The organism is Brenneria goodwinii (assembly GCF_002291445.1).
Lineage (GTDB): Bacteria > Pseudomonadota > Gammaproteobacteria > Enterobacterales > Enterobacteriaceae > Brenneria > Brenneria goodwinii.
In genome coordinates, this window is sequence record NZ_CP014137.1 from 1,494,194 (window position 1) to 1,955,566 (window position 461,373).

A 461,373-nucleotide genomic window follows, 5' to 3' on the forward strand; every position below is an offset into this window, starting at 1 on the left:
TTATTGGTCGCGGAGAAAGCCAGCTCGCCTCCGCCTCCGGCTGCCGATGATGCCGGTTCAACGGTATGCTTCGACCATAATCCCAGCATCACCCCGCTATCAAGGGCGAACATGGCGAAAGTAGGCGAGGCTTCAAGTGGCGGCGTATTAAGCAAATCAGTATAAAAACGGACGCTGTTCGCCGGGCTGTCTACATACAAAATAATCATGTTAGGGTGAGTCATGAGGATTCTCCATATGGGTCGTAAACGCTGAGGCAGGGGGATCTGCCGGCACGACGCATAATAACGCGCGCTACTGACAGTTTTTGTCAGTAGTGCGTCTGGAATATTACCGCCATGAGGTTATTGCGGCGGAATCCCTTCCGCCTTCGATTTCTTCCTCTGAAAACATCAGCGGCGGCAGCATAAAGCCGGGCCGTAAAACGTAACCCAACCCAGGTTCGCCCTCAATGTCCGCGCCTTGCGCCTGCAACGTGCCAATATCGCGATAGAGGGTACGCAGACTGATCCCCAGTTCCGCCGCCAAATTCGCGCCGGTCACCGGGAAACGGTGGTTGCGTAGAATCTGAATCAAATCAAGTAAACGTTGTGCGCGGGACATTCGGTGACACTTTTTTCTGCCGATAGGGAACACCTATTCAACCATATCCCCGCGGCGATTGGCAGCGTGGGCCGCGATTCACGCCGGCCCACTCGCAGGCTGATGGTCAAGCAATCCGCAGCAGCGGCTCGGTCTGCTCCGTGAGGGAAATCTTCACCGGCACCGATTTTGATGTCGGGGTAAAGGTTTCGTCGCCATAGCTGGAGAGCGGCACCAGCGGATTGGTTTCCGGGTAATAGGCCGCCAGGTTGCCGCGGGGAATGTTGTAGCTGACCAGCCGGAAACCGCTTACCTTGCGGGTAATGCCGTCATTCCACAAGGTTTCGATGTCCACCAGATCGCCGTCTTTCAGTCCTTGCGCCGCCATGTCGTCAGGGTGGATAAACAGCACTTCGCGCTGACCGTAAACGCCGCGGTAGCGATCGTCAAGACCATAAATCGTGGTGTTGTACTGATCGTGCGAGCGTAGCGTTTGCAGAGTGAAGGGAACGCGCTGTTCACCCAACTGCGGAAATAACGAATCCGGCAGCGGCGCATGACTGAACTGCGCTTTACCGCTGGCGGTGGCAAAATGCAGTTCGGCCGCTGCATTGCCGAGATAAAACCCGCCCGGCAGGTTGCAGTTTTCATTAAAGTTCTCAAAACCGGGGATGGTGGCGGCAATATGGTCGCGGATACGGGAGTAGTCGTCGGCCAGCGCCAGCCAGTCCAGTTTTTCATTCCCCAATACCGCATCGGCGATACCGGCCACAATTGCGGTTTCTGAACGCTGCAAAGGGGATAATGGCTGGCCGACGCCTTCGGAAGCGTGCACCATGCTGAAGGAGTCTTCCACGGTGATAAACTGTGGTCTATGCGCCTGAACGTCAAGATCGGTCCGGCCCAGCGTAGGCAGGATCAGGGCATCTACTTTCCCGGTAATCAGATGGCTGCGATTCAGTTTGGTGCTGATATGTACGGTCAGATCGCAGCGGCCGAGCGCTTGTTCGGTGCGTGGCGAATCGGGCGCGGCGGCGGCAATATTTCCCCCGAGGGCAATCAGCACTTTCACCTCGTTACGCAGCATGGCTTCCAGCGCTTCAACGGTGTTATGACCCGCTTCACGGGGCGGGATGAAGTTAAAGTGCGCCGCCAGCCGGGCCAGAAAAGCGCTGGACGGTTTTTCGTCAATCCCCATTGTCCGGTTACCCTGCACATTGCTGTGCCCGCGTACCGGGCATAAGCCGGCGCCTGGTTTGCCCAACTGGCCGAACAGCAGTTGCAGATTGACGATTTCACGAACGGTAGCCACCGAGTGCTTATGCTGGGTAACGCCCATCGCCCAGGTGCAAATAACCCGTGGCGATTGCTGGTAAATGGCGGCCACGGCGCGTAATTGCGCTTCGGTCAGGCCGGACTGCCGTTCGATTTTTTGCCAACTGGCGTCATCGACCGCAGCCAGATACGCTTCGATCTGTTGGGTGTATGAGGCGATGAAATCGTCGTCGAACAGTCCGGGTTCGTCCGCGCTCAACCGTTGGCGGTGCGTTTCCAGCAGCGCCTTCACTATGCCGCGCACGGCGGCCATATCGCCCCCCAGGTTGGGTTGCAGATAGGTTTCGCTGATGGTTCCCGCCAGCGGGGTTAATAATTCCAGCGGATTTTGCGGATTGGCGAAACGCTCCAGACCCCGTTCGCGCAGCGTATTGAACGAGACGATATGCGCCCCGCGATCGGCGGCATGCCGCAGGCTATGCAGCATTCTTGGGTGGTTGGTGCCGGGATTTTGTCCAAAGACAAAAATGGCGTCGGCATGCTCGAAATCATCCAGACGGATCGTCCCTTTACCTACGCCAATGCTCTGTTTCAGCCCGGTGCCGCTGGCTTCGTGGCACATGTTGGAACAGTCTGGGAAGTTGTTGGTGCCTAGCATACGGCCAAAAAGTTGATACAGGTAAGAGGCCTCATTACTTGCCCGTCCGGAGGTATAGAGTTCCAACTGATTGGGGTGTTCCATGTTATGGATATGCCGAGCTATTAGCGCAAAAGCATCCTCCCAACTGATGGGAACATAGCGGTCGCTGGCCCGGTCATAACGCATCGGATGCGTCAGTCGGCCCTGATACTCCAGAAAATAGTCGCTTTGTTGCCGCAGCGTCGTAACGCTGTGCGCCGCGAAGAAGTCCAAATCCACCGCTTTGCGGGTCGCTTCCCAACTTACCGCTTTAGCGCCGTTTTCACAGAAGCTGAACGTACTGTGGTTGTCATCGCCCCAGGCACATCCGGGGCAGTCAAATCCTTTGGATTTATTGACCCGTAACAAGTTTCGGATATTTTTCAGCGCTTGCTTGCTATCCAGCACAAAACGGGTGGTGGCTTCCAATGAGCCCCATCCGCCTGCTGCGTTGCGGTACGGCTTGATGGATGTTTTGAATTTCATGGTTAGATCCGCAGGTGTGAATGTTTTTAATATGTAAACATTTCTTTAAATGTTTGCTTTTCTGTGGCGAGTCTAGGTGGTGCTTACGTCATCGTCTAATCAAATAGGGCGATGGCGGGATAGAGGACATTTATTGTGACTGAAGTGTGATTAAAATGTGATCAGGTGCGAATTATTGATCTTTTTGTCTAGTTGTATAGACAAACTTTGCCATTTCCCGGCTATTACTTAATCAGTATGGAAAAACAGGAAGGGCAAATAATGAAAGATCTTGGCAATAAGGTTCACGCCTTTGGTAAGGCACTCATGATGCCGATTTCGGTAATCGCCGCCGCTGGGGTTTTCCTGGGTTTGGCGGCGGCAATGCAAAACCCGGCGGTCACCGGCGATGCTTTCGCCGACTTGCAGATCCCGCAGTTGATCATCGGTTTTATTCGCCAGGTGGCGGGCGCGCTGTTTGCTAACCTGCCGCTGTTTTTTGCGGTCGCCAGTGCGATTGGGTTGGCAAACGCAGAGAAACCCACGGCCGCCTTTGCGTCGGTAATCGGCTTTATTTCCATGCACGTTGGGGTGATGGCGACGCTGACGGCGCAGAACCTGACGCCCGCGACCACCACGGTCGATGCGCTGACGGGGGCGGGGATGGAACATACCGCCGCATTGATGTATGCCGCCGAATTTACCCAAACGCTGGGGATCTTCACCTACAACATGAGCGTACTGGGCGGCGTAATAGCCGGGGTGCTCACGGCGATGTTGCATAACCGCTTTTACACCATCGAACTCCCGACGGCCATCAGCTTTTTCGGCGGCCGGCGCTTTGTGCCGATCATTACGGTGGTGTGTCTGCCGTTAGTGGGGATCGGACTGGCGCTGATTTGGCCGACTATCGGTAAAGGTATCGCCTGGGTCGGCGAGTTAATTGGTCACAGCGGACAGTATGGCGCGTTCCTGTATGGCTTTTCCGAACGCATCCTGATCCCCACCGGGTTGCACCATATTTTAAATGAAACCGTGCGCTTTACCCCTATAGGCGGCGTGGCGACTATCGACGGTCAAACGGTGGTCGGCGCGCTGAACATCTTTAATGCGTCGTTGACTCATCCGGAAGCGGTCAGCGACGACGTTATTCGCAGCGCAACCCAGTTTCTGGCGCAGGGCAAGATCCCCATCATGATGTTCGGACTGCCCGGCGCGGCGCTGGCGATGTACCAATGCGCTCTCCCGGAGCATAAAAAACGCGTGAAGGCGCTGATGCTGGCGGGGGCGTTGGCCTCTTTCACCACCGGCATTACCGAACCGCTGGAGTTCTGCTTCATTTTCGTCTCGCCCGTTTTATATCTGATTCATGCGGCGCTTAGCGGTCTGTCTTTCATGCTGATGTCCGTGGCGCAGCTGATGATCGGCAATATTCAGGGCGGCGCCATTGATCTGGTGGTATTCGGCGTATTGGGCGGGTTGAAAACCAAGTGGTGGTATGCGGTGTTACTGGGGCTACTTTACTTCGTAACCTATTACTTCTCATTCAGGTTCATTATCAAACGAATGAATGTTGAGACGCCAGGGCGGGAATCTGAGGAACAACCCGCGGAAACGGCGCCGATCGCCGCCGACGAACGCACAAAAAACATCATCACCGGATTGGGGGGCGAGAGAAATATTGAGGAGGTTGACTGCTGTTTCACCCGTCTGCGCGTGTTGGTAAAAGACATGAGTCTGGTCGTCGATAAGACCTTGATGACGACCGGCGCGAACGGTATCAAGCGTGTCAATGAGCATAACATCCAGGTCATTTATGGCCCGAAGGTGGAAAAAATCGCCAATGAGGTTAAAACCGCGCTTGGAGTGACAGGGTAACGTAACGAACATCGGATAAAACGGGAAACGGCTATGACGAAGAGATACAGTATTGTGATTGTTGGCGGCGGATCAACCTGGACGCCGGGATTGTTGAAAGCGTTGTGCAAACGACAGAACACCTTTCCGCTCAGGCGGCTGGTCATGTTTGACGTTAATGCCGAACGTCAGGCGGTGATTGGCGATTTCGCCCGCTTACTGTTCAGCGAAGAGTACCCGACGTTGGAGTTTTCCTATACCACCGACGTTGACGAGGCTTTTCATGATGTGGATTTTGTCTTCTGTCAGATGCGCACCGGCGGATATGAAATGCGGGAGAAGGATGAAAAAATCCCGCTTTCTTTGGGCGTCATCGGACAGGAGACCTGTGGGCCGGGCGGTTTTGCGTATGGTATGCGCTCTATCGGCGACATGATTGAATTGGTGCAGAATGTGCGTTCCCGCTCGCCGGATGCGTGGATCCTCAACTATACCAATCCCGCCGCCATCGTGGCCGATGCGCTGCGGGTGAAATTTCCCCACGACCGGCGCATCCTGAATATTTGCGACCAGCCGGTCAATCTGCTGCGCTCTTACGCCCGGCTGCTGGGGCGGGATGTTAGTGAGTTCGAACCCGTCTATTTCGGCCTGAATCACTTTGGCTGGTTTACTCATCTGTATGACCGGGAAGGCGTGGATCTGCTGCCGCAGTTGAAAGAGATTATCAGTAGTCAGGGGTTTAAACCGGCGGACGCGGAGCAGCGGGACCGATCGTGGCTGGATACCTATGCGGTGGTCGCCGATATGCTGCGTGATTTTCCCGACTATCTGCCGAATACCTATCTGCAATATTATCTCTATCCCGATTACAAACTCAGCAAGCTGGACCCGAATTTTACCCGCGCCAATGAAGTGATGGCGGGGCGGGAAAAACGGGTGTTTGAAACCTGCCGCGCCGCGGTAAAAGCCGGCACGACGAAAGACGCCAGCGTGGTGCATAACGATGCGCACGGCGACATGATTGTCGAGGTGGCGGAGTCTATCGCTTATAACCAGCACCGGATTTTCGTGGTGATCGTGGAAAATAACGGCCTGGTGAATAACCTGGATGATACGGCGATGGTGGAAGTGGCGGCAACGCTGGGCATAAACGGCCCCCGGCCTTATGGCGTCGGCAACATCCCGACCTTCTATAAAGGTATGATTGAGCAACAGTTTGCCTATGAGCGCCTGACCATCGAGGCCTGGTTCGAAGGATCTTACACCAAGGCGTTGCAGGCGCTGACGCTTAACCGGCTGGTGGTGGATGCCAAAAAAGCCCGCAAGGTGCTGGATGCGCTGATTGATGCCAATAAAGGCTATTGGCCGGAGTTGAAGTAAGTTCCGCCGCCCGCTAGCCACCGGATTACCAGGCTAATAGCGGCCGCGGCGGCGCATCAAGCGTAAAGGTGTAGTGCCGCTGATTGTAATAAACATTCGACAGTTCGAAAGGCGACTCGTCGGCAAAGAATGCAATGACGCTGGCGCGCAGAACGGGTTCATCGCGTGCCAGCCCCAGCGCTTCCCGGACTTCGGAAGAGGGCAATTCCGCAAAGATCTGTTTATGGCTTCCTACGGCGTCGTATCCTTTTGATTTTAAATAGGCGTATTTGGAGCGGCCGAGCACCTGTTCGCTCAGGTCGGGGAACAGCGCTTGATTCATCCAGGATTGCTCGTAGACAAATGGCGTGCCGTCGATTAAACGCAGGCGCACCATATAGTGAACGGGCGTATTTTCGGCGATGCGCAGGGCGACGGCGACATCATGCGTTGCCGGCTGCTGAGAGAAATGCAGCAATCGATTGACGATCTTGCGCTGGGTGCTGTTCGCGACCTCGCTGGAGGTGAGATGTTGATCCAGCGGTAGCTGAACTTTAACTCGCGTATCCGGCTGCGCAACAAAGGTTCCCCGGCCGCGAAAGCGCTCGACCAATCCCTGTCTGACCAGATAATCCACGGCTTTGCGCGCCGTCATGCGCGAAACCTGGTATTGCTGACACATTTCCGCCTCGGTCGGCAGCGGATCGCCGGGCTTCAATTCATTTTCGCGGATTTGACGTCCCAGTATCTGCTCAATCTGTAGATAAAAAGGGATAAAGGAATGTTTATCAATCATCTCGTCTTTCTCCCGTTCGGCTTATCCGTTCAGATAGTATAGACGGGTAGTTATCTAGACAAGCATTCATCGATCTGCACGGCGCCGTTAACGAGCGCGGTGATATACTTATGACTCACGCCACGACAGAATCCCGCTATGGACATAAAACAGCTTATTTACCTCTGCAATCTGGAAAAAGAACGTCATTTCGGCCGCGCGGCCGAAGCCAGTTTCGTGAGTCAGCCGACACTCTCGATGCGGTTAAAAAATCTGGAGCGCGAGCTGGATCTGGCGCTGATTAATCGGGGAAACAATTTTGAGGGGTTTACGGCGGAGGGCGAGCGGGTGCTGGCCTGGGCGAGGGAGATCGTCTCCGTCTATCAGGGATTGAAAATGGAAGTGGCCTCGTTGAAACGCGGTGTCGGCGGGGTGTTGCGTATCGGGACGGTGCCGCAGAGTAGTATCGCCTTACCGCAAATGCTCACGGCCGTCAGCCGCCGCTATCCTGAGCTGGATTTTCAGATCTCCCTGTTTAGCGCCGATCGGCTGGTCGAAGCGCTGCATGCGCATGCCGTTGATGTCGGCATCGGCTTTTTTGAGCTGGCGCTCTTACAGGAGTGGCAATTTCAGGTCGCCCAGCTGACTGAGCAAGGGGTCGAACTGCTGTTTCATCCCCAACATTTTCCCCAGTTGGTGGGGGAAACGCCGCTGACGCCAGACTCCCTGGCTGCGTTGCCGTTGTGCCTGGCTGAATCCAGCCGCTATTTCCGGCGTTATCTGGACGCCCATTTTCGTGCGGCGAATATAACGCCCTGGGTGAAAGTGGAAAGCAGTTCGATCCTGCAACAGGTGCAGAGCGTTTTTACCGGGTTGGGGTGCGCCATCGTGCCGCGCGGCAGTTTGATGGCGGAAATGACGCCGGCGCTGCGCCTGCGGACTATCGTCTTGCCGCCGATGCAGCGATGTGCGGCCATCGTCGTGGCTCAGGCCGGAAAGGTCACGCCGCTGGCGCAGAATTTCTTCGAGGCGGCGCAGCAGTGGCTGCGGGATAATAAAGAGGGCGACTGATAGTGTTGTAATGCATTAATCATAGAGATCGTCTTCCTGTACCGGCGAGTGGGTTTTGCTGGGCCGAATGCGCCTGACCGAGTCGCGTATCACCAGTTTCCCGTTCAATAGCAGGCTGCCTGTGGGGGCATCCGGGCGCATCAAAAGATACTGCAACTGCCGGACCGCTTCTTCCCCTAACTCCTCGCGCGGAACATGGACGGACGTCAGCGGAATGTCATGGATTGACGCCAGATTAAAGCCATCCATGCTCATCACCGAGATATCCTGCGGTACGTGCAAACCGGCCCGCTGCAATGCATTCACTGCGCCGACCGCAATAAAATCCCCTCCCGCCAGAATGGCAGTCGGTCTTTTTTCGCTTGGACAGTTCGCCAGAAACTCGGCTACCGCCTGTTCGGATTCCGCCGTGCTGAAGTTGCGTATGGCGAGCAGATTGTATTGATCGGCGAACGGTAAATTATGATTCTGGTAAGCATCGCGGATCCCGGCCAGACGCAATTCCATGGTATAGCGCCGCAAACACAGCAGACTGAGTACATCACGATGCCCTTGTTCGAACAGATAATTAGCCGAGTGTTCTCCAATCAGCCGGTGATCGGGCGCGATGCTGGGCAGCTTCATTTTGCGATCGATACAGTTAATCAGCACGCAGGGTTTCCCCATATCGGCCGCCAACGAATGAATATAGGGGTCGTCAATGCCGATAAGTATCGACGCCTCGGTATCCGGATCGCCCATCTTGTCCATGAATAGGGGCACGTCGCTGTTATTTTCGTCCAGGCCGCAGTAGCGCAGGCGGACCTCATGCGGCGCCAGGGCGTCAATAATGCTTTGGAGCACTTTGTGGTAAAAGATGTCAGACCGCACGTCAAATGCGCGCTGCGGAGCAAAGACCATCAGGCTGTTCAATAACAGCCGTCCGGTAACCAGATCGTCCAGTACGCCATACTGACGGGCGCAGTTGAGAATACGCTTTTTGGCAGACTCACTGGTATTGGCCTTACCAGATAATACGCGCGAAACCGTACTGATGGATAATCCGGTTTGTGCCGCAATTTCCCGTATTTTCAGGTTTCTTTTCATTTTGTGATCTCGTTCAACTTAGAAAATGACAAAATTTTCATAAAGAGTAAACCCTGTCAGGATAGGCCCAATTAACCCGTTTGGTACAAATTTGAGCCTATCATGAAAATCCTTGCAAAAAAGTGAGTGTCACGTTGTTTTCAATTGCACTACTTTGAATTTGGTAAACCAATTCATGATGTATAGATAATTGGTTTTTAATTTAAATGCAATTAATACAACAAGATAAAAGAATTGATGTGATCTCGCGCATAAAAAAATACAAATATGCGTTGACATGTCAGGCCAATATAACCTTACCTCCTTGCAAGGAGTTCATATGAGTATCGATATTAACCAATCACCTGCTGGCACAAAGGGAAAGCGTAAATTCAGGAACCTTCGCTGGTGGGTGCTGACGCTGTTTTTACTTGGGGTGACCGTTAACTACATCACACGTAACTCACTCGGCATATTAGCGCCGGAACTGAAAACCAGTCTGAACATCACCACCGAACAATACTCATGGATTGTCGGCGCTTTCCAACTGGCCTATACCATTTTCCAACCGCTCTGTGGTTGGCTGATCGACGTTATCGGTTTAAAGATCGGCTTTATGGTTTGCGCCATGATCTGGGCGTTGATGTGCATGCTGCATGCCGGCGCCGGAAGCTGGCTGCATCTAGCGATACTTCGTTTCTTTATGGGGGCTTCCGAAGCGGCGGCGACGCCCGCCAACGCCAAAACGATTGGCGAATGGTTCCCTAAAAAGGAGCGGCCGATCGCCGCGGGTTGGGCCGGCGTCGGATTCTCCATCGGCGCCATGCTGGCGCCGCCGATTATCGTCATAGCGCATGTCAGTTTCGGCTGGCAGGGCGCGTTTATGTTCACCGGCGGGTTGGCGATGCTGTGGGTGGTGCTGTGGTGGCTGTTCTACCATAACCCGTCCGAACACCCGAATCTGAGTAGCGAAGAACTGGACTTTATCCGCCAGGATAACGAACCGGCTCCGGTTAAACTGCCGTTTTTCACCGCGCTGAAAACCGTATCGAAAGACAAACGTTTTTACGGTATCGCCATTCCGGCTTTCATGGCTGAACCTGCCTGGGCGGTGCTGAGTTTCTGGGTTCCGCTTTATCTGGCCAGCGAACGCGGCATGGATCTTAAACAAATCGCCATGTTTGCCTGGTTGCCGTTCCTGGCGGCCGATCTCGGCAGCGTCGCCAGCGGTTATTTGACTCGCCTGTATGTGCGTTGGTTTGGTTATTCGCGGGTGAATTCCATTGTCGCCAGTTCAGTGACCGGGGCGTTCCTGATGTTGTCGCTGGCGCTGGTTGCCCTGGCCCGCGATCCCTGGCTGGCGATCCTGCTGATCTCCATCGGCGGATTCGGCCACCAGGTGATCTCCTGCATGCTGAGCGCGCTGGTCGTCGAATCCTTTGACAAAGGACAGATGGCGACGGTTAACGGTATGCGCGGCTCCTTCGCCTGGATCGCCAGCTTCTTGTTCTCGCTGTTAATCGGTGTGACCGCGGACAAAATCGGCTTTAATCCGCTGTTTGTCGCGATGGGCTTTTTCGACCTGATCGGCGCGATATTCCTAATTACCTTTATCGCTGAACGCCGGCAGAAAAATCGTCAGATTTAATTCTATCTTTGCTAATCATCCTGAAAAGGACGCTGTATGAAAACGCTAAAAAATTGGGTATTTCGCCATCAGACGCAAGATCATATCGAACTGCTGGTCGATGGAAAGCACATTTTCCGCTTATATATTCTGGAATCGGACCTGGGCCGGGTATTGATCAAGCAAAATGGCCAACTGAAGCTGAACCGTACCTGGAGTATCGCCCCACAGCAGGATGTTCCCTGGGAGGGGCGCAACAGGGAAAGCTGCGAGGGATTCAGCCTGCCGGGCTTCTCGCTGGAGGAGTATAACGGCGGTTTACGCGTCAGCACCGAGCGTATGCGGGTTATCATTCATCAGCCGCTGTGGCTGGAGTGGGAATACCGTAATGCGCAGGGTGAATGGCAGCAACTGGCGATGGATCGCACCACCAGCGCCTATATGTTCAATATGCATGGCGATGGCGTTGCCCACTACCAGCGTCGTTTTGCCGAAGATCGTTACTACGGTCTAGGCGAAAAAGCCGGCGATCTTAACCGTAACGGCAGACGCTTTGAGTTTCGCAATCTGGATGCGATGGGCTATAACGCGGCGACCACCGACCCGCTGTATAAGCATATTCCGTTTACCATTACCCGGCGCAAGGATGTCAGTTTCGGGTTGTTCTATGACAACCTGAGCAGCACCTGGCTGGATTTGGGGAATGAGATCGATAATTACCATCAGGCCTATCGGCGCTATCAGGCCGAAGCGGGCGATCTGGATTACTATCTTTTCCTTGGCTCGCGCGTGCTGGATGTCACCAAAGCCTTTGTCCGCCTGACCGGCAAAACCTTGTTCGGGCCAAAGTGGAGTCTGGGCTATAGCGGCTCCACCATGCACTACACCGATGCGCCGGATGCGCAGAAACAGCTGATGAAGTTTATCGAACTGTGCCGCCGGCACGATATTCCCTGCGATTCATTTCAACTGTCATCCGGCTATACCTCTATCAACGACAAGCGCTATGTCTTTAACTGGAATTACGACAAAGTGCCGCAGCCAGAGGTGATGTCGCAGGCGTTTCATGACGCCGGCTTGAAACTGGCGGCCAATATCAAGCCCTGTTTATTGCAGGACCATCCTAAATACGCGGAAGTTGCGCAGCAAGGGCTGTTTATTCGCGACTCAGAGTCTGATGCGCCTGAGCGTTCCAGCTTCTGGGATGACGAAGGCTCTCATCTCGACTTCACCAACCCGGCGACGGTGGCCTGGTGGCAAGAGAACGTCACCCGTCAACTGCTGCAAAAGGGCATTGATTCGACCTGGAACGACAACAATGAATACGAGGTCTGGGATGGGGAGGCGCGCTGCCACGGCTTTGGCGAACAGATAGCGATTAAAGCTATCCGGCCGCTGATGCCATTACTGATGATGCGGGCCTCGCTGGAAGCGCAGCAGCGTTTCGCGCCGCAACTGCGTCCTTACCTGATCTCCCGTTCCGGCTGCGCGGGCATGCAGCGCTATGTTCAGACCTGGAGCGGTGATAATCGCACCAACTGGCAGACGCTGCGTTACAACACCCGCATGGGCGTCGGCATGAGTCTTTCCGGTATTTATAACGTCGGGCACGATGTCGGCGGTTTCTCCGGCGATAAACCCGATGCGGAGCTGTTTGTCCGCTGGGTGCAGAACGGCGTGATGCACCCGCGTTTTACCATTCACTCATGGAATGACGATCATACCGTTAATGAGCCCTGGATGTATCCGGAAGTCACCCCGGCAATCCGCAACGCCATCGCGCTTCGTTACCGCCTGCTGCCTTATCTTTATACCTTATTCTGGCGGGCCAGCGCCGACGATGAACCGATGCTGCGGCCGACGTTCCTCGATCACGAACACGATGAAGCCACTTTCGCCGAAACGGACGATTTTATGTTGGGTCAGGATGTGTTGGTCGCCAGCGTGGTGGAAGCGGGACAGCGGCAGCGTGAGGTTTACCTGCCGGCCAACGAGCAGGGATGGTACGACTTTTATCAAGGGCAGTGGTACAGCGGCGGACAAACCATCACCCTGGATGCGCCGCTGGAACGCCTTCCCCTGATAATCCGCGCCGGCGCTATGCTCCCGCTTTCCGCGCGTACGGCATTTGTCCGCCATGAAGAGGATAATCAGCGCGAGTTTCTATTGTTCCCGCCGATAGGCCATGGGGAAGACAGCGGACTGCTATTTGAGGATGATGGCGAAACCTGGGCATGGCAGCAGGGGCAGGGGCTGTGGTTACGCTGGAAAATCGTCAGCGATAATCAGCGTATTGATATCACTTTCAGCAGTGAAGGTCAGTACAAACCCGCCTGGACGCAGGCCGCCGTTCGTCTGCCCGCCGGAGAACGCAGAGAACTGTATATCAATAACGTGCGTAGCAACATTTTTGAGCTGTAATAAAAAACCCCTACGAGGCATCGTGGGGGTTTTTTTAATCATTTACCGTTTTGGCGGATTAATTATCCAGTTCCAGCTCGTTCATCGCGGCGATGTTAAAACCGCCATCGACGTGCAGAACTTCACCGGAAATACCGGCTGCCAGATCGGAGCACAGGAATGCCGCGGAGTTGCCGACATCCTCGATAGTGACGACGCGGCGAATCGGCGTAACCGCTTCACAGTGGGACAGCATTTTCTTGAAGTTCTTGATGCCTGACGCGGCCAGCGTACGGATTGGGCCCGCGGAGATGGCGTTAACGCGCACACCTTGAGCACCCATGGCGTTCGCCATATAACGCACGTTCGCTTCCAGAGACGCTTTCGCCAGGCCCATTACGTTGTAGTTAGGGATGGCGCGTTCCGCACCCAGATAGGACAAGGTAACCAGCGCAGAATTTGGATTCAGCATGTTGCGGCAGGCTTTCGCCATCGCCACAAAGCTGTAAGAGCTGATGTCGTGGGCAATGCCGAAACCTTCGCGGGTTACCGCATCAACATAATCGCCGTCAAGCTGATCGCCCGGAGCGTAAGCGATGGAGTGAACGAAACCGTCAAATTTCGGCCAGACTTTACCCAGTTCGACAAACAGCGCGTCAATACTTGCATCTTCGGCGACATCACACGGCAGAACAATGCTGGAACCCAGTTCGCCGGCAAAGCCTTCAACGCGAGATTTCAATTTATCATTTTGATAGGTGAACGCCAGCTCGGCACCTTCGCGGTGCATGGCCTGTGCGATACCGAATGCAATGGAACGGTTACTGGCAACACCAGTTACCAGAATGCGCTTACCGGTAAGAAAACCCATAGCAGTAATCCTTGTGAACATTGTTGCTGCAATCATCAATATTAAAAATAATCAGTTAATGATGACCGAGGTGAATAAACCGGGCGATTCTACCATGTATGGAGTTGATAAGGGTACTCCGAAGCAGTCTCGCCGTTTTTTAAGCCTCCCGTCCGTTTTTCAAGCGGCGGATCCGCCGCCATTGAAACTTTCCGGGGGCCTTGCTGTTTAACGTTGCGCGCCATCCTGCCGCCAGGCATCGGCACTCAGCGCTTCACCGAAATGGCTGGCGATCAGGCGTTTGGTAAAGTCATGCAGCGGCGAAGCCAGCACGTCGGCCGTGCTGCCGCGCTCGACCACTTCACCCGCCTGCATAACCAGAATCTGATCGCTGACGTGCTTCATCATGCCCAGATGCTGGGTGACGTAAATATAAGAGATGCCATGTTTTTCCTGGAGTTCCAGCATCAGATTAATAATTTGTGACCGCATAGACATATCCAGCGACGCCAGCACTTCATCCGCGATGATGACTTTAGGCTGCAGGATCAGCGCCCGCGCCAGCCCGACGCGCTGTTTCTGACCGGGGGCCAGCGCGTGAGGATAATAATAGGCATGATCCGGCCGCAGCCCTACCTGTTGCAGCGTCAGGTTGATGGCTTTCTCACGCGCTTCGGCGCTGAGGTCGGTATTCAGACGCAACGTCACATCCAGCAACTGTCCAATGCGCTGACGGGGATTCAATGCATTGCCGGCATCCTGGAAAATCATGCGGATGCGCTGGCTGCGATAGTTATAATCGCCGTAATGCAGCGGATGATCGTCGATCAGCAACTCGCCGGAGGTGGGGGCGATGGTGCCCGCCAGCATTTTTGCCAGCGTGGACTTTCCCGAACCATTTTCGCCGACGATGGCCAGAGTCTGACGTTCGCGTAAGGTAAAACTGACGGACTTCACGGCTTCAACATGCTGACGGCGAAACAGACCGGTGCGATAGCGGAACGTTTTGGTTAGGTTACGGGCTTCAAGCAACGTTTCAACCATCAGGATTCCTCCATATTGAGCGGGAAGTGGCAGGCGTACCAATGGTTCTTTACCGATATCAGCGGGGGAGCCTGCATGCATTTTTTCTGCGAGTAGGGGCAACGCGGCCCTAATCGGCAACCCACCGGCAAATGCTCCAATGAGGGGATCGCGCCCGGCAGGGTATTCAGCCGGCTTTTATGCGGCAGCGAACGCCCAAAATCCGGCATCGCCCGAATCAGCGCCTGGGTATAAGGGTGATTCGGCGCGCTAATCAGATCTTCACTGGTGGCGCTTTCCACCGTCTGTCCGCAGTAGAGCACGTTAATCCGGTTCGCCCATTTGCTCATGGTTTGCAGGTCATGACTGATCAGCAGGATAGTGGTGTTGTTATTCTGATTCAGCCGCGACAAGAGGCGAAAAATCTGCGCCTGGGTGGTGGATTCCATCGCATTGGTCGGTTCATCGGCGATCAGCAGGCGCGGTTGGTTCGCCAGCGCGATGGCGATCATCACTTTTTGGCACTCCCCGTCGGTCAGTTCATAAGGGTAGCTGCCCATGATATTTTTGTGATCTTTGATGCCGACGCGGTGCAGCAGCTCGACGGCCCGGCGTTTACGCCAGTTGAACCGCTGCCACCAACGGCCTTTATAGGTCCAGCCGGGGATGGCCTGTATCAGCTGGCGGCCGATATTTTCAGAGGGATCCAGACAGGACTGCGGCTCCTGAAAAATCATGGATACGTTGTGGCCCACCAGCTTACGCCGCTCGCGCGGCGACAACTGCAGCAGATCTATGTCATCAAAGCGGAAACGATCGGCGGTAACCTTCCAGTTATCTTTGGTGATGCCGCAGATAGCCTTGGCGATCAGACTTTTGCCGGAACCAGACTCGCCCACCAGCCCGCGGATCTCGCCTTCATTGAGCGTCATACTGACCCGGTCGACGGCTTTTACCGGGCCGTCTGAGGTGAGGAACTCAATGGTCAGATTACGAATATCGAGTAATGCCATAATTTCGTCTCCGCCATTATTCCGTTTCCGCCACCAGGGCGCGGCGAATGCCGTCCCCCAGCAGGTTAACAATCAGCACGCTTATGGCGATTGCCGCACCGGGCAACATGACCGTCCAGGGCGCGGCATAGACCAGCTCCAGGGAGTTTCCCAGCATGGCCCCCCATTCGGTCGCGGGCAACTGCGCGCCAAGATCGAGGAATCCCAACGCGGCGATATCCAGAATGGCGATGGATAAGGCGCGAGTGAATTCAGATACCAGTATCCCCGCAATATTCGGCAATACCACATTCCAGATAATATAAAAGGTCGATGCGCCATCAAGCCGGGTGGCGATGACGTACTCTTTGTCCATTTCATCATGCACCGTGCTGTATATGGTGCGAACCATGCGCGGAACCAGCGCCAGCCACACGGCCAGCATGGCATGCTCCAGCCTGGGGCCGATAAAGGCAATCACCACAATGGCCAGCAGCAACGATGGAATCGACAACAGCGTATCGAGAATATGGTTGAGCACGGCGGAGCGCAGTCCGTGAGTGACGCCGGCCAGGATGCCTAACACGACGCCACACAGCGCGGCGGCAAGGGTGACGATCAACGACGACCCGACGGTAGGGGCGGCGCCGCTCAACAAACGGCTTAAGAGATCGCGGCCCAGATCGTCAGTACCGAGGAAGAAAGAGACTTCGCCGTAGTGCGACCAGGACGGCGGCAGCATCTGGTAGCCGAGGAATTGCTGGCCGACGTCATAGGGCGCCAGCCATTTTCCGAACAGGCACAGCCCCAGCAAAAGAAGAAAGCCGTAAAAACCGATCATGGCCAACGTGTCCTGGTGGAATACTCGCCAGGTATCCGCCAGACGGCTGGGAAGGCGTTTTTCGCTGTAAACATTATCGTAGGGCATACGACTCCTTATGTTTCAGCGGGTTAGTCATTGCTCCCCCGATATCGGACAACACATTAATCGTAATGACCATGGCGCCGACGACAATGACGCCCGCGGAGATCGCCGCGTAATCCTGCTGGCGAATGGCATTAACCAGCCAGCGCCCCAGCCCCGGCCAACTGAACACCACCTCCGTTATCATGGTCAGCGTCAACATGGTGGAAAACTGCAGCCCCAGTTTGGGCATAATCGGCGGTAACGCATTGTGCAGGAGATGACGGCGAATAATGGTCAGCGGCGATAAACCGCGCGTCGCCGCCGCCTTGATGTAGTTTTTGCCCATCACGTCGGTGGTGCTGATGCGCATCAGTCTGATAACCTCCGTCGTCGGCCCGACAGCCAGCACGGTTATCGGCAGGATCAGATGCCGCACCGCACTGATAATCATCTCATTGCGATAGGGCGAGTCAGACAACCAGGCATCGATCAGCGCAAAGCCGGTGACGGCTTTGACCTGATAAAGGAGATCGAAACGTCCGGATACCGGCAGCCAGCCAAGATGCAGTGAGAAAAACAGCGTAAGCAGCAGCGCCAGCCAGAATACCGGCAGGGAAAAGCCGACCAGCGCCAGCGCGCTGATAATGATATCCGGCCCTTTATTCTGCATAACCCCGGCGGTAATGCCCAACGGGATCCCCACCAGTAAAGAGAGCGCGAAGGCCAGCAAGCAAAGTTCGATGGTGGCCGGGAACACCTCTTTTAACTGTACGATAATGGCTTGGCCGTTGATGCTGGAGCGGCCGAAGTCGCCTTGCAGCAGGCTGGTGAGATAAAAACGATACGCATCAAACAGCGTTGCGCCGTTAAGCGGCGCATGCGGGGTGTAATAACTCAGGCTGAAACCCAACAGCGTCAGCAGAAACAGCGTAACCAGCAGCAACAGCAGGCGACGCAGGGTAAAGATAATCACGGTTTTTCTCCTTCAGCGGCGTGTTGTGAAGAAGGCTCTTGCGGCGCGCTTTCCTTGGCGCGGTCAGCGTCGCTTTCCCGGAAAACACCGGCAAATGAGGCGTTGCCGAACGGGCTAAGCACAATCCCTTTCATATCATAACGATAAGCCAGCAGGCGTAAAGAGGACGCCAGGGGTAAAACCGGCAGTTGTTCCGCCAGAATCCTCTGCGCCTGCTGGTAGTATTCAATGCGCTTTGATAACTGCTGTGAGGAGAGGGCGTTTTGCAACACGTCATCAAACTCTGCATTACACCAGTGAGCATAGTTGGTTTGGGATGGAATAGCGGCGCAGCTCAATAACGGACGAAAAAAACTGTCCGGGTCGTTGCTGTCCGTCGTCCAGCCGGCAAGGGTTAAATCATGGCTGAGTTCCATCAGCCGGGCTTCCTGAAAACGGCCTTCAACCGGCACAATCGTCACTTGTATGCCAACCTGAGCCAGGTCGGCCTGGATCAGCTCGGCGGTTTTCAGCGGGCTGGGGTTGTAGGATTGCGATGTGCTGGGCACCCACAAACGCAGGCTGATATTGGAGATACCCAACTCTTGCAATAGCTGCCGGGATTTTTCCGGGTTGTATTCCGTTATCTTCGCGTCATTATCATAGGCCCAGGAGGCACGCGGTAAGATCGAGGCGGCCGTTTCAGCCGTGCCGTAATAAATTGACTGCATCAGGCGATCGTTGTTTATCGCCAGCGCAATGGCTTCGCGCATGCGGCGGTCATCCAATGGCGGTTTACGCACATTAAACGCCAGATAGGCGACGTTCATTCCGGGGCGTAATGACAGACGCAGCCGCGGATCGTTACGCAAAATCGCCAGTTGGCTAACGGCGGGATAAGCCAGAATATCGCACTCCCCGGTCAATAATTTGGACAGACGGCCCGTACCACCCGAGCCGAGATCAACCACGACCTGTTGCATGCGCGGTTGCCCGCGCCAGTAGGCGTCGTTACGCGTCAGGCGGATATATTGTCCGTTGCGATATTCATCCAACCTATAGGGGCCGGTGCCGACCGGCTCGCGATCCAGCAATTCTTTCTTATCGTTATCAGCCAGCACCTGCGCATATTCGGCGGAGAGGATCGGCGCATAGTGCGTTGCCAGGTGCCAGAGAAAAGAGGCGTCGGGCTTGTTCAGTCGAATCTCAACGCCGTACTCACCTAATTTGCGGATGTTTTTGACGGAATCGGCAAATTGCAGACTGTCGAAATAGGGATACTCGCCGCCGTTAACGTCATGATAGGGGTGATCCTTATTCAACATGCGTTGAAAGCTGAACACGACATCATCCGCGTTCATTTTACGAGTAGGACTGAACCAACTGGTGGTTTGGAAATGAACGTCGTGACGCAGATAAAAACGATACGTCGCCCCATCATCCAGCACTTCCCAGCGCTGCGCCAATTCCGGCATCAGCCGATAAGTGTAGGGGTCGACATCCAGCAGCCGGTCGTAAAGCTGAGCCGCCAGGGTATCGATCGTGACGCCGCTGCGCGCCATTTGCGGGTTAAACGTATTCAGCACGTCATTTACGCAGTAGACGAAACCACTTTGGCGGATATCGGCCAACGGCGCGGGGACTGTTGGAGGCGAAGGCAAAGGAGACGCCAAAGCAGGTATTGCTAGCCAGGCGAATGCCAATGCGAAACAGATTTTTCCAGACATACGGGATTTTTCAGTCAATACGTAATAAACAGAGTGTACCGCACTATGGCAATCCTCCCCACCGTGTTATGCGCGTATGGCGACTTTCCGACCGTTTTTACCGGCAACGGGATGTTGTGTTATGCCAATGTGGTTAGCGATCCGGTCTGAAAGGGATGCCGTTCATTATCACGCTCCAGTCGGCATCGGAAAAGACGGACGACGCCGCACGTTTGGGGCAAGGGAGTTTTTGCAATATCCGAACGATGATCTCGTGCGGTCATGTAAGCACTAATCGTATTCGTTGGAATGTCGTGTAACGGGCGGTTTTTTGCCATAGATCATGTTTGCGGCATTAATCGTAATAAATACGGATTATTTACTAAATCCTGACTGTGGGCTGCCGTTATAGCTAAAATGTTGTCCGCATAATGGAGCAAGCTGGATGGATGGTATCAGGCCTCATCGCACCCCTGACGTCGAATTTTCACAGAAAGCGGAAGAAGGTGTTACCGATAATGCCGCTGATTTTCCGGTTGATGCTGCCATGACGACATTCGAAGCCATTGACGTTGCTGATGAGTGTACGGATAGCGCGCAACATGAGGCCGAGAATTCGCCGCCGGTATTAAGCGCAGAAGAAATCGACGCGAAAAAGGAGCAGATAAGGCAGTTAAAAAATAACTCGCTTTGCGATCCGCTGGATCGTGTCTCTGATTTGGCGGCGTCTTTTTTTATCATCGCCCTGGAAGGAACGCATGCGCCGGCCAATGAACTCGCCAATGCGCTGCACGATGCCTTCTCCAGTCCGTTGGATAGTGAAAAGACGGCAATGATTGAATCTTTTGAAATAGCGATGAAAAAAGAGATGCTCTCTTTTATCAAAACGACGTTCATCACCGAAGCGTACCAGCCCGCGGCGGCAAAAGTCATTGACAACTATATCAGGGAGCTTGTGTCGCGCCGGGACTGCATACGATTGGGCGCGGCCAAAGCGGAATTTTTACTTGCATCCGGCCTGGAGGATGAAAAACACGCTGAGGCGATGCAGCGCGATATAGAGGCGTTACAACAGGGCGTGTATCACTCGCAGCTGGAAATGCGTCAGGCGTTATCCATTGCCGACGGCGCCTATAGCGCCGTAGATATGCTCGATCAGTTTGAAATGATGCTCAGACGCAGTAGCCGCTCTTTGCCGACGCTGGATACGGAGTTGCAGCATTTAAGCCTGCTGGCCGATAGCTGGGATGATTTTGTGCAGAAGTATGCGCCGTGGACGCTAAAAAAACGATGAGAACGCGTAACGCATAGCGAGTGAAAGGACAATAAACAGAGTGTGAGCAAGCGGGAAGGAACCCTATAATCAGTATGGAAATGAGAAAAATTCTCAACAAAGTGCTTTACAGGTGATACTGAGAACCATTATCATCATTTTGCACTTCAGAAGTCGCCTCTTCCCAGGCACTGAAGAAGAGCACGACATTGCTCACATTGCTTCCAGTATTATTTTAGCCAGCCTAGGTGCTGGCTTTTTTTTTATGTCGGCCATAGCTATCCTTGCCGCTTAACGCCGCTGGCCTAAAGAATGAGATCCGGTTTTTTATTGAAATGTTATCAGGCATGCCGCCTTGTCTGCTGGCATGCCTGATGGTTCGGCGGCAAAAACGATCAGCTGATTTTTCCGTGGCGAACGCTGTTGACGCGCGCGCCGCCGTTCTGGGCGAACAGGCTCAAGTGGCTTTGCTGCTCGTGAGGATAGATACGGCTGCTCAGGCAACTTTCGCCATCATTGACGAAGACTTCAACCGAAGAACGGTCGAAGAAGATGCGCAATTGCAGGTTGTCGGAAAGGGGCAGGGGCACGCTGCGATAGCCGCTGATGTTATATGCCGGATAGCGGCGCTCCAGCACCAGACGCTGCGCCTGATTATCTACGTAGATAAACAGCCCCTGTTCATTGTTCGGTTCGCTGCCGAGCGACACGCCATACTTCTCGGCATCGCTGTTCTGGAGATCGACATCCAGCGTCACGAACTGCGCGGCGCAGTCCTGAGCCAGCGGCAGGCTGCCATTCTTCAGCTCAACGTTGCACTGTTGACGGTCTTCATGGCAGCAGGCGTCGATTTCTGCTGCCGGCACCACCCGCAATCTATTGTCCGATGTCAGCGTCAATTCGCGCGGCATTGACAGCATCCCCGCCCATAAATGCTCTTTCTCCGGCATCAGGGATTCCCACATATCCAGCCAGCCCAGCATAATGCGCCGGCCATCCGGCGCCAGCAGTGTTTGCGGCGCGTAGAAATCGTGACCGGCATCGATCTCGATAAACGGGGTTTCAATCATAAACTCACTGCCGGGCTGCCATGTTCCGATCATATAACCGCTCTGGAATAAATTGCGGTTGCGATAACCTTCGGTCTTCATTCCCTGTGGGGAAAACAGTAAAACCCATTTATCGCCCAGCGGGAAAAAGTCAGGGCATTCCCACATGTAACTTTCGCCCGCAGCCGAGCGCGCCAGCAGCCCCTGCGGCTCCCAGTTACGCAGGTCGGTTGAGCGCCACAGACGAACTTCTCCCCGATTTTCCACCTTAAGCCCGAGCACCACGTACCAGTAGTCACCCATTTTCCAGACTTTGGGATCGCGGAAATGCTGGATCCCTTCCGGGGCATCAATGACCTTACCCTGCGGCGTGAAATGGATGCCGTCGCGGCTGGTGGCCAGGCACTGTACCTGCCGTAATCCTGCATCGCTGGCGCGATCGCCCTCGTGCACGTGACCGGTATAGATCAGCGCCAGTTCGCCGTTGTTGTCCACCGCCGAGCCGGAGAAGCAGCCATCTTTGTCATCTTTACCCGCCGGCGCCAGCGCTACCGGCAGATGCTCCCAATGGATCAGGTCGCGGCTGCGGGCATGGCCCCAGTGCATCGGCCCCCACACGGGTTCATAGGGGTAATGCTGATAAAACGCATGGTACATGCCGTCATACCAAACCAGGCCATTCGGATCGTTCATCCAACCGACGGTCGGCGCCAAATGCCAGGTTGGATACCACTCCATGTTCATTAAGGGCCGCGTAGCGGCAATGTAACTATTGGCTTTTTCTAATAACTCAATCATAGCAACTCACTTTATTGTGCGCGGGGTAAAGGTGGGGGAAGGCTGGACAGTCTTATTGGGTTCCAGCAGGAAGCAGGAAACCAGCGTGGTGAACAGCACCATGCCGCCCATAAACAGGTAGGTGCGGGCGAAACCGAACAGCTCATAGCTGTAACCTACGATAGGGGACAACAGACTGCTGACCACGGAACTGATACAGGTGAAGCCTACCAGGTAAATGGTTGTCGATAAGCGTTTGTCGAAGTTCAGACTGTTATATTTAAACAAAGAAATCAACAGGATGGGTAATTCAACCGCGTGCAGCAGTTTCATTAACGAGATGAGGACGACGCCGTTGACCAGACCGGATCCGATAACGCGTAACGCCATAATGCCGCTGGCTAAAATCAAACCGTTTTTGGCGCCGATGCGGTTAACCAGGAACGGGGCAAGGAACATGCCGCCGGCTTCAAGGAATACCTGCAGTGAATTCAGGTAGCCGAACATACTGTTGCCGGAGTGCAAATCGGGAAACTGTGAAGCAAAATAGACTGGGAACTGCTGGTCATATACGCCGTAAATACAGGTGCCGATAACAAAGACCACTAGCGCCCAGAAACGCGACAGACGCAACAGCCCCAGGGCATCGGCCAGGGTGATTTTTGACGGATCGCCGAACTGAAGCTGGCTCATGGCATTTTCTTTGGCGATGCGTACCTGACTCAGACACAGCAGAAACAGGCCGCCGGAAAGGGAGGCCAGCGCAAAGTTGTACCAGGGATTAATATTGAAGTTGATGCCGGCGAAGAAGGTGGCGACGGCCCAACCCAGCGATCCCCACATTCTGGAGCGGCCATATTCAATGCCTTTCAGGCGGCAAAAACGTTCAATATAGGCTTCCAGCAGGCCGATACCGCCGTTGAAAGTCGCGCCGATATATAACCCGCCGGCAATGCTGCCGAGATAAATATTAAAACGCAGAAGGTCGGCGAACAGCATAAAAAACGGCCCGCTGCCTATCAGCAGGAGAGCAATGAACCATAGCTGGTGTTTACCCAGCCCCAGTTTGTCCTGGATGTAACCATAAATCGGTTGCGAGCAGAACGACACCAGCAAAATCGCCGAGAAAATTATGCCGGTATCGGTGGCTCTAAGATTCACGTACTGGTTTAGCCAGATGGATAACAATGAGCAGGTCGATGACCAGGTAAAGAAAAAAAAGAAAAAGAGGCAGCTTAATAAAATATAGGTTTTTCTTGTTTCAGCGTTCATCAGTGTGACTCCTGACAGGTCGATGGCTGAATTGTTAACGTTAACTATGAAAAAACTAAAGCAGTTCGTTGTTGGAATGTGATGTTAATCATGAAAGTTAACGTTAACATTTTATTTTGTTCCGCAACCCGCTAGATTCCATTCAAGAGCGATTTCCAATTCCGTCCGAAGTGACTTTCCTGCTGAATACGCGGGACGGTACGGTAATACATTTTATTTTATAATCAAAGTGTTATTGAGGTATTTATGACGAGTAAAGTCTGGGTGTTGGGCGATGCGGTAATTGATCTATTCGCTGATGATATGCAGCGTTTATTACCTTGCCCCGGCGGCGCGCCGGCTAACGTGGCGGTGGGCATTGCCCGGTTAAACGGTAACAGCGCGTTTATTGGCCGCGTGGGCGATGAACCCTTTGGTCATCGTTTACAGCAAGTTTTGCAACAGGAAAACGTCGACACCTCATACCTGCACTACGACGCCCGCCATCGAACCTCTATTGTGTTGGTTACGTTGAACGAAGAGGGGGAACGACAGTTTACCTTTATGGTGCGGCCGGGCGCCGATCTGTTTCTTGAACCGGGCGATTTACCCGCTTTTTCCGCTGGGGAATGGCTGCACTGCTGTTCTATCGCACTGGCGGCAGAGCCATCGCGCTCCACCACGCTACAGGCGATGGCATCCGTCAGGCAGGCCGGCGGCTGGCTCAGTTTCGACGCCAATCTGCGCGACGATTTGTGGCCGGATCGCAGCCAGATGCGCGCCTGCGTCAAACAGGCGCTGGCGCTGGCCGATGTGGTGAAACTCTCCGATGAAGAACTGACGCTGATCACGGAAATCGACGATATGGAGCAGGCGATGACGGCGTTGGCTGATGAAATCAGCCCGTCGCTGCTGGTGGTCACTCAGGGGAAAGCCGGCGCCTGGGCAGGGCGGCCGGGTAAAATGACGTTCTATCCGGCGCACGCCGTGCGGGCGGTGGATACCACCGGCGCCGGCGATGCGTTTGTCGCCGGTCTGCTGGCCGGATTGAGTGAGATGGGCGTGCAATGGCGGGATAGCGCCGCGCTGCCGGCGATGATCGCGCAGGCTCAGGCCTGCGGCGCGTTGGCGACTACCTCGAAAGGGGCGATGACGGCGTTGCCGTATCGGGACACGCTGATTCGCTATCAGACGGAAACGGAAGCCGCACTGTCGTAAAGACTGGCTGGAGCACGCCGTGCTCTAATATCAAGGCGCGGCGTTTTGTGCATGATTCCCGGCATTCGGCGTCGTTCCGCCGCCGCACAGCGGAAAAGGGCGCGCAGCCAGAATAAGTTAAACGGCTATCGGCATGGTTTTTTCTTCTCTCAGGCAGTCGAGGAACAAGCGCATCGTCGTCGTTTGCTGCGCTTCCCGGCGGCGAATGAATAGCGTCGAGACGCGTGCTATCGATTCATCGACGGTATGTACCTGCAACCTGTCGGCCAGACCGGATTTTGCCACCACCGATCGCGGCAGCAACGTAATTCCCACGCCGGCGCCGATGCAGCCGAGGATACCGTCCAGCGAGCCGAAATCCAGACGCTGGAACGACGGCCTGCCGAGATAAACCAGCAACTGCTCCAACCGTTGACGATAGGCGCAGCCCATGCGGAACATCAGCGCCGTCACCGGTTGGCTATCCATACGAAATGCCTGCAAGGTCGGCCAGCGGCGCGGCGTAACCAGCACCAGCTCCTCTTCGAACACCTGCTCAGCGCTCAGCAGAGGATGGTCAATCGGACCGGCGACAAACGCGCCATATACCTCGTTGTTTAGCACACGCTCGACCAGCGCGGCGGTCGAGTCGATTTTCATTATCAGTTGCACGTCGGCATAGCGCGCATGAAAACGCGCCAATACGTCAGGCAGGCGCACGGCGAGCGTGGTTTCCATCGAGCCGATCATCAGCGGCCCCTGCGCTTCACCCTCGTCGCGCGCGACCCGCGCCGCTTCATCCAATAGCGCGACCGCCTGTTGGGCGTAGGGCAGTAGACGCTGCCCGGCGCCGGTCAGCGCCACGCCCCGGCTGTGGCGCTCCAGCAGCGGTAAACCGATATGGTTCTCCAGCGCCCGGATGCGCGTCGTGACGTTGGACTGCACGGTATTCAGCTCTCTGGCGGCGGCGGTGATATTGGCGCAGCGCGCGACGGTGGCAAAGGTCATCAGTTCGCAAATTTTCATTGTTATCATCCGAAAATCGAATCGATTGTTGATTTCGTCATCGTATAAAGAGATGGTTGCAAAAATCGCGCCACTTTCAGTAACAAACGAAACCTTATTATTCAATAAGATAAAATTTACGCTCCGTGACGTGACGCATTTTGCCAACAAGAAACGCTCGCATACCGGGGCAATGCGCCGCCGTAGTGCACGCGGATCGGGCATTATGCCTGACGGCGTGTACGCCACATCGGCCGATCGCTGCCCAACGGCGGCGTGGTGCCGAACCAACGGCAGGGCGTGGCGGACATATTCAGTACCGGCCCCAATGATTTCAGATCGCCGTAGCAGGTGTTTTCATCACATACCGCCAGCGACTCGAACTCTTCGGGAGCGAGCCGGCCCGGAGCGTCAGCGAAGTGCGTCACTAAACCCTGGCGCTGCAACAGCATCGCCGACTGACAAAGCGACACCTGAACGCGGTAACTGCCGCCCTCGCGCGCGCGCCGCGCCAACGCCAGCATACCGCCGAACGTCGCCAGAAAACCGGTCAGAAAGTCGCACATAAATACCGGCGTCAGCTTGGGCTGACCGGCGCCGATCGCCAACCCGTGGGTATGACAAATACCGGTTACCGCCTGCGCCACCTGATCCCAGCCGGCCCGGTCGGCAAAAGGGCCGCCGGAACCGAAACAGTTGACGGAAATGTGGATCAAACCCGGCCGCATTTTCACCAGATCCTCGACGCCAAAGCCGTGCGCCGCCAGCCGCTCCGGCCGGTAGCCGTCGATAAATACATCGCTGCTCCGCACCAGCTCCGTCAGTTGGGCCGCCTGATCCGGCTGACGGAAATCGAGGAAACAGCTGCGCTTGCCGTGGCTGGTATCGCGCACGAATGCGGGAACCTGCGGCAGGTCGGGGGCGGTCACCATAAGTACATCGGCGCCGTGCTCGGCAAAACCGATGCCCGCCGTCGGGCCGGCCAGGATGCGCGTCAGATCGAGCACCCGAATGCCGGCGGCAGGTTGGTCGCCAGCGGGCAGCGGCTCCGGCTCGCCGTCGGCTATTTTGCTGATTTCCACCACCGGACGGGAAGCCAGATAAGCGCCGTGCGGGTGTCGCAGCCACTCTTCGGCTGTGCGTACCTTGCCCGCACAGGCCTGTGCCTCCGCTATCGCCTCTTCCAGCTCATCGGCGTTCCAGCGCCGCACGCCTGCGCTAATTGATTCCGGCGTGCTCTCGCATTGCAAAACGTCCAGTATACGCCGCTCAAGATGGGGCAGATTGGTATGCGGCAGCAGCCAACCGTCATCCGCCGTCCGCCACGGCTGCGTCAGCGACACCATGTGCTTGATGGCATCGGAAACCAGGATGGGTTGGAATACGCCGTTCTCGTCCCGGCGTAGCGTCATATCGCCGCCGCCCAGCGAGGTCGCCGCCGCCGCGCGGACGTCCACGGCGATGCGCTGACGTTCGCCGGTGCGCAGTTCCCACAAGTCGTTGGCGGCGATGCCGCGTGCCGCCAGCGCCGCCGCCGCCGTTTCGCCGATGCGAAATGGCGTGGCGAAGAACGGATCGCCGCCGGTAACGTTGACTTCGTCATCGGGCAGCGGCGCGCCGCCGCGAATGCTCATCAACTCGGCGAAGGCGCCGGATTGGGCGATAAATTGTTTACTCATGCTGTGGTTCCCCTGGTGTTGGCGTCGGGCGGCGCGCAGACCGCCGGCGGGTTAATGGTGAACAATGGATGAAAACGACAACGGGCGCGGTTCAGGAGGCCTGCCGCTGCGTATATTGCATCGGGCGCCGTTCCAGCAGTGAAACCGCGATGGCTACCGTGAACGCCAGCGGCACGGTAATAATCGCCGGCGGATCGATGGGAAATGCCGGCGCGGCGTATCCCAGCACTTTTACCCAGATGGACGGCCCCAATATCGTGAGCGCCAGCGATGCAATCAGCCCCGCCGCTCCGCCCCATACCGCTCCGCGAGCGGTAAATCGCCGCCAGTAAATCGCCAGAATCAGCACCGGAAAGGTGGAGGAGCAGGAAATAGAGAACGCCAGGCTAATCATGTAGGCAATATTCTGACCTTTGAACGCGATGCCCAGCAGCACGGCAATAACGCCCAACACCAGCACGGCGGCTTTCATGATGCGCATTTCGCGCTGCTCCGAGCCGGGTTTTCTGCCAAACAGGCAACCGTAGATATCATGGCTGATCGCCGACGCACCGGAAATGGTCAAACCGGCGACCACGGCCAGAATGGTGGCGAACGCCACGGCGGACAGGAAACCGAATAGGGGATCGCCGCCGAGAGTATAGGCCAGATGCAGCGCCGCCGTATTGGTTCCGCCGATTAACGTTCCGCCCGCATCGAATAACTGCGGCTGAGTACGCAACAGATAGAGAGCGCCAAAGCCGATGATAAAAATCATCGCGTAGAAACCATTCATAAAGATGGTGGCCCACAGTACCGAGCTGCGTGCGGCGCGGGCATCGGGTACGGTGAAAAAGCGCATCAAAACATGCGGCAGGCCGGCCGTGCCGAGCATCAGCGCGATGGCAAGAGAAATGCCGGATACGGGATCGCGGGCCAGCGCCGACGGCAGTAGAATATTTTGGCCGGACGGATGGACGCCCACCGCGTCGTTCAGCAATTGATTAAAGCTGTAACCGGCGCTCTTCATGACCAGAAAACTGATGAACAAACAGCCGCCGATCATCAGCACGGCTTTGACGATCTGCACCCAGGTGGTCGCCATCATGCCGCCGAACGTGACGTATAGCACCATCAGAATGCCGACCAGCATAATGGCGTAAACGTAATCGATACCGAATAGCATCTGTATCAGTTGGCCGGCGCCCACCATCTGCGCAATCAGATAAAACAGTACGATAATCAGCGAGGCGCAGGCGGAAAACACGCGTATCGCGCGGCCCTCCAGACGCGAACAGACGACGTCGATAAAGGTGAACTTGCCCAACCGCCGCATTCTGCCCGCCATCAGGAATACCACGATGGGCAGACCGGTGGTGTAGCCGATGGCGTATATCAGGCCGTCGAAACCGCTGGTGAACACCAGCGCGCACAGTCCGAGCAGCGCACCGGCGGACATGGCGTCGCCGGCGATGGCCAGACCGTTCTGGAAGCCGGAAATCTGGCCGCCGGCGTTGTAAAAGTCACTGGCGGTTCGCGTCCTTTTCGCCGCCCACCAGGTAATATACAGCGTAACGGCGATAATCAGCATAAACAGCGTGATAGCGGTGGCGCTGGCTCCCCGGGCGACGCCGGTATCCGCATGCGCTGAATTCATCGCCAGCAGCGAACAAAGAAAAATAAACATCTTCATTACTCTTTCTCCGTGACACGGTTAGCGAGCGCCACATACGCGGCAGTTAATATGATTCCACTGACGATAACCAGCATTCCCAGAACAAAGGATAGCGGTGTGCCGGAATTTAAAAATTCCCGACCTAATAGCGGAACGTTAAAGGCACAAATAAGGATGAAGCTAAAAAAAATAATTATTTGCACGCAGGTAAATATCACCCCCATTAGCAACGATTCATCTTTATCTGCTGAATCTGTTAATTGTGCAGAACTCTTTTTCATACTGGCGCTTTCCCGCATAATGAATGGAATGATTTATATCCGTTCGGCTTCAGGGGCAGACGCACTGGCCACGCTGAATTATTCAGGAGATATCCCCGGAAAGTTCCGTTGCGGCAAGCGTCATTGCCGCTTAGCCCGATACTAGCCAGCGGTAGCGATATGTAGAATCGATTAAATATGATGTGTGCAATCTGTTTTTTTGATGACGTAAATCCGGCTTATTTTTCTGCCCCGCATAAGTGCATTGCGCCCCAGAATGGTTATCGATATTCACTAAGATCAGGCAGTTGGCGGATAGGTAGGTTGCAGCTCATCTTTCATTGCATAAAAGTGCAGGGCAATATACTGGTAATAATGGGTTTTTTATTATTCTGTGAAATATTTTCTCTATATAAGGAAAATTGGCATAATTTATTCCAGCCAGCCGGCTTTGATAATGGGGAATATAAATAGGTTTTTAATAACTAAAAAATATAATTCAGTCGAACGATAATGCGGGAAATATGGGTTCCGGCGGATTTACCTGGTGCGTTACCGCCGGTCGTCAGGCCGCTTACCAACCGAAACGGCCATCAATAAAACCCTATAGAGGGCGATTCGTCAATATAACGCCGCAGTTCCTGACCGGTAATTGACCCGTTGGCCGTTAGAATTTGGCGCGACTCCCCGGCAAACATCACTTGCCCCCCGGCGTTACCGGCTTCAGGGCCAAGGTCGATAATCCAGTCGGCCGCCAGCATGGCGTCCAGCGCGTGCTCAACCATAATGACCGTAACCCCTTGCTTAACGAGAGATCTGACCAATGCCAGAAACAGGGTGATATCATTACCGTGCAGACCGGTGGTCGGTTCATCCAAAATCAAAATATCCAGCTTATCTTCAAGCCGCGAAGCAAGTTTCAATCTTTGCCTTTCCCCTCCAGACAATGTCGCCGTGGCGCGTCCTATTGATAAATGTCCTAATCCGACGCGAGACAGGCGTGTCAGCGCCGAGCCGATGGGTAAATCATTCGATGTCATAACCGCCGTTGCCTCATCGACCGACATGGCGAGGACATCGGCAATGGTTTTTCTCTATAAAGGTAACTGAGCGCCTTCTGGTTAAAACCTGTTCCGCCGCACGCCTCGCACTCAGACAGGGTGCTGTCAAGGAAGGCGAGTTCAGTAGAGATGACGCCGTGGCCCCGGCATACCGGACATGCGCCCCGAGACGATGACGTGAACCAACTACGGCTGACGTGATTTTCCTGGGCGAACCTGTCGCGAATACTATCCATAAATCCCATGTAGGTCGCGACGGTGGATGAGATGCTGCCGCGCACTGGCTTTTGGTCAATCAGCAACGCCGTGGGCGCTTGCGTGAGAATTTCCTGCACTAGAGAGCTTTTGCCCGAACCGGCGATGCCGGTTAACACCGTCAATAGACCACGAGGGATATCGACGGAGATCCCCTTCAAATTATGCAGCCGCGCATGGCGTACGGCTATCGAGCCGCCTTGCGGTAAACGGGATTGACCAAAGGCGCGCGGCCTGCACAGGTAGCGGCTGGTTGGCGTCCCGCTGGCGAGAAAATTTTTCATCGGGCCGGCAAATAAGATTTGTCCTCCTTTTTCTCCTGGTCCCGGCCCCATATCGACAACAAAATCCGCAATGTCGATTAAATCGGGATCGTGCTCCACCACCAGAACCGTGTTGCCTTTGTCGCGCAACCGCTGGAGTATGGCGGCCAGATGCCGGACATCACGTGGATGAAGTCCGGTAGACGGCTCGTCCATGATATAGGTGAAGCGGGTCAGAGAGCTATTGAGGTGTCGGACCATCTTGATACGCTGCGCTTCACCGCCGGATAGGGTGGGTGTGGGACGCGCTAATTGCAGATATCCCAGCCCCAGATCCAGCATGGTATCCAACAGCACGGTGAGATTTTCAATTGCCGGCGCGATCGCCGGCATATCCCAACCCTTTACCATGTCTGATAACTTGTCTATGGACAGGCGGCTGAGTTCATCAATGTTGTATCCGTTAATACGACATTTCAGCGCCGCGTCATTCAGCCTTGCCCCGCCGCATGCCGGACAGGTGGTTTGCCGAATAATTCGGGCAAGATCGTCAGCGTAACGTTTTTTGAATGTCTCATTATCATGGCCCAAAAACATGCGTTTAAAACGATGGACGATCCCTTCGTATTTTGCTGTCGCGTACCAGCCGGGGGGAGGGGATTGAAGCGGCGCCGGTTCTGCATAAAGCAACGTGTTCAGTTGTTCTGGCGTGTAGTCGCGCAGTTTCATATCAGGATCGAATAGTCCGGTGCGCTTATACCATTTCCAATACCAGGTGCCCGGCGCATAGCCGCGGAAGGTGAATGCCCCCTCGTTGATCGATTTATCAAGGTCGATAAGCTCATCAATATCAAATTCGCTGGCAACGCCCAGCCCCTTGCAGCGCGGGCACATACCCGTTGGATCGTTAAACGAAAAAACGGGCGAATAGCCAACGAAAGGAACGCCGGCACGAGAAAAAATAAGACGCAGTAGCGAAGAAGCATCGGTAGCGGTGCCGACAGTCGAGCGGTTATTGGTACCTATGGCTTTCTGATCGATGATGATAGCGGTAGAGAGGCCGGTAATCAGATCCACCTGCGGTATCCCCGCATGCGGAAGGCGGTTACGAACATAGCTTGGGTAGGTAAAATTAAGTTGCCGCTGAGATTCGGCCGCCAATACGCCGAATGCAAGCGATGATTTACCTGACCCTGATACGCCAGTAAAAACGGTAATTTGCCCTACGGGTATAGCAACAGAAACGCCTTGGAGATTATTCTGTGTTGCGTTAACGACTTTAATCCACTGCAAAACGGAGTCCTTTTCACCTTTTTCGTATCGACTAAGCGAAAGTGAAATGAAAATATACTTGGTTATTATAGGTTAAGAATTTCAGCCAATATGAATATTTATCATTCAGCGTCCGTGCGGTTCTGTTGTCTGCAGCCAAAGAGGATAAGTAACCAGGTTTAACTTTACGCGGCGCGCCGCTAAACCGGCGCGCCGCGACAGCATGAAAATCAGAAGTTGAAATCGGCTGACAACATATAGGACATGTTGATGGCTTTACCGCTGGTGACCCAACTGCCGGATTGTTTGTCATCCGACGCCTTCACTTCCCCGGAAATATTGAATCGCTTACTTATCGGGTAGTTGGCGCCCAGCGCGACATATTTATAGCGGGTGTTCTGGAACACTTCGCCATCGTCGGGGCGGGCATTGTATTTGCGATAATGACCGATACCGCTGTGCAGGGTGGTGGTCAGGCTGTTATCCCAGTTGTGCCAAACGCCCACGCTGGTGGTCCAGTCCTGATCGTTGATATTTCCCCACTGTTTGCGCTCCAGCTTGCCTTCGCTATAGCGGCTACGCAGCCAGACGCCGGTGCTGTCGGTAATGATGTATTGCAGACCAGGCTCAATTTCACTGGTGGTGACATCGGTATCATTAACCCAATCCGCGCCGGCCGAGCGTTTGTGCTGCAGATCCTGATAAAAATAGCTGAACATGGACAAACGGTCGGTCAGGCGATAGGTTCCGTATAATTTGTACCGCACCTGCCAGCGTTCATTCAGCGATTCGCTGCCGACCAGCAGTTCCGCTCCCACGTCTCCCCGGCCAATCTGGTGATTGTAGCCAAAAATCAACTGGGTGCGCTGGGTCTGCTGCTCATATTTCTGGCTGGTAAAACTGCCCTGATATTCGGTTTCCCGGCCGTTGTAAAAAGCCAGATACCAGGAGGGAAGGCTATCGTGACGCAATACGGCCTGCGATAGAACGAAGTTATCCGATCCATCGTGCGTGGTGTTATTTTTCCAGTTGGTATCGGTAACTTCGAACTTGCTTTTGATATTGCCGTGTACCTTGCCGCCGTGGGCATAGGAGGATTGGGCGGTGGTCCACATAATTTCCTCGTCCAGATACGACCAGGGATTGACGCCAATAACCGTACCTTCATCATTACGCATGATGTCCATCGCCGCCTGACCGGTCATGGGTAAAACGGTAATGGCGAGCAGCGCCCATTTTTTAGAGATATTCGTTTTCATAAATAATTCCCTTGCGAAAAACTACCGCAATGCAGTGAGAAATAAGGCGACTCGGTAATTAAAAATGCCGAATACGCAGATCGCTGGTATCGATATTGCTCTGGGGGGCGCTGATCGCCCATTTCTTGCCGGAAATATGGTACATGCGCGTACTAAAGGCGATATTGTCGTTGATGTAGAACACGGCAATGGAGTCCTCAATAATCACTTTCAGATTAATATTGTCGGATAATGGCGTTTCTATACCCATTTCCGGTTTGCGTTTGGGTAACTCATTTATTCCCGCGGTGTAAAAAAGCACTTTATTGGTTTTTTTATTAAATACGATATTCAGCGGCGCGTTCTGCGGTATATCGTCATCCATGCCAAAGCTGAAAATCGCGCCGTCGCCGTGAATAGGCAAATTACCGCTAATTTCGGTGGTGCCGGTTAACGGTGCGAATACCTGACTGCCGATCTCCCCAAATGACGCGGCGCTGTTTTCATTCAATAGGGGACGCAGTTGGCTGGCCTGCGGCGCTTTCTGTGCGAATACATCCGTTATTTCCCGCGGCAGCCGGGTTCTTAGCTGGCCGCCGGCGTCCGCGGTTAGCTCATGGGCAATAAGATTGCCCGCCCAGTCGATATTGCCCGTATTCTCTTCGCCGGCTTTGGTTGGCACCCAGCCAAAAACGAATAGGCGCTGGTCTTTTTCAACCAATTTGCCCGCGTAGAGGCCGGCGCCGTCAAAATAGAAATTAGCGGGTTTAACGAAGGGACCGTTCGGCGACTCCGCCATGCGGTATTGCGTCAGGCGGTGCGGCCACTGGTCGCTAAAGCTGAGATACCAACGCCCGTTGAAATAGACCAGCGTCGGGCATTCCAGATTGGCGTCATAGCTTGGCGTATCATTGCGGAACAGCACGCCTTCATCTTTCCAGTTAGCCAGATCGGTGGAGGTATATTTAACGATCACGCCGGTGCCATTCTGGCGGGTGGTAATCAGCATCCAGTAGCGTTGCTCTTCGGGAATATAGACGACGTGCGGATCGCGGAAGTCATTCCCCCGATATTCTTTACCCGGAAGAAAAGTATCCTTAGGGTGCTTGGTCCAGTTACGCATATCGCTACTGGTGGCGTGCATAATCGACTCTACCGGAAAAACATTCTGATTATGGGCGGTATACCAGGCGTGATAAGTCGCGCCGGCCTTAATGATCGAACCGGTGCCTAATAACAGCTCAGGGCTGTCGAGATCGTTAACATAAGGGATCACTTCCCCCAGGTTTTGGTAGTTATACAGATTATTGGTCGACAACAAATGGAAAGCGTGCACGCCCAGATCTTTGCCGCCGCGAATATCATTAAGATGAAAGATATAAAATTGGTTATTTTCAGCGTACGGCATCGGATCGCCGATATAAGAGCCGGGCACGCGAGGAAAAAAGGCATTGACTGCTTGGTGAACTTCAACGTGGGTTCCTTTGGCCGCCTGGTCTTGACTATCGCTTGAGGCGGATGCGCTACACGCGGTATTCAGCGAAGTCATTAAAACCAGCAAAATTGCCGTCGTAATTTTATTTGTTCCAAACATGGTGATCTCTCTTACTAAAAGATTATTTTCATATGAGTGAATGCATCAGAAACTGTATTCAATACCGACGATAGTAAAGGGATTCCAGGAATGGCCTTCATTAGTCCATTGACCATATGATTTGGTGAACTGTGCTTTAAATTCGCCGTACAGTCGTAGATTATCGACAATGGGATAACTGGCGGTTGCGCCGATAAAATTGTATTTCCCGTTGTAAAAGACTTCCGATCTATTGGCGTTATTATATATTTTGTCATTACCAAAGCCGACGTACAGCGAAGTCAGCAGGGGATACCAGTTACGCCATAATCCGGCGGTCACTTTCCATTCTTCTTCAATAATATTTCCCCAGGACTGGCGAACCTGTTTCTCCCAGGAATAATAAGGACGAATATAAAGACCTAAATCCGGGTTCACCCGATATTGAAGCGCCGGTTCCATTTCCATAATGTGGTGTTCCAGATCGCCATTGCCGGAATCATTACTCTGCGGCTGATATTCGCGGAATATATAACCGGATACCGACCATTTATCGGTGAAACGCGATTCTCCCCATAGTTTCAGACGTCCTTTCCAGCGTTTACTCGCGCTTTCCGTTCCGCCCAGGACTTCCACCCCCCAATTACCACGATAAAATTCATTAATTTTACCGATATACATTTCGTTAATGGTATTGGTGCTGCCGTAATCCTGATTGGAAAATTGACCGCTATAGCTATCTTCGCGGGCGTTCCAATAACCAAAATACCAGCCCGGTAATTCATCGTGACGCAGCCATGCCTGAATAAGCGCCAATTTAAATTTGCCGCCGTTTTTGGTGTTGTTTTTCCAGCGCGTGTCGTCTATTTCTATTTTGCTGCCAATATTGCCGTGCAGGCCTCCGGCATCCAGTGAGCTGTCCACCGTATTCCAGTGCACCGACTGCTGCTCCTGAGATATACGCGCGATATCCACATTATTATCTTCCTGCTTGTCGCCTGTCGTTGTTGCTTGTCCTGTTGTTCCCAGGGCGGCGACATCCCAATTGCCGGTGCTCTTAGTGCTGGACGGCCATTCTTGTTCTGCTTCTGCGGCGTTTTCAGCCGTTGCCGCCGCCGCGGCCTGGCCTGCAAACAGCGCAAGCGAAATACAGAGATATGTATTTTTCATCACGTATGGGTCTCATCATCATTATTGGTGGGAGTCGCACATTTGCTCCAGGTAGTAAGCAAATCGTGCGAGTTAACGTTAACATCCAGAGGGGAAGGGAAAGAAGATGAGGCGTTTCAGAATTCTGATGTTAATCACAATAGTTAACGTTAACATTGGTTTTATGAGATCGCCGTCATATTTATTGTTAAAAATCGGTTTATTACGAGGCGATCGGCATGAATATAATAAATCATCAGAAATAGGGTACATGCCTAATATCAGATTTGCCGGGTTTCGTTTATCCGCTGTGTGCCTTGAATCGCGTTATATGCGTTTGTGAAATAAATAAAGGAATAAGGACGGTATGGCTTCTTTAAAAGATGTGGCAAAGCTGGCGAAGGTTTCGTTGATGACGGTATCGCGGGCTTTGAACAGTCCGGAAAGTCTGAAGCCGGAAACGTATCAACGCGTTAAACAGGCGATTGAGGCGCTGAATTATGTGCCCGATCTGTCGGCGAAAAAAATCCGGGGCGCCAGGGCCACGCCGAAAACCATTGGCGTGCTGGCGTTGGATACCGTGACCACGCCGTTTTCGGTTGAAATGACCCTGTCGATCGAAGAGACGGCCCGGGCCCACGGCTGGAACAGTTTTGTCGTCAACATGTTCATGTCTGACTGTGTGGACGATATCGTCGATTTATTGCTATCGCACCGGCCTGCCGGGATTATCTACACCACCATGGGGCTGCGCTCGGTGCCAGTGCCGAAAAAGCTGCTGAGTCTGCCGTGCGTACTGGCGAACTGCGAAAGCGAGCACGGCGAGGTGGCCAGCTACATACCGGATGATGAACAAGGGCAATATGACGGCGTTCATGCGCTGCTCAGCGCGGGCTACCGTAAGCCATTGTGCATTCATCTGCCGAAGGAGAGGCTGGCCAGCGCCCGGCGGCGGCAGGGGCTTGAGCGCGCCTGCCGCGAGTTTTCGCTCGACCCTGAACAGCTGTGGCAACATCATCTGCGCCTTGGCGATGAGTATTACATCGATGCGGTGACGATTATCGAACAGTATTTTGACCACGGAAAACCGCAGTTTGACTCGGTGGTGTGCGGCAACGACAGAATCGCGTTTCTGGTTTACCAGACGTTACTGTCGAAAGGCATTCGCATACCGCAAGACGTCGCGGTGTTGGGGTACGATAATCTGGTCGGCATCGGCGATCTGTTCCTGCCCGCATTGACCACCGTACAACTCCCGCACTATGAAATCGGCCGGCAATCAACGCTGCATATTATCAATCGTCAGGAACACATCGACATCACCAAAATAGCCAGTCCGCTTCTGCGGCGCGACTCGTTGTAGTCGACGAGCCTGACGTGTTGGTAAGACGTTAGGCTGGCTCCCGTCTGGTATTAGGACGCCGGTTATGATGCTTATCGATCCAGCCAAGCGCGGTTTTCCCTCGCGTTCATCAGTGCCCCTCGTCGCCGATTTTAAGGCTAAATGAACGGTTATTTTCTTCATTTTCCATTGTCGGAAAAATTATTTTCATTATCTAATTTATTCTTTTAACAAAGAAAATTGAGTTTTTTAGGCCAATATTTTCTATCATAAGAAAATTATTTTTCACAAATTATCATTTCGTGAATTATATTTTTCACATAGTGAATCAGACAGGTGGAACCGATGCCGACATCGCATTATTTGGAAGCCGAAGTCATTAAACAGGTGGCCTATATCGCACCCAGTCTGCCGGCCGCGCAGCGCCGCCTGGCCAACTATGTGCTGGAAAATGCTTTTCAGGTCGCCTCCGGCAATATAGAAAGTCTGGCCGCCGCAACCGGCGTCTCCATTGCAACCGCCAACCGTTTTGCGGTTGCATTGGGCTATTCCGGCTACGCGGAATTTCGTCATGCGTTGTTTCAGGTGTTCAAGCCGTCGATGGCGCCGGTGGAGAAGTTACGTAATGAACTGGGACGTGACTCGTCATTGGATGAAGTGGTGCATGAGTCGCTGTCCGGCGCGCAGGTCAGCATCGGTCAAACACGGGATCGCGCGACCAGCAGCAGCCTTGAGAAGGCGGTCCGCATGATTAATTCCGCCCGTAATGTGTATTGTTTTGGCCTGGGAACCAGTATTCATCTCGCCAATATCGCCACTTTCCGCTTCTCGTCCTATTGCCAGAATATCCATGCCTTGGCGAGCTACGGCGGTGCGGAAATGGCGCTGCACCATTTACAGAAGATCGGCGAGCACGACCTGCTGTTGGCGATCTCTTTCCCGCGTTATTCCGCCGACATGATCCGCATTATGCATTTTGCCCGTTCGCGTAACGCCTCAATTCTGGCGCTGACCGATCGCCCGAGCTCGCCGCTAGTCGGGCTGGCCGACCACACGCTGTTGGCGGCCGCGGAGCATCAGCTGCTTTCCAGTTCGATGGTCGCCCCGATTGCATTGATTGAGGCGCTGGCGGCCGCAATGGCGCATCGCACCCCGGAAGGATTAAACAGCGCGGCCGAGCTGACGGGACAACTGCTTCCTTATTTCTATCTTGATCAATCCGCTGAGGAATCTGCTGAGCAACTTGGCAGCGTTAATAACCAAAAACGCCGCAACAAGCGGCGAAAGGGGAATAACCCAGAATGAGCAAGAATGCAGTGTTGGCTATTCACGGCGGCGCCGGAACCGTTAACCGTTCAAAAATTACGCCGCAGAAAGAGCGTGAGTATGAAAACGCCCTGCGCGACGTATTGCGCGTTGGACAGCAGGCATTGTCCGACGGAGCCAGCGCCCTGGACGTGGTAACGCAGGCCGTCCGGCAGTTGGAAGATTGTCCGCTGTTCAACGCCGGCAAAGGCGCGGTGTACACCAGCGTCGCCGACCATGAACTTGATGCGTCGATTATGGATGGCGAATCACTACAGGCGGGGGCGGTGGCGCAGTTGCGCCATGTGCGTAACCCAATTGAAGCCGCACGAGCGCTGATGGCGTCAGGCCAGTATGTGCTGCTGACCGGCGCGGGCGCCGATGCGTTTGCCCGCGACGCCGGGCTATTGATGGTGGAGCAAAGTTATTACGCCACGCCCGAGCGTCTGCAACAGTTGCATGAAGTGCAGAAAGTCGGCGGGATGCGCCTGGTTCTGGACCATGACGGCGAGGATCTGGTCAACACCGGCGAACCCATCGATACGCGCACCAAATTCGGCACCGTCGGCGCCGTGGCGCGCGATATCCGCGGGAATCTTGCCGCCGCCAATTCAACCGGGGGAATGACCAATAAAACGCCGGGACGGGTAGGCGACAGCGCGGTTATCGGCGCGGGTTGCTATGCGGACAATCGTAGCGCCGCGGTCGCAACTACCGGCACCGGGGAAACCTTCATCCGCGCCGTGGCAGCTTATGACGTTTGCGCGCTGATGCGCTATGCCGGATTGACGCTGGAAGAAGCCACCCGACGGGTGATCCATGAAAGTCAGATCAAACTAGGCGGACAGGGCGGGCTGATTGCCGTTGATGCCGAGGGCAATGTGGCCTTGCCGTTTAATACCGCCGGCATGTATCGAGGGTACGTCCGTATCGGCGAACCGCTATACGTGGCTATCTATCGTTAGGAGCAATGTAAAAATGAGAATCCGCGATTGTAATTGGCAACATATTGAAAATTATTTGCAGCATGATGACCGCGTGGTGCTGCCGATCGGCAGCACCGAACAACACGCCTATCTGAGCCTGTGCGTCGATGCCATTTTGGCCGAGGAAGTCGGCGTCGCCGCCGCCGAACCTTTGGGTATTCCGGTTTATCCGGCGGTGCCGTTCGGTTTGGCGCCTTACTTTATGGCCTATCCCGGCTCGATGACGCTGCGGGTATCCACCTATAGCGCATTGATAACCGATCTATTGGACAGCCTGTCCGCTCACGGTTTCCGCCGCATCATGATTCTGAATGGTCATGGCGGCAATCAGCCCGCGGCGGCGGTTGCGCTGGAATGGGCGGCGCAACATAAAGGCCATCGCGTCCGTTTTCACAACTGGTGGAATGCGCCCAAAACGTGGGCAAAAGTCCAAGAGATCGATCCGGTGGCGTCGCACGCCTCGTGGATGGAAAACTTTCCTATCACCCGGCTGGCGCATGCGCCCTCGCCGGACGGCGCAAAACCGATGATCGATCTTGAACGTCTGCGCCTGCTGAATCCGGCGGAAACGCGCGGCTATCTGGGCGATGGCAATTACGGCGGCGACTACCAGAAGCCGGATGAGACGATGCAGCAACTGTGGCAGGTCGCGGTCGATGAGACGCGTCAACTGCTGGAGGGCGACTGGGCATGACGGTGACGAGCAATCAGCAACGCCCCATCCTGATTTGGGGCGCGGGAGCCATCGGCGCCAGCCTGGGCGCCGCCTTTGTCGCCGCGGGCCACCCGGTGGTGTTTGTCGATCAGGAGCAGGCGCATGTCGATGCCATGAATAGCGGCGGGCTTTATATAGAAGGCCCGATCCGTGAGCAACACCTGGCCGTGCGCGCATATACGCCGGACGATCTGCAAGGGCGCTACGATCTGGTGTTTCTGGCGGTTAAAGCGCACCACACCGCGATAGCCTGCCGGCAACTGCGCCCGTTTCTGTCGGAAAACGGCGTGGTGGTCTCGGCTCAGAACGGGCTGAATGAACGGGTTATCGCCAGCGTGCTGCGACGGGAGCGGACGATGGGATGCTTTGTGAACTTCGGCGCCGATTATCTTTCGCCCGGCCATATTCTGTACGGCGGGCGCGCGGCGGTCGTGGTGGGCGAGTTGGACGGTCAAACCAGCGCGCGGGTCAAACAGATTCATGCGCTGCTGCAGACGTTCGACGATCGCGCCATCCTGACCGATAACATCTGGGGATACCTGTGGGGCAAACTGGTGTACGGCGCCATGCTTTACGCCACCGCGCTGACGGACGGCGCCATCTGGGAATGCCTGGACCATCAGGATTACCGCGACGTTTTCATCCTCCTGGGTAAAGAGATCGCCGCCGTGGCCGCCGCCGAAGGGGTGGAAATGGAAGCCTTTGACGGTTTCGAGCCGGCGGCATATGCCCCTGAAGCCCCATTGTCGCTGGCGTACGCCAGCCTGGACGCCATGGTGGCGCACAACCGTCGCTCCACGAAAACGCACAGCGGCATCTGGCGCGATTTAGCGATACGTCAGCGCAGAACCGAAGTGGATGCCCAACTGGGGCCGATCCTGGATGCCGCGCAGCGCCATGGCATCGCGGCGCCGTTAACCCACCGGCTGATAGAGCTGATTCATGCCTGTGAAGACGGGCTTCCCCGCGCCTGGCGAAACCTGAAAGTCCTACGTGCAGCCCAGAGGAGTAGACACCATGCAGATAAGGTTTGATGGCCGCAAAGCAATCGTCACCGGCGCGGCCCAGGGGATTGGCCGGGAGATCGCCAGCAACCTGGCGCAGGCGGGCGCGGCATTATGGTTGTGCGACATTGATGCGGCCGGGCTGGCGAAAAGTCGCGCGGTTTGCCAGGCGCTGGCGCCGGAAGCCGAAATTGAAACGGCGGTGGTGGATGTGTCGCAGCGTCAGGAAATACAGCACTTTGTCAACACCGTTGGCGAGGTCGATGTGCTGATCAATGTTGCCGGCGGCGTATGCGGCCAGGCGGGGCATCCGATTGATGCTATCACCGAGGAGGCGTGGCGGCGGATTTTCGCCGTTAACAGCGACGCCATGTTCTGGTTTTCGCAGGCGGCGGCGCCATCGATGAAGCGCAAGGGATGGGGTCGTATCGTTACCATTTCCAGTATCGCCGGACTGGGCGTCAGCCTGACCGGGATCCAGGCTTATGCCGCCAGCAAGGCCGCCGAAGTCGCGCTGACTCGGCAGCTTGCGCATGAACTGGGGCCGTATGGCATTACCGTCAATGCGGTGGCGCCCGGATTTGTCCGCTCCAATCCGACCACCGAGCTTCAGTGGGAAGCCTACGGCGCCGAGGGCCAGAAAGCGCTGATCGCCGGGATCGCCCTGCGGCGCACCGGCGTCGCCAGCGATATCGCGCCGGCGGTGCTGTTTCTGGCTTCGGAGCATAGCGGTTGGACCACCGGGCAAACATTGGCGGTAGACGGCGGCAAATAATGACCGGACTGATTCCCCACCGCTCGCGCCGCGAAGGATAAAGAGAATATGTTGAGTTTTTTTGCTGTTCGGGCCTGGCAGTCGTTGCTGGTGTTGCTGCTGATGTCGATATTGGTTTTTATGGCGGTGTATGCCATCGGCAACCCTATCGACATTTTGATCAATCCCCAGGCGGACCAGGCGCTGCGTGAAGCGACAATTGCGCGCTACGGGCTGGATAAGCCGATGTGGGAACAATATCTGGTATTTCTGGGCAATGCGCTGCATGGCGATTTTGGCGAGTCGTTTATTTATAACGTTCCGGCGATGGGACTGATCCTTGAATATCTGCCCGCCACGCTTGAGCTGGCGGTGGTGGCGATGGCGATGACCATCATCATCGGCGTTCCTCTGGGCATGTATGCGGGTTATCGCCCGGACTCATGGCTGAGCAAGAGCATCATGGGGGGCAGCGTGCTGGCGTTTTCCGTGCCGGGGTTCTGGATGGGATTGATGCTGATCCTGATCTTTTCGGTGGAGCTTGGGTGGTTTTCTTCCGGCGGCCGCGGCGAAACGGTGACGGTATTGGGCATCCCATGGTCGGTGCTGACGCTGGATGGCTGGGCGCATCTGCTGCTGCCGGCAATCAATCTGGCGCTGTTCCGGCTGGCGCTGATTGTCCGGTTGACCCGCGCCGGCGTGCGCGAGGCGATCCTGTCCGATTATGTCAAATTTGCCCGCGCCAAAGGCGTGCCGCCGATGCGCATCCTGCTGCGCCATGTCATGCGCAACATAATGATTCCGCTGACGACGGTGCTGGGGCTGGAGTTCGGCGCCATGGTGGCGTTTTCCGTGGTCACGGAAACCATTTTCTCCTGGCCGGGGGCGGGCAAGCTGGTCATTGACTCGATTCGCACCTTGGATCAACCGGTGGTGGTGTCCTATCTGCTGCTGGTCGCCGCGATGTTTGTCGTCATTAATTTACTGGTCGACATGCTGTATTCCCTGCTCGATCCACGAATCCGCCTTGGGAGCCGAAAATGAGCGATGTGACTCAACAACCCCCGCTGCGCCGGGAAAGCTATCTGCGGGAAGTCTGGCGTAATTACCGGCGTAGCCGTATTGCCAGTCTTGCGCTGCTGGTGCTGGTTATCGCGGTGCTGATGGCGCTCTTCGCCCCGTGGATCACGCCGCAAAACCCGTTCGATCAGTCGATTCTGGAACTGGCGGACGCCCGCCTTAGCCCCGGTTCGATCGGCACTGGCGGCTATATCCATGTGCTGGGAACGGATGCCGACGGGCGGGATCTCTACAGCGCCATCATTTACGGCATGCGTTTGAGCATGACTATCGGCCTGATCAGCGGCCTGGCGGCGATGATTATCGGATCGTTAATCGGCCTGATGGCGGGGTTCGTCGGCGGACGCACCGAAGCGGTGCTGATGCGCATCGTCGATCTGCAACTCTCTTTCCCGCCGCTGATGTTGGCTCTGGTGCTGGTGGCGATACTGGGGCAGGGACAATTTCAGGTTATTGCGGCATTGGTGGCGGCGCAGTATGCCTACTTCGCCCGCACGGTGCATGGCGCGGCGCTTGCCGAACGCCAGAAGGAATATATCGAAGCCGCCAGCGCGGTGCCGCTGCCCGCCCGGCGCATCATGTTCGGACATTTGCTGCCCAACGTGCTGCCGCCGCTGATTGTTGTGGCGTCGGTGCAGATCGCCAGTTCGATTGTGCTGGAGGCCACGCTCTCGTTTCTCGGCGTCGGGCTGCCGGTTACCGAACCCTCGCTGGGCGGTCTGATCTATCGCGGCTTTGAATATATGCTCAGCGGCCGTTACTGGATGAGCGTCTATCCCGGTATCACGCTGGTGATTTTGATGCTGGCGATCAATCTGGTCGGCGACCAGTTACGCGATGTCCTGAATCCGAGGTTGAATAAATGAAGGCAAACACAGAAAGCCGTCGTGAAGAAGTGCTGCGTGTGAGCGGCCTGCAAACGCATTTCATCACGGAGCAAGGCGTCATCAAGGCAGTCAATGGCGTGGATTTCTCGTTACGCCGCGGCGAGATCCTGGGGCTGGTGGGCGAATCAGGCTCCGGTAAGAGCGTCACCGGATTTTCCATTATGGGACTCATCGATCCGCCAGGGAAAATTCACAGCGGCAGCATCCGTCTTGGCGGGACGGAACTGGTGGGATTATCGGAAAAATCGCTGCGTCCGCTGCGCGGCGTGCGGATGGCGATGATTTTTCAGGATCCGATGATGACGCTGAACCCGGTCATGCGGGTCGCGGATCAGATGATTGAAGCGATTACGGTGCATGAGCGCGTACCGCGCAAGCAGGCGATGCTGCGGGCGCGGGCGGCGCTGGTTAAAGCCGGTATTCCTGCGCCGGATGAACGGCTACGCGCCTATCCGCATGAATTGTCCGGCGGGATGCGTCAGCGCGTCGCCATCGCCACCGCCATTTTGCACCGGCCTGACGTGATCATTGCCGATGAACCGACAACGGCGCTGGACGTGACGATTCAGGGGCAGATTCTGGCCGAGGTGCAGCGGCTGGCGCGGGATGAAGGCGTGGCGCTGGTCTGGATCACCCATGACCTCTCGGTGGTGGCCGGACTGGCTGACCATATCTGCGTAATGTACGCCGGTCGGGTGGTGGAATCCGGCACCACCGATCAGGTGCTGGATCATCCCGCTCACCCTTATACCCTTGGCCTGATTGAATCCCTGCCAGGACAGGGCGAGCAGGGCAAACCGTTAAAGCAGATCCCGGGGATGACGCCTTCGCTGCTGGGACTGGATGACGGCTGCGCCTTTCGCACCCGTTGCGCGTATGCCAGCGAAATATGCCAGACGCCGCCGCAGCGCCGGCGCTGGGCGGATGGCCAGACCGCGAGCTGTTTTCATCCTTGCCGTGTGACTGAACACGATGCTGCCGAACGGGAGGTCAGATCATGAATCTGGTGGAAATGAATAACGTCGATAAACGTTTTCCGCTGCCGTTGTCGTTGGATCAGCGCATAGCCCGTCTGCTGGGACGCGAGGTTAGCATCCCGACCGTACACGCGGTCAATGGCGTGTCGCTAAGCATTAAGCAAGGCGAAGTGCTGGGGCTGGTTGGCGAGTCCGGTTGCGGCAAGTCGACGCTGGCGCGCGTGATGGCGGGAATTCATGCCCCGACGTCGGGCAATGTGACCTACCGGGGCAAGCCGGTCGCCGTGACGCAAGGGCGCAGGGAAGTGAAGTTGACCACGCGGGTGCAGATGATCTTCCAGGATCCCTATGCTTCGCTGAATCCGCGGCACCGCATCAACCGCATTATTGCCGAAGGACCGCTGTTTCATCAGCTGATTACGTCGGCCGAGCAGGACGATTACGTCTGCGAAATGATGAATCAGGCGGGTATTGATCCCGCTTACCGCTTCCGTTTTCCGCATCAGTTTTCCGGCGGCCAGCGCCAGCGTATCGGTATTGCGCGCGCGCTGGCGATGCAGCCTGAATTTCTGGTGTGCGATGAGGCGGTCGCCGCGCTGGACGTGTCGATTCAGGCCCAGGTGATCAATCTGTTTATGGATCTGCGCGAACGCCTGCAACTGACCTATCTGTTCGTCAGTCACGATCTCGGCGTGGTGCGCCATCTCAGCGATCGCGTGGCCATCATGTATCTCGGCAAACTGGTGGAACTGGCGCCGGCGGAAACCATCTTTAGCCGGGCTAATCACCCTTATACCCAGGCGTTACTGGGCAACATGCTGACGCTTAACTCCCGGCGTCAAACCTTTATCCCAATCAAGGGGGAGATCCCCTCGCCGTTGTCGCCACCCAAAGGTTGTAAGTTTCACCCCCGCTGCCCGCATGCGATGGCTTGCTGCTCTCAGGAGGAGCCGCCATTACGTGAGGTTGAGTCGGGACATTTCTCTGCTTGTCATCTTAATACTTAGACGGTCTCATTTTTCATTAAGGAGTAGGCATTATGGTAGGTGTGAAATCCCGGACATTGATTACCGCGTTATCGCTGGCTGTTTCCCTCGCCGTCGGCAGCGCGCAGGCACAAGATCTGAAAATCGGCGTACGCGCCGGCCCGGAAGCGATGGATCCGCACTATATGGCGTTAGGGCATCAAATTGCCGCCATTAAAAATATTTACGAAGCGCTGGTCACGTTTGATGAAAATCTGCAAATCGCGCCGGGACTGGCGGAAAGTTGGAAACCCATTAATGACACCACCTGGGAGTTCACCCTTCGTCCTAATGTCAAATTCCACAATGGCGAGCCGCTGACGGCGGAAGATGTGAAATTCTCGCTGGATCGCGTGCCGGGCGCCGCCGGGCCAGACGGCGGATTGGTGATTAATACGCGCAATATTACCCACGTCGAGGTTACCGGGCCGTTGACGGTACAGGTTGCGACCAGCGTGGCCAACCCTGCGCTGCCGCAGGACCTGGCTCGGGTCAGCATCCTGCCGCATTCGATCGGCAAAGCGACGGTGGAAGATTTCAACAGCGGTAAAGCGGCGATTGGCACCGGCCCGTTCAAATTCGCCGGCTTTAAAGCCAGAACCGGCTTTGACGTCACGCGTAACGACGACTACTGGGGCGGAAAAGCGGATTGGGATAAAGTCTCCTTCACCGAAATTTCCAATGACGCCGCCCGCGTGGCCGCGCTGTTGTCCAAACGTGTGGATGTGGTGAACTACGTGCCGTTCTCCGATGTGGAGAAAATGCGCCGCAACCATGATGTCAGCGTGGTGCAGGGGCAGTCGATCTATATATTCCTGCTGTATCCGGATCAGCGCGCCCATAGCGATCTGGTGACGGACAAGGCCGGCAAGCCGCTGGACGTCAACCCGCTGAGCAAACCGCAGGTGCGAGAGGCGCTGTCGCTGGCCATCGACCGCACGGCGATTGCCGATCGCGCGTTGGAAGGCTTTGCCAAACCGGCCAATCAGTTGATTGACGATAAGTTCTTCGGCGCGCTGCCCACGCCGCCGAAACTAGAATACAACGTCGCCAAGGCGCGCCAGCTACTGGCGGATGCGGGCTATCCTGACGGCTTCAAACTCCCATTGCACTGCACCAGCGACCGTTTCCCCGGCGATGGCGCAACCTGTACGGCGCTGGGCCAGATGTTTGCGCGGATCGGCATCGATACGCAGGTTAACGCGCTATCGCGTACCGTGTTTGTTCCCGCCCGTACTCGCGGCGACTATATCATGACCATGGCCGGCTGGGGCTCGGTTAGCGGTGAGGCGGGTTATACGCTGTCGTCAATTGCGCACACCAATGACAAGAGCAAAGGGCTGGGGGCGTTTAACGTATCGCACGTTTCCAACCCGAAGAGCGATGAGCTGATTGCCACCGCCATGCGTACGCTGGACAACGATCAACGTAAGCAACTGTTCCAGCAGGCGATGACCTCGACGCTGGATAACTACGACATCATTCCGGTGGTGCAACTGTCGTCGGTGTGGGCTTCCCGCGCCAATACCGTGACCTTTACGCCACGCGTGGATGAAGAAACGCTGCCGTTCTTTATCCATCCCGTCGCGAAAAAATAAAAATGGCTCCGCTGCCGGTGACGGCAGCATAATCTTTTGAATAAGCGGCGCCTATGCCGCTTATCGTCCTTTTAGCTTTCATCCTATATGTTTTTTTGACTTCGTTTCCTATCCTGACATAGCGTATTTCCGGCGAATGGTGATGTGCCGCGGTGAATTCGCCGTGCCTGATGGTTTTACCCGATGGCGCGAGTTATATGATTTACATACCGATAGCCAAGGTATGACCACAAAGGAGAAGGGAGTATGCGGATGGAACGCGTCAAAAAAATCGCCACCGGCAAACTGGCGGCGTTACTGGTCGTGGCGCTGTGCGGTTGTGTTCGGACATTACCGGCGGATGCGGCGACACCGGTGCAGGTTCATGGACAGTTATCCATCGCCGACGGGAAGCTGGTTGATGCCAATGGGAAGCCGGTACAGCTACGGGGGATGAGTTCACACGGTCTGCAATGGTACGGTCAATTCGTCAATAAGGATGCGATGAAATGGCTGCGGGACGACTGGGGGATCTCGGTGTTCCGGCTGGCGATGTATACGGAGGAAGAGGGGTATATTACCGACCCGTCTGTGGCCGACAAGGTGAAAGAAGCGGTGGAGGCGGCGCAGAGTCTTGGTCTTTACGTGATTATCGACTGGCATATTTTGTCCGATGGCGATCCGAATAAGCATAAAACAGCGGCCAAAGCCTTTTTTAATGAAATGGCTGAATTGTACGGTAATTCGCCGAATGTGATTTATGAGATCGCCAACGAACCGAACGGCGACGTAACCTGGAACGATCGGATCCGGCCTTATGCTTTGGCGTTGACGCAGACGATTCGGGCGAAAGATCCCGATAACCTTATTCTTGTCGGCACCGGTAGTTGGAGCCAGGATGTGCAGGATGCCGCTGACAATCCGTTGCCGGATCGGAACACGATGTATGTACTGCACTTCTATGCCGGTACGCACAAGCTGTCGTTACGCGAACGGCTTGATTATGCCCTGAATCGGGGCGTTCCCATTTTTGTCAGCGAATGGGGAACCAGCGAGGCGGCGGGAGATAAAGGCCCTTTCCTGGCGGAATCCAGGGTTTGGCTCGATTTTCTCAATCAGCGCGGCATCAGCTGGGTTAACTGGTCGCTGTCGGATAAGGCGGAGATTTCGTCGGCGTTGGCGCCGGGGGCGGACACGCGCGGCGGCTGGACGGATGCGGATCTGACAACTTCGGGTAAATTCGTCAGAAAGCGGATCCGGGGTGAGGACGACACGCTAGCGACGGCGCCGGAAAATGGAACCCCGCAGGTAGCGCTGCAATACATCAATAGGAACCGCAATCCCGCCGATAATGCCATTCATCTGGCGTTCAACATTAAAAATACCGGCGGCGGCACGATCAATCTGAGCGATCTGAAAGTTCGTTACTATTTCAATGACGATGGTAAATCCAGCGACCAGCGGTATATCGATTGGGCCGATATGGGCGCCGATAAGGTTATCGCCAGCTCACAAGCGTTGCCCGACGGCAGCGTACGGGCTAACCACTATGTGGAGATAGCTTTTGGCCGCGACGCCGGGGAAATTCCGGCCGGCGCAGAGAGCGGCGAGGTGCAGGTGCGTATTCACCCGGCGGACTGGAGCAACTATGACGAAACCAATGATTATTCCTGCCTGAGCGACATCACCGTCTTTACCGACTGGGACAAGATGACCGTGTATCATAAAGGCTCGCTGATATGGGGAACCGAGCCTTAGTCGCCACAGTTTATTCTTTCCATCATCAAACGGGGTCAGGCTGCGAGATCTGCCTGATCCTTCACTTAATAATGATTATAATAAATATTATTTTGTTTTTAATTGTTTGATTTATCTTTATTTTATATTAAATAGATCGCTTGTCAGGCTGCAGTTTTTTTATGCATAATGCGCGCCATAAAATTCCTCAATGGACATGAAAAGGAAACCGTATGGAGCACAATTTCGTCACATCCAAAGGCATATTTCTCATCGTGAATGGCGCTGCCCGTCCGGTACAGGATCTGGACCGGGTGGTGGCGCAAGCGCAAATTTTTAATCAGTGAGCGGTATATAGAAAGGACTCTACCATGGCTTGTAACAACGAATGTACTTCCACCGGTCTGGCAATCCTGCCGGTGCGTTATGCCGTCGTGCCTAAAACCATCTCCACCCGTTTGCCTGCCTGGGCGCAAAGCGCGCCGCTGACCGGTGTACCGCTGGAAAATGGCGACCATTACGCCTTAAGAGCGTTGCGCTACGGTTATTTGTATATTTTTTATGCCAAAGGATCTCAAGGCGTCAATGACTGGCAGTGCTACAGTATTGCGCCTGATGGGTCGCTGTGGTTACAAACCCATGCCGGCCAACCTAAAGAGAAAAAGGCGCCGTCATGTAATGTGGAACGGCATGATCCTGCAATGGTTGAATTTTTTTGTATCGCGGAGCCTGAAACGTGCGGGGATGTATGGGTCGCGTTCAGTCAATATCAATGGAGCGGCGCGACGCTGACGCGTTATCAGCAGGATGAGCGCGCGCGCAATAAGCGGATGCAGAAAATCCAGCCGTCCAGATGGATTCATCAGCCGCAACAGGCCGGCGCCACCCAGGCGACGGCGGACGCGTTGCAAAGCGTGATTGACTATCAGGATGTCAGCTCCGCCGGGTTATTGCCCAGCGTCACTTCCGCCGCATCGCAACGGGCGATAAGCGCTGCCGCCAAAGCCAATGGGCCTGCTTATAGCTACGACCAAAGAGTGCTGGAAAGTGTTTCCACGCTCTATCCCTGGGCGTTGGGGCGACAGGGTAAAAGCCGAGACACCGAGCAGAAAATGTTGCGCCGCAGCAAGAAAAAAGACGGTTCGCCCTGCGCGCCCTTATTGCTGCCCCTGTGGGATGCCATCGGCATCGTACATGAGCTGAACGGCTGGTGTATGGATATCGCCGGGCGCCAGGCGCAATTTTCCGATGAGCGGGAATTTGAACTGAAAACCCACAGCGACCTGCTGATGGTACAGGGTCTGGTTAGTGATGCGGCGCAGGACAGACTGGCGTCGATTCGCGACAGAAGGGCAAGCCCGGTGGACATGCTGGCGCAAACACAGGCAGAGCGTGCCGCCATTCGCACCCGTTATGCCGACCAGCCGGCGATGCGGCAACAACTGCTGTATGAATGCGACAGGGTGGATGAGTGGTATCAGCAGAAAGTGCCGGATAGTTACATTCAACAACGCGGCCTCTTGCGTCGTAACAGCGCGGAAGATCGACGCGCGAAATTTGCCGAGCTAAAAATATCGGTGGACATATGGTTAGCGGGTAATCCGGCACGTTCGGCCGAACTGCGACATCAAAGCTGGCGGAAATATCAGTCCCGGCTGAACAACGCGCAGCGGGAAAACTTCGTGCGCTGCGCCGATACATTCAGCGCATCGCTGAAGAAGGCGTTTGATGAGCGGGCGGTAAATATTCTGCACTGGCTGGAAGCGGAGTTATTTATCGTTACGTTGCAGGATTATAAGACGACGGAATTTCTCGATAATTTTAACTATTGCCATATCGTCAGCGTGGCCTTGTACGGTATCGGCAACGTCCCGCAGGGGCAGGCGTTGATTGAGCGTTGGGTTGATGAGCAAAGCACCGGCAGCGACGCCAATCTGATCTGGAACCAGGTCGCCGGCAATAATCCGCTGATAAAAGATGAGCTTGAAGCTCTGCTGGCCTCGGCGAAGAACGCCAAAGACGACCCGGCACCGACCACGCTGGCGGCGTTGAATGCCGCGCTGGCGAAATCCAGCGATCTGAAAAATTTTTCCGACTTTGTCTCCAACTCACTGAAAGCGTCCGCCAAAAATATGACGGATAATCCCGACTGGATAAACCGGCAATTTAGAAAGGCGGATCTGTTTATGGCCTCGGTGGGCGATCGCATCTTTAACGTTACCCGCCTGGGGGGGCATATTGATAATCATGTCACGATGATTTACAAGACCATTTTTTCCGTCAGGGCCGGGGTGCCGCTGGAGCATACGCTGAGACTCTTCGAGGTTCAGTTGCAGGAGATGCCGCACCTGCGCCGGCAAATTTTGCAGGATCTGAGAAATAGCCAGGAATTTTTGCCGGAGGGCGGCGAGAGATTAAAGAAATATAAAGATCTGAACGATGCTTGGGGAAAATTCGCGGATACGGATGAGGGCAAAAACACCCTGAAAGTATCGCGCGTCGGACTGCTGATGCTGTTTTTCAATGCGCTGGACGTCGGCTATCTATACAGCCAGCTTAAGCAGGATGACTGGAAAAGCCAGGCGGCGCTGGCGGCCAGCGGGCTAAGCATGATGTCGGTGATCAGCGACCTGCTGTTGCCGGCGCTGGAAAAAGGGGAAAAGGCGGCCAAAGTCACTATCGAGAGTATGAAGTTATTCGGCGCTTTTGTCGGCTGTGCCGCATCGGTATTGACCGCGGTACTTGACGGTATGAATTTGGGAAAATCATATAATCAAAATCGTTTTGGTATGGCGTGCTTCTATTTTGTCAAGGGGGTGGTGGATGGCGCGGGGGCGTTAAAATATCTGGGAACGTTTCTTTCCGCCGCCGGCGAACTGGCTTCTATTTACGGGCGCAGAGAGAGAATGCTGGGGTTTGCCGATACTTTGTCAAGATACGGTAAAAAAATCGCCGGCAAGTTTATGACGCGTACCGGCGCGCTGCGATTGTTGGGAAAACTAGCCTCCTGGCAGGCGCAGGCAGGACTGATGTTATTGCAGGTTATCGTGACGCTGTTTTCTGATGATGAGTTGCAGGCCTGGTGCACCCAGTGCCATTTTGGTCAAAAACCGGCATTTGCCGGCTATGACGAGCAGTTGGTTAATCTGGAAAAGGCGTTAAAGGAAATCCTATGAGAAATGAAAAAGCGATTAACCCCAAGGAGCTTCGTCAGGAATTGTTCGAGGCGGAATGTCGAGTGGAATCCGCTCGCCGACACCTTTATAACAACGAATATGGTGTCACCGAGACTGATGTGGCACAGGCGGAACAGCACTATCAGCAGGTATTAAGCGAATGGCAGGCGTTGCCGCCGCCGCCGGTATTGCCGCCGAGCGGCAAACTGGAGAAAATCACCGGTCGGCTGGAGTCTTTTAGCCGCATCCGCTGCAAGGCCAACTTTGATCCTGATGTGTATGCCACCTCTTCAGACAGAACACTGACGGCGGGAGAAAAGGGCGCGGTGGGCGCGGGGGCCATTGCCATCGGTAGTCCTGCGCTGGCGGGGCTGGCGCTGAAGGGGGAAGAGCCGATTTTAAACGACGCGGACTATGTGCAAGGGATGATAAACGGCCAGCCGTTTGCCGGTTGGGTGGGGATGACGCACCTGAAGGCGGGCGACGAGGTGGAGTTGGCGGCGGCATGGCAGGACGACCATTATCAGGTTTACGCCATTGCCGTACCGGCGTTGCGGATTGTCTCGGTATGTCCGCAGTGCGACCATGGCCGTTATATTGAGGCGATTTCCAGGATCAAGCTCGGCACTTTTATGAGTTTGTTTTTTATTATATTGGCTTGTATTGCAGTTTTACTAATGGGTAAAGGTACATTTTGGGAGAATTTTTCTTATGAATTAACTGATAATAAAGGTAATTTTTATTTTTTGATTGCGATGGGGCTGGGGATAAATGGTGTTTTTTGGGGGCTGTTTTTTTATGGCGCCTATAAAGCGTATGCGGAAACTGCCTGCAAACTGGCGGAGGAAATATCTCAGGTATTCGGCTGGCGTCATCCCAAATGGATAAACTTAAAGAAAATAACGGCGAAGCGGGAAAAGGAATTAATGCGTCAGGGGAAATGGTATTCGCCGAAGGATACCAGCAAGCCGCCGCTGCCCAGCGCGAAATTATTATGGGATGATGAGTATTGGCATTATTACTGACATTTGGCTACAGCATAAAAAATATCATCCGCCGCTAGAGAGTTTGGATCGCTTTTAAAGGGAATGTGATGAGAAAAGAAAAGGTAATTAACCCCAAGGAGCTTCGTCAGGAATTGTTCGAGGCTCAACTAAAAATACAGTCCGTACGCCGTCGCCTTGACAGTAATCATCGGAGCGTTACGGAAGCTGATTTAGCGCAGGCGGAACAGCACTATCAGCAGGTATTAAGCGAATGGCAGGCGTTGCCGCCGCCGCCGGTATTGCCGCCGAGCGGCAAACTGGAAAAAATCACCGGTCGGCTGGAGTCTTTTAACCGTATCCGCTGCAAGGCTAACTTTGATCCTGATGTGTATGCCACCTCTTCAGACAGAACACTGACGGCGGGAGAAAAGGGCGCGGTGGGCGCGGGTGCCATTGCTATCGGTAGCCCTGCGCTGGCGGGGCTGGCGCTGAAGGGGGAAGAGACGGTTTTAGACGACGCGGACTATGTGCAAGGGATGATAAACGGCCAGCCGTTTGCCGGTTGGGTGGGGATGACGCACCTGAAGGCGGGCGACGAGGTGGAGTTGGCGGCGGCATGGCAGGACGACCATTATCAGGTTTACGCCATTGCCGTACCGGCGTTGCAGATTGTCTCGGTATGTCCCCGATGCAGCCATGGTCGTTATATTCAGGCGATATCCGATGTTAAAATAAGCGCGTTTATGACTCTGCTTATGTTTATTATCTTTAGTTCTATCGGTTTTTTTATGGATGAAGGGACTTTCTGGGAAAATCTTCTTAATGCAGTGATAAACAATTATGACCAGTTTTATCTAGCGACCACTATGATGCTGGTCCTTGGTAGTGTTTTATGGGGACTGTTTTTTTATGGTGACTATAAAGCGTATGCGGAAACTGCCTGCAAACTGGCGGAGGAAATATTTCAGGTATTCGGCTGGCGAAATCCCAAATGGATAAACTTAAAGAAAATAACGGCGAAGCGGGAAAAGGAATTAATGCGTCAGGGGAAATGGTATTCGCCGAAGGATACCAGCAAGCCGCCGCTGCCCAGCGCGAAATTATTATGGGATGATGAGTATTGGCATTATTATTGACCATCTGCATAACATAAAGAATATTACCCGTTTGCGGGTTGGGTAGGGAATAGCGACGTATGGCATTCGATATTGAAAATATTGACGCTAATTTTTTATCCACTGCGTGCGCGATAGCCGATATAACATCACCGATTTGAGCGGATGCCCCGCGGGAACGCGCGGATAGTCGAAATCGTCAGCGGGATTATGCGTCATGCCCAGCTTATGCATCACGCGGCGTGATCGGACGTTGGCGGCGACGGTGGTGGCGACAATTTCATCCAGTTTTAATTCGCTAAAACCAAACGCCAGTGCGGCGCGCGCGGCTTCCGGCGCGTATCCCTTGCCCCAGAATTTACGGGCGATGCGCCAGCCTATCTCGACGGCGGGGGTGAAGTGCGCATCATAGCCGACCCGGACAAGGCCCACCGCGCCGATAAATTCGCCAGTGATTTTCTCTGCCAGCGGCCAGAGGCAAAAACCATGAGCCGCCTGGTGCGCGATTTGCCGATCGATCCATGCGTTGCTGTCGTCGGCCGTGGGCAACGGTATCAGAAATTCCATCGCTTGCGGATCGGCGCACATCGCCGCGAAGGGGACGCGATCCGCCGCTTGCCATTGGCGTAGAATTAATCGTTCTGATGGGCATCTTTCCATGTTTTACATCTCCTGTTTATTCGGCATAAAAATAGCGGGTTATCTACGTCATTCATTAACGCTAATACTATGTTTTTTTAGCAAACCGCGCAGTTGATGATAGGTCAGTCCCAGTAATTCCGCCGCCTTGCGCTGGTTGAAGCGCGCCTTTGCCAGCGCCTGTTCCAGCAGCGTCTGTTCCTGGGCGCGCTGCCACTGCTTCATATCCAATGGGAAATCGGGGATTTTGTCTGTCAGCGCTGGCGGCGCGCTGTCCTCAGCCAGGGGCGCCTTTTTGCGAAACGGATTAATAATAATGGTATCCAATGGCAGATCGCTACTGCCGTGCCGATAAACCGAACGTTCAACCACATTCTTTAATTCACGGATATTGCCCGGCCAGGGGTAGGCGTGCAGCATATCGCGCGCATGCGGGGTGAAACCGGGAAACAGGGGAAGGCGCAGTTCGCGGCACATTTGAATGGCAAAATGCTCCGCCAGCAACATGATATCTTGCTGGCGCTCACGCAGCGGCGGCAGTTGGACGACATCAAATGCCAGCCTGTCTAATAGATCGGCCCTGAACTTTCCGCTGGCCGCCAGCGCGGGCAGGTCGTCATTGGTGGCGCATACCAGCCGGACGTCCACCTGTAACGAGTGACTGCCGCCGACGCGTTCCAGTACGCCATATTCTATGACGCGTAATAGCTTCTCCTGCACCAGCATGGGCGCGGTGGCCAGTTCATCGAGAAACAGCGTGCCGCCGTCGGCACGTTCAAAACGCCCCAGATGACGTTTCTGCGCCCCGGTAAACGCGCCGGCCTCGTGACCAAACAGTTCGGAATCCAGCAGATTTTCATTCAGCGCGGCGCAGTTCAGCGAAACGAACGGGCCTTGCCAACGCGGGGAAAGGTAGTGGAGACGGCTGGCGATCAGCTCTTTACCGGTGCCGCGTTCGCCAATCACCAAGACCGGTTTATTTAGCTGCGCCAATTGCGAAACCTGTTCCAGCACTTCAAGAAAACTGTTTGCTTCACCCAATAGATTTTCTTTTTCCTGTGCCATTAATATTCACCGTGTGATTTTTACCAATAGTTGGTTTATTTGACTAATCTATCCGCTCTTGAAAAATAGTCAAAACATTCCATCCACTATTTTTCAATGAGTTACAGAAAAACAGAAGTTGGCATGGTTCTTGATAAAGTATAGCCATGTCACCACCGCCGAATGACCGGTAGTGATAATAAATCAGGCGTAATCAGACGCTGGAAATCATTAAGAGGATGTGATTATGGGTATTTTTTCTCGTTTTGCCGACATCGTGAATGCCAATATTAATTCGTTGCTGGATAAGGCCGAAGATCCGCAAAAGCTGGTACGGCTGATGATTCAGGAAATGGAAGACACGCTGGTTGAGGTGCGTTCTACCTCGGCGCGCGCGCTGGCGGAAAAGAAACAAATTGCCCGCCGCATCGAACAGGCGCATACCCAGCAGGCGCAATGGCAGGAAAAAGCCGAATTGGCGCTGCGTAAAGACAAAGACGATTTGGCCCGCGCCGCGCTGATTGAAAAACAGAAACTGACGGATCTGATTGCGGTATTACAGCATGAAGCGGAAAGCGTGGAAGAAACGCTGGAGCGAATGAAACGTGAAATCGGCGAACTGGAGAATAAACTGAGCGAAACCCGCGCCCGCCAGCAAGCGCTGACGCTGCGCCATCAGGCGGCATCCTCGTCGCGCGATGTCCGCCGTCAACTGGATAGCGGTAAGCTGGATGAAGCGATGGCGCGTTTTGAACAGTTTGAACGACGCATTGATACCATGGAAGCCGAAGCGGAAAGCGTAGGTCTGGGCAAACAAAAGTCTCTGGATCAGCAATTTGCCGAACTGAAGGCCGACGATGAAATCAGTGCGCAATTGGCGGCGCTTAAAGCTAAAGTTAAACCAGCAGAATAACCGGACCGGCTGTCGTCAAGGTTGGCGGCAGCCCATGCCATACCCGGAAAACATAATAATTAAGGAGTTACGATGAGTGCTTTGTTTCTTGCCATACCGCTGACCATTTTCTTGATTTTTGTGGCGCCGATATGGCTTTGGCTGCATTACAGTCAGCGTAAGCAAAACAATGCGCAACTGGGACAAGGCGACATGCAGCGTTTAACGAGGCTAACGGAAGATGCCCGCCGTATGCGTGAACGCATTCAGGCGCTTGAAGAAATTCTGGACACAGAGCATCCGGACTGGAGAAAATCTTAATGAAAAATACATGGTCAGGTAAAACGTTATATCGCATACCGGAAGAGGGGATGCTGAAGGGCGTGTGCGCCGGGCTGGCCCGCTACTTTGATGTGCCGGTTAAATTGGTGCGCGTGATTGTGGTGCTGTCGATGTTTTTCGGCCTGTTCTTCTTTACCATCGTCGCTTATATCATCCTGACTTTTATGTTGGAACCGGCGCCGGCGGGCAGCTTCAACGATGAGGCGCCATCCCGCACGCCGAGCCAGTTGCTGAATGAGGCTGACGCCACTTTAAGCGCCAGCGAACAGCGTTTACGAAATATCGAACGCTACGTCACTTCCGATACGTTTGGCGTAGAGAACCGTTTCCGCCAGCTTTAACCCTGAACCATGGCAAATTCGCGCCATGGCGATCTTAAACAGCGGCTATGCTTTACTGACGACGCCGATATTATCCGTTCGCCGAACTTTTTCCGTTCTAGACGATAATATCGCGTCGTATCTTATCTTTCCTGCAACAACGGCCGTGACCCAGGTTTGTGAGTTATCCTGAATTCGTGTACAACCGCATCATTCGTTTCAATTAATCAATAAGGTGCTTCATGGATGATTCATGGTTTGCAATTGGCTTGGCTATTTTGCTGATCTATGTCGTCTTGATGCCAATCGTGGTGTTAGCGGCGTATAGGCGCAGCGCGCATAACCAACAGCAGACCGAGCGGCTTGAACAAACCGTCGCCCGGCTACAATCCGAACTGACCCGCGTTTCAGCCAGGGTCGCGCAATTGGACGCGGCCAACAGGGCGGACGATCCTCAGATGGCGGCGGCAACGCGCGCGGAGACAGACGCGGCGATAGCGGCGGCCAGGCCAGTGGCGGACGCGCCGGCTAAGCCGGAAAGGTTTGAAAATCACAAGTCAGCCGCGCGCTTCGATGGGCCGATTGCCGCGTCGCTTGCCGTAAAGGCCGGCGATGAGCCGACGGCCGCGGCCGAATCGCATTCCGGCCTGTTTTCTTCGTTGGCCGGTTGGCTGTGGCAGGGAAATCCGCTGGCCAAAATCGGTATTTTGCTGCTGTTTTTCGGCCTGGCGTACCTGATGAAATACACCATCGAGCGCGATATGCTGGCGATCGAGTGGCGTCTTGGGATCGCGGCGTTAATCAGCGGCGGACTGTTGGCGTTTGGCTGGTATTTACGCCATAAGCAGCGGCTGTATGCCCTGATATTACAGGGCGGTGCGGTTGGGGCGCTGTACATCACGGTATTTGGCGCTTTCCGGCTTTATCTGCTGCTGCCTTATACGGCGGCCTTTGCCCTGTTGTTGATGCTTTGCGCCGCCAGCGTCGGGCTGGCCGTATTACAGCGTTCATTAAGCCTGGCGATGTTGGCCAGCACCGGCGGTTATCTGGCGCCGATCCTGCTGTCGGAAGGCGGCGGCAACCATGTGGTGCTGTTTTCCTATTACCTGCTGCTGTCGCTGGGCATTCTGGCTATCAGCGCGCGCCAGTCGTGGCGAGAGCTTAACCTGCTGGGGCTGTTCTTTACCTTTGGCGTAGGGATGCTCTGGGGCGCGAACCATTATCAGCAAGATTACTACCTCAGCAGTCAGCTATTCCTGATCGTCAATATTCTGATATTCGGCGTGGGCGCGCTGCTGTTCTCCCTGCGTCATCAGCCGGTGGGTAAACAGATTGTCGATGGCATTTTGCTATTCGCGCCGCCGCTAATCGGCTTTGGCATGCAGTACCTGATCACGCAGCGCTGGATCTATGGCCCGGCGCTGTCGGCTTTGGGCTATGGGCTGTTTTACCTGCTGCTGGGAATGCAGCCCCGCATCAAGTCCCCGCGGCTGAAGCTGTTTTCGTTCGCCCTTAGCGGCTGTTTTCTGACGCTGGCGGTGCCGTTGGCCTTTTCCGCCGAATGGACATCAATGACCTGGCTGCTGGAAGGACTGTGCGTATTGTGGGCGGGGTTATATCAAAACCAGCGCCGCATGGGATGGAGCGGCGCGTCCATCATGCTGCTGGGCGTTCTGTCCGCCGGGTATGCGCTGTTTTTCGAAACGTTATCGACAACGTCATTCCTGTTTATCTTCGGCATTCTGGCGTTGGCCGCGCTGTGCGCCAGCCTGTGCTGGCGGCGTTATCGCCAGGTGGAAAGGCATTGGCGCGAATTAAGCCGGGGCTTCTTTATCCTGGGTATCGCCAGTTGGCTTGGCTGGCTGTTTTACGCGGTCGACCGATCGCTGGATGTCTATATCAGGGATTTCTGGCATCGCAGCGGGGTTGTCTCGTCCTGGAGTACGCATGCGCTGTTATATACGCCAGTGGCGCTGCTGTCTGTCGCCGCGTCTACGCTGATCTGGCTTCGCGTGGGGAAACGCCTCGACTGGGCGGCGCTGCGCCACAGTAGCGGGTTACTGTGGGGAATTATGCTGTTGGCGTTGTTGGACCTGGCGGATTCCCGCCAACTGCCGTTGCTGAGTGCCGGTGAACAATGCGTCGCGTTGGGAAGCTGGCTGGCGAGTTTTGCTATCGCTTACTGGCTGCTCTATCGCAATGAAGCATCGCTGCCATTACGGTTGACGCAAGGTTTTCACCTCGCGCTGTTCTGGATGGCGATCGTCTTTCTCTTTTTGCTGGCATCGCAATATCTGTATCCGCGAATCCCGGCAGCGGTGGAAGAGGGTCAGCCGGTCTTAGAGATCGTTCTGCTATCGCTAATCATCATCGCGCTGGCGTCGCCGACGCGTCATTGGCTGTGGCCGTTGACGAAGTGGGCATCATTATATAACCGGACGGGGCTGGTGCCGCCGATCGCCACGCTGTTTACCCTGTTGGGCGCGGCTAACCTGATGGATGGGCAGATAGCCTGGCATGAAGGACATGCGTTCTATATTCCGCTGTTTAATCCGCTGGAAGCCGGCATGGCGCTGGGTATCGCGGCGCTGCTCATCTGGTATCGGCGCGCGCTGATGGCGCCGGTAGACAATTTCGCCCTAAAAGGGCAATGCCGTTTTGCATTGTGGCTGTTAAGTTTTTGGTTGCTAAATGGCCTGCTGCTAAGGTCGCTGGCCTGGTATGCGCAGATCCCGTGGTCGGGCGACGCGCTATGGCATTCTCGTCTGGTGCAAACCACCTTTGCGCTTTTGTGGTCGCTTTCCGCGCTGGTCGGCATGGTGTGGTCGACTCGGCGGCAACAGCGGGCGGGATGGTTGACCGGGGCGTTATTGCTGGGCGTGACCATCATCAAACTGTTTGTGGTGGACAGCGCCGGCGGCGGCGGACTGGCGCGCGCGGTGGCCTTTATCGGCGTGGCGATCCTGATCTTGATCGTCGGTTATTTCGCGCCGCTGCCGCCGAAGCATCGGCCAACCGCTGACTAATCTTTAAGGAGTAATGATTTATCCAATGAAGCGATTACAGAATGAGCTTAATTCACTGGTTAACCGCGGCGTGGATCGTCATCTGCGATTAGCGGTTACCGGATTGAGCCGTAGCGGGAAAACCGCGTTTATTACGGCGTTTGTCAATCAGTTGCTGAATGTACACAGCGGTGCTCATCTGCCGTTATTTTCCGCGGTGCGGGAAGGGCGCTTGCTGGGCGCCAAACGCGTGCCGCAGCGCGATCTTGGTATTCCCCGTTTCGCCTATGATGAAGGCATAGCGGCGTTGTATGGCTCGCCGCCCAGTTGGCCGACGCCCACGCGCGGTGTCAGCGAAATCCGGCTGGCGCTGCGCTACCGTTCCAATGATTCGCTGCTGCGGCACTTTAAAGATACCTCCACGCTGTATCTGGAGATAGTGGACTACCCCGGCGAATGGCTGCTGGATTTGCCGTTGCTTGAACAGAGCTATCTGAGTTGGTCGCGCCAGATGGCGGGGCTGTTGCAGGGCGATCGCGCCGAGTGGGCCAGGCCGTGGCTGACGTTGTGCGCATCGCTCGACCCGTTGGCGCCGGCGGATGAAAATCAACTGGCGGCGATTGCTCAGGCCTATACCGACTATTTACTGCGCTGCAAACAGCAAGGGCTGCATTTTATTCAGCCCGGACGTTTTGTGCTGCCGGGCGATCTGGCCGGGGCGCCGGTGCTGCAATTTTTCCCGTGGCCGCAGGTGGACAAATTAGGCGAGGCAAAACTGGCGCAGGCGGACGGCAAAACCAATATCGGCATGCTGCGCCGGCGTTTTGATTATTACTGTCAAACGGTGGTTAAAGGGTTTTATAAGCATCATTTTGTCCGTTTTGACCGTCAGATTGTGTTGGTCGATTGCCTGCAACCGCTGAACAGCGGCCTGCATGCTTTCAACGATATGCGGCTGGCGTTAACCCAATTGATGCAAAGTTTTCATTACGGCAAGCGCACGCTGTTTCGCCGTTTGTTTTCCCCCTGCATCGATAAGCTGATGTTCGCCGCCAGTAAATCGGATCACATCACCGCCGATCAACACGCGAATCTGGTGTCGTTGCTTCAGCAACTGGTGCAGGAGGCCTGGCAGAATGCCGCCTTTGAAGGCATCAGCATGGATTGCGCCGGTATTGCGTCCGTTCAGTCGACGCAAAGCGGCGTGGTGGAACATCAGGGGCAGAAAATACCGGCATTGAAGGGCAATCGTCTGAGCGACAGTCAGCCTTTGACCGTCTATCCGGGCGAAGTGCCGGCCCGGTTGCCCGGCGCCGCGTTCTGGCAAGAGCAGGGATTCCATTTTGATCAGTTTCGTCCGCGTGAAATGACGGTGGACACCCCGTTGCCCCACATCCGTCTGGATACGGTAATGGAGTTTTTATTGGGAGATAAATTGCGATGAACGAACCACTGAAACCGCGCATGACCTTTGATCAGGCATCGCCAGCGGAGCCGGAGCCGCAGTTGCGCGCCAGCCAGGCATTTGACGAACAGGATGCGCAACACTTCGCGCCTATTGCCCGTGAACAGGAAGTGCCGGAAGAGGGGGTGGCGGAAGAGGTCGTCAACGCCGCCTTGCGTCCGAAACGCAGCCTGTGGCGGCGCATGGTGATGGCTGGTTTGACGCTGTTTGGCGTTAGCGCCATCGCGCAGGGCGTGCAATCGCTGCATAATTCATGGGTTCAGCAGGATTGGATCGCGCTGGGCGGCATCGCCGCCGGCGGTTTAATTGTCGTGGCCGGCGTAGGGTCGATCGCCGTGGAATGGCGGCGGCTGTACCGGCTGCGCCAGCGGGCGGAAGAGCGTGATGTCGCCCGTGATTTACTGCACAGCCACGGCATTGGGCGCGGGCGTGAATTTTGTGAAAAGCTGGCCCGGCAAGCCGGGTTGGATAACGGACACCCGGCGTTGCAGCGCTGGCAGGCTTCGCTGCATGAAACGCATAATGACCGTGAGGTGATTGAGCTGTATGCCCGGCTGGTGCAGCCGGTATTGGATCGTCAGGCGCGCCAGGAAATCAGCCGTTCCGCGGCGGAGTCGACCCTGATGATCGCGGTCAGCCCGTTGGCATTGGTGGATATGGCCTTTATCGCCTGGCGAAATTTGCGGTTGATCAACCGCATTGCGGCGCTCTACGGCATCGACCTGGGCTATTTCAGCCGTATCCGCCTTTTTCGCCTGGTGCTGCTGAATATCGCCTTTGCCGGGGCATCCGAACTGGTGCGGGAGATCGGTATGGACTGGATGTCGCAGGATCTGGCGGCCAGACTGTCGGCGCGCGCCGCGCAGGGGATTGGCGCGGGCCTGTTGACGGCGCGTCTTGGCATCAAAGCCATGGAACTGTGCCGGCCGCTGCCCTGGCTGAACGACAAGCCGCGTCTGGGGGATTTCCGGCGTGAACTGATCGGGCAGGTGAAGGCGACGCTGCAAAAAGCCAAGTAATACTCCGCTGTGTTGCCAATCAGGCTAATTTCTCAGCCAGTGTGACGGTTCGTCGATGTCCACTGGCACTTCATTTTATTTTTCCGCTTCCTGATGATTTTTCGGCGCGTAATTCTTGCGATATTGCAGCGGCGTACGGCCGATCATTTTCTTAAAGCAGGTAATAAAATAGGGGCTGTCGGAAAACCCAACCTGTTGTGAAATATCATCAATAGAATTATTGCTGGTTCGCAATAGCTCGCCGGCGGCTTTTATTCTCCTGGTCAGCAGATATTCATGAATCATTTCTCCCGTCTCCTGTTTAAATCGGCGGGATACATAACTCTTGGATAAATTTAAATAACTTATCAGCGTATCCAGACTGAACTTTTCCATATAGTGTTCTTCAATCCATTGCATCACTTTCGCCGAGAGACTGTCGTCGATGATGTCTTTATTTTCCGCCTGCGGCGGCAACAGGGTGAGTATCTGTAAAATCAGGCAGGCGATATCCTCAAGTGAATAGTTGCCGTCTTCGCCAAGCTCGATGAAACGTGAGAACAGCGTATCCAGCGTAACACGAATATCCGCCAGATCGTAGGCGGCGGCGCGGCTGTCGGGATGGCATAAGCGGTGCAGCAGCGCGCGCTTCTGCGGGAAGTTGTGCAGATAGTTATACAGCACCACGTTATCCAGATGAATAATGGTCCTGCGGTAACGATCGCGTTGGCTATCTTCCACCATCACCTTGTGCAGTTTAAACGGCGGGAAGATGAATAACCGGCCTGGCTTCATTGTATATTGCTGATTATCAACAATAATAACCCCATACCCCTCCTCAACGAACAGCATTTCCAGACATTGATGCCAGTGGTGGTAACGGATCGAGTTCGCATAGAGCCGGTTGAATGAAATGTAACGATCAAACAGCGAGATCAGTTCAAGGTGTTCATGTGAGTTGGGCGGGTTCATAGGACAATATATTGAAACTTTTCACCGGTTTTTTTTAAATTGATTCACTATTTTATTTTTAAACCCATCCGTCAATCAGACTGAATATATTTATGTGACGTTGATAACATTTGGCGCATAAATAAAAACATTAAGCTCTGTTCGGGTTAGCAAATATCACGCGGAAGCCCGGACTATTTTACCTCGGTAAAAATACTCCCGCAGCGTAAAACTTGTGTCTTCTTTTTAGATTCATCCTGAATCAAAGGCATTCTTATGTATAAAGAAAATAGCCATGCAAACACCAGGGGATCACAACGTCGGCAGGTCATTCAGACGTTAAATTCGATGCTGTCGGCGGTTGATAACTATTTTATTCATGGCAAAAGCGGGATCGCCTTCGGACGGACCTGCGCCCACTACGCGCCTGAAATCGCCGAAATGGAGGGGTTATCCAGAATTCTCTGGGGGTATTTCCCTTATTGTCCTCTGGAGAACCTTTGCCGTACTGGGAAAAATATCTGACGGCTATCCGCCATGGCACCGATCCGTCACATCCTGAATATTGGGGTGAAACCGGCCCGTATGATCAGCGGCTGGTGGAGATGGCCGTTTATGGGCTGGGATTATCCCTGATGAAAAATCGCTTAACCGAGCAGTTGAGCGAACAGGAACGGGAAAATCTTCATCAGTGGCTAAATCAAATCAGCCAGGCGGAGATGCCGGATAGCAACTGGAACTATTTCGCCATCATGGTTCAGCTTGGCTTTAAACAGGCGAACATGCCATGGGATAAGGCGGCCGTCGAGATGCGTTTCGCCAAAATGGAAGCCTATTATCTGGGCAACGGGTGGTATTCCGACGGCCCCGGACGGCCAAAAGATTATTATATTTCAATGGCTTTTCATTACTATGGATTAATCTACGCCACACTGATGCGGCATGATGATCCCGCACGGGCGCAGATATTGCGAGCCAGAGCCGCCGCTTTCGCCAATGATTTTATTTACATGTTCTCCTCAGACGGTCTGGCAATACCGTTCGGACGCAGCCTGACCTACCGCTTTGCCGAAGCCGCCTTCTGGAGCGCGGCGGCGTTCGCCGAACTGGATACGTTCTCCCCCGGAGTAATAAAAGGCCTGCTCCTGCGTCACCTGCGCTGGTGGATGTCGCAGCCGATCCTCGATCGTGACGGCATTCTGACGATTGGCTACGCTTATCCGAACCTTATCATGGCGGAAGATTACAATTCGCCTGGTTCCCCCTACTGGGCGTTTAAGTTTTTCCTGATTCTGGCCTTGCCGGAGGAACATCCATTCTGGCAGGCCGAGGAAGAACCTCTGCCGGTCTTGCGTGCGCATCGGGCTATCAAAGAGGCCGATCAGATCCTGGTGCATGACGATCGCTCTTCGCATGTTTATATGCTGACATCCGGCCAGCTTGAGCTGAATAACTACGTCAATACGGAAGCCAAGTACACCAAATTCGCCTATTCCAGCCATTTGGGCTTTACCGTGGAACGCGGCCGCTATGGCATCAAGCATGCTGCCTGCGATTCCATACTGTTATTAGCCGATGGCGATAACTATTTCCGCGGACGGCGCGATTGTACGGAAGTGACGACGACCGACGATTTCATCTTCTCCCGCTGGTCGCCATGGGCGGATGTGCATATTGCCACCTGGTTGATTCCCTGCCAGGGCTGGCATGTCCGGGTACACCGGATAGATACCGCCCGGACGCTGGATACGGTGGAAGGGGGCTTCGCCGTGATTTTCAATCAACATACCCAGACGGATATACAACCACGTGAATGCCGTATTCAGGCCGAAAACGGCCGTAGTCTATTGCTGGATAGAGGGAACCGCGTATCACGCCGCGCGGATACTCTCATTACGCCGCCCAACAGCAGCATCATGTTCGCTGAATGTGCGGCCATTCCCATATTGACCATCCAACTTGCCCCCGGCGTTCACTGGCTAGGCGTCGCCGTCGCCGCTCAGATACGGCAGGACGCACCTCTGGCGCCGCCCCCGGACGTGTCATTCTCCGATACGGCAATAAAACTGATTCAGATGCAGACGGAAAAAAGCATTGCCATTCGTTAACTCCCGCTGACTGCGTTTATTTATCCCTTACCTGTTAAAGGTGGAAATAAAAATGATCACTGCTGAAAACAAAGCAAGTTATTACAAAATGAGTGCGGTTATATTCCTCTATTTTTTTACCTGGTCGGCAAGCGTTGGTCTATTAGCCATCTGGCTGGGAGAAAAATCAGGATTAAGCGGATCGATTATCGGAACGGTATTTGCGGTTAACGGTATTTTTTCGGTTGTGCTGAAACCGATATATGGCTACATCATGGATAAAATCGGCATGAGTAAAGCCCTGCTGTATTTTATTGTTGTGATGTCGGCGCTGATGGCGCCATTTTTTGTGTATGTTTACCAGCCGCTACTGATCAGTCATACCATGCTGGGCATTATTGTCGGGGCCATTTATCTGAGTTTCGCCTGGTATGCCGGGGTTGCGGCCTGTGAATCCTATGCCGATCGCTATAGCCGTATCAGCGGTCTGGAATTTGGTCAGGTGCGGATGTGGGGCTCGCTTGGCTGGGCCATCGCCGCATCGTTTTCCGGGGTGCTGTTTAACATTTCTCCCGCCTATAACTTCATTTTGGGCAGTATAGCTTCCGTTATCATGTTACTGGTGCTGCTCACGCTGAAAGTGGATAGCGCCAGCGAACAGGCGCGCGCCGTATTATCCAAAGAAAAAATTGTGTTTGCCGATGTCATGGCCCTGCTGCGTAACGGCAAATTCTGGGCGTTCTGTCTGTATGTGGCGGGCGTCGCCTGGATGATGTTTATCGCGGAGCAGCAGTTCTCACGTTTCTTTGTGACGTTTTTCAGCACCAAAGAGCAGGGGAATGCCATATTCGGCTATCTCAGCACCGTACAATCCGGGCTGGAATTCCTGATGTATATGGTGATCCCATTTATTGTCAACTACTTCGGCGCCAAGAAAGGGCTGCTGTTTGTCGGCGTACTGGTCGGGACGCGGCTGATTGCGTCCGGGTTGAGCGACAGCCATTTGATAATATCGGTGATTAAACCGTTGTACGGGCTGGAACAGTCGATGCTGCTGGTTTCCGTCTTCAAGTATATCGCCGAGCATTTTGACAAACGTATCAATTCCACCATGTATCTGCTGGGCTACCAGGCCATGATTTATGTCGGCAACGTGGTCATTTCCTCGCCGGCCGGCATCCTCTACGATCGCATCGGTTTTGAACAGACCTACATCATTATGGGCGCGATTGCGCTGGTCTTTACGCTAATTTCCGCCTTCACGCTTTCATCCTGTCGTAGCAGACGTCATCCGGCGGTCGTTCAGCAAGCGGACGCGGTTGTCGACGCATCACCGGCAATCAAACAGTAATCTCTATTTTTTGCAAAAGTTAATAAGGGAGAAACCCATGGTTGTTGATGTTACTAAAGAACCGCTGCAGACCCGTAAATTGGTGACGGTTGACCAGCTTGCACTACAAAATGATCTGACGCGCGCGCGGGAGCGGGTACTCAGCATCATTGATCGCAATATGCGGAATTTTGGCGAGCGTTTTCCAGGGGAGGCCGGGGTTAATGGGTATTATCCGCTGACTGAAAACGTGGAGTGGACCACCAGTTTCTGGTCGGGGCAGCTGTGGCTGGCGTGGGAAATGACCGGCGATGAAAAGTATCGTCATCTGGCGCAACGGCATGTCCGATCTTTCGGCGCACGGATAGCCGGACGGCAGGATACGGAAACGCATGATTTGGGTTTCCTCTATACGTTATCCTGCGTCAGCGCCTGGCGACTAACCGATAATCGTCAGGCGCGCGGCTTTTCCCTGCTGGCGGCGGAAGCCTTACTGGAACGTTTTCACGCCAAAGCGCGGATCATCCAGGCCTGGGGCAATCTGCAGGATCCGCGACAGGCGGGCAGGATGATCATCGATTGCAACATGAACCTTCCCCTGCTGTATTGGGCGACGGAACAAACTGGCGATAGCCGGTTTGCGGATGCCGCCACAGCGCATGTGCATCAGGCGGCCCGTTATCTGATCAGGCCGGATGCTTCGACTTACCATACCTATTATATGGATACCGCGACCGGGGCGCCGCGTTACGGCAATACTCAACAGGGATATGCCGACGACTCCTGCTGGTCGCGCGGCCAGGCGTGGGGGATTTACGGCTTTCTGCTCAGCTATCGCTATACCGGCGATCGGCAGATGATCGAATTATCCAAATGCCTTGCCAATTACTTTCTTAACCGGTTGCCGGAGGATGGCGTTTGCCATTGGGATTTGGCCTTGCTGGGAACCGATGCGCTGCGTGATAGCTCATCGGCGGCGATCGCGGTTTGCGGTCTGCTGGAATTGAGTAAACAACTGCCGGTATCTGATCCTGACAAGGCAGCCTATGAAGCGTGGGCGCGGTTCATTATGTCGTCACTCAGCCGGCATTATCTGGCGCAAGAACATGATGAATGCGACGGCGTGTTGAAACACTCGGTATATCATCTGGCCAGCAATAAAGGCGTTGATGAATGCTGTAGCTGGGGAGACTATTTTTATGTGGAAGCCCTGGTTCGCATGACCATGCCGTGGCAGCCGTATTGGTAATCGGTTTTCGTCAGCGTTTCTCTTCGCAGGGGACGGGGAAACTCTGAATTTTTAATGAGTTAGCACGTTTTTTCAACGCGGAGAAGGGAAGGCTCTGCGTTTTTGATCGGTTAGCTCCTTACTCTGACAAGGGAGAGGGTAATAATGGCTAAAAAAATCGCGTTGCGGCAAGGAAAGCGGTGACTGTCAACTTTTCCTGACACGTCGCTTCATCTGATGGAAGTGAAAGGGTATCATCAATCTTTATTGCCCTGTCGCGTATGAATAAGGTAGTCGTTGATGCGTCTGGAAGTCTTTTGTGAAGACCGTATTGGTTTGGCCCACGAATTGTTGGATCTTCTGGCATCGCGCAATATCGATTTGCGTGGCATAGAAATCGATCCTATCGGCCGTATTTATCTTAATTTCGCCACGCTGGATTTTGATGATTTCCGTACTTTGATGGCGGAAATCCGCCGTATTGAAAGCGTTAGCGATGTTCGAACCGTTGCCTTTATGCCTTCCGAACGCGAACACCGGGCGTTGAACGCGCTGCTGAATTCCATGCCTGAGCCGGTATTTTCGCTCGATATGAAAGGCAAGATTGAACTGGCCAATCCTGCGGCCGCCAGCCTGTTTGGCGCTACCATGGAAAAACTTTATAACCTGTCCGTCTCAACGCTTATCGCCGGATACTCTTTCACGGACTGGCTGGAGCAAGGGAGCCCGTCGGTCACGCAGCGCGTGGTGGTGCGCGGACAAGATTTCCTGCTGGAAATTACGCCGATTCATCTGGAAGACGATGCCGGTAAGAAATCAGCGGCCGGCGCACTGTTGATGCTGAAATCCGCCGTGCGGATGGGGCGGCAATTGCAGGATCTATCGGTTAACGATGACCGCGCGTTTGAACATATGGTGGCGGTCAGTCCTAAAATGCGTCAGGTGATTGAACAGGCGCGGAAACTGGCGATGCTGGATGCGCCGCTGCTGATCGTGGGCGAGACCGGCACCGGTAAGGATATGCTGGCTAACGCCTGTCACTTACACGGCCCGCGCGGCAAGAAAGCGTTTTTGGCGCTGAACTGTGCGGCGCTGCCCGATGAGGTGATGGAAAGCGAGCTTTACGGTCATGCGCCGGGAGCCTATCCGAATGCGTTGGAAGGCAAGAAAGGCTTTTTCGAGCAGGCTAACGGCGGCTCGGTGCTGCTGGATGAGGTCGGCGAGATGTCGGCGCAGATGCAGATCAAACTGCTGCGTTTTATCAATGACGGAACGTTTCGCCGGGTAGGTGAAGATCACGAAGTGCATGTGGATGTGCGGGTTATCTGTGCGACCAAGAAAAACCTGTTGGAAATGGTGCAGCGCGGCGAATTCCGTGAGGATCTCTATTACCGGCTTAATGTCTTGACCCTGACGTTGCCGCCGCTGCGTGAACGCCCGGCGGATATCATGCCGCTGACGGAACTGTTCGTGGCGCGGTTTGCCGATGAGCAGGGCATTCCGCGGCCGAAGCTGGCCGCCGATCTGTACCAGTTTCTGCCGCAGTATGGCTGGCCGGGGAATATCCGCCAGTTGAAGAATGCGATTTACCGTGCGCTGACGCAGTTGGAAGGCAATGAATTAAGCATGCGGAATATTGAACTGCCGGCGTTTTCGGTTGAAATTCCACAGAGTGAAGAACTGTTGGAAGGCTCGCTGGACGATATCAGCAAACGTTTTGAACGCTCGGTGTTAACCCGCTTGTATCAGACCTATCCCAGTACCCGTAAGCTGGCGAAACGCCTGGGCGTATCGCACACGGCGATTGCCAACAAACTGCGGGAATATGGCCTCAGCAGCCGTAAAGGCGCGGGCGAAGAGGACGAGTCATAACGGTCTGAATGTTATGGCGAAAGGGCAAGGTGTACAGCAGAAAAAGCGATTGGCAAACGGGTAATTAAGTTACATTGTAACTTTAAAGCGATGTCTAAACTTCCTAAACCCGTCATTCCCGCGCAAGCGGGAATCAGCCAATGGTTGTTTACGGTTTCAGCAGGTGATTCCCGCCTACTACTGCGGGAATGACAGTGGTGGGGAGCGGGAATGACAAAGGGGCTAAGGGGAATGACAATAACCAGAGGCTACGGGAATAGCATATGGGCTACGGGGAAAGACAATAGCAAGAGGCTAAGGGAGATAGCATAGGGGACGCGGGATGACAAAGGTGAATTAGGGCTTTGGTCAATGGTCCGAAGTTACATCGTAACTTTTTCACCTCTCATGAAATCCCTATCCGCCGGGATCAACGAATACATGGCGGCGTTTAACAAACGATTGCCGACAATCAGCCGGTTTCTGGCGATACCTTCAAAGTGCGCCCCGGTTTTTTCCGCGACGCGACGGCTGGGGCGGTTGTGTTCCGCCGCCACAATCTCCAACCGGGTCAGCCCCAGTTGCTCGAAGCCAAAGCGGATGATAGCGTCTACCGCTTCCAGCGCGATCCCTTGTCTCTGCGCGGACTGGCGTACCCAGTAGCCGATATTACCCATCTGATACATCGGTTGGATATTGTTAATGCCGATAGCGCCGACCAACTCGCCCGATGCCTGATTAAATATGCCGAAATCAAAGGCGATGCCGGCCTGAATATGGTGTTTACAGTGCATAACCCACTGTGTGCATTTGACTGCGTCATATTCGCGGGTACACCAGGACAACCAGCGGCCCACGGTTTCCACTGATTCTTGCACCGCGTCCACGAGTTGCGGTATGTCATCGTTGTGACAAGGGCGGATGAGCAATCGCGGCGTGGTTAATGAAAACATAGATGAACCTCTTGCATAAAACATTCACCGGTTGGAAACCTGTTCGTTCCGGCCGGAAATTCAAGCCTGGGCAGTCTATCCAACCGGTCTTTATCTTGCTCTTCGTCCGGCATATATACCAGCATACGGTCGCCATTATTTGACGTCGTCCATATCAGGCCGCACGTAGTTATAATCTCCGAGTGTCAATCAGGCTGTTTTAAGAAGTCAACCATCGCTGACGTCAGTGCCTGCGGCGCTTCCAGCGCAATAAGTGATGCGCCGATACGATCGTGGACATTATGATGGCGCGCCCTTAGCCGTGAGGGCACTGTACTGATCGTGGATGATGATACAAGGGCAGTTAATAGGTGGTAGGCCACGGCAACTGATGTCGTTTGTTGTTGTCGATGAACCGGATAAAAAAATCCGGCAGGCCATTGGCTACCGGATTTTTTGCGGATAAGAACGGATAATCTGTCTTATCGGATTTTGTATTCCGACTTACGGTATTACTTAAACGCCGCCAGGGCTTTATCGTAATCCGGTTCGGTGGTGATTTCGTTCACCAGCTCGCTGTACACGACATTGTCGTTTTCATCCAGAACAACCACTGCTCGTGCGGTCAGACCTTTCAGCGCGCCGTCAGCGATGGCAACGCCATAGTTTTCTTTGAACTCAGCGCCACGCAGGGTAGAAAGCACCACCACATTATTCAATCCTTCAGCCCCGCAAAAACGGGCTTGCGCAAACGGCAGGTCGGCAGAAATGCACAGAACCACCGTGTTATCCAGTTCTGAAGCCAACTGATTGAATTTGCGCACGGATGCGGCACATACTCCGGTATCGATGCTGGGGAAGATGTTCAGGATTTTACGTTTGCCAGCATAGCTACTGAGAGAGACGTCCGACAGGTCTTTGGCAACCAGTGTAAAGGCTTTGGCTTTATCGCCTTTTGCGGGGAAAGAGCCGGCCAATGGTACGGGATTGCCTTGGAAATGTACGTTCTGTGACATGTATGCGTCCTCTAATTACTTACAGGTTATTAACATGCTGCTCAGTTTAAGGCAGTATCGGCAACATTGATATCAAAATTATGACATAGCAATGCGGTCATTGCGTCGAGGTAACGTTCGCTGGCGGCGTCTACCGATATCGGCGGCAGTTCCGCAGTCACACACGGCAACATCCGATTGGCGCACCAACTGCCGAAGGAGCCGGGGGTGTCGTAACCTACACCGGTTACTAACGGTAAATCGAATTGTCGTGCCAGCCATTGCCCCAATTCCGAACTCAGCGGATCGTCAATACAGGCGAGCGGCTCATGAAAAGAGACAACCCAGGCGGGATTAAGTTTCTCAACCAATCCGCACAGCGCCTTTGTTTCAGGTTCCGACGAGGGAGCCGCCCCGGTGGACAGCGTCACGTCGCGTTCGTCGGCGTCGCTGTTCCAGCGGTATACGGTATTGCCCGACTGCCAGTTCTCCGCGGGGAAGTTACGATTAAGATCGACGCCGTTGGCATTCGCCCGTAACCCTAACTGACAACCATCGGGATTAATGGTCAGAACCACATGGTGCCGGCGTTGCCCAGGCAATAAGGTTCGCAACGCACAAGACAGCGTCACGATGGATGCGCTTTCATCGCCGTGTGTGCCGGCAATAATCAGCCCGCTGTTCCGCCCCGGCAGCTCGGCCGGAAAATAGAGCAATGGCGCCCCCAACAGTGATTTCCCATAAGGCTCACCCAGCGAAGGAAGAGGGCCTCGTAGATGGCGAGCCCGCAGGGCGATAGTGTCATTTCCCATTTGTTTGCCTATCAATGTCTTTAACTTTTTTCATCATAACGGCTGAGATTGAAAATAGCACCTCTGATGCGGATTGAGCTAAATACGACAATATGAACGTAACCCCTGGTCGCATCGCGCATTTTCTGACTATTATATTATTCAGTAACTTCATCATTATCTGAGATAAATCACTATGGGACATGGTCATTCTGCATTATATGCCGCGCTGTTCGCGGTCGTGGCCGGGAGCGCCGCCGCAGCGCAAGTTCCGGCTGGGACCCAGTTAGCAGAAAAACAGGAAATTGTGCGTCACATCAAAGATGAGCCGGCATCGTTAGATCCGATAAAAGCGGTGGGCCTGCCGGAAGCGCAGGTTTCGCGGGATCTGTTTGAAGGGCTGGTCAATCAGGACGAACATGGCAATATCGTTCCAGGCGTCGCGCAACGCTGGCAAACCAGCGATAACCGCACTTTCATGTTTACCTTACGTAATGATGCGCGCTGGTCCAACGGCGACCCGGTTACGGCAAAGGATTTTGTCTATAGCTGGCGCCGCTTGGTCGCGCCGGAAAACTCCTCGACTTTCGCCTGGTTTGCCCGTTTGGCCGGGATTGTCAATGCCGATCAAATCATTGACGGCAAATTGCCCGCCGATCAGTTGGGGGTAACGGCGGTTGATGACCATACGCTGAAGGTGCAGCTCAGCAGGCCGGTGCCTTATTTTGTCAGCCTGGCCGCTAATTTCAGCCTGTTTCCGGTTCATCAGGCGACCATAGAAAAATATGGCAACGACTGGACAAAACCCGGCAACCTGGTGGGAAACGGCGCATTTAAACTGCAACAGCGGGTGGTAAACGAAAAACTGGTGCTGGCGCCAAACGAATATTATTGGGACCACGCCAATACCCAATTAACCAAAGTGACTTTCGTTCCCATTAATCAGGAGTCGAATGCGACGAAACGCTATTTGGCCGGCGATATTGATATCACCGAGTCATTTCCTAAAAACATGTACCAGAAGCTGCTGAAAGATTTGCCCGGTCAGGTTTATACGCCGGAACAGTTGGGAACCTATTACTACGCATTTAACACCCAGCGGGCGCCGACGAGCGATGTGCGCGTGAGAAAAGCGCTCTCTTATGCGATCGATCGAAAAATTATCGCGGAAAAAGTCTTGGGAACCGGTGAAAAACCGGCTTATCACTTTACGCCTGATGTGACCGCCGGATTTAAACCGACGGAAAGTCTGTTGCAGCAATATTCGCAGGCCGAGTTGGATGCGCAGGCCAAGGCGTTGATGTCCGCCGCCGGCTACGGACCCGGCAAGCCGCTGAAATTGTCGCTGCTCTATAATTCATCGGAAAGCCATCAGAAGATCGCCGTTGCCATCGCCTCGATGTGGAAAACAAAATTAGGCGTCGATGTAAAATTATCCAATCAGGAGTGGCAGACCTATATTGACAGCCGCAACAGCGGTAATTTTGACGTGGTACGGGCGTCCTGGGTTGGGGATTACAACGAAGCGTCCACTTTCCTGTCGTTATTAACCTCCCAGCACAGCGGTAATCTGGCACGTTTTAAAAACGCCGATTACGATAAGCTGCTGGACGAGGCCAGTAATCAGACCAATGCGCGGGCGTTGAATGACGATTACAATAGAGCCGAGCAAATTCTGATGGAAGAGGCGCCTATCGCGCCAATCTATCAGTACACCAACGGCCGTTTGATTAAGCCCTGGGTTAAAGGTTACCCCATCACCAACCCTGAAGACGTGGCATACAGCCACATGCTCTATATCATTAAGCACTAAATCAAAGACCGTTCGACCGGTCTCTCGGCTTCATCCTCCGCATGGGACGTGAAGCCGGGCTTCTCTCTTTCCGGCAATGACAACCCAGATGCTGTAAGGTCGTATTGGTGTTTATTGTGGCTGTGACGCTGTTTGTTTGGTTTAGAAAAATGATTGTTCAGATGTATCGGAAGTAATGAATCATCACCGGAGGCAAGCGTGGAACCCTTTAAAGGAAAAGAACTACAACATACCGGTGCTGTTTATGCGTATCAGTTGAACGGCGACGGCGGGATCGCGCCGATAATCGATGATGACGTGGTAACCAGCACGAAACCTTGCTGGCTGCATCTCGACTCTACGCAACGCGATAGTGCGGACTGGCTGACGGAAACCAGCCTGGTACCGGATAGCGTACGGGATGCGCTGTTGGGAGAAAGCGTGCGCCCCAGAGTCACCCGGTTGGGCGAGGGGACGATGATTACGCTGCGCAGCATTAATCGCAATGAAAATGCGCGGCCGGATCAATTGGTCGCTTTGCGGGTTTTCATTACGGATAGCCTGATCATTTCTACCCGGCGGCGAAAACTGGCGGCCATTGATGAAGTGCTGGACGATCTGAAAGAGGGTCATGGCCCTACCGATAGCGGAAGCTGGCTGGTTTCCATTGCGGAAGCGCTGACCGACCACGCCAGTGATTTTATCGATGATTTACATGAAAGTATCATCGCGCTGGAAGAGGACCTACTGGAGCAGAAAACGCCGCAGCAGGGCGAGCTGGCGCTGATCCGCAAGCAGTTAATTGTATTACGGCGTTATATGACGCCTCAGCGAGATGTATTTTCTCGTCTTTCGGTGGAGAAGTTTCCCTGGATGCAGGATGACGACCGGCGCAGAATGCAGGAAATCGCCGACAGATTAGGCCGCGGACTGGAAGATTTGGATGCCAGTATCGCACGCACGACGGTGCTATCAGACGAAGTCACCACGCTGATGACGGATGCGATGAACCGGCGGACCTATACGATGTCGCTTCTGGCGATGGTTTTTCTGCCCACAACCTTTTTAACCGGCTTATTTGGTGTCAACTTGGGCGGCATTCCCGGCAACAATTCCTCGCTGGGATTCATCACGTTTTGTGTAATGTTGGTGGGATTGGTGGTAGGCGTTGCCTGGTGGTTAAAACGCAGTAAATGGTTATGAATGTCTGATAATGGTTATTGTGTAACACGTCACAGAAGTCTGGCAATTACGCGAAAAAGAACGGCGATATTGAGCAATATCAACATTTTTCATGCTGCTGTACGGCACTATCACTGACGCAGGTGAATGCAACGTCAAGCGATGGGCGTTGCGCTCCATATTGTCTTACTTCCTTTTTTGAATTACTGCATAGCACAATTGATTCACACCATGCCGACGTTTTCGTCGGCATTTTTTTGTGTGCGTCTCGGCCGACTGCCGTCGTGGCGTAGGGAACCGGAGACGCTATCCACTTCCGCAAGGTCATACGCTGAAACTCCACGGACAAGAAGCGGCGAGCGGCAACTCAGCAACGGATAGGTATGCCCTCAACTGCTCAACGCATTGATAAAAGCGTGGGTGCGCAGATTTTGCGGATGACGAAATACTTGCTCCGGCGTGCCCTGTTCTATAATCAGGCCGTGTTCGGTAAACACGACGCGGTCGCTGACCTCCTGGGCGAAGCGCATTTCATGAGTGACCAGGATGCAAGTCATCCCTTCGCCAATCAGCTCGCGGATCACCGCCAGCACTTCGCCGACGGTTTCAGGATCCAGCGCCGAGGTTACCTCATCGAATAGCACCAGTTCCGGATCCATTGTCAGAGTTCGGGCGATGGCCACCCGCTGTTGCTGGCCGCCTGACAGTTCGCCGGGGTAGTTGTTGGCCTTGTTTTCCAGCCGCACGCGCGCCAGTAACGCCACGGCGCGCGCTTTCACCAGATCTTTGGGCTGACGCAGAATACGGATGGGCGCAATCATCAGATTTTCCAGAACAGTAAGATGAGGGAACAGGTTGTATTGCTGGAACACAAAGCCGATGCGTTTACGCAAGGCGATGCGCTCGCTTTCATTTTTCAACTGATGCACGCCGGTATCGCCGATGAAAATCTCCCCCTGATGCGGGGTGACCAGCCCGTTGATGCAGCGCAGGATCGACGATTTCCCCGAACCAGAGGGGCCGATGATAGTCAGCGCTTCCCCCTGGGAAACCTGCAAATCGATGCCTTGCAGCACCGGGGTATTGCCTAGCGTCAGGTGGACATCATGAATTCGTACCAGGGGCCAGGCGGTGTTCACCTGCGGATTGCTCTGGACTGATAGCGGCATAGACATCATAAAGTCAACTCCTGTATATATTCCAACGATACCGGACGGTATGCGGCAGAGCGTGGTAATAGCGGCAGGTCATCCTGGTGGTAAGTCCGGCTGCGGGCTAGCCTGTACCCCCCTGCGGACGAAAATAAAATCAAAAGATACCAGAATTAATTAAATGGGAATTAAAAGTGAAAGCGAAATGCTTAATTCGCCTTTGATTAGTTTTAAATTAAATATACTCGCCAAACGCCAGTCAATTCGCTTACCAGCCGGAACACTGTCTTTCCTTTTTTCTCCCACGGTTGCGGGTCTATTATTCATTGCCGCCGCTCGACGTTATTCGGTAAGTGCAATTCAATAGCTGTTATATTTATTTGTGAGAAAAAATAGATTGTTATAAGAACAGGTATTCGCAGCTATTCAGGAATGAAAAAATGAATGCCATACCGTTCGATCCCCGCGCGCTGTTTCGCACCGGTTTGCCAGAGCCTACGCCCGTTTGGCAGGGCATGGCGGACATCACTTTTAATGCCGGGCATAACGCGCCGGAGCTAATCCCGCTGGAGGGGCTAGTCAGCGCGGCACAGAGCGCCATCCGGCGCGAAGGGCGCAGCCTGGCGATTTACAATCAGGGCCACGGGGCGCAGGGCAATGAGAATCTGCGCCGTTTTGTCAGCCAGAAGCTGGCGACGCGCGGCATCACGACGGATATCGACGATATTCTCATCACTTCCGGCTCCGGGCCGGCGCTGGATCTGGTGAACAATTTGCTGCTGACTGCGGGCGATACCGTGCTGGTGGAAGCTTTCTCCTACGCTGGGGCGCTGCGTAAACTGCGCGGCCGCCAGGTGAATATCGTTGCTATTCCGCTGGATGAGGAGGGAATTCGCATTGATGCTCTGGAGACGATCCTCGAAGAGCTGTCGCAGCGCGGCGTGACGCCGAAGTTTATCTATACCATTCCTACCGTGCAGAATCCCACCGGCGCGATCCTCGGGCTGACGCGGCGGCATCAGTTGCTACAACTGGCGGCGCGCTACCGCACTCTGATCGTCGAGGATGAATGCTATGCCGATATTGTCTGGCAGGGCAATGAGGCGCCGCCGGCTCTGTATGCGCTGAGTCCCCAGCAGGTGATCCACGTCGGCTCTTTTTCCAAAACGCTGGCCCCGGCGGTGCGCGTGGCTTATCTGAGCGCGTCGCCGGTTATTCTGCGCCATCTGGTGTCGCTAAAAACCGATGGCGGCACCGGCGCGCTCGACCAGATCATCGTCGCGGAGTATTTTGCCAGCCACTTTGACGCACATATTCAGCGCCTGCGCACCACGCTGGCGCGCAAACTGGCGGTGCTGACGGCGGCGGTGCGGCAGGAACTGGGCGATAGCGTCAGGTTATGGTTGCCGAAGGGCGGTATTTTCCTGTGGCTGGCGCTGCCCGCGGGAGTGGATACCCGCACGCTGGTGGAGCCCGCGGCGGCGGTCGGCGTGGCGTTTAATCCGGGGCCGGACTGGGCGGTTGACGGCGACGCGGCGCAAAACTGGCTGCGCCTGTGCTTCGCGCTAGAGAGCGAATCGCAGATCCGCACCGGCGTCGCCCGGCTGGCCGGCGTATTGCGCCAGCATCCCTTGCTGGCCGATGCGCAGGGAGTCAGCGCATGATCGATCTCTATAGCTGGAATACGCCTAACGGGCGTAAGGTCTCGATTCTGCTGGAAGAGCTGGCGCTGCCTTATCGGGTGCACGCTGTCGATATCGGCAAGGGCGAGCAGCACAGCGAGGCATTTCGCGCCATTAGCCCGAACGGTAAAATTCCGGCGATTGTGGATAGCGACAGCGGCCTGGCGTTGATGGAGTCCGGCGCCATTCTGATCTATCTGGCGGATAAAACCGGCCGTTTTCTCGCTTCGCAAGGCGACGATCGCTATCGCACCCTGCAGTGGTTGATGTGGCAGATGGGCGGCTTCGGTCCCATGCTTGGTCAGGCGCACCATTTTCTGCACTACTTTCCCGGTAAGTCCGCCTATGCGGAACAACGCTATCACGACGAGGCGCAGCGGCTGTATGGCGTGCTGAATCGGCATCTCGCCGGGCGCCAGATCGTGGCGGAGGACTATTCCATCGCCGATATTGCGCTGTGGCCGTGGGTGGCGCGCTTTCACTACCAGCGCATCAATCTGAATGATTACCCACACGTGCGTGACTGGTATTTGCGTCTGGCCGGTCGGCCCGCGATTCAGCGCGGTTACCAAGTGCCGGATTTCAGCGGCGATATTCCGTTGCCGGATATTGACGGCTGAATTGCCCGGTTATAATTATGTTAAGGAATTGATATATTTTTACCGGGTGAAATAAGCGCTGCGATAAACCGTAACGTTATTTCCCACATGGATAAAATTATGAGCCAAACGACAATATCGAATAATTAATTGCGTATTTTTTAATAGGACTATTTGGCATAGTTAATTCTCTATTATTACATAGCGGTCTGGGCTTTTAGCACCGCGTCTGCACAGCAGCATATCTATTTATTGCCATATTTATACTATCTAAATGTAGAATCATTGGTTTCCAACGCCAGCATTTCCCCTTTATTTTGTAAGGAATACTCACGCTATATTTTATGGAGCGGTTTGGTGGCTAATAAATTTAGCTGTACAGAATGTAATTTCCTCAATTGCTATCGCCATGACAGCGACTTTCCGCGCAAGTGTCTGACTACCGCGCCGCAGGGCGACGATCTGCTGCAGGAGAGCCTGACCAGATACGCCGGCGATGAGTCGGTGAAGAAGATCATGCTGGCAGCCGCGCAGGTGGAGGGACAGTACTACGGCCAACTAACGCGGGTGGAAGAGATCATTGTTTTCGCTAAAAAGATTGGCGCGCGCAAAATCGGCATCGCTTCCTGCGCCGGTCTGATTCAGGAGAACCGTATCTTCGCCGATATCCTGCGCGCTAATGGCCTGCAGGCATTCGGCGTGCTGTGTAAAGTCGGGGCGCAGGACAAGTGCGAGGTCGGCATTGAAGACCGGGATAAGATTCGGCCCGGTCAGTATGAGGCCATGTGTAACCCCATCATGCAGGCGGAATTATGCAATAAGGAAAAAACGGATTTGAACGTGATTAGCGGCCTGTGCGTCGGCCATGACTCGTTATTTATTAAACATTCGGAGGCGCCGGTCACTTACCTGATCGTTAAAGATCGGGTGCTGGCGCATAACCCGATCGGCGCGCTGAACACCAGCCACTCTTATTATAGCCGGGTGATGGCGGGGGTTCGGCTGAATGAGGAAGATCAGGCTCTGGCAATAAGGAAATAACTACCTGATGGATAATAAATATTTTCGCAACGTCGTGTCGCTTAAGCGGATTTTACCGCTCATGCTGGCGCTATCGCCGGGCGTGGCGCAGGCCGACGCCACGCTGGATAAAATCCAGTCCCGCGGCAAGATCGCTATCGGGGTGATGATCAACGGCGGGGATTTTGGCTCAATTGACCCGGCAACTAAACAGTTGACCGGCTGGAATCCGGAATTGGCGCGCCGCCTGGCCAACGATTTAGGCGTTGAAGTGGAGCTGGTGCCGGTACAAACCGCCACCCGCGCCCAGTTTTTAATCGCCGGTAGGGTGGATTTACTGATTGCCTCCATGGAGCTGAATGCGGAGCGCGCGCAGAGCCTCGGCTATGCGCCGACGCCGTTTTATCGCGTGGGCGGCACCGCTCTGACGCTGCGCAACAGCGGCATCAGCCGCTGGGAGGATTTACGCGGTAAAACCGTCTGCGTTTCCCAGGGCAGCAGCTTTACCCGGCCGCTGGCCGCCGACTATGGCGCGCTGCCGAAAGGTTATAAGAGCTCGTCCGATTCGCTGCTGGCGCTGAGAGGCGGCCAGTGCGTAGCGGCGGTACATGACTCCACTTTGCTGCAGCCGCTGGTGCGCAAGGGCGGCGAATGGGCGGACTACCACGCGCCGATTGCCGAAGAGATCCTTCCGGCTGACTCGGTAGTGTGGACGCGCAAAGGCGAGACCGACACCATCGCCGCCGTCGATCGGGTGGTGCAGACCTGGCACCGCAGCGGCTGGCTGCTCGAAACGGAAAAGCGGTTGGGCATTACGCCGCCGCAGCCGGCGCTTCAGGAACTGCATAAAAAATTTAGCGCCGTCAGCCCCGCGACAAACGCTGGCGCACCGGAATCACTGACGAAAGTACAAAAACTATGAAAAAAATCTTTTTTTTGCGCGCGGTACTGGCAGTCACGCTATTGCCGCTGGTTTCTTCACTCAGTCTGGCGGATGCCACGCTCGATAAGATCAAAGCGCGCGGCAAACTGGTGGTGGGGGTGGATGGGGCGTCTCCGCCGTTTGGTTTGCTCGATCAGAAAACCGGCAAGATCGGCGGCTTTCAGACCGATCTGGGGCAGGATATCGCGCAGCGGCTGGGTGTGACGTTGGAAGTGGTACCAGTCACCGCCTCGACGCGCGTGCAGTTTCTGCAGTCCGGCAAGGTTGATCTGCTGATCGCCAATATTCAGTGGACCCAGGAGCGCAGCGAGGCGCTGAGCTATGCGTCGACGCCCTATAATCTGGTCGGCGGAGCGGCGATCGTGTCTAAAGAGAGCAGCGTCAAGAGCTGGGCGGATTTAAAGGGCAAGGTGGCCTGCGTTTCTCAGGGCAGTAACTTCACTCGTCCATTGCAGGAGTATGGCGCGACCGTCAAAGGCCTGCGCGGCATTCCCGAATCGCTGCTGGCGCTGAAGGGCGGCGCCTGCGACGCGTCGGTGCATATCTCGCCCGCCATGCATCTGGTGCTGGAAGGGCCGAGCGCGTCGCAGTGGCAGGACTACCGGCTAGCAACGCCCGACCCGTTGATCCCGTCGCCGACCGTGATCTGGACCCGGCGCGGCGAAGCCGATACCCGAAAGTTCGTTGATAATGTGATCCGAGACTGGCACCGTTCCGGCTCTCTGCTGCGCCTGGGGCAGCATTATGGCGTGCCGGACGAGTATTTCCGCGCCGCCAACGCCAAAGCGCAGCGAGGCGAATTCGACGCCGCGCCGCCGGAGCCGGAGCCGACTTTCTGAGTTCGGTTCGCGTAGCAAGGAGGATGAGACGATGTATTCTGGGCAGTTGATTGACGCTTTCCTGACCGGGTTGGTGGGGTTTTTTAAACCACTGGGCCTGAACTATGCATTTGTACTGGACCCCGTTGACCGGGCCGCGTTTTTGAGCGGCATGGGCGTATCCCTTGAACTTTGTTTGCTGACTATTCCGTTCAGCCTGCTGATGGGGGTGCTCATCGCAGCGGCGCTCACCAGCCAGATGCGCTGGCTGACCGCGCCGGTCAGCGCTTTTGTCGAACTGGTGCGTAATACGCCGACGCTAGTGCAGCTGTATTGCGCCTTTCTGGTGCTCAATATGCTGATTACCCAGCATATCAGTCAGGGCAGCAACCCGATATCGCCGTTGATGTGGGTCGTGTTAGTGGTGTCGGTGCATAAGGCAGTGTTCCATGCCGAAGCGCTGCGCGCCGGCATTGAGGCGGTGGCGCCGGTTACGCTGGAGGCCGCCCGCGCCATGGCCTTCAGCCGACGGCAAATCTTCTGGTATATGCAACTGCCGTTAGCCGTGCGTTTTTCTCTGCCGGCGCTCGTCAATAATCTGGTGGATCTGGTTAAAATGACGGCCATCGCCTCGGCCATCGCCGTTGGCGACGTGACCTATCAGTCGATTATGATCTGGTCGCAGCGCGACAACGTACTGGAGCTAATCTTACTGATTCTGGTCTACTTTGCCGTGCTGACCTGGCTGGTCAGCGTCGCCGGGCGATGGCTGGAAAACCGCCTGAGGATGCCGGGCTATGGTCAATGATATCGTGGTGAAAAGTATCGCGCGGCCGGGCAAATGCCGCACGCTTATCGGCGCCGTGCTGTCTGATTTCTGGGCGATCGCGCTGCTGGCGATTGTGGCGGTCAATCTGCTGCTGGCAAACGCCGACAGCGCGCCGTTTGCCGTGACCCAGCTATGGCGCTGGCTGCCGGCGCTGTTTCAAGGGATAAGCGTCAACATCGTCATTAGCGCGCTGGCCATGCTGTTGGGCACGCTGCTGGGCGTGGCGGTGGGCGGCCTGTCGCTGGCGCCCTCGCGCCTGTTGCGCACGCTGACCCGGCTCTGGGTGCAGATTTTTCGCAACGCGCCGGTGCTGGTACTGATTTATTTCACCACCTATGTGTTTCCCTTCGAAATCGTTTTTCTGCACTGGTATATCCCTTTCCCCGATTGGGTTAAGGTGGTGATTGGACTTGGCCTGCCGGCCAGCGCCATCATCGCGGAGATTTTTCGCGGTGCGGTGCAGTCCATCCCCAGCGCCCAGTGGGAAACCGCGCAGTCGATGGCTTTTAGCCGTAATCAGATTTTTCGCTACGTCATTCTGCCGCAGTGCGTGCGCCGGATGCTGCCGCCGTGGATGAATGTGTATGCCAGCATCACCATGAGTACCTCGCTGGCTTCGCTGGTCGGCGTGCATGACGTGGTGGATATGGCCACTATTGCCAGTAATACCGTGGCGCGGGTTGATTTCACCATTCTGGTTTACTTCACGCTGCTGCTGTTTTTTTTCTACTATTGTTACCCGATCGCCCGCATGACTCGCCTGTTGGAAAAGCGTCTGATCGGGCGTTGAATCTCTCAGACGAGCGGTTGGCGCGACGACGGGATAAATCCAGGCTTGACGCCGCCGAGCGACGAAGGTTCGCCTCTTATCAGTAGAACGCATCAGGCGTTTTTTGTGCTTTCCCTCTCAGCTTCTATGCTTAATAGACTGGCGCTGGTTTCGACAGCCAGTCTCATCGGCATTTCAGTAGCTGGATTTGACGCCAATTCATCCAACACCGAGGAGAAAGATATGTATATTCAGAGCGCGGCTGAATATCCGCTTGTTGATACGATCCCTACCGACCCGATTCCTATCCCGGATCCGTTGCCCAAACCGCCGCCGATCCCCGATCCAGACCCGAAACCGATTATCGATCCGCCGCCATACCGGTGACGAACACGGTCATGCACTGTCGGTGCCTATTGGAGAGATGCCCGCCTGCGCGGGCATAACGATGTCAGGGGGAGCGCCTTGACCAGAGAGGCTTAACACCCTCTCTGTGCTTTTTAATCAACGCGTTAACTTGATTATCGGCTTGTTTTGGGCGCCTATTTGATTTCGAGTACGTCAAGTCGGGTAAGCGGGGCGATCTCGTCGTTGTCCTCATCTGGCTGCCAGCCGGCAGGCAGCAGCGGGATCGCCTCGCGATCAAAGGCCAGGTCGCCGCCGTCAATGACTTCACTGTCATGATGTATGGCTTTGAAATCAAACAGCGCATTATCGGCAAGATGGGAAGGCACCACGTTCTGCATGGCGCTGAACATGGTTTCAATGCGGCCTGGGTAACGTTTATCCCAGTCGCGCAGCATGTCTTTAATCACCTGACGTTGTAAATTGGGCTGCGAGCCGCAAAGATTACAGGGAATAATCGGGTACTGACGGGCTTCGGCGAAACGCTCAATATCCTTTTCCCGGCAATAAGCCAACGGGCGGATAACAACGTGTTTTCCATCGTCGCTCATCAGTTTCGGCGGCATACCTTTCAATTTCCCACCGTAGAACATATTCAGAAACAGCGTTTGCAAGATGTCGTCACGGTGATGACCAAGGGCTATTTTGGTTGCGCCCAGTTCCGTGGCCGTACGGTATAAGATACCGCGGCGCAGGCGTGAACACAGCGAACAGGTGGTTTTACCTTCCGGAATTTTTTCTTTAACGATACCGTAAGTGTTCTCTTCCACTATCTTGTACTCAATGCCAAGACTATCAAGATATTGCGGCAACACATGTTCAGGGAAACCCGGCTGCTTTTGATCAAGATTGACGGCAACCAGCGAGAAGTTAACCGGCGCGCTCTGTTGCAGATTGCGCAGAATTTCCAGCATGGTGAAACTGTCTTTACCGCCGGACAGACAAACCATAATGCGGTCGCCTTCTTCAATCATATTGAAGTCGGCGATAGCTTCACCCACGTTGCGGCGCAGGCGCTTTTGAAGTTTGTTTAAATTATATTGCTGCTTCTTGTTAACTTGCTGTTTCTCTTCCATTTCTACACGTGCTCATTCTGGAAAGGGGCACCACAGGGGCAAAATAGTTACCGTACAAGTTTTTAACCAACATGCATAAGTATGGCGTGTATGGTACGGATTCCGGCGACGAATGCCAGATCAGTTTTTCCGGATCCGCACGTCAGCGAATGGGTAGCCTGGTGTTATTCCCGTCTGGATTGTCCAACTGCGAACGGTTTACCGTCAGGGTGGCGATCTCCGGCCGGTATTGGCGCCGGCATCTATCTTGCAACCGGCATAGCGGCAGCGGCCTCGCTCTCTGCGCCTCATGCGCGAAGTAAATCTATTGCAATTCTAATGGGAGGAATGGCAAGCGGCACCGTGCTGGGCGTACCCTTGAGTCTGATACTGGCAGATTATGCCGGATGGCAATCGGCCTTGTGGTTGACCGCCGGGTTAGGGCTGATTTCGCTCATCGCGCTGTGGCGTAAGCTCCCAGTGCTACCCGCATTATTGATCTTATGCCGTATTCGCGCATTTATCGGTGTGACAGTGAAATAAGGTGTGGTAAATAGAGTGGTGCGGAGCCACTACTCACTTCACATAATAAAACGATTCGGAGCCAGAGAATGAAATTGTATCAATGGTTATTCACTGCTGCTGTCCTCGTGCTGTCTGGATGCGGCAATAGTGAAAGAACCACGGCCGTCAATCAGCAGGAGCCTTCATTTAATAACGGCAATCCCACCGTGCTGCTGAAAAGCGATTCGCCTGCTGACGCAAGCTGTTCGTTAATGGGGGGAACGATGGCGTTGTCCAGGCAGTTAAATGGCGCCAGCGTGGGGACTTGCCAGTTGGCGAATGGCAAACGTTGTGATGAACGCGCATTGATGAATGGCACCTGTCCCGCAGGTTGATCCCCGCGAAGGCGTAAGGCCGCCGCAGGGGATAAGCGGAACTGACTCAAGGGTTCAATAAATTAGTGCACTCTTCGCCCCGGCTTATCTGGCTCAGGTTTTGGAGCGTTGTCTGAGAGATGCTGGTCAACGCTTCTTCCGTCAGAAAGGCCTGATGGCCGGTAAACAACACGTTATGACAGGCGGACAGGCGGCGGAACACGTCGTCCTGAATAACGTCATTGGATTTGTCGGCAAAGAATAAATCGCGCTCGTTCTCATAGACGTCCATCCCCAGCGAGCCGATTTTCTGCAGCTTCAGCGCGTCAATGGCGGCTTGTGAGTCGATTAATCCGCCGCGGCTGGTATTAATGATCATCACGCCGTTTTTCATCTGCGAGAACGCGGTCTGATTAAGCAGATGGTGGTTTTCCGGCGTCAGCGGGCAGTGTAATGAAATGACGTCCGAACGGGCATACAGCGTTTTCAGGTCCACATATTCCGCGCCCAGTTCCAGTGCCTGAGGGTTTGGATAGGGATCGAACGCCAGCAGGCGCATACCGAACCCTTTCAGGATGCGCATGGTGGCGATACCGATCTTGCCGGTGCCGATAATGCCCGCGGTGCGGTTGTGCATGTTGAAACCAATCAAGCCTTCCAGCGAGAAATTAGCGTCACGGGTACGCTGATAGGCACGATGAATGCGGCGATTAAGGCACATCATCATCCCGACCGCATGTTCAGCCACCGCTTCAGGTGAATAGGCCGGCACCCGAACCACGCTAATCCCCAGCTCTTTGGCCGCATCAAGGTCGACATTGTTGAAACCCGCGCAACGTAACGCCAGCGTTTTTACCCCAAGTTTCGCCAGCTTGGTCAACACTTCACGGCCACCGTCATCGTTAACAAAAATGCACACGGCCTGGCAGCCTGCTGCCGTTGCCGTGGTGCGTTTCGTCAGCATGAAATCGAAAAATTCAATTTGATAGCCAAACTGTTGGTTAACTCGCTCTAAATACTTACGATCGTATTGTTTAGTACTGTAAACTGCCAATTTCATAGCGTGTTTCTCCGCAAAGTCCTCTTGTTAAGCTATCAGAAAATACTGAATAGACAAACTGTTGCTTGACTAACAATAACACCATAATCATAGGGAGCGATAAGGCGTAGAAAGTTCAGTATGCAGTCTTATGGTTGTCTACTATATAAAGGTGAAGGGATTAACAGCCTATAATTCCTACATAATAGAGCAGGAAATAACAGGTTTTGGTTTTACATGGAACAGGATGCTTAATATCCCCTAATGACTAAAAAATATTCACTGGCAGGATTGGCGCTGGTACTGCTGTTGCTGATCGTGTCATGGCGAACGCTGCCGCAATGGTTGCCTCGTTTAATTGGGATCTGGTTGCCGTCAGAGATGTCGTTCACGCTGAACTCTTCGCCCGTTTGGCACGATGGGGGGCTGCGCAGTCAAGGGTTCAGCCTGCAAGCCGGTGACTGTCGGTTGCTGGATGTGCAGGATATTTCGCTGCGCCGACAATCCGGGCGCTGGCATATCGATACGACCGCGGTCACGCTGGATAGCGATTGCCTGGCGCAACTGTCATCCGGTACGGATACGGCTCCTGCGCTGTTGTCGCAATGGCAGCGGCGTTTGCCTGCCGCAGATATCACGATTAAAACATTCACGCTAAAACCCTGGCAGGATTATGCCGGACAGGTGCGGCTAAGCACCGATGGCAACACGCGACAGACGATCGATTATCAGGGCGATCAATTGGCTTTTCAGGCGGAATTAAACGATCGGCATCTTGTATTGCGCAACGGCATGCTGGCCCCCCCGGCGGATTATTCCCGTTTACACATCGACGGAGAGATGGATCTGTCCGATACGCTGGCGCGGTTCCCTGAGCAGGGCACGCTAAAGGGCCAATTGACGACGGGTCAAACGCCGGAGTCGGTATCGGCGTCATTGCGTTGGCAAGGCCGGCAGGGATCGCTGTCATTAAATGCCGTGGGTGATGATGAACCCCTGGTGTTATTACCGTGGCAACTGACGCCAGACGCGGTACAGATTAAGAACGGTACTTGGCGCTGGCCTTATGCCGGACAACCGCTATCCGGTCAGCTATCGGTCACATTGCAGCATTGGCGTCAGGGACTGGATAAAACCCGCATTGATGCCCGTATGAATATGCTAACGCAGGGGCATAATGGTAAAGCCAATGCCGTGCTGGTTCTGGGGCCGGGCAATCTGGGCTTGGTAGACAGCCAACTGCGTTTCCAGTTGACCGGTCAGGCGAACCTGGCGGATATCTCGGTGACCGCGTCATTGCCGGGCATGATCCAGGGTTCGGTGTTGAATCCCGAATTGTCTATTTTGCCGGGGGCGTTATTGCGCGCCTGGGGAACGCTGGCGCCGCAGCTACGGCTTGAAGAGGCGCGCTGGCCGCTGGCCGGCGTCAGGATCGGGGCGTCCGGCATTAATGGCCGATTACAGGCGATTGTTAAAGCCCATGACGAATATTGGGGGCGGTTCAATCTGCATCTTGATGGACAGGCGCAAGATTTTTGGCCGGATAGCGGGCAGTGGCAGTGGCGTTACTGGGGGCGTGGGCAACTGCCGCCGTTAAAGGCTAAGTGGGATGTGGCCGGCAGAGGCCGCTGGCAGGACACGCTTATTGAGGTGCAGCAGCTTTCCAGCGGGCTGGATCAACTGAGTTATGGTTTGGTGACGGCTCACCAGCCCCGGCTGACACTCACGGAGCCGATGCGCTGGCAGCGTACTCAAGCGGACGCGCATTTTCAGGGCGCGTTGCAACTGGCGACGGAACAGGTGGATTTCAGTAACGGCGGTTATCTTCCGCCATCGCTGATATCGTTTAAACTGAATGGTCGCGATCCCGGTGATTTCCTTTGGCAGGGGCGGCTACAGGCGCAGGATATCGGTCCGGTTACGCTGCGCGGACGTTGGGATGGCGAACGCCTGCGCGGTGGCGCATGGTGGCCGCAACAGCCGCTGACCGTATTTCAGCCGCTTTTGTCGTCCAGATTGAACATGAATATCCGGGCCGGACAATTTTATGCGCAGTCCGCTTTCTCTGCCGCCCGCGGAGAAGGATTCCGCGCCGGCGGACACTGGGTGGTGAAAAACGGCGAGCTGTGGTTGCAGGATGGCGAAGTGCGCGGCGTTAATTTTACATTACCTTATCGCCTTCAGGATCAGCGCTGGCAGTTAGGCGTGAGACAGCCGGTCACGCTGCGCATTGATACCCTGGATAATTTGTTTCGGATGACGGATATCCGGGTCGATTTGCAGGGGTTTTACCCATACAGCGAAGGGCAACCGCTGACGATGTCGCAGGCCAGTATGGATGTTTTGGGCGGACATATCGCTCTGTCGGCCTTACGCTGGCCCCAGCATGACGACGCATTATTAACTGTGGAAAGTGTCGAACTAAGCGAACTGTTGACGGCGTTGAAGCTGAAACAGATCGCCATGTCCGGGAAGGTGAGCGGCGTTTTACCGCTTAATTTTAATCATCCGCAAATGTTGATTCAAAAAGGGCGCGTCACCAATGATAGCTTCCTGACGCTACGGCTGGATCAGCAGTTGGCCGAGGAACTGGCAAGTAAAAACATGGCCACTGGCGCAGCCATTGGCTGGCTGCGTTATTTGGAAATCGGCCGCTCCTATGCCACGGTTGAGTTGGATAATCAGGGCGCGCTGTCTTTGACCTCGCAAATTCAGGGGAAAAACCCGACGCTCAGCGCCGACAGGCAGGTGACGCTCAACTACCGCCATCAGGAGAATATCTTCCAGCTATGGCGCAGCTTACGCTTCGGCGATAATTTGCAGGATACGCTGGAGCAGCGGGCGAATGAATAATCAGGATTGGATGATGAAAAAATTATATACATGGCCGGGAGCGCTCTGCGTGCTGCTGTTGACAGGGTGCATACCGCGAATAGAAGTGGCGGCGCCCAAAGAGCCGATAACCATCAATATGAACGTCAAAATCGAGCATGAGATTTACATTAAGGCCGACAAAGAAGCCGCTCAGCTGTTGGAGAAATCAGACAATGCCGCGGGTAAAGAGGTAAAAAATCGCCGGGAGTGATGAAACGCCGCTTGCGACGGCCTGTCCATAGCGTCCGCCCGCTATAAAAAACGCGCCGAAAGGCGCGCCAGACTGCTGACAAAGCCCTAATATACCCCTGTCATCCTTCACGGCCCCAGCGCGGTCATTCCCGCAGTAGTAGGCGGGAATCTCCTGCTGAAACCGTAAACAGCCATTGGCTGATTCCCGCCTGCGCGGGAATGACGGGTTTGGGAAGGTTTGTCATCAACCTCACGCGCCGGAAGGCGCGCAATAACAGCTAAATATAAGAATATGAGTGGCAAAATAACAATGATGTTTTTTATGTTAAGCGCTGACTAATTGAGATATTTGCGCTTTAGCCGTTTCAAGGGCTTTTTCCGCCATGTCCGGACCGTAGGCAATACCTTCGGCAAACACGAACTCGACATCGGTAATACCGATGAAACCCAGGAACAGACGCACATACGGCGCCAGCAGGTCGGTCGGAGTATCTTTATGGATACCGCCACGGCTGGTCAGCACGATAGCGCGTTTGCCTTTGACCAAACCTTCCGGACCTTGCTCGGTATAGCGGAAGGTCACGCCTGCGCGGGCAATCAGGTCAAAGTAGTTCTTCAACTGCGTCGGGATGTTGAAGTTATACATAGGGGCGGTAACGACAATAATGTCGTTCGCCTGCAATTCGGCGATCAGCTCATCAGACAGGGTTAACGCTTCCTGCTGACGCGGCGTCAACGGCGCATCAGACGGACGCAATGCGCTGACTAATTCACCGTCGAGAACCGGAATTGGCTGTGCCGCTAAATCACGAACGGTGACGCTATCGCCGGGATGGGACGCTTGCCATTGTGCGCTAAAATAGTCAGCCAATTGATTTGACTGAGAAAAATTTGCCAGGATGCTTGATTTTAGAACCAATACTTTACTCATGCCAATTCCTTATTGATTGAAGTCGGGCCAATTAACGATATGTCCCCTGATGGCCACTATCATATGTAGCCTCTTAATAGGTTGAAAGTGCAATATTTCGAGTACATCGTTCGATTTTATTGAATAAGGTTCGGCCGTCTCTGGTTATAGCTCCGGCCTTTGATGTGCTACCATGCCCGCCGAAAAATAAAGGCGTAATACAAAAAAGTATTAAGGAATAGCAACGTGAAATCACCGCTCAACGCATTATCTTCGCAGCTCAGTGAGTTAATGCTCCGTGATGGGCAACGTCTGCGCCGCCGTTTACAAGGGGCTGCGAAAGTCGGCAGCCTGCTGGCGCAGACCGTTATTGCACAGGAAATTGAAGGTGAGATCGTCTCGGCCCGCCAGCGCGTGGAGAACCGTCGGGCAAGTTGCCCCTCCATCAATTATCCGGAACAATTGCCCGTCAGCCAGAAAAAAGACGAAATTCTGCATGCGCTGCGCGAACATCAGGTGATTATCGTGGCGGGGGAAACCGGATCAGGCAAAACCACGCAGTTACCGAAAATATGTCTGGAATTGGGGCGCGGCGTCCGCGGGCTGATCGGTCACACGCAACCGCGCCGGCTGGCCGCCCGAACGGTGGCCGATCGTATTGCCGCCGAGCTGGAAACGCCGCTGGGCGGATGCGTGGGTTACAAAGTCCGCTTTAACGATCAGGTGGGCGACAATACGCTGGTTAAGCTGATGACCGACGGTATTCTGCTGGCGGAAATCCAGCAGGATCGCCTGCTGATGCAGTACGACACCCTGATTATCGATGAAGCGCATGAACGCAGTCTGAATATTGATTTCATTCTGGGGTATCTACGCCAGTTGCTGCCCAAGCGCCCGGATTTAAAGATCATCATCACATCAGCCACCATCGATCCGCAGCGTTTTTCGCGCCACTTCAATAATGCGCCGATTATTGAGGTTTCCGGGCGGACGTACCCGGTTGATGTCCGCTATCGCCCGGTGGTGGAAGATGCCGAAGACAGCGACCGCGATCAGCTACAGGCTATTTTTGACGCGGTGGATGAACTGAGCCGCGAAGGGCCGGGCGACATTCTGATTTTTATGAGCGGCGAACGAGAGATTCGCGATACGGCCGATGCCTTGAACAAGCTGGATTTGCCCCATACCGAGATTCTGCCTTTGTATGCCCGCTTATCCAACCAGGAGCAGAATCGGGTATTCCAGTCTCATCACGGTCGCCGCATTGTGCTGGCGACCAACGTGGCCGAAACGTCTCTGACCGTACCGGGCATCCGTTATGTTATTGACCCTGGCACGGCGCGCATCAGCCGCTACAGTTTCCGCACCAAGGTGCAGCGTCTGCCGATTGAGCCGGTTTCCCAGGCCTCGGCCAATCAACGCAAAGGGCGTTGCGGACGCGTGGCCGCCGGGGTTTGTATCCGGCTTTATTCCGAGCAGGATTTCCTGTCACGTCCGGAATTCACCGATCCTGAGATCCTGCGGACCAATTTAGCCTCCGTCATTCTGCAAATGACCTCATTGGGGTTAGGCGATATTGCCGCGTTTCCGTTCGTCGAAGCGCCGGATAAGCGCAACATTCAGGATGGCGTGCGGTTGCTGGAAGAGCTAAGCGCGATTCAACTGGCGGAAAACGGCCACTATCATTTAACGCCGCTGGGGCGGCAATTGGCTCAACTGCCTATCGATCCCCGGCTGGCGCGGATGGTGCTGGAAGCGCGCCGTACCGGTTGCGTGCGCGAAGTGATGGTGATTACCGCCGCGCTCTCCATTCAGGATCCGCGCGAACGTCCGTTGGATAAAAAGCAGGCGTCGGATGAAAAGCACCGGCGCTTCGCGGATAAAGAATCCGATTTTATGGCGTTCGTGAATTTATGGGACTATCTGCGCGAACAGCAAAAAGCCTTATCTTCCAGTCAGTTCCGGCGCTTATGCCGAAGCGATTACCTGAACTATCTGCGCGTACGCGAGTGGCAGGATGTTTATACCCAACTGCGCCAGGTGGTTAAAGAACAGGGGTTGCCGATCAACAGCGAACCGGCGGACTACCGCAGTATCCACTGCGCCTTGCTGACCGGCCTGTTATCGCATGTCGGCCAGAAAGATATCGATAAGCAGGAGTTCAGCGGCGCGCGCAATACGCGTTTTGCGATTTTTCCCGGCTCCGGGTTATTTAAAAAACCGCCCAAATGGACGATGGTCGCCGAACTGGTGGAGACCAGCCGCCTGTGGGGACGCATTGCCGCCCGTATCGATCCTGAATGGATCGAGCCGCTGGCTCAGCACCTGATTAAACGCAGCTATAGCGATCCGCACTGGGAAAAGGCGCAAGGCGTGGTGATGGCGCAGGAGAAAGTCACGCTGTTCGGTCTGCCCATTGTGGCGGCGCGCAAGGTGAATTACAGCCAGATCGATCCGGTATTGGCGCGCGAGTTGTTTATTCGCCATGCCCTGGTGGAAGGCGACTGGCAAACGCGTCATGCCTTTTTCCGCGCCAATCTGAAATTGCTGGCGGAAGTTGAAGAGCTGGAAAACAAATCTCGTCGCCGCGACATTCTGGTGGACGATGAAACGCTGTTTGCGTTTTACGATCGGCGCTTACCGCACGACATCATTTCCGCCCGTCATTTTGACAAGTGGTGGAAAGACGCCAGCCGTCAGGATGCCGACCTGCTGAACTTTGAAAAAAGCATGCTGATTAAAGACGGGGCGGATAACGTCAGCGCGCTGGATTATCCAAACTTCTGGCATCAGGGAAGCCTGAAACTGCGTCTGACCTACCAGTTTGAGCCGGGAACGGACGCTGACGGCGTAACGGCGCATATTCCGCTTCCCATTCTTAACCAAGTGCGGGATGAAGGATTTGAATGGCAAATTCCCGGCGTGCGGCGCGACCTGGTTATTGCCTTGATCAAGTCATTACCTAAACCGATGCGTCGTAACTTTGTGCCGGCGCCGAATTACGCCGACGCGTTTCTGGCGCGGACCACGCCGTTGGAAAAGGGGCTGCTGGATGCACTGGAGCGCGAACTGCGGCTGATGACCGGGGTAAGCGTACCGCGTGAAGAGTGGCACTGGGAACAGGTGCCCGATCATCTGAAAATGACGTTTCGCGTTATTGATGAGAAAAACCGCGCGCTGCGGGAAGGTAAGGATCTGAATGCGCTGAAAGAGCAGCTCAAAGACAAAGTACAGCAGACGTTGTCCGCGGTGGTCGACGATGGGTTGGAGCAGCGTGATTTACACGTCTGGAGTTTTGGCTCGTTGCCGGAGCGCTATGAGCAGAAACGCGGCGGTTACTCCGTCAAGGCTTATCCGGCTTTGGTGGATGAAAAGGACAGCGTGGCGATCCGTCTCTTTGATACGCCGCACCAGCAACAGCAGATGATGCGTCAGGGGCTGCGGCGTCTGTTGCTGCTGAATATTCCATCACCGATAAAATATCTGCACGAAAAATTGCCGAACAAGGCGAAGCTGGGGCTGTATTTCAACCCTTACGGCAAAGTGCTCGATCTGATCGATGACTGCATCTCCTGCGCGGTCGATAAGCTGATCGGTGAATTTGGCGGGCCGGTCTGGCAGGAAGCTGAATTTCAGCGCCTGCATGAAAAAGTCCGCGCCGAACTCAATGACACGGTGGTTGATATCGCCAAACAGGTCGAGCAGATCCTGACCGCGGTATTTGCCATCAATAAACGGCTGAAAGGCCGGGTCGATATGGCGATGGCGCTGGCGTTAAGCGATATTAAAAACCAGCTTGGCGGTTTGGTGTTCCGCGGCTTTGTTACCGCCAACGGCTGGCAGCGGCTGCCGGATGTACTGCGTTACTTACAGGCTATCGATCGCAGGTTGGAAAAACTGGCGATCGATGTTCACCGCGATCGGGCGCAAATGCTGAAGGTCGAGCAGGTGCAGCAGGCTTGGCGCCAGTGGTTGAATAAACTGCCGGCCGAGCGCCGTGACGATGACGACGTTAAGGCGGTGCGCTGGATGATTGAGGAATTGCGGGTGAGCTATTTCGCCCAGCAGTTGGGAACGCCGTTCCCGATATCGGACAAGCGGATATTGCAGGCGATGGAGCAGATTGATGCGTGACCGTATGTTTTAAGGTGATGCGTCGATTTCTGTTCTACGGTAAATGCCCGCCGAGTCATTATCCACGGGCATTTGCTATTTTGCTTAGGGGCGCTGCGCTTGCGCCTGCTGCCACTGTTGCAGCGCGGCGGGATCATCCGGTTTCTATACGCGCGGGAACCCAATAGCGTTTGATTCCACATATACCGTAATTAACGACAGTTGTTCAGACGCATAGCCGCAGGCGTTATTCCCCTGTTTTGCTGTAAGAAAACCGGGAGAAATTTCGCTTTGCCATTGTGATGAATAATGTTTTTCTTGATAGCACAGGAGATAATTATGGGATGTGTATCTTCCACCAGCCGTACTTACAGCCCGCCCGCCGGCAACACGCCGACCAGAGCCGAGCAGCAGCATCAATCTAACCTGGCACGTCCGGGTCGTGCGCAGCAATGGCATGCGCTATACCATGAAAGCGCAAGATTGGTCGTTGATATTACCGCTCTCGACAGGACGCTCAAAACCCCGGCATCGGATCAGTTAAGGCTCAGAGCCAATGAGTTACGACTGGGCATCAGCAACAGAGAACGGAGCCGGGATGATTTCTGGCATGAGTTAAACAGCATCAGAAGCGAGGCGGAAATTCTCAGAAATCCCACCAGCGTAACCGATGAAAGTAGCGGAAGCCCCGACTCTCGTCGTTTTGATTATTCAGGCTCCTTCAGCCTGGTGTGGCAGGCCAGTCATTATTTGCCTGGACGATAGTGCATTAACCGCCTGATAGGCCGGCGTTGAGGTCATACGCCAGGTTGCTTATTCAAGTGAACGCCAGTAGTGACATTGTCACGGTCGATCCCGCTAGCTCACTGTCAGGCGGGGCGGATATCATCTTTTAGCTGAATGTAGGCCGACTTGATCTCTCCCTCGCCGTATTTCTGCTCCAGACGTTTGATGATGAAATGGCCTTTCGCCATACGCTGATAATGGTTGATGAACAGCGTATTAATGGCCGCACCGCTAGCCGCGCCGATAACCGGAACGATCTGGGCGGCCATTTTTTCAGTAATGGTAATGCCCAACCGCGTCGCAACGGCATCGATCAGCTTTGCCAGTGTTCTTCCCGCCTGCGTGGTGGAGATCCTTGCCGACGCTTTTTCTGCGCTTTTCTTGCCGGCGATATCGATTAATTCACGCGTGGCATGTTTGGTGATGTCGGCCAGCATCGCACGGGAAGTATAATAGGCGGATTCGGCGGCATCATCGTTTTTACTGCGGCCCCCGAGCGCGAAAACCTCGACACAGGCGGCTTTGACGGAGATATCCGCCAGTGAGAAACCTTCACTACGGGCAATATCCGCGACGGAGCGCATCATGATGGTGGTGCTGACGGGAAGCTCGACCAGTAATCCTGCCGCGCCAAAAAAGCCGCTGACCGCACCGGATGCGGCGGCTGCCAGCTTATGTGACTTGGGCGATGAGGCTCTTTGAGGATCGTCGTTCATGGTATAGAGGGCGGCGTCGACGGATTTATGCAATGCGGCATGCACAACGTCCTGCACCTTGTTTTTCACCATGTTAGGCAGTTTGGTCATACTCCATTCGATGGGTTTGCCAACCTGATTCGCCAGTTGTATAGCGATTGACGGCGCTTCCAGCAGGGTAATGGCTTGTTTCAGGTCGTCAATGTCTTGCTTGTCATCAAAAATGGTCATGAAAATACTCTTGGCGTTTATGCCGTTATCCGGGCTTGGTGGTTATTCAGCCACGAAATGAAATCCTCCGGGGTTAGCGGTCGGGCAAAATAGTAACCCTGAACCTCATCGCAACCAAAACGATCAAGGTAGTCCAAAGTCTCTTCATCTTCCACGCCTTCGGCGAGAACATCGTAATTAAGTTTATGCAGCATGCTGATGATCGACTCAACGACCGTGCGGCTATCATGATCGGTTTTAATCCCCTGAATCAGGGATTTATCCAATTTTATTATCGATGCCGGGATCTTTTTCAGGTAATTTAAATTACTGTAGCCCGCGCCGAAATCATCCAGCGAAATGGTAAAACCGCGCTGTTTCAGTTCCATGATGGCTGCCAGTGTCTCGGAACTTTCCACTATTTTCTGCGTTTCCAAACATTCCAGTTCAATATCGGCAGGAGTAAGACCGTGCTCAGCGAGGTTATTAATTAGCCTTGAAATGAATTTGTCTTCGGCGAAATTACTGGCGGCGACATTAATAGAGACCGGAAATAATATTCCGGCCTGACGCCATATTTTTATCTGTTGCGCGGTCTGCTTAATCACCCATTCCGTCAGCGGTTGCATTAGCGTAGTACCTTCAGCCAACGGAATAAATCTATCGGGGAGGACGTTGCCTAAGTCAGGATGAAGCCAGCGGATGAGCGCTTCCGCACCGATAACTTCTCGGGTCTTGATGTTCAGCTTCGGTTGATAAACCAGATATAGTCCGGGTTTGTCGTTGTGTAATATATCGGAAAGCTCATTGAGTAGGGTAAAAGCGAGTTGCTGAGCTTTATCGCTGCCTTCATGGTAGGCGCACTGACGGACATTTTTATCAATGGCGTCATACAGCGCGCTCATTGATTCGCGCAGAATACGTTGCGGATCGCTGACCGGAATTCTAAATTCCGTATAGCCGACAAATAACTCCAGTTTTAACGGAACATGGCTGATGATACTTTCCTGAATGCTGTCGGCGCACGCCTTAAGTTTGGTTAAAATCTGTTCTTTTCTATCCGATTTGACCAACAAAGCAAAACGCCCCAAGGACGTACAATAAACATTTTCACGGAAGTTAAAGGATAGACGCAGGAACATGCCAATGTCTTTTAACATCCCCTCTACCGTTGGCATGCCAAGCGCCCGGCTCATTTGGTAAGCATATGAAACGTCAATGCCTTCAATGAGGATCAGCAAATAGTTTTCGTGGATGTCCGTCATATGATTAATGTCTTCGATCAACTGCTGGCGATTTGGCAGCAGCGTCACCGCATCGACCAGCCCGATCGCATTGCGGTAATTGATCAGCGACATCGCGATGTTCGCTAAATTCTTCAGCGTGTGCAGCTGGAACATACTGAAGGTGCGGGGAACGTAATCGATGACGCACAGGGTGCCGATGGCATAGCCTTCTTCGGTAAAGAGGGGAATGCCGGCATAAAAACGGATGTAAGGTACGCCCGAGACATAAGGGCTTTTTTTAAACCTTTCATCCTTCATTGCATCCTGACAGATAAGAAAGCAGCCGGTTTGAGCCGCAAATTGATCGAACGACCCTAATTTTTCCATTTCATTTAAGGCGAAATTGGTTTTAGCCTTGATGTGCTGCTTGCGAGAACCGCTCAATGTCACTAATGACGTCGGCATTTTCAAAACTTGACAGGCCAGCGTGGTGAGTTTATTAAGAATATCGTCTTGAGAAGTATCAAATTCCTGTAATGTATCCAGAGTCTGCATGCGTTCTTTTTCATCATGGCTTAAATTTTTTAACATGCTGGCTCCTCCTATCCTGCGACAATAGCTATTGTAAAATTAAAGCTATTCTTACACAGTAACATGTATAAATAATAATAGGGTAGTTTATTACAACCCATAGTGGATATGGATATCATGGAGGGAAATAAATGAAAGAGAATTTTGCATAATGACAATGAAAATAAAATAAACCTGATAATTTCATCGCTGATAATAATGATCACTACTATTTAATACTTATGAAACCCGTTATACATTAATGAGTTGCATGTTAATGAAAGTTGTTTTTTTGTAAAAATAATAAGATGCCGTCAGGTACGGCTTTAATAATGCATAGATTATGGTTGTATTCGAGCGAATGATTTAGCGAAAATTGTGCATTAGTGAAAATTTCTTTTTTTCGGTGAGTAAAATATAGCGACGGCGCTTACATCAGGTAAGCGCTAAGGCGTTAATGATGCCGCTGTTTTTGCTAATGTTTCCAGCGTCTGGCGGATGGCGATAACGGAAACCGCCTGATTATCCGCAACGTCACGATCGCTGGCCGCCGGCGCGGAGCTTTGAATGCCGACGATTATCCATCCTGATGCCGTGTGCAGCATCAAGGGGGAACCGCTATCGCCCGGTAACGTATCGCACTGATGCGATAACACCGTCTGCTGTATCCAACCCGTTATCAAGCAGTTTTGGTGACGATAAAGGGTATTTTGATGATCTTCCGGATACCCGGCCTGGGTAACCTGTTGTTTATTTTGCGCTAATGAACGCATTAACTCACGACGGCCGCCTTGCCATAGCGGCAGCGGTTCAATACCCGGCGGCGTCTGTTTTAATCGGATCAGCGCGTAGTCCCACGATGCGGCGGCCGGGGGAACAATCCAGCCGTCGCCGTCGGCTTCCAATTTTTGACTAAGTGTCTTATTTACCAAGGTTTCAATATCTTTCGTTTCATACTGCCAGCCATTATCTGTGGCGAGAAAACGCAACGCGACGAGCCGATCCGCGTTGCCATCAGGCGGCACCAATACGCAGTGCCCGGCGGTGAGCGCCAGATGCGGAGAGATAAGCGTCGCCGTACACAGATTACCGCTGGCGGTTTCAAGCTGTCCGATCGCCTGCCACGGCCATTGCGTGGCGTCTGGCACAGGATCCCGGTCATCGTGATTGAAAAATAAGATTTGTTGTTGTTTCGCTGCATCGGAAGTGGCGTCTTCAGCCCAACACAAAGGGGCGATAAAAGGCAATGAACATAACAACCAGGCTGATATGCGCATGTAATCTTAGACCTTAGGTTAAAAGTCAGCGTGTCGTGGAACAAATCGGGTCAAATAACTATAGATGCATTTGGGCGTTAACGCGGTTAGGCCGAAAGAAGTTTTTTACGTGAAGAGCGAACTTAACCTAATGAACTATAGAAAAAAGAGCAGGGTGATCAACCCGCAGATGAGAACCAGCGATAACATGATTTCAAATGAGTAACGACGCTGCATCATCTGATATCCCGTGAATAAACACACAACCGACCGTAATACCGTTTATTACGGTCAGCCGGTGTTGAATATTACCTGAAACGGCTATTTCGGCATTAGAGACCTCATCGTAATCGAAGCCATGATAAGGTCATCTTTTGTCATCGCGGAGATGACGCTAATGATCTATCACGCGGCCGGAGTCGTGGTCGCCGGTTTTGCCGTTTTGGCTTTCTTCACCGTTTTTTTCGCAGCTTGCGCTTTTTGCTCGGCTGGTTTGGCTTTCTTCACGTGTTTTTTGGTTTTGGTGGCCTGAGCTTTTTGTTCGGTTGTTTTGGCTTTTTTCGCCTGCTTTTTGTGAGTCACTTTAGCCGGTGCGGACGACGTCGTCGTCGCAGTGGCCTGAGTCGGAACGCTAGGGGCAGTGCTGGCAGCGAATGCTGCAGAAGACAGACCCAGAGCCGCACCCGCGATCATAACTAATACTTTGTTCATTATCATTTCCTCATTACTTGTTCACGTTTCGTGACCCAAACCCGGGTCGGTGAAACAAGAATAGGGAAAAAACGCAGGCGCTTCCGTAAGTGATTGGTTTCGGCGTGTAACCGAATGTACACCCCCCGATTTTGGCGTATAAGGATATCTAATCATCGTCGCTATTACCGTTCCTGACATCTATTGCGCTGACCGCCGAATAGCAGCGGCGGCCAGCGTATTTTCAGTCGTTATTTCACTTCATCGAGCCGCAGCAGGATAGCGGATTCAGGATCGAGGATCGGTAACGCAATCCCGGCTTTTTCAAGCCAGTCGCCGCTCAGCGTCATCGGCTGCTTGAGCCAGGCCGGATATTTCTTCATGGTATTGCTTTTGGCTTGATGCAGGCTCTCGGGCATATCCAACACCTCAAGCCGGTATTGCGCCTGCGGCTTCAGTCCGGGGATCTGCAAACTGCCGCACAAGGCATATTCAGGCAGGGCAAGCTGGCTTATCAACACCACCGCCTGCTGCCGGTCTTGCGCGATAACCGCATTGATCAGGGTACTTTTATCCGCATGATCGACGCGCAGCAGCGTACCGCTGTGCAACAGCGGGCGTAGTTGCTTATGCAAGGCGATATAGCGGGCAAAAGCCTGCTGTTCCGACTGCGGCTCGGAGACCGGATCAAGTTCAACGCCCATGTGGCCGAACAGCGCGGTCAGACCGCGGAAATTAATGCTGTGGCGCCGGGATGTGGTGTGGCAAGGCGTGCCGCCAATATGCGCGCCCATCACCTCCGGCGGAAAGAAGTAACTCATCCCGCGCTGGATTTGTTGACGGTCAAGCGCATCATTACTGTCCGACGGCCAGAAACGATGGCAGCGTTTCAAAATTTCATAATCGATTCGGCCGCCGCCAGACGCGCAGGATTCAAATTCCACGCCGGGGAAACGGTTATTAAGTTGGTCGAATAACCGGTACATCTGCTCGGTTTGCCGTACCTGCGAAGGATGCCCCAGGTGACCCGGCTGAACCATCTCGCGGTTGAAATCCCACTTGACGTAGTCAATTTGATGTTCGCCCAATAACCAGCTCAGCCGCGCGAGCAGATAGCCATAGACCTGTGGGTTTGACAGGTCGAGCAACATCTGGTTACGGCCAGCCAACAGCGGATAGCCCTCAAGCCTCAACACCCAATCCGGGTGCGCGCGAAACAGATCGGAATCCTGGTTGATCATTTCAGGTTCGACCCAGATACCGAACTCCATACCGTGATTTCTCACCGCATCAATCACCGGCTGCAGCCCTTGCGGATATTTTTGCTCATCAATGTACCAGTCGCCCAGAGAACTGAGATCGTTATTGCGTCCTTTAAACCAGCCGTCATCAATGATGAAGCGCTCAATGCCGATTTTAGCGGCGTTCTCCACCATGCGGATGATGTAGTGCGGATCGTGCTTAAAATAGATCCCTTCCCAGGTATTCAAATGCACGGGGCGAGGCTTGTCGGCCAGTGAGGGAATAATCTGCCGGCGGACATAGCGATGGAAATGCTGACTCATGCCATTCAGACCATCGGCGGAGTAGGTGGCGTAGACCCAAGGCGTGCTAACGCTTTGATTGGTTTCAAGCGCAATTTCACCGGAAAAATAGAGCGCTTCGGCCTGAACCTGACGGCGGCCATCGCTTTTACTGTCGGCGCGTAAACGATGATTACCGCTCCAGGCCAAATGTAAGCCCCACACTTCACCCTGCTGTTCGCTGAAACCCGCTCTGCCCGCAACCAGCCCGGGAAAGTACTCATGAGAGGTTCTGCCGCGCCGGTTTTCCTGAATATAACCGCCGTGTTCCAGCCTGAGCGAGTGACGTTGGAACTCTTTTATCCAGCGGCCATTAAACGCCATGATTTCATTGGCGCGCTCTGGCAATGGCAGCGTCACGGCCAGACGGTCAACGTGGTAGGTGCCGGGATGAAAATTGGTCAGCGTATTGCGGGTCTTTAATACGCTGTTGTCCGGGCAGAGCTGTAATTCACTGACCAGCCGCAGACCGGCGGTGGCGTCTTCGCTGACGATCGTCAGACCGTTATCGTCAAGCGAATGGCGCTGCGTGGTGAAGACCGGCGACCAGTCTTTACCATTACGGTTTCCTTCCATACCGGGAACGCTGAATAACCCGCGGCCGGTTTCCGGACAAATGGTTAAAGGGACATCGTCATCCAAACGGCTATTCGCCACCGGGCGATTTAAGGCATCTATCATCTCGGGTTGATAATTTTGCAGATGCTTACCCCAATAAATGATTTCTACGTATGGGTAACAGCGTAAAATAACGTCTGAACCACGGCTGGATAACCTGACAATATTATTCATAACGGCTCCAAAGAAAACTAAGTCATTTGTCAAATGCTGACGACGCGCCTTTTCTCACCAACTATTGTATGAAGGGGGAATATCTTCATGCTTATCCCCATGCACGCCCTAGAAACGGGGTTTGTCAGCAGTCTGAACAATTTGCTTATCGCTTTTGAAATAAGAACGAATACTTTCGACAACGCCGTGACCGGAAAGCGTAAAGGCGGAAATAACGGTAAAGGCCAATACAATACCGCCCAGAACCATATAGGTATCTTGAAAGCCCATATGATCGTACATGCGGCCGGCAAAGACGGACATGAAAATCATCGATAATTGCTTGCTGAAGCAAAAGCCAATGAGGTAAACCGTGGCGGAAAAACGGACTTCAAACACCTGGGTAATATATTTAAAAGAGCCTACCAATAGGAATGGCACCTCGAACATATGTAATATTTTCAGAATGACGACTTCAATGGCCGATGTGGCAAACGCCGAGCCGATAATACGCACCGACATGATGGCGCCGGCGAGCAATAGCGCGTTTTTACTACCGATGCGGGAAATGATTACCGGAGCGAAAAACATGACTGTCGCATTCAATAGTTCGCCGCCAGTGGTAACAAAGCCAAATATTTCAGTACCCTGCTGTTTAGTGGCAAAGAAAGAGGTGAAAAAGTTGGCGAATTGCTGATCGAATACATCGTAAATACAGGGTACGCCGACGATATACAGGATGAAGAACCATAATGCCGGTTTTTTCAGCAATTCAATGGCGTTTTTCAGATTAAACGCCGGTTTATTGGCGCCCAGTTTATCGACCACGTAAGCCGTGGATTGTTGATCGGGGCGGGCTAAAAATAACAAGATGGCCAGTATTAACGCACAGCCGGAAGCCATCCAGAATATTAATTCATTATTAACCGTATAGAGCATACCCACGATGGTGGCGCACAACGCCCAGCCAATACAGCCAAACATTCTTGTGCGTCCGTACTCAAAATTACTGTGACGGCTGACCTTTTCAATATAGGCTTCGATCGCATGAGAGCCGCCGGTAAACACAAAACCCAGATAACAGCCGCCAACCAACGCGCCAATAAAAATATTGAATTTTAACAGCGGGCTGAAAACGTAAATAAAGAATGGCGCGAACATAATTAATAACCCGACGATAATCCACATCAGGTTTTTTCTTAAGCCGAGCTTGTCTGACAATGGCCCCATGATCGGTTGGAAAGCCAGAGCAAACAACGAAATGCAGCCGAATACAATGCCGGTGTCGGTTTTACTTAAATTGTTAATATCATGCAGCCATATCGGGAAGAATGGGTAGTAAGAGGCCATGATAAAAAAATAGAAGAAGAAAAAGAGCCCGAACAACCAGAAATTACGGTTTCCCAGGTAGGATTTCTCTTCGCTTACTTCGTTCATAAACACCTCATGATGTCGCAGATAGTACAAAGGTAAGAGTGCTGCTTCTTTCATCGTTTCAGAGCGCTCTCCGTGGTTGCGGTTTGCTCGTCTATCTGCGCGGCCAATCGGTAACGTTCTGCATTAAACATACATCCGAAACGTTTAGATTTTGAATCTAAACGTTTCGGATCTGTGATGGGCTTAAAAAATTCATCTGCTGCGCCATCTGGTGTGAAGGGAAGAGCGACGAATAAAATGCTAAAGTCATATTCAACCGAACGTGGGGGACGGCGAAATGTTCGTATTGCCGCCGTAATAGAGAAAACTTTGATCCAGCTCTCGTTAAGTTATTGAGTTAATTTATATTAAATGGTAAATCAAATGGTTTTTTTTTCCCTTAAACATCAGATGCCAGGTTGAGTATGTCATTAAAAAAGATTGCTAATGAACTGGGGCTTTCCTCTACGACGGTCAGTCGCGCGCTGAATGGCTATGATGATGTTGCGGCCGCCACGCGCGAGCGGATTTTGGAAGCCGCCAGGCGGTTAGGCTATCAGCCCAATTCGATGGCCCGGCGTCTGAAAATGGGGAAAACCGATGCGGTCGCCCTTGCATATCCATCGCGGCCGCGCGTGCTGAATAATTCAACATTTCTGGAGATGATCGGTTGGATCAGTATCGAACTAGCGAAGTTCGGTATCGATTTGCTGCTTATTCCCGACGACCCCAACAACACGCATCACTCACTGACCCGACTGGTGGAAAGCCGGCGGGTGGATGCGTTGTTAGTCGCGCATACCCAGCCGGATGATCATCGTCTGAAGTACCTGCAGACACAGAATTTTCCTTTTCTGGCTTTAGGCCGCAGCCATTTATCCCAGCCTTATGCCTGGTTCGATTTCGATAATTATGCCGGTTCCGCTATCGCCGTAAAACGACTGGCCGAACTGGGGCATCGGCGCATCGCTTTTTTGAGCACTGACGGGCAGATCTCCTATGTGGAACAACGGCTGCAGGGTTACGTCGACACCTTGGCCAGTTGTTTGCTGCCGCAGCCTGCGGAGTACATACAGAAAGCCGAACCCAACCGCCCCGGCGGCTATCATGCCACTCAGCGTCTCCTGGCGCTTGATGAGCCGCCGACGGCCATTATTACCGACTGCAATATGCTGGGCGAAGGGGCAGCCAGCGCATTGCAACAGGCCGGGCGGCTGGGTAAGCAGGGGGTATCCCTGATCGTGTACGACGGTCTGCCGGATGACAACCTGATCGACGTCGCGGTAACGCCGATTATTCAGAATACGCGCACTAACGTGGGTAAACAGATTGCCGCCATGATGCGGCGTTTATTGGATGGCGCCGACCCACGGCAGGTTCAGGTTCTTTGGCAACCGGAACTTGGCAAGGGCGATACCGATTGCCCGCCCGTCTGACCTTATTTATGCGCTAGCGCCGCCTGTGGCGTGACGGCGCGTTTTATCGGCCAGGAAAAACAGAATCTGGCTCCGCCAAGCGAACTGTTATCCACGGCGATCGTCCCTTCGTGCGCGCGGGCAATGGCGTGGACAATCGCCAGCCCGAGTCCGCATCCGCCGCTGCTGTTTTCGATGCCCGCCTCCAGACGGATAAAGGGTTCAAAGATATGTTCACGCTGATCCGGCGCGATACCAGGGCCATCATCCTCAACGTATAAACTGGCCGTATTGTTATTGTCCATCAGCAGGCTGATATGCAATCGGCTGCGGCAGAAACGTAGTCCGTTGTTCACCAGGTTATTCAGCACGCGCTCCATCAAACGTTGATCGAAAAGGCCGAAATCCGCCGGGTTCAGGATATCCAGCGTGATGTTTTTATCCGAATGGACAAGCCGGAAGTCATCGACTTTGTTTCGTAGCCAGGCGGCAAGATCGAGGTCAGTCAGGTGCAACGAGACCTGCGGCCTGTCCAGCCTGGCGTAGGTAAGCAATTCGTCAATCAATGATTCAAGCTGGCCGATATCCCGGTTTAGCGCCTGCTGCTCTTCATCCGTCAGATTCTCACTGATGGCGAGCCGATAACGCAAACGCACCAGCGGCGTGCGTAATTCGTGGGCGATATTATCAATAAGTTGTTTTTTACTGGCGATCAACTGATTGAGGTTATCCGCCATCAGATTAAAGGCGATACCGAGGCGAAACAGGCTGGAAGTATTGTCAAAGTGGGTGCGTTCTTCAAGGTGTCCGTCACCCAAACGCAGTGCCGCGCTTTCCAACTGCAGCATCGCCTTCCAGTGGGGGCGCATCCACAGAAACACCGGCAGCGCCAGCGACAGACCAATGAGCAGGACCAATAACAGATCCAGACGGCGCATCTCATGCAGAAAAAACAGATAGGGAATGGGGCCGACCGCCAACACATAGTGGCTGCGGGGAATACGCTGGATAAACGTATATTCGTTGTCGAGCGCGACAATTTCGCCCTGATTCAGCCGCTGCTGCGTTTTCGGGCTTAATGCGTATTTATTCAGCGGTTCGATTTGCAGTTGAAACGACAGATTTAAATCAAGCTGGCTGATCGTTTTGTGCCAATCTCGCGGGGGAATGGTGCGCAGTTCGTTACGGATCAAATAGAGCGAACTTTTCATTAGGTCATCCATGGACTGACGTCCGGCGCGCTCCGCGGTGACTTTATAAACCAGCCCCACCAACAGCGTCATGACCACAAAGCAGGCGAACAGCAACAAAAAAAATTGGATGAACAATTTTCTCATGGCTCAACGTATTCCCAGGTGTTGGGAGCAAACAGATAGCCTTTGTTACGCACGGTTTTGATACGAAAGGGTTCCGTCGGATTGTCGTACAATTTTTTGCGTAAGCGGGAGATGGCGACATCAATGCTGCGGTCCATGCCATCGTAGCTTACTCCGCGCAGGTTTTTCAGCAGCGCATCGCGATCCATGATATTGCCCGCGTGCGTAGCCAGTTGCCAGAGCAAATCAAAGTCAGCGGTTGATAACGCGATGTTTTCCTCACCCAGCGTGACCTCACGGTTAACAGGGTCGATGCACAGCAAACCGAAGTGCAGGGGCTTATGAACCTGCAAAGGGGCGGAGACTTGCTCTATTCCGGCCTGCGGCGCATTGGCGTACTGGCGAAAATGCAGGCGCAGACGAGCGAGTAGCACCGCGGGCGGCGTGGTTTTCAGAATATAATCATCGGCGCCCATCTCCAGGGCCAAAATATGATTCATGTCGCTATCCAGCGAGGTCAGCAAGACAATTGGGCCGCTATATTGGGGGCGCAGCTCCCGGCAGAGGGTCATGCCGTCTTTACCCGGCAGCATGATATCGAGCAGTACCAGAGCAGGCCGCTGCCGTTCAATAAATTCCAGCGCCCGATCGCCTCGCGGTTCTACCTGAACATTAATATCGTGTTTGCCAAGATAAGCGGCAATCAGCTTACCGACTTCTGCATCATCTTCGATAAAAACAATTTTATACATGGTATCCGTGCTATCTGAAAATCGCTTCAGGTAGCATAGTCTGATGCTAAAGCAAGCTCCAGGCATGAAGCGTAAACGGGTGTTAACCTGCCTTCTCATTGCGCCAGTTCGGGATAAGCGGGGGCGTCTGCTGCCGATAACCGGAGCATTTTTCGCCAGAAATGAGCGGGGCAACGCCAGCCCGATTCGCCTTGCGCCGCCGGTAATCACTGTGGGCGCGGAAGAAAAAGTTGCCACCCTCAATACGCGAGGCTGACTGGTAAAATCACAGTAAACCGTGCCAATATACCCGGATAAACGTAAGGTTTCGTCGAAAAACTGGCGGTGAACCCACCGACGAAGAGGAGAAAGGGGATGGCGAAGTATCACCCTGAACCTGCATATTTCAGTGAAAAAATATGCATCGACTATACAGATTATCTGGCAGCATTGTGTAAGAAGCGCTGGCGTTTTATTGACGCCATTTATGGCGTCTGGCCGATTTTCGGCATGGTGATCAAAATACCGTTGTCCTGGCAGAAAGTGTCCGGCAAAGAGCGCCTGAAAATGCTGGCCCTGCAGGTTCTCTCCACTCAGGTAAGCGATGAAACGAACATTATAAGGCTGATCGAATTGGCGCGGCAGCAAGGCTTGCGGGCATTTGATATTCTGTTGCCTTACTCGCTGACCAATGAGCAACTGGGCGTAATTGATGAAGAGTGTCATGACGCGCTGGCGCTAACTCAGCAGGATGAACGTCTGTCTGTGCAGATCGTCGCCGAGCCGGGATCGTTTATGAAATAAATCGGCAACGCATGCCGGCGGCAACTAAAAAGGCACTCCTGCTGTCGCCGGAATGCCTTTGGTGCCTCAAGCCGATGTTTCCCTAGCGGGATAACGGCTGAGAAAAGCGCTTGTCGCAGCCTATACCGGCGCGTTTAATGACTTGGTTTCCTCGGTGGCCTCTAACGCCTGCGCTAAGGTGCCATAAAAACTGAGGCGGCCTTCAATCGGGTGTACATTCGCGCGCGCCAGCGTTTTCAGCGGTTGGAATGGAATATCGGTGATAATCAGCTGTTTCCCTTCCGGTAGCACGTCGCTGAAGCGGAGCAGGGCGTTTAACCCACCGGCATCCAGCACCGGAACGGCGTCCCACTGCAGAATGATTGTCTGGTAATCCTCGCTGCGCTCCAGCAATTCATTGAAAATACGTTCGGCGGCGGCAAAGAACAGCGGTCCGTTGACGCGTAGCACCAGTTGATGCGGCAACTGGGTTCCCGGCAATTCGCTCAGTCTAGTCATCCGCGCGATACGGCGCATAAACAACAGCGACGCCAGCACAATCCCGATAGTGATGGCCACGACCATATCAAACAGCACGGTCAGCGACATACACAACAGCATTACGATGATGTCGTCTTTCGGCGCGTGGCGCAGCAGATCGATGACCTTATGCGCTTCACTCATATTCCAGGCAACCATTAACAGCAATGACGCCATTGCCGCCAGCGGCAGATAAGACAGCCAGGGCGCAAGAACCAGCAGCGCCAGCAGTACCAGCAGGGAGTGAACGATGGCTGAAACCGGCGATGTCGCTCCGGCACGGACGTTGGCCGCCGAACGGGCGATGGCGGCGGTGGCGGTAATACCGCCAAAGAACGGGCCGATGATATTACCAAAGCCTTGACCTATCAGTTCGGCATTTGAGTTGTGTTTCTTACCCGTCATGCCATCCAGCACCACGGCGCACAATAATGACTCAATCGCACCCAGTACCGCCATCGAAAACGCGACCGGCAGCAGAGCGGAAATGCTTTGCCAACTGAGGGTCATGGACTGGCCGCCCGGCGTCGTCACATTCCAGGGCAAAACAAGCTGAGGCAAAATCGGCGGAATACCTTGCCCCTGAGTGCCATCGGCCAACAGGTAGCTGAAACGAGAACCAATCGTGGCGACATTAATGCCGAACAGCGACAAAACCCCCATCACTGCGACACCCGCCAGTAACGCAGGCAGATGTCCCGGCAAACGAATGCCCAGCTTAGGCCAGCCAATCAGCACCGCCAGAGTGACGATGCCAATCAGCGTATCGCCAATATGTAACGTTGGCATCGATTGAACCAGCGCGGCGACTTTGCCTACATAGTGCTCGGGGATCACGTCCATATGCAGACCGAAGAAATCCTTGATTTGCATCGTCCCGATGGTGATGGCAATCCCGGAAGTAAAGCCCAGCGTAACCGAGAGCGGAATATATTCAATCAACCGCCCAAAGCGACAGATCCCCATCAGCAACAGGAATATGCCGGAAAGCAGGCTGGCGACCAGTAAGCCTGAAAGGCCGTATTGTTGGGAGACCGGATATAAAATAACAACAAAAGCAGCCGTTGGACCGGAGACGCTAAAACGGGAGCCGCCGCTGACCGCAATAACGATCCCGGCGATTGCCGCAGTGTACAATCCGTATTGTGGAGGAACCCCGCTGGCTATTGCCAGCGCCATGGCTAGAGGGATAGCGATAATACCAACCGTGATGCCGGCAATAATATCTTGGGTAAAACGTTGTAATGTGTATTTTTCGCGCCAGCACGCATTAATAAGCGCGCTGAACGGTTTGATGCCGTTAATTCCATGCGTTTTCATCTAAAAAAGAACCAATAATAAAGAAAAACAAAATGGCGGGCCGGCTGGGTCCGTCGTAGACATACGCCGTATACGATACGCCTGATGTTCTTAGAAAATCCAGATATACATCAAGAGATGCTTGTTATGGAGACCGGCAATGCATATTTGCATTGCCGGTAAAAAAGCGGGGATTTAAAGCATAATGGTCATCAGATAGGCGGCGAATAACGCCAAATGCGCGCTGCCGCTTAAGACATTGGTCCTGCCGGTTGAAAACGTAATATGACACAGCACCAGTACCGACAGCATCACGACGATATGCGGCATATCCAGCCCGAAATTCAAGGTGCGGCCGGTCAGCATGGCGATAACGGTCACGGTGGGCACCGTTAATGAAATGGTTGCCAGCACGGAGCCGAAAAACAGATTCATCGCGCGCTGTACCTGATTTTTCAGCACCGCCCGGATCGCGCCCAACCCTTCAGGCGACAAAATCAGCAACGCGACCAGGAAACCGGTGAACTGGGCTGGCGCATTCATGGTCGTCAGCAACGCTTCCAGCGGCTGAGAGTCCATTTTGGTGACGCTGATAACGGCAATCAGGTGGACCAGCAACCATAGCGTGTGCCATAACGAGCTGTGCGCCGACGGCTTGCCATGATGCGGATCATCGGTGTCGCCTTCGTCTTCATGCTCGTAAACAAACAGGCTCTGGTGCGTGCGAGTCTGAATCAACAGGAACACGCCATACATCGCCGCGGAGATCAATGCCACGATCAGTGACTGACCCACGCTGAAATTACCTTCAGGCAAGGCGCTGGGGAAGACCAGCACAATCACCGATAGCGGAAAAATGGCCATCAGGTACTGTTTAATACCGCTCAGGTTGACATACTGAGTCGCAAACTTACGGCCCCCCAGCAGCAGTGCAAAACCAACCAGGCCACCGGTGACAATCACGATAATCGAATAGAGCGTATCCCGCATGAGGTCCGGGCCGGCATCGCCGGTGGCCATAAGCGCTGAAATCAGGCTGACTTCAAGAATAACTACCGATAGGCTGAGGATCAGCGAACCATAGGGTTCGCCTAAGCGATGGGCCAATACATCGGCATGACGAACAACGCTGAAGGCGCTGAACAGAATACCGGCCAACGCCAGTAAATTAATACCCAAAATGGCGAGGAAGTCTTGCGTGCCTCCCCACAGGAACAGAACGATCAATGCAACGATCGGCAGAATAAGTGAATATTCCTGATGGCGGGTTTTGACAACCTCAGAGTGAGACTTCATTACGGGGGTTCTCCTTATCCAGCAGAATTATGCGCTAGGCAAAAAACAACATGTATCAAAGCATTATTTTTAGCAATTAAGTTACTGAAAAGTAGTTATAGCGTAAAAAGAAAGTGTAGGTTAACAGATTTTATGGCTGCTCGCGGATTTTTTACTGATTTTTACGCTTGAAGACCATAATCAAAGTGAGTGGTCAGAATTATGTAATCTTCTTCCTATCATAATAATATTAAATATGTTTTTTTCATCATTTATTCCAGTATGGACTTGGTTATCCGAGTGTTTATGGCGACAATCTATTTTATTTAATCCTTTTCGACGATGAGTATCAGCGTAAAGCCTATACATGAGCATCTCCAGTCATGGCGGCAGAAAGCCGATAGCTGAATGTTCGTCGCCGAGCCAGTGGCAATCCGGATTTCGCATCCCTGGCTAAATTCGTATTCTCGCCGATTCGGGTCTACCGTTATCCAGTGTAGATTAATTCGGGGTATTTGGGCTGAATCGAGCGTTTTCTCTGGCTTCTCGGCTCTTCTTCAGGTTACTGCGCTGGCGCGGATTCATTAGATGCACTTTGATCTCTATTAGGTACAGTCTGCAAAACGCGGATTATCATTGTGTTACCTGAATGGGCGTTCTTGCATTTTTTGTGGGTGATATCAAACTTGATTGCGGCGCGGGAAATGAATAACCTCATGGTTATTACTGCCGTAAGTACCACCAAGCGACAGTGTTGGGGTTTAAGGATTGAACGATAACAGGCCTGATAGGCAGTAAATATATGGTCCAGGAGTGGTAAGTCGTGTTAACACGTGATTTTTTGCAGAAAGCGGATTGTAGGACGTCTTTTGGATGTATTGATGAATCGTTATTACTCACGCCGCAACAGCGTACCGCGTCATTAGAAAAGACGTTGGCCCGTCGTCCCGATTGCGGCCCGGTTTGGGTATTTGGCTATGGTTCACTGATGTGGAACCCGGTTTTTGATGCAGAAGAAGCCTGTCTGGCTACCTTGCATGACTGGCATCGGGCTTTTTGCCTGCGCCTGACTGCCGGGCGGGGGACGACGAACCGTCCAGGCCGCATGCTGGCATTGATACCGGGCGGGAAAACCACCGGGCTGGCTTTTCGTTTGTCTGAGTCTTCATTGCGTGAAGATCTGGAACTACTGTGGAAGCGTGAAATGCTGACGGGGTGTTATCGCCCTGAATGGTTTGAACTGCAGCAGAAAAATGGTGACATTGTCACCGCATTGGTCTTCGTTTCAGCCATGGAACATCCGCTCATTGAAGAAGACACCTGTATTCAAAGGGTGGCCCCGCTCATAGCCCAAGCCAGCGGGCCGCTGGGAACCAATGCGCAGTATCTGTTCGCGCTCGAACAAGAATTGAAAAACTATGGAATGGAAGACAACGAGTTAAGCGAATTGGCTCAGCAGGTTCGTCGGCTGCAACAACAGCAAGATGCTGCGGATAATGAAGGTCAGCGCTGAACAGACAGTCAGCGAACGCCACTTTCATGAGATTCGCTGACTGTATTTAAGCAGAACGCGGTAAATTACCAGCCGACGCCCACCCCCATGGTGTACAACGTATCGTTAACATCACCCTGCTTGCTTTCGGTGCGGGTACGCGACACCTTCATACTCAAAGAAGACCAGTTGGTCAGTTTGAAACGCAAACCGGCATCGGCTTTCAGGTAAAGCGGGGCGGTAGAGTCGAAGGAGCGACCCAGTTCACCGCTGGTGAAGGCTTCCACCGATTTACTGAACAGAAAACGGTTGTAATCCCATTTTACGCCGCCAGTGTAGAAGTTATCTTCATCGTTATCCTGATAGACATACGTCTGGGTACTAACCAATGACGTCAGTGAAAATGCGCCAAGATCGTTATCCCAGAACTGATAGCCAGGACCAAGACCGAATGAACGGCTGATTTTAATATTCTCGATCCAATCACGTTTGTATTGGTAACGACCTTGCCAAAACCAGTTCTCATCCAGAAACTTATCCAGCGCATATTCGCCGCCGGCATTCTTGGTGCTTTCTACGTCGTTTTCTTTTGCCAGGTGATAGCTGGCGTCAATATTGTGACGCCAGGTGCCATGCCGGGCCTGCGTACTAAGGGTGGCGTCATAATTTTCTGTTTCAGTCGAACTTTTCTTGTGTGACATCCCTGCATCAATGTTGCCTTTCCAGGATAGATCCGTTACCAGCGGCTTCTGGGCAACAATGGAGGTAATATCCGAGAGCTGCAATGTTTGCGGGCCGGCAGCGTCGTTGGAAATGGATGGCGTAGCGATAATCGCGCGATTTTCCCCGGCCTTAACCACCGGATAGAGTTCGCCTTCCTTATAACGTTCGCCCTGAATCACCAGCCCATGATCGGTTTCAAAGGTTTTTACCTTATCCCATGAAACGGAGATTGAGCCCGCATAATCGGTGGTGATGAACAATTTACCGCCGTCGAGCAGTGTGATCTTACCGCTGATCTGGTCGCCGTTCGTTAGCCAAATGGTGTCAGCACGGCTTTCAGTAATGCCCGTGGAGGCAAGGGTGATAGCCAGACTCAGGGAAGATATTACGTGTTTGGATAGTGTCATTTTGCCAAGTAAACAGTAGTGACAAGGTTTGAAAGACGTCATTTAAGACGTACGGCCGATGAATCATGAACCGGTTCAGCCCGGACGTGAAACATTAACAGGAATTGAATGGATGCTCTAGCCTAAAACCGCGATTGATTAGAATGTAAATAGTTATAAAAGATACGATTGATTATTAACAGCTATAACGCGATGCTCATCACATTCTCGTTATATACTCGTCATACTTCAAGTTGCATGTGCGTTGGCTTTCCTCACTCACCCCAGTCACTTACTGGTGTAAGCTCCTGGGGATTCGCTGCGTCGTCGCCTTCCTGCAACTCGAATTATTTAGAGTCTAGCTGTTGAAAGATTTAGGTTGCGCTTTGTGAGCGGGGCTGCAGGTTGTTATTTAGATAACGCGCCGTCAAAAATTGACGTACACGGAAAACAATTTGTTCCTGGAACAGCACGCACAGCACCACGGTGGATAGCAGGAAAATAGCGTAGCCCGTCAGGGATAGCTGAACCTGTCCGGCAGCGGCGATACATTGACCCCAATCGCTAAAGCAGGCCAGCGGATCGCCTCGCACCAACTGCTCAAGCGTACGAAATAAATTAAACAACGGCACATGCAGCGCGAAGATTGATAACGATGAAGCGCCCAGTCGCGGCGACCAATGCCGCAGCCAATCGCTATTGGGTTCACGGGCTAACGCACTAATGCAGACCAGCGCTACCTGTGCCGGCAGCAGTAAGCCGTTATGCAGCAGAAAATACCAATACGCCTCACCATGGGTGAACAGCCAGGTGCCAATAATAAAATTGGCAATAATGAAGAGAATAATGCCGTAGTACTGTCCCTTGCTTAGCGGATCTATTCCCTTTTGACGGTAGTTGCGGAAGATGGCATAACCCAGAATCCCGGCCAGAAACTCAGGTAAACGGAAGATGGGTCCGCGTTGCAATAAGCCGGTATAGGGCATGCCGTACTGCTGTTGCCAGATAATCCAAATCGGCGGTACCAGGTATAACAGGCAAACGATCCCCATCCACATCCAGGGATGAACGCTTCTGAGCAGGCGGGGCGCCAGCAGGGGAAACGTCAGATAGAAAAAGAAAAGGGTGGAAAGCGACCACAACGGGGCATTGAACGTCAGGAAATACGGGTTCCATGCCTGCAACATTAATAGCTGCAATAGACCGTTGAACGCCAATTGCGCGTTAGTCATATAGTGGCGCAGCGTTTGCGGATCGACGTTCGGCTCGTTGGTGTCATAAATCACAAAACGGGCGCTGGCGACTTGCCCTTCGGGCGGTATGGCAAGCCATTGCATCAGGGTGACGACCGCAATCGACGCCAGCAACGCAATAATATGAATCGGATAGAGATTAAATAAACGTTTAGCCCAGAACCGGCGCGCGGGTTCACGCAGACGCCCGTCTCTTATGTAAACATGCGCCAATAAAAAGCCGGACAGGACAAAAAACGTGCTGGTGGCAAAAAATCCCATACTGGTGAGTTCATTTAAAAACGGCACGCGGTCACGCTGGGGATAAATATGCACCGTGTGATAAACCATCACATAGCAACCGAGCAAAAATCGCAGCCATTCCAGCCCGATAAATCGCTCTTTACTGACTTCCTTCATGTTGTTCCTCAGTAAGCCTGTTGAAACAGCGGGAAAGTGCTGTAATAAGCAGTTTAGCCGAGGGGGATATCTCATTAGCTAGGATTACTTCTATAATCGATTATAAATATCAACTTCGTTTAGGAAACGTTTACAATCGGAAAGCTGTATCTGCGCCGCATGAGTAGTCGATAATATAATCAAATGGTTAGCCAAACCGCTGCGACACCTCCCCGAATGATAATTCTTGTCTATACTTAGAACCGCGTCTTATCTACATCAGTCATTTTGTAGATAAACCCATCATAAGATTGCTAATGCGCGGGAGCGTTTTAGCACCGCAATATGGTGGCCCGGCGGGGGGCGGGTAGCATAGCCCCTCATAAAAAAGCGAGGTTATTATGGGAATTTTGTCCTGGGTTATATTTGGGTTGATTGCGGGGATTTTGGCTAAGTGGATAATGCCCGGTAAAGATGGAGGTGGTTTCTTCCTGACGATAATCCTTGGGATTATCGGGGCCGTTGTTGGGGGATACATCAGCACCTTCTTCGGCTTTGGCCGAGTCGATGGTTTTAACTTCGGCAGCTTCGTCGTGGCGGTGATCGGCGCTATTGTCGTGCTGTGGATATACCGTAAAATCCGCAGCTAAACGTAACATCCAGTACGAAAACCGCACGCCATGAAGTCAGCGTGCGGTTTTTTTTGGTCTGTTTGAGTTCTATCTAGTGTGTTTTCACCACATCCAGCGCGCGCAGGTGTTCCGGATGCCAGGATAGGGTGACTTCGCTACCGGCCTTCCAATCTGGCTGAATTTCACTGGCGGGAAGTTTCACCATGAATTGCGGCTGACCGGCGACTTCCGTCATCATCCGTACGTGATCCCCCAGATAAATAAACTGTTGAATCCGCGCTTTCACCTTTTGAACATCGGCGCCGGTATTTTCCGCATTAATGCGGATACGTTCCGGGCGGATGCACAGCGTGATCTTTTTACCCGGCGAGCTCGGCCGCACTTTGAGCGCCTGTAGCTGAGTGCCGTCATCCAGCGAGGCGCGATAGAAATTCCCTTCCGAACCCGTCTGGGTGGCAATCAGCGTATTGTTCTCGCCGATAAACTGCGCCACAAAGGCATTTTCCGGTTTTTCATAAATATTACTCGGGCTGTCCATCTGCTGAATAATGCCATCGTTGAATACGGCCACCCGGTTGGACATGGTCATCGCTTCACTCTGATCGTGGGTCACATAGACTACGGTGAGTTCCAGGGATTCATGCAGCTCTTTGATCTCCAACTGCATATGTTCACGAAGTTGTTTGTCCAATGCGCCAAGCGGTTCGTCCATCAGTACTAGCTTGGGTTCAAAAACCAGTGCGCGGGCCAGCGCCACACGCTGTTGCTGACCACCGGACATTTGCGCCGGATAGCGATCGGCCAGATTGGTCAGCTTGACGCGATCCAATACGCGATCGACTTTTTCCTTGATATCCACCTTACTCAAACGACGGATAGATAATGGAAACGCCAGGTTTTCAGCCACGGTCATGTGGGGAAATAGCGCGTAATTCTGAAAGACCATGCCGATACCGCGCTGGTGCGGCGGCAGATTGTGCAGCGGCGTATCATGCAGAAAAATTTCGCCCTGTGTCGGGGTTTCGAACCCGGCAAGCATCATCAGACTGGTGGTTTTTCCTGAGCCGGACGGGCCGAGCAGGGTAAGAAATTCGCCTTCTTTAATATCCAGGTTCAGGTTTTTTACCACCAAGCGATCGCCATCATAGGTTTTCTGGATGTTTTTGAAGCTGACATAGGTTCTCATTATTCCATTTCTCGCAGTAACGTGTCTTTTATAACTGGCTCATGCACAAATCGTGCCGTTTTCGTTAAATCGAGTATGGCGAATGGGTTAAATGCTATCAGGCAAAAAACATGCGGATGAATTGCTCTATTATGGTGAATTCCATTAATTTAGCTGCACCATATAAGTGCAATTAAATTGACCCGATTGAAAGGCCAATTATGTGTTTTTTTGTGCACGAATACAGGCAACGATGACAGCAAAGGGCTGGGCCATTTTACTCTCTTCCACACAGGCATAACCCAACAGCAATCCCCGCTCCCGGGTTTGACGCAAATAGTAGCTGGAAAGGGGTTTTACCATCACGCCACGGCGCAGGATCTGCGCGCTGAGCAGCACATCATCAATATGAGCGGGAAGTTTGAGCAACATATGCAGTCCGGCATTGCTGTGGTCGCCGACATAGTCCGCGCCTAAATGTTGTTCGATAAGCTCTGTCAACATGGCCCGCCGTCTGGCATAAAGCAGCCGCATGCGCCGGATATGGCCGGCATAATGCCCCTCGCGGATGAACTGGCTAAGCGTTGCCTGCGTCAGCCAGTGGCCGCCGCGGTACAGCTCGGAATGGGCGACTTTCAGTTCCCGGGCCAACTGGGGAGGCAACACCATGTAGCTGACGCGTAGCCCTGGATAAAGGGTTTTACTGAAAGTGCCAATGTAAATCACCGGGGATTGCGTTTGCAGTCCCTGCAAGGCGGGAATTGGATTGCCGGAGAAACGGAATTCGCTGTCATAGTCATCTTCAATCACCCAACAGCCGTGTTCCTGCGCCAGCGCCAGCAAGCGTTGCCGCCGCGCCAGGCTCATTACGGAACCTAACGGATATTGATGCGATGGCGTAACGCAGATCAGTCTCGGTATCGACTGCGCTGAAACGGTATCCGGCGGCGCCATCCCCTGGTCGTCCACTTCAATTGGCGCGACCCGCAACCCGTTTATGGTTAGCAAATTGCGTGTGCCCCAATAACAGGGATCCTCAATCCAGGCCAGGTCACCTGGGTTGCATAGCATCTTAGCCAGCAGATCCATCGCCTGGTGCGTGCCTTCCGTAATCAGAATCTGCTCGGAGCTGCATTCAACGGAACGCGCGACGCGCAGATAATCCACCAGGGCCAATTGCAGCTCGGGACAACCGCCGATGGGGGAATAAGAGAGCTGCTCTGGGAGCGCGCGCCGGGTAAGCCGGGTTTGTATTCTGCGCCATAGATCATGAGGAAAACTGGAGATATCGGGGATGCCGGGCATAAAGGCTCCCCATTGACGGGCTGAAGCGCCGGAATATCCCAGCAGATGCATGCCTCGACGCGACAGTTCCTGTATCGGCTGCCGGGATAAGGCCTCACTTTCATTTCGCACCGGAGCCATACTGCCATCCGGCAATTGTTCGGTAACGAAAGTACCGCTTCCGGTACGCGCTTCAACGTAACCTTCGGCCAGCAACTGCTCATAAGCGGCCAAAACGGTATTGCGCGACAGCGATAGCTCATGCGCCAGATCGCGCGAGGAGGGCAACCGGCTGCCGGCGGCAATGGCGCCGTCGAGGATCGACTGGCGGATACAGTCATACAGGCGTTTATTCAGCGTGCCTTCCTGCTGGTTACTCAAACGCTGGAGTAATAAATCGGTCAATAGCGAGCGCAAAAGTGGATCCTTTAAATATTAAAAACTGGCTCTGGATTATAGAACCATCTGGCGCATAAATAGCAACAGAAATGATGTGAGACGAGCAATCACATCACGGCCCGGGTACGGTCATCAATAGGTTTGGGTTTGTTCTTTGAATCGGAGCAGAAAATGAGTAATAGCGAATTAAATCAGCGTCGTTTGGCTGCCACTCCGCGTGGCGTAGGTGTGATGTGTGATTTTTATGCCGCCCGTGCGGAAAATGCCACGTTGTGGGACGTTGAGGGCCGTGAGTTCATCGACTTCGCCGCAGGGATCGCCGTGCTGAATACCGGTCATCGTCATCCGAAAATTATGGCGGCGGTGCGTGAGCAACTGGAGTGCTTTACCCATACCGCTTATCAGATAGTGCCTTACGGCAGCTATGTCGCGTTGGCCGAGCGTATCAACGCCCTGGCGCCTATCAACGGACCGGCAAAAACCACCTTTTTTACCACTGGCTCTGAAGCGGTTGAAAATGCAGTGAAAATTGCGCGAGCCTACACCAAGCGCCCCGGCGTCATTGCGTTTGGCGCGGCATTCCACGGCCGTACTCTGTTGACCATGACGCTGACCGGCAAAGTGGCCCCTTATTCTACCGGTTTTGGTCCGTTCCCTGGATCTATTTTCCATGCGTTGTATCCCAATGCGCACACGGGTATCACCGTTGAACAGTCGTTGGAAAGCATCGATCGGCTGCTGCACACCGATATCGCCGCCGATCAGGTAGCCGCGATTTTGCTGGAGCCGGTTCAGGGCGAAGGCGGCTTCAACGTGGCGCCGCCTGAATTTATTAGCGCGCTCCGCAAACTGTGTGATGAGCATGGCATTCTGCTGATTGCCGACGAAGTGCAGAGCGGCTTTGCCCGTACCGGCAAGCTGTTTGCGATGGAATATTATGCTGAACAGGCCGATCTGATCACGATGGCGAAAAGCCTGGGCGGCGGCTTCCCCATCTCCGGCGTGGTAGGGCGTGCCGAGGTGATGGACGCGCCTGGTCCTGGCGGATTGGGGGGAACCTATGCCGGCAACCCGCTGGCGGTGGCGTCAGCGCTGGCGGTGCTGGATGTGATCGAAGAAGAAAAATTGTGTCAGCGTTCACAGCGTTTGGGCGCGGCTCTGGTGGAAACGCTGGAAAAAGCCAAGCAGCAGTGCCCGGCGTTGGTGGCGATTCGGGCTCAAGGCTCCATGGTAGCCGCCGAATTTAACGATCCGCAGACCGGCAAACCTTCTGCTGAAGTTACGCGCAAGTTCCAAAAAGCGGCATTAGAACAGGGGCTGCTGTTGCTGACCTGTGGCGTGCATGGCAACGTCATTCGTTTCCTGCATCCGCTGACCATTCCAGACGATCAGTTTACCAAAGCGATGACCATTCTGACTCGTGTGCTTACGAAGTAAGAGGTAGTAGAGAGATTTTATGCAACTGAATCAGAAAACATTACTCCGCCAACACTGCTTAATTGACGGTGAATGGCGCGATAGCCAGAACGGCGAACGCCTTGATGTGACCAACCCGGCCAACGGCGAGGTGTTGGGCGCGGTTCCACTAGTGACGGCGTCACAAACTGAGCAGGCCATTGCCGCCGCGGAGCTGGCGCTGGTCGGTTGGCGTCAGCGTACCGGGAAAGAACGTGCGGCCGTATTGCAGTCCTGGTCGCGTCTGATTATGGAAAATCAGCATGATCTGGCGGTGTTGCTGACCGCCGAACAGGGTAAACCACTGGCTGAAGCGCGTAGTGAAATTGCCTATGCCGCCTCGTTTATCGATTGGTTCGCGGAAGAAGCCAAACGTATCGAAGGCTGCGTACTGCAATCCCCCCAGAGTCAGCAGCGGCTGCTGGTGATTAAGCAGCCGATCGGCGTTTGTGCGGCCATCACGCCATGGAATTTCCCGGCGGCGATGATCACCCGCAAAGTGGCCCCTGCGTTGGCTGCGGGCTGCACTATGATTGTTAAACCGGCGGAACAGACGCCGTTCACCGCACTGGCGTTGGCGGAGCTGGCGCAGCAGGCGGAGATCCCGCGCGGCGTGCTGCAGGTGCTGACCGGCGATCCGCAGTCGGTGGGTAAAGTGCTATGTGATAGCCCGGTCGTGCGCAAATTGAGTTTTACCGGCTCAACGGAAGTGGGCCGTATTCTGATGGCGCAATGTGCGCCGACGGTAAAAAAACTGTCATTGGAACTTGGCGGCAATGCCCCTTTCATCGTGTTCGATGATGCCGATCTGGATCTGGCGGTAAAAGGCATTCTGGCGTCTAAATTCCGCAACAGCGGGCAAACCTGCGTGTGCGCCAACCGGATTTATGTGCAAAAGGGCATTTATCCCGCGTTAGCTGAAAAGCTGGTTGCAGAAGTCAAAAAGCTCAAAGTGGGTGACGGCAGTCAGCTGGGCGTGACCCAGGGGCCGTTGATTGATGACGATGCCGTCAGCAAAGTGCAGCAACATATTGCCGATGCGTTGGCGAAAGGCGCGAAGGTGCTTTTTGGCGGCAAACTGCATCAACTTGGGGGAACGTTCTTTACCCCCACGATTATCGGCAATGTTACTCGCGAGATGCGTTTTGCTCGTGAAGAAACCTTTGGTCCGGTGGCGCCGTTATTTCAGTTTGCCGATGAAGCCGAAGTTATCGCCATGGCGAATGATACGGAATTCGGTCTGTCGGCGTATGTCTACACCCGCGATGCCGTGCGCCAGTGGACCGTTCCCGAAGCTCTGGATTACGGCATGGTCGGCATTAATACCGGGCTAATTTCTAATGAAGTCGCACCCTTCGGCGGTGTGAAACAGTCGGGACTGGGACGTGAAGGATCGCGTTTCGGTATCGAAGATTATCTGGAAATGAAATACCTCTGTGTAGATCTCACCAGGTAGTTTTCAGGCACGACATGAGGAGATGGCAGATACAGAGAGGATTTTATTGTATTTGTTTAGCAAACTCATCATGCACATTAATGGTGCGGGGAATTATTAGCTCGCACCATTAAAAGGAAAAACTGGCAAAAGAAAAATTGTGCAAACGTCAGGTAATTTATTACTGCACGTTGTTCAGCCATCCTCGCCAGCCGCTGTGTCAATCTTTCATGAACTGTTGAAGTGGCACAGTTTATGCTTAATCGTGATGTATGTAGCATCAAGGACTTGATGCGTGACTTCCTGTTTTACGTTGACTAACACATTCCAGGAGCCAAGCTATGTTGAAAAAAATTGCTGTATCAGCCTTTCTCGTCGCAATGGCCTGTCAGGCGCAGGCGGAAACTATCACTGTGATCTCCTTTGGCGGTACCAATAAAGACGCGCAAGACAAAGCATTTTACAAACCGTTTGCCGCAGCGGGTAAAGGAACGGTTCAAGCCGGCGAATACAACGGTGAGATGGCTCGTATCCGCGCCATGGTGGAAACCGGTCAAATTGGCTGGGACGTGGTTGAAGTAGAAGGTCCGGAACTGCTGCGCGGCTGTAACGAAGGACTGTTTGAGCCGTTGGATTGGAAAGTCCTGGGCGATGAATCGCAGTTTGTAAAAGGCACGGTATCCGAATGCGGCGCCGGGATTTTCCTGTGGTCGACTGTATTAACCTATAACGCGCAGAAATTGCAGAATGCGCCGAAGAGCTGGGCGGATTTCTGGGACGTGCAAAACTATCCGGGAAAACGCGCGCTGCGCAAAAGCGCAAAATTCACGCTGGAAATAGCGCTGCTGGCTGATGGCGTAAAACGCGAAGATCTCTATAAAGAGTTGGCGACACCTGCCGGCGTCGATCGCGCATTCAAAAAACTTGATCAGATTAAGTCCAATATCCAATGGTGGGAATCCGGCGCGCAACCGCTGCAGTGGCTGGTTTCCGGCGATGTCGTGATGACCTCCGCCTATAACGGCCGGGTTGCCGCGGCGCAAAATGAAGGGCATGACTTCCGTATCGTCTGGGCCGACAGCATTTACGATCTGGATAGCTGGGCCATTGTGAAAGGCACCAAACACAAGGCGCTGGCCGAACAGTTCATTGCCTTTACCAACCTGCCTGAAAACCAGAAAGTCTTTGCTGAAAATATTCCTTACGGCCCAACCAACATCAAAGCAACGAGCTTGATTGCGCCGGAAATTGCCAAAAACCTGCCTACGGATCCCGAGAACCTGGCGCAGGCATTGCAAGTTGATACTGAATTTTGGATTGACCACGGTGAAGAACTGGAACAGCGCTTTAACTCATGGGCCGCTCAATAATTAACAAATTGTTCTACCCCAATAAATTTTGAGATGCGGAAGGACGGTCGGATCCCAGGGAAGGGGCGAGTCATGAAGCCAACGCGGCTGTAACTTAAAAGATGAAGGGGAATACCGTAAGCATAATGGAGATAAAGCCTATGACCCAGAGCGAAATGGTGGCGAACGTGTCACCATCCGGCGAGAAAGAAGGGAGCGCCAAACTGAAACAGCAATTGCATCAGGCCCAGGCAACGTATAAAAAACGTTCCCTGTTACTGATTGCTCCCCTGTTTCTGTTTATTGTGGTGAGTTTTCTCTTCCCGATCTCCTCGATTCTGGGGAAAAGCGTCTCGAATCCGGAAATAAGAGAAAATATGCCGGCCACCATAGAAGCGATGCGGCTATGGTCTGGTAAAGAAGTGCCGGATGAGAGCGTATTCCAGGCTGTGGTCAGCGATCTACGCGCTGCCCGCAGTGGCGGTAAACTGTCGGCGATTACCAAGCGGCTGGGATATGAAGGGGCGGAATACCGCACGCTGATTACCCGCACGATGCGTAGTCTGCCTGCCGAAGGCAGTACCGATGTTCGCAACCAACTGATCGGCGAGCAGCCGCTGTGGGGGGAATTATCCACCTGGCAGACACTGGATCGCGCCGCTCGACCTTTTACCAATTATTACCTGCTCGCGGTTTTTGACCACAAAGTGGACGCCAAAACCCAGCAAATCGTCGCGCAGTCTCCCGATCAATCTTTGTATATCGATGTGTTATTACGAACGCTGCTGATGGCTGGCGTTGTGACGCTGCTGTGCGTCGGTTTGGGCTATCCATTGGCGTACTGGTTGGCGAAACAGCCGGCCAATCGGGCCAATCTGCTGCTGATTTTGGTGCTGTTGCCTTTCTGGACCTCGCTGATCGTACGTACCGCCAGTTGGATTGTGCTGTTGCAGTCAGGCGGGTTGATTAACCGCACGCTGATTAATATCGGCATCATTGAGCAACCGCTGGTATTGGTATTTAACCGAGTCGGGGTCTATATCTCGATGACGCACATTCTGCTGCCGTTCTTTATCCTGCCGCTATATGCCGTTATGAAGGGGATTTCTCCCAACTATGTTCGTGCGGCGGTATCGCTGGGCGCGCATCCGTTTATTGCGTTCTGGCGGGTGTATGTCCCGCAGACCTATGCCGGTGTAACGGCGGGGGCGCTGTTGGTATTTATGATGGCGATTGGCTACTACATCACGCCGGCATTACTCGGCGGGCCAAGCGATCAGATGCTGAGTTATTTTGTCGCCTTCTTTACCAATACCACCATGAACTGGGGCATGGCTGCCGCATTAGGGACACAGTTACTGGTTATCGTCACACTGTTGTATGTGGTTTATATCCGCGTGACCAAAACCAATGCGGAAGTGGCGGCGCGTTGATCTTAGCCCAGAGCAATATTTTTACGCGCGATTGATGTATTTACCCGAGCCGCAGGCGTCTGCGGCCGGGTATACCCGATAATGTTCAAGCCGCAGCGAGTAAGGGAAACGCCCGCCGCTGCAACTTGAAAAGTTAAGGATATAAACAAGGGGAAACGCATATGAGACAGCAGGGTGAGATAGTTATCCGCTTGTGGAATACGTTCTTTAATTTTTACGGTGCGGCCATGCTGCTGTTTCTGATCGTACCGGTGCTGGTGATTGTACCGCTTTCATTTAATGCGGGATCGTTTCTCAGCTATCCGCTGAGCGGCTTTTCGTTACGCTGGTATCATGAGTTCTTCAACTCAAATGAATGGCTGGGGGCGTTAGGCAACAGCCTGCTGATAGCGCCGCTGGCAACGCTGTTGGCGACCGTTCTGGGGGTGTTGGCGTCGGTCGGTCTGGTGCGCGGCGAATTTAAGGGAAAATCGCTGGTGATGGCGGTATTGATATCTCCCATGATCGCACCGGTGGTGATTGTCGCGGTCGGCATGTTTTTCTTTTTCGCCAAGCTATCGCTGCTGAACAGCTATGTCGGTCTAGTGCTGGCGCATGCCATGCTGGGCGTGCCGTTCGTCGTTATTACCGTGACCGCCGTACTTAAAAACTACGATCAGAACCTGACGAGAGCGGCCGCGAGCCTGGGGGCTTCGCCGTTGCGGGCCTTCCGCAAGGTGACATTTCCGCTGATTGCGCCAGGCGTCTTTTCCGGTGCGCTATTTGCGTTTGCCACTTCTTTTGATGAAGTGATCGTCACGCTGTTTCTGGCCAGCCCGCGCCAGCGGACGCTACCGTTACAGATGTTCGCCGGGATTCGGGAAAACCTTGATCCGACGATTGCCGCCGCGGCGTCCATGATGGTTGGCGCTGCATTGATCTTACTGATAGTTATGGAAATTTTACGTCGTAGAGCAGAGCGCCTGCGCGCCGGGAATTAATATTTCTCCATGGTGATAAGTCATAAAGAAAGTCTCTAAGGCAGGAGCCTTCGCTATTCAGCCGCAAGGATGCGGCGATCTCCAGTCATGTACATGACAACGTTGTTGCGCGATAAATTCACGGCGCGTCATAAAATTTAGCTGAATAGTTTTCAGCTTTTTTTGAGCTGCATTTTATGACGCATCAAATAGTTAATGGTGACGGTATGGAATGGATCCCGTCAGGAGTGTAACCAGCCATGAGCCATCAAAAAACAGCGGTTGCCGATCATCTGATGACCCAATCGGTACCGCAGGTCTCCTGCCAACAGGCGGCGGATATAGCCTTGCGGTTATATGGTTTACGCGGGCATGTCGAACTGCTGCAGGGGGAGCGCGACTTGAACTTCTGCCTGTCGGTAAACGCTGAACGCCGCTATATGCTTAAGGTCATTAATGCGGCGGAACCTACCGAAGTTAGCCATTTCCAGACAAACATGCTGCTGCACATCGCCCAGTATGCTCCGGATCTGCGTGTTCCCCGGGTTGTTATTACGCTGAACCAACTAGCCGAACCGGTGGTTAAGGTCAATGGCGTTTCCTTGCGGGTGCGATTGGTCAGCTACCTGGACGGCACACCTCAGTACCGAGTGTCGCCGTCGGTCGAATTGATGCAGGGGTTGGGGAAAAATCTGGCGCAGTTGGACCTGGCGTTGCAGAATTTCTTTCATCCCGCGGCCCATCGTCCGCTGTTATGGGATATCAGCCACGCAGAGCAAGTGCGGCCTTATCTTGAATTTGTGGACGATCGGCAACAGTATCAGCACATAAGTCGCATTTTGGATCGTTATGACCAGTTCGTGTCTCCACGATTAAAAATGCTGCGTCAGCAAACCATTCATAACGATCTCAACCCGCATAATGCGTTGGTGAACCTTCATGATCCGACACAAGTGGCGGGCATTATTGATTTCGGTGATGCGCTGCATGCACCGCTGATTGCCGAACTGGCGACGGCGTTGGCTTACCAGGTTAGTGATGGGGCGGATCCGTTTGAGTTCGTGGTGCCATTTCTTGCTGCGTATCACCGGCAGTTGCCGTTGACTGAAGAAGAGATCGCCTTACTTCCTGATTTGATCGCGGCGCGTATGGCGCTGGGGATAACAATTCCGCAGTGGCGTTCGGCGTTATATCCTGAAAATCGGGATTATCTGTTGCGCAATCTGCCTCAATGCTGGCGCGGCCTGAGCCGAATGGCTGATTATTCATATGAGCAATGTTATGACCGGTTTCTGCAGGCCTGCCAGTAGAAAAGGTTATGATTTGTTGTATCGCATTAAAAATGCCCTAATCACGGAAGAGTAAAAGGAATAGATAATTACCCATCGATGAAATTATACAGTCAAAATTTTTATATAAAGAAATAAAAGAAAGGGAGGCTTTCGCCCCCCGATGTAATGGCTGAATGAACTATTCAGCATATTCAGCGCGACCACAAGTGTGCAAACTTCATCCTCTGATTTTTCCTGGAAAACGCTTCTCAGCTATATCAGTGCGTGGCCTGGCGAACGGCGTCATGCAGATTCAGGCGATGCCAGAAACTTTGTTCATCAGAGCCTGACAGCGGATAGCCGCCGGCATACGCCGTTTTCACCATCAAATGCTTCCGTTCGGTTGCCGACAGGTTAGGCAGGGGAGCTTCAAGCAGAACTTCAGCGCCGTCTGGAACGTTAACCGGAGTCGCCTCTTTATGCTGTGCCGGCAAACCGTATGTCATGGTGAAGCGGTAAAAAGTGGTCATGGCCGGATCGGTATACGGATCATCCCGACCTTCACTCTTGGCACAGGCTTGCAGCGTCATCCCACACTCTTTTTCCAGCGCCGTACGTAACTGCGTTTTTGCCTGTTCAAACATCTGACGGTATTGCGGATCGTTCAGATAATGCGCGATGTTGCGCTCGACGACCATCCGCGAACCGATAACATCAAGTGGGTAGTGAACGCCTAATACCACGCGGGAGAAACCGTAGCGAGCGCCGCGATCGATCAGCGGAACAAAGCGTTCCGGCAGCATTTCAGCCAACAATAATGCATCGGTATAACCGGTGTTGGTGTGCCCGCTGGGGAACGCGCCGCCGGTTGCGCTATAAGGTTTGTTGTCTTTTACCACAACGCTATCCGGAACCAGATGGATAGTATTGTCGGGCTGTAAGAAAGGGCGTGGATAGTTAAAGTGCGACTTGGCGGCGGAGGTGCTGACCTCTGACGCTTTAATTAATGCTGCGGCTTTGCCTATCTCACCGTTATTGTAGGCGTTAATAAAGGCGTTGCCGAGGCGTGGGCCTAATGCATCGGCCAGGAAATAAAGATAATTGATACCTTCGGCATCCGCCAATGCTTGTTCACGCTGACCTTGCGTGGCGTCACGGTTAATCTGCGTTACCGTCGCCAGATTTTTTTGCAGAACATCTGCGGGAAGCTGTGAGAACGCGCTAAGAATTGCGATATCGGCCTGCTGGTTTTTCTTTTCGGCAAAATCATAGTTAACGCTGTGCAGCCATTGAATGTCGGCTACCTTATCGCTCTGTTTGGCGGCTTCCAACTGGGGGCGGGTCAGGGATGCGGCGTCGCCTTGTAGCGCCTGACGCAGCGCGGTTTGTATATTCAGTTCCAACTCGATGAATTGATGGCTTTTACTCGCCGGCGTTGTGGTATCCACGATTGCGCCGATATCACCGATCTGAGTCGACGGCGGCATTGACCAGGCGGAATTCACGATCAGAAAACTGCCGAGCATGGTTATCATGGGTTTACTGTAGCGCATGCGGCGCTCCTTTTTCTTCGTCAAAAACATGGGGGAAAACGCGGTTTTTTCAAAGTAGGCCTCATTTGTGATGAATTTATTACAGGATACATTTCGAGATACAGCTTAACTAAATGACACGTTTTGCGGGGCGGCCCCTTAAGTAGGACTTGATGAAAAGGCATGAAAACGGGTAGTGCGTTTCTCCCCAACACTGCGGAGAATAACCTCCCCGCGCGATATTCTCTTACCCCTCGCACTCGCAGCGAACGGCGTAGCTCTCTGTACGCGTTCCAGGTTTGAATCCATATTGATGAGACTGCCACGCAATAATCCAGCCCACAATTAACAGCGCCAGCAATATCCAGGGGAAACTGGTAACGCCAACGCTATGCAACAGTATTCCCCCCACGATACCGCCGCTGGCGATAGCAAGATTCCACGCGACAACGATCATCGACTGTGCGACGTCAGCGCCGCTGCCTGCCGCATCGGCCGACGCGGTCTGTAATAGCGTCGCCGCGCCGCCAAACGTCAGCCCCCAGAACACCATGCAGAGATAAATTACGCTGGGAGAAGTTCCAGCCAGCCCCAAAACAAGCGAGGTAAGGGCAAAAATACCGACGCTGACCAATACGCCCCGACGTAACCAGCGTTCGACAACCAATCCGGTGATCCAGATCCCGGCCAGCGCGCTGACGCCAAATACCAGCAGTACGCTGTCTACCTGGTTGCTTATCCCTGCGGGCGCAAGAAACGGCGCAATATAGGTGTATAGGACGTTGTGAGCCAGAATCCATAGCACGATCACCGAGAGAATCGGCCGTATGCCCGGCGTAGTCAGCACGCGGACAATTGATTTCATTTCCCCGGTCTTTTGCCCGGGGAAATTCGGCACTTTTAGCACAACCCAGCCGATCAGCAACAGCGTTAGCCCGGAAATGACCGCGAAGACGGTACGCCAGCTAACCACGGTTCCCAGCCATGCGCCCAATGGAACGCCCAGCGCCAGCGCAATCGGCGTTCCCACCATGGCGATCGCCATCGCGCGACCCTGCTGATGCGGCGGCACCATTCGCCGGGCGCAGCCGGCCAGTAATCCCCAGGCAAGACCGGCTGCGGCGCCAGCCAAAAAGCGTGCGACCAGCGTCAGGGTATAGTGTGATGAAACCGCGGTGACGGTATTGAACAAGAAAAAACCGATTATCGCGGCGAGCAACGCGGAACGGCGTCCCCAACTTCGGGTCAGGGCGACCAGCGGAATGGCGGCCAGCATTGAACCAAGCGCGTAGAGCGTTACCAGTTGCCCGGCCAGCGCCAGCGATACATTCAGCCCCTGGCTGATAGACGGCAGAAGGCCGGAAGGCAAAGTTTCCGTCATGATGGCGATGAAACCGGTCATCGCCAGCGCCAGTAGGCCGGATAACGGGAAGCCTGACGAAGTTGAGCGTTGTTCCATCACTTTTTCCCTGAGAGCCCTGCGCTATAGATGGCATCCCGCAGTTCGGTCACGAAGTTGCCGGACATCCCTTCATATAGGGTATTCGTGAGCGCCACGACGCTAAGCCCTTGCTGCCTATCGACAAACCACGAATGACCGTAGACGCCGCCCCAGCGCCAGGTTCCCACGGATTCCGGGGAGTTCGCGGCTGCCGGGTCGCGCAGTACGGAGAATCCCAGACCAAAACCAATGCCGGGTGCGTCGGGAATGGCGTATCCTCCCGTTTGATCGCGGCCCATTTCTTCAACCAGTTCGGCGGAAAGCAGCGGCGCGCCGCCTTGACGCAGCGTTTCCAGCAATGTCATGACATCACCGGCCGTGCCGATCATCCCGGCGCCGCCCGATGGATACGCCCGCTGATTGTATGCCCGGTTAGGGGAATAGCGAACGCCGACGGCCTCTTCTGAAAACGGCACGATTTCACCTTCCTGCAGACGATGTGGCGCAGGCGTGTCATTCACATAGGGGGTGGCCAGACGATCCGCATCACGGGTATAAAAGGCGGTATCATCCATATGGAGCGGGGCGGTAACCAGCGAGCGGACGGCGTCTCCGAGCGGTTGGCCGCAGACACGCTCAATCACCGCGCCCAGCACGTCGATCGCCAGCGAATATTCCCAGGAACTGCCCGGCTGATACGACAACGGTACGCTTGCCAACCGACGAACATTTTCCGCCAGCGTGATATCGGCGTCATCCATACCGTCGGAAATGCCGGCGCGGGAGTATGGGCCATTGTCATCCTGTTCATGAAAACGATAGCTCAATCCGGCAGTATGGCTGAGCAACTGACGAGGCGTGATCGCGGGCGCTTCGCCGTTTGCCAGCCGCGGCTGAAAATCAGGCAACCAGCGGCGGATATCCTCATCAAGCCCCAATTTGCCTTGCGCGACCAGCGCCATTGCCGCGGTTGCGACAATCGGTTTACTGACCGACGCCAGACGAAACAGCGTCGCCTCTGTCATGGGCCGGCCGCTTTCCCGATCCGCCAGACCGGCTGCGCCGCGATATGCGTCTTTGCCATGCCGCCGCACAATAACCACGGCGCCGACAATGCGCTGCTCGGCAATGGCTTGTTCGATTACGGCATCCAGGCGGGCAGATAGCGCGCTGTTGGGGGATGTCGGCTCGCTAACCGATGGCGATATCTCTGACATACTTTAAGCTCCTTAGATGGATAGTAACGTTACGACGTTAGATATAACGCAATATAGATTACTGGGAAATGCGGAAAAAGGAGGGTAAATTTCCTTTATTAATGGACAAATTTGTCCGTAATCGGAGGTGTCATGGACAGTCTGAGCAGTCTAACTGTGTTTGTTCAGGCGGCTGAAACGCGCAGTTTTGTGCTGGCAGGGCGCACGTTGGGCATTTCGGCATCGGCGGTGGGAAAAAGTATCTCACGGTTAGAAGCCCGGCTGGGCGTGCGCTTATTTCATCGCAGTACCCGCAGTATCACCTTGACTGCCGAGGGAGCCCTTTTTCTTGAGCGCAGCCGGCGCATTCTGTCCGAGATTGAAAGCGCCGAGCAGGAATTGTCGCAGGTTGCGACGACACCGAGCGGACGGCTGCGGGTCAGTCTGCCCGTGATTAGCTCGCTGTTGTTGCCGGTACTGGGCGAATTTATGCGTCAATATCCTGACGTTGAATTGGATCTTGATTTCAGCGATCGTCAGGTTGATGTCATTGAGGAAGGGTTTGATGCCGTGGTTCGCACCGGCCAATTGACCGATTCCCGATTGCAGGCCCGCAAACTGGGTGACTTCAACATGCTGTTGGTCGCTTCGCCGGTTTACCTCGAACGGGCGGGCATCCCGCGCCAGCCCGCCGATTTGACGCAACACACCTGCCTGCATTACCGCTTTCCCAACAGCGGTAAACTGGAAACCTGGCCGCTGGTCGATGAGGCCGATCTGAACATTCCCATCTCCATGGTTTGCAATAATATTGAAACCCGGGTGTGTTTCGCATTGCAAGGGCTGGGCATCGCCTGTCTGCCGGACTTCTCCGTGAAAGCGGCGTTGGCCGGCGGTCTGCTGCGCACCGTATTGGATGAATATGTCGCACGCACGGTCAGTTTGCATGTGGTCTGGCCGTCGGGTCGTTACCTAACGCCAAAACTGAGAGTATTTATCGATTTTCTCAGCGAAAGGGTGTTTCCCGCCGCGCGCGACCATTATCAGGCGCGGCAGTAACCACTGCCGACCGTTTATTGTTGATGCACAAGATAATCGTTTGATAAGGCGTGCCGCGCTCATACCGAACAATTGAGCTTTAATTATTGTTTATTGAGATACTTTATATCGAACTAAAAGAAATTAATTATTATAGAGTAATATATCGACTAACATGTTGAGGTTAATAAGTAACGGTTTTACTATCCCGGATAAAACATATTAATTATCAGGGATGAAATTCATGCGTGGTTTTATCAATCTGTATTTTATATTTTCGCTTTTTTTCTCTTATTCTGTATTTTCGGCTCCGCTTACCCCGGCAGACCGCAATGAAATACAGCAACGACAAACGGAAGTCCTTGAGCAGTCAAGGCAGCAGCGTGAATTCTTATTACAACTGAATCAACCTCAGGCGAGCGAGGATGCCGGTCGGCAGAGCGAAACGGGCCATTGCTTTGTCGTTCATGACGTTCGCTATAACCATAGTTCATTATTAAACAAAAAAGATAAAGAATGGTTAAATAAAAATTACATTAATCAGTGCATTAATGTTAATAAAATAAATCAACTTATTCATGATGTCAGTAATTGGTACATCGAGCGAGGTTATATTACCAGTCGCGCATTTATTGCCGAGCAGGATTTGTCCGACGGAATATTAACGATCGATATTCTGGAAGGCCGGCTGGAATACATTAAAATCAATAATGAATCAACGCGCTTTTTAAAACAGGTATTCCCTGGACTTGAAGGCGAAATACTGAATCTTCGCGATATTGAACAGGGGATGGAACAGCTTAACCGCATGCCGACGCAGCAGGTGAGTATTGAAATTCTTCCGGGGAGTCGGCCTGGTTATTCCATCGTCAATCTGACGAGTAAAAAACAGCTGCCGCTAACTGTAAACATCAGTTTTGATAATAGTGGGCAAAAAAGCACCGGACAACAGCAGCTCAATGGCGCTCTATGGGCGGACGATATTCTGGGGATCGCCGATCAGTGGTTTATCAGCGGGGGACACAGCAGTGAATTCTCTGATGGCAATCATGCCGATAATCTGCAAACGGGCGTGTCGCTGCCGTATGGTTACTGGACGCTCAACTATGACTATTCTCAAAACCGCTATCGCAATGATTTCCTGAATAGGGATTTCCTCTGGCATTCGACCGGCGATAGTCAGACGCACCGTCTGTCAGTATCGCGGGTGGTTTTTCGTAATGGCGATATGAAAACCAGTCTGTCGGCAGGCATGACCCACCGTATCGGGCATAACTACCTCAATGATGTACTTTTGCAGTCCAGCAGCCGAAAACTCAGCACGGCGATTGTCGGCGTTAATCACAGCCAGAAACTGTGGGGCGGGCTGGCGACATTTAACCCGGCGTACAGCCGCGGGACTCGCTGGTTTGGGGCGGAAAGCGATGTTGGCAAAGATAGCGATGCGCCGCGGGCAGAATTTAACAAGCTGACGCTGGCCGCCAGTTATTACCGTCCGATCAGCGAAAACATCAGTTATCTCACCAACTTCTACGGTCAGTACTCGGCACAGGCGTTGTACGGCAGCGAGCAGGTCACGCTGGGCGGAGAAAGTTCAGTACGCGGATTTAAAGAACAATATCTGTCAGGCGACCGTGGCGGCTATTGGCGCAATGAAATCAACTGGCGACCTGTCGTATTGCCACTATTGGGCGAACTGACCTTAACGGCGGCGTTGGATGGCGGTCACCTTTTTTCGCATCAAGGGGATAGCGAATCCGCCGGCACTTTGTGGGGCGCGGCGGTCGGGGCGGGAGTCGCCAATCGATATTTGTCACAGCAGATCACCGTCGGTTGGCCGCTGGATTATCCGGATTGGCTGAAGCCTGATGCCGTTGCCGTTTATTACCGCATCGGTCTTTCTTTTTAGTTAGCCGTTGAATGCATGTCACAACAGGGGGCAGGGATGAAACCAATTAAAACAACGCAACGATTAATGGCCTATACGCTGATTAATCTTATTGCCTTCCAACCCGTACTGCCTGCGATGGCGGCCGGCATCAATGTTGCTAACGGCAATACCGCGGTGGAGAAAGCCGGCAACGGCGTACCCGTGGTGAATATCGCGACGCCGAATAGCGCGGGGATTTCCCACAACCAATACCACGACTTCAATGTCGATAAATCAGGGTTGATCCTGAATAACGGCACCGCTCAGCTTAATCCTACCCAGCTTGGCGGTTTGATCCAGAATAACCCCAATCTGAAAGGTAAGGCGGCGGACGCCATTATCAACGAAGTGGTATCGCCCAATCGCAGCACGCTCGCTGGCTATCTGGAAGTGGGCGGGAAGCAGGCCAGTGTAATGGTCGCCAACCCTTACGGCATTACCTGTGATGGTTGCGGATTCATCAATACGCCGCAGGTCACTTTGACGACCGGTAAACCGCAATTTGACGCGCAGGGCAAACTACAAGGTATTGACGTCAAGCGCGGTGATATTTTGCTGACGGGACAAGGACTGGATGCCAGTAAAAGCGACTATCTCAGCCTGATTTCCCGCACGGCGCAGATTAATGCGGGGTTAAACGCCAACGACGCGCAGGTGGTGATCGGTGCGAATCAGATCGATGCCAACGGCAACGTGACGGCGCAAGCGGCGGAGAATGGCGATATCAAAGTGGCGCTGGATACCGGCGCCTTAGGCGGCATGTATACCAACCGGATCACGCTGGTATCCAGCGACAAAGGCGTCGGCGTCAACGTCGGTAATCTGAGCGCCCGCAGCGGCGATATCACGCTGTCGGCGAAAGGCAAACTCAGCGTTGGGGATGCGGTCGCTCAGGGCAATATCCATGCTAACGGCGAAGCGTTGGCGCTACAAGGTAAGCAGCAGGCCGGTGGCGAACTTACGCTTGAGGGGAGTTCGGGGATCGCCCTGACGGACGCCACGTTACGTGCAGGGCAATCCGTTACGCTTGCCTCAAAAGGCGAAATGAACGCGACCGATTCCCGGATTAACGCAGGTGTCGATACCCAGGGCGCCCTGATCTCCGGCCATCATCTAACGATAAAAAGTGACAATGTCACGATAAATAATACCCAGTTAGCCGCCGATAACGTGGCGATAAAGGCTGGCGGCGCGTTATGGCAGGATGCCTTAAGCGGTATTAAAGCCGATAGCGAGCTTGGCATTCAAGGCAAAGACATCACGCTGTCCGGGATCGCCGAAGCGCAGGCGATTCAGCTTGAGGCAGAAACGTTGACCGCCACCCGCAGCGCTCAGCTCCAGGCTAAAAATAGCGCAACGGTTAGCGCCACTCAACAAGGCGACTGGCAAGGTAATCTGACCTCTGGTGATGCGTTGACGCTGCAGGGCGGACAAATCGTTCAGGGTGGCACATTGGCCGGGAAGACGCTGACTCTGAACGTTGATTCGCTGGATAACCAGGGTGATATCGCATCATTGCAGGGGCTATCGCTGGTTGGAAACCAACTGATTAACAGCGGATCGCTGTCGGCGGCGCAGCAACTGACGTTGAAAGCGGGCAGCGTTGACAATGTAGGATTACTCAGCGCCCGCGGCGATTTGCAGCTTGAGTTACAAACGCTGCTGAATAATCAGGGAAAAATCCTGACCGAAAATCATTTGTTCATGCTGGCCGACAGCGTGGCGAATCAGGGAACCATTCAAGCAGCAACGCTGGCATTACAAAGTACCTTTTTCACCAACCAGGGCGAGGTCACGGCGAGTCAAAATATCGATCTGAACAATCAGGCGATCGACAACCACGGCACGATTAATGCGCAACAGAGGGTCAATCTGTCCGGCGGCGCCGCGCTGAATAGCGGCACGCTCAGCGCGGGCGCGTCGCTGGCGGCTACGCTGACCACGGGGCTGAATAACAGCGGCATGTTGCTGGCTGGGAAAACCTTGGCGGTTGCCGCTGGCGACGTCATCAATGACGGTACGCTGACCGCGCCGGAGTTACAGATTCAAAGCGATTCGCTCGACAATCAGGGGATTATTCAGGCCGATAATTCGCTGACGATTAGTGCCGATCGTCAACTGGTGCAACGTGCGGGCGGAAAATTGCTGGCGGGAGAGGCGCTGACGCTGAGCGCCGCCCAGGCGGAAACCGACGGCGAGTTGCAGGCGAAGCAGTTTTTACTGAACGCCGATCGTTGGCTTAACCAGAGCAAAACCAGCATCGGCGGTGATGCGCAGGCGACGGCCTACTCTCTTGATAATAGCGGGAGCCTGCTGGCGCAAGGACGCTGGCTGCTGTCGGGCAATGTCATTGTCAATAAGGGGATATTGCAGGGCGAGCGCTTGGATCTGCGTGCCAATAACATTACCAACAGCGGTCAGGCCCAATCACTTCAATCCAGTATGCTGCATGCGCATGATAGCCTGATCAATACCGGCGACTGGCTCAGTGGCGACGCCTTGAGCCTAAATGCTCTGGCTATAGATAATTCAGGAAATCTGCGATCGCTGACCACGCAGGCTCAGAGCAATCGATTCAGCAATCGCGGACAGATCTCTGGTATCCAACATCTGGATTTGCATATTCTTGACCGCCTGGACAATCAGGGAACGTTGGACGGTAATCTGCTGGCTATCACCGCGGGTAGTCTGAACAACAGCGGGCGGCTCACCGGAGTCGATGCCCTTCAACTCAGTTTGTCCGGTAATCTTGATAACCGTGGGATGATCCACGCAGACAGTGACCTGAATGTAGCCGCAGCGGCGGTAAAACAGCAGGGTACGCTGGAAGGGCAATCAATACGATTGGATGCCATCGAACTGGATAATCAGGGAACGATATTGGGCGCCGATGCGCTGACATTGTCGATTACCAACACGCTTAACAATCAGGGTGAACTGTTTAGTCAGGGGGAAAGTACCTCCACGGCACGTCAGATTGATAATCAAGGTCAGTGGCAAGCGCAAACCCTAACGCTGAATGCGGACACGATAACCAATGCCGGAAAAATCCTGGGTATCGAGGCGCTGACGCTAACCGCCAAAGACACGTTGACCAATCAACAGGCCGGTAAATTGCTTTCTCAGGGGATGGCGGTATTAACCGCGACTGATACGGCGAATGCAGGCGATTGGCTGGCGGCCAGTCTGACGTTGGAGGCAGGAAATCTGACCAATAGCGGCCGGATTCAGGCTGAACAGGCGTTGATGCTGCGCGGCGATAACCTTTCCAACACGGGGCGTTGGGAAAGCGACATTATCCAACTGTTCGGGAAGACGGTGACCAATCAGGGCACGTTATTGGGTAACCATGTCGGTATGACGGCGGATAGCCTGATTAATGACGGCAAGATAACCGGCGTGGACGAACTGACCCTGATACTGGATCAGCATCTGTTCAATCGCGGCGACCTGAATGGCGAACGGTTGTCGGTGGACGCCGCTGGGGTGAACAATCTGGGCGGTCTGTTCGGCGTGGACGATCTGCAACTGAATTTGCGAGGCGATCTGGATAACGCCGGTACGCTAAGCGGTAAGACGTTGGCGTTGACGGCGGAAAACGTCCGGCAAAGCGGTAACCTTGAAGGATACACGGTACGGTTGAATGCCGGGATGCTCGATAATCAGGGTAAAATGCTGGGGGTGGATGCGCTGACGCTGGCGCTCCGCTCCAGCCTGCATAATAGCGGTGCGTTGCTGAGTCAGGGTGACAACACCGTCACGGCACAAAGCGTCGACAACCTCGGGCAATGGCAAGCAAAAGATATTACGCTCACCGCCGATGAGATTGCCAACGCCGGGCAGATAGCCGGGATTGCGGCGCTACAGCTGACAGCCAGCCATTCATTGCTAAACCTGCAAAGCGGTAAATTGCTGACGCAGGGCGTCGCCACATTACAGGCGGCGGATACGCTTAATGAAGGAGAGTGGCAGGCGGGGAATCTGCTGCTTGAGACCCAGCGTTTCACCAACGAAGGCTGGGTGCAGGGCGATCGCTCCCTGAAAATTGCGGTTATCTCGCCTGACATTAATCAACAGTCCTCGTTAGCATTGGCGCTATCGCTCGCGGATGATACGCGGGCTCTCAGCACCTCGGCGCCTGCGGGGACGCTGCTGAACAACGGGACATTAATTTCCGCTGGCGACAGCCAACTGACCGCCACACAGATTAACAATCAGGGCGTGTTATCCAGTAACGGCAGTGCGGTGCTGACCGGTGATAATATCCGCAATGACGGCGATGTGGCGGCCGCAACGTCACTGTCGTTAGTGGGAAATTATCAGGGCGAAGGGCGGTTAAAAACCGACGGCACGCTGGCGCTGCGCGGCGAGAGTCTGCATAACGCCGGGCAATGGGAAGGCGATTCCCTGCAGCTAGATGGACTGTCATTGAATAATCAGGGATCGCTGCTCGGCAATACCATTAATGTCATGGCCAACAATGTGGTCAACCACGGTGAAATGGCCGGAATCGAGACATTGCAGCTAACCCTTGGAGATGGTCTGCAAAACCAGGGCTCGCTCTACGGCGCGGCGCTGACGCTTACCGCCACCGATCTTTTCAACCATGGCGATATGAGCGCGGATAATCGCCTGACTCTCGAACTGAACGACACCCTGCAAAATACCGGTGATATTTACGGCAATCTTCTGGCAATACATGCAACCCGAGTGGCAAATGACGGAGCGCTGACCGGCGTCGGCGGGCTATCCTTCAATCTTGCAGAGAACCTGACGAATAATGGTGATATCGCCAGCCGTGCGTTGTCCCTCACCGCTGAAAACCTGACCAATCAGGGCAACATGCTAGGCGTGGATGCGCTGACGCTGGCGATTAGCGGCAGCGCGCGCAATCAGGGCAAGTGGTTAAGTCAGGGAAACAGCGCGTTGACCGCCGAACAAGTCGAGAATCTCGGCCAATGGCAGGCGGACTCCCTTGAGATGAGCGCGGGTCAGGTGACAAACAGCGGACAAATTCTGGGGCTTTCCTCGTTGGCGCTAACGACAACAGGCGAGTTGATTAATCAGCAGGACGGCAAGCTGTTATCGCAAGGAGTGGCGATATTGAACGCGGCCAGTGTGACTAATCACGGTGAATGGCTGGCTGATAATCTGGCGCTGAATGCCAAAAACCTCACTAATACCGGTCGGATCCAGGGCAACCGAGCGCTGGCGATGACTCTTGATCCAGCAAACGCCGGGAGGTTGCTGAACCAGGGCATATTGGTTTCCGGCGGTAGTAGCCAACTGGCTGCATCGCAAATCGATAATCAGGGCATCATATCTGGTCATGGCGATACGGTGCTTATCAGTACCGAAACCCGCAACGACGGCAACATTCTGGCGGTGCAATCCCTGTCATTGCATGGCAGCTATCAAGGGAATGGATTGTTAAATACGGACGGCACGCTGACGCTGCGCGGCAGTCATCTGCGTAACGCCGGTTACTGGGAAAGCCGGGCGTTAGCGTTGGTTGGGGATACGGTTGACAACCAGGGAACGATCCTCGGCAATCGTGCCGACATTACAGCGAAAACGTTGAGCAATGACGGTGATATCACCGGCGTCAACGAACTGATATTAACGCTCGATGATACCTTGAATAATCAGGGCTCGTTGAATAGCTATTTGCTGGGGGTTAGCGCCAATCGGCTGATTAACCAGGGGCAGATGAACGGTGTTGACGGACTGACTGTCTCCCTCAATGACCGGCTGGATAATCAGGGATTCTTGTATGGCGCGGCGTTGACGATTGATGCTCACGATCTTATTAACGTGGGAGATATCACGGGGATCGATAGCCTAAAGCTGAATATCGCTCAGACGCTGAACAATACGGGAACGTTGAACAGTAATCTCCTGACGGCAGACGCGGCGCAAGGGGTGAATGACGGGCAAATAACCGGGGTTAATGGCTTATCGCTTTCATTCAGCGGCGATTTGAATAATCAGGGGGAATTAAACAGCCATTCATTATTGATGCGCGCTGACTCGCTGGCCAACGCCGGGAAAATCAACGCCACTCACGACTTGCGACTGTTCCTCAATGGAACACTGGATAATTCGGGCGGGCTGAACAGCCAGCGATTGGCGGTTACGGCGGTATCGGCGCTTAACAGCGGCCAGATATTGGGCATCGACGATCTGCAATTGAAGCTGAAAGACGAACTTGATAATAGCGGGTTAATCAGCGGCAATAATATGCTGAACGTTACGGCGAAACGTATCAATCAGCGCGATACGCTGGAAGGCCGAACCCTGCATGTGCAGGCGGATGAACTGGATAATCAGGGAAAAATGCTGGGCGTGGATGCGCTGACGCTGGCAATCAGCGGGACTGCCCGCAATCAGGGCAAATGGCTGAGTCAGGGCAACGGTTCCGTGACGGCCGAACGGGTGGAAAACCTCGGCCAGTGGCAGGCCGATACCATCGATACCGCAGCCAACCAGATAACCAATAGCGGGCTGATATTTGCTCTTTCAGCGCTGAAGCTGTCGGCTAATGGCGATTTGGTCAATCAACAGGATGGAAAACTGTTGTCGTTGGGCAACGCCGTATTAAACGCCGCCGATGCGGTAAATGACGGCGACTGGCAGGCGCAGTACCTGAGTCTTGCCGCGGATAATTTTACCAATGGCGGACGTGTTCAAGGCGATAAAGGGCTGGCGGTTACGCTTGATCCTTCCGGCTCAAACGGCATTTTTACCAATCAGGGCGTGTTGATTTCCGGCGGCGACAGCCAGCTTTCCGTCGGGCGGTTGGATAACCGGGGAACACTGTCCAGCAACGGATATTCAGCTATCAGCAGTGCGGCTATTCGCAACGACGGCAATGTGGTCGCCACCGATGGACTGTCGTTGAACGGTGAGTATCAAGGCAACGGCTTGCTGTATACGGCGGGAGTATTAGCGCTGCACGGCGATCGCCTTGGCAATACCGGCCGTTGGGAAAGCCGCATTCTGCAATTAACCGGCCAGTCGTTTGACAATCAGGGAACGATCGTTGGTGAGCGCGGGCTTGAACTGGACCTGACCGATGAACTTACCGTCGGCGCCGCGGGGCAGTTACTGACCGGCGGTGAACTGCTGGCGAACGTGGGAAACGTCAGCAATCAGGGATTCTGGCAGGGGAATCTGCTGTCGTTGACCGCGGACGCATTACGCAATGATGGCACGCTGGTTGGACAAAACAGGTTGCAACTGGCGTTACAAGATAGCTATCAGGGCAATGACCGTTCTCAACTGCTTAGTGACGGCGATACCACTCTGACGGCAAACCGTGTAATCCAGAGCGGAGAGATAGCGGCCAATAACCTGCAACTGAATACCGGTTCGTTGGATAATGCAGGTCGCGTATTGGGCTTGACTCACCTGCAAATAACCAACCAGGAAGAGATAACCAACCGTAAAGACGGTGAAATACTGACCAATGGCGACGGGGTGATTAACAGTACCCGGTTCAACAATAGCGGCAGTGTACAAGCGAACGATCTGCGGCTTAGCGCTGAGCGGGTAGAAAATCAAGGGCGCATTCAGGGCACTTCCGCGCTGCGGTTGCTGAATCTCAACCAGTATATTGGCGATAAAACCAGTCAGTTGTTAAGCGGGGGCGGCGCGACCATTCAGGCGCAACAGGCCGACAATCTGGGCCTGTGGCAGGCGGATAATCTGAACATAGACGTGGGTTCGCTGATCAATAGCGGCACGCTGGCGGGGTTGAATAGCCTGTCATTCGCGGGTAAACAGATTAGCAATCAGGGCGATATCTTCTCCCAGGGCGCGCTGTCCTTGAGCGGCGCGATCTTCGATAACGCCGGAACCGTAACCGGTATTGGCGGTTTTGACCTGCAATTCGCCGATTTTCTGCTGAATCAATCAGCGGGCCGTTTATTGAATGGCGGCGTCGGCGCCGTTAACACCGATAAGTTCATCAATCAGGGGCTGTGGCAGTCTGACGATTTGCAGCTTATCGCCGGCGAATTGGACAATCAGGGACAGATGCTGGGGGTTAAACAGGCCACGCTGCGACTAAGCGGTGACTATCAGGGGGCGGCAGATAGCCAATTGGTCAGCGGCGGTAACGCAACGCTGACGGCGGCGAATATCAATAACCGTGGACAAATTCAGGCGCTGGAGCTGGATGTAACCGCCAATTCACTAACCAATCAGGGAACGCTGCGCGGCAACCAGAACCTTGATGCGACAGTGAAACATCAACTGAGCAATGCGCAAAATGCCCGGTTGGTCAGCGACGGCGCGTTGAACGTTCAGGCGAACGCTATTGATAATCAGGGCACGATTAATGCCGCCGACCTTACGCTGCACGGTAATAACTCGCTGAAGAATAACGGCGTATTGCAGGGAGCGACATCGTTACAACTGGAGACGGTTGGAAAATTAACCAACCAGCAGGCCGGGCAAATATTGTCGGACGGCACAGCGACGCTGAAAGCGGCGGCACTGGATAATGCCGGCTGGTTACAGGGACGGGAACTGGATGTGCAAACGCAGCAGTTTACCCAACAAGGCAGCCTGATTGCGCAGGATAAAGTTACGTTGCGCATTCCGCAATGGGTCAATCAAGGGCTGATTCAGGCGCAGCACACGGAAATCATCGCTGACGTGCTGGAAAATCAGGGCACCTTACTCGGCTTGACGCAGCTAGCGCTGCAAACCCACCGTCTGATCAATCAGCAGGGCGGTAAAATCTACAGCGCGCAGGATTTAAGCCTCAAAACCGACGAACTGCAACAAAATGGGCAACTGCTGGCGCTAGGTAATCTGACCGCCGATATCAGCGGGCCGCTGACGTTTACGCAGCTATTGGCTGCCGGGAACCGCTTAACGCTAAACGTCGCGGGCGATCTCGATCAGCGCGGCACGCTTCAGGGGCAATCGGTGGTGCTCGCCAGCGCCGGGAAATTGACTAATCAGGGTAATATTCTGGCCGGTGACGGCGATTCGCGTATTACCGCGCAAACTATTGAACAACGGGAAGCGGGCAGTATTCAGGCAGGGGGGAATTTGTCTCTGGTGAGTGAAAACGATATTCACAATCGGGGACTGATTGGCGCTACCGGTGATTTATTGATGCAAGCGGGCGCGGCGCTGAATAATACCAGCCTGTTATATGCCGGTGGCAATATGCGGTTATTCTCCGATGGGCTCCGCAATGTATTCGGTAATATTCTGGCGGGTAATAATCTGTGGATCCAGCGCGATGAACAGGGTAATGCCAGCACCGCCGTATTAAATAGTTCCGGTACTATCGAAACGCAGTCTGGGGATATCACGATTACTACCGGCACGTTGATTAACCAGCGTGAAGGGCTGGTGGTAACAGAGACGAAATTGGCGGCTGATTCTGTGCCGGACTGGGCTGGACAGACAACGGCGAATATACCGATAGAGTGGTTTAACACGGGTGACTATGGAGTTTACACAGAGATTTTTGAAACAGGCGGCGGTGGTCATGGCGCACCTAAAAGATACACATATTACTTCTATGCACCCTATGAAAAGGCTGACATTAAAACTGTAGCTATTACCAGCAAATTGATCGAGGTAAAATCTGAAAATAATGCAGCTAAAATTAGTTCAGGAGATAACATTTCAATATTTGCTGATGAGTTAATAAATCAAACCTCATCATTATTAGCAGTCGGTAATATGGAACTCTATGGTAAGAAATTAGATAATCACTCATACCAAACTGGAAGTTTAACTGAGTATTTCACTTATATTTACCAAGGTAGAATTGGCATAGATGTTTTTAAAAAATCTAGACCTACAACAAGTTATATTAGCAGTACCGCACGAAAAAAAGCCGATAAATATATCCCCTATGTACTTTCTGGCTCCCCCACTTACGAACAAACCATCGGTGAAAGCTATAACGCCTTAATTCAGGCCGGCGGCACCATCACCGCCGATTTTAAAGAAGATATCAGCAACACCACGCTGCAACCGGGCAGCGACGGTTTTATCCCCGCCACGGTGACGCCGGTATTGGCCTCCACCTTGACGCTGTCGCCGTTGCAGAAACAAACCACGCGCCAGTTGGTGGGTAACGATGCATCGCTCAACACTGACACCGTTAATCTGAGCAATAGCGGCGTGGATGCCGCTACGTTGGGGCACAACGCCAGTGAGGTCAGCTCGACGGCTAAAAATGTGTCTTTAAGTCAGGTGACTGAACCCAGGTTACAGCCTGGCGTGCAGGCGGAACAGATTAGCGCCGCAACGATAGCGCTGGAAAACGCAGAACCGCAATCGCTAACGAAAAATGATGCGCTAGTGTTGCTAAAACCGGGGCAGGTTGACGTAGAGATGCCTGGTCAAACGTCGCCCGGCGCGGCTGAGCCGATCGCGTTAAGCAACACGGGCCAGATTCCGCAGCAGTCGCCGGGTCTGTCGATCGATGGCCCAACACAGACCAATATCGAGAAACCTCAATCGGTTACGTTAAATACTGAGGATGCCGCCGTTAGTACGGCCATCACACTGGAAAAACCGGGCGCGGTCAACGCGCTTATCACGGATGATGCAACTACGCCGATAAACATTGAAGCGTCGGCGCCGTTCAGCCATCTCTCGGCTGCTGAACTGATGGACTCCATCGGTAACGGTTTACAAGCATTAAGCAGTAGTCCACTGGCGGATTATCCGCTGCCCGCGGGCAACAATGGGCTACTGGTTGTCGATCCGAACAGCGATAGCCGTTATCTGATCCACACCAACCCTAAACTGGAACAGTTGGGGCAGGTGGATAACAGCCTGTTCAATGACTTGCAGAGCATGCTGGGTCAACAGCCATTAACGACGGCGCAGGTGGAAACTCGTTCACAATGGACGCAAGCGGACAACGTTCTGGGATCGTCCTATCTGCTGGATAAACTGAATCTGGATGCCGACCATGATTACCGTTTTCTGGGCGATGCCGAATTCGACACTCGCTATATCAGCAATGCCGTGTTGAGTCAGAGCGGGAAACGCTATCTTGACGGTACGGGTTCCGACCTGTCGCAAATGCAAAAGTTGATGGATAACGCGGCGGCGGCGCAAAAAGGATTGGATCTGCAATTGGGCGTCAGCCTGACGCCGGATCAGGTCGCCAACCTCAGTGAGAGCATTGTTTGGTGGGAAAATATTGAGGTCAACGGCCAAAGCGTACTGGCGCCGAAATTGTATCTGGCGCAGGCCGACAAAAATAACGTGCAGGGCAGCGCCATCGTCGCCAATCAGGTTAATCTGAGCGCGGGGGGCAGCGTCACCAATAGCGGTACGATTAGCGCGGTTGAATTACTGGCTATCGCCAGCGGCGACAAGATTGATAATCAGGAAGGCGGGCTGCTTAAATCGGATGGTAGTCTGAATCTGGTCGCGTTAAATAATATCACCAATAGCAGCAGCCGAATCGAAGGCGACACGCTGCAACTTGCCAGCATTAACGGCGATATCATCAATAAAACCGAATCGCGCCAATGGCAAACATCCGCGTCTGCTTCCCCGAGTAGTGGAACGGGTTCCCTCACTTTCACCGAATTGGGTAAAACCGCGGCAATCAGCGCAACCAATAGCCTGACGATGGCGGCAGGCCATGATATCCGTAACGTAGCCGCAACGCTGAGCGCTGGTGAGGATATGGCACTGAATGCCGCTAACAATGTGTCAATTGAAGCACTGACGCTGACCAATAATCGACTGGATCAAAGCTGGAACCGCAGTCAATCATCACTGAGTACGGCGGTCCAGGGAAGTCAGTTGTCTGCGGAAGGTACGTTGCAAGCCAATGCGGGCAACAATATTCAGATAGATGCCAGCATGATTTCCGGCGGCGCAGGGTTATCGCTGACGGCCGCGAACGATATCCAACTCACCGCACAGCAAACTCTTGAGGAAACGCTGAATCGCAACGGCGGCGGCGCGGCTCAGCGCCGTACTCAGGCGATCGAGTCGACGCAATTGCTGAGCGGCGGCGATCTTGACCTGCTGGCGGGGCGCGATGTGCTATCAGAAGCGGCCAGTCTGAATGCCAAAGGCGATGCAACATTAGCGGCCGGTCGCGATCTCAATCTGCTATCGGAGGAAGAGGAAAGTTACAGCGGCAACTGGTGGAAGCGCCACGCTGATTGGCAGCAAAACATCACCCAACAAGGTACCGAGCTGACCGCCGGAGAAGGATTAATCCTGCAAGCCGGAAGAGACATCAACCTCCAAGCCGCGCAAGGAATTGCCGGCGGCGCGTTGACGGCGCAGGCCGGTAACGACATCAATCTGCTGTCTGCGACGGAAACACAGCACACCTTCTTTGAAGAAACCAAAGTCAAGAAGAAAACCTTCTCGAAAACGGTGACGCATACCGTTCGTGATCATTTCAGTACCGAGGAAAAAGGGAGTCTGCTGTCGGGCGACAGCGTGGTGTTACAGGCCGACAATGACATCAATGTGAAAGGTTCCGCCATCACTGGCGACTCGATTGTCGCGCTTAAAGCAGGTAATGATGTCGACATCACAGCCAGTATCGAAGAGCAACGTGATTATGAAAAACAAACCAAAAAAAAATCGGGTCTAATGAGCGGTGGAGGTATTGGCTTCACTATCGGCAAACAATCCAGCAGCGCGGAATATAATGGCGCAGAAACCCGTCAGAGTGAGGCTCGTAGCCTGATGGGGGCAGCGGATGGCAATGTGGTTATCCAGGCTGGCAAAGACGTATCTGTTACCGGCAGTGACATTATCGCCGCACGCAATACCCAGACCGATGATAACAGCCGTGGGAACATTGATATTCTTGCCGAAAATATTGCTATTACCTCCGGGCAGGATACCCGCGATATCACCACCCGGTTTGAAACTAAAAGTAGTGGTATTAGCCTTTCCCTGAAAGGCACACCATATGACAGCTATCAGAATTTGCGGGATATCGCCCAAACGGACGGGGCAACATCGCGTGTCCGGCTGTTTATTGGTGAAACGGCAGCGATGATCTTCGATGCGCCACAAATTGCGGTGTCGGTGGGTAGCACGTCTAGTAAAACCGAGCAGCACACGCAGGGGATTTATCAAATCGGTAGTTCCTTAACGGCAGCGGGCAACATTCAGCTACAGGCCATTGGGGATAGTCAGCAGGATGGTGCTGGTAAAGTCCGCTCTGGCGATATCCTGGTGTCAGGCAGCGCGGTTCATGCTGGTGAGAACGTTCTGCTTAATGCGACGCGGGGTATCACCCTGCAAAGTGCCAGCGATACCGAGCGCAGCGATCGGAAAACCACCAGCAGTGGCTGGTCCTTGAGCAATGCCATCCCCGGTATTGGGTCAGCCATTCGTCATATCAGCGGCGGGCCGAATAATGGGGTTGGCATGATCCCGTTCGCCAGTGAGAACGCACGGGAAACGCAGCAGAGCGACACACTGGCTCAGACGGCCAGTACGGTCAGCGGTCAAACGGTCACGCTGAACAGCCATAACGGGGATATTCATATTGCGGGTGCGGCGGTGACTGGCGTGGAGGATGTCTTCCTGCAAGCTCAAAATGGCAATGTGGTGATTCAACCCGGACAAAACAGCGCTAGCAGCGAGACAACGGGGAGCAGGAAGACCATCGGAGATCTGGGCGGTGACGGTTACAGCGGCACGGTAGGCTGGCAGTCGAGTCTTTATCATTCAGTGGATGAAGTTAACCAGCAAAGCACACTGCGCAGTCACATACAGAGTGGTGAGGGCGATATCGGGGTTGTGGCAAAAGAGGATATTGTAATTGCAGGTGCAGATCTACAGGCAGGTAAATCCCTGCTGCTGAGCGGACGTGATATCACGCTGAATCCAGCCATCGACACTGAATATCGGTTACGCGAGCAGCAAAGCAGTCAGTATGGTGTGACTACGGCGTTGTCCGGCTATGCAGTGAGTGCCGTACAAGCGCTGGAACGGCTGTCACAATCGGTAGAGGATAAGCGGGATCCGCGTTTGAGTGCGATTTATGCGGCGCAAGCCGCGCTCAATCTGGCGACGCAGACCACCGTGACGGATATGAATAGTGCCGCCGTTAAGGTGACCATAAGCGCGGGTGGCGGCTCAAGTCAGAGCAGTCAGCAGAAAGAATCGGTGACGCGTGAAGGCAGTACCTTGTATGCCGGAGAAGACATTCAGTTGGCAGCGGAGCGGGTTATTACCGCGATAGGCACGGATATCCGTGGCCGTAACATCAAGTTGGCGGCGGGAAATAACATGAATCTGGCTTCTGCGCAAAATGAAGAGTCTGTAACCGAAAGCAGTAGCGGTAGTCGGGCCGGGGTCGGGGTGGGATTCGGACTGGGGGGACAACAAAACGGTTTTACGGTGGAACTCTCCGCCAGCAACCAACAAGAAAAGAAAAAGGGGAATGGTCAGACCCATCAGTTAACTCAGGTTAATGCGACCGATACCGTGAAACTGGTCAGCGGTGCAGATACGGTGCTGAGTGGCGCGATCGTTACCGGTCAACGCGCAGAGGCCGACATTGGTGGTGATTTGCTTATCCGCAGTTCACAGAATATGTCGACCTACGACAGTAAGAACACCAGCGCGGGGTTGAATGTCAGTATTTGCGTCCCGCCGATTTGCGGTGGTCAAACTGTGACTGGAAACGCCAATCTCAGCCAACAGATATTGAATAACCGTTATGCATCGGTACTGATGCAGAGCGGTATCCGGGCGGGGACCGATGGATTTGATATCCAGGTGGGCCACCATATTCAGTTAGACGGGGCGGTACTGGCTTCTGAGGCGGAGGAAGAGAAAAATCGTCTCAGTACCGGAACGCTGGGATGGCGGGATATAGCCAATATATCTGATTACAAGGGAACGGGATTCAGCGTAGGCGTCTCCACGGATAGCATGCCGGTGGCAGGGTTGGAAATGGTGCAGGATAAACAGACCGGCATCACGCATTCGGCGGTAGCACCGGCAGTCATCAATATACGTGACGCTGGTGGTCAGCAGCAGGATATCGCAAATCTCAGCCGCGACACGGACGGTGCGAACGACAGTGTTGAAGATGGCTTTGACCGTAGCAAGATCGAGGACAAGCTGGCAATCCAGAAAGAAGCGACGGCGCTGGGCGTTCAGGCGTTGAATGCTTATAAAGAACATAAAAAAACCGAGGCGGAAGCGCAGGCCCGGGCGCGTCTGAGTCGCGAAGGCGTACCGGACGAAGAGATAGACGCGCGCATACGTGCCAGCGATGAAGTAAAACAGGTTGAACAAGACTACGGTGTCGGCGGTCGATACTGGACGGCGGGAACGGCGCTGACGGCCGCGTTGTCGGGGGGACTAGGCGGTAATGTAAATGGTGCGGTTGCTGGCGCGGCGGCTCCCTATCTGGCAGAACTGGTGAAAGACGTCTCGCAAGGGAACGAACCTGCGCGCATTGCGTTGCATACGGTACTAGGCGCATTTCTGGCGCAGTCGCAGGGCGGTAGTGCCTTGGGTGGGGCCGCAGGGGGGCTGACTTCAGCGGTAGCAGCGGAGATGATCGCGAAAGTGCTGTATCCGGGAGTTGAGACAGAAAAACTATCGGATGAACAAAAACATCTGGTTGCAAATCTGGTGGTTATTGCTGGCGCTGGCGCAGCTGGCCTCAGCGATGGTAATCTGGCTTCCGTTGGAAGTGGTGCGAATACGGCAAAGAATGAGGTTGAGAATAACTATCTGAGCAGTAGTGACAAGGACCGCCAGACATATCTCAACCACAAACAGAACCTGACGCCAGAAGAGCAGAAAGATAAAGAGGCGTTAAATCGTAAGGATCTGGAAAGTGATCTGGCGTTTTTGAATGCTTGCCAACAAAGTGGTAAAGCTTGTGACTCGGAGAAGGATAAAGCCAAAGAAGCGCTGAATACCTACTTCAACCAGACTTACCAGAACCCGAAAGAGGCTCAGGCAGGGTATCAACAGATACAGAATCTGTTGAACTCTATAGATCCGAATGCGAAGGCAGTATTTAACGTTCTGGAAGGGTATACGCAGGCGTTTATGACCTTCGGCTACACTGAGGAAGAGGCCAGAGCGAGGGCAGGAGCCTATGTTGGTTCTATGTACATCGCGGGTGGTGTGAGTGCTGTAGTCGCATCAGGTGCACTGACGAAGCAGTTTGGGAAGGATGTGGCTCCGGGGGCGAAACCTGGAAGCTCGACGGCAAAACCTATAGAAAATGTACCAAACTCATCTGAAACTTATTTTCGGGTTGAAGGTGGAGGAAATGGTACACAAACAAGTCAGAATAGAATTAATGTAAACTCTGACGGAAGTGTGACTATTAACTCGGGTTGTAGTGGGCAATTGTGTGTTAGCACTAATGGACCAAATCATGCTGCTTATTACCTGACTAATAGAAGACAAGATGGTAGCGTAGTCGTATTTGAAGTCGATGCGGCTCTCCATAAACAAATAATGGATGCAGCAGTACCCCAGAGGCCAATTCCTGGGGTGCCGAAAGATCCGGATGCTCCTAAGATTGTCGATCCTACAAAAGGTCAACCTAGTGTTTCACTTGAACTGCCTAAGGTGTGGGATAGGTTGATAGAGCAAAACTCATCAAAAGCTCGCGTATTAACGAAAGAGGAATTTCTGAATGAATTTAACAAATGATTATCAGAATTTACTCAATGCCATTTTTAATGGTGATAAAGATATAGCTATCTTTGTTGTGGATGGTATTCATTATTATCTTGTTGATAATAAGGATAATTATTGCATAGATGTTAGGCCGGAATATAAGGCGTATATAGCTAAAGGATGGATGAAGGAGTCTCTGTATGACGAGGCAGCAAGTTCATTCAGAAATGGAGTTCCTGTATTATCTAAGGATAACTTTAAAGATTACATAACCAGAAATGATGTTGCTATTTATACAGTTGATTGGATGAGATCATTCTTCACATTGGACAGGGATGATGAGCAGCTTGTCAGTTTTTATGATTATGTTGAGCGATTTTTATCTACATTAACAGAGCCAGTATCAGTTGAGTGGGATAGCTGGAGAATGCGGCTACCTAAGTTTTATATTAATTTTGACAAAAAAATATACCGCCATACTGATTGGGATAGAAGTCACGAAGCGTCTGTGCCTTCTGATTGGAGCGCTCAAGCAAATAGTGATTTTGGCTTGTTAGTACCAGACAAGGAACAATACTGGCTTATTAATGGCATGAATTTTTGGAAATTACAGATGTGAATAGTAAAACCCCGGCTTCAATGCCGGGATTTTACTTTATATGTCAGCCAGTTATGCTTCAGCCGCCAGCCGGATGATCAACTACCCTGGCTCGGTGATCACTTCGATCCTCTGCCCGGAAGTGAATCCGAGCGGCTCCAGCCATCTTCCCTTGATGGTCAGTTGCGGCAACGGGTTCGGTCTGCCGCCGTTGGTGCGGTAACCGACCACGCTCTTACGTGCTTGGGGTGCGGCGGGGCGGTAGCGTGCCGGGGTGAAAAAGTGCGTATCGAGGTCTGGAGGTGGGCATCGAAACGCCTCAGGCAAAACCGGCTGTAACTGGCTGACTGCACAGGATAAAATGGTATTCTCTGGCTGGGTTCGCAACGGAAAAAGTTGTTGTTGAGAATAACTCGCTGGCTGGAGATAAGGCGCGGGAGTCCGTTAAGCAGAGCGCTGAATACTGGAAAGACCAGATCCGGGATAAGCTGGGTGAAGGAACGACATCTTCTGTTGCTAACGGGATCATAAATGCCATTGCTGATGCCGAAGACACAACAATAGGTTCAGCAGACTATGTTGCTGATGCGGCGATGGCGCTGGCTTCATGTGCAGCCGGAGACAGCTACTGTGCAACGGCTATGAATGATCTGGCCGGAAAAAACCAGGCGGTAGCGGACAGCGTTAGAGCGTTGATCCAGAGCGAAACCTGGTCAGCGGTTGCCGATACAATCAAACAGGCATCTGAGGGCAATCAGGCAGCGTTGGAAGCCACCGGGGGGATGCTGGCCGGGATTATATTACCAGGCAAGAAAGTGCCGAATGTAAGCACTGGTATTATTTCTGAAAGCGTTGCTTTTAGTACGAAACAGTTGGACAAGAAATTCAAACACGCTGCTGACTTTGATGTGACAACGACCAGAAAAAATGGCGACACAATTGCAGAATATCAAACAGCGATCAAATCCCACTTGGACAATAAAACAACTTACGAGCATGGAACTTATTTATTAGTTCCTGAATCAAAGGTTTTTTTCAATCCGCAAACCAATAATGTTGTAGTTGTTGATAAATCAGGTAATTTTGTCAGTGGCTGGAAGCTTGATCCGCAAACGAAGCAATACGAAAACTTCATTAATAACGGAACATTAAGATGAGCATTTATCTTAAAGATTATATTGATAGCTTTATTGAAAAAAAAATAACAGCAGATGAATTTGCTGACAGCTATATGTCCAAATGGAAATGTGAACGAGATGGTAATCTTCTTGAAAAAGATGAAGATCATTTAAGCGAACTGTTATCGAGCACTTTTTGTCTGGCTGATATGTATAATCCTGATGATGATCGTGAAGAATATGAGCTTAATGAGGATCAATTACGTGATGGGATCAATAAACTCGTGCTTGATTATCTGACTAAAAAATAATCCCTTGTTTAATAAATATCCCCTGACTGATAACGATCCCGTTCACCTGCGGGCTTCGCCAGCCCGCACCCGGCAGACGCTTCACCGTCCCACAGGCAAGCTGCGGAATGGCTCGCGCCGCGATAAAACCCGGCTCAACGGCTAAACGACTAATGGCAGCGGCTTGCGCCGCTGCTATGATGTGGCGGTTGCAGGCGGCAAAGTCACGGCGGGGCGGTAGCGTGCCGGGGTGAAAAAGCGCGTATCGGGGCTTGAGTGTCCGGTTATCGAAATGCATCAGGAAAATCCGGCTGTAACTGGCTGACGGCACAGGGAAAAGTGGTGTTCGACGGCTGACTTCGCAACGGAAGAAGTTGTTGTTGAGAATAATGCGCTGAGTGACATTATTGAGAACAAAGTCTCTGGGGTGTCACAGGAAGAGAAGTATCAGAACGCGCAGAAGCAACTCGTAGCCGCCGTTGAGGAGTTCAAGGCTAAGAACTGTGCTGGAATGAGTGCAGAAGCGTGTTCGGCGAAGATAAGTGAACATCGTGATGAGTTGCTGAAAGGTGCTGCCGGTTTTGGTTTAGACTTTGTTCCTGTTGTTGGTGATATTAAGGGCTTTGCGGAAGCGCAGAGTGCGCTGGATTATCTGGTTGCGGCTGTAGGGCTGATACCGGGAGCCGGTGATGCGGCGGGCAAGGCGATTAAAGCGGCAGAAACGGCGCTGAAGAAAGGGGATGTTGCTGAAGCATCCCGATTACTTAACAAAGCCAGTGATGAAGTATCTGCAACTCTCCCTATGGGAAGTAAGCGCAATCCGATGAATCAACCCAGTAATCCAACTTATCAACCTGTCAGAAATCAACCAGGTACAATAAGTAATCGGGAATATTCAGGACATGCCTTAGACAGAATGCAGGATCGAGGAATAACCCCTTCTGTTGTCGAAAATACGATTAAGAATGGGAAATCGACACCCAGCCGAAGTGGAACAACAGTACATTTTGATCCTGAAAGTAAAGTGTCTGTGGTAACGAATGAATCTGGAAGAGTGGTAACGGTTAAATATGGCGACAAATAAAAAGAATGCTATCTGTGAATATGCGTTTAGCTCGCTAAATGACGTTGTTAGCTTTGCAAAGTTCGTCAGTTATGCGGAAGATCTGCCTCAGTTTAGTGAACTTTTTGAGGATGAAAAAAGCAGGGAAGATTACCGGCAGATATGGTTTGAGCTGGAAATCGTTAACGCACTTGCCTTATCCGAATGGGAAAATGAAGGACGTTCTATGGACTGGCAAACTCGCTGGGAATCAGACTATAAACATGATGCTTCCGAACTAATCAATGAACTACTCAGGTTATTGAAATAAAGACCAAATCCCGGCCCCTAAAAAGGCCGGGATTTTTTTATCTGTCATTCAGCCACAATACGTATCAACAGTTGCCCGTGCTCAACGGTTTCCGTGCCAAATCCCGCGGCTTCCAGCCAGTGGCCCTTAAGGTGCTGGCTGGGGCTGCGGCTGTAATAGCGCAAAAACTCTCCCGCGTCTTTGTCTGGGAATATGAAGATTATCAGCCTTGAATGACAGATTCCCGCGCTTGTTGACGAGATTTGACTTTTGTTGGTATGCAAAAAATAAAACAATAAAATCAAGCAACTAAAATTAGCCGGTGATTTTATCCGACAATAATGATTGCCGACAGGTTTCTAAAAAAAGCAAAGTTAATTTGCTTTTTTTATCATTGACGCAAAGCTTGTTTCTATCTAATTTAACCGCCATATTATTTTTATTATTAATTGATTTATAAACATATTTTATATTCCATGTGTATGGGAAATATAAGGAAAATGGAATTATCCTAACAGGGAAGCCAACGCACATGTACTTGAAGTATAACGGGGATTGACGGTGTTTTCAGCACGATTATCTGTGTTATGAATGGGGATGTCGCCGCATTCAGACTACACGCAGGACTATGTCATGAAAATCGATAAAATTGTTTTACGAAAAATGAAAATGACGTTGAAAACGCCATTTACCACCAGCTTCGCCACACAAACGGAAAAATACTTTTCCATTGCCGAAGTTCATGCCGAAGGCCATATCGGATACGGCGACTGTTCCGCCATCTCCTTGCCGTTTTATAATGAAGAAACCAATATCACCGCCTGGCATATCATGCGCGATTTTCTTATCCCGATGATTAAACAAGCCGGTGATATTCAGCATCCTTCGCAAGTAAGGGATATTTTTTCAGCGGTTAAACGAAATAATTGCGCCAAAGCGGCGATTGAAGGTGGAATATGGGATGCTTACGCCAAGATAAAAGGCATTCCGTTGCATCAGGCTATTGGCGGCAAGAGAAATAAAATTGAAGCCGGCGTCAGTATTGGTATTCAGAAATCGCCTGATGAATTGGTCAGCGTGGTTGATGAATTTCTACGTGACGGCTACAAGCGGATAAAAATAAAAATAAAGCCCGGCCATGATTACGATTATATTCTGGCGCTGCGTCAAGCATTTGGCGATATTACGCTAATGGCCGATGCCAATTCAGCCTATACGCTGGATGATATCGACTTATTTAAACGTCTCGACAAATTCAATCTTATTATGATTGAACAGCCGCTGGCGCATGACGATATCGTCGATCACCGTAAGCTTCAGGCGGCCATCGCCACTCCGATCTGTCTGGATGAAAGTATTGCGTCTGTCGAGGATGCACGCAAAGCGATTGAGCTGGGCAGTGCGAAGATTATCAATATCAAGGTCGCCCGTGTCGGCGGCATTACCGAAACCATACTGATTCACGATTATTGTCAGGAACATAATATTCCTGTGTGGTGTGGCGGCATGTTGGATACCGCCGTGGGGAAAGCGCACAATATTGCGGTATCTACCTTACCCAATTTTGTCTACGCTCACGATATTCCTCCTTCTTCCCGCTATTGGCATGAGGACTTTATGCTGCCACTGGTGGAAATAGATCAAGACAGCTGTGTTGCCGTACCGAATAAGCCGGGTATTGGATTCGACATTAATCCCCGGTTATATGAAAAATATTGTTACGAGCAGGAGTGCTTTTTATTTTAAGCAAGGCGAATAATTCCAATACCAGAGAAAACTCGCATTAAACGGATTGAGGCGGGAGTGTTTTTTGTATCGGCTATGATTAGGCCGTACGCACTTACCGCCGCAAGCCGTAATTAACCTATAACGCTACTCAGACAGGATAGACAGGAACGCATAATGATATTAAGAAAAATTATTCCATTATTACTGGCGCTGGGAATATCTCAGACTCTGGCGGCTGAACAGACGAAAGAAATCACCATCGGCGTATCGCCGGGGCCTTATGGCGATATGGTCACCAAAGCGATTAAACCAGAGCTGGTCAAGAAGGGATATGAGGTCAAAGTGCGTGAGTTTAGCGACTATATCCAGCCTAATCTGGCGCTGGCGAATAAAAGCATAGAGGCCAATCTGTTTCAAAATCGCCGTTATCTGGACAGATTCAGCGCGGACAAAGGATTAAAATTATCCGAGGTGATTACCGTGCCGACGGCCAGCATGGGTTTTTATTCCAACAAGGTGCGCTCGCTGAATGAACTAAAAGCAGGGGATGTGGTTACGTTGCCGAACGACCCGTCCAACCTGGCCCGTTCGCTGGATTTTCTGCAAAAATACGGTCTGATCAAGATTAACCCGGATATTACGCCGACCAAGGCCTCACTGCGGGATATCACAGAAAACCCTAAAGGGCTGGTATTCAAACCATTGGAAGCGGCGCAGCTGCCACGCGCGTTAGGTGGCGTCACCGGATCGTTGATCAATGCCAACTTTGCCATTTCCGCCGGACTGAATCTGTCTGATGCCATTCAGTTGGATGTGTTGCCCGAGGATTTGAAAAATATGATTGTGGTGCGTACGGAAGACGCCGACAAACCTTTTGCCCATGACCTGAAGGCCGCCGTGCAATCACCGCAGTTTGCCGCGTTTTTTGATGACGAAGCATCCATGTTCCACGCATTTCAGAAGCCTGAATGGATGAAAGCCGCGCAGGCAAAATAAACCGATACGCACAGGCGAGGCGAATGACCTCGCCGCTATCAGTCTCAGTGAGTCCGTTCTCCCAGTTCCCACAACAGCCCGGTCATGATGGCCAATCCTTCTCGCGCCACCGATTTCAATAAATGTTCATTAACCCCATGTTGTCCGCATGCCGGATAAGAGTGGGGGATCCATAAGGTTGGCAGCCCGAGAATATCGGCAAAGACATCGTTGGGAAGCGACCCGCCCAGATTGGGCAATAGCGCCGGCTGTTTGCCGGTAATATTCCTCATTAGCTCCAGCGTCCGGTTTACCAGCGGATCTTCAGGATCGAAGCGGGTGGCCGGCGACGCGTTTAGCATTTCAATTTTCACGTTATCGAAACCATGCTTATCCAGGTGCTGGCGCAGATGTGCGGCCAACCGTTGCCAGTCGGTACCCACCACGAAACGCAGTTGGCATAGAGCCGTTGCGCAGGCCGGGATCGCATTGACGGTTTTGTCGGGATCGCCGGCAATAAAAGAGAGCACTTCCAGCGTATTCCAACCAAATAAACGCTCGGCGGGCGTCAGTCCCTCTGCGCCCCACTGAAGATCAATGTCAGGATCGCCCGCGTTGCCTCCGGGGGCAACCTGGCTGAGAATACGCTGCATTGATGGCGTCAATGCCGGCGGTAACAGCGTTTCGATGCGCATTCGTCCTTTGCCATCCACCAGGCTGGCGATGGCGTTCGCCAGTTGCGTGCCGGGATTACTGAGCAAACCGCCCCAGTTTCCCGAGTGATACGCTTGTTTACGCGCATGAATGCTCAGTCTGAAATTGATGCAACCGCGAGAGCCGAGAAACAAAGTCGGCCTTTCGGCATTAAGACGCGGGCCGTCGGAGGCAATGAAAATGTCCGCGGCAAGTTGCTGTTTATAACGCCGACAGATGTCGGCCAATCCCGGCGATCCAATCTCTTCACCCATTTCAAACAACAGTTTACAGTTGAATCCCAGCTTATTGCCCCGCGCCCGGTAAATCTGTTCCAGCGCCATCAGGTTAATGGTGTGCTGGCCTTTGTTGTCGGCGCTGCCGCGGCCATACCAACGGTCATCCTCTTCAACCAATACCCACGGGTGCAAATCTTCACGCCAGTTTTGTTTATCGCCAAACACGACGTCGCCATGGCCGTATGACAACAGCGTAGGCAAATCGGGGTGCTCAATGCGTTCGGCGATCAAAAAGGGAACCTGCGGATAAAGCGGATGTTCAACCAGAGTGATGGTAAACCCCATGGCCTGGAGCGATGGGCGGATTTCTTCTTCCAGGTAGGCGCGCAGTATGTCGCCGCCATCCTGATTCTGACTTTCGCTGGCATAGGCGATACGGCGTGCCAGAATATGTTTGACATCGCCGCGATCGAAGCGGTCATACGCTTGTTGAATAACATCTGCGCGGGTCATAGTTTTCCTTAACGAATAAAAGCTGAAGTGACGGACAGTTAAAGGAAAAACAACCTTTACAACAATAATGAAATTTGCAAGCGAGCTTTGCTTTTAATATAAACCTTATACTTTATTCTGACCCAGGACGAGCCATCATCATGCTACACAGTTCCGAGATTCGTTATTTTCTGGTTGTGGCGACCACCGGTTCCCTCAGCGCCGCCAGCGAGCATCTTTTTGTGGCGGTTTCGGCCATCAGTCGTCAAATTCAGCGATTGGAAGAACGAGTCGGCGTGCCGCTGTTTGAGCGCCATGCCCGCGGTATGGTGCTCAATGATGCCGGACGAATTCTGGAAAATCATGTGCGTAAAAGCATGATGGATATGGATTTGGCGATGGCGGAAATTCAGGGGCTAAAAGCCAGCCGCCATACTCTGCTGAGGATTGGCTGCACCGAAGGCATCGCGTTTGATTTGCTGCCGACGCTATTTTCCCGCTTTCGGCAACGGCACGCCGATACCACGTTTTACCTTAAGGTGGGTTCGGCAATGCAGGTATCCCAGATGATCCGCAACGGCGAGGTGGATATCGCCCTGCAATTCGCGCTGGCGCCGGAGCAGGGCGTTAACGTAGAAATATCACTGCCCGCGCCGCTGATGTTACTGATGTCAGCTCAGCATCCGTTGGCTGAAAAGGCGGTTCAACTTTCTGATTTACATGAATTTCCGCTAGCATTACCGGAACCTTCCACCACGCTGCGCCAGTTGTTCGATCTCTCGTGCCGCATGAGCGGAATCTTTCTGGAACCCGCGCTGTGCTGCAATAACTTCGCCACGCTCTATTACTATGCGCTGAATACGCCGCGGGCGGTGACCGCCTGTAGCTTCTACTCAGTGATGTATAAATATTTACAGGATCCTATCCGCCTTAAGTTATTAACGATTAAACAACTCGACCAGCGATCAATACAGATACAGACCATGGCAGGTAAACCGCATTCGGAACCGTTGCAGACCTTTCTGGATTTTATGATAAGTGAAATGCAACAAGGCCAGGCTCACTATCATGCGGCGTTTTAAACGCCATAGCCGGCGCCTGGCATGGCGTTAGCGGATAGATAGAGCACGCATTCGCGATACAGGGGATTGCGAGCCAATGCGCCGTTCATCACTAGAGTTCAAACCCCGGCGCCACCACTTTCGCCGGCTTGTTGCATACCTCCGGTTTGGGCGTTCCGGCAGGAATATTGTTGCAATCAGGCGCGAAAGGATTAAGCGCATCGCGGTTGAGATAGAGGATAAATAGCACCAGGATAATCAGAGGGATCAGGATACGTTTTCTTTTCATGATTACGTTTCGCGTCGGGATGCAACCAGATCTCGGAAGATGGTGTTGCATAATTGCGGTAAATGTTAATTGTCTGAGTAAATCCTAGCGTTTCGCCTCGCTTTTGTCTTTATGACATTACTTTCAATACCCACCCGTTACCGCGAGGCTAACCAGCGAGAATCATCGTCATTTCCCTCTCAGGCCAATAGAAGCAGGCCAATATACGCGTCATACTGCAAATTGCATGCGCGTGGGCTTTCCTCAGACCGACTTCTGTCACTTTTGTCTCTTTTACAACAATTAGTCACGTTATTGTCCTTAACCCTTCGCTACGCCCTAAAACAAAAATCATTTTTATCTTTATCTATCAAATAATTATCTATTTCTCCGCGAGTGGTATGTACCCTGCAATATAAACAGGACATTCACTGTGAAAGAGGAATACACCATGGCAATACGTCAGTGTGCGATTTATGGCAAAGGCGGGATCGGTAAGTCCACTACCACGCAGAACCTGGTGGCGGCGCTCGCCGAATTGGGGAAGAAAGTGATGATTATCGGCTGCGACCCCAAAGCGGACTCAACGCGCTTAATCCTGCATGCCAAAGCGCAGAACACCATTATGGAAATGGCCGCCGAAATGGGCTCCGTGGAAGATCTGGAACTGGAAGATGTGTTGCAGGTCGGCTACGGCGGCGTGCGCTGCGCCGAGTCAGGCGGCCCGGAGCCGGGGGTTGGCTGCGCGGGGCGCGGAGTGATCACCGCCATCAACTTCCTTGAGGAAGAGGGCGCCTATGAAGACGATCTGGATTTTGTGTTCTATGACGTGCTGGGCGACGTAGTCTGCGGCGGGTTCGCCATGCCCATCCGTGAAAACAAGGCGCAGGAAATCTATATCGTCTGTTCCGGGGAAATGATGGCGATGTATGCGGCCAACAACATTTGCAAAGGGATAGTGAAATACGCCAAGTCCGGGAAAGTGCGGCTGGGCGGGCTGATTTGCAACTCCCGGCAGACCGACCGTGAAGATGAACTGATCATCGCGCTGGCCGAAAAACTGGGCACCCAGATGATCCACTTCGTTCCGCGCGACAACATTGTGCAGCGCGCTGAGATCCGCCGCATGACGGTGATTGAGTACGATCCGACCTGCAAACAGGCCGACGAATATCGCACGCTGGCCAATAAGATTGTCAACAACACCAAAATGGTGGTACCGACGCCGGTCACCATGGATGAGTTGGAAGCCTTGTTGATGGAGTTCGGCATCCTCAATGAAGAGGACGAAGCGATTATCGGTAAAACCGCGGCAGAAGAGGCCCAGTCCGCCTGAGGAACATCACATGACAGATACCATTATGCAACAGAATCAGGCGTTGATTCAGGAAGTGCTCGAAGTCTTCCCGGACAGAACGCGGAAAGAGCGCGCCAAACATATCATGACCGTGGAACCGGGAATGGAGTCGGTTGGCAAATGTATTATTTCCAACCGCAAGTCTCAACCGGGGGTAATGACGGTCCGCGGCTGCGCCTATGCCGGTTCAAAAGGGGTGGTTTTCGGGCCAATCAAGGATATGGCGCACATCTCTCACGGCCCGATCGGCTGCGGTCAATACTCCCGAGCGGGACGGCGTAATTATTACACCGGCATGAGCGGCATCGACAGCTTTGGCACGGTGAATTTCACCTCAGATTTTCAGGAGAAAGACATCGTTTTCGGCGGCGACAAAAAGTTGCGCAAGCTGATTGATGAGCTGGAACTGCTGTTCCCGCTGACCAAAGGCATCAGTATTCAGTCGGAATGCCCGGTCGGACTGATCGGCGATGATATCGAGGCGGTGGCGCGCGAAGCCAAAGCGGACATTGGCAAACCGGTGATCCCGGTGCGCTGCGAGGGATTTCGCGGGGTATCCCAGTCGCTGGGGCACCATATCGCTAATGACGTGATCCGCGACTGGGTTCTGCCCGCCCGTGACGATCAACCTTTTGCCGCCACGCCGTATGACGTCGCCATTATCGGCGATTACAACATCGGCGGAGATGCCTGGTCCTCGCGCATTTTGCTCGAAGAGATGGGGCTGCGCGTGGTCGCCCAGTGGTCCGGCGACGGCACGCTGGTGGAAATGGAAAAAACGCCCAAGGTGAAGCTCAATCTGGTGCACTGCTACCGTTCGATGAACTACATCTCACGCCATATGGAAGAGAAATACGGTATTCCCTGGATGGAGTACAACTTTTTTGGTCCCACGCAAATTGCGGCCTCGTTGCGCAAAATCGCCAGTCAGTTCGACAGTACCATTCAGGCCAATGCGGAAGCGGTGATCGCCCGCTATCAGGCACAGACGGAAGCGGTGATCGCCAAATACCGTCCGCGTCTGGAAGGAAAAAAAGTGCTGCTGTATGTGGGAGGGTTGCGTCCTCGTCACGTGATCGGCGCGTATGAAGATTTGGGCATGGAGATTATGGCCGCCGGTTATGAATTCGCCCATAACGACGACTATGACCGCACATTGCCCGATCTTAAGGGCGGTACGCTGCTGTTTGACGACCTCAGCACCTATGAACTGGAAGAGTTCGTTAAACGATTAAAACCGGATCTGGTGGGGTCGGGCATCAAAGAAAAATATGTTTTCCAGAAACTGGGCATGCCGTTCCGGCAGATGCACTCCTGGGATTATTCCGGTCCTTATCACGGCTATGACGGTTTTGCGATTTTCGCCCGCGATATGGACATGACGCTGAACAACCCTTGTTGGCAGCAGTTAACGGCGCCCTGGCTGAAATCCGCCTGAGGCCTGACGATACCTTTATCCCGTTAGTTCACCGATTTGTGGCGCGGGAGGAGAAGACGATGAGCCAGAATACCGAGAAAGTAAAACCCTGTTATCCGCTGTTTGAACAGCCGGAATATCAGGCGTTATTCGCCAGCAAAAGCGAGCTGGAAGAGGTGCACAGCAAAGAGCGTGTGCAAGAGGTTTTTGCATGGACGACCACCCCCGAATATGAAGCGCTGAATTTTCAGCGCGAGGCGCTGACCGTTGATCCGGCGAAAGCCTGCCAGCCGCTGGGCGCCGTGCTCTGTGCGCTGGGATTTGAGAAAACGTTGCCTTACGTACACGGTTCTCAGGGATGCGTCGCCTATTTCCGCACCTATTTTAACCGCCATTTTAAAGAGCCGGTGGCCTGCGTTTCCGACTCGATGACGGAAGATGCCGCCGTGTTCGGCGGCAATAACAACCTGAATCAGGGATTACAGAACGCCAGCGCCTTATATAAACCGGAAGTGATCGCGGTTTCCACCACCTGTATGGCGGAAGTCATCGGCGATGACTTACAGGCTTTTATCAGCAACGCCAAAAAAGACGGCTTTGTGGCTGAAACCATTGAAGTGCCTTATGCGCATACCCCCAGCTTTATCGGCAGCCACGTGACCGGCTGGGATAATATGTTCGAAGGATTCGCCCGCACTTTTACCCAGGGCGGCGCAGGATATCAGGTCGGCAGCAACGGCAAAATTAATCTGGTTACCGGCTTTGAAACCTATCTCGGCAATTACCGGGTATTGAAACGCATGATGGCGCAAATGGATGTGCCATGCTCGCTGCTGTCCGACCCTTCCGAAGTGCTCGACACCCCGGCCGACGGCCACTATCGCTTGTATTCCGGCGGCACCACACAGGCCGAAATGCGCGATGCGCCCAACGCCATCGATACGCTGCTATTGCAACCCTGGCAGTTGGTCAAAAGCAAAAAGGCGGTAAAAGAAGAGTGGCAACAGCCCTGCACCGAAGTCGCCATCCCGATGGGGCTGGCAGGGACGGATGAGTTTTTGATGACCATAAGCCAACTGACCGGAAAACCTGTTTCAGAGGCGTTAACGCTTGAGCGCGGCCGCCTGGTCGATATGATGCTGGACTCCCATACTTGGCTGCACGGCAAACGCTTCGGCATCTATGGCGATCCCGACTTCCTGATGGGCCTGACCCGCTTTCTGATGGAGTTGGGCTGCGAGCCGGCGGTGATCCTCTGTCACAACGGTTCCAAACGCTGGCAGAAAGCGATGAATAAATTGCTGGAATCATCACCGTATGGCAAAGACAGCGAGGTGTTTATCAACTGCGATCTGTGGCATTTTCGCTCGCTGATGTTCACTCGTCAGCCAGATTTCATGATCGGCAACTCATACGGCAAGTTTATTCAGCGCGACACCAAAGCCAAAGGCGAGCAGTTTGAAGTTCCGCTGATTCGCATCGGCTTCCCAATCTTCGATCGCCACCATTTACACCGGGCATCTACCTGGGGTTATGAAGGCGCAATGACGATGCTGACCACGTTGGTGAACGCCATTCTGGAAAAACTCGACGATGACACGATGGTGCTGGGTAAAACCGATTACGGCTATGACCTGGTTCGCTAACGCCGTTAACGCCTCCCCTGGCAAGGGGGAGGTCGGGAAGGGGCGTCAATGTTTACCAGACAGAACCCGCGCGTTTTTTCCGCTCCACAGGAGGACGTATGGCCAACATCATTCTTCGTCAGCGTGCTGACGGCATGCACTGTTACATCGCCAAAAAAGATCTGGAAGCCAAAGTCACGTTCCTGGAATTCGACCGGCCCGACTACTGGGGAGGCCGCATCGAACTGGAAGGGGGACAAGCGTGGTTTGTTGCGCCGTTGAGCGAAAAACCGACTTTGCCCGTCACCTTACGTGCCAAAAAATATGAAAACTAATGATCGATCATGGCTGACATGGTCGCATAAACACCGGAGATGCTCATGAGCCTGACTCGGGACGATTTACTCTTCTGGCGGCTATTTGCCCTGGCGCAACTGCTGCCGGAAATTGCACCCGCAACGTTAATCAACTGGCTGGAAACCACCTGCGATGAGGCGTTGACGCTAGAACGCCTGTCCGCACTGTCGCTGGATGAGTTATCCCGCCATGTGCCCGTGGATAATAGCGTACTCACCGTCGCCCGCTGGCAGCAAATCATGGATTGCCTGCACGGTAATCTGCCTCCTCATTTAACTACACAGCCCGAGCGCAAACAGGGGCAACAGCTACAGGTGGCGTTCGCCTCCAGCAACGGTCTGACGATTAACGGCCACTTTGGTCAATGCCGTCTGTTCTTTATTTACGCCTGGGATCGGCAAGGACCGTTCCTCAGCGGATTACGGCGCTATCAGCCGCTGGAAGGAGAGGAGGGAAATGAAGGGCGGCTGCGCCTGCTGACCGACTGTCACCTGCTGTTTTGCGAGTCGATTGGCGGGCCTGCGGCAGCCAGGGTGATCCGGCATAACATCCACCCGATCAAAGTTCCCCCGGCGACCACCATTGACGAGCAGCTACAGGCGCTGCATGGCATGATTACCGAACATATGCCGCCCTGGCTGGCGAAGCGGCTGGGAAAAGATAATCCGCTGCAACAGCGGCAATTCGGTTTTTGACCTGATGGCGGGCGGACAACTCCATCGCCCGCCCGTCATCATGACGAACGTCGATAAGGGGACGGTTATCACTCTTACATGGATAGCGGCACCGCAAGCGGGCGTTTGCTTCATCTCGCCTCATTGGTTTCAGGCAATGGCAGGCACCATGTGTAAAAACTTATCCCGCAGCAAATCCTGCACTGCCGGATTCCATGCAATCCCAATCCGCCATTGCGTGTGCTTTCCTTCTGGCCGCACAAGCGTTACGCCGGCAGGCAGAAAATGGCTGACGCCCGCGGGGAGCAATGCCACGCCGTTTCCCGCCGCGACTAACGACAGTATGGTATGAATATCATCGGCATCAGACACCGTTCTGGCAGTGAGATTATTTTCTGTGAGAAAACGGGCGGTTTGTTCAACCAGACCACGCCCGCGTTGCGGATTGATCTGCAAGAGCTGATTCGCCTCAAGTACAGACTGGATGTTCGCCGGGTTCGCACCGATGTTTGAAGGGACGGCAAGTACCATCCATTCTTCCATCACGACCCTGGCTTTCAGCGGCTCAGGCACGGGCAGACGTATAAATCCGGCCTGAAGTTGTCCGTCCAGTAACATTCGGCACTGCACGTCGGAAGGAATGTCGTTCAGGGATATCTCGACATCCGGAAACTGTTCACGAAAAGCGATAACCTGCGCAGGGGCAAATTGAAATGACGAGATGCCAAACCCAAGCGCCAGCTTGCCCACATCGCCTTTCTGTACCTTGCGCGCGTATTCCTGAAACTCGTCGTAATGCGCCACTAATTCGCAAGCTTTGGCGTAAAGCTGCACACCGGCGACGGTCAATTTCGCGCCATGACGCCCACGTTCAAACAGATTCACGCCGATCAGGTGCTCCATGGTCTGAATCTGCTTGGTTAATGCGGGTTGCGTCAGACACAGCATTTCAGCCGCGGAATGATAACGCCCCTGCTGAGCCAACGTAACGAATGCCCGCAACAGTTTTATGTCCATTCCTGCCATTTATCAAATCCGGAAAAATTGTGATTATTCAGTTTCGCTCTTTGATGGTGAAATTGGTACCAGTTTCCAATCGGAGAGAAACCTAATGAAACAGCATCTGCGGGTTGCAACAGTCCAATTCTGGCATCGAGCCAATGATAAGCAATATAACCTTTCACTTATTGAATCGTTTGTTCACCAAGCCTCGCGCGAGGGTATTAAAATTCTCGCCTTCCCTGAAATGTGCATTACCGGCTACTGGCATGTTCCCGACCTTAGCATTGAGGAGGTGACGGCACTGTCTGAACGGGTTGATGTCAGTCCGTCTTTAGCCCGTATCACGGTGTTGGCGAAAAGGTACCAGATGGCGATAGGCGCAGGATTTATTGAACGGGGAAACGATGGGCGGCTCTATAACGCTTACGCGGTATGTATGCCGGACGGCAATATTCATGTGCATCGTAAACTGCATGCTTTTGAGCACTCGGCTATCGCCAGAGGCGATTGTTTTACGGTGTTTGACACCCCATGGAACGTGCGAATAGGGGTTCTTATCTGCTGGGATAACAATCTGGTAGAAAACGCGCGCGCCACGGCGTTGCTTGGTGCGGATATCCTGCTGGCGCCGCACCAGACGGGCGGCACGAACTCCCGTAGTCCCTATGGTATGAAGCCTATTCCCGCCGCACTCTGGGAAAACAGGGATAAAGATCCCGTTGCCCTGGAAACGGCATTTCGCGGTGATAGCGGACGCGGTTGGCTGATGCGTTGGCTACCCGCTCGGGCGCATGATAACGGTATGTTTATTCTATTCAGCAATGGCGTCGGCCTGGATAACGGAGAGGTTCGTACGGGTAGCGCCATGATCCTTGATCCCTATGGCCGTGTTGTCTCAGAAACCGGCTCTTTCGAAGACGCCATGGTCTGTGCCGATCTTGATTTAAGTCTGCTTCCCATGTCTACCGGGAGAAGGTGGATCCATGGGCGCCGGCCTGAGCTATACGGCATTTTGTGTGAACGTCAGGGTTATGAACGCGATGCCATCAGCGCGAGATTCTCTACCGATATCCCCGACTTTAAAAAACGCGAAGAGTAAAGGGATGCCACAAGCGCCGTTCCCCGATCATCAGACCTAGTTTGTTTCTCCGCAACCGCCATAACGTTTTCATGTCTAGGGGCTGGCAAATTCTGCCACGCCCCGTCTACCCGCGGCCATTTCTTTTTTACGCCGTCTGAATTTAACTAATTGATAAATGAGTAAATAATGAAGAGAGTAATTATTTTCATCACAACTAACTCTTGATGCATATCAGAAAACAAGAATATTTACCGTCGTAATATAAATTTTTACATAACGACGCGTGAGTGTGCACAATGAATAAAACCTTTCTGGCCGCCATGCTAGCGACCTTGCCTGGAATGACGGTGGCAGCAACGCCAGCTGATACGACTTCCTCATCAGTGGACAAAAACACCACCCCCTCCAAAGAAGATCAGATCGTGGTGACGGCCACCGCGCCATCCGGCGTAACGTCCGATACCAAGGCCGGCGCCGGTTTCGTCACCCCGGATATTGACCTTGGTCCCATTGGCAACAAGAACTGGATCGATACGCCATATTCCACCAATACCGTCACCCGGGAGATGATTGATAATCAGCAGGCGAAAAGCGTCAGCGAATTGTTGAAATATGCGCCGAGTACGCAGATGCAGGCGCGCGGCGGGATGGATGTCGGTCGCCCGCAGAGCCGCGGAATGCAGGGCAGCGTAGTGGCCAACAGTCGCCTTGACGGGCTGAATATTGTTGCCACCACGGCCTTTCCGGTTGAAATGCTGGAGCGGTTGGATGTTCTCAACAGCCTGACCGGCGCGCTGTACGGCCCGGCCAGCCCGGCGGGGCAATTTAATTTTGTGGCGAAACGCCCCACGGAACAGCCGTTGCGCAAGGTTACGCTCGGTTATCAAAGCCGCAATGCCTACAGCGGCCACGTGGACCTCGGCGGACAATTTGATGATGAAAATCGCTTTGGCTATCGCCTGAATCTGCTGGACGAAGAAGGGGAAGGCAATGTCGACGACAGCACGCTGCGCCGTAAGCTGGCCTCTATAGCGCTGGACTGGAATATCCAGCCCGGTACGCAGCTCCAGCTTGATGCCAGCCATTACGAATTTTTGCAAAAAGGCTATGTCGGCGGTTTCAGCTATGGCGCAAACGTAAAGCTGCCGAATGCCCCCGATGCGAAAAACAAAAACTTCACGCTGCCCACCACCGGCAACGATCTGACCACCGATACGGTCAGCAGCCGCCTGATTCACTATTTCAACAACGACTGGTATCTCACCGCCGGGGTCGGCTGGACGCAGGCGGATCGGGCCATGCGCACGGTCTCAAATACGATTACCAACGATGCGGGAACCATCACCCGCGCCATTAATGATTCCCCCGCCGCCGGGCGTTTCCGGGTGTGGAGCAACACCGTCACGCTTAACGGCCATGCGGATACCGGCAGCATCGGCCACGATCTGGCGTTCTCCACCACCGGCTACGTCTGGTCGATCTACAGCGCCAGAGGCGCCAGCCAACGCTATAACCTGGGAACGTCCAACTATTATGACCCGACCTCTATGCAGGAGCCGGGCGACGGGAAGATCCGTACCAACGGCGCCCGCTATAAGGGGAGTGATAATACCCAACAAAGCATTACCATTGGCGATACGGTGACGTTTAATCCACAGTGGTCGGCCATGTTCTACCTGAGCCAGAGCTGGCTGGAAACGCAAAATTTCAACAGCCAGAAGAGTAAAACCAGCCAGGTTAACCAAGACGGATTAAGTCCGAACGTGGCGCTAATGTATAAAATCACCCCGTCCGTGATGGCCTATATCAGCTATGCGGATTCGTTGGAGCAGGGGGACACCGCGCCGACGGGCAGCGGCGTCAAAAATGAAGGGCAGACCCTCGATCCTTACCGCAGCCAGCAGTATGAAATCGGCCTGAAAGCGGATGTAAATGGCATGAATCTTGGGGCGGCGCTGTTCCGTCTCAAACGTCCGTTCGCCTATACCGATCCGACCGATATGGTCTACAAAGAGCAGGGGGATCAGGTGAATAAGGGGCTGGAGCTGACCGCCAGCGGTAACCTGTGGCAAGGGCTGAATATCTATAGTGGCGTGACCTTCCTCGACCCGACGCTCAAAAACACCGTGTCTGACGACACCAGCAACAAACGCGTGGTGGGCGTGCCCAAAGTACAGGCCAACCTGTTGATGGAATACAGTCTGCCGTCGATGCCGGAGTGGGTGTACAGCGCCAATATCCACTACACCGGCAAACGAGCCGCCAATGACACCAACAGCAGTTGGGCGGATAGCTATACCACGCTTGATCTGGGAACTCGCTATACCACCAGACTAAGCAATGTTCCCACTACCTTCCGGGTGTCGGTCAATAACGTCACTAATGAGCGCTACTGGGCCTCGATCTTCCCGTCGGATATCAACGGCGGCGGTGGTTCCGCCAGCGCTTTCCCCGGAGCGGGGCGTGAAGTGCGCGCCTCTGTGACCTTCGATTTCTGATAACAGGAGCGGTGTTTCCCCTACAGGGAAACACCGGATCGCCATGTATAATCTTTTTCGACAATATGTTTCCGCCCTGATTGTCGCGGTGCTGATGCTTCCCGGCGTTGCGCTGTCGGCAGGCGAAGGGCATCGCGACATCCGGGTGGCGACGCCCTGGCCGGCGCAAAACACCATTATCGCCATGCTGGGTTATAGCGACAACATTGTCGGCACCTCGGAAATTGCAAAACGCATTCCGCTGTTTCGCCAAATCTACCCGGGCATTGACCAGGTGCCGGCCATCAGCGTCAGCAGCAGCCATGAAGTGAATCCCGAACAAGTCATCGCGCTTAAGGCCCAACTGTTGATTATTCCGCAGAATATGCGGTTATCTCAGCCGGAAATGCTGGCCAAGGCCGGCGTTAAAACGCTGGAGCTGAAAGCCAATTCGATGGCGGCGCTGCGTCAACGGATTACCCTCACGGCCCAGGCGTTAGGGCCGGATGCGGAACAGGTCGATCAGCGTTACCAGCGCTATTTTGATCGCAATGTCGCGCTGATCCAACAACGCCTTAACGATCTGCCGGAGTCGGAACGGATAACGGTCTATCACAGTATGGGCAGCCCATTGATGACCAGCGGGCGTCCCTCGCTGAATCAGGATTGGATGGATTTGGCCGGCGCGCGCAACGTGGCGGAATCATGGTTCGCCATCAAGAAAAACAGTTCCGGCGAGGTGCCGTTGGAGAAAGTGATAGCCGCCGATCCGGAAGTCATCATCGCGATGAATAGCCGGGATGCGCAGGACATCCGTCAGTCGTCCGCCTGGCAGGGCACTGCCGCCGTGCGGCATCAGCGGGTTTACGCTAATCCGCAAGGGCTGTTTTGGTGGTGCCGGGAAACCAGTGAAGCCGCGCTGCAAATCTTGTGGCTGGCAAAGACACTCTATCCCCAGCGTTTTACCGATATCGATATGGCAAAAGAGACGTATGATTTTTACCATGACTTCTTCGGTATCTCGCTCAGCAGTCAACAGATCGAGACCATCCTTAATCCCTGATACCAACGGGCGCGTTCCGTGCCCGTCAGACTGTTGACAAATTTTCTGCATCTAACCCCACCCCGACCTTCCTGTTTAGACCGGGGACACGGTGAACATATGTTCGGGAATGGTTGTCCAATATCGTCAGCGGATGACTGCGGCCTTTAAAACTCATCAGGTACAATTTAGGCATATTCGAAACGCCCTGAGGCGGGCTTGCCTGCGTTCCCTAGGGGAAAATAAATCTGGAACGACCGGGAAAAGGTGATCCGCTACAACAGCGGCAATTCGGTTTTTAACCTGAAAGCGGGCGGGCATATAAGTCGCCCTCCCGTCATCATGACAAGGTTCGTATCATTTTTACTGTGGTTTTATTTTTATAATAAAAACCTTTTTAAATGGCGTTGCCTTGGTATACATTCCGCCAATTACCCCACCAGTTAAATTAAGTTTGATCTCGCCAGCTATCACTGGGATTCCTTTAATATCCACACAATTATAATCTACAAACAATCTTGTATTTTTGTTTGTTTTTTCATGTGGTAATTTACACGGCGTCGCCAGTAAGCCAGAATCACTTGGCTCCAAGGGGATAATATCTGGGAGGTGGATGACATGACCACCATCAATGGTTATTCTTGATGAATATACTTTACCCACCTGAGCATCATCCAAACGATCTCCCGCTGGCATAAACGACAGATTGGCACTGCATGCGGAAAGAAACAAAGATGCAAATATGTAATAATGTTTTTTCATTATTATATCAATGGCTTAAAAACCAAGCCTCCAAAAATTCGACTAGCAAACATGTCCATTGTCATATTGGGTCTTACATAACTTTGAATTTGTCCCCAAGAAAATAAATCAAGAGACACGTAACCATTGTTTACCTTCGCCTCCCCATCCCATACAACCCAATGAGTTGGGTAAATAATAGGGTTGGGCGAACCATTAACTAACAAATTATCACAAATTAAAGTAATAACTTTACATCCTTTTTTAATATAGCTGTTTAATAATGCTATTTCCTGAGTCTGTATTCTATTTATACTTACGTTGTCAAAGATTTTTTCATAGCCTATTTTTTCAAACCACTCAGACAATGCATTCGACATAGTTACTCCGGCTACTGGGGAACTAACAGAATCATAACTGAGAATCGTATTTTCCGAATCCCTAAGGCTTGCCAGTGTTATCCAGTCCACTCCTAAAATCATAGGGTATGGTATCTGGGACGTGGTATCGTAGAATGGGCCTGATGGATGACGACACTCATCACCCGGAGCTATTTCTAATCTTCCTATTTTTGCCTTTCCGTATAGCCACAGATCGCGCGCTGTTTGTGCGTAAACGTCAGGGCGATCCATCTGGAGACAATAAAATAAAGCGGCGGGCCCACATAAACTTCCCCATCCTTGAGTAGGGTAGTTCATCTTATTAAATCGGGCTTGTATCTGATCTTCGATTAGATTTTTCTCGAAAGGATCTAGATAACTGCCGACTGGATACTCTTTGGCAATGAATGCTCTCTCAGGTAGGGATAATTTTAAACGTTTTGTATTATCCCCCTCACTGACTGGCCGAAGTTGTCCGGCTGTTTCAAAATAGCAGGGGTTTTCACGCTTAATTTCTGAATATGCTTTATTCATACTCAGTTCCTTCAATGTATACATTTTCCTGAAAGATGTTGGAGATACACATATCGTTTTCAACATGGTTTTCCGATAAAGTACGACTTCCATGATATATATAGTGGATAGTGCGTCTTTGGTTTCCTGCGTTGCATGCTTCTGCGTTTCATAGTTTCTCGTCAATGGTTGTAGCTTTACATCAAGAAAAATATATTTATTCCTCTCGGAATCCATCCGGTAAATGCACAAATCATACAAAATTGAATCAGGAGAAACATTAGAATTTATTCTGGTGCTTACATTGTAAATTGGCATAAATCAATCCATTAAAATATGCAGATTAATATTGTCAGTTGTTTCAGAAAAGTGCCATCTGGTGTACCCCTGCTCGTGAGTAATATCCGCTTCGACGCTACCGTCAGGGAAGATAATGGTATAAGTCGCTAATACCACAATCCCATAACTAGTTTTGTCTCCCAGACACACAAAAGCTCTCGCCATAACTGATCCCTCATTAATGAAATAGTTATGTAACCTGGAGCATCATACATTAATCACGACTTAACCAAAAGCGCCTGCCGATAACCCCATATTTTCCCTTTTCCGTCTATATCGAAAGCCGATCATAGCCGATTGAACAGGCGACAAATTCAACGCACGATCTGCGCCTGTTAAAGGAAGTTATGCGACCAATTATCCCTCAGTCCCCCGAATGATGTTCATCACCACAGCCGCAGCCCCAGTTTTTCAGTTTGGAGGTTTTGCCGATGCCCGGATTCAGGCTGTTGGTGGGATCGTTTTGCTGATAAAACGCCTTCAACTGGGGTTTGGCCTGATACAAATGGCCGACGTTATGTTCGGCCGGGTACTCCGCGCCGCGCTGGTCGAGCAGGTCCAGCATCTTCTCTTTCACTTTATGCACATCCACGCCTTTCTTCACAATGTAATCCTGATGGAAGACGTAGCACATGAAGTGGCCGTAATACAGCCGGTGTACCAGCATATCGTCGAATTCCGCCGGCAGGTGTTCGAACCACTCATGGTCGTTGCGCCGCAGGGCGATATCCAGCGGCAGAATATTCTCTACCTCGTTGCTATGTACCGCGTGGTAGCGGATCGCCGCGCCCGCCGCGGCAAAACGGTGCAGAAAGGCTTTGGCGCCTTCTTCCGGCGTACAGATAAAGAATTCACCGTCGACGTCGCGGAAATAGTGTTCCAGCCAGCGGCGCGCTTCCTCAATACCGTCACCGGCCATTTTCAGCATCAGGTGGTGCTCAAAACGGTTACGATAGATTTTCATTCGCTCCGGCAGATGGGAAGGCAGCAGACGGCTGAGGAATTGCATGGTGCGATCCACCAGATGCGACGGCAGGAAGGGCACTTTGCCGAAAATAGCGTCCATCCGTCCTTTCAGATTGAAGAACATCGGCATTTTGTCGGTGCCCAGTTTGTCGATCATGAGAAAAGTGTCTTTGCCGTATATTTCGGCGATATTGAACATATCACGATGCATATATTCTCCCGCCACCGGCAGATTTTTGAAGTTGGCGAGAATATCGCGGCGCAGTTCGGTCAGCACCTGTGGCTGATTGGTGCCGATATAGAAAACCTGCTGGGACTTTTCCGCCGGAAAGGTATCCAGACGGACGGCAAAAACCGACAGCTTGCCCGCACAGCCCGCGGCCTCAAACAAACGGCGTTCGTCGGCATTAAAACGAGAGGGCGTGTCCGCATCCACATCGCGGATACGCTCGATATATTCATGGTCGGACGCCTGACGATCGTCATGGATAACGTCTTCTGCCCCGTACTGTTGCCGCTCAAGGCGGGTCAGGATCTCTTCCGGCGAGTTACCCAGATTGATCCCCAGATGATTAATCAACTCTACCTGACCCTGTTCGTTAACTCGGCCATAGAGCGCCATTTCGGTATAGGCCGGCCCGCGATGAACCAGCGATCCGCCGGAGTTATTGCAGATGCCGCCAATTACCGACGCGCCGATACAGGAAGAACCGATCACCGAATGCGGTTCGCGCCCCAGTGGTTTTAGTACCCGTTCAAGATGCCACAGGGTGCTGCCCGGCAGCGCGACAACTTGTCGACCCTCATCCAACAACTGGACTTTATCCAGCCGCAGGGTATTGATGATCACAATTTCACGATCGTAACCATCGCCGCTCGGCGTGGAGCCTTCGGTCAAACCGGTGTTGGCCGCCTGCATCAGCACGATACGTCCGGCCTCGATGCTGGCCTTGAACACTTTCCACTGTTCAATCAGCGAGGCGGGGGATACCACCGCCAATGCATCGCCCTGGCCGGAACGGAAACCTTTGCGATAACGCTCGGTTTTATTCTTTTCGGTAAGGATATGAGATTTACCGACGATACCGGTTAGGGTGTGGATGAGCGTTTGGGAATCAATGGGAGAGGAACTTACGGAGTTTGCATAGTCCTGCATGACAGTCTGTCCTGTTAATTAATCTAATGAATACGATAAAAAGCATAGTATTTACTTTGAATCTTGCTCATAGATATTCCGTTTACCGCACAATGTCAGCATCTTATGCTGTCGGCGCCGGCAGCCGTTTTTCATCCCGCCATTTTCTTCCCCGGCTATTTTCCCATCGCGCCGCGGCTGACAATCATTGTTGGTTTTGTCGTACAACCGACAATTATAATTCATTTTAAATCAATCAATTAATACCTGGCTCGCCAATTGCAACCTCTCTCATGGAGTCACATTAACCGTGCCGAGGTGAGTCATGAGAAGTAGTGAGATAGTGGCGTTAATGGATCAGCCCGCCTGCGATCATAATGGCGGCCATAAATCCGGCTGCAGCGCCCCCCAACCCGGTACGGCGGCGGGCGGCTGCGCGTTTGACGGCGCGCAGATCACCCTGTTGCCGATTACGGATGTCGCTCATCTGGTGCACGGGCCGATCGGTTGCGCGGGCAGTTCCTGGGATAACCGCGGCAGTCACAGTTCAGGACCGCAAATTAATCGGCTGGGTTTTACCACCGATATGAGCGAACAGGATGTGATTATGGGGCGCGGCGAACGGCGTCTGTTTCATGCGGTGCGTCATATCGTTGAACGATACCATCCGGCGGCGGTGTTTATTTACAACACCTGCGTGCCCGCAATGGAAGGGGATGATATCGAAGCGGTGTGCCGGGCCGCGGCAGAGGTCAATCATGTTCCGGTGATTGCCATCGATGCCGCCGGATTCTATGGCAGCAAGAATCTGGGCAACCGCATTGCGGGGGATATTGTGGCGAAAAAGGTGATCGGTCAGCGCGAACCCGCGCCCTGGCCGGAAGATTTCGCCATCCCCGAATCACAGGGGCATAGCATCGGCCTGATAGGCGAGTACAACATCGCCGGTGAGTTCTGGCATGTGCTGCCGTTGTTGGATCGGTTGGGGATCCGCGTATTGGGCAGCCTCTCCGGCGACGCCCGCTTTGCCGAGATTCAGACCCTGCACCGTACCGAAGTCAATATGCTGGTGTGTTCGCGCGCGCTGATTAACGTAGCCCGTCATCTTGAAATGCACTATGGCACCCCCTGGTTCGAAGGCAGCTTCTACGGCGTGCGGGAGATGTCTTCCTCGCTGCGTACCCTGGCGGGCCTGTTGGACGATGAGCATTTACAGGCAAGAACCGAGAGGCTGATCGCTCAGGAAGAGCAGGCGGCCAATCTGGCGTTGGCGCCTTATCGCCAGCGGCTGAAAGGTAAACGCGCCTTGCTGTATACCGGCGGCGTAAAGTCCTGGTCGGTGGTGTCGGCCCTGCAGGATCTGGGACTGGAAGTGGTGGCGACCGGCACCAAAAAATCCACCGAAGAGGATAAAGCCCGCATCCGCGAACTGATGGGCGACCGCGCCGTCATGCTTGAGGACGGCAACGCCCGTCTGCTGCTGGATACCGCCTATCGCTATAACGCCGACATCATGATCGCCGGCGGGCGCAATATGTATACCGCTTATAAAGCCCGTCTGCCATTTCTGGATATCAATCAGGAACGGGAACACGCCTTCGCCGGTTATCAGGGTATTGTCGCGCTGGCCCGTCAGCTTTGCTCTACGTTGGAAAGTCCAATCTGGCCGCAGGTAAATCGCCGGGCTCCCTGGCATATCTGAAGAAGGAGAGAGGCAATGGCTCAGGTTTTGAAATCGGTAAAACCGCTGGCGACCAGTCCGATTAAAAGCGGCCAGCCGCTGGGGGCGATCCTGGCCAGCATGGGACTGGAAGGATGTATCCCGCTGGTTCATGGGGCGCAGGGGTGCAGCGCCTTCGCCAAGGTGTTTTTCATTCAGCACTTTCACGATCCCATCCCCCTGCAAACCACCGCGATGGATCCGGTCACCACCATCATGGGGTCGAACAATAACGTACTGGCGGCGCTGTCATTGCTGTGCGAACGTCATAATCCCAAAGTGATTGTGGTACTGAGCACCGGTTTGTCGGAGGCCCAGGGCGCCGATCTGGCGTTCGCGTTGCGGCAGTTCAGAGAATCCTATCCTAAATATCAGTCGGTCACGGTGATAACGGCCAGTTCGCCTGATTTCTACGGATCGATGGAAAATGGCTACGCCGCCGTATTGGAAAGCGTGATTGAACAGTGCGTACCGCTGCCGCCGCCAACCAGCGTAATCCGGAAAAAACGGGTGAATCTGCTGCTGGGGCATATGCTCACGCCCGGCGATCATGAATTGATTCGCAGCTATGTGGAAGCATTCGGCCTGCAGCCGATCATCCTGCCCGATCTCGCGGAGTCGCTGGACGGTCATCTGGCGGAAGGCGATTTTTCGGCCTTGACCCAGGGGGGAACGTCAATACGTTTGCTTGAACAGATGGGGCAGAGCGCCTCGACCATCGCCATCGGCGTCTCGTTGCAGCGGGCGGCCAGGCTATTGGAAAGCCGCAGCCACGCGCCGTCATTCTGGCTGCCGCATCTGATGACGTTGGATCAATGCGATGCCTTTATCCATCATCTGCACAAGCTGTCCGGCCGTGAGGTTCCGGCCTGGATTGCGCGCCAGCGCGGCCAATTGCAGGACGCAATGATTGATACCCATGTCTGGCTACAGGATAAGCGTCTGGCGATTGCGGCGGAGGGCGATCTGCTGGCCGCCTGGCTGGACTTTGCCATCAGTCAGGGGATCCGGCCTGAATGCGTGGTCGCCCCGGCTAACCAACCGGGACTCTCTTCATTGCCGGTGGCCGAAGTGCAAATCGGCGATTTGGAGGATGTCGATGATGCGTTACAACGTCAGCAGATAGATATCCTGTGCGCCAACTCTCACGCGGCGTCGCTGGCGCAGAAATACCCTCTAACGTTGGTGCGTATTGGTTTTCCGCTATTTGATCGCATCGGCGAGTTTCGCCGTCTACGGCAGGGCTATGCCGGTATCCGCGATACCCTATTTGAACTGGCGAACGCCATGCGCCAGGCGCATCACGAACTCCCTGTTTACCGCTCGCCCTTGAAGCAGAGCTTCCCGTCAGCCGCTGCGCAGGAACCTGTCATGGAGACCAAGCCATGAGACATTTAACCCGTCAGTTGGCGATCCCCTCCGCCGATAGCTGGATTATTCGTATTGCGTTTGCCAGCGTCGATTTACGCGTTGTCGATCAGCATTTTGGCTCATCGCCGCGCCTGGCGATATATGGCGTACGCCGTAATGAAGTTCAGCTGCTGGAAGTGGCCGATTTCACGGTCTATCACGGCCACAGCGAAGACAAACTGAGCAGCCGCATCAGCGCGGTGGAGGGCTGCTTCACCCTGTACTGCACGGCCGTCGGCGATATGGCATTCAGACAATTGCTGGGGATCGGGGTTAGGGCGGTAAGCGTGGCCCGCAATACGCCGATAGCCATGCTGCTGGCGGATGCCCAGGCGCTGTGCGACGAAGGGCGGGTCAAAAAATCTCTGCGCAAAAAAGACGCCAACCGTTTCCAGGCGATGATGCAGGAAAGTCGTTGGTTTGAAGAGGAATAAGGCTTGTCGGCTGTGCGACAAAACCGACAATTACCGCTGTTTATGCAACAGCGCAACAAGGCTAAATGAGAATATCTTACTGATAATAAATCACTTTCTGACTGGCATTACAATTGCTCAATGATAAGCGTCAGGTACGGGAGCCAATCATGATTCACATCGATGCAATGACCTTACAACAGCTCAGGCAACGTCAGGCGCAACGAAGCCAGGCCACCGCCGGTCTGGCGCTGGTCGTCAGAGGAGACGCCTGCCGGGGCTGGTCGTTACAAATGATATGGCGCGATCGGGCGTTACCCGGCGACCAGTGCCGTGAAATCGAGGGGTTGCGGCTATTCGCCTCCGAGCTGCACTGGCAGCAGTTGGCGCAGGCGCGCATCAGCTCGGATACGCGAGGTATCTGGGTTGAATTTCAGCCGCTGGGGTGTCGGTGTGAAAGCGGGTCGTGCGCCTAGCCGCATCTATACCCAGCATCGCAAAACCTATTGGGTATAAGCCGTAAACAAACGGGAGAAGAGAGCATGTGGAATTATTCCGAGAAGGTAAAAGAACATTTCTTTCATCCGCGCAACGCCCGAGTGGTCGATCAGGCGAATGCGGTCGGCGATGTCGGTTCTCTCAGCTGTGGCGACGCTCTGCGGTTGATGCTACGGATTGACCCCGTTAGTGAAGTGATTCAGGAAGCGGGATTTCAAACGTTTGGCTGCGGCAGTGCGATTGCCTCTTCATCGGCATTGACAGAATTGATCATCGGCAAAACGCTGGACGAAGCCTCACACGTCACCAACCGGGAAATTGTGGACTATCTGGATGGTTTGCCGCCGGAAAAGATGCACTGCTCGGTGATGGGACAGGAAGCGCTGCGGGCGGCGATCGCCAACTATCGCGGGGAGACGCTGGCAGACGATCATGAAGAGGGCGCGTTGATTTGCAAATGTTTTGCCGTTGATGAGGGACAGATCAAACGCGCGGTGCTGACCAATGGGCTGACGACGCTCGAAGAGGTGATCCATTACACCAAAGCCGGCGGCGGATGTACGTCATGCCATGAAAAAATTGAACAGACGCTGGGCGCTATTCTGGCCGCCGCGGCTAAAGATGCGCCGCTTGCAATGGACGTAAAAGCGCAGAAAAACGAACGCTGGTTGACCATTGAAGAGGTGATTAACAGTTTACGGCCGCATATCCAAATGGACGGCGGCGATATCAGGCTGGTCGGCGTGACGGACAACGAGGTGCGCATAACCCTGTCCGGCAGTTGCAACGGTTGCATGATGACGGATATGACGTTGGGCTGGCTGCAACAAAAACTGCTGGAGCGTCTGGGTTATTTCATCCGCGTGGTTGTGGACGCGCCTGCCGCCAACGAGATCATTCTCCAGACTTCCGATTTCTAAGGAACGCGCATATGAAACCAATCTATCTGGATAACAATGCCACCACCCGTTTGGATCCGATGGTGCTGGAAGCCATGCTGCCGTTTTTACAGGATCAGTACGGCAACCCGTCGTCGATTCATGACTTTGGCGAACCCTCCCGGCGGGCGCTGGCCAGAGCGCGCGAACAGGTGGCCAGCTTTCTTGGCGCCCGTCATGACAGTGAAGTGATCTTTACCTCCTGTGCGACGGAAGCCACATCCACCGCCATTCTTTCCGCGGTAGAGGCCTTTCCCGCGCGGCGTGAAATCATCACCACGGAAGTTGAACATCCGGCTACGCTGGCGGTATGCGAACACCTGGAGCGGCAAGGCTATAAAATCCACCGTCTGGGGGTTAACGAGCAGGGCGCGCTCGATCTGGATGTCTACCGGGGGTTGCTGCACGACGGCGTCGCGCTGGTCACCGTGATGTGGGCGAACAATGAAACCGGCGTGCTGTTTCCCATCGAACAGATGGCGCAGTTGGCGCATGAACGCGGCATTCTGTTTCACTGCGATGCCGTACAGACGCTGGGCAAAGTAGCGGTGGCGGTAGCCGATTCAGGCATTGATATGCTCTCTTGCTCGGCGCATAAGATTCACGGCCCGAAAGGCACCGGATGCCTATGGCTGCGGCGTGGCACGCGCTTTCGTCCGCTGTTGCGCGGCGGGCATCAGGAGCGCGGGCGCCGGGCCGGAACGGAGAATATCGCCGGGATCGTGGGGATGGGCATGGCCAGCGAGTTGGCCGCGATCCATTTGCCGATGATGGCGGCCAGCATCGCACCGTTGCGCGACCGGCTGGAGGCCGGATTACGGACGATAGCCGGTACGCGCGTGATGGGCGCGGGACAACCGCGTACGCCCAATACCCTCAACATTGCTTTTGAGTTTATTGAAGGGGAAGCCATTTTGCTGATGATGAATCAGGTCGGCATTGCGGCCTCCAGCGGCAGCGCCTGTACGTCAGGCTCATTGGAGCCTTCCCATGTGATGCGCGCAATGAATATCCCTTATACCGCCGCGCACGGCAGTATCCGTTTTTCACTATCGCGCTATACGCGAGAAAAAGAGATCGACTACGTGCTCGCACAGGTGCCGCCGGTGATCGATCGTTTACGTGCGCTGTCGCCATACTGGCAGCAGGGGAAACCGGGTGAATTCATGCCGGCCTGGGGTTAACCGGGGAGGTTCCGCCGATGAGAACTGTCGTCGTTAATGACACCACTTTGCGCGATGGCGAGCAAAGTCCCGGCGTGGCGTTCAGCGCCGATGAAAAGCTGGCGATCGCCGTATCGCTGGCGCGGGCCGGGGTGCCGGAACTGGAAGTGGGCACGCCCGCCATGGGTGAAGAAGAGTGCGCGCGGATTTATCAGATCCGCCAGGCATTACCGGATATAACCCTGATGGCCTGGTGTCGTCTCAATGAGAAGGATATCCGGCAGGCCGCGCGTCTGGGGGTTAACTGGGTGGATATTTCGCTGCCGGTTTCCGCCTGTTTACGGCAGTTCAAGGTTGGTCTGATGTGGTCCGAGATGCTACAGCGGCTCAGTGACTTGATTCAGTTTGCGCTAGCGCAGGGGCTTCAGGTTTGCGTCGGCGGCGAAGACGCCTCACGCGCCAGCGAGGAGGAGTTGGCCGCGGTTGCCCAGGTGGCGATCGCGGCCGGCGCGGGCCGGATGCGCTTTGCCGATACGCTGGGACTGCTCGATCCGTTTTCGACCATGCAGCAGATCCAGCGGTTACGGCGTCACTGGCTGGGCGAATTGGAAATTCATGCCCACAACGACTTTGGCATGGCGACGGCCAATACGCTGGCGGCGGTGCGCGCCGGCGCGACCCACGTCAGCACTACCATCCTGGGGCTGGGCGAGCGGGCGGGCAACGCGGCGCTGGAACAGGTGGTATTGGGACTCACCCATACCCAACTGGGCGAAACCCATGTGGATACCACGCAACTGACGGCCTTGTGCCAGCAGCTCGCCACGGCCGCCGGCGAGCGCATTCCCTGCCGGCAGCCGTTGGTGGGCGACAAGGTATTCACCCATGAATCGGGCGTACACGTCGCCGGGCTATTGCAAGGGGTTGAAAGCTACCAGAGCATCCCTCCCCAGATACTGGGGCGCGAGCACCAACTGGTGCTGGGGAAACATTCAGGCCGGCGCGCGCTGGAGGCGGTGTTTTCTCAACTTGGTCTGCCGGTGAGCGACGCCCAGATCCCGCAGCTTCAGCAGGCGCTGCGTCTGTTCGCCGAAACGGGTAAACGCACGCCCACCCGGGATGAACTTTGCCATCTTTATCAGGGAATATGCGACATACCGGTCCGGGCGCTTAACGTTGTTTGACGGAGGGGAAATATGGACTGGTTTAATGAATTGCCCGGAATAAGTCAGTTGGAGAGTGCTGAAGACTTCCTGCGTTTCTTTGCCATTCCATTTGATGAACAGAGCGTACGCGTTAAACATCTGCATATCCTGCATGCCTTCAGCCGCCGTTTACGGCGTTACCAGCCAGACGATGAGCCGGATATCTCGCCGCAGCAACGGCAGCAGTTTCGGCTGGAACAGGTGCGTTCAATGCTGATGGAAAGCTACCAATACGTCATCAGCGGCGAACTGCGGGAACGTTCGGAATTGCAAGTCTATCAACGCACCACCCGCTGTTTTATCCCCTGGATGTTACTGGATGAAGGAGAAAGCGTATGAAACCACGCTTTGCATTTGGTGAAGCGGTACGGGTGATCCGTACCGTGCGCAATGACGGAACTTTCCCGGATATGGCGCGTGGCGAGCAGTTGGTACGGCGTGGCGCGATCGGGTATGTGCGGGAATGGGGAACCTTTTTACAAGACAATATTATCTACCAGGTTCACTTCCTGGCGGACGATCGCATCGTGGGGTGCCGCGAGCATGAATTGATCCCCGCCTCGGCGCCATGGGTCGATAGCGCCTTCCAATACGGCGACTGGGTAAGTGCCGCAATGATGCTGGCGACCCATCAACAAATCCGCGTGCAGGCCGGGGATATCGGTCAGGTCATGGGCGTCGAGCGGGAAAAGGATCCTTTACAGTTTATCGTTCTGTTCGGCGGTACGTTATTGCAGGTGCCGGAACATGCGCTGGAGGCGGTAGACCATGACAACAATCTGTAACCTGGATGTACTCGCCATGTGGCAACGCTATTGCCGGCTGAAACTCTCTCTGTCGCTATATCATTGTCTGCCCTGGCAACTGGGGGCCGAACAAAAAATGGCGTTTGCCGGGCAACTGGAGCGGCAATGGCGTCTGGAAGCGGCGATCCGCGAACATGCGGAGCGGCGGGGGATCCGCGCGGATCAGAAAAGCATTATGACGGCGCAGTATGTGCTGCGTACGTTCTTCGATGACGAACAGTCCTGGAACGAGGCATTGGCTCGCGCCGGGATTGATGAAGCCGGGCGCTTACAGGCGTTGACGCACGAAGCGATCCTCACCGCCACGTTGGAAAATGTGGCCAGTCTGGCGCCCAACGTCAGTGAACGGGAAATTGATGAGTGGTATCAGCATAATACGCACCGTTTTCAGCAGCCGGAACAGCGTTTGGCGCATCACTTGCTGTTGGTGATTGACGATACGCAGGTCGATTGTGACAGGGTCACGGTAACCGGGCGCATCAGCGCATTGCAACGCCGTTTACAAATCGACCCGCGCCGCTTTCACCGCCTGGCCAACCGTTTTTCTGAATGTCCGACGGCGATGGATGGGGGAAAAATCGGTTGGGTGGGCCGGGGCGTGCTTTATCCGACATTAGATATGCTGTTATTTTCCCTTGATGCGAACGACATCAGTCCGGTAGTGGAAAGCCCGATGGGTCTGCATGTGTTGTGGTGCGAGGCGATCCGCCCGGCCGGCGAACTGCCGAAGGCGCAGGCACTGGCGCAAATTCGCCAGCAGTGGCAGGAGAAGCTCCGCCAACAGTATCAGCGCCGCTGGCTGGCGGAGATTTTGGGGTAATAATATGGCGCGTTCAATCCGTTGCCGCTGTCGTCAAGTCGCTTTCTTCCGGCAGACTCTCCCGTAGTGAGCAAATAAGATGTTAATCAGGCGCCGGGCGGCGTTTTTCCATATCAAAATTCCGCCTGAAGCTCGCTGATCCACTGGGTGACGCGTTCTTCGGTCAGATTCTGTTGGTTGTCCTGATCCAGTACCAGCCCGACGAAGCGATCGCCATCCAGCGCGGTGGAGTCCGTAAACGAATAGCCCACCGTCGGCCATGCGCCGACCACCTTCGCGCCGGCCTCGCTGACAATGTCATACAGTTCGCCTAACGCATTAACGAAGGCATCGGGATAGCTTTCCTGATCGCCAAGACCGAACAGCGCGACCGTTTTCCCGCTCAGATCGGCATTCGCCAATTCGTCGGCGAACTCGGCCCACGATTCGCTCATACACTCCGAATCCAGGCCGGGCAGCTGCCCGTCGCCCAGCGTAGGCGTGCCGAGAATCAAAATATCGTAGGCCAGCAGATCCGCTAACGATGCGCGATTGATATTCACCGGTTCGTCCGCCCGATCGCCCAACTTTTCCTTGATAAGTTTCGCTACTTTGCGGGTTTTACCGGTGTCGGTACCGAAAAAAATGCCGATAGTGCTCATGGTTTACATTCTCCTAACCTAAAAGGATGCCTGAAAAGGTAATACCGATCGTTTAAGGCACGAGAAACCGGGGGCGACCACGGCGTGAGGCGTCCCTGCGGGAACCTCATCACCGTGTTTCCCCCGAAATCCAGGCTTAAGCGAGCGGCATTAGGGTGTAATCTACTCATCGTCGTCCGCTTCTTGGGCGGTACGTTCAATCGGCAGATAGATCTCTATCCGATCGCCTTCATGCACTTCGCTGTCGGCGGAGCAAAAATGGCCAAAAATCCCCATTCGATGCTTGTCCGGATCCAACCAGGGATACAACGCAGACAACGGTGACGCCAGAAACGCCTCGCGCAGCGTGACAGGCGCCGGCATCTCCATCTCAACGCAACGGCTTTCATAACCATTGGCGTGGGCTATGGTGAATTTCATCCGTGGCAACCTCCGCATCCGGCCCCGCAGCCTGAGCCGCCAGACGTTTCTTTCTTCAGAACGTCACGGCCGTAGCGCAGCACTTTGACGCCGCGGATCCCGGCCAGTACGAAGCCCATGACCAAAAAACCGCCCGGCGGCAACAACATCAGCAGAAAACCGTCATAGTTCGGCAACAGATGCATTTCCAGAAAATGAAATGCCGACCCCAACAGTTGTTCCGCGCCGCTAAACAGCGTGCCGCTGCCGATAATTTCACGGATGGCGCCCATTGAGGTGACCCCGAGGGTAAATCCCAACCCTGTCGCCATGCCGTCCAGCGTGGCGGCAAACGGCGGATTATGGGCGGCGAAGGATTCTGCCCGGCCAAGCAGAGCGCAGTTCGCTACAATCAGCGGGATAAACAGTCCGAGGATTTTATGCAGATCGTGCATCCAGGCATTCATCGACAGGTCAAGCAATGTCACCAGACTGGAGATGATCAGAATATAAACCGGAATACGAATCTGATGCGGGGTGATATGGCGCAGCAGCGACACCAGCAGGTTGGCTCCCGCCAGTACCGCGGTGGTCATGAGCCCCATGCCCAAACCATTGGTGGCGGTGGTGGTCACCGCCATCAGTGGGCATAGCCCGAGGAGCTGTACGTAGGTGATATTATTGGTCCAGATGCCGCTGACCAGAATATCCCGATAGGCGGAGCGTTCAGCCGGCGCTGTCGCGGTAATTTCACTCATTGGATGTTTCCTCCGTCAGGCCAAGCAATTCCTCCCGATGGCGTTGGAACAGCAGCAGCGTTTGATAAACGCTTTTCACTACCGCGCGCGGGGTAATGGTGGCGCCGGTGAACGCGTCAAACTCGCCGCCGTCCTTTTTGACATGCCACTGTTTTTCCGTGGTGTTTTGCAGCGATTTGCCGGTAAAACCGAGGATCCAGTCGCCGTGGCTAAGCTCGATTTTGTCGCCCAGCCCCGGCGTTTCAGTGTGAGAAATGGTCCGTACGCCGGTAAGCTCGCCATCGGCATTGATGCCGATCAACAGGCTAATCACCCCGCTGTAGCCCCTTTCAGCGCCAAACATCACCACGCCGCTGGGCCGGCCTTGCAGCGTTGCCCGGTAAACCTGTTGTTCCCGGCCTTCCAGATTCAGCGTGATTTCGCTATCGACAAGCGAGTTGTCGTGCAGCGCCTGCGGGAACACCGCCGAAAGCTGGCGCTGGGTATCCTCCTGATGACGCAGCGCAATCTCGCTATACGTCGCCCACCAAACGCCGGCAATCAGCAGGCTAATCAACAGGGTAAAGGTGCCAAGCAGTAAACTCAGACTTATCGGGTGGCTGAGCGGCGGCCAACGCAATCCGCCGTAAGAGGCAGAGGCCATGTTATTTCTCCTTCTGCGTTCGATAACCGTAGGCGCGCGGCCGGGTCCAGCTATCAATCAACGGGGTAATCGCGTTAACCAACAGCACCGCAAAAGCGACGCCTTCGGGATAGTTGCCGAAACTGCGAATGACCCAGACCAGCAGCCCGGCCAAGGCGCCGTAATAGAGGCGGCCGCGCGGGCTGCCGGGGCCGGTAACCGGGTCGGTAATAATGAATACCGCCCCCAGCATTAACCCGCCGGTGGTGAATTGCGCCAACGGCGGTAGTATGGTTTCAGGGGCGATAAGCCATTGCAGCGTGCCGGGAAGCAGACAGCCGACCAGCATGGCGACCGGCGCATGCCAGCTAAACACCCGCTGTTGCAATAGCCACAGTCCGCCCAACGCCAGCAATAGCGTGGAGGTTTCGCCAAAACTGCCGTTGTGGGTGCCAATCAGCGCATTCTCCAATGAAAACGGCGCCTGAGCGTGTTCGCGGAACGCGCCGAGCAGCGTGGCGCTGGTCGTACCGTCGGTACTCAGCGAATACACCATGCCGTTCCAGAACTCGGAGGGAACGACCCAGTGGGTCATTTGCACCGGAAAGGAGATCAGCAGCACCACGCGCGCCAGCATCGCAGGATTAAACAGGTTCTGACCAAGCCCGCCGTAAATATGCTTACCCAGAAGAATGGCTATGGCGGAACCCAGCGCCCCCAGCCATAGCGGGGCGTGCGGCGGCAGGCTGAGGGTAAACAGCAGGGCGGTCAGTAATGCGCTGCCGTCGAAAACATGGCCGAGCGACACCGGATTTATGCGCAGGCAGATGGCTTCGCACAGCAGGGCGGTAACAATGCTGGCGACCATCAACATCAATGCCGGCGCGCCAAACTGTATAATGCCCAGCAGCACGGCGGGCATCAGCGCCAGATTAACTTTGTACATCAGGTTTTGCGTGCTGAGACCCTGATGAACGTGGGGCGATGTCAGCATGCGGAGCCCTCCATCGGCACATCTGGCGTGGCGTTGCGGCGACGGGACGGCCGGGCCGCTTTCGCCGCGGCTTTTTCCGCCGCTTCACGAGCCAGACGTTCCTGTCGGCGCAGGCTATTGGCGCTGGCGCGCTGCATTTTCTGCTGCTGGCGTTGTTCCAACCTTAGCTGTTGTTGTCCCCAGTCGAAGAACTGGGTTAACGGCAATACCGCCGGACAGACCCACGCGCAGGAGCCGCAGAGCAGACAGCTGCCCAACCCCAGATCCCGCGCGTTATTCAACGCATCGATTTTCAACTCGGCCAGCATGGCCAGCGGCGGCAATCCCATCGGGCAGGCATCCACACAGCGGCCGCAGCGTAAACAGGCGCTGGCGTGCGGCTGGGGAATTTCATCTTCGGTCAGCAGCAGCAGGCCGCTGGTACCCTTGGTGATTGGCGCATTGAGATCGGTTGTCGCGCGCCCCATCATCGGACCGCCGAGGATCATGCGGGCCGGCGTGCTCTTCATGCCGCCGCAGGCGGAGATGATGGCGCTGATGGGCGTACCGATGGGAACCATCAGATTACCGGGGTGCTCAATCGCCCGTCCACTCACGGTAATCACCCGGTGGGTCAGCGGCTGACGAAAACGGATGGCATGAAAAATGGCAATGCAGGTGCCGACGTTCTGCACCAGCACGCCCATCTCGGGGGAACGTCTGTTATGTGGAATTTGCTGACCGGTCACCGCTTCAATCAACTGTTTGGCCGATCCCATCGGATAAAGCGAAGGCAGGGCGACAACGTCGATATCCGCGTCGTCTTGACACAAGCGATCAAGGCGTTGGAGCGCTTCGCGTTTATTGTCTTCAATACCGATGTAGACATGATGGGCTTTCGTCAGCTGTTGCAAATAACGAATACCGCCAAGCAGAAACTCGGCCTGCTCCTGCATCATGCGCTCATCGGCGGTGATATAGGGTTCACATTCGCCGCCGTTGATGATGAGATATTTGATTTCATGGCGCATCGCCAGCCGGATTTTATCCGCCGCCGGAAACATAGCGCCGCCCATCCCCACAATACCGGCCTGTTCAATGAGCGACAGCATCTGTTCTTCGGGGGAATCATCAAGGGGTTGCAACGCTACAACCTTCGATGCGGACGGCAAAACCTGCAACTGAATATAGCCGGACTCGCCGCTAACGACGTTGATGACCACGCCATTGGCCGGACTGTGCAGCGGGGCGGACATCCGCCCGTACGGCTTCGCCAGCCGTTGCCCTGTGGTGACGGTGTCACCCAAGCTAACCTCGGGGATGGCGGGGGCGCCGGTATGCTGGCGTAACGGCAGCGTCAGCTTATCCGGCAGCGGCAGCGTACGGATCGCCAGATCGCGCGTTAATGATTTGTGGCTATAAGGACGGATGCCGCCATGAGGCGTGGTGAGGGCTTTAAGCATAATCAGGCTCCTGCCGTAACGGTAAAACCGGCTTGGCGACGGCGGGGGTAAGATGAGGATCGGCGTAAAGTTGAATACAGTTGTTCGGACAGGCGCTCACGCATGAGCCACATCCGGTGCAGTCTTCACTGAGTACCCCATGTAGCTGACGGGTTGCCCCGACGATCGCATCAAAGGCGCACTGTTTTGAGCAACGGCCGCAGCCGTCACAGCGTTGCGGGACGATCACCGCCACCATCGGCCCTTGCGTACCGCTATCATCCAGATTGATGCCCATTAAGTCAGCGATGCGTTGCGCCACCATATTTCCGCCAGGGGAGCAGATGGTGACCGCCGCCTCGCCGCCGGCTATAGCGATAGCCGCCTGACGACAGCCGGGATAGCCGCATTGCCCGCACTGTCCGCTTGGCAGCAACGCCGCAATGCTATCAATCATCGGATCGCTTTCCACCTTCAGGTAGATCGAGGCATAGCCCAGCAATGCGCCGATCATGGCGGAAATCAATGGGATGGCGAGTAAGGTAAGTATCAGCATCTCCGACCCCTACGATGACAAACCGGCAAAACCGGTAAAAGCCAGCGCCAGGATACTGGCGGTAATGAAATTGAGCGGGGTGCCTTTAAACAGCAGCGGGGGCAATGCGATGGCCTGCCGTTCCCGTAAACCGGCAAAGATAACCATCACCAGTGAATAACCCAGCGAGGCGCTAAATCCAAACAACACGCTGTGGGTGAAGCTGAGATGTTCCTGAAGTATCAGCAGCGCGACGCCGAGCACGGCGCAGTTAGTGGTAATCAGCGGCAGAAAAATCCCCAGCGTGCGATAAAGCGCCGGGCTGTATTTGGCAATCACCATTTCGATAAGCTGAACCAGCGACGCGATCACCAAAATGACCGACAGCAGGCGCAGATACTCCAGATCGAGCGGTATCAGGATCCAGGTTTCAACCATCCAGCTCAAGCCGGCGGCCAGGGTAATGACCGCGGTGGTGGCGATGGAGATACCGATAGCGGCATGAACCTGATTGGTGACGCCCATAAAGGAACAGAGCCCGAGAAAGCGCGCCAGTACGACATTATTGACCAGAATATTGGTCAGCATGATTAACAGTATCTCTTTCATTTATCCCCCCGCTCGTAACAACCCAAGGAGTATTGCGAAAGCCATGCCAGTTTTTATCGGTTGATGAACACACAAAGATAATGTAAATATCCACAGCCAAAATGCCGATATTGTGAATATTTATGTCGTAATAGCGGCTAAAACCCATATTGAGATCAAGGTTTATCGGGTTCTTCATTTATGAGGAATGTATCTTGCACTTTTTATATGGATATCGGATGTCGCTTAATGATCGTCCTGCAAACTGACAATTTGTCATGAAGCCGACAGAATAGGTAATGCAACCGGAGGGATTCGATGAGCTTATTCATCACGGATGATGTGCAACCGCATACGTCCAATTTAGGGGAAATCAACCAAAGCAAGCGGTCCGTGCAGACGCGCCGCTCGGCGCTTTCCATGTCGGTGTTTGCGGCGTTGTTGGGGGCAGGATGGCCGGTCGCCGCATTTCCGGCCACGTTCGATCGGGTTATCACCGGCGTGCAGGAAGCCGATTCGCAATATGATATCGGCGCCGGCGACGGCGGCGAATGGGTCTATAAATTCCAGGATGGCGATACCATCGCCACCGCGACCAACAAAATCGAAGACAGTTACGCGCTCAACATACGGAACGGAAGTTCGCCGGTGATCTTGCAGGCGGGAGACAACGGCGCCGGCCGGTTAAACATGTCGACCCAGCGCGCGGAGGTAGGAGCCTGGGGCACCGCCATGGCCATCAACGTTGAGCAGGGCAGCCTGACCGTGAACGGCGCGACTTCGGTCTACGCCCAGTCTGACGACGCGACGCCGTTGAGTTCCTCCATCGGCATCCGCCTCTACCAGAGCACCGCCGTTTTCAACGGCGATACGACGATTCGCACCTCTACGCCGGGCTATTCGCAGGGGCTGTGGGTGTACCAAAGCGACGTTACGATCAACGGCGACACCGCGATCACCACACAGGCGCGGGGCGAATCGACGACGGGTATCTACAATTCCGGGGGCGGAAGAAGCAGCATCAGGCTTAATGGAGACGCAAATATTACGGCCTACGGCCTATGGCCCAGCGATAATGTCCACGGCATCTATAACAATAACGCCAATAGTAAACTCTTCATCAGTGGTTCGCTGGATCTGGCGGCGACCTCCAACGGTTCCACCGTATTCGGCATTCGTAACCAGGGGCAGCTCGCAGTGAGAGGCGACGCCACGATCGTCGCCGGGGGACCGCGTTCGGCTTTCGGCATCGCCAATACCTACCGTACCGCACGGATGAGCTTCGACGGCGATGTCGCCATTTCGGTGACCAACAGCACCGGCTATACCCCGTGGGGACTGCCTTCCGCCATTGAGAATGTCTATGGCCGCGGCGCATCGATCAATTTCGCTCAGGGCGTGAACGCGACGATCGCTACGGCGGCTCAGGCTCATGCCGTCCACAATAGCGGTATCATTAATTTCCTCTCCGAACGCGACACCGTAATGTTAAGCGCGAGTTCGACCTGTGATGTCTGTCTGGTGTACGGCGTGAGAAACATCGGCGGTTTAATCAATTTTGCCGGCGGGCTGGATGCCGATGTTTCCGCGACAGGAGAAGGGGCGGCTTACCTGATCCACAATATCGCGACTGACGGGCAGTCCGGCGAGGTTCGCGTGAATAAGGCGGGCCAAGCGCGGGTGAGTCTGGACGGCGATATCGTCACCGGCAGCGTGACGAATGGCGACGGAAACACCTTCAACGGCATCACCGACATTACCTTGTCCGGCGCCGACGCTTATCTGCGCGGGCGCGTACTCGGTTATCAGGATTCGGATATTTCCGATACGTTGAATTACCACACTGGCGCCACGGCGCTGAATTTCTCCAAAGGCGCGCGTTGGATACCCACCGCCGGCGGGGATGACGTCAACGATTTCGGCTCCGGCGGCCTGACGCTCGGCGCGGGCGGCATCATCGATATGGCGTCCGGCTGGGGCGCGTTCTCGCCTGGCTCCGTACCGGCCTACAGATTGCGCACGCTGCAAATCGACAGTTCAACCGGCAACGCGGCGGTGACCATTGAGGACGGCGCCCAAATTCTGCTACTCAGCGATATTCGCCACGGACAGGCCGACCAGATCGTCTTTGGCGGCGGGATCGCGCGTTTTGACGCTTCCGGCACGCAACACATTGGCGTGGTCTACGATCCGGTACTCGACGATACCTCATGGGTTAATGAAGCCACGTTACAAACAGGCAAACAAATTGATGCCGCGGCGGATATTACGGTTATTGACGCCAGTCAGGCCGCCGGCGGAACCGCCAGTCTAAATAACGTTGCCGGTCTGGAAGCGGGATGGTCGCAGAATTATGAGAACGATTTGGTGGCGTTCACCTATACCCCGACGCTTGAACGCTCGGAGGACGGAAGCCAAGTGCGGCTTACCGGCATCAATATTCATGGCAACGGTTCGGTGACGGCCAGCGCGGCGAACGTCGGCACTTTGCTCCTTGATAATATTGATGACGCTAGCGTCGAAGCAAGCAACATCGCCATTAATAGTCATAACGCCTACAGGATAGCCGACGACGGGATCCGCCCGTCCGAAACGGTGTTGACCGCCGCCGACGCCGCCGATAGCCTGCTGGGACTGTGGATACAGTCGTTCGAAGCCGCTCGGCTGTCCGGCGCGCGGGCATTTGTCGATGCCGACGCCCCGCATATGTGGATCAATGCCGGCGGTAGCCAGCGTAAAGTGGATACCGCGTATGCAAGACATTACCGCCAGGATATCCAGACCGTGACGCTCGGCGGCGAGCGGAGCATCGACCTGGACACATCGGCATTAATACTGGGCGCGAGCGTCACGCAGGGGCGTTCGACAAGCCGGTATGAACAAGGCCGCGGAAACCTTACCTCGCTAGGGGTCAACCTCTATGGCGGCGTCGTCGGCGACCATGGCGGCTATCTGCGGTTCGGCGCGGGTACCACCCGCCTGCGCAATAACTACCATGCTACCGACAGCCAAAGACGCTACAGCGCCGGCAATTTGCGCACCAATGCCTTCATGACCGCGATCGAAACGGGCTATCCATTCCCGCTAAGCCCATCGCTGTCCCTGCAACCGCAGGCTTCCATCGCTACCGGCGTGCTGCAAGGCGATCGCCATCAGACGTCGACCGGCGTGTCGATGGAGATGAAACGCACGGCGGTGACCCTTGCCAAAGCGGGCGCGACGCTCGTTTACCGCACCCGCGGGAACGCACTGGACCATGAATTCTATCTCCGGGCGCTACGCACCCAGACCTACGGCGGCGATATTAATGTTGTGGCGACCAAGAACGGCGGGCGGATATCGCCTCATTCCGGCCCGTCGCAGCGCAGCGGTCACGAAATAACCTTCGGCACATCCATGACGTTTAATAAACCACAGCTCCGCATGTTCATCGAGATAGGCAGGGAACGATCTTCCGGCGTGACCGGAGATTGGACCGGCATTGTCGGTGTTCACTACCGCTGGTAGCGTTTCGAATCGAGAGTAATGGTCCCGGCTCAGCATGCGGGACCACAATAAATAGCATTTCCGAGGTCAATGACTAACCTTACCAACCCCGTCATTCCCGCGTAGGCGGGAATCAGCCAATGGCTGTTTACGGTTTCATCGGGAGATTCCCGCCTACTACTGCGGGAATGACAACTGTGGGGCTGCGAAGGATGACAGGGATACATCAGCAGCTTTGTCAGCAGTCTGATTTCCGCTTTTCCCCCGTGCCAGACTCCCGTCCCGCCCGCTTTTTAGGTCAATAAATGTTCAATTAGAGTGCAGGGATCTGCGCCAAAAATGAGCAGATGGATAAACGTTCATGATGTGATGGCGTTCACAGACAAAGAGAAATCCACCGAACGGGGGCAAAACCCTTATTGAGATCAATGTTTCCGCGTTTTTTCTTTCAGAAGGAACGATTCTTGCAGTTTTCTTATGGTTATTTCGTGTCGTTCGCTAGCTGTCCCGCAATCTGACGATTGTCATGAAGCCGACAGAATCCGCCATGCAAACCGGAGGGGCCCGGATGAGTTCATCATTAATCTTGGACGATGTGCAGTTGATTACATCATCTTTCGGGGGAAAGGGGTTGCATGCGGCAGTGTTCCATACCGTCGTAGAGCAATCCTCTGTTGCTATTTCGATTACCGATCCGCAGGCGAATATTGTCTATGTCAACCCGGCATTCTGCGAACTGAGCGGCTACACGCGGCAGACGCTGATCGGCGCCAATCACAATCTGTTGTCCAGCCGGCATACGCCGGAATCGGTTTATCGCTCCATGTGGGAGACGATTACAACGGGCGACTCCTGGAGCGGTCAGTTGATTAACCGGCGCCGCGACTCTTCGCTTTATCTGGCTGAAGTCACCATTTCCCCTATCGTCAATGCGCAGGGGGAAATCGAACACTATCTCGGCATGCATAAGAATATCAGCGAACGTTACGCGCTGGCGCAGCGGGTACGTAATCAGATGACGCTGATTTCCGCCGTGCTGAACAATATCCCGGCAGCGGTAGTGGTCGTGGATGAGCGGCAAAAAATCGTGATGGACAACCTGGCTTATAAAACGCTCAGCGCCGACTGCGAAGGTCAGGAGCCGCTGGTATTACTGGATTGCCTGAATCAGGCGGAGCCTTCCGCCATGCTGCCGCTGACGATCCGCGGGTCGCAGCGCTGGTTTTCGGTCAGCAATTGGCCGCTGCATGCGGTTAATGAAGAGGCCAGTCTCTATTTCACCGACAACGCGCCCCCGCGGCAGCTTGTGGTGATCGTCGATTGCACGGAACAGCAGCGGCGGATGACGCAGGAGCGGCGCACCCAGCTCGAACGGCAAATCAATGTCAACAAGATGATGGCGGCGATCCGGGAAACGCTGGATGCGGCGTTAATCCAGCTCAGCTGTCCGCTGAATATGCTGTCCGCCGCTTTGCGTCTGAATCCCGATGCCGATAGTATCGCGCTGCGGGCGGCCTGGAATGAAGGCAAAGAAGCGGTTGCGCGCTTAACGGCATGCCGTCCCTCCATGAATCATGAACCGCCGGACAGTTGGCCGGTGATCGGCATGATGGCGGATCTGGCGGAACTCTACCAATATCGTCTGAGCAACATCGGCAAACTGGTGTGGTCCTGCTCCGCGCCCGATTTAACCCTGCGCGTTCAGCGCACGCTGGTTCTTACCGCGCTCAGCCTGTGGCTCGATCGTTGCCTGATTTTGCCCGTCAGGGAAGACGGTGAAGCGATGATTGAGATTCGGGCCAGCCGGCAGTGTCACCAGATACGCTTTGCCGTCTGCGACAACCTGCCGACATCCATGCAGGACGCGCCGCATCCCATGGTGGAAATTTTGGCGACAGGCCAGTGCATGGAACTGCGCCTGATTCAGATGATCATGTCGCAGTTACGCGGCACGGTCAGCGTAGAAAACCTGTCATCGGGCGCCACACGGATGACGCTTGCTCTGCCGCTTGATGGTTTATACCTTACCGGCACCGATACCCTGGGAGGATAATAGATGCCTCATTTTCCAACGACAGAACGCGTTTCCCGCCGCTTAGATCTGCAACAGCAGATGGCCGCGCTGCATAAAATCAGCGTAGCGCTGAGTCATTCACTGGATTTGCAACAGACGCTGGAGGCGATGATCCAGGTGCTGCACGACCATGCGTTTATGCAATATGGCATGGTGTGCCTGTTTGATAAAGACCGTTCGTCGCTGTTTATTGAGGCATTGCAGGGGTCTGATACCCAGGTTATCAAAGGGGGACGGAGCGTTCGCTATCGGGTGGGGGAAGGTATTTTAGGCTCGGTGATGAGCCAGCGAACCTCGCTGGTTTTGCCTCGCGTGTCGGATGATCCGCGTTTTCTGGATCGGCTCAACCTTTACGATTACGCTCTGCCTTTTATCTGCGTTCCCATCCCCGGGCCGGATGAGATGCCATTGGGCGTTTTAGCCGCGCAACCCATGGAACTGCATGAAGATCGCCTGCCTTCCAGCACCCGTTTTCTGGAAATGGTGGCCAATCTGATCGCGCAAACCGTCCGTTTGATCTGTCATGCCAAAGGCGAAAGCGAGGCGCTTCGCACCGAGCGCGATAGCCTGCGCAGAAAGGTTCAGCAGCAGTACGGTTTTGACAATATTGTCGGGAAAAGTCAGTCGATGCGGCATATTTTCGACCTGATGCGCCAGGTATCGCGCTGGGATACCACCGTATTGATTCGCGGCGAAAGTGGAACGGGTAAAGAGATGATCGCCAACGCCATCCACTACAACTCGCCACGCGCCGGCACGCCGTTTGTGAAGTTTAACTGCGCCGCGCTGCCTGATTCACTGCTGGAAAGCGAACTGTTCGGCCATGAGAAAGGCGCGTTTACCGGCGCGGTTAAACAACGAAAAGGGCGCTTTGAACTGGCGGACGGCGGAACGCTGTTTTTGGATGAAATCGGCGAGAGCAGCGCGTCGTTCCAGACCAAACTGCTGCGGATCCTGCAGGAAGGAGAAATGGAGCGGGTAGGCGGCGATGAAACGCTGCGCGTGGATGTGCGCATTATCGCCGCGACCAATCGTAATCTGGAAGATGAAGTCCGCGCGGGCAACTTTCGCGAAGATCTCTATTACCGCCTGAATGTCATGCCGATCTTTCTGCCGCCGCTACGGGATCGGCTTGAAGATGTGCCCGATCTGGCCCAGTTCCTGTTGACCAAACTGAGTAAACGGCAAGGGCGGGCGCTGCACATCAGCGACGGGGCGTTGCGGCTGTTGATGAACTATGACTGGCCGGGCAACGTGCGCGAACTGGAGAACTGTCTGGAGCGAGCGGCGGTAATGGCCGAGGACGGCTTGATAGACCGCGACGTGATCCTGTTCAACTACAAGGAAAATGCCCTGATGCCGCTCAACCGCGCCAAAACCAATGACGCGGTAGCGAATGCCGGCAACGAACCGAACATTGAAAATATCCAGGATGAACGGCAGCGTTTGATCGCCGCATTGGAACGCACCGGTTGGGTGCAGGCCAAAGCGGCCCGTTTACTGGGGATGACGCCGCGCCAGGTGGCTTACCGCATTCAGATCATGAACATCAACATGCAGCGTATTTAATGTCGCATTCAGTACATTGTCTGACAATGTTAGTTATAAAGCAGCGAATAACTGGAATAATACATTGTTAAATAAGTATTTTTTAATTTATTCGGCCCGGCATGGCGTTTGCACGAAAAATGATGAGGTTCGCTCATTACCGGGGTTAAGCATATGGCAAATAACGCATCATTTTCAGGCAAGCGTTCATGCGGGCCGATGAACACGGCTCACTTTACACCTTTACAGGCGGATAAAATTTCCCGCCATCCGTGTTACTCACCGCTGGCGCATCACCGCTATGCACGTATGCATCTGGCCGTGGCGCCAGCCTGCAATCTGCAGTGCAATTACTGTAACCGGAAGTATGATTGCAGTAACGAATCCCGTCCCGGCGTGGTTTCTGAGCTGCTGTCGCCTGAACAGGCCATCGCCAAAGCCAAATATGTCGCCTCCCAGATCCCCCAGCTATCGGTTATCGGTATCGCGGGACCGGGCGATCCGCTAGCCAATATCGCCCGAACGTTCAAAACGCTGGAAGGGTTGCGTGCGGAAATGCCGGATATCAAACTGTGTCTATCGACCAATGGACTGATGCTCCCTGACGTGGTCGATCGACTGATTGACGTAGGGGTCGATCACGTTACCGTAACGGTCAATGCGATCGATGCCGTCATCGCCGAAAAAATCTACGACCACCTGTGGTATGAAGGGGACAAGCTGCAAGGGCGCATAGCCGCCGATTTGCTGATAGAGCGGCAGGGTGAGGGGATCCGCAAACTGGCCGAACGCGGCATCATGGTGAAGGTGAACTCGGTGCTGATCCCGGACATCAATGCCGCGCATCTGAATGACGTCAGTTTGCAGGCCCGTCAGTGGGGTGCCGTGCTGCATAACGTCATGCCGCTGATTGCCAAGCCGGAACACGGCACACGGTTTGGTTTGGCAGGCGTACGCGAACCCGATACGAATGAACTTGGGGAAGTGCGCAGCCAGTGTGGCCGCCATATGCCGCAGATGGCGCACTGTCATCAATGCCGTGCCGATGCGATCGGCATGCTGGGCGATGACCGTAGCCAGGAGTTTCCGCTATCATCGTTACCGCCGCAATCCGAACCGATGTTGCCTTCACTGTTTCGCCGGGCCAGCATTCAGGCCAGCATTGCAACGCAGGGAGAGTCGGAAGAGCCTGACGCCTGTCTGGTGGCGGTGGCAACCGGGAAAGGCGATGTAATTGATCAGCATTTTGGTCATGCGGATCGCTTTCATATTTTCAGCATTTCCAAAGCCGGCATCATTCCGCTGGGCGAGCGCTTTACCCAACGCTATTGCCAGGGGCCGGATGACTGCGGCGAAGATGAACCCGAAGATCGCCTCGAACGGGTTATCGCGCTGCTGTCTGACGTAAAGGCGGTCTTTTGCGCCCGTATCGGCCTGACGCCCTGGCAGCGTCTGGAGTCCGAAGGGATAGAGCCTTACGTCAACGGTGCCTGGCAACCCGTACGTGAAACGCTTGAACAGTGGCGCGCCGAGCGTATCCCGCCGGAGGTAAACCAGAAGGGAGTGGCGTAATGGGCCAGACACCGGAGATATGGTTACGTTACCTGGTCGACAATCACCTACGCGGTCTGTCCCGGTTTCCGACGCGGATGAATCTGGACGATGGCGCCTGGCAGGCGTTGCTACAGCGGCTGGAACTGACTGAAACGGCACGGCCCGAGTATTTGCATCAGCAGGATGAACTGTTGAGCAGCTTATTGATGCCGCGTCGTCAGGAATGCGAGCAGCTTGCCGACTGGCTCTCTCAATACATGGCGGAGCAGGCCGCGCCGATGCATCTTTTAATCGCCAGCGCATCAATGGGGTTTAATCATCTGTGGCAGGATTTAGGCCTGGCTTCACGCGCGCAGCTGCGGGAGTTAATGACGGTCTGTTTTACGCCGCTGGTTGCCATGAATGACAAAAATATGCGTTGGAAAAAATTTTTCTATCGGCAGGTTTGCCTGACGCAGGATGGGGAACTAATGTGCCGTTCGCCATCCTGCGAAAGCTGTAGTGAAATTGATTTCTGCTTCTCGCCTGAAGACTGATGTTCTATAAGATGATCGATAACAAAGTTAATAGAATAGGCTGACAGTAATATTTTCTCTCAGTTCTTTAGTCAGAGAGGTTATATGTCAGTACCCGATAGCAAAAACTTTAAATGCGTTTATTTAATTTTATTCCATTAGTAAATGACACTATTGGTTACTAAAAAACTTATTAGTTTGATAATGGTAATTTTTTGACAAGCATAATTTTCCCGTAAACGCGCCATATTGATCCATATCATTTCCTCTCAGTCGTCAGGGCGTATTTTAAATTATTCCATTAGTTAATGAATGAAATCAACGAGTGGCGATACCGGCGTCGCCTCTGCTTTTATTTCATTTGCTGGAATATAATATGAGCAAAGTAGCAGACAATACTCAGCGGCTTGCCGCCTTGGCTAATGATAATATTCTTCCGCTTATCACAAAGCTTGCGCTTCCTACTATCGTAGGCGTCAGCGTGAGCGCGTTGTATCAGATTCTGAATGCTTTTTTTATCGGACGTTTGGGCACACAAGCCATTGCGGCAATGGCGCTGACTTTTCCCTTTGCGATCGCCATTTCCTGTATTGGTCTCTGTTTCGGTACCGGGGTCGCTTCCTTTATTTCTCGCTTCCTGGGCGCTGGGGATAACGAGAAAGCCAGCCAATATGCGCTTTCGTCGATAGCGTTGGGGGCGGTCTGCGCCATCTTGCTTTGCATATTTATTGAGTCTTTTTCACTGCAAATTTTTTCCGCCATGGGGGCGACAGACGAGACGTTGGTATTATCACAACGTTATTTGCGCTGGTTACTGATTGGTTATGTGCTGGTCGTTCTCAATATGACCGCCGGTTTTATTACCCGGGCGGAAGGTAATACGCCTTTCAGTATGCATACTCAGCTTGCCGCCTTTATCAGCAATGCCATTCTCGATCCCATATTCATCTTCTACTTCGATTTCGGCATTGAAGGCGCGGGGATTGCCACGTTAATCGGGCAGTGCGTATCGGTGGCGATGTATACCGTGCATTTTTCTTCCGGCCGCAGCGTGATAAATCTGAAAGCGGGCTTTGCAAACGGAAAAGGGCTTAGGGCCATCGTCAGAGTGGGATTTCCCGCCGCGATAAACTCGCTGTTGCAGGTCATCTCCATTTCTTGCTTAAACAAGATCGCCATGAACTATGGCGATACGGTTATTGCAGGGGTTGGGATCGCATCCCGCTTGTTAATGGTCGCTTCACTGCCGATAAACGGATTATGCATGGGCTCACAGGCCATCGTCGGGTATAACCTTGGCGCGAGGAAAATACAACGCGTCCACGAAGTGGTGAAAACGCTAACCCTGTTTGCCTGTGGCGTCGCGCTGCTCTATACGGTGATCTGTTTCTTCTTTTCCCGATCGATGGCCGCGTTTTTCTCAACCGATCCGCATGTTATTGCTGTGGCGTCTCTCGCCATTATCATCTTCCATATTTCTATGCCGTTTATTGCATTACAGCAGGTCTGCCTGATGTATTTCCAATCGGTCGGCATCGCTAAAACAGCGCTGTATATCTCTCTGTTGCGCTACATGGTACTGACGGTGCCGCTGCTGCTTATTCTTTCCTGGTACTGGGGCATTACCGGCATTTATTACTCTTTGCCGCTTGCCGATATTTTGACGGGATGCGTCTGTGTGCTGCTTCTGCGCACACAATTAATCCAAATGCGCATGCAGTGGCAGCAAGTATGAGCAGAGCGCGTGCTTGCGTCACAGCGGGCACGCGATTTGTTGATGATTATTATCCGATAGTAACGCCACATGAGGATTAATGCGTCTCTTTCTCAGAGATATAGTAAGACACGTCGGCCTTGATCATTGCTTCTGCAATATCTGTCGCCATCTTTTTCTCAATCGCCTGATCGGCATCAATTAATGCTCTGGCGCTTTCGCTATACAGTATTTTTTTACGCTCATCATCGGTATACGTTGTACAGTTCTTATAAATCGTATCGAACATATTGTTATAAGTGATATTCATTTGTTGCAACGTATTTACCTCATCAGGTTTTAAATACTCACGATTGATGTTGGATGTGGCCGCCGGATGGAGGATAAATGATGCGCCTTTCATCGCCAGGCGTTCTTTCGCCGCGCAATAGAACATGGTGGCCGAAGAGCCTACCATTGACATGTTCACCGTGGTTACTGGAATGGGTGAGCTTTTTATCGCTTCATAGGTCATGTAACCATTATCCATGTCACCCCCGTAACTGTTGATATAAAAATATATATCCTTCAGATTAGGGTAAGTCGCGTTAATCTCATCCAGAGCGGACATCACATCTACGGTTTTACCTTCAGTCACGTCGCCGACATAGACAATTTTGACATGCTCAACATTGGCGTTCTTGATATTTATTTTTTTAATTACAGAAACGTCAGCAAATGATTGCAATGGCAGTAAAGGTAATATAATAAAAGAGAGTGTTTTAAAAACAGATAATGAGAAATCATTTTTCATAAAGGCTATTTTCCCGTTGGAAATTTTAATTAAAACGATAGTAGCGGTTTATTATCTCAATGCAAGTGCTATAAGTTTTTTTGATCATGAAATAGTTTTTTGTTACAAGCAGGTAATTTAAATGATATTTATTCTTTAACTATTTAAATATTTGATGAATTAACACTGATGCGATTTCTCGTTTTAACTATTTATCACATAAATAATAAATGGATATTCATAATATTTTTCCGCGATTATTTCGTGTATAGACATACGGTGCACCCAATTGAGATGTCGGTGGAAACGCCGGTACAAAACTCGTTGAGAAGAGCACGGTTGGGTTTGGTATTCATCGTATCTCCTCAATCATTCCATTAGAAACCCGATTCCCCGCTCGGATGAGGCTATTTAAAGGCTGATCCTACACATACCGGGTACGTCTAAAGCGGGAAAAGTTTCGCCACGATGAAATCAACGAACACCCGGATCTTGGGCGACAGATAACGACTCGACGGCCAAAGCACATGGAAAACCATACTCTCCCGGTTGTAGTCGTTCAATACGGTTATCAGTTTGCCTTGCCGCAACTGTGAGCGCACCGCGATTTCAGGCACACAGGCAATGCCCAGCCCCTGTTCCGCGAAGCTCACCTGCGGGTCAAGGCTATTGGTCACCATACTGGCGGACAGTTCAATGGCAGGCATACCGTCAGGGCGCGACAATGGCCAGACATCCTGTTTACCCGTGGCGGGAAAGCGATAGAGCAGGCAGGCATGGCTTGCCAGATCTTCCGGCGTAAGCGGGATACCCGCCTTATCGAAATATGCGGGAGCGCCCACGATCACCCTGCGGCAAGTCCCCAGCCATCGCGCGGTAAGCCGTGAATCGCCTGGCGTTCCGGTGCGGACAACGGCATCGAATCCCTCCTCAATGACGTCCACCAGACGATCTGAATAATCGATATCGAGCGCTATATCGGGATAGAGCCGCTTGAAGTCCCCCAGTTTGGACATAAAAAGCGTACCGACCGACGGGAGACTGATGCGCAGCTTGCCCTGCGGTATTTTCTTCGTTTGCAGAAGTTCGGCTTCGGCAGACTCCACCTCGCACAGAATACGCCGGCAGCGTTCAAGGAACACCGCACCTTCCGGCGTCAGGCTGACGGTGCGGATGCTGCGCAGCTATCGGGGAGCGCTGATGGTGGTATCGCACGACGATGCTTTTATGGACAAGCTTGAACTGACGGATCGTCTGCTGGCGAACGAACGTGGATGGACGCTGGAACCATACTGATGTGAATCGGCGTCTGGCCTTGCTTGTCCATTGTTAATCGGTGTATTTATTGGGATAGCGATAATAACAACAGGCGCATATATGTTTGAAATACGGATTTCTACCTTGCAGGATGCCGATCGCGTCATTACTGAAGAGCGCTTGTTCCTGCTGCTTGCATCGGCAACATCATCACTTTTTCATAAGGATGAAGGATGATCGAAAGTACGGTATTTATAACCTACGTGAGTATTGTTTTCGGTTTTGTATTCATTCCGGGGCCGGCGACATTGCTCACTGTGGCGCTGGCATCAAGTTCCGGAACCCGGGTAGGGCTTGCGACCGGCGCAGGAATAGCCGTGGGGGATTTATTTCACACGCTAATGGCCGTTATCGGCGTCTCAGCCATTATTGCCGCGTCGGCCACGCTATTCAGTATTATCAAATTTATTGGCGCGGGATATCTCCTGTACCTGGGGATCCGAACGCTGTTGCAAAAAACACATACCTTTGGTGGAATGAATTTACCGCTCGTAAACGCAAAATCGGCGTTTATCAGAGCGGTGATCACCGAGGTGTTCAACCCCAAAACCGCTTTGTTTTTTCTGGCCTTTCTGCCGCAGTTTATCCGTACCGAAACCGGCTCGCCGGCGCTACAACTGGCGGAACTGGGTATCACGTTTGTCGCATTAGGCTTATTGAGTACCGCCGTCTTTTCGCTAAGCGCGGGCTGGATTGGCGAATTCATGCGCAAGAGGCCGTCCGCACTTAAGCTACAGGGGAAGATCACCGGACTGATTTATTGCGGGCTGGGCATCCGTATTGTTATGCAGGGAAAATAACCGCAAGAAGGTAGATATAGACGCGCACGATATCAGGCGTCGTTAATCAGGACAATTCCGGCCTGCAATTTCATTCAAGACAGAAAAAAATGACTGCCTGACAATGCGCGAAGCGATATCAATCAGGAGTTATTTCATGTCCGCTGTTTTCCAGTACGCCGATCTTATCCGTTCGGAATATCCAGAACTTGCTCAGCTTAATAGATTCCATTCTCTGGCCTGATTAATCGCCTGAATTCGGCCACTGACCTGCAACTTTTCATACACCTGCTTCAGGTGCCATTTTACCGTCTCAAACGAGATCCCCAACGAGCGGGCGATCCCCTTATTGGAATAACCATCGGCAATGAGCTGGAGCATTTGTTGTTCGCGTTCGGTCAACACAAGTGACTGTGATTGCGGGATATCATCCGCCGGCAGTCCGCCTTCGTCCGCGGCCTGTTGCGATAATATCGCGATCGTCTCGGCCCATTCGGCGCTAGGGGGCAGTTTCTTGCATAATGGACTGAGCAAAGGCAACAGGTCAGGGCCGGCATCCAATAGGCTACGCTGGAGTTTTTGCTGTATCGCCCGCTGTAACACCGGTTTGAAGATCTCGCAAGCGCGCGCTTCCTCGCCTGCTCGCCGCAGGGCGACCGTCTGCATAATTCTTAACCGTACGGCCGACAACCACTCTGCGCATTGCTCCTGTGCGCCGGCCAACTGGTCGATCATGTCGGCAGCGGCCAACGGTTCACCTTCGGCAATCAGCAAACGACTGCGGCTTACGCGCAGATAATAGAGAATAACATTCTGGCTCGGGGCATCTTTCCCCGGCCCGGATTCATGAGCTAACGCGTGCAACTGGCCGAGTATGTGTCTGGCGCCGTCGATATCCCGCTGCCGAAGGCGCACCGCTAGCCGTTCGGCCAGCAACGGCGCCCGCGCCCGAGACCAGCCCCGGCCGATCGCCAGTCCTTCGGCGTGCAGCAGTAACCGATCGGCTTCGCCAGACTGCTTGTTTAACTGCGCCTGACGCGCCAAAACGATATAGCAACGGCTGAGGCTATCAGGCGGACAGAAATTATCGATCATATCCAGCCGCAAGGTGAGCAGCGCGTCAATCCGGCCCACATCACCCTGTTCCCAGGCAATCTCCGCCAGAATAGGGGCGAGCGTCGCACCACTGCTGGAATTATTTCCGGTATGCCGTTCGGCATACCGCAGCGCCTGGGATGCCTGACGCTCGGCTTCAGCCAGATTGCCCTGGCGCAGATAGCCCTGGGCCACCACAAACGCGCGGTAAACTTCAACGAACAGGTTCCTGTTCGCGACTTTAGTGCCCGGCAGGCGGCGTTGCACATTCAGAGCCTGCTCCGGGCGTAAATCAACCAGATGACAATAGCTGAGAATATTGCATACCAGGCCGTCCACCCAAACATCGCCGCAGGGAACTTCGCGTAATAGCGGTTCAGCCAGGGCAATACTTTGCGGAATGTTTTCGGCAAAGGCTTCGCAAATTGCCCGAATCACCTGTAACTTAATCCAGATGCTGTGCGTCAGGCCGTCGCGGTTGTCCGCCACCAGCACGGCGATGGCATCAAGTAACTGGCGGGCGTCATTAAAACGAAAATGATGTGCCAGCGCCCAGGCCAGATTGAGCTGTAGATCAATGCGGGAAGGCTCCAGGTTGGCGGGCAGATAGCGCATCCAGCGCACCAGCGTATCAATATCGCCTTCTTCGGCCAGCGATTGAGCCCCGGCTTCGGCATGCTTACTGCCTGTTTTGCCGGCGGCTAAGGTGTGCCGTACCGCTTCAGACCATAAATTCTGACCGGCAAACCAATTACCGGCCCGTTCGTGCAGGATCCGGATGTCTTTATCCGCTGAGTTTTGCAGCCGGTTGAGCAACGTATCGCGTATTAGCGGATGATAGCGGAACCAGGAGCCGCCTTCGCCCAGGGCACAGAGAAACAGGTTGTGCCGTTCTATCCAGGCCAATATTGCCTCGCCGTCGCTCCGCCCGGTTACGGCATTGCACAAGGCGGGGTTAAGGCGCTGAAGTATGGACGTGCATAACAGGAAGTCGAACACTTCTGGCGGCAGCGGCTTGAAAATAACCTCTTCCAGATAGCGGGTAATCGTACGGGAACTTTCACTCAGGCTGCCGATAAAGCAACCGGGATCAGTGCGCCAGTCGGCCGACAGGGCGGCGAGCTTCATGCCCGCGATCCAGCCCTCGGTCAGGGAGATAAGCCGCTGAATATCCTGCTTTCTGACCATCGCCGGTGTTGAATCCATAAAATAGGCGTTGGCTTCCTCAAACGTGAAGCGCAGATCGTTATCGTAAATTTCCGCCAGTTGATCCTGAATCCGCAGGCGGCTCAGATCCAGAAGCGGCCGGGAGCGGCTGCCGATAATCAGGTGCAGAGAAGAGGGGGCATGATTAAGAAGATACGCGAGCCCGTCACCTATTTCGCGCTGGCTGATGCTTTGATAATCATCCAAAATCAGGTACAGCGGATGCGGGCAATGGTGCAATTGGTTGATGAGCGACGCCAGAAACATCGAAAAATCGGCGGGCAGTTCGCCCTTCAGACACTGTTGGAAGGCTGCGCTCCACTCGGGATACAGGGGCCGTAGCGCCTCCAGCAGATAACGCATAAATAACAGCGGCGTGTTGTCGTCTTCGTCAAGGCTTAGCCAGACCACCGCATCCCCTCGCTGCCGGCGACGGTGATACCACTGCGCCAGCAGGGTGGTTTTACCAAATCCTGCCGCGGCGCAAACCAGCGTCAGGCTGCATGATGCAGCCTCGTCAAGCCGTTGTAACAGACGCTCTCGCGGCAACAACATCCCCGATGTGCGCGGTGGCGTAAGTTTGGTGAGGATCAGCGGCAGCTTGCGCGTAAAGCGAAAAGGTTCTTCATTAACAAATTTTGCCAGCGGGTAGTGCATTGGGAGTAAAAACGCCATACGTGCCGATGTTTCCTTTATTCAATAAGTGTTTTCAAGGTTGTTAACGAGGATCAACCGAACCAGCACGCTATAGCTTGTCCCATCCGTATTCGGCCCCCCCAACCGGGGGGGTATACCGTGTTTGTTCACTTCTATAAAGTATAGCCATCTTCCGCAAATAGAGCAGGAACAAGTGCTTAGCGCTCCGCACGACCGTACCGGCAGGGAACGGAGCTGAATGAGCAACAGGTTGTGACCGGCTTATCGCAAGATGCGCGAATCGTGAGTTTGAAGAACACCTGCACGCTGAAAATATCAGCGGCGATATCCCCGAATTCATACACCTACACGCCAGTGAACAGGACATCGCGGTCAGCATATGCGAAAAACCTGACGTATATCACGATTATATCGGGTCAATTCTGCGGGGTCACGGCCATTGTGCCTTGCACTTGAGGCGACGGATGAAAGTTTCGCCTGGGATGATTTTGTTCGCCCCAGGCTGTCGGAAGCAGTGCTCGGCGTCATTCCCACAGCGAATGAGCGGGCATTGCATCAGTAACTATTGGTTTATTTGATCAGTAATGAGGTGGGTTCAGAGTATGGCTATCGAAAATAAAGTAGCGTTGGTAACCGGCGCCGGGCAGGGTATTGGCCGTGGTATCGCATTGCGTCTGGCCAGAGACGGGGCATCGATAATGCTGGTCGACGTTAATCGTTCCGGTCTGGATAAGGTGGCCGCGGAAGTTGAAGCATTGGGGCGTAAGGCGGCAACGTTTGTTGCCGATATTTCCGATCGCGCTCAGGTTTACGAAGCTATCGATCTGGCTGAGAAACAGTTAGGTGGATTCGATATTATTGTCAACAATGCGGGTATTTCCCAGGTTCAGGCGCTGGCCGATGTCACGCCGGAAGAGGTTGATCGCATCATGCGTATCAACGTGCAAGGGACACTCTGGGGCATTCAGGCCGCAGCGAAGAAATTTATCGACAGAAAACAGAAAGGCAAAATCATTAACGCCTGCTCCATTGCCGGTCATGATGGTTTCGCTTTACTCGGCGTTTATTCCGCCACCAAATTTGCCGTGCGCGCCTTGACCCAGGCCGCCGCCAAAGAGTATGCCAGCCGCGGAATCACGGTGAATGCATACTGCCCGGGGATTGTCGGCACCGGAATGTGGGAACATATGGATCGCCGTTTCGCGGAAATTACCGGTACGCCGGTGGGTGAAACCTACAAAAAATACGTGGACGGTATTGCTCTTGGCCGTGCCGAAACGGCGGATGACGTGGCAGGTCTGGTATCCTACCTGGCCGGTCCTGATTCTGACTATGTCACCGGTCAGTCTATCTTGATTGATGGCGGCATTGTTTACCGCTAAGTCATCATCCTCAGCCCGCTTTCCTTGATGGAAAGCGGGTTTTCGGCGACGCCATTCCTCATATCCTGCTGATTCCGCCAAATATCCAGATTGGCCATTTGACGATTCTCATTAGCCGGCTCGGCATTAGGCGCCATAGTTGCGGGACATTTCGGGTGGAGCGGCATGGCGGTCGCCGGGATGTCTAATGAAAAATCCACGCAATTGCGTGGATTTTAGAGAGTTTGTCAGTCGTCATGGGATGCATTGAGATTCCATGAGACAACAAAAATGAATTAGACGTTAAACAAGAAGTTCATTACATCGCCATCTTTCACGATGTAGTCTTTACCTTCTGAACGCATTTTTCCCGCTTCTTTCGCGCCTTGCTCGCCTTTGTAGGTGATGAAGTCTTCATAAGCGATGGTCTGGGCGCGGATAAAGCCTTTTTCGAAGTCGGTGTGGATCTTGCCGGCGGCCTGCGGAGCCGTGGCGCCGACGGGAATGGTCCACGCGCGAACTTCTTTAACGCCCGCGGTGAAGTAGGTTTGCAGGTTAAGCAGTTCATAACCGGCGCGGATAACACGATTCAGACCCGGTTCCGTCAAGCCCAGTTCGGCCATGAATTCATCACGTTCTTCATCATCCAGTTCGGCGATATCGGATTCAACCGCGGCGCAAACCGGTACGACAACGGAACCTTCGGCAGCGGCTATCTCACGCACCTGATCGAGGTACGGATTGTTTTCAAAACCGTCTTCGTTCACGTTGGCGATGTACATGGTCGGTTTCAGCGTCAGGAAGCTCAGGTAGCGAATCGCGGCTTTTTCTTCCGGGCTGAGATCCAGCGAGCGCAGCATACCGGCTTTTTCCAACTGCGGCAGGCATTTTTCCAGCGCTTCCAGTTCGGCTTTAGCGTCTTTATCGCCGCCTTTGGCTTTTTTCTGTACGCGATGAATGGCGCGCTCACAGGTATCCAGGTCGGAGAGCGCCAGCTCGGTATTGATAACGTCAATATCGTCTGCCGGGTTAACTTTGCCGGAAACGTGAACTATATTTTCGTTTTCGAAGCAACGCACCACGTGTCCGATAGCTTCAGTTTCACGAATGTTGGTCAGAAACTGATTGCCCAGGCCTTCACCTTTGGACGCGCCTTTCACCAGCCCGGCGATGTCGACAAATTCCATGGTGGTGGGGAGGGTGCGCTGCGGTTTGACGATCTCAGCCAGTTTATCCAGACGCGGATCGGGCATGGGCACCACACCGGTATTAGGCTCAATGGTACAAAACGGGAAGTTGGCCGCTTCAATACCCGCTTTGGTCAGCGCGTTGAACAGAGTGGATTTACCGACGTTAGGCAGGCCGACGATACCGCATTTGAATCCCATGTTTATATCACCTTAAATTACTTATTAATCAGACAATTATTTTAAGTTGTCTGTCAGAATGACAAATATTCCGGCTGATTATACACGGAATGACTGTTTATCTCGATCGGCCATCGGCATCAGACTGCGATTTATGCCGCTTTGAACGAATGTAAGCGATTCATCGCTTTCACCATATCTTCTTTTAACAGAATCTCGGTGCAGCGGACCGCTTCATCAATAGCGTCGTCAATCAGCTTTTGTTCGCTGACGGGCGGTTTCCCCAGAACAAAGCCGGTCACTTTATTCTTATCACCCGGATGCCCGATACCAATGCGTAACCGATGGAAGTTAGGGTTATTACCCAATTTGCTGATGATGTCTTTCAATCCATTGTGGCCGCCGTGGCCGCCGCCTAATTTGAGTTTGGCAATCCCCGGCAATAAGTCCAGTTCGTCATGCGCAACCAGGATCTCGTCCGGCTGAATCCGATAAAATGTCGCCATGGCCGCTACGGCTTTACCACTCAGGTTCATGAACGTAGTAGGGACCAATAGCCGGATATCATGACCGGCCAGGTTGAGGCGTGAGGTATAACCAAAAAATTTACTTTCTTCCTTCAACGGCTGGCGATAAATTTCAGCCAGACGGTCAACATACCAGGCTCCCGCATTATGACGAGTGGCCGCATATTCAGCGCCAGGGTTAGCCAGGCCAACAATTAACTTAATGCTACTCACGATAATATTCCAGATTGCGTGCCGTATCGCGGTCATTCGATATAGCAAAGCGTAATTTAAATAGCAGAGAAGGGCGATAGTTTACACATATCTCTTTATTACTTGAAGCCACGGCGAATAGCATGATGCTAAACGCAACAGGGTCTATGTGAACGGTTTCTAATGAATACCAGTGGAAATTATTTAAATATTTGTCTATTTATTTGCTAAAACGTAAAAAAATATTCATTTTACTCCGTTATCTGTGATCCCTCCCGCAATCACCCGGCGCCTGATTGTCTATAATTCAAGCAACACAACGAAGCCCCATTCATCCGCAGAGTTTATCTGGAGGTGACAGATGAAACGTAAGAGTGCTACCACATTGGGCAATGTGTTGATGGGCATCGGTATGTTTCTGATGATTGGCGGTATTGCTTACTCCATCATTAGCCAATTTCCCGATCTGAACTTGCCGCATCATTCGGCCTATATTGATTTAGTCGCCATTTTTACCGGGGCAATTTCCTGGCTGGCTGGCGCACGTATTAGCGGCCGTGAAAAAGTCGCCGATCGTTATTGGTGGTTAAAACATTTCGATAAGCGCTGCCGGAGAGAGCGGCATTCATAGCGCGATTAATCTATAGAGAATTCAAATCCGCTGTAGCCCTGTGGTTATGGCGGTTTTTTATTGCCCACGATCTTTCACGCCAATTTCGACGCCAATAAATAAGCCACCTTTTTACAGGTGGCTTATTCGCGTAAACAGCCAGCTCGGCCGGAAACGATTAGTGCTCAAACATAGCAGAGATGGACTCTTCATTGCTGATGCGGCGAATCGCTTCGGCCAGCATGCCTGACAGCGTCAAGGTACGAACATTGGGCAGGGATTTGATTTTGTCTGTCAGCGGAATGGTATCGCAGACAATCACTTCATCAATAACCGAGTTTTTAATGTTGTCGTACGCTTTACCTGAGAAAATCGGATGCGTCGCATAAGCAAATACGCGTTTGGCGCCACGTTCTTTCAATGCTTCCGCGGCTTTACACAACGTACCGCCGGTATCGATCATATCGTCAACCAACACGCAGTCACGGCCAGCAACGTCACCGATGATATGCATCACCTGAGACACGTTGGCGCGCGGGCGTCGTTTATCGATGATCGCCATGTCGGTATCATTCAACAGTTTGGCAATCGCACGGGCACGAACGACACCGCCAATATCCGGGGATACCACAATCGGGTTATCCAGTTCCTGCTGCAGCATGTCTTCCAACAGAATAGGACTACCGAACACGTTATCGACTGGGACGTCAAAGAAACCCTGGATCTGTTCTGCGTGCAGATCTACTGTCAGTACACGGTCAACGCCTACGCTGGAAAGAAAATCGGCAACCACTTTGGCGGTGATTGGCACACGGGCAGAGCGTACCCGACGATCCTGACGAGCATAGCCGAAATAGGGAATAACGGCTGTGATTCGTCCTGCGGAAGCGCGGCGAAGCGCGTCAACCATAACAACCAGCTCCATCAGGTTATCGTTGGTCGGCGCACAGGTGGACTGGATGATGAAAATATCACCACCGCGTACATTTTCATTGATTTGCACGCTGACTTCACCATCACTAAAACGACCGACAGCGGCGTCGCCAAGGCTAGTGTACAAACGGTTGGCAATACGTTGTGCTAGTTCCGGGGTGGCGTTACCAGCAAAAAGCTTCATATCAGGCACGAGAAGAACCTCAGGCTTGCGTCCAGAGAAATATTGTACCCGCTATAATATCCGGGAGCGGTGAGCAACAGCAGGGCACAATATGCATACGGGTGTATGAATCAAGATTGATAAAACACACCTAAACAGGCGGGGTGTTATCAAAACTTAACGTTGCCCGGAAAGCGTGCGTTGCAACGGAGAGACGTTAACGCCTCGCGCCACAAAACCATTTAACCATTCCGGGGCCTGGTCAAGCACCTGGCGGGCTTCGGGCTCGGTGTCGAACTCAGCAAACACACAAGCACCTGTTCCAGTCAGGCGCGCCGGGGCGTATTCTAACAGCCATGAAAGTAGCTGTTCAACCTCACGAAAACGTTTTCTTGCGATAGTCTCACAATCATTGACGAAGGTCTGCTTTAGCAACACTTCCAGAGAGCGGGGCGGCGAATTCCGTTTTAGCTGGGGATCGCCAAAAATCAGCGGAGTAGCGATGCTGATCCCCGGATGAGCCACCAGATACCATTTTTCCGCTGGATAGGCCGGCGTCAGCTTTTCGCCGACGCCTTCTGCAAATGCGGCATGTCCATGAATGAAGACCGGAACGTCAGCGCCGAGCTGCAGGCCGAGGGCCGCCAGATCGTCAGCATGCAGATGACACCGCCACAAGTGATTAAGCGCGACCAGCACCGTGGCCGCATTAGACGAACCGCCGCCCAGTCCGCCGCCCATCGGCAGGCGCTTATCAATACCAATATCCGCACCAAAGCTGGCGGGCCGGATACCGCGGCTTATACAATGCCGTTGCAGCAGACGCGCCGCGCGGACAATCAGGTTCTGCTCGTTATCAACGCCGGCTATCGGCGTGAGCAACTGGATATCGTCATCCTGACGGGGCGTAATCGTCAGCGTGTCGCCATAGTCCAAAAACTGAAACAGGGTTTGCAGCAGGTGATAGCCATCCGCACGCCGCCCCGTAATATAAAGGAACAGGTTCAGTTTGGCTGGAGACGGCCATTTCTCAATGAAGTTGAGTCGCATGGGTTATTTTACTATCCAGTTATCCATTTTTAACTTGATGCGCTGTTCGCCCTGGGTCAGTTCCAGGCTTTCCGGCAGCGGCGGATTCACCTTCTGGTTATAGCTCTGGTAGCTTACGCTCCAGTTTTGATCGCCCTGGCGATAGTTCACCTTATTCAGCAGGAACCGATCATCGAGAGAGAAATCGCTCGCATCCCCCGGCAACCCGATGATCCACTGGCGCAGATTATTCAGCGGAATAGCCATGCCCGTCAGCTGTCGTACCATATCTTCGGCATCTTTCCCGACATAGCGTTTACCCTGATTGTCCGCAATCTGCACGCTGCCCGGTTGTGCGCTCAGTTCCAGTTCCGTGCTGCCCAGCGGGTTGGTCAACAGCAGACGATAACGCTGCGATGATGACTCTTCCCAATAAAAACGGGCATATAGTTTCTTGCTATCGGAGATATAGGCAAAGGAACCGCGAGTCTGATATTGGCTCAACTGTTGCACTTTTTGCTGGTGTTGTTGCCACTCGGGAGAGGTCGGACTTTTCCCTGGCGAAGTGGGTTGGTGAAGGCTACAGGCCGTCAGTAGAACACTGGCTAAAGGCAGTAGCCGCAAGCAACGGAGGGTGATTAGTGGCATGTCGGTCAGATCCTATAAATCAGAGATTGAGTATCATAAGGTGTCACGCTAACGGGCTTGTTACTCAGCGTCAATATTTGGCATTTTCACCGAAGAGTATAACCGAGGAGGGAAGGCATTGTGTGCTGTCGCTTTTCTTGCATCCCGGCATCAAGTAGAATGCCACTCAGACGAAACCCATACTAACACCGGTATTACTCAAGAATTGTTCAATGACGTTGCTCGCGCTAGGTATTAATCACAAAACGGCTCCAGTTTCTTTGCGTGAACGTGTTTCTTTCTCGCCGGATGCGCTGGGGCAGGCTCTGAATAGCCTGCTGCAACAACCTATGGTGCAGGGCGGCGTACTGCTGTCCACCTGCAATCGCACCGAACTCTATCTCAGCGTTGAAGAGCAGGCGAACCAGCGAGAGCAACTGATTGACTGGTTGTGTGAATATCACCACCTGGATCCCGATGAAGTCAGCGACAGTCTTTATTTGCATAAGGACAATGCCGCCGTCAGCCATCTGATGCGCGTAGCCAGCGGCCTCGATTCGCTGGTATTGGGCGAACCCCAGATTTTGGGGCAGGTGAAGAAAGCCTTTGCGGAATCATTGCGCGGGCATAACGTGTCCGGCGAGCTTGAGCGCTTATTCCAAAAATCATTTACCGTCGCCAAGCGGGTTCGCACCGAAACAGACATCGGCGCCAGCGCGGTGTCTGTCGCGTTTGCCGCCTGTACGCTGGCGCGCCAGATCTTCGAATCCCTTGCCGATGTTAACGTGTTATTGGTCGGCGCGGGGGAAACCATCGAGCTGGTTGCCCGCCATCTTCGTGAACATCAGGTACATCGGATGGTGATTGCCAACCGTACGCGCGAGCGCGCTCAGGCGCTGGCCGCTGAAGTCGGCGCGGAAATCATTACGCTCGCCGAACTGGATGAGCAGCTTGCGCAAGCCGATATCGTAATTAGCTCAACTGCCAGCACACTGCCGATTATTGGAAAAGGGATGATGGAAAGAACGCTGAAAGCAAGACGTAATCAGCCAATGTTGATGGTGGATATCGCCGTCCCGCGTGATATTGAGCCGGAAGTCGGTAAATTGCCTAACGTCTATCTTTATAGCGTTGATGACTTACACGCCATCATTCAACACAATCTGGCGCAGCGCAAAGCGGCCGCCATCCAGGCGGAATCGATTGTTCAGCAGGAAAGCTCTGATTTTATGGCCTGGCTGCGGGCGCAATCCGCCGTCGATACCATCCGTGATTACCGGGCTCAGGCGGAGGAACTCCGCTCGGAAATGACGGCCAAGGCGCTTGCCGCTATTCAGCAGGGAAACGATGTGGAAACGGTCATTGAGGAATTGACGCATCGTTTAACCAATCGTTTAATCCATGCTCCTACCAAATCTCTCCAACAGGCCGCCCGCGATGGCGATCTGGATCGTTTACAAACTTTACGTGACAGCCTTGGGCTGGACTAGTATTCATCTCTTTTAACAGGATTTAACAGCCCGCATGAAGCCTTCTATTGTTGCTAAACTGGAAGCGTTACAAGAGCGCCATGAGGAAGTTCAGGCGTTGCTCGGTGAGTCGAGCGCGATCGCTGATATGGACCGTTTTCGCGCATTGTCGCGTGAATATGCGCAGCTCACCGATATTACGCGCTGTTTCCAACAGTGGCAGCAGGTACAGGAAGATATGCAAACCGCGGAAATCATGCTGGATGACGCGGAGATGCGCGAAATGGCGCAGGAAGAATTAAAACAGGCGAAATTAACCGCTGAAGCGCTGGAGCAACAGCTTCAGGTTCTGTTATTACCGAAAGATCCGGATGATGAACGCGGCTGCTTTCTTGAAATCCGCGCCGGAACCGGTGGCGATGAAGCGGCGATTTTCGCTGGCGACCTGTTCCGTATGTACAGCCGATACGCGGAAACCCGCCGCTGGCAGGTTGAAGTCATGAGCGCCAGCGATGGCGAGCATGGCGGTTATAAAGAAGTTATTGCCAAAGTATCCGGCGATGGCGTCTATGGTCAGCTCAAATTTGAGTCCGGCGGTCATCGCGTGCAGCGCGTCCCGGCGACCGAGTCGCAAGGGCGTATTCACACGTCGGCATGCACCGTGGCGGTGATGCCGGAAATACCGGAGGCCGAACTGCCCGAGATCAACCCAATCGATTTGCGGATCGATACTTTCCGTTCATCCGGGGCGGGAGGGCAACACGTCAACACGACCGATTCCGCCATTCGTATTACCCACTTGCCGACCGGCATCGTCGTTGAGTGTCAGGATGAACGTTCACAGCATAAGAACAAAGCCAAAGCGTTATCGGTACTGGGCGCGCGTATCCGTGCCGCGGAAATGCAGAAGCGTCAACAGGAAGAAGCCTCTACGCGCCGCAACCTGCTTGGCAGCGGCGATCGGTCGGATCGTATCCGCACCTATAACTTTCCGCAGGGAAGGGTGACCGATCACCGTATTAATCTGACGCTTTATCGTCTGGATGAAGCCATGGAAGGTAAGCTGGATATGCTGATTCAGCCCATAGTTCAGGAATATCAGGCCGACCAGCTTGCCGCGCTTTCAGAGCAAGAGTGATGAATTATCAAACCTGGTTAGCATCGGCCATTGCGTATCTGGCGGCGGGGGAAAGCCCAAAGCGGGATGCGGAGATCCTGCTGGGTTTCGTCACCGGGAAGGCGCGGACGTTTTTGCTGGCGTTTGGTGAAACGATGCTGACGGAGGCCCAGGAGCAGCAATTGGATGCGCTGCTGGCACGGCGCATTCAAGGAGAACCCATTGCCTACCTGACGGGAGAGCGTGAATTCTGGTCGCTGCCGCTGGCGGTATCGCCGGCCACGCTGATCCCACGTCCTGATACCGAGTGCCTAGTTGAGCAGGCATTGCAACGCTTGCCTGCTGAAGCGTCCGCCATCCTGGACTTAGGCACCGGCACCGGGGCGATAGCACTGGCCATTGCCAGCGAACGCCAGGATTGTCAGGTAACCGGCGTAGATGCGCAGCCCGACGCCGTCACGCTGGCGAGACATAATGCCGAACGGCTCGGTATAACGAATGTCCGCTTTTTATTGAGCGACTGGTTTTCGGCGTTATCGCAACAGCGTTACACGCTGATCGTCAGTAATCCGCCCTATATCGATGCCGAAGATATCCACCTGTCTCAGGGCGATGTCCGTTTTGAGCCAGGCAGTGCATTGGTGGCCGCAGAGAACGGGCTGGCCGATTTACGCTTCATTATCCAACATGCCGCCGGCCATTTACTGCCAGACGGTTGGCTATTACTGGAACATGGATGGCAACAGGGCGCCGCTGTGCGTCAATTGTTGCAATGCAACGGGTTTGAACGGATAGAAACCTGTCAGGATTATGGAAATAACGATCGCGTTTCGCTAGGGCAATGGCCAAAAGCGGCAGATAAATAATTATTCAGGAGGCAACGCGGGTGGCGCTATTTTTAGGATTGGCATATCTGCATATGGTGACGGTCGGCGTCAGTATTTTTTTATTTGTGCTGCGTTTTTTTTGGTTATGCCGGCAGTCTGCCATGCTACAACAACGATGGATTAAGATACTGCCGCATATCAACGATACTTTATTATTAGTCAGCGGTGTTGGCTTAGTCGTTGTTAATCGCATTTATCCGTTCACCGCCGGACAAAGCTGGCTGACGGAAAAACTGTTTGGCGTTATTATTTACATTCTTCTCGGCGCAGTTGCTTTGGGGAAACGCCCACGCAGTGGGACTATACGCTGGTTGGCGTTTATACTTGCCTTGGTATGCTTTTATCTGGTAATGCAGATTTCGCTGACTAAGTTACCGTTGCTGATGGAATAACTATGAGTTCTATTGCTAATTTTGAATTCAATCGTTCACAGTTAAGTGAAGGTGTCGTATTAATTTCACAGGCGATTCGCCGTGACTTTCCCGCACAGGATGTGCGGAAAAATCTGCAACAGTTGGTTGACGATGCCCGTGCCGTTATTCCCGGAGATCTTGAGCAGGATATGCAGCTGGAAAAACTCATCGAGCTCTTCTTTCACACCTGGGGGTTCGGCGGCGCCAGCGGTGTCTATCGGCTTTCTGACGTGCTGTGGCTGGATAAAGTCTTGGAATCTCGCCAGGGTATGCCGGTATCGCTTGGCGTTATCTTTCTGCACATCGCGCATGAGCTCGGACTGCCGCTGATGCCGGTCATCTTCCCGACCCAGCTTATTTTACGGGCGGACTGGCTGGACGAAGAAATGTGGCTGATTAATCCGCTGAACGGCGATACATTGAGCGAGCATGTGCTGGATGTTTGGCTGAAAGGCAACATTGGTCCGTCGTCAGAGTTGATGGATGAAGACTTGGATGAAGCCGAAAACGTGCTGATTGTACGCAAAATGCTCGATACGCTGAAAGTCGCGCTGATGGAGGAAAAACAGATGGAGCTGGCGTTGAAAGCCAGCGAAACGGTATTGCAGTTTGATCCCGACGATCCGTATGAAATCCGTGACCGTGGCTTGATTTACGCCCAACTGGACTGTGATCACATTGCGCTATCCGACCTTAACTATTTTGTTGAACAATGCCCGGAAGATCCGGTGAGTGAAATGATTAAAGTTCAAATCCACTCAATAGAGCAAAAACACATCGTCCTGCATTAATAAATGCATATTTATACCCGCCCGACTTCAAGGCGAAACTAAACGAAAACTTGAACGTTGGCGGGTGTATTCAACGTTGATTTATCCGACATTAAGGTAAAAGTATGAAGAACAAAGTGGTCCAGGTGGGGGATATCCCGGTTGCCAACGATCTGCCTTTTGTATTGTTTGGCGGCATGAATGTACTTGAATCACGCGATATGGCGATGCGGATCTGTGAGCATTACGTTACGGTAACGCAAAAGCTGGGTATTCCATACGTGTTCAAAGCCTCCTTTGATAAAGCCAACCGATCTTCCATTCATTCATACCGCGGTCCGGGCCTGGAAGAAGGGATGAAGATTTTCCAGGAACTGAAACAGGCCTTCGGCGTAAAAGTCATTACTGACGTACATGAGTCATGCCAGGCTCAGCCGGTTGCCGATGTGGTTGATGTTATTCAGTTGCCCGCATTCCTGGCCCGTCAGACCGATCTGGTTGAGGCGATGGCAAAGACCGGCGCCGTCATTAACGTGAAAAAACCCCAGTTTGTCAGCCCCGGACAAGTTGGCAACATTGTCGATAAATTTATCGAAGGCGGGAACGACCAGGTGATTCTTTGCGATCGCGGCAGCAACTTCGGTTACGATAATCTGGTTGTGGATATGCTTGGCTTTAATGTTATGAAGCAGGTATCCAACGGTTCACCGGTGATTTTTGACGTTACTCACGCCTTGCAATGCCGCGACCCGTTCGGCGCGGCCTCCGGCGGAAGACGCGCGCAGGTAACCGAGCTTGCCCGCGCCGGGATGGCGGTGGGGCTGGCGGGGCTGTTTATTGAGGCGCACCCCGATCCGGTTAACGCTAAATGCGATGGCCCTTCCGCATTACCGCTGGATAAGCTGGAGCCCTTCCTCAAACAGATCAAAGCCATTGACGATCTGGTGAAAAGTTTCCCGGAACTGGATACCAGTAAATAAGAGATACGTAGGCTTAACGTTACCCAGCCGATAAAAAACCGAGGTTACAGACAAAAGCTATCCGTCATCCCCGCATCAGTAGGCGGGGATCTGCTTCCAGGCAATGCATTGATATCAGGAAGACAGGAATGACGGATATGGGTTCGGTATGACGAAAGCGACGCTGTATCAGTCTGACCCGAGGTTGATGACAAACCTTCCCAAACCCGTCATTCCCGCGTAGGCGGGAATCAGCCAATGACTGTTTACGGTTTCAGCGGGAGATTCCCGCCTACTACTGCGGGAATGACCGCGCTGGGGCCGCGAAGGATGACAGGGGTATATTAGGGGCTTTGTCAGCAGTCTGACCCGCATATATAATGCGGGTCATATATAATGCGGGTTTTTTAGGATGGCATTACTTATACAGGTCGGCGCTGATGGTCATATTCGAACCATTCCCCTGCCACTGTTTAGTAATGTGGTAATACTTGGCGCCTTTTTGTTTGGCGCGTTTGGCAATCGCTTCCGATACGTCGGGCCCGGTGGTGTAGTTTCCACGGAAGGTGATCGAATCAAACGGCACCATCTGCGCGGCAGTGGCGTTATTCAATTCTTCGATCTTGCTACCATCCGGCAACGTTACCGTGTAACGCCCACCTTTCGATGACTGCGTTTCAAAGAAATTGCCGACGTTGCGGCTTGGGCTACCCGAGTTCGCCACGCCTGGAATTTCCACTTTGGCCGCTTCAGCGCCGCCGGCGGCCAAAGCAGCGCGCCCGGCCTCGGAATCAGCAGGAATAACATCGGTGCTTTGGATCTGACGCTTAGGCGCATCGGCCTTGTAGATAAACGCCGTCGCTCTCTGGTTGCCGCCTTCAGTGTTAAGGTCGATTTGACGCACAATGAAGAATGAAGCCGCATTTTTTTCTTTTGCCGCTTTGGCGATCGCTTCATTCAGGCTGGGCTGAGTGGGGTAAAAACCGCTGACGGTGACCGTATCATACGGCTCCAACGCATAGGCGACATCTTTGGGTAACTCTTTAACGCCATAAAAAGTACGGTATTTATCATCGGCATTAGCTTTGGGCGCATCGTTATGATAGAGGTCAACGATAACGTTCCAATTGCCAGTGGAATTCTCGTCTATCATATCCTGCACATAAAACGCATCGGCGCCTGACTTATCCGCGCGTTTCGATGCGGCGGCAACCGCTTCATTGATAGCGTTAAACCGGCCTTTAAATGAAATGCGCTCAAATGGCTGCAAAGCGCCAGCCTGTTCTGGCGTAAGCTCCTTCGCCGCCTGTGCTGAAAATGCCGATAACGAGAGTAGTGCGGATGCAATAACAACAGTAGTCTTCAACTTCATAAAAGGATCCTTTCGCCTGACGCATTTGGTTTATAACGTGCTAAGCAATCAAGATGTCATCGAATAGCCCCGGATTATCGCACGGAATACAGACACATGCCTTAGCATTTTGCAGGATATTCCAACGCGCCCTCATGGAAATGAAATAAGGAAAAGCGCAAATAATAACGGTTAATGATTGTTTTATCACCATAAGGGATATTTATGCGAACTTCATACATTAACAAGCCCGTAACACATGTTTTTTGTGAAATACCCCAGAATAATACCTTAATAATAATGCTACAAAAGAGAGTGGCGAGCGTGATTTTCGACCAAAAAAAGCGAATGACGCCTACGATAGCTCGGCTTTTATGTGAAATTCGTTTTATGTATGGATCATCGTTCACATTTTCAGTAGGTTATATACCAAATAGATTTCAAGTTGAACCTTACCGGTAATCAAGCGCGTGCTTGGTCTATTATGTGTAGCGAGGGTGCCGTCGGCATCGTAATTTGAAAGAAACAGGGTATAGGTGAATTGGCTCATTAGAGAACAGGGTAAATAGCTCTCCGCCAAATTCATATTACCAAGGTAAGGTAACTATCATAACCTTCGTTAAAAATAAGCAAAAAAGGGAATCAGTATGCGTATTGGTGTTCCAAGAGAACGGTTGACCAATGAAGCAAGAGTCGCAGCAACGCCGAAAACGGTCGAACAGTTGCTGAAACTCGGCTTTGAGGTCTCGATAGAACGTGGGGCTGGGAAACTTGCCAGTTTTGACGACGCGGCTTATGCAGAAGCCGGCGCATCAATTGCGGATACCGCAGAAATCTGGCAATCCGATATTGTCCTGAAGGTCAATGCACCGCTAGAGGAGGAAATTGAACTCACCCGCGCGGGGAGTACGATTATCAGCTTTATCTGGCCTGCCCAGAATCCCGAGTTACTCGAAAAACTGGCCTCGCGTCAGGTGACGGTACTCGCAATGGATTCTGTCCCCCGAATCTCACGCGCCCAGTCGATGGATGCGCTCAGTTCAATGGCGAATATTGCGGGTTATCGCGCCATTGTAGAAGCCGCTCATGAATTTGGCCGTTTCTTTACGGGGCAGATTACCGCTGCCGGTAAAGTTCCGCCGGCTAAGGTCATGATTATCGGCGCCGGCGTTGCCGGTCTGGCGGCGATCGGCGCGGCAGGGAGCTTGGGTGCGATTGTCCGTGCGTTTGATACGCGTCCTGAAGTTAAGGAACAGGTCAAAAGTATGGGCGCCGAGTTCCTGGAACTCGACTTTGAAGAGGAAGCAGGCAGCGGCGACGGCTATGCCAAAGTCATGTCGGAAGCCTTTATCAAAGCGGAAATGGAACTGTTTGCCGCCCAGGCAAAAGAAGTGGATATCATTGTCACCACCGCGCTTATTCCGGGTAAACCCGCGCCACGCCTGATTACCAAAGATATGGTTCTGAGCATGAAGCCTGGCAGCGTGATTGTCGACCTGGCCGCGCAAACCGGCGGCAACTGCGAACTGACCGTCGCCGATCAGGTTACGGTGACGGAAAACGGCGTCAAAATTATCGGTTATACCGATCTGCCCAGCCGTCTGCCAACCCAGTCTTCCCAGCTTTACGGCACCAACCTGGTTAACCTGCTGAAGCTGTTATGCAAAGAGAAGAATGGCGAAATCGACGTTGATTTTGAAGACAACGTCATTCGTGGCGTAACGGTGATCAAAAATGGCGAAGTAACCTGGCCCGCGCCGCCGATTCAGGTGTCTGCCCAACCGCAACAGGCCAAACCCGCCGCCGCGGTCGCGAAAGAAGCAGCGAAACCGGCTTCGCCATGGAAGAAATATGCCTTCATCGCCATTGCGATCCTGCTGTTTGGCTGGATGGCGAATGTCGCGCCGAAAGAGTTTCTGTCTCACTTCACCGTATTCGCACTGGCTTGCGTGGTGGGGTACTACGTTGTGTGGAATGTTAGCCATGCACTGCACACGCCGTTGATGTCGGTAACGAATGCGATATCGGGGATTATCGTGGTAGGGGCATTGTTGCAAATTGGCCACGGCGGATGGGTCTCTTTCTTTTCCTTCATTGCCGTATTGATCGCCAGCATCAATATTTTCGGTGGTTTCACCGTCACTCAGCGCATGCTGAAAATGTTCCGCAAAAATTAAGGGGTAACACATGTCTGGTGGATTAGTTACAGCTGCATACATTGTTGCCGCGATCTTGTTTATTTTTAGTCTGGCTGGTTTGTCCAAGCACGAAACGTCCCGTCAGGGGAACATTTTCGGTGTCGTCGGGATGGCGATAGCGTTGATCGCCACCATTCTCGGACCGGAAACCGGCAATGTCGGTTGGATCATTCTCGCCATGGTAATTGGCGGCGCGATCGGCGTTTATCTGGCGCGTAAAGTTGAAATGACCGAAATGCCGGAATTGGTGGCCATTCTTCACAGCTTTGTGGGCCTGGCTGCCGTCCTGGTTGGGTTTAACAGCTTTCTTGATCATGGCGAAATCACCGACCCGGTGATGGTGAATATCCATTTGACGGAAGTCTTCCTGGGTATTTTCATCGGTGCGGTAACCTTTACCGGTTCTGTTGTCGCTTTTGGTAAGCTGCGCGGCAAAATCTCATCCAAACCGCTGATGCTGCCTCATCGCCACAAAATGAATCTGGCGGCGCTGGTTGTGTCTTTCCTGCTGCTGTTGGCATATGTCAACACCGACAGCGTGGTAATTCAGACGCTTGCCTTACTGGTCATGACCGCAATCGCATTGGTGTTCGGCTGGCATTTGGTTGCTTCCATCGGCGGCGCCGACATGCCGGTTGTGGTTTCCATGCTGAACTCCTACTCCGGATGGGCGGCGGCGGCGGCAGGTTTCATGTTAAGTAACGACCTGTTGATTGTGACCGGCGCTTTGGTGGGTTCTTCCGGGGCCATTCTGTCTTACATTATGTGTAAGGCGATGAACCGCTCCTTCATCAGCGTTATTGCCGGTGGTTTTGGTACCGACGGATCGTCCACCGGTGAAAGCGAAGAGATGGGCGAGTATCGCGAGACATCGGCGGAAGAAGTGGCTGAATTGCTCAAAAACTCAAGCTCGGTGATCATCACTCCTGGATATGGCATGGCGGTAGCGCAGGCGCAGTATCCGGTACACGATATTACCGCCAAGCTGCGGGCTCGTGGCGTGAATGTCCGGTTTGGTATTCACCCGGTGGCGGGGCGTTTGCCCGGTCATATGAACGTGCTGTTGGCCGAAGCGAAAGTCCCTTACGATATCGTATTGGAAATGGATGAAATCAACGATGATTTTGCTGATACCGATACCGTATTGGTCATTGGCGCCAATGACACGGTGAACCCGGCCGCCCAGGAAGATCCGCACAGCCCGATTGCGGGGATGCCGGTTCTTGAAGTCTGGAAAGCGCAGAATGTCATTGTGTTCAAGCGTTCGATGAATACCGGTTATGCCGGCGTTCAGAATCCATTGTTCTTCAAAGAAAACACGCAGATGTTGTTTGGCGACGCCAAAGACAGCGTGGAAGCGATTCTGAAAGCACTATAATCCTTATCTGGATACGTTGACGAAAAAGGGGCGATAATCATCGCCCCTTTCTTTATGCACATCATGCAAATTTTATACTAATTTTTATCTTCTTCTTTTTCCCCTTCCAGCGTAACGGGGCTGACAAAGTCATCAGGTTTGATCGCCAGCAGATCGCATTTCAGATGGTCAATGACATGCTCTACGGTGTTACCGATAAACGCCGCGGAAAGCCCGGTTCGTCCCAGCGATCCCAGCACCACGACGCCAGCCTGCAAATGTTCCGCCAAATCAGGGATTACCTCTTCGGGCAACCCTTTTTCCACATGCGTCACCCGTTCGTCCAGGTTGAATTTCTGGCGTAATGCCTTCATGGCGATAAGGTGTTGACCGCGGATGGCATCGTTGTAGACGCTGGGGTCAAAATCAGGCAGTTCAATGGCGATATTAATCGGCGTAACGGGGTAGGCGCCGACGAGGTGAACTTCCGTTTCATTAACCTGTTTAGCCAGCTCCAGCGTTTCTGATACCAGCTTAATGTTAAGAGGATCGTGATAAGGGTCTTCACTGGAAAGGTTGACGGCGACCAGCGCACGGCTGATTTCCGGCCAGGGCTGATCTTTAACCATCCAGACTGGACATGGGCATTTACGCAGGAGTTGCCAGTCGGTGGGGGTGAAAATAACCGCTTCTAATCGATCGTGCTGATGCGCCATTTTCAGTAAAAGGTCGTGCTGCCCGGCAATAACCTCCTGGATAATGGCTTCAAATGGCTTATTGTGCCAGACCACTTTGATTTCTATCGGTACGCCTGCATCAAGATAGTATTTGCATTGCTCCTTAATCCATTCGGTGCGCTGCTGAATCACGCCTTGTCGCATCTCCGTCCGTTCATCCGGAGACAACAGGGTGGTCATTTCATAAGAAAAATCATAAATAGGCAGAAACGCCTTGATGTGGCCACCAAGTCGCTGAACCAAATAAACCGCCCGACGAAGCGCTGGTTGGTCATCCTGATTCGGGTCAATAGCTACAAGTAAGTTCTGATACTTTGCCATAGGTCCTCCAAACAGCTGTTAGTTCACAGTCTGTAAATTAAGAGTACCCCAATGGCATCGTTTTGAACAATATCGTTTTGAAAAACAGATAATGAACGCCGGATCGATAAATTAGGATATTCACCGATCCGACAAGGTATTAGGCTCGATTAGGCGAGGAGCCGGCGAGTTCGGAGAGCGCGCCAAGATTCTCAATGGTGATGTACTTGCCTTTTACAGCCAGAATCTCACTTTTCTGAAAACGGCCGAGCAAACGGCTAATGGTTTCCACCGTTAAGCCAAGGTAGTTGCCAATATCGCCACGAGTCATGGTAAGACGGAACTCCCGCGGAGAAAAACCGCGTTCGGCAAAGCGACGAGACAGGTTATAAATGAAGGCGGCCAGACGTTCTTCGGCATTCTTCTTCGACAGCAGCAGGATCATATCCTGATCGCCGCGGATTTCCCCGCTCATCAAACGCATCATTTGCTGACGCAGATTGGGCATTTTTCCTGAGAGATCATCCAGCGTTTCAAATGGAATTTCACACACCATGGATGTCTCTAACGCTTGCGCGAAGCTAGGGTGCTGCGCATTACCGATGGCATCAAAACCAACCAGGTCGCCCGCCAGATGAAAACCGGTAATCTGCTCATCGCCTTGCTCGGTGATGGTATAGCTCTTAATCGTGCCCGAGCGGATAGCGTATAAAGATTTTAACTCATCGCCAGCTTTGAAGAGAGCTTGTCCTTTCTGAATAGGCTTTTTCCTTTCAATGATGTTATCGAGCTGGTCGAGCTCGTGCTCATTTAAGGTAAAGGGAATGCATAGCTGACTGATACTGCAATCCTGACAGTGGATCGCACAACCGCCAGACTGGATGCGGCGGATAATTCGCTTTTCCGGGATCATAGACTTTGCTCAGGCGATAATTGATATTGGTCAATTTTAACAGCTTTTATCGTCGGTGATAAGTCCGATAACCTCGCCAAGAGACCAATATATACGAACCAAGATAATTCGGCCTTATATCAGGCCAAATACGCGTTAGCAATCAGGCCGTTGTCAGAAAATATCTTTCATAACGCTAATATATTCTGCTGCGGGAAATATCCCTCATGGGTTAATAACCATTGCTTACGATGAACGCCGCCGGCATAACCGGTTAATGCGCCATTCGCGCCGATAACCCGATGACAGGGAACAACAATGCTGATGGGGTTTGAGCCATTAGCCATCCCCACCGCACGAGCGGCGGAAGGCCGCCCCAGACGAGAGGCCAATTCCCCATAACTCGTTATTTCTCCACAGGGAATTTGGCGTAATTCGCGCCATACCTGTTGCTGAAATTCGGTTCCGACCGCAGCGACCGGTATCGTTTCAATAATGTTTAAATCGCCAGCGAAGTAATGTTGCAGATCGTCTGTTAATCCACCGGGATTATGGCAGGGCTGTAACCTGAAGGGATCATTCTTGTAACTGCTATTGAGCACACGATATAACTTTTCTTCATATTCACGCCATTCCACCGCCCGTAAGCAATTATTCTCATCCGCAACAATCATTAATTCCCCGATAGGGGTTGGCAGCGTATCCAGCCAAAAAACCTGCATCACTATTCCTTACTTATTCATCTCGCGGGTTGGATTAACGGTTAGAGATAACTGTTATTTACGGAAATAAAATGTGATTATCATCACATGATTATCGCCCCGGTTTTAACGCCGGGGGATAATCACAACATTACTTCGCGACAGGCTTAATCAAATTCAGGATAACGCCCAACTGTTCATGCTGTTCCGCACTGACTTCCCGTCCGGCGGAATAGCCGGTGTTTTGTATAATCATCTCATTAAGGCCGACCAGCCAGTCGTAGATATAAAAGGCGGTGTTGTTGGTCGGCGTTAACGAAATCTTGGTTAGACGCTGCGACGCGCCCCAATTCACCGCCTGTTTTTCCGGCTTGGCGAAAATTTTATGACCGCGATTGATGCGGCTGGCAGGGCGCAGCGTCTCATCCATCTGCTGGAAACCCAACCAGGCGACGAAATCACCCAATACGGTGAGCACACGAGAAACCTGGCGATCCGCCTTAGTTTCACGATGTACGCCTAACTGTTCCGTATCCACCAGCATGCCGATCAGCGTCTCTTCGATCTTCATACGGATGCTTGCGGTTATCAGTTCTTCCACCAGCATCTCGATGGTTGCTTTGGTTACGCCCAACAGCTCCACCAGCGGACCATTTTCCGGCAGGCTGCGTAAATGGTTTATCCAATAGCGATAAACATTGTGCGCGTATTCCGCTTCATAGCCATGATCCATCTCCTGGACGGGAGATGCAGGTTGATCAACATCAATAGGTTCATCGGCAAACAGATCGATTTCGATCCCCACGCCAAAAGGGTCGTTCCCCGTTAGCGGCACGCTGAGTTCATCCGTCTCCGGATGGTGGTTGCTATATCCCGGTTGACCCTGCTGTTGCAGATAGAGGCGCCGCAGTTCATCCCGCGAAGGCAGCAGGCGTTCCAGCAACTCGCCATGCACGCCGGTACGGGTTTGCAATGATTTGAGCAGCGTTTCAGCAATTTGCTGTTTTTTAGCCGGATCGTCGCTCCCGGTCGGCTGATACCAATTCCCCAGCAGGTTATCGCCCAGTTCCCGCTGTATTTCGTTGAGCTGTTCATTGATGCGGCCGAGTTTCACCTCACGGTGTACTTCCGTCCCCAGCCAGGCCGCCATACGGCTTACGCCCCGTTTATCCATAGCCAGCATGGTGCCCCACGCATCGCCGGGGTTACCGACATAACGTTGTACGGCTGCGTCATGGTTTTGTCCGTGGGTCACGCGCCGATCAAACTTGGTTACCGCCCAGATAAGCCCCGGTTTACGGCGGCTACGGATCTGGGCATTTTCCCCCTGCATTTGTTTAACCCAGTGGTCCAGCGCTTTACCTACGGCTTTTACATCAGAACGCTGACCTGCGGCGGTGCATACCATCAGCAGATTCATTTCCTGATTATCGGTATAGCGTTCAAGCAGATAAGCGCGCTTGGCCCTCAATAGGGCGTGCGCCAGGGGATGCGCATCGTTTTTTATCTGTCCTTGCGTTTGCCCGCCGTCATCCGTATCGGACGGATCGCCGAAACCGGGGAAATCCAGGATATCGACCTGCTCAAATAAGGCTTCACGCGGAGGGGAATGCAAAGGGATCAGCAGTTCCGCGGTCAGCATCGCCAATTCAGCCTGGGAAAGCTCGACCGCTTTACTCGCCCGGCTATTCAATATCGGGCGCACCAACACGCCGGGATCGTAAGCCGAGTTCAAACGCTCCAACGCGGTGCCGTGAATTATCCCATTAACGGGATGCAGCGACTCATCAACCAATACCCGCAGCGGGGCCAACACCTTGCGCGCGCCGGAGAGGTGTTGCAAAGTATGCGAGAAATGGCGGTAAGCCGCCGTCAGCGCCTGGTTATTCCCCCAAAGCACTGAGAACAATTGAGCGCGATCGTCAACGCCAAGGTAGGGCGCCAACTCTACCGCGACAGGCCAGAAATGCGTTTCCAACTGCTTTTGCCGTTTTGCATCATGGCGCGCCCAGTAATCCCATAAGGCAACGACATCATCCGAACGCATGCCGTCAATCGGTTCTGGCTGACGATGCATCAGCAATGTTCTCAAATGTTCGTCGATAAGTGGCTCGTCCAACTCTTCGAACGCGTTTTCCTGGTTGAGATCGTGCAGAAAGGCATTGGCGATAATCTTGCCGATATCGACTTCACTGAGCAAAAGCAGCTGAACAGGGAAGGATTGGTTTTTTACCCCCGACTGGCGGCTGAAACGGGTGACCAGCGCGGCAGGCTGGTTGGTTGGATTGATGTGGGTAAGAAAATCGATTTGTTGTCCTTCGAAGAAGGTTTCCAGCTTACCGTTCTCACAGGCGGCCAGTGACGAGATCAAGTAAGATTTTCCCGCCTGCGCCAGACCAAAGAAGCCAATGGCGATATCTTTCAACGCCACATCTGACAGATGTTTTGCTTTGTTGCGATTGCGACGAAGTTTGACAATCAGCCTGTCCGCTTCAATATCCAGTCGCGGCGCATTTTGCCGGGTGCTTTCAATCCAGTCGATCGCCCGATCAACGCCTTGCGCTACGGCCTGTAGCTGGCTATTGAGTCGGCTTGACAGTTGTTTGGGCGTTAATGGTTTCATTTTCTAAATACGCTCCCACTATCGATCCAATAATGGGTCGCTCCTGAGCCGTTAGCGGCTAATGTGTTCAATTTGAGCCGCAAATGTTGAGGTGGGACGCGGCTGCCGTCATCAAGAACGGCATCGGCTATTTCAAAGCGTTCCGGGCCGTTCTGGTCATCGCCCTTGGTCACGGTCAGCCTGACGCGCAGATTACTATCGCCAACCACCTTTCTTGCCAATTCCTGATCGACAATCGACAGGGTATAAAGAGGCGATGCCGGCCAGCGTTCGTTATCGAGCTGGCGAAATCCCAGACAAAGAGAGCCGCGAATCTGGAAGCTGTCGTTAGGATCAAGTTCAAAATCGGGATCGTCCAGATCGATATCGCTGTAATAAACGTTATCGGTGGTTAGCGCGTTATTGCCGTCCATCATGCCGAGATAGCGCACGGTGGAATAGGGCTGAAAATCGCCAACCTTAAAATAGAAGCCCGGCAGCCGCAGGTCGAGAGCCAGCAGGCAGAGCATGGCGCCAACCGCTGCGGTAGACTTCGGATTATCAATACGTCCGCGCTTATTGAACGGATACCAGTCATTGGTGTGATAACCATCCAGCGACAGCATACGGTTAATCGGCAACGGTTGCAGATGCCGGAATAACGCCTGAATACCGGGGAAGCGGGAAGGGCGACCGGTTAGCAACAACACGTCACAGGAGTAAAGAGAGACAACCTCGGACATTAAACGCAGGTTCTGGGTGATGTTCATCCGGTTGGATAAAAACTCCCCGTGCAGTTTGCTCAACCTGAGGATGAGCGGCACCTGTAAAATGTCGAACGGATTGCCGTCAGCCGGCAGTTCGCGCTGAACCTCGGTATTGATGTACTCCAGCACCTTTGGCGTCGGATGTTGCGCCAGCAGTTCTCCAAAGCTCGACTCGATTTCTGCGCTGACGTCCAGCGGATCGAAACGTTCATAGACTTCCAGAATCGCCCGGCCAATCGGGATGAAAATCTGCAACGTGACCTGCTGGCGTAAAGTTAGCTGCCCGTCGATTCGGCCTTCATTGCCAAACAGTTTCGCCATCAGTTCATCATGATTGACCAGACCAGCCGTTTTCAACTCGGCTTGTAACGCCGGTAAAACATACAGTTGGATAACATCCAGCAGAATATCGTCGCCCGCCACCTTGAACCCTTCACGGAACAGCAGACGTGGAATGATTTTGACATTATTGCCGATGCCATCATCCAGCAGATATTGCGTGATCGCCAGGTCGGTTGTACCGCCGCCGATATCAATGGACGCAATGCGTAAAGTTTTTCCGGCCGGCTCATTCTCCGACAGCTCTTTATCCGGGCGGGCCATGCTGGCAAAAAAGTCTTCGGCGCGCCCGCCAAAATTGACCTGCGCCTCATTGTACAAATACACCATTTGCCCGCAGGTCGCTTCATCCCACTCGATCTGCACTTTCGGCACCGGAACACGGCTTTTCTGTTTGTCTTCCGGCGTGGTGAAATCGTCATCGCATGGATGCCAGCCCATTGACTTCCAGACCAAACCAATTGCTTCATGCATCCGGCGGCGAAATATCTCGCGCTCTGGTTTCGGCATCGCCGAGGGCAGGGTAAGAATAATGTTGCGAAGCTGGCGCGGCGCCGTGGAGTGGATCATCTTCAGGCGCTGGGCGGCGCTGTTCATTTGCATTAGCGCCTGTAACAACAGTTCGGACAGCATAAATGTCATGAGCGAACTGCGGCTATAGTGCGGGGAAAAAACCGGTAAGCGCTCTTCCAGCGGAAGATCGTATAGCGGTTGCCCCTCATCATTCAGCAAAATTGTCAGCGGCATTGCTGTTGCAAGCGGCTCGTTCGCCATGCCGATTTCGGATGACTGGCTAAAACGCCAGCCTGGAGCATAGCTCTCTTCGTCCCATAGATAGCGGCGCGGGCTGGAGATACCGGTTGAACCCTCAGCCCCCTGACGCAGTAACGCCATTCGACTGGCTTCACGGCCAACCCGGACAATCGAAGGCCAGATAAAGGCATCGTCGCGACCGCTTTCAACAGAGAAGTTTTGCTTGCCGAATTTAGCCTGCGCAAATTCGACCCGGCTTTCAAACAATTCGTTATACAGGTAGTGCGGTTCGCTTAGATCGCGCAGTTGCAGTTCATATGTCTGCTTTAAACCGTTGCTCTCATCCGGATGGTCCTCAACCAGAATGCCGCAGGTGTGGGAGTTACCGACATCCAGAATCAAATCGACGTTGACGGCAGGCTCCTGAAGCGTACCAGCATTAATCCGTATTTCCGGTACGGACAGTTGATTGCCCAGCATATCCAGTAAATTCATATAATGGGCCTGGTATTCAAACCCTCTGAGCGCGACTTTGATTTCTCCGGCCTTACGGTTTTCCCGTCTGGCCGCCTGCTGGGTAAAGACTTCACGCAGCCAACCATCAACCCAGGTCAGATCAAGAAATTCGCCCAGTTCATCGCTGTGATAGGCCAGCGCAAAACTGCCGCCGGTTTTGATGTCGTTGGCATTGGGCGCCAATGATTCGTACTCATGTCCTTCCGGGTAAACCTTGGTATCAAAGGCCAGGCAGATTCGATGGGTATTGCCGTCCTGATCCGGGGTATCCAGCGCTAAAATGCGCATCCGCGCCCAGTTATCCGGTCCGCCCAAAAACGTGCGCGGCGGATTAAAACGGAAAAAGGGCAGCGGCAGCCAGATTTTTTCCAGTAGTTTCAGTGATTGCTCCAGCGGGATGCTTAGCTCGGGCCTGACCACTTCGGGCGGGGCGCCCGCCGGTGACGGAAGCAAATACTTATCAGTCTGTTCGTTGTAGATCAGGCGCAGCAGCGGTCCGTTGGCGCTCTTTCTTACATACTTATTAGGAAAGTCTGTAGATAATTCTGGTTTCAACGCAAAATCCAGAAATTGAATGCCGCTGTCCTGAATAAGCGTAATCTTCTGTTTGTAATCGGTGATCGTCGCCAGCATTATCATTTACTCTCGCGCTTTATCGTCATGGGGAAGACCGCATCAGCATTATAGCGACCGGTACATACAGCGACGTCCGCCGCGCCCTGTTTACATACGATCTCCGGCATTTGGTATCTGGTATTATCGCTGCATCGCGCTCTGTATCGGCTATTGATGACCAGATTGCCGGAACTCATTAATCCAGCCTCAATATCCGCCCGGCAAGTCACGCCATCGCCATGAGTAATTCTTGCCGTCCCTTTGCCATTTTTAATTTGATATAGCAGGCTAGGGGGCCGGCCGGTAACCGGAGTTTTAGCGTCTATCGATACGCGCCAGTTTCCGTTCAAGAAGTTGACCAGCCCCATCCTCACCGCATCCGCAGGCATGACCAATTCGTCTTTACTGACCGTGACCGGCGCTTCGGCGGGCTTTTCAACATCAACAGGGGCAGGCGTTTCAGCGGCGACCGCTTTAGGTTCACTATTCGCCGGGGAAGGCGTTTCGGCCGCAGGCTCCTCTTTCACAACGTCAGGATTAACCTCTTCCGGCGGTTCAACAACCGGCTTGGGCGGCTCTGTCGCTGGCGGTGCTGCGGTCTCGGTATCGTTCACCGTTGGCGGCTTGGGTTCCGTTGCTTGTGTGGAGGCCTGTAACACGCGTTTTTCCGGTTTTATCGTCGCGGCTAACGCAGGCGGCTCCGGCGCATCGTCCCGCTGTGAAAGCCATCCGCGAATCTGTAGCGCCAGAACCGCCAACAGAGCAGCGGCTGGAAATATCCACCACAGACGTCGCCATTGATTGCCGCGCGGCGCTGCCGCAACAACATCGGGTTTTGGAATCGGTTCGGGTTTTACTGGCGGTTTAGGCTCGGGCGCTACCGGTTCAGCCGGTGGCTCAACATAAGCGGAGACAGGGGAAAGAACCGGCTCAGCCGCTTTCTCGATCAGACGCAAGCAATCGAGCGCATCGGTCCGAGATTTTTTATCAAGGTTAACAAATCCCCAGAAGGTCAGTACGGGTTTACCGTCAACCAGATAAACGTGATTCGGGCCGGGGAACTGTATCGCTTTTGCCAACAGCACGCCAAAAAGTTTTTGTCCGGGTTTTTCCGCGTGTTGCGCCCGCTGGCTGATTTCAGCGACCGCAGATTGATACGTTTCCAAGAGTTTCAACGCGGCGGCACGTTCATCTTCACTGGCCGCGATCCAGGACGTTACTTTTCCTGCAACTGGCGAATACCAGTCAATACGATCGCCATTTTCGTTGGACTGAGGGATAGCCAGACAATCTGCAATCCGTTGCTGTTTTCTGAGACGTAATGTTTCCCGTAACTGGAGTGCTGATGCATAGACTGGCTGTCCATTTTCACCCAAAGCCAGAAAATCATCCAAACTCCCACTACGTAAAAATAATTTTGTCACGCAAAAGAGACCTTTTGTAATAGATACCTAGGGCAGAAAATAGTGTGTAATCTGCGACAGGCTATACTCTAGTGCGAATGATGGCGAATCAAATGCTTAAAGAAGGGGCAAAACTGGTAAATATTTGCGGCATAGACCGTGAATATACGGTTTCCATGCGGAATTCGGGCGCGATTTAGAGGTATGACTTTGTCAACGGTGTATTTCGTCGCAATTGACGCTAGTATGGCGCGTATTACGTTTTCGCATAGCAAAAGGATAATCGATGTTCATTATTAATCTTACTTATCATCAATCTATCGACGTGGTGGAAACACACCTGGAAAACCATATCGCATGGTTAAAAAAATATTATGCACAGGGTGTATTTGTTGCCTCCGGCAGAAAAATACCGCGTACAGGCGGGGTGATTTTTGCCAAAACAATGGAGCGTTCGGCGCTTGAATCGATATTATCCGAAGATCCGTTCAATGCGGTTGCCGACTATGACATCATCGAATTCGCACCATCAATGACAAGCAAAGAATTGGATGCATTAAAAACCATCTGATTCGTTGTTTACACAGGTGATAACACCATTAACACCTGTGTAAATCAGATTCCAATAAAGCGTTTTTCTCGGTTAAATCTTTAACGACGGCCCCGCCAATTGGTATTAGACGTCCAGCTATAGGTAGCGGAGGTATCGGGCTTGAATTTGTTCTTTTTTTTCTCAGCCCGAGCTTGTTTGGCAGCCGCGTCCCGTTCTTTCATTAGATCATCGATATAATCATCTTTGATGTGATTGCTTTCAGAATTGGTGAGAGGGCGGCCATGTTTTTTTCTTTCCTGATCGAGCAAGGTTTTAAGTTGACGCTGTTCTTGCTCCGTCATGTCTTTCTGAGTCAGTCTTGGCATAAGTATCGACCTGATAGATGGCTGGAATGGTCATTGTAGAGGAAAATGATGACGCGCTCAGGAAATTATGCGTTATGACCCGCCCAGCCAGAACCGAGATCGCACTTTGGCTTTCCTTTCGAGAGTGAACTAGGCTTAACAGGAGATGTGGCGGCAGTAGATGTCACGACGACGGCGTCTAACCAGGCGTCAATATGAGCGACAAAAGGAGCTAGCATGACCATTCACAAGAAAGGGCAGGCACATTGGGAAGGCGACATCAAGCAAGGGAAAGGCACTATTTCAACCGAGAGCGGCGCATTACAACAACAGCCATATGGTTTTAACACGCGCTTTGAGGGGAAACCGGGCACCAATCCGGAAGAACTGATCGGTGCCGCGCACGCCGGCTGCTTTTCTATGGCGCTATCGCTAATGCTTGGTGAAGAAGGCTATACGCCGGAATCAATTGATACAACGGCCGATGTTTCGCTGGACAAAGTCGACGGAGGCTTCGCCATTACCAAAATCGCGCTTAACAGCACGGTAAAATTACCCGGCATTGATGAAGCCACCTTCGATAAAATTATTCAAAAGGCTAAAGCCGGTTGCCCGGTATCACAACTGCTCAAAGCAGAAATCACGCTCCAATATAAGCTGAATTAAAATCGTGCCCATCAGCACGCCATAAGGCACGTTGATGAATAATATCGACGTGCTCCCCGCCAAAACCCGCACAATGGTGTTATTATTAATGCTTAAAAGTAATTGACTCTTTATCAAACCTACCAGGGAAAGATATCCACTTGTCTATATAGTTGAATAGAGTATTAGCTGTATCCCCATATTGTCCTTTGCTTTTTTCACATTGTGTGCAGGTTTGAAAAAGATGATTAGCACCGTCTACAAATGCAATTTTTTTATCAGAGCTTTTCGCATTTTGATAAATTGTTTCTACGGATAAATACTCCCAACCCCCGGTCATACCCATAGTTAGTAATGGTACGGATATACCTTTAACGTTACCGGCAGAAGTGGAATAATTAGATGACCAGTCTACTCCATGAATTGATGCTTCGTCATATGAAAAATTGTCATTGACGCGGATAGCAAAGTTTTTTAGGTAATTCAAGATAGTTGTTGATGCTGTCGATTGGTACATCTGTCCAGTCAGACTTCCTTCCAGATTCATTGGTGGCCTTACACTATGAATTAGTGTATTTTCTTCCGACTCATCAGGATGAATTAATGGCCATGGTTTAACAGTGTGGGACATTAAAGATACATCCTGTGGATACAGTTTATTATCAAGCACTTGCGAGTCACCACCAGGAATTATTAACGGTTCATCATCTTGATATAAACCTTTTCCCTGTTTTATTTTTTGTTCTCTCGATAAAGCAAACTTCAGTATTTTATTATATCTAATGGCTTGGGCATGTTGGTATCTTCTGATAAATGATTTAGAATAATGTGCGCCTTTCTTGTTAAAACCGTTATGTTCATCAAACAAGTTTAATGTTGGGTCTAGCTTCAATCCGTTATTTTCATCGATCACTGCTGGATCAATGCTTAACAACATCATGGTTGCATCACCCCAGTTCGGGTCAATGAGCATTAATCCGTCTGCCGGCGGTAAATTAGACAGCTCATCTGAGCATGGGAATATAATATTTTTATTTTGACAGGCCTTAAGTCCATTCTCGGCAATATTTTGATAGGCACTCATTAATCCACTGCCGCCACTATGACCAAACAAAACTATTTTTTCTATTCCCTCAAGATTGCGTAAGTATTGGACTCCTGATTTTACGGCTAGTATCTTTTGATCATAGTCTTGTGTGTTGTTATTAGCGCAAAGTACGGTATAGCCTCTTTTTGCAAGCTCCGTACAAGGAGAAAAACTTAAATAGTCTGCTGCTGCGTGCATAACAAATATAGCAATTTTGCTTTTAGACTCTGGATTCAATGGTTTGTAGATGACGCCTGGAATACCTTTATCTAAACTTGGAGTGCTTTCACTTAAGTTATTTGCACTTTGAGTTAACCTTAAAAAACTACTGGTTACGCCTTCAGTCTCTGCAAGGGAGAAGTGTGAAAATATGGATAGAAACAAAATACACGGGGTAAAAATTAGCTTTTTCATGGTCTTCTCTTTACTTTTTTTAAAGTGTAAATGACAGTGCCAGTTCGCGGACTAAAGCCTCTGAGGCTCCCAGCTCGCCGACCTGTCCTGATATTCTATCAGTGCTTTGACACGCGAAAATAGGGAAGGGGAGAGCCATATAACTAACTAACTTAATTTCAGCTCCTTGTCCGTGACCAGAATTTCTATTTCTAATAGTCGGAATACCGGTTTCTAGTATTTACTGTTCATCTCCTGTATCAGCTTTCTGGTATACATCTTCGCACTGTAACCATATGAACTTATTTCAGTTTTCCGGTAGTGCAAGATGTACGCATAAACACCAGATAAAGAGACACTGATCATTTATTTTAAATGATAACGCCGGTCAGTGACAAAACTTGTTTTTGTTGCTGGGGTTGGCCAAGCAGCAACAGTTCTGGCGTTTTTCTTTGGCGTTAATAACGGCGCGGTAGCGTTTCTTCCAGGCGGATTTATGAAGACGCTCACGACACATCACGAACTGAAAGAAGAGTAATTAAAAGATCCCGCGTTCCGGGCTGCGTATGAAGCTGAGAGCTAGAACCCGGAGCAGGATTATCCGGCATCACGATGATGGTGATAGCACTGAGGAAATGATATTTTATTCAGCGCATCAACACGACCCAATGACAGCACCGGAACGCCAGTTTCCGCCCATTCTTATCTTGGTACGCATAATGTATATTATGTTAAATGAACTAGTATCAGGCGGGCATGTTTTCAGTCAGTAGCCCTCTTGTCTTTGTGCTGATATATCAATTCGGTAGAAATTTTGTGCTCATGTCCGCCCGATACTTGTGTGTAGAAAAACGTTTTATCCGCTGTCTCTCCGATACATCTTCCATCAACATAGATATCCTTTTTTAAAGCTTTACCGACAAAACTATCGCGGTAGATATATAAGCCGGATTTGTTTTCATCAGGAGCAGAGAAACTTTTGGCTTTTACTGAGTCCTGTTCAGTTGCGAGAGGCACGCTGGCACAACCGCTGATAAGCATGCTGCCTAAAAGAGAAATGGATATAAATAAACTTTTTGTGTTCAAAAAATAGCTCCTTATATATAAAAAATAACATTTTGAAAATTATTCTATTTGCATAAAAAAATCATTCTCACGTATAACAATAACCTCTCGTCATTACATTGCATGCAGGAATGCAATCGCGCCTCAGAGACCTGAGTCTGTAGAACAGAACTAGTATCCCCAATCCCAACCATCGCCAGGATGCTATAATGTGTAAGGTGATCTGAACGTTTATAAGCACTTATGGTAGATCTCTTTCCCTTGTCAGGGCAAATTCGAATAAAATATCCACGAGGGTAAAAACCGTTATGTTTACTGGCCTTAAGAAAAACGAAGCAAAAAAACTCGCTACGCTTGCACTACTTAAAGCAGAAGATAAAACAAGAGATCGGGCTTTAGGCGAATTTGCATGGCTGGCTAGCAAGGTCATGGGGACTTCGGGATATTTTGTGACTATTTTTGATGATGATTATCAAAACATTAAATCCGCCAATAATGTGCCCTTCCCGCCGGCAAGAATGCCGATGTCTGAGGTCATTTACCAACATTCGGTTGATAGCGGTCACCCCGTTATATGCCCGGATACGCGTGCCGATATACGGTTTAAAGATCATCAATTAGTTAAAGATGGCTCTATTTTGTTTTATGCCGCCGCGCCATTAAAGACCATGGATGGGTTTGTTCTTGGTTCGCTGTGCGTCATTGATTCAAAACCTTTCACTCCGTCGCAGGACCACATTGACAGTTTTCTGCGCATAGCCGATTTGAGCAGCGTCTATCTTGAGGCCCGGTACGCAATTGGTCGTGTTGACGCATTGACCGGATTACCCAACAGACGGCAGTTGCTCAATGATATTGAAAAGCTCTCTGAAGAACACATCACTGAACCATATAGCTTGATCATTTTCGATTGCATCGATATGCCGCAGGCCTATGAACTTTCCCGGTATCTGGGGCTTGCCGCCGTTGAGAAAGTACTAATAGATTTTAGTTCATTGCTGCGTCTTCGGCTTAACCTGAAAAATGAAACGGTTTTATATACCTTTGCGACCGGGCGGTATGCCCTATTAGTTAAATCGAGGAATATGGAAAACCTCATACAAAAAGCGGCGGCCTTGCCCCCAACGCACGCAAAAATTACTAACGACATTGACGTCACGCTGCACATCCATGCGGGCTATGTTTCGTTCAAACCGGCCACTGCTGCAACAGCAGAGGTTTTTCGCCAGGCGGTAAGCGCACTGCACGAAGCGATAAAGCGCGTCGTCCCGGTACAAAAGTTTGATCCCGAGTTAGATAAAAAAAGAAACGATGAATTCAGGCTGTTGTATGATCTGGGGGAAGCAATAAAATCCGAAGATCAGCTTTATCTGGTTTATCAGCCAAAAATATCATTGTTGGATGGTCATATCGAAGGCGTAGAAGCGCTATTACGCTGGCAACACCCTGTTAAGGGGAACATCTCCCCTACCATGATTGTTGCCCTGGCGGAAAAAACCAGCCTGATGACGGAAATTACAAACTGGGTGATTTTCACCACGCTTGAACAACTCAAAACGTGGCGAAAAATGGGCATTGCTATCCCCATCTCGGTCAATGTAACCGTAAGCGATTTATCCAGCCCTGGTTTTGCTGACAGATTGGAGGATCAAATCCTTGCGTCAGCACTTACCCCGGCTGATTTGCGCATCGAATGTTTAGAAACCGAAAAGGTGCTGGAAAGCGATATCGCGCTGAATGAACTCAACATTCTTAAGTTAAGAGGTTTTAAGATACTTCTGGACGATTTTGGTGCCGGATACAGCAACATCAATTACCTGCGTCGGATACCTATTGATATTATCAAGCTCGACCGTTCACTCATTAGCCGTATCACGACAGATACCGGAAGCCGAATTATCGTAAAAAATATTATCGTGATGCTTAAAGAACTGGATTATATCGTTCTTGCTGAAGGGGTCGAAGATGAGGAAACGGCTCAAATGCTTAAAGAATTTGGCTGTGACGAAGCTCAAGGTTATTTCTTCTCTAAACCCGTTTCAGCAAAACAGATCCAGGCATTATTTCAGCAGGAATAATCGTTTCACCCCCCACCTAAAACGGTTTGATCATCATCTTGTTGGGGCCGCTGGCGTTTATACTGAGCTTACGCCGCTGTCGGCATGTGATTACGCTCCCATAAATTTGCGTAAACGGCAATTTCCGCATACAGTTAAAGGCAATGGTTGAAATTCATTTCATTATCAGACTGATAGCAAAATCAGTTAGATACCAACAACTCAACGCAGCACCGTACACTCATCGATCGTTATTATCTGTTTATCCCCAATAACCTACGGAGCGCCAATGTCAGTATTGAGCCCTAATCTGATGATTTTCAGCGACCTCGATGGCTCGCTGCTTGACCACGACACCTACAGCTGGGAGCCTGCGCGTCCGTGGCTGAAACGATTGGCTCAGAATGAGATCCCCGTCATTATCACAACCAGTAAAACCGTAGCGGAAGTTGAGCAACTGCAATGTGCTCTTGGTCTCAGCCATCTACCGTATATCGCTGAAAACGGCGCGCTGATCGCATTGCCGCCGGATTGGCATTCGCATCCGGATTACCCGCGTAAGACTTTTGATGCCGACTACCCTTTTATATGCGCCCAACTGAATCGATTGCGTGAAAAGCATGCTTTCCGTTTTAGCGGCTTCGCCGACATGGATGCGCCAGAAGTTGCCGCATTAACGGGGTTATCAATACAGGATGCCAAACTTGCGCGTCTGCGTGAAGCCTCTGAGCCGATTCAGTGGCTGGGCGATGCAGATTCGCTGGCCAACTTTCGTCACATATTGACGGAGGTTGGATTATCACTGACCCAGGGCGGACGGTTTTATCATGTAATGGGGAAAGACGTCAGTAAGGGCAATGCTGTTGACTGGATAAAAAAACAGTATTCGGGTAAAAATGATAATGTGCCGCTAACGATTGGTCTTGGCGACGGCCCGAATGATATCTCCTTACTGTGTGCAATGGATAACGCAGTACTGATTAAAAACAAAGGAAATCAACTTATTGATTTGCCGGAAAGCTATACGGGCAAACTGTACCGCACAAAGTTTATGGGCCCCACTGGGTGGAGTGAGGGCCTCGACTACTTTCTTGTTGATTAATTTTCTTAACGTTTATCGGCGATACTAAACATATAACGCCAATGGCATGGGAGAGCACAATGAGTGAATTTTATCAGGATGGAATAATTACCAACTTCCACAATCTGACTCACAGAAATGTGGAAGAGCTTGAATATGAGCTACAGGTGTTTTCCGGGCAAAACAGTATGGGGCTTATTCTCCCTTCCCTGTTTTCCGAACTGGAAGGTCCGGCTCTGGATAATATTGTCGAGCTGTTATCCAAAGTGCCTTATCTCAGCGAGATCGTCATTGGTCTGGATCGAGCCGATCGGGAACAGTTTCAATATGCACGCGAGTTTTTCTCCCGACTGCCGCAGCGTCATCGCATCTTGTGGAACGATGGTCCCCGCTTAAAAGCATTAAGCGATGAATTGGCGGATAAATCCCTGGCGCCAACGGAGCCAGGCAAAGGCCGTAACGTGTGGTTTTGCGTCGGCTATACACTGGCGTCACGCCGGACAGCCTGTGTGGCGCTGCACGATTGTGACATTGTCACCTATAGCCGCAGCATGTTGGCCCGCCTGCTCTATCCTGTGGCGAATCCGCATTTTCATTATGACTTCTGCAAGGGTTACTATGCGCGCGTCGCCGACGGGAAACTCAATGGCCGCGTCGGCCGCCTGCTGGTCTTTCCATTGCTCAAATCACTGCAAAAGGTTTACGGCAACTCGGACTATCTGGAGTATATCCGCAGCTACCGCTACCCGTTATCGGGCGAATTCGCCATGCGCACCCATATTTTGAATAATCTGCGTATTCCCAGCGACTGGGGACTGGAAATCGGCGTTCTGTCGGAAATACACCGCGGCACAGCAACCAGCCGTATCTGTCAGGTGGATATTGCCGACAACTATGAACACAAGCATCAGCCCATGTCGGAAGACGATCCCAATACCGGGCTGCAGCGTATGGCCATCGATATCACGAAGGCGCTATACCGCAAGCTGGCGATTTTGGGGGTGAATATCACGACGGATTCATTCCGTATCCTGCGGGCGACCTACTATCGGACGGCGCTGGATATGATCGATGCTTTCGAACATGATGCCCGGATGAACGGGCTGCATTTCGATCGGCACACGGAGGAGTCCGCCGTTGAGCTGTTCTCTGATGTGATTACGCTTTCCGGCCAGGTATACAGTGAAAGTCCCGGTGATAAGCCCTTTGTTCCGAGCTGGAACCGCGTGCAGTCGGCTTTCCCTGATATTCTGGAACGTTTGTACGATGCCGTAGAGGCGGATAATCGGGACGAATAACATTCGTCCGTCGCTCATAATAAACGAACGGCCGCTTACCCGGTGGCGGTTCGTTTATTTACTCGCTCTAAACCTTATTCATTGTTCATAAATTGCCAGCGTTTTTTTAATTCTGCGGATCAGTTCATTGCGGACAAATTCAGGTTGCAGGCATTCACATTTATCACCTAAGCCAAGCAGAAAATGATATCCCTGGTCATCTGCTACAAAAGGAAAATTAACCAATATCTTATTGTCTTGATAAGGCTGAATGTTCTCTTCATCGCAACGCTCAGAAATTAAATCCCTAACTGACTCATCCAGCAGCAGCGTCACTGGAATTAATGGTTTTTCTATCCAGAATGCCCCCTCCGTCATTCCTGGTTGAAACGGTCTGGGGATAAAGGTCTGTTCCGATATGTTCAACTGCGTTATTCGGGAGAGTTTAAACAGCCGGAAATCTTGCCTTGCAATACAATAACCATGAACATACCAGTTTCCCTCTTTTAATCTCAATTGATAGGGTTCGATTTGCCGCTGACTCTTTATCCCTTTGCCATCCGAGTAGTTGAAAGTCAGCAATAGGCTTTGATTCATCGCCTGTTTGATTTTTTCAAGATGCGATTGCAGATTCGGCGAACCAATCCAGCGGCTCAGGTCGATAGCAATCTGACTGGTTTTTAGCTTAATTTCCCCGGCTTGTTGCTGCGGGATCAGGCTTTCTATTTTTGCCAGCGTATTAATGAGCGATTTGCCCGATAACGCGGAGGAAAGGCTTCCCAAGCCGGTTAGCAGCGTGGATATATCATCAGTCGTGAATAATCTTTTATTCACTTTATATTTATCCATAATACTGATCCCGCCATTAACGCCCTGATACGTCACAATGGGAATGCCGGCTAAATTGATGGTATCAATATCCCGGTATATGGTGCGAGTGCTGACTTCGAACATTTCCGCCAATGCCGTAGCGCTGATTCGATCTCTTTCTAATAACAGCATAATAATGGCGATGATGCGTTCTATTTTCACTGTCCATTCTCTATCAATTATTTTTTACTCTGCAAACTAACCCTGACATCCAGATGTCAGGGTTAGTCTACTACACTCAAGCCATAAAAAAACCGCATGTTAATTCCACTGAGTATATGGAGGATAAGATGGATTTCTTACCGCAATTCAATCGATTGATGACAGAACAGCGAGACTTGGCTTTAGCGACCAGCATTGAAAATGTACCGAACGTTCGCATTGTGAACTTTTATTGCGACACATCGAAAAAAGGCATCGTCTATTTTTCAACATTCAGAGATAACCAGAAGGTCAAAGAGTTTAAGCAAAATAACCGGGTCGCTTTTACAACCATCCCTTTGTCGGAAAATCAACATGTTAGAGTGATGAATGCGATCGTTAAAAAGAGCGATTTGACTATCTACGATTTAAGTGAATTTTTATTAAAAAAAAATCCCGGTTATCAGAAGATAATCGATCATGCCGGTGATGAGATTGAACTCTACGAAATTCATTTTAGCCAAGCGCGGGTAACTCTAGACTTTACCTGTACGGGGATCGTGTCGTTTTAACTAGATGTTAAAGATTAATTGAGCGCGCTTATATTATCACAGTGAAAAGGAGTCAATAATGTTTGATCATATCAGTACCTATGCGACGGATTACCTGAAAACCAAAGATTTTTATCAGGCGGTATTCGCGCCATTGGGATATAGCATCCAGGCTGAATTTGTCGCCAGTTGGAATAGCGATTTCCCGACACAGCGATTATGTGCGTTTGGGAAAAATGGTGAATACTCATTATGGATTATCGAAGTAAAAACCCCTTTTACTCCCCGGCATGTTGCCTTTGCCTCGCCCGACCGGGAAAGCGTTGATGCTTTTTATGCCGCCGGTATCGCCGTCGGCGCTCGCGATAACGGCAAACCGGGGTTACGGCCAGATTACCATCCTACCTATTACGGCGCATTTTTACTCGATCCGGACGACAATAATGTGGAGGCCGTTTGCCATCGTCCGGAATGATCGGCTGGGTATAAAACGCCGCGTAATATCGTGAATCTGACCACGTAAAACAATCTACAGCTTGAAGATAACCTTCAAGCTGTTAACGTTATATGCATCAATGTCAGTCTACTTATCCTGCTTTATCTATACTGACATCAAGCACAAACAGCCGCCGCCCGTTTTAGCCGTGCTGATTTGTTGACCTTTTCCCTTACTTAATTGAAACAAACGCAGCCAGAGGAAACAGTAATGATAATTTTCGTTACCGGCGCAACAGCCGGATTTGGTGAATCTATCACTCGTAGATTTATTAAAGAGGGTCATAAAGTTATCGCATGCGGTCGCCGTCAGGAACGTTTGGATGCGCTGAAAACAGAGCTGGGCGCATCGCTGCATACCCTGCGGTTGGACGTCCGCGATCGGGCATCAATCGATCAGGCGGTAACGTCTCTTCCTGCAGAGTGGCGCGATATCGATGTGCTGGTGAACAACGCCGGGCTGGCTTTAGGTTTGGAAACCGCCGACAAAGCCAATGTAAATGACTGGGATGTGATGATCGAGACCAACAACAAGGGGCTGGTCTTTATGACGCGCGCGCTGCTGCCGAAGATGGTCAAACGGAACATCGGACATATCATCAATATCGGTTCCACCGCCGGGAACTGGCCTTACCCCGGCGGTAACGTATATGGCGCGACTAAAGCCTTTGTCCGGCAGTTCAGCCTTGGTCTGCGGGCGGATTTGTTCGGGACTAAAGTTCGTGTCACGAACATCGAGCCGGGTTTGGTCGGCGGCACGGAATTTTCCGCCGTGCGCTTTAAGGGCGATGAAGATAAAGTGAATAAAACCTACGGTAATACCGATCCGCTTACGGCCGAAGATATCGCCGAGTCCGTATTCTGGGTAGCTACGTTGCCATCCCACGTCAATATTAACTCATTGGAAATGATGCCGGTCAGCCAATCCTTTGCCGGGCTGAACGTTTACCGCGAAAATTAAACCTCGCTATGGCGCGAAGCCGCTCTTCGCGCCATACGCCCTCTCCTCCTTGTCCGCGTTTTCCACGGTTATAGAGCCGTTGATGATAAGAGTGATACACTCCAGTACATATGCTTATATTCCTGGCCCCCCTCATGCAACATATCAGCGTGAAGGGTTGTTTTTTGTAATTCCCGGCCGCATTTGCCATAGTAATAACGTTTTTTATATTTATGCCCAATCGCTTTCCAGGTGCGCATCGGCAACCAGAAAGTTGGAAGGCATACCCTATTTATCAAGGTGAAACATGAACCAACACTCCTTTGTCTCTCTGATTCGGGCCTTGATCCCACTGTCCATGGTAGTGGCGTGCGCGGTTTGGCAACCGGCCGTCCAGGCGGAAACCCGTCATGTAATTATCGAATCCGATAATACGTTGTCCAAAGAAGCGGCTCGTCAAAGCAGTGAGCAGTGGGATTCAACCCGCTCTTTGCGTAGCAAAGTTAACTCTCGCGTTGAGAAAGAATTTGATAAAACTGAACAGGCGATAGACGGCGAGGAAAAATGTAACGCCAGCTATAACGTTAACGCCTATTGGGAAGCCAATACTTCACGTTGTCTCGATCGTCATACCGGTCGCCCGGTGACGCCCTGATTTTTAGTCTACGCTTTAAGTAACCCTCGTTCGCCTGGCAGGTATAACGTCAGGCAATGAGTCAGGACTTTGTTCAGAAAAAAGGGTGATAAGATGAAAAAGACAATAATTTTTGGCGCGGCTTTATTTGTGCTTGCACCTCTGGCGGCACAAGCATCCTGTGAGAGCGTTAAAGCGGATATCTCGCAGAAGATCATCAATAATGGCGTACCTGAGTCGGGCTTTACGCTTGATATCGTTCCTAACGATCAGGTGAGTCAGGTCGGTGGTCAAGTAGTCGGTCATTGTGAAAATGACTCGCAAAAAATTGTTTATACCCGTCATGCTGATGGCGAAGCAAGCACCGACAGTGCGCCTTCGACAACAGATGACCAGCCTGCTCCCACCGCGCAGTAACGCTTTTCTCTCGGTTTATCTTTTCGTTTCAGAGAGCCGTCCCTGCTCTCTGAAACGAAAACCTCTCTCAAATTCGTTGATTGGCGGGGATCATCCAGGCTGAAAATAGCGTAATAAACGCAATCAACGCAGAAACAATGAACACACAATGTATTGAGGATGAAACATTCCAAGAGAGCGATGCAAGCTGTGTCGCGCTCATCATGCTCCGGCTATGGGTATCCATCAGCACCTGCAACGGGTCGGCCATTCCTGGCAGACGCAAATGCAGGTTAATATTCAACGTCGCCCCAAGAATCGCCGTTCCCAGCGCCGAACCCAACATCCGGGTAAACATGGTTGATGCGGTTGCGATACCGCGGATGGAGTAGTCCACCGCGTTTTGCACCGACACCAAAAAGGTCGTGTTGCTTAACCCCATACCGGCGCCGATAAGAAAAGCAGCGATGCGCGCCCAGTTCAGCGATTTATCAGGAGCGAGCGTTAACAGCGTCAAACTTCCGGCAATCAGCAGCACGCAGCCGCTGACGGCGGTAATTCGGTAGGATGTCCACAGCATTAATCTGCCGCCCAGAGTACTGGCCAACGGCCAGCCAATCGACATCAGCGCCAGAATACTGCCCGCCTCCAGCGGCGAACGGCCCATTACGCTCTGAATATAGGTAGGAAGAAAAGCGCTGACCCCCATCATAGTCGCACCGATCAACAGACCGCCAAGATTGCCTGCGACAATCACCCGGTTACGCCATAGGGCTAACGGGAAAAGCGGCTCCGGCGTGCTCGTTTCCTGCTTGAACAATAAAACGCCCCCGACCACGGCAATCACCATTAGCGGGATGATCCACAGGCCAAGCACTTCAGCCTGTAATAGCGCCATCAACAGGCTGGCGACGGTGACGGCGAGATAGAATGCGCCAATCCAGTCCAACTGGTGCTGCCGTACCTGGTTAATCGTCGGCAAATAACGGGCTAATAAAAATATCGACAGTAATCCAATGGGGACGTTAACCCAGAAGACCAGAGCCCAGGTAAAATGCTCAACGATGAAGGCGCCCATCAGCGGGCCGACAATTGCCGAGATCCCCCACACGCTGGAGAGATATCCTTGAATTTTAGGCCGTTCCGTCCTGCTATACACATCAGCGACTATCGTAAACGCGATCGGCGTGATTGCCCCGGCGCCTAACCCCTGAATGGTACGGAACAGAATTAGCCATCCCATATGGCTGGAAAAACCGCACAGCACCGATCCCAGCAGAAAAATAATCGTCCCGATGAAAAAAACACGCTTACGGCCAAACAGGTCGGCCAGCCGACCATAAATAGGAATACTGATCGCCTGCGTAAGCAAATAGCCGGAGAAAACCCATCCCAATAGAGAAAAACCGCCTAAATCCGCAATAATCGTCGGTAATGCGGTCGCCACAATGGTGACTTCAACCGCCGCCGTAAACATCGCCAGCATGCAGGCAATTAAAACCCAGTGGCGATGCGGGACAGGTGGATGTTCAGAATTATCGACTGTTTTCATTATACTTTATTGCCTGGAAAATAGACTTTGTTTCCGAGTATACCAGTTGTTGCCCTATTGGGTGACTGACAGAAAAGGGAAAATGAAAAGCTGTATCATTTTTGCGTTTGGCTCAGGCGGGGACAATAGACAATAAAGGTGCAGCACAGCAGGCTACACCTTTAAATCATTCGATGAACATCATCGCAGAACTAATAATTCAGCGCCGAAAGATCGATATAAGAAGATAAGTCACGCTGTTCAGCCCGGGGTAAATAAGGTAATTCCCCTAATTGCGGCGCGGGAATTTTTTTACGCAAGGCGGTAATGATATCCGCATAATTCGCCAGTCCCGGATTAATTCGATTGGCGACCCAGCCAGCCAGCGGCAACCCGTCATTAATAATGGCCTGCGCGGTTAATAAAGCATGGCTGATGCAGCCCAATTTAATACCGACGACTAAAACAACCGGAAGCTGTTCCTGAACAACCCATTCAGAATAAGGACGCAGATCGTTCATCAACGTACGCCAGCCGCCGCTGCCCTCAACGACGACAATGTCGGCGACATCGCTTAAGTACTGTAATCCCTGCGTCATGGAGCTGTAGTTAATCGGGTGTTCGCTCGCGCTGATTTCGTCTTCTTGCAATGCAATCGGATTTACCACGTCATAGTGCAGACTCATCGAAGACGCCGCTTGCAACAGCAGCGCATCTTTATCCCGTAGCCCCTCATCCGTTTCCACACAACCTTTTGCTATTGGTTTATAACCTGCCACCGATTTCCCGCTCATTGCCAACTTCTGCAATAACGCTTTGGATACAACAGTTTTACCGACTGCGGTATCAGTACCAGTGACAAAAATGCGGTTCGACATGAGAAAACTCCGGGGGGCCACCTGAAAATAACAAGCACGACAGAAATGCTATCCAATAGCAAAAGTCTAGGCGATACGCCATTCGGGCGGTTTGCGTTAGCTCAATGTTTTGTTTCTCTGAGCTCACGAATTGGAAAATATTAATTTGAACGTTCGGCGTTAACCCTGCAACAGTTTCACCAACAACGACCCATTATACAATGCATCTTTCACCAATGCCGCGCCGGGCATCGTGCCTTGATTATAAAACTGGGTCGCTTCTACCTTAATGTTGTGGCTATAAGGTGGAAAAGACTGCTGATGAATACATCCCATAATGGCCGGATATAAAATATTGGCGGCTTTATTTAGCGGAGAGCCGACCAAGATTTTATCGGGATTAAATAAATTAACCATAATGGCGACAATACGTCCGACGTTATGACCCACATCGTTAATAATATCTTTTGCCAACTGATCGCCTTTCAGGGCGACCTCGCAGAGGTTGTCGACCGTCAATGGCACGCCATGCAGCGATGAGCTCATTGAGGCGCTCATCCGCTGCTGCGCCAGTTCCAACATGCTTGCGGTACTGGCAACCGTCTCAAGACAGCCGTGATTGCCGCAATAACAGCGCTTGCCATAGGGATCGACCTGCGTATGCCCTATTTCAACCAGGTTTCGGCTGCCCGCATGCAGAACGCGTCCGCCGGTAATCACCCCCGCCCCGACATTATGATCAATCACCACCTGAATCACATTCTGACAACCGCGTGAGGCGCCATACAATGCCTCAGCCATCGTCCAGGCGCAGATATCATGCTGTACGAAAACGGGTAATCCGGTTCGCTGCTCCAATGCCGGCCCTATCGCCATCTCTTCGACATCATAAAACGGCATCCGGTGGATAATGCCGGTGGTGGCATCGATCATGCCGGGCGCGGTAATCGCGATAGCGGTCAGGCGTTCCAGCCGATTTTGATAGCGAATAAAAAATTGATCGATTTCATTTAAAATGCGCTGCAGCAGCGGCTGTGGATGGTCTGCGGGAAGAGGAATACAATCTTCAACGACCAGTTTGCTGCTCAGATCGCGCAGCGCCAAAGTGATAGAGTTATGATTGATGCGTGCGGAAAGAAAATGCCATGCCTGAGTGTCAAGAATCAGCCCAATGGCCGGCCGCCCCCGGCTGCCGACATCCTGATATTCCGTTTCCTGAACCAGATGGGCTTCCAGCAGTTCGCGGACGATTTTGGTGATGCTGGCCGGCGCCAATTGCGCGCGTTTAGACAGTTCAATACGTGATATCGGGCCATATTTATCGATCAACCTGTATACAGCACCGGCATTCATTTGTTTAATCTGATCGATGTGTCCTGGCTGACCGTCGGCAATCACAAAACTGGCTCCTACTCTTCATTGCGAGTACTGCTGATGGGGACCGGTCATACCCGTCATCCTTCAAATTGCAGCAGTCCTCGCCGCCCGTTGAAGTCTATCAGGTATGTCTACGCTATTTTTCACGCTGCAAAATAAAAAACTGAGGTTATGTTGGAGCTTTTTGTTAAAGCCGTCAAATATTTGATTCGTTATGTGATTTAATGCACATATTGAAAATATTATCGGTTGAGCATAAGCGAAATCAGTGTCTCCGCCGCCGTTTTTAATGGCCTATGCCGCGCCGTAACCAACCACACCTCGGTAATCGCATCAATTTCCGCTAATTGTAAATATTTCACGCCATCAACTTTGATACGCATGAACGAGGCAGGAAGAATGGACACGCCTAAACCGGATGACACCAGACCAACAATCGTCATGGCTTCACCGACTTCCTGAGTAATATAGGGCGTGATCCCGTATTTTTTCAGCAACGTCAGGGTTTCATCATACAGCGCCGTACCAACCGCCCGAGAGAAGAAAACAAAAGGTTCATTCGCCAACTGACTCACGCTGATGGGCCCTTTGGCTATGGCCAACGGGTGTTCCTCATGCACTACCGCGACAAGCGCCTCATGCAGCAGCAACTGGTGCTCCAACGCATCGGGTAGCGGATTATTACGCATCACGCCGATATCAAGTTTACCATTCAGCAAAGGTTCGATTTGCTGCTTGGTATTCAATTCGATCATCTGAATGTGTACCTGCGGGAAGGACTGGCGGAACCGCAGCAGGCTACGGGACACTTTTTTGATGAAGGGAGCCGATGAAGTAAAACCAATAGTCAGCTCCCCTATTTCTCCCCGCTGTATTCGGGCGGCGCGTTCCGCCGCCTGATTGACCTGGGCGATGATTGACCAGGCCTCTTTTAAAAACATTTCACCCGCCGGAGTCAAACGGACATTACGATTATTGCGCTCCAACAACTTCGCGCCGACCTGTTCCTCCAGAATTTGTATTTGTTGGCTGAGAGGTGGTTGAGAAATAAGCAATTTCTCAGCTGCGCGACCAAAATGCAACTCTTCGGCAACGGCAATAAAATAGCGCAGATGGCGTAGTTCGATATTCATATTTTATAAGTATTAATTATGATGACTAATATATTATACAAAACAATATTGCTCTTCTATGATCGCGCCATCTTTTCCTTTTTAAACTTGGAATTATTTTGAGTACCCCGTCAAACCCAGCATCAAACGCCGTGTCCGTCTCCCTCCTTGATGATGTGGAACCCCTTTCACCGAAACCGACCGCTAATGGCAAAACCCCTTATATAAAACGTGGCACGCCGCAGTTTATGCGCGTCACACTGGCTCTGTTTTCAGCCGGCCTGGCTACCTTCGCCCTGCTTTATTGCGTACAGCCCTTATTACCGGTTCTTTCTCAGGCTTTTTCCATTTCTCCGGCAACCAGCAGTCTGTCGCTTTCGGTAGCGACGGGAACAATGGCCTGCGGGCTGCTGTTTACCGGCCCGCTGTCTGATACCGTCGGGCGCAAAAACGTAATGGTTGTGTCGCTAATGCTGGCGTCCATTTGCACCTTGATTTGCGCCTTTATGACCAGTTGGCAAGGCGTACTGATTATGCGGGCCATGATTGGTCTGTCGCTCAGCGGCGTCGCGGCGGTCGCGATGAGCTACCTGAGTGAAGAGATCCACCCCAGCGTATTGGCCTTTTCCATGGGACTGTATATCAGCGGCAATTCGATTGGCGGCATGAGCGGTCGTCTGGTTAGCGGCGTGCTAAGCGACTATTTCCCCTGGCGAATTTCTGTCGGCGCCATCGGTGTTCTGGCGTTAATTTCAGCGCTGACCTTCTGGAAAATTCTGCCGGCGTCGCGCCATTTCCGTCCGGGATCTTTGCGTCCTAAAGCCTTATTGCTGAATGCGAAACTGCACTGGCATGATGCCGGGTTGCCATTGCTGTTTTTAGAGGGCTTTTTGCTGATGGGGTCGTTTGTTACCCTCTTTAATTACATCGGCTATCGATTATTGGCTTCACCCTATCTGCTTAGTCAGGCCGTCGTCGGTCTGCTGTCGGTCGTTTATCTGACCGGCACTTATAGCTCGCCGAAAGCCGGCGCATTAACGGCCCGTTATGGCCGGGGACCGGTACTGAGCATCTCCATCGCCATCATGCTGCTCGGCCTGCTCATTACCGCCTTTAGCCCGCTGTTGTGCGTTTTCCTCGGTATGATGATGTTTGCCGCCGGTTTCTTCGCTTCTCATGCCGTCGCCAGCGGTTGGATTGGTCAGCGTGCGCGCCGGGCAAAAGGCCAGGCGTCGTCCATGTATCTGTTTTCCTACTATTTCGGCTCTAGCCTGGCTGGGACCGTCGGCGGCGTATTCTGGTACTCGTATGGCTGGGCGGGCATCACCGTCTTTCTGGCAACCCTACTGATTATTGCATTACTGGTCAGTTTCCGCTTGAAACAACTAGACGCCGCCCTGAGCGGCTAGGCATCAGAGTCGCTATCCGAAACGTTCAAATCCAGTTCACCGCTCCTGTTGCGAGAAATATACGTCGGAATGCCTTTCGCAACATTGCTATTAATCGCTGATTTTGTATCGATAAATGCGTGAGCCGCTTTCGTTTGCCAGAAAGGTCCACGATGTTGATCGTCGGAGAACTGGAGCGCTTCGGCGCAAATGCCGCAGGGGCGCTTGGTACCCACGATGCGGTTTGATTCCAGCATTCTGCCCGTCTCGTTCTCAAAAGCCTGTTTTATCCGGCGTTCGGCATGCAGGTCAATCTGCCGTCCCCCTCCCGTGAAGTGAAAATTTTCTGACGATACGCGAAAACGCCCTGCGGTGATGGCTTGAAGCACGGGATTCGCGTCAGGGGGCCAAACCGAACGATCATTAAGAATTTGCTCAAGCTGCGTCGCATGGCGCAGCCATCGGTCATTCATATCCAGATGGACTTTCCCCGCCTGTAGCTGCTTTTGCAGTTCTCCCTGCAACCCATTTTCGTTCAACAACATTCTAATTTTGCGATTCGTTCCTCGCGCGTTGGAGGAAATCCATATTTCATCGCTTGCGCGATCATAGTACGCCTGAACTTCTCTGCCGCCAGGAAAGGCTTTCAGTAGCACCGAGCTCAGCCACCGCAATACCTGACGCTCACGATTGTCGGCATAGGAATGTGGCGCTCTGATTAACGCCGGGCTATTGGCGTATGTCGTTTCCAACGTTCTGGGCCCGCCAGAAATGCGTCCTACAGCGCCAGTTACAAGATGGGTGACATCAACCGTTTTATCCTTGTACTGCTGTTGAACTGTGATCCGATGTACCTGTTGTCCCAATGCCTGAGCGGGTGCCGACGATTTTCTCGGCTGATGATTTTGTTGCGTCAGGATTTTACGCCGCTTACTCGGTTCCGTGCTGACGGCGACTTCCTGCTTACGTTTAGGACCGATAGAGCGCAGCGATCGCATTGCCGCACGTTCGGCGTAAAGGTTGTCAATGACTTTGTTATCGACGGCTCGTATGCGGATCTGTTCGCTGTCCAATTTTCGCCTCAGCACGGTGATCGGCTGCGAACTGCCTAATGGCGTAATGACGTGGCGGGAGATGCCAAATCGCCGATCCACTATGTCGCCTGGATTTTTGTCGCATAGCTGGTCCAAGTGTCGGATAAATGCCGGAGCGTCAGCCAGGCTTTCATCCGGTTGCGCACGGCGAAAGCGTTCCAACTCGCTGGCCAATTGAGGTGCAAGATGCCTTTTCCACAAGGTTTGCAGGTATCTATCCCGGCGCGGCGCGGATAAAAACGCCGATCCGGCGTTACGGCGTGAGTCGGACATTTGGTCGAGAGTCTCTTCCAAGGAGGTTTGTGACGTTAATCGGATATCCGCCAGACTACCGGAAGTATCAAGGCGGCGTAAAACCTGCACCGGAGCTGGCGTACCTGGCACCCGGATCGTGAATAACCGAATGTCCGCCACGTTGGTATCCTGTGCTGAGCCGCACTTTTCAGCCTCGATAGTCAATTTATACAGCGCGTCGAGGAAATGGCCGCCAGTGACATCGAGTTTGCCCGGCAACTGGCGGTAAGCAGTATAGAGCGTCTGAAACTCTTGTTTACGCTTAGTGCTTTGCCATAATTTGCTCTGATGTGGGTAACTCATTGATTTCCCAAGGGCCGCCGCCGCTACGCCATGAGACTGGAAGGCGCTTTTTTCCATCTGCGCCATGATGCCGCGCATCTCGTTGCCATCGCCCGGTCGCTGTAGCCGGCGAAGATCGCGTAATTCACCATCAATATCACGACGCAGCACATAAACATCGTCACCATGCCCCGGCACGCAAATACGAAAAAGCCGAATATCGTTACGTTCCGTAGGCAGTTGCACGTTGATGAGCGGTGCAGCGGCATCCGTTAAATTACGGATCACACGCAGGAAGCCCGGGCCGGATAAGGATGGATTATATGTTGATAGCAGATCTTTAAACTCTTCGCGGCGCTGCTGACTGCAATGCCACAGATCTTTTTCCACATTTGACTTTGAACGCTGGCGAACCGAGCGGCTTTGCGCCGCGACCACGCTTTTATATGCTGAGGGCTCGCTCGATCCCTGTTCCCGCATTGCCAGTCGCTTTTTATACGGTTTGTCTTCATCACGTATTTGAATCGTCCCAAATTCCACAGCTGACAGCGTATTTTCCGCTGGCGGCGAGCGTCTTGTCCCGTTGCTCGGCGTTCTTTGCCGCTCTTCGTCTGAATGGATCCCTGCACTCACCAGATCTGCTCTTATCCCCACCCTCATGCATCTATCTCTCTGTAATCCGCGGAATACCCCATTGAAGATTAAGTGGTTCAATACAATAAGCCATTCCAGATAATGAGATATTTATTTTGAACGCTGCAACTATCTTTACGACCTGATAAGACAAAATGTAAACACGATTGTTGCTGGAATCGATTTGGGATATATATATTATGTATGTTGTAACTAAAATGGTGTATGGATTATGGATCGCTATTCACTTATTGATCGAATGAACCGCTGCTTTGTATCCCTGGAAGAAAAATTGGCGCTGATGCCGCCGCTGTTTTCCACGTTTCGCCTGCTGGCCGGCCGCGTTTATTCTTTGCCCGATATTGAAAAAGGCACCGAGCACGACGCCATCGCGCAAATTGAAGTCCGCCAGCATATAGGCCAGGCAGCTTGCGAGTTAGGGCTGGCGCACTTTCAGCGGTTATTTATCCACCACTACCCCGAAACCATTAGCAGTAAAGCCGCAATTCGGCTCCCCGGCGCGCTGTGCTTTTCTGTCGACCAACGTCAGTATCAGCAGGCGCAACAACTTATAACCGAGATAAACGCGCTGAAGAAAGAGCTGGAGCACATTATCACCGTTGATTCGGGGTTAGCCCCTGAGCAACGTTTTGAGTTTGTACATAGCCATCTGCCGGGGCTGATCACGCTGAGCGCTTACCGCTCGTTAATGCTTATAACCAGCCCGGCGTCTGTTCGCTTCGGCTGGGCCAATAAACATATCATCAAGAACATGACCCGCACCGAGTTATTGAACAAACTGGAAAAAAGCCTGAAAGCGGGCAAAAGCGCCGCGCCGTACAATAAAGAGCAGTGGGTTGAATTAATCGAACGGGAAATAGAGCAGGTACTGCGATTACCCGAACAGGCGGCATTGAAGATAAAGCGACCGGTGAAGGTCCAGCCGATTGCCAGAGTGTGGTATCCAAAGCAGCAAAAGCAGGTACAACACCCCTGCCCGTCGCCGCTGCTGGTATTGTGTCAGCAAGAGTTCGGAGGAGATGTCCCGGTTATTGGCGAGTTGCCTAACTATGACGCCGACAATATAAAGCATAAACATAAACCGCAGGCTAAGCCGCTGAGATTGCTGATACCCCGGCTGCATTTGTATACCGACGATAGATGACGATCCTCGTCATGCTTCAAGCGGCAAGCGCGTTGGCAGCCCAGTCATCCCTGTCTATGTTCATCGTGATTCCCTTCTGCATCCCGCCTTGCGCAGGTTGAATTAGCCAAATTCTAAAATGCCAATGATTACGATAATGATTGTTATTTCTCTGCCTGCCGGCAATAATCCCGGCAGGCAAGACATTAATGAATCAGTTTTTCAGACTTCCGACCATATCCTGCGGCCGTACCCACTCATCAAACTGCGCTTCCGTAAGATATCCCAGCTTCAGCGCCGAGGCTTTTAACGTCAGCCCTTCCTTATGCGCTTTTTTGGCGATTTCAGCGGATTTGTCGTAACCGATATGGGTATTAAGCGCCGTCACCAGCATTAACGATTCGTTCAGCAACTGATCGATGCGCTCACGATTCGGCTCAATGCCAACCGCGCAATGCTCATTAAAGCTCTTCATGCCGTCGGCCAGCAGACGAACGGATTGCAGGAAATTATGAATCACCATCGGACGATAAACATTCAGTTCAAAGTTCCCCGCAGCCCCGCCGATATTAACCGCAACATCATTCCCCAACACCTGACAACATAACATCGTCATAGCTTCGCACTGCGTAGGGTTAACTTTACCGGGCATAATTGAACTACCGGGCTCGTTTTCAGGAATGCTCAGCTCGCCAATGCCGCAGCGTGGACCGGATGCCAGCCAGCGCACGTCATTGGCGATTTTCATTAATGACGCCGCCAATCCTTTCAATGCGCCATGACCGTGAACCAACGCATCGCAGGTGCCTAACGATTCAAATTTATTCGGTGCGGTAACAAACGGTTGTCCGGTCAGCTTCGCCAGTTCGGCGGCAACCCGAACGGCATATTCAGGATGCGTGTTTAACCCGGTGCCGACAGCCGTTCCCCCCAGCGCCAGTTCGCACAAATGCGGTACGCTGTTTTCAATATGCTTCAGGTTATGTTGCAGCATCGCCGCCCAACCGGAAATTTCCTGTCCCAGCGTTAATGGCGTCGCATCCTGCAGGTGAGTACGTCCGATTTTAACGATATCTTTGAACTGCTCGGCTTTCGCGGCAAGCGTGCGCTGCAGCGAAGTCAACTCAGGGATAAGATGCTCGTTAATGGCCAGCACGGCCGCGACATGCATCGCCGTGGGGAAAACATCGTTGGAGCTTTGGCTTTTATTAACATCGTCATTGGGGTGAACCAGACGGTTGTTTCCTCGTTCCCCGCCCAATAATTCACTGGCGCGATTCGCCAGTACTTCATTCATGTTCATATTGCTTTGCGTGCCGGAACCGGTTTGCCAAATGGCTAACGGAAATTCGCCGGCAAGTTTGCCCGCCAGCACTTCATCCGCAGCCTGAACAATGGCATTCCCTCTATCTTCGGGCAGTAATTTCAAATCCATATTGACGCTGGCCGCGGCACGTTTTGTTTGCGCCAGTGCGTAAATCAATGCCTTCGGCATTTTCTCTTCGGAAATACGGAAGTGCTCTAGCGAACGCTGCGTCTGCGCTCCCCATAAGCGTTCCGCTGGAACGTTAATCGGCCCCATCGAATCTTTTTCAATGCGAGTGGTTGTCATGACCTTTTCTCCTTAAGTATCACAAAGTAGTGGGGAAAGCCGGCTTATCTACAACGGCTAAATGAAGGGAATAACACTAATGCCAGTTCATTAAGCCTGGGTTAACTTAATCCAACCGCGACCGCCGCGAAATATCCTTCCGTAAACGATCAACATTAGGTTATAGCCTGCCAGCACTGTCTGGAATAGTGACACATAAAACATTACCATGATGTGAGCAGAAACGGTGTATTCATAACCTTTCCTTTTTATTAATTATTTTAACTTAGTTAATCAACAAGTTACTTAACGTCAGGAAACTAACATGCAAAAAATGCTCAATCGTGTCCAGCACTATGCCTGGGGCAGCAAACACGTATTAACTGAGCTATATGGCATTAAGAACCCTAATGATTTACCCATGGCGGAATTATGGATGGGCGCTCACCCCAAGAGTAGCTCCCATGTTATTGATGAAGAAGGAAACGATCGTAATTTGCGCGAGGCGATCGCAGAGGATTTGCCCGCGCATCTTGGCGCCAAAGTCGCGCAGCGGTTCGGGGAATTACCTTTTTTATTTAAGGTATTGTGCGCCGCGCAACCGCTTTCTATTCAGGTACATCCAAGTAAATCGTCGGCAGAACAAGGGTTTGCGAGGGAAAATGCCGCAGGTATCGCGATGGATGCAGCGGAAAGAAACTATAAGGATGCTAATCACAAGCCTGAATTAGTCTTCGCGCTTACCCCGTTTCAAGCCATGAACGGCTTTAGAGAATTGTCTGAAATTGTCACCTTGTTGCAGCCGGTCGCCAGCGCACATCCGTCGATTTCCGCTTTTTTACAACAGCCCGACAGCAAAAACCTCTCCATGCTGTTTGCAAATCTGCTGAGCATGGATGGGCAGCAAAAAAGTCAGGCATTGGGCGTATTAAAAGCCGCGCTGAACAACCACCAGGACGAACCCTGGGCAACCATTCGCGACATTACCCGGTTTTATCCGGACGACAGCGGTCTGTTCTCTCCGCTGTTGCTCAATGTGATTACGCTGCAACCAGGCGAAGCCATGTTTTTATATGCGGAAACGCCGCATGCCTATCTGAACGGCGTCGCCCTGGAAGTCATGGCCAACTCGGATAACGTACTGCGGGCTGGATTAACGCCGAAATACATTGATATCCCGGAACTGTTGGACAATGTGAAATTTGAAGCCAAACCCGCCGCACAATTGTTAACCACGCCTGTCCAGCATGGGAATGAGCTAAACTTCCCTATTCCCGTCGACGATTTCGCTTTTTCCTTGCATAGTCTGAACGGTAAACCACAAGCGCTCAGCCAGAATAGCGCGGCGATCGTTTTCTGCGTCGATGGCGAAGCGTTATTGCAAAAAGATGATCGGCAGATCGGACTCAAAGCGGGTGAATCCTGTTTTATCTCCGCCAACGAGTCGCCGGTGATGGTTCAGGGACAAGGGCGTATTGCTCGCGTATTTAATCGGTAATTACCGATATCTCTCGCCCGGCAGAATCCGGGCGGGTTTTTAATAAAAGGACGAACAAATGAAAAAATCATTAGTTGCCGCCGGCGTTATTATCGCCTTGGGCGCAATCTGGACCGGCGCATCCTGGTATACCGGCAAACAATTGGCTCTGAATATTGATGAGCTTACCGATAATATCAATACCCAGTTGAAAACCGCCTATCCCGACGCCGCTCTGAAAGTCGTATACCGGGACTATCAAGGCGGTATCTTTAGCAGTCAATTAGCCTACGTTCTGCAATCCGATGGCTCGGATAAAGGGCAACAGCTGCTTGCGCCAGGCGAAGAAATCGTCATTAATGAAACCGTTTCTCATGGCCCTTTCCCTTTGGCGCAGCTCAAAAAATTCAATCTGATTCCCGCCATGGCATCCGTACACGGTGAGTTGGCGAATACGCCGGTGGTTAAGCCCCTATTCGATCTCACGCAGAATAAGCCGTTTGTCACGGCAGAAACACGCGTGTCCTACAGCGGCGACACCCGTAGCGATATCTCGCTGTTGCCCATCGAACATCAGGGCAATGAGCAGAAGTTATCTTTCAGCGGCGCTGAAATCCAGTTAGACGTCGCCCATGATTTTCGCAGCAACAAACTGTCGGGCACTATCAGCAACATACTGGTGGAAAAGAGAAATCCGTGGGGCGAGATGGAACAACTCGCGCTAAAAGACCTTGCCATGGACGTCAATAACCATAAAGGCAAGTTCGATCTCGGTATCGGCGACGGCACCTTTTCCGCCAAGTCTCTGGCATTTACCGTTGAAGGCGGCGAACCCGTCGCGCTGAACAATTTCGCCGTGCAAAGTACCGTGACGGAAGATGATAAAAATCTGGCGGGTAAAACGGCAGTAACGTTGGAATCGCTGACCGTCGGCGATCGTAACCTGGGCTCCGGCAATCTCAACGTCGCCTTCTCCCAGTTTGATGGGGAAGGAACAAAGCAATTCGCCGCCGATTACCAGAAAGCGATTCAACAGTTTTGGCAAACCTCGGACGACGCCAATCCTCTTGCTTACCAACATCAGGTTTTAATGGTTTTCCTGCAAAATTTACCTAAATTGCTGAAGGGGAATCCAAACATAACCATCGCCCCCCTGAGCTGGAAAAACAGCAAAGGCGAAAGCACCTTTACGCTGGCGCTGGATTTGACCGATCCTCTGCAAAACGGCGCCAACGCGGCCGATCCTGCGGCGTCGGATGAAGAGAAAATCATTCTGCAGTCGGTCAAGAAACTCGACGCTAAATTGAATGTGCCGTTAGACATGCTGGCGGAGTTGATGGTTCAGGCGGACAAACAGCCCGCAACCGATGAAGAGAGAGAACAGGCCACTAACATGGCGCTGCAGCAGGCCAATATGATGGCCAGCATCGGCCAGATGAACCAGATCACGGTCACGAAAGACGGTGCGATCACCAGTTCATTACAGTATGCCGACGGTCAGGTTGATTTTAACGGCAACAAGATACCGCTGGCTGACTTCATCGCGCCGTTTATTGGTCTTCCTGATGAAAACGGCGATGACTCGCTGCCCCAATCGCCGGAAGCGCCCGTCACGCCTCCCGCTCAATAAGACTGAAATAGAAAAACCTGTGGCGGCGATGCGGCTGTCACAGGATCTTTCCCGGTCTGAATCTGTTGTCCCGTTGAGAGATCTCGCATGCAAAAGCTGAAAGCATTCATGGAAGAGCGCCAGACTGTAATCTACTTCATCTCAGTTATCTCAGCGGTATTGATTGCGCTGCTGCTTCCCGGAACAGAAAAGCTGGATGCGGCGATCAATCCTGCGTTGGCATTAATGCTGTTTGTTACTTTTTTGCAGGTGCCGCTGACGTCCCTGAAAAGAAGTTTTACCCAAATCCGCTTTCTTGCCGCCCTGCTTATTGCCAATTTTATCGTCATCCCGCTGTTTCTGGCTTTACTTGTTCCCTATTTACCTGCCGAGCCAATGATCCGGCTGGGTATTCTGCTGGTGTTACTTGCGCCATGTATCGACTACGTGGTGACATTCTCCCACCTCGGACATGCGGATGCGCCACGCTTGCTGGCGGCTACCCCGGCGCTGCTGATCGTACAGATGCTGGCATTGCCGTTTTATCTGGGGCTTTTTCTTAGCCGGGAAGCGGCCGGTCTTGTCCATATCGCGCCGTTTTTCCACGCGTTCATCTGGCTTATCGCGATCCCCTTGCTGCTTGCCGGACTGGTGCAATGGGGCGCAGGCCGTTCTTCCGCGGTGGATAAATTCGCCGACAAACTCGGTTTTCTCCCCGTGCCGGCAACGGCGCTGGTGTTATTGGTGGTGGTTGCCTCCGTCATACCCCAGCTTAAAACCACCTGGACGACCGTTCTGACAGCCGTTCCGTTCTATGTGCTCTTCGCTATCGTCGCGCCGACGTTGGGATGGCTGACCGGCAAGCTGTTTCGGCTTGAATCCGCCAGCGGACGCGCCGTTGCTTTCAGTTCCGGCACGCGCAACTCCCTTGTCGTTCTACCACTGGCGCTGGCCATTCCCGGCGCGATCCCGCTATTACCGGCGATTATCGTGACCCAGACCCTGGTAGAGCTGCTAAGCGAACTGGTCTATATCCGTATCATTCCCAAACTGACCGCGAACAACCCCAGGATATCCGACTGAAATGCGACCGTTATTTCGCAGGCTTTCTGACTTTTTTCAGCAACGGTTGGCAATTTGCCGCCAATTGTTTTTATACTTCACCGCATTCGATGGGCTATAGCCCGACTGACTCACATCACTATTTGCAAAGAGTACATCATGATTGATACGCGACTCCCACTAACGGATATTCATCGTCACCTTGATGGCAACATTCGGGCGCAGAGCATTCTGGAACTGGGCCGCCAGTTCAATATTTCATTACCTGCCAATGACTTGGAGTCACTTCGCCCTCATGTTCAAATTACGTCCAATGAGCCGGATTTACTGAGTTTTTTACGCAAGCTGGATTGGGGGGTGGCCGTTCTGGGATCGTTGGATGCCTGCCGCCGTATCGCTTACGAAAATGTTGAAGATGCCGTCAATGCCGGATTGGATTACGCGGAACTTCGTTTCTCCCCCTACTATATGTCGATGAACCACCGGCTTCCGATTGCCGGCGTGGTTGAAGCGGTAATTGACGGCGTCGCCGCAGGATGCCGCGATCATGACATTGATGTGCGTTTGATCGGCATCATGAGCCGCACCTTCGGCACCGATGCCTGCCAACAGGAACTGGATGGCTTACTGGCCCATCGCGACCATATCGTCGCACTGGATCTGGCGGGCGATGAGCTGGGATATCCCGGCGATCTGTTTTTATCTCACTTCAAACAAGCTCGTGACGCGGGCTGGCATATTACCGTCCATGCAGGAGAAGCGGCCGGTCCTGAAAGTATCTGGCAAGCCATCAACCAACTGAAGGCGGAACGCATCGGCCACGGCGTCGCCGCCATTATCGATACCGGTTTGATGACCTACATGGCTGAAAACAATATCGGCGTTGAATCCTGTCTGACATCCAATCTGCAAACCAATACCGTGACTGCTTTGGAGCAACATCCGCTGATACATTTTCTGCGCTACAGTATTCCCGCCACGATTAATACCGACGATCCGGCGGTACAGGGTATTGAGATCCGGCATGAATATGAAGTGGCGGCGCCATTAGCCGGCTTAACCGCCAAAGAAACCCGTCAGGCGCAGGAAAATGGATTGAAAATCGCGTTTATCAGCGAGCGGGAAAAGCAACAACTGCGCGAAAAAGTGCTGCGTAAACGCGGCCAGGCATGATGATATAGTCGCAATAAAGCAAACTAATGACCCCTACCCGGCCTCCCCCTTGTCAGCTGTCTCTTATACACAAATGTAGGGGCTATGACGGGGTTTGCCGTTATCCGGCGTAAGAAATTATGCTGAGGAGATAGCAGGCTTAGGATGAGCCGCACGGACGCGGCGAAAGCTTGCGCCACGTTGGACAAAAACGCCGGGAGCGTTTTTGAACAGCGCTTGCGCTGGCCCGTTAGGGCGAGTCTCAGGGATGAGACGAGTATTCCGTGTCGCAAGCGGTCCGTTAAGCCTGATACCGACGAAGGCATCGCGCAGCGACATAATTTAGCCGCAAGCCGGGGTTCATAGGGGGCTGGCGTCTGAGCCCCCTATGTCGGGCGCGTGCTGCGAGGCAGCATGAAAATAGCGGCATTGTGGCGCACGAAACTATCTCCAAGTCCGCATAAAAATGTGACTAAGAGACAGCCCTGACAAGGGGGAGCCGCTAAAAAACGCGTAATACCGTTATTTATCGCCTGCCGTCATAGGAACCTGCTCGGCTTCGGCGCGCTTTTTCCTATTCGCATAGCGCTGAGCCAATGCCGCGCAGACCATCAGTTGAATCTGATGGAATATCATCAGCGGCAATACCATTACCCCTACCGCTGCGGCGGGAAACAGTACGCTGGCCATAGGGATACCATTGGCCAGACTTTTCTTCGACCCGCAAAACACGATGGTGATCTCATCGGCGGTATTAAAGCCGAGTTTTCGCGCCACCAGCGTATTCACCACCAGCACAATAGCCAATAACACGATGGAACATCCGACCACGGCTAATAGAGACCAGCCGTTGATCTGGCTCCAGATCCCCTGAACCACCGCTTCGCTGAAGGCGACGTAGACCACCAGAAGAATGGATGACCGATCCGTAATATTGATTAATTTACGGTGACGCTCGACCCAGTTGGCAATCAACGGCCGGGATAAATGCCCGATGACAAAAGGCACCATCAACTGCATGATAATGGAGCCGATGGCATGCAACGTATCCGTATGCCCTTCTCCTTGGGTATGCATAAGCAGACCAACGAGTATGGGAGACAGAAATACGCCCAGAATGCTGGAAGCCGAGGCGCTGCAGATAGCGGCGGCGACGTTGCCGCCGGCCATTGAGGTGTAGGCGATGGCGGACTGTACGGTGGCCGGCAGGGCGCACAGATAAAGAAAGCCAAGATACAGCGCCGGCGTTAACACCACCGGCACCAACAGACTCATCCCCACGCCCAACAGGGGAAACAGGATAAATGTACTGGCAAAGACCACCAGATGAAGCCGCCAGTGTCCCATCCCCGCCGTAATGGCTTCCCGCGACAGTTTGGCGCCATGCATAAAAAACAACAGCGCGATAGCGGCTGTCGTCAGATATTCAAAAAAGACTTGTGCAGCGCCCTCACAAGGGAAAAACGATGCCGCCACCACCACTGAAACCAATATCAGCAAAAACTTATCAATTCGCAACCGCTGTAGCCACGCCATTATCCACACCTTTATCCCGGCCTTCCAACCGCGCCATTTTTCAAGTTCTCAAGGCGCTATTCGCAGCGTCTTGAAATCTGTTGGCGTTATTAGAGCCTTATTAAACAGTACAGGCGATCCTAAGATCGCCTGCTTAAACCAAACGGTAATGTCTATGATAAAAATCGGCAACGCTAGCTATTTTTTAGCGTCATCACTCTTTTTTGCTGATGAGAGGCCAGTCCAAGCTCAATCAACTCCATCACCTGTATCGCCTGATGCACCGTCACCGGATTTTCACCTTTCCCGGTTAACGCATCGCGGATCGCGGCATAATAAGCGGGATAATCGCCGGGCAGCGTTGAAACGGTCTGCTCCGCCGTTACGCCGTCACGGAACAGGGTCAACACCCCGTCCTGCCGGTCTTGTCCCCAGTTCGCCAGCGGCGGTCGTTCCCCTTTTTTCAACTGCTCTTCTTGCGGATCAAGGCCGAATTTAACAAAACTGCCGCGCGAGCCATGGACGATATAGCGGGCCGAAGGGGCAACCACCAGCATGCTGGCATGCAACACCACCCGGCGTTGGGGATAGATCAGGGTAGCGTGAAAATAATCTGTCGCTTTGCTGCCGGGCCTTAACTGCGCCAGATCGACCTGAATAGCGACCGGCAGACCAAAAAGCTGTAGAGCCTGATCCAATAAATGCGGGCCTAAGTCGTACCAAATGCCGCTCCCTTCGCTGCCGTTTTCGCGCCAGCGCTGGCGAATCTCCGGACGATAGCGATCGAAGTGGGACTCCATGTAAACCACATCCCCTAGCACACCGGTATGAAATAGCTGTTTTAACGTCAGGAAATCGCTGTCCCAGCGCCGGTTGTGGAACACGGAAAGCAGTTTCCCCTGGTGCTCGGCCTGTAAACCCAGTTCATGAGCTTGTGACAACGTCACGGTAAAGGGTTTATCCACCACCACATGCTTACCGGCGGCCAGCGCTTGTTTAGCCAATGGGAAATGGGTGTCATTCGGCGTTGGAATAACGATAAGATCGATATCCTCATCATTAAACAACGTTTGCGGATCGCTCACTACGTTAACCTTCGCCCAGTCAGCATGGACTTTATCGGCATTACTGCTGGAAACCGCCGTCAGTTCCATACCCGCTGTTCCGGCAATCAGCGGCGCATGGAATGTTTTACTCGCATAACCGTATCCCAGCAGCCCAACACGAATTACGTCACTCATGAAGATTCCCCTTCGCATTTACGTTGTAATTTGACCACAGTATAGCACCAGGGAAATCCGCTTATCGCGATGACATTTCCGTGCTTCGGCTAACGCCGCCGACGCCGGAGGATGATTTTTCCCACATCGGCGTCTCTTTGCGGGCCGCTGGATAGTTGATTTCACTGCGGCTGCGCCGGAAATCGCTCGGGCTGACGCCCACGCGTTTACGGAATACGCGGGAGAAATAGAGCTGATCGTCATAACCGACCACCCGGCCGATATTGGCGATGGATTCTTGCGTTGTTTGCAGCAGGAGTTTGGCGCGGATCACCCGTTGGTCTTCCCGCCAGCGTAAAATGTTAATGCCCACCTGTTCGCGGAATAAATGCGCTAAGCGCGACGGCGACAGACACACGTGCCGGGCGACTTCATCAATGCGCAATTCGCCGGCCAGATTGCCGGTAATAAATTGGCAGGCTTCAATGACTCGCGGATCCATAATTTTTTGCGGACTTTGCGGATCCTCTTCCATCGCTCTTAACAACAGCCGCTCCAACAGATTCATCCCCAACTCTTCCGAAAAGCGCCGGCCTGAACGTTGGGTCTGTTCAATGTTGGCGAATAGCCGATCGAACTCCAGCAACAGCTGATTATTCGGCAGGCTCAAACGGCCAACGCCGCAGCTCTTGCTATGCCACTCCAGCCAATCGGCCCAGTAGGCCCGCGGACGAAAATAGACCCATCGGTGATACCAGCAGTCGCTGTCCGGCGCTCGGCCATAAAAGTGTTTGGCTTTCGGCGGAAACAGCAATAAGTCGCCCGGACGACAATAAAAGGCGTCGTCGCCATCAAAAACCTGCCCCCGCCCTTTAATGGTAAGATTAATGATATAGCCTTTCATGCCGTCGGGACGGTCGATAAAGAAGTCGAGCGGTCCGTTCGCCAGGATCGGCGTCAATCCGGCGACCAGATAGGCGTTAAACGAGTAACCCGGCAACAGCGGATTAGACTGAGATTCATGCGCCACACGGTGATACATCTAACCTCCGGAACACGACAAGTAATAACAGACGACGAGCTGGCGCAAGGGAGAGCCGCCAGAGCAAATACGGCGTTAACCACCGGTAATCGGGCCATCCTCCTCCGTCATACCAGCCAACGCGGGCATCCGGTGCCCTCCCTGGCGGTGAAAACGGCAATTCCCACCTTGCCCAGGCGGGAACTGCGGGAATAACAAGTAACGATCCCATGCTAAGTATATGGCATGGAAAACTCACACGGTTTTCTTGGCCAGCTGTTTGTAACGGTCAAAGATAACCGCGGCCAGCAGAATCAAACCGCGCACCACGTATTGCGCGAACGGCGAAATATTCAACAGGTTCATCGCGTTTTCCACGGTTCCCAGAATCAGCACCCCGGCGACGACATAGGAAATTTTCCCGATGCCGCCCTTCAACGACACCCCGCCGAGCACGCAGGCGGAAATTACAATCAGCTCGTAGCCGATAGAGGTCATCGGCTGCCCGCTGGTCATACGCGATGCCAGGATGATGCCCGCCGCGGCGGAGACCAACCCGGAAAGCGCGAAGATGATGATTTTGGTGCGTATGACGGGCACCCCGGCCAGGCGCGCCGCCTCTTCATTTCCCCCGATCGCCAGCGTATTGCGTCCGAATGTGGTTTTATTCAGCAGCAGCCCGAACAGAACCATACATATCACGGTGATCCAAATGGGCGCCGGAAGCCCCAGCCAGTTGGCGTAGCCCAGCTCAAAAAAACGTTCGTCTTCAATACCTACCGCTTTACCGTCGGAGATGATGTAAGCCAAACCGCGGGCAATCTGCATCGTCGCCAGCGTGGTGATCAGCGCGTTAATTTTCAGCCGCGCAATGATAAAGCCGTTAATTAAACCGAAGGCAATACCCAGCAGTAGACCGGCTCCGACGCCAATCCACAGACTTTGGCTGATATTGATGACCACCGCCGTCGTCACGCCGGCGCAGGCGATAATCGACGCGACCGACAGATCAAAATCCCCGGAAGCCAGGCAGAACAGCATGCCGCAGGCCACCATGCCTGACATGGATATCGCCAGTCCCAATCCTTTCATATTGATAAAGCTGGAAAAGTTCGGTACAAAAATCATGCAGCCCAGAAACAGCACGGCAAAAACCACCAGCATGCCGTAGTTATCCCAAATACGGGAAATCCCCGCTCCGGTTTTCTTCTTCGGAGTCGCTGTCGTCGCCGTTGAGTCTGTTTTCCTCGTGGGCAAGGTGTTAGTCGGCATAGTTTTACTCCTTGGCGGTCAGGCAACCGCGGGTTCTATATCAGGGGTTCGTAACATCGCCAAACTCAGCGCTTTCTGCTCAGTGGCCTCATCGTGCAGGAGTTCACCGGATACCGCGCCTTCACGCATCACAATGATACGGTCAGCCAGTCCAAGCACTTCCGGCAGATCGCTGGAAGCGAACAGAACGGCGATGCCCTGTTTCGCCAGCTCATAAATGACGTGATAGATTTCATGTTTGGCGCCGACGTCAATCCCGCGCGTTGGCTCATCCAGCAGAATGACTTTCATCTCTTCGGATAACCAGCGGCCTAAAATCGCCTTCTGCTGGTTGCCGCCGGAAAGATTCATCATCAACTGTCCCGCGCTGGGGGTTTTAATATTCAGCGCCTGAATGCGTTGTTGCGCATTCTGATCTTCCCATTGATTATTAATGATAAAACCGGCTTTCAGGCTCTTGCGCCGCGCGCTGATATTGATGTTGTCGCGTACCGAATGAACGGCGATGATCCCCTCCGCTTTGCGATCCTCAGGGCAAAGCATGATCCCCTGTCGGATCGCATCGATCGGCGAGTTGACGACTATCGGCTTACCATCCAACAACACTTCTCCGCCGGTGATTTGGGTTGCGCCGAACAGCCCTTTCAGCAGCTCGCTGCGCCCGGCGCCCACCAGCCCGAATAACCCGACAATTTCGCCCTGGCGCACGTGCAGCGAAACCTTGGATTTCACTCCCGGCGCTTTTACCTCTTTCAAGGTCAGGCGCTCCTCGCCGTGCTGCCGAGAGGAGTAACCATAGATATCCCCCAAATCTCGCCCGACCATCGCCTGTACCAGCAGTTCATGGTTCACCTGCCGCATGTCATCGAACGTGCGCACATATTGACCATCTTTAAACACGGTGATGGCGTCGCTCAGTGCGAAAATCTCCTCCATGCGGTGCGAGACATACAAAATCACCCGGCCTTCGCTGCGCAACTCGCGGATGACGCGGAACAACTGTTCGATTTCCCGCGCGGATAGCGAACTGGTGGGTTCATCAAAGGCAATAATCTTGGCGTTGCGGGCCAGCGCTTTGGCGATTTCCACCATTTGCCACTGGCCGATGGAAAGGTATTTGAGCGGGGTATCGGGATCGATATCCAACCCCAGATGGTCGAGCTGCAACTGGCTCTCATAGCGCATCAGCGAATAATTGACCATGCCGTATTTATGCGGAAACTGACCAAGGTAGATATTCTCCGCCACCGTCATTTCCGGCACCAGATGCAACTCCTGATAGATGATTGCGACGCCTTTATTCAGCGCATCCATCGTATTGTTGAACCGCACGGGCTGGCCTTGGATATGGATTTCCCCGGATGAAGGCAAATAATTACCGCTCAAAATCTTTAATAGCGTCGATTTACCCGCTCCGTTTTCTCCCATCAAGGCATGGATCTGCCCGGCATGACAGGAAAAACTGATATCCGTCAGCGCTTTCACGCCGGGAAACGTTTTTCCAATGCCATGAAATGATAAGTAAGGTGACGGTGCTGTCATGTCCATTTCCTCGTGGTTAAACGGTAATCAACCGTTACAGCAAGCCTTTCTTCTCCAACTCGACTTTGAAGTTGTCGCGGGTGATCAGCACAACGTCGGTGACTTCGGTGAATTTTTCCGGTTCGACGCCTTTCGTCACCCAGTCATTCAACATCTGGATGCTCTTATAGCCGTGGATATCCGGGCTTGGCAGCAGAGAACCATAGAACCCGGTGGCCTGCGCTTTAGACAATTCGCTCACCGCATCCACCCCGTTGATGCCAATACCGATCACGTTGGGCGCTTTGAAGCCTTGTCCTTCCGAGGCGCGCACGCCGCCCAGCACGGTGTTGTCGTTCATGCCGACGATCAGCCAGTTTTTCACGTTAGGATGCTGAACCAGCATGGAGTTGGCGGCGTCGAATGCCCCTGGGATATCATTGGATTTGGTCGGAACCTGATAGATCTGTTTTTCCGGGAAGCCGGCGGCCTTTAAGGCGTCCATCGAGCCGGTGGTGCGGCGGCGCGCGGTATCCAGCTCATTTGAGGTAATCGCCATAACGGCGGTTTCATCAACCTTCCAGCCGCGGTTGTTCATCTCTTTCCACAATTCCTGCCCCTGACGTTCGCCGATTTTCGTGGCGGCCATCATCACCAGCGGCACCGTATCCATGGGTTCGCCCCTGGCGTTCACAAACTGATCGTCCACCGCAATCACTTTCAGATCGTAACTGCGCGCTTTAGCCACTATCGCCGGCCCTAATTTGGGATCGGGAGTACAGATAACAAACCCCTTGGCTCCGCTGGCCGCCAGACTATCAATGGCGTTAAGCGTTTTTTCACCATCCGGCACAGCAATTTTAATTACGTCAAAACCGAGATCTTTTCCTGCCTTATCAGCGAACTTCCATTCTGTTTGAAACCAGGGTTCTTCCGGCTGCTTAACCAAAAATCCAAGTTTCAATGTTTCGGCAATAGCCGATTGTGACATAACAGCCGCCAATCCAATCGTTGCCAGTACCTTAGTGAATTTATGCATGATGTTCTCCGGTATATTTGTCGTTTTACACGCCAACGGTTCTGAAACGTGTAATCGTTTCCAGAAGGGCATTTCCGGTCTGGATAAAGGAAAAACGCCGTATTAGTGCAATTCCCTTACTCAGTAAGCATTCAGACGCCCTACTTTCTATCTGTTATTTTTCACCAGAAGATAGAGCGTTATCACATACCGGAACAATGACAGGTTTGTGCATATATATAGCGAATTTAACCAGTCATTAACTTTTGACGAACATCACAAAATCATAACTAGCGGCAGAAAAATGCATACTTCCAGCTAACGCCTCCTAACGCCCGGGTTGGTCTCTCTTTATCGTTACCACACGACAGACAGGACAAACAGGAGCAAACAATGAGCGCGGATGCGATTACAATCGGCCTCGACTTTGGCAGTGATTCGGTACGCGCGTTGGCCGTTGACTGTCGGACCGGGCAAGAATTGGCGACGGACGTGGTTTACTATCCCCGCTGGCGCGAAGGGAAATATTGCCAACCGGCCAATAACCAATTCCGTCACCATCCCCTGGATTATATTGAGTCGCTGGAACAGGCCATTCGCGTCGTCGTAGAACAGCTGACGCCGGAGCAACGCCGACAGATCGTCGGCATCGGCGTGGATTCAACCGGCTCCACGCCCGCTCCCATTGATGCGCAAGGGCAAGTTCTGGCGTTGCGTCCTGAATTCGCCGACAACCCCAATGCGATGTTCGTGCTATGGAAAGATCACACGGCCATAGAAGAAGCGGAGGCCATCAATACGCTGTGCCGCAGCGGCCGCTTTCCTGATTACACCCGCTATATCGGCGGCGTGTACTCCTCTGAATGGTTCTGGGCAAAAATACTTCATGTTTCGCGCGCGGATGCCGCCGTTCGCCGCGCCGCCGTCTCCTGGATCGAACTGTGCGACTGGGTGCCGGCCCTGCTCTCCGGCACCCATGCGCCAGAAAACATCAAACGAGGCCGCTGCAGCGCCGGACATAAATCGCTCTGGCATCCCGATTGGGGCGGCGTACCGCCGAAAGCGTTCCTGCAGGCGCTCGATCCCTGCCTGACGGAAAACCTGCAATATCCGCTGTTTACCGACTCCTGGACCGCCGACCAGCCCGTCGGCGTCATTAGCGCCGAATGGGCTAAACGGCTCGGTCTGCCGCAAAACGTTACGATCGCCGGCGGCGCGTTTGACTGCCACGTCGGCACCGTCGGCGCCGGCGCGCAACCCTATACCCTGGTGAAAGTGATTGGGACGTCAACCTGCGACATCCTGATTGCCGATCAAGATCGTATCGGCAACCGGACGATCAATGGCATCTGCGGTCAGGTTGACGGCAGCGTCGTGCCCGGCTATATCGGCCTGGAAGCGGGGCAATCCGCCTTTGGCGATATGTACGCCTGGTTCGGTCGTCTGTTGAGCTGGTCGTTGCGGCAGGCGGCCAGCGATCGCCCGGAGCTCGGCGCGGCGCTGCAAGAAACGGAAGCCAGGCTGCTGGAACGGCTCACCCAAGCCTGGGCGGACAACCCATCGCTGGATCATCTGCCCGTGGTGCTCGACTGGTTTAACGGGCGCAGAACCCCTTTCGCCAACCAGCGCTTAAAAGGCGTTATTACCGATCTCAATCTGGGGACGGATGCCCCGACGCTGTTTGGCGGGTTTATCGCCGCCACGGCTTTCGGCGCTCGCGCCATCATGGAGTGTTTCGAAAATCAGGGCGTGCCGGTCGAGAATATCCTGGCGCTAGGCGGCATCGCCCGTAAATCCCCGACCATCATGCAAGTCTGTACCGATGTGATGAACCGCCCGCTGCAAATCGTCGCCTCCGATCAGTGCTGTGCGCTGGGAGCCGCCATCTTTGCCGCCGTCGCCGCCGGTATTTACGCCGACATTCCAGAGGCTCAACGCCAAATGTCCAGCGGCATTGAACGAACATTAACGCCTGATAGCCAGCGCGTCGCACAGTACCAGCGGCTTTACGAACGTTATCAACAATGGTGCCGCATTGCCGAACCGGCCTACCGCGCGACGAACCAGGCGGACACGTGATCATCGGTTATTTATTTTCTCTTCCCGTTGGGAATAAACAGGAGTCATCATGGATCATTTCAAGCAGCTTGAAGTCTGGTTTGTCATTGGCAGCCAACATCTTTACGGGCCGGAAACCTTACGCCAGGTAAAAGAGAATGCGGAAAAAGTGGTTGCCGGTCTGAATCAGGAAGCCGGGCTACCGGTAAAGCTGATCCTAAAACCACTGGTGAAAACGCCGGACGAAATTACCTCTCTGTGCCGTGACGCCAATTATCAGGATAACTGTATCGGTTTGCTGACCTGGCTGCATACCTTCTCCCCCGCCAAGATGTGGATCGGCGGCTTAAGCGTCCTGAACAAACCGCTGCTGCAATTTCATACCCAGTTCAATGCGGAAATTCCGTGGGATACCATGGACATGGACTTTATGAACCTGAACCAGACGGCCCACGGCGGCCGGGAATTTGGCTTTATTGGCGCACGGATGCGTCAGTCGCATCAGGTTATCGTGGGTCACTGGCAGGATAAACGCGCCCATGCGCGCATCGCCAAATGGATGCGGGTTGCGGCGGCGATTCAGGAAAGCAAGCAGTTGAAGCTGGCGCGCTTTGGCGACAACATGCGCGAGGTCGCGGTGACGGAAGGCGATAAGGTCGGCGCGCAGATTCAGTTCGGCTATTCCGTCACCGCCTGGGGTTTAGGCGATTTGGTCAGCGTGGTTGATGACGTCGCCAAAGGCGATATTGATGCGCTGATTGAAGAGTATGAAGCCAGCTACCAGTTGACCGATGCGGTAAAACTCAACGGCCCCAATCGCCAGAATCTGCTGGATGCCGCCCAGATTGAGCTGGGTATGAAGCGCTTTCTGGAACAAGGCGGCTATAAGGCCTTCACCACGGATTTTGAAAATTTATACGGGCTGAAACAGCTGCCGGGACTGGCCGTTCAGCGCTTAATGCAGCAAGGTTATGGTTTTGGCGGCGAAGGCGACTGGAAAACCGCCGCGCTGCTGCGCATTATGAAAGTGATGGCCGACGGCTTGCCGGGCGGCACATCGTTTATGGAGGATTACACCTACAACTTCCAACACAATAACGATCTGGTGGTGGGATCCCATATGCTGGAAGTCTGCCCCAGCATCGCCAAAGAGCAAAAACCCATTCTGGACGCCCAACACCTGGGGATCGGCGGAAAAGCGGACCCGGCCCGGCTGATTTTCTCCACGCCTGCCGGTCTGTCGCTCAATGCCAGCGTTATCGACATGGGAGACCGTTTCCGCATGCTGGTTAACGTGGTAGACGCCATCGAACAACCGCGCCCCTTGCCCAAATTGCCGGTGGCGCGCGCCATTTGGAAAACGCAACCTTCTCTGGAGGAGGCGGTCGAGGCCTGGATCCTGGCCGGCGGCGCGCATCACACGGTATTCAGTCAGGCGCTGGATGTGGACTACATGCGCCTGTATGCCGAAATGCAGAATATTGAATTACTGGTGATCGACAACGACACCCGCCTCCCGGCGTTCAAAGACGCGCTGCGCTGGAATGAGGCGTACTACAAACTCTGTGGTCGCTGATAGGGAAAGCCGAGCCGCATGGACGCGGCAAGGCCCGGATATACGAATACGGACGAAAGCATTAGCCAAAAATAATGCGATGATGGCATACGGATTATTCTTAGTTTATTGCGCTGCCAATATGCCGTTAAAAGAGCCGCGCCCTCAATAACCGCCCCCATTCCCGTTTATTATTGGCTGCCTTTTTTTAGCTTAAAATTTATATTTCTTTTTTTATTACCCTATAGACAGCGTCTATCTCTTGCATATACTTAATCACCCCCACCCACATAACTATTAGCTTATTAATTATGACAGCTTATGACTATTTGCTTAAGTTTCGGAAGGTCAGCACCACGGAAAGTCTGGAAAAACTCTTCGACCATCTCAACTATTCCCTGACTGACAATCAAGAAATAATCAACATGTATCGGGCTGCGGACCATCGCCGGGCAGAATTGGCCGCTGGTGGCAAGCTATTTGATTTAGGCTGTGTTCCTAAATCCGTATGGCATTATGTGGTGTAGCGCCGGCGCGGCTAATGTAACTAAGTAAAGAATAATTATGCATATCCCCCGTTATCAGCCCGTTCGGTCATGACAACCTGATGATTTTTACGTCTCTTTACTGGATTCAATCCCCATATCTACTCAGGCTTTTGCCCATATCCTTACGGTAGGTATGTTGTCGAAAGCCTGACAATGCCCGATAATGTGCGGGTTTTGTTTCTTAGGCAGAGTAATGACTGAATACGCATTGTTATTTGTTAGCGCCCTTCTGGTTAATAATTTCGTTCTGGTGAAGTTTCTGGGGCTGTGCCCGTTTATGGGCGTCTCCAAACGGCTGGAGACGGCTATCGGCATGGGGTTGGCCACCACATTCGTGATGACCGTGGGCTCCATGTGTTCGTGGATCGTCAATGAATTTATCTTATTGCCGCTCAACATCGTCTACCTGCGCACGATGGCGTTCATTCTGGTATTGGCGGTGGTCGTTCAATTTTCCGAGTTGGTGGTACGTAAGACCAGCCCGGAACTTTATCGCCTATTGGGCATCTTTCTGCCGTTGATCACCACCAACTGCGCCGTTTTGGGGGTTGTACTGCTCAATGTCAATATGTCCCATGGTTTTCTGCAATCAACTATCTATGGTTTCGGCGCGGCGGCCGGGTTTTCTTTAGTTATGGTGCTGTTTGCCGCCATCCGTGAACGCCTGGCGGTTTCCGATGTTCCCGCTCCCTTCCGCGGTTCGTCGATCGCGCTGATTACCGCCGGGTTGATGTCACTGGCCTTTATGGGCTTTACCGGTCTGGTGAAATTCTAATGACGGCTATTTGGATCGCCATTGCGGCTCTCAGCTTACTCTCCCTATTTTTTGGCCTGATTCTGGGCTATGCGTCGCGCCGTTTTCAGGTCGAGGACGATCCTGTCGTCGAACAGGTGGAAGCCATGCTGCCGCAAAGCCAGTGCGGACAGTGCGGCTATCCCGGCTGCCGGCCCTATGCCGAGGCCATTTCCCTGAACGGCGAAAAAATCAATAAATGCGTGCCCGGCGGCGAAGCGATGATGCTGAAGCTGGCCGAAAAGCTGAACATCGAACCACAGCCGCTCGACGGCGACGGCGCGGTGCTGAAGCCGGAACGACAAGTGGCCTGGATTGATGAAAGCAACTGCATCGGCTGCACTAAATGCATTCAGGCTTGTCCGGTAGATGCTATCGTCGGCAGTACCAAAGCGGTGCATACCGTGGTCAGCGACCTCTGCACCGGCTGCGATCTGTGCGTTTCCCCTTGCCCGACTGATTGCATCTCGCTGCGGCCCGTCGCCCCGACTCCCGAAAACTGGAAATGGGATCTCAACGCCATTCCCGTTCGCGTTATTCAAGTAGAACACCATGCTTAAGCTGTTTGCCGCTTTAACAAATCGCCTGGAGCGATTTTCAACGCCGCTAGAGACGGCCCGCGGGGAAACGGGCGATAAACCCGTTATAAAAGAGGCGCGGATTTGGGATTTCAACGGCGGTATTCATCCGCCGGAAATGAAAACCCAGTCCAGCCGGGTTCCGCTGCGCGCCGTACCGCTGCCGGAACAGTTTATTATTCCGCTCAAGCAACATCTCGGGCCGGAAGGTGAACTGTGCGTGCAGGTCGGCGACAGGGTGCTGCGCGGCCAACCGCTGACGGTGGGGAAAGGCAGAACATTACCGGTTCATGCGCCGACCTCCGGCACGGTCAGCGCCATTCGTCAGCACATGACCGCGCACCCTTCCGCCTTGCCTGAATTGAGCGTATTTATCACGCCGGATGGCGAAGATCGCTGGTGTGAACGCCGCGCCTTGCGCGACTATCGTTCGCACGCCGTGGATACCCTGCTCGCCCATCTGCATCAGGCGGGGATTGCCGGGTTAGGCGGCGCCGGATTCCCAACCGCCGCCAAGTTGCAGGGCGGGATGCGCGGTATTGAAACGCTGATCGTCAATGCCGCCGAATGTGAACCCTATATCACCGCCGACGACCGATTAATGCAGGAGCATGCCGATGAGATCATGCAGGGCATCGATATCCTTGCCTACCTGTTACAGCCACAGCGTATTCTGATCGGTATAGAGGATAATAAGCCCGAAGCCATTGCCGCGCTGCGGCAGGCTCTGCCCCCGCGCTCGGCTATCCAACTGCGCGTGATTCCGACCAAATACCCGTCCGGCGGCGCCAAACAGCTCACCAAGATTCTGACCGGCAAAGAAGTTCCCTTTGGCAAACACTCCGCCGCCATTGGCATACTGATGCAGAATGTCGGAACGGCCTTCGCCATTAAACGCGCCATTATCGACGGCGAACCGCTGACCGAACGCGTCGTCACCCTGACGGGCGAAGCCTTGCAACAGCCGGGAAATATCTGGGCCAGATTGGGAACCCCGGTTCGTCATTTGCTGAAACACGCCGGATTCCACATCAGCCAGCAGCCGATGGTCATTATGGGTGGCCCCTTGATGGGCTTTACCCTGCCGTCGCTGGATGTACCTATCGTCAAAATCAGCAACTGCATTCTTGCGCCCTCCTATTCGGAAATCGAACCTGTGGCCGCAGAGCAATCCTGTATCCGCTGCAGCAAATGCGCCGATGCCTGTCCGGCCGGATTGCTGCCCCAGCAACTGTACTGGTTCAGCCGGGGTCAAGAGCACGAAAAAGCGCGCGATCACCACCTGTTTGACTGCATCGAATGTGGCGCGTGCGCCTATGTCTGCCCTAGCAATATCCCGCTGGTGCAATATTACCGTCAGGAAAAAGCGGAAATCCGGGCCATTGATGAAGAAGCCCTGCGCGCCGCGCAGGCTAAAGCGCGTTTTGAAGCCAAGAAAGCGCGTCTTGAGCGTGAAAAACTGGCGCGAGAACAGCGTCATAAACAGGCTGCCGTCAGTATTGGCGACAGTGACAAGCAGGCGATACAGGCCGCATTGGCAAGAGTGCGTAAGGCGAAATCGTCGTCGGATATTGAAGTTATACCGGGCCAGCAACCGGATAATAGCGCGGTTATCGCCGCACGCGCCGCACGTAAGGCTCAGGCGCGAATCAATAAGCCGGTCGCCGTTGAAACCCGCGCCGCTAACGAAACCGATGATCCACGCAAGGCCGCCGTCGCTGAGGCTATCGCTCGGGTGAAGGCGCGTAAAGCGGCGCAGCAGGCTGAAACCAACGTAGCCGCGCCGGTAGTCCCTGCTGCGCAATCACCTGACAATCCGGCTAACGATGAGTCAATCGATCCGCGCAAGGCCGCCGTCGCCGCGGCTATCGCTCGCGTGAAGGCGCGGAAAGCGGCGCAGCAGGCTGAAACTAACCAAGCCGCGCCGGTAGCCCCTGCTGCGCAATCCCCCGACCACCCGGCCAACGATGAGCCAATCGATCCGCGCAAGGCCGCCGTCGCCGCAGCCATCGCTCGGGTGAAGGCGCGGAAAGCGGCGCAGCAGGCTGAAACTAACCAAGCCGCATCGGTAGCCCCTGCTGCACAATCCCCTGACAATCCGGCCAACGATGAGCCAATCGATCCGCGCAAGGCCGCCGTCGCCGCGGCCATCGCTCGCGTGAAAGCGCGTAAAGCAGCGCTTGCATCATCGAAGTATCAAGAGGAATAAATGGCTTTCAAGATTGCAAGTTCACCATTTACACATAATCAGCAGCGCACTCAGCGCCTTATGTTGCTGGTGATCATAGCCTGCGTTCCCGGCATGCTGGCGCAGTATTATTTCTTTGGTTACGGTAACCTGATTCAGGTTATCCTGGCCGCGGTTACCGCGATTGCGGCGGAATCAGTGACATTGTCACTAAGGAAGTTTAACGTCCGCGCGAACCTGGCCGACAACTCGGCCTTACTGACCGGTATCCTGCTCGGCATCAGTCTGCCGCCGCTGGCCCCCTGGTGGATGGTGGTGATGGGCACGGCATTCGCTATTGTGATTGCCAAGCAACTCTATGGCGGCCTGGGACAAAATCCGTTTAACCCGGCGATGATCGGCTATGTGGTGTTGCTGATCTCGTTTCCGGTTCAAATGACGAGCTGGCTGCCTCCGGCCGCGCTGCAAAGCATTCCCCTCGGTTTCTACGATACGCTGTTGACCATTGCTACCGGTCATACGCCGTCGGGGCATTCGGTACAGCAGCTGATGCAAACCGTGGACGGCATCAGCCAGGCGACGCCTCTGGATACCTTTAAAACGGCATTACGATCAGGCCAGTATCCGCAACAGATCCTGCAGCAACCGTTATTTTCCGCCGCATTGGCGGGCGTTGGCTGGCAGTGGGTAAACATCGGTTTTCTGATCGGCGGTCTATTTCTGTTGCAACGGGGAACCATTCACTGGCACATCCCCTTTAGCTTTCTCTTTACCTTGATGCTATGCGCGTCACTCGGCTGGATGCTGTCGCCTGAAAGATATGCGCCGCCGCTGTTGCATCTATTCTCCGGCGCCACCATGCTGGGCGCATTCTTTATCGCCACCGATCCGGTCACGGCGTCGACCACCTATCGCGGCCGTCTGATTTTCGGCGCGCTGATCGGCCTGCTGGTCTGGTTAATCAGAACGTACGGCGGTTATCCCGATGGCGTTGCCTTTGCGGTCCTGCTGGCGAATATTACCGTGCCGCTGATTGACTATTACACCAAGCCTCGCGCTTACGGCCATCATCGCTAAGGAGCCGCCATGTTAACCACGATGCGCCGCCACGCGACGACACTGGCGCTCTTCGCCGCCGGCACCACCGCTTTGACGGCGGTGATCAATAATTTGACCACGCCGACCATCGCCCATCAAACGGCATTAGAGCAAAAAAAATTGTTAGATCAGGTCGTTCCCGCCGACAGATACAATAACGACATGCAGCAGGAATGTTACATTGTCACCGACCAGGCGCTAGGATCGGCGTCCGCACGCCGGGTATTCATCGCGCGCAAAGATGGCGAACCCGTCGCGGCCGCAGTGGAAAGCAGCGCGCCGGACGGCTACTCTGGCGCTATCTATTTGCTGATCGGCGCGGACTTTAGCGGCAATGTGCTGGGCGCTCGCGTAACCGAACATCATGAAACCCCGGGATTAGGCGATAAAATTGATATCCGCGTTTCAGACTGGATCACGCGTTTTAGCGGACAGCAGGTACAAAGCGGCGCAGATGCTCGCTGGGCAGTAAAAAAAGAGGGCGGCATGTTCGATCAGTTTACCGGGGCGACCATTACTCCCCGGGCGGTAATCAACAGCATCAAACGCAGCGCGCTGTACCTGGAAACCTTGCCGCCGCAACTGACTTCCCTGCCGAAGTGTGGAGAGAGCCAATGAGTGACGTTAAACATCTTTTAGTTCAGGGATTATGGAAAAACAATTCGGCACTGGTGCAGTTGCTTGGACTTTGCCCGCTGTTAGCGGTTTCCTCAACCGCCACCAACGCATTGGGGTTGGGACTGGCTACGACGCTGGTGCTGGTTTTAACCAATGTCGCGGTCTCGGCGCTGCGGCGTTGGGTTCCGGCGGAAATCCGCATCCCGATTTATATCATGTTGATCGCATCCGTCGTCAGCTCGGTACAGATGCTGATCAATGCTTACGCATATGGGTTATACCAATCGCTGGGTATCTTTATTCCGCTGATCACCACCAACTGTATCGTTATCGGCCGAGCGGAAGCGTTCGCCTCTAAAAACCCCGTAGGGCTTTCCGCGCTGGACGGTCTGGCCATGGGGTTAGGCGCCACCAGCGCGCTGTTTGTGCTGGGCGCGCTGCGTGAATTGGTGGGTAACGGCACGTTATTCGACGGCGCTGATTTACTATTGGGCGACTGGGCCAAAGCGCTGCGCATTGAAGTCGTTCATCTGGATTCGCCGTTCCTGCTCGCCATGCTTCCTCCCGGCGCGTTTATCGGCTTGGGACTGATGTTGGCGGCCAAGTATCTGATTGATGAAAAAATGAAACAACGTAAAGCCAGGATTGCCGAAAACGCCAAATCCTCTTCCACTGGCGTGGCCGGGGAAACATTATGAACAAACAAAAACGGATTGAGATTTTAAGCCGATTACGCGCGAACAATCCTCATCCCACCACAGAGCTGAAATTCACGACGCCATTTGAACTGCTGATCGCCGTTTTACTTTCCGCGCAGGCAACCGATGTGAGCGTCAATAAGGCGACGGCGAAACTCTATCCCGTCGCCAATACGCCAGAAGCCATGCTCGCGTTGGGCGTTGAAGGAGTAAAAAGCTACATCAAGACCATCGGCCTGTTTAATAGCAAAGCCGAAAACGTGATCAAAACCTGCCGCATTCTTATTGAACAACACCAAAGCCAGGTGCCGGAAGACCGCGCCGCGCTGGAAGCGCTGCCCGGCGTCGGACGTAAAACCGCGAATGTCGTGCTGAATACCGCGTTCGGCTGGCCGACCATTGCCGTCGATACGCATATTTTTCGCGTCTGCAACCGCACGGGCTTTGCGCCGGGTAAAAATGTCGAACAGGTGGAAGAAAAACTGCTTAAGGTGGTGCCGGCCGAGTTTAAAGTCGATTGCCATCACTGGCTGATCCTGCACGGCAGATATACCTGTATCGCCCGTAAGCCCCGCTGCGGTTCCTGCCTGATTGAAGATCTCTGCGAGTACAAAGAGAAGGTTTACCCATAAAGACCTGCCGCTCGAGAGGATAACCTGTCCGAGTCCGGGAGCGGCCGTTGGCGAGCGATGTCGTTCGTTTAAGGCGCGGGATACAGAGCCGGGAAACGGCTCCGCCCGATTGCCCGCTATTTTACAGGCAGCGTGATGTCTTTAAACATGGCTTCAATTTCTTCATTCGAACGCAGCGCCACGGCGGTATCCACCACATCACGCGTCAGATGCGGCGCAAAACGCTGAATGAAGTCATACATGTAGCTTCTGAGGAACGTGCTGCGGCGGAAGCCGATTTTGGTGGTGCTATAGCTAAATATCTGGCTTGCATTGATCTTCACCAGATCGGTTTCGATCTGCGGATCGACGGCCATATTGGCGATCACCCCAATACCCAGCCCCAGACGCACATAGGTCTTGATAACATCCGCATCGGTTGCGGTAAACACGATGCGCGGCGTCAAACCGGCGCGGTTGAAGGCGGTATCGAGTTCAGAACGGCCGGTGAAGCCAAAGGTGTAGGTGACGATCGGATAAGAGGCCAGTTCCTCGATAGAGATATCCGTTTTCGACGCCAGCGGATGATCGGGTTTAACCACGATGGCGCGGTTCCAGTGGTAACAAGGCAGCATGATCAAGTCGTCATAAAGATGCAGCGCTTCCGTGGCAATGGCGAAATCGGCCGAGCCCTTAGCCACAGCCTCGGCAATCTGCGTTGGCGAACCCTGATGCATATGCAGGGAGACCCGGGGATAACGTTCAATGAACCCCTTGATCACCTGGGGTAACGCATAGCGAGCCTGGGTATGTGTCGTGGCGACATACAGCGAACCTTTGTCCGGATAAGTATGTTCGCCGGCAACAGCCTTAATGGCATCGACTTTTGAAAGGACTTCACGCGCAATTCGAATAACTTCCTGTCCGGCTGGCGTCACCTGCGTCAGATGTTTTCCGCTACGGGCAAAGATCTGAATTCCCAGTTCATCCTCTAACATTCTGACCTGTTTACTGATCCCAGGCTGAGAGGTATACAACCCTTCCGCGGTAGAAGACACATTCAGGTTGTGATTAACAACTTCAACAATATAACGAAGCTGTTGCAGTTTCATAATTTATCCCATTTTCAATTGAATTATGCGCACGTCATCCCAAATCCGACGATGTTCCATTTGCTGAAATATTTTTTCACACCGTAACAATCTGGTGCAGATTTTCATCAATTAATGTCATTTAATCATAAAAATAGTTTTTATATAACCACTATTGAAGCGTCTATAGAAGAAACGGTGATCTGCCGTGGCAAAAAATATTCTCTTGCCGCCCAATTTCAAGCAAAAGCCGACCGCCGGCATATCCTTGTCATTAATCAACCACGTAACTGAGATAACAACGCAGACCAACGCCACTACACCGTAAAGGATAAAGGGTATATCAATGAACGATTATCCTCTCAGCTAAATCGCCATCCCCTTACCCAGATCAAAAAAGCCAGCCTAAAAAGGCTGGCTTGATACAAGCGCATCATTTGCAGAAAGGGTTACTTCTTCCCTTCGACCCATTTGCCATCAACATAGAAGGCTGACCATCCGGTTGCTTTGCCCTCTTTCTCAGACGCCACATACTGCTGTTTGGTCTTGCGGCTAAAGCGCACCATGGTTTTATTGCCATCTTTATCAACTACCGGCGCCTCGGCCAGATAACGCATTTTCTCCGGCAGACGATCTTTAAAGCGCACCAGTTCTTCTACCAACGGCGCACGCGTCTCGCGGGATTTAGGGAAAGTATTGGCCGCCAGGAAAATACCCGCCGCGCCGTCACGCAAGACGAAATAGGCATCGGATTTCTCACACGGCAGCTCCGGCAAAGGAACCGGATCTTCCTTCGGCGGCGCGACCTCGCCATTGCGCAGAATTTTACGCGTATTGCCGCAGCTTTCGTTGGTACAGGCCATATACTTCCCAAATCGGCCCATTTTCATATGCATTTCCGACCCGCATTTTTCACATTCAACCACCGGGCCGTCGTAGCCTTTAATACGGAACTCGCCGCTTTCAATCTCATAGCCATCGCACGCCGGGTTGTTACCGCAGACATGCAGCTTGCGTTGGTTATCAATCAAATAGCTGTCCATCGCCGTGCCGCATTTAGGACAGCGGCGACGGGCGCGCAACGCATTGGTTTCCGCATCATCCCCTTCCAGTACGTTAAGCACTTCGGCTTCAGGGATCAGATTGATGGTGGTTTTACAACGCTCTTTCGGCGGCAACGCGTAGCCGGAACACCCGAGGAAGACTCCGGTGCTGGCGGTACGAATGCCCATTTTGCGCCCACAGCTCGGACAATCGATGCTGGTCAGAATCATTTGATTAGGCCGCATACCGCCCTTTTCGGGATCCTGCTCCGCGGTTTCCAATTGTTGGCTGAACTCGGCAAAAAACTCGTCCAGCACCGCTTTCCACTGCGCCTGATTGTTCGCCACCTGGTCCAGGCTGCTTTCCATGCGGGCGGTGAAATCGTAACTCATCAGTTCACGGAAGTTTTCTTCCAGGCGATCGGTCACTATCTCGCCCATTTTCTCCGCATAGAAACGACGGTTTTCCACCCGGACATAACCACGATCCTGAATGGTGGAGATAATCGATGCATAGGTGGAAGGCCGGCCGATACCGCGCTTCTCCAACTCTTTAACCAGGGATGCATCGCTATAGCGTGCCGGCGGCTTGGTAAAGTGCTGAGCCGGCAGCAACTTCTGCAACGCCAGTTGTTCGCCGACGGCGACCATCGGCAACGTACGATCCTCATCGTTTTTACGCAGCGCCGGCATAACTTTCGTCCAGCCGTCGAAACGCAGGGTGCGCCCTTTGGCGCGCAGCTGGTAATCAGCCGCGTTGACAATCAGCGTGGTGGAATCGTATTTCGCCGGCGTCATCTGACAAGCCACGAACTGGCGCCAAATCAGCTGATACAACTTCTGCGCATCCGCTTCCATATCCTTCAGATGCTCGGCGACCACTTTCACATCGGAAGGCCTAATAGCTTCGTGCGCTTCCTGGGAATTCTCTTTGTTGCTGTAATGGTTCGCCGCATCAGGCAGATAATTTTTACCAAATTCTTTGCCGATATAATCACGCACCATGCTCAGCGCATCCTGACTCAGATTGGTTGAATCGGTACGCATGTAGGTAATGTGGCCCGCTTCATACAGGCGCTGCGCCATCATCATGGTTTTTTTCACGCCAAAACCCAAACGCGTGCTGGCGGCCTGCTGCAGCGTAGACGTGATAAACGGCGCGCCCGGTTTACTGCTGGTTGGCTTATCTTCACGCTCCGCCACCGCATAGCGAGCCTTTTCCAACAGGCCGACGGCGGCTTCCGTCTGCGTTTTATTAACCGGCTTAAACGGCTTACCGTTATAGTGCGTGACCTGCATTTGTAGTTGGGTATCGCTCCCCGCCAGCAAGTCGGTATGCAGTTCCCAATACTCTTCAGGCACAAATGCCTTGATTTCACGCTCGCGGTCGACAATCAGACGTACCGCAACCGACTGAACGCGCCCCGCCGACAGCCCGCGCGCGATTTTTTTCCACAGCAGCGGCGAAACCATATAACCCACCACCCGATCCATAAACCGGCGGGCCTGTTGGGCATTAACGCGATCGATATTTAACTTGTCCGGATTATCAAACGCCTGCTGGATCGCATTCTTGGTGATTTCATTAAAAACGACGCGACTAAAGCGATTATCGTCGCCGCCGATGATTTCCCGCAGGTGCCAGGCAATGGCTTCCCCTTCGCGGTCAAGGTCGGTTGCGAGATAGATATGTTCGGCATTCTCCGCCAGCGTTTTTAATTCGGAAACGACCTTCTCTTTACCGGGCAAAATTTCATAATTCGCCTTCCACCCGTGATAAGGATCGACGCCCATGCGATTCACCAGCGCGGATTTCTCATCCTTTTTGACGGTTTTTTTCGTTTTGTCTTTGGTTGAGTCCGCGCTCTTCTTACTGGCTGAGCCACTGGTCGGCAAATCGCGCACATGACCGACGCTGGATTTCACCACGTAGGCATTGCCTAAATACTTATTGATCGTTTTGGCTTTTGCCGGGGACTCAACTATAACGAGAGCTTTACCCATATGTACTATTACCTGCTGAATTCTTCTGAAAATCAGATTTCTTTTGGGGGCATCCGCCTAAATAAACAAGGGCGGATACTCGATTAATTGTAGATAACGCCGCAGTACGCCTGTTCATTACCGGTGAAGGTTTTCCACGCGGAAAACCTTGCGTAATCCTTATGTCCGGTCTGAATAGTCACGCGTTTATTCCAATATCAAATAAATACAACCCGCCATGACGTAAAGAATTAATTCCACTGACCGCGCAAAATCCCACACTCTACCTGATAAATGACGTCACGCAACCTAATTAGCATGGAAAAACCGTTTTATCCACTCCGTGTCGATCACAGTATCGACCGGCAAGTGACTAAAACTTAGTACATTTGCGAGAAAATATGCCAGAGAAGTACAATCATGGATAACACCCGGGCCGTTATGGCGTACTATCACCCATCACGCCAAGACGCGCTTGATGCACGCAAGATCGCTTTGCAAAATATTTTTGGAGTATGTAACCCATGTCCGATGAAATTCAGATGACCAAAGAAAGATCCCCGATCGACCGCCAAACGCTGCTCGCCGAAGCCAATGCCATTATCAAAAATCACGGCGACTATCTGCATGGCATGGCGGCGAACGATGTCGAGCAGAAAAATAACGTGCTGGTTTTTCGCGGCGAGTTTTTTCTCGATGACAACGGCTTGCCGACATTGAAAACCACCGCCGTGTTTAACATGTTCAAACACTTGGCCCATGTGCTGTCGGAAAAATATTACCTGATCGATTAATCGCCATCGCCCGCGGCTGGCGCGGGCGATGAACATAAACACCGTTTGAACGGCCTTCATCACAGCAGTGGATTATTCCCTCGCTGCCACCAGCGCAGCATCAACCTTTCAAGGGCATCTCCCGAACTCCCCGTCAAACGGTCGATCAGACGCTTGCGGCGTGTATAACGTACGCCGAGCACGTCATGATTGGCCATCTCGGCAATCAGCAAATCGTCGCTGGTGCCTATCGCATCAACCAACCCCAGATCCTTGGCCTGGGTGCCAAACCAATGCTCGCCGGTCGCCACGGCATCAATATCCAGCGACGGACGCATCTGGTGAACGAATTGTTTAAACAAGCCGTGCGTAATGTTCAACTCTTCGCGGAACTTTTCCCGCCCTTGTTCCGTGTTTTCGCCAAACAGCGTTAACGTGCGTTTAAACTCGCCCGCCGTGTGCAATTCGACATCGATATCCTTATTTTTCAACAGACGATTGAAGTTAGGGATCTGCGCCACCACGCCGATGGATCCGACAATCGCAAACGGCGCCGCGACAATACGGTCGGCGACGCAGGCCATCATGTACCCGCCGCTGGCGGCCACTTTATCAACCGCCACCGTCAGCCGGATCCCGCTCTGACGCAACCGTTGCAGTTGCGAAGCGGCAAGGCCGTAACCATGCACCACGCCGCCGGGGCTTTCCAGCCGCAACAAAACTTCGTCCTCCGGTTTGGCGACCGCAAGTATCGCCGAAACCTCTTCACGCAGGGAACTCACTTCACCGGCATCCATACTGCCGTTGAAATCCAACACATACAGACAGGGTTTCGAGGGGTTTTCATCGCCGCGCTTGACGCGTTGTTTCTCTTGCCTGGCGGTGGCTTTTTCTTTCTTTTTCTCTTGCTTGGATAGCCGCTTGCGCTCGGCTTCGCTCATGTACGCCATCTGCATATCCCGCTGCATATCACGGTACTGTTCCCCCAGATTGACGACCTGTAATTCACCTTTACGCTGACGTTTACGCTGCGCCATACCGAAGACCAAAACCACTAGCGCGCCGATGGCGACAACGATGGTGAGCGCTTTAGCCAGGAATAAACCGTACTGAGAAAGTAATTCCACAAATACCGCCCTCATTAACCGAATATTAAAATATCACGTTGATTATACTGACCAACTAAGATCAATATCGTAAGCGAAACCTTTAACCTAGCGTATGCCATGCAAGATGGCGATGTTATTTGTTCCGTTTCCGCGCTTTCCGCTGCTTTTTAGCGCACATGCGCCAGGAAATGGTCTCAGTCTCATTGAAAACGACGCTTATTTAAGGCATAAATCCGTCATCTTCATCCTATTGGATGCCTTTTCAGCCAGCGACTGGCATAGCGATACCACGCGTATTCATAAAGGTATCCGGTACGTCTGCAAGAGGAATTGCCCGTGTATTACCAGCCCAAAAACGACCTGCTGCAACAACGAATCATTCTGGTTACCGGCGCCGGCGATGGTATCGGCCGTGAAGCGGCGCTTACCTATGCCCGCTTCGGCGCCCGCCTTGTCCTGCTGGGCCGCACTGAAAGTAAACTACAGGCGGTGAGCCAACAGATTCAGGAAGAAAGCGGCGCTAAAGCGCACGTCATCGTCTGCGATATGTTAACCACCCGTTCGGCGCAATTTTTTCAGATCGCCGATGAGTTAGCCCAGACTATCCCTCGTCTTGACGGGGTGCTGCACAATGCCGGACTATTGGGAGAAATTGCGCCGATGACGCGGCAGTCGGCAGACATCTGGCACGATGTGATGCAGGTGAACGTCAATGCCGCCTTCATGCTGACGCAGGCTTTGCTGCCCTTGTTGCTGAAATCCTCCAGCCCTTCGCTGGTGTTTACCAGCTCCAGCGTGGGTCGCCAGGGCCGTGCCGGCTGGGGCGCCTATTCCGTGTCAAAGTTCGCCACCGAAGGCATGATGCAGGTATTGGCCGACGAATACCGCCAGCAAAATCTGCGGGTAAACTGTATCAATCCTGGCGGTACGCGTACCAGCATGCGCGCATCGGCATTTCCCGATGAAGACGCAGAAAAACTAAAAACCCCGGCGGATATCATGCCGCTGTATCTCTACCTGATGGGTGACGACAGCCGCCGAAAAACGGGAATGAGCTTTGATGCGCAACCAGGTAGAAAACCAGGCCCAGCCGAATAGTCAGGAGAAAACGCAGCATGAGTGATGACCGTCACCAACAACGTCAGCAACGTATTAAAGAAAAGGTCGATGCCCGCATCGCCGCCGCGAACGAAATACGCGGCATCCTGATGATTTTCACCGGCAACGGCAAAGGGAAAACCACCGCGGCTTTTGGCACCGTAACCCGAGCGATAGGCCATGGTTTACGGGCCGGCGTTATCCAGTTCATCAAAGGCGAATGGCCGAACGGCGAGAAAAACCTGCTGCAAAAACACGGCGTTGAATTTCAGGTTATGGCGACTGGCTTCACCTGGGAAACGCAAAATCGCCAGACGGATACCGAGGCCGCGCAAAAAGTTTGGCAGCACGGCAAACGTATGCTGGCGGATCCCCAATTGGATCTGGTGGTGCTGGATGAACTGACCTATATGGTCAGCTATGGCTATCTTGAGTTGGATGAGGTTGTCACTGCACTGCGTAATCGCCCGGCAGGACAAACGGCGATCGTCACCGGACGAGGGTGCCACCGCGATTTACTGGAGATGGCGGACACCGTCACCGAGATGCGGCCGGTAAAACACGCCTTTGAAGCCGGCATCAAAGCGCAACAGGGGATTGACTGGTAACGGAATCGCCGGTGTGAATACCGCCGCCTTCATCCCCGTAATAAAATACACCCCGTCATCCCCGCGGCAGTAGGCGGGGAGCTCCTGCTGAAACCGTAACAACCCTCGGCTGATTCCCGCCTGCGCGGGAATGACGAGAGTTTAAGATTGGCCGTTTCGCGTCCGCGTCGGTTTTGACGACGTCCGCCGCGCCGGCGCAACCTGGCTGCTGCGTTTTATCGCCCGACGAATCTGATTCGCTTTTACCCGGCGACGCTCACGCTCGACGGGCAATTTGGTCACCGTCTCCGGTGGTAACTGCACCAGCTCACGCAGATAGTTCAGGCTTTCCAACGACATTTCCGACCAACCGCCGCGCGGCAAGCCTTTAGGTAACGGGATATCGCCGTAGCGAACGCGTATCAGACGGCTGACCTGCACGCCGACCGCTTCCCATAGGCGGCGAACCTCACGGTTACGCCCTTCCGTCAGCGTCACGTTATACCATTGGTTAAGACCTTCCCCGCCCTGATAGCGGATAGTACGGAAGGATGCCGGACCGTCTTCCAACTGCACGCCTTTGCTCAGCTGTTTAATCTTCTCATCGTTGACTTCACCGAATACCCGCACGGCATACTCACGTTCAACCTCGCGGCTGGGGTGCATCAAGCGATTCGCCAGTTCGCCGTCCGTAGTGAATAGCAGCAAACCTGACGTATTCACATCCAGGCGCCCTACCGCCACCCAACGAGAACCCTGTATCTTGGGTAGACGGTCAAACACCGTCGGACGCCCGTCAGGATCGCTACGCGTACACAGCTCGCCTTCCGGCTTGTAATAGATAAGAACGCGGCAGACGGTCTCTTCGGTTTCCTTGACGGAAACCACATGGCCGTCAATGCGGATTTTAGTGGCTTTGTTCACTTCAACCCGGTCACCGAGCGTCGCAATTTTACCGTCAACGCTGACGCGGCCGGCTTGAATCATACCTTCTATTTCACGGCGTGAACCATGACCGGCCCGTGCTAATACTTTCTGTAACTTTTCGCTCATTGAGCAACCTCTGAGTGCCGCCTTCACAGGCGTCATATTATTCTTCAAGAACAGCAGGTTATGACGGGAAACAACATAACTCACTGATATAAAATAATTTATCGACAAACAGCATGGTGAAGCATATGTCACACGCAACGCTGCGCGGTCGGACATACTACACGAATTTTACAATAATTGATTCTTCTCGTTTAATTAGACGTTTGTATGCCACTAAACAAGTATCAGAAATATAACCCCTGATTAAACCCAAAATATACAGCGCGAGCTTATTCATTTCGGTGGCAGACTTGCCAGCATTTCGGCTACAAACCAGGGATTAGCTTATTCAGTCGCCGGGGTAATTTGTTCCAGCTTCACGATGACAGTGGCTCTTGAAAATAAATTTGGAAAATATGCGGCCAATGCCATGACATTTGCTGGGCTTTATGGGCGCGTCGTGGATGCCGCCGTCGCTGCACACCGGCTGGAAGAAAGGTACCCGATTTTCCATCAAGCGCTCTACCATGAAGAGCTGGAGATGCTTTATTTTCTGGTTGAGGATGTGCTTGGCCGATACGATCACGTTGATATGTTACGGAAAGGCAGTAAGGAAAAAGCAACAATGATTCACAGACTGGTGGGCGGATGAAAGCGTTTTTTAAAGCCCGTCTCCGTGATTTTGTAGAGTACATAATTACGAGCTATGGAGCCGCGCTGCTTATTCTTATATTTGCAATGCTTGCGGTGACATATTGGGAAGAGTATGCCTGGGGAACGACGGCGACTTTTGCTGTATTCGTCTTCGTAGCTCTGGGTTTCTACCACTTTCGAAACAAGAAGAAGCGTTAAAATATAGCCCTACGCCGCATAGCCGCAGGCAAGGGCGTGAGACGTTCGTATGCAAGCTTTGCGTTTTTCACGCAGCCGGGAACGGGGTCAATACACATCCCTGAGATAGCGTTTGTCCTGTGCCATCTTGGCGACATAGGCCGCCGCGTCCTCGGTGCTCATTGAGCCGTGCGTCTGCACCACTTGCCTGAGCGCGGCGTCAACATCCCTCGCCATGCGCCCGGCGTCGCCGCAGACATAGAAGTGCGCCCCCTCTTGCAACCAGCGCCACAGTTCGCCCCCCTGTTCCAGCAGGCGATGCTGCACATAAATTTTCTCAGTCTGATCGCGCGAGAAGGCGGTATCCAGCCGATGCAGATAGCCGTCGCGCCGCAGCGTCTCCAGTTCCTCGCGGTAGTAGAAATCGGTCGCCGCGCGCTGCTCGCCGAACACCAGCCAATTGCGGCCCTTTGCCCCGATAGCCTGACGCTCCTGCAAAAAAGCGCGGAAAGGCGCGATGCCGGTGCCGGGCCCCACCATAATCATCGGCGCATCAGGGTTGTTCGGCGGCCAGAAATGGGCCGACTTGTGGACGAAAATCGGCACGGTAACGGCTTCGGCGCGGTCGGCCAGAAAAGTTGAACAAACGCCGCCCCGCCGTCTGTCGCCATCGCCATAACGCACGGTCGAAACCGTCAGATGAACCTGATCCGGCGAGGCTTTAGGGCTTGACGAAATTGAGTACAGCCGCGGCTGCATGCGCTTGAGTACGGATAGCCATTCATCGGCCTGCGTCTGAATCGGAAACTCTTGCAGCAGATCGATAATCTGCCGCCCCCACAGCCAGCGTTTCAGTTCGTCCTTGCGATCCTCCCGCAATAACCCGGCCAGCGTTTCATGCCGCGAGCGCTGGTAGACGAACTGCAAGACTTCCGGCGTGATACGCGCGATTTCGCAATGTTGCGACAGCGCCTCAGCCAGCGTCATGTCGCCGCGATCTTTGACCGTTACCTGCGCCGATGGCGAGAGCCTAAGAACCGACAGCATCTCTTCCACCAGATCGGGACAGTTGGTCGGCCAGACCCCGAGCGCATCGCCTGCTTCATAGCTAAAATCCTGACCGCTCAGGTCGAAGGCCAATTGTCTGGTCTCTTTTTGCGCCCCGGCGGCATTCAGCCGCCGATTAAGCGCCAAACGCGTATGCAAAGGCGCATTACGGCCGAAAACATGTGACAATGTAACGGATGGCGCAATGATACCATTTTCACCCTGGCCTGCCGCTATCGCCGCCGGAATAGCGGCTATCCCGGCTTGTACCGGCTCAGGGCTTTCTGCCAACACGTTAACGACCTGATCCAGCCAGTTTTTTGCGGCGTCCTCATAGTCGGCTTCACAGTCAACTCGCGCCGACAACCGATATGCGCCCAACGTCTCCAGCCGGGCATCAAGCTTGCGCCCGAAACCGCAGAACCGGTCATAATTCGCATCGCCGAACGCCAGCACGGAAAACGCCAGCGCATCCAGTCTCGGCGCCCTTTCCGCCTGTAGCGCCGTCCAGAAGTCGGCGCCGTTGTCCGGAGGATCGCCGTCGCCGAAGGTGCTGGCGATAAACAGCACGCGCGGCGCCGTAGTCAGGTCCGCAACACGAAAAGCGTCCATGGCGGAAAGCGTGACGGTATGCCCCCCCGCCTTTAATCGTTCGGCGCACTGCGCGGCAAAGCCTTCGGCATTGCCGGTCGACGATGCCCATAAAACCAGAATGGGCGAACGCGCCCCGGCGTTTGTTGCCGCAGGGCCGCTAAGATCAGCGGCCGACGGCGAAAGCGCGTTGTCGCCGGGCAGCCAGGTACGCGCAAACAGTCCCGCCAACATTCCGTCGAGCATCAGGCGCTTGGCGGCGTCCACCGGCGCGGTGGCCGGCAGTACGGGCACGCCGCCGGCCAGTCTGGACTCATCGGTGCGCAGCGCGGTCAGATAGCCTTGCAGGTAGAGTTGTTCGTGCGCCGCCAGCGTAATGGCGGGCGCGGCGTCAAGACCGAGTAGCGCAGCCAGCGCGTCGATGTGCTTCATGTCGAGTTCCTTGATAGCTTTTTCCGATCGGCTCACAGTGTCATTTTCCGCGACGGGGGCAAGAGACTTATTGTCTTCGTGAGCCGGCGCGATGGATAACGGTGGTTCTGCGACACGCGTCAGCGCGACGGCGCAAAACTTGAATTCGGGTTGCTGAGAGATTGGGTCAATCGCATCACTGGTGACGGCGTTGATAGCCAGATTCTCGCCATAAACATCGTTCCAGTGAAATGGCGCAAAGCAGTTGCCGGGACGCACCCGATCGCTCACCACGGCCGGCAGCACCGCTCGCCCGCGGCGCGAACGGACTTCCACCCGATCCTTGTCGCGAATGTCGAGCACGGCGGCGTCTTCGGGATGCATTTCGATAAAAGGCTGCGGATTGAGCTTGTTGAGCATCGGGATCTTGCCGGTTTTGGTCATCGTATGCCACTGGTGCTGCAAGCGTCCGGTATTAAGCACCCAGGGGAAGTCGTCATCCGGCATCTCTGCCGGCGGCATATGCGGCCGAGGGTAAAAAACGCCTTTGCCGCTTTGGGTGGCGAATACGATGCGCGGTCGGCTGCCGTCCGGCGCTGCTTTAAGCGTCTGACTTACGCCGTCGTTGAGATAGCGAATGGGATGGCGATCGCCGTCGCCGCCGGGCGGACAGGGCCACTGCAAGGACGACTGGCGCAAGCGCTCATAGCTCGCGCCGCGGATGTCGTAGCCGGTATGCGGATTCCAGGCCCGTTTGATTTCTTCAAATACCTCCGCAGAACAGGCGTAGCTGAATGCCTGTTCATAGCCCATCTCGCAGGCCACGCGGGCGATGATTTGCCAGTCAGCCATCGCCTCGCCGGGCGGCTCGACGGCCTGCTGCATCAGCGTTAGATTGCGCTCGGAGTTGATCATTACGCCTTCGGCCTCGGCCCACAGCGCGCCCGGCAGCAAAATATCGGCGTAGCGATTGGTTTCGGTATCGAGAAACGCATCCTGGGTGATGACCAACTCGGCGGCTTGCAGCCCGGCAATGACGTTGTTGCGGTTGGGCAGCGTAGCGACCGGATTGGTGCAGATAATCCAGCACGCCTTGATCTTGCCGGCTTTCATCTCTTCGAACATCGCCACCGAGCCGCCGCCCAGGTCGGTGCGCAACGTCCCGGGCTTCACGCCCCATAACGCTTCGATGAATGCCCGATCGTTGTCCGCCAGCACCGAGCGCTGACCCGGCAGTCCCATGCCCATATAGCCCATCTCGCGCCCGCCCATCGCATTAGGCTGGCCGGTAAGGGAAAAGGGGCCGCTGCCGGGACGGCAAATCGCGCCGGTCGCCAGGTGCAGGTTGCAGATCGCATTGGTATTCCAGGTGCCATGGGTGCTTTGATTCAGCCCCATGGTCCAACAGCTCATCCATTCCGGCGCCGTGCCGATCCACTCCGCCGCCTTGCGGATATCGTTCTCCGCCAGCCCCGTTAGCTGCACGACCTTCTGCGGCGGGTAGTCGGCAAGGAATGCGGGCATCGCCTCCCAGCCTTCGGTAAATTCGGAGATAAATGACGGGTCGGTATGGCCATTCTGTACGATCAAATGCAGCAGGCCGTTGAGCAACGCCAGGTCGGTGCCGGGCTTGATCTGTAGAAACAGATCCGCCTTCTCGGCCGTGGCATTACGCCGTGGATCGACCACGATCAGCTTCGCCCCCGCTTTAACCCGATCCATCATGCGCAGGAACAGTATCGGGTGGCAGTCCGCCATATTCGCGCCGATGACGAAGAACACCTCGGCGCGATCGAAATCCTGATAGGAGCCCGGCGGGCCATCCGAACCCAGCGAGAGTTTGTAGCCGCTGCCGGCGCTGGCCATGCAAAGACGCGAGTTCGACTCGATATTGTTGGTGCCGATGAAACCCTTGGCGAGCTTGTTGGCCAGGTATTGGGCTTCCAACGACATCTGGCCGGAGACGTAGAGCGCGACCGCATCGGGGCCGTGGGTATCGATGATGGCGCGCAACCGGCGCGCGCTTTCCCTGATGGCGTGTTTCAGATCGATCCGCGCCGGTTCGCGCTGACGTTCCGCCCGCAGGTAGGCGTGTTCCAGCCGCCCCGATTCGGCGATCGCCTGGCCGCAGCTATTGCCTTTGGTACATAGCCGGCCGAAGTTGGTGGGATGCGTCTTGTCGCCCGATACCTTGATCACGCGATTGTTTTGTATCTGCATCACTATCCCGCAGCCTACGCCGCAGTAAGGGCAGACGCTCTTCACGTACGTTGTGGGTTTGGCATCCATCATCATTCCCCGCTGGACCGATCAACCGCTATGCCGGATTCGCATTGCGTCAGGCGGCTTGATGCTTGTTCGCCGCCAGCGGCGCGATTGACTCCGCGACGCCTAGCGCCGGATAGCGGCAGAAACGCACGACATCGCCGGGCCCCGCTCCCACCAGCCAGATTTCGCCACCCAGCACCGGCTGGCGTTGCTGACCCTGCGCCAGTATCGATTGTGTCGTCATCATGTTCACACCCCATCAATCCGCTGCGGACTAAGCTGTTTTTACCGTTCATCCGCCGCCACGGGCAGATGTTGACGCAATAATGCGTTCAACTCATGAGGCTTGCGCGATAGCCGTGGATGCCGGCAGACGCAAAGGCTGACGACGGACCCAAACTTGTCCTTCCACAATTCTTACCGGCCAGGCGCGCACGCGCAGCGCGGCATCATCCGGACTGACGCCGTCGCGCAGTCGAAAACGCTTCTTGTATAGCGGCGAGATCACCACCGGCTCGCCGGAGACGTCGCCCAACAGGCCGCGGGACAAAACGTTCGCCGCGCTGCCCGGTTCGTGATTTTCCAGCGCGTAAACCTGTTGCTCGCTGGCGGGAAGATGAAACAGCGCGATCTGCTGCTGGCCGAGGCGCGCGGCCATGCCGACATTGGCGGGAATCTCCTGCAATGCTCCGATCTGAATCCACTCCGCTTCCTGCGCCGGCGCTTTCAGGGAAAGCGGCGCCTGAATCTGCGGTTTTTCATGCGCCTGCGCCGGTCGGATCTGCCCGCGTTCCGGCACCATCACCACCGCTTCATCCGGGCTGCCGCTGTTGAGAAACGCGCGGAACAGCGCCAGGCGATCCGGACTTTCCAGCGTGGTTTTCCACTCGCACTGGTAGCTCTCCACCACGCGCTGCATCTCGTTATCCAGCTCTTCGCCGATATGCAGGCTGTCTTGCAGAATCACCTGTCGCAGGTAGTCGATACCGCCTTCCAGATTATCCAGCCAGGTGCTGGTGCGCTGAAGACGGTCGGCGGTGCGGATATAGAACATCAGCACGCGATCGATGGTGCGGATCAGGGTTTCGCCATCCAGATCGCTGGCGAACAGATCCGCATGACGCGGCTTCATGCCGCCATTGCCGCACACGTACAGATTCCAGCCCTTATCGGTGGCGATAACGCCGATATCTTTTCCCTGCGCTTCCGCGCATTCGCGGGTACAGCCGGATACCGCCATTTTGATCTTATGCGGCGAGCGCAAACCCTTGTAACGCTGCTCCAGCGTAATCGCCAGCGCGGTGGAGTCCTGTACGCCGTAACGGCACCAGGTGGAACCGACGCAGGATTTCACCGTGCGCAGCGATTTGCCGTAGGCGTGGCCGGTTTCAAATCCGGCGTCAATCAGTTCGCGCCAGATGGCGGGCAACTGTTCCAGCCGCGCGCCGAACAGATCCACGCGCTGACCGCCGGTAATCTTGGTATACAGGTTGTAGCGCTGCGCAACCTGACCGATGGCGATCAGTCCCGCCGGCGTGATCTCGCCGGCCGGTACGCGCGGCACCACCGAATAGGTGCCGTCTTTCTGGATATTGGCGAAAAAGCGATCGTTGGTATCCTGCAACGGCAAATGTTGCGGTTTCAGCAGGTAGTCATTCCAGCAGGACGCCAGCATGGAACCCACCAGCGGTTTACAGACCTCGCAGCCCAACCCGTGTCCGTAACGTTCGATCAACTCATCGAAGGAACGAATTTGATGCACGCGGATCAGGTGGTACAGCTCCTGACGCGACCAGGGGAAGTGCTCGCAGATATCTTTTTTCACTTCAACGCCCAACTGCGTCAGCTCGTATTCCATCACCTGCTTGAGCAAGGGAACGCAGCCGCCGCAGCCGGTACCCGCTTTGGTGCAGGACTTGATCGCGCCCAGTTCGCTACAGCCGCCGGCCACCGCCGCTGAAACATCGCCTTTACTGACGTTATGACAGGAGCATATCTGCGCGCCGGCGGGCAAGGCCGCCACCCCCAGCCCTTTCGGCGCATCGCCGGAACGGGCCGGTAGAATGAGGCCTTCCGGATGAGCCGGCAGCGGCATGTCGTTGAGCATCATTTGCAGCAGCGTGCTGTAGTCCGCGCTGTCGCCGATCAGCACCGCGCCCAGCAGACGGTTGCCATCCGCGGAAACCACGATTTTTTTATAAACTTCGTTCGGACCATCCGTCCACTGATAGCTCTGGCAGCCGGCGCTGCGGCCGTGCGCATCGCCGATGGACGCCACCTCTACGCCCAGCAGTTTCAGCTTGGTGCTCATATCCGCGCCGGTGAACGGCGTATCGCGCTGCGCCAGCGTGTCAGCCACGCTGCGCGCCATCTGGTAGCCGGGCGCCACCAGGCCGAAGATCTGTCCGTTCCACAGCGCGCATTCGCCGATGGCGAAAATGGCGTCATCCGATGTCCGGCAGCGATCGTCAATCACGATGCCGCCGCGCGGGCCTCTCCCCAGACCGCAGCCGTCCGCCAGGTTATCGCGCGGGCGGATCCCGGCGGAAAACAGCACCAGATCGGTCTCCAGCACGCTGCCGTCGGCAAAACGGAGCCGGTGCAGCGCCTGCTCGCCGTCGACGATTTCACGCGTCTCTTTGCTGATGTGCACCCGCACGCCCAGCGCTTCGATCTTGCGCCGCAGCATCGCCGCCCCGCCGTCATCCAGCTGTACCGCCATCAGCCGCGGCGCGAACTCGACAACGTGCGTTTCCAGCCCCAGTTGGCGCAGCGCATTGGCCGCCTCCAGCCCAAGCAAACCGCCGCCGATCACCACGCCGGTTTTGGATTTTTTCGCCTGTTCGGCAATGGCGTCCAGATCGTCCAGCGTGCGATAAGCCAGACAGCCGGGGCGCGTATTGCCGGCAATCGGCGGCACGAACGCATAGGAGCCGGTCGCCAGAATCAGTTGGTCATAGGCAGTTTTGTTGCCCTGTTCATCACAGACGAATTTACGCTCGCGATCGATAGCGGTGATTTGACTGGCGCGGCGCAATTCAATGCCGCTGGCGGCAAAAAAGCCCGCTTTGACCAGCGACAGGGATTCCGCTGTGCGGCCGGAAAAATACTCGGAAAGATGGACGCGGTCGTAAGCCTCCCGGCTTTCTTCGCCAAACACTACGATGTGGTAACGCTGATGCAGATCGCGCTCGACCAATTGCTCAAGAAAATAGTGGCCGACCATGCCATGGCCGATAACCACCAAAACGGGCTTGTTCATCAGGTAAATCCTTACAGCCGCTGGCTGTGCATCAAAATCAGGGGAAGAGAAGCCGAAAAGCAATGGCACGGCGAATCCGCCAGACGGGTGTTCGCCATCTCATTGCCAATCACCGGCAGATGCGGTTTCATCATCTTTATCGTTTCCCGTCAGGCGGCTTTCGACTGTTTTTCATATAAGAAATGTAAAACCTGCTGGCGGCACTGGTGATAACGGGGATCGTCCGCCAGCGCCACGCGCGAACGCGGGCGTTCCAGCTCGACCGGCATGATCTCCCCGACCGTCGCCGCCGGGCCGTTGGTCATCATCAACACCCGATCCGACAGCAACACCGCTTCATCCACATCGTGGGTGATCAGTACGATGGTGGTGTGCAGCCGCTGCTGGATATCCATCACCGCATCCTGCAAATGAGCGCGGGTCAACGCATCCAACGCACCGAACGGCTCATCCATCAGCAGCACTTTCGGCTTTATCGCCAGCGCGCGGGCAATGCCTACCCGCTGTTTCATCCCGCCGGAGATCTCATTCGGACGTTTATTCGCCGCATGCGCCATATTCACCAGTTCCAAATTGTGGGTGATCCACTCGTGCATCTCGGCTTTACTCATCTGACCGCGAAACACCTGACGCACCGCCAGCGCCACATTTTCATACGTCGTCAGCCACGGCAGCAGCGAGTGGTTCTGAAACACCACGCCGCGCTCCGGTCCGGGGCCGTCGATTTCCCGGTTGTCGCACAGCAAGCCGCCGCCGCTCGGTAGGGTCAGACCGGCGATCAAATTGAGCAAGGTGGATTTGCCGCAGCCGGAATGGCCGATCAGGCTGATGGTTTCCCCGGTATGGATATCGAAGCTCACCTGGTCCAACGCCAGAAATTCGCCGCTGGCGGTATTGAAACGCTGGCTGACCTGCTGTACCTGAATAATCGGATTTGCGCGCATCGTCGGCTCCTTAGCGGTTGTCATAGTTGAAACGTTTGGCGATCAACATCAGGCTCTGCTCCAGCAGCAGGCCGATCACCCCAATCACCACGATGGCGATAATGATGTTTTCCACATTCAGGTTGTTCCATTCATTCCAGATCCAGAAACCGATGCCGATCCCGCCGGTCAGCATTTCCGCCGCCACAATCACCAGCCAGGCGATGCCGATGGACAACCGCACGCCGGTCAATATGTTCGGCAATACCGCCGGCAGCAAAATCTTGCGCATCACGGTGAATTCGGACAGCTTAAGCACACGCGCCACGTTCAGGTAATCCTGGGGAATCAGTCTTACCCCTTCGGCGGTATTAAGGATCATCGGCCAGATGGAGCAGATAAAAATGGTCCAGCTGGAAGCCGGCTCGGCGCGCTGAAATAGCAGCAGGCCGATAGGCAACCACGCCAGCGGGCTGACCGGGCGCAGCAGGGAAATGATCGGATTCAGCATATTGGCCACGAAGCTGAAGCGGCCAATCAGGAAGCCGGCGGGAATCCCGACCAGCGCCGCCAGTCCAAAACCGATGCCCACGCGCTGCAACGACGCCATCACGTTCCAGCCGATGCCCTGATCGTTCGGCCCGGCGATATAGAACGGATCGGCGAAAATATCTAACGCCGCCAGCCAGGTTGCCCACGGCGTTGGAAAGTTTTCACTGTTCAATGCCGCAACCTGCCAGATACAGAGCAATAGCCCCATCCCCAACAAGGCGGGGAAAATACGCTGGACCGTTTTACGTAAGAAAGGACGATATGGCCGTGCCGATGTGGCTGAGGAGACAGCCGCTTTTCCCGCCGCCGGTCTGGCCGGTAACGGCATAATTTCCGCGCTGTGCACGGCGCCGGGAATATTCTCCGGCGCGATGGGAATGACCTTGGCCTGGTTTTTCATCATTGCCTCACTTATTTCTTCACGCTAAAACTGTTGGCATACCCGGCCGGATCGCTGCCGTCCCAACGCAGGCCATCCATCAATACGCTGCTGCGCATATCGCTGTCCGGCAACGGAACATTGCCTACCGCCGCGGCGGCCTGCTTGTAGATATCAATCCGGTTGACCTGCCGGGCGACGGCCAGATAATCCGGATCTTCCGCCAGCATTCCCCAGCGTTTATGCTGGGTCAGAAACCACATGCCGTCTGACAGATAGGGATAGTTCACCGATCCGTCGTGGTAGAAGCGCATGGCGTGTTCGTCCTGCCAGCTTTTCCCCAGGCCGTTTTCATACTGGCCCAGCATCCGGCCGACGATGGTTTCTTCTTTGGTGTTGATATAGGCGCGCCCGGCTACCACGCCGGCGGTTTCACGGCGATTTTCGTCGGAGGCATCAATCCAGCGCGACGCCTCCAGTATGGCGGCGGTAAGGGCGCGGGCGCTGTTCGGGTTGGCGTTGACCCAGTCGGCGCGCGTGCCGAGCACTTTTTCCGGATGGTCGGGCCAGATATCCTGCGACGCGGCGGCGGTAAAACCGAGCTTGTCGCTGATGGCGCGCTGGTTCCACGGTTCGCCGACGCAATAGCCGACCATGTTGCCGATCTTCATGTTCATCACCATCTGCGGCGGCGGCACCACCACCGTGCGCACATCGTTGAGCGGATGAATGCCGGCAGAGGCCAGCCAGTAATAGAGCCACATGGCATGGGTGCCGGTGGGGAACGTTTGGGCAAAGGTGTAGGTGCCCGCCGGGCTGGCGGCGATATATTTTTGCAGCGCGGCCAGATCGGTTACGCCGGCGTCGCGCAGCTGGTTGGCCAGCGTAATGCCCTGTCCGTTCTGGTTGAGCGTCATGAGTGCGGCCATGTCGCTCTGCGGCCCGGATAGTCCCATTTGCAAGCCATATAACTGGCCGTACAGGATATGCGCGGCGTCCAGCTCGCCGGATACCAGCTTGTCGCGCACCGCCGCCCAACTGGCTTCCTTGCTGGGGATAATGGTAATACCGTATTTCTTGTCGAAGCCTTTTATTGCGGCCATCACCACCGATGCGCAGTCCGTCAGGGGAATGAAACCAACGCGGATTTCCTTTTTCTCCGGCGCATCAGAACCTGCGGCCCAGGCGCTGTTCATCAATCCCGGCAGCATAAAACCGCCGCCCAGCGCCACACTGCCCAGTAAAAACTGACGACGGGAAACCGTCATACCCTTGGTTTTGGAATCACTCATTCACGACACCTTTCAGCAGATAGCTCTTTCTGGCTGTAAAAAACAAAAACGGCGCCCATAAGCCTATGCAAAAAGATGCACGCTTATGGACGCCGTTATCCGGTTAACCTGTAGCAAACCGCCGTTGGCTTATTACAGGTTAATGATGTTTAGTAGTTACTGTCAGTTTCAAAGCAAGATGTGTGCCAGAAGTCACGTTTCAGATGAAATTACGCCGGGTACGTCAGAGCTCCCGCATTTGTCTATAAGAGGTACCCTGCGAAGTGAAGTTCGGGGCAAAGGCAAAGTTGGAACCAGAAAATATGTCAGCAATCTGCAAAAGATTATCATCCATTGCACCGTCGTTGAGCAAATCACGCACCTTTTGTGTGCATATCGTTCTTAAGGCGTATCCTGAAAAACGTCGGCCACCGCCAGCATCGCCGTGGCGATCTCAATCATCTTTTTATTTTGATTCATCGCCATTTTGCGCAGGGTTTTGTACGCCTCTTCTTCGCTTAAATTGCGATGCTGCATCAGCAGGCTTTTTGCCCGATCGATATGTTTTCTTTCATTCAGCGTCTCGCGCAGCGCCGCCAGTTCATGATCCAACGCCTGCAAACGGCGCGACTGCCGTTGCACCAATGAGAGCAACGAACGTCCAAGCTGGGGGCGGACGCCGTCGCTATTCAACCAGCCATGCGACGCGCTTTGCCCGCCCGCTTCACCCTTCGCGAGATCATGGCCGGCAATAAAGACCGAATAACCCGGATCGTCGTTTTGCGCCGGCGACACCAGACTTTCTATATCCGCCATTTGCTCGCTATTCGCCTGCTCGGCGGCGGCAATCCGATCGCGGCACAGCTGCATCAGCGTCAGCTCCAGGCTGTCTTCAAGCTGCTTCATTTCATCGATGCGCTGCGTGGAAATAGCAAACCAGCGCAGGCTGCCCTCGTCTTCCCGTGTTTCCGTGGTGCCGCGGGTGCAGGCAATACGGCGCAAACGTTCAAATTCGCTATCCGTCGTCATCTGTAACCAGCGTTGCCGGTTTTGCTCATCGGCGAATTCCGCAAACGTAGCAAAACACCGCTCCTGCCGCTCGATCAGATCCAGTAACTTTTGCTGCGTATCTTCATTGAAGACGCCTGAGGCAAAAGCCGCCGCACCGATCGCCCGCTCCTGTCCGGCAAACTCCTTGCCCTGCATAAAGCTGAACATAGCGATCAGCGCCCGCGAGATCACCGGCTCCGCCGCCGTATCGGAAACGTCGAACACCAGCGAGAGCAGGTTACGGATAATGTCATTAAAAAAGGTCATGGCCTGCGGCAGTTGCAGTAATTGCCGCCGAATTTGCTGACGTAGCGAAGGCAGCAGGCTTAGCGCATAGACCACGCTGGCGACGCGGCTGAACAAACGGCTGGCCTGCGGCAACTCGGCCGTCATGCTTTCCAACCGATCCAGATGCGCCATCAGCGGTTCCTGCGCCTGCGCCACTTCCAGTTCTCTGAGCCTTAACTCATCCCTGAACAGACGGCCGTCAGAGCAGAGAAACAGGTTGGATGTGCCGCGCTCGCGTTGCAGCATATGCACCAGTTGGCTGATCTTGCCCACCAGCTCGCCGCTTTGCAGCAAATAGCGCAGGCTATTCAACTCGCACTGACGCGAGGCAAGCAAGAAACGGATCGTTGTTGAAGGGTCTGCCACCATCGTTCTCACTCCCGAAACATCACTGGCGGAAAGATGCAATTAACACGCCAGTTACAAATGGCGCCGATCGTCTGATTTTTAATCAAAGCCACTTTTTACCGGACAATCCACGCGCTTAACGTCTAAAGAAAAGGCGTAATGTCGCCGGTACCTTCACGAACAATGCGCGGCGTAGATTCGGTCAAATCGATAACCGTGGTTGGCTGCTGACCGAGAAACCCGCCATGAATCACCAGGTCGACCTGTTTCCCCAGCCTTTCCTGGATCTCTTCCGGATCGGATTCGGCGAAATCATTGCCTGGCAGCATCAGCGTGGTAGACATTAATGGCTCATCCAATGCGGCTAATAAATCCAGCGCGATAGGATTAGACGGCACCCGCAAGCCAATGGTCTTGCGTTTTTCATTCATCAGGCGACGCGGCACTTCTTTTGTCGCTTTGAGAATAAAGGTGTAGTTGCCGGGCGTATTATTTTTAATCAGACGAAACGCCGTATTATCGACGTAAGCATACGTCGACAGTTCCGAGAGATCGCGGCACATCAGGGTAAAATTGTGGTTATGGTCCAGATCGCGGATCCGGCAGATGCGCTCCATGGCATTTTTATCACCCAACATGCATCCCAGCGCATAGCCTGAATCGGTGGGGTAAACAATCACCCCGCCTTTATGCAGAAAATCCACAGACTGATTGATCAGCCTTGGCTGAGGATTCTGCGGGTGAATGTAGAAAAACTGACTCATGACACTACCTCGTGCTTCTGCAATACGGGAAAACTCGCGGTGTCTCCCGCGTAATCGACAACATGGTTACTTTCACGCAGAGATTAATAACCGACGTCGCCGCTATGGATTATTCCGCCAACGCCGAATGTTGCCACACCGGCTCCGCATCCGCGGGCAACCACAGTTTGCGCCCCAGTTCGATCCAGGCGCAGGGCTGGTGAAAATCCGACCCCTGCGATGCCAACAAGCCAAACTCACGGGCGTAACGGGCAAGCTGTGTGCGCTCGTCCGGCGCCTGCTGGCACTGCGCCACTTCCATGGCGATGCCGCCGTTATCCGCAAAACCGCGCAACAAACGTTTCAGCCATTTGGCGGTTAAATCATAACGACCGGGATGCGCCAACACCGCCACGCCGCCGGATTGATGAATGGCATCAATCGCTTGCTTTATTGTACACCACTGCGGCGGGACGTATCCGGTTTTCCCTTTTGCCAGGTATTTCTTAAATACTTGATTGATATTGGCCGCCACGCCCAGCTCCACCAGAAATCGGGCAAAATGCCCCCGGGTGATCTGGCCGCCCACCGCCAACCGGCTCGCGCCTTCCAGCGCATCGGGAATGCGCGCCTTCGCCAGACGCAAGGCGATCTGTTCCGCCCTTTCCCGCCGCGACTGCGCCTGGCTCAGCAGGAGATCGCACAAGGCCGGATGAGCAATATCCATACCCAGCCCCACAATATGAATCTCATGGTTTTCCCATAGCGTTGAAATCTCTACGCCGGGGATCAGCCGCAACGGCAACGCCAGCTCATCAATCGTTCGCCGCGCCTCGGCCAGGCCGTCGGTGGTATCATGATCGGTAATCGACAATACGCTGACGCGCATCGCAACCGCCCGGTTAACCAGTTCGGCCGGCGTTAATACGCCATCGGACGCCGTAGTGTGACTATGCAAATCATAAAGCGGGAAAGACGATAGCGGTTGAGGTTCTTGTGACACAAATATTCCCATCACTGGCAGAATTGGTGGTTCGAAGGTCACTATGATGCCATCAACGCGCCGGTAATAGTAATAATTAGCATGATGATGAACTGCCCAGTCGCTTTGAACCCAGCAATAAAATAATATTATTCCTGTTATTGACTTTCGAAGTGCGAACTAGTTTACTAGTACGCAAGTTCAGCACACAAACAGTGAGATGTTGATAATGGTCATGCAAAACACGATGAAATCAGGTTGGTGGCGCTCTTCCCTTACGCGGGTGGAGTAATCACGCATAGCTATTATCATACATGCAGATATTCCCAGGCCCGCTTATTAAGCGGGCTTTTTCATATGGGCAAAAATAAAACAGGTAGCAATGATGCAAACAACACGACCCAAACTGGCGCTTCTGCGTACCGAGGCCATCTACCGCAATGACCCCAGCACCATTTTCCACCAGCTCTGCGGCGCCAGACCCGCCACGCTGCTGCTGGAGTCAGCCGAAATTGAGAGTAAGCAAAACCTGAAAAGCCTGTTAATTATTGATAGCGCGCTGCGCATCACCGCACTCGGCCAGCAGGTTTCCATTCAGGCGCTGACCGCCAACGGCGCAAATTTGCTGCCGCTGCTGGATAAGGCGCTGCCGCCCGAAGTCGTCATCGACGCGCATCCTAACAGTCGCGAGCTGACCTTCCCAACGGCAGACAATATGCAGGATGAAGATTCCCGCCTGCGTTCGTTATCCGTTTTTGATGCCCTGCGCTGTATTCTGAAACTGGTAGACTCGCCTTCCGATGAGCGTGAAGCGATGTTTTTGGGCGGACTGTTCGCTTACGATCTGGTGGCCAGTTTTGAAACATTGCCGGAACTGAGCCAGCAGCAGCGCTGCCCGGACTATTGCTTCTATCTGGCGGAAACCCTGCTGACGCTGGACCATCAACAACGAACGACCCTGCTTCAGGCCAGCCTGTTTACGCCGGACCACGCTGAACAACATCGTCTGCAGCAACGGCTGGCGCAGTTACAGCAGCAGTTGCTGCAACCGGCGCCCGCGCTGCCGCATCAGTCGATTGACAGCATGGAGCTCAACTGCAACCAGAGTGATGAAGCCTATGGCGAGGTTGTTACTCAGATGCAGCAGGCGATTCGCGTCGGAGAAATTTTTCAGGTGGTGCCTTCTCGGCGCTTTTCGCTTCCCTGCCCGTCGCCGCTGTCTGCCTATCAGGTTCTTAAAGACAATAACCCCAGCCCTTACATGTTTTTCATGCAGGACCAGGACTTCACGCTGTTTGGCGCCTCGCCGGAAAGTTCGCTGAAATATGACGCCGACAGCCGGCAGATTGAAATTTATCCCATCGCCGGCACCCGCCCGCGCGGACGGCGCGCCGACGGCTCGCTGGATCGCGATCTCGACAGCCGTATTGAACTGGAAATGCGTACCGACCATAAAGAGATGGCCGAACACCTGATGCTGGTCGATCTGGCGCGCAACGATCTGGCGCGGATCTGTAAGCCCGGCAGCCGCTATGTGGCCGATTTAACCCAGGTCGACCGCTACTCTTTCGTTATGCATCTGGTCTCCCGCGTGGTGGGAACGCTGCGCGAAGATTTGGATGCGCTGCACGCCTACCGCGCCTGTATGAACATGGGAACGTTGAGCGGCGCGCCCAAAGTCCGCGCCACGCAGTTGATCGCCGCCAGTGAGAAAACCCGGCGCGGCAGCTATGGCGGCGCGGTAGGGTATTTTACCGCCCACGGCGATCTGGATACCTGTATCGTTATTCGCTCCGCCTATGTGGAAGACGGCATCGCCACGGTGCAAGCCGGCGCGGGCATCGTTCTGGACTCCGTGCCGCAGGCGGAAGCCGATGAAACACGAAATAAAGCGCGGGCCGTTCTGCGGGCCATCGCCAGTGCGCATAACGCGAAGGAGTTGTTCTAATGGCGGATATCTTACTGCTCGATAATATCGATTCGTTTACCTACAACCTGGTGGATCAACTGCGTTCCAGCGGACACCGGGTGGTCATTTATCGTAATCATCTGCCGGCCGATACCATAATCGACCATTTAAAGAAAATGGAACGGCCGGTTTTGATGTTATCCCCCGGTCCGGGCGCCCCGGCCGACGCCGGCTGCATGCCGGTGCTGCTGCAGCGTCTGCGCGGGCAATTACCGATCATCGGCATCTGCCTCGGACACCAGGCGATTGTGGAAGCCTACGGCGGCCATGTGGGTCAGGCCGGCGAGATTCTGCACGGCAAAGCCTCCAACATCGACCATGACGGTCAGGCGATGTTCGCCGGCTTACCTCATCCGTTACCGGTGGCGCGCTATCACTCGCTGGTCGGCAGCGATATTCCGGCAGAGTTAACCGTCAACGCCCATTTTAACGACATGGTGATGGCGGTGCGCCACGACGCCGACCGCGTTTGCGGTTTCCAGTTTCATCCTGAATCGATTTTAACCACCCACGGCGCGCGGCTGCTCGAACAGACGCTGGACTGGGCTTTGGCTTAATTACAAGGACACGATCATGCAAGAGACTTTCTCCATAGCGGAAATACTTGAAAAACTATATCAAGCCGAGATTATCAGCCGGCAGGAAAGCCAGGCGCTGTTTGGCGCTATCGTGCGCGGCGAGCTTGAAGCGAGCCAGTTGGCCGCGGCGTTGATCAGTATGAAGATTCGTGGCGAACACCCGGAAGAAATCGCCGGAGCGGCAACCGCCTTACTGGCCGACGCACAACCGTTCCCCCGCCCTGACTACCCGTTCGCCGATATTGTCGGCACCGGCGGCGACGGCACCAACAGTATTAACATTTCGACCGCCAGCGCCTTCGTGGCCGCCGGTTGCGGATTGAAGATCGCCAAACACGGCAACCGCAGCGTCTCCAGCCGGTCGGGGTCGTCCGACTTGCTGGCGGCATTCGGCATTCGCCTTGATATGCCTGCCGAACAGGCGCGTCAGGCGCTGGACGACCTGGGCGTGTGCTTTTTGTTCGCGCCGCAGTATCATCCCGGTTTTCGCCACGCGGCCCCCGTGCGTCAGCAATTGAAAACCCGAACCCTGTTTAACGTTCTGGGTCCATTGGTTAATCCGGCCCGTCCGCCTCTGGCGCTGATCGGCGTCTATCGTCCGGAACTGGTGCGCCCGATTGCCGAAACCTTGAAGGTGCTGGGATATCAGCGTGCGGCCGTGGTTCACGGCGGCGGAATGGACGAAGTGGCGATACATGCGCCAACGCAGGTCGCCGAGTTAAACAAGGGCGACATAACAACCTACGAACTAACCCACCAGGATTTCGGGCTGGAAAGCTTCCCGCTGTCGGCATTAGCGGGCGGCACGCCGGAAGAAAATCGTGACATTCTGGCCTCGCTGTTACAGGGTAAAGGCGAACCGGCACATGAAGCCGCCGTCGCCGCCAACGTTGCATTGTTATTGAAGCTATTCGGACAGGAAGATTTGCGTCAAAATGCGCAACAGGCGTTAGAAGTGATTCATAGCGGGCAGGCCTACCAACGGGTAACCGACCTGGCCGCGAGAGGATAAAGCAGTCATGCAGGAAACCATTCTGAATAAAATAGTGCGTGATAAAGCCGTATGGGTTGAGGCGCGCCAGAAAAAGCAACCGCTGTCGACGTTCCAGCACGAGGTGGTTCCCAGTCAGCGGGATTTTTACCAGGCTCTGCGCCAGAACAAACCGGCGTTTATTCTGGAATGCAAGAAGGCTTCGCCCTCAAAGGGATTGATCCGTGATGATTTCGATCCGGTAAAGATCGCACAGATTTATAAAGACTACGCCTCCGCGATTTCGGTGCTGACCGATGAAAAATATTTTCAGGGCGATTTCGCTTTTCTGCCGCAAGTCAGCGCCGCGGTTCACCAGCCGGTGCTGTGTAAAGACTTTATTATTTCGGAGTATCAGATCTACCTGGCTCGTTATTATCAGGCCGACGCCATTCTGCTGATGTTGTCCGTTCTCGACGACCAGCAGTATCGCCAGTTGTCCGATCTGGCCCATAGTCTGAAGCTGGGCGTGTTGACCGAAGCCAGCAACGAAGATGAACTGCATCGGGCGATTAAACTTGAAGCCCGCGTGGTGGGAATTAATAACCGCGACCTGCGCGATCTGTCTATCGATCTTAACCGTACCCGCCAGCTTGCTCCACAACTGCCGGCGGGAATTACGGTTATCAGCGAATCGGGCATCAATCGCCATGCGCAAATTCGTGAACTGAGCCAGTTCGCCAACGGCTTTTTGATCGGTAGTTCGCTGATGTCCGAACCCGACCTGACGCTGGCCGTGCGCCGCGTGATCCTCGGCGAGAATAAAGTCTGCGGCCTTACGCGTCCGGAAGACGCACAGGCCGCCTATCAGGCCGGCGCCGTTTACGGCGGTTTGATTTTTGTTGCATCCTCCCCCCGGCATGTCTCGGAGGAACAGGCTCAGCGCCTTATCCACAGCGCTCCGCTGCGTTATGTCGGCGTATTCCGCGACGCGCCGGTTGAGCGGATTGTCGGCCTCGCCAACGCATTGCAGCTGGCAGCGGTACAGTTGCATGGCAACGAAGACCAGCACGCCATTTCGCTGCTGCGCGAACAGCTGCCCGCCGCCTGCCAAATCTGGAAGGCGCAGAGCATATCCGGCGCATGTCCGGAAAGAAACTTGCAGCATGTCGATCGTTATGTGCTGGATAACGCGCAAGGCGGCAGCGGTCAAACGTTTGACTGGTCGGTGCTTAAGGGCCAGAACCTGGACAACGTGCTGCTGGCCGGCGGACTCAACGCCGATAACTGCGCCCAGGCGGCTCAATTGGGGTGCGCCGGGCTGGACTTCAATTCCGGGGTGGAAAGTCAGCCTGGGAAAAAAGATGCGAATAAAATCGCTGCGGTTTTTCACACGCTACGGACGAAATGATCCGCTTCGACATGGCGGCACGGCTCAACATCTATACCCTATCGTTCAGACGGTCTACGCGCACGTAACGTGAAAGATGATGGGGATATTGCATAAAAAGACAGGAATATTATGACATTACTCAATCCATACTTTGGTGAATTCGGCGGACAGTATGTGCCGCAGATCCTCATCCCTGCCCTTCGCCAGTTGGAGGAAGCCTTTGTAAGCGCCCAGCAGGATCCCGAGTTCCAGGCGGAATTCATCAATTTACTGAAGAACTATGCCGGGCGCCCAACCGCGCTGACATTATGTAAGAACCTGACCGCAGGCACCCGCACCAAGCTGTACCTGAAGCGTGAAGACTTGCTGCACGGTGGCGCGCACAAAACCAACCAGGTGCTGGGACAGGCGCTGCTCGCCAAGCGGATGGGGAAAACGGAAATCATCGCCGAAACCGGCGCCGGGCAACACGGCGTCGCGACGGCGCTGGCGTGCGCCCTGCTGGGGCTGAAATGCCGCGTCTACATGGGAGCCAAGGACGCCGAGCGCCAATCCCCCAACGTATTCCGTATGCGCTTGATGGGCGCCGAGGTTATACCGGTTCATACCGGCTCCTCCACGCTGAAAGACGCCTGTAATGAAGCGCTGCGCGACTGGTCCGGCAGCTATGAGAAGGCGCATTACCTGTTGGGTACGGCGGCGGGTCCGCATCCGTTCCCCACTATCGTGCGTGAGTTTCAGCGCATGATCGGTGAAGAGATAAAAGCGCAGATGCTGGAAAGAGAAGGCCGCTTACCGGATGTGCTGCTGGCCTGCGTGGGCGGCGGCTCCAACTCCATCGGTATGTTCGCCGACTTTATTGATGACGCCGGCGTTCGCCTGATTGGCGTGGAACCGGCAGGGTTAGGCATTGAAACCGGACAACACGGCGCGCCGCTCAAGCATGGCCGGGTGGGGATCTACTTCGGCATGAAGTCCCCGATGATGCAAACCAGCGAAGGGCAAATCGAAGAGTCCTATTCCATCTCCGCCGGTCTGGATTTCCCCTCCGTCGGTCCCCAGCATGCGTATCTGAATAGCATCGGCCGCGCCGACTATGTCTCGATCACCGATGATGAAGCGCTGGAAGCCTTTAAAGAACTCTCCCGTCATGAAGGTATTATCCCCGCGCTGGAATCGTCCCACGCTCTGGCCTATGCGCTGAAAATGATTAAGCAAGAGCCGGAGAAAGAGCAAATTCTGGTGGTTAACCTGTCAGGCCGCGGCGATAAAGACATATTTACCGTGCACGATATTTTAAAAAATCGGGGAGAAATTTAATGGAGCGCTATCAACACCTGTTTAAACGTCTTAGCGACAAGAAAGAAGGCGCGTTTGTCCCCTTTGTGACGCTGGGCGATCCTTCACCGGAACAGTCGCTGAAAATTATTGATACTCTCGTTGCCGCGGGAGCTGACGCTCTGGAGCTGGGCATCCCCTTTTCAGATCCGCTGGCAGATGGGCCAACCATCCAGGCCGCCACATTGCGCGCGTTTTCCTCCGGCGTCACGGTCAGTCAGTGCTTTGAAATGCTTGCCGCCATCCGTCAGAAATATCCGGAGATCCCCATCGGTTTACTGATGTATGCCAACCTGGTTTTCAGCAACGGTATTGATGAGTTTTATCAGCGCTGTGAACAAGTCGGCGTCGACTCCGTGCTGATTGCCGATGTTCCGGTTGAAGAGTCCGCCCCTTTCCGGGCCGCGGCGCAGCGCCACGGTATCGCGCCGATCTTTATCTGTCCGCCCAACGCCGATGACGACCTGCTGCGTGAAATTGCGTCCTATGGCCGCGGTTATACCTATTTACTGTCGCGCGCGGGCGTAACCGGTGCGGAAAATCGCGCTCACTTGCCGCTTAATCACCTGGTCGCCAAATTGAAGGAGTACCATGCGGCCCCGCCAATTCAGGGATTCGGTATTTCAGAACCTTCACAGGTTCAGGAATCATTGACCGCAGGGGCGGCAGGCGCCATCTCCGGTTCGGCGATCGTGCGGATTATTGAAAAAAATCAACACGACACCGCAGAGATGCTGTCGCAGTTGCATACCTTTGTCAGCAACATGAAAGCGGCAACGCGTTCATAGCGGTTGGCCGCGCAAGAGACGAAAAACGGCGGATGAAAATCCGCCGCTTGAGGTTACCGACAACCCCTCTCCGTTTTCGTCGCTAAAAACGATAACCGACTCCAAACATAAATACCCACGGATCCAGACGGGTACTAATCGTTTGCTGCTGGCCTCCGGCGTTAAATTTCACATCGGTATCAATGTCCATCCACCACAGGGAAGCGTTAATCAGCCAGTTTTGATCCAGATTGTAATCCAGACCGGCCTGCGCGGCCACGCCCCAGGAGTTCTTCAGGCTCAAGTCGCTTAAGCCATTGCTCTTCCCCCGGTCATTGAATTTTTCATCAAAGAACATGGTGTAATTTACGCCCACGCCAAGGTAAGGACGGAGTTTATCGGCGCTATCACCAAAGTAATACTGCGCCATCAGTGACGGCGGCAAATGACTCACTTCGGCGATCGTCCCAACCCCGTTCAATCCTACCTTATGCGTAAACGGCGTCGCGGCCAATAATTCCACGCCGATGTTATCCGTCACCAGGTAACTGAACGTCAAACCCAGTTGGGTATTGTTATCAACCTTAAACGATCCCAGATTCAAGACATTGTCGGAACCTTCCACCGGACGAACGGTAGCGGTTCCACCACGGACAATGACATCACCGGCCTGATGAGCCTGCGCAAAGGCTGGCAACAGCGCTGTCGCCAGTAGCAAGAAAGACGCTTTTTTCATTATCCACTCCATTTATGTGGTTTAAATTTCGAGCAAAATATACCTTTAAGCAGTCATTCTTGTTTTAAGCCAGATCACATCTTTTAAATGCTTTTTGTAAAAAACAAATTCCATCAAATTAGTGTAAATAATTAAAAATCAAGAAATTGATCTAAATCAAAAATAACAAAATACACATAACGTGCGTTCCTAAAAAAATACGCTGCCAACGCGGTTATTTCGGCGGTAAATTCTCATCATTCTTTCTGTACCCAACAGATTTCATGGTGACGCCGATACGGCTGCGACTTGAAAATCGGAGGGTGTGATGCAATGCCGGTGGAGGACGGTAGAAAATCAAATGAGTGATAACGCCTGTATGCACTGCGGCGCCTGTTGCGCTTATTTCAGGGTATCCTTTTACTGGGCTGAAGCCGATGATGGCGGCGGCAGCGTGCCGACTTTACTTACCGAACCGCTTACGCCGTTTTTACGCTGCATGCAGGGAACAAACAGCAAAACCCCCAGATGCCGCGCATTAGAAGGGAAGATCGGCGAAAATGTCCGTTGTTCCATTTATGCCAATCGCCCCTCACCCTGCCGTGAATTTATGCAGTCAGGAGAAAATGGTCAGATAAATGAGGCCTGTGACCGTGCCCGAGCCCGCTATGGACTTCCCCCGCTAACCACCGTGATCGACACTCCGCCCGCAGAATCATGAGAAATCCGCGCCTTGCGATACGGACGGGGGTGCCACTGCCCAGGGTAACAGGTTACAATTAAAGGCTAATATCATTAGCCCATCTTTTCTCAAGGAGTTTGCATGCCTATCACGGCTAACGCTTTGTACCGTGACACAATGAATTTTACGCGTAACCAGTTCATCAGTATTTTAATGATGGCGCTGTTAACCGCGTTCATTACTGTCATTCTGAATCATGCCTTCGCCCCCGGAAATGAAGAGTTGCAGGCGCTGAATGACGTGGGTAGCGATGTGTCCTCCTCCGTCGAGTTGGGCATGATGGACATGATCCAGCAGATGACGCCGGAGCAGCAGGTGCTGCTGTTGAAAATGTCTGCGGCGGGAACATTCGCCGCCTTGATTGGTAATGCGCTGCTCACTGGCGGCATTCTTATGCTGATTCAGATGGTATCCGCCGGAAGCCGTACCAGCGCTCTGCGGGCTATCGGCGCCTCCGCGCCGGTGTTGCCGCGTCTTTTCATACTGATCCTGTTCTGCACCCTACTCATTCAATTCGGCATGCTGTTTTTGGTCGTGCCGGGCGTGCTGCTGGCTATCGCATTAAGCCTGTCGCCCATCATTGTCGTCGTCGAAAAACGCGGCGTGTTCAGCGCGATTAAGGCGAGCGCCAGACTGGCTTATGCCAATATGCGCGTAACGGCGCCGGCTGTGATCCTTTGGATATTGACCAAAATCGCCATCCTGCTGCTGGTGACGAAAATCCCGATGTTTTCGCCTACCGTGCTTGCGGTGCTGTTAAATGGCCTGAGCAACTTGATATCCGCCATCCTGCTGATCTATCTGTTCCGCCTTTATATGTTGCTTCGCGCCTGACTCAGCAAGGAGCGCTACCGGTTGACGTCATGGCGCTCCTTTTCCCCAGGATGCCGCAGGCATAGCCAATCGTAATTTTCTGCAAATTATTGCGATATCAAGAGAACAGTGCACCACAATGAAGGATAATGCGGTCAGTTATCAGATGACCCGTTTGCGGTTATCACCAACAAATTATTGAGTGACGGATTGACACAATGAAGCAACTTATTGATTTTCTACCACTTGTCGTGTTTTTTGTGTTTTACAAATTATATGACATTTATATCGCATCGGGCGCGTTGATTGCCGCGACCGCGCTGGCGCTGGTCGTTACCTGGGTTCTTTACCGCAAAATAGAGAAAATGATGCTGGTAACTTTTGTCATGGTGGCGATTTTCGGCAGCCTGACGCTGGTATTTCACAACGATGAGTTTATCAAATGGAAAGTGACCATCATTTATACCCTGTTTGCCGTGGCCTTACTGTACAGTCAGTTCGTGATGAAAAAAACGCTGATCCAACGCATGTTGGGTAAGGAACTCAGCCTGCCGCAGGCGGTATGGGGAAAACTTAACTTCTCCTGGGCCATGTTCTTTCTGGTATGTGGATTGTTAAACATTTATATTGCTTTCTGGATGCCGCAAAGCGTGTGGGTTAATTTCAAGGTCTTTGGTTTAACTGGATTTACCCTGCTGTTTACGCTTATCTGCGGCGTCTATATTTATCGGCATTTACCCAGCGATCGGGAAAAGTCAGAAGAAAATGGCAGCGAGCACTGATAATGCCTGCTTGATAAAAACAGTATGACTTTATAAGTCAGCCTAATTTGATTGATACCACAATGAGCAAACAAGACGTTTCACCTCACGGCGACCTGGTACTTCGTACTCTGGCAATGCCTGCGGATACCAATGCGAATGGGGATATTTTTGGCGGCTGGATTATGTCGCAGATGGACATAGGCGGCGCTATTTTAGCAAAAGAAATTGCGGAAGGCCGCGTCGTCACCGTCCGGGTCGACGGGATGTCGTTTCTGAAACCGGTGGCCGTCGGCGACGTAGTGTGCTGCTACGCTCGTTGCGTAAGCACCGGTCGCAGTTCTATCAATGTGAATGTCGAGGTCTGGATAAAAAAAGTGTCGTCAGAGCCAATCGGTCAGCGTTATCGTGCCACGGAAGCGCTATTCACCTATGTTGCGGTGGACAGTTACGGCCGCTCCCGCGAACTGCCACCGGGGAAATGTCACTTTACCCCCGAAGAAGAAGCCTGAGTACATCTCATATCATCTATTTATCATTCCCGCGCCCCGGCGGGAAATTAGCGCGCGTTGCAAATTGTCTGAAGCACCGCTATTGCGGCGCTCTTATCGATAAGTTCCGGCGCGCTTACTCCATGCTCGTGCCGCCATTAATTCTGAAGACGAACGTCACTTCCAGATTCTTGCCAGGCTTATTGGCTTCATAACGCCACTTGCGCATAGCCTGCCTGATATCACGTTCAAACATGTTGCGCGGCTGTGCTGAAATCACCCGAACGTTATCCACCCGGCCAGAACCATCAATATCAAATTGAATTTTCACCCGGCCTTCAACCCGTAGCGAAAACGCCCGCGCCGGATACTGCGGCTCAACGCGGCTAAGCGGCCGTGGCCCCGTCGACTGGGTGCTTGATGCGGGAGCCGGAGCCTGCCTGACCGGCGCATTCGTCACGCTTTGCGACGGCGCTTCACTGGTAAACGGCGACGGCGGCCGCTTTTCGACGGCCCGCTCCCGTTTGACCGGCTTTGGCTGCTCGATCTTTTTCACCGGTTTTGGCTTTGGTTTCGGCTTAGGCTCTGGTTTTGGTTCAGGAAGCGGCACGGGAACAGGTTCTGGAATCGGTTCTGGCTCAGGGATCGGTTCCGGCTCGGGCTCAACGACAGGCTCCGGTTCGGGAATTGACTCCGGTTCAACAACCGGCTCCGGCTGCGTTACCGGCTCTGGTTCAGTCGGCGCCGATTCTGCCGCAGGCGCCGCTTCAAACAATGCGGGATTAACCATAACAACATTAATTGCCTTGGATTCTTCCGGCAGTTCAAAAGCCTTATTGAACGACGCATACAGCAAACCCGCGATTAAAGAACCGTGAATACCAACTGAAAGCAAAAATGGCCATGAATAGCGGCGGGTCAGGAAAAACGTTTTCTGCGGCATAGTATTTCTTTATCCTCTTATGCCGCCCAAGTTTAAATGCAAATAGCAATCATATTCAATAATAACCAGCCAAATTGTTAAAAAAAACCGCCTCATGGAGCTAATTTTCTGCTAAATCAACCTATTGCCCTCGTCGTATCATCAAGTATGATGGGTGACTTCGGTTTTGTTGTTCCCAACCCGCGAGGCTCATTATGTTATATGTTATTTATGCTGAAGATACCGCCGGTTCTCTGGAGAATCGGCTGGCGGCACGACCCGATCATCTTGCCCGCCTGAAGCAGTTACAGGATCAAGGCCGGCTCATTACCGCCGGTCCATTCCCCGCCGTTGACAGCGAAGATCCCGGCAAAGCCGGATTTACCGGTTCCATCATCATTGCCGAGTTTCCTTCCCTGCAAGACGCAAAAACCTGGGCGGATGCCGATCCTTACGTCGCCGCCAACGTTTATCAGCAGGTAACGATAAAACCCTTCAAAAAAGTGTTTTAACTTTATTCATTCATAACCCTGGGCCATGGCGACGATGGCCCATTGCCGATCGTTTAAGCAACCAGATATCGAGTGCGCCCGCGCCTCGATGCAAACCGGCTAACCGCATCACCGCCAGAGAAAAGCTGAAACATTCTAGTCATTTAATCCTGCTACGCTGGTTGCCATTTATCTGTAGGGAGCCAGACCACATGTCAATATCCGATACGTTACGATTCGCAATATCGAAAATATTTCGCCGTCGCCAACTGAGTATTCTTTTGGGTTTACTACTCGTCATCGGGCTATTTTCTTTATTGCAGCTGATTTCGGTCGGAATCATTTCCCAAACGATGACGCAGGTAAGACTGGACACTTCCGCGAACGAAAGACTGCGTCAACAGCAGGCGTTGATGGATAAAGCCAGAATGGAAGTCATGAATGCCAGCGATAAACTTAATCGGGCCGGGATTTATCTGCTGGTTGATAAAGAAACCGGTTCGGTCGGCAGTTGGCAAAGCCTGATGGATGAGGCCGAAGCGTCACTGAAACAGGCGCAAACCTATTATCAGTCGCTGGAGTCGCAGGATGCCTCGTTCACTGCCCCGGCCTTTGCTGAATTGAAAAAAAGCTATCAGCTGCTGTATGCGGGATTAGTCGAACTCGCTGAGGGTATAAAGGGAACGAATCAGATTGATATCTTTTTTGCTATTCCCATTCAGGCCTATCAAAACGATTTCACGCAAAAATATTCGCTCTACCTGCAAGATAACGATATTCAGCAGAAACAGCATGGTCAGCAATTTCTGACGTCGCTCGATCGCGCCCACACTATTTTTATTGTTGTGCTTGGCTTATTGCTGTTGGTATCGGTGCTGATTTGGATCGGCGTCAACAAAGTCATTATTCATCCGCTGAGACGTATCATTGACCATTTGCAGCTTATTGCGGCGGGCGATCTTTCACATGTTATCGACACGGAAAAACGGGCCACCCAGGAAATAGATCAATTAAATAACAGCGTCATTCAAATGCAACGCGGACTGGTTGCGCTGGTCAACCAGGTTCGTCAAAGCGTTGGCAACATGATTGTCCAGGTTGATAAGGTTGCCGAAGATAACCGGCTCTTATCGGAACAGGCGGGCAAACAGTCCCATGAGCTGAAAGCCACCACCGAGCATATTATTCAGCTCAGCCAGCATCTGGAACAGAACACACAGCATACTCAGCAGGCCGGCCTGCACGCCGAAGACACCAGCAATATCGCCACGCAGGGCGAAGTTATGATGAATGAAGTAAGAACGGCCATGTCGGATATCGCCAGTAGGACGCGGGAAATGACGGAAGCCATCGGCATGATTGAAAACGTGGCGTTTCAAACACACATTCTGTCCTTGAATGCGGCGATTGAGGCCGCTCACGCCGGGGAAATGGGTCGAGGATTTTCTGTCGTCGCGCGTGAAGTCGGGACGCTGGCCTCGCAAAGCAGTCATTCCGCGCAAAATATCAATTCATTAATCCGTGATTCCGACAATAGCGTTGAAACGGGTACGCAACTAGTTAAGAAACTGAATGATAGCCTGCAGGAAATTATTCAGGCGGCGAAAGGCACCAGCACATTTTTGAGTGAAATATCGGAGATATCAGACCAGCAAAATCAGAGTATCCATGAAGTCACCAGCCGTATCCGGACGTTGAATGATACCGTTCAGCAGAATGCGCATCAGGTTGCAACGACGGCGCTGACTTTTTCATCATTGCTGGAACAAACGGAACAGCTGAGCACTACCGTGTCGCTGTTTCAGCTTCCACCGGCCGAGGCAAATGAATCACCTGCCACTGCCGATAACACGCTGATACCGGCCTTGTCGTGAAAACCGCGCGGCTTGATGGTGGCATCATAAGGATCATTTAGCTGAAAAATTAGCGGTCATATCAATGATGACCGCTAATTTTTCCACACCGCTACCACTCGTAGGCTACCGCATATAACAGCGCGCGCCGTTGATGCTTTTGCTGCAAATAGCGGGCGTAGTGAATATGGCGGTAAGTGCGCGACTGCGCTTCCAACCAGCGGCTTCTGCGACGCCGAGCCTGGCGCAACATTCGCCAGCGGCTAACTTCATTCCGGCTGCGTTTCATGGCATAACTCTTATATCGAAAACTTGCAGCACGCATTATAGACCCTTCACTCCGCGATCCAAGTAATGTTTAAATTTCCTTCCTCTGCAGAAAATAACAATCAGGCTATTTTATTAAGACTAAAGACATTTCCCCTTTCATCAAAGTATGCGTACACTTTGTTAAAGATTTACAGAAGGGATACACGACGCCTTTATGACAACATTTTATACCGTAATGAGTTGGTTACTTGTTTTCAGTTATTGGTTACTGATTGCGGGTATCACGCTACGTATTCTGATGAAACGTCGAACTGTCCCTTCCGCAATGGCCTGGTTATTAGTTATCTATATTCTGCCTCTGGTCGGAATTGTCGCTTATCTCTCTTTCGGTGAATTACACCTTGGCAAACGCCGGGCGGAACGCGCCAGTAAAATGTGGCCGTCCACCGCAAAATGGCTGCGTGAATTAAAAGAGTACCGGCGTATTTTTGCCACAGAAAACAGCGAAGTCGCCAGCGCGCTATTTCAATTGTGCGAACGTCGACAGGGTGTGGGCGGCGTAAAAGGCAACCAGTTACAATTGTTGACGACCTTTGACGATACGATTAAATCACTGATTCGTGATATTGAACTCGCCCATAATAATATCGAGATGGTGTTTTATATCTGGCAATCCGGCGGGATTGTCGATCAGGTCACGTCGTCTCTGATTGCGGCGGCCCGCCGCGGCGTCCATTGCCGAATATTGCTCGACTCCGCCGGCAGCGTTAAGTTTTTCCGCAATACCTATCCGCAACTGATGCGCACCGCCGGGATCGAAGTGGTCGAAGCCCTGAAGGTGAATTTATTCCGGGCATTTCTGCGCCGTATGGATTTACGTCAGCATCGTAAAATTATTCTGATCGATAACCGTATTGCCTATACCGGCAGTATGAATATGGTTGATCCCCGCTTCTTTAAGCAGGATTCCGGCGTGGGTCAGTGGATCGATCTGATGGCCCGCATCGAAGGCCCGGTGGCGACAACGTTGGGGATTATCTATTGTTGCGACTGGGAAATGGAGACGGGTAAACGGCTGCTGCCGCCTCCGCCAGACGTTAACGTGATGCCGTTTGAACAGGAAACCGGCCACACCATTCAGGTTGTGGCGTCCGGCCCGGGCTATCCGGAGGAGATGATCCATCAAGCGCTGTTAACCTCGGTTTACTCCGCGCGTAAACAGTTGATCATGACCACGCCTTATTTCGTTCCCAGCGACGATCTGCTGCACGCCATCTGTACCGCCGCTCAGCGTGGCGTCGATGTCAGCCTTATTGTTCCCTATAAGAATGACTCCGTACTGGTTGGTTGGGCCAGCCGGTCATTTTTTGCCGAGCTGTTGGCGGCCGGCGTCAAAATCTACCAATTTAAGGGCGGGCTGCTGCATACTAAAAGCGTGCTGGTGGATGGGCAATTGAGCCTGATAGGTACGGTTAATCTTGATATCCGCAGTCTGTGGTTGAATTTTGAAATCACCGTGGTGATTGACGATGCCGGTTTCGGCACCGACCTTGCCTGCGTGCAGGAAGATTATATCGCCCGCTCAACGCTGTTAAACGCCACGCAGTGGCAAAACCGGCCTTATTGGCAGCGAATCGTAGAGCGGCTGTTTTACTTTTTCAGTCCCCTGCTATAAATACGGCTTTTCCCGTGTTCTAATAGGGCATCACGTATTAACAAGGCCTTTTGTATGGATTTAAATAACCGCCTGACCGAAGACGAAGCGTTGGAACAGGCTTACGATATCTTTCTGGAACTGGCTGCTGATAATCTTGATCCGGCAGATATCCTGTTGTTTAACTTGCAGTTCGAGGAGCGCGGCGGCGCAGAATTATTCGATCCTGCCGAAGATTGGTCTGAACATGTTGACTTCGACCTTAATCCTGATTTTTTTGCCGAAGTGGTGATTGGCCTGGCGGAGCAGGATGGCGGCGAAATCACCGATATTTTTGCCCGCGTGCTGATTTGCCGGGAAAAAGACCACAAACTTTGCCATATTCTGTGGAAAGAGTAAGCCGCGCCTAAGCAAACGCATCCTCCCCATTACGGCAAGCGCAGCAAGACGTCCCCGTTAAGGGACGTCTTGGTTTTTACCGTTATGACGATAACTCTTGCGGATCAACCTTCAGGCAAGACACCGCATGTGAAAAACTGCCTTCCATCACGGGTCTGGTTTTTACGCATTCAGGGCCGACGATCGGACACCGGGTACAAAATACGCATCCCGAAGGAGGATTAATCGGCGAAGGCAGATCCCCCTCCAATAGCTGAATCTGCTTGTTCCTCTCTTTATCAGGATCGGGAATAGGCACTGCCGACATCAACGCCCGCGTGTAAGGATGCTGAGGGTTGCGATAGACCTGATCGTAGGTTCCCAGCTCCACCGCATGCCCCAGGTACATCACCAGAACCCGATCGGAAATGTGCTTCACCACCGATAAATCATGGGCGATAAAAATCAGCGACAGCTGCATTTCACGCTGCAATTGCCGTAGCAGATTCACCACCTGGGCCTGGATGGAAACATCCAGCGCAGAAACGGGTTCGTCGCAGATAACCAGTTTCGGTTCCAGGATCAGCGCCCGGGCAATACCAATACGCTGGCATTGTCCGCCCGAAAACTCATGCGGATATCGGTTAATCAGATTGGGCAGCAAACCAACCTTCAGCATCATCGCTTTAACTTTATCCTTCACGTCTTGACGCGATAAATTGGGATAATAGGTTTTTAACGGTTCCGCGATGATTTCACCGATAGTCATTCGTGGATTAAGCGACGCCAGCGGATCCTGAAAAATCATCTGGATATCGCTGCGCGCCTTACGCCACGCGTCATCGCTCATGCCCAGTAAGTCACGCCCCAGCCAGGTAATATTGCCGCTGGTGGCTTTCACCAAACCGATAATGGCGCGGGCCAGCGTGGATTTGCCGCAGCCTGACTCGCCCACGACCCCCAGCGTTTCGCCTTCATATAAGCGCAGCGTAACGCCATCAACGGCTTTCAGCGTTTTCGGCGGTTGCCAGAACCATTGTTTGTCATCTCTTACATCGAAGTGAACCTTCAGATCGACCACTTCCAGCAAGGCTGTCTTTTCCGTCGCCATACTCATAACACCTCCTCGATCGTTCTAAAGCAGGCGCGCAGGCGACCGTGGCCAAAAGATGCCAAAGCGGGGGTTTCATGGCACACATCCATCGCATAAGGGCAGCGTGGCTGGAATGGGCACCCTTTCGGCAAACGCAGCAAATTAGGCGGATTACCCGGAATGGTCGCCAGCGTTTCATCCTCGGAGTCCAACCGCGGCACCGCATTGAGCAACCCGATAGAATAAGGATGGCTCGGATGATAAAACACATCGCGCGCCGAGCCGTACTCCATCGTCCGCCCGGCGTACATTACCAGCACCTTGTCGCAAATACCGGCCACAACGCCCAGGTCGTGGGTGATCATGATGATGGCGGTATTAAACTCACGTTTCAGCTCATTTAATAACGTCATGATCTGCGCCTGCACCGTCACATCAAGCGCGGTGGTTGGCTCATCGGCAATCAACAATTTAGGGCGGCACAACAACGCCATGGCAATCATCACGCGTTGGCGCATACCGCCGGAAAACTCATGAGGATACATTTTCATGCGTTTTCTCGCTTCCGGCATTTTTACAGCGTCAAGCATGCGGATCGACTCTTCAAAGGCCTCGCTTTTACTGAGCTGTTTATGCAGCATCAGCACTTCCATCAGCTGTTCGCCGACCCGCATATATGGATTGAGCGAGGTCATCGGATCCTGAAATATCATGGCGATCTCTTCCGCGCGCAGCTTATTTAACTGACGCTCGGGTAAATTGAGGATCTCCCGGCCATGAAATCGTGAAGAACCGCTGATGTAACCATTACTGGCTAACAGCCCCATCAACGCAAACGCCGTTTGCGATTTTCCTGAGCCGGATTCGCCGACAATCCCCAGCGTTTCTCCGGCATTCAGGGTAAAGTTGAGATCGTTGACTGCGGTTACGTCGCCATCTTCAGTGCGGAACGTTACCCGTAAATCCCGAACGCTTAGCAGCGGTTCATTTTCTCCAGTTGAATCAAGCCTATTCATGTTGCGATTCCTCAGCGATCTTTCGGGTCGAGGGCATCACGCAAGCCATCGCCGATAAAATTAAAACAAAACAGCGTCACGACCAGAAACGCCGCGGGATAAAACAACAGCCAGGAAGACACTTCCATTGAGTTCGCGCCGTCATTCAGCAAGGCGCCCCAACTGCTTAGTGGTTCCTGGGTGCCTAATCCCAGAAAGCTCAGGAACGATTCAAATAAAATCATACTCGGTACCAATAATGAGGCATACACCACAACCACCCCCAGGACATTCGGTACGATATGACGCAACACGATGCCACGGGTTGAAACACCGGAAACCAGCGCCGCCTCAATGAACTCCTTACGTTTCAGGCTTAGCGTCTGGCCGCGTACGATACGCGCCATATCTAGCCAGGACACCATGCCGATCGCGACAAAGATCAGCAGCATGTTCTGCCCGAAAAATGTCACCAGCAAAATGACGAAAAACATGAACGGGAAAGAGTTGAGGATTTCCAGCAGGCGCATCATCACGGAGTCAACTTTTCCGCCAAGGTAGCCTGACAGCGCGCCATACAGCGTGCCGACAATCACGGCGACCAGTGCGGCGGCAATCCCGACCATCAGCGAAATCCGCCCGCCGATAGCCACGCGCACCAGCAGGTCGCGGCCTGATGAATCCGTACCAAAATAGTGTCCGGACGTCATATCGGGCGCGGAAGACATCATGCCCCAATCCGTATCCGCATAATCGAAGGGAGACAGCCACGGCGCGACGATCACAAATAAGGTAATCAGGCCCAGAACAAACAGGCTGGCCAGCGCCGCGCGGTTATGGATAAAACGCCGACGGGCGTCTTGCCACAGGCTGCGGCCTTCAACTTCCATTTTTTCGTTGAAATTATCCAACGCTTCAGTATTTTTTCGATGCCAAAACATAACGCCCCCGGTTAGTAGCGAATTTTCGGATCGATAACGGCGTATAGCACGTCAATTATCGCATTGAAAAGTATGGTTAATCCGCCAACCAGGATGGTCAGGCTAAGCACTAACGAGTAGTCACGATTCAGCGCCCCATTAACAAAAAGCTGCCCAATACCGGGTAAGCCGAAAATGGTCTCAATAACCATTGAACCGGTAATAATGCCGACAAAAGCCGGCCCCATATAAGACAGCACCGGCAATAGAGCCGGCTTTAAGGCATGACGCAGAATAATGCGACGCAGCGGCAATCCTTTGGCGCGTGCGGTACGAATAAAGTTGGAATGCAGCACTTCAATCATCGATCCCCGGGTAATACGCGCAATGCTGGCGATATAAGAGAGAGACAGGGCCACCATCGGCAGAAGCATATATTTGGGCGCCCCGCCGTTCCAGCCGCCGCCCGGCAGCCAGCGCAACGTAATGGCGAATATCAATACCAATAGCGGCGCCACGACAAAGCTGGGAATCACCACCCCGGTCATCGCAAACCCCATCACCGTATAGTCCCATTTGGTGTTTTGATTCAGTGCGGCGATCATGCCGGCGCTCACGCCGAAAATCACGGCAAGCAGAAACGCCGCCGCCCCCAACTTGGCGGAAACCGGAAATGAAGAGGCGACCAAATCATTTACGGAATAGTCTTTGTATTTGAATGAAGGACCAAAATCGCCCTGAACCAGTTGCCACAAATAGTTGCCATATTGCGTCAACATCGGGTCGTTAAGATGGTATTTAGCTTCGATATTGGCCATGACTTCAGGCGGAAGATTGCGTTCTCCGGTGAAAGGGCTGCCTGGTGCAAGGCGCATCATGAAGAATGAAATAGTAATCAAAATAAACAGCGTCGGAATAGCTTCCAGACAGCGGCGAAATATGAATTTTAACATTGCCCGTACCTATAAAACCTGCAAATTAAGAGCGGGCGGCGCTATCCGCGCCACCCGCTCTATTATCAGTGTTTGATGATATAAAGATCTTTCACGTAGACATTATCCATTGGATCTTTACCCGTTAAACCACCGACGTAAGGCTTCACCAGCCGGGTGTTGGCATAGTAATAAATCGGAACGATAACCGCGTCTTTATCCAGTAACGCTTCGGCCTGTTGATAAACCGCCGCGCGTTCTTCTTCTGTATTGACCTGCAAAGATTTAGCAACCAGCGCGTCGAAATCGCTGCTCTTATAGTGGGAGGTGTTACTGCTACTGTCCGATAGCATGCTGTTGAAAAAGGTTGAAGGTTCATTGTAGTCGGCGCACCAGCCGGCTCGGGCGAGATCGAAAGAACCCTGATGACGGCTATCGAGGAAGGTTTTCCATTCCTGATTCTCCAGCTTCACATTAACGCCGATATTCTGTTTCCAGATTGACGCCGCCGCAATCGCCAGCTTTTTATGTAAATCGGAGGTGTTGTATAACAGACTGAAGGTCAGCGGCTTGTCCGCGCTATACCCCGCTTCCGCCAGCAGTTTTTTCGCTTCCGCATTGCGTTTTTCCTGCGACCAGCCAAACCATTCGGGCGTTTGCGCCTTAAACCCGTCAATATAAGGCGGCACAAAGCCATAAGCCGGAATATCCCCCTGATTTTTAACTTTATTGGTCAATATATCCTGACTTAGTCCCAGACGCAGCGCATCTCTCACCCGGACATCGGTAAACGGCGCTTTCTGATTATTAATTTCGTAATAGTAGGTGCACAAATAGGGGTTTACTTTTACTTCCTGCGGGATCTCTTTTTTTAACTTCTGAAACAGCTCTATTGGCAGTTGATTATAAGTCATATCAATTTCACCGCTGCGGTAGCGGTTAACATCGGTGACTTCGGATGAAATAGGTAAATAAGTGACCTGATTGATGACGGTTTTATCGTTATCCCAGTACTGCGGGTTGCGCTCCAGCACTCACAATCCAGTCTTTCAGCTTATAAGCGCCGTTGCCGACCCAATTCTGCGGCTGCGTCCATTTTTCTCCGAACTGCTCCACCGCTTTTTTATATACCGGCGACATGGCCGGATAGATAGGCAGCTTGTAGAAATAAGGCACGGCCTCAGAGAGAGTGACTTCCAGGGTATGGTCGTCAATCGCTTTCACCCCCAGGGTTTCCGGCGATTTTTTACCCGTGATAATGTCATCGATATTCAGTAAATGACCGTATTGCAGATAGCTGGCATAAGGAGAAGCGGTTTTCGGATCGGCCAGACGCTGCCAGCTATAGACAAAGTCCTGTGCGGTGACAGGGTCACCATTTGACCAACGGGCATTTTTCCGCAGATGGAAAGTCCACACTTTGAAATCTTTATTATCCCAGCTTTCGGCCACGCCGGGGGTAACCTGGCCGCTGGGATCGGAGATCACCAGCCCTTCATAGAGATCGTGCGCCACATTGCTTTCGGGTACGCCTTCGATTTTATGAGGATCCAATGAGGAAACTTCTGCGCCGTTATTGCGCACCAGTTCCTGCTTCGCCGCCAGTTCAACGCCTGCGGGCACAGTGGCGGCCCAGGTGGAAACGCCTGCCGTCATCCCCATAGCCGCAATAATGCCTGCGACCACCCTTTTTTTTGTTGTTGTAATGCCTGTCATTATTTTCTCCTGTGTTGTTTATCATGCCCATAGCAATAGGCGCATTCTGCTGACCAACAATATTGACCAGCAGAAATTAGGGGTTATCAATTAATGCTTGATGAGATAAAGATTTTTTACCCGGAGATTGTCCAGCGGATCCTTACCGGTGATCCCGCCGACATAAGGTTTTACCAAGCGAATATTTGAGTAGTAATAAATGGGGACAATAACCGCATCTTTATCCAGTTGCGCCTCGGCCTGTTGATAAAGCGTGGCGCGCTCATCATCCGTTTTGGCCTGTACCGCCTGCACCATCAGGCTATCGAATAGTGCGCTGTTATAGTGGGCGGTATTATTGCTGCTAGCGGAAAGCATGGTGTTCAGGAAGGAGGTCGGCTCGTTATAGTCGGCGCACCACCCTGCCCGTGCGACATCAAAATTGCCCTGATGACGGGTATCCAGATAGGTTTTCCATTCCTGATTCTCAAGTTTGACGTCAACGCCAAGGTTCTGTTTCCAGATAGAGGCCACCGCAATCGCCAGCTTTTTATGTAAATCCGATGAGTTGTACAGAAGACTGAACGTCAGCGGTTTGGCCGCCGTATAGCCGGCTTCCGCCAGCAGTTTTTTCGCCTCCGCGTTGCGTTTTTCCTGCGGCCAGGTAAACCACTCCGGCGTTTGCGCCTTAAATCCGTCAATAAAGGGAGGAACATAGCCATAGGCGGGAATATCCCCCTGATTTTTCACTTTATTGGTTAATACATCCTGATCGATTCCCATACGCAGCGCGGTTCTTATCCGCACGTCGGTAAACGGCGCTTTCTGATTGTTGATTTCGTAATAGTAGGTGCATAAATACGGGTTTACTTTTACTTCCTGCGGGATTTCTTTCTTTAATTTCTGGAATAACTCAATGGGCAATTTATTATTGGTAATGTCAATTTCCCCAGCCCGATAGCGATTAACATCCGTCACCTCGGAAGCAATCGGTAAGTAAGTGACCTGATTAATGACGGTTTTATCGTTATCCCAGTACTGGGGATTGCGCTCCAGCACAATTTTTTCGTTGACCACCCACGCTTTCAGTTTATAGGCGCCATTCCCCACCCAATTATCCGGCTGCGTCCATTTTTCACCAAATTTATCCACAACATGCTTGTTCACCGGAGACATGGATGAGTGGATCAGCAGCTTGTAGAAATACGGCACCGCTTCACTGAGCGTTACCTCCAGCGTATGGTCATCCAGCGCTTTGACGCCGAGCGTATCCGGGTCTTTCTTGCCGGCAATGATGTCATCGATATTTAGTAAATGTCCGTACTGCAGATAGCTGGCATAAGGCGATACCGTTTTGGGATCGGCCAGACGTCGCCAGCTATAGACGAAATCCTGCGCGGTCACCGGTTCGCCATTTGACCAGCGCGCATTTTGGCGTAAATGAAAAGTCCATATTTTAAAATCTTTGCTGTCCCAGCTCTCGGCCACGCCGGGAATCGGGTGGCCGTTCGAATCGGAAATCACTAGGCCTTCATAGAGATCGCGCGCCACGTTGGATTCCGGCACCCCTTCGATTTTGTTAGGATCCAGGGAAGAAACTTCAGCGCCGTTGTTGCGAACCAGAACCTGTTTTTCAGCGAGTTGAACACCGGCGGGAACCTCTGCCGCCCATACACTCGCGCATGGCGCGATCATCAACGTCGCGATGATAGCGGCGACAACGTTTTTTCTCGTTTTGATATTTTCCACTGCTTCACTCCTGTTTTTTACCGTGACGTGCCGTGTCGTGCCATACACAGACAGCGGTTAACCATGCGTATGGACATAAGAATAAATGATAAGTAAATGCTGATTCCGGCACTTACATAATTAATAAATTTAACTTATGGAAAGTTCGCAATTAACGGCCTGTTATCGAAGCTAACAAAAGAGAATTCATTCGCCAATATATTTAAAATTAATCCTGCATAATTTTTTGTAAACGTTAGAAACATCACTAAAAAACAAAGCTATACACCATTAACCAGTTGATTAATAATAGTATTATCTAAAAGCATTTAGATGTGACGCAAGAAAATTTTAGTTAAAATAACGAGTTACCAACATAGTCATCGAAGCCTGCCTTTGTTTGTACAAAATAACAGCTATTTATATGCGTTACATACTCAACGAATTAGTCAATAAAATGTTATTAATTTCACAAGCTAGCACACAATCAAAAGCGCAAGAAAGAGATCGCGGTCACGATTGGCATATAAAAAAGTCGACTAAAAATACGCTTAATAAATAAGCATTGTTTATGCGAAAAATAGAAAAGACGGGGAAGATGAAATTCACTGAGTTGTCAGTTTGTTGCAAAGGGATAATTCATCGGGATATCTTAATTCCCGGAAAATTCAGCGCTGGCTAAAAGGTCATAATAAACCGGGAAAGAGCGCTTTCACGCCGGTCACAATAAACTCAATGCCCAGCGACATCAGCAATAATCCCATTATACGCGTGATAACGTTCATCCCGGTCTGACCAAGCACCCTGACCAACAGCGGCGCTGCCCGGAATTTGCGCCCTTCTACCGCCAGATAGTTAGTCATGCTGATGAACACGGGAAGAATGCCTATCGGATTAATCAATGCAAACAATCCAATAAAAAACTTGATATAGTCTGAAAAGCTCAATAGTGATTGGACCACATTTCACCCCAAATGGGTTGCTGTTCGCACAAGCGCCCTGACGGCGCTAATGAAGTGTAATCAGACCTATTTATCCATGCTCCTATGCAGGATTTTATTTCTCATTTTATTTGCCCAGTAGAATAAAAAAATCACCGTTCTTTGTTTGACAGCCACATGTAAAAGATGTAGGACGCTTTGAAATTGATAATAGTTCTCAAAAACGATGATGCTGAATGGTGTCAGCATCAAAAAAACTAGATTAAGATCACAAAAAAGGCACCTATAAGCAGGTATGCTCTTAGACATCCGGTTGAACCGAGTGGAATCACCTTTGATTTAGCAAGTTCTCAAAATACTTTTGATGTGACGGCGTTAAAGTCTTAGGTGATACGGCAGATAACCAATAGCATGACTGTAAGTGAGCTCTTTGAGTCAATTAGTGCAGTAACGGGTAACCAATAGATAAGCCTTAAGTTCCGCCATGCGGACGCAACATTCGCTCGTTTATCTATACTCTTCTACTTAGCTGACCATTGACTGAAAGAGTTTAACATTATCAGGAGAGCATTATGGCCGTAACGAATCTTGCTGAACTTAACGCACTGGTCGAAAGAGTAAAAAAGGCACAGAGTGAATTTGCCAATTATACTCAAGAGCAAGTCGACAGAATCTTCCGGGCTGCCGCACTCGCAGCTTCAGATGCGCGGATCCCATTAGCTAAAATGGCCGTAGCCGAGTCCGGAATGGGGATTGTGGAAGATAAAGTGATTAAAAACCACTTTGCTTCCGAATACATTTACAATGCCTATCGGGATGAAAAAACCTGCGGCGTTCTCTCCACCGACGATACGTTCGGTACCATTACCATCGCTGAGCCTATCGGCTTAATCTGCGGTATTGTTCCAACCACCAACCCGACGTCAACCGCGATTTTCAAAGCGTTAATCAGCCTGAAAACGCGTAACGGTATTATCTTTTCTCCACACCCGCGTGCAAAAAATGCGACCAATAAAGCTGCTGATATCGTTCTGCAGGCCGCCATTGCCGCCGGTGCGCCAAAAGATATTATCGGCTGGATTGACCAACCTTCCGTTGAACTGTCTAACCAGTTAATGCATCACCCGGATATCAACCTGATCCTGGCCACAGGCGGCCCGGGCATGGTGAAAGCCGCATACAGCTCCGGTAAACCGGCAATTGGCGTGGGTGCGGGTAATACCCCGGTGGTTATTGATGAAACGGCCGACATCAAACGCGCGGTGGCGTCAATCCTGATGTCCAAAACGTTTGATAACGGCGTTATTTGTGCGTCCGAGCAGTCTATTGTCGTTGTGGATAGCGTCTATAACGCGGTTCGCGAACGTTTGGCTTCCCATGGCGCATACCTGCTTAAGGGCAAAGAACTTCACGCCGTTCAGGGCATTCTGCTGAAAAATGGCGCGCTCAATGCGGCAATCGTGGGTCAGCCTGCGGCGAAAATCGCCGAGTTAGCCGGTCTCAGCGTTCCTGCCAATACCAAAGTGCTGATTGGCGAAGTTACCGATATCGACGAATCCGAACCGTTCGCTCATGAAAAACTGTCGCCGACGCTGGCAATGTACCGTGCCGCCGATTTCAACGACGCGGTTATCAAAGCGGAAAAACTGGTGGCGATGGGCGGTATCGGCCACACGTCTTGCCTGTATACCGATCAGGATAATCAGCCGGAACGTGTAGCCCACTTCGGCGACATGATGAAGACTTCCCGTATTCTGATTAACACGCCTGCTTCACAGGGTGGCATCGGCGACCTGTATAACTTTAAACTCGCCCCATCACTGACGCTGGGCTGCGGTTCCTGGGGTGGCAACTCCATCTCGGAAAACGTCGGTCCTAAGCACCTAATCAACAGGAAAACGGTAGCTAAGCGAGCAGAAAATATGTTGTGGCATAAACTTCCCAAATCAATCTATTTCCGTCGCGGCGCATTACCGGTCGCACTTGCTGAGGTTGCATCCGACGGAGCAAAACGCGCATTTATCGTTACTGACCGCTTCTTGTTCAATAACGGTTATGTCGATCAGGTCACAGACGTACTGAAACAACACGGACTGGAAACCGAAGTCTTCTTCGAAGTTGAAGCGGATCCAACCCTGAGCATCGTACGTAAAGGCGCAGAACAGATGAACTCCTTCAAACCGGATGTCATCATCGCGCTGGGCGGCGGTTCCCCGATGGATGCCGCGAAGATCATGTGGGTCATGTACGAACACCCGGAAACCCACTTTGAAGAATTGGCGTTACGTTTCATGGATATCCGTAAACGTATCTACAAGTTCCCGAAAATGGGCGTGAAAGCGAAAATGATCGCCATTACGACAACATCCGGCACCGGCTCTGAAGTTACGCCGTTTGCCGTAGTAACCGATGATGCAACCGGCCAGAAATATCCGTTAGCCGACTACGCATTAACCCCGGACATGGCGATTGTTGATGCGAATCTGGTGATGAATATGCCGAAATCGCTGTGTGCGTTTGGTGGTTTGGATGCGGTGACTCACGCACTGGAAGCCTACGTCTCGGTACTGGCAAATGAATATTCAGACGGACAGGCTCTGCAGGCGGTGAAACTGCTGAAAGAAAACCTGCCGGCCAGCTACCACGAAGGAGCGAAAAATCCGGTGGCCCGTGAACGTGTCCACAACGCCGCTACCATTGCAGGTATCGCGTTTGCCAACGCCTTCTTAGGGGTTTGTCACTCCATGGCGCATAAACTGGGCTCCGAGTTCCACATTCCTCACGGCCTGGCTAATGCCATGTTGATTTCAAACGTTATCCGTTATAACGCTAACGATAACCCGACCAAGCAAACGACATTCAGCCAATACGATCGTCCGCAGGCTCGCCGTCGTTATGCCGAAGTAGCGGATCATCTGGGGCTGACTGCGCCAAGCGATCGTACCGCGCAGAAAATTGAAAAATTGCTGAACTGGTTGGAAGAAATCAAAGCGGATTTGGGTATCCCTACGTCTATCCGTGAGGCTGGCGTACAGGAAGCTGATTTCCTGGCAAAAGTGGATAAGCTGTCTGAAGACGCATTTGACGACCAGTGCACCGGCGCCAACCCGCGTTATCCGCTGATTTCAGAGCTGAAACAAATCCTGCTGGATACTTACTACGGACGTAAGTACTCTGAACATCACGCGAAAGAAGCGACTGCCGAAGTTGCTGCGCCAGCCGCGAAAGCCGCCAAGCAGCCAAAGAAAGTCACTAACTAATGCAGCTGTGAGATAACAGCCTCTTCTGAGGCTGTTTATTCCAGAGAAGCATCTCATATACCCCGTCAGTTAACTGCCGGGGTATTTTTTCATCCTGATTAACGCTAATGACGATATGCCTAACATCAGGAGCTCGCCTCTTGCGTAATACGGACAAGAAACCCGCCTATTGCTCCGGTGTCGTACGCTTCACCGCTAACGCCACACGTTCAGGTTCCAGGCAGATGCGCCTCTAACAGCCTTCCTAAGCGCCTTAAATACCATAGCGCCCACGTTGCTCGTTTACTTGAGCACTCCCCGGTTCGATCCCTACCGCTTGGATTATTTAGAATACCCAGGCGCGGGGGCAAATACGCGCATTTGTTCCGCATAGTATGTCAATACATCCCACAGGCTGTGCGTGTCATCCAGCCGCGCTGAAACCCTATTGGCCATTCCCGCACAGCCATCGTCCGGATACATCGGATACTCACAGGAAACGGATTAATTTCTGGCGCTTCAGCGCCCGTTTACAGCGGTAAATTTCGTTAAGACAGTTACCCACAACCGTGGGTGACAACACGCGTCAGAAGGCTTGTTTTGTGAATTCTTTGCGCCCTTTTATCTTGATGCTCTCTACCTCGCCTAGACGCAGGGAAAGCCATTTGCCTGTCGACTCCCGCGTATTGCCGTCTTACCGGGCAGCGTGTTCTACGGGAGCGGCGCAAATCAACATCACAAGTGGAATAATCATAATGATATAAATTAGTTAGAAACACCGTTATCAGCGTTAACGATAAGCCGTCAGCGTTATTACCACCCTGTTATTCAACTTCATGGCTGATTAATCCTAATGCCATTTTATAATGTTTCCTGCAAACGGAGACATAGTTTTCATTACCGCCGATAACCACCTGCTCTCCTTCATGCAAAGGATTTCCCTGTGAGTCCAATCGTAATACACGGTTCGCTTTACGGCCGCAATAACACACGGTTTTAAGCTCAATCAACTTATCCGCCCAGGCTAATAAATAGTGACTCCCCGAAAACAATTCGCCGCGAAAATCCGTTCTTAAGCCGTAACACAACACGGGGATATCTAATTGATCTACCACGTCAGAAAGTTCGCTGACTTGTTCACGGGTTAAGAATTGGCACTCATCAATTAATACGCAGTGAATAGGCTGACTGCGATGTTCTTTAGTTAGCAAACTAAATAAAGATGTCTGCGGATTAAACAATAGCGCTGGCGCGGAAAGGCCGATACGTGAACTGACTACCCCGGAACCATACCGGCTATCTATTTCTGCGGTGAAAATCACTGTTCTCATACCACGTTCTTGATAGTTATATGATGACTGCAATAGCGCGGTAGATTTCCCTGCATTCATTGCTGAATAATAAAAATAAAGTTGAGCCATACTCCGATGCTCCCAAAGATAGGCTATATCTTGTCTGTATAGGGTTAATTTTTATTGTAACAACTCTCCGACAAGTCATGCAATGGGCTATTACTTGTGCAAACTCACTAAGTTTCATCTATTGATGCCGCAATAAAGATATAATCATTCCTTATAACGATGGTCGTACCACAATATCTTATCAAGCGCATCGATGCTGGAGAAATGATGGGTTAAATGTATTTCATATTGAGGGGCCGGTATTTATATTCACGTAACATAGGTTGTGATATCCGTTTTAAAAACGACAATTTTTAACAAACTTACAAATTTGACTATTGCAGAAAAGAAAATACCACTCTATTATCTCACTACACGCCACCAATAATATAAATTTGAGATTATCACAATGAGCGAAGCACTAAAGATTCTAAACAACATCCGTACTCTGCGTGCCCAGGCAAGGGAATGTAGTCTGGATACTTTGGAAGAAATGCTGGAAAAACTGGAAGTCGTGGTAAATGAACGCCGCGAAGAAGAAAGCCAGGTTCAGGCAGAAGTTGAAGAACGCGCACGTAAATTACAGCAATATCGCGATATGCTGATTGCCGACGGCATTGATCCTAATGAACTATTACAATCTTTAGGTTCCGTCAAAACTGCTGGTAAAAGCAAACGTGCCGCCCGCCCTGCCAAATATCAATATACCGACGAAAACGGCGACGTTAAAACCTGGACAGGCCAGGGCCGCACGCCTGCCGTAATCAAAAAAGCAATCGAAGAACAGGGTAAATCTTTAGACGATTTCCTGCTCTGATCTTTTTTTAATAAACAAATGCAAAATACCCTTGATTTTTATCAAGGGTATTATTTTTTTGGGAAAATAATGCGTATGCCGATAAGAATTCGCGCTCTCCGCCTTTTGTAATAAAACAGAGAGCATCTTTTTCTAAATATTAATTTTCTTCTGCTTCAATAGTTTCCTGTAGCCATTGGATAAGCTGCGGCCCTAAGTTCTCATGGCGCATGCCATATTCCACAAAGGCCTGCATATAGCCAAGTTTGTTGCCGCAGTCATGACTCTCACCTTTCAGGTGATAGGCTTCTACCGTTTCTTTTTCCATTAACATTGCTATAGCATCTGTTAACTGAATTTCATTACCTGCACCCGGCGGGGTTTTCTCCAGCAAAGACCAAATTTCAGCTGATAGAACATAACGGCCGACAACGGCTAAATTAGATGGCGCTTCGGAAGCTTTCGGCTTCTCTACTACCCCAACCATTGGCGCACTATCACCTGGTTTTAATTCCACGCCTTTGCAATCGACAACGCCATAACTGCTGACATTTTCAACAGGCTCAACCATAATCTGGCTATGGCCCGTTTCTGAAAAACGATGCAGCATTTCGCTTAAGTTATCTTTCTTCAGATCTGATTTATATTCATCAATAATCACATCGGGCAAAATAACGGCCACTGGCTCATCACCCACTAATGGGTGAGCACACAATACGGCGTGTCCCAAACCTTTCGCCAACCCCTGACGAACCTGCATAATGGTGACGTGTTTCGGGCAAATAGATTGCACTTCTTTCAGCAGTTGGCGTTTAACACGCTTTTCAAGCATGGCCTCCAACTCAAAGCTGGTATCAAAATGGTTCTCAATTGAATTTTTAGATGAGTGCGTAACTAAAATTATTTCATTGATTCCCGCAGCAATACACTCATTGACAACATATTGGATTAGAGGTTTATCTACCAACGGAAGCATCTCTTTAGGAATGGCTTTTGTCGCTGGCAACATGCGCGTTCCCAATCCCGCCACCGGGATAACCGCTTTTTTGACTTTTTTATTCACAATCGACATAAACAACCTCTTATATATCGTTCAAATAATGAACTTAAATTGTCTGGTCTAAAAACCGGATGAGTATACCAGTTTTACCGGGTCGCACTTGTCCGACATCATCGTCCAGCAAAAATTAGGATAATGACTAATAGTAGGAAAGAAAAAATAATAACGGAAGGAGAACCAGGTCTGACGAGGACGATAGCCCCACCTATCGGACTATTCTGTAGAAAGCATCAGCCGTAAACGACCGCCGCCGCCCCATATCTGACATTGCCAGGCGTCGCAAACGTGATTTAACTGATTGAGGTAAGCTTCATTAAGCGTCCCCAAGGGTACGCCACTGCTGAGCGCGATTTGACTTTCATTAACGTTTAATGTCGCATTCAAGCCGGCAGATATCAGTATCAGCCGTTTTAATTCACGATGATAATAACCAACCAACAATGGGAAACGCCCTTCCAGACTAGCCTGACGCAATAGTTGATTTACCTGTTTTAATAACAGCGGCAAATGAGGTAAACGATGTTGTTGATTCGCCATATGTTCCTGAAGCACGCCATTGAATAGTGTGCGAAGCAACAGCGCCGCCAGCGTACCGTTATTATTTACCGCCTGGGTAACATCAAGACAATAGAAAGCCAGATCATCCTCAGACAGTGCGGCAATATCCAAAACCAGGCCGGGTTGTTTGGCATCAGTCAGTTGACGATAATTTATTCGGCAACGCGCAAGCGTTTGCTGAACCGGCGGCTGCAATTGCGCTAAAAGTTTTGCGACCGCATCCGGAGATTGATTAAGGGAATCCATATCCTGCATTAACTGTTCAATCTCATTCACTGGCGAAGTAAACATATCCGGGTAAAGACAAGACATGACCGCCTCGCGCAAGCGCGCATAATCACGGATAGGTTTCAGCAAAACATCCTGAACGCCAAGCCGCAGAACCTTCGCAACATCGGCCATCTGGCTGGTCGCGGAGATCACGAGTATCGGGGTATGGTTATCTCTTAAGCGCAGGCGTTCAAGGAACTCAATTCCGCCCATCATCGGCATTTTCAGATCGCAGATGATCAATTCCGGATGGTGGCGCTCCAGAATACTTAACGCTTCCAGACCATGAATCGCTTCTAAAACCGAAGCGCCGAGCGAAGCGAGATAACCGGAAAGTACGGAGCGGAAAACAGCTTCATCCTCAATTATCAACACATGTTTACCCGCCAATGGTTGTTCCATCAGTTACCCCTTTACTTCAAATGCTTAATATCCAGATTACTTTATCGCCATCACTCGCTTGTTGCCGCTTGCCCGGCAAGTTTCAAAGCGCTCTATTTACCAGCGGTAACAATTCATCCCGTTTTTTTTCCACGGCCTGGCGACCGGCTTCAATCGCTTCCTGCGCCCGATGAAAATCCAGCGTGGCGATTTGTGGGCAAGAAGGCTGTAACAGCACATCCGGCGGATCGCCCGCCATTCTCGTCATCTTTAATCTGTTTTCAAGAATATGAATTGACGTACTCATAATCTCCATCGCCGTTGGCGAGATCGTCGCTGACTGACGGCGTCCACGCGCCAAACGCTTACGAATGATGCGGCGCCAGTCATGTGAAGCCGCTTCAGGTTCGGGTATCGTTGGTTTAATCGACAGCAAGTCATGGTGGTTTAGACTGGCATCCTGCTGCAAATCAACCGCGATCACCACATCGGCCCCCATGGCACGCGCCAGCGATATCGGTACCGGATTCACCACCGCGCCGTCAACCAGCCAGTAACCATTGAATAAAACGGGAGATAACAAGCCAGGTATGCTGCAGGAAGCCCGAATCGCTTGATGCAGGTCCCCTTTTGTCAACCAAAGTTCACGCCCGGTACTCAGATTAGTGGCAACCACGCCATATTTAATCGCACAATCCTCGATTTGTATTGTTTTTAACAGATTCCTTACGTTATTGAATACTCTGTCGCCACGCAACAAACCGCCGCGCTGCCAGGAAAGATCCATCAGGCGGATGACATCCCAGTAGCCAAACCCGCTGACCCAACGCTCCATGTCAGCCAATCGATGCGTCGCATAGGCTGCGCCTACCAATGCCCCAACGGAGCATCCCGCAATAACATCGATCTTAATGCCAAGCTCCGTCAGCGCATTGATCACACCAATGTGGGCCCATCCTTTGGCTGCGCCAGAACTTAATGCCAAACCAACTTTTTTCTGTCGCATGGTTGACCTCGTGTGCTTTCATTCTAGCGCACATTGCTACATCCAGAGATTATTAGGTAACATATCGGCATCCTGACTAAGGATCCCACTATTATTATCATTTTTTTTAATTACTTTTTTTTTCAGGAGAGGCTGTGCCGGAAATTTGCCCCTGTAACAGTGGCCTACCATACCGATCATGCTGTCAGCCGTATCTCAGCAAAAGTGCCGCCGCCGCGTCCCCTGTTACGTTGATGCGATCCCGCTATACGGCCTACGTTAAGCATGATGTGGATTACCTGATAGCGACCTGGCATCCCGATCGCCAGCCGGAAAAATGGCGGCACTCGATTCAGGAAAGCTGCCAGGAAACGATCTGGCTCGGGCTTAACATATTAGCTAGCGCGCCGGGTAAGACGCCGGACGAAGGTTATGTAGAGTTTGCCGCCCGCTATACATCCGCTACGGATAACCAGCAGCATGGATTAATGCGAGAGCGCTCACGCTTCCTTCGCCATCACGATCGCTGGTACTATACGGACGGCATTCATCTGCAAACCGGCAGAAATGAGCACTGTCCGTGCGGTTCCGGCAAAAAATACAAGAAGTGTTGCGGACAGTAAAACAGACATTAATGCGGTGAATTCCGGCACTGCTCAACGTAAACCCAGGTACGCTATACCCAATAGATTTCGAGTTGCAGAAAAGCGGCAAACGAACGAATCCCGATGCTCTTACTTAGAGTATTTGGGTAAGCGAGTGTAGCCAACGCATTTTGTACGCTTGGAAGAAGACGGATAGATTAAGTTTTGGACAGGATCCACACACCCATGCAACCCCAAAATACCCAAAGAAAAGTATTACGGACCATTTGCCCCGACGCTAAAGGGCTAATCGCGAAAATCACTAATATTTGTTACAAGCACGAACTCAACATCGTGCAGAACAATGAGTTTGTCGATCATCGCACCGGGCGTTTTTTCATGCGTACCGAGCTGGAAGGGATATTTAACGATGTCACCTTACTGGCCGATCTCGACGGCGCGCTCCCGGCAGGTTCTGTGCGTGAACTGACGACGTCCGGTCGTCGCCGTATCGTCATTCTGGTAACGAAAGAAGCCCACTGTCTGGGCGATTTATTGATGAAAAGCGCATACGGCGGGCTGGATGTTGAAATCGCCGCCGTCATCGGCAACCACGATACATTACGTACGCTGGTTGAACGGTTTGATATTCCCTTCCATCTGGTCAGCCATGAAGGCTTTACCCGCGAAGAGCACGATCAGCACATGATTGCGCAGATCGACGAGTATCAACCTGATTTCGTTGTTCTGGCAAAATACATGCGCGTATTAACACCGGCATTCGTTCAACATTATCCGAATCAGGTTATCAATATTCACCACTCGTTCCTGCCGGCATTCATCGGCGCCCGTCCGTATCATCAGGCGTATGAACGAGGCGTGAAAATCATCGGGGCCACGGCTCACTACGTGAACGATAGTCTGGATGAAGGCCCGATCATCATGCAGGACGTCATCAACGTCGACCATACCTACACGGCCGATGACATGATGCGCGCCGGGCGCGACGTTGAGAAAAATGTGTTAAGCCGCGCGCTTTACCGAGTGCTGGCGCAGCGTGTTTTTGTCTACGGGAATCGCACTATTATTCTTTAATTTACCGATCGGGCATCGTTTTACGCGTTAAATGTACAAGGATGCACCATCTGGAATAAAAAATCGGCAAACACGTTGGTTTTTGATATATCAGGCTTTACAGTGGCGCGTCATTTGATATGATGCGCCCCGCTTGAAGCAAAAGCATCTTGCAGCAAGGCCAGTGGTGGGGTTCCCGAGCGGCCAAAGGGAGCAGACTGTAAATCTGCCGTCACAGACTTCGAAGGTTCGAATCCTTCCCCCACCACCACTTCAAAATACTTCCCTGAATCAAATCCCAACACCGCGCTTTCAGATTCCCATCAGGGGAAGGTGAGAACCTTCGACCAAGGTTCGACAAAACCGAAGGTTTTGAACAACGCGTTAGCGTTGGCCCGCAGGGCGAGACGCGTAGCGGCGAGTTATCCTTCCCCCACCACCACTTCAAAATATTTCCCTGAATCAAATTCCAACACCGCGCTTTCAGATTCCCATCAGGGGAAGGTGAGAACCTTCGACCAAGGTTCGACGGGTTAGTCCTTCCAACTCTCCGACATATAAGAAAAAACCGGCAACTGCCATGACCAGCGAATCGCCGCCAGACGCACGGACAGGCCGATGCTGAAAGAAACCAGCAGATTGATATCATGATCCACATTCAACGCCTTCAGCCCCAGATAAAGCAGCGCCACCAGCAGCGACACGCAGGCATAGAGCTCTTTCTTCAATACCATCGGGGTTCGGTTACAGAATATATCGCGCAGAATGCCGCCAAAAATCCCCGTCACAATTCCCGCCATAACCACAATCGTGATGGAGTAATTCAGCCCCTGTGCGACATTGCAGCCAATGATGGTGAAAGCAATCAACCCCATGGCGTCCAGCACCAGAAACAGGCGATGCAAATGATGCATCACGCGCGCAATGACAATAGTAAAGAGGCCGGCGCCGATCGTGAGATAAATATAACCGGGGTGTTGGGTCCAACCGATGGGATAATGACCAAGCAGGATATCGCGCACCGTACCACCGCCAAGCGCAGTGATAAAGGCGATCATGCTAACGCCGAAAATATCCATATTGCGCCGTCCGGCGGCCAGCGCGCCAGACATGCCTTCCGCCGTGATCGCGATCAGATAGATATAAGTAAGCACACAAGTTTTCCTGTGAAATGTGCCCCTCCCTCTGTCCGTTTACCTGAGAGTTTACGCCGCTTACGCCGCTTGCCCCTTCGGTGGGTTGTCGCAACAACCTCTCTCCAGTTGGCTTGAATGAAATTCGCAGTATGGTGACCTGAGCGATTATGGGAGTTTGCGCCTTCGGCGGAGCGTCAATTGACGCGCTCTCTCCTGCGAGAAAGCGGAGTATACGGGCTTGGCCGTTATCGTTCAACTCATCATCATTGCGTCTTATTTACCCGTCGCCAACAGGTTCCCACTCCGCCGTGACTCACGACATCGATTTCTGTTACCATCTGGAAACATTTTCATTGAACGGCAGCTAACATGAAAGTTGTTTCTTTTAATATCAATGGACTGCGGGCGCGTCCTCATCAGTTGGCCGCAATTATCGAGCAGCACCAGCCAGATGTGATCGGGTTACAGGAAACTAAGGTCCACGACGACATGTTTCCACTGGAAGACGTGAGCCAATATGGCTATCACGTTTTTTATCACGGGCAAAAAGGCCATTACGGCGTCGCACTGTTGTGCAAAAACCAACCGGTAGCGATTCGCCGCGGTTTTCCGACCGATGAGGAAGACGCGCAACGGCGAATTATCATGGCGGATTTTGCCACAGAACAGGGTACGCTGACGGTGGTGAACGGCTATTTTCCCCAGGGAGAAAGTCGCGACCACCCGGTGAAGTTTCCCGCCAAAACGCGCTTTTATCAGGATCTGCAAAACTATATTGAGCAGCACCATGCTACCGCCCAACCGCTGATCGTTATGGGCGATCTGAACATCAGCCCGACCGACCTTGATATCGGTATTGGCGAAGACAACCGCAAGCGCTGGCTGCGTACGGGAAAATGTTCGTTCCTGCCGGAAGAGCGTGAGTGGCTGGCCCGTCTGCAGGCCTGGGGGCTAACCGATACGTTCCGTGCGGCCAACCCTGACTGCAACGACCGTTTTTCATGGTTTGACTATCGTTCCAGCGGTTTTGATACCAATCGCGGGCTGCGTATCGATTTGATACTGGCGAGTCAACCGCTGGCCGAACGCTGTACCGGCACCGGCATCGACTATGATATTCGGGCGATGGAAAAACCGTCCGATCATGCGCCGATCTGGGCGGAGTTCGCTTTATAGATAAAAAAGCGCCGGAAGCGATTTTAAACGCCGTTTGCGGCGCGCATCCGTCATAGAAACACGCCGTGGCGACTCAGCTGTCGCCACGGCGTCTTATGGTCTACCCGCCGGCATTTTGCATTACTGTTTGATCGGCTGCCAAATCAGATCGTTCGTTCCCAGCGTCTGTTTATCTCGAACACACTGCAGGATCACGCTCTCTACTTTCAACACGGCGCCTTCCGAATAGTTACGGTTCTCATAGACGCAACAGCGAATACATTGATTATTTCGTTCACGCGCGGCGGAACCCGCATTCCACACCTCAGCAGGAACCGGCACCACAATATCCGTCCCGCTACGGCTCGCCGTCGCCACCGATGGCAATACCAACACGGCGGCGGCAATAAACCAGGAAACTAACGACCTCATGGATTCTGCTCCTTTACTTTGGGCTGGGTTTTACGCCGTTTTTTACTGCTCACCTGCGGCGCGGCAATACCTTTGAAAGCGCTCACGGCCCGGTTCTGTCTGGCCTGATGAATCAGTTCCTGTAACGAATGCGTCAACGGCTGCATGAAATCCTGGTAACGGCATTTCTTTTCGCTGATTTGCGTCAGCGTCGCTTCCCAATGCGCCGTCATATCCGGATGCGCAGCCATATCCGGCAGAGAATGGATCAACGCCCGCCCCGCTTCGCTGGCATGGATATAACGCCCTTTCTTAAACAGGAATGTACGCTTGAACAATAACTCGATAATCCCCGCGCGCGTCGCTTCCGTACCTAAACCATCGGTTGCCCGCAGGATTTTCTTTAGTGCTTTATCCTGAACAAAGCGCGCGATACCGGTCATTGCCGACAGCAAGGTGGCATCGGTAAACGGTCGCGGAGGTTGTGTTTGCCGCTCGATCACCTCACCGCGTTCGCACAATAACTCATCGCCTTTGGCGACGATCGGCAACGGCGTACCCTCATTCTCTTCGTCACGCTCTTTTCCCCCCAGCAGCGTGCGCCAGCCGGCTTCGGCCAGAAATCGGGCTTTGGCGACAAATTTTCCGCCAGCGATATCCAAATCGATCACGCACTTGCGGAACACCGCGTCCGGGCAAAACTGCATGATGTACTGACGGGCAATCAGCCCATACACCTTTTGCTCGTTATCAGACAGCGCCGCGCTTGAACTGCGCGCCGTAGGGATAATAGCATGGTGGGCATCGACTTTACTGTCATCCCAGCAGCGGTTGCGCCGTTCGATATCCATGACCGGCTGAGGCAAAAGGTCCGGCTGATGCACAGAGATCGCATTCAATACCGCCTGACGCCCGGCAAAATGCTCTTCCGGCAGATAACGGCTATCAGAACGCGGATAAGTAATCAACTTGTGGGTTTCATAGAGCTTCTGGCAAATATCCAGCACCTGCTGGGCGCTGAGTCCGAACCGTTTGGCGGCTTCAATCTGCAACGTCGATAACGAATAAGGCAGCGGCGCCGTTTCTGATTCCCGTTTATCATTATAGCCAGTGACGAAAGCGGGCTGACCATCGATCCGTTTGACGACGTGCTCCGCCAAAGATCGATGTAACAAGCGCCCTTCTTCATCCTGATAAGGCTCACAGGATTCGCTGGGTTGCCAAAGCGCAACAAAACGCTCGCCGGTGGGCGTGAGGATGTGGGCTTTCACCTCGAAATAATCTTTAGGAACAAAATTTTCGATCTCTTCGTCACGGCGCACCACCAGCCCCAGCACCGGCGTTTGCACCCGGCCGACCGACAGAACGCCATCATAGCCCGCATTACGCCCCAACAGCGTATAGGCGCGCGTCATATTGATGCCATACAACCAATCGGCGCGGGAACGCGCCAGCGCAGAGACGCACAGCGGAATAAACTCCCTGTTTTCGCGCAGTCTTGAAACCGCGCGTTCTACCGCCTGGGGATTCAAATCGTTAACCAAACAGCGCCGCACCTGATGACGTTTTTCTTCCGGCAACGCCAGATATTCCAACACCTCGTCAACCAACAGTTGCCCTTCACGATCGGGGTCGCCCGCATGAATGATCTCACTGGCGTCCGCCAACAGTTTTTTGATGGTATTGAGTTGTTTACTGACCGAGGGACGGGGCTGAAGCAACCATTTCTGTGGAATAATGGGCAAATCGGCCAACGACCAGCGCGCATAACGCGCATCATAAACATCGGGTTGCGCCTGTTCGAGCAAATGTCCGACGCACCATGTCACCACATCGTTCTGGCCACAGGCGATAAAACCGTCGCCGCGGCGATGCGGTTTAGGCAGCACATCCGCGATCGCCCGCGCCAGACTGGGCTTTTCGGCAATAAAAAGTCGCATTACGTACCATTGCGCGCAAAGATCGTTTCCCCGCAGCCGTGGTGTAAAACACGCGGCAAATGCACAGGGAAACGAAAACTTTTCAACTGGCGCTTATCAGAAATAATGGACAAATTTTTCAGCATCGAGCGGCGTCACCGTGGTTGACGCTTTCAGTTGCGGCGTACCCAAGTAGAGGAAACCGACGATCTCATCCTGTTCGCGGCAATTAAAGGCTGCGCGTACCCGTGGGTTGTGCGTCCAGGCGCCGCTACGCCAGATACCGTTAAAACCCTGGGCTAACGCGGCCATCTGCATCGCCTGAACGGCACAGCCGGCGGAAACGACCTGCTCCCAGCGGGGCACCTTCGGATTGTCTGCGCAATGCGCCACCACCGTAATAATCAGCGGTGCGCGAAACGGCGCCTGCCGGGCTTTCTCTATCCCGGCTTCGTCCAGACCTTCCTGTTCCGCCGCTTCAGTAAGCAGCGCGCTAAAGCGCGCCAGCCCTTCATTTTCAATCACAAAGAACCGCCAGGGCTGTAGAGTCCCGTGATCGGGAGCACGCATGCCAGCGTGAATAATATTGTTCAACGCCTCACCTGAAGGTGCCGGTGCCGTCAGGCGTGAAGCCGAACGACGATTAAGCAACAGTTCGAGAGCATCCATCGCACATCTCCTGTATTACAATGTGATTTCTGTGGTAAGACACAATGCGCGCCACGGTAGCATAAGTAGAAGTTTTGTTACAAGATAGCCCCACCCAAGAGCCATCTGGGGATGATTTAATGCTGACTTTTTCCTATCCGCTTATTAGGATATTAAAATAATAAGCTGTTTTCCCGTTTCCGGAGATACCATGCGCACATTGTGGCGAATTTTTAGCGGCCTTTTTAAGTGGACCTGGCGCCTGCTTAATTTTATCAGAGAATTTATTCTCAATATTTTTCTTATCGCGCTCATTCTGATTGGCGTCGGGATTTACACACAATTTAGCAGCACGCCAGCAGAAGTCACTCGCGGCGCATTGTTGGTTGATCTAACGGGCGTCGTGGTCGATCAGCCGTCGATGAACAATAAATTACGTCAGTTGGGACGTGAATTTTTCGGCGCATCCAGCAACCGGCGACAGGAAAACTCCCTGTTTGATATTGTCGATAGCATCCGCCAGGCCAAGACCGATAATAATATTACCGGCATCGTGCTGGATTTGAGCGATTTTTCAGGAGCGGATCAGCCATCCTTGCAATATATCGGCAAGTCTCTGCGGGAATTCCGCGACAGCGGTAAACCCATCTATGCCGTAGGCGATAGCTATAGTCAGGCGCAGTATTATCTGGCCAGCTTCGCCAACTCGATCGCGCTGACGCCTCAGGGAGAGGTGGATCTCCATGGTTTGGCCACTAATAACCTCTACTTCAAGTCACTGTTGGATAAACTGAAAGTCACCACCCATATTTTCAGAGTGGGAACTTATAAATCCGCGGTAGAACCTTACCTGCGCGATGATCTGTCGCCAGAAGCCAGAGAGGCTGACAGCCGCTGGATTAATGCCCTCTGGCAGCAATATCTGGGTACCGTCGCGGCTAACCGGCAGATAACGCCGGAACAGTTGTTCCCTGGCGCGGCCGGTATCATTGCGGGCTTACAAGCAGTCCAGGGCGACACCGCCCGCTACGCGCTGCAAAACAAGCTGGTGGATGAAGTCGCTTCCCGCACTGTTATCGAACAAACGCTGATCAAAGCCTTTGGCTGGAATGACAAAGCCAATAACTTCAACTTCACCAGTATTTACGACTATCAGCCGAAACCCCCGGCGCAAAACAATAATCAAATAGCCGTGGTTTTTGCCAATGGCGCGATCATTGACGGTCAGGAAACGCCCGGAATGGTAGGCGGCGATACCACCGCCGCCCAGATCCGCGAAGCGCGTCTCGATCCGAAAGTCAAAGCCGTGATCCTGCGCGTCAACAGCCCTGGCGGAAGCGTGTCGGCATCGGAAATGATCCGTTCGGAACTGATGGCCGTCCGTCTTGCGGGCAAGCCGGTGGTGGTTTCAATGGGCGGTATGGCGGCATCCGGCGGCTACTGGATTTCAACGCCGGCGAACGCCATTATCTCCAGCCCAAGCACGCTAACCGGTTCCATCGGTATCTTTGGCGTGATCAATACGTTTGAAAACTCACTGGAAAGTATTGGCGTACACACCGATGGCGTTGCCACCTCGCCGCTGGCCGATCTGGCGATGACAAAATCGTTATCGCCGGAATTCAGCCAAATGGTGCAGTTGAGTATCGAACGCGGGTATAAGAACTTTATCGACATCGTTGCCCAGGCGCGTAAAAAAACGCCGGAGCAAATCGATCAGATTGCCCAGGGACATGTCTGGATCGGTAGCGATGCGAAAGAAAATGGCTTGGTCGACCAGTTAGGCGATTTTGACGACGCGGTGAAGAAAGCCGCCGAGCTGGCCAAACTGGGTCAATATCAGCTTAGCTGGTTCGCGGAGCAACCCAGCCTGTTCGATGCCATGATGAACCAAATCAACGCATCGGTTTATGCCTGGTTGCCTACCGCCGTTCAGTCGATGCTGCCGGCTCCCGTCGCGCAGTTGACCAACGCGATACACGCGCAGCCTTCCATCATGAATAACCTCAACGATCCGCAGCACCGGTATGCGCTGTGCCTCACCTGCGGCGAGATCCGGTAAAACCAAAACCGTACAGCCCGGCATTCCCTTTCCTGTGGGTAACATGCCGGGCTGTCTTTCCTCCTAGTAATCTCTATAATCCTGCTTTTACCCTGATTAACATCACCCATGCAGAAAAAGTCTATCTACGTTGCCTATACGGGCGGCACCATCGGGATGCAGCGCTCCGCTAACGGCTATATTCCCGTCTCCGGGCACTTGCAGCAACAACTGGCGCAAATGCCGGAATTCCATCGTGCTGAAATGCCGGCATTCACCATTCATGAATACTCGCCGTTGATCGATTCTTCCGATATGACGCCGGCCGACTGGCAGGCTATCGCCGACGATATTCAACAGCATTATGATGAGTACGATGGCTTTGTCATTTTGCATGGCACCGACACCATGGCCTTTACCGCATCGGCATTATCTTTCATGCTGGAAAACCTGTCTAAGCCGGTAATTGTGACCGGGTCACAAATACCTCTCGCCGAATTACGCTCGGACGGGCAAACCAACCTGCTTAATGCGCTGTATGTCGCCGCCAATCACCCGATTAATGAAGTCACCCTATTCTTCAACAATAAACTTCTGCGCGGCAACCGAACCACCAAAGCCCATGCCGATGGCTTTGATGCCTTCGCATCGCCCAATTATCCGCCCTTGTTGGAGGCCGGTATTCATATTCGCCGCCTGGCGCCATCGTCGGCATGTGAGAATTGCCCGCCATTGCAGGTAAACAACATTACGCCGCAGCCTATCGGGGTAATTACGATTTATCCGGGTATCTCTGCGGATGTGGTGCGCAACTTTCTGCGTCAGCCGGTGAAGGCGCTGATCTTACGTTCTTACGGCGTAGGCAACGCGCCTCAGAGTCCTGGCTTGCTGAATGAGTTGCGTCAAGCATCGGAACGCGGCATCGTGGTGGTTAATTTGACGCAGTGCATCTCCGGCCGGGTGAATATGGGCGGCTACGCCACCGGTAATGCGTTAGCTCAGGCTGGCGTAATCAGCGGTTTCGATATGACCGTCGAAGCCACGCTGACTAAATTGCACTACCTACTGAGTCAGCAAACGCTTGACCCCAACCAGATCAGGCAGCTAATGCAGCAAAATCTGCGCGGCGAGTTAAGCGATAAAGACTAAATTAATGACGGGGGCTTCCATGAACAGAGCGTTGTTATTGATTGATTTGCAAAATGACTTCTGCCCTGGCGGCGCATTGGCGGTTAGCGAAGGCGACCGCGTAATCGAAGTAGCAAATCGCGCGATTGCAGCCTGTGCCGCGGCGAATGTCGCGGTCATCGCCAGCCAGGACTGGCATCCGGCCAATCATGGCAGCTTTGCCGTCAACGCCAACGCGCCGGTAGGTGAAATCGGCGAGCTTGATGGGCTGCCCCAGGTTTGGTGGCCCGTTCATTGCGTCCAGAATCAACCGGGCGCCCAGTTTCATCCGGCGCTGAATCAGCAAGCGATTGACTGGGTGGTACGCAAAGGCACTCAAGCCAACATTGATAGCTATAGCGCATTCTTTGATAACGGTCATCGGGCTAAAACCGATCTGGATGACTGGTTGCGGGCTCATGGCGTCACGCATTTGACCGTAATGGGCATCGCAACGGACTACTGCGTTAAATTCAGCGTGCTGGACGCCCTCGCGCTGGGCTACAAAACGGATGTGCTGGTGGAAGGATGCCGCGGCGTCAATCTTAATCCGCAAGATAGCCGGACAGCGCTGCAGGAGATGCAGCGCCAAGGCGCGAATCTGATCGATTTAGACACCTTCACTGCCGAGCTGCCCACGTAACCGGGTCGTGGTTTACTCGTGGGGATCCTGCAAAACTCACCTTGGATAGAGACGCGCAATCGCGGGTTCACTGAACTGTTGCTTCAGTTCCTGCTTGCTTTTCATGACGATTTCCCCGTCAGGACCGATGGTCATATGTTCCGCCTGTTTATTGTGGCGCGATTGCCACAGCATCACCATTTGCAGGCAATTCTCTTTCTGTTCCGCGGATAAAGAGACGCCGTCCGGCCATTTGCCTAATTCTACAGCGGTCGCCAACCGCTGGTAGATTTCCGGCGTCATGGCATCGATCAAATCATCAAGTTGCATCGCCTATTCCCGCCCGTATTGCTGAAACGTTTAAGCTAATCATTAACCAACAAAATCAATATAGTTAGACCAGCGGTCCCAGTCAGCCATCAACCCGCTTGCCATCATCGGCGTCGATAAAGCTTAATGACGCGGAATTAACGCAGTAACGCTCACCGGTAGTCTGCTGCGGTCCGTCGGGAAAAACGTGTCCCAAATGCGCATCGCAGTTGCCGCAGCGGATCTCGATACGGTGCATATGGTGAGAATCATCGTCGATATAGCGAACGGCGTCAGGGGATACCGGCTGGTCGAAACTTGGCCAGCCACATCCGGAGTCAAATTTGTTGGCCGAATAGAACAACGGTTTCTGGCAGCACAGGCAGTGATAGATGCCAGTACGCTTGTTATGCAGCAGCTTGCCGGAATATGGGGGTTCCGTGCCTCTTTGCTGAGTCACATAACGTTGTATTTCTGTCAATTCAGTCGAATCTGAAGAGGACTGCTGAGAGTGTTTGTTAGCCATAGGAGTCTCGTGGAAAGCAACATCACCAAACCATTCATGAATAATAACAAAAAATTAACAACTTTACAGGCCATTTTAGCTTAATATAATGTCAGTGGACAGGATGAGCATTTAATTGTGACATTAATCACAATTTTAGACGGAATGGGCTTTATATGATTCAGACAGCGCTACATCCGTCTTAAATGTTCTTTATTTACAGCTTAGGTGGAATTTCGTGCAAAGGTTAGTCATAGGATTGACTTACAGCAACTATTGACACGATTCCGCTTGACGCTCAGCAAGGTTTTTGTAATTTTACAACCAACCTTTATTCACTAACCAAATCTGGTGGAATATATGACTATCAAAGTAGGTATCAACGGTTTTGGCCGTATCGGCCGCATTGTTTTCCGTGCAGCACAAGAACGTTCTGACATTGAAATTGTTGCGATCAACGATCTGTTAGACGCTGACTACATGGCGTACATGCTGAAGTATGACTCTACTCATGGCCGTTTCAACGGCACCGTTGAAGTTAAAGATGGCCATCTGGTTGTTAACGGCAAAACTATCCGTGTTACTGCAGAACGTGACCCGGCAAACCTGAAATGGAACGAAGCCGGTGTTGACGTAGTTGCTGAAGCAACTGGTCTGTTCCTGACTGACGAAACCGCACGTAAGCACATCAGCGCTGGCGCGAAGAAAGTGGTTCTGACCGGTCCGTCCAAAGACAGCACGCCGATGTTCGTTATGGGCGTTAACCACAAAGCCTATGCCGGTCAGGACATCGTTTCCAACGCATCTTGTACCACCAACTGCCTGGCGCCGCTGGCTAAAGTCATCAACGACAACTTCGGTATCGTTGAAGCACTGATGACCACCGTTCACGCCACTACCGCGACTCAGAAAACCGTTGACGGCCCGTCTCACAAAGACTGGCGCGGCGGCCGCGGCGCATCTCAGAACATCATCCCGTCTTCTACCGGCGCAGCGAAAGCAGTGGGTAAAGTTATCCCTGAACTGAATGGTAAACTGACTGGTATGGCGTTCCGCGTTCCTACTCCGAACGTATCCGTTGTCGACCTGACTGCCCGTCTGGAAAAACCTGCGTCTTACAAAGACATCTGTGCCGCTATCAAAGCAGCTTCAGAAGGTGAACTGAAAGGCGTTCTGGGTTACACCGAAGACGACGTTGTTTCTACCGATTTCAACGGCGAAAAACTGACTTCAGTGTTCGATGCCAAAGCCGGTATCGCTCTGAGCGACAACTTTGTGAAACTGGTTTCCTGGTACGATAACGAAACCGGCTACTCCAACAAGGTTCTGGATCTGATCACTCACATCTCCAAGTAAGTTCGGGTGATAGTTCAATGATGAAGGGCGGCCTCCGGTCGCCCTTTTTACTTGCTGATTAACAACAACCAAAATAGGCAACATCATGAATGATAAGATTTTCAAACTCCCCATCATCAACCCAATTACCTCAACCATCAGCCAGCGACAGTTGGAACAACTGCCGGTGATTGTCGTCGAGCATCCCCAGGTTCGCGCAGCTGTAACATTACAAGGCGCGCATCTGCTGAACTGGCAACCAACGGGCGAAGCGCCTGTGCTTTGGCTAAGCGATAACACGGCCTTCACTGAGCATGTGGCTATTCGTGGCGGTATCCCTATCTGTTTCCCATGGTTTGGCCCGTATGCTGAACCTAACCACGGTTTCGCACGCCTGCTGCCGTGGGAATTCACGTCTCATAGCGAAGATGAACAAGGTGTGGAATTGGCTTTCACACTGCGCGACACGGCGAAAACCCGTGAATCCTGGCCGCATGAATTTACCCTTATCGCCCGTTTCAAATTGGGTAAAACATGTCATGTCGAATTGGAAGCGCACGGTGATTACAGCTTTACCAGCGCATTACACACCTACTTTCAAATCGGCGATATCGGCAAGATCGCTATCAGCGGGCTGGGCGATCAATATATTGATAAAGTCAATCAGGGCAAGGTATCCGCTCAACAAGGGGATCTGGTATTTACCGATCGCACCGACCGTATTTACACCCATCCGCAGAGTATTAGCGTTATTAATGACCCGGTGTTGCAACGCACGATTGAAGTGCACCATACCAACTATAGCGACGTCGTTTCATGGAATCCCGGCGCGGAACTATCACATACCATTAGTGATATGACTGACGAAGGCTATAAAACCTTTGTCTGCGTAGAAACGGCGCGTATTAATCAGCCGTTAACCGCGACAGTGCAGTCACCTGCCCGATTATCCACGCTTATTCGTATCAAGAAATCGTCATAACGACAAAATGGCGTATGAATGCCCATTCATACGCCATAATTTCCCTCGACGTTACACCACGTCCAGATGCTGTTTGCTCTTCGGCGGTGGAAAGGCTTGATCCAGCAAGGCCAGCTCATCCGGATGAAACACAATATCCAATACTTGCGCATTCTCTTTAACATGCTGCTCCGAACTGGCTTTGGGAATGGCTATCACCCCGGTCTGGCGGATAACCCAGGCCAGCAATACCTGAGCCGGCGTGATCGCATGCGCTCCGGCGATGGCGTTAATCACCGGATGCGCAAACAACCCATTACGCAAGCGCCCTGCCTGAGCGATCGGGCAATAAGCCATAACCGGTACATGTTGTTGCCGACACCAGGGCAACAGATCGAACTCTATCCCGCGTGACGCCAAATGATAAAGTACCTGATCGGTCATACATTCCTGGCCGCCATCGATAGACCAAAGCTCCTGCATATCATCAATATCCAGGTTGGATACGCCCCAACGGCCAATCTTGCCCGAACGCTGTAGCTGCTGCATGGCCGCGATGGTATCAGTCAGTGGGATGTTGCCGCGCCAGTGCAGCAAATACAGATCGATATAATCGGTTTGCAGGCGTTTCAGGCTCTGTTCACAGGCTTTGATCGCTTTTGCGCCGCCGGCGTTGTGCGGATAAACTTTGGACACCAGATAGACTTTGTCGCGCCGTGCGCGAATCGCCTCGCCAACGACGATCTCCGCCCCGCCATCCGCATACATTTCAGCCGTATCGATCAGAGTCAAGCCTTGCTCGATTCCCGTCTGTAAGGCTTTAACTTCCTGCGCTTTTGCCTGCGCCTTTTCTCCCATAAACCAGGTACCCTGGCCAATCGCAGGCACCTTCGTGCCATCTGGAAAGCTGACTTCTTTTATCGCCATGATTGCTTCTCCCCTTGACAAAAAATGGCGCACCAGCTAACGCACCATTAACGTGCAAACGAGGTAGTATCACCCCATTATGGTGCAATGAGCGCACCATGATATCGAATAGGCTTAGAACCGATAGCTGACACCCGCACTCATTACGGCGCTGTAGCTGCTATCGACGATCGGGCTATCCTTCGTTTCATCGGATAAGCGGATATAACGTCCCGTCGCCCAGGCGCTCCAGCTTGAATTGATTTGATAGTTGGCGCTAAGCTCAACATACGGCGACCATCCATCGCCGGGACGATAGCGGCTAAACCCTGAACGGGCGGATTCCTGACTGCTGACCCCATAGTAATAACGGTTCATGTTTTCGCTGAACCAGCTGGCGCCGATACCCGGTATAATATTCAGGTCGCCCATGTTGAAGCGATAAAGATAGGCGGTATCCCAGATAATCCCGTTGCTGTAATCCAGCGTGTCGCCGGCCAGTACGGTGCGAATTTCGCCCCAATCGGCTATGTGGCGATAGGCGGCGCCGGCCATCAGCGTGCCGCGGCGCTTATCCAACTGCTTCATGCGGGCATCATCGCTGTCGCCGGGTTTAAACCCCAACGGCAGGTAATAGGCGGTCAGCGATAGCCGATTCGCATTGTCATTCCATAAGTAGTATCCTCCTCCTATACCTCGAAAATAGAAGTTTTCGCTTTCATAATTCAGTACGGGGAGCGGATAAACATGGTTATCACCGCCACGATACACCGACGTCGAACCAAACGCCCCCAAGCCTAATGATACATCGGCGGCATAGGCTGCAGGCAGCGTCGCAGCCGTCAATACCAGGGCGGATGACAGAAATATTTGAGATTGATTCACTGTTTTCACTTCCTGTTCCTGTTACAGACAAGCATTGTTAAACATGATGTTCTGCCGTTCACTTCTTCCCTTAGTTTAAATAAAAATAAGATAAGCGAATAATTTATATCAATTCTGTCTCTGTTCCGTGAACAGCAGCGCCAGGCGGCCTATAGAGCCGCATGATTGGATATTACAGGGTATTGTCAGGAAGTGAGTCATTGAAATATCTTAAAAATATGTCCGCAGAGTGGAGGAAATTTTGTGGATGCAAACTACGCTTTAATACAGGAAGGTGGAGTTTTTCCAAGTCAGCGGGAATGGGTAAAATCAAGACTTCGCTCTCATACCACAAGTTGGCATAAGGGTTGCTGTACTCTGGATGATTTCTTCTTTCGGGGAGCAATATTATAGGCTGTACGCATTTTACACGCTCTCTTAATCTGTGCTAATCGACGAAGGACGGGCATCGCTATGAACATATTTGATCACTACCGTCAGCGCTACGACGCTGCCAAGGATGAAGAGTTCACACTGCAGGAATTCCTTACTATCTGTCAGCAAGATCGGAGCGCATATGCAAACGCTGCTGAACGATTGCTAATGGCCATCGGTGAGCCTGTGATGGTGGATACCGCTCATGAGTCGCGTTTATCCCGTTTGTTTTCAAACCGGATTATTGCCCGTTATCCTGCTTTCGAAGAATTCTATGGTATGGAAGACGCCATAGAACAAATCGTGTCTTATTTGAAACACGCTGCGCAAGGATTAGAAGAGAAGAAACAGATTCTGTATCTGCTTGGCCCGGTCGGCGGGGGGAAATCCTCGCTGGCGGAACGCCTGAAAGTGCTGATGCAGCGCGTGCCCATTTATATTCTGAGCGCGAACGGCGAGCGCAGCCCGGTAAACGATCATCCGCTGTGCCTGTTTAATCCGCAGGAAGATGCCGCCATTCTGGAGAAAGAATACGCCATTCCGCGGCGCTATCTGGGCACCATCATGTCGCCGTGGGCGGCTAAACGCCTGCAGGAATTTGGCGGCGATATCACTAAATTCAAAGTGATCAAAGTGTGGCCGTCTATTTTGTCGCAGGTCGCTATCGCCAAAACCGAACCGGGTGACGAAAACAATCAGGATATCTCGGCGCTGGTCGGCAAAGTGGATATCCGCAAGCTGGAGCATTATGCCCAGAACGACCCTGATGCCTACGGTTACTCCGGCGCCCTGTGCCGCGCCAACCAGGGCATCATGGAGTTCGTGGAAATGTTTAAAGCGCCCATCAAGGTGCTGCACCCGTTGCTGACCGCGACTCAGGAAGGCAACTACAACGGTACGGAAGGTATTGCCGCCCTGCCGTTCAACGGCATCATTCTGGCCCACTCCAATGAATCAGAATGGGTGCAGTTCCGTAATAATAAAAACAATGAAGCTTTCCTCGACCGTGTCTACATCGTGAAGGTGCCGTATTGCCTGCGCGTTTCCGAAGAGGTCAAGATCTATGACAAACTGCTTAACCACAGTGAACTGGCTCATGCCCCCTGCGCGCCCGGCACGCTGGAAACGCTGGCCCGCTTCTCGATTTTGTCGCGGCTGAAAGAACCGGAAAACTCCAGCATTTATTCCAAGATGCGGGTGTATGACGGTGAAAGCCTGAAGGATACCGATCCGAAAGCGAAGTCTTATCAGGAATACCGTGATTACGCAGGCGTGGATGAAGGGATGAACGGTCTTTCAACCCGTTTCGCCTTTAAAATACTCTCCCGGGTATTTAACTTCGACCACAGCGAGGTGGCGGCGAACCCGGTACACCTGTTCTATGTGCTGGAGCAACAGATTGAACGTGAGCAATTCCCACAGGAGTTCGCGGAAAAATATCTTGAACACCTGAAGGGTTATCTCATACCCAAGTATGCGGAATTTATCGGCAAAGAGATTCAAACCGCTTATCTGGAATCCTATTCCGAATACGGACAGAACATTTTTGATCGTTATGTCACCTATGCGGATTTCTGGATTCAGGATCAGGAGTATCGTGATCCGGATACCGGGCAATTATTTGACCGGGAATCACTCAATGCCGAGCTGGAAAAAATCGAGAAACCAGCGGGTATCAGCAACCCCAAAGATTTCCGTAACGAAATCGTCAACTTTGTTTTGCGTGCCCGAGCCAATAACAACGGGCGCAATCCAAACTGGACCAGTTACGAGAAACTGCGGACAGTGATTGAGAAGAAAATGTTCTCCAACACTGAGGAACTATTGCCGGTTATTTCGTTTAACACCAAAACCTCAACGGATGAGCAGAAGAAGCATGATGACTTCGTCGATCGTATGATGGAGAAAGGCTATACCCGGAAACAGGTACGTTTGCTGTGCGAATGGTATCTGCGGGTGAGGAAATCATCATAGTGATATACGAAGCGAGCAAAGTCGTTTGGGGGGAGTATGGCCTATTTCATTGATCGACGGCTAAACGGCAAAAACAAGAGCATGGTTAATCGCCAGCGCTTTTTGCGCCGCTATAAGTCGCAAATAAAACAGTCGATTTCCGAGGCCATTAATAAGCGTTCGGTGACGGATATCGAAAGCGGGGAGTCAGTATCGATCCCCAATGGGGACATCAACGAACCGATGTTTCATCAGGGGCGCGGTGGACGACGCAATCGCGTTCACCCGGGAAACGATCATTTTGTACAGAATGACCGAATCGAGCGGCCACAAGGAGGTGGCGGCAGCGGTTCCGGTCAGGGCGACGCCAGTAAAGATGGCGAAGGTCAGGATGAGTTCGTCTTCCAGATATCCAAAGACGAATATCTCGATTTGCTGTTTGAGGATTTGGCCCTGCCGAATCTGAAAAAAACGCAGCACCGGCAGCTTAATGAGTACAAAACACATCGCGCGGGCTATACGGCTAACGGGGTTCCCGCCAATATCAGCGTCGTACGCTCATTGCAGAACTCCCTGGCGCGCCGTATGGCGATGACCGCCGGGAAGCGCAGAGAATTGCACGCCCTGGAGGAGACGCTGGACCAACTGGAACACTCTGAACCGGCTCAATTGCTGGAAGAGGAGCGGCTGCGCCAGGAGATCGCGGAGCTGCGCCAGAAAATTGCCCGCGTGCCGTTTATCGATACCTTTGACCTGCGCTATAAAAACTATGAGCGCCGGGCCGAGCCATCCAGCCAGGCGGTGATGTTCTGCCTGATGGATGTCTCCGGCTCCATGGATCAGGCAACTAAGGATATGGCGAAACGTTTTTACATTCTGCTCTATCTGTTCCTCAGCAGAAGTTATAAAAACGTCGAAGTTGTCTATATTCGCCACCATACCCAGGCTAAAGAGGTTGATGAGCAGGAGTTCTTCTACTCGCAGGAAACTGGCGGCACCATTGTTTCCAGCGCGTTGAAGCTCATGGAAGAAGTCGTACACGAACGTTACGATCCGGCGCAGTGGAATATCTATGCGGCGCAGGCATCTGACGGTGACAACTGGGCCGATGATTCGCCGCTGTGTCATCAAATCCTGGCGAATCAGCTACTGCCGATTGTGCGTTACTATAGCTATATTGAAATCACCCGGCGTTCACATCAAACGTTATGGCGTGAATATGAAATGCTGCGTGATGAGTTTGATAATTTCGCCATGCAGCACATTCGCGATCCGGATGACATCTATCCGGTGTTCCGGGAACTTTTCCGGAAACAGACCGTCGGAAATTAGCTTATATAAATCAGCCAGTTAATCAACACTCTGGCTGATTTTAACGCTGCCGCATCCCTTTTACCCCACCCGAATAACACCCTATTGTTCACGCTAAAACATATAGGCGGATACGGCTATATGCTTGGGGTTGTTACACCGTCACCAATATAACGCTTTCCTTCGCCGACGCCGGCCATTACCCTTAGCGCAAAGGTAACATTTAGGTTTCTGCTTTCTCATGCAAAAATTTGTCCTGCTCTTGCTGGCGCTGGTGCTGCTGGGGCCACTGGGAATCGATATTTATTTACCCTTGATCCCCGCTATCGCTCAAGGCTTGAACGCTCCAGAACCCCTGATCCAATCAACCATTGCGCTTTTCATCATGGTCATGGGACTCGGCCAGTTGGTCGCCGGTCCGCTGGTGGATATGTACGGCCGACGCCCCATAGCGCTAGCGGGCGTGATTATCTACATTATCGGCGCGGTGATGGCGGCACTGGCCTCCAACGCCGTCGTTTTCGTACTGTCACGTCTTTTTCAGGGGATCGCCGTCTGCTGTACCGCCGTTGCGATTTTCAGCTGCGTCCGCGATCGGCTGGATGGCGATGACGCCGCCCGCACTTTCGGCTTTCTTAACGGCACGCTGAACATTGTGCCGGCCTTGGCCCCGTTACTCGGCGGACTGTTGGCGGAAGCGTTCGGCTGGCGGGCGCCCTTCTGGTTCCTGTCGGGCTACAGTGCGGTTATTTTGATTTTGACCGCTTTTTTTCTGCCGGAAACCAGGCCGGATTCAACCTTGCCTATCAGAGAGTTACCGCTGCGGCAATACATGCGCATTTTATCCAATCCGCGCTTTTTAGGATTTGCGTTGGTGAATGCGGGCGCCATGGGCATGGCGCTGACCTATGTCAGCTTTTCGTCCGTGGTATTGATGAATCAGGCCCGGTTAACGCCGTTGCAATTCTCATTCGCCTTCGGCGGGAATGGTTTCTGGATCATGCTGGTCAGTTTTATTGCCAACCGGATCATTCGTAAGGTCGGCCGCCCAGCCTGTTTGAGCGTGGGCAGCCTGTTGATGGGCGCCGGATTTCTCAGCCTGATCTTGGGCGTTGCGTTACTGCCGCCACAATTACAGGACACCTGGCCAAGCTACATGCTGCCGGTCGCGCTGGCCTGTGCCGGTTTGGCGTTTCTGGTGGGGCCGGCCACCAGCTATGCCCTGGAACCCTACTCGAATGAAGCCGGCATAGCTTCGGCGATGATCGGCTTTATTCAGATGGCAGGCGGCGCGGCATTGGGGCTAGCGGCAATGGCTTTACCATTGCCGGCCAAAATATCACTGGCAATGGTTATGTTATGCGCGGGGTTGTTGGCCCTGCGGGCAAGGCTGCTAACCCGCAGGTTGAAAGGCAGCATTACGGAACTGCCCCAGGGTTAGATCCTGGCGTAGCGGAATACGGATAAATCATCGGATTGAATATCCGGTGTTTTACCCGAAATAATGTCAGCCAGCAGTTGTCCCGAACCGCAGGCCATCGTCCATCCCAGCGTGCCGTGCCCGGTATTCAGATACAGATTTTTCAGCGGGGAACGTCCGACTAGCGGCGTTCCGTCCGGCGTCATGGGGCGTAAGCCGGTCCAGAATGTCGCCTGCTCAATCGGCCCTACGTTCGGGTAGAGATCGCGTACCACCATTTCGAGCGTTTCCCGGCGTTTCGCATTCAACTCGGTATTAAAGCCGACGATTTCCGCCATGCCGCCGACGCGAATGCGCTGGTCAAAACGCGTAATGGCGACTTTATACGTTTCATCCAGTACGGTAGAGATCGGCGCGGCGACCTCATTCGTCAACGGAATGGTCAGAGAGTATCCTTTCAGCGGATAAACCGGAATACTGAACCAGTTGCGCAGCAGTCCCGTCGAGTAGGAACCGCAGGCCATGACATAGGCATCCGCGGTTATCGCCTCGCCATTGCACTGCACGCCGCTGACCTGTTGCCCTTCTATCTGCAACTGGCTGATCTCCTGACCGAACTTGAATATAACGCCGGCTTCTTCGGCCATTTTCGCCAGGTGGCGGGTAAATAACTGACAATCGCCCGTTTCATCATGCGGCAAACGTAAACCGCCGGTGAGTTTATCCGTCACATTCGCCAATGCCGGTTCGACCGTCGATAACTGGCGCTTATCCAGTAATTGATACGGCACCCCCGCCTCTTTTAACACCGCAATATCGCGAACCGCGTTTTCATACTGCTGCTCGGTTCGAAACAATTGCAACGTACCGCCCTGGCGCCCTTCATACTGGATATCGGTTTTCTGACGCAGCGTCTGTAAACAATCGCGGCTGTATTCAGCCAGCCGAACCATACGGGCTTTATTGACTTTATAGTGCCGACTGTCGCAGTTCAGCAGCATCTGCCACATCCAGCCTAACTGCTCAGTGGAAAAGTCTGGCCGAATAGCCAACGGAGCGTGACGTTGAAATAACCATTTGACGGCTTTCAGCGGGATCCCCGGCGCCGCCCAGGGGGCGGAGTAACCAGGAGAGATTTGTCCGGCGTTACCCGCACTGGTTTCAAGCGCGGGTTCCGGTTGTCGATCTACCACGGTTACCGCATGCCCGGCCTGCGCCAGGTACCAGGCGGTACTGACGCCGATAACGCCGCTTCCCAGAATCGCAACCCGCATCTTTACCTATCTCCCTTAATCATTGTGACTTACCTTGTAATATGCTGGATAATTATTTATATGCTGGAATAAAAAGCTACTCTAGCATTTAGGTAAAAATTGTCATCAGGCGTAGATATAGCATTTATCTATTGTCCGCGAGGCGTAATAACGTCATATTATGGTAATCAAGTCTGTAAATCTTTTCTGCCAACTCTCCGTTTTTACGTCACTTTTATCAGATTGAGCTACGATTAATAATGTCTGTGCGATCTTGTACAGGCCGATCATGTAAGGGGCGCGCTGATGGCTATATCGACTGATAACCCGGTAAAGAAACCTAATCGCCTGGATGACGGGCCAGACTGGTCGTTTGAGCTATTGCAGGTCTATCTTGATGAAATAGATCGCGTAGCGAAACTTTATCGTCTGGATACCTACCCTCATCAAATCGAAGTGATTACGTCTGAGCAGATGATGGATGCCTACTCCAGCGTAGGTATGCCGATCAACTATGCTCACTGGTCATTTGGGAAAAAATTCATTGAAACCGAGCAGCGTTACAAACACGGTCAACAAGGGTTGGCTTACGAAATAGTCATCAACTCGGATCCCTGTATTGCCTATCTGATGGAAGAGAACACCATGCCCATGCAAGCGCTGGTCATGGCGCATGCCTGCTACGGGCATAATTCGTTCTTTAAAGGCAATTATCTATTCCGTAGCTGGACCGATGCCGGCTCCATCGTCGATTATCTGATCTTTGCCCGGCAGTATATCGCGCAATGCGAAGAGCGTTACGGCGTGGAAGAGGTTGAGCGGCTGCTGGATTCATGCCATGCGCTGATGAACTACGGCGTCGATCGCTACAAGCGTCCGCAGAAAATATCCCTGGAAGAGGAAAAGTCGCGTCAGAAGAGCCGCGAGGCTTACCTGCAAAGTCAGGTCAACGATCTGTGGAAAACGCTTCCTCGCCGAGAACAAGATGTCTCGCATGAGCAAACGCGCCGACGTTTCCCGCAGGAGCCACAGGAAAATCTGCTTTACTTTATGGAAAAAAATGCGCCGTTGCTGGAGCCCTGGCAACGTGAAATTTTGCGCATCGTCCGTAAGGTCAGCCAGTATTTCTACCCGCAAAAACAGACGCAGGTTATGAATGAGGGATGGGCCACGTTCTGGCATTACACCATTCTTAATCACTTGTACGATGAAGACCGGGTTTCCGAGCGCTTCATGCTGGAGTTTTTGCACAGTCATACCAACGTGATTTACCAGCCGCCGTATAACAGTCCCTACTACAGCGGGATAAACCCCTATGCGCTGGGCTTCGCGATGTTCCAGGATATCAAGCGTATCTGTCAGGATCCGACGGAAGAGGACCGCTATTGGTTCCCGGATATCGCCGGTAAAGACTGGCTGGATACGCTGCATTTCGCCATGCAGAACTTTAAGGATGAAAGTTTTATCAGCCAGTTCCTGTCGCCGAAAGTGATGCGTGATTTCCGCCTGTTCACCGTGCTCGACGACGATAACAACAATTATCTTGAGATCGCGGCGATTCATGATGAAGAAGGCTATCGTTTAATTCGCCAGGAGTTGTCCGCACAGTACAACCTGAGCCATCTTGAACCGAATATTCAGGTTTGGGACGTCGATTTACGCGGCAATCGTTCGTTGACGCTGCGCTATATCCCGCATAATCGCGCGCCATTGGATAAGAGTAGCCATGAAGTGATGAAACATGTCCATCGCTTGTGGGGTTTTGAGGTATTTATGGAGCAGGTAAACGAAGACGGCGGCGTCGAGTTACTGGAGCGATGCCCTCCCCGGAACACGCCATCCTCACAACCCTGAGCAGACGTTAACTAAAAGGTAAGACAAGGGGGTATTCAGATCGCGCTGAATACCCTTTCTTTTTTAGCGACGGATTTCAGCAATATCGTGTGGGATAGCACTCTGCATACTATGCCAGATAGCGCCGCTTTCTTTACCGTAATGCCGAACGACATCCAGAACCTGCTCATATAACCCCTCACGGCACAATGCTTCCAGCCGGCCATAGAAGTCTAGCGCCAGTTTGCGCGCATCAGGATTAGAAAAGTAATAACGGCCTACGCGAATATACATCCCTTTCAAGCCATTCAAGATCAGCCCGTAAATAGGATTACCGGATGCAAAAGCCAGCCCGCGGAATACGTTGTAGTCGAGTTGAGCAAAAGAATCCGCATTATCATCCACGGACTCGGTCTGCTTTAACACGTCTTGCGTCTTTTCCGGGTGCTGGTGTAAGGCGGTGCGGATAAAGATAGCCGCAATATTCGTCCGGACGGACAAAAGGTTGTCGATAAGTTGCGGTACGCTGTCTTGATCGAGCCGCGCCAGCGTTTCCAGAATATTCAGCCCTGACGTTTCCCAGAAGTTATTAACTTTCGTCGGCTTGCCATGCTGAATAGTCAACCAGCCGTCTCGCGCTAAACGCTGCAACACTTCTCTCAACGTAGTCCGCGTCACGCCAATCAGCTCGGAAAGCTCTCTTTCCGCCGGCAGAATCGACCCCGGAGGAAAGCGGTTATTCCATATACTTTCAATAATATACTCTTCCGCGAATCCAGCAGGACTTTGCGCCTTTATAACCATGAGTGTGATATTCCGTAGCGATATTTACCGATGAAAGCGCCTTCATCATACCAGACGAACCAGGCATGACATAGCGCCGCTGCCATACGCAAAACAAATTCAATATAAAACTGTGACTGCCAACAACCCTCTTCCTTACGGCATCGATATACTCACTGGCTGGTTATAAATATTTCCGGATACGATGCGACAACCCCGTCAATGCCCGGACGCGTATTAGCAGGAAACATATCCGGCAGCCATTGGCAATCACATTGGTGTATAGTAGTCAATACGATGCAATTTAAGTAAAAAAGCCACATTGCATTGACTACGGTTGAACCGTCGCTGAATAAATAAGAGAATCAAATAATTATACACTACGTTTTGCACAGTGAAATGATGGTAGTGGAGCCGCTTGGGTTTACACTGCTGAGTCGATCGTTTTTAGCATGGAATACTTGTTATGTTGCGATTTCTTAACCGTTGCTCACGCGGGCGCGGCGCTTGGCTGTTAATGGCATTCACAGCCTTGATTCTGGAATTGGTCGCGCTTTATTTCCAGCATGTAATGCTATTGAAGCCCTGCGTGCTTTGCATTTATCAGCGAAATGCGCTCTTCGGTATCATGGGCGCGGGTCTGCTGGGCGCTATTGCTCCCGCCAGCCTGTTACGCTATCCCGCCATTGCGCTATGGATATACAGTTCGTTCGAAGGACTGCGTCTGGCCTGGGAACATACCAATATACAACTTCACCCATCTCCTTTTACTACCTGTGACTTTTTCGTCAGTTTCCCCTCATGGCTGCCGCTGGATAAATGGCTTCCCGCGATATTCAACGCCACGGGCGACTGTTCGGAACGTCAATGGCAATTTCTGTCGCTGGAAATGCCGCAGTGGATGGTTGGCATATTCGCCGCCTATCTGTTGATTGCCGTGCTGGTATTAATCGCCCAGCCTTTCCGCCCTAAACGACGCGATCTTTTCAGCCGTTAAAAATCAGTAAATGGATTCCAGTGCGCTATACCGGGCGGGCTGCAGTCCTATTCGCGGATGATGGATGACGTCGCCAACGCGTTGGATCGGCATCCGGCGCGCTAACCGGGAAGCGCTAGCGTTGAACCATAATAAAAGCCCGGCTGAGCAAACCGGGCTTATTTATCAATCTCTTTCATGCGTGCGTTAGTGTGGCGATCCATAAATGTCCCTGTAATGGTCCAGTCGTTCTTTGAAGTACTGTCTTTTCTCCGGTGGGATTTTTTTTGAAATTTCGTCAGCATTAATTTGCTTTTTCTGACTTTCCATAAAAGCAATCGTGGAAGCAGCAAAATCAGCGTACTGATCGCTGTATCCAAGAATCATCTTCTCAAAATTAATCATCTGCTTCCCCCCCTTCATTCGCCCATTACTGTATTAAAAGTATACTGCACATTCAGGTTTTCACATGGGGGAAGGTACGCTGACTTTAGCTTATTTGGCTAAAGCCGACAGGTTTGAAATAGATCTGTGATACATGTCTGAAAATCGGCAGGAGTGAAACTTTACAACCGGTGATATCCATCAAAAAAACCGCCCGCATAACTTGCCGCTTGCGCGTCAACTTCACAAAGGCGGTTTCCCGTCAGACTTTTTCCCCAATTCTACAAGCGTACGAGCATCAATAAACCCATCATTTTCATCGACGTGACGCACAATCACCAGCGTCTCATGTTTATTTTTCTTAAGGATACGTCAGGTTAATTCTGTCGCGGCGATAGCGCATTTCCTGGTTATCTCCGCATCCTTCTCCCCTGAGAATGTCAACGTCACTCCGGGCATGGCCTTATCTCCATAAGCTATCTGGCCCATTCAGGCTTGTTGATGATATGGTCCTGCCAGTCTACCACTTCGCTTTCCCGCACGGCGATGTGCCGGACGGAAATGCGTTCTCCGTGCATCGCCGCTTTAGAGCCCGTAATTAGCGGATGCCACCGCGGTAATCCCTTTTTCTCATGGATCAGGCGATAGGCGCAGGTGGCGGGCAGCCAGTCAAAGGTCAGTAAATTTTCCCGCGTGAGCTTGATGCAGTCAGGTTCATACTCAAATCGGCGTGCGTAGTTACGACATTGACAGCTTTTGATGTTCAATTGATTACAGGCTACGTTGGTGAAATAGATCTCATCCGTATCTTCATCAATGAGTTTATTCAAACAGCACTGACCGCAGCCATCGCACAGCGATTCCCATTCGTCGTCGGTCATTTCAGACAACGTTTTTTGCTGCCAAAAGGGGCGTTCAGTCATTTTTCTTTCCGGTTAATCTGTATTGGATGCTCTGTATAGCGGATCTGGCTGACGGAGACAACAGTGTTACCCGCTCGCGCCGGAACGGGTAACGCGGTATTTAGATAATGCGGGTGTTCAGACTTCGATCGTTAAGGGTGATTTTCAGCATATCGCCAGACTGAATCGGCCCAACGCCCTGCGGTGTTCCGGTCAGAATAATGTCTCCCGCCCGCAGAGTAAAGAAACGACTCATATAAGCAATCAGCGGCAGAACCGGCGTAATCATATCACGGGTATTACCCTGTTGACGGACTTCATCATTGACTTTCACGCCCAGCTCGGTCTGCTGCGGATCGCCGAATTCCGCTACCGGAATAAAACCGGAAATGGGGCAAGAACCATCAAAAGCCTTCGCTTTTTCCCACGGCTGCCCGGCCTTTTTGAATTGAGACTGCAAGTCACGCAGGGTTAAATCCAGCGCAACGCCGTAACCGGCAATCGCGCGAGCGACACGTTCTTCCGTCGCTTGCTTAAGCGGCGTGCCAATCAGCACCGCCAGTTCGACTTCATGATGAACAGCGCCGAAATTCTTTGGAATAGCCACTGGCTGGCGCAAATCGCACAGCGAAGTTTCTGGCTTAATGAATAGAACCGGCTCGGCTGGCGTCGCACTGCCCATCTCCTTGATATGCGCCGAATAGTTGCTGCCGACACACACCACTTTGTTTACCGGGAAATCCAGCAGCGCGCCCTGCCAGTCTCTGTGTTGATACATGAATATTCTCCTGCCCTGTCAGTTGAGTTGATATCACACTCATCACGGTGAAATCGCGTGAAAATGCAATCATGTAAAATACGTTCTATCACGGTCACCATCAGCTGGCGCTACCGGCCAAAATAGCATAAACGGCGTCGGCGCCCGATCGAAGCGTGCGCGTCATGCGCTATTATATCGGTTATGCGCTCCTGCCGCTTACCTTGCGAACCAACGACAATCTACACCCACTATAAAGTAAACATCAAAATTTCTGTTGCTGACAATAGTGAGCAAAGTGTTCGACGCAAACCCGCAGCTTGGCGGAAGAATATAACGGGGTCTGGTAGACCGCCCAAATATTGGCACTTTGCGCATACTCCGGCAGCACCCGAATGAGTGAACCTTCTTTCAGCAACGAAGCGATGTCCCACAGAGAGCGCAGCATAATCCCTTTGCCCTCCAGCGCCCAGCGCAGAACAATCTCTCCGCTATTAGAAACGACGGTCGTCAGCACCAGTAAATCTTTAGGAATGGGAAATCGGCTGTTCATCGGAAACGCCATCCTCAGCGGGAAAGGTTATGCAAGAGACCGTAATCCATGGCTATTTAAAATAACAGTATGAAGTCCGCTTCTGTGAAACATATCACGCTGTATTTATTGCGCCCGTAACTTGAAGTATGACGAGAATAAAACCTTAATTCATGAATCGCAAATCTTACATTCTTACTTTCACCCGCCAATAAACCACACATTTCGCGTTGGTTTTCTAGTGTTAACAAATCGATGATTAAAAAATTAAATGATAATTAATACCAACCTTTTCATCCCCATTGATACTGGAGCTTACCGATGATCACGCTAGAGGATAAAAGCCAAGAGGTGGAAAAACTGACCGACATTGTCGCCCGATTTACCGCCATGATTTCAACCCGTATGCCGAATGACGTGGTTAAAAAATTGGAGGAATTACGCAATATAGAAAGTGAAGGCATGGCGAAGGTTATCTATGACACCATGTTCGACAATATGAACAAAGCCATACAATTGAATCGGCCGGCCTGCCAGGATACCGGCGAAATTATGTTTTTCGTTAAGGCGGGAACCCGCTTCCCGTTATTAGCCGAATTGGCGCGGATTTTAAAATATGCCCGGTAGCCGGGCCGGTAACAAAGAGATCCGGTTATTAATCGCGGATCTCTTTTTTTGTATGGTAAGCAGTGGCAACTTATCACTAAGGCATTGTCCGAAAATAAACGCCGGTATTATTTTTTTACATTTATCCGAGCGTCTTTAATAAATTCTCCGGCGGCGGCGGAACCTGGAGATAAAACCCCTGCTCTTCGAGCGCTTGTTTCACTTTTTCAATATCTGCTCTGACCAATTTCTTACTGCCGTCCAGCGGCAATAACATGGCTAAATGCGGTGTACCGAAACTCTTCATCAATTCTTCCGGCACGCGGGAAAAATCGTCTTTTTTTTCGACATAAAGATATGTTTGATCGCGCTTGGCGCTTCGATAGATCACACAAAACATTTTTTTTACTCTATTTAATGAGAATGGCGTCTTGCCTGTATATAATTGTGACTATAACATGCTTACAGCGCTCTGGAATATCATGCCTTAAATGTTACTCTGGGGATTAAAAGATGCTGAAACTGAGTCAGGATAGATGTCACAAACGCCAATTGAACTAAAAGGCAGCAGCTTTACCTTATCGGTTGTTCATTTGCATGATTCCCAACCCGAGGTAATTTATCAGGCATTGCAGGAAAAGATTGAGCAAGCGCCGGCTTTTCTAAAAAATGCCCCTGTTGTCATTAATGTCGCAGACTTAAATGCAGAAACCGACTGGATAAAATTACAGCAGGCAATTTCATCAACAGGACTTCACGTCGTTGGCATCAGCGGATGCAAAGACGAGCAGTTAAAACAGGCGATTACGCAGGCAGGGCTGCCTCTGTTGAGTGAAGGAAAAGAACAGCGCCGGGCGCCCGACCCTGTCGTCGCCGTCCCTTCCGTGGTGAAAACCAAAGTTATCAGCACGCCGGTTCGTTCCGGTCAGCAGATTTATGCCCGGAACAGCGATCTGATCATCACCAACGGCGTCAGCGCCGGCGCAGAAGTGATTGCCGACGGCAATATTCATATTTACGGCATGATGCGTGGCCGCGCCCTGGCCGGCGTTTCTGGCGATGTTCAAAGCCAGATCTTTTGCACGCATCTGGCAGCAGAGTTGGTATCCATCGCCGGCCGCTATTGGCTAAGCGATCAGATACCCGCTACCTATTCCGGACAGGCGGTCAGGATCAACCTGAACCTGCTGGACAATGTTTTGAACATAAAACCTTTAGACTAAGCCCTTTGACAAGGAAACACTTATGGCACGCATTATTGTTGTTACATCGGGTAAAGGGGGCGTTGGCAAGACCACTTCAAGCGCGGCCATTGCTACCGGTTTAGCCCAGAAAGGAAAAAAGACGGTTGTCATCGATTTTGACATCGGTCTGCGTAACCTCGACCTGATCATGGGATGTGAGCGGCGGGTGGTTTACGATTTTGTTAATGTTATTCAAGGCGATGCCACATTAAACCAGGCGCTGATTAAAGATAAGCGGACCGATAACCTGTATATCCTGCCGGCATCGCAAACTCGTGATAAAGACGCCCTTACCCGCGAAGGGGTCGAAAAAGTGCTTAACGATCTGCACGAAATGGAATTTGACTTCATCGTCTGCGATTCACCCGCCGGGATCGAAACCGGTGCGCTGATGGCGCTCTATTTCGCGGATGAAGCGATTATCACCACCAACCCCGAAGTCTCTTCCGTGCGTGACTCCGACCGTATTCTTGGCATTCTGTCATCAAAATCACGTCGCGCGGAACGTTCTGAAGAGCCGATCAAAGAGCACCTGCTGTTAACCCGTTATAACCCTGGCCGGGTAAGCCGCGGCGATATGCTGAGCATGGAAGATGTGCTGGAAATTCTCAGGATCCCCCTGCTGGGCGTTATTCCTGAAGATCAGTCGGTGCTGCGCGCATCCAACCAGGGCGAGCCGGTTATTCTGGATAACGAAGCCGATGCCGGTAGAGCCTATGCTGATACCGTAGATCGCTTGTTAGGCGAAGATAAGCCTTTCCGCTTCGTTGAAGAAGAGAAGAAAGGCTTCCTTAAACGACTTTTTGGGGGATAAATTATGGCATTACTCGACTTCTTTCTGTCCCGCAAAAAAGCGACAGCTAATATTGCCAAGGAACGGCTGCAGATTATTGTTGCGGAGCGACGCCGGGGAGATAGCGAACCCCATTATCTGCCGCAATTAAAGCGGGATATTCTCGAAGTTATCTGTAAATATGTACAGATAGATCCTGAAATGGTGAGCGTTCAGTTAGAGCAAAAAGGAGATGATATTTCCGTGCTTGAGCTGAACGTAACATTACCGGAAGCGGAAGAAACGCCTAAATGATTTCTCCGCTATAGCGCCCCCGAACTATTTTCGGGGGCGTTTATACTTCATCACCCCATGCAATCTCAATATTGTCCGATCTTCATTGTGATTATTTTCAGCAACTGGCGATTAATATTCCTGAAGAATTGCCCGCAGCTCATCGCCGAATAAATCATTGCGCCAACCCGTCAGCATTTCAGGTTCGGAATTCCGCCCGTTTAATTTCCAATGCCAGTTAAGTACCCGATTGATTTGGCGTCGCGATGCCAGCAACTCGGTTGATAATCCGCTACGCTCGCTGGCGCTCTGGATCATCGCTTTAATATCTTTAAATACCCGTTTATAACCTTGATAGTCGATAAGGTTTATCAAGGGTTCAGGACATTCGTCCGCCGTTATGCCGTCAGTCTGCTCAACAATCGACAACAGCGTTTTACCGTGATAGCGAATTTCCGGGCCGCTCAGTCCCAGAGAATCCAACTCGCCCAGCGATGCGGGTAAGAAACGGGCCACCTGCCACAGGTTCTCTTCACGCACGATAAAGTTCACGGCGCTATCGCGTTCGCGCGCTTTACGCAACCGCCATTCAGCAAGCCGCTGCAGGCAGGCAAGATTGCGTCCGCGTAACTGCCAGGCATTGCCAATCTCGCGATAGGCCAGCTCCGGCGCCAGTATCTCTTGCTTGCGCTGACACAGTGAACGGCACTCATCCTGCGCCGCGCTCATCCATCCGGCGGCCTGCGTTTCTTCCACCAGTCTGATGGCCATCGGCAGCAGGTAGAACACATCGGCGGCGGCATAATCGCACTGTTTTTCACTCAATGGGCGGGCGATCCAGTCCGTACGCGATTCGCTTTTATCCAGCGCGACATCCATATAGTCCGCGACTAACGCGGCAAAGCCGTAAGACAGCGGCTTACCTAAAAAAGCGGCCAGAATCTGGGTGTCGATAAACGGCTCTGGCGTTATGCCAAAGGCATTCAGAAATACTTCCAGATCTTCACTTCCGGCATGAAGAAATTTGATGACCTGGCGGTCGCTCAGCAGTTCCTGAAAAGGCGCCCAATCCGTGATTGCCAGGGGATCGATAAGCGAAAGCTGTTCGCCGTCATACAGTTGGATCAGCCCTAGTTGCGGGTAGTAAGTACGCGTTCTGACGAACTCGGTATCCAGCGCAACCTGCTTATACTGGCGCGCCTGTGTGCAAATCTGTTTTAGCCCGGTATCTGTGGTGATCAACTGATAATTCAAAACATCATTCTCTTGGTTGTGTTCCTATGGGCCAGGCCCATAGCGATAAAAACTGACGCCGGCTATACCGGCGTCGGGCGTTGTCAGTGATAATAACGCGTCCTGGCTGCTTCTGGCAGCGGATTTAACGATAAATAATATGGCGACTAAGCATTCGCCGCGCTCTTGGGGGGATTTTTATCCTCACGCAGCTCGCGGCGCAGGATTTTGCCTACATTCGACTTGGGCAAATCCTCGCAGAACTCAATGTCTTTCGGCACCTTGTATCCCGTCAGATTCTGGCGGCAATGTACAATCAACTCATCTTTGGTCAATGAGGGGTCCCGCCGTACGACAAACGCTTTCACCGCCTCACCGGACAATTCACTGGGCATACTGACGACCGCCGATTCCGAGACTTTCGGATGACGGGTAATAATTTCTTCAATTTCAGTTGGATAAACGTTAAATCCCGAAACCAGAATCATATCCTTCTTCCGATCGACGATGCGTAAAAAGCCTTCATCATCAGACGTGACAATGTCACCCGTAGCCAACCATCCGTCTTTCAGCACCTCATCGGTCTCGGCAGGCTGTCGCCAATATCCTTTCATAACCTGCGGACCGCGGATCCACAGTTCGCCAGACTCACCGACGGGAACGTCATTCCCTTCATCATCAACGATTCTGACATCCGTGGAAGGGACCGGCAGCCCGATGCTGCCGCTGTAATATTTCAGATTGTAGGGGTTGCCCGAAACCAGCGGTGAGCTTTCCGTCAGCCCATAGCCTTCCAGCAGATGTTTACCGGTCAGTTTCTCCCATCGTTCGGCAACCGCCTGCTGAATTGACGCGCCGCCCCCCACCGATAAACTGAGCGTGGAGAAATCCAGCTTATGGAATTCTTCATTATTCAATAAGGCATTGAATAACGTATTCACGCCAACTATCACCGTAAAAGGATATTGCGCCAGTTGCTTGACCAGCGCGGGAATATCCCGGGGATTGGTAATCAGCAGGTTGCTTGCGCCAAATTCAATAAACAGCAGACAATTCACCATTAACGCAAAAATGTGGTACAGCGGCAGCGCGGTCACCACCAACTCATGCCGTTCCTGCAATACGGGACCGTAGGCGGCCTTGCACTGCGCGATATTCGCTTGCATGTTGCGGTGGGTTAGCATGGCGCCCTTGGCGATGCCCGTCGTTCCGCCGGTATATTGCAGAAAAGCCAGATCGGTATTAATAATATCCGGTCTGACATACGGCATACGCCGTCCCTGTTGCAGCACCCGGCGAAAGGAAATAGCGCCGGGCAGAGAGTATTTGGGCACCAGTCGTTTAATGTACTTAACCACAAAATTGACCAGCGTTCCCTTGGCGGCCGAGAGCTGATCGCCCATGCGCGTCAGAATAACGTGCCGCACCTGCGTGTTATGCGCCACTTTTTCCAGCGTATGCGCGAAATTGGAGACGATGACAATCGCGCTGGCGCCGCTGTCTTTTAACTGATGCTCCAGTTCACGCGGGGTATAGAGCGGATTAACGTTAACCACCACCATACCTGCGCGTAAAATGCCAAATAATGCGATCGGATATTGCAACAAATTCGGCATCATCAATGCCACGCGATCGCCCTTCTTCAACTTAAGCTGGTGTTGCAGATAGGCGGCGAATGCCCGGCTACGCGCTTCCAGTTTACCAAAGGTCATCACCTCGCCCATGTTGATAAATGCCGGTCTGTCGGCGTAACGCGTTACCGCATTTTCAAACATGTCAACCAACGAGGAATAGCTATCCGGATCGATGATTGCAGGGACATCCGCCGGATAGCGGGATAGCCAAATTTTGTCCAAAACATTACTCCCGAGATATTTTCTTAATAGCACCATCAATCTCTGAGCCGAATTGCCATTAACATTAACTTAACTTATTCCATTAATTAATAATCCCGCTATGCTCAGGTTGCGAGGTCGATCACTTAATTTTATGTTAAAAATTCATTAAAAAAAATCAGGCAACCTAGGTCGCCTGATTCGCTATCATGCGTGTCAGCCGTATGTTTATTCGGTCACGAAGGTTTCAATCTCAGCGGGACCATACCAGCCGCCGAACCCCCAACCGGGGCCCCAGCCATAACGGCCATGCCATCCCCAGGGGCCTGGGCCAGGACCATAAGGGTTCACCACGCGCTGCACGACATTCCAGCGTTTATATCCCTGGGCGTCGACCACCACATAGCGATAGGGCCGATCGCCAATAGCGCCCTGCTCCGTTCCCGTAATGGGGCCGACAACGGTAACTAATCTGTTTTGAAAATCAACGGGTTCCAAAAAATGATTAACGTAAGCAATAAACCGCCCTTCGGAAGGAGAATCCAGACGAGGTCTGGCCGCGCTATCCAGCGGCATGCTGGCAATTTCCAGGCGCGTTCTGTTAGCCTCGTTGCGAATACCGACCACGCGTCCGCCAAAACGGGATTCCTGCCCGACATAGAGCTGAGGCGCATTCATTACCCGGACAAGATCGTCCTGCGGCGTTGGCGATGTCCCTTTGATCGCATCAGGGACAGTGACGCATCCAGACAGCAACAGTACGGCAGCCGCAACAACACCGCCCCGCAGCGTGCGTGGTATTTGCATTAGCCAAGCTCGCTGATTCTGCATAATCATCATTTTCATGGCATACACCTTTTTCAATGCCTTCGAAGCCTGATAGTTAGACTGTAATGCATAGAATAAGTTGCTGTTCATTCACGTCCGGGCAATTTTTTCCAGGCGACTTCATTACGCAAATAACGGGGTTGTGCCAGTTCAACGCTAACGGCCTGGCCCGCGATCCATTGCTGATGCGCCAGCGGCAGCATATCTTCCGCCTGCGGTAAAAGCGTTTCGCCATCCACCAGGGTGACCGCCGGATGATTCACCAGATCGGCATAGGTTTTCCATCCCGTACCGACCGTCGCCCACTCGCCGCGCAGCGATTCCGTCAGCGCCTGAACCTGCTGCGGCGTCAGCACCGCCTCAGAAGATCCGCCTTGCCAGCGGCCATCGGCTTCCCGCTGATATTGCGCCCAGTAAACCTCGCCCATACGGGCATCTATCGCCGCCAATATCCGCGTCGCGCCGCGACGGCGAAAAGCGCCCTGCGCCATGGTTGCCAATGTGGAAATACCGATCATCGGCAGTTCGGCGCCCAGCGCCAGCCCCTGCGCGATACCAATGCCAATACGCACGCCGGTAAAACTCCCCGGCCCCTGACCGAATGCCAGCGCATCTAACGCATTGAGCGTCAAACCGCTTTCCGCCAGCACTTGCTGGACCATCGGCAACACGCGTTGCGTATGTTCTCGGGGACAAACTTCAAATAAAGAATGAATTTCACCATCATTCCAGAGTGCGACGGAACAGGCTTCCGTCGCGGTATCAAGCGCTAGAATTCGCGTAGACATGCCAACCTCAGGCGGGAAAAATAAACCTTAACGGCGCGCATCATAGCATATATCCCCCACATACTTGAGTGAAGCATAGCGCGAACCGCTGGTTTTATCTGATTGATGCGTCACTACTTTAGCCAGTGAGCGCGCCCGAATGCCAGATTATCGGCGCGCGGATCATCGCCGTTATGCTTTGCGGGTAAGAAATTCGATGGCCTGCCCAAGATCGCGCGTACGCGGCGCCGGCGGCAGGCTGTTGAGAAAGACCTCGCCATACGGACGCATAACCAGCCGGTTATCACAAATAACCAACACGCCGCGATCGTCAATATCGCGAATCAACCGGCCGACGCCCTGTTTCAGGGTAATAACCGCATCCGGTAGTTGCACATCATCGAAGGGTTCGCCGCCACGCAAGCGGCAATCTTCAATACGCGCTTTCAATAGCGGATCTTCTGGCGAGGTAAACGGAAGTTTGTCGATAATCACACAGGATAGCGTATCGCCACGCACATCGACGCCCTCCCAAAAACTGCTGGTCGCCACCAAAAGCGCGTTGCCGGCGGAGACGAACTGCGAGAGGAGCTGCGCTTTACCGGTTTCTCCTTGCAATAGTACCGGCAGCGTCAGCGTGGCGCGGAACTCGGCGGCCAAATCGCGCATCATCTGATGCGAGGTACACAGCATAAAACAACGCCCCTGATTGGCTTCAATCAGCGGACACAGCATGGCGGCCAATTTGCGCGCGGCGCCCGGACGATTGGTTTCCGGCAGATAACGCGGCACGCAGAGCAATGCCTGACTGGCGTAATCAAACGGGCTTGGCAGCAGCAAGGTTTGGGTATTCGCCTCATCCAGCCCCAGCCGGTCGGTAAAATGATTCAGCCGATCGTTCACCGACAGCGTAGCCGAGGTAAAAATCCAGGCCGACGGTTTTTCCTTCATCAGTTCGCGAAAGCGATCGGCCACGGAAAGCGGCGTCAGCGCCAGAACAAAGTGCCGGGAACTGCATTCATACCAGTAGCTGTATCCTGATTGCTGGACATCCATCAGCCGCTTTAAACGACCGCGATATAATGTCGCCCGCTCAAAAGCGGCATCCAACAGCGCGGAGCGTCCCAAAGAGAGCTTGGCCACGTCGTAACACAGCTCCAGCGCATCATCCAACAGCAGCAGCGCGCGCTGAAGCGACGGTTGATTGAGGATTTCGCGCAGATTGCCCCTGAACCCCGGTTCGCCCAGCGCCAGACGAAAATCCTGCGTACTCTGCGTCAAACGATCGGCGCTTTTTTGTAATTGCGCCGCATCACGCACCTCTGTCCGGTAGGCGATGGTAATATCTTTCGCCAAATCCATCAGTTGGCGGCTGGACAGTTGCTGGCCAAAATATTGGCTGGCGATATCCGGGATCTGATGGGCCTCATCGAAAATCACCACGTCGCTGTCCGGGATCAACTCGGCAAAGCCGCTCTCTTTCACCACCATATCGGCTAAATATAAGTGGTGATTGACCACCACAATATCGGCATCCATCGCCTTGCGGCGCGCCTTGACCACAAAACACTCTTTGTAGCGCGGACAATCGCTGCCCAGGCAATTATCATTGGTGCTGGTGACCAGCGGCCAGACCGGGCTGTCTTCCGCCACGCCGGCGCAGGTCGTGACGTCGCCCTCCGTCGTTTCCGAGGACCACCCCCTCAGCCTGACCAGTTCGCTTAACGTTTCAGCGGGGAGATCGCCCCCGGCCAGCGATTGCTGGTCGAGACGCTCCAGGCAAAGATAGTTGGAGCGCCCTTTCAGCAGCGCCAGCTTCCCTTGGTATTTAAGCGCCTGCGCCACCATCGGCAGGTCTCGGTTGTAGAGTTGATCCTGTAACGCTTTCGATCCCGTCGAAATGATGACTTTTTTATCCGCCCGCAGGGCCGGCGCCAGATAAGCATAGGTTTTGCCTGTCCCGGTTCCCGCTTCCACCACCAGCGCCTGCTGCTTGCTGATAGCCTGAACAACGGCCTGAGCCATTTGCCGTTGAGGCTCTCGTGGATTAAACCCGCTGATGGCCTTCGCCAGCGCGCCATCGGTTGCAAAATCATCTATTACACGATCATTCGTCACACTGTCTCTCTTTGTAGGATGTTCTGACGGCCGGCGCCGTTAATAACCACGCCGCGCTGATTATGCCAATACTCAGTTGCCGCTACCACCCTAAATCAGGAGCGTCGCCGTTTACGGATCGACAGACCCGGGGCGAGGCTGCGCCGTGTCTCCCACGGTATCCAGACTTGAGATCTCCTGGATTTTCTCCGCGGAACCTAAAGACAACGAAAAGATTATGTTACGCTTGGCGGCGTTATTCACTCAAATTGGAGAGAGCGCACATTTATGTCAATTACCAGAATCGAACCTGAAGCCCGCTGGTCCAACGCCGTTATTCATAACAACACGCTGTATCATACCTGCGTAGCGGATAATCTGGATGGCGATGCCCAGGCGCAGACAAAAAATGCGCTGGCGGCATTGGACGATGTTCTGCAACGGGCGGGAACCGACAAAAGCCGCCTGTTGGATGTGACCATTTTTCTGGCCGATGCCGACGACCTTGCGGCCATGAACGCCGAATGGGACGCCTGGGTGGCGCCAGGCAGCGCGCCGGTACGTTGTACCGTACAGGCTAAGCTGATGGATCCAAAATACAAACTTGAAATAAAAGTGATTGCCGCGCTGTAAAAACGGCCAGAGGGAAGGACGATCAGTGTTCTTCCTCTTCTTCTCCGTCATCAAAAGAGTAGGTTTCGCCCTCTTCCAATTCGTTATTTTCTTCATCTTCTTCAAACATCGCGGTGATCATCTCTCCCTGATGTTCTTCACGGATCTCCGCCGCTACGGTTGCGATAGCCTGACCGCTGCTCATTCCCTGCGACATCAGTTCCTGAATACGCTCCACGGCTTTTTGCTGCTGCTCATGCGTCAGCGCGGGCATGCCTGCAATCATGTTAAACTCCTGCTGGTTGGAACGGGGGCATATCATCGCACGCTATCTCAGCCGTACACCAGAACTTCCGGTTTGTGATACGCTCATCGTCTGAATGATATGAAGCTCCCGGCCGGTACAAAAAATATTTACCTGCAAAGCATGAGATTATACAAAAATACGATGCGTTCATTCCCCGTCTATCACTCACTGCCCTATCAACCGCAGGCGTTATTGACGCTTTTCGCGGCGTTTTCATCACAGCCGTGGGCAATGTTATTGCACTCCGGTTTTGCCGATCATCCCCATAACCGTTTTGACATCATGGTCGCCGACCCGCGAGTCACGTTATGCACCCGTGGCGGACAGACGGAAATCACCCAGGGCGATAACCAGCAGACATCCGACGCCGATCCCTTTGCGTTATTGCAGCAACAGCTTGACCGACTGGGCATCGCCGCCGACGCGAGCCCGGATTTCCCTTTCCAGGGCGGCGCGCTCGGGCTGTTCGGCTATGATCTGGGGCGACGCGTTGAGAAATTGCCTACGCAGGCAGCGCGGGATATCAACCTGCCCGACATGGCTATCGGCCTGTATGACTGGGCGCTAATCGCCGACCATCAGCGTCAGGCATTAACGTTGATCGTACATGGCGATCTTCAGGCAAGATTGGACTGGCTGGCGAATTCGCCCGCGAGCCGTCATCAACCGGACTTTCGGCTCACCGGCCCGTGGCGCGCCAATATGTCGCGTGAAGAGTACGGCGAAAAGTTTGGTAAAATACAGGATTATCTGCTGTCCGGCGATTGCTATCAGGTCAACCTGGCGCAGCGCTTTGTCGCCGACTATGCAGGCGATGAATGGCAGGCTTTTTTACGTCTGTCCGCCACGAATAAAGCGCCGTTTTCCGCGTTTCTGCGCCTGCCGGAAAATACCGTTGTCAGCCTCTCTCCCGAACGTTTTCTGTGGCTGGAAAATCAACAGATTCAGACCCGGCCGATAAAAGGCACGCTGCCGCGGCTGGCGGATAAAGACGCCGATGCCGCACAGGCTGCGCGACTGGCTCAGTCGGAGAAAGATCGGGCGGAAAACCTGATGATTGTCGATTTACTGCGCAATGATATTGGCCGGGTCGCGGTTCCCGGCAGCGTTCGCGTACCAGAGCTGTTCGTTGTTGAACCCTTCCCCGCGGTTCATCATCTGGTCAGCACGATCGTGGCCGAATTGCCCCGGACCTGCCACGCGTCTGCGCTGCTGCGAGCCTGTTTTCCGGGCGGTTCCATTACCGGCGCGCCCAAAATCCGTGCAATGCAGATTATTGAAGAACTGGAGCCGCAGCGGCGTAACGGCTATTGCGGCAGCATTGGCTACCTGAGCATTTGCGGAACCATGGATACCAATATCGCCATCCGAACGCTGCTCACCGAACAGGGGAAAATATACTGCTGGGCCGGCGGCGGTATCGTCGCCGACAGTCAGGCGCAGGCGGAATATCAGGAAACTTTTGATAAAATAGATCGCATCCTGCCGGTATTAAGTCCGTTGGATCGTCAGCCAGACCCTAAACAAGACCAGGTTAATATTCGTGATATATTCAGTGAATGAGGCAGAGTTGCCGCCATTGCCGTCTACCACGCCTTTCGATCTGGCGGAGTTTATCACGCGTTTCCAACTGCAAACGCTGCGCGCCGCATCGCCGGTTCACCAGTTACGAAAAGCGGCCGTTCTGGTGCCGATTGTTTGTCACCAAAAACCGACATTACTTCTGACCCGCCGGTCGTCGGCGCTCAGGAAACATGCCGGACAGGTCGCGTTCCCCGGAGGAGCCGCCGATAGCGGCGATCGCTCGCCGATCGAGACAGCCTTGCGCGAAGCACAGGAAGAAGTCGCTATCCCGCCGCAGGCGGTACGGGTTCTCGGCGTCTTGCCGCCCGTCGACAGCGTGAGCGGGTTCCAGGTCACCCCTGTCGTCGGCCTGATTTCCGCGCAGATCCGTTTTCAGCCGAATGAGGGTGAAGTGGCGGAGTTGTTTGAAATGCCGCTCGACGTCGCGTTCGCGCTGGAACGCTATCATGTGCTGGATATTGAGCGGCGGCGGAAACCGCATCGGGTTTATCTTTCCTGGTATCAGCAGCAGTTCGTCTGGGGATTGACGGCATCGATCATTCGTCAGCTCGCGCTGCATGTTTCCGATAGCCCATGATATTTTTACTCTTTTTTTTATTTCCCAACGCCGCTTTCGCGCCATTATCCATAAAGTAAAAATAGTTAATTTTATTATTAATCCTTTTCTTCCCGCCTAATACGCTCTAGCGTTCTCCGCAATAAATTTGCTTATCCATTGGCATAAGTTTATTTCATGCGAAAAGGGAAACCTCGCAACATATTCCACACTACAATAGCCCGTTCTGAGAGTTTTATTCTAGCCTTTGGGTATGGTCTGCGCTTTTAAGGAGTTTTTAGCGTGATAAGCGTTTTCGACATGTTTAAAATCGGTATTGGCCCCTCCAGCTCTCATACAGTAGGACCGATGAAAGCCGGTAAGCAGTTTGTCGATGAGTTAATAAGTCAGAATTTACTGACGGCCACCACGCGTATCGCCGTTGATGTTTACGGTTCGCTATCGCTAACAGGGAAAGGACACCATACCGATATCGCCATCATCATGGGACTGGCCGGCAATATGCCGGATAGCGTCGATATCGATGCCATACCGGGCTTTATCCGAGACGTTGAGCAGCGTGAGCGGCTGTTGCTGGCGGACGGCCGCCATGAAGTCGATTTTCCCCGTGAAGGCGGGATGGTTTTTCGCAGCGAAAACCTGCCGCTGCATGAAAATGGGATGACCATCACCGCGTTTGCCGGGAATAAAGCGGTTTTCAGCAAGACCTATTACTCCATCGGCGGCGGATTTATCGTTGACGAAGAACACTTTGGCAAAAGCGTTTTAACCGAAGTCTCCGTGCCTTACGCCTTTAATTCGGCGAAAGAGATGCTGGCGCACTGCAAGCAAAGCGGGCTTTCGCTGTCCGGTCTGGTGATGCGCAATGAACTGGCGTTACATAGCCGTCAAGATATCGACGCGTATTTCTCGGATATCTGGCATGCCATGCGCGCCTGTATTGACCGCGGCGTGAATACCGAAGGGGTGTTGCCCGGCCCGCTGCGCGTTCCCCGCCGGGCATCGGCGCTGCGCCGCCTGCTGGTGGCTTCCGACAAACTGTCAAACGATCCGATGAATGTCGTCGATTGGGTAAACATGTTTGCGCTGGCCGTGAACGAGGAAAATGCGGCCGGCGGACGCGTCGTGACGGCGCCGACCAATGGCGCCTGCGGCATCGTGCCTGCCGTTCTCGCGTATTACGACCACTTTATTGAGCCGGTTGAACCGGGCATTTATATCCGCTATTTCCTTGCCGCTGGCGCAGTCGGTATCTTATACAAAATGAACGCTTCCATTTCCGGTGCCGAAGTAGGCTGTCAGGGCGAAGTGGGCGTCGCCTGTTCGATGGCGGCGGCCGGTCTGGCGGAATTGATGGGCGCCAGCCCGGAGCAGGTCTGCGTGGCGGCGGAAATTGGTATGGAACACAATCTTGGCTTAACCTGCGATCCGGTCGCCGGTCAGGTTCAGGTGCCGTGCATTGAGCGTAACGCCATCGCGGCGGTGAAGGCCATTAACGCCGCGCGTATGGCGGTGCGTCGTACCAGCGAGGCGCGCGTGTCGCTGGATAAGGTCATTGAGACCATGTATGAAACCGGCAAGGATATGAACGCCAAATATCGTGAGACGTCCCGCGGCGGATTAGCGATAAAGGTGCAATGCGACTAAATCTCTCTCTGCCACAGCCGATCGGCGGGTTCACTCCCCCGCCGATATCCGGCATCGCCCTTCCCGCCTGATATTCCATTAGCGCGCGCCGACCACCTTCGCCGCGTTTTTAGTCCCTGCTTTACCGCCTGCGCCATCATTCCCCCTCGTTGGTCGATAGACAAAGACCGCTTCACAACGTAATACGGCTTGCCCGTTGGGAGCAAGCCGTATTGGTGGCATCCGGCCGGTGACAAACATCATCACTGGCAAGAGGCGCGTAACTACTCTTCTTTGTCTTCAACCGGTTCGGTGATTTTTTCAACCCGTACTAGTTCAATACGATATTCCGAGACTTCCAGGATTTGAAAGCGCAGTCGATGAAGCTCGATGATATCCCCTACCTGAGGGAATTCATCGCTGTGCGACAGCAACAGCCCCGCCAACGACGAATAGTCCTCTTTCGGACTGACCAGATCGTTGCTGTTGAGCACCTGCTGCAAAGAGTGCAGATCGGTGCCGCCCTTCACCAGCCAGCCATCGCCATCGGCAACGATTTCCAGCGTCTCATCTTCATCCGGAAACTCGCCGGCGATCGCTTCCAGCACATCCAATGGCGTCACCAGCCCCTGCACCACGCCGAACTCGTTGGTAACCATCACCAGGCCGCCCTTGGCCCGGCGCAGCACCGGCAGCAGATTAATGACGTCCAGCGTCTCCGGCACCACAATCGGCGGATTTGCCGCGGCGAAACTCTCCACATCGGTGTGCTCTTCCAACGCGACCAGCAGATCTTTGGCGCGTACAACACCGATGATTTCGTCCAGAGAGCCGCGGCAAACCGGGAACAGGCTGTGAGGCGTATCCAGCAACTGTACCCGGATTTCCTCGACGGAGCGTTCGCTGTCCACCCAGGAAATCTCCGTGCGGGGGGTCATCACGCTGCGTAAAGAACGCGACGCCAGCGTCAGAACACCGCTGATCATATAGCGTTCTTCCTCAGCGAAGGTTTCAGACATGACTTTTCGCGGCTCATCGTCCTCATCGCGGGTCGTCTTTCTGGCGCCCATCAGGCGTAGAATCGCCTCGGCGGTACGCTCACGCAAAGGCCGCCGCGACTGATGCTTCATAAAGTTATGTCGGGCAATCTGATTAAACATTTCGATCAGGATCGAGAAGCCGATCGCCGCATACAGATAGCCTTTGGGAATATGGAAACCGAAACCTTCCGCCACCAGGCTTAAACCAATCATCAGCAGGAAGCTGAGGCACAGCACCACCACGGTGGGATGCGCATTCACAAACTTGGTCAGCGGTTTGGACGCCAACAGCATCATCCCCATCGCAATAATGACCGCGGTCATCATGACGCCAAGATGGTTAACCATTCCCACCGCCGTAATCACCGCATCCAGCGAGAATACCGCATCCAGAACGACAATCTGCGCCACCACGACCCAAAAACTGGCGTGCGCGCGGTTGCCATGCTCATCATGCGATTTATTTTCCAGCCGCTCATGTAGCTCCATGGTGGCCTTAAACAGTAAGAACAGCCCCCCGGTCAACAGAATAAGATCGCGGCCTGAGAAACTGAAATCGCCGACATGAAACAGCGGCCGTGTCAGCGTGACCATCCAGGAAATCAGGGACAATAGCCCCAGGCGCATTAATAGGGCCAACGATAAACCGATGATGCGGGCTTTATCTCGCTGCCTGGACGGTAATTTATCCGCCAGAATGGCGATAAACACCAAATTGTCGATACCCAGAACAATTTCAAGTACCACCAGCGTCAATAGGCCTGCCCAGATTGAAGGATCCAGCAAAAACTCCATGTCAGACTCCGAAAAATGAACGAGCAGATGACATCAATACATTCACTGCATTGAATGGTAATAAGAAGAGTTGGTATGAATCAGAATGACTTTGAAAGTGGTTAGAATGACTAATCGAGTACAGAAAACCACCATCGTTAGCGGGTATACAGAGAACGTTTTGTCGGTGACGGTCCATGGGAGGGGCTGCTGCCCGGTGCTCCTAAGTAATTTAACAGGAGATTACTCTAACAGGTTGCTCCTATTTTTCACAAAGACTTTCTTACACCCTTTAATTGCCTAAATGCATGTAACATTTTCGTTATTTACTCCACACTTTCATAACAGTGCATATTTTACGCGATCACCATCACACTATTTATTTTTTCGGTGGGTAAAATAAATCCGGCAAACTGTTGATTTACAGTTGATAGCTAGAACGAGAATTCATTAAATACCATGAATTCATTGTGGAAATTTCACCTATTGGACAACCAGATTAGATTCTTTCGACTATACAGATACTGTAACGGTTAATCGTCTATCGTCAGGCGTTAACCCTATATCCCGATACATTACACACACAATTTGATCGTGAATAATGAGGAGGTAGCAAGTGAGTATTGCAATAATGCTATGCACTCACGGTACCACCGCAGGGCCGCTGCTTAAAACAGCCGAAATGATTCTGGGTGAACAACAAAACGTTGCCTGGATAGATTTCATCCCCGGTGAGAATGCTGAAACGTTGATGGAAAAATATCAGGAGAAGTTATCCCATCTAGATACTTCGCTTGGCGTATTGTTTTTAGTCGATACCTGGGGGGGCAGTCCTTTTAACGCTGCCAGCCGTATGGTAACGGACAAGGAGAACTACGAAGTTATTGCCGGGGTAAATATTCCCATGCTGGCGGAAACGTTTATGGCTCGGGACGATAATCCGGCATTTGCCGATCTGGTTTCCATTGCCCTTGAAGCTGGCCGGGACGGCGTGAAAGCGTTGAAAGCGCAAGAGCAGCAGCAGAAAACCACTGCCGTATCCCCTCCTCCTAAAGCGCCCGCCGCGGCTCCCGTTGCCGGTACCGGCGGCCATATGAAGATCGGATTGGCGCGTATCGATGACCGTTTGATTCACGGTCAGGTCGCCACCCGCTGGACCAAAGAAACCAACGTCGCCCGCATTATCGTGGTCAGTGACGAGGTTGCCGCCGACAACGTGCGCAAAACGTTATTGACGCAGGTTGCGCCGCCGGGCGTTACCGCTCATGTGGTCGATGTGGCGAAAGCGATTCGCGTTTATAACAACCCGAAATACGCGTCCGATCGCGTTATGCTGTTATTTACCAACCCGACCGACGTACTCACGCTGGTTGAGAATGGCGTAAAAATACCCTCGGTCAACATTGGAGGCATGGCATTCCGGCAGGGGAAAACGCAGGTCAATAATGCGGTTTCCATTGATGAAAAAGATATTGCCGCATTTAAGGAGCTGGATAAACGCGGGATTGAATTGGAAGTTAGAAAGGTTTCAAGTGATACCAAGCTCAAAATGATGGACTTAATCAATAAGATGGCTCGTTAGCACATTCATAAATAACGCTGTTTAACGATTTATTTTATACCCAATAGATTTCGAGGTGCAGGAAGGCGGCAATCGAGTGAATCTCCTGGAACTTACTCAAGTAAGTGACTGGGGTGAACGAGAGCAGCCAACGCATCTGCAACTTGAAAGATTAAGGGGATACTCAGAAACGTTTTTCATAGGAGAAGTACAATGGAGATTACCACGCTTCAAATTGTGCTGATATTTCTCGTAGCTTGCGTCTCGGGGATGGGATCGATTCTTGATGAATTTCAGTTCCACCGTCCGCTTGTCGCCTGTACGCTTATTGGTGCGATACTTGGCGACCTGCAAACCGGGATCATTATCGGCGGTACATTGGAAATGATCGCTCTCGGCTGGATGAACATTGGCGCGGCGGTCGCGCCCGATGCGGCTCTGGCTTCCATTATTTCAACCATTCTGGTCATTGCGGGCGGACAGAGCGTCGGTGCGGGGATTGCACTGGCTATTCCGTTGGCTGCGGCGGGCCAGGTACTGACGATTATTGTCCGCACCATTACCGTTGCCTTCCAACACGCGGCCGATAGCGCGGCGGAACGCGGTAACTTGAGCGCCATCAGTTGGCTGCACGTATCAGCCTTGCTCCTTCAGGCAATGCGTATTGCGATCCCGGCCGTTATCGTTGCGATATCTGTCGGTACGGATGCCGTTCACGCCATGTTGAATTCGATTCCGGATGTCGTCACCAACGGCCTGAATATCGCCGGCGGGATGATTGTGGTCGTCGGTTATGCCATGGTCATCAACATGATGCGCGCCGGCTATCTGATGCCGTTCTTCTATCTCGGTTTCGTTACCGCCGCATTCACCGATTTCAACCTGGTCGCGCTGGGCGTCATTGGCGTGGTCATGGCCGTGCTGTATATCCAGCTCAGCCCGAAATACAACAAGGTGCAGGGTCAACCTGTGGCGGCCGGCAACAACGATCTTGATAACGAACTGGACTAATAGGAGTGAGAGAAATGGTTGAATCAACTAATGTCAAAAAACTCACTGCCAGCGACATTCGCGGTGTGTTTATTCGCTCCAACCTGTTCCAGGGGTCATGGAACTTTGAACGTATGCAGGCGCTCGGCTTCTGTTTTTCCATGGTGCCGGTGATCCGCCGTCTTTACCCTGAAAACTCGGAAGAGCGCAAGCAGGCGATTAAGCGCCACCTGGAGTTCTTCAATACCCAGCCGTTTGTCGCCGCCCCGATCCTGGGCGTGACGATGGCGATGGAAGAGCAACGCGCGAACGGCGCGCCGATTGATGACGGTGCGATCAACGGCCTGAAAGTCGGTCTGATGGGACCGCTGGCGGGCGTCGGCGACCCGATATTCTGGGGCACCGCCCGTCCTGTCTTTGCCGCGTTGGGCGCAGGTATCGCCATGAGCGGCAGCCTGCTGGGCCCGGTTCTCTTTTTCGTCCTGTTCAACCTGGTCCGACTGCTGGTTCGCTACTATGGCGTCGCTTACGGCTATCGTAAAGGCGTGGATATCGTGAGCGATATGGGCGGCGGTTTCCTGCAGAAGATGACCGAGGGGGCATCGATTCTCGGCCTATTTGTCATGGGAGCGTTGGTCAATAAATGGACCCACGTCAACGTTCCGATGGTGGTTTCAAGGGTAACCAACCAAAACGGAGAAACCACGGTGACCACGGTTCAGTCAATTCTGGACCAGCTCATGCCGGGATTGATTCCCCTACTGCTGACATTCGGCTGTATGTGGCTGTTAAGACGTAAGGTGAACGCCCTGTGGCTCATTATGGGGTTCTTTGCCATCGGTATCTTTGGCTATTGGATCGGCCTGTTAGGTCTGTAATACGTTAATCTGCCGGAGGCCGCGCCTCCGGCAGATGCTATTCTGAAGCATAATTCAACGCGGAAAGCCGCATTGCCGAGTAAACTACCCCCTTCCCACCTTCACGCCTGGAGTTATCTATGACGGGTACGGATATCGCTCTGATTTTATCAATCGCACTGGCGCTGGCTTATGCCATCTATGACGAGTTCATCATGGATAGGTTAAAAGGCGAAACTCGGCTCCGCGTGTCGCTGAAGCGCGTAAACCGCCTGGATGCCCTGATCTTTATCGGTTTGGTGATCATTCTTATTTATCGAAATGTGATGAATAACGGTGCGATAATTACTACTTCGCTTTTGCTTTCTCTGGCATTTATGGCGATCTATCTTGCCTATATTCGTCGTCCTAAGTTGTTGTTTAAATCAACAGGTTTCTTTTATGCCAATATATTTATCCTTTATAATCGAATTAAGAACATGAATTTATCCGAAGACGGCATCCTGGTAATTGACTTAGAAAAACGTCGATTATTAATACAGGTAAACCAGCTTGACGATCTGGAGAAAATATATAAATTCATGGTTGAAAATCAATAAGATATCGTTTTTACATTATGAATTTAAAATATTATTAAACATTCCATTAACTTGTTTGTGGTATTTTATCCCTATCAATCTCGTTGTTATTTTATGCAATAACTATTCATTTTTATTAAATGAAAATCATTATCAATCGCATTGTTAACACGTAATTTTTTTATTGTTGTTTGATCTATAAATAATATGTTAAGGTTGCGCCGTCATTGGGGAGTAGCCGGTTTCTGAAACCTAATTCAGAAATGCTCGTATCAACATACTCGTTTTATATGCAGGATAATTTATAAAACGTGGTGCGGGCGGCCGATGGGCAGGCGAGACCATAGACACGATGATCATCATGAGGTTGGGGATGATCGACGTGGATATGGAGAAACACCCAGCCGAGGCTACTTAACATGAACCTATCAGCTACACTCATCCTTGCTTTTGGCATGTCTATGGATGCCTTCGCCGCGTCTATTGGTAAAGGCGCCGTATTACATAAGCCTAGATTTCGCGATGCCGTGCGGACCGGCCTTATTTTTGGCGTGATAGAAGCCATTACGCCGTTAATCGGCTGGGCGCTTGGTTTCTTCGCCAGTCGGTACGTTCTAGAATGGGATCACTGGGTTGCCTTCAGCCTGTTGTTTATCCTTGGCGTGCGGATGATTATGAATGGCAGCCAAACGTCGAAAAGTTCTCACAAAGAGCAAATCAGAAAACATAGTTTGCCTCTCCTGATTTGCACCGCTATCGCCACCAGTCTGGATGCCATGGCGATAGGCGTAGGATTAGCCTTTCTGCAGGTCAATATTTTTCACACCGCGATGGTTATTGGCTGTGCGACCATGATTATGGTGACGTTGGGAATGTTAATCGGGCGCTATATCGGCCCTCTTCTGGGTAAAAAAGCGGAAATCGTCGGCGGCCTGGTGCTCATCGGTATTGGCTGCAATATCCTCTACGAACATATTGGCTATCTGGCCTGATCCCCTGTTACGCCACCCGCGATGATGTTATCGGCGCAGGGAATGTCTTCCCTGCCCGTATTCGGTTATCAAATCAACCTGTAGCGACTTTTAACGATGAAGAGTATATACCGATTATCGGCAGGCGCTGTTATCATCGACACGCTGGTGTAGCCGGATAATAAAATCGGTCTCGCAGGTGAATTGATCGGTTTCCTGTAATTTTTTACCGACTTCCGGCGTCGCTCGCCAAGCGAACGGCGTCATCTGTAACAATGCGGCCCCTTCCTGCCCCGACAGTTGCATCGGGTATGCCAACGTTTGCTGCTCCATCAACTGAAAGCCAGACAGCGTTTCCTCTCTGTTCGGATGTAACTGCACCCGATCATAGACTTCCGCCTTTAATTGATAAAGATGCCGCGGCCCCGGCGATACGGTAACCACCCATCCTCCCGCTTTGACGGTGCGTTGTAATTCAGCATCATTACAGGGCGCATAAATTTTCAATAGCGCATCCAATGACCGATCGCTAAACGGCAGTCGTTGACTTGATGCGACGCAATAATCAACCTCCCGATAACGCTTCGCGGCGCGTTGTATCGCGGCCTTTGAAACATCCAATCCATAAACCACCATTGCTGGCCGACGTTGCTTAAGGCGGTCAGCCAGAGCAGAGGTGTAATATCCTTCCCCACAGCCGATATCCAGCAACGCGGCGGCGGTATCCGGTAAGATCTCATTAATGCGCTGCGTAACATAGTCACGCAACGGTTGGTAATGCCCCGCATCCAGAAACATCCTGCGCGCCTGCATCATTTCAGCACTGTCGCCCGGTTGTTTGGAACGCTTGAACTGCACCGGCAATAAATTTACATAACCTTCTTTCGCACAATCAAAGTGATGGCGACCACAGCTCCATTGCTGTTTTATTCGGTGTAATGGTTGCTGACACAGCGGGCATTGATAAGCCATCAGCATGTTTTCCTGCTTCAAAAAGAGTATTTATTAAATATCAGACAACAAAAAACCCGCACCAAGGCGGGTTTTGCAACGTAAGCGGTTATTACAGCGCGGTAACGTTGACTGCAGATGGACCTTTCTGACCATCTTGGATTTCGAACTCTACGCTCTGGCCTTCAGCCAGCGTTTTGAAACCGTTGCCTTGAATTGCAGAGAAGTGTACGAATACGTCTTTGCTACCGTCAGCAGGAGTGATGAAGCCGAAGCCTTTAGATTCATTGAACCACTTAACCTGACCTTTAATCTTTGCCATTTCAGATATTTCCTTTAATTGTTTAAACCGCCAGAGGCGTATACAGACAAACCAAAGTCGTTACTGCGTGAGGCACTAAGATAAGGATCGGCAGAGAAGCGGTATTCAACGCTAACGTTTGTACTCAAGACTTCTTTACTGAAAATGCCATTCATATACAGAACTGTACCTCGTTTTACCCAAGTGCGTTATTACACACTCCGCAGTTGATGGCAAGCCATTTTTTACCACTAGTAGACCTGCCGCACAGATTGACGCCGTTGATAAGCGACTAAATGCGCAATAACACACTAAATCTCTGTAAATAATAGGGTTAAGCATATTTTTTACTGATGAATCCCACCATTTACATATAGCTATAGAAAACACCGTCCGTGGCGTAATTGCAACCATTACGCCACGCCATAGGAAAATACGATGAGATTAACGGCTGACACGAAAACGCGCGGATAAACGCGGGAATGATAGCGATAACATATTGATTATATTTACAATATATCGCCACCATGAATGCTATGTTTTTCGACAGGGTCTCAGATCGGAAAGTAAGAAACAATCGTTTTGCTTTCTTTTCTGGATTAATTCCCTATTAACATCACAATAAACAGTGGAACCAACAGAATAAGTAAAAGCCAGCTTGCCAGTTTCCAACGTCTTTCGGATTTGATGCTCATATCTTTGTTCCTCGCAGGATAAAACCTATGCCAAAACCCCATTCATAATGTTTTATCGGCAACACTCGCCATTTTTTTAGCCCTTGGTTGTATAGCGGACGATTGCGATTTATTCCCTATGAACAGTGCGAATATTCCCCATTAGCATTAGACTTACGTTGCAAGGTTGATTGCGTTTTATTAAATTAGAGCAGCATGTTTGTTACTGAAGAGGCAATATGGGTTTTTCCCACATAGACATACAGCTAGCCCCCCGCCGAGTCATCCAACGCGCCGCCACCTTCCATCTGTCTCTTGACTTAAATGATATTGATAATTATTCTCAAAAATTATTCACAGCTTGTAAGGATATATGCATGATTGGTTCTCTGGCCCGGTTACCCCCTTTTTGGCATCGCATTATTTTGTCTTGCGCCCTACTCTTCACGTCCGTGTCCGCCGCCTCTGCCGCGGAAAAACTCAAAGTGGTCACCACATTCACCATTATTCAGGATATTGCGCAGAATATTGCCGGGGATGCCGCCACGGTAGAATCCATTACCAAGCCCGGCGCCGAGATCCATGATTATCAGCCCACGCCACGCGACATCGTTAAAGCGCAGTCCGCTCAGTTGATACTCTGGAACGGTATGAACTTGGAACGCTGGTTTGAGCGCTTTTTTGAAAACGTTAAAGATGTTCCGGCGGTGGTGGTGACGGAAGGCATTACCCCGCTTCCGATCCGCGGGGGCAGCTATAACGGGAACCCCAATCCCCACGCCTGGATGTCGCCGTCGAACGCCCTAATCTATATTGAAAATATCCGGGCGGGATTGGTGAAATATGATCCGGCCAATGCGGAAATCTATAACCGCAACGCTAAAACCTATGCAGAAAAGATCAAAGCGATTGATTCGCCATTGCGTGACCGACTGTCGCGCATTCCCGAACAGCAGCGTTGGCTGGTTACCAGCGAAGGGGCATTTAGTTATCTGGCGAATGATTACCAATTCAAGGAAGTCTATCTATGGCCGATCAACGCCGATGAGCAAGGTTCTCCTCAACAGGTGCGTCATGTGATTGATACCGTTCGGGCGGAAAAAATCCCGGTGGTATTCAGTGAAAGCACCATCTCGGATAAACCGATAAAACAAGTAAGCAAAGAAACCGGCGCCAAGTATGGCGGCGTACTTTATGTTGATTCCCTGTCGAACGAAAAAGGCCCGGTGCCCACCTATATTGACCTGTTGCAAGTGACGGTAGATACCATCGCTAAAGGATTTGATCAATGAGCAGTGATACAATGACAACACAATCATTAGAGGTCAATGATGTCTCCGTCACCTACAGTAATGGACATCAGGCAATTCGGCATGCTTCTTTCGCATTGAGCGGCGGCACCATCTGCGCGCTGGTGGGCATTAACGGCAGTGGAAAATCCACCTTATTCAAAAGCATCATGGGTCTGGTGAAACCCACGGCAGGGCAAGTGCTGCTGAACAAAAAACCCATTATTCAGGCGCTGAAACAGAATCTGGTTGCCTACGTTCCCCAAACCGAAGACGTCGACTGGAACTTCCCGGTACTGGTCTCCGATGTGGTGATGATGGGACGCTACGGGAAAATGAATTTTCTACGCATTCCCAGCCAGCGGGATCGCAGCATCGTCGCTGAATCACTGGAACGCGTCGGCCTTACGGCCTTACACCACCGTCAGATAGGCGAATTATCCGGCGGCCAGAAAAAACGGGTTTTCCTGGCACGCGCGCTGGCGCAGCAAGGCAGCGTTTTGCTCTTGGATGAACCCTTTACCGGCGTCGACGTAAAAACGGAAAATGCGATTATCGATCTGCTGCGCACTTTACGCGACGAAGGGCACCTGATTCTGGTTGCGACGCATAACCTCGGCAGCGTGCCGGAATTCTGCGATAACGTCATCCTGGTGAACGGAACCGTTCTGGCGTCGGGCCCGACGCACAGTACCTTCACCCAGAGTAACCTCGAAAAAACCTTTGGCGGCGTGCTGCGTCATATCAATCTCGGCGGGCCTAATCTTCATGACGACGACGATGCCCGCACGGTGACCGTACTGACCGATGACGAACGCCCCGCTGTTTTCTATGGCTCCACCAAGAGCGATCCTCCCGCCGTCCGCCATCTCCCGGAGGAGAAAAAAACACGATGATCGACACCTTATTGCAACCCTTCGGCTACAACTACATGGTTAACGCTATCTGGGTCAGCGCGATTGTCGGCGGCGTTTGCGCATTTCTTTCTGCCTATCTGATGCTGAAAGGCTGGTCGTTGATGGGCGATGCGTTGTCGCACTCGGTAGTGCCGGGCGTCGCCGGAGCCTATGCCTTAGGACTGCCGTATGCCGCCGGCGCTTTTTTTACCGGTATGCTGGCCGCGCTGGCGATGACGCTAATCCGCCACATCACCCGCCTGCGTGAAGACGCGGTGATCGGTTTTATCTTTTCAACGTTTTTTGCCGTCGGACTGCTCATCATCTCGCTCAATCCCACGTCCGTTAACGTGCAGTCGATTATTTTCGGCAATATTCTGGGGATCGCCGATGAAGACATCCTTCAGGTGGAGATCATTATTGGCGTCACCTTCGTGATCCTCTGTCTGCTATGGAAAGATCTGCTGGCGGTGTTTTTTGATGAAAACCACGCCCGCTCCATTGGCCTTTCCCCCCTGAGGCTGAAGATTCTTTTCTTTACCCTGCTCAGCGCCTGCACCGTCGCCGCGTTACAAACCGTTGGGGCGATTCTGGTGATCGCGATGGTGATTACCCCCGGCGCGACCGCTTATCTGCTCACCGATCGTTTCAGCCGTCTGGTGCTGATTGCCATCGCGCTCGGCGCATGCACCAGCGCCATCGGCGCTTATCTGAGTTTTTTCCTTGATGGCGCCACGGGGGGCGTTATCGTTACGCTGCAAACCGCCGTCTTCCTGCTGGCATTTCTGTTCGCACCCAAGCATGGCCTGTTGGCGTCGCGTCGCTTACGCCAGCGCGATCAACCGGGGAACGTACAATGAACCTGATTCTGAGCTGGGTAATCGAACCGCTGTCCTACTCGTTTATGCAGCGTGCGCTTATCGCCGCCATTGTCACGGGAGCCGTCTGCGCGGTGTTGTCCTGTTATCTGGTGCTGAAAGGCTGGTCGCTGATGGGAGACGCCATCTCTCACGCCGTCTTGCCCGGTATTGTGGTCGCTTTTTTACTGGGGATCCCGCTGGTTATTGGCGCGTTTGTCTCCGGCATCTTTTGCGCCGTCGCCACCGGGTACGTAAAAGATCACAGCCGGGTCAAGGAAGATACCGTCATGGGGATCATTTTTTCCGGCATGTTCGCGCTCGGGCTGGTGCTGTTTGCCCGTATTGATACCGATCAACACCTGAATCATATTCTGTTTGGCAACGTGCTGGGCATTACCGCCCAGGAACTGACCCAGATACTGTCGATCGCTTTCGTCACGCTATTCGTGATTCTGCTCAAACGCCGGGATTTCATGCTCTACTGCTTTGACCCTAATCACGCGCGCGTTATTGGTCTGCCGGTAAAACTGCTGCATTATGGATTGCTCTGCCTGCTGGCGTTAACCATCGTCGCGTCATTGCAGGCCGTCGGCGTTATTCTGGTCATTGCGATGTTAATCGCGCCAGGTATCATCGCGTTCATGATATGCAAGAGCTTTGACCGTATGCTGGTCGTGGCGACGCTGGTATCCGTGGTGTCCTGTATTGCCGGTACGATAATCAGCTTCCATATCGACGGCGCGACCGGGCCCTGCATCGTCATTGTCCAGGCGCTGTTTTTTACCATCGCATTAAGCTATCACCAGTTGAAACTGCATCGCCGCGCCGCCGCGCAGATTTCAACCGATCCATCATAGTCCGACAGTGCGTTAAACCGGCGGTTTTTCTCCCGCCGGTTTAAACGGTCATCGCCAACGGCTTTATTTTCATTAACGGCTATACTTTTTTCCGGGTTTCTCTTTGCTAGCGTAACCAATCATCATCACTGTGCGACAGGTTCAGTTTTTATCGCGTTCCATGAATTACCGTAACGATATTACCCGGCGGAGATCCAGCGGGTATCAGGCGACGTCAACGGGAGGATGGTCTTATGTGGCAAGCTATCAGCCGGCTTTTGGAAGAACATCTCGGTGCTGCTGAAATTCAGGAACGCCGGGAACTGTCAGGTGGCGAGATCCACCCTGCCTGGTATATCCGCTACGGCGACCATGAGGTATTCGTCAAATTCGACGTACGTGAAATGCTGCCGAAATTCACCGCGGAAGCCGATCAGCTGGCATTACTGTCGCGCAGCAATACCGTAAACGTTCCCGAGGTGTATGGCGTCGGCAGTTCCCGTGATAATAGTTTCTTACTGTTAGAGTACCTGCCGGTAAAACCGCTGGACGCCCACAGCGCCTGGTGTCTTGGTGAACAACTGGCGCGTTTGCATCAATGGAGCGATCAGCCGCAGTTCGGCCTGGATTTTGATAATGACCTGTCGACGACGCTTCAGCCCAACTGCTGGCAGCGCCGCTGGTCATCATTTTTTGCCGAGCAACGGATTGGCTGGCAGTTACAGCTGGCCGCGGAGAAAGGCATGCACTTCGGTGATATTGAAACCTTGATAATACGTGCTGAAGCGCAATTAGCCGGACATCAGCCGCAGCCGTCACTGCTGCATGGCGATCTGTGGCCCGACAATTGCGCCAATAGCAGTAATGGATGCTATCTGTTTGATCCGGCATGTTATTGGGGAGACCGAGAGTGTGATTTGGCGATGCTGCCTCTATACCCGGCGCTTCCGCCGCAAATTTACGATGGCTATCAGAGCGTCTGGCCGCTGGATAAAGGGTTTATCGAACGTCAGCCCGTCTATCAGATTTACTACCTGCTTAACCGCGCCAATCTGTTTGGCGGTAAACACATTGTCTCCGCCCAGCAGGCGATAGAACAACAGCTCTACGACTAGCGCTACGTTTTGTCTGGCGCAATTAATGCGCCAGAATAGCGACTAAGCTAGCAGCCCCAATAACCGTAACGCAATATAACCGAGACCCGCAATAACGATCGGCAAAATATAGAGCGGGAAAAATTGCAGGAAAATGGTGTGATGCGGCACCACGACGCGTGACTCCAGTTTTTCGCGTGAATTGCCTTCAACGCCCTTCACTTTCTCTAGAATCATCTGATCTTCAATCCCTTCACGAATGGCCTTCGCCTGCCGGGACATGCGGGCGCCGGAACTCTGTAACGCCAGACCAATAAAGATCAAGATATAAATCAGCCAAAACATCAGGCTGGCGGATTTAAAAAAACTCGAAAAATCGGGAACCGGCGAGTTGTACCAGAAGATATTCAGAAATGGCGTATTAAAACGCGTCATATCGATCATCAGATGCAGAAAGTCCAATAACACCGCATCAATGCCCTGTTTTTTCTGGGTATAAGCATAAAGATAATTCGCAAATGAAATAATGGTGGACAGCAAAGCCGGAATAAAAATTATCCATCCCGCGATACGTTTAACCACGGCTATACGGCCAGCCTGTTGATACGTCATGAGTTCCCCTTCTGAACGACGCTATTTTTACAACAAACAGTATATACTCAATAAATTTCAAGATGCAGGAAGGCATCACCTATCTGAACCTTATTTTACCTATTACGGAGCTGATGGCATGATCTCTACTTCCCCTATCCGCGCGGCGATTTTTGATATGGATGGCCTGCTGATTGATTCAGAACCCTTGTGGGACATGGCCGAACTTGAGGTCATTGCATCGTTGGGGATTGATACCTCGTTACGCGAATCCATGCAGGACACGCTGGGATTACGCATCGATATGGTCGTTGATCTCTGGTATCAGCTGGCGCCGTGGAGCACCCCGAGCCGGGAAACGATCGTCAAGCGTATCATTGAGCGGGCGATGGAACTGGTGGATGAACGCCGGCCTCTATTACCGGGCGTCGAGTATGCGCTACAGTTCTGTCGTCAGCAAAATCTCAAGATCGGGCTGGCTTCCGCCTCGCCACTGCATATGCAAAAGCAGGTGTTGCACACGTTCAATCTGGCGCACTATTTTGACTTTCTGGCGTCGGCCGAACATCTGCCTTATAGCAAACCGCACCCGGAAGTCTACCTGAATGCGGCGCAAGGGCTGGATATCTCACCGCTGCGATGCGTGACCTTAGAGGATTCGGTGAACGGCATGATCGCGACGAAAGCCGCACGCATGCGCTCTATCGTGGTGCCGCAGCAGGAATTCAGTAACGATCCGCGCTGGGTTTTGGCCGATCACAAACTCGGCTCGCTGCAGGAGCTCAACGTCGAGCATATTGCATAAATCCGCAGATCATCTCGGCAGGGAAACCGTTGGCCGGAGCGGCGCCGGCCAACGGCAAAGCGGGTTAAAGGAAATCGGCGCGTTTAGGTGAAAAGGTATCAATCAGTATACTGCCGTCTTCCAGAGAAACCACGCCATGCATTTCATCCTTGACCGCCATATACGCATCGCCCGTCTTTAGAACACGTTTTTCACCTTCGATCACCACTTCAAAACTGCCGGCGGCGACATAGGCAATCTGATCATGGATGTCATGCTTGTGAGGCGTACCGACGGCCCCTTTCTCAAAATGCACGCAGACCATCATCAGCTCATCGCTCCAGGTTATGATCTTACGTTTGATGCCGTCGCCCAATTCTTCCCAGGGTGTTTCATCGTCAATAAAATAGCGTCTCATCCTCTCTCCTTTTCTTTCGTTTGCTCACCGGTACCGCGCAACATCGACGAGCGTGCCCACTACAAGCACTGACATTCTAGCCATGTCAGCGTGTTATGAAACATAAAATAAGTAAAACTATGACGTCCCTCAAGATTAAATAAAACATTATTTCATATTTATTGAATTCACGTCCCGGTAGAACTATTATCCCTACATCACAAGAAAGCACCGGGCAGGCCAAGATTCAGGTGACATTGTCACTGCCACGCGATGCCGCCTGTTCTGTCCGGCGCTTTCTCCTACGTTTTCCACGCGTTATTGATGCGTGTATGGAAGAGAGGCCAAGCAATGCAAGTACGTCAAAGCATTCATAGCGATCATGCCAGCCAGTTGGACACGGCCGGTTTGCGTCGCGAGTTTTTGATCGAGGAAATTTTTTCCGCCGATACCTATACCATGACCTATAGCCATATCGATCGCATCATTATCGGCGGCATTATGCCGCTGCAGGCGACGGTAACGATTGGCGGCGAAGTCGGTAAACAGCTCGGCGTCAGCTATTTCCTTGAACGTCGTGAGCTGGGGATTATCAATATTGGCGGCACCGGCATCATCGCGGTTGATGGGGAACGCTACGAGATCGGCAATGAAGAAGCGCTCTATGTCGGAATGGGCGTAAAAGACGTCCGTTTCACCAGCGCCGACGCGGCAAACCCCGCCAAGTTCTACTACAACAGCGCGCCCGCACATACATCCTACCCAACACGTAAAATCACGCGGGCGGACGCATCGCCGCAAACCGTGGGTGAAGATAGCAGCTGTAACCGTCGCACCATTAACAAATATATCGTCCCTGACGTACTCCCTACCTGCCAGTTAACCATGGGCCTGACCAAACTGGCCGAGGGCAGCCTGTGGAATACCATGCCTTGTCATACGCATGAACGCAGGATGGAAGTGTATTTCTATTTTGATATGGACGACGAAACGGCGGTTTTCCACATGATGGGGCAACCACAAGAAACCCGCCACATAGTAGTACAAAACGAGCAGGCGGTGATTTCACCGAGCTGGTCGATCCATTCCGGTGTGGGCACCAGACGCTACACCTTTATCTGGGGCATGGTTGGCGAGAATCAGGTTTTCGGTGACATGGATCACGTCAAAGTCAGCGAGTTACGTTAATCGCCTTCTGCCGGAATTACCGGTATTCCGTTCCCTACGTTAGCAGCTAACGACATCGTATTGTCGCTTATAGAGAGATTATGGCTATGATTTTAAATTCCTTCGATTTACAGGGTAAAGTTGCGATCATCACGGGTTGCGATACGGGTCTTGGTCAAGGTATGGCGGTCGGACTGGCGCAAGCCGGTTGTGATATTGTCGGCGTCAACATTGTCGAGCCGAAAGAGACCATTGAGAAAGTCACCGCATTAGGCCGCCGTTTCCTTAGCCTGACTGCGGATATGAGCAACATTGCCGGTCACGCTGAACTGGTTGCAAAAGCCGTTGCGGAATTCGGCAAAGTTGACATCCTGGTTAACAACGCCGGCATCATCCGTCGTGAAGATGCCATCGAATTTAGTGAGAAAAACTGGGACGACGTGATGAACCTGAACATCAAGAGCGTGTTCTTTATGTCCCAAACGGTTGCCCGGCAATTTATCAAGCAGGGTCATGGCGGTAAGATTATCAATATCGCGTCCATGCTCTCTTTCCAGGGCGGGATTCGCGTACCGTCTTACACGGCCTCCAAAAGCGCAGTAATGGGCGTTACCCGCCTGCTGGCCAACGAGTGGGCTAAACACAACATTAACGTCAATGCGCTCGCCCCCGGATACATGGCCACCAATAACACCCAGCAGTTACGGGCGGATGAAGAGCGCAGTAGAGAAATTCTGGATCGTATCCCGGCAGGCCGTTGGGGTTTACCGCAGGATCTTATGGGCCCGGCGGTGTTCCTGGCTTCCAGCGCGTCTGATTATATCAGCGGCTATACCATCGCCGTTGACGGTGGCTGGCTCGCTCGCTAATCCGTTTTCCCACATTGTTCCACCAATGATAAAGGCACAATTTACATTGTGCTTCAGACTGTTGATAAAGCCTGTTATTAGGAGAAACACGGGGTGAGGTTCCCGCAGGGACGCCTCACCCCGTGGTCGCTCCGGGTATCTCGATCTCATCACAATAGTTTCGTCATCAAACTCAGGCACAATTCACATTGTGCTTTTTTATTGTTTTTCATAAAGTTAATCAATCCCATTTTATAAAACCCTCTTTTTAAAAAAAATCAAAACAACGTTCCGACTTTGATCACACTTTCGATACTGCATACATGACGGCAGGGTGACTGGCACAATATAATCATTCAAAACAGCGTTTCTATTTATAAGGAACTATCTATCAGTTCCATGAGAAGAGACTCCATGAGCATTTTTGCCAATTTAAGCACCAGCAAAGAAACAACACTTGATGCGTGGATTTCCGCCCTGAAGAGCCACATTAAGATTATTCAGCAAGCCGGCCATAGTCGCATTCGTTCGACGCCGCTGCTGGCCGACGGATTCGATGTCCTGAACATGGAACCGGTCGTGTGGCAATTTCCGGATGGGCATCGTGCCCCAATCTCAAACTTTGCCAGTCAGCAGAACTGGCTAAGAACGCTCTGCGCGATGAGCGCCGTCACCGGGGAAAACCAATACCAACAGCAGGCTGAATCATTGAGCCGCTATTTTCTGGATCACTTCGTGGATGATAAGAGCGGACTGTTTTATTGGGGCGGTCATCGGTTTATCAATTTAGATACGCTGAAAAGCGAAGGCCCGGAGTCAAAAGCCCTGGTGCATGAACTCAAGCACCACCTACCCTATTACGCGCTGCTGCATCGCGTTGATGCCGAAAAAACGCGCCACTTCCTGCAAGGCTTTTGGAACGCGCATGTGGAGGATTGGGACGCATTGGATCTTGGGCGCCACGGCGATTATGCCAAACCCCGCGATCCCGATGTGTTCCTCCATCCTTGCCGCGACGTGGTTGACCCAGCCAAATGGCCGATCCTGCCGTTGACGAAAGGGCTAACGTTCGTAAATGCCGGAACCGATCTGATTTACGCCGCGTTCAAGTATGCGCAATATACCGGCGATCGCCAGGCAGCCAAATGGGGGAAGCATTTGTACCGTCAATACGTGCTGGCAAGAAACCCCGAAACCGGAATGCCGGTTTATCAATTCAGCTCTCCTTTGCAGCGCCAACCGCCGCCTGACGATGATAACCAGACGCAATCATGGTTTGGCGATCGGGCGCAGCGGCAATTTGGCGCGGAATTTGGCGCAATAGCCCGTGAAGCCAACGTGCTGTTTCGGGACATGCGCCCGCTGTTAATTGATAATCCGCTGGCGATGCTGGATATCCTGAAAACCCAACCTGATGCCGAAATACTTGGCTGGGTGATTTCCGGGCTTAAAAATTATTATCAATACGCCTATGACGCCGCCAGTAATACGCTGCGCCCAATGTGGAATGACGGTCAGGATATGACGGGTTACCGTTTTAAGCGTGACGGCTATTATGGCAAAGCGGGCACCGAACTCACCCTTTTTACGCTTGATGGTGATTATCTATTACCACTGGTGCGTGCTTATCGCCTGAGCGGCGACGATGATCTGTATGCGTTAATTAATACCATGTTGAATCGTCTGAACAATGAAGACATTCAGCAAATAGCCAGTCCGATTTTATTATTGGCCGTGATTGAGCTGGCCGAGCACGAACATTCAGAAAAATGGGGAATTTATGCCTGGCAATTAGCGGAAGTTTTGTTTGATAAGCATTTTCATCGCGGCCTGTTTGTGCGTTCAGCGCGCCATCGCTATGTCCGGCTGGATGATCCTATCCCCCTGGCTTTATTAACCATCATTGCTGCCTGCCGTTGCAAATTAAACGCTATTCCGCCGTTCTTAACGCAAGGTGGGTATGTTCACGGTGATTTTCGCATTAATGGGGTAAATAGAACTATTTATGACGTGGAGTTTATTTATCCAGAATTATTAACAAATTGATTGCATATATTCCAATAATTCACAATTACTAAATAGGTAAGCATTATGAATGAAAACAGAATGCTGGGGTTCGCCTATATCTCCCCCTATATTATAGGGCTGATAGTTTTTACCGCATTCCCCTTTATTTCATCATTGATACTCAGTTTTACCGAGTATGATTTAATGAGCCCGCCCGAATTTACCGGGATAGAAAATTATCATCGGATGTTCCTTGAGGATGACCTTTTTTGGAAATCCATGGGGGTGACCTTTGCTTATGTCTTTTTAACCATCCCGCTAAAATTAATTTTCGCGCTATTAATTGCTTTTGTGCTGAATTTTAAACTGCGCGGTATTGGTTTTTTCCGAACCGCTTACTATGTTCCCTCTATTCTAGGCAGCAGCGTGGCGATCGCCGTGTTATGGCGCGCGCTATTCGCTATCGACGGCCTGCTGAATAGTTTTCTCGGCGTGTTTGGTCTTGATGCGGTTAACTGGCTCGGCGAGCCCTCTCTGGCCCTGATGTCGGTTACGCTGCTGCGCGTCTGGCAGTTTGGTTCCGCCATGGTTATCTTCCTGGCGGCCCTGCAGAACGTACCGCAGTCACAGTACGAAGCAGCCATGATCGACGGCGCCTCTAAATGGCAGATGTTTATGAAAGTCACCGTGCCATTAATTACGCCGGTTATTTTCTTTAACTTTATTATGCAGACCACGCAGGCGTTCCAGGAATTTACCGCGCCTTACGTGATTACCGGTGGCGGGCCGACCCATTACACCTATCTGTTCTCGCTTTATATCTACGATACGGCATTCAAATATTTCGACATGGGCTATGGCGCCGCGCTGGCGTGGGTTCTGTTCCTGGTTGTCGCGGTATTCGCTTCGGTTGCCTTCAAATCGTCCAAATACTGGGTGTTCTATTCCGCCGATAAAGGAGGAAAAAATGGCTGACATACATTCAAACATCAATTCGGCTCAGGAAGTGGCGGCAATAGAGGTTCGCCGTACGCTGCGGAAAGAAAAAATCAGCGCCGCTATCCGTTACATCATACTGTTATTTGTCGGGCTGCTGATGCTCTATCCGCTGGCGTGGATGTTCTCCGCATCCCTCAAGCCCAATCATGAGATTTTTACCACGCTCGGATTATGGCCCGAACACGCCACCTGGGACGGGTTCGTCAACGGCTGGAAAACCGGGACGGAATACAATTTCGGTCACTACATGCTTAACACCTTTAAGTACGTGATCCCGAAAGTGATCCTGACCATCATTTCTTCCACCATCGTGGCATACGGCTTCGCCCGCTTCGAAATTCCCTGGAAGAACTTCTGGTTCGCCACGCTGATCGCCACCATGTTGCTGCCCAGCACCGTGCTGCTGATCCCGCAGTACATCATGTTCCGCGAAATGGGCATGTTGAACAGCTATATGCCGCTGTATCTGCCGCTGGCCTTTGCCACCCAGGGATTCTTTGTCTTCATGCTGATCCAGTTCCTGCGCGGCGTGCCGCGTGATATGGAAGAAGCCGCCCAAATCGATGGCTGCAACTCCTTCCAGGTTCTGTGGTATGTGGTGGTGCCGATCCTGAAACCGGCCATTATCTCGGTGGCGCTGTTCCAGTTTATGTGGTCGATGAACGACTTTATCGGTCCGCTGATTTATGTCTACAGCGTGGATAAATATCCGATTGCGCTGGCGCTGAAAATGTCCATCGACGTAACGGAAGGCGCACCGTGGAACGAAATTCTGGCAATGGCGAGCATTTCCATTCTGCCATCCATCATCATTTTCTTCCTGGCACAGCGCTACTTCGTACAGGGCGTTACCAGCAGCGGAATTAAAGGTTAATTGAGGATCTATCATGGCTGAAGTTACTTTCAACAAACTGGAAAAAGTTTACTCCAACGGTTTCAAAGCGGTACACAGTATCGACCTGACCATCAAAGACGGCGAGTTTATGGTTATCGTTGGTCCGTCCGGCTGCGCCAAATCCACGACGCTGCGCATGCTGGCCGGTCTGGAAACCATCAGCGGCGGCGAAGTGCGCATCGGCGAGCGGGTAGTGAACAACCTGGCGCCGAAAGAGCGCGGTATCGCCATGGTGTTCCAGAACTATGCGCTCTATCCGCATATGACGGTCAAAGAGAATCTGGCCTTCGGCCTGAAGCTCAGCAAGTTGCCGAAAGACCAAATCGAAGCGCAAGTTACCGAAGCGTCCAAAATTCTTGAATTGGAAGAATTGATGGATCGCCTGCCCCGCCAGCTCTCCGGCGGTCAGGCGCAGCGCGTGGCGGTAGGCCGCGCCATCGTGAAAAAACCCGATGTGTTTCTGTTTGATGAACCGCTCTCCAACCTTGACGCCAAACTGCGCGCCTCCATGCGCATCCGTATTTCCGATCTGCACAAGCAGTTAAAGAAAAGCGGCAAACCGGCCACCACGGTTTATGTTACCCACGACCAAACCGAAGCCATGACCATGGGCGATCGTATCTGCGTGATGAAACTGGGCCACATTATGCAGGTGGATACGCCGGATAACCTGTACCACTATCCGTGCAACATGTTCGTCGCCGGCTTTATTGGCGCGCCGGAAATGAATATCAAACCCAGCAAGCTGGTGGAAAAAGACGGTCAGATCGGTTTAACCGTTGGTCATTACACGCTGGTCTTGAACAGCGAGCAGCAGGATAAAGTGCGGGCCTACTCCGGCCAGGATATTTTCTTCGGTATCCGCCCGGAATACGTGACCGTATCGGAGACCCCATTTGAGGGTAATCACTCTCAGGGCGAGCTGGTGCGCGTAGAGAACATGGGCCATGAATTCTTTATGTATATCAAGGTGGATGGCTTTGAATTAACCAGCCGCGTGCCATCCGACGAAGCGCGGTTGATTATCAAGAATGGCCTGCATCGCCAGGTATTCTTCCAATTCGATATGGATAAGTGCCATATCTTTGATGCAAAAACAGAAAAAAACATCTCTCTCTAACAGGAGCAGTTACCGATGAAAAAAGCGATCCTACACACATTGATAGCCTCATCTCTGGCGTTATTGGCTCATCAAGCTTTTGCCGCCGACCAGGTTGAGCTGCGTATGTCATGGTGGGGAGGTAATACTCGCCACCAATATACGTTGAAAGCTATTGAAGAATTTCATAAGCAACACCCGAATATTAATGTTAAGGCCGAATACACCGGTTGGGATGGTCACCTCTCCCGCTTGACTACGCAAATTGCCGGCAATACCGAACCGGACGTGATGCAAACCAACTGGAACTGGTTGCCGATCTTTTCTAAAACCGGCGACGGTTTCTACGATCTGAATAAAGTTAAGGATGAGTTGGATCTGGGGCAATTCAATCCCTTGGATCTGCAATCCACCACGATTGAAGGCAAGCTGAACGGTATTCCTATTTCCGTCACCGCCCGCGTGTTCTATTTCAACACCGAAACATGGAAAAAAGCCGGTCTGGAGTATCCTAAAACCTGGGATGAACTGCTGAACGCCGGTCTGGTTTTCAAAGAGAAACTGGGTGAGCAAGCCTATCCGGTGGTGCTGGAACATCAGGACTCCCTGGCTCTGCTTAACTCCTATATGGTTCAGAAATACAATATCCCGGCCGTAGACGAGAAAAATAAGAAATTTTCATACACGGATGACCAGTGGGTTGAATTTTTCGCTATGTACAAAAAACTGGTTGATAGCCATGTGATGCCGTCAGCGAAATACTATGCCTCTTTCGGCAAGAGCAACATGTATGAAATGAAACCGTGGATCCTGGGCGACTGGGGCGGCACTTATATGTGGAACTCGACGATTACCAAGTACTCCGATAACCTGCAACCACCGGCGAAGCTGGAACTGGGGAGCTACCCGATACTGCCGGGCGCCAAAGATGCCGGTCTGTTCTTTAAACCGGCTCAGATGCTATCTATCGGTAAATCGACTAAACATCCAAAAGAATCCGCCATGCTGATTAACTTTCTGTTAAACAGCAAAGAAGGCGTTCAGGCATTGGGGTTAGAGCGTGGCGTACCGCTCAGCAAAGCCGCGGTGGCTCAGTTAACCGCCGATGGCGTCATTAAAGATGATTCTCCCGCGGTTGCCGGGCTGAGTCTGGCGCTGTCGCTGCCTCACGAAAGCAGCGTTTCGCCTTATTTTGACGATCCGCAAATCGTTTCTCTGTTCGGCGACGCCATTCAGTATATCGATTATGGTCAAAAGTCTGTTGAGGAAACGGCAAAATACTTCCAGCGCCAGTCTGAACGTATTTTAAAACGCGCCATGAGATAACTATCAATATCATTATCCCACTATTGATCCCTGCCGCTCAACCGGCAGGGATTTTCATTTCCATTCCTGATAAAAAGCCCGCCGCCCACTCACTGAAAACAATGCTTACCATCATCATTGCAACGAGTATCTAAAGCCATATTAAAATAATCCATAGCGCCGTAAAAAAATAATAAACCGCCTGACGTGAATCATTTCATCTTTCTTGAAACCAGAAAGACAAGCAGGCACGTCCAAATCACAAACAAAGCCAAAACAATAATATTTTATTTAGCAAAAGATGTTAATCACAAAACCAACCAACATACATTGCTACCATGTAAAGTTTCATAAAAATACAAACATTTAAATATCAATAAATTACATAAATAAAAACAACGAAAAACAAACATTAAAACACAAAAATAATTAAAAAACTCATTATTAAAAGAGTGGATTTTTCATTTAAACTGAAACACAAAACAGATCAAAACCGATCATTATCACAAATTAAAACGTTATTTCATTTTTATTATTACCAAAAGATCAAGATCACAAAATAAACGATAAGGATAAGTAGAATGTGCCATACCTCAAGGAGAGGTATTTTTATCAAACATAATCCAAACCGCACAGGTAATAAAAAAATGAAATTAAAATCATTAGCTCTGGCAGTTACCTCTTTAATCAGTATTAATGCAATGGCCGTTACTATCGATTACCGCCATGAAATGAAAGATACGCCAAAGAATGATCACCGCGATCGTCTGTTAATATCTCATCGTTTTGCCAATGGGTTTGGCCTGTCCGTTGAAGCAAAATGGAAGAATGGCGAACCGTCACAGGAAACTACGCCCAACAAGCCTTATCATGAAACCGTTAGTAACGGTACTGAAGTCGTTGCCAGCTACGTTTATAATTTTAATAAAACCTTTTCTATTGAACCAGGATTCTCCTTAGATTCCTCTTCATCGTCCAACAACTACCGTCCTTATTTGCGCGGTAAAGTCAATATTACTGACGATCTGTCCTACTCACTGCGTTACCGGCCTTATTACCTGAGAAAAAGTTCAAATATCGGCGGTTCAAACCATACCCAGGAAAACGGCTATAACCTTACCGGGACACTCACCTATAAATTCCTGAAAGACTTCCAGATCGATTATGAAATGGATTATAAAAAAGCGAACAAGGCTGGCGCCTACCAATATGATAATGAAACTTATAACATCGACCATGATATAAAATTGGGCTACAAGCTGGATAAAAACTGGAAGCCATTTATTGCTGTCGGTAATGTGGCGCAGGATGGCAAGTCCGATCACCGCCAAACCCGCTACCGCGTAGGTGTACAGTACAACTTCTAATAACCCGTCATGCTATTAGTATTGCATTCGTCATTATCGTGTCTGAATTATCCTCTTTACATATGAACGTTATCTATTGATCTACTTTTGCCACTTCAGGGCAGTCATTTCTCTCTCCGATATAATGACTGCCCTTTTTTTAGCCCACTCAATCAGCCGCAATTCCTCTTAGGTAGATGACTCAAAGTACTCGACGCCGCGTAAAAAAGGACAAAAGACGCCATAAGTAATAGATCGTTACGCTGTAACTACTTCCGCTGATCGTGACAATCTCTTATACTGTATAAAATAACAGTTCGATTCGAGACGTTTAATGACTGCGGAAGGACATGTCCTATTCTCTGTTGCCTGCGCGATCCTGGCTAAAAAAGTGGAATTGTCGCCGGAACTGGCGGCGGGAGACTGGTGGCATATCATTCCGGGCGCGCTGCTGACGTCGCTCCTGCCGGATATTGATCACCCCAAATCCCTGCTGGGGCAAAGGCTGAAGTGGATATCGGCGCCTATCGCACGCGCATTTGGCCATCGCGGTTTTACCCATAGCCTGCTTGCCATTGTTGCCGGCGTATTCTTCATTCAAACTCGCCTGCCGTCTGATTGGCTGCTGCCGACCGACGCCTACCACGCCATGATTGTCGGTTACCTAAGCCATATTGCCGCCGATCTCCTGACCTCGTCAGGCGTGCCTCTGCTCTGGCCTTGCCGCTGGCGTTTTCGCTTGCCGATATTAAACGGCCAAAAAGGCAACCAGCTAGAACGTTTCCTTTGCATCGCCTTTATTGGCTTTTCGCTATATCAGCCACAAAAAAGTCTGAACTGTTGTACTTACGAACAATCATTCAGACTTATCCGCGCGGCGCAGGCACAAGTGATCCAACTGTTAAAATAAGCGCCGTCCCAATAGGCGATGGGTTATAGAATCGTTGCCGCGGTAGCGGACAATGCAGCGATATATGCCAAAAATTACGAAGATCATGAGCGCTATTGGCTATAATTTATCACTTACAGGCATATAACAAACTTATGAAAGAACTGTTATCCTTGTGCGCGTTTTTCATCATGCTGAAAATATTATTCATCTAATTAATAGGGAGAAGTGGAGATGAACTTTCCGCTGCTATTAAATATTCTGGCGTTTGCCGCCCTATTGTTCTTGCTGGGATACGCCAGCAAGAACAGATCGTGGAGCCTGGCAAAAAAAGTCTTATTGGGTCTGGTTATCGGGGTGTTATTCGGCCTGGCGTTACACCTGGTCTACGGCAGCGATAATCCTGTCATCGCACAATCTATCGCCTGGTTTAACATCGTTGGCAACGGCTATGTTCAACTACTGCAAATGATCGTGATGCCGCTGGTATTTGTCTCCATTCTGAACTCGGTCGCCAAGCTGCATAATGCCTCTTCATTAGGGAAGATCAGCATACTGACCCTTGGCACCCTGCTGTTCACCACGCTCATCGCCGCGCTGGTCGGGGTTTTCGTGACGAATCTGTTCGGATTGACCGCCAGCGGATTGGTGCAGGGCGCACAGGAAACCGCTCGCCTGTCGGCTATCGAAAATAACTATGTGGGCAAAGTTTCCGATCTGAGCATCCCGCAGATAATCCTCTCCTTCATTCCTAAAAATCCTTTTGCCGAGTTGACCGGCGCCAACCCTACCTCAATCATCAGCGTGGTTATCTTTGCCGTGTTCCTCGGTGTCGCGGCGCTGCAATTGACCAAAGATGACGCGGTAAAAGGCGAGCGCGTGCTGACCGCCATCGATACCTTGCAATCCTGGGTCATGAAACTGGTTCGACTGGTAATGAGGCTGACCCCGTACGGCGTATTGGCGTTAATGACCAAAATGGTCGCCAGTTCCAACCTGCAAGATATCCTTAAGTTGGGTAGTTTTGTGGTGGCGTCTTACCTGGGGCTGGCCATCATGTTCGGCGTTCACGCGCTGATCCTATCGTTGACCGGCATCAACCCCGCCCGTTTCTTCCGCAAGATATGGCCGGTACTGACGTTTGCCTTTACCAGCCGCTCCAGCGCGGCGACCATTCCTCTCAGTATTGAAGCGCAAACCCGCCGTATCGGGGTACCGGAATCCATCGCCAGCTTTGCCGCCTCATTCGGCACCACTATCGGCCAAAACGGCTGCGCCGGGCTTTATCCCGCGATGCTGGCGGTGATGGTTGCCCCGACGGTCGGCATCAATCCGCTCGATCCGGTATGGATTGCGACGCTGGTCGGCATCGTCACCATCAGTTCAGCCGGCGTGGCCGGCGTGGGGGGCGGAGCAACCTTCGCCGCGCTGATTGTCCTGCCGGCCATGGGATTGCCCGTTACCCTGGTTGCATTGCTGATTTCCATCGAACCATTGATTGATATGGGGCGTACGGCATTGAACGTCAGCGGCTCGATGACGGCGGGAACCGTAACCAGCCAGTTATTGAAACAAACGGATAAGACCGTGTTTGACGGGCAGGAAGAGGCTGAGCTGGCGCATCGATAATGCGTTCATAAAGCCTTCGCCGTCTGGCGTAAAAAAAACGTGCCGGCAGTTGTTCCGCCGGCACATTAACCCTTTTTACTCTTTAACTCTTTAACGACTAGTTCAGCGCGCTATTCAGAAGGATAGCCGTGATTATCCCGGTAGCGGCGGCAATCAAGACATAGTTACCGTCAATGTAGGCCCAGTGCTGACCGGCGGGCGGCTCACGTAAACCGCGGGCGCGCCAGTCATTAACCCGGTAATCATTGCCACGGAAACGTTGCGGCACCGGATGCCCCTTCCTGAAATCATTTCCCCCGGATGCGAAATGGTCCCGCTCACGGAAGTTGGCTGCATTCCGCTGTTCACGCGGAGCCTGCTTTACCTGTTTTACCGCCTGGTTCCCTTTGTTATTGTTGTGGCTGTTGCCGTTAGGTACGTTTCTTTGGTTGTTGTTAGCCGCCGGCGCATTCTTACGATCGCCACCGTTTTGATTGTTGTTTGGCAGCATCTTCTGCTCTTGCTGTCCATTCGGTCCCTGCGCAAAAGTCAGTCCTGAAAAGGAACTTGTCGCCAGAAGTAACGACATCATTAGTGCCAGTGTTTTTTTCGTCATTGCATTTTCCTCAACGCATAAACCGTTTTGTAGAACTTGGTTAACAGCAATATCGGTCACAATGTCACGCAATGAAAGGTAGAAATATCTTAAACCCCTTGATCTGACAATATATTACCAAATTCAAACAGAATCTTAACACTCTAAATAGAAGGTAATGATCAAGCGGCTTTGCTCTGGCTGATATTGCGTCATCCATGGCGGGAAAGGTTAGCGGACGGGTAGCGGGATACTAACAGATCATGCTGAAAGGCATCTAAAAAGAGATGTGCGTCTTTCAGCATGTTTGTAACGATAAAAATTCAAAAATAACGATTGGAGATAATAAACCAAGTAAGCTCATCGCTTACGTGAAAAGTTTGTTATCGTTGTGGCGAAGTATCGTATGCTTCACAGCTCTGGAAGCCCTTGTTCAGCACATGACCGGTTTCGTCATAACTGACAAAGTAGCTTTGCGCCGTTCCATCGCGGTTTTTCAACAGATAATTACTACACGTTCCCCGCGCATTTCTCATCCGTACTTCCGTTGAGCCCGGTCCGGCAATCTGCAGAACCTGCTGCTTCGTCATCCCGGTTTTCACATCCTTCACGACGGGTTCCGTCACCAGACTTTCTGCTTTATTGTAGGTTGTACACCCAGAAAGAAGAACAACACCAGCCGCTGCCATACAGAGCAAGAGTCGATTATTTTTCATTGCATTACCTCAAGTGAATGGGTCACTGTTAAGACTAGATGGCAAAAGACGTTTTTTCAAATTTTAACCCTAGGAATGCACGCATTAATTAAGCGCCGGGGCGATTTTATCCATAGGTAAAACTGCTGATAGCGCGCTTGTCCTTTTTCTTCACGCCAATTAGCTTTACACTCTGATGATTAAGGCATTTTGGGCAGGATCAACAAGTTCAGGAAGGGGAACGTTATGTCATTACAACAAGACATTATCACCGCGTTGGGCGTTAAAAGCAGTATTGACCCGGCGAAAGAAATCCGTGTCAGCGTTGATTTTTTAAAGAGTTATCTGGCAGCGCATCCGTTTGTGAAGTCGTTGGTTCTGGGCATCAGCGGCGGTCAAGACTCGACGCTGACCGGTAAACTGTGCCAGACGGCCATCACGGAATTGCGTAATGAAACCGGCAATCAGGATTATCAGTTCATCGCCGTGCGTTTACCTTATGGCGTACAGGCCGATGAGTCAGACTGCCAGGATGCCATTGCTTTCATTAAACCGGATAAGGTGCTGACGGTTAATATCAAACCTGCCGTCAACGCCAGTGAAGCCACGCTGAGAGCGATCGGCATTGAGCTGTCTGACTTTGTAAAAGGGAACGAAAAGGCGCGCGAACGGATGAAGGCGCAGTACAGCATCGCCGGGATGAATGCGGGCCTGGTGGTCGGAACGGACCATGCCGCAGAAGCGGTAACCGGCTTTTTCACCAAATACGGCGATGGCGGCACCGATATCAATCCGATATTCCGTCTGAATAAACGTCAGGGTAAGGCTCTGTTACGCGAATTGGGATGCCCGCCCAACCTTTATACCAAAGCGCCGACGGCCGACCTGGAGGACGATCGCCCTTCTCTGCCGGACGAAGTGGCGCTGGGCGTCACCTATGAAAAAATCGATGATTACCTCGAAGGTAAGCAGATTGATGCAAAAGATGCCGCGATCATTGAAAACTGGTATCTCAAAACCGAACATAAGCGTCGGCCGCCGGTTACCGTTTTCGACGACTTCTGGCGTTAAGACTCTATCGGTTGTTACGGGGCGGATACTGACGTCAGTATCCGCTTTATTATTCCCGCTCCATTATAATAAGTAAGACTTCCCATCATGATCTCGACGCTACAACGCGCAACCCTGGCAGGTTTAGTGGCAATCATTCTATGGAGTACGTCCGTCGGACTGATTCGTAGCCTGACCGAAACGCTTGGCCCGATCGGCGGCGCGGCCATGATCTATTCGATGAGTACGCTATGCCTTTTTCTGTTTTACGGCATGCCGCAGATCAAAACGCTGCCTAAAATCTACCTGCTGGTTGGCGGCCCCTTGTTTGTTTGCTATGAAATCTTTCTCTCTCTGGCCATCGGGTTAGCCAATAATCGGTTACAGGCAATGGAGCTGGGAATGATTAACTACCTCTGGCCCTGCCTGACCATTCTGTTCGCCATCTTCATTAATCAGCAGAAAAGCCGCATATTACTCTGGCTGGGGCTGGCGCTCTCTTTAGCCGGCATCGTCTGGATTATGAAGGGCGACGGCGCATGGTCCCCCTGGCTGCTGTGGCAAAACATTCTCACCAATCCGCTGGCCTATGGGCTGGCCTTCTCCGCGGCGGCGGTTTGGGCGCTATATTGCAATATCACCAAGCGTTACGGTCAGGGTAAAAGCGGTATTTCGCTGTTTTTTCTGGTGGCGTCCGCCGTATTGTGGATTCAATATGCGCTGAGTGCGGAAGGACCGATCATATTTACCCTAGCGTCATCGATAGAGCTTATTTTTATGGGCGCATCGACCGCGCTGGCATACTCAGCCTGGAACGCCGGGATTCAATACGGTAATTTAACGCTGCTGGCGACGGCCTCCTATTTTACCCCGGTCCTCTCTACGCTGCTGGCCGCGCTGTGGCTGAGAACCACGCCCGCGTTCTCCTTCTGGCAAGGCGTACTGATGGTGACGGCGGGTTCCCTGCTATGCTGGTGGGCTACCCGGCAACCCGGACGATAAACTGTTCATATTATTCAGGTGTCCCGCTGAGGACAATTACCTGTTATAGTAGTTTTCACATTTTTTTAACTCAAAATTCATTACATGTTACGGCGTTTCTTCTCTTATTACGCTCCTTACAAGGGGTTATTCGTTCTCGATTTTGGCTGCGCCATTATCGCCGGCTTACTTGAACTGGGTTTTCCGATGGCGATCAAATCGTTCATCGATACGCTGCTGCCGGCGCAAAATTGGACGCTGATTCTGCTCGCCTCTATCGCTCTTCTGGCCATTTATCTGTTGAATACCGGGTTAATGGCGATCGTTAACTATTGGGGCCATGCGCTGGGCGTCGGCATCGAAACGGACATGCGGCGGCAGGCGTTTGAACACCTGCAAAAATTGCCTTTCCGCTATTATGACAATATGAAAACCGGGCATATCATCACCCACGTCACCAAGGATCTGGAAGAGGTCGGCGAAATTGCGCACCACGGTCCGGAAGACCTGTTCATCGCCGTAATGACCTTCATTGGCGCATTTATCCTGATGGCGACGGTACATCTGCCGCTGGCCATGTTGACCATCATTATCGTGCCGTTCATGACATTTCTGGTGAGCCGCTATGGCGCCCGGATGACGGAAACCTGGCGGCAGTTATTTGGTCAGGTCGGTAATTTCAATGCCCGTATTGAAGAGAGCGTCGGCGGTATTCGCGTGGTGAAAGCCTTTGCCAACGAAGCGCATGAGAAGCAACTATTTTCCCATGATAACGAAAATTACCGGCGCACCAAGCTGCAAGCCTATCGCATCATGACGGCCAGCCTGACCCTCAGCTACCTGAGCACGCGCCTGATACAGCTTATCGTCATGCTGGCCGGTATCTGGTACGTCATTGCAGGCGAACTGAGCTATGGCGGTTTTATCGGTTTCCTGCTGCTTATCGAAGTGTTTTTCCGCCCGGTGGCCAAAATCACTTCGGTGCTGGAAAGTTATCCAAAAGGCATCGCCGGTTTTAAACGCTTCACCCAACTAATTGATACCGTGCCGGAAATAACGGATGCTCCCAATGCGCGCAATGTCGGTCCGCTCAAAGGCGACATCCAGTTCAATCAGGTTGGATTTGGCTATTCGCCCGACCGCCCCATCCTCCATAACGTTAATCTGTCGATTCGTGCTGGCGAAACCGTCGCTTTTGTCGGGCCGTCCGGCGCAGGGAAAACCACGCTCTGCTCATTGCTGCCGCGTTTTTATGACCTGTCCAGCGGCAGTATTACCATTGACGGCATTGATATCCGGGAAATGACCCAGACCTCTCTGCGCAGCCAGATCGGTATCGTGCAGCAGGATGTCTTTCTATTTGGCGGCAGCATCCGGGAAAATATCGCCTACGGAAAACTGAACGCCAGCGACGACGAAATCATGCTGGCGGCACAGCGCGCCAGACTGAACGAGTTGATTGACGATCTGCCAGACGGCCTCGATACTGTTGTGGGCGAGCGCGGAGTCAAGCTGTCCGGCGGACAGAAACAGCGCTTGTCTATCGCGCGGATCTTCCTGAAAAACCCGCCGATACTCATTCTGGATGAAGCGACCTCGGCACTGGATACCGCAACGGAACAGGCGATTCAACAGTCGCTGAACGAACTTTCCGCCGGGCGCACCACATTAGTCATCGCCCACCGTCTGGCGACGATACAGAACGCCGAACGTATTGTGGTGGTGGATAACGGCGGCATCATCGAACAGGGCAGCCATCAGGATCTGCTGGCTCACAGCGGTATTTATGCCAGCCTGCATCAGGCGCAGTTCGGCTATACCTGATACATTCGGCTATGTCTGTTATGCCGCAGGGTTTTATCGGGGGGAATTATCTCCCCGTTTTTTTCTATAGACAAGAAAAAGGCCGCTTACGCGGCCTTTTTTGGTGATGACTTTTACTCTTTGGGAGAAGCGTTCTCTACCCGACTCTTCAACTTTTGCCCCGGACGGAACGTGACCACACGGCGCGCCGTAATCGGAATATCTTCGCCAGTTTTTGGGTTACGTCCCGGTCGTTGGTTCTTGTCTCGCAAATCAAAGTTGCCAAACCCCGACAATTTGACCTGCTCGCCATTTTCCAAAGCGCGACGAACTTCTTCAAAAAACAGCTCGACTAGCTCTTTGGCATCCCGTTTGCTCAGCCCAAGCTTCTCAAACAGGTATTCTGACATTTCAGCTTTTGTAAGCGCCATAGGTTCAATCCCTCAAGGATGCTTGGAATCGCTGTTTTAATGCTGCTACACATTCTGCAACGGTAGCGGCAATTTCCTCTTCTGCCAGTGTACGGGAGGAATCTTGCAAGATTAGGCTTACAGCCAGGCTCTTATACCCATCCGCTACGCCCTTCCCACGGTACACGTCGAATAAGTTTACGCCAACTAACTGATTTGCGCCAACTTTCTTACATTCGGCTAAAACATCGCCAGCGGGAACGTTTTCAGCCACCACAATAGCAATATCTCGGCGGTTTGCAGGGAAGCGAGAAATGTTGCTCGCATCAGGCAGCACGCGGTCTGCGACCTTATCCCACAGCAGCTCGAACACCACTGTGCGCCCATTCAGATCCAGTTTACGATCCAGTTCAGGATGGATAACCCCAATAAATCCAATGCGTTCCCCGCACAGATAAATAGCAGCACTTTGCCCCGGATGCAATGCCGGATTGCTTTCCGCTCTGAATTCGACCTCAGACAGTTTACCCGTTAACGCCAATACCGCTTCCAAATCGCCTTTCAAATCATAGAAGTCAACGGCCTGACGCGACAGATCCCAATGCTCCTCATAGCGGTTGCCGGTTATCACCCCGGCTAACATCAAATCTTGGCGAATGCCCAGATTGGCGCTGCTGTCAGGTACGAAACGCAAGCCGCTCTCGAACAAACGCAGGCGGTTTTGCTGACGGTTCTGGTTGTACACCACCGCGCTCAGCAGACCGCTCCACAGAGACAGACGCATGGCTGACATCTCGGCGGAGATCGGACTGGGCAGAATTAACGCCTCCTCGCCGGGGTGGATTAGCGCTTGAATCTTCGGATCAACAAAACTGTAAGTAATTGCTTCCTGATAGCCATGATCGACCAATAACGTCTTCACTCGCTTCAGAGGAAGATCCGCTTCACGATGGGCGGTCATCTTCAACGGAGCCTGGGTGGCGACATTCGGAATGTTATTGTAGCCATACAGACGCGCGACCTCTTCCACCAGGTCCTCTTCAATTTCCATATCGAAACGCCAGCTTGGCGCGACGGCCTGCCATCCGGCATCAGTTTTCGTCACCTGACAGCCAAGACGCTGCAAAATATCGCTGACCTGCTCGTCGGCAATATGATGACCGATTAAACGGTCAAGCTTTTCACGGCGTAGCGTAATGGTGGCGCGAACCGGTAAATCCGCCTCGCTGGTCACGTTCACCACCGGACCGGCCTGACCGCCGCAGATATCAATCAGTAAACGTGTTGCACGTTCCATCGCTTTGAGCTGCATCTGCGGATCGACGCCGCGTTCATAGCGGTGAGACGCGTCTGTATGCAGGCCATGACGACGCGCTCGTCCGGTAATCGACAACGGATTAAAGTATGCGCACTCCAGCAAAACATTCCGGGTATTTTCATTAACGCCGGAGTGTTCGCCGCCAAAAATGCCGCCCAGCGCCAGCGCTTTTTGCTTATCGGCGATCACCAGCGTGTCGGCTTGCAGTTTCACCTCGTTGCCGTCCAGCAGAGTCAGCGCCTCATCCTCCCGCGCCATACGAACCACGATGCCCCCATCGAGACGGTCAAGATCAAAGGCATGCATCGGCTGGCCTAACTCCAGCAGAACGTAATTGGTGACGTCCACAACCGGGTCGATAGAGCGAATACCGCAACGACGCAGTTTTTCACGCATCCACATCGGGGTGGCGGCGTTAATGTTGATGCCCTTGACGACACGGCCCAGATAGCGCGGACACGCCTGCGGCGCGTCGACCTGAATCGGGAACGTATCCTGAATAGTGACATCGACAGGCGCGATTTCCGGCTCTGTCAGCGCTAACTGATTCAGCGCCGCCACATCGCGAGCCACGCCGATGATCCCCAGACAATCGGCGCGGTTTGGCGTCACGCTGATATCAATGGCATTATCATCCAGCCTGAGGTAGTCGCGAATATCCGTCCCGAGCGGCGCATCCAGCGGCAATTCGATAATGCCATCGTGATCGTCGGAAATACTCAGTTCAGAGAATGAACAGAGCATGCCTTCGGATGGTTCGCCGCGCAGTTTGGCCGCCTTGATTTTAAAGTCGCCGGGCAACACCGCGCCGATTGTGGCGACGGCGACCTTCAAGCCCTGGCGGCAGTTAGGCGCGCCGCAAACAATATCCAGCAGGCGATCGCCGCCCACATTGACTTTCGTTACGCGCAGCTTGTCGGCATTGGGGTGCTGACCGCATTCCACGACTTCGCCCACAACCACGCCGTGAAACGCGCCGGCAACCGGCTCTACGCCGTCAACTTCCAGGCCGGCCATAGTGATTTGTTCAGATAGTGCTTCGCTGTCAATCGCCGGGTTTACCCACTCGCGCAACCAGAGTTCACTGAATTTCATGATGATATTCCCGCCTTACTTAAACTGTTTGAGGAAACGCAGATCGTTTTCAAAGAACGCGCGCAGATCGGTTACGCCGTAGCGCAGCATGGTCAATCGCTCCATGCCCATGCCGAAGGCAAAGCCGGAATAGACATCCGGATCGATGCCCACGTTACGCAGCACGTTAGGATGCACCATGCCGCAGCCCAGCACTTCCAGCCACTTGCCGTTTTTGCCCATCACATCGACTTCAGCGGAAGGCTCGGTAAATGGGAAATAGGAAGGACGGAAACGGACCTGGAGATCTTCCTCAAAGAAGTTGCGCAGGAAATCGTGCAAGGTTCCTTTCAGATTGGTAAAGCTGATGTTTTTATCGACAATCAGCCCTTCCATCTGATGGAACATTGGCGTATGCGTCTGATCGTAGTCATTACGATATACCCGGCCTGGCGCGATGATGCGAATCGGCGGCTGCTGCTTTTCCATGGTGCGAATCTGCACGCCGGACGTCTGCGTACGCAGCAGACGGGTGGCATCGAACCAGAAGGTATCGTGATCGGCGCGCGCCGGGTGGTGCCCGGGAATATTCAGCGCATCGAAGTTATGATAATCGTCTTCAATTTCCGGCCCTGTCGCCACGGAAAAGCCCAACTCGCCGAAAAAGGTTTCGATGCGTTCAATAGTGCGAGTGACCGGATGCAGACCACCGTTTTCGATGGTGCGCCCCGGCAGAGACACATCAATGGTTTCTTCGGCCAGGCGGGCATTCAACGCAGCGGATTCCAGCGCCTGTTTGCGCGCGTTCAGCGCCTCCTGCACTTCCTGCTTGGCCTGGTTAATCACCGCGCCCGCGGCAGGACGTTCTTCAGCAGGCAGCTCGCGCAGCGAGGTCATCTGAAGGGTTAAGTGACCTTTTTTGCCAAGATATTCGACGCGCACGGTATCCAGCGCGGCAACATCCTGGGCCTCTTCTATGGCTGTTCTGGCTTTGGCTACCAGCTCTGCGAGATGTGGCATTGCATTCCTCTTCTTCTGCCTGTATGGCCAACTGTCATGATTGGAAAATATTTACTCAATAACGCGTGATGCTTTTTCACCGCGTATTGAAAATTTTGCTTATTAAACAAAAAAGCCTCCCTGAGGGAGGCTTAGGCGCTACTTTTCGTTTCTTTTCTTACGCGCAAAGCCACCCTGAAGTCAGGCGCTAAAGTAAAAAAAGAAACGGAAAATAGCAGTATGCATACTTGCGTTACCTTGTCGTCATCGTAGAACGGGAAAATAAAACTGCTTTATTGAAAGATGAGACACACAAAATGTCAACAGTAATAATTGCTTATCTGAGCGTTAGCGCCGATTAAAAACGAAAAGAGGGAGCAAAGCCCCCTCTTTCAACTGACTTACGCCAGCGCTGCTTTCGCTTTTTCGACCAGCGCGCTAAATGCGACTTTGTCGAATACGGCGATATCAGCCAGGATCTTACGGTCAATTTCAACAGAGGCTTTTTTCAGGCCATTGATGAATTTGCTGTAAGACAAGCCGTTTTGACGGGCTGCTGCGTTGATACGTGCAATCCACAGCTGACGGAACTGACGCTTACGTTGACGACGGTCACGGTAAGCATACTGACCAGCTTTGATTACTGCCTGGAAGGCAACACGATAAACGCGCGAACGGGCACCATAGTAACCTTTCGCTTGTTTCAATACTTTCTTGTGACGTGCACGAGCAACCACACCACGTTTTACGCGAGCCATATGCTCTCTCCTAAAGTCTTATTCTAAATTCAAAAAAGGTTACTTATGCGTAAGGCAAACATGCGATAACCAGGCCCAGATCCCCTTTGGAGACCATGTCCTTCGGACGCAGATGACGTTTACGTTTAGTCGCTTTTTTGGTCAGAATATGACGCAGGTTGGCATGCTTACGCTTGAAACCGCCGCTGGCGGTTTTTTTGAAGCGTTTAGCGGCGCCACGTACTGTTTTGATCTTTGGCATGTTAATTTCCACTTCGCATTGTTAATTACAACGAATCAGATAAGGCGAACAAAACCCGCACGGCGCAAAGGCAGCGCGGGTTTTAATTACTTGAATGCCTTACTGTTTCTTCTTAGGTGCGAGCACCATGATCATCTGGCGGCCTTCAATCTTCGATGGGAAGGATTCAACCACAGCCAGTTCACTCAGATCGTCACGAACGCGGTTAAGCATTTCGATACCAATCTGTTGGTGCGCCATTTCACGACCGCGAAAACGCAGTGTGATTTTGGCTTTATCGCCGTCTTCCAGAAAGCGAACCAGGTTGCGTAGTTTGACCTGATAGTCGCCATCATCGGTACCAGGCCGGAATTTGATTTCCTTAACCTGAATGACTTTTTGCTTCTTCTTTTGTTCCTTTGTGGCCTTACTCTTCTCATAGAGGAACTTGCCGTAATCCATGATTCGGCAAACCGGCGGCTCGGCATTCGGACTGATTTCAACTAAATCAACACCTGCTTCCTCGGCTTTTTCTAATGCTTCATTCAGACTTACAATGCCAAGTTGTTCGCCTTCGACGCCGGTCAGGCGTACCTCTTGTGCGCGAATTTCTCTGTTGATGCGATTAGGACGCGCCGGTTGAACTCGTTTTCCGCCTTTAATACCTTATTCCTCCAATTGATGAAGACTACGGCTGCGAATCTCTTGCTGCAGCTTACTGATTACTTCACTAACGTCAACACTTCCCAAATCTTTGCCTCGGCGGGTACGGACAGCAACTTTTCCTGCCTCTACCTCTTTATCGCCGCAGACCAGCATATAGGGAACACGCCGTAAAGTGTGCTCGCGGATTTTAAAGCCTATCTTCTCATTTCTCAAGTCTGCTTTTACGCGAATACCTGCTTCTTGCAATTTTTTGGTCAATTCGCTGACATAATCAGACTGGCTATCGGTGATATTCATAATCACCGCCTGTACCGGCGCTAACCATGTTGGGAAGAAACCCGCGAATTCTTCGGTAAGAATACCGATGAAACGCTCCATTGATCCCAGGATAGCCCGGTGAATCATTACCGGCACCTGACGTTCGTTGTTTTCGCCTACGTAAGAGGCATTCAGGCGGCCGGGTAATGAAAAGTCGAGCTGCACCGTACCACACTGCCAGGCACGATCCAAACAATCATGTAGAGTAAATTCAATCTTAGGACCGTAAAACGCCCCTTCGCCCGGCTGATATTCAAATTGAATACCGTTTTCCGACAGCGCGGCGGCCAGGTCTTCCTCTGCACGATCCCAGATTTCATCGCTGCCGATGCGTTTTTCCGGACGAGTGGACAGTTTTACCGCGATTTTTTCAAAACCGAAGGTGCTGTACACATCATATACCATCTTGATACAGCTATTAACTTCATTGCGAATTTGCTCTTCGGTACAGAAAATATGCGCGTCGTCCTGGGTGAAGCCGCGCACGCGCATCAGCCCGTGCAGCGAACCTGAAGGCTCGTTACGATGGCAACTGCCGAACTCGGCCATCCGCAGCGGCAAATCGCGGTAGGATTTCAAGCCCTGATTGAAAATCTGCACGTGGCCCGGACAGTTCATCGGCTTGATACAGTATTCACGGTTTTCAGACGAGGTGGTAAACATCGCGTCTTTGTAATTGTCCCAGTGCCCGGTTTTTTCCCACAGCACCCGATCCATCATAAATGGGCCTTTCACTTCCTGATACTGGTACTCTTTGAGCTTCATGCGCACGAACGCTTCCAGCTCGCGGAAGATGATCCATCCGTCATTGTGCCAGAACACCATGCCCGGCGCTTCTTCCTGCATATGATAAAGATCGAGCTGCTTACCGATTTTGCGATGATCGCGCTTCGCCGCTTCTTCAAGACGTTGCAGATAGGCATTGAGCTGTTTTTTATCCGCCCAGGCCGTTCCATAAATGCGCTGCAGCATTTTGTTTTTGCTATCGCCGCGCCAGTAAGCGCCCGACGTTTTCTGCAGCTTGAAGTGATGACAGAAACGCATATTCGGTACGTGCGGGCCGCGGCACATATCGATGTATTCTTCGTGATGATACAAGCCGGGACGATCGTCATGACTGATGTTGTCGTCCAGAATGGCTATTTTATACGTCTCGCCGCGGGCGGCAAAAGTATCACGCGCTTCCTGCCAGCTTACTTTTTTCTTAATGACGTCATAATCTTTGCTGGCTAGCTCATGCATACGCTTTTCAAGCAGATCGACATCTTCCTGGGTCAGGGTGCGGTCGAGGTCAACGTCATAATAAAAACCGTTGTCAATCACCGGGCCGATGGCCATTTTGGTATCAGGCCATAATTGCTTAATCGCATGCCCCAACAGGTGTGCGCAAGAGTGACGGATAATCTCCAGGCCGGCTTCATCTTTCGCGGTGATGATGGCTAATTGAGCATCGTTTTCAATCTTGTCGCAAGCATCCACCAGTTCGCCGTTCACGCGTCCGGCAATACAGGCTTTTGCCAATCCGGGTCCGATATCGAGGGCTACATCAAGGGGGGAAACGGCGTGGTCGTAATGACGCTGACTTCCATCAGGAAGGGTAATAACAGGCATTATAATTCCCTTATTTGCAGTGGTGACCCACACGAAAGATCACATACAAAATAACTTGTTCATTTAAATTCAATATATTACCCATGCTATTCCTCTATACTCTGCGGAATATGTACACATGGCGGCGCATTGATTAACAATGACCCTGCGTGACACGGATAACGTCCCGGTAATAATACACCGTATAATGCTGGCGTTAAAGCGAAGTAAAAAAGGTAATCAGCGCATGAAAGCCGTTGATTATCACGGAAACCGCGTGCGCGTAAGTCTTACCGTACAGAATTCCGATAGGGTTCCGCCATCACGTTTGAACCGCGCCCAATCAGGTTCCCGCATGTTTTGCTTCGGTTAATACCATTACGCAGCCCAGTACGGTGATGGCGCCGGAAGCGCAAGAGTCGTTCTATGGCTTGATTTATTTTTCCTGCGCGCTTCTCATCGTTATCTGATCATAGACGGATGCATATCCCATCAAATCCTGTCTGGCGGCCAAAAATGATGGATTCCCCGCGTTGCGGAAAAAGGTGTAATCGCCCTGGGGATAGAAATCGCTTACGACGGTGTGTCTTATTCCACCGCTCTCATAGGTATAAATGTAGGTATAGCGGTCAATGCCTTTTTCCCAACCTCTGACTCTGACGTTGGTATCGCCGTACTTCTGTAAATAATGAATGGACTCGATTACCTGCTTGACGGTGAAGCCGCCGCCATCATCAATGCCGGATCTTAAGATAATCTTACTGTTCAGGACATTCTCTGGGGGCGTTTCATCCAGACATCCTGTCAGAAACAGTGGGACAAACAGCGTGGAAAACGCCAAGGCGAGTTTTTTATACATAATAAAGACCGAGGTTATTTGACCTTAACAGGTCTATCGGTCGTTTTACGCAGATCTTTAAAAACTCACCACGGCGAAACAGCCACGCCATGGAGTTCAAAAACAGTATTGAACCCAAGAGAGCCTGTGGCGGCGTGGAAAAGATCAACAAAGTGGATAGTGTGATTCACTCCACCTATTACCATGTAAAATATGTTTCAATAGCGAAAATCTGTTAAATAGCCCACTTTTTTTAAGCAAGTCCCGCGTTAATCTACGGACTGTTCCCTGCAAATCATTAGTCCGTTAACATTATTTTATCCATAGCTACCGCTATCGTTTCCAGTTATCCTTTTAAGGAAATAATATATGAAGATCAGGTTGTTATCTGTCATTCTGACGGGATTTTTCGCTGTTACCGTTTTTGCTGCAGGCAGTGTGATTAAAGATGGCACTTATAAAGCAGAAGCCGCCAATTTTGATGATCATGGATGGAAACCATTTCTGGAACTGACTTACAAAGATGGGAAAATTTCGGCGGTAAAATTTGACTATACCAGCGAGAAAGATGGTCACCTGAAAACATCAGACCAGGCGTACGGCAAAACAATGGCTGCAGCGACTGGCACTTCACCAGCCATTTATACGGTAAAACTGCCGCAGAGCCTGATAGAAAAACAGGATATCGCGAACATTGACGGCGTAACCGGCGCCACACACTCAACGGAAGATTTCAAAATACTTGCCAGTGCGGCAATAGAAAACGCGAAAGCAGGTAATCTAGAAACAACAAAAGTAGAGTAAGTTTCCGTGTGAATCGTTAACGTGCAACTATCCCGTAAGGCGCTGAAATACGGGATGTTGCACTGATATCATTACCGCTCTGGGATGATGTCCCTAAACTCAAGAGCGACGTCATCTTGCCCCTGCGAATTATCAGCACTCTCAACGTTCTGTTTTGGCGCCACTTGTTTCAACAGTTCCAACTGTTGCTTCTGCTGCTCGACGATCTGCCGCAACAGTTTGATTTGCTCGTTTGCTCTGACGCTTGCTCGGTTGAGAAAAAACCAGACCAGTAATATCAGCAGCGCAACGACTATGGCAAAAAGCATTTCTAATGTGTTCACACCAATTCCGCTCATAACAATCAGCCAGACAACCACTCACGATGATCCATCTTAACACCAAGCCCGGGGTAAGTACGGCATAAAAAAACCTGTCGCCAGGACAGGTTTATAAAGAATATTCTTAATTTAGAATGGGTAGTCGTGGTAACCCATTTGTTCAGAGATGTTTCTGGCCGCAGTATGTAGCATCTCAACGTATCCGAGTTTGTTTTCTTCAGAAAAACGAATGGTTGGAAATGAAATACTCAGGCCGGCGATAACCACGCCGAAACGATCGAAAACAGGCACCGCGATGCAACGCAGCCCCTCTTCCTGTTCTTCATTATCCTCGCCGTAGCCTTGCTCGCGGACCACATCCAACTGCGTCAGCAGTTCTTCACGCGAAACCAGGGTATGCGGCGTGCTACGGGTAAACTCAACGTCGGCGAGGATTTCGTTCGCTTCATCCTTATCGCGCCAGGCCAACAAGACCTTGCCAATGGCGGTACTGTATAACGGATTGCGGCGGCCGATACGGGAGTACATCCGCAGGTTATACATTGAATCGATTTTATGGATATAGACAATGCTGTCTTCATCCAGCGCGCCAAGGTGAATGGTTTCCCGCGTGAGTGCCGAGAGTTCCCGCATTTGTATATCGGCGCTACGGATTAAATCGACGTTCTGCAATGCTTTCGCGCCGAGTTCAAACAGTTTCAGCGTCAGCGAATATTTCTCTGATTCACCTTCCTGCGCCACATAACCCAACGATTTCATCGTCTGCAAGAATCGGTACACTGTACTTTTAGACATCATCACACGCTGAGAGAGCTCGGTAATACCGATTTCACGCTCTTCACCCAATGCCTGCAAAATACCAAAAACTTTTAGAACAGATGACACGGAATCGGGCTGTTTATCTAAATCTGCAATAGCCATTTTTGTAGTTACCCTATTTGATTTTTCTTGTTTTAAAAAAAATAGAACAATGGTTTTAGTATAAAGGGAACACTTTGATTATGGCAATGGAGCAACGACGATAATCAAGTAACTTTAATAAATATATTTGGGCCTAAAAGTTTTACTCATCATACTGTGCGTAAAATTACAGCACTAAACCGCGATATAAACGACAGCGCGGTTTAGTGCTTAGTGCGGCGGCAGCGAGCTATGCCATATCAGTTAACGCCAGACGGCATCTGGAACCCGGGCCAGATATAGCGCGGGTTTTCCGTCGACGTCGGAGGTAAATAGAATCTGTTTATTATCCGGCGTAAAAGAAGGATGTGGATGTGTCACCTGCCGATCGCCGTCCAACACCGCCCATGAAGTGTTGTGCTGAGCGACACGGTGCTGTCTGCCGGTTTGCATATTAAAAACGTAGAGGAAGGGATCGTTCTCAATTTTATAACCGCCATCATCCTGCACATCGACCGGCGCATCAGAGCCATCGCCCACCAGCAATGTGCCGTCAAAATTACTCATCAGGTGGGAGCAGGCAGGCATAGCGGTTAATTGGCGGTCTTCCAACGTGACGGGATCGATACTGCAAATATAACGATGGGGATTGCCCTTATGGTAAGACACATAGATCATCGCCGAGCCATCCGGCACCCAGAATTCATGAGTGCAACTCTCGCCCTGCGCATGTTCTTTTACCTTGCGCATGTTGCTGCCGTCTTCATTAATGAACCACATCCGGGCGTCAACCAGATCGTGCGGGCCTTCATGACAAAACGCGACGGTATTATCATCGCCAGGACGATAAATCGGGTGTCCCAACCACTGATTTTCCTGCAGAATGGTTTGCGCCTCACCGGTTGCCAGGTCAACGTGAATCAGGCGGCAACAAGGGTTAGTGAAGTAAAATTCCTGAAATTTTTTCCAATCGGTTAATGGTTGCCAATCTTCCTTTTTAATTTCAATACCGACTATTTTTGTGCAGTCGGAATTCGCAACCCAGGTACCATAACCCACCCAATCATCAGGAACCTGATAAATTATTTTCTCTTCCAGGGTGATTAGATCGACACGCATCAGATTACGGACATTTTTCACGTAATATAACGCCTCGTCGTTGGGAGACAGAAAACCGCCAAAGGTATTATCGCCCTCTCCTTCGGTTAACTGGGTAGCTTCCTGGGTTTTCAGGTCCAGCAGGTAGTAGTTCCAGGGGCCATCAAACGCGCCGCCGAACAACAGCTTACTGCCATCATTGGTAAAACATTTCTGATAAAAGTAATTGCGGTGGCAAATTACATCGGGCGGAGTTAAACGCACCACTTCGGCGCCGGTCGCCGAGTCCTGATAGGTATGAAACGTTAGTGGGATCTTATTGCCTTTGGCCATCCGTAAATCCTTAGAGCTCATTATTAATAAGTCTGACGCCGCACGAGCATCCAGTGAGGTGTCGAACTGCGGTTTTTATCAGTCATTTCGTCTATTGCGACAAGCGAGCGCCTTCTGAAACGGTGTGCGCCCGGTTTAAATTGTTATTATAGAAACAACGTTTCATTTTTCCGTGATCGTGATTTTATTTTGTGAAACATTCTGCCTGTTTTCATCAACGGTTTAAGATTCAATGACATTATTCAGGCGGGATAAGAGAAGGCGGCAGTATTGATGAGGAAGATCCAAAAACAACAAAGGCCCGCGAGGGCCTTTGGGAGAAACGATAAACGCGGTTATTTCAGGTAAGCGCCGGAACGCAATGCTTCAATTCGTTTGTCCAGCGGAGGATGCGACATAAACAGTTCGCTGAACGCCTTGGATTTACCGTTGATACAGAAAGCCAAAATACTGCCTTCTTCCTGTGGTTCATAGCTGGTTTTCAAGCGTTGCAAGGCCGCAATCATCTTCTCACGCCCGACCAGCTTCGCCGAACCGGCATCCGCATGAAACTCACGATAGCGGGAGAACCACATGGTAATGATGCTGGCAAGAATACCAAACACCAGTTCCAGCACCATGGCAACGGCAAAATAGATCATCGGATTACCGTTGCTGCTCTCGCCGTCGCTCCGGTTGCCGGACAGGAAACCAGAAGCTACCTGAGCGATAATACGGGAAACGAAGATAACAAAGGTGTTCACGACGCCCTGAATCAACGTCATGGTAACCATATCGCCGTTAGCCACGTGGCTGATTTCATGAGCGATAACCGCTTCTGCTTCATCACGATTCATGTTTTGCAGCAAACCGGTACTCACCGCAACCAACGACGCATCACGCCGCGCACCGGTCGCAAATGCGTTGATGTCAGGCGCATGATAAATCGCCACCTGAGGCATGACGATACCAACCTGCTGAGACTGCGAACGGACGGTTTCCAGCAACCAGCGCTCCGTTTCGTTCCGTGGTTGCTCAATCACTTCACCACCAACAGATCGTAATGCCATCCATTTAGACATCAGCAGTGAAACAAATGCACCGCCAAAGCCAAACAGCCCAGCCATTACCATTAAACCCTGGGCGCTGCTGGATTGGATTCCCGTCAGGCTAAGGATCAGCCCGAAAACCAACATCACCGCCAGGTTGGTGATCAGGAAAAGCGCAATACGCATCATAGAAGTTTGATTTCCTCTCGCAGAAAAATAAAAGTTTGTGACATCTACATCGTATGGGCTGCGCTGACTTTTTCAAGCATTCTTAACTTTTCAGTTACTAAATCAACATAACTTTACATTTTGTAAGGGGAAATGCTTATTAGAGAGGGAGTTGTCTACAGCACTTTATAACAAATACATTACAGTTATAGAGAAAAAACGGGAACAGCCAGGCTGCCGGATCCTATCTAACCTGGCGTCAGGCTACTTTCATCAATCAGCTTTGCTGCTGGCGCCATTGTTGCATTCATTGATGAAATATGTTGCGGTTTTATCCGATCTAATTCCACTTTTGCTTCTTTCACGAATTGCAGCGGTATTGAGGTTAAACAGCGCATGATTAGCCGGCGAGTCGGTGACTTGATTTCAACAGTTTAGTAAAATCCTTCGCGGACATCGGATGTCCGAACAGGTATCCCTGAGCTTCATCACACCCTCGGCTGCGTAGTTGTTCGCAGGGTTCCAGCGTTTCAACGCCTTCGGCAATAACGCCCAGCCCAAAGCTTTTGCCAAGATAGATTATCGCCCAAACAATGGCCGCATCCGTCGGTGATTCACACATGGTGCGAACAAACGTTTGATCAATTTTAAGGCGCGTTACCGGATAGTTTTTTAACACGCTGAGAGAAGCGTAGCCGGTACCGTAATCATCAAACGCGATACCGATCCCGGCATCCCGCAATGCATACAGCGGCTGCAGCATATTTTGATCATGACGCAGGATGATGTTTTCCGTGATTTCCACCTCAAGCGAGCTTGCCGGTAAGCCGGTCTGGTTCAGAATATCCGCGATCTTTTGCGACAAGGTGCCGGAACGGAACTGCGCGCTGAACAGGTTAACGCTAATCCGAAAATCTTTCGCGCCGGCATTGTTCCATTCGGCGGCCTGCTTGCAGGCGGTCAACATAATCCAATCGCCAATACACTCAGCCCAGTTGCCGCTCTCCAACGCGGGGAGAAACGCACTCGGGCCAAGCAACCCTTTTTGGGGATGACGCCAACGTAACAACGCTTCCGCCCCCACAATCTCATTATTCGACAGGCTGACCAGTGGTTGATAAAACACTTCAAATTCATTTTTTTCATAAGCCCGCGCAAACTCTGACTGAAATGCATGCCAGGCTTGAAAATTTTCACGTAACACGCTGGTAAAAAAACGGTAGCAGTTGCGTCCTTCGGCTTTAGCCTGGAACAGCGCCAGATCCGCGCTGGTCAGCAGTTCCTGAACGGTAAGACCATGGCGGGGGTAAAACACTATTCCAACGCTGGCGCTGATATTGATCGGATTATCGCCAGTAACCATGGTTTGAGAAATTTCATGGACGATCTGCTCGGCAATGGTGGCCGCGACCTCCCGGTCGCCCATACCGGGGAACAACAAGGCGAACTCATCCCCTCCCATGCGAGCCACCAAGTCGCCCGCGCGGACTTTCCTCTGTATTTTCCTTGCTACGCTGACCAGAATATCATCGCCGCTGGCATGCCCCAGACTGTCGTTAATATTCTTGAAGCCATCCAGATCGATCAGCATGATGCAGGCGACCGATTCCTTTTTCAGCGCCTGCTCCAGGTTTGAGGACAATAAGGCCCGATTGGCCAATCCGGTTAGCGGATCCATATGCGCCAGTAAAAATAATCGTTCCTCGTTACGCCGGCGTTCCTTCGCGTCGTGCAAAATAACGCCATAACTCACGCCGTCGTGATTTGTCCACATCACTATGGACAACTCGACAAGAAACAAAACGCCGCTTTTGGCCCGTACATTTAATTCCAGCGTGACGCCCTTAGCCAACAATGCCTTATCTGTAGCTAACCGCGTGAACTGCATGAGCAAATAGTCTGGAATAACGGTATCGACGCTACGTCCGATAATCTCGCCGTCAGCATATCCCAACATTTTTTGCGCGGAAGGGTTCCAAAACGTGATAATACCCTGTTTGTTGACGCAGATAACGGCATCAGTAGAGGTTCTGGCTATTTTTTCAAAAACCGCCTGCCCTGCCTTGCGCGCCAGATTAAGCCGCCTCGCCTCCAGCCTATCCATGACCAGCGTGGCCAAATCCTGCAGATTATGTTCATCTCTGACGCTGAAGGCTAACCGTGGTTTGATATCGATAATGCATAGCGCGCCAATAGCGTACCCGGATAGGGTCCGTAACGGCATGCCCGCATAAAAGCGCAGATGAGGCTCGCCCGTAACCAACGGGTTATCTTTGAATTGCGGATCTTTACTCGCATCGGGAATAACCAGGATGCCTTCTCTGTGAATCACGTGCGAACAAAACGCAATCTCTATTGGCGTTTCAGTAAATGAGACGCCGAGCCCCGCCGCGAGCAGTTGCCGTTCTGATTCCAACAGAGAGACCAAAACAATAGGTACATTAAAAATGTTTGACGCCAGAGTAATCAGCTTGTCGAGAACGGGATCAAACAATACGTGTTTAATGTCATACTCATGAAGAGCAGCAAGACGATGCATTTCATCTTTAACTATTGGAGTACGGCTCATGAGTCCCCCTATAGTATCCGTTGTTTTAACGTCTGGATTAAAACATAAGATTTTGACGTGTAAATTGAACTAACTATGTAACGAGATAGAACAATATGAACAAAAAAACAACGCCATGAAACAAAGAAAATATCTGGCACTTTCATAAATATAGCAAAAAAACACATAACCATCAGATTATTAAAACAAAAAAACACCCTACCGCTTATCAGCGGTCGTGATAATAACACCTGTAAATATTAAATATATTTAACTTTTCTTCAGGTAAAATTGAAGCGTCGCTTGAGTATCAAGACTGATAACCACTCAGAATTGATTCACATGATGCTTTTACTTGAACTAGCGCCTCTTTTATTAGCGGCAGGCGGGACTCAAAACGAAAGGACGGGACGACGACAGAAATTGCATGGGGAGTGCAGCAATGCGCTTTCAGCGGGATGCCAATGGCGCAAATGCCTTCGGCATGTTCCTGATAATCAAACGCGAAACCATAGGTTCTAACCTGATGAAGCTCTTCCAGCAAGGTGTCGATGGATGTAATGGTGTTACGGGTCAACGCGGGCATACCCTGCTTAAACAGGCAGATAATCGCATCATCATCCATATTGGCTAAAATGGCCTTACCGCTCGCCATGGCATAGAGCGGTTTCGGTCGATCGGACGCCGGCACAATTCGAACGACCTGGTCAGAGACAATGCGATCGAGGCAATAAGCCTCAATGCCATAAATCGTCGAGAGATCCACCGTTTCATGCGTCATCTCAAACACCCTCTCCAACGGGCGACGCAGTTGGGCCGCCACGTTCGAGTAGGACATTTTTGCCAGTTCATTGATGCCCCATCCAAGGCGGACGCCGGATTCGCCCCCCTCGACCAGGTTCTCCTCTTTCAGCGCATCAACGATACGCTGAACCGTCGAACGGGGTAAATTCGTTCGTGACGCGAGCGCTCCCAGGCTGATACCCTCGCATCCCAGTGCGCGCAGAATGCTTGCGGCTCGCGATATCACCTGAATTTTCTGGTTTTTTTTACTCATCGTTCGCCCTGGAAACATTTCAAAACCGTACCACAATGTGGATGATATTGTATTGGATTAAAATAAGCGTATTATGATTTTATGTTGATGCAAAGTTAAAATTACGTCATAAGATTGATGTGACTTTGCAAAAATACATAACTAAAATCAGGTATGCGCGGCTTATTCCGGTATGAATGCATACCTCGATATTGTGCCTTACCACAATTTATTTGGATGTATTTCAGCTTTCAGGCTGCACCCTATTCCATAGATAAAGGAGAACTAACATGGCATATGCCACGACGAATCCTTACACCGGGGAACTGATTAAAACTTTCCCTGATGCGACAGACGCAGAAGTTTCATCAGCGATTGAACATGCACATGCTACTTTTCAGACATGGAAAAACACCTCATTCGCCGAACGGCGCGCCATTATGCAACGGGCGGCCGATCTGCTGCGTAAAGACAGCGACGAGCTTGCGAAGCTGTTAACGCTGGAAATGGGTAAACTGTTTACCGAGGCAAAGGCCGAGGTTGAACTATCCGCCCAGATTTTTGAATATTATGCAAAAAATGCCGAATCCTTGCTGGCGCCGGAAAAACTCCCGGTCGCCAACCCCGCGGAAGGGGATGCCGTTGTCTATCACGAACCGCTTGGCGTGCTGCTCGCGATCGAGCCCTGGAATTTCCCTTATTACCAGATCGCCCGCATCATTGCCCCGCAATTGTCTGCCGGTAATACCGTCCTGTTGAAACATGCTTCCAACGTGCCGCAGTCCGCCGCGCGTTTTGAACGCCTGATGCTTGAAGCAGGTTTGCCGGCAGGTGGGTTTAAGAATCTGTATGCCACTCGTTCTCAGATTGAATCCATCCTTAACGACCCACGGGTTCACGGGGTTGCCCTTACCGGTTCCGAAGATGCCGGCGCGCTTGTTGCGCAGCAGGCGGCTAAGGCGCTTAAAAAATCGACGCTTGAACTCGGCGGCGCCGATGCTTTCGTCGTACTGGCCGATGCCGAGTTGGCAAAAACCGCAAAATGGGCGGTATTCGGACGTCACTGGAACGGCGGACAAGTGTGCGTGTCATCTAAACGGATGATCATCGTTGATGAGGTCTATGACGACTTCCTCAAGCTATATACCGATGGCGTGGCCGCATTACGTGCAGGCGACCCTATGTCTTCCGAAACCACGCTTGCCCCGCTGTCTTCACAGAAAGCGGCCGATGAAGTGAAAGAGAAGATTAAATTCGCCGTGGATCATGGCGCGACGGCAACCGAAGTCGGCCCAAAAGTTCCGGATAATGGCGCGTTTGTCCAACCGACAATTCTGACCAATATCACGCCGGACAACCCGGCCTATTCAATGGAGTTTTTTGGCCCGGTATCTATGCTTTTCCGCGCCAAGAACGAAGCCGATGCCATCCGTATCGCCAATGACTCCCCGTTCGGTTTAGGCGGCTCAGTCTTCACTCAGGATGCGAAACACGGCGCGGAAGTCGCCAAGCAGATCTCCACCGGGATGATCTTTGTTAACCACCCAACCATGGTTAAAGCCGATCTCCCGTTCGGCGGCGTCCGTCGTTCTGGTTATGGACGTGAATTAATTGGATTGGGCATCAAAGAATTTGTTAACCATAAACTGGTCAACATCGTTGACATTGATGCCGAGTTCTAAATTTTCTAGTTACTGATATGATGACCTGTATGCGATATTTTCTTGGTGAAAATTCAATTACAGGTCTTTTTTTTAATAACCGAACTTAACCATAAGGAAATACTATGGAAAATATTAATCTCGTCGGTATTTCAGGCAGCTTACGTCAGAAATCGACGAATAAAGGGTTACTGCGCGCAGCACAGTCGGTATTACCTGCGAATGTATCGCTGGATATTGCCGACTTAAGCGACGTACCATTTTATAATGCAGACATCTCTACCCAGCCCGAGTCGGTTCAACGCATCATCCAGCAGGTCAAAAAAGCCGATGGACTGGTTCTTGCCTGCACCGAATACAATTATTCTATGGCGCCGGCGTTAAAGAACATTCTTGATTGGCTGTCACGTGATGAAGATAAAACATTACTGGCAGGAAAACCTGTGGCAATAATGGGCTCCGGCGGCGGAATGGGAACATCGCGCGCGCAGTACCATTTGCGTCAGGTATGCGTATTTCTTGATTTACATCCGTTGAATAAGCCTGAAGTGTTCTCAAACGCCTATAGCGACAGTTTCGACGCAGACGGCAATCTTATCGACGAAAAAATTAAGGGATTGATATCACAACAGATATCAGCGTTAGCAGATACCATCAGCAAAGCGTAATCGTGAATCAGTTGCGGTAAAAACAGGTCAGCATATACACCGGAAAAGCACCAACCGACATCGGTAATACTCGTCAAATATGCTGACCACTATATTATGCTGATCACTATATAAAGTTAAACCAATTTACGCAGGGAAATAACTTATCGAATGTTCGGGAGTATCATTCTTTGCATGGATGATTAAATCCCAATCACCAGTATAAGGAACCGTTAAATAGACTTCACCCTTAGCACTCACGCTAATAGCGTCTTGTGTAGCGGTTTTATTCTGCGAGCCCGTTGTATGCGAACCATTAATCATCTCAAGATCAAACGAATTAGAACAACGAACAATTACCGTATCACCACCAAAAAGACTCATACACGTGCGTATTACTGACATACATCCTCCGCGGCATACAGCCATTAGCATGCCTTTATGAAACATAATCTATGGAGCACTTTTCCCACAACGGGATTTTCATAAGAGCAAATTGTATACCGGTGGATTGTGATTTAGATCAATCTAATCCCACGTTTCTACAGGATCGTCAGCAGAATAAGATGAACCCATAAAATGCAAAATCTTATTAGGCTTTTTGATAATCATCACAAATCAAATAATAAACAGGCTATGTCCGGCATTTCACAGGATAAAATACGGCGCGGGATACGAAATGGTATTTTTTACCAATGATGATCCCAATTTTAGAACAAACCTCCAGGCTGATAAAATCCGATCTCGCCCCGTGCCATCATATCGATACTTTATCGCGTCGAGAAAAATCAGGCGCCGCAACGTAACCAGCATGCAGAGCCGAAACCGGTTTCGACTCTGGATCACTGGCTGGTTGTCGGAACTGGATGTTGCTCACTGGCGGACAAATACTGCGCTGCCAGAAAAATCAATCCTATGCCGACAAGACAAAAAATGAGCCCGCTGTAACCCATAAAAGACACGACGACACCGGTCAGCGCGGGCCCCGAGATGCTCCCCGCGCCCCAGACAACGCCGAAAACAGAATTGACGACAATGAGTTTCTGCCCGGAAAAACGTTTTCCCGCGCGAACAAGCGAAAGCGTATAGATCGCGCCGGCAACGGCCCCCAGGATAAAGCAGTTAAGGAACATCATATGCAAAGAGTTGAACGTTAGCGGCACCAGAGTCAGCAGGATGCAAAATATGACTCCACAGCTGATATGAACGCGCCTGACGCCGAATTTATCAGCCATCCACCCCATAATGGGTTGTAGCAGCGCATCCCCCAGGAAAATAACGGTAACCAGAAGAGCCGCGGTTTGTTCCGTCAATCCGTTTGCCATACCATAAAGCGGAAATAACGATAATACGCTGGCATCGAAGAAGGAAAAACAGAGCACGCCCACGGCAATGGCCGTCACCGTTTTCAATATGCGGCGATAGGAGCCCGGCGCCGTCCCTTCCGAACGCGTAATGTCGCGGCACAGAACAATCATCAATGCACATACCGCGGTTGCTATACCGATGGACCAAGCCGCGAACGCTTCGTAGGCGGCACCAGCCACAATCAGCAACGGCCCCATCAGTTGAAATCCGGTAAACGCAGAGGTGTAAATACCGGTGAATGTCGCCTTGTAGCGATCCGATGCCGCACCGGTGATCCAGCTTTCGCCAATGACAATCACAACTCCGCTGGCCAGCCCCGTCATCAGACGCGGAAGAATCAATAACCATGGGTTGCTCAAAAGGCATGACGCCACGGTTGAGACGGAGAGAACCAACAGACTCAGAATCAGCAATATTTTCACGTTCATTCGCCGCGTCAGCGCGGGAGTAATGAACGATGAAATAAACATCCCGGCAGCCGGAAGCGCTGAAATCACGCCTAACAATGCCGCCCCGTGCCCCAGCGCAGCTAGACGCAGGCTGATAAGCGGCAAGGTGTAACCCGTTATCAATCCCACCAGCGATGCGGCGATAATCATCATAAAGGTGAAGTAATGCTGCTGATATTTATCAAAAGAAAAGTTCATGATTCTTTCAATGCTGGTTTAACCGAATGGATGAAGATATCACGCCAGATTGAGGGATAGATAGCCAGAGACAACCGGATTACCGATCGAGAAAATAACGACAAAAACAACCGGGGAAACGATTGGACGATGGTTAATACAAAAACAGGGTGATTTTTGTGGAAAAACGGTTTACTGGCAAAACATAGGGGCCGAAATGGCCCCTGCTGGAAGTGGAGGCAGCGAAAAATCGTACTTACATGTTATCGATGATATCCTGCGCGAACTCGCTACATTTCCGCAGTTTAGCGCCTTCCATCAGACGTTCGAAATCGTAGGTCACGGTCTTGTTCTTGATCGCACCCTCAACGCCTTTAACAATCAGGTCGGCGGCTTCGAACCATTGCAGATGACGCAGCATCATTTCCGCTGACAGAATAATGGAACCTGGGTTCACTTTATCCTGACCGGCATACTTCGGCGCGGTGCCGTGGGTGGCTTCAAACAGCGCACATTCATCACCGATATTGGCGCCCGGGGCAATACCGATACCGCCGACCTGCGCGGCCAGCGCATCGGAAATATAGTCGCCGTTCAGGTTCATACAGGCGATAACATCATATTCGGCCGGGCGCAGCAGAATCTGTTGTAAAAACGCATCGGCAATCACGTCTTTAACGATGATATCTTTACCGCTGTTCGGGTTCTTGATTTTAACCCACGGCCCGCCATCAATCAGTTCACCGCCGAACTCTTCACGCGCCAACTGGTAGCCCCAGTCTTTAAAGGCGCCTTCGGTGAATTTCATGATATTGCCTTTATGCACCAGCGTGAGCGAGTCACGATCGTTGGTGATGGCATATTCAATCGCCGCGCGGACCAGGCGTTTCGTTCCTTCTTCGGAACAGGGTTTGATGCCGATGCCGCAATGTTGCGGGAAACGGATTTTATTTACGCCCATTTCATCGCGCAGAAACTTGATGACTTTATCCGCTTCCGCAGAGTCCGCTTTCCATTCAATACCGGCATAGATGTCTTCGGCGTTTTCGCGGAAGATCACCATATCGGTCAATTCCGGGTGTTTTACCGGGCTCGGCGTGCCTTCGTAATAGCGAACCGGACGCAAACAGATATAGAGATCCAGTTGCTGACGCAAGGCGACGTTCAGAGAGCGGATGCCGCCGCCAACCGGCGTCGTTAACGGGCCTTTGATCGCCACACGATATTCGCGAATCAAATCCAGCGTTTCTTCCGGCAGCCAAACGTCTTTACCATAAATCTGCGTTGATTTTTCGCCGGTATAAATTTCCATCCAGGAAATTGCGCGTTTGCCCTGATAGGCTTTTTTTACTGCGGCGTTAACAACATCGATCATGGCCGGCGTAACATCAACGCCGATGCCGTCCCCTTCAATAAACGGGATCACCGGATTATTGGGAACGTTCAACTTGCCTTGAGCATCAACCGTGATCTTTTGACCCGCTGTCGGTACTACTACTTTGCTTTCCATTAACCTCTCCTTCGAGCGCAATTTTGTTAATGACTTGTAAGATGTGAGTCGATACTACTTGAATATTTAGCCCGCGCCAATCGCAAACCTTTTCGAGTATAATGCTTTTGTTATCCGCGGCTATAAAGATGATGAATAAATTCCCTGTTAAAAATCACCGAGTTAAACGATTCAGCTCGCGACCGGCGAAGAAACGCAATGATGAGGAGCCCCGACGTATCGTCTTGTTCAATAAACCCTTTGACGTACTGCCTCAGTTTACGGATGAAGCTGGCCGTTCAACGCTGAAAGACTATATCCCGATTCGCGGCGTCTACGCGGCCGGCCGTTTAGACCGTGATAGCGAAGGGCTGATGATCCTCACTAATGATGGAAAACTTCAATCTAAGCTTACTGACCCGGCCCATAAAACAGCGAAAACCTATTATGCCCAGGTAGAAGGCATTCCTGACGAAGCCGCGCTTTCCCGGTTCAGAACCGGCCTTGAGCTTAAAGACGGCAAAACTTTACCCGCCGGCGCCGAAATAGTACCGGAGCCTGACTGGCTGTGGGAACGCGTCCCGCCGATTCGGGAGCGAAAAAACATTCCCGTCAGTTGGCTGAAAATCACCCTGCATGAAGGCCGTAATCGTCAGGTCAGACGCATGACGGCGAATATAGGTTACCCCACGCTACGTTTGATCCGCTATGGCATGGCCGATCAGACCGTGGAGAATCTGTCCCCCGGAGAATGGAAGGAGATCGCTGATGTTTAAGCCGCACGTTACCGTTGCCTGCGTAGTCCAGGCCGAAGACCATTTTCTGGTGGTTGAAGAGTTGATTAACGACAAACTGCTGTGGAACCAACCCGCAGGACATCTGGAAGCCAATGAAACACTGATTCAGGCGGCCAGCCGGGAGCTGTGGGAAGAAACGGGGATTCAGGCGGCGCCGCAGAGTTTTCTGCAACTACACCAATGGATCGCCCCCGATCAAACGCCATTCCTGCGTTTTTGTTTCGCCCTTGATCTGCCCTATCAGATGGAAACGCAGCCCCATGACAGCGATATTGAATGCTGCCGCTGGCTGACGGCGCAAGAAATCCTCGACTCGAATCAGTTGCGCTCTCCGTTAGTCGCAGAGAGCATTCGTTGCTATCAGCGGCCTGAGCGTTATCCGTTAACGCTACTTAGCGCGTTCAACTGGCCATTTTAGCGGGTAACCTATCAGGAATAGCGGTGCAGCCCCGGTCGCAACATGATAAAATACGCCGCTTGTTTTTCGCTTTAATGTCATACCCAATAGATTTCGGGTTGAAGGGGCCGGAGGCAAAACCAACGCTCCTGCGGCTTGAAAGTCGACGGGTATTAAGTATTCAGGTCGTGAGATTTCCATGTCAGATAACAGCCAGAAAAAAGTGATTGTCGGTATGTCCGGCGGTGTTGATTCATCCGTTTCCGCTTACCTGTTGCAGCAACAGGGCTATCATGTCGAAGGCCTGTTTATGAAAAACTGGGAAGAGGACGACGATACCGAGTATTGCTCCGCGGCAGCCGATCTTGCTGACGCGCAGGCCGTCTGCGACAAACTCGGCATTGAGCTGCATACCGTCAATTTCGCCGCCGAATACTGGGATAACGTCTTTGAACTGTTCCTGGCGGAATATAAAGCAGGCCGCACGCCTAATCCCGATATCCTGTGCAATAAAGAAATTAAATTCAAAGCGTTTCTTGAATTCGCGGCCGAAGATCTGGGCGCGGATTACATCGCCACCGGCCACTATGTCCGCCGTCAGGACGTTGACGGCAAAAGCCGTTTGCTGCGCGGATTGGACGGCAATAAGGACCAGAGTTATTTCCTCTATACGCTCAGCCATGAGCAGATCGCGCAGAGTCTATTCCCGGTGGGCGAATTGGAAAAACCGCAGGTCCGCGCAATCGCCGAGCAACTGGAGTTGGCGACCGCCAAAAAGAAAGACTCCACCGGCATTTGCTTTATCGGCGAACGAAAATTCACCGAGTTTCTCTCCCGCTACCTGCCCGCACAGCCTGGGCCGATCTTATCGGTTGACGACAACAAGTCGATGGGACAACACCAGGGGCTGATGTACCACACATTAGGTCAGCGTAAAGGGCTGGGGATCGGCGGCGTCAAAGATGGCGGAGAAGATCCCTGGTACGTCGTAGATAAGGACGTAGCAAACAACATCCTCTATGTCGCGCAGGGACACGAGCACCCTCGCCTGATGTCCTACGGCTTAATCGCCCAGCAGTTGCATTGGGTCGATCGTCAACCGCTGACCGAAGAATTTCGCTGCGTAGTAAAGACCCGTTATCGTCAGGCGGACATTCCCTGCACCGTCACTCCGCTGGGGGAAGACCATATAACCGTGCGCTTTGATGAACCGGTCGCCGCCGTCACCCCCGGTCAGTCCGCCGTTTTCTATCTGGGCGATATTTGCCTGGGGGGCGGCATCATTGAAGAGCGTTTACAGGAGTAACCGTGGCCAAGAATTATCATGACATTACATTGGCGCTTGCAGGTGTCTGCCAGTCCGCCCAACTGGTGCAACAGTTGGCCCACACCGGCAACTGCGACAATGAGATTCTGCACACGTCGCTCAACAGTATTCTGGTGGTAAACCCGGCATCGACGCTTGCGGTTTATGGCGATGCGGAAGGCAACCTGAAAACCGGGCTGGAAACTTTGCTGGCCATATTGAATAGCGGCGGTAAAGGCTCGGGAGCCGAGTTGTCGCGTTATACCTTCAGCCTGATTACGCTGGAGCGTAAACTGCATGGCAAAAAATCAGCGCTTGATGAGTTAGGTAAGCGCATCGGTCAGTTGGAGCGTCAGTTGGAGCATTTTGAACTGCTCTCTGATACGATCGTTAGCGCGCTGGCCGGTATTTATGTCGATGTTATCAGTACGCTGGGGCCACGTATTCAGGTTACTGGTTCACCAGAGATACTGAAAAACAGCCAGATTCAGGCCAAAGTGCGCGCGGCGCTCCTGGCCGGTATCCGTTCTGCGGTGTTATGGCAGCAGATTGGCGGCGGACGCCTGCAACTGATGTTCTCCCGCGGTCAACTGGTGAAAGAAGCGAAACAGATATTGGCACGTTGCTGACAAACGATTAATCTGCGCGCTAATCGCCATATCTACAAAAGCGATATCTTCCCGCGCAAGCAGATCCCATCCCCGCACAGTCGGGGATGACGAGAATCGAGATGTTTGCCGACGGCATGAACGAGTTATTTATTGTTATTAAAACCAATCCAGGAGTTGCTTGCGATGGAATTATCCTCACTGACCGCCGTTTCCCCGATAGATGGCCGCTACGGCGATAAAGTCAGCTCGTTACGCGCTATTTTCAGCGAATTCGGTTTACTGAAATTCCGCGTACAGGTTGAAGTACGTTGGCTGCAAAAGTTGGCGGCCTGCGCAGAAATCCAGGAAGTTCCTGCATTTGATGCCGACGCAAACGCTTTCCTCGATAAAATTGTCGCCGAATTCAATGAACAGGACGCGGCGCGCATTAAAACCATCGAGCGCACCACCAACCATGACGTTAAGGCCGTCGAGTATTTTCTGAAGGAAAAAGTCGCCGCCGTTCCCTCGCTGCACGCCGTCAGCGAATTTATTCACTTCGCCTGTACCTCGGAAGATATCAACAACCTGTCTCATGCGCTGATGCTGAATACGGCGCGTCATGACGTTATTCTTCCCCAGTGGCGTAAAATCATTGACGCACTGGCCGACTTGTCCCAGCAATATCGCGACATTCCGCTGCTGTCGCGCACGCACGGGCAACCCGCCACGCCATCCACCATCGGCAAAGAGTTCGCCAATGTGACCTACCGGATGGAGCGCCAATACCGCCAGCTTCAGCAGGTTGAAATTCTGGGCAAGATTAATGGCGCGGTAGGCAACTACAACGCACACCTTGCGGCCTACCCGGAAATTGACTGGCACCGGTTCAGCGAAAGTTTCGTCACTTCGCTGGGCATCGCCTGGAACCCCTACACCACGCAGATCGAACCGCATGACTACATCGCGGAGTTGTTCGACTGCATCGCCCGCTTTAATACCATTCTGATCGACTTCGACCGCGATATCTGGGGTTACATTGCCCTGAACCACTTCAAACAGAAAACCATCGCCGGCGAAATCGGTTCTTCCACCATGCCGCATAAAGTCAACCCGATTGATTTCGAGAACTCGGAAGGCAACCTGGGCTTAGCCAATGCCGTTTTAGGCCATTTAGCCGGCAAACTGCCGGTATCCCGCTGGCAGCGCGACCTGACCGACTCAACGGTGCTGCGCAACCTGGGCGTGGGCGTGGGCTATGCGCTGATCGCCTATCAGTCAACGTTAAAAGGCATCAGCAAGCTGGAAGTTAACCGCGACCATCTGCGCGAAGAGCTGGATCACAACTGGGAAGTCCTGGCGGAGCCGATTCAAACCGTGATGCGTCGCTACGGCATTGAAAAACCTTATGAAAAACTGAAAGAGCTGACCCGCGGCAAACGCGTTGACGCGGCAGGCATTCAGGCATTCATCGACGGCCTGGCGCTGCCGGAAGCAGAAAAAGCGCGGCTGAAAACGCTGACGCCGGCAAATTATATTGGCCGCGCCATTCAAATGGTCGACGACCTGAAATAACCCCGCTCGGGTGACAACCTTTGGTTGCTTGCCCGAACCGGACGCCGGGGAAACGGGGATGTCCTTTCCGTATCCCCGGCTCAAAGGGTGAGAAGTTCACCGGTCATGATACTCGCCCTTTTCTCTTCTCTTGCCTGTTTATTCCCTGTTTATTATCCATATGGATAATTGGTCGGATAAAAATCAAATAATATAATTAATTCCGCTTGCGTATGACTATGATATGCAAGCGGTGCTTTTATATACCGCCTTGCCTGTTTGACAGGGGAACAGAGGAAATAGCGATGCGCATTCTGGTCGTCGAAGATAACGTTTTATTACGCCATCACCTTACCGTGCAAATGAATGAGATGGGACATCAGGTTGATGCGGCAGCGGGAGCCAAAGAAGCCGACTATTTTTTGCTCGAACACTCGCCGGATATCGCCATTGTCGATCTCGGGCTACCGGATGAAGATGGCATGAGCATGATCCGCCGCTGGCGTTCGCAGCAGTTCAAACTGCCCATTCTCGTGCTGACAGCGCGGGAAGGCTGGCAAGACAAGGTGGCGGTGCTGGAAGCCGGGGCGGATGATTACGTCACCAAGCCGTTTCATATGGAGGAAGTCGTTGCCCGTCTACAGGCATTGATGCGTCGTAACAGCGGGCTGGCCTCGCAGATCGTCAGCATTTCACCGTTTGAAATCGATCTATCGCGGCGCGAAGTGATGATTAAAGGAGCCCCGGTCAAGCTGACCGCGTTTGAATACACCATCATCGAAACCCTGATCCGCAACAATGGAAAAGTCGTCAGCAAGGAGTCGCTGATGCTACAGTTGTATCCGGATGCAGAGCTGCGCGAAAGTCATACCATCGATGTGTTAATGGGACGTTTACGTAAAAAAATACAGAACGCGGGGTCAGCCGACGTCATCACCACGGTCCGTGGTCAGGGCTATCGTTTCGACATCGACGCCTGTCAGGCACAAAATGAGTGATAAAAAATCACCGGCAGCGGTTTCCAACGTCGCAAGCGACGGCCCAAAGCGTGACGGCCAGGAAACCTTGCATAAAAAATTTCCTTTTTCGCTACGCGTCCGTTTCTTACTCGCGACCGTCGCCATCGTCCTGGCGTTATCGTTGTCTTACGGCATCGTGGCGATTATCGGCTACAGCGTCAATTTCGATAAAACCTCTTTCCGGCTGCTGCGCGGCGAAAGTAACCTGTTTTACAGTCTGGCGCAGTGGCGGGACGACCAATTAACCATCGCCACACCACCGGATATTGATATCAATTTTCCCACGCTGGTGTTGATTTACGACCAGCAAGGAAAAATACTCTGGCGTGAAAAAGCGGTTCCCCAGTTGGAAGGGCTGATCAACCCGGAGTGGCTGGAAAAAACGGCCTACCATGAATTGGATATTGATAGCAGTACCAGCAGTTCCGTACTGAAAGAGAACACGCTCCTGCTGAGTAGTCTCAGAGCGCTTAATAGCGTCTATTCACACACGCTGACGCATTCCGTCGCCGTTAATGTTTATCCGCGCACGGAGCATCTCCCGCCATTGACCATCGTGGTAATAGACCGTATCCCGCAGGAGTTGCAGCAGGAAGACATCGTCTGGGAATGGTTTAGCTATGTTTTCATGGCCAACCTCATTCTAGTTCTTCCCCTGCTCTGGCTCGGCGCGCACTGGAGCCTGCGGCCGATCAAACACCTGGTCAGGCAGATTGCCGAACTGGAAAACGGCACCCGCGAACAGTTGGATGAAAATCCGCCGCGTGAATTGTTCAGCCTGGTGAAAAACCTGAACATTCTGTTGAATAACGAGCGCCAGCGTTATCACAAATACCGCACGACCCTGACCGATCTCACCCACAGTCTGAAAACGCCGCTGGCGGTTTTACAAACTACGTTGCGGGCATTGCGCACCGGCAAGGAGATCAACATCGATCAGGCTGAACCCATCATGCTGGCGCAGATCAGCAGAATTTCACAACAGATTGGTTATTATCTGCATCGCGCCAGCGTTCGTTCCGAACATCATATGTTGATGCGTGAGCTTCATTCCGTCCCGGCGCTGCTGGACGGGCTCTGTTCGGCGTTGAATAAGGTTTACCAGCGCAAAGGGGTGGTGCTGACGCTGGATATCTCCCCCGAGCTAACCTTCATTGGCGAAAAGAACGACTTTATGGAAATTATGGGCAACATTCTGGATAACGCCTGCAAGTACTGCCTGGAGTTTGTCGAGATTAGCGCGCAATATTCCGACCATAAACTGCATTTGATCATTGATGATGACGGCCCCGGTATTCCGGCAAGCAAGCGGGAAGTGATTTTTCAACGCGGCCAGCGCGTCGACAGGCTACGGCCCGGCCAGGGGATCGGCCTGTCGGTTGCCGCGGAGATTATTGAACAATATCAAGGCGAGATCATCATTAGCGACAGTACGTTGGGGGGCGCGCGCGTCGAGGCTATCTTCTCTCGTCAGAATCCTGCTCAGAATGAGCTATGAAAGTCAGTACAGCTAATCGCGCTTCCGCTATAATTGCAGCCAGTCTCGTTTTCTGGAAGATATGGTATGGACTATCAGCTCAATCTCGACTGGCCGGCGTTTTTTGCCCACCACTGGCAAAAGCATCCGGTCATCATCAAACACGGTTTTAATAATTTTATCGATCCAATCTCGCCGGATGAGCTAGCCGGTCTGGCGTTGGAAAATGAAGTTGATAGCCGGTTGATTAGCCATCAGGACGGGCGCTGGCAGGTCAGCCATGGCCCGTTTGAAAGTTTCGACCACCTGGGCGAAAACAACTGGTCGCTGCTGGTGCAGGCCGTCGATCACTGGCACGAGCCCTCTACCGCGTTGATGCGCCCTTTCCGCCAGTTACCTGACTGGCGCCTTGACGATCTGATGATCTCCTTTTCGGTTCCCGGCGGCGGCGTTGGTCCGCATCTGGACCAGTACGACGTGTTTATTATTCAGGGAACGGGCCGTCGCCGCTGGCGCGTCGGCGCCAAAATACCGATGAAACAGCATTGTCCGCACCCGGACCTGCTTCAGGTCGATCCTTTCGACCCCATCATTGATGAAGAAATGGAACCGGGCGATATCCTGTATATTCCGCCGGGCTTCCCGCATGAGGGCTACTCACTGCAAGATTCGCTCAATTATTCGGTAGGTTTTCGCGCCCCGAACGCTCGTGAACTGGTCAGCGGTTTCGCCGACTATGTGCTCTCCCGCGAGCTAGGCAGCCATCGCTACAGCGATCCGGATATTTCTTCCCGTGAACACCCGGCAACGGTGCTGCCGCAGGAGCTGGATCGCTTGCAGAAAATGATGCTGGAATTGGTTCAACAGCCAGAGCATTTTCAAAACTGGTTCGGTGAATTTATTTCACAGTCCCGCCATGAGCTCGATCTCGCGCCGCCGGAGCCGCCCTACCGGGCCGAGGAAATATATGATTTCCTGCAACAGGGCGAGACATTACGGCGGCTGGGCGGTTTGCGCGTACTGTGCGTCGGCGACAGCTGTTTCGTCAACGGTGAAAAAATTGACAGCCCGCACACGCAGGCGCTTTTGACGCTGGCCGAAAATTATGAGATTAATGCCGCTATGCTGGCCGACGCGCTGGAAGACCCGGCATTCCTGACCCGGTTAACCGTATTGATTAACAACGGTTATTGGTATTTTGCCGATTAAGGCGTCAATGGTCAGCGTTCAAACATCTGACACGGTAGCCTTGGTAAGGCTGAATCCGTCATTCCTGCGTAGGCAGGAATCTTCCTGAGATCAACGCACGAACTGAAAGTAGATCCCCGCCTGCGCGGGGATGACGAGGGATGGAAGAGAGGAATTGTCATCAAAATCAGGCGGGGATTCCCGCCTTCTTTTTTACCGGACTACTGCGCTTTGGCCCGTAACGCGGTTAACTCGGCAATACGCATAATCACCGACACGGATTGTTCCATACCTTCCAGCGTCACAAACTCATGCTTACCGTGATAGTTGTAACCGCCGGTAAACAAATTAGGACAGGGCAGCCCTTGGAATGACAGGTGTGCGCCGTCAGTCCCGCCGCGGATCGGCTTCAGCGCCGGTTCGATATCGCAATCCCGCATGGCCTGCTGGGCCAGCGCAATAATATGCGGGTGCTGTTCTACCTGCTCACGCATGTTGTAGTAGGTATCGGTTATCGTCACTTCGATATAGCAATCGGGATGCAGACCTTTCCCCACCTTCTCGGCGATATCCAACATCTTTCTCTTGCGTTTCTCAAACCCGTCGCGGTCGAAGTCACGAACGATATAGTGAAGCTCCGCCCGTTCAACCACGCCCTTCATGCTGTGCAGATGATAAAAGCCCTGATAGCCGTCGGTGTTCTCAGGAGACTCATCGGCGGGAACTTCATTATGGTAGCGTGACGCCAAGGTCAGCGCGTTAACCATGACCCCTTTGGCGCTGCCGGGATGCACATTATTGCCGACAATCTTCACCGTCACCGAGGCGGCATTAAAGTTCTCATACTCAAGCTCACCAACGCCGCCGCCATCAACGGTATAAGCCCATTGCGCAGCGAATGCCGCCACGTCAAAGAAGTGAGCGCCTTTGCCGATTTCTTCATCCGGTGTGAACGCAATCCTGATATCCCCATGCGGAACCTGACGTTTTCTCAACCGCACCATCGCGGTGATAATCTCCGCGATCCCGGCTTTATCATCCGCTCCCAGCAGCGTTTTGCCATCGGTGGTAATCAGCGTATGCCCCAGCAGTTGATGCAATACCGGGAACATCACCGGCGAAAGCACTTCATCACCGATGCCCAGCGCAATATCGCCGCCGCGATAATTTTCCACAATCTGCGGGTTAACATTCTTCCCGCTGTAGTCGGGAGACGTATCCATATGAGAAATAAAACCGATGGTCGGCACCGGCCAGGCGACATTAGAGGGCAACGTCGCCATGACGCAGCCATGTTTCCCTAATGCCACTTGCTCAAACCCCAGCTCAAGCAACTCCTGTTGTAATGCCCGCGCAAGTTTCAACTGACCGTCGGTGCTTGGCACCTGCCGGACATTCGCTTTTGATTGAGTATCAAAAGAAACGTAATTTAAAAATCGATCGAGTAATTTATCCATCACTATGTGCCTCTTGAGCCCTGAATTTCATTATGGGGATGGCATCCATGGCAAATATTGCGTCAGGTCAGTTTTTACTGTGTTAGCATGCGGAAGCAAAATATCGGCCCCGGCTCCCTGCTCCGGCCAAAGACCGTATTATCGTCATAGTAAGGCACTAAATTCCGGCATCTTCCCGTTATATGTCACAAAATAAACCCAATAGAATAACAATTACACAGCATAATAACGCGGTGCGTTGCCCTGCCCGGTAAACTATTTGCGGCTGTTGCGGCTCAAGTGTGGCATCACAAGTTGGCGTTCGGTATGGTTTCCCGTAGAATGCCGACCCTCAACTGAGTTCGTAGGCTTAAAGGTGATAACCCTTGGCATATACCACGCTTCGCTTTCCGGTGGATGCGCCATATATGGAAATAGAGCAAGAACCCTAAATGAAAAATAATCGTCCTGCTACTCCGGTCGTTGAACTGCTCGACGTCCATAAAAGTTTTGATGGCAAAGAGATCATTTCTCACTTTAATCTCACCATTAATGACGGTGAATTTCTCACTATCCTCGGCCCCTCCGGCTGCGGCAAAACCACCGTATTGCGCCTGATTGCCGGTTTGGAAAACGTCGACAGCGGCCAGGTCATATTAGAAAACCAGGATATTACTCACCAGCCTGCCGAACACCGGCATATTAATACCGTATTCCAGAGCTATGCGCTGTTTCCTCACCTGAGCGTTTTTGACAATGTGGCATTCGGGCTACGGATGCAGAAAACACCGGAGACAGAAGTCGTTCCCCGCGTGCAGGAAGCGCTGAAAATGGTGCAGTTGCAGGATTTAGCCACGCGCCGTCCGCACCACCTTTCAGGCGGACAGCAACAGCGCGTCGCCATCGCCAGAGCGGTGGTGAATAAGCCCAAAGTGCTATTGCTGGATGAGTCGCTCTCCGCGCTGGACTACAAGCTGCGCAAGCAGATGCAAAACGAGCTGAAAGCCCTGCAGCGCACCTTGGGCATCACCTTCATTTTTGTTACCCACGATCAGGAAGAAGCGCTCACGATGTCCGATCGTATCGTGGTGATGCGCGATGGCCGTATCGAGCAAGACGGCTCGCCCCGTGAGATTTATGAAGAGCCGAAAAACCTGTTTGTGGCCAGTTTTATCGGCGAGATCAATATCTTCGATGCGACCGTTATCGCCCAGATCGATGAGCAACGCGTGCGTGCGCGAATTGAGGGGCGGGAATGCATCATTACGGTGGGTTTCCCGGTAAGTATCGGGCAAAGTCTCAAGGTGCTGTTGCGGCCGGAAGATCTGCGCGTAAAAGAGATCCATGACGGTACGCAAACCGCCGCCATCGCCGGCTATGTCCGCGAACGCAACTATAAAGGAATGACGCTGGAATCGAGCGTAGAGCTGGAAAGCGGCAAAATGGTTACGGTCAGCGAGTTCTTTAATGAGGACGATCCCGATGTCGACCACTCGCTGAATCAAAAAGTGGCGGTAACCTGGGTTGAAAGCTGGGAGGTCGTTCTGCACGATGAAGATGCCGCGTAAACGCTTCCAGAATACCATTATCACCATCATTGTGGCCTGGCTGGTGTTGTTCGTGTTTATGCCCAACCTGATGATTATCGGCGCCAGTTTTTTAACCCGTGACGATACAAACTTCATCAGCCTGGTATTTACGCTGGATAACTATACCCGGCTGGCCGATCCGATGTATGCCTCGGTATTGCTGCATTCGCTGAACATGGCGGTGATTGCGACATTATGCTGCCTGATCCTCGGTTATCCTTTCGCGTTTATTCTGGCTCGGTTACCGCAAAAGATCCGGCCGCTGCTGATGTTTTTACTGATTGTTCCCTTCTGGACCAACTCGTTAATCCGCATTTACGGACTGAAGTTGTTCCTGAGCACCCGCGGCTACCTGAACGAGTTCCTGTTGTGGACCGGGATTATCGAAACGCCGCTGCGCATCATGTACACGTCGGGCGCGGTGATCCTCGGTCTGATCTATATCCTGCTGCCGTTTATGGTTCTGCCGCTCTACTCCAGCATTGAAAAACTGGATACGTCTTACCTTGAAGCCGCGCGCGATCTAGGCGCGAATAAATGGCAGCGATTTATACGGATCGTTATTCCGCTGACCATGCCCGGCATTATCGCCGGTTGTCTGCTGGTCTTGCTGCCGGCGATGGGACTGTTTTTTGTCGCCGATCTGATGGGCGGCGCCAAAAACCTGCTTATCGGCAACGTGATTAAAAGCCAGTTCCTGAACATTCGCGACTGGCCGTTCGGCGCGGCCACCAGTATTTGCCTGACATTAATCATGGGGCTACTGCTGTTTATTTACTATCGCACCGCCCGTGCGCTGAATAAACAAGGGGAACTGGAATGATAGGACGTCTGTTGCGCGGTGGCTTTATGTCCATCATCTACGCCTACTTGTACATTCCCATCATCATTCTGATTGTGAACTCGTTCAATCAGGCCCGTTTCGGCATCAACTGGCAAGGTTTCACCCTTAACTGGTACCAGCTGCTGATGAATAACGACAGCCTGGTGCAGGCCGCGCAGCACTCGCTGACCATGGCGGTCTTTTCGGCGACGTTTGCCACGCTGATCGGTTCCCTGGCCGCGGTGGCGCTCTACCGCTACCGCTTCCGCGGTAAACCTTTTGTCAGCGGGATGCTGTTTGTGGTGATGATGTCGCCGGACATCGTCATGGCCATCTCCCTGCTGGTGCTGTTTATGCTGCTGGGGATATCGCTGGGATTCTGGTCGCTGCTGTTTTCCCACATTACCTTTTGTCTGCCTTTTGTTGTGGTAACCGTCTATTCACGATTGAAAGGATTTGATGTACGTATGTTGGAAGCCGCCCGCGATCTCGGCGCCAGCGAAGTGATTATTCTGCGAAAAATCATTCTGCCGCTGGCGATGCCAGCGGTGGCGGCAGGTTGGCTGTTAAGTTTCACCCTGTCGATGGATGATGTGGTGGTGTCGTCTTTCGTTACCGGGCCATCATACGAAATCCTGCCGTTAAAAATTTACTCAATGGTTAAGGTCGGGGTTTCGCCGGAAGTGAATGCGCTGGCGACGATTTTGTTGATGCTGTCGTTGCTTCTGGTGCTCGGCAGTCAGCTTATCCTGCGCGACCGCACCCAAAAATAGTGTTGGATGAACGGTAAGTCCGTCACAGAGAATCGGGATAACGGATTTCAAACTGATGGATATCGCCTTTTGGACGTTTTAAGGAGATAAATACGATGAAGAAATGGCCACATTTGCTGGCGGCCTGCGCCATGGTTTTCAGCATGCATACCGCCCACGCCGACGATGGAAAAACGCTCTACTTCTATAACTGGACCGAGTATGTTCCTCCCGGTTTGCTGGAGCAATTCACCAAAGAAACCGGGATCAAGGTTATCTACTCAACCTATGAATCCAACGAGAGTATGTACGCCAAGCTGAAAACCTATCAGGACAGCGCGTATGACCTGGTGGTGCCTTCAACCTATTTCATTTCCAAAATGAGTAAAGAAGGCATGCTGCAAAAGATCGATACCAGCAAGCTCAGCAACTTCCATAACCTCGATCCAAACTTGCTGCATAAATCGTTCGATCCCAATAACGATTACTCCGTTCCCTACATCTGGGGCGCGACGGCCATCGGCGTCAACAGCGAGGCGATCGATCCTGCCAGCGTCACTAGCTGGGCCGACCTGTGGGATAAGAAATACAAAGGCAGCCTGCTGCTGACGGATGACGCGCGCGAAGTTTTCCAGATCGCCCTGCGCAAACTGGGATATTCCGCCAACACCACCGACCCGCAGCAGATCGAAGCGGCTTACAAAGAGTTGCAGAAATTGATGCCTAACGTGCTGGCGTTCAACTCAGACAACCCCGGCAATCCGTTTATGGAAGGCGAAGTCAATCTGGGCATGGTTTGGAACGGCTCTGCCTATGTGGCCCGTCAGGCCGGTACGCCGCTGGACATCATCTGGCCGAAAGAAGGCGGTATTTTCTGGATGGATAGCCTGGCGATCCCGGCCAACGCCAAAAACGTAGACGGCGCGCTCAAAATGATTAACTTCCTGCTGCGCCCGGAAATCGCGGCGCAGGTGGCGGAAACCATCGGCTACCCGACGCCAAATTTGGCGGCCAAGAAACTGTTGCCGCCAGAAGTTGCAGGCGACAAGACGCTGTATCCGGATGATGACGTGGTTAATCAAGGCGAATGGCAGAATGATGTCGGCAGCGCCAGCACGCTGTATGAAACCTATTTTCAGCAGTTGAAAGCCGGACATTAATCATCATGACAAGATGACCGGCAGGCTCCTCTACCGGTCCTACTTCAGTAGGCTACTGGCCGGCCCACTCATAATACTGGCTCAACCCTTTATCGCACGAACAGCAACTGCCGCACTTGCCGCCGGACTCGGCCTGATGTAGCCGTATCTTGCCCTTCTGTACCCAGATATCCAACATGCCTTCGATAACGCCGGGATCGGTGTGAAATGCGCTGCTGATATCCTGCAACGATACTTTCTTTTGCTGGCGCACATAATCGCGCAATTCAATTAAACTCATACATCCTCCGAACAGGCGAGTTCCCTCACCTGCGGATTTAAAAACTTAAAGACTTTCGTTCAGGTGATTCGCCCTAACCTGTAACCGGGTATCGCCGTTTCGGCGCAGCAGCAGGATCGTCATCAGCATTACCGCCATCACGCCGACGATCGCCAACGTTGAATACAGCGGATGTTGAGCGAAACGCCCGACCTGATAGACCACCACAGCCGAGCCGTAACCCAGTTCAATGGTCCAGGCCACGCAGAATAGCGTCCACGCCGTGCCGACTTCACGCCAGATGGCAGAGACGGCGGCGACACAGGGCACATACAGCAGCACCATGAGCAGATAAGCGAAAGCGCCCAATTTACCGTCAAACAGTTGACCGATCACCGTCAGCGATGACACAGAGAACTCATTTTCCTCCGCCACCGATTCGGCGTTGCTCAAATCACCAACCTCAATACCTAACGGATCCAGAAACGCGTTGCCCAGCTTGCTGAAGTTTTCAGGAATGGTCGCCAGCGCTTCGGTGATACCGGCTTGCAGACTGAAAGGCTCGTCAGACTCTTCTTCGCCTTCATTTTGGGCATCCGCCATGGCGCCATAGAGCGAATCCAACGTTCCCACGACCGCTTCTTTGGCAAAAATGCCGGTAAACACGCCGACGGCCGCCGGCCAGTTCTCCTGCTTTATGCCCATCGGCGCAAATACCGGTACGATTTTCTGCCCAATCGCCGACAGAACGGATTTTTCGCTGTTCTGATTGCCGAAAGAGCCGTCCGTCCCCATTGAGTTCAAAAAACCCAACACCGTCACCACAATGACAATCAGCTTACCGGCTCTGAAGATGAAGTTTTTCAACCGATCCCAGGTACGGATCAGCACACTGCGTAATCCGGGCAGGTGGTAAGGCGGGATCTCCATAACAAATGTGGAGGCTTCACCCTGTAGCGCGGTATTTTTCAGCATAAAGCCGGTCGCGACGGCGGCGATAATCCCAATCAGATATAGACCGAATACCAGGTTCTGGCCGCCGCTGGTAAACAGCGCGGTGGCAAATAACACATACACCGGCAAACGCGCGCCACAGGACATAAAGGGCGCCATCAGCACCGTGACGATGCGGTCGCTGTGTCTTTCCATGGTTCGGGTTGCCATCACCGCCGGTACGTTACAGCCGAACCCCACGATCAGCGGCACAAACGCTTTTCCGGGCAAGCCGATACTGCGCATGAAGCGGTCCATGACAAAAGCCGCCCGCGCCATGTAACCGGAGTCTTCCAGATAAGACAGGAACAGATATAGGCAGGCGATGACCGGAATAAAAGTCGATACCGTCTGGATACCGCCGCCAATACCGTCGGCGATCAGCGTTTTTAGCCACGCGGGAGTATTGATAGCCGCCAGCAGTTCGCCCAATCCATCAACAAAAATGGTGCCGAAGAATTTATCAAAGAAATCGATAAAGGCACTGCCGATGTTAATCGTGAAAATAAACATCAGGTACATCACCAACAGGAAAATGGGGATCCCCAGAAAGCGATGTAACACAATACGGTCTATTTTATCCGTTAATGTCGCCGACATCTCGCCACGGCGGATTATCGCCGACGTCGCAATCGCTGATACGAACCGATAACGGGCATCCGCCAGGAAAATATCCAGTTCATCTTCATATTGTTCGACCAGTTCAGCCACCTTGGCATCGGCCATCGCCAGCAGATCCGCCGGAATTGCCGCGCGAACCGTGCTGTCCCCTTCAAGTAATTGCAACGCCAGCCAATAGGGGTTATTGATGCCTCCGTGTTCGGTAAACTGCCGTGCAATCTCTTTTGCCGCCTGACGAAGCGGTTCATCGTAAGGAATGGCGACATTAGGGGCGGCAGGATGAGATATCGCCTGCGAACAAATCTGGCGTAAATTATCGATGCCTTTTTTCTGGCTGGCGGTAATAGGGATGACCGGGCATCCCAATTGCCGCTGTAACGCCGCAATATCAATATCCAATTTACGTGATGAGGCAATATCCATCATATTAACGGCGACCACCATCGGAACATTCATATCCAATAGTTGCGCGGTTAAATAAAGATTTCGCTCCAAATTGGAAGCATCGATAATATTCAAAACCAGATCCGCTTCGCCGGATAAAATATAATCTCTGGCGACGCGTTCATCTTCGGAACTTTCGGATGAAGGGTTAAGTGAATAAACACCGGGAAGGTCAACCAGCGTGGTCTGCTGATTTTGATAACGATAGTAGCCAATCTTTTTTTCTACCGTCACGCCCGGCCAGTTGCCTACCGTCTGCTTACCACCGGTAAGCACGTTGAACAATGTCGTCTTACCGCAATTAGGGTTGCCAACAACGCAAATGATGGGTTGTGCATCCATAAAATTTTCCTACCTAATTTTGTTAATTCAGCATTTTTCGAGAATAAGGATTTGCGCTTCGCCCTTACGAACGCTGATGGCCGCACCGCGTAAACGTAATTCAATCGGATCGCCTAACGGCGCAATGCGCGACACAGAAAATTCCACACCCGGCGTAACGCCTAGCGCCAGCAACCTTTTACGATAATCCGCTGAACCTTTTTGAAAGCCGATGACGCGCCACCGGGTCGCGACCGTTAATTCATCCAGAGACATCACCATTCCCCTTTTGTTATTGCGATTGCTGTGGGGAAACCCACACCTGTTTTCCCAAATCCCAGTTAATGGCTATACGTCCATCGCCTGCGGCCAACATTAACGGTTGATTTTCTTCCCGCTGAATTACTCGCACATTACCGCCCACATGAATACCTAATTCAATTAAGCGCCGTTGGCTCTCCCCATTAAGACGAATTCGTGCGACAACCGCATTCACATTAATGGGAATATCCAATAATGTTTGAAGAAGTAACGCCATGTAATATTTCCCTTGTTTCTATAACATTTCATTTAAATCAATATATTCAATGCAGATCACAGTTGAGAATATGATTGAAAAATGAACATAAGTAATAACTATTATCAATCATATTCCTGCGTCCCGGCGTACCCTTGACGCATATCAAGCAAAGTGAAATTAGCCCGCAGACAGTAAGCGCAATTACCCATAACAGCGTTGTCAACGAAATAATCCGCATAAAAAAACCCCGGACAGCGCCGGGGTTTGTTCATTCTTATTTCAATCGCCAGATTATTCTTTTTCTTCCTGAGCCAGATCGTTGGCGATTTTTACCGTTTCATCCAGATAAGGGTCGGGAGCCTGATAATCTTTTGGCAGATTCTCCAGCGACTTCAACGGCTTTTTGCCTTCTCTGGCCAGACGATCGTTTATCCGGTGCAATCGCATCGCCTCATCGTCGTCATTTTCTTTGACACGCTGGGCAAGATTGAGTGAAACCGTATTACGCGTATCTTTCGTTGCGTTATAGCGCGCGATATCCTCTGCGATATATTGAAATTCGGGATCCTGGGCGATACGCTGCTGATGCATCTCATTCAGCGTGCCGACAAGCGGTTTCAGGTTGCCGCTTTTCGTGTAATCAGCGGCTTTAATGCTGTCCCACGGTAGCGCATTATCCTCAAATTTCTCTCCGGTATCGACGGTTTCGGTGCCGGTAGGCATCATCACGTCGGGGGTCACGCCTTTCATCTGCGTGCTGCCGCCATCAATGCGATAGAACTTCTGGATGGTGTATTGCACGGATCCCAACGCCGGCCAATCAGGACGCAGCATCTGATCGTAGATACGATTCAGAGAACGGTACTGTTGTACGGTGCCTTTACCAAAGGTCGGTTCGCCGACGATCAAGGCCCGCCCGTAATCCTGCATCGCGGCGGCAAAAATTTCAGACGCCGAGGCGCTGAAACGGTCCACCAGCACCACCAGCGGCCCTTTGTAGTAAACAATGCCGTCCGTATCGCTGTCTTCGCGGATCTTGCCGTTATTATCACGGATCTGCACCACCGGCCCGCTGGGAATAAACAGACCGGACAGTCCTACCGCTTCGGTCAGCGCCCCGCCGCCATTGCTGCGCAGGTCGATCACGATGCTGTTGACATGTTGTTTCTCCAGCTTCTGCAGCTGAACTTTGACATCATCCGTCAGCCCCACGTAGAACCCCGGAATATCCAGCACGCCGACTTTTTCTTTGCCAACGTTCTTAACCGACATCTTGACCGCGCGATCTTCCAAACGAATGCGCTCACGCGTCAACGTCACGATACGGGTTTTGGTGCCCTTACCCGCCGGCAGAATCTCCAACCGGACTTTGCTGCCTTTCGGCCCTTTAATCAACGCGACCACGTCATCAAGACGCCAGCCGATAACATCCACTATCGGTTTGTCGCCCTGACCGACGCCCACGACGCGATCGCCCACCGTAATGTTTTTGCTTTTCGCCGCCGGGCCGCCCGGAACCATGGAGTTAATGACGGTGTAGTCTTCATCCATCTGCAACACCGCGCCAATGCCCTCAAGCGACAGGCTCATTTCAGTGTTGAACTGTTCGGTATTTCTTGGCGATAAATAGCTGGTATGGGGATCAATTTCGCGCGCGAAGGCGTTCATGATCAGTTGGAAGACATCTTCGCTGTTGCTTTGCGCCAGCCGGCGAATGGCGAACTGATAGCGTTTGGTCAGCGTCTCTTTGATGTCTTTGTCTTCTTTACCGGTCAACTTCAGGCTTAACCAGTCGTATTTAACCTTCGAATCCCATAAACGGTTCAGTTCGCCCACATTCTGCGGCCAGGGAGCCTTGCTGCGATCGAGGTCAATGGTATCGTTACCGGTCAGGTCTACCGGCTTTTCCAATAACGACAACGCATATTGATAACGCTCAAAACGCCGTTTCTGCGCCAAGTTATACAGCGCATAGGGGAGATCCAGTTTGCCGGATTTCAGTTCATCATCCAGCTGCGTCTGCTTGCCGGAGAACTGCGCAATATCTGAAGCCAGCAGCACATTATGGCTATAGTCCAGCATATTGAGATAGCGGGAAAAAATCTTCTTGGAGAATTCGTCATCCAGCACAAACTGGCGATAGTGAGAGCGAAGGAAACGCGACGTTACCCTGTCACTCACAGTGGCATGCTGAGACTCCTGGTGGAGCTGCGGGATCTGATCAACACGCGTGATGTTTTCATTCGCAAAACTTGCACCCGCCAGCAGTAAACCTGCAAAAGCGGTTATCTTGACTAAATTGTTCATGCCCAGGTTGGCCTCCGTATCAGAACTGCAAATGTTCTGCGCGTACAATCATAGCCAACCCCGAAGCCAACTGGACCCTGACTTCACCTTTGGCGACTTCAAGCACCGTGGCATCCATGGCGTCTTTGCCGGCTCTGACTTTGATTTCCTGACCGATTTGCAGTTTGGTAACGTCCGTAACCGCAACACGCTGCTGAGATTCGCGACTGACAGGTTTTGCCTGACGAGTCTGCTCTTTGGCGGGTTGCTGGGAAGAGGACGGCGACTGACGGAAGGAAGACTGGCGTGGTTTACGCGGCGTGGTATCAGAGGCATCGCGACGCGGCGCATTTTTACCATTACCCTGGCGAGCTCGCGCAGGTGCGGCCGTTTCTCCGGCTTCGCGTTTTTTCGCTTGTTGCTCCGCACGCTGGGCCTGAACTCGGGCTTTCGCTTCTTCCAGTTGCTTACGTGCATGATCAACATGTTGCTGTTCCAGCTCGCCACATGGATTTCCATCCAAATCCACACGCTGAGCGCCCAGTTTAACACCGTACAGATAACGCCAGCTTGAGGTATAGAGCCTCAATGCGGAACGCAGTTGCGTTTTGCTGATGTTATCCATCTCGGATACGCGCTCAACAAGATCTTGAAAAATACCGATCTTTAACGGGCGTGTTTCACCTTCGGTGGTGAAACAAAGCGGGAAACGCTTTGCCAAAAGGGCAATGACTTCTTTACTACTGTTCAACTTAGGTTGATTTTCCATGAAATTTCCTGATTACAACGGGTTTGCCAACCGGCGCAGGCATGAACAGGCGTCATTATAATGACGCCATCGGCAATTGCTACGTTATCCTTGTCTCAACTTGAGAAATTGATAAAACGCAGCACATCGCTCTCTTCAAGTTGTGCGCAAAGTGTTGCCACCACAGCCTTAAGCCCTTCTTCATCATCTGCGTCAAACCGTTGATAAACAGTGCTATCAATATCTAAAACGCCGATCGTCCTGCCGTTGACCGTCAATGGCAGGACAATTTCGGCGTTACTCGCGGCATCGCAGGCGATATGACCGGGAAACGCATGCACATCGCCGATGCATTGAATCTGATTTTCAGCAATCGCCCGGCCGCATACCCCCTTACCCACCGGAATACGCACACAGGCGACCCGACCCTGGAACGGCCCCAGAAATAGCGAGTCTTGCTCCAGCAGATAAAAACCAGCCCAGTTAACCTCATCCAGACGCTCAAACAGTAATGCGCTGCTGTTTGATAAGATCGTGATGAAACGATTTTCTCCCGCAATCAGCGATGATAAATCGCGGACCAAATCCTGATAAAACTCTTGTTTGCTCATATTCTCGGATCGAATTAACCACACATGTCCAATAGATTTCAAGGTGCATTCAAACGGCGTCACGCAAATCTGTGTGAACCTACTCAAATCATTATCCGGGTAAGCGACAGATCTGTCCTGAGCCGACCTGAACGCTGCCGGCAGTCGCGCTAACAGGCAAAGCCCGACCGCGGCAACTTGAAAGATGAAGTATAACGTGAAATTACAATACACAATCGCCGGGAGCGATTTTAAACGTCGCTTGCGACGGCCAGAGGGGATATGGAAGGAAGCCCCTCATAAAAAATGCCCGCTACAGCATGCCATAAGATTCATTCATCCGCGCGGACAATCAGCCGCCGGGCATGTGACATATCGTGCTATGTTGCGGCTCGACGCCTACTCGCGGCGTATGTTCTCACACACGCCTCCGATAAGCCCGGCGTTTATGCTACACTCCGCCCTTTATATTTTATTGCTGTAACGGAATCCCGCCGTGGCCAAACAGACACCAGCCCATTTACCCCCAGCGTTTCTCTCTGCCATCCAGTCCATCATGCCTGAACATCTGTCAATGGATGACTTCATTTCCGCCTGTCAGCGGCCTTTGCGCCGCAGTATTCGCGTCAATACGCTAAAAATCAGCCCCGAAGCATTTTTAAAGCTGGTGGCGCCTTATCGGTGGCGATTAGAACCGATTCCCTGGTGCAGTGAAGGTTTCTGGCTGTTGAACGCGGATGATGAAATCGTGCGTTTGGGCAATACGCTGGAACACCTGAGCGGGCTGTTTTACATTCAGGAAGCCAGTTCCATGCTTCCGGTCAGCGCCCTTTTTCAGCATCAAACGTCCCCTCAACGCGTATTGGACGTAGCGGCGGCCCCCGGTTCGAAAACCACGCAAATAGCCGCCAGAATGGATAACCGAGGCGGAATCGTTGCCAATGAATACTCCGCCAGCCGGGTTAAGGTTCTGCATGCCAATATCAGCCGTTGCGGCGTCGGCAATACGGCATTAACCCACTTTGACGGCCGGGTATTTGGGGCGGCGCTACCGGAGTATTTCGATGCGATTTTGCTGGATGCGCCCTGCTCCGGCGAAGGCGTGGTGCGTAAAGATCCCGGCGCGATGAGCCACTGGTCGCCGGAAAGCATCGTCAGCATTGCCGCCACCCAGCGCGAACTGATCCTCAGCGCTTTTCACGCCCTCAAACCGGGGGGCGTGATGATCTACTCTACCTGTACGTTAAATACCCAGGAGAATCAGCAGGTCTGCCATTGGTTGCGACAAACGTTCCCCGCAGCCTGCGAGTTCGAGCCGCTAACCGATCTGTTCCCTGGCGCCGAGTTATCCGCGACGGCGGAAGGTTTTTTACATGTCTTCCCACAAATTTATGATAGTGAAGGTTTTTTTGTAGCGCGGTTGCGCAAAACAGCCAGCGTTCCCCCGCTTCCGGCGCCGGGTTATAAGGTCGGGAAATTCCCGTTCGCTCCGCTGAGCGCCAAAGAGCGCGCGTCTGTGACTCAGGCGGCGCATCAACAAGGATTGGAATGGGATGACGACCGGTTGCAACTGTGGCAACGCGATAACGAAATCTGGTTGTTTCCTGCCGAACTGGCGTCCGCCTTTGGAAAAATCCGCTTCTCGCGTATCGGTATCAAACTGGCGGAACGGTTTCCCAAGGGTTATCGCTGGCAGCATGAGGCCGTCATTGCGCTGGCTAACGTCAAGGCCAGCCACGCCTACGCGCTTGACGACCAGCAAGCCTGTGAGTGGTTCCGGGGGCAAGACAGCTATCCGGCGCAAATTCCCGCTTTTAATGAGTTATTGCTGACCTATCAACACTGCCCGGTGGGGTTGGCCAAACGTATCGGCAGCCGGATAAAAAACAATCTGCCGCGCGATCTGGTACGCGATGGCGCCTGCTCCGCCGCGCAAGACAACGGCTGAACCTCCCCATTTTATTTATCAGGTGGTTTTATCGCCATCTGATAAACCCGCATACTCATCTATTCCTGATTTTCATCTACAATTAGCGCATAGCACCACGGAAAGACAGCCGTATAATTGACGTAAGAATTGAGGACATCATGTTCGCACTGGTGATATTTGTTTGTTACCTCGGTAATGGTTGCGATGAACTGGTGATCGGCGCGTATAACACAGAGCACCAGTGTCTTAAGGCCATGGCTGAACAACGTTTACGCCGCGCCGGATGTTATCCTATCGAAGAGTTTATCGACGGCTTCTGGCTGCCCGCGCGCGAGTACGCCGATTTTTAATTTACACCGGCCTTGATCCTGCCTGCCCGTGATGTCATTACCGACATACGCCGAAGCCGCGCATTCCCAAATGAAAATGATTGGCATGGGCAGCGTTGTACTCCGGCCCCAACGAATTACCGAAGAAACGACAGCTTTGTTCAAACGTCGTTCGCAGATAATCCCCGGCTTCATCCGTGGCATTCCACTGATCCAATACGCTGATGCGCCGCCCGTCCGCTAGCCGGAAAGCGGAAATATCCCAGGCATCGGCCGTAGCATGCTCGCTCAGCCGGCCTTCCGGCCGATGATAGACGTTACGGCAGGCGTAGCTGCCGAGATGATCAATACGCGACAGCGCCGCCCCCAGCCGCTGCGCTTGCGGTATCGCCGATTGCGTAACAAACATCGTGCTGCTCACCGCCAGCGGACAACTGGCCAAAAAACTTGAACTCAGCGTGACGGCGCCGAACCGCTGTATGCGAATGGGGGAAGATAACGGACACTGTCCATCAACGCCGCCAGGCAACGAGAAGGTAATGCGCCCCTCCTCCTGCGCCTGCCGCAATATAGCCAGGCAGGCGGCGGGATCGTTCGCTAGTTGCCTGAGTTTGAAACGCGTCACCAGCGTGGGAGGATCGTCGACCGATAGCGGGGTAAAAGGATCGTAACCCGGCGGGAGATGGCGTTGGATCCATGGCGCCAACGCCGCCAATCCGCCCAAAATCAGCAATATAACCAACCCTTTCCGCATTTATCCACCGTTCCGGTTATCACGCTCCCTATGCAATCAATAGTAGGTCATATCAACCGGATGTCACCCTCGCCCGGCTATTGTTGCGAACGCGCGCGCAATAACTTATACGGCAAAATCCGTGGTCGTCATGCCAAGCGAGATCCCCGCGTCAACAATCTTTTGCCACTCCTGATCGGAGATCTCGATCCCCGCGGCCTGCCGTTGCGCTTTGGTGCGAATTTCCGGCTCGCCGGCGATCAGAATCGGTTGTTCCGGATCCGGCGCGCGTGAAGAGCGGACATAATCCAGCATCGCATCGTACTCCTTCTGTAGCCACGCCAGCGACACCATATTAGCGGGATCAATCACAATGGTGGTCATGTTGTTGACAATCGCCCCATGACGCGGATTTTCCGGTTGGATGGTGCCGCCGCCGGATAGCAACCCGGCCAGCATTTCAGCCGCCAGCACTAATCCGCCGCCTTTATGCCGGGCTATCGGCTTCAGGGCGCCGTGCTTTTCCCCTTCCCACATCACGCGCGGATCGTTGGTGGAAATGCCGTTACAGTCGCGCATTACATCTTCATCAAACTTTTTGCCCGCCAGATAGGCAACCCGGGTTTTGCCCAACGCCACTATACTGGTAGCGAAATCAAGCACAAAGGCGGCATTGTTTTCACTCTTGGGAAAAGCGATACAGATCGGATTGGTGCCAAAGCGCGCTTCGCTGCCGCACCAGGGGGCGACAATCGGATCGAGATCGTTGACATTGACGAAATGAATCGACACCAGACCGGCAGCCGCGGCCATTTCGCCATAAGTGCCGATACGGCCCAAATGGCAAGTCGACGATAATGTCATCAGGCACACGCCGGTTGTTTTTACCCGTTCGATCGCCGCCTGCATCGCCTCTTTGCCGGTACGTTGACCAAACCCCCGATCGCCGGAGAACTGCAATACCGCGCCGCCGTCGCGAATCATCCGCGCCGGCGTGTTCGGCTGCATGATGCCGTCCGCAAT

At 52.5% G+C, this 461,373-nt stretch carries 392 protein-coding genes, 1 tRNA gene, 1 other RNA gene, 8 pseudogenes, 2 riboswitches and 2 other annotated features (2 of these 406 only partly in view); of the genes and pseudogenes, 218 read left to right on the forward strand and 184 right to left on the reverse strand.

From position 1 onward, the window contains the following. The 3 genes and pseudogenes from ACN28R_RS06750 to ACN28R_RS06760 form a co-directional block, all read right to left on the reverse strand. Window positions 1-224: the 5' portion of a VOC family protein gene (locus ACN28R_RS06750; RefSeq protein ID WP_048638717.1), read on the reverse strand. It extends 148 nt beyond the left edge of the window; 224 of the gene's 372 nt are visible here — the first part of the coding sequence; its start codon is at window positions 222-224; the stop codon falls past the left edge of the window. A gap of 145 nt (window positions 225-369) precedes the next feature. Next, window positions 370-603: pseudogene (locus ACN28R_RS06755) on the reverse strand (helix-turn-helix transcriptional regulator); the annotation flags it as partial. Window positions 604-709: 106 nt separating this feature from the next. Next, the gene (locus tag ACN28R_RS06760; protein ID WP_048638718.1) at window positions 710-3,022 is read right to left on the reverse strand and encodes an FdhF/YdeP family oxidoreductase; all 2,313 of its coding nucleotides are present in this window, start codon (window positions 3,020-3,022) and stop codon (window positions 710-712) included. Window positions 3,023-3,283: 261 nt separating this feature from the next. Between ACN28R_RS06760 and ACN28R_RS06765 the strand changes: the two genes are divergently transcribed. Next, the gene (locus ACN28R_RS06765) at window positions 3,284-4,879 is read left to right on the forward strand and encodes a PTS transporter subunit EIIC (RefSeq protein WP_095833986.1); all 1,596 of its coding nucleotides are present in this window, start codon (window positions 3,284-3,286) and stop codon (window positions 4,877-4,879) included. A gap of 33 nt (window positions 4,880-4,912) precedes the next feature. Beyond that, the gene (locus ACN28R_RS06770; RefSeq protein ID WP_048638720.1) at window positions 4,913-6,238 is read left to right on the forward strand and encodes a 6-phospho-alpha-glucosidase; all 1,326 of its coding nucleotides are present in this window, start codon (window positions 4,913-4,915) and stop codon (window positions 6,236-6,238) included. Between the two features lie 25 nt (window positions 6,239-6,263). On the opposite strand, the gene ACN28R_RS06775 is transcribed toward ACN28R_RS06770, so the two are convergent. Beyond that, window positions 6,264-7,013, reverse strand: a complete 750-nt coding sequence (locus ACN28R_RS06775) for a GntR family transcriptional regulator (protein WP_048638721.1) — start codon at window positions 7,011-7,013, stop codon at window positions 6,264-6,266. Between the two features lie 138 nt (window positions 7,014-7,151). Here ACN28R_RS06775 and ACN28R_RS06780 point away from each other — a divergent pair, with 138 nt between their 5' ends. Further along, a complete protein-coding gene (locus tag ACN28R_RS06780) occupies window positions 7,152-8,063 on the forward strand; it encodes a LysR family transcriptional regulator (RefSeq protein ID WP_048638722.1) in 912 nt (303 codons plus the stop codon). A 15-nt stretch (window positions 8,064-8,078) separates the two neighbouring features. Here ACN28R_RS06780 and ACN28R_RS06785 read toward each other — a convergent pair whose 3' ends face one another. Further along, on the reverse strand, window positions 8,079-9,149 hold the full coding sequence (locus tag ACN28R_RS06785; RefSeq protein WP_048638723.1) for a LacI family DNA-binding transcriptional regulator: 1,071 nt from the start codon (window positions 9,147-9,149) through the stop codon (window positions 8,079-8,081). 319 nt (window positions 9,150-9,468) lie between these two features. On the opposite strand from ACN28R_RS06785, the gene ACN28R_RS06790 reads away from it, so the two are divergent. Next, complete coding sequence (locus ACN28R_RS06790) at window positions 9,469-10,776, forward strand: MFS transporter (RefSeq protein ID WP_048638724.1); 1,308 nt, start codon at window positions 9,469-9,471, stop codon at window positions 10,774-10,776. Window positions 10,777-10,812: 36 nt separating this feature from the next. After that, window positions 10,813-13,176, forward strand: coding sequence for a glycoside hydrolase family 31 protein (locus tag ACN28R_RS06795; RefSeq protein ID WP_095833987.1), 2,364 nt, complete (start codon window positions 10,813-10,815; stop codon window positions 13,174-13,176). A 58-nt stretch (window positions 13,177-13,234) separates the two neighbouring features. Here the strand turns inward: ACN28R_RS06795 and fabI are convergent, their stop codons facing one another. After that, window positions 13,235-14,026 (reverse strand): enoyl-ACP reductase FabI, encoded by a 792-nt coding sequence (gene fabI, locus ACN28R_RS06800; protein ID WP_048638726.1) that lies wholly within the window; start codon window positions 14,024-14,026, stop codon window positions 13,235-13,237. A gap of 13 nt (window positions 14,027-14,039) precedes the next feature. Here fabI and ACN28R_RS06805 point away from each other — a divergent pair, with 13 nt between their 5' ends. Further along, window positions 14,040-14,237 carry a hypothetical protein gene (locus ACN28R_RS06805; protein ID WP_095833988.1) on the forward strand — a complete coding sequence of 66 codons (198 nt, stop codon included), beginning with the start codon at window positions 14,040-14,042 and terminating at the stop codon, window positions 14,235-14,237. Here the strand turns inward: ACN28R_RS06805 and sapF are convergent. Genes sapF through sapA form a run of 5 tightly spaced genes read right to left on the reverse strand, consistent with a single transcriptional unit; the run spans window position 14,234 to window position 19,606 of the window. After that, window positions 14,234-15,049 (reverse strand): putrescine export ABC transporter ATP-binding protein SapF, encoded by an 816-nt coding sequence (gene sapF / locus ACN28R_RS06810; protein WP_048638728.1) that lies wholly within the window; start codon window positions 15,047-15,049, stop codon window positions 14,234-14,236. The two genes, ACN28R_RS06805 and sapF, sit on opposite strands and share 4 nt — an antisense overlap. Further along, window positions 15,049-16,041, reverse strand: coding sequence for a putrescine export ABC transporter ATP-binding protein SapD (gene sapD, locus ACN28R_RS06815; protein WP_095833989.1), 993 nt, complete (start codon window positions 16,039-16,041; stop codon window positions 15,049-15,051). The genes sapF and sapD overlap by 1 nt, the downstream gene beginning before the upstream one ends. Before the next feature lie 16 nt (window positions 16,042-16,057). Then, the gene (gene sapC / locus ACN28R_RS06820; protein ID WP_095833990.1) at window positions 16,058-16,948 is read right to left on the reverse strand and encodes a putrescine export ABC transporter permease SapC; all 891 of its coding nucleotides are present in this window, start codon (window positions 16,946-16,948) and stop codon (window positions 16,058-16,060) included. Then, window positions 16,935-17,900, reverse strand: a complete 966-nt coding sequence (gene sapB / locus ACN28R_RS06825; protein ID WP_048638731.1) for a putrescine export ABC transporter permease SapB — start codon at window positions 17,898-17,900, stop codon at window positions 16,935-16,937. Before sapB ends, sapC begins: the two co-directional genes overlap by 14 nt. Continuing rightward, window positions 17,897-19,606 (reverse strand): ABC transporter substrate-binding protein SapA, encoded by a 1,710-nt coding sequence (gene sapA / locus ACN28R_RS06830; RefSeq protein ID WP_048638732.1) that lies wholly within the window; start codon window positions 19,604-19,606, stop codon window positions 17,897-17,899. Before sapA ends, sapB begins: the two co-directional genes overlap by 4 nt. Window positions 19,607-20,030: 424 nt before the next feature. Here sapA and ACN28R_RS06835 point away from each other — a divergent pair, with 424 nt between their 5' ends. Further along, window positions 20,031-20,879, forward strand: coding sequence for a hypothetical protein (locus tag ACN28R_RS06835; RefSeq protein ID WP_095833991.1), 849 nt, complete (start codon window positions 20,031-20,033; stop codon window positions 20,877-20,879). Between the two features lie 374 nt (window positions 20,880-21,253). Here the strand turns inward: ACN28R_RS06835 and ACN28R_RS06840 are convergent, their stop codons facing one another. After that, on the reverse strand, window positions 21,254-22,705 hold the full coding sequence (locus ACN28R_RS06840; RefSeq protein WP_095833992.1) for a glycoside hydrolase family 32 protein: 1,452 nt from the start codon (window positions 22,703-22,705) through the stop codon (window positions 21,254-21,256). Window positions 22,706-22,711: 6 nt separating this feature from the next. Further along, window positions 22,712-23,956 carry an oligosaccharide MFS transporter gene (locus tag ACN28R_RS06845; RefSeq protein ID WP_048638735.1) on the reverse strand — a complete coding sequence of 415 codons (1,245 nt, stop codon included), beginning with the start codon at window positions 23,954-23,956 and terminating at the stop codon, window positions 22,712-22,714. Window positions 23,957-24,202: 246 nt separating this feature from the next. Between ACN28R_RS06845 and ACN28R_RS06850 the strand changes: the two genes are divergently transcribed. Continuing rightward, window positions 24,203-25,153, forward strand: coding sequence for an aminoimidazole riboside kinase (locus ACN28R_RS06850; protein WP_095833993.1), 951 nt, complete (start codon window positions 24,203-24,205; stop codon window positions 25,151-25,153). Window positions 25,154-25,270: 117 nt separating this feature from the next. Here the strand turns inward: ACN28R_RS06850 and ACN28R_RS06855 are convergent, their stop codons facing one another. The 9 genes from ACN28R_RS06855 to ACN28R_RS06895 form a co-directional block, all read right to left on the reverse strand. After that, window positions 25,271-26,158 (reverse strand): LysR substrate-binding domain-containing protein, encoded by an 888-nt coding sequence (locus ACN28R_RS06855; RefSeq protein ID WP_095835750.1) that lies wholly within the window; start codon window positions 26,156-26,158, stop codon window positions 25,271-25,273. A gap of 203 nt (window positions 26,159-26,361) precedes the next feature. After that, window positions 26,362-27,816 (reverse strand): CoA transferase, encoded by a 1,455-nt coding sequence (locus ACN28R_RS06860; RefSeq protein ID WP_095833994.1) that lies wholly within the window; start codon window positions 27,814-27,816, stop codon window positions 26,362-26,364. Window positions 27,817-27,907: 91 nt separating this feature from the next. Then, window positions 27,908-29,488 (reverse strand): sodium:solute symporter family transporter, encoded by a 1,581-nt coding sequence (locus ACN28R_RS06865; protein WP_183096761.1) that lies wholly within the window; start codon window positions 29,486-29,488, stop codon window positions 27,908-27,910. Further along, on the reverse strand, window positions 29,488-29,751 hold the full coding sequence (locus ACN28R_RS06870) for a DUF485 domain-containing protein (protein ID WP_048638739.1): 264 nt from the start codon (window positions 29,749-29,751) through the stop codon (window positions 29,488-29,490). The genes ACN28R_RS06865 and ACN28R_RS06870 overlap by 1 nt, the downstream gene beginning before the upstream one ends. Before the next feature lie 572 nt (window positions 29,752-30,323). Next, entirely contained in the window at window positions 30,324-30,770 is a 447-nt protein-coding gene (locus tag ACN28R_RS06875) for an ATP-binding cassette domain-containing protein (protein WP_236840196.1), read from the reverse strand. Continuing rightward, window positions 30,767-32,602, reverse strand: a complete 1,836-nt coding sequence (locus tag ACN28R_RS06880) for an excinuclease ABC subunit UvrA (protein WP_236840197.1) — start codon at window positions 32,600-32,602, stop codon at window positions 30,767-30,769. Before ACN28R_RS06880 ends, ACN28R_RS06875 begins: the two co-directional genes overlap by 4 nt. 209 nt (window positions 32,603-32,811) lie before the next feature. Next, on the reverse strand, window positions 32,812-33,840 hold the full coding sequence (locus ACN28R_RS06885; protein WP_236840198.1) for an OmpG porin family protein: 1,029 nt from the start codon (window positions 33,838-33,840) through the stop codon (window positions 32,812-32,814). Between the two features lie 58 nt (window positions 33,841-33,898). Next, a complete protein-coding gene (locus tag ACN28R_RS06890; protein WP_095833995.1) occupies window positions 33,899-35,413 on the reverse strand; it encodes a glycoside hydrolase family 32 protein in 1,515 nt (504 codons plus the stop codon). A 45-nt stretch (window positions 35,414-35,458) separates the two neighbouring features. Beyond that, window positions 35,459-36,562, reverse strand: a complete 1,104-nt coding sequence (locus ACN28R_RS06895; RefSeq protein ID WP_053085545.1) for an OmpG porin family protein — start codon at window positions 36,560-36,562, stop codon at window positions 35,459-35,461. Window positions 36,563-36,908: 346 nt separating this feature from the next. Here ACN28R_RS06895 and ACN28R_RS06900 point away from each other — a divergent pair, with 346 nt between their 5' ends. From ACN28R_RS06900 to ACN28R_RS06970, 15 genes are all read left to right on the forward strand, one after another. After that, window positions 36,909-37,904, forward strand: coding sequence for a LacI family DNA-binding transcriptional regulator (locus ACN28R_RS06900; protein ID WP_048638742.1), 996 nt, complete (start codon window positions 36,909-36,911; stop codon window positions 37,902-37,904). 324 nt (window positions 37,905-38,228) lie between these two features. Beyond that, the gene (locus ACN28R_RS06905; protein WP_095833996.1) at window positions 38,229-39,188 is read left to right on the forward strand and encodes a MurR/RpiR family transcriptional regulator; all 960 of its coding nucleotides are present in this window, start codon (window positions 38,229-38,231) and stop codon (window positions 39,186-39,188) included. After that, window positions 39,185-40,153 carry an isoaspartyl peptidase/L-asparaginase family protein gene (locus ACN28R_RS06910; protein ID WP_095833997.1) on the forward strand — a complete coding sequence of 323 codons (969 nt, stop codon included), beginning with the start codon at window positions 39,185-39,187 and terminating at the stop codon, window positions 40,151-40,153. The genes ACN28R_RS06905 and ACN28R_RS06910 overlap by 4 nt, the downstream gene beginning before the upstream one ends. A 13-nt stretch (window positions 40,154-40,166) precedes the next feature. Continuing rightward, window positions 40,167-40,868 (forward strand): creatininase family protein, encoded by a 702-nt coding sequence (locus ACN28R_RS06915; protein ID WP_095833998.1) that lies wholly within the window; start codon window positions 40,167-40,169, stop codon window positions 40,866-40,868. Beyond that, window positions 40,865-41,923, forward strand: a complete 1,059-nt coding sequence (locus ACN28R_RS06920) for a ketopantoate reductase family protein (protein WP_048638746.1) — start codon at window positions 40,865-40,867, stop codon at window positions 41,921-41,923. The genes ACN28R_RS06915 and ACN28R_RS06920 overlap by 4 nt, the downstream gene beginning before the upstream one ends. Further along, window positions 41,907-42,668, forward strand: coding sequence for an SDR family NAD(P)-dependent oxidoreductase (locus tag ACN28R_RS06925; protein WP_095833999.1), 762 nt, complete (start codon window positions 41,907-41,909; stop codon window positions 42,666-42,668). The genes ACN28R_RS06920 and ACN28R_RS06925 overlap by 17 nt, the downstream gene beginning before the upstream one ends. A 48-nt stretch (window positions 42,669-42,716) precedes the next feature. Further along, window positions 42,717-43,691, forward strand: a complete 975-nt coding sequence (locus ACN28R_RS06930) for an ABC transporter permease (RefSeq protein WP_048638748.1) — start codon at window positions 42,717-42,719, stop codon at window positions 43,689-43,691. Next, window positions 43,688-44,593, forward strand: coding sequence for an ABC transporter permease (locus ACN28R_RS06935; protein ID WP_048638749.1), 906 nt, complete (start codon window positions 43,688-43,690; stop codon window positions 44,591-44,593). The genes ACN28R_RS06930 and ACN28R_RS06935 overlap by 4 nt, the downstream gene beginning before the upstream one ends. Continuing rightward, window positions 44,590-45,615: an ABC transporter ATP-binding protein gene (locus ACN28R_RS06940; protein WP_095834000.1), complete on the forward strand. Its 1,026-nt coding sequence runs from the start codon at window positions 44,590-44,592 to the stop codon at window positions 45,613-45,615. The genes ACN28R_RS06935 and ACN28R_RS06940 overlap by 4 nt, the downstream gene beginning before the upstream one ends. Then, window positions 45,612-46,598, forward strand: coding sequence for an ABC transporter ATP-binding protein (locus ACN28R_RS06945; RefSeq protein ID WP_095834001.1), 987 nt, complete (start codon window positions 45,612-45,614; stop codon window positions 46,596-46,598). The genes ACN28R_RS06940 and ACN28R_RS06945 overlap by 4 nt, the downstream gene beginning before the upstream one ends. 32 nt (window positions 46,599-46,630) lie before the next feature. After that, window positions 46,631-48,214 carry an ABC transporter substrate-binding protein gene (locus tag ACN28R_RS06950; RefSeq protein ID WP_095834002.1) on the forward strand — a complete coding sequence of 528 codons (1,584 nt, stop codon included), beginning with the start codon at window positions 46,631-46,633 and terminating at the stop codon, window positions 48,212-48,214. Between the two features lie 252 nt (window positions 48,215-48,466). Then, entirely contained in the window at window positions 48,467-49,951 is a 1,485-nt protein-coding gene (locus ACN28R_RS06955; protein ID WP_375153858.1) for a cellulase family glycosylhydrolase, read from the forward strand. Between the two features lie 350 nt (window positions 49,952-50,301). Continuing rightward, window positions 50,302-53,106: a T6SS effector BTH_I2691 family protein gene (locus ACN28R_RS06960; protein ID WP_095834004.1), complete on the forward strand. Its 2,805-nt coding sequence runs from the start codon at window positions 50,302-50,304 to the stop codon at window positions 53,104-53,106. Then, window positions 53,103-54,131 (forward strand): putative type VI secretion system effector, encoded by a 1,029-nt coding sequence (locus ACN28R_RS06965; protein ID WP_095834005.1) that lies wholly within the window; start codon window positions 53,103-53,105, stop codon window positions 54,129-54,131. The genes ACN28R_RS06960 and ACN28R_RS06965 overlap by 4 nt, the downstream gene beginning before the upstream one ends. 68 nt (window positions 54,132-54,199) lie before the next feature. Next, on the forward strand, window positions 54,200-55,228 hold the full coding sequence (locus ACN28R_RS06970) for a putative type VI secretion system effector (RefSeq protein ID WP_095834006.1): 1,029 nt from the start codon (window positions 54,200-54,202) through the stop codon (window positions 55,226-55,228). An 87-nt stretch (window positions 55,229-55,315) separates the two neighbouring features. Here the strand turns inward: ACN28R_RS06970 and ACN28R_RS06975 are convergent, their stop codons facing one another. Further along, a complete protein-coding gene (locus tag ACN28R_RS06975) occupies window positions 55,316-55,867 on the reverse strand; it encodes a GNAT family N-acetyltransferase (protein ID WP_095834007.1) in 552 nt (183 codons plus the stop codon). 48 nt (window positions 55,868-55,915) lie between these two features. Next, window positions 55,916-56,911, reverse strand: coding sequence for a phage shock protein operon transcriptional activator (gene pspF / locus ACN28R_RS06980; protein WP_095834008.1), 996 nt, complete (start codon window positions 56,909-56,911; stop codon window positions 55,916-55,918). Between the two features lie 226 nt (window positions 56,912-57,137). Here pspF and pspA point away from each other — a divergent pair, with 226 nt between their 5' ends. The 6 genes from pspA (at window position 57,138) to ACN28R_RS07010 (ending at window position 63,933) form a co-directional block, all read left to right on the forward strand. Beyond that, window positions 57,138-57,803: a phage shock protein PspA gene (gene pspA / locus ACN28R_RS06985; protein ID WP_048638756.1), complete on the forward strand. Its 666-nt coding sequence runs from the start codon at window positions 57,138-57,140 to the stop codon at window positions 57,801-57,803. Between the two features lie 72 nt (window positions 57,804-57,875). Then, complete coding sequence (gene pspB, locus ACN28R_RS06990) at window positions 57,876-58,103, forward strand: envelope stress response membrane protein PspB (protein WP_048638757.1); 228 nt, start codon at window positions 57,876-57,878, stop codon at window positions 58,101-58,103. Beyond that, on the forward strand, window positions 58,103-58,465 hold the full coding sequence (pspC, locus tag ACN28R_RS06995; protein ID WP_048638758.1) for an envelope stress response membrane protein PspC: 363 nt from the start codon (window positions 58,103-58,105) through the stop codon (window positions 58,463-58,465). Before pspB ends, pspC begins: the two co-directional genes overlap by 1 nt. 221 nt (window positions 58,466-58,686) lie before the next feature. Beyond that, window positions 58,687-61,470, forward strand: coding sequence for a DUF2339 domain-containing protein (locus ACN28R_RS07000; RefSeq protein WP_095834009.1), 2,784 nt, complete (start codon window positions 58,687-58,689; stop codon window positions 61,468-61,470). A 25-nt stretch (window positions 61,471-61,495) separates the two neighbouring features. Beyond that, on the forward strand, window positions 61,496-62,893 hold the full coding sequence (locus ACN28R_RS07005; protein ID WP_095835753.1) for a YcjX family GTP-binding protein: 1,398 nt from the start codon (window positions 61,496-61,498) through the stop codon (window positions 62,891-62,893). Beyond that, the gene (locus ACN28R_RS07010) at window positions 62,890-63,933 is read left to right on the forward strand and encodes a YcjF family protein (RefSeq protein WP_095834010.1); all 1,044 of its coding nucleotides are present in this window, start codon (window positions 62,890-62,892) and stop codon (window positions 63,931-63,933) included. Before ACN28R_RS07005 ends, ACN28R_RS07010 begins: the two co-directional genes overlap by 4 nt. Window positions 63,934-64,008: 75 nt before the next feature. On the opposite strand, the gene ACN28R_RS07015 is transcribed toward ACN28R_RS07010, so the two are convergent. Then, the gene (locus tag ACN28R_RS07015) at window positions 64,009-64,884 is read right to left on the reverse strand and encodes an AraC family transcriptional regulator (protein ID WP_048638761.1); all 876 of its coding nucleotides are present in this window, start codon (window positions 64,882-64,884) and stop codon (window positions 64,009-64,011) included. 255 nt (window positions 64,885-65,139) lie between these two features. Between ACN28R_RS07015 and ACN28R_RS07020 the strand changes: the two are divergent. From ACN28R_RS07020 to tyrR, 4 genes and pseudogenes are all read left to right on the forward strand, one after another. Continuing rightward, window positions 65,140-66,971: pseudogene (locus tag ACN28R_RS07020) on the forward strand (DUF2264 domain-containing protein). A gap of 46 nt (window positions 66,972-67,017) precedes the next feature. After that, the gene (locus tag ACN28R_RS07025) at window positions 67,018-68,301 is read left to right on the forward strand and encodes an oligosaccharide MFS transporter (RefSeq protein ID WP_048639936.1); all 1,284 of its coding nucleotides are present in this window, start codon (window positions 67,018-67,020) and stop codon (window positions 68,299-68,301) included. A gap of 37 nt (window positions 68,302-68,338) precedes the next feature. Further along, on the forward strand, window positions 68,339-69,529 hold the full coding sequence (locus tag ACN28R_RS07030; protein WP_095834012.1) for a glycoside hydrolase family 88 protein: 1,191 nt from the start codon (window positions 68,339-68,341) through the stop codon (window positions 69,527-69,529). Window positions 69,530-69,808: 279 nt separating this feature from the next. After that, window positions 69,809-71,380, forward strand: a complete 1,572-nt coding sequence (gene tyrR, locus ACN28R_RS07035; RefSeq protein ID WP_048638763.1) for a transcriptional regulator TyrR — start codon at window positions 69,809-69,811, stop codon at window positions 71,378-71,380. Between the two features lie 362 nt (window positions 71,381-71,742). Here tyrR and ACN28R_RS07040 read toward each other — a convergent pair whose 3' ends face one another. From ACN28R_RS07040 to mpaA, 3 genes are all read right to left on the reverse strand, one after another. Next, entirely contained in the window at window positions 71,743-72,312 is a 570-nt protein-coding gene (locus tag ACN28R_RS07040) for a GNAT family N-acetyltransferase (RefSeq protein WP_048638764.1), read from the reverse strand. Window positions 72,313-72,803: 491 nt separating this feature from the next. Further along, on the reverse strand, window positions 72,804-73,307 hold the full coding sequence (gene tpx / locus ACN28R_RS07045) for a thiol peroxidase (protein WP_048638765.1): 504 nt from the start codon (window positions 73,305-73,307) through the stop codon (window positions 72,804-72,806). Window positions 73,308-73,348: 41 nt separating this feature from the next. Further along, window positions 73,349-74,098, reverse strand: coding sequence for a murein tripeptide amidase MpaA (mpaA, locus tag ACN28R_RS07050; RefSeq protein WP_095834013.1), 750 nt, complete (start codon window positions 74,096-74,098; stop codon window positions 73,349-73,351). Between the two features lie 175 nt (window positions 74,099-74,273). Here mpaA and ACN28R_RS07055 point away from each other — a divergent pair, with 175 nt between their 5' ends. Continuing rightward, on the forward strand, window positions 74,274-75,890 hold the full coding sequence (locus tag ACN28R_RS07055; RefSeq protein WP_048638768.1) for a peptide ABC transporter substrate-binding protein: 1,617 nt from the start codon (window positions 74,274-74,276) through the stop codon (window positions 75,888-75,890). A gap of 198 nt (window positions 75,891-76,088) precedes the next feature. Next, on the forward strand, window positions 76,089-77,072 hold the full coding sequence (gene zntB / locus ACN28R_RS07060; protein ID WP_095834014.1) for a zinc transporter ZntB: 984 nt from the start codon (window positions 76,089-76,091) through the stop codon (window positions 77,070-77,072). Window positions 77,073-77,440: 368 nt separating this feature from the next. Here the strand turns inward: zntB and ACN28R_RS07065 are convergent, their stop codons facing one another. Beyond that, the gene (locus tag ACN28R_RS07065; RefSeq protein ID WP_095834015.1) at window positions 77,441-78,229 is read right to left on the reverse strand and encodes an amino acid ABC transporter ATP-binding protein; all 789 of its coding nucleotides are present in this window, start codon (window positions 78,227-78,229) and stop codon (window positions 77,441-77,443) included. Between the two features lie 413 nt (window positions 78,230-78,642). Here ACN28R_RS07065 and ACN28R_RS07070 point away from each other — a divergent pair, with 413 nt between their 5' ends. From ACN28R_RS07070 to ACN28R_RS07105, 8 genes are all read left to right on the forward strand, one after another. Further along, a complete protein-coding gene (locus ACN28R_RS07070) occupies window positions 78,643-79,866 on the forward strand; it encodes an aminotransferase-like domain-containing protein (RefSeq protein ID WP_095834016.1) in 1,224 nt (407 codons plus the stop codon). Continuing rightward, the gene (locus tag ACN28R_RS07075) at window positions 79,863-80,504 is read left to right on the forward strand and encodes a glutathione S-transferase family protein (protein WP_095834017.1); all 642 of its coding nucleotides are present in this window, start codon (window positions 79,863-79,865) and stop codon (window positions 80,502-80,504) included. The genes ACN28R_RS07070 and ACN28R_RS07075 overlap by 4 nt, the downstream gene beginning before the upstream one ends. A gap of 336 nt (window positions 80,505-80,840) precedes the next feature. Further along, window positions 80,841-81,524: a DUF1847 domain-containing protein gene (locus ACN28R_RS07080; protein WP_095835754.1), complete on the forward strand. Its 684-nt coding sequence runs from the start codon at window positions 80,841-80,843 to the stop codon at window positions 81,522-81,524. A 7-nt stretch (window positions 81,525-81,531) separates the two neighbouring features. Continuing rightward, window positions 81,532-82,425 carry a transporter substrate-binding domain-containing protein gene (locus ACN28R_RS07085; protein WP_095834018.1) on the forward strand — a complete coding sequence of 298 codons (894 nt, stop codon included), beginning with the start codon at window positions 81,532-81,534 and terminating at the stop codon, window positions 82,423-82,425. After that, a complete protein-coding gene (locus tag ACN28R_RS07090; protein ID WP_095834019.1) occupies window positions 82,422-83,285 on the forward strand; it encodes a transporter substrate-binding domain-containing protein in 864 nt (287 codons plus the stop codon). The genes ACN28R_RS07085 and ACN28R_RS07090 overlap by 4 nt, the downstream gene beginning before the upstream one ends. Window positions 83,286-83,316: 31 nt before the next feature. Continuing rightward, window positions 83,317-84,072: an amino acid ABC transporter permease gene (locus tag ACN28R_RS07095; RefSeq protein ID WP_095834020.1), complete on the forward strand. Its 756-nt coding sequence runs from the start codon at window positions 83,317-83,319 to the stop codon at window positions 84,070-84,072. Then, window positions 84,062-84,883 carry an amino acid ABC transporter permease gene (locus ACN28R_RS07100; RefSeq protein WP_095834021.1) on the forward strand — a complete coding sequence of 274 codons (822 nt, stop codon included), beginning with the start codon at window positions 84,062-84,064 and terminating at the stop codon, window positions 84,881-84,883. The genes ACN28R_RS07095 and ACN28R_RS07100 overlap by 11 nt, the downstream gene beginning before the upstream one ends. Before the next feature lie 126 nt (window positions 84,884-85,009). Then, the gene (locus tag ACN28R_RS07105) at window positions 85,010-85,249 is read left to right on the forward strand and encodes a hypothetical protein (RefSeq protein ID WP_095834022.1); all 240 of its coding nucleotides are present in this window, start codon (window positions 85,010-85,012) and stop codon (window positions 85,247-85,249) included. A gap of 155 nt (window positions 85,250-85,404) precedes the next feature. Here the strand turns inward: ACN28R_RS07105 and ttcA are convergent, their stop codons facing one another. After that, window positions 85,405-86,343, reverse strand: coding sequence for a tRNA 2-thiocytidine(32) synthetase TtcA (gene ttcA / locus ACN28R_RS07110; RefSeq protein ID WP_048638771.1), 939 nt, complete (start codon window positions 86,341-86,343; stop codon window positions 85,405-85,407). Window positions 86,344-86,424: 81 nt separating this feature from the next. Here ttcA and ACN28R_RS07115 point away from each other — a divergent pair, with 81 nt between their 5' ends. Next, a complete protein-coding gene (locus ACN28R_RS07115; RefSeq protein ID WP_072065886.1) occupies window positions 86,425-86,865 on the forward strand; it encodes an MFS transporter in 441 nt (146 codons plus the stop codon). 68 nt (window positions 86,866-86,933) lie between these two features. Beyond that, window positions 86,934-87,221, forward strand: coding sequence for a putative hemolysin (locus ACN28R_RS07120; RefSeq protein WP_072065887.1), 288 nt, complete (start codon window positions 86,934-86,936; stop codon window positions 87,219-87,221). 46 nt (window positions 87,222-87,267) lie between these two features. Here ACN28R_RS07120 and ACN28R_RS07125 read toward each other — a convergent pair whose 3' ends face one another. Further along, window positions 87,268-88,260, reverse strand: coding sequence for a 2-hydroxyacid dehydrogenase (locus ACN28R_RS07125; RefSeq protein ID WP_095834023.1), 993 nt, complete (start codon window positions 88,258-88,260; stop codon window positions 87,268-87,270). Window positions 88,261-88,503: 243 nt separating this feature from the next. Between ACN28R_RS07125 and ACN28R_RS07130 the strand changes: the two genes are divergently transcribed. Together ACN28R_RS07130 and ACN28R_RS07135 are read left to right on the forward strand one after the other, a co-directional pair. Beyond that, window positions 88,504-91,092, forward strand: coding sequence for a YdbH family protein (locus ACN28R_RS07130; RefSeq protein WP_095834024.1), 2,589 nt, complete (start codon window positions 88,504-88,506; stop codon window positions 91,090-91,092). Between the two features lie 13 nt (window positions 91,093-91,105). Next, window positions 91,106-91,324 (forward strand): YnbE family lipoprotein, encoded by a 219-nt coding sequence (locus tag ACN28R_RS07135; RefSeq protein WP_095835755.1) that lies wholly within the window; start codon window positions 91,106-91,108, stop codon window positions 91,322-91,324. Between the two features lie 306 nt (window positions 91,325-91,630). On the opposite strand, the gene ACN28R_RS07140 is transcribed toward ACN28R_RS07135, so the two are convergent. Then, entirely contained in the window at window positions 91,631-92,236 is a 606-nt protein-coding gene (locus tag ACN28R_RS07140) for an FMN-dependent NADH-azoreductase (RefSeq protein WP_048638776.1), read from the reverse strand. Between the two features lie 225 nt (window positions 92,237-92,461). Between ACN28R_RS07140 and hrpA the strand changes: the two genes are divergently transcribed. After that, entirely contained in the window at window positions 92,462-96,349 is a 3,888-nt protein-coding gene (gene hrpA / locus ACN28R_RS07145; RefSeq protein WP_095834025.1) for an ATP-dependent RNA helicase HrpA, read from the forward strand. A 318-nt stretch (window positions 96,350-96,667) separates the two neighbouring features. Beyond that, entirely contained in the window at window positions 96,668-97,093 is a 426-nt protein-coding gene (locus ACN28R_RS07150) for a hypothetical protein (RefSeq protein ID WP_095834026.1), read from the forward strand. Window positions 97,094-97,197: 104 nt separating this feature from the next. Here the strand turns inward: ACN28R_RS07150 and ACN28R_RS07155 are convergent, their stop codons facing one another. The 6 genes from ACN28R_RS07155 to ACN28R_RS07180 all read right to left on the reverse strand — a co-directional run bounded on the left by ACN28R_RS07155 (window position 97,198) and on the right by ACN28R_RS07180 (window position 105,552). Further along, window positions 97,198-98,040 (reverse strand): EcsC family protein, encoded by an 843-nt coding sequence (locus ACN28R_RS07155; RefSeq protein ID WP_095834027.1) that lies wholly within the window; start codon window positions 98,038-98,040, stop codon window positions 97,198-97,200. Window positions 98,041-98,057: 17 nt separating this feature from the next. Then, entirely contained in the window at window positions 98,058-99,836 is a 1,779-nt protein-coding gene (locus ACN28R_RS07160; RefSeq protein ID WP_048638782.1) for a sensor domain-containing phosphodiesterase, read from the reverse strand. 425 nt (window positions 99,837-100,261) lie between these two features. Next, window positions 100,262-101,092, reverse strand: coding sequence for a trypsin-like serine peptidase (locus tag ACN28R_RS07165; RefSeq protein WP_048638783.1), 831 nt, complete (start codon window positions 101,090-101,092; stop codon window positions 100,262-100,264). A gap of 384 nt (window positions 101,093-101,476) precedes the next feature. Next, window positions 101,477-101,782 (reverse strand): acid resistance repetitive basic protein Asr, encoded by a 306-nt coding sequence (asr, locus tag ACN28R_RS07170; RefSeq protein WP_095834028.1) that lies wholly within the window; start codon window positions 101,780-101,782, stop codon window positions 101,477-101,479. A gap of 230 nt (window positions 101,783-102,012) precedes the next feature. Beyond that, window positions 102,013-104,136 (reverse strand): alpha-galactosidase, encoded by a 2,124-nt coding sequence (locus ACN28R_RS07175; protein WP_095834029.1) that lies wholly within the window; start codon window positions 104,134-104,136, stop codon window positions 102,013-102,015. Window positions 104,137-104,244: 108 nt separating this feature from the next. Next, window positions 104,245-105,552 (reverse strand): MFS transporter, encoded by a 1,308-nt coding sequence (locus ACN28R_RS07180; RefSeq protein ID WP_095834030.1) that lies wholly within the window; start codon window positions 105,550-105,552, stop codon window positions 104,245-104,247. A gap of 404 nt (window positions 105,553-105,956) precedes the next feature. On the opposite strand from ACN28R_RS07180, the gene ACN28R_RS07185 reads away from it, so the two are divergent. Next, window positions 105,957-106,967, forward strand: coding sequence for a LacI family DNA-binding transcriptional regulator (locus ACN28R_RS07185; protein ID WP_095834031.1), 1,011 nt, complete (start codon window positions 105,957-105,959; stop codon window positions 106,965-106,967). Between the two features lie 2 nt (window positions 106,968-106,969). Here ACN28R_RS07185 and rstB read toward each other — a convergent pair whose 3' ends face one another. Together rstB and rstA are read right to left on the reverse strand one after the other, a co-directional pair. Next, window positions 106,970-108,283 carry a two-component system sensor histidine kinase RstB gene (gene rstB, locus ACN28R_RS07190; RefSeq protein ID WP_048638788.1) on the reverse strand — a complete coding sequence of 438 codons (1,314 nt, stop codon included), beginning with the start codon at window positions 108,281-108,283 and terminating at the stop codon, window positions 106,970-106,972. Further along, the gene (rstA, locus tag ACN28R_RS07195; RefSeq protein ID WP_095834032.1) at window positions 108,280-109,014 is read right to left on the reverse strand and encodes a two-component system response regulator RstA; all 735 of its coding nucleotides are present in this window, start codon (window positions 109,012-109,014) and stop codon (window positions 108,280-108,282) included. Before rstA ends, rstB begins: the two co-directional genes overlap by 4 nt. Window positions 109,015-109,057: 43 nt before the next feature. Between rstA and ACN28R_RS07200 the strand changes: the two genes are divergently transcribed. Then, the gene (locus ACN28R_RS07200; protein ID WP_145957967.1) at window positions 109,058-109,270 is read left to right on the forward strand and encodes a hypothetical protein; all 213 of its coding nucleotides are present in this window, start codon (window positions 109,058-109,060) and stop codon (window positions 109,268-109,270) included. Window positions 109,271-109,368: 98 nt separating this feature from the next. Further along, the gene (locus ACN28R_RS07205) at window positions 109,369-109,797 is read left to right on the forward strand and encodes a hypothetical protein (protein ID WP_095834034.1); all 429 of its coding nucleotides are present in this window, start codon (window positions 109,369-109,371) and stop codon (window positions 109,795-109,797) included. A 120-nt stretch (window positions 109,798-109,917) separates the two neighbouring features. On the opposite strand, the gene dauA is transcribed toward ACN28R_RS07205, so the two are convergent. Further along, window positions 109,918-111,636, reverse strand: a complete 1,719-nt coding sequence (gene dauA / locus ACN28R_RS07210; protein WP_048638792.1) for a C4-dicarboxylic acid transporter DauA — start codon at window positions 111,634-111,636, stop codon at window positions 109,918-109,920. Between the two features lie 174 nt (window positions 111,637-111,810). Beyond that, window positions 111,811-112,911, reverse strand: a complete 1,101-nt coding sequence (gene chaA / locus ACN28R_RS07215) for a sodium-potassium/proton antiporter ChaA (protein WP_048638793.1) — start codon at window positions 112,909-112,911, stop codon at window positions 111,811-111,813. Between the two features lie 802 nt (window positions 112,912-113,713). Here chaA and ACN28R_RS07220 point away from each other — a divergent pair. Continuing rightward, window positions 113,714-114,403: a gamma-glutamylcyclotransferase gene (locus ACN28R_RS07220; protein ID WP_095834035.1), complete on the forward strand. Its 690-nt coding sequence runs from the start codon at window positions 113,714-113,716 to the stop codon at window positions 114,401-114,403. A 65-nt stretch (window positions 114,404-114,468) separates the two neighbouring features. On the opposite strand, the gene ACN28R_RS07225 is transcribed toward ACN28R_RS07220, so the two are convergent. Then, a complete protein-coding gene (locus ACN28R_RS07225; protein ID WP_048638795.1) occupies window positions 114,469-115,512 on the reverse strand; it encodes a DUF481 domain-containing protein in 1,044 nt (347 codons plus the stop codon). A 353-nt stretch (window positions 115,513-115,865) separates the two neighbouring features. Then, the gene (locus tag ACN28R_RS07230) at window positions 115,866-117,143 is read right to left on the reverse strand and encodes an acyltransferase family protein (RefSeq protein WP_048638796.1); all 1,278 of its coding nucleotides are present in this window, start codon (window positions 117,141-117,143) and stop codon (window positions 115,866-115,868) included. 380 nt (window positions 117,144-117,523) lie between these two features. On the opposite strand from ACN28R_RS07230, the gene ACN28R_RS07235 reads away from it, so the two are divergent. Continuing rightward, window positions 117,524-117,772 (forward strand): GlsB/YeaQ/YmgE family stress response membrane protein, encoded by a 249-nt coding sequence (locus tag ACN28R_RS07235; protein WP_048638797.1) that lies wholly within the window; start codon window positions 117,524-117,526, stop codon window positions 117,770-117,772. A 73-nt stretch (window positions 117,773-117,845) separates the two neighbouring features. On the opposite strand, the gene ACN28R_RS07240 is transcribed toward ACN28R_RS07235, so the two are convergent. Both ACN28R_RS07240 and pdxR read right to left on the reverse strand, forming a co-directional pair. Continuing rightward, the gene (locus tag ACN28R_RS07240) at window positions 117,846-118,940 is read right to left on the reverse strand and encodes an ABC transporter ATP-binding protein (protein ID WP_048638798.1); all 1,095 of its coding nucleotides are present in this window, start codon (window positions 118,938-118,940) and stop codon (window positions 117,846-117,848) included. Between the two features lie 198 nt (window positions 118,941-119,138). Then, a complete protein-coding gene (gene pdxR, locus ACN28R_RS07245) occupies window positions 119,139-120,620 on the reverse strand; it encodes a MocR-like pyridoxine biosynthesis transcription factor PdxR (protein ID WP_048638799.1) in 1,482 nt (493 codons plus the stop codon). A 153-nt stretch (window positions 120,621-120,773) separates the two neighbouring features. Between pdxR and ACN28R_RS07250 the strand changes: the two genes are divergently transcribed. The 6 genes from ACN28R_RS07250 (at window position 120,774) to ACN28R_RS07275 (ending at window position 128,543) form a co-directional block, all read left to right on the forward strand. Continuing rightward, window positions 120,774-122,039, forward strand: coding sequence for a 4-aminobutyrate--2-oxoglutarate transaminase (locus ACN28R_RS07250; protein ID WP_048638800.1), 1,266 nt, complete (start codon window positions 120,774-120,776; stop codon window positions 122,037-122,039). Between the two features lie 19 nt (window positions 122,040-122,058). Beyond that, complete coding sequence (locus ACN28R_RS07255; RefSeq protein WP_095834036.1) at window positions 122,059-123,513, forward strand: NAD-dependent succinate-semialdehyde dehydrogenase; 1,455 nt, start codon at window positions 122,059-122,061, stop codon at window positions 123,511-123,513. A 320-nt stretch (window positions 123,514-123,833) separates the two neighbouring features. Continuing rightward, the gene (locus ACN28R_RS07260) at window positions 123,834-124,862 is read left to right on the forward strand and encodes an ABC transporter substrate-binding protein (protein WP_095834037.1); all 1,029 of its coding nucleotides are present in this window, start codon (window positions 123,834-123,836) and stop codon (window positions 124,860-124,862) included. Window positions 124,863-125,002: 140 nt separating this feature from the next. Next, window positions 125,003-126,274, forward strand: coding sequence for an ABC transporter permease (locus tag ACN28R_RS07265; RefSeq protein ID WP_048638803.1), 1,272 nt, complete (start codon window positions 125,003-125,005; stop codon window positions 126,272-126,274). Window positions 126,275-126,435: 161 nt separating this feature from the next. Next, window positions 126,436-127,254, forward strand: a complete 819-nt coding sequence (locus ACN28R_RS07270) for an ABC transporter permease (RefSeq protein WP_095834038.1) — start codon at window positions 126,436-126,438, stop codon at window positions 127,252-127,254. A gap of 239 nt (window positions 127,255-127,493) precedes the next feature. Beyond that, a complete protein-coding gene (locus tag ACN28R_RS07275; protein WP_048638805.1) occupies window positions 127,494-128,543 on the forward strand; it encodes a phosphotransferase in 1,050 nt (349 codons plus the stop codon). Between the two features lie 239 nt (window positions 128,544-128,782). Here the strand turns inward: ACN28R_RS07275 and ACN28R_RS07280 are convergent, their stop codons facing one another. The 3 genes from ACN28R_RS07280 to ACN28R_RS07290 form a co-directional block, all read right to left on the reverse strand. Further along, entirely contained in the window at window positions 128,783-130,057 is a 1,275-nt protein-coding gene (locus tag ACN28R_RS07280) for an acid phosphatase (RefSeq protein ID WP_048638806.1), read from the reverse strand. Between the two features lie 226 nt (window positions 130,058-130,283). Then, window positions 130,284-131,495 carry an MFS transporter gene (locus tag ACN28R_RS07285; RefSeq protein ID WP_095834039.1) on the reverse strand — a complete coding sequence of 404 codons (1,212 nt, stop codon included), beginning with the start codon at window positions 131,493-131,495 and terminating at the stop codon, window positions 130,284-130,286. Further along, complete coding sequence (locus tag ACN28R_RS07290; RefSeq protein WP_095834040.1) at window positions 131,495-132,694, reverse strand: serine hydrolase domain-containing protein; 1,200 nt, start codon at window positions 132,692-132,694, stop codon at window positions 131,495-131,497. The genes ACN28R_RS07285 and ACN28R_RS07290 overlap by 1 nt, the downstream gene beginning before the upstream one ends. Window positions 132,695-132,826: 132 nt before the next feature. Between ACN28R_RS07290 and ACN28R_RS07295 the strand changes: the two genes are divergently transcribed. From ACN28R_RS07295 to ACN28R_RS07310, 4 genes are all read left to right on the forward strand, one after another. Beyond that, entirely contained in the window at window positions 132,827-133,732 is a 906-nt protein-coding gene (locus tag ACN28R_RS07295; protein ID WP_095834041.1) for a LysR family transcriptional regulator, read from the forward strand. A 223-nt stretch (window positions 133,733-133,955) separates the two neighbouring features. Further along, entirely contained in the window at window positions 133,956-135,620 is a 1,665-nt protein-coding gene (locus ACN28R_RS07300) for a ShlB/FhaC/HecB family hemolysin secretion/activation protein (protein WP_095834042.1), read from the forward strand. A gap of 36 nt (window positions 135,621-135,656) precedes the next feature. Further along, a complete protein-coding gene (locus tag ACN28R_RS07305) occupies window positions 135,657-152,309 on the forward strand; it encodes a hemagglutinin repeat-containing protein (protein ID WP_095834043.1) in 16,653 nt (5,550 codons plus the stop codon). Next, window positions 152,293-152,895 carry a hypothetical protein gene (locus ACN28R_RS07310; RefSeq protein ID WP_095834044.1) on the forward strand — a complete coding sequence of 201 codons (603 nt, stop codon included), beginning with the start codon at window positions 152,293-152,295 and terminating at the stop codon, window positions 152,893-152,895. Before ACN28R_RS07305 ends, ACN28R_RS07310 begins: the two co-directional genes overlap by 17 nt. An 81-nt stretch (window positions 152,896-152,976) precedes the next feature. Here ACN28R_RS07310 and ACN28R_RS07315 read toward each other — a convergent pair whose 3' ends face one another. Further along, window positions 152,977-153,105 carry a SymE family type I addiction module toxin gene (locus tag ACN28R_RS07315; RefSeq protein WP_236840199.1) on the reverse strand — a complete coding sequence of 43 codons (129 nt, stop codon included), beginning with the start codon at window positions 153,103-153,105 and terminating at the stop codon, window positions 152,977-152,979. Window positions 153,106-153,467: 362 nt separating this feature from the next. On the opposite strand from ACN28R_RS07315, the gene ACN28R_RS07320 reads away from it, so the two are divergent. Together ACN28R_RS07320 and ACN28R_RS07325 are read left to right on the forward strand one after the other, a co-directional pair. Next, entirely contained in the window at window positions 153,468-154,031 is a 564-nt protein-coding gene (locus ACN28R_RS07320) for a colicin D domain-containing protein (RefSeq protein ID WP_236840200.1), read from the forward strand. Beyond that, window positions 154,028-154,303, forward strand: coding sequence for a colicin immunity domain-containing protein (locus ACN28R_RS07325; protein WP_095834046.1), 276 nt, complete (start codon window positions 154,028-154,030; stop codon window positions 154,301-154,303). The genes ACN28R_RS07320 and ACN28R_RS07325 overlap by 4 nt, the downstream gene beginning before the upstream one ends. Here ACN28R_RS07325 and ACN28R_RS07330 read toward each other — a convergent pair. Continuing rightward, complete coding sequence (locus ACN28R_RS07330) at window positions 154,293-154,580, reverse strand: hypothetical protein (protein WP_095834047.1); 288 nt, start codon at window positions 154,578-154,580, stop codon at window positions 154,293-154,295. The two genes, ACN28R_RS07325 and ACN28R_RS07330, sit on opposite strands and share 11 nt — an antisense overlap. Window positions 154,581-154,709: 129 nt before the next feature. On the opposite strand from ACN28R_RS07330, the gene ACN28R_RS07335 reads away from it, so the two are divergent. Together ACN28R_RS07335 and ACN28R_RS07340 are read left to right on the forward strand one after the other, a co-directional pair. Beyond that, window positions 154,710-155,366: a DUF4258 domain-containing protein gene (locus tag ACN28R_RS07335; protein WP_095834048.1), complete on the forward strand. Its 657-nt coding sequence runs from the start codon at window positions 154,710-154,712 to the stop codon at window positions 155,364-155,366. Beyond that, window positions 155,353-155,655: a hypothetical protein gene (locus ACN28R_RS07340; RefSeq protein ID WP_095834049.1), complete on the forward strand. Its 303-nt coding sequence runs from the start codon at window positions 155,353-155,355 to the stop codon at window positions 155,653-155,655. Before ACN28R_RS07335 ends, ACN28R_RS07340 begins: the two co-directional genes overlap by 14 nt. A gap of 44 nt (window positions 155,656-155,699) precedes the next feature. Here the strand turns inward: ACN28R_RS07340 and ACN28R_RS07345 are convergent, their stop codons facing one another. Continuing rightward, on the reverse strand, window positions 155,700-155,819 hold the full coding sequence (locus ACN28R_RS07345; protein WP_236840201.1) for a SymE family type I addiction module toxin: 120 nt from the start codon (window positions 155,817-155,819) through the stop codon (window positions 155,700-155,702). Window positions 155,820-156,267: 448 nt separating this feature from the next. On the opposite strand from ACN28R_RS07345, the gene menC reads away from it, so the two are divergent. Continuing rightward, entirely contained in the window at window positions 156,268-157,380 is a 1,113-nt protein-coding gene (gene menC / locus ACN28R_RS07350; RefSeq protein ID WP_095835757.1) for an o-succinylbenzoate synthase, read from the forward strand. Window positions 157,381-157,536: 156 nt separating this feature from the next. Next, window positions 157,537-158,358: a MetQ/NlpA family ABC transporter substrate-binding protein gene (locus ACN28R_RS07355; protein WP_095834050.1), complete on the forward strand. Its 822-nt coding sequence runs from the start codon at window positions 157,537-157,539 to the stop codon at window positions 158,356-158,358. Between the two features lie 44 nt (window positions 158,359-158,402). Here the strand turns inward: ACN28R_RS07355 and ACN28R_RS07360 are convergent, their stop codons facing one another. Further along, window positions 158,403-159,782: a M20 family metallopeptidase gene (locus ACN28R_RS07360; protein WP_095834051.1), complete on the reverse strand. Its 1,380-nt coding sequence runs from the start codon at window positions 159,780-159,782 to the stop codon at window positions 158,403-158,405. 140 nt (window positions 159,783-159,922) lie between these two features. Here ACN28R_RS07360 and ACN28R_RS07365 point away from each other — a divergent pair, with 140 nt between their 5' ends. Continuing rightward, on the forward strand, window positions 159,923-160,843 hold the full coding sequence (locus tag ACN28R_RS07365) for a LysR family transcriptional regulator (protein WP_095834052.1): 921 nt from the start codon (window positions 159,923-159,925) through the stop codon (window positions 160,841-160,843). Window positions 160,844-160,934: 91 nt separating this feature from the next. Here ACN28R_RS07365 and ACN28R_RS07370 read toward each other — a convergent pair whose 3' ends face one another. Next, on the reverse strand, window positions 160,935-161,111 hold the full coding sequence (locus ACN28R_RS07370; protein WP_183092132.1) for a hypothetical protein: 177 nt from the start codon (window positions 161,109-161,111) through the stop codon (window positions 160,935-160,937). A 430-nt stretch (window positions 161,112-161,541) separates the two neighbouring features. On the opposite strand from ACN28R_RS07370, the gene nifH reads away from it, so the two are divergent. From nifH to ACN28R_RS07395, 5 genes are all read left to right on the forward strand, one after another. Next, window positions 161,542-162,426 (forward strand): nitrogenase iron protein, encoded by an 885-nt coding sequence (gene nifH, locus ACN28R_RS07375; RefSeq protein ID WP_048638817.1) that lies wholly within the window; start codon window positions 161,542-161,544, stop codon window positions 162,424-162,426. Window positions 162,427-162,436: 10 nt separating this feature from the next. Then, on the forward strand, window positions 162,437-163,885 hold the full coding sequence (gene nifD, locus ACN28R_RS07380; protein WP_095834053.1) for a nitrogenase molybdenum-iron protein alpha chain: 1,449 nt from the start codon (window positions 162,437-162,439) through the stop codon (window positions 163,883-163,885). Between the two features lie 59 nt (window positions 163,886-163,944). Further along, window positions 163,945-165,510, forward strand: a complete 1,566-nt coding sequence (gene nifK, locus ACN28R_RS07385) for a nitrogenase molybdenum-iron protein subunit beta (RefSeq protein WP_048638819.1) — start codon at window positions 163,945-163,947, stop codon at window positions 165,508-165,510. 98 nt (window positions 165,511-165,608) lie between these two features. Continuing rightward, entirely contained in the window at window positions 165,609-165,824 is a 216-nt protein-coding gene (gene nifT / locus ACN28R_RS07390; RefSeq protein ID WP_095834054.1) for a putative nitrogen fixation protein NifT, read from the forward strand. Window positions 165,825-165,875: 51 nt separating this feature from the next. Then, window positions 165,876-166,541 (forward strand): NifB/NifX family molybdenum-iron cluster-binding protein, encoded by a 666-nt coding sequence (locus ACN28R_RS07395; protein WP_183096767.1) that lies wholly within the window; start codon window positions 165,876-165,878, stop codon window positions 166,539-166,541. A 129-nt stretch (window positions 166,542-166,670) separates the two neighbouring features. Here ACN28R_RS07395 and ACN28R_RS07400 read toward each other — a convergent pair whose 3' ends face one another. Next, a complete protein-coding gene (locus ACN28R_RS07400; protein ID WP_048639942.1) occupies window positions 166,671-167,537 on the reverse strand; it encodes a LysR family transcriptional regulator in 867 nt (288 codons plus the stop codon). Window positions 167,538-167,631: 94 nt separating this feature from the next. Between ACN28R_RS07400 and ACN28R_RS07405 the strand changes: the two genes are divergently transcribed. The 3 genes from ACN28R_RS07405 (at window position 167,632) to ACN28R_RS07415 (ending at window position 172,143) form a co-directional block, all read left to right on the forward strand. Continuing rightward, entirely contained in the window at window positions 167,632-168,621 is a 990-nt protein-coding gene (locus ACN28R_RS07405) for a nitrilase family protein (protein WP_095834056.1), read from the forward strand. 278 nt (window positions 168,622-168,899) lie between these two features. Then, on the forward strand, window positions 168,900-171,101 hold the full coding sequence (locus ACN28R_RS07410; RefSeq protein WP_095834057.1) for a TonB-dependent siderophore receptor: 2,202 nt from the start codon (window positions 168,900-168,902) through the stop codon (window positions 171,099-171,101). A gap of 43 nt (window positions 171,102-171,144) precedes the next feature. Continuing rightward, the gene (locus ACN28R_RS07415) at window positions 171,145-172,143 is read left to right on the forward strand and encodes an ABC transporter substrate-binding protein (RefSeq protein WP_095834058.1); all 999 of its coding nucleotides are present in this window, start codon (window positions 171,145-171,147) and stop codon (window positions 172,141-172,143) included. Window positions 172,144-172,485: 342 nt separating this feature from the next. On the opposite strand, the gene ACN28R_RS07420 is transcribed toward ACN28R_RS07415, so the two are convergent. The 3 genes from ACN28R_RS07420 to dld all read right to left on the reverse strand — a co-directional run bounded on the left by ACN28R_RS07420 (window position 172,486) and on the right by dld (window position 176,217). Continuing rightward, window positions 172,486-172,884, reverse strand: a complete 399-nt coding sequence (locus ACN28R_RS07420) for a hypothetical protein (protein ID WP_048638824.1) — start codon at window positions 172,882-172,884, stop codon at window positions 172,486-172,488. Between the two features lie 2 nt (window positions 172,885-172,886). After that, window positions 172,887-173,777: a hypothetical protein gene (locus ACN28R_RS07425; RefSeq protein ID WP_231604215.1), complete on the reverse strand. Its 891-nt coding sequence runs from the start codon at window positions 173,775-173,777 to the stop codon at window positions 172,887-172,889. Window positions 173,778-174,459: 682 nt separating this feature from the next. Then, the gene (gene dld / locus ACN28R_RS07430) at window positions 174,460-176,217 is read right to left on the reverse strand and encodes a D-lactate dehydrogenase (RefSeq protein WP_095834060.1); all 1,758 of its coding nucleotides are present in this window, start codon (window positions 176,215-176,217) and stop codon (window positions 174,460-174,462) included. A gap of 304 nt (window positions 176,218-176,521) precedes the next feature. Between dld and nifE the strand changes: the two genes are divergently transcribed. The 10 genes from nifE to nifM all read left to right on the forward strand — a co-directional run bounded on the left by nifE (window position 176,522) and on the right by nifM (window position 185,169). After that, a complete protein-coding gene (gene nifE / locus ACN28R_RS07435) occupies window positions 176,522-177,898 on the forward strand; it encodes a nitrogenase iron-molybdenum cofactor biosynthesis protein NifE (protein WP_048638829.1) in 1,377 nt (458 codons plus the stop codon). A 15-nt stretch (window positions 177,899-177,913) separates the two neighbouring features. After that, window positions 177,914-179,305, forward strand: coding sequence for a nitrogenase iron-molybdenum cofactor biosynthesis protein NifN (gene nifN / locus ACN28R_RS07440; RefSeq protein ID WP_095834061.1), 1,392 nt, complete (start codon window positions 177,914-177,916; stop codon window positions 179,303-179,305). Next, window positions 179,302-179,760 carry a NifB/NifX family molybdenum-iron cluster-binding protein gene (locus ACN28R_RS07445; protein WP_183092133.1) on the forward strand — a complete coding sequence of 153 codons (459 nt, stop codon included), beginning with the start codon at window positions 179,302-179,304 and terminating at the stop codon, window positions 179,758-179,760. Before nifN ends, ACN28R_RS07445 begins: the two co-directional genes overlap by 4 nt. Before the next feature lie 149 nt (window positions 179,761-179,909). Further along, a complete protein-coding gene (locus ACN28R_RS07450) occupies window positions 179,910-180,215 on the forward strand; it encodes a hypothetical protein (RefSeq protein ID WP_095834062.1) in 306 nt (101 codons plus the stop codon). 66 nt (window positions 180,216-180,281) lie between these two features. After that, window positions 180,282-181,157: a Fe-S cluster assembly protein NifU gene (gene nifU, locus ACN28R_RS07455; protein ID WP_095834063.1), complete on the forward strand. Its 876-nt coding sequence runs from the start codon at window positions 180,282-180,284 to the stop codon at window positions 181,155-181,157. Between the two features lie 11 nt (window positions 181,158-181,168). Beyond that, window positions 181,169-182,359: a cysteine desulfurase NifS gene (gene nifS, locus ACN28R_RS07460; protein WP_095834064.1), complete on the forward strand. Its 1,191-nt coding sequence runs from the start codon at window positions 181,169-181,171 to the stop codon at window positions 182,357-182,359. A gap of 17 nt (window positions 182,360-182,376) precedes the next feature. Further along, window positions 182,377-183,522, forward strand: a complete 1,146-nt coding sequence (nifV, locus tag ACN28R_RS07465) for a homocitrate synthase (protein ID WP_095834065.1) — start codon at window positions 182,377-182,379, stop codon at window positions 183,520-183,522. Window positions 183,523-183,534: 12 nt separating this feature from the next. Continuing rightward, on the forward strand, window positions 183,535-183,882 hold the full coding sequence (locus ACN28R_RS07470; protein ID WP_095834066.1) for a nitrogenase-stabilizing/protective protein NifW: 348 nt from the start codon (window positions 183,535-183,537) through the stop codon (window positions 183,880-183,882). Then, a complete protein-coding gene (locus tag ACN28R_RS07475; protein WP_048638836.1) occupies window positions 183,879-184,328 on the forward strand; it encodes a nitrogen fixation protein NifZ in 450 nt (149 codons plus the stop codon). The genes ACN28R_RS07470 and ACN28R_RS07475 overlap by 4 nt, the downstream gene beginning before the upstream one ends. Continuing rightward, complete coding sequence (gene nifM / locus ACN28R_RS07480; protein WP_095834067.1) at window positions 184,312-185,169, forward strand: nitrogen fixation protein NifM; 858 nt, start codon at window positions 184,312-184,314, stop codon at window positions 185,167-185,169. The genes ACN28R_RS07475 and nifM overlap by 17 nt, the downstream gene beginning before the upstream one ends. A 113-nt stretch (window positions 185,170-185,282) precedes the next feature. Here the strand turns inward: nifM and ACN28R_RS07485 are convergent, their stop codons facing one another. The 8 genes from ACN28R_RS07485 to rsxA (ACN28R_RS07520) all read right to left on the reverse strand — a co-directional run bounded on the left by ACN28R_RS07485 (window position 185,283) and on the right by rsxA (ACN28R_RS07520) (window position 191,148). After that, window positions 185,283-185,810, reverse strand: coding sequence for a flavodoxin (locus tag ACN28R_RS07485; RefSeq protein ID WP_048638838.1), 528 nt, complete (start codon window positions 185,808-185,810; stop codon window positions 185,283-185,285). A 162-nt stretch (window positions 185,811-185,972) separates the two neighbouring features. Continuing rightward, window positions 185,973-186,230, reverse strand: coding sequence for an RnfH family protein (locus tag ACN28R_RS07490; protein WP_048638839.1), 258 nt, complete (start codon window positions 186,228-186,230; stop codon window positions 185,973-185,975). Continuing rightward, window positions 186,227-186,967 carry an electron transport complex subunit E gene (locus ACN28R_RS07495; RefSeq protein WP_048638840.1) on the reverse strand — a complete coding sequence of 247 codons (741 nt, stop codon included), beginning with the start codon at window positions 186,965-186,967 and terminating at the stop codon, window positions 186,227-186,229. Before ACN28R_RS07495 ends, ACN28R_RS07490 begins: the two co-directional genes overlap by 4 nt. Continuing rightward, on the reverse strand, window positions 186,960-187,610 hold the full coding sequence (rsxG, locus tag ACN28R_RS07500; RefSeq protein WP_095834068.1) for an electron transport complex subunit RsxG: 651 nt from the start codon (window positions 187,608-187,610) through the stop codon (window positions 186,960-186,962). The genes ACN28R_RS07495 and rsxG (ACN28R_RS07500) overlap by 8 nt, the downstream gene beginning before the upstream one ends. A gap of 1 nt (window position 187,611) precedes the next feature. Beyond that, a complete protein-coding gene (locus tag ACN28R_RS07505) occupies window positions 187,612-188,583 on the reverse strand; it encodes an RnfABCDGE type electron transport complex subunit D (protein ID WP_095834069.1) in 972 nt (323 codons plus the stop codon). Then, window positions 188,577-190,025, reverse strand: a complete 1,449-nt coding sequence (gene rsxC, locus ACN28R_RS07510) for an electron transport complex subunit RsxC (RefSeq protein WP_095834070.1) — start codon at window positions 190,023-190,025, stop codon at window positions 188,577-188,579. The genes ACN28R_RS07505 and rsxC (ACN28R_RS07510) overlap by 7 nt, the downstream gene beginning before the upstream one ends. Further along, window positions 190,018-190,560 (reverse strand): RnfABCDGE type electron transport complex subunit B, encoded by a 543-nt coding sequence (locus ACN28R_RS07515; RefSeq protein WP_095834071.1) that lies wholly within the window; start codon window positions 190,558-190,560, stop codon window positions 190,018-190,020. Before ACN28R_RS07515 ends, rsxC (ACN28R_RS07510) begins: the two co-directional genes overlap by 8 nt. Window positions 190,561-190,569: 9 nt before the next feature. Next, on the reverse strand, window positions 190,570-191,148 hold the full coding sequence (gene rsxA / locus ACN28R_RS07520) for an electron transport complex subunit RsxA (RefSeq protein ID WP_095834072.1): 579 nt from the start codon (window positions 191,146-191,148) through the stop codon (window positions 190,570-190,572). 297 nt (window positions 191,149-191,445) lie between these two features. Between rsxA (ACN28R_RS07520) and ACN28R_RS07525 the strand changes: the two genes are divergently transcribed. The 6 genes from ACN28R_RS07525 to ACN28R_RS07550 all read left to right on the forward strand — a co-directional run bounded on the left by ACN28R_RS07525 (window position 191,446) and on the right by ACN28R_RS07550 (window position 202,039). Continuing rightward, window positions 191,446-194,634 carry an autotransporter outer membrane beta-barrel domain-containing protein gene (locus tag ACN28R_RS07525; protein ID WP_095834073.1) on the forward strand — a complete coding sequence of 1,063 codons (3,189 nt, stop codon included), beginning with the start codon at window positions 191,446-191,448 and terminating at the stop codon, window positions 194,632-194,634. Window positions 194,635-195,181: 547 nt separating this feature from the next. Next, a complete protein-coding gene (nifL, locus tag ACN28R_RS07530) occupies window positions 195,182-196,666 on the forward strand; it encodes a nitrogen fixation negative regulator NifL (protein ID WP_095834074.1) in 1,485 nt (494 codons plus the stop codon). 3 nt (window positions 196,667-196,669) lie between these two features. After that, window positions 196,670-198,256 (forward strand): nif-specific transcriptional activator NifA, encoded by a 1,587-nt coding sequence (gene nifA / locus ACN28R_RS07535; protein WP_048638848.1) that lies wholly within the window; start codon window positions 196,670-196,672, stop codon window positions 198,254-198,256. A gap of 153 nt (window positions 198,257-198,409) precedes the next feature. Further along, on the forward strand, window positions 198,410-199,807 hold the full coding sequence (gene nifB / locus ACN28R_RS07540; RefSeq protein ID WP_095834075.1) for a nitrogenase cofactor biosynthesis protein NifB: 1,398 nt from the start codon (window positions 198,410-198,412) through the stop codon (window positions 199,805-199,807). Further along, the gene (locus tag ACN28R_RS07545) at window positions 199,807-200,325 is read left to right on the forward strand and encodes a nitrogen fixation protein NifQ (protein ID WP_048638850.1); all 519 of its coding nucleotides are present in this window, start codon (window positions 199,807-199,809) and stop codon (window positions 200,323-200,325) included. The genes nifB and ACN28R_RS07545 overlap by 1 nt, the downstream gene beginning before the upstream one ends. A 355-nt stretch (window positions 200,326-200,680) precedes the next feature. After that, window positions 200,681-202,039 carry an MATE family efflux transporter gene (locus ACN28R_RS07550; RefSeq protein ID WP_145957968.1) on the forward strand — a complete coding sequence of 453 codons (1,359 nt, stop codon included), beginning with the start codon at window positions 200,681-200,683 and terminating at the stop codon, window positions 202,037-202,039. A 76-nt stretch (window positions 202,040-202,115) separates the two neighbouring features. Here the strand turns inward: ACN28R_RS07550 and ACN28R_RS07555 are convergent, their stop codons facing one another. After that, window positions 202,116-202,811, reverse strand: coding sequence for an ATP-dependent Clp protease proteolytic subunit (locus ACN28R_RS07555; protein ID WP_095834077.1), 696 nt, complete (start codon window positions 202,809-202,811; stop codon window positions 202,116-202,118). 422 nt (window positions 202,812-203,233) lie between these two features. Continuing rightward, window positions 203,234-203,932 carry a LysR substrate-binding domain-containing protein gene (locus ACN28R_RS07560; RefSeq protein WP_236840202.1) on the reverse strand — a complete coding sequence of 233 codons (699 nt, stop codon included), beginning with the start codon at window positions 203,930-203,932 and terminating at the stop codon, window positions 203,234-203,236. Between the two features lie 31 nt (window positions 203,933-203,963). Here ACN28R_RS07560 and ACN28R_RS07565 point away from each other — a divergent pair, with 31 nt between their 5' ends. Both ACN28R_RS07565 and ACN28R_RS07570 read left to right on the forward strand, forming a co-directional pair. After that, on the forward strand, window positions 203,964-204,086 hold the full coding sequence (locus ACN28R_RS07565) for a hypothetical protein (RefSeq protein WP_257790307.1): 123 nt from the start codon (window positions 203,964-203,966) through the stop codon (window positions 204,084-204,086). Window positions 204,087-204,280: 194 nt separating this feature from the next. Next, on the forward strand, window positions 204,281-204,907 hold the full coding sequence (locus tag ACN28R_RS07570; protein ID WP_095834079.1) for a LysE family translocator: 627 nt from the start codon (window positions 204,281-204,283) through the stop codon (window positions 204,905-204,907). A gap of 192 nt (window positions 204,908-205,099) precedes the next feature. Here ACN28R_RS07570 and ACN28R_RS07575 read toward each other — a convergent pair whose 3' ends face one another. Then, window positions 205,100-207,862 carry a winged helix-turn-helix domain-containing protein gene (locus tag ACN28R_RS07575; protein ID WP_236840203.1) on the reverse strand — a complete coding sequence of 921 codons (2,763 nt, stop codon included), beginning with the start codon at window positions 207,860-207,862 and terminating at the stop codon, window positions 205,100-205,102. Between the two features lie 253 nt (window positions 207,863-208,115). Here ACN28R_RS07575 and ACN28R_RS07580 point away from each other — a divergent pair. Together ACN28R_RS07580 and ACN28R_RS07585 are read left to right on the forward strand one after the other, a co-directional pair. Then, a pseudogene (locus tag ACN28R_RS07580) lies at window positions 208,116-208,287 on the forward strand (ABC transporter substrate-binding protein); the annotation flags it as partial. A gap of 159 nt (window positions 208,288-208,446) precedes the next feature. Continuing rightward, window positions 208,447-209,226, forward strand: a complete 780-nt coding sequence (locus ACN28R_RS07585) for an acetoin reductase (RefSeq protein WP_095834081.1) — start codon at window positions 208,447-208,449, stop codon at window positions 209,224-209,226. Window positions 209,227-209,501: 275 nt separating this feature from the next. Here ACN28R_RS07585 and ychF read toward each other — a convergent pair whose 3' ends face one another. Beyond that, window positions 209,502-210,593, reverse strand: a complete 1,092-nt coding sequence (gene ychF, locus ACN28R_RS07590; RefSeq protein WP_048638857.1) for a redox-regulated ATPase YchF — start codon at window positions 210,591-210,593, stop codon at window positions 209,502-209,504. Window positions 210,594-210,724: 131 nt separating this feature from the next. Further along, window positions 210,725-211,348: an aminoacyl-tRNA hydrolase gene (pth, locus tag ACN28R_RS07595; protein ID WP_095834082.1), complete on the reverse strand. Its 624-nt coding sequence runs from the start codon at window positions 211,346-211,348 to the stop codon at window positions 210,725-210,727. A 304-nt stretch (window positions 211,349-211,652) separates the two neighbouring features. Between pth and ychH the strand changes: the two genes are divergently transcribed. Then, window positions 211,653-211,922: a stress-induced protein YchH gene (gene ychH, locus ACN28R_RS07600; RefSeq protein ID WP_048638859.1), complete on the forward strand. Its 270-nt coding sequence runs from the start codon at window positions 211,653-211,655 to the stop codon at window positions 211,920-211,922. 157 nt (window positions 211,923-212,079) lie between these two features. Here the strand turns inward: ychH and prs are convergent, their stop codons facing one another. From prs to lolB, 3 genes are all read right to left on the reverse strand, one after another. Next, window positions 212,080-213,027 (reverse strand): ribose-phosphate diphosphokinase, encoded by a 948-nt coding sequence (prs, locus tag ACN28R_RS07605; RefSeq protein ID WP_121514191.1) that lies wholly within the window; start codon window positions 213,025-213,027, stop codon window positions 212,080-212,082. A gap of 147 nt (window positions 213,028-213,174) precedes the next feature. After that, window positions 213,175-214,047: a 4-(cytidine 5'-diphospho)-2-C-methyl-D-erythritol kinase gene (gene ispE, locus ACN28R_RS07610; protein ID WP_095834083.1), complete on the reverse strand. Its 873-nt coding sequence runs from the start codon at window positions 214,045-214,047 to the stop codon at window positions 213,175-213,177. Between the two features lie 3 nt (window positions 214,048-214,050). Further along, window positions 214,051-214,674: a lipoprotein insertase outer membrane protein LolB gene (lolB, locus tag ACN28R_RS07615; RefSeq protein ID WP_048638862.1), complete on the reverse strand. Its 624-nt coding sequence runs from the start codon at window positions 214,672-214,674 to the stop codon at window positions 214,051-214,053. Window positions 214,675-214,886: 212 nt separating this feature from the next. Here lolB and hemA point away from each other — a divergent pair, with 212 nt between their 5' ends. From hemA to kdsA, 6 genes are all read left to right on the forward strand, one after another. After that, window positions 214,887-216,143, forward strand: coding sequence for a glutamyl-tRNA reductase (hemA, locus tag ACN28R_RS07620; protein ID WP_048638863.1), 1,257 nt, complete (start codon window positions 214,887-214,889; stop codon window positions 216,141-216,143). A gap of 34 nt (window positions 216,144-216,177) precedes the next feature. Then, window positions 216,178-217,260: a peptide chain release factor 1 gene (gene prfA / locus ACN28R_RS07625; protein WP_095834084.1), complete on the forward strand. Its 1,083-nt coding sequence runs from the start codon at window positions 216,178-216,180 to the stop codon at window positions 217,258-217,260. After that, window positions 217,260-218,105: a peptide chain release factor N(5)-glutamine methyltransferase gene (gene prmC, locus ACN28R_RS07630; protein WP_095834085.1), complete on the forward strand. Its 846-nt coding sequence runs from the start codon at window positions 217,260-217,262 to the stop codon at window positions 218,103-218,105. The genes prfA and prmC overlap by 1 nt, the downstream gene beginning before the upstream one ends. 20 nt (window positions 218,106-218,125) lie before the next feature. Beyond that, complete coding sequence (locus tag ACN28R_RS07635) at window positions 218,126-218,518, forward strand: SirB2 family protein (RefSeq protein WP_072065889.1); 393 nt, start codon at window positions 218,126-218,128, stop codon at window positions 218,516-218,518. A 2-nt stretch (window positions 218,519-218,520) separates the two neighbouring features. Continuing rightward, entirely contained in the window at window positions 218,521-219,330 is an 810-nt protein-coding gene (gene sirB1, locus ACN28R_RS07640) for an invasion regulator SirB1 (RefSeq protein ID WP_048638866.1), read from the forward strand. Window positions 219,331-219,434: 104 nt separating this feature from the next. Continuing rightward, entirely contained in the window at window positions 219,435-220,289 is an 855-nt protein-coding gene (gene kdsA, locus ACN28R_RS07645) for a 3-deoxy-8-phosphooctulonate synthase (protein WP_048638867.1), read from the forward strand. Window positions 220,290-220,686: 397 nt separating this feature from the next. On the opposite strand, the gene ydgH is transcribed toward kdsA, so the two are convergent. Next, window positions 220,687-221,640, reverse strand: coding sequence for a DUF1471 family protein YdgH (gene ydgH / locus ACN28R_RS07650; protein ID WP_095834086.1), 954 nt, complete (start codon window positions 221,638-221,640; stop codon window positions 220,687-220,689). A gap of 626 nt (window positions 221,641-222,266) precedes the next feature. Here ydgH and pntA point away from each other — a divergent pair. Then, entirely contained in the window at window positions 222,267-223,796 is a 1,530-nt protein-coding gene (gene pntA / locus ACN28R_RS07655) for a Re/Si-specific NAD(P)(+) transhydrogenase subunit alpha (protein WP_095834087.1), read from the forward strand. A 10-nt stretch (window positions 223,797-223,806) separates the two neighbouring features. After that, complete coding sequence (gene pntB, locus ACN28R_RS07660) at window positions 223,807-225,195, forward strand: Re/Si-specific NAD(P)(+) transhydrogenase subunit beta (protein ID WP_048638870.1); 1,389 nt, start codon at window positions 223,807-223,809, stop codon at window positions 225,193-225,195. A 77-nt stretch (window positions 225,196-225,272) separates the two neighbouring features. Here pntB and uspE read toward each other — a convergent pair whose 3' ends face one another. From uspE to ACN28R_RS07690, 6 genes are all read right to left on the reverse strand, one after another. After that, entirely contained in the window at window positions 225,273-226,232 is a 960-nt protein-coding gene (gene uspE / locus ACN28R_RS07665; RefSeq protein WP_048638871.1) for a universal stress protein UspE, read from the reverse strand. Between the two features lie 139 nt (window positions 226,233-226,371). Then, window positions 226,372-227,124 (reverse strand): FNR family transcription factor, encoded by a 753-nt coding sequence (locus ACN28R_RS07670; RefSeq protein ID WP_048638872.1) that lies wholly within the window; start codon window positions 227,122-227,124, stop codon window positions 226,372-226,374. Between the two features lie 167 nt (window positions 227,125-227,291). After that, the gene (gene ogt / locus ACN28R_RS07675; protein ID WP_048638873.1) at window positions 227,292-227,825 is read right to left on the reverse strand and encodes a methylated-DNA--[protein]-cysteine S-methyltransferase; all 534 of its coding nucleotides are present in this window, start codon (window positions 227,823-227,825) and stop codon (window positions 227,292-227,294) included. A gap of 130 nt (window positions 227,826-227,955) precedes the next feature. Further along, on the reverse strand, window positions 227,956-230,427 hold the full coding sequence (locus ACN28R_RS07680; protein ID WP_048638874.1) for a putative virulence factor: 2,472 nt from the start codon (window positions 230,425-230,427) through the stop codon (window positions 227,956-227,958). Continuing rightward, window positions 230,424-233,414, reverse strand: coding sequence for a virulence factor SrfB (locus ACN28R_RS07685; RefSeq protein ID WP_048639945.1), 2,991 nt, complete (start codon window positions 233,412-233,414; stop codon window positions 230,424-230,426). The genes ACN28R_RS07680 and ACN28R_RS07685 overlap by 4 nt, the downstream gene beginning before the upstream one ends. Window positions 233,415-233,416: 2 nt before the next feature. Continuing rightward, entirely contained in the window at window positions 233,417-234,820 is a 1,404-nt protein-coding gene (locus ACN28R_RS07690; protein ID WP_095834088.1) for an SrfA family protein, read from the reverse strand. 265 nt (window positions 234,821-235,085) lie between these two features. Here ACN28R_RS07690 and ACN28R_RS07695 point away from each other — a divergent pair, with 265 nt between their 5' ends. Then, on the forward strand, window positions 235,086-235,370 hold the full coding sequence (locus ACN28R_RS07695) for a YciI family protein (RefSeq protein WP_048638876.1): 285 nt from the start codon (window positions 235,086-235,088) through the stop codon (window positions 235,368-235,370). An 80-nt stretch (window positions 235,371-235,450) separates the two neighbouring features. Here the strand turns inward: ACN28R_RS07695 and ACN28R_RS07700 are convergent, their stop codons facing one another. Next, on the reverse strand, window positions 235,451-235,723 hold the full coding sequence (locus tag ACN28R_RS07700; protein ID WP_231604380.1) for a YjbD family protein: 273 nt from the start codon (window positions 235,721-235,723) through the stop codon (window positions 235,451-235,453). A 210-nt stretch (window positions 235,724-235,933) separates the two neighbouring features. On the opposite strand from ACN28R_RS07700, the gene ACN28R_RS07705 reads away from it, so the two are divergent. Beyond that, window positions 235,934-236,362, forward strand: coding sequence for an OsmC family protein (locus tag ACN28R_RS07705; RefSeq protein ID WP_048638878.1), 429 nt, complete (start codon window positions 235,934-235,936; stop codon window positions 236,360-236,362). Between the two features lie 85 nt (window positions 236,363-236,447). Here the strand turns inward: ACN28R_RS07705 and ACN28R_RS07710 are convergent, their stop codons facing one another. Both ACN28R_RS07710 and ACN28R_RS07715 read right to left on the reverse strand, forming a co-directional pair. Next, window positions 236,448-237,842, reverse strand: coding sequence for an alpha/beta hydrolase family protein (locus ACN28R_RS07710; RefSeq protein WP_220701750.1), 1,395 nt, complete (start codon window positions 237,840-237,842; stop codon window positions 236,448-236,450). A 19-nt stretch (window positions 237,843-237,861) separates the two neighbouring features. Next, entirely contained in the window at window positions 237,862-238,062 is a 201-nt protein-coding gene (locus ACN28R_RS07715; RefSeq protein ID WP_375153860.1) for a DUF7014 domain-containing protein, read from the reverse strand. 150 nt (window positions 238,063-238,212) lie between these two features. Here ACN28R_RS07715 and ACN28R_RS07720 point away from each other — a divergent pair, with 150 nt between their 5' ends. After that, window positions 238,213-238,359, forward strand: a complete 147-nt coding sequence (locus tag ACN28R_RS07720) for a hypothetical protein (RefSeq protein ID WP_156186763.1) — start codon at window positions 238,213-238,215, stop codon at window positions 238,357-238,359. A 224-nt stretch (window positions 238,360-238,583) separates the two neighbouring features. Here the strand turns inward: ACN28R_RS07720 and ACN28R_RS07725 are convergent, their stop codons facing one another. Beyond that, window positions 238,584-238,907, reverse strand: coding sequence for a DUF2846 domain-containing protein (locus ACN28R_RS07725; protein ID WP_236840204.1), 324 nt, complete (start codon window positions 238,905-238,907; stop codon window positions 238,584-238,586). A gap of 287 nt (window positions 238,908-239,194) precedes the next feature. On the opposite strand from ACN28R_RS07725, the gene ACN28R_RS07730 reads away from it, so the two are divergent. The 3 genes from ACN28R_RS07730 to ACN28R_RS07740 all read left to right on the forward strand — a co-directional run bounded on the left by ACN28R_RS07730 (window position 239,195) and on the right by ACN28R_RS07740 (window position 243,322). Next, a complete protein-coding gene (locus tag ACN28R_RS07730; protein ID WP_095834089.1) occupies window positions 239,195-240,964 on the forward strand; it encodes an EAL domain-containing protein in 1,770 nt (589 codons plus the stop codon). A 268-nt stretch (window positions 240,965-241,232) separates the two neighbouring features. Further along, a complete protein-coding gene (locus ACN28R_RS07735; protein WP_095834090.1) occupies window positions 241,233-242,045 on the forward strand; it encodes a mannosyl-3-phosphoglycerate phosphatase-related protein in 813 nt (270 codons plus the stop codon). Between the two features lie 59 nt (window positions 242,046-242,104). After that, window positions 242,105-243,322, forward strand: coding sequence for a glycosyltransferase family protein (locus tag ACN28R_RS07740; protein WP_048638881.1), 1,218 nt, complete (start codon window positions 242,105-242,107; stop codon window positions 243,320-243,322). Between the two features lie 78 nt (window positions 243,323-243,400). Here ACN28R_RS07740 and ACN28R_RS07745 read toward each other — a convergent pair whose 3' ends face one another. After that, window positions 243,401-244,150, reverse strand: coding sequence for a helix-turn-helix transcriptional regulator (locus ACN28R_RS07745; protein ID WP_236840205.1), 750 nt, complete (start codon window positions 244,148-244,150; stop codon window positions 243,401-243,403). A 30-nt stretch (window positions 244,151-244,180) separates the two neighbouring features. Continuing rightward, window positions 244,181-244,333 (reverse strand): annotated as a pseudogene (locus tag ACN28R_RS07750) (helix-turn-helix transcriptional regulator); the annotation flags it as partial. Window positions 244,334-244,461: 128 nt separating this feature from the next. Between ACN28R_RS07750 and ACN28R_RS07755 the strand changes: the two are divergent. The 5 genes from ACN28R_RS07755 (at window position 244,462) to ACN28R_RS07775 (ending at window position 247,349) form a co-directional block, all read left to right on the forward strand. Continuing rightward, window positions 244,462-244,884 carry a pyridoxamine 5'-phosphate oxidase family protein gene (locus ACN28R_RS07755; protein WP_095834092.1) on the forward strand — a complete coding sequence of 141 codons (423 nt, stop codon included), beginning with the start codon at window positions 244,462-244,464 and terminating at the stop codon, window positions 244,882-244,884. 58 nt (window positions 244,885-244,942) lie between these two features. After that, complete coding sequence (locus tag ACN28R_RS07760; RefSeq protein ID WP_048638884.1) at window positions 244,943-245,338, forward strand: VOC family protein; 396 nt, start codon at window positions 244,943-244,945, stop codon at window positions 245,336-245,338. 231 nt (window positions 245,339-245,569) lie between these two features. After that, window positions 245,570-246,319 (forward strand): bifunctional NADP-dependent 3-hydroxy acid dehydrogenase/3-hydroxypropionate dehydrogenase YdfG, encoded by a 750-nt coding sequence (gene ydfG / locus ACN28R_RS07765; RefSeq protein WP_048638885.1) that lies wholly within the window; start codon window positions 245,570-245,572, stop codon window positions 246,317-246,319. A 286-nt stretch (window positions 246,320-246,605) separates the two neighbouring features. Further along, the gene (locus ACN28R_RS07770; protein ID WP_048638886.1) at window positions 246,606-246,953 is read left to right on the forward strand and encodes a DUF1283 family protein; all 348 of its coding nucleotides are present in this window, start codon (window positions 246,606-246,608) and stop codon (window positions 246,951-246,953) included. 93 nt (window positions 246,954-247,046) lie between these two features. Next, window positions 247,047-247,349 carry a DUF1161 domain-containing protein gene (locus tag ACN28R_RS07775; protein ID WP_048638887.1) on the forward strand — a complete coding sequence of 101 codons (303 nt, stop codon included), beginning with the start codon at window positions 247,047-247,049 and terminating at the stop codon, window positions 247,347-247,349. Between the two features lie 67 nt (window positions 247,350-247,416). Here ACN28R_RS07775 and ACN28R_RS07780 read toward each other — a convergent pair whose 3' ends face one another. The 4 genes from ACN28R_RS07780 to ACN28R_RS07795 all read right to left on the reverse strand — a co-directional run bounded on the left by ACN28R_RS07780 (window position 247,417) and on the right by ACN28R_RS07795 (window position 252,226). Then, window positions 247,417-248,880, reverse strand: a complete 1,464-nt coding sequence (locus tag ACN28R_RS07780) for an MDR family MFS transporter (RefSeq protein ID WP_095834093.1) — start codon at window positions 248,878-248,880, stop codon at window positions 247,417-247,419. Between the two features lie 191 nt (window positions 248,881-249,071). Then, the gene (gene bioD / locus ACN28R_RS07785; RefSeq protein WP_048638889.1) at window positions 249,072-249,737 is read right to left on the reverse strand and encodes a dethiobiotin synthase; all 666 of its coding nucleotides are present in this window, start codon (window positions 249,735-249,737) and stop codon (window positions 249,072-249,074) included. A gap of 159 nt (window positions 249,738-249,896) precedes the next feature. Continuing rightward, window positions 249,897-251,114, reverse strand: coding sequence for a sugar metabolism global transcriptional regulator Mlc (gene mlc / locus ACN28R_RS07790; RefSeq protein ID WP_048638890.1), 1,218 nt, complete (start codon window positions 251,112-251,114; stop codon window positions 249,897-249,899). Window positions 251,115-251,335: 221 nt separating this feature from the next. After that, window positions 251,336-252,226: a LysR substrate-binding domain-containing protein gene (locus ACN28R_RS07795; RefSeq protein WP_048638891.1), complete on the reverse strand. Its 891-nt coding sequence runs from the start codon at window positions 252,224-252,226 to the stop codon at window positions 251,336-251,338. 131 nt (window positions 252,227-252,357) lie between these two features. Between ACN28R_RS07795 and ACN28R_RS07800 the strand changes: the two genes are divergently transcribed. Next, complete coding sequence (locus ACN28R_RS07800; protein WP_183092075.1) at window positions 252,358-253,614, forward strand: MFS transporter; 1,257 nt, start codon at window positions 252,358-252,360, stop codon at window positions 253,612-253,614. Here the strand turns inward: ACN28R_RS07800 and ACN28R_RS07805 are convergent. Beyond that, window positions 253,611-255,896, reverse strand: a complete 2,286-nt coding sequence (locus tag ACN28R_RS07805; RefSeq protein WP_145957969.1) for a hypothetical protein — start codon at window positions 255,894-255,896, stop codon at window positions 253,611-253,613. The genes ACN28R_RS07800 and ACN28R_RS07805 overlap by 4 nt on opposite strands. A gap of 232 nt (window positions 255,897-256,128) precedes the next feature. On the opposite strand from ACN28R_RS07805, the gene tus reads away from it, so the two are divergent. Further along, window positions 256,129-257,061, forward strand: coding sequence for a DNA replication terminus site-binding protein (gene tus / locus ACN28R_RS07810; RefSeq protein WP_095834096.1), 933 nt, complete (start codon window positions 256,129-256,131; stop codon window positions 257,059-257,061). A gap of 193 nt (window positions 257,062-257,254) precedes the next feature. On the opposite strand, the gene fumC is transcribed toward tus, so the two are convergent. Beyond that, a complete protein-coding gene (gene fumC / locus ACN28R_RS07815; protein WP_095834097.1) occupies window positions 257,255-258,652 on the reverse strand; it encodes a class II fumarate hydratase in 1,398 nt (465 codons plus the stop codon). 304 nt (window positions 258,653-258,956) lie between these two features. Here fumC and manA point away from each other — a divergent pair, with 304 nt between their 5' ends. From manA to add, 4 genes are all read left to right on the forward strand, one after another. Continuing rightward, complete coding sequence (gene manA / locus ACN28R_RS07820; RefSeq protein WP_095834098.1) at window positions 258,957-260,129, forward strand: mannose-6-phosphate isomerase; 1,173 nt, start codon at window positions 258,957-258,959, stop codon at window positions 260,127-260,129. Window positions 260,130-260,187: 58 nt separating this feature from the next. Next, on the forward strand, window positions 260,188-261,738 hold the full coding sequence (locus ACN28R_RS07825; RefSeq protein ID WP_095834099.1) for a YdgA family protein: 1,551 nt from the start codon (window positions 260,188-260,190) through the stop codon (window positions 261,736-261,738). Between the two features lie 87 nt (window positions 261,739-261,825). Further along, entirely contained in the window at window positions 261,826-262,800 is a 975-nt protein-coding gene (locus ACN28R_RS07830) for an arsenic resistance protein (RefSeq protein ID WP_095834100.1), read from the forward strand. A 138-nt stretch (window positions 262,801-262,938) separates the two neighbouring features. After that, window positions 262,939-263,952: an adenosine deaminase gene (add, locus tag ACN28R_RS07835; protein ID WP_095834101.1), complete on the forward strand. Its 1,014-nt coding sequence runs from the start codon at window positions 262,939-262,941 to the stop codon at window positions 263,950-263,952. Between the two features lie 501 nt (window positions 263,953-264,453). On the opposite strand, the gene ACN28R_RS07840 is transcribed toward add, so the two are convergent. From ACN28R_RS07840 to ACN28R_RS07865, 6 genes are all read right to left on the reverse strand, one after another. Then, window positions 264,454-265,467 carry a bile acid:sodium symporter family protein gene (locus ACN28R_RS07840; protein WP_095834103.1) on the reverse strand — a complete coding sequence of 338 codons (1,014 nt, stop codon included), beginning with the start codon at window positions 265,465-265,467 and terminating at the stop codon, window positions 264,454-264,456. Between the two features lie 173 nt (window positions 265,468-265,640). Further along, a complete protein-coding gene (locus tag ACN28R_RS07845; protein ID WP_095834104.1) occupies window positions 265,641-266,687 on the reverse strand; it encodes an oxidoreductase in 1,047 nt (348 codons plus the stop codon). 61 nt (window positions 266,688-266,748) lie between these two features. After that, complete coding sequence (araC, locus tag ACN28R_RS07850) at window positions 266,749-267,708, reverse strand: arabinose operon transcriptional regulator AraC (protein WP_048638902.1); 960 nt, start codon at window positions 267,706-267,708, stop codon at window positions 266,749-266,751. A 234-nt stretch (window positions 267,709-267,942) separates the two neighbouring features. Beyond that, window positions 267,943-268,959 carry an L-arabinose ABC transporter permease AraH gene (gene araH, locus ACN28R_RS07855; RefSeq protein ID WP_095834105.1) on the reverse strand — a complete coding sequence of 339 codons (1,017 nt, stop codon included), beginning with the start codon at window positions 268,957-268,959 and terminating at the stop codon, window positions 267,943-267,945. A gap of 18 nt (window positions 268,960-268,977) precedes the next feature. Further along, complete coding sequence (araG, locus tag ACN28R_RS07860) at window positions 268,978-270,501, reverse strand: L-arabinose ABC transporter ATP-binding protein AraG (RefSeq protein ID WP_095834106.1); 1,524 nt, start codon at window positions 270,499-270,501, stop codon at window positions 268,978-268,980. Between the two features lie 34 nt (window positions 270,502-270,535). Continuing rightward, complete coding sequence (locus ACN28R_RS07865) at window positions 270,536-271,519, reverse strand: arabinose ABC transporter substrate-binding protein (RefSeq protein WP_048638905.1); 984 nt, start codon at window positions 271,517-271,519, stop codon at window positions 270,536-270,538. Window positions 271,520-271,891: 372 nt separating this feature from the next. Between ACN28R_RS07865 and ACN28R_RS07870 the strand changes: the two genes are divergently transcribed. From ACN28R_RS07870 to nth, 10 genes are all read left to right on the forward strand, one after another. Beyond that, on the forward strand, window positions 271,892-273,577 hold the full coding sequence (locus ACN28R_RS07870; RefSeq protein WP_048638906.1) for a ribulokinase: 1,686 nt from the start codon (window positions 271,892-271,894) through the stop codon (window positions 273,575-273,577). 49 nt (window positions 273,578-273,626) lie between these two features. Then, window positions 273,627-275,132: an L-arabinose isomerase gene (araA, locus tag ACN28R_RS07875; RefSeq protein ID WP_048638907.1), complete on the forward strand. Its 1,506-nt coding sequence runs from the start codon at window positions 273,627-273,629 to the stop codon at window positions 275,130-275,132. A 290-nt stretch (window positions 275,133-275,422) separates the two neighbouring features. Continuing rightward, window positions 275,423-275,638 (forward strand): transcription modulator YdgT, encoded by a 216-nt coding sequence (gene ydgT, locus ACN28R_RS07880; protein ID WP_072065890.1) that lies wholly within the window; start codon window positions 275,423-275,425, stop codon window positions 275,636-275,638. 214 nt (window positions 275,639-275,852) lie between these two features. Continuing rightward, window positions 275,853-276,434: an electron transport complex subunit RsxA gene (gene rsxA, locus ACN28R_RS07885; RefSeq protein ID WP_048638908.1), complete on the forward strand. Its 582-nt coding sequence runs from the start codon at window positions 275,853-275,855 to the stop codon at window positions 276,432-276,434. Next, on the forward strand, window positions 276,434-277,012 hold the full coding sequence (gene rsxB, locus ACN28R_RS07890) for an electron transport complex subunit RsxB (RefSeq protein ID WP_048638909.1): 579 nt from the start codon (window positions 276,434-276,436) through the stop codon (window positions 277,010-277,012). The genes rsxA (ACN28R_RS07885) and rsxB overlap by 1 nt, the downstream gene beginning before the upstream one ends. Next, the gene (rsxC, locus tag ACN28R_RS07895; protein ID WP_095834107.1) at window positions 277,005-279,239 is read left to right on the forward strand and encodes an electron transport complex subunit RsxC; all 2,235 of its coding nucleotides are present in this window, start codon (window positions 277,005-277,007) and stop codon (window positions 279,237-279,239) included. Before rsxB ends, rsxC (ACN28R_RS07895) begins: the two co-directional genes overlap by 8 nt. Beyond that, the gene (rsxD, locus tag ACN28R_RS07900) at window positions 279,240-280,295 is read left to right on the forward strand and encodes an electron transport complex subunit RsxD (protein ID WP_095834108.1); all 1,056 of its coding nucleotides are present in this window, start codon (window positions 279,240-279,242) and stop codon (window positions 280,293-280,295) included. A gap of 9 nt (window positions 280,296-280,304) precedes the next feature. Next, on the forward strand, window positions 280,305-280,934 hold the full coding sequence (gene rsxG / locus ACN28R_RS07905) for an electron transport complex subunit RsxG (RefSeq protein WP_048638911.1): 630 nt from the start codon (window positions 280,305-280,307) through the stop codon (window positions 280,932-280,934). Next, the gene (locus tag ACN28R_RS07910; protein ID WP_048638912.1) at window positions 280,931-281,632 is read left to right on the forward strand and encodes an electron transport complex subunit E; all 702 of its coding nucleotides are present in this window, start codon (window positions 280,931-280,933) and stop codon (window positions 281,630-281,632) included. Before rsxG (ACN28R_RS07905) ends, ACN28R_RS07910 begins: the two co-directional genes overlap by 4 nt. Beyond that, entirely contained in the window at window positions 281,629-282,264 is a 636-nt protein-coding gene (gene nth, locus ACN28R_RS07915) for an endonuclease III (RefSeq protein WP_048638913.1), read from the forward strand. The genes ACN28R_RS07910 and nth overlap by 4 nt, the downstream gene beginning before the upstream one ends. A 116-nt stretch (window positions 282,265-282,380) precedes the next feature. On the opposite strand, the gene cysB is transcribed toward nth, so the two are convergent. Together cysB and topA are read right to left on the reverse strand one after the other, a co-directional pair. Then, window positions 282,381-283,355, reverse strand: a complete 975-nt coding sequence (gene cysB, locus ACN28R_RS07920) for an HTH-type transcriptional regulator CysB (protein ID WP_048638914.1) — start codon at window positions 283,353-283,355, stop codon at window positions 282,381-282,383. 428 nt (window positions 283,356-283,783) lie between these two features. Beyond that, window positions 283,784-286,381: a type I DNA topoisomerase gene (gene topA, locus ACN28R_RS07925; RefSeq protein WP_095834109.1), complete on the reverse strand. Its 2,598-nt coding sequence runs from the start codon at window positions 286,379-286,381 to the stop codon at window positions 283,784-283,786. A gap of 503 nt (window positions 286,382-286,884) precedes the next feature. On the opposite strand from topA, the gene ACN28R_RS07930 reads away from it, so the two are divergent. Next, the gene (locus tag ACN28R_RS07930; RefSeq protein WP_095834110.1) at window positions 286,885-287,154 is read left to right on the forward strand and encodes a YciN family protein; all 270 of its coding nucleotides are present in this window, start codon (window positions 286,885-286,887) and stop codon (window positions 287,152-287,154) included. Window positions 287,155-287,213: 59 nt separating this feature from the next. Here the strand turns inward: ACN28R_RS07930 and sohB are convergent, their stop codons facing one another. Continuing rightward, window positions 287,214-288,260 (reverse strand): protease SohB, encoded by a 1,047-nt coding sequence (gene sohB / locus ACN28R_RS07935; RefSeq protein ID WP_095834111.1) that lies wholly within the window; start codon window positions 288,258-288,260, stop codon window positions 287,214-287,216. A 318-nt stretch (window positions 288,261-288,578) separates the two neighbouring features. Here sohB and ACN28R_RS07940 point away from each other — a divergent pair, with 318 nt between their 5' ends. Both ACN28R_RS07940 and cobO read left to right on the forward strand, forming a co-directional pair. Beyond that, window positions 288,579-289,340 (forward strand): YciK family oxidoreductase, encoded by a 762-nt coding sequence (locus ACN28R_RS07940; RefSeq protein WP_095834112.1) that lies wholly within the window; start codon window positions 288,579-288,581, stop codon window positions 289,338-289,340. Window positions 289,341-289,357: 17 nt separating this feature from the next. Beyond that, window positions 289,358-289,948 (forward strand): cob(I)yrinic acid a,c-diamide adenosyltransferase, encoded by a 591-nt coding sequence (cobO, locus tag ACN28R_RS07945; protein ID WP_095834113.1) that lies wholly within the window; start codon window positions 289,358-289,360, stop codon window positions 289,946-289,948. A gap of 141 nt (window positions 289,949-290,089) precedes the next feature. On the opposite strand, the gene rluB is transcribed toward cobO, so the two are convergent. Then, on the reverse strand, window positions 290,090-290,980 hold the full coding sequence (gene rluB / locus ACN28R_RS07950) for a 23S rRNA pseudouridine(2605) synthase RluB (RefSeq protein ID WP_095834114.1): 891 nt from the start codon (window positions 290,978-290,980) through the stop codon (window positions 290,090-290,092). A 367-nt stretch (window positions 290,981-291,347) separates the two neighbouring features. On the opposite strand from rluB, the gene ACN28R_RS07955 reads away from it, so the two are divergent. Beyond that, entirely contained in the window at window positions 291,348-291,611 is a 264-nt protein-coding gene (locus ACN28R_RS07955) for a hypothetical protein (protein ID WP_145957970.1), read from the forward strand. 287 nt (window positions 291,612-291,898) lie between these two features. On the opposite strand, the gene ACN28R_RS07960 is transcribed toward ACN28R_RS07955, so the two are convergent. The 10 genes from ACN28R_RS07960 to rnm all read right to left on the reverse strand — a co-directional run bounded on the left by ACN28R_RS07960 (window position 291,899) and on the right by rnm (window position 305,926). Further along, window positions 291,899-296,128: a bifunctional nitrate reductase/sulfite reductase flavoprotein subunit alpha gene (locus tag ACN28R_RS07960; protein WP_095834116.1), complete on the reverse strand. Its 4,230-nt coding sequence runs from the start codon at window positions 296,126-296,128 to the stop codon at window positions 291,899-291,901. 49 nt (window positions 296,129-296,177) lie between these two features. Beyond that, window positions 296,178-296,354 (reverse strand): hypothetical protein, encoded by a 177-nt coding sequence (locus tag ACN28R_RS07965; RefSeq protein ID WP_231604223.1) that lies wholly within the window; start codon window positions 296,352-296,354, stop codon window positions 296,178-296,180. A 90-nt stretch (window positions 296,355-296,444) separates the two neighbouring features. Then, window positions 296,445-299,369: a nitrite reductase large subunit NirB gene (gene nirB / locus ACN28R_RS07970; RefSeq protein WP_095834117.1), complete on the reverse strand. Its 2,925-nt coding sequence runs from the start codon at window positions 299,367-299,369 to the stop codon at window positions 296,445-296,447. 11 nt (window positions 299,370-299,380) lie between these two features. Beyond that, the gene (locus tag ACN28R_RS07975) at window positions 299,381-299,503 is read right to left on the reverse strand and encodes a hypothetical protein (RefSeq protein WP_257790308.1); all 123 of its coding nucleotides are present in this window, start codon (window positions 299,501-299,503) and stop codon (window positions 299,381-299,383) included. 15 nt (window positions 299,504-299,518) lie between these two features. Beyond that, window positions 299,519-300,313, reverse strand: a complete 795-nt coding sequence (locus ACN28R_RS07980; protein ID WP_048638924.1) for an ABC transporter ATP-binding protein — start codon at window positions 300,311-300,313, stop codon at window positions 299,519-299,521. A 10-nt stretch (window positions 300,314-300,323) separates the two neighbouring features. Further along, the gene (gene ntrB, locus ACN28R_RS07985) at window positions 300,324-301,244 is read right to left on the reverse strand and encodes a nitrate ABC transporter permease (protein ID WP_095834118.1); all 921 of its coding nucleotides are present in this window, start codon (window positions 301,242-301,244) and stop codon (window positions 300,324-300,326) included. Between the two features lie 11 nt (window positions 301,245-301,255). After that, entirely contained in the window at window positions 301,256-302,515 is a 1,260-nt protein-coding gene (locus ACN28R_RS07990) for a CmpA/NrtA family ABC transporter substrate-binding protein (protein WP_048638926.1), read from the reverse strand. Between the two features lie 381 nt (window positions 302,516-302,896). Next, entirely contained in the window at window positions 302,897-304,201 is a 1,305-nt protein-coding gene (locus ACN28R_RS07995; RefSeq protein WP_048638927.1) for a nitrate regulatory protein, read from the reverse strand. 122 nt (window positions 304,202-304,323) lie between these two features. Beyond that, on the reverse strand, window positions 304,324-304,944 hold the full coding sequence (locus ACN28R_RS08000) for an L-threonylcarbamoyladenylate synthase (RefSeq protein ID WP_048638928.1): 621 nt from the start codon (window positions 304,942-304,944) through the stop codon (window positions 304,324-304,326). A gap of 109 nt (window positions 304,945-305,053) precedes the next feature. Continuing rightward, complete coding sequence (gene rnm / locus ACN28R_RS08005) at window positions 305,054-305,926, reverse strand: RNase RNM (RefSeq protein WP_095834119.1); 873 nt, start codon at window positions 305,924-305,926, stop codon at window positions 305,054-305,056. A gap of 232 nt (window positions 305,927-306,158) precedes the next feature. Beyond that, window positions 306,159-306,262 (forward strand) — a sequence feature (Trp leader region). Between the two features lie 28 nt (window positions 306,263-306,290). Between rnm and ACN28R_RS08010 the strand changes: the two genes are divergently transcribed. The 5 genes and pseudogenes from ACN28R_RS08010 to trpA all read left to right on the forward strand — a co-directional run bounded on the left by ACN28R_RS08010 (window position 306,291) and on the right by trpA (window position 312,941). Further along, complete coding sequence (locus tag ACN28R_RS08010; protein WP_095834120.1) at window positions 306,291-307,853, forward strand: anthranilate synthase component 1; 1,563 nt, start codon at window positions 306,291-306,293, stop codon at window positions 307,851-307,853. Next, window positions 307,853-309,464 (forward strand): annotated as a pseudogene (gene trpD / locus ACN28R_RS08015) (bifunctional anthranilate synthase glutamate amidotransferase component TrpG/anthranilate phosphoribosyltransferase TrpD). Before ACN28R_RS08010 ends, trpD begins: the two are co-directional and overlap by 1 nt. Before the next feature lie 7 nt (window positions 309,465-309,471). Next, window positions 309,472-310,833 carry a bifunctional indole-3-glycerol-phosphate synthase TrpC/phosphoribosylanthranilate isomerase TrpF gene (trpCF, locus tag ACN28R_RS08020; protein ID WP_095834121.1) on the forward strand — a complete coding sequence of 454 codons (1,362 nt, stop codon included), beginning with the start codon at window positions 309,472-309,474 and terminating at the stop codon, window positions 310,831-310,833. 111 nt (window positions 310,834-310,944) lie between these two features. Beyond that, entirely contained in the window at window positions 310,945-312,135 is a 1,191-nt protein-coding gene (trpB, locus tag ACN28R_RS08025; protein ID WP_095834122.1) for a tryptophan synthase subunit beta, read from the forward strand. Further along, a complete protein-coding gene (trpA, locus tag ACN28R_RS08030) occupies window positions 312,135-312,941 on the forward strand; it encodes a tryptophan synthase subunit alpha (RefSeq protein ID WP_095834123.1) in 807 nt (268 codons plus the stop codon). The genes trpB and trpA overlap by 1 nt, the downstream gene beginning before the upstream one ends. Window positions 312,942-313,023: 82 nt before the next feature. Here the strand turns inward: trpA and ompW are convergent, their stop codons facing one another. Continuing rightward, window positions 313,024-313,656, reverse strand: a complete 633-nt coding sequence (gene ompW / locus ACN28R_RS08035) for an outer membrane protein OmpW (RefSeq protein WP_095834124.1) — start codon at window positions 313,654-313,656, stop codon at window positions 313,024-313,026. A gap of 340 nt (window positions 313,657-313,996) precedes the next feature. Here ompW and ACN28R_RS08040 point away from each other — a divergent pair, with 340 nt between their 5' ends. From ACN28R_RS08040 to yciA, 4 genes are all read left to right on the forward strand, one after another. Next, window positions 313,997-314,356, forward strand: coding sequence for a YkgJ family cysteine cluster protein (locus ACN28R_RS08040; protein WP_095834125.1), 360 nt, complete (start codon window positions 313,997-313,999; stop codon window positions 314,354-314,356). Between the two features lie 102 nt (window positions 314,357-314,458). After that, window positions 314,459-315,211, forward strand: coding sequence for a YciC family protein (locus ACN28R_RS08045; protein ID WP_095834126.1), 753 nt, complete (start codon window positions 314,459-314,461; stop codon window positions 315,209-315,211). A gap of 197 nt (window positions 315,212-315,408) precedes the next feature. Next, window positions 315,409-315,972 (forward strand): septation protein A, encoded by a 564-nt coding sequence (locus ACN28R_RS08050; RefSeq protein ID WP_095834127.1) that lies wholly within the window; start codon window positions 315,409-315,411, stop codon window positions 315,970-315,972. Between the two features lie 62 nt (window positions 315,973-316,034). Then, window positions 316,035-316,463: an acyl-CoA thioester hydrolase YciA gene (gene yciA / locus ACN28R_RS08055; RefSeq protein WP_095834128.1), complete on the forward strand. Its 429-nt coding sequence runs from the start codon at window positions 316,035-316,037 to the stop codon at window positions 316,461-316,463. A 115-nt stretch (window positions 316,464-316,578) separates the two neighbouring features. Here the strand turns inward: yciA and ACN28R_RS08060 are convergent, their stop codons facing one another. Next, window positions 316,579-317,385 carry an energy transducer TonB gene (locus ACN28R_RS08060; RefSeq protein WP_048638940.1) on the reverse strand — a complete coding sequence of 269 codons (807 nt, stop codon included), beginning with the start codon at window positions 317,383-317,385 and terminating at the stop codon, window positions 316,579-316,581. A gap of 194 nt (window positions 317,386-317,579) precedes the next feature. Here ACN28R_RS08060 and ACN28R_RS08065 point away from each other — a divergent pair, with 194 nt between their 5' ends. Both ACN28R_RS08065 and ACN28R_RS08070 read left to right on the forward strand, forming a co-directional pair. Further along, the gene (locus ACN28R_RS08065; protein WP_048638941.1) at window positions 317,580-317,876 is read left to right on the forward strand and encodes a YciI family protein; all 297 of its coding nucleotides are present in this window, start codon (window positions 317,580-317,582) and stop codon (window positions 317,874-317,876) included. Window positions 317,877-318,067: 191 nt separating this feature from the next. After that, on the forward strand, window positions 318,068-319,729 hold the full coding sequence (locus ACN28R_RS08070) for a methyl-accepting chemotaxis protein (RefSeq protein WP_095834129.1): 1,662 nt from the start codon (window positions 318,068-318,070) through the stop codon (window positions 319,727-319,729). A gap of 91 nt (window positions 319,730-319,820) precedes the next feature. Here the strand turns inward: ACN28R_RS08070 and ACN28R_RS08075 are convergent, their stop codons facing one another. Beyond that, window positions 319,821-319,997, reverse strand: a complete 177-nt coding sequence (locus tag ACN28R_RS08075) for a YciY family protein (RefSeq protein WP_095834130.1) — start codon at window positions 319,995-319,997, stop codon at window positions 319,821-319,823. Window positions 319,998-320,192: 195 nt separating this feature from the next. On the opposite strand from ACN28R_RS08075, the gene cls reads away from it, so the two are divergent. Together cls and ACN28R_RS08085 are read left to right on the forward strand one after the other, a co-directional pair. Further along, complete coding sequence (cls, locus tag ACN28R_RS08080) at window positions 320,193-321,653, forward strand: cardiolipin synthase (protein ID WP_048638943.1); 1,461 nt, start codon at window positions 320,193-320,195, stop codon at window positions 321,651-321,653. Window positions 321,654-321,707: 54 nt separating this feature from the next. After that, window positions 321,708-322,031, forward strand: coding sequence for an HI1450 family dsDNA-mimic protein (locus ACN28R_RS08085; RefSeq protein WP_048638944.1), 324 nt, complete (start codon window positions 321,708-321,710; stop codon window positions 322,029-322,031). An 82-nt stretch (window positions 322,032-322,113) separates the two neighbouring features. On the opposite strand, the gene oppF is transcribed toward ACN28R_RS08085, so the two are convergent. The 7 genes and pseudogenes from oppF to ACN28R_RS08120 all read right to left on the reverse strand — a co-directional run bounded on the left by oppF (window position 322,114) and on the right by ACN28R_RS08120 (window position 330,335). Further along, a complete protein-coding gene (gene oppF / locus ACN28R_RS08090) occupies window positions 322,114-323,127 on the reverse strand; it encodes a murein tripeptide/oligopeptide ABC transporter ATP binding protein OppF (RefSeq protein WP_048638945.1) in 1,014 nt (337 codons plus the stop codon). After that, window positions 323,124-324,119, reverse strand: a complete 996-nt coding sequence (oppD, locus tag ACN28R_RS08095) for an ABC transporter ATP-binding protein (protein WP_048638946.1) — start codon at window positions 324,117-324,119, stop codon at window positions 323,124-323,126. The genes oppF and oppD overlap by 4 nt, the downstream gene beginning before the upstream one ends. A gap of 11 nt (window positions 324,120-324,130) precedes the next feature. After that, window positions 324,131-325,039: an oligopeptide ABC transporter permease OppC gene (oppC, locus tag ACN28R_RS08100; RefSeq protein WP_095834131.1), complete on the reverse strand. Its 909-nt coding sequence runs from the start codon at window positions 325,037-325,039 to the stop codon at window positions 324,131-324,133. A gap of 11 nt (window positions 325,040-325,050) precedes the next feature. After that, window positions 325,051-325,971, reverse strand: a complete 921-nt coding sequence (gene oppB, locus ACN28R_RS08105; protein ID WP_095834132.1) for an oligopeptide ABC transporter permease OppB — start codon at window positions 325,969-325,971, stop codon at window positions 325,051-325,053. Between the two features lie 65 nt (window positions 325,972-326,036). Beyond that, a pseudogene (oppA, locus tag ACN28R_RS08110) lies at window positions 326,037-327,666 on the reverse strand (oligopeptide ABC transporter substrate-binding protein OppA). Window positions 327,667-327,756: 90 nt separating this feature from the next. Then, complete coding sequence (gene oppA / locus ACN28R_RS08115) at window positions 327,757-329,394, reverse strand: oligopeptide ABC transporter substrate-binding protein OppA (RefSeq protein ID WP_095834133.1); 1,638 nt, start codon at window positions 329,392-329,394, stop codon at window positions 327,757-327,759. Window positions 329,395-330,059: 665 nt separating this feature from the next. Next, entirely contained in the window at window positions 330,060-330,335 is a 276-nt protein-coding gene (locus ACN28R_RS08120) for a MarC family protein (RefSeq protein WP_082153079.1), read from the reverse strand. 551 nt (window positions 330,336-330,886) lie between these two features. Between ACN28R_RS08120 and adhE the strand changes: the two genes are divergently transcribed. After that, entirely contained in the window at window positions 330,887-333,574 is a 2,688-nt protein-coding gene (gene adhE, locus ACN28R_RS08125; RefSeq protein ID WP_048638953.1) for a bifunctional acetaldehyde-CoA/alcohol dehydrogenase, read from the forward strand. A gap of 803 nt (window positions 333,575-334,377) precedes the next feature. Here adhE and ACN28R_RS08130 read toward each other — a convergent pair. After that, on the reverse strand, window positions 334,378-334,974 hold the full coding sequence (locus ACN28R_RS08130) for a thymidine kinase (RefSeq protein WP_048638954.1): 597 nt from the start codon (window positions 334,972-334,974) through the stop codon (window positions 334,378-334,380). A 388-nt stretch (window positions 334,975-335,362) separates the two neighbouring features. Between ACN28R_RS08130 and hns the strand changes: the two genes are divergently transcribed. Next, window positions 335,363-335,770 (forward strand): histone-like nucleoid-structuring protein H-NS, encoded by a 408-nt coding sequence (gene hns / locus ACN28R_RS08135; protein ID WP_095834134.1) that lies wholly within the window; start codon window positions 335,363-335,365, stop codon window positions 335,768-335,770. Between the two features lie 139 nt (window positions 335,771-335,909). On the opposite strand, the gene galU is transcribed toward hns, so the two are convergent. The 3 genes from galU to rssA form a co-directional block, all read right to left on the reverse strand. Beyond that, the gene (gene galU, locus ACN28R_RS08140) at window positions 335,910-336,821 is read right to left on the reverse strand and encodes a UTP--glucose-1-phosphate uridylyltransferase GalU (protein ID WP_048638956.1); all 912 of its coding nucleotides are present in this window, start codon (window positions 336,819-336,821) and stop codon (window positions 335,910-335,912) included. Between the two features lie 201 nt (window positions 336,822-337,022). Next, the gene (rssB, locus tag ACN28R_RS08145; protein ID WP_048638957.1) at window positions 337,023-338,039 is read right to left on the reverse strand and encodes a two-component system response regulator RssB; all 1,017 of its coding nucleotides are present in this window, start codon (window positions 338,037-338,039) and stop codon (window positions 337,023-337,025) included. Window positions 338,040-338,121: 82 nt separating this feature from the next. Next, window positions 338,122-339,024 carry a patatin-like phospholipase RssA gene (gene rssA, locus ACN28R_RS08150; RefSeq protein ID WP_048638958.1) on the reverse strand — a complete coding sequence of 301 codons (903 nt, stop codon included), beginning with the start codon at window positions 339,022-339,024 and terminating at the stop codon, window positions 338,122-338,124. Between the two features lie 134 nt (window positions 339,025-339,158). Here rssA and ACN28R_RS08155 point away from each other — a divergent pair, with 134 nt between their 5' ends. The 4 genes from ACN28R_RS08155 to ACN28R_RS08170 all read left to right on the forward strand — a co-directional run bounded on the left by ACN28R_RS08155 (window position 339,159) and on the right by ACN28R_RS08170 (window position 341,103). After that, window positions 339,159-339,626, forward strand: coding sequence for a YchJ family protein (locus ACN28R_RS08155; RefSeq protein ID WP_048638959.1), 468 nt, complete (start codon window positions 339,159-339,161; stop codon window positions 339,624-339,626). Window positions 339,627-339,833: 207 nt separating this feature from the next. Then, on the forward strand, window positions 339,834-340,682 hold the full coding sequence (gene purU / locus ACN28R_RS08160) for a formyltetrahydrofolate deformylase (RefSeq protein WP_048638960.1): 849 nt from the start codon (window positions 339,834-339,836) through the stop codon (window positions 340,680-340,682). A gap of 165 nt (window positions 340,683-340,847) precedes the next feature. Continuing rightward, window positions 340,848-340,932: transfer RNA gene (locus ACN28R_RS08165), tRNA-Tyr, on the forward strand. A 42-nt stretch (window positions 340,933-340,974) separates the two neighbouring features. Next, window positions 340,975-341,103, forward strand: a non-coding RNA gene (locus ACN28R_RS08170) — RtT sRNA. Window positions 341,104-341,194: 91 nt separating this feature from the next. Here ACN28R_RS08170 and ACN28R_RS08175 read toward each other — a convergent pair. Further along, complete coding sequence (locus tag ACN28R_RS08175) at window positions 341,195-341,815, reverse strand: trimeric intracellular cation channel family protein (protein ID WP_048638961.1); 621 nt, start codon at window positions 341,813-341,815, stop codon at window positions 341,195-341,197. 21 nt (window positions 341,816-341,836) lie between these two features. Further along, window positions 341,837-341,933, reverse strand: a riboswitch (glycine riboswitch). Window positions 341,934-342,166: 233 nt separating this feature from the next. Between ACN28R_RS08175 and xthA the strand changes: the two genes are divergently transcribed. Continuing rightward, on the forward strand, window positions 342,167-342,973 hold the full coding sequence (xthA, locus tag ACN28R_RS08180; RefSeq protein ID WP_048638962.1) for an exodeoxyribonuclease III: 807 nt from the start codon (window positions 342,167-342,169) through the stop codon (window positions 342,971-342,973). Between the two features lie 120 nt (window positions 342,974-343,093). Here the strand turns inward: xthA and ACN28R_RS08185 are convergent, their stop codons facing one another. The 3 genes from ACN28R_RS08185 to ACN28R_RS08195 form a co-directional block, all read right to left on the reverse strand. Beyond that, window positions 343,094-343,384 (reverse strand): DUF1496 domain-containing protein, encoded by a 291-nt coding sequence (locus tag ACN28R_RS08185; RefSeq protein WP_095834135.1) that lies wholly within the window; start codon window positions 343,382-343,384, stop codon window positions 343,094-343,096. Beyond that, window positions 343,381-345,303, reverse strand: coding sequence for a DNA topoisomerase III (locus tag ACN28R_RS08190; protein WP_048638964.1), 1,923 nt, complete (start codon window positions 345,301-345,303; stop codon window positions 343,381-343,383). Before ACN28R_RS08190 ends, ACN28R_RS08185 begins: the two co-directional genes overlap by 4 nt. 96 nt (window positions 345,304-345,399) lie before the next feature. After that, window positions 345,400-345,951 carry an NAD(P)H nitroreductase gene (locus ACN28R_RS08195; RefSeq protein ID WP_048638965.1) on the reverse strand — a complete coding sequence of 184 codons (552 nt, stop codon included), beginning with the start codon at window positions 345,949-345,951 and terminating at the stop codon, window positions 345,400-345,402. A gap of 190 nt (window positions 345,952-346,141) precedes the next feature. On the opposite strand from ACN28R_RS08195, the gene sppA reads away from it, so the two are divergent. The 3 genes from sppA (at window position 346,142) to pncA (ending at window position 349,781) form a co-directional block, all read left to right on the forward strand. After that, window positions 346,142-347,992, forward strand: a complete 1,851-nt coding sequence (sppA, locus tag ACN28R_RS08200; RefSeq protein WP_095834136.1) for a signal peptide peptidase SppA — start codon at window positions 346,142-346,144, stop codon at window positions 347,990-347,992. 108 nt (window positions 347,993-348,100) lie between these two features. Then, window positions 348,101-349,120, forward strand: coding sequence for an asparaginase (gene ansA / locus ACN28R_RS08205; protein WP_048638967.1), 1,020 nt, complete (start codon window positions 348,101-348,103; stop codon window positions 349,118-349,120). A gap of 19 nt (window positions 349,121-349,139) precedes the next feature. Next, complete coding sequence (pncA, locus tag ACN28R_RS08210; RefSeq protein WP_048638968.1) at window positions 349,140-349,781, forward strand: bifunctional nicotinamidase/pyrazinamidase; 642 nt, start codon at window positions 349,140-349,142, stop codon at window positions 349,779-349,781. A 36-nt stretch (window positions 349,782-349,817) separates the two neighbouring features. Here pncA and ACN28R_RS08215 read toward each other — a convergent pair whose 3' ends face one another. Together ACN28R_RS08215 and msrB are read right to left on the reverse strand one after the other, a co-directional pair. Continuing rightward, window positions 349,818-350,090 carry a YeaC family protein gene (locus tag ACN28R_RS08215; RefSeq protein WP_048638969.1) on the reverse strand — a complete coding sequence of 91 codons (273 nt, stop codon included), beginning with the start codon at window positions 350,088-350,090 and terminating at the stop codon, window positions 349,818-349,820. A gap of 82 nt (window positions 350,091-350,172) precedes the next feature. After that, window positions 350,173-350,595, reverse strand: a complete 423-nt coding sequence (msrB, locus tag ACN28R_RS08220) for a peptide-methionine (R)-S-oxide reductase MsrB (protein ID WP_048638970.1) — start codon at window positions 350,593-350,595, stop codon at window positions 350,173-350,175. 339 nt (window positions 350,596-350,934) lie between these two features. Here msrB and gapA point away from each other — a divergent pair, with 339 nt between their 5' ends. Beyond that, a complete protein-coding gene (gapA, locus tag ACN28R_RS08225) occupies window positions 350,935-351,930 on the forward strand; it encodes a glyceraldehyde-3-phosphate dehydrogenase (protein WP_048638971.1) in 996 nt (331 codons plus the stop codon). An 85-nt stretch (window positions 351,931-352,015) separates the two neighbouring features. Next, window positions 352,016-352,891: a D-hexose-6-phosphate mutarotase gene (locus tag ACN28R_RS08230; RefSeq protein WP_048638972.1), complete on the forward strand. Its 876-nt coding sequence runs from the start codon at window positions 352,016-352,018 to the stop codon at window positions 352,889-352,891. A gap of 51 nt (window positions 352,892-352,942) precedes the next feature. Here ACN28R_RS08230 and ACN28R_RS08235 read toward each other — a convergent pair whose 3' ends face one another. Both ACN28R_RS08235 and ACN28R_RS08240 read right to left on the reverse strand, forming a co-directional pair. Beyond that, the gene (locus ACN28R_RS08235) at window positions 352,943-353,797 is read right to left on the reverse strand and encodes an aldo/keto reductase (RefSeq protein ID WP_095834138.1); all 855 of its coding nucleotides are present in this window, start codon (window positions 353,795-353,797) and stop codon (window positions 352,943-352,945) included. Between the two features lie 114 nt (window positions 353,798-353,911). Then, complete coding sequence (locus tag ACN28R_RS08240) at window positions 353,912-354,640, reverse strand: MipA/OmpV family protein (protein ID WP_275051402.1); 729 nt, start codon at window positions 354,638-354,640, stop codon at window positions 353,912-353,914. Window positions 354,641-355,114: 474 nt separating this feature from the next. Between ACN28R_RS08240 and yeaG the strand changes: the two genes are divergently transcribed. From yeaG to ACN28R_RS08255, 3 genes are all read left to right on the forward strand, one after another. Beyond that, window positions 355,115-357,049, forward strand: coding sequence for a protein kinase YeaG (yeaG, locus tag ACN28R_RS08245; protein WP_048638974.1), 1,935 nt, complete (start codon window positions 355,115-355,117; stop codon window positions 357,047-357,049). Between the two features lie 36 nt (window positions 357,050-357,085). Then, entirely contained in the window at window positions 357,086-358,360 is a 1,275-nt protein-coding gene (locus ACN28R_RS08250) for a YeaH/YhbH family protein (RefSeq protein ID WP_048638975.1), read from the forward strand. 220 nt (window positions 358,361-358,580) lie between these two features. Beyond that, complete coding sequence (locus ACN28R_RS08255; RefSeq protein ID WP_048638976.1) at window positions 358,581-359,780, forward strand: multidrug effflux MFS transporter; 1,200 nt, start codon at window positions 358,581-358,583, stop codon at window positions 359,778-359,780. Here the strand turns inward: ACN28R_RS08255 and ACN28R_RS08260 are convergent. Then, window positions 359,777-361,033 (reverse strand): D-amino acid dehydrogenase, encoded by a 1,257-nt coding sequence (locus tag ACN28R_RS08260; protein ID WP_048638977.1) that lies wholly within the window; start codon window positions 361,031-361,033, stop codon window positions 359,777-359,779. The genes ACN28R_RS08255 and ACN28R_RS08260 overlap by 4 nt on opposite strands. Before the next feature lie 285 nt (window positions 361,034-361,318). Here ACN28R_RS08260 and ACN28R_RS08265 point away from each other — a divergent pair, with 285 nt between their 5' ends. Further along, window positions 361,319-362,866: a SpoVR family protein gene (locus tag ACN28R_RS08265; protein WP_095834139.1), complete on the forward strand. Its 1,548-nt coding sequence runs from the start codon at window positions 361,319-361,321 to the stop codon at window positions 362,864-362,866. A gap of 63 nt (window positions 362,867-362,929) precedes the next feature. Here ACN28R_RS08265 and fadR read toward each other — a convergent pair whose 3' ends face one another. Then, the gene (gene fadR / locus ACN28R_RS08270; RefSeq protein ID WP_048638979.1) at window positions 362,930-363,649 is read right to left on the reverse strand and encodes a fatty acid metabolism transcriptional regulator FadR; all 720 of its coding nucleotides are present in this window, start codon (window positions 363,647-363,649) and stop codon (window positions 362,930-362,932) included. Between the two features lie 445 nt (window positions 363,650-364,094). Here fadR and dsbB point away from each other — a divergent pair, with 445 nt between their 5' ends. Continuing rightward, on the forward strand, window positions 364,095-364,625 hold the full coding sequence (gene dsbB, locus ACN28R_RS08275; protein WP_095834140.1) for a disulfide bond formation protein DsbB: 531 nt from the start codon (window positions 364,095-364,097) through the stop codon (window positions 364,623-364,625). Window positions 364,626-364,811: 186 nt separating this feature from the next. Here the strand turns inward: dsbB and ACN28R_RS08280 are convergent, their stop codons facing one another. The 4 genes and pseudogenes from ACN28R_RS08280 to ACN28R_RS08295 all read right to left on the reverse strand — a co-directional run. Beyond that, complete coding sequence (locus ACN28R_RS08280) at window positions 364,812-365,009, reverse strand: DNA polymerase III subunit theta (protein ID WP_048639952.1); 198 nt, start codon at window positions 365,007-365,009, stop codon at window positions 364,812-364,814. A gap of 455 nt (window positions 365,010-365,464) precedes the next feature. Continuing rightward, on the reverse strand, window positions 365,465-365,911 hold the full coding sequence (locus tag ACN28R_RS08285; protein ID WP_048638981.1) for a YcgN family cysteine cluster protein: 447 nt from the start codon (window positions 365,909-365,911) through the stop codon (window positions 365,465-365,467). Window positions 365,912-366,011: 100 nt separating this feature from the next. After that, window positions 366,012-366,668 (reverse strand): fumarylacetoacetate hydrolase family protein, encoded by a 657-nt coding sequence (locus ACN28R_RS08290; protein ID WP_048638982.1) that lies wholly within the window; start codon window positions 366,666-366,668, stop codon window positions 366,012-366,014. A gap of 244 nt (window positions 366,669-366,912) precedes the next feature. After that, window positions 366,913-367,149: pseudogene (locus tag ACN28R_RS08295) on the reverse strand (LysR substrate-binding domain-containing protein); the annotation flags it as partial. Window positions 367,150-367,500: 351 nt separating this feature from the next. Between ACN28R_RS08295 and ACN28R_RS08300 the strand changes: the two are divergent. Then, window positions 367,501-367,800 (forward strand): annotated as a pseudogene (locus ACN28R_RS08300) (fumarate hydratase); the annotation flags it as partial. A gap of 127 nt (window positions 367,801-367,927) precedes the next feature. Here the strand turns inward: ACN28R_RS08300 and ACN28R_RS08305 are convergent. Beyond that, complete coding sequence (locus ACN28R_RS08305; RefSeq protein WP_048638984.1) at window positions 367,928-368,185, reverse strand: YcgL domain-containing protein; 258 nt, start codon at window positions 368,183-368,185, stop codon at window positions 367,928-367,930. Window positions 368,186-368,321: 136 nt separating this feature from the next. Here ACN28R_RS08305 and minC point away from each other — a divergent pair, with 136 nt between their 5' ends. From minC to minE, 3 genes are read left to right on the forward strand one after another with little or no spacing between them, the layout of a single operon-like run. Continuing rightward, complete coding sequence (gene minC, locus ACN28R_RS08310) at window positions 368,322-369,008, forward strand: septum site-determining protein MinC (protein WP_048638985.1); 687 nt, start codon at window positions 368,322-368,324, stop codon at window positions 369,006-369,008. A 22-nt stretch (window positions 369,009-369,030) separates the two neighbouring features. Then, window positions 369,031-369,843 carry a septum site-determining protein MinD gene (minD, locus tag ACN28R_RS08315; RefSeq protein WP_095834141.1) on the forward strand — a complete coding sequence of 271 codons (813 nt, stop codon included), beginning with the start codon at window positions 369,031-369,033 and terminating at the stop codon, window positions 369,841-369,843. A gap of 3 nt (window positions 369,844-369,846) precedes the next feature. Then, complete coding sequence (gene minE / locus ACN28R_RS08320; RefSeq protein WP_048638987.1) at window positions 369,847-370,116, forward strand: cell division topological specificity factor MinE; 270 nt, start codon at window positions 369,847-369,849, stop codon at window positions 370,114-370,116. A gap of 111 nt (window positions 370,117-370,227) precedes the next feature. Here minE and rnd read toward each other — a convergent pair whose 3' ends face one another. The 5 genes from rnd to ACN28R_RS08345 all read right to left on the reverse strand — a co-directional run bounded on the left by rnd (window position 370,228) and on the right by ACN28R_RS08345 (window position 376,876). Beyond that, window positions 370,228-371,349, reverse strand: a complete 1,122-nt coding sequence (rnd, locus tag ACN28R_RS08325) for a ribonuclease D (protein ID WP_048638988.1) — start codon at window positions 371,347-371,349, stop codon at window positions 370,228-370,230. 146 nt (window positions 371,350-371,495) lie between these two features. Continuing rightward, a complete protein-coding gene (fadD, locus tag ACN28R_RS08330) occupies window positions 371,496-373,184 on the reverse strand; it encodes a long-chain-fatty-acid--CoA ligase FadD (RefSeq protein ID WP_048638989.1) in 1,689 nt (562 codons plus the stop codon). A gap of 207 nt (window positions 373,185-373,391) precedes the next feature. Then, entirely contained in the window at window positions 373,392-374,000 is a 609-nt protein-coding gene (locus ACN28R_RS08335; protein WP_375153867.1) for a Slp family lipoprotein, read from the reverse strand. 77 nt (window positions 374,001-374,077) lie between these two features. Then, window positions 374,078-374,779, reverse strand: a complete 702-nt coding sequence (gene tsaB, locus ACN28R_RS08340; protein WP_048638990.1) for a tRNA (adenosine(37)-N6)-threonylcarbamoyltransferase complex dimerization subunit type 1 TsaB — start codon at window positions 374,777-374,779, stop codon at window positions 374,078-374,080. A gap of 171 nt (window positions 374,780-374,950) precedes the next feature. After that, window positions 374,951-376,876, reverse strand: coding sequence for an ATP-dependent DNA helicase (locus ACN28R_RS08345; RefSeq protein ID WP_048638991.1), 1,926 nt, complete (start codon window positions 376,874-376,876; stop codon window positions 374,951-374,953). A 267-nt stretch (window positions 376,877-377,143) separates the two neighbouring features. On the opposite strand from ACN28R_RS08345, the gene ACN28R_RS08350 reads away from it, so the two are divergent. Then, window positions 377,144-377,488 carry a RidA family protein gene (locus tag ACN28R_RS08350; RefSeq protein ID WP_095834142.1) on the forward strand — a complete coding sequence of 115 codons (345 nt, stop codon included), beginning with the start codon at window positions 377,144-377,146 and terminating at the stop codon, window positions 377,486-377,488. Window positions 377,489-377,510: 22 nt separating this feature from the next. Here the strand turns inward: ACN28R_RS08350 and ACN28R_RS08355 are convergent, their stop codons facing one another. After that, window positions 377,511-377,753: a YoaH family protein gene (locus tag ACN28R_RS08355; RefSeq protein WP_048638993.1), complete on the reverse strand. Its 243-nt coding sequence runs from the start codon at window positions 377,751-377,753 to the stop codon at window positions 377,511-377,513. 162 nt (window positions 377,754-377,915) lie between these two features. Between ACN28R_RS08355 and pabB the strand changes: the two genes are divergently transcribed. From pabB to ACN28R_RS08370, 3 genes are all read left to right on the forward strand, one after another. After that, a complete protein-coding gene (gene pabB / locus ACN28R_RS08360; protein WP_095835764.1) occupies window positions 377,916-379,337 on the forward strand; it encodes an aminodeoxychorismate synthase component 1 in 1,422 nt (473 codons plus the stop codon). After that, window positions 379,330-379,935, forward strand: coding sequence for a CoA pyrophosphatase (locus ACN28R_RS08365; protein WP_095834143.1), 606 nt, complete (start codon window positions 379,330-379,332; stop codon window positions 379,933-379,935). The genes pabB and ACN28R_RS08365 overlap by 8 nt, the downstream gene beginning before the upstream one ends. Window positions 379,936-380,196: 261 nt before the next feature. Next, window positions 380,197-381,561 (forward strand): L-serine ammonia-lyase, encoded by a 1,365-nt coding sequence (locus tag ACN28R_RS08370; protein ID WP_095834144.1) that lies wholly within the window; start codon window positions 380,197-380,199, stop codon window positions 381,559-381,561. A gap of 263 nt (window positions 381,562-381,824) precedes the next feature. Here the strand turns inward: ACN28R_RS08370 and ACN28R_RS08375 are convergent, their stop codons facing one another. Then, the gene (locus tag ACN28R_RS08375; protein WP_095834145.1) at window positions 381,825-383,375 is read right to left on the reverse strand and encodes a TerC family protein; all 1,551 of its coding nucleotides are present in this window, start codon (window positions 383,373-383,375) and stop codon (window positions 381,825-381,827) included. A 595-nt stretch (window positions 383,376-383,970) separates the two neighbouring features. Here ACN28R_RS08375 and manX point away from each other — a divergent pair. The 5 genes from manX (at window position 383,971) to mntP (ending at window position 388,332) form a co-directional block, all read left to right on the forward strand. Next, entirely contained in the window at window positions 383,971-384,936 is a 966-nt protein-coding gene (gene manX, locus ACN28R_RS08380; RefSeq protein ID WP_048638997.1) for a PTS mannose transporter subunit IIAB, read from the forward strand. A gap of 192 nt (window positions 384,937-385,128) precedes the next feature. Beyond that, window positions 385,129-385,926 carry a PTS mannose/fructose/sorbose transporter subunit IIC gene (locus ACN28R_RS08385; RefSeq protein WP_048638998.1) on the forward strand — a complete coding sequence of 266 codons (798 nt, stop codon included), beginning with the start codon at window positions 385,129-385,131 and terminating at the stop codon, window positions 385,924-385,926. Window positions 385,927-385,940: 14 nt separating this feature from the next. Continuing rightward, a complete protein-coding gene (locus ACN28R_RS08390; RefSeq protein ID WP_048638999.1) occupies window positions 385,941-386,783 on the forward strand; it encodes a PTS mannose transporter subunit IID in 843 nt (280 codons plus the stop codon). A 119-nt stretch (window positions 386,784-386,902) separates the two neighbouring features. After that, complete coding sequence (locus tag ACN28R_RS08395) at window positions 386,903-387,361, forward strand: DUF986 family protein (RefSeq protein WP_048639000.1); 459 nt, start codon at window positions 386,903-386,905, stop codon at window positions 387,359-387,361. Window positions 387,362-387,557: 196 nt separating this feature from the next. After that, window positions 387,558-387,748, forward strand: a riboswitch (yybP-ykoY riboswitch). 11 nt (window positions 387,749-387,759) lie between these two features. Then, complete coding sequence (gene mntP, locus ACN28R_RS08400; RefSeq protein ID WP_048639001.1) at window positions 387,760-388,332, forward strand: manganese efflux pump MntP; 573 nt, start codon at window positions 387,760-387,762, stop codon at window positions 388,330-388,332. 114 nt (window positions 388,333-388,446) lie between these two features. Here mntP and rlmA read toward each other — a convergent pair whose 3' ends face one another. From rlmA to ACN28R_RS08415, 3 genes are all read right to left on the reverse strand, one after another. Then, window positions 388,447-389,283 carry a 23S rRNA (guanine(745)-N(1))-methyltransferase gene (rlmA, locus tag ACN28R_RS08405; protein WP_095835765.1) on the reverse strand — a complete coding sequence of 279 codons (837 nt, stop codon included), beginning with the start codon at window positions 389,281-389,283 and terminating at the stop codon, window positions 388,447-388,449. A gap of 91 nt (window positions 389,284-389,374) precedes the next feature. Further along, the gene (cspE, locus tag ACN28R_RS08410; RefSeq protein ID WP_048639002.1) at window positions 389,375-389,584 is read right to left on the reverse strand and encodes a transcription antiterminator/RNA stability regulator CspE; all 210 of its coding nucleotides are present in this window, start codon (window positions 389,582-389,584) and stop codon (window positions 389,375-389,377) included. A gap of 14 nt (window positions 389,585-389,598) precedes the next feature. After that, the gene (locus ACN28R_RS08415) at window positions 389,599-389,739 is read right to left on the reverse strand and encodes a DUF2627 domain-containing protein (RefSeq protein ID WP_072065892.1); all 141 of its coding nucleotides are present in this window, start codon (window positions 389,737-389,739) and stop codon (window positions 389,599-389,601) included. Window positions 389,740-390,614: 875 nt separating this feature from the next. Here ACN28R_RS08415 and ACN28R_RS08420 point away from each other — a divergent pair. The 5 genes from ACN28R_RS08420 to ACN28R_RS08440 all read left to right on the forward strand — a co-directional run bounded on the left by ACN28R_RS08420 (window position 390,615) and on the right by ACN28R_RS08440 (window position 395,233). Continuing rightward, window positions 390,615-391,529 carry a metal ABC transporter substrate-binding protein gene (locus ACN28R_RS08420; protein WP_095834146.1) on the forward strand — a complete coding sequence of 305 codons (915 nt, stop codon included), beginning with the start codon at window positions 390,615-390,617 and terminating at the stop codon, window positions 391,527-391,529. Next, on the forward strand, window positions 391,526-392,422 hold the full coding sequence (locus ACN28R_RS08425; RefSeq protein ID WP_095834147.1) for a manganese/iron ABC transporter ATP-binding protein: 897 nt from the start codon (window positions 391,526-391,528) through the stop codon (window positions 392,420-392,422). The genes ACN28R_RS08420 and ACN28R_RS08425 overlap by 4 nt, the downstream gene beginning before the upstream one ends. Beyond that, complete coding sequence (locus ACN28R_RS08430) at window positions 392,419-393,282, forward strand: metal ABC transporter permease (RefSeq protein WP_095834148.1); 864 nt, start codon at window positions 392,419-392,421, stop codon at window positions 393,280-393,282. The genes ACN28R_RS08425 and ACN28R_RS08430 overlap by 4 nt, the downstream gene beginning before the upstream one ends. After that, a complete protein-coding gene (locus ACN28R_RS08435) occupies window positions 393,279-394,139 on the forward strand; it encodes a metal ABC transporter permease (RefSeq protein ID WP_095834149.1) in 861 nt (286 codons plus the stop codon). Before ACN28R_RS08430 ends, ACN28R_RS08435 begins: the two co-directional genes overlap by 4 nt. 233 nt (window positions 394,140-394,372) lie before the next feature. Further along, window positions 394,373-395,233 carry a fructosamine kinase family protein gene (locus tag ACN28R_RS08440; RefSeq protein WP_095834150.1) on the forward strand — a complete coding sequence of 287 codons (861 nt, stop codon included), beginning with the start codon at window positions 394,373-394,375 and terminating at the stop codon, window positions 395,231-395,233. Between the two features lie 42 nt (window positions 395,234-395,275). Here the strand turns inward: ACN28R_RS08440 and ACN28R_RS08445 are convergent, their stop codons facing one another. Further along, window positions 395,276-395,824 (reverse strand): YniB family protein, encoded by a 549-nt coding sequence (locus ACN28R_RS08445; protein WP_095834151.1) that lies wholly within the window; start codon window positions 395,822-395,824, stop codon window positions 395,276-395,278. 118 nt (window positions 395,825-395,942) lie between these two features. On the opposite strand from ACN28R_RS08445, the gene hxpB reads away from it, so the two are divergent. Beyond that, window positions 395,943-396,608, forward strand: coding sequence for a hexitol phosphatase HxpB (gene hxpB / locus ACN28R_RS08450; RefSeq protein ID WP_095834152.1), 666 nt, complete (start codon window positions 395,943-395,945; stop codon window positions 396,606-396,608). A 64-nt stretch (window positions 396,609-396,672) separates the two neighbouring features. On the opposite strand, the gene ACN28R_RS08455 is transcribed toward hxpB, so the two are convergent. Next, complete coding sequence (locus ACN28R_RS08455; RefSeq protein WP_095834153.1) at window positions 396,673-397,005, reverse strand: cupin domain-containing protein; 333 nt, start codon at window positions 397,003-397,005, stop codon at window positions 396,673-396,675. A gap of 330 nt (window positions 397,006-397,335) precedes the next feature. On the opposite strand from ACN28R_RS08455, the gene kduI reads away from it, so the two are divergent. From kduI to ACN28R_RS08505, 10 genes are all read left to right on the forward strand, one after another. Beyond that, window positions 397,336-398,172, forward strand: coding sequence for a 5-dehydro-4-deoxy-D-glucuronate isomerase (gene kduI / locus ACN28R_RS08460; protein ID WP_095834154.1), 837 nt, complete (start codon window positions 397,336-397,338; stop codon window positions 398,170-398,172). 86 nt (window positions 398,173-398,258) lie between these two features. Then, complete coding sequence (gene kduD, locus ACN28R_RS08465; protein ID WP_048639957.1) at window positions 398,259-399,020, forward strand: 2-dehydro-3-deoxy-D-gluconate 5-dehydrogenase KduD; 762 nt, start codon at window positions 398,259-398,261, stop codon at window positions 399,018-399,020. A 393-nt stretch (window positions 399,021-399,413) separates the two neighbouring features. Beyond that, complete coding sequence (gene pelW / locus ACN28R_RS08470) at window positions 399,414-401,045, forward strand: pectate disaccharide-lyase PelW (protein WP_095834155.1); 1,632 nt, start codon at window positions 399,414-399,416, stop codon at window positions 401,043-401,045. Window positions 401,046-401,090: 45 nt separating this feature from the next. Beyond that, window positions 401,091-401,981 carry a carbohydrate ABC transporter permease gene (locus ACN28R_RS08475; RefSeq protein ID WP_048639013.1) on the forward strand — a complete coding sequence of 297 codons (891 nt, stop codon included), beginning with the start codon at window positions 401,091-401,093 and terminating at the stop codon, window positions 401,979-401,981. Further along, window positions 401,974-402,879, forward strand: coding sequence for a carbohydrate ABC transporter permease (locus ACN28R_RS08480; protein WP_048639014.1), 906 nt, complete (start codon window positions 401,974-401,976; stop codon window positions 402,877-402,879). Before ACN28R_RS08475 ends, ACN28R_RS08480 begins: the two co-directional genes overlap by 8 nt. A gap of 13 nt (window positions 402,880-402,892) precedes the next feature. After that, entirely contained in the window at window positions 402,893-404,020 is a 1,128-nt protein-coding gene (locus ACN28R_RS08485; protein ID WP_048639015.1) for an ABC transporter ATP-binding protein, read from the forward strand. Between the two features lie 15 nt (window positions 404,021-404,035). Beyond that, entirely contained in the window at window positions 404,036-405,325 is a 1,290-nt protein-coding gene (locus tag ACN28R_RS08490) for an ABC transporter substrate-binding protein (protein ID WP_048639016.1), read from the forward strand. Between the two features lie 626 nt (window positions 405,326-405,951). After that, the gene (locus ACN28R_RS08495) at window positions 405,952-406,671 is read left to right on the forward strand and encodes an oligogalacturonate-specific porin KdgM family protein (protein ID WP_048639017.1); all 720 of its coding nucleotides are present in this window, start codon (window positions 405,952-405,954) and stop codon (window positions 406,669-406,671) included. Between the two features lie 313 nt (window positions 406,672-406,984). Further along, a complete protein-coding gene (locus ACN28R_RS08500; RefSeq protein ID WP_048639018.1) occupies window positions 406,985-407,560 on the forward strand; it encodes a metal-dependent hydrolase in 576 nt (191 codons plus the stop codon). A 213-nt stretch (window positions 407,561-407,773) separates the two neighbouring features. Further along, window positions 407,774-409,168 (forward strand): L-cystine transporter, encoded by a 1,395-nt coding sequence (locus ACN28R_RS08505; RefSeq protein WP_048639019.1) that lies wholly within the window; start codon window positions 407,774-407,776, stop codon window positions 409,166-409,168. Between the two features lie 97 nt (window positions 409,169-409,265). Here ACN28R_RS08505 and ACN28R_RS08510 read toward each other — a convergent pair whose 3' ends face one another. Continuing rightward, a complete protein-coding gene (locus ACN28R_RS08510) occupies window positions 409,266-409,763 on the reverse strand; it encodes an RcnB family protein (protein ID WP_095834156.1) in 498 nt (165 codons plus the stop codon). Window positions 409,764-410,125: 362 nt separating this feature from the next. After that, window positions 410,126-410,458, reverse strand: a complete 333-nt coding sequence (gene osmE, locus ACN28R_RS08515; RefSeq protein WP_048639021.1) for an osmotically-inducible lipoprotein OsmE — start codon at window positions 410,456-410,458, stop codon at window positions 410,126-410,128. A gap of 225 nt (window positions 410,459-410,683) precedes the next feature. Here osmE and nadE point away from each other — a divergent pair, with 225 nt between their 5' ends. From nadE to ACN28R_RS08530, 3 genes are all read left to right on the forward strand, one after another. Beyond that, on the forward strand, window positions 410,684-411,508 hold the full coding sequence (gene nadE, locus ACN28R_RS08520) for an ammonia-dependent NAD(+) synthetase (protein ID WP_048639022.1): 825 nt from the start codon (window positions 410,684-410,686) through the stop codon (window positions 411,506-411,508). 87 nt (window positions 411,509-411,595) lie between these two features. Beyond that, a complete protein-coding gene (yddG, locus tag ACN28R_RS08525) occupies window positions 411,596-412,489 on the forward strand; it encodes an aromatic amino acid DMT transporter YddG (RefSeq protein WP_095834157.1) in 894 nt (297 codons plus the stop codon). 84 nt (window positions 412,490-412,573) lie between these two features. Beyond that, the gene (locus tag ACN28R_RS08530; protein WP_095834158.1) at window positions 412,574-414,292 is read left to right on the forward strand and encodes an ABC transporter ATP-binding protein; all 1,719 of its coding nucleotides are present in this window, start codon (window positions 412,574-412,576) and stop codon (window positions 414,290-414,292) included. A 113-nt stretch (window positions 414,293-414,405) separates the two neighbouring features. Here the strand turns inward: ACN28R_RS08530 and ihfA are convergent, their stop codons facing one another. From ihfA to ACN28R_RS08575, 9 genes are all read right to left on the reverse strand, one after another. Further along, window positions 414,406-414,702: an integration host factor subunit alpha gene (ihfA, locus tag ACN28R_RS08535; protein ID WP_009112984.1), complete on the reverse strand. Its 297-nt coding sequence runs from the start codon at window positions 414,700-414,702 to the stop codon at window positions 414,406-414,408. 4 nt (window positions 414,703-414,706) lie between these two features. Then, window positions 414,707-417,094 carry a phenylalanine--tRNA ligase subunit beta gene (gene pheT, locus ACN28R_RS08540; protein ID WP_095834159.1) on the reverse strand — a complete coding sequence of 796 codons (2,388 nt, stop codon included), beginning with the start codon at window positions 417,092-417,094 and terminating at the stop codon, window positions 414,707-414,709. Window positions 417,095-417,109: 15 nt separating this feature from the next. After that, window positions 417,110-418,093: a phenylalanine--tRNA ligase subunit alpha gene (gene pheS, locus ACN28R_RS08545; RefSeq protein ID WP_048639026.1), complete on the reverse strand. Its 984-nt coding sequence runs from the start codon at window positions 418,091-418,093 to the stop codon at window positions 417,110-417,112. A gap of 105 nt (window positions 418,094-418,198) precedes the next feature. Further along, window positions 418,199-418,324, reverse strand: a sequence feature (Phe leader region). After that, a complete protein-coding gene (pheM, locus tag ACN28R_RS08550; protein WP_121514181.1) occupies window positions 418,274-418,318 on the reverse strand; it encodes a pheST operon leader peptide PheM in 45 nt (14 codons plus the stop codon). (Overlaps the previous feature by 45 nt.) Before the next feature lie 149 nt (window positions 418,325-418,473). Continuing rightward, window positions 418,474-418,830 carry a 50S ribosomal protein L20 gene (gene rplT, locus ACN28R_RS08555; RefSeq protein ID WP_048639027.1) on the reverse strand — a complete coding sequence of 119 codons (357 nt, stop codon included), beginning with the start codon at window positions 418,828-418,830 and terminating at the stop codon, window positions 418,474-418,476. Window positions 418,831-418,873: 43 nt separating this feature from the next. Beyond that, window positions 418,874-419,071, reverse strand: coding sequence for a 50S ribosomal protein L35 (gene rpmI / locus ACN28R_RS08560; protein ID WP_048639028.1), 198 nt, complete (start codon window positions 419,069-419,071; stop codon window positions 418,874-418,876). Window positions 419,072-419,170: 99 nt separating this feature from the next. Then, window positions 419,171-419,713: a translation initiation factor IF-3 gene (gene infC, locus ACN28R_RS08565; protein WP_072065893.1), complete on the reverse strand. Its 543-nt coding sequence runs from the start codon at window positions 419,711-419,713 to the stop codon at window positions 419,171-419,173. Window positions 419,714-419,716: 3 nt separating this feature from the next. After that, window positions 419,717-421,645 carry a threonine--tRNA ligase gene (gene thrS, locus ACN28R_RS08570; protein WP_095834160.1) on the reverse strand — a complete coding sequence of 643 codons (1,929 nt, stop codon included), beginning with the start codon at window positions 421,643-421,645 and terminating at the stop codon, window positions 419,717-419,719. A 415-nt stretch (window positions 421,646-422,060) separates the two neighbouring features. Further along, the gene (locus ACN28R_RS08575) at window positions 422,061-422,483 is read right to left on the reverse strand and encodes a hypothetical protein (protein WP_048639030.1); all 423 of its coding nucleotides are present in this window, start codon (window positions 422,481-422,483) and stop codon (window positions 422,061-422,063) included. Between the two features lie 348 nt (window positions 422,484-422,831). Here ACN28R_RS08575 and ACN28R_RS08580 point away from each other — a divergent pair, with 348 nt between their 5' ends. Then, window positions 422,832-423,266: an FMN-binding protein gene (locus tag ACN28R_RS08580; protein ID WP_048639031.1), complete on the forward strand. Its 435-nt coding sequence runs from the start codon at window positions 422,832-422,834 to the stop codon at window positions 423,264-423,266. A gap of 71 nt (window positions 423,267-423,337) precedes the next feature. Here ACN28R_RS08580 and ACN28R_RS08585 read toward each other — a convergent pair whose 3' ends face one another. The 6 genes from ACN28R_RS08585 to ACN28R_RS08610 all read right to left on the reverse strand — a co-directional run bounded on the left by ACN28R_RS08585 (window position 423,338) and on the right by ACN28R_RS08610 (window position 430,718). Then, window positions 423,338-423,574, reverse strand: coding sequence for a YebO family protein (locus ACN28R_RS08585; RefSeq protein ID WP_183092049.1), 237 nt, complete (start codon window positions 423,572-423,574; stop codon window positions 423,338-423,340). Window positions 423,575-423,715: 141 nt separating this feature from the next. Next, a complete protein-coding gene (gene kdgR / locus ACN28R_RS08590) occupies window positions 423,716-424,507 on the reverse strand; it encodes a DNA-binding transcriptional regulator KdgR (RefSeq protein WP_048639032.1) in 792 nt (263 codons plus the stop codon). A 243-nt stretch (window positions 424,508-424,750) separates the two neighbouring features. Next, entirely contained in the window at window positions 424,751-425,917 is a 1,167-nt protein-coding gene (gene ogl, locus ACN28R_RS08595; protein ID WP_095834161.1) for an oligogalacturonate lyase, read from the reverse strand. A 335-nt stretch (window positions 425,918-426,252) separates the two neighbouring features. Further along, window positions 426,253-427,134, reverse strand: coding sequence for a protease HtpX (gene htpX / locus ACN28R_RS08600; RefSeq protein ID WP_048639034.1), 882 nt, complete (start codon window positions 427,132-427,134; stop codon window positions 426,253-426,255). Between the two features lie 379 nt (window positions 427,135-427,513). Beyond that, window positions 427,514-429,682 (reverse strand): putative bifunctional diguanylate cyclase/phosphodiesterase, encoded by a 2,169-nt coding sequence (locus tag ACN28R_RS08605; RefSeq protein WP_095834162.1) that lies wholly within the window; start codon window positions 429,680-429,682, stop codon window positions 427,514-427,516. A gap of 289 nt (window positions 429,683-429,971) precedes the next feature. Then, window positions 429,972-430,718: an IclR family transcriptional regulator gene (locus ACN28R_RS08610; RefSeq protein ID WP_048639036.1), complete on the reverse strand. Its 747-nt coding sequence runs from the start codon at window positions 430,716-430,718 to the stop codon at window positions 429,972-429,974. Window positions 430,719-430,987: 269 nt separating this feature from the next. Here ACN28R_RS08610 and ACN28R_RS08615 point away from each other — a divergent pair, with 269 nt between their 5' ends. Together ACN28R_RS08615 and ACN28R_RS08620 are read left to right on the forward strand one after the other, a co-directional pair. After that, window positions 430,988-432,379 (forward strand): NAD-dependent succinate-semialdehyde dehydrogenase, encoded by a 1,392-nt coding sequence (locus tag ACN28R_RS08615; RefSeq protein WP_048639037.1) that lies wholly within the window; start codon window positions 430,988-430,990, stop codon window positions 432,377-432,379. Window positions 432,380-432,483: 104 nt separating this feature from the next. Next, window positions 432,484-433,026: an NADPH-dependent FMN reductase gene (locus tag ACN28R_RS08620; RefSeq protein ID WP_095834163.1), complete on the forward strand. Its 543-nt coding sequence runs from the start codon at window positions 432,484-432,486 to the stop codon at window positions 433,024-433,026. A 126-nt stretch (window positions 433,027-433,152) separates the two neighbouring features. Here the strand turns inward: ACN28R_RS08620 and ACN28R_RS08625 are convergent, their stop codons facing one another. From ACN28R_RS08625 to icd, 3 genes are all read right to left on the reverse strand, one after another. Beyond that, window positions 433,153-433,410 carry a hypothetical protein gene (locus tag ACN28R_RS08625; protein ID WP_072065895.1) on the reverse strand — a complete coding sequence of 86 codons (258 nt, stop codon included), beginning with the start codon at window positions 433,408-433,410 and terminating at the stop codon, window positions 433,153-433,155. 437 nt (window positions 433,411-433,847) lie between these two features. Next, window positions 433,848-435,020: an MFS transporter gene (locus tag ACN28R_RS08630; protein WP_095834164.1), complete on the reverse strand. Its 1,173-nt coding sequence runs from the start codon at window positions 435,018-435,020 to the stop codon at window positions 433,848-433,850. Window positions 435,021-435,255: 235 nt separating this feature from the next. Then, window positions 435,256-436,509 (reverse strand): NADP-dependent isocitrate dehydrogenase, encoded by a 1,254-nt coding sequence (icd, locus tag ACN28R_RS08635; RefSeq protein ID WP_048639040.1) that lies wholly within the window; start codon window positions 436,507-436,509, stop codon window positions 435,256-435,258. A 101-nt stretch (window positions 436,510-436,610) separates the two neighbouring features. On the opposite strand from icd, the gene rluE reads away from it, so the two are divergent. From rluE to ACN28R_RS08675, 8 genes are all read left to right on the forward strand, one after another. Then, complete coding sequence (gene rluE, locus ACN28R_RS08640) at window positions 436,611-437,264, forward strand: 23S rRNA pseudouridine(2457) synthase RluE (RefSeq protein WP_095834165.1); 654 nt, start codon at window positions 436,611-436,613, stop codon at window positions 437,262-437,264. Then, window positions 437,257-437,703 (forward strand): NUDIX domain-containing protein, encoded by a 447-nt coding sequence (locus ACN28R_RS08645; protein ID WP_048639042.1) that lies wholly within the window; start codon window positions 437,257-437,259, stop codon window positions 437,701-437,703. The genes rluE and ACN28R_RS08645 overlap by 8 nt, the downstream gene beginning before the upstream one ends. Window positions 437,704-437,881: 178 nt before the next feature. Beyond that, complete coding sequence (gene mnmA, locus ACN28R_RS08650) at window positions 437,882-438,988, forward strand: tRNA 2-thiouridine(34) synthase MnmA (protein WP_095834166.1); 1,107 nt, start codon at window positions 437,882-437,884, stop codon at window positions 438,986-438,988. 2 nt (window positions 438,989-438,990) lie between these two features. Then, on the forward strand, window positions 438,991-439,617 hold the full coding sequence (gene hflD, locus ACN28R_RS08655; RefSeq protein ID WP_095834167.1) for a high frequency lysogenization protein HflD: 627 nt from the start codon (window positions 438,991-438,993) through the stop codon (window positions 439,615-439,617). A gap of 165 nt (window positions 439,618-439,782) precedes the next feature. After that, window positions 439,783-441,153: an adenylosuccinate lyase gene (gene purB, locus ACN28R_RS08660; protein ID WP_095834168.1), complete on the forward strand. Its 1,371-nt coding sequence runs from the start codon at window positions 439,783-439,785 to the stop codon at window positions 441,151-441,153. 284 nt (window positions 441,154-441,437) lie between these two features. Continuing rightward, the gene (gene phoP / locus ACN28R_RS08665; protein WP_048639046.1) at window positions 441,438-442,130 is read left to right on the forward strand and encodes a two-component system response regulator PhoP; all 693 of its coding nucleotides are present in this window, start codon (window positions 441,438-441,440) and stop codon (window positions 442,128-442,130) included. Then, window positions 442,123-443,649, forward strand: a complete 1,527-nt coding sequence (gene phoQ / locus ACN28R_RS08670) for a two-component system sensor histidine kinase PhoQ (protein WP_082153081.1) — start codon at window positions 442,123-442,125, stop codon at window positions 443,647-443,649. The genes phoP and phoQ overlap by 8 nt, the downstream gene beginning before the upstream one ends. Before the next feature lie 66 nt (window positions 443,650-443,715). Then, window positions 443,716-444,837: a ribosomal protein uL16 3-hydroxylase gene (locus ACN28R_RS08675; protein WP_048639047.1), complete on the forward strand. Its 1,122-nt coding sequence runs from the start codon at window positions 443,716-443,718 to the stop codon at window positions 444,835-444,837. Between the two features lie 200 nt (window positions 444,838-445,037). On the opposite strand, the gene pepT is transcribed toward ACN28R_RS08675, so the two are convergent. Next, on the reverse strand, window positions 445,038-446,273 hold the full coding sequence (gene pepT, locus ACN28R_RS08680) for a peptidase T (protein WP_095834169.1): 1,236 nt from the start codon (window positions 446,271-446,273) through the stop codon (window positions 445,038-445,040). A gap of 431 nt (window positions 446,274-446,704) precedes the next feature. On the opposite strand from pepT, the gene potA reads away from it, so the two are divergent. The 4 genes from potA (at window position 446,705) to potD (ending at window position 450,576) form a co-directional block, all read left to right on the forward strand. After that, window positions 446,705-447,820, forward strand: a complete 1,116-nt coding sequence (potA, locus tag ACN28R_RS08685) for a spermidine/putrescine ABC transporter ATP-binding protein PotA (protein ID WP_048639049.1) — start codon at window positions 446,705-446,707, stop codon at window positions 447,818-447,820. Next, a complete protein-coding gene (gene potB, locus ACN28R_RS08690; RefSeq protein WP_048639050.1) occupies window positions 447,804-448,664 on the forward strand; it encodes a spermidine/putrescine ABC transporter permease PotB in 861 nt (286 codons plus the stop codon). The genes potA and potB overlap by 17 nt, the downstream gene beginning before the upstream one ends. Next, a complete protein-coding gene (gene potC, locus ACN28R_RS08695; RefSeq protein ID WP_048639051.1) occupies window positions 448,661-449,437 on the forward strand; it encodes a spermidine/putrescine ABC transporter permease PotC in 777 nt (258 codons plus the stop codon). Before potB ends, potC begins: the two co-directional genes overlap by 4 nt. 95 nt (window positions 449,438-449,532) lie before the next feature. Then, on the forward strand, window positions 449,533-450,576 hold the full coding sequence (gene potD / locus ACN28R_RS08700) for a spermidine/putrescine ABC transporter substrate-binding protein PotD (protein ID WP_095834170.1): 1,044 nt from the start codon (window positions 449,533-449,535) through the stop codon (window positions 450,574-450,576). A gap of 52 nt (window positions 450,577-450,628) precedes the next feature. Here potD and ACN28R_RS08705 read toward each other — a convergent pair whose 3' ends face one another. The 7 genes from ACN28R_RS08705 to ACN28R_RS08735 all read right to left on the reverse strand — a co-directional run bounded on the left by ACN28R_RS08705 (window position 450,629) and on the right by ACN28R_RS08735 (window position 457,379). Beyond that, window positions 450,629-450,856 carry a FeoC-like transcriptional regulator gene (locus tag ACN28R_RS08705; RefSeq protein ID WP_048639053.1) on the reverse strand — a complete coding sequence of 76 codons (228 nt, stop codon included), beginning with the start codon at window positions 450,854-450,856 and terminating at the stop codon, window positions 450,629-450,631. Between the two features lie 45 nt (window positions 450,857-450,901). After that, window positions 450,902-453,235 carry a Fe(2+) transporter permease subunit FeoB gene (feoB, locus tag ACN28R_RS08710; protein WP_095834171.1) on the reverse strand — a complete coding sequence of 778 codons (2,334 nt, stop codon included), beginning with the start codon at window positions 453,233-453,235 and terminating at the stop codon, window positions 450,902-450,904. Between the two features lie 27 nt (window positions 453,236-453,262). Next, a complete protein-coding gene (locus tag ACN28R_RS08715; RefSeq protein WP_048639055.1) occupies window positions 453,263-453,490 on the reverse strand; it encodes a FeoA family protein in 228 nt (75 codons plus the stop codon). Between the two features lie 16 nt (window positions 453,491-453,506). Further along, window positions 453,507-453,752: a FeoA family protein gene (locus ACN28R_RS08720; RefSeq protein ID WP_048639056.1), complete on the reverse strand. Its 246-nt coding sequence runs from the start codon at window positions 453,750-453,752 to the stop codon at window positions 453,507-453,509. A 273-nt stretch (window positions 453,753-454,025) separates the two neighbouring features. Next, the gene (prc, locus tag ACN28R_RS08725) at window positions 454,026-456,041 is read right to left on the reverse strand and encodes a carboxy terminal-processing peptidase (RefSeq protein ID WP_095834172.1); all 2,016 of its coding nucleotides are present in this window, start codon (window positions 456,039-456,041) and stop codon (window positions 454,026-454,028) included. A 19-nt stretch (window positions 456,042-456,060) separates the two neighbouring features. Further along, window positions 456,061-456,789 carry an RNA chaperone ProQ gene (gene proQ / locus ACN28R_RS08730; protein ID WP_048639058.1) on the reverse strand — a complete coding sequence of 243 codons (729 nt, stop codon included), beginning with the start codon at window positions 456,787-456,789 and terminating at the stop codon, window positions 456,061-456,063. Window positions 456,790-456,884: 95 nt separating this feature from the next. Beyond that, on the reverse strand, window positions 456,885-457,379 hold the full coding sequence (locus tag ACN28R_RS08735) for a GAF domain-containing protein (RefSeq protein WP_095834173.1): 495 nt from the start codon (window positions 457,377-457,379) through the stop codon (window positions 456,885-456,887). A gap of 475 nt (window positions 457,380-457,854) precedes the next feature. Here ACN28R_RS08735 and rsmF point away from each other — a divergent pair, with 475 nt between their 5' ends. Together rsmF and ACN28R_RS08745 are read left to right on the forward strand one after the other, a co-directional pair. Further along, window positions 457,855-459,306, forward strand: coding sequence for a 16S rRNA (cytosine(1407)-C(5))-methyltransferase RsmF (rsmF, locus tag ACN28R_RS08740; RefSeq protein ID WP_095834174.1), 1,452 nt, complete (start codon window positions 457,855-457,857; stop codon window positions 459,304-459,306). 140 nt (window positions 459,307-459,446) lie between these two features. After that, window positions 459,447-459,638: a YdfD/YebW family protein gene (locus tag ACN28R_RS08745; protein WP_048639061.1), complete on the forward strand. Its 192-nt coding sequence runs from the start codon at window positions 459,447-459,449 to the stop codon at window positions 459,636-459,638. A 37-nt stretch (window positions 459,639-459,675) separates the two neighbouring features. On the opposite strand, the gene ACN28R_RS08750 is transcribed toward ACN28R_RS08745, so the two are convergent. Both ACN28R_RS08750 and ACN28R_RS08755 read right to left on the reverse strand, forming a co-directional pair. After that, complete coding sequence (locus ACN28R_RS08750; RefSeq protein ID WP_048639062.1) at window positions 459,676-460,371, reverse strand: extensin-like domain-containing protein; 696 nt, start codon at window positions 460,369-460,371, stop codon at window positions 459,676-459,678. A 105-nt stretch (window positions 460,372-460,476) separates the two neighbouring features. After that, window positions 460,477-461,373, reverse strand: partial view of a malate/lactate/ureidoglycolate dehydrogenase gene (locus ACN28R_RS08755; RefSeq protein WP_095834175.1) — the 3' portion only. It continues 165 nt past the right edge of the window; 897 of the gene's 1,062 nt are visible here — the last part of the coding sequence; its start codon lies off the right edge, out of view — the gene reads right to left on this strand; it ends in the stop codon at window positions 460,477-460,479.

What these genes read in the sequence shown, in the direction of transcription:
- ACN28R_RS07680 (WP_048638874.1), bottom strand. Translation starts at nt 230,427, where the DNA reads ATGAAACCATTAACGCCCAAACAACTGTCAAGCCGACTCAATAGCCAG.
- ACN28R_RS08305 (WP_048638984.1), bottom strand. Translation starts at nt 368,185, where the DNA reads ATGTTTTGTGTGATCTATCGAAGCGCCAAGCGCGATCAAACATATCTT.
- ogt (WP_048638873.1), bottom strand. Translation starts at nt 227,825, where the DNA reads ATGCAGGTTTTTTGGCTGGATACGCTGCCAACCCCTATCGGGGAATTA.
- tpx (WP_048638765.1), bottom strand. Translation starts at nt 73,307, where the DNA reads ATGTCACAGAACGTACATTTCCAAGGCAATCCCGTACCATTGGCCGGC.
- rpmI (WP_048639028.1), bottom strand. Translation starts at nt 419,071, where the DNA reads ATGCCAAAGATCAAAACAGTACGTGGCGCCGCTAAACGCTTCAAAAAA.
- nifL (WP_095834074.1), top strand. Translation starts at nt 195,182, where the DNA reads ATGAGTTCATCATTAATCTTGGACGATGTGCAGTTGATTACATCATCT.
- add (WP_095834101.1), top strand. Translation starts at nt 262,939, where the DNA reads ATGATTGATACGCGACTCCCACTAACGGATATTCATCGTCACCTTGAT.
- ACN28R_RS07185 (WP_095834031.1), top strand. Translation starts at nt 105,957, where the DNA reads ATGTCATTAAAAAAGATTGCTAATGAACTGGGGCTTTCCTCTACGACG.
- ACN28R_RS07825 (WP_095834099.1), top strand. Translation starts at nt 260,188, where the DNA reads ATGAAAAAATCATTAGTTGCCGCCGGCGTTATTATCGCCTTGGGCGCA.
- ACN28R_RS06885 (WP_236840198.1), bottom strand. Translation starts at nt 33,840, where the DNA reads ATGAAAACGAATATCTCTAAAAAATGGGCGCTGCTCGCCATTACCGTT.
- rstB (WP_048638788.1), bottom strand. Translation starts at nt 108,283, where the DNA reads ATGAGAAAATTGTTCATCCAATTTTTTTTGTTGCTGTTCGCCTGCTTT.
- ychH (WP_048638859.1), top strand. Translation starts at nt 211,653, where the DNA reads ATGAAACGTAAGAGTGCTACCACATTGGGCAATGTGTTGATGGGCATC.
- ACN28R_RS06855 (WP_095835750.1), bottom strand. Translation starts at nt 26,158, where the DNA reads ATGAAAATTTGCGAACTGATGACCTTTGCCACCGTCGCGCGCTGCGCC.
- oppD (WP_048638946.1), bottom strand. Translation starts at nt 324,119, where the DNA reads ATGAATAGGCTTGATTCAACTGGAGAAAATGAACCGCTGCTAAGCGTT.
- ACN28R_RS06790 (WP_048638724.1), top strand. Translation starts at nt 9,469, where the DNA reads ATGAGTATCGATATTAACCAATCACCTGCTGGCACAAAGGGAAAGCGT.
- ntrB (WP_095834118.1), bottom strand. Translation starts at nt 301,244, where the DNA reads ATGAAAAACCAGGCCAAGGTCATTCCCATCGCGCCGGAGAATATTCCC.
- ACN28R_RS07705 (WP_048638878.1), top strand. Translation starts at nt 235,934, where the DNA reads ATGACCATTCACAAGAAAGGGCAGGCACATTGGGAAGGCGACATCAAG.
- ACN28R_RS07550 (WP_145957968.1), top strand. Translation starts at nt 200,681, where the DNA reads ATGAGCAAAGTAGCAGACAATACTCAGCGGCTTGCCGCCTTGGCTAAT.
- yciA (WP_095834128.1), top strand. Translation starts at nt 316,035, where the DNA reads ATGAGCAAACAAGACGTTTCACCTCACGGCGACCTGGTACTTCGTACT.
- ACN28R_RS07280 (WP_048638806.1), bottom strand. Translation starts at nt 130,057, where the DNA reads ATGCGCTACAGTAAACCCATGATAACCATGCTCGGCAGTTTTCTGATC.
- ACN28R_RS08610 (WP_048639036.1), bottom strand. Translation starts at nt 430,718, where the DNA reads ATGAGTAAAAAAAACCAGAAAATTCAGGTGATATCGCGAGCCGCAAGC.
- trpA (WP_095834123.1), top strand. Translation starts at nt 312,135, where the DNA reads ATGGAGCGCTATCAACACCTGTTTAAACGTCTTAGCGACAAGAAAGAA.
- ACN28R_RS06975 (WP_095834007.1), bottom strand. Translation starts at nt 55,867, where the DNA reads ATGGAAAGATGCCCATCAGAACGATTAATTCTACGCCAATGGCAAGCG.
- ACN28R_RS06940 (WP_095834000.1), top strand. Translation starts at nt 44,590, where the DNA reads ATGAAGGCAAACACAGAAAGCCGTCGTGAAGAAGTGCTGCGTGTGAGC.
- ACN28R_RS08605 (WP_095834162.1), bottom strand. Translation starts at nt 429,682, where the DNA reads ATGAGCCGTACTCCAATAGTTAAAGATGAAATGCATCGTCTTGCTGCT.
- pspF (WP_095834008.1), bottom strand. Translation starts at nt 56,911, where the DNA reads ATGGCACAGGAAAAAGAAAATCTATTGGGTGAAGCAAACAGTTTTCTT.
- pelW (WP_095834155.1), top strand. Translation starts at nt 399,414, where the DNA reads ATGAGCATTTTTGCCAATTTAAGCACCAGCAAAGAAACAACACTTGAT.
- pheS (WP_048639026.1), bottom strand. Translation starts at nt 418,093, where the DNA reads ATGCCACATCTCGCAGAGCTGGTAGCCAAAGCCAGAACAGCCATAGAA.
- ACN28R_RS07745 (WP_236840205.1), bottom strand. Translation starts at nt 244,150, where the DNA reads ATGGATAAATATAAAGTGAATAAAAGATTATTCACGACTGATGATATA.
- ACN28R_RS08335 (WP_375153867.1), bottom strand. Translation starts at nt 374,000, where the DNA reads ATGATTATGCAGAATCAGCGAGCTTGGCTAATGCAAATACCACGCACG.
- ACN28R_RS08045 (WP_095834126.1), top strand. Translation starts at nt 314,459, where the DNA reads ATGCCTATCACGGCTAACGCTTTGTACCGTGACACAATGAATTTTACG.
- nifB (WP_095834075.1), top strand. Translation starts at nt 198,410, where the DNA reads ATGGCAAATAACGCATCATTTTCAGGCAAGCGTTCATGCGGGCCGATG.
- mntP (WP_048639001.1), top strand. Translation starts at nt 387,760, where the DNA reads ATGAACCTATCAGCTACACTCATCCTTGCTTTTGGCATGTCTATGGAT.
- ACN28R_RS06905 (WP_095833996.1), top strand. Translation starts at nt 38,229, where the DNA reads ATGCCGACATCGCATTATTTGGAAGCCGAAGTCATTAAACAGGTGGCC.
- ACN28R_RS08585 (WP_183092049.1), bottom strand. Translation starts at nt 423,574, where the DNA reads ATGCTTTTTGCCATAGTCGTTGCGCTGCTGATATTACTGGTCTGGTTT.
- phoP (WP_048639046.1), top strand. Translation starts at nt 441,438, where the DNA reads ATGCGCATTCTGGTCGTCGAAGATAACGTTTTATTACGCCATCACCTT.
- ACN28R_RS06915 (WP_095833998.1), top strand. Translation starts at nt 40,167, where the DNA reads ATGAGAATCCGCGATTGTAATTGGCAACATATTGAAAATTATTTGCAG.
- ACN28R_RS07265 (WP_048638803.1), top strand. Translation starts at nt 125,003, where the DNA reads ATGACCCAGAGCGAAATGGTGGCGAACGTGTCACCATCCGGCGAGAAA.
- ACN28R_RS07795 (WP_048638891.1), bottom strand. Translation starts at nt 252,226, where the DNA reads ATGAATATCGAACTACGCCATCTGCGCTATTTTATTGCCGTTGCCGAA.
- cls (WP_048638943.1), top strand. Translation starts at nt 320,193, where the DNA reads ATGACAACATTTTATACCGTAATGAGTTGGTTACTTGTTTTCAGTTAT.
- ACN28R_RS07485 (WP_048638838.1), bottom strand. Translation starts at nt 185,810, where the DNA reads ATGAGCACTATCGGCATTTTTTTCGGTACCGACACCGGTAAAACCCGC.
- ACN28R_RS08430 (WP_095834148.1), top strand. Translation starts at nt 392,419, where the DNA reads ATGATCGACACCTTATTGCAACCCTTCGGCTACAACTACATGGTTAAC.
- pspB (WP_048638757.1), top strand. Translation starts at nt 57,876, where the DNA reads ATGAGTGCTTTGTTTCTTGCCATACCGCTGACCATTTTCTTGATTTTT.
- icd (WP_048639040.1), bottom strand. Translation starts at nt 436,509, where the DNA reads ATGGAAAGCAAAGTAGTAGTACCGACAGCGGGTCAAAAGATCACGGTT.
- ACN28R_RS07410 (WP_095834057.1), top strand. Translation starts at nt 168,900, where the DNA reads ATGAATAAAACCTTTCTGGCCGCCATGCTAGCGACCTTGCCTGGAATG.
- lolB (WP_048638862.1), bottom strand. Translation starts at nt 214,674, where the DNA reads ATGCCACTAATCACCCTCCGTTGCTTGCGGCTACTGCCTTTAGCCAGT.
- ACN28R_RS07365 (WP_095834052.1), top strand. Translation starts at nt 159,923, where the DNA reads ATGCTACACAGTTCCGAGATTCGTTATTTTCTGGTTGTGGCGACCACC.
- sapD (WP_095833989.1), bottom strand. Translation starts at nt 16,041, where the DNA reads ATGGCATTACTCGATATTCGTAATCTGACCATTGAGTTCCTCACCTCA.
- ACN28R_RS07030 (WP_095834012.1), top strand. Translation starts at nt 68,339, where the DNA reads ATGGTTGTTGATGTTACTAAAGAACCGCTGCAGACCCGTAAATTGGTG.
- araA (WP_048638907.1), top strand. Translation starts at nt 273,627, where the DNA reads ATGGATCATTTCAAGCAGCTTGAAGTCTGGTTTGTCATTGGCAGCCAA.
- ACN28R_RS07865 (WP_048638905.1), bottom strand. Translation starts at nt 271,519, where the DNA reads ATGCATAAATTCACTAAGGTACTGGCAACGATTGGATTGGCGGCTGTT.
- fadR (WP_048638979.1), bottom strand. Translation starts at nt 363,649, where the DNA reads ATGGTTATAAAGGCGCAAAGTCCTGCTGGATTCGCGGAAGAGTATATT.
- ACN28R_RS07130 (WP_095834024.1), top strand. Translation starts at nt 88,504, where the DNA reads ATGACTAAAAAATATTCACTGGCAGGATTGGCGCTGGTACTGCTGTTG.
- ACN28R_RS06870 (WP_048638739.1), bottom strand. Translation starts at nt 29,751, where the DNA reads ATGAAAAAGAGTTCTGCACAATTAACAGATTCAGCAGATAAAGATGAA.
- ACN28R_RS07685 (WP_048639945.1), bottom strand. Translation starts at nt 233,414, where the DNA reads ATGCTGGCGACGATCACCGATTACAAACAGAAGATTACGCTTATTCAG.
- manA (WP_095834098.1), top strand. Translation starts at nt 258,957, where the DNA reads ATGCAAAAAATGCTCAATCGTGTCCAGCACTATGCCTGGGGCAGCAAA.
- ACN28R_RS08050 (WP_095834127.1), top strand. Translation starts at nt 315,409, where the DNA reads ATGAAGCAACTTATTGATTTTCTACCACTTGTCGTGTTTTTTGTGTTT.
- ACN28R_RS06835 (WP_095833991.1), top strand. Translation starts at nt 20,031, where the DNA reads ATGGATGGTATCAGGCCTCATCGCACCCCTGACGTCGAATTTTCACAG.
- ACN28R_RS07325 (WP_095834046.1), top strand. Translation starts at nt 154,028, where the DNA reads ATGAGCATTTATCTTAAAGATTATATTGATAGCTTTATTGAAAAAAAA.
- ACN28R_RS08265 (WP_095834139.1), top strand. Translation starts at nt 361,319, where the DNA reads ATGGCTATATCGACTGATAACCCGGTAAAGAAACCTAATCGCCTGGAT.
- ACN28R_RS06895 (WP_053085545.1), bottom strand. Translation starts at nt 36,562, where the DNA reads ATGAAAAATACATATCTCTGTATTTCGCTTGCGCTGTTTGCAGGCCAG.
- yddG (WP_095834157.1), top strand. Translation starts at nt 411,596, where the DNA reads ATGATCTCGACGCTACAACGCGCAACCCTGGCAGGTTTAGTGGCAATC.
- thrS (WP_095834160.1), bottom strand. Translation starts at nt 421,645, where the DNA reads ATGCCTGTTATTACCCTTCCTGATGGAAGTCAGCGTCATTACGACCAC.
- msrB (WP_048638970.1), bottom strand. Translation starts at nt 350,595, where the DNA reads ATGGCTAACAAACACTCTCAGCAGTCCTCTTCAGATTCGACTGAATTG.
- ACN28R_RS08500 (WP_048639018.1), top strand. Translation starts at nt 406,985, where the DNA reads ATGACTGCGGAAGGACATGTCCTATTCTCTGTTGCCTGCGCGATCCTG.
- ompW (WP_095834124.1), bottom strand. Translation starts at nt 313,656, where the DNA reads ATGAAAAAAGCGTCTTTCTTGCTACTGGCGACAGCGCTGTTGCCAGCC.
- ACN28R_RS06860 (WP_095833994.1), bottom strand. Translation starts at nt 27,816, where the DNA reads ATGAGTAAACAATTTATCGCCCAATCCGGCGCCTTCGCCGAGTTGATG.
- sapC (WP_095833990.1), bottom strand. Translation starts at nt 16,948, where the DNA reads ATGCCCTACGATAATGTTTACAGCGAAAAACGCCTTCCCAGCCGTCTG.
- cspE (WP_048639002.1), bottom strand. Translation starts at nt 389,584, where the DNA reads ATGGCAAAGATTAAAGGTCAGGTTAAGTGGTTCAATGAATCTAAAGGC.
- yeaG (WP_048638974.1), top strand. Translation starts at nt 355,115, where the DNA reads ATGAACATATTTGATCACTACCGTCAGCGCTACGACGCTGCCAAGGAT.
- nadE (WP_048639022.1), top strand. Translation starts at nt 410,684, where the DNA reads ATGTCATTACAACAAGACATTATCACCGCGTTGGGCGTTAAAAGCAGT.
- rstA (WP_095834032.1), bottom strand. Translation starts at nt 109,014, where the DNA reads ATGTATAAAATTGTTTTTATCGAAGATGATGCAGAAGTCGGTAAGCTG.
- ACN28R_RS08390 (WP_048638999.1), top strand. Translation starts at nt 385,941, where the DNA reads ATGGTTGAATCAACTAATGTCAAAAAACTCACTGCCAGCGACATTCGC.
- ACN28R_RS07100 (WP_095834021.1), top strand. Translation starts at nt 84,062, where the DNA reads ATGGTCAATGATATCGTGGTGAAAAGTATCGCGCGGCCGGGCAAATGC.
- dld (WP_095834060.1), bottom strand. Translation starts at nt 176,217, where the DNA reads ATGCAGGACTATGCAAACTCCGTAAGTTCCTCTCCCATTGATTCCCAA.
- ACN28R_RS06925 (WP_095833999.1), top strand. Translation starts at nt 41,907, where the DNA reads ATGCAGATAAGGTTTGATGGCCGCAAAGCAATCGTCACCGGCGCGGCC.
- tyrR (WP_048638763.1), top strand. Translation starts at nt 69,809, where the DNA reads ATGCGTCTGGAAGTCTTTTGTGAAGACCGTATTGGTTTGGCCCACGAA.
- ACN28R_RS07965 (WP_231604223.1), bottom strand. Translation starts at nt 296,354, where the DNA reads ATGATGACGACACAATCGATACTGGCGCAGGGTCAGCAACGCCAGCCG.
- ACN28R_RS08185 (WP_095834135.1), bottom strand. Translation starts at nt 343,384, where the DNA reads ATGAGGTCGTTAGTTTCCTGGTTTATTGCCGCCGCCGTGTTGGTATTG.
- rlmA (WP_095835765.1), bottom strand. Translation starts at nt 389,283, where the DNA reads ATGGCTTATCAATGCCCGCTGTGTCAGCAACCATTACACCGAATAAAA.
- ACN28R_RS08000 (WP_048638928.1), bottom strand. Translation starts at nt 304,944, where the DNA reads ATGAGTCAGTTTTTCTACATTCACCCGCAGAATCCTCAGCCAAGGCTG.
- nifD (WP_095834053.1), top strand. Translation starts at nt 162,437, where the DNA reads ATGACAGATACCATTATGCAACAGAATCAGGCGTTGATTCAGGAAGTG.
- ACN28R_RS07360 (WP_095834051.1), bottom strand. Translation starts at nt 159,782, where the DNA reads ATGACCCGCGCAGATGTTATTCAACAAGCGTATGACCGCTTCGATCGC.
- ACN28R_RS08350 (WP_095834142.1), top strand. Translation starts at nt 377,144, where the DNA reads ATGTCAATTACCAGAATCGAACCTGAAGCCCGCTGGTCCAACGCCGTT.
- ACN28R_RS08705 (WP_048639053.1), bottom strand. Translation starts at nt 450,856, where the DNA reads ATGAGTTTAATTGAATTGCGCGATTATGTGCGCCAGCAAAAGAAAGTA.
- ACN28R_RS08620 (WP_095834163.1), top strand. Translation starts at nt 432,484, where the DNA reads ATGGAAAATATTAATCTCGTCGGTATTTCAGGCAGCTTACGTCAGAAA.
- ACN28R_RS08085 (WP_048638944.1), top strand. Translation starts at nt 321,708, where the DNA reads ATGGATTTAAATAACCGCCTGACCGAAGACGAAGCGTTGGAACAGGCT.
- adhE (WP_048638953.1), top strand. Translation starts at nt 330,887, where the DNA reads ATGGCCGTAACGAATCTTGCTGAACTTAACGCACTGGTCGAAAGAGTA.
- osmE (WP_048639021.1), bottom strand. Translation starts at nt 410,458, where the DNA reads ATGAAAAATAATCGACTCTTGCTCTGTATGGCAGCGGCTGGTGTTGTT.
- ACN28R_RS08375 (WP_095834145.1), bottom strand. Translation starts at nt 383,375, where the DNA reads ATGGAGTTTTTGCTGGATCCTTCAATCTGGGCAGGCCTATTGACGCTG.
- topA (WP_095834109.1), bottom strand. Translation starts at nt 286,381, where the DNA reads ATGGGTAAAGCTCTCGTTATAGTTGAGTCCCCGGCAAAAGCCAAAACG.
- araC (WP_048638902.1), bottom strand. Translation starts at nt 267,708, where the DNA reads ATGTATCACCGTGTGGCGCATGAATCTCAGTCTAATCCGCTGTTGCCG.
- ACN28R_RS06780 (WP_048638722.1), top strand. Translation starts at nt 7,152, where the DNA reads ATGGACATAAAACAGCTTATTTACCTCTGCAATCTGGAAAAAGAACGT.
- ACN28R_RS08715 (WP_048639055.1), bottom strand. Translation starts at nt 453,490, where the DNA reads ATGTCTCTGGATGAATTAACGGTCGCGACCCGGTGGCGCGTCATCGGC.
- ACN28R_RS06795 (WP_095833987.1), top strand. Translation starts at nt 10,813, where the DNA reads ATGAAAACGCTAAAAAATTGGGTATTTCGCCATCAGACGCAAGATCAT.
- ACN28R_RS08745 (WP_048639061.1), top strand. Translation starts at nt 459,447, where the DNA reads ATGTTCGCACTGGTGATATTTGTTTGTTACCTCGGTAATGGTTGCGAT.
- ACN28R_RS07165 (WP_048638783.1), bottom strand. Translation starts at nt 101,092, where the DNA reads ATGCGCATATCAGCCTGGTTGTTATGTTCATTGCCTTTTATCGCCCCT.
- dsbB (WP_095834140.1), top strand. Translation starts at nt 364,095, where the DNA reads ATGTTGCGATTTCTTAACCGTTGCTCACGCGGGCGCGGCGCTTGGCTG.
- minD (WP_095834141.1), top strand. Translation starts at nt 369,031, where the DNA reads ATGGCACGCATTATTGTTGTTACATCGGGTAAAGGGGGCGTTGGCAAG.
- ACN28R_RS07155 (WP_095834027.1), bottom strand. Translation starts at nt 98,040, where the DNA reads ATGACCATTTTTGATGACAAGCAAGACATTGACGACCTGAAACAAGCC.
- ACN28R_RS08645 (WP_048639042.1), top strand. Translation starts at nt 437,257, where the DNA reads ATGTTTAAGCCGCACGTTACCGTTGCCTGCGTAGTCCAGGCCGAAGAC.
- ACN28R_RS07125 (WP_095834023.1), bottom strand. Translation starts at nt 88,260, where the DNA reads ATGAAATTGGCAGTTTACAGTACTAAACAATACGATCGTAAGTATTTA.
- ychF (WP_048638857.1), bottom strand. Translation starts at nt 210,593, where the DNA reads ATGGGATTCAAATGCGGTATCGTCGGCCTGCCTAACGTCGGTAAATCC.
- pheT (WP_095834159.1), bottom strand. Translation starts at nt 417,094, where the DNA reads ATGAAATTCAGTGAACTCTGGTTGCGCGAGTGGGTAAACCCGGCGATT.
- ACN28R_RS08505 (WP_048639019.1), top strand. Translation starts at nt 407,774, where the DNA reads ATGAACTTTCCGCTGCTATTAAATATTCTGGCGTTTGCCGCCCTATTG.
- ACN28R_RS08130 (WP_048638954.1), bottom strand. Translation starts at nt 334,974, where the DNA reads ATGGCTCAACTTTATTTTTATTATTCAGCAATGAATGCAGGGAAATCT.
- ACN28R_RS06770 (WP_048638720.1), top strand. Translation starts at nt 4,913, where the DNA reads ATGACGAAGAGATACAGTATTGTGATTGTTGGCGGCGGATCAACCTGG.
- ACN28R_RS07370 (WP_183092132.1), bottom strand. Translation starts at nt 161,111, where the DNA reads ATGAAAAGAAAACGTATCCTGATCCCTCTGATTATCCTGGTGCTATTT.
- nifS (WP_095834064.1), top strand. Translation starts at nt 181,169, where the DNA reads ATGAAACCAATCTATCTGGATAACAATGCCACCACCCGTTTGGATCCG.
- ACN28R_RS07305 (WP_095834043.1), top strand. Translation starts at nt 135,657, where the DNA reads ATGAAACCAATTAAAACAACGCAACGATTAATGGCCTATACGCTGATT.
- sppA (WP_095834136.1), top strand. Translation starts at nt 346,142, where the DNA reads ATGCGCACATTGTGGCGAATTTTTAGCGGCCTTTTTAAGTGGACCTGG.
- ACN28R_RS07240 (WP_048638798.1), bottom strand. Translation starts at nt 118,940, where the DNA reads ATGAGAACCTATGTCAGCTTCAAAAACATCCAGAAAACCTATGATGGC.
- ACN28R_RS08750 (WP_048639062.1), bottom strand. Translation starts at nt 460,371, where the DNA reads ATGCGGAAAGGGTTGGTTATATTGCTGATTTTGGGCGGATTGGCGGCG.
- ACN28R_RS08010 (WP_095834120.1), top strand. Translation starts at nt 306,291, where the DNA reads ATGCAAACAACACGACCCAAACTGGCGCTTCTGCGTACCGAGGCCATC.
- bioD (WP_048638889.1), bottom strand. Translation starts at nt 249,737, where the DNA reads ATGTCGAACCGCATTTTTGTCACTGGTACTGATACCGCAGTCGGTAAA.
- xthA (WP_048638962.1), top strand. Translation starts at nt 342,167, where the DNA reads ATGAAAGTTGTTTCTTTTAATATCAATGGACTGCGGGCGCGTCCTCAT.
- ACN28R_RS07000 (WP_095834009.1), top strand. Translation starts at nt 58,687, where the DNA reads ATGGATGATTCATGGTTTGCAATTGGCTTGGCTATTTTGCTGATCTAT.
- kdsA (WP_048638867.1), top strand. Translation starts at nt 219,435, where the DNA reads ATGAAGAACAAAGTGGTCCAGGTGGGGGATATCCCGGTTGCCAACGAT.
- ACN28R_RS06850 (WP_095833993.1), top strand. Translation starts at nt 24,203, where the DNA reads ATGACGAGTAAAGTCTGGGTGTTGGGCGATGCGGTAATTGATCTATTC.
- ACN28R_RS06965 (WP_095834005.1), top strand. Translation starts at nt 53,103, where the DNA reads ATGAGAAATGAAAAAGCGATTAACCCCAAGGAGCTTCGTCAGGAATTG.
- kduI (WP_095834154.1), top strand. Translation starts at nt 397,336, where the DNA reads ATGCAAGTACGTCAAAGCATTCATAGCGATCATGCCAGCCAGTTGGAC.
- ACN28R_RS07400 (WP_048639942.1), bottom strand. Translation starts at nt 167,537, where the DNA reads ATGGACATAAAACTGTTGCGGGCATTCGTTACGTTGGCTCAGCAGGGG.
- oppC (WP_095834131.1), bottom strand. Translation starts at nt 325,039, where the DNA reads ATGTTTTGGCATCGAAAAAATACTGAAGCGTTGGATAATTTCAACGAA.
- ACN28R_RS07065 (WP_095834015.1), bottom strand. Translation starts at nt 78,229, where the DNA reads ATGATGTCTATGCCGCTATCAGTCCAGAGCAATCCGCAGGTGAACACC.
- oppB (WP_095834132.1), bottom strand. Translation starts at nt 325,971, where the DNA reads ATGTTAAAATTCATATTTCGCCGCTGTCTGGAAGCTATTCCGACGCTG.
- nifH (WP_048638817.1), top strand. Translation starts at nt 161,542, where the DNA reads ATGGCAATACGTCAGTGTGCGATTTATGGCAAAGGCGGGATCGGTAAG.
- ACN28R_RS08455 (WP_095834153.1), bottom strand. Translation starts at nt 397,005, where the DNA reads ATGAGACGCTATTTTATTGACGATGAAACACCCTGGGAAGAATTGGGC.
- ACN28R_RS08355 (WP_048638993.1), bottom strand. Translation starts at nt 377,753, where the DNA reads ATGATTGCAGGCATGCCCGCGCTGACGCATGAGCAGCAGCAAAAAGCC.
- ACN28R_RS07845 (WP_095834104.1), bottom strand. Translation starts at nt 266,687, where the DNA reads ATGAGTGACGTAATTCGTGTTGGGCTGCTGGGATACGGTTATGCGAGT.
- ACN28R_RS07405 (WP_095834056.1), top strand. Translation starts at nt 167,632, where the DNA reads ATGAAACAGCATCTGCGGGTTGCAACAGTCCAATTCTGGCATCGAGCC.
- ACN28R_RS07575 (WP_236840203.1), bottom strand. Translation starts at nt 207,862, where the DNA reads ATGGCGTTTTTACTCCCAATGCACTACCCGCTGGCAAAATTTGTTAAT.
- ACN28R_RS06910 (WP_095833997.1), top strand. Translation starts at nt 39,185, where the DNA reads ATGAGCAAGAATGCAGTGTTGGCTATTCACGGCGGCGCCGGAACCGTT.
- ACN28R_RS07300 (WP_095834042.1), top strand. Translation starts at nt 133,956, where the DNA reads ATGCGTGGTTTTATCAATCTGTATTTTATATTTTCGCTTTTTTTCTCT.
- prmC (WP_095834085.1), top strand. Translation starts at nt 217,260, where the DNA reads ATGAATTATCAAACCTGGTTAGCATCGGCCATTGCGTATCTGGCGGCG.
- ACN28R_RS07515 (WP_095834071.1), bottom strand. Translation starts at nt 190,560, where the DNA reads ATGCTGATACTTACCTTACTCGCCATCCCATTGATTTCCGCCATGATC.
- ACN28R_RS07565 (WP_257790307.1), top strand. Translation starts at nt 203,964, where the DNA reads ATGCTGCGCAGCTATCGGGGAGCGCTGATGGTGGTATCGCACGACGAT.
- ACN28R_RS07295 (WP_095834041.1), top strand. Translation starts at nt 132,827, where the DNA reads ATGGACAGTCTGAGCAGTCTAACTGTGTTTGTTCAGGCGGCTGAAACG.
- ACN28R_RS07710 (WP_220701750.1), bottom strand. Translation starts at nt 237,842, where the DNA reads ATGAAAAAGCTAATTTTTACCCCGTGTATTTTGTTTCTATCCATATTT.
- minE (WP_048638987.1), top strand. Translation starts at nt 369,847, where the DNA reads ATGGCATTACTCGACTTCTTTCTGTCCCGCAAAAAAGCGACAGCTAAT.
- ACN28R_RS07695 (WP_048638876.1), top strand. Translation starts at nt 235,086, where the DNA reads ATGTTCATTATTAATCTTACTTATCATCAATCTATCGACGTGGTGGAA.
- asr (WP_095834028.1), bottom strand. Translation starts at nt 101,782, where the DNA reads ATGAACAAAGTATTAGTTATGATCGCGGGTGCGGCTCTGGGTCTGTCT.
- ACN28R_RS08070 (WP_095834129.1), top strand. Translation starts at nt 318,068, where the DNA reads ATGTCAATATCCGATACGTTACGATTCGCAATATCGAAAATATTTCGC.
- htpX (WP_048639034.1), bottom strand. Translation starts at nt 427,134, where the DNA reads ATGATGCGTATTGCGCTTTTCCTGATCACCAACCTGGCGGTGATGTTG.
- ACN28R_RS08060 (WP_048638940.1), bottom strand. Translation starts at nt 317,385, where the DNA reads ATGCCGCAGAAAACGTTTTTCCTGACCCGCCGCTATTCATGGCCATTT.
- pntA (WP_095834087.1), top strand. Translation starts at nt 222,267, where the DNA reads ATGCGTATTGGTGTTCCAAGAGAACGGTTGACCAATGAAGCAAGAGTC.
- ACN28R_RS08255 (WP_048638976.1), top strand. Translation starts at nt 358,581, where the DNA reads ATGCAAAAATTTGTCCTGCTCTTGCTGGCGCTGGTGCTGCTGGGGCCA.
- rsxB (WP_048638909.1), top strand. Translation starts at nt 276,434, where the DNA reads ATGACGGCTATTTGGATCGCCATTGCGGCTCTCAGCTTACTCTCCCTA.
- mpaA (WP_095834013.1), bottom strand. Translation starts at nt 74,098, where the DNA reads ATGGGAAATGACACTATCGCCCTGCGGGCTCGCCATCTACGAGGCCCT.
- ydgH (WP_095834086.1), bottom strand. Translation starts at nt 221,640, where the DNA reads ATGAAGTTGAAGACTACTGTTGTTATTGCATCCGCACTACTCTCGTTA.
- ACN28R_RS07140 (WP_048638776.1), bottom strand. Translation starts at nt 92,236, where the DNA reads ATGAGTAAAGTATTGGTTCTAAAATCAAGCATCCTGGCAAATTTTTCT.
- ACN28R_RS07270 (WP_095834038.1), top strand. Translation starts at nt 126,436, where the DNA reads ATGAGACAGCAGGGTGAGATAGTTATCCGCTTGTGGAATACGTTCTTT.
- pabB (WP_095835764.1), top strand. Translation starts at nt 377,916, where the DNA reads ATGCGTTCATTCCCCGTCTATCACTCACTGCCCTATCAACCGCAGGCG.
- rssB (WP_048638957.1), bottom strand. Translation starts at nt 338,039, where the DNA reads ATGGAACAACCATTGGCGGGTAAACATGTGTTGATAATTGAGGATGAA.
- ACN28R_RS07290 (WP_095834040.1), bottom strand. Translation starts at nt 132,694, where the DNA reads ATGTCAGAGATATCGCCATCGGTTAGCGAGCCGACATCCCCCAACAGC.
- mnmA (WP_095834166.1), top strand. Translation starts at nt 437,882, where the DNA reads ATGTCAGATAACAGCCAGAAAAAAGTGATTGTCGGTATGTCCGGCGGT.
- ACN28R_RS07070 (WP_095834016.1), top strand. Translation starts at nt 78,643, where the DNA reads ATGAATGCCATACCGTTCGATCCCCGCGCGCTGTTTCGCACCGGTTTG.
- ACN28R_RS07450 (WP_095834062.1), top strand. Translation starts at nt 179,910, where the DNA reads ATGATTCACATCGATGCAATGACCTTACAACAGCTCAGGCAACGTCAG.
- pspC (WP_048638758.1), top strand. Translation starts at nt 58,103, where the DNA reads ATGAAAAATACATGGTCAGGTAAAACGTTATATCGCATACCGGAAGAG.
- ACN28R_RS08290 (WP_048638982.1), bottom strand. Translation starts at nt 366,668, where the DNA reads ATGTATCAACACAGAGACTGGCAGGGCGCGCTGCTGGATTTCCCGGTA.
- ACN28R_RS07090 (WP_095834019.1), top strand. Translation starts at nt 82,422, where the DNA reads ATGAAAAAAATCTTTTTTTTGCGCGCGGTACTGGCAGTCACGCTATTG.
- cysB (WP_048638914.1), bottom strand. Translation starts at nt 283,355, where the DNA reads ATGAAACTGCAACAGCTTCGTTATATTGTTGAAGTTGTTAATCACAAC.
- ACN28R_RS06765 (WP_095833986.1), top strand. Translation starts at nt 3,284, where the DNA reads ATGAAAGATCTTGGCAATAAGGTTCACGCCTTTGGTAAGGCACTCATG.
- ACN28R_RS07995 (WP_048638927.1), bottom strand. Translation starts at nt 304,201, where the DNA reads ATGGTGGCAGACCCTTCAACAACGATCCGTTTCTTGCTTGCCTCGCGT.
- ACN28R_RS07960 (WP_095834116.1), bottom strand. Translation starts at nt 296,128, where the DNA reads ATGGATGCCAAACCCACAACGTACGTGAAGAGCGTCTGCCCTTACTGC.
- ACN28R_RS06935 (WP_048638749.1), top strand. Translation starts at nt 43,688, where the DNA reads ATGAGCGATGTGACTCAACAACCCCCGCTGCGCCGGGAAAGCTATCTG.
- rsxG (WP_095834068.1), bottom strand. Translation starts at nt 187,610, where the DNA reads ATGGCCTCTGCCTCTTACGGCGGATTGCGTTGGCCGCCGCTCAGCCAC.
- ACN28R_RS06865 (WP_183096761.1), bottom strand. Translation starts at nt 29,488, where the DNA reads ATGAAGATGTTTATTTTTCTTTGTTCGCTGCTGGCGATGAATTCAGCG.
- araH (WP_095834105.1), bottom strand. Translation starts at nt 268,959, where the DNA reads ATGCCGACTAACACCTTGCCCACGAGGAAAACAGACTCAACGGCGACG.
- ACN28R_RS07505 (WP_095834069.1), bottom strand. Translation starts at nt 188,583, where the DNA reads ATGCTGACATCGCCCCACGTTCATCAGGGTCTCAGCACGCAAAACCTG.
- ACN28R_RS06930 (WP_048638748.1), top strand. Translation starts at nt 42,717, where the DNA reads ATGTTGAGTTTTTTTGCTGTTCGGGCCTGGCAGTCGTTGCTGGTGTTG.
- ACN28R_RS07775 (WP_048638887.1), top strand. Translation starts at nt 247,047, where the DNA reads ATGAAAAAGACAATAATTTTTGGCGCGGCTTTATTTGTGCTTGCACCT.
- potD (WP_095834170.1), top strand. Translation starts at nt 449,533, where the DNA reads ATGAAGAAATGGCCACATTTGCTGGCGGCCTGCGCCATGGTTTTCAGC.
- ACN28R_RS07225 (WP_048638795.1), bottom strand. Translation starts at nt 115,512, where the DNA reads ATGACACTATCCAAACACGTAATATCTTCCCTGAGTCTGGCTATCACC.
- araG (WP_095834106.1), bottom strand. Translation starts at nt 270,501, where the DNA reads ATGACAGCACCGTCACCTTACTTATCATTTCATGGCATTGGAAAAACG.
- ACN28R_RS07730 (WP_095834089.1), top strand. Translation starts at nt 239,195, where the DNA reads ATGTTTACTGGCCTTAAGAAAAACGAAGCAAAAAAACTCGCTACGCTT.
- ACN28R_RS08575 (WP_048639030.1), bottom strand. Translation starts at nt 422,483, where the DNA reads ATGTATAAAAAACTCGCCTTGGCGTTTTCCACGCTGTTTGTCCCACTG.
- galU (WP_048638956.1), bottom strand. Translation starts at nt 336,821, where the DNA reads ATGTCGATTGTGAATAAAAAAGTCAAAAAAGCGGTTATCCCGGTGGCG.
- ACN28R_RS07585 (WP_095834081.1), top strand. Translation starts at nt 208,447, where the DNA reads ATGGCTATCGAAAATAAAGTAGCGTTGGTAACCGGCGCCGGGCAGGGT.
- ACN28R_RS08285 (WP_048638981.1), bottom strand. Translation starts at nt 365,911, where the DNA reads ATGACTGAACGCCCCTTTTGGCAGCAAAAAACGTTGTCTGAAATGACC.
- purB (WP_095834168.1), top strand. Translation starts at nt 439,783, where the DNA reads ATGGAATTATCCTCACTGACCGCCGTTTCCCCGATAGATGGCCGCTAC.
- pncA (WP_048638968.1), top strand. Translation starts at nt 349,140, where the DNA reads ATGAACAGAGCGTTGTTATTGATTGATTTGCAAAATGACTTCTGCCCT.
- ACN28R_RS08440 (WP_095834150.1), top strand. Translation starts at nt 394,373, where the DNA reads ATGTGGCAAGCTATCAGCCGGCTTTTGGAAGAACATCTCGGTGCTGCT.
- phoQ (WP_082153081.1), top strand. Translation starts at nt 442,123, where the DNA reads ATGAGTGATAAAAAATCACCGGCAGCGGTTTCCAACGTCGCAAGCGAC.
- ACN28R_RS06775 (WP_048638721.1), bottom strand. Translation starts at nt 7,013, where the DNA reads ATGATTGATAAACATTCCTTTATCCCTTTTTATCTACAGATTGAGCAG.
- ACN28R_RS08480 (WP_048639014.1), top strand. Translation starts at nt 401,974, where the DNA reads ATGGCTGACATACATTCAAACATCAATTCGGCTCAGGAAGTGGCGGCA.
- ACN28R_RS07205 (WP_095834034.1), top strand. Translation starts at nt 109,369, where the DNA reads ATGGCGAAGTATCACCCTGAACCTGCATATTTCAGTGAAAAAATATGC.
- ACN28R_RS08065 (WP_048638941.1), top strand. Translation starts at nt 317,580, where the DNA reads ATGTTATATGTTATTTATGCTGAAGATACCGCCGGTTCTCTGGAGAAT.
- ACN28R_RS07260 (WP_095834037.1), top strand. Translation starts at nt 123,834, where the DNA reads ATGTTGAAAAAAATTGCTGTATCAGCCTTTCTCGTCGCAATGGCCTGT.
- ydfG (WP_048638885.1), top strand. Translation starts at nt 245,570, where the DNA reads ATGATAATTTTCGTTACCGGCGCAACAGCCGGATTTGGTGAATCTATC.
- ACN28R_RS07570 (WP_095834079.1), top strand. Translation starts at nt 204,281, where the DNA reads ATGATCGAAAGTACGGTATTTATAACCTACGTGAGTATTGTTTTCGGT.
- ACN28R_RS08425 (WP_095834147.1), top strand. Translation starts at nt 391,526, where the DNA reads ATGAGCAGTGATACAATGACAACACAATCATTAGAGGTCAATGATGTC.
- ACN28R_RS07755 (WP_095834092.1), top strand. Translation starts at nt 244,462, where the DNA reads ATGGATTTCTTACCGCAATTCAATCGATTGATGACAGAACAGCGAGAC.
- pntB (WP_048638870.1), top strand. Translation starts at nt 223,807, where the DNA reads ATGTCTGGTGGATTAGTTACAGCTGCATACATTGTTGCCGCGATCTTG.
- ACN28R_RS08235 (WP_095834138.1), bottom strand. Translation starts at nt 353,797, where the DNA reads ATGGCGATAAAAGAAGTCAGCTTTCCAGATGGCACGAAGGTGCCTGCG.
- cobO (WP_095834113.1), top strand. Translation starts at nt 289,358, where the DNA reads ATGAGTGATGACCGTCACCAACAACGTCAGCAACGTATTAAAGAAAAG.
- gapA (WP_048638971.1), top strand. Translation starts at nt 350,935, where the DNA reads ATGACTATCAAAGTAGGTATCAACGGTTTTGGCCGTATCGGCCGCATT.
- ansA (WP_048638967.1), top strand. Translation starts at nt 348,101, where the DNA reads ATGCAGAAAAAGTCTATCTACGTTGCCTATACGGGCGGCACCATCGGG.
- proQ (WP_048639058.1), bottom strand. Translation starts at nt 456,789, where the DNA reads ATGGAAAATCAACCTAAGTTGAACAGTAGTAAAGAAGTCATTGCCCTT.
- ACN28R_RS07830 (WP_095834100.1), top strand. Translation starts at nt 261,826, where the DNA reads ATGCAAAAGCTGAAAGCATTCATGGAAGAGCGCCAGACTGTAATCTAC.
- ACN28R_RS07740 (WP_048638881.1), top strand. Translation starts at nt 242,105, where the DNA reads ATGAGTGAATTTTATCAGGATGGAATAATTACCAACTTCCACAATCTG.
- ACN28R_RS07275 (WP_048638805.1), top strand. Translation starts at nt 127,494, where the DNA reads ATGAGCCATCAAAAAACAGCGGTTGCCGATCATCTGATGACCCAATCG.
- ACN28R_RS08735 (WP_095834173.1), bottom strand. Translation starts at nt 457,379, where the DNA reads ATGAGCAAACAAGAGTTTTATCAGGATTTGGTCCGCGATTTATCATCG.
- ACN28R_RS07005 (WP_095835753.1), top strand. Translation starts at nt 61,496, where the DNA reads ATGAAGCGATTACAGAATGAGCTTAATTCACTGGTTAACCGCGGCGTG.
- nifA (WP_048638848.1), top strand. Translation starts at nt 196,670, where the DNA reads ATGCCTCATTTTCCAACGACAGAACGCGTTTCCCGCCGCTTAGATCTG.
- ACN28R_RS07555 (WP_095834077.1), bottom strand. Translation starts at nt 202,811, where the DNA reads ATGAAAAATGATTTCTCATTATCTGTTTTTAAAACACTCTCTTTTATT.
- nirB (WP_095834117.1), bottom strand. Translation starts at nt 299,369, where the DNA reads ATGAACAAGCCCGTTTTGGTGGTTATCGGCCATGGCATGGTCGGCCAC.
- ACN28R_RS07355 (WP_095834050.1), top strand. Translation starts at nt 157,537, where the DNA reads ATGATATTAAGAAAAATTATTCCATTATTACTGGCGCTGGGAATATCT.
- ACN28R_RS07015 (WP_048638761.1), bottom strand. Translation starts at nt 64,884, where the DNA reads ATGAACCCGCCCAACTCACATGAACACCTTGAACTGATCTCGCTGTTT.
- pepT (WP_095834169.1), bottom strand. Translation starts at nt 446,273, where the DNA reads ATGGATAAATTACTCGATCGATTTTTAAATTACGTTTCTTTTGATACT.
- ACN28R_RS06760 (WP_048638718.1), bottom strand. Translation starts at nt 3,022, where the DNA reads ATGAAATTCAAAACATCCATCAAGCCGTACCGCAACGCAGCAGGCGGA.
- potA (WP_048639049.1), top strand. Translation starts at nt 446,705, where the DNA reads ATGAAAAATAATCGTCCTGCTACTCCGGTCGTTGAACTGCTCGACGTC.
- ACN28R_RS07285 (WP_095834039.1), bottom strand. Translation starts at nt 131,495, where the DNA reads ATGGAACAACGCTCAACTTCGTCAGGCTTCCCGTTATCCGGCCTACTG.
- prfA (WP_095834084.1), top strand. Translation starts at nt 216,178, where the DNA reads ATGAAGCCTTCTATTGTTGCTAAACTGGAAGCGTTACAAGAGCGCCAT.
- chaA (WP_048638793.1), bottom strand. Translation starts at nt 112,911, where the DNA reads ATGAAGTCTCACTCTGAGGTTGTCAAAACCCGCCATCAGGAATATTCA.
- ACN28R_RS08530 (WP_095834158.1), top strand. Translation starts at nt 412,574, where the DNA reads ATGTTACGGCGTTTCTTCTCTTATTACGCTCCTTACAAGGGGTTATTC.
- nifV (WP_095834065.1), top strand. Translation starts at nt 182,377, where the DNA reads ATGAGAACTGTCGTCGTTAATGACACCACTTTGCGCGATGGCGAGCAA.
- tsaB (WP_048638990.1), bottom strand. Translation starts at nt 374,779, where the DNA reads ATGTCTACGCGAATTCTAGCGCTTGATACCGCGACGGAAGCCTGTTCC.
- prc (WP_095834172.1), bottom strand. Translation starts at nt 456,041, where the DNA reads ATGAACAATTTAGTCAAGATAACCGCTTTTGCAGGTTTACTGCTGGCG.
- dauA (WP_048638792.1), bottom strand. Translation starts at nt 111,636, where the DNA reads ATGAAAACGCATGGAATTAACGGCATCAAACCGTTCAGCGCGCTTATT.
- ACN28R_RS06945 (WP_095834001.1), top strand. Translation starts at nt 45,612, where the DNA reads ATGAATCTGGTGGAAATGAATAACGTCGATAAACGTTTTCCGCTGCCG.
- sapF (WP_048638728.1), bottom strand. Translation starts at nt 15,049, where the DNA reads ATGGTTGAAACGTTGCTTGAAGCCCGTAACCTAACCAAAACGTTCCGC.
- ACN28R_RS07840 (WP_095834103.1), bottom strand. Translation starts at nt 265,467, where the DNA reads ATGGCGTGGCTACAGCGGTTGCGAATTGATAAGTTTTTGCTGATATTG.
- ACN28R_RS06920 (WP_048638746.1), top strand. Translation starts at nt 40,865, where the DNA reads ATGACGGTGACGAGCAATCAGCAACGCCCCATCCTGATTTGGGGCGCG.
- ACN28R_RS07735 (WP_095834090.1), top strand. Translation starts at nt 241,233, where the DNA reads ATGTCAGTATTGAGCCCTAATCTGATGATTTTCAGCGACCTCGATGGC.
- ACN28R_RS08280 (WP_048639952.1), bottom strand. Translation starts at nt 365,009, where the DNA reads ATGATTAATTTTGAGAAGATGATTCTTGGATACAGCGATCAGTACGCT.
- potB (WP_048639050.1), top strand. Translation starts at nt 447,804, where the DNA reads ATGAAGATGCCGCGTAAACGCTTCCAGAATACCATTATCACCATCATT.
- ACN28R_RS08260 (WP_048638977.1), bottom strand. Translation starts at nt 361,033, where the DNA reads ATGCGGGTTGCGATTCTGGGAAGCGGCGTTATCGGCGTCAGTACCGCC.
- hns (WP_095834134.1), top strand. Translation starts at nt 335,363, where the DNA reads ATGAGCGAAGCACTAAAGATTCTAAACAACATCCGTACTCTGCGTGCC.
- ACN28R_RS08435 (WP_095834149.1), top strand. Translation starts at nt 393,279, where the DNA reads ATGAACCTGATTCTGAGCTGGGTAATCGAACCGCTGTCCTACTCGTTT.
- nifT (WP_095834054.1), top strand. Translation starts at nt 165,609, where the DNA reads ATGGCCAACATCATTCTTCGTCAGCGTGCTGACGGCATGCACTGTTAC.
- ACN28R_RS08250 (WP_048638975.1), top strand. Translation starts at nt 357,086, where the DNA reads ATGGCCTATTTCATTGATCGACGGCTAAACGGCAAAAACAAGAGCATG.
- ACN28R_RS07230 (WP_048638796.1), bottom strand. Translation starts at nt 117,143, where the DNA reads ATGAAGGAAGTCAGTAAAGAGCGATTTATCGGGCTGGAATGGCTGCGA.
- fumC (WP_095834097.1), bottom strand. Translation starts at nt 258,652, where the DNA reads ATGACAACCACTCGCATTGAAAAAGATTCGATGGGGCCGATTAACGTT.
- ACN28R_RS07150 (WP_095834026.1), top strand. Translation starts at nt 96,668, where the DNA reads ATGGGATGTGTATCTTCCACCAGCCGTACTTACAGCCCGCCCGCCGGC.
- ACN28R_RS07040 (WP_048638764.1), bottom strand. Translation starts at nt 72,312, where the DNA reads ATGTTTTCATTAACCACGCCGCGATTGCTCATCCGCCCTTGTCACAAC.
- rssA (WP_048638958.1), bottom strand. Translation starts at nt 339,024, where the DNA reads ATGCGACAGAAAAAAGTTGGTTTGGCATTAAGTTCTGGCGCAGCCAAA.
- ACN28R_RS08385 (WP_048638998.1), top strand. Translation starts at nt 385,129, where the DNA reads ATGGAGATTACCACGCTTCAAATTGTGCTGATATTTCTCGTAGCTTGC.
- ACN28R_RS08675 (WP_048639047.1), top strand. Translation starts at nt 443,716, where the DNA reads ATGGACTATCAGCTCAATCTCGACTGGCCGGCGTTTTTTGCCCACCAC.
- nifE (WP_048638829.1), top strand. Translation starts at nt 176,522, where the DNA reads ATGAGAAGTAGTGAGATAGTGGCGTTAATGGATCAGCCCGCCTGCGAT.
- rplT (WP_048639027.1), bottom strand. Translation starts at nt 418,830, where the DNA reads ATGGCTCGCGTAAAACGTGGTGTGGTTGCTCGTGCACGTCACAAGAAA.
- potC (WP_048639051.1), top strand. Translation starts at nt 448,661, where the DNA reads ATGATAGGACGTCTGTTGCGCGGTGGCTTTATGTCCATCATCTACGCC.
- ACN28R_RS07235 (WP_048638797.1), top strand. Translation starts at nt 117,524, where the DNA reads ATGGGAATTTTGTCCTGGGTTATATTTGGGTTGATTGCGGGGATTTTG.
- ACN28R_RS07495 (WP_048638840.1), bottom strand. Translation starts at nt 186,967, where the DNA reads ATGAGTGAAATTACCGCGACAGCGCCGGCTGAACGCTCCGCCTATCGG.
- ogl (WP_095834161.1), bottom strand. Translation starts at nt 425,917, where the DNA reads ATGGCCAAAGGCAATAAGATCCCACTAACGTTTCATACCTATCAGGAC.
- kduD (WP_048639957.1), top strand. Translation starts at nt 398,259, where the DNA reads ATGATTTTAAATTCCTTCGATTTACAGGGTAAAGTTGCGATCATCACG.
- ACN28R_RS07975 (WP_257790308.1), bottom strand. Translation starts at nt 299,503, where the DNA reads ATGATGAAACCGCATCTGCCGGTGATTGGCAATGAGATGGCGAACACC.
- ACN28R_RS07105 (WP_095834022.1), top strand. Translation starts at nt 85,010, where the DNA reads ATGCTTAATAGACTGGCGCTGGTTTCGACAGCCAGTCTCATCGGCATT.
- ACN28R_RS07340 (WP_095834049.1), top strand. Translation starts at nt 155,353, where the DNA reads ATGGCGACAAATAAAAAGAATGCTATCTGTGAATATGCGTTTAGCTCG.
- ACN28R_RS08195 (WP_048638965.1), bottom strand. Translation starts at nt 345,951, where the DNA reads ATGGATGCTCTCGAACTGTTGCTTAATCGTCGTTCGGCTTCACGCCTG.
- nifU (WP_095834063.1), top strand. Translation starts at nt 180,282, where the DNA reads ATGTGGAATTATTCCGAGAAGGTAAAAGAACATTTCTTTCATCCGCGC.
- ACN28R_RS07310 (WP_095834044.1), top strand. Translation starts at nt 152,293, where the DNA reads ATGAATTTAACAAATGATTATCAGAATTTACTCAATGCCATTTTTAAT.
- ACN28R_RS07475 (WP_048638836.1), top strand. Translation starts at nt 183,879, where the DNA reads ATGAAACCACGCTTTGCATTTGGTGAAGCGGTACGGGTGATCCGTACC.
- hxpB (WP_095834152.1), top strand. Translation starts at nt 395,943, where the DNA reads ATGATCTCTACTTCCCCTATCCGCGCGGCGATTTTTGATATGGATGGC.
- nth (WP_048638913.1), top strand. Translation starts at nt 281,629, where the DNA reads ATGAACAAACAAAAACGGATTGAGATTTTAAGCCGATTACGCGCGAAC.
- trpB (WP_095834122.1), top strand. Translation starts at nt 310,945, where the DNA reads ATGACATTACTCAATCCATACTTTGGTGAATTCGGCGGACAGTATGTG.
- ACN28R_RS07175 (WP_095834029.1), bottom strand. Translation starts at nt 104,136, where the DNA reads ATGAATAATATTGTCAGGTTATCCAGCCGTGGTTCAGACGTTATTTTA.
- menC (WP_095835757.1), top strand. Translation starts at nt 156,268, where the DNA reads ATGAAAATCGATAAAATTGTTTTACGAAAAATGAAAATGACGTTGAAA.
- ydgT (WP_072065890.1), top strand. Translation starts at nt 275,423, where the DNA reads ATGACAGCTTATGACTATTTGCTTAAGTTTCGGAAGGTCAGCACCACG.
- rsxC (WP_095834107.1), top strand. Translation starts at nt 277,005, where the DNA reads ATGCTTAAGCTGTTTGCCGCTTTAACAAATCGCCTGGAGCGATTTTCA.
- ACN28R_RS06955 (WP_375153858.1), top strand. Translation starts at nt 48,467, where the DNA reads ATGGAACGCGTCAAAAAAATCGCCACCGGCAAACTGGCGGCGTTACTG.
- ACN28R_RS06900 (WP_048638742.1), top strand. Translation starts at nt 36,909, where the DNA reads ATGGCTTCTTTAAAAGATGTGGCAAAGCTGGCGAAGGTTTCGTTGATG.
- ACN28R_RS06845 (WP_048638735.1), bottom strand. Translation starts at nt 23,956, where the DNA reads ATGAACGCTGAAACAAGAAAAACCTATATTTTATTAAGCTGCCTCTTT.
- ACN28R_RS07120 (WP_072065887.1), top strand. Translation starts at nt 86,934, where the DNA reads ATGAAATTGTATCAATGGTTATTCACTGCTGCTGTCCTCGTGCTGTCT.
- ACN28R_RS07990 (WP_048638926.1), bottom strand. Translation starts at nt 302,515, where the DNA reads ATGAGTGATTCCAAAACCAAGGGTATGACGGTTTCCCGTCGTCAGTTT.
- ACN28R_RS08510 (WP_095834156.1), bottom strand. Translation starts at nt 409,763, where the DNA reads ATGACGAAAAAAACACTGGCACTAATGATGTCGTTACTTCTGGCGACA.
- ACN28R_RS08420 (WP_095834146.1), top strand. Translation starts at nt 390,615, where the DNA reads ATGATTGGTTCTCTGGCCCGGTTACCCCCTTTTTGGCATCGCATTATT.
- ACN28R_RS08190 (WP_048638964.1), bottom strand. Translation starts at nt 345,303, where the DNA reads ATGCGACTTTTTATTGCCGAAAAGCCCAGTCTGGCGCGGGCGATCGCG.
- ACN28R_RS07470 (WP_095834066.1), top strand. Translation starts at nt 183,535, where the DNA reads ATGGACTGGTTTAATGAATTGCCCGGAATAAGTCAGTTGGAGAGTGCT.
- ACN28R_RS07780 (WP_095834093.1), bottom strand. Translation starts at nt 248,880, where the DNA reads ATGAAAACAGTCGATAATTCTGAACATCCACCTGTCCCGCATCGCCAC.
- feoB (WP_095834171.1), bottom strand. Translation starts at nt 453,235, where the DNA reads ATGGATGCACAACCCATCATTTGCGTTGTTGGCAACCCTAATTGCGGT.
- sapA (WP_048638732.1), bottom strand. Translation starts at nt 19,606, where the DNA reads ATGTCTGGAAAAATCTGTTTCGCATTGGCATTCGCCTGGCTAGCAATA.
- rluE (WP_095834165.1), top strand. Translation starts at nt 436,611, where the DNA reads ATGCTTTTGTTATCCGCGGCTATAAAGATGATGAATAAATTCCCTGTT.
- ACN28R_RS07160 (WP_048638782.1), bottom strand. Translation starts at nt 99,836, where the DNA reads ATGTTAAAAAATTTAAGCCATGATGAAAAAGAACGCATGCAGACTCTG.
- ACN28R_RS08615 (WP_048639037.1), top strand. Translation starts at nt 430,988, where the DNA reads ATGGCATATGCCACGACGAATCCTTACACCGGGGAACTGATTAAAACT.
- ACN28R_RS07425 (WP_231604215.1), bottom strand. Translation starts at nt 173,777, where the DNA reads ATGAATAAAGCATATTCAGAAATTAAGCGTGAAAACCCCTGCTATTTT.
- ACN28R_RS08395 (WP_048639000.1), top strand. Translation starts at nt 386,903, where the DNA reads ATGACGGGTACGGATATCGCTCTGATTTTATCAATCGCACTGGCGCTG.
- kdgR (WP_048639032.1), bottom strand. Translation starts at nt 424,507, where the DNA reads ATGGCTATTGCAGATTTAGATAAACAGCCCGATTCCGTGTCATCTGTT.
- ACN28R_RS07115 (WP_072065886.1), top strand. Translation starts at nt 86,425, where the DNA reads ATGGCGTGTATGGTACGGATTCCGGCGACGAATGCCAGATCAGTTTTT.
- ACN28R_RS07980 (WP_048638924.1), bottom strand. Translation starts at nt 300,313, where the DNA reads ATGCGCGCAAATCCGATTATTCAGGTACAGCAGGTCAGCCAGCGTTTC.
- ACN28R_RS07255 (WP_095834036.1), top strand. Translation starts at nt 122,059, where the DNA reads ATGCAACTGAATCAGAAAACATTACTCCGCCAACACTGCTTAATTGAC.
- ACN28R_RS07415 (WP_095834058.1), top strand. Translation starts at nt 171,145, where the DNA reads ATGTATAATCTTTTTCGACAATATGTTTCCGCCCTGATTGTCGCGGTG.
- rsxA (WP_048638908.1), top strand. Translation starts at nt 275,853, where the DNA reads ATGACTGAATACGCATTGTTATTTGTTAGCGCCCTTCTGGTTAATAAT.
- oppF (WP_048638945.1), bottom strand. Translation starts at nt 323,127, where the DNA reads ATGAGTATGGCGACGGAAAAGACAGCCTTGCTGGAAGTGGTCGATCTG.
- ACN28R_RS06970 (WP_095834006.1), top strand. Translation starts at nt 54,200, where the DNA reads ATGAGAAAAGAAAAGGTAATTAACCCCAAGGAGCTTCGTCAGGAATTG.
- rluB (WP_095834114.1), bottom strand. Translation starts at nt 290,980, where the DNA reads ATGAGCGAAAAGTTACAGAAAGTATTAGCACGGGCCGGTCATGGTTCA.
- ACN28R_RS07010 (WP_095834010.1), top strand. Translation starts at nt 62,890, where the DNA reads ATGAACGAACCACTGAAACCGCGCATGACCTTTGATCAGGCATCGCCA.
- ACN28R_RS06950 (WP_095834002.1), top strand. Translation starts at nt 46,631, where the DNA reads ATGGTAGGTGTGAAATCCCGGACATTGATTACCGCGTTATCGCTGGCT.
- ttcA (WP_048638771.1), bottom strand. Translation starts at nt 86,343, where the DNA reads ATGGAAGAGAAACAGCAAGTTAACAAGAAGCAGCAATATAATTTAAAC.
- ACN28R_RS08230 (WP_048638972.1), top strand. Translation starts at nt 352,016, where the DNA reads ATGAATGATAAGATTTTCAAACTCCCCATCATCAACCCAATTACCTCA.
- uspE (WP_048638871.1), bottom strand. Translation starts at nt 226,232, where the DNA reads ATGGCAAAGTATCAGAACTTACTTGTAGCTATTGACCCGAATCAGGAT.
- ACN28R_RS07670 (WP_048638872.1), bottom strand. Translation starts at nt 227,124, where the DNA reads ATGATCCCGGAAAAGCGAATTATCCGCCGCATCCAGTCTGGCGGTTGT.
- ispE (WP_095834083.1), bottom strand. Translation starts at nt 214,047, where the DNA reads ATGCGACTCAACTTCATTGAGAAATGGCCGTCTCCAGCCAAACTGAAC.
- ACN28R_RS08475 (WP_048639013.1), top strand. Translation starts at nt 401,091, where the DNA reads ATGAATGAAAACAGAATGCTGGGGTTCGCCTATATCTCCCCCTATATT.
- ACN28R_RS07420 (WP_048638824.1), bottom strand. Translation starts at nt 172,884, where the DNA reads ATGAAAAAACATTATTACATATTTGCATCTTTGTTTCTTTCCGCATGC.
- pspA (WP_048638756.1), top strand. Translation starts at nt 57,138, where the DNA reads ATGGGTATTTTTTCTCGTTTTGCCGACATCGTGAATGCCAATATTAAT.
- nifK (WP_048638819.1), top strand. Translation starts at nt 163,945, where the DNA reads ATGAGCCAGAATACCGAGAAAGTAAAACCCTGTTATCCGCTGTTTGAA.
- ACN28R_RS07320 (WP_236840200.1), top strand. Translation starts at nt 153,468, where the DNA reads ATGGCGCTGGCTTCATGTGCAGCCGGAGACAGCTACTGTGCAACGGCT.
- ACN28R_RS07095 (WP_095834020.1), top strand. Translation starts at nt 83,317, where the DNA reads ATGTATTCTGGGCAGTTGATTGACGCTTTCCTGACCGGGTTGGTGGGG.
- ACN28R_RS07545 (WP_048638850.1), top strand. Translation starts at nt 199,807, where the DNA reads ATGGGCCAGACACCGGAGATATGGTTACGTTACCTGGTCGACAATCAC.
- ihfA (WP_009112984.1), bottom strand. Translation starts at nt 414,702, where the DNA reads ATGGCGCTTACAAAAGCTGAAATGTCAGAATACCTGTTTGAGAAGCTT.
- ACN28R_RS06890 (WP_095833995.1), bottom strand. Translation starts at nt 35,413, where the DNA reads ATGTTTGGAACAAATAAAATTACGACGGCAATTTTGCTGGTTTTAATG.
- ACN28R_RS07930 (WP_095834110.1), top strand. Translation starts at nt 286,885, where the DNA reads ATGTCCGATGAAATTCAGATGACCAAAGAAAGATCCCCGATCGACCGC.
- ACN28R_RS07075 (WP_095834017.1), top strand. Translation starts at nt 79,863, where the DNA reads ATGATCGATCTCTATAGCTGGAATACGCCTAACGGGCGTAAGGTCTCG.
- ACN28R_RS07085 (WP_095834018.1), top strand. Translation starts at nt 81,532, where the DNA reads ATGGATAATAAATATTTTCGCAACGTCGTGTCGCTTAAGCGGATTTTA.
- sirB1 (WP_048638866.1), top strand. Translation starts at nt 218,521, where the DNA reads ATGAGTTCTATTGCTAATTTTGAATTCAATCGTTCACAGTTAAGTGAA.
- trpCF (WP_095834121.1), top strand. Translation starts at nt 309,472, where the DNA reads ATGCAGGAAACCATTCTGAATAAAATAGTGCGTGATAAAGCCGTATGG.
- ACN28R_RS07250 (WP_048638800.1), top strand. Translation starts at nt 120,774, where the DNA reads ATGAGTAATAGCGAATTAAATCAGCGTCGTTTGGCTGCCACTCCGCGT.
- ACN28R_RS08415 (WP_072065892.1), bottom strand. Translation starts at nt 389,739, where the DNA reads ATGAATGGCATTTTCAGTAAAGAAGTCTTGAGTACAAACGTTAGCGTT.
- ACN28R_RS07760 (WP_048638884.1), top strand. Translation starts at nt 244,943, where the DNA reads ATGTTTGATCATATCAGTACCTATGCGACGGATTACCTGAAAACCAAA.
- ACN28R_RS07445 (WP_183092133.1), top strand. Translation starts at nt 179,302, where the DNA reads ATGAGACATTTAACCCGTCAGTTGGCGATCCCCTCCGCCGATAGCTGG.
- ACN28R_RS07135 (WP_095835755.1), top strand. Translation starts at nt 91,106, where the DNA reads ATGAAAAAATTATATACATGGCCGGGAGCGCTCTGCGTGCTGCTGTTG.
- hemA (WP_048638863.1), top strand. Translation starts at nt 214,887, where the DNA reads ATGACGTTGCTCGCGCTAGGTATTAATCACAAAACGGCTCCAGTTTCT.
- ACN28R_RS08445 (WP_095834151.1), bottom strand. Translation starts at nt 395,824, where the DNA reads ATGACGTATCAACAGGCTGGCCGTATAGCCGTGGTTAAACGTATCGCG.
- ACN28R_RS08720 (WP_048639056.1), bottom strand. Translation starts at nt 453,752, where the DNA reads ATGGCGTTACTTCTTCAAACATTATTGGATATTCCCATTAATGTGAAT.
- ACN28R_RS08580 (WP_048639031.1), top strand. Translation starts at nt 422,832, where the DNA reads ATGAAGATCAGGTTGTTATCTGTCATTCTGACGGGATTTTTCGCTGTT.
- pth (WP_095834082.1), bottom strand. Translation starts at nt 211,348, where the DNA reads ATGACCGCGATACGGCACGCAATCTGGAATATTATCGTGAGTAGCATT.
- ACN28R_RS07330 (WP_095834047.1), bottom strand. Translation starts at nt 154,580, where the DNA reads ATGCATTTCGATAACCGGACACTCAAGCCCCGATACGCGCTTTTTCAC.
- ACN28R_RS08075 (WP_095834130.1), bottom strand. Translation starts at nt 319,997, where the DNA reads ATGAAACGCAGCCGGAATGAAGTTAGCCGCTGGCGAATGTTGCGCCAG.
- rsxA (WP_095834072.1), bottom strand. Translation starts at nt 191,148, where the DNA reads ATGAAAGAGATACTGTTAATCATGCTGACCAATATTCTGGTCAATAAT.
- ACN28R_RS07180 (WP_095834030.1), bottom strand. Translation starts at nt 105,552, where the DNA reads ATGAACGAAGTAAGCGAAGAGAAATCCTACCTGGGAAACCGTAATTTC.
- ACN28R_RS08485 (WP_048639015.1), top strand. Translation starts at nt 402,893, where the DNA reads ATGGCTGAAGTTACTTTCAACAAACTGGAAAAAGTTTACTCCAACGGT.
- ACN28R_RS08630 (WP_095834164.1), bottom strand. Translation starts at nt 435,020, where the DNA reads ATGAACTTTTCTTTTGATAAATATCAGCAGCATTACTTCACCTTTATG.
- ACN28R_RS08215 (WP_048638969.1), bottom strand. Translation starts at nt 350,090, where the DNA reads ATGCAACTTGATGATTTGATCGATGCCATGACGCCGGAAATCTACCAG.
- nifN (WP_095834061.1), top strand. Translation starts at nt 177,914, where the DNA reads ATGGCTCAGGTTTTGAAATCGGTAAAACCGCTGGCGACCAGTCCGATT.
- ACN28R_RS07910 (WP_048638912.1), top strand. Translation starts at nt 280,931, where the DNA reads ATGAGTGACGTTAAACATCTTTTAGTTCAGGGATTATGGAAAAACAAT.
- ACN28R_RS08495 (WP_048639017.1), top strand. Translation starts at nt 405,952, where the DNA reads ATGAAATTAAAATCATTAGCTCTGGCAGTTACCTCTTTAATCAGTATT.
- ACN28R_RS07055 (WP_048638768.1), top strand. Translation starts at nt 74,274, where the DNA reads ATGGGACATGGTCATTCTGCATTATATGCCGCGCTGTTCGCGGTCGTG.
- ACN28R_RS07490 (WP_048638839.1), bottom strand. Translation starts at nt 186,230, where the DNA reads ATGAAATTCACCATAGCCCACGCCAATGGTTATGAAAGCCGTTGCGTT.
- tus (WP_095834096.1), top strand. Translation starts at nt 256,129, where the DNA reads ATGGATCGCTATTCACTTATTGATCGAATGAACCGCTGCTTTGTATCC.
- ACN28R_RS06785 (WP_048638723.1), bottom strand. Translation starts at nt 9,149, where the DNA reads ATGAAAAGAAACCTGAAAATACGGGAAATTGCGGCACAAACCGGATTA.
- ACN28R_RS08040 (WP_095834125.1), top strand. Translation starts at nt 313,997, where the DNA reads ATGAGTGATAACGCCTGTATGCACTGCGGCGCCTGTTGCGCTTATTTC.
- ACN28R_RS07200 (WP_145957967.1), top strand. Translation starts at nt 109,058, where the DNA reads ATGCTAAAGCAAGCTCCAGGCATGAAGCGTAAACGGGTGTTAACCTGC.
- purU (WP_048638960.1), top strand. Translation starts at nt 339,834, where the DNA reads ATGCAACCCCAAAATACCCAAAGAAAAGTATTACGGACCATTTGCCCC.
- ACN28R_RS07525 (WP_095834073.1), top strand. Translation starts at nt 191,446, where the DNA reads ATGAGCTTATTCATCACGGATGATGTGCAACCGCATACGTCCAATTTA.
- minC (WP_048638985.1), top strand. Translation starts at nt 368,322, where the DNA reads ATGTCACAAACGCCAATTGAACTAAAAGGCAGCAGCTTTACCTTATCG.
- rsxD (WP_095834108.1), top strand. Translation starts at nt 279,240, where the DNA reads ATGGCTTTCAAGATTGCAAGTTCACCATTTACACATAATCAGCAGCGC.
- ACN28R_RS08490 (WP_048639016.1), top strand. Translation starts at nt 404,036, where the DNA reads ATGAAAAAAGCGATCCTACACACATTGATAGCCTCATCTCTGGCGTTA.
- fabI (WP_048638726.1), bottom strand. Translation starts at nt 14,026, where the DNA reads ATGGGTTTTCTTACCGGTAAGCGCATTCTGGTAACTGGTGTTGCCAGT.
- ACN28R_RS08625 (WP_072065895.1), bottom strand. Translation starts at nt 433,410, where the DNA reads ATGTCAGTAATACGCACGTGTATGAGTCTTTTTGGTGGTGATACGGTA.
- ACN28R_RS07870 (WP_048638906.1), top strand. Translation starts at nt 271,892, where the DNA reads ATGAGCGCGGATGCGATTACAATCGGCCTCGACTTTGGCAGTGATTCG.
- nifM (WP_095834067.1), top strand. Translation starts at nt 184,312, where the DNA reads ATGACAACAATCTGTAACCTGGATGTACTCGCCATGTGGCAACGCTAT.
- rsxG (WP_048638911.1), top strand. Translation starts at nt 280,305, where the DNA reads ATGTTAACCACGATGCGCCGCCACGCGACGACACTGGCGCTCTTCGCC.
- ACN28R_RS06875 (WP_236840196.1), bottom strand. Translation starts at nt 30,770, where the DNA reads ATGACATCGAATGATTTACCCATCGGCTCGGCGCTGACACGCCTGTCT.
- ACN28R_RS07770 (WP_048638886.1), top strand. Translation starts at nt 246,606, where the DNA reads ATGAACCAACACTCCTTTGTCTCTCTGATTCGGGCCTTGATCCCACTG.
- ACN28R_RS06840 (WP_095833992.1), bottom strand. Translation starts at nt 22,705, where the DNA reads ATGATTGAGTTATTAGAAAAAGCCAATAGTTACATTGCCGCTACGCGG.
- rsxC (WP_095834070.1), bottom strand. Translation starts at nt 190,025, where the DNA reads ATGCTTAAAGCCCTCACCACGCCTCATGGCGGCATCCGTCCTTATAGC.
- ACN28R_RS06960 (WP_095834004.1), top strand. Translation starts at nt 50,302, where the DNA reads ATGGCTTGTAACAACGAATGTACTTCCACCGGTCTGGCAATCCTGCCG.